Source organism: Croceivirga thetidis, from assembly GCF_012272815.1.
Classification (GTDB): Bacteria; Bacteroidota; Bacteroidia; order Flavobacteriales; family Flavobacteriaceae; genus Croceivirga; species Croceivirga thetidis.
This window is the reverse complement of record NZ_JAAWWL010000001.1, coordinates 1404190-1758348: the sequence shown is the minus strand read 5'-3', so window position 1 is coordinate 1758348 and position 354159 is coordinate 1404190. Positions and strand designations below refer to the sequence as shown.

Below are 354159 nucleotides of genomic sequence, written 5' to 3'. Positions count from 1 at the left end.
AATCTAAAATCCTCATTGATTCTACGCTGTCGTATTCCAATATGTCAATATGAACTTTTTTATTCTTCCAAAAGACAAAAAAAGCAGGCTTCAAAACCCGTTTTTCCCCTCTTTCAACACCTCGCCTCATCAGCAAAGCGGGTGCAAATATATAACCTCTTTTTACTTTGAACAAACCCCTTTCAAATAATTTTTTATTTCTTTTCTGAAAAAGAACTAAGTATTTGATTATGAGTAATCTGATTGAAAAGTTTTATGAAAATTTTATGAGAAGAAATTCCAGACCAAACCAAACCGTATAACAAAGTCTCGATAAGGGTAATTTGGCGCTGCATAATAGTTGTAGTCTGTACTCCAAATTGTATTTAAATGTTCCGCCTTAAAATAGATTCTTGTTTGGCGAACTTTTGCATTGATAAAAACGTCAATTAACGGATAAGCCCCAAGCTCTTCAAAATCCTGAACATAAAATTCTCCAAGTACAGGATTATAGGCATTCATATTGTAAGCCGAAAAATACTTTAGGGTAACCCCTGTTTGTATGAACATTGCCTTTTTAAAGACATCACTTGAAAAATAAAGTGAGTTTCTTGTTAATAGTTCGGGAACATTTAAGACATTATTTTCTTGATTTACGTTCTGATATTGAACCGTAGCGTCCAAAGCCCACTTACGCCATTTGAACTCTTTATTCCATCTTACTTTCAAATAATTCAGTGTTGGGGCCTCTTGAAAAGGTTGCACCAATACATCCTGCAATCCTAAATCAAATTGGTCTGTTGTGGCTTCCGATTTGAAATAGGTGTAATTTTCCATCGCTGAATATTTTGCCGAGAAATCACCAAAGAATTTAGAATCAAAACCAAAACTTATTGATTGGGTCCGCTGCTTTTCAAATTCTCCAAACTTATTCCAATTGAAGTTCTGAAAATCGCTTTGAAATAGTAGAAAATTAAAATTCGGCAATCTTGAGGAACCATGAATAGAAGCATGAATTCTATTGTTGTCATTCAATTGATACGCCGCAGATGCATTGACCAAAGTACCGGAGAAGTCTCCCGTAATGCCATAGCGTACTTGCCCATTTAAACTCAAGGGACCTATTTGATTTTTGTAGGTTGCGCCCAAGAGAATCTCATTGCCTTCTAATTTGTTAGGAATAACCTCGTCTTCACGAATCAATAAACTGCTAAAGAAATAATTGTAATTGTAGAAATCGGCAGTACCGGTTAAGTTGCCCAAAACACTATTTGAGAAGGAAGCTGAAAGTTGATTTCGCATTACCTTTAAATTTGACCTATCGTCAATTGGTGATTCAAAAACAGTTCCGAAAACCGGTTCGCCGTCTATAGTTGGCACACTATTTTGGGAATATTGAAAATAACGCGATTCGTATTGAAATTTATGACCGATTGCCAATAGTGTCGAACGATTTTTAAGTGAATCTTTTCTTGGCCTTACCAAATTAAATTGATGATCCAAAAAATACCTTCGGCCAAGCAGTCTTGAATTGGCGTCTGAAAACACCAAATCTATACGTGAACGATCTAAAAATTCTTCTTCACCTGATTCGAATTGCAATTCTTTTTGAAGTAACCCTCCATTTTCCTCAGCCTGTAAGTCTTGTACGGCCATATGACCCCTCATCCAGTACCGATTATTGGCCGTCCTATAATTAAAGGTAGTTCGAAACCTACCCCACTCCGTTTGTTCGTAGATATATTTACCCAATGACCTAAAACCTGTATAAGCCACAGACACATTTAATCTTGGGGTCGTATTAAATGTTAGCAATGCATCTAAAAATTGACCTTGCTCAAATGTGGTTTTGAACATTAATTCGGTCATGGGTGTTGGCACCCTAAAGTAATTGATCTGACCCTCTTCAATATATCCGGCATGTTTTGCCATAGCTCCCATATTTGGAAGCACATCATTTTGATCAAGATCAACTCCAAGGCTATTATAGGCCTGACCTACATTTGAAAAAGACATCAGTTCAAAATCATCCCTACGCAATACATTATACTTGTACTCCTTGCGTATAGTCAGGGTAGTATCTAAATAAGTAGTGTCCCCTGCTCCTGAGATAATTTTGTAATCCTCAATTGAAATCTTGTTTTCATCTGGTTTTCCCTTTTTCTTACCAGGTCTTTTTTTAAAAAAAGTGGTGTCTTTTTGAGTAGAATCAGTAACCTTATTGGTCGCAGTTGAATCTATCTGACTAAATGAGAGGTTAACTAAAAGAAATAAAAATAAAAATTGGAGCTGCTTCATTAAAAAGTCAAAGTGGCAAAGTTATACTATTTCGCTACTAAAGAAATGTGAAAGTTACTCCCGTTTACTTGCAAAATACTTCTGAGGCTAATTCATCGATATTTAGTGCTAAAACCAAACATATCCCTTAAAATTTGAGTATTTTGTATGCCCGAATAAAAAAAGAAGAATGAAAAAGATTTTACCTCTGCTCCTATTAACGGTGTTCATTGGGCGTGCCCAATATATTGAAAGCGCCCCATGGATGCAAAATTTAAAAAAAACAAAATCACTTACTGCCAAAGAAGCTGAAAAAGGATACTCCATTGATGAGTTGAGTGAGGCTTTTAACACCTATTGGAAAGGAAAGGATTGGAAGAAAAAAGGAAGTGGTTTTAAACCTTACAAGCGTTGGGAGAATTTTTGGAAATATCAAGTTGATTCCCAAGGATATTTGCCAACCGCTGCCGAACTTTTGCAAAGTTTCAAAAACAAACAAGCCTCAAAATTGGTTCCAAACCCCACAGCTAATTGGACTGCCATTGGACCATTTAATCCAGGTACTTTAGGTGGAAGTCTACCCGGAACGGGAAGAATCAATGCCATGGCGGTTGATCCAAACAATCCTGATATCTGGTACGCAGGCGCCCCTTCAGGTGGTATTTGGAAATCTACCGATGCCGGAAGCACCTGGACCAACCTTTTCGATGAATTTCTTCAAATCGGGGTATCGGGTATTGCAATCGATCCTAATGATTCGAATATCATTTATATAGCCACTGGAGATGACGACGCTGCAAATTCATTTAGCGTAGGTGTGTTCAAAAGTATAGATGGTGGCGCAAGTTGGGCAGAAACAACCTTAGGGCCGTCATCTGATCCCAATTGGGGCAACAATAGGCTGATGAGTGAAATTGCTATTGACCCTACAGACTCCAATACAATTTGGGTTGCCACAAGTTTCGGATTATACAAATCAATCGATGCTGGAGCCAGTTGGGATAGAAAAAGAGTTGGAAACATTACCGATTTCAGATTAAAGCCAGGCGATAGCAATACGGTTTACGCTATAACGGATTCTAGATTTTTTAAGTCTACCAATGGTGAGGATTTTAATGAAATAACCGATATTCTCCCATCTGCGTCGGGAAGAAGGGTAATAGATGTAACCCCAGCAAACCCTGATGTGGTTTACATACTTACGGCTAAGATTCAATCTGAAGGTTACGAATACCAAGGATTATATAAATCTACTGATAGTGGTGAAACATTTGCGGAAAGCCCAAATACCGTTAATATAATGGAGTCGAGCCAAGCCTGGTTTGATTTGGCCTTAGCCGTTTCGCCAACCGATGAAAATGAGCTTTATATGGGTTGTCTAAATATCTGGCGCAGTGATAATGGCGGAGACACCTTTACCAGATTGAACCAATGGTTCAGGAATGATGCTGCGTACGCACACGCCGATATCCACACCCTTAAATTCTTCAATGGAATTCTTTATGCCGGTACGGATGGAGGATTATACATTACCGAAAATGGTGGTGCGGCGTTTACCGATAAGACTGGTAATATGGCCGTGACCCAGTTTTATCGTCTTTCTGTAGCACGTAATAATTCAAATCGCTTGGCCGGGGGTACACAAGATAACGCTGGTTATGTGGCTAACGGTACTGAATGGAATGTTTATACCGGCGGTGATGGTATGGATTATGAAATTGATCCTAACAATGAAGATATCATTTACGGTTTTGTTCAGTTTGGGGATCCGCTTTTCATCACCAATAATGCAGGTGAATCGGCTGGTCAAGTTGCTGCGCCTGCTGGCGAAACCGGTAACTGGATTACGCCACTTGCCGTGAATTCACTTGGTGAAGTTTTTGCTGGGTATGACCGTGCCGTCTACAAATTGGTGGGTAATGCTTGGGAAAAATGGTCCAATGATTTTGGTTCAAATAATCTTGACGATATTGAAGTGTACTTGAACGACCCCAACATCATGTATGTCGCCGACGAAGATTTTGTTTACCGCAGCAATGATGGTGGTAGAACCTTTTCTGCTTTCAACCGTTTTGACTCTCAAGTTTCTGATATTGCTGTTAATGGCACTGACGATTCCTTTATTTACGTTACGACTTCAGAACGCGTAGGTACCAGTGAAGCCGGTCAAACTGCGGACAGAGGTGTTTTTAGGGTTCCGGTAAATGCCAGTGGTGATGCTGGACCTGAGGAAGACATCACCCTTAATTTACCTACTGACCAATCCTATTTTAGTATTGTGCATCAAGGTAGACATTCACAAAATCCAATTTATGTTGGAACAAGTTTGGGGATCTACCGACTCGATGACTCATTGACCGAATGGGAAGAGTATTTTGAAGGTCTTCCGAATACAGCTGTAAGTGATTTGGAAATAACATTGGATGATGAGATTATTACCGCTTCAACATACGGACGTGGTGCTTTTCAATCTCCGATACCGGTTGAAGTACCAGATAATGATGTTCGCCTATTAAGTATTTCTCCGACCACAACAGATGTTTTATGTAGTGAAATTTTCCCTCAAGTTCAGATAGAAAACAAAGGATTGAATCCTATAACGGAAGTAGTAATTACGTATTCCCTTAATTCTGGAAGCGAACAGAACATTACTTGGACTGGTAATTTGGCTAGCGAAAATACTTCTTTGGTGGATTTACCTTCTCTTGCCGGACAAACGATTATTGGTCAAAATAGTTTGAATGTTGAACTTGAAATCATAGGAGATTCTTTTGCCGACAACAATTCTGGTACGACTTCCTTTATCGTAAATCAATTTGCAGTTGGTGATGATGTCTTCGATTTTGAATCAGAGGCTGAGGCTTTGATAACCTTTAATGAAACCGATTCTGGCAATGTTTGGGAACGTGGAGTACCTACCGGTACATTACTAAACACGGCTTCGTCAGGTACCCAAGTGTACGGAACCAATCTTGATGGCGACCACCCTGCAAACACCAAAGGCATCATTTTAAGTGGTTGTTATGAGCTTTCATCCATCGTTGCCCCAGTTCTAAAGTTTCAAATGGCCTATGATCTGGAACAAAATTTTGATATTATATACGTTGAATACACCTTGGACGATGGAGCTACATGGAACCTATTAGGCGGTATTGATAGCCAACCGAATTGGTACACCAGTAATCGCACGAATGCCAGTTCGGGAGATTCGGATGATTGCCAAAATTGCCCTGGTGGCCAATGGACCGGAACCAACGCCACAATGACGGAATACGCCTACGATTTTGTTGCCAATGCAAATGCCGGGGAAACCGATCTGACTACTGAGAGCAATGTAATATTTAGAATCGTATTTCAATCTGACCCTGGAGTTGAACAAGAGGGAGCAATTGTCGACGATTTTGTGGTTGAAGGTGTGCAAGATGACGATGACGATGATAATGATGGCATTTTAGATGTTGACGATAACTGCCCGCTTACCGCAAATGCCGACCAGGCTGATAACGATGGTGATGGTGATGGTGATGTTTGCGACAATGATGACGATAATGATGGTATTTTGGACACGGAAGACAATTGCCCATTTACGGCCAATCCAGACCAAGAAGATGCTGACGGTGACGGTATTGGGGATGTATGTGATAATGATGCTGACAACGATGGGGTTCCGAACGCCAATGACCTGTGCCCAGACACCCCTGAGAATTCAACGGTTGATGTAGATGGTTGTCCAATTTTTACGTTACCAACAACCAATTTCAGAATTCAAACAGTGGACGCTTCTTGCGTAGGCAATACCAACGGTGCAATTAATATATCCGCAGAAATGACCATGGACTACATTGCTACGTTGACGGGTGAAGGCGTTGATACAAACAACTCATTTACCGATACGACGAGCTTTACCAATTTAGCAGCGGGCAACTACCAAGTTTGTTTTACTGTTGTAGGACAAACCGATTTTGAAGTCTGTTCACAATTGAGTATATCTCAACCAGAACCACTTTCAGTATCATCTAAAATAAGTTCATTGGACAATACCCTTGAACTTGACTTAAAAGGTGGTGTTAGTTATACTATTATTCTGAACGATGTTACCTACACAACTTCAGATTCAAAAATATCATTGCCCTTGAGCAAAATCGAGAATACCCTTTTGGTTAAAACCGATTTGGATTGTCAAGGCACCTACTCAGAGACCATTGTCTTGAGTGATGAATTATTCATTTATCCGAACCCCATCTCTTCTGGTTATCTCAATATTTTCGTTGGTGATACAACTTCAGATAAAGTTGAAGTATCGCTATTTACTTCAACAGGAAAAAGTGTAATGCATAAAAAGATTGAAAGACAAGAATCAACAATGCGACTGAGTGTAGACGGATTACCTTCTGGGTTCTATCTATTAAATGTAAAATCAGAAAATTCATTAAAAAGTTATAAAATCATCAAGCGATGAAAAAGAAAAGAAATTTGCTATACCTATTTTCAATTTTGGCACTTGCTGCTTGTGGAGGAAGTTCCTCCGGTGGTGACGACGGACCAATGTCAGGCAATGACGATGTTGACCCACCAGTTCCTGCACCCTCTGCTGCAACATTAATTTTTCCTGAGGACGATACCGAATGTAATACAGGTGATGTTGTCAGTGATACACAAAGTGCTGTTACGTTTGAATGGAATGCCTCTCAAAATACCGATAGCTACGAAATAACCGTTACCAATCTAAACACGGGAAATTTCTCTAGATCTTCGGTAACCACCAATGAAGCCACTTTGACCATTGATCGCGGTACGCCCTTTGAATGGTCAGTAGTTTCTCAGGCAGTTGGAACAAATTCAACCGCTACCAGCGAAACCTGGCGCTTTTATAACGAAGGCCCAGGAATCGAAAATTTTTCGCCATTTCCAGCGGAAGCAGTTCAACCGACAAGAGGGGCCAATTTAGACGCATCGACCACTACAATCACCTTGGAATGGTCTGCAAGTGATGTTGACGACGATATTACTGGATATGAGGTATTTTTTGGTACTGACGAAAATCCTTCGAATTCCCTAGGAAACACCACTGAGAGTTCTATTACTGATATTGCAGTGAGCTCGGGCAATACCTATTATTGGACGGTAATGACCACCGATAGCTTTGGGAACAGCTCAACGTCGGAAATATTTGAATTCAGGGTCAACTAAAGAAATCTAAAATTTAATATCAATGCCATAGGACTATCAGGTCTTATGGCTTGATTTTTGCTGTTATTAATCAAAAATAAATTACAATCACTTATGAAAAAATCACTCGTATTATTATTAGCACTATGCACCTCTTCTCTATTCTACGCCCAAGTTTCTGGTGTTCGAACAGAGTTGCCAACAGAAATGGTTCGCAATTTTCAAATGGGAAACAACATATTACCTACTAACCTTGTTGGAACACCATTTTTAGACGAAACTTTTTCACCGGGTATTGCGCAAGTAAAGGACAAAAAATATAACGCTGTGCTTCGCTATAATGCCTATGCCGACGAAATTGAAATGAAGGATGAGAATAATGAAAGTATTGCCTTGCTTAAACGAGATTACATTACCGCTTCGTTTGGTGGCAATGATTATCAAATCTTAACCATGGGAGATAAAAAGGGGTATGTAATCACCCTTGAAGAAGGCGCATATTCATTATATAAAAGGCATCAAAAAGAGTTCATTCCTGAGAAAGAAGCTACCTCCAGCTATGGTTCAAATAAGCCTCCACAATTGGTAGATGATATTACCTATTATATTAAAATGGGTGATGAAGCTGCAACCGAAATTAAACTTAAGAAAAGTGATTTGGCTAAATTCTTAGGCGAGAAAAAAGTTAAGGAGTATGCTAAAATGAACAAGTCAAAATTGAATTCGGAACAAGATGTAATCGCATTGCTTAAAACCCTCAATGCAGGAGTTCAAAGCTAATCCTTAAAAAAAACAATAAAATAAAAAAGGGCTATCGAGTATTCGATAGCCCTTTTTTTATTAAGATTGTGTAAGCTATTAAATCCTGGTCAACACAAATTGAGCATTCGCTTGAGAACCACAACTAGCTCCACCTTCATCATCAGCCAAATCAATGGTAATGGTTGAATCATCACCAGCAGTGTAACTACCAGTTGCGTTTGAAGGCCCTATAGTAGTTGAGCTACCTGCACAACCAACACCAGTTACCTGACCACCTGCGACAACAACAGTACCACAAACTAGGGTAAAGTTGAAGTCGATATCACCAAACGTACCTAAGTCGGGATAAATTTGAGCAGTGAATACACGAGCATCAGGACTTGAAGCTCCTTGGCTTATAGTTACCGTTCCCTGTGGGAATATAACAGTACCAAAAATACCAGGAGCAGTTGTTGTAAGTTCATAATCTCCAATGAAGAAATCTTCTTCTACCGGACAAACTTGGAACATACTGATAACCGTTGGAGTGCTTTCAACATTTGCGTCAGATGAACCATTTATTCCATCTATCTGAAGAGAAACAGTCTTTGTCTCACCAATTTCAATACCAGCGTCAATTCCGGTAAATGACAACATACCTTCGTAGCTGTTCGCTGGAATAGTCACAGAGTTACTAACGTTAAACTGATCGCTAGTCGCTGCACCTTCAGCTCCTGAATTAATCACGCTGATGTTTACTGTTCTATCAGAACTTGAAATTGTTGTTACTTGCACAGGAATCATTATCTCTGCACTTGAATCGAAGACAACTGGTAAATCAATAACGGATTGTGCAAACTTCACATAAGTCTGACCACTTTCATTATCGAATATCACTAGGTCCTCTTCATAATCACATGAATTGAGCAGAAGGGCTGAAATTGCCAAAACTGCTAGTAATAATTGCTTTTTCATCATATTTCTTTTTTAGTACCCAGGGTTTTGCTGGATGTTATTATTGGCGTTCAATTCAACCAACGGAATCGGCATTGTAAACCTGAAATCAGTTACAGGTAGGCTACAAGCTCCGTTAATAGCACAATCGATAGCATCTCTTTCAACACCTCTATTAGCTCTTGCACCGAGGCGTTTCAAATCTTTCCATCTGTGACCTTCATAAACCAATTCAATTCGTCTTTCATCTAGAATAGCACCGAATGCTTCTTGTTGACTTCCGAAAGTTGGCAATGGCTGGTCCGTACCAAATCTGGCATCTCTAAGTTGTTTCAAGTATGCCGCAGTACTGTTGGCAGCACCATTTATATTACCTGCATCAGCAGCAGCCTCTGCACGGATAAATAACATTTCAGCAGCTCTAAACACTTTAAGATCATTCATCAAATCCCTACCTTCAGAACCAGGATATTTTTGAATTACCAAAATGTCCAAAGCTGGGTCTTGATTAGTGGTATAATCAGGATCAATAACTGAAGTAGGTGCTACATTCACGTCATAACGAATATCAGCTGGATCAAGTTCATTAAATACCGCACGACCCATCTCGAAATAAGGTGAACCTGCTAATGTAGCATTTACGAATGCAAAGTTGGCACCAGCCCAACCACCAGCAAAACCGCTACCAGTAGTTCCTTGTCCATCGTAGTTATCACCGAAGGCTCTTTCCAACTTGAAAATTACCTCTGTATTATCCGTATCCAAATACATTGCTTCGTACTCAGCTCTGCTTGCAATAGGATAACGAGTCAACAAATCAGCAGCCAAAGCATCTGCTTGTGCATATTGGCCTCTATACGCAGCCATTCTTGCTTGAAGAGCTAATACAAAATCCGAACTAACGCGCGTAGCATCAGTTGAACCTGAAGGCAAAAGACTAAGGGCACGAGTCAAGTCATCATTGATACTTGCATAAATCTCAGCATTTGTATTTCTAGGCAATGCTTGATCAATCGTTGGAATAAAGTTTACCAAAATTGTTGCTAAAGCACTATCATCGGTGTAATCCGTTGACAGGTATGACAGCAATTGAAAATGGGCAAAAGCTCTAAGTGCTAAAGTTTCTCCCACGATTTGGTTAAATCTTGCCTGATCGGCAGGATCAACCTCTATCAAAGCAGCAGATTCAATAACACGCGTAGTGGCATTCAATCCGTCATTATAATTAACCCAAAGTGCTTGTGATGCTGCACTTCCTGGGTTCAAAATGAAACCGTACTCACCGTTACCAATACCTTGTCCACCATTATCAAATCCAATGGCAACTTCATCAGTAAATACAGCATTGAACTGTATTTCTGGAGTAGTGTCAAATTCGTCATAAGCCCCTAGCAAACCAGCTTCTAAATCATCAACTGTCTGGAACGCCTGTGCTGCTCCAAGCCTACCGGGCTGTTCTATATCAATTGCCTCGTTACAGCTGAATAAGCCGAAAGCGACTGCAAAAATTATTAGATAGTTTTTCATTTTATTTTTCATCTTTTTTATTAAAATCCAACTTCTATCCCGAATGATACTAATCTTGGGCTAGGGAACAATCGACTTTGAGTTGGGTTGTTGATGTCAGGTAAAACCTCTGGATCTAAACCTCTCCATTTCGATAAAGTAAATAGATTCTCAGCGTTACCGAAGAAACGTAGTCTTGTCAATCCAGTACCTTCCAAGAATTTTTCTGGGAATGAGTATCCAATGTTCACAAAACGCAATCTTAAGTAATCTGCTTCTTGCAAATAGCGATCAGAGTTACCGCTTAGTGCAAAGTTTTGAGCACCTAAAGCTGGAATATCGGTAATTCTATTATCAGGAGTCCAAGCTCTGAACAAGTCTCTACTTGTTCTAAACTGACCAATGTTGTTTGGGTTTTGGAAACCTGACAAATCAAAGTCATAACGGTCAACTCCAGTTACGTAGTTAAACTGAGTTGTAAGGAAAAATCCTTTATAGTCAAGGTTGAAACCAAAACTACCTTGCCAATCAGGTAAAATATTTTTACCCAATCCAACCCTATCAGTATCAACGTTAGGGTTCTCAGTTACATTTCCATCAACATCTAAGAACAATAGGTTACCATTGGCAGGGTTAACGCCTGCATATCTGTAAGCAAAATATTCATTGATTACACTGCCTTCATTCAATCGAATCAAACCATTGATTACCTGACCATCTTCAGTAGGAACATCGATAACTTCTGTCTCGTTGTAGTTACCCACAACATTCAATGTTAATCGAAGACCGTTTTGAGTATCATTAATTAGGTCATATGAAATCGATGCATCCAAACCTCTGTTTTGAATCTCACCAGTATTAGCTCTAAGTGTAGTAGCTGCATTAATAGCAGAGATTGGATTGTCTTGGAATACATCAGTAGTGTTTCGTTGGTAAAAATCAACATTACCTCTTAACCTAGATTGGAAAACTTCAAAATCCAAACCTATGTTTGAAGAAGTAACTGTTTCCCACTTCAGAGTTGTGTTTCCGATTTGTGAAAGGAATAAAGAGTTAGCACCGGCATAACCTGCACCTGTTCCAAATAAATCCCTTGTCAAATCAGGAGCATCGAAAATAAATCCTGGTGCATCGTTTGTCAAATCGATAAACTGGTTACCTGCTGTACCATAAGAACCTCTAAGTTTCAAAAGGTTGAAAACAGAGTTTTCCATGAAAGCCTCGTTGTGGATATTCCATCTACCAGAAACAGACCAGAAAGTTGCCCAACGGTTAGATTCTGAGAAACGGAATGAAGCATCACGTCTTATTGTTCCTGTTAAACCATAACGTGTATCATAATCATAATCAAGCTGACCAAAGTAAGAGAACAATCCAGCTTCCAAAATGTTGGCATTAATGTTGTCAACGAATAAGTCATCAGCTGTACTATCCGCAATAAATGCAGATCCATCACCTAAAGCAAAAGTCGCCTGATTCAAACCGTTGGCCCTAAAACCAAATGTTCTCCAGAAACCTCTAAAGTATTCGGTATAAGCGCCTAAATCAAAAGTATGCTTGCCAAACGCTTTATTTACATTTAATGAAGTTACTTGGTTGTAAGTAAATTGACGACTAAACTGACTGTCTTGGAAACCAGCATTTGGATTAGCGGCGCCACCGAAAAGTAAAGCGTTGAAAGAGTTTGATTGCTCAGCTCTGTTTCGCACTTCGTCTTGATAGTCAGCACTCATTTGTAAGTTAGCGGTTAACCAATCATTAAACTGATAACTTGCATTGAATGTACTTAGTAACTTTAATTCGTCCTCTTCCCTGTCGTGTGTTGCAGCAAGGTCCAATAAGAACAATGGTGTGTTACTAAATAAAAGTGGGCTCAATAAATCCGCACCATTTGTGTAATCTGCAGGGGATAAATAAGGTACCGATTGTAGACCACCTAAAACAAAGTTACGGTTGATACCACCTGTACCGATACTAGTTGGCTCATCACTTTCAGAGTAGTTTACTGAAAGATTAAATCCGTAATTGAATTTGTCATTTTTTGATTTTCCATTAACGTTGGTTCTGAAGTTAAATCTTCTCAAACCACTTTCAATCAAAATACCTTCTTGGTCAAAGAAACCTAAGGAAACAAAAGACCTTAAATTCTCACTACCACTACTCATAGTTAACGTATGATTTTGTGATAAACCATTTCTAAAGAATACGTCTAACCAGTCCGTTGTAGAAAAAGCAGCGATTTCGGCATCACTTAAAGTTGCACCTAAACCTGCACCTTGATCACGCTCCAAAAGCAATTGCTCTTGTGAATCCATTAAATCATAATCATCATTTTGTGCAGAAGTCACACCAACGATACCAGTATAGTTGATTTGAAGACCTTGGTTGAAATTACCTTGTCTTGTTTTAATCACAATAACACCATTCGCACCTCTGTTACCATAAATGGCAGTTGCCCCAGCATCCTTCAATACAGATACAGATGCAATTTCTTGAGGGTTCAAGCTTCTGAAGTTTTCAGAATCTACCGGGTTACCGTCGATTACGAACAATGGCTCATTGTTACCGTTTACAGAAGTTACACCACGCAACAATACGTTTGTGTTACCACCTGGCTGACCTGAACCAGAAATAATGTTAAGACCTGCTACCTGACCTGAAAGGGTATTGATAAAGTTAGCGTTTGGTCTGTCTGCGATAGTTTCAGAACTGATCGTTACCGCTGCAATACTTGATCTTTCCTTTGTTGCAGTTCGGTAACCTTGCACCACAACCTCTTGTAGTGTTTCAGCGTCTTCTTCCATCAATACATTAATGGTTGAACCAGAACCAACTGTTCTGTCAACCGTCTTTTGCCCTAGGTAGCTAAAACGTAGAACTTGGCCCTCAGCAACATTGATGGAGTAGTTACCATCAAAATCGGATTGGGTACCTGTAGAAGTTCCAACAACTACAATAGAGACTCCGGGTAATGGAAGACCATTCTGGTCAGTAACATTTCCCGAAACCGTTTTCTCTTGTGCATAAGAGAACGAGAAAATTAACACCAACAAGGGTGTTAACATCCATGTCAACTTTGATTTCATTTATCTGAATTTTGAATTAGTCAACGCCAAAAGTCTCAAAAAACACTTAAAATTCCAAAAAATATAAGGGGTCACAGACTTTAACTGTTAATTTTTGTTTAATAATTGAGTGATTCTCTGAAACAAAATTAAATGATTGAATTATTCTCTACTTTTTAACCAAAATGATGGTTTTTTTTAAAATAATCTACAAATTTGTTTGATTTTTTACGAAGATGTTAAGTAATAAGTTTAAGTTTTCTCTAGAAGCTGGTACAGATGAAGCTGGGCGTGGATGCTTAGCCGGACCTGTCACTGCCGCCGCAATTGTGTTACCCGAAGGTTTTCAAAATGAGCTGCTTAACGATTCAAAACAACTAAGCACCCTACAACGAGAGAAACTTCTGCATATTCTTATCTCAGAGGCAGTTAGTTACGGCGTCTCACATGTTTATGAGAAGACCATTGATGAAATCAATATTCTAAATGCATCGATTTTGGCCATGCACCATTCTTTGGATCAACTAAACCTTATCCCTAAATTAATTCTTGTTGATGGCAACAGGTTTAAACCGTACAAAGAGGTTCCATATGAATGTATCATCAAAGGTGACGGCAAATTTATGTCAATTGCTGCGGCCTCTATATTGGCGAAGACTTCAAGAGATGCCTACATGAAAAAAATTCATGAGGAATTTCCAATGTATCATTGGGATAAAAACAAAGGTTACCCCACTAAAGACCATAGGGATGCAATCCGAAATTATGGACCTTGCAAATACCATAGACAAAGTTTTAGACTTCTACCTGAACAACTCAAACTCGATTTGTAGCAATACCCTAACTTTGTACAAACCTTAGGGAATGAGATTTAGAATTCTATTGCTATTGGTACTTTTTCTGGCTTGCAAACAAGAGGAAAAGGCAACACAAAATCTACTAGGCTATCTTCCGGAAAATCCTGTTCTAATAATCAAAATAAACCAGTTAAATAACCTTAAAACAGAACTTAACAACTCTTTGTTTCTACAACAAATCAACAAAACGGAGATTTACACTTCAATTTCTGAAAAAATTAATCCCTTAGGACAATTTGAGCTCGAAGACCTTTCCGTAATAGGATTTTACGAAGTGGGAAAAAATAACCTGGAATTTGCTTTGGCTTCAAAAGATCTCAACGCAATAAACAATGTGGATGAAGTTGCAAACCGTAAGGTTGAAACCATTACCTATGAGAATAAAACAATAACCAAAATAACGTTGGAGAACTCCACGTACTATTCAACCTCAATAAACAAAGTTGATTTATTGGCTTCGTCGCAACTTCTTATTGAAAATCTAATTAGGTCTGAAGTGCCAGTGGCCGTTTCACAATCGTTAAACACACTTTACAACGCTTCAGGAGAAGAAAAAAGCGCTTCAATTTTCCTAAACTTCAAAGAGTCCCGAGCCTTAACAAGTTCAATCACGAATCCTAAAGGCCCTTTTTCATTTGAGAACTTTGGGGATTGGCTGGCACTTGATATTTCAAATCAGAATAACAACCTACATTTTAGTGGTGTCGCCGTTGCCAATGACTCCGTAAAAAATTTCTTGAATTTATTCCGCGGTACAATTCCTGGGCCGGAATCAATTGCCTCCATTGCACCCAGAAATGTTGATGGTTTGGTATCATTTAGGATTGCCGATTTCAGCATCTTTTCCCAAAACAGAAAAGAGTATTTAGATATTTCAAAAGAACAGGATACCCTATTGAATACAATCGATGAAATCGGAATTTTCACGATTGCAAACGAGACTACTGTCGCCTTAAAGTCTTTTGGCCCTAATAACTTGACCGAATTTCTACTTAACAATTCAGACAAAGTTTCGGACTATCAAGGCTATGATATCAGGAGTTTGAATCAAAAGGATTTTCTTACCAATCAATTAAGTCCATTGGTGACTGGGTTCAGTTCAAATTTCTATACCTTAATTGAAAATAATTTCATTTTTTCCGAAAACGAAGAACTACTTAAAAATGTAGTAGCCAATAAAAACAGCGGCACTACTTTCTCCACTTCACCAGGTTATTTGAACGCTCGCGAATTTCTACCATTTGAGTCGTCTTTATTTTTTACATCAAAAAAAGGCGGCATACCAAATTTCTTATCAAAATATTTAGCTCAAGATGTTATAACTGATTTGGCGAGTACTCAAACAAATGACTTTATTATTGCTGGACAAATAGGAATTGATGGCGAAATATTTCATTCCCAACTCATATTGAACAAAGTTGGTGTTCAAAGGGCAGCAGAAAATGTTTCACCCTTACTGACCGTTGAACTTGACACCGATATTGCCTTTAACCCGCAATTCGTGAAAAATCACCGGAACAATAACTATGAAATCATTGTTCAAGACCGTGATAAAAATCTTTATCTAATTGATGCCAAGGGTAAAATTTTATGGAAAAAACAGTTAGATGGTCTTATTAGAGGCAAAATACACCAAGTAGATCTTTATCGTAACGGTCGGCTTCAAATGGCATTTTGCACCAATAACCGATTCATGGTATTGGATAGAAATGGTGAAATAACGAAAGGTATTGACAAAAAATATGATGGTGGCAACCTAAACGGCCTTGCCGTTTTCGATTACGAAAACAATCGCAAGTATAGAATGGTGGTCACTCAAGGCAGAAAGGTTTTCATGTATGATAATGATGGTAAAACTGTGGATGCATTTTCGTATAAAGAAGCCGAAAGTCCTGTTATTAAACCACCAAAACATTTTAGAATTGGCGGCAAGGATTATTTGACATTTTTATTGGAAGATGGCAAACTAAAAATTCGTCATCGGGCTGGTGGAGATAGAATAAAGGTGAATCGAAACATACAGTTTTCGGATAACGATGTTTACCTATACCTCAACAAATTCTCTGTCACCGATAAAAAAGGTGTGTTGCATCAAGTTGGCACAAATGGCAAACTTTCGGCCACCCCATACAATTTAAATGAGAATCATGGAATGTTTGCGACTAGCAAAAGTCTAGCCCTCATGAATGAAAATATTTTGAACATTAAAGGCAAAAAAATTGAATTGGAATTAGGTGTGTACTCCAAACCAAAAATCTTTTACCTCTACGACAAGATATATGTTGCAGTAACGGATATACAAAACCAAAAAATTTATTTGTTCGATAGTCAAGCGGAATCCATTCCGAATTTTCCAGTTTACGGTAGTTCGGCCATTGACTTGATTGATGTTGATGGTGACAAAAAATTAGAACTCGTTGCTAAAGACCAAGAAAACTCAATAATCCTATACGGGATCAATTAGCCACTTCTTACACAGGAATTCGTGACAATTATACAATTACCCTGTTGATGAAACAGGCATTTTCATAATTTGAAAGTTGAATTAAAACGAATCAAAACTTTTGAAAATGAAAACAATAAACCCCCAGAGAATTCTTCTGTTGGTAGGGTGCGCAGTATTTTTTTCCGTACCCGTAAATTCACAATTACTAAAGAAACTTGGCAAAAGGGCTGAAAGAGCGGCAGAACGTACTATTGAACGCAGAGTAGATAAAGAAACTTCCGAAAAAACCGATGAAGTCTTAGATAGTATATTGGAACCTGGAAAAAAAGGTCAAAAAACACCTCAAACGCCAAACCCACCGAATACACCAAACCCATCGGGTGGCAATCAAGACCAATCAAATTCGGGAAACGATTCCGATGTAAACTCTGGCCCCAAGACCATTCAGGTTTACAGCAAGTTTGATTTTGTACCTGGAGACAAACAACTATTCTTCGATGATTTTGGAAACGAATTTATAGGTGATTTTCCTTCCAAATGGAATACGAATGGCGGAGGTGAAGTGGTTACCTTAAGTGATGTTCCTGGAAAATGGTATGCTGTTACAAATCGAAGTCTTACTATTCCAAATCTATCAAATGGGTTACCAGAAGATTATACCATTGAATTTGATGTAAAAGCCGTTGGTATAACCAATAAGACAAGTTCGGGGGCTCGACTAGGTATCTATTTGGCCGAGACACCTAATCTAACCACTAACGAAAGTTACGCCTATAGCGCTTTGAACTTTTGCCAATATATTGCCATTGGTGTGCAGGTTGATAATAGGTTCAAAGGCAATCCCAGTCCTATTTCAAATCGTTTGTCCCGAGATTTACGACAAGTTTATCAAGACGTTGTTCATGTTTCAATTGCCGTTAACAAAAATCGCTATCGCCTCTGGATCAATGAGAGTAAAATCACCGATTTACCACAATTTATTTACCAACCAGAATTGATTAAGTATTTGAAATTTAAGGTTGATGGCATGGATTTGGAAACAAAAAACGAAAGGGTACTCATTAGTAATCTTAAAATTTCGGAAGGTGGGGTTGACCTCAGAAGAAAGCTAATTTCGGAAGGTAAAATTTCAACAAACGGAATTCTATTTGATTCAGGTTCAGCAAATCTGAAACCCGAATCAATGGGTATCATCCGACAGATTTATCAAGTACTGCAACAAGACTCTTCCATAAATTTAAAAATTGTAGGGCACACCGATGCTGATGGAAGTGATGAAGCAAACCTCTCACTTTCAAAAAGTAGAGCAGACGCGGTAAAAAGCGCATTGGTAAATGTGTACAATGTGGATGATGCCAGATTATCTACAGAGGGAAAAGGAGAACTGGAGCCCGTTGCTGATAATTCTAGTTCTGAAGGAAAAGCACAAAACCGTCGAGTAGAATTTATAAAACAATAATCAATACTTATATGAGAACTAAACTATTAACACTGATAATATCACTCGTAGTCTTAATATCCAGTAAGGCACAAGATAATTGCAGTACGTTTTACCCAATGACAGAAGGTGCTTCTTTTAGCTATAATATTTATGACAAAAAAGACAAAATAAGTGGAACCACTGAGTATGAAGTAATCAATGTCGACAATAGTGGTGGTAACACCGTGGCAACTCTAAGTGTGAAAGTAGGCGGTGACAAACCTAAAGAACAAATGGAACTTGAATACGACGTCACCTGCACAGGCGATGGTATTTCCATAGATTTCAATAGTATGATATCTCCGCAATTGCAAACACAAATGGATCAAATGAACGCAGAAGTTGATATCTCAGGGGTTAATGTGGTCATACCGAACGAATTGACAGTGGGTCAAAATTTAGATGATGCTGAAATAATTATGGCAATGAGTATGAGTGGAATAAAAATGAATACAGAGGTTAGAACGACAGATAGAAAAGTTGTTGCCAAAGAATCGGTGAGCACGCCAGCAGGAACTTTTGATTGTTATGTGCTCACAGCAACAATAAGCACTAAAGCAATGATGGCCAAAATGACATTTACAGATAAGATTTGGTTAGCGAAAGATGTTGGTATTGTAAAGCAAGAAACCTATAATAAAAAAGGGAAATTGGATAGCCGAATGGAGCTGGCGTCCTTTCAAAAATAACAACCAAACCAATTTATTTAAACCCTGGCCTAGGCCGGGGTTTTTTCTTTAACAAGTTCTGCTTCAAAAAGCTCCTCAAAATGTCTGAGGAGTTTTTGTTTTACCTCATCCATATCAATTTCTGGTTTGCCCAGTTCCACATTTAATGAGGTTACTGCTTTGTCCTTAATGCCACAGGGAATCATCAAATCAAAATAGCCCAAATCAGCATTTACGTTCAAGGCAAAACCATGCATGGTCACCCAGCGGCTAGCACGTACGCCCATAGCACAGATTTTTCGTGCAAAGGGAGTGCCTACGTCAAGCCAAACACCGGTTTCCCCTTTTGAGCGTTCTGCTTTTAGCCCATATTCGGCTAAAGTTAATATGACCATTTCTTCCAAAAGACGGAGGTACTTATGAATATCTGTGAAGAAGTTATCCAAATCTAAAATTGGGTACCCTACGATTTGTCCAGGACCGTGATATGTGATATCACCGCCACGATTAATTTTATAAAAGGTAGCACCTTTCTCTTCAAGCACTTTTTCATCTACCAAAAGATTGGAAATGTCACCACTCTTGCCTAATGTATACACATGAGGGTGCTCTACAATCAAAAAATGATTAGGGGTTTCGATTCCGGCCGCTTCCCTCCTATTTCGAATTTTTAAATCGACAATTTCCTTAAAAAGGGTTTCTTGAAAATCCCAAGTCTCTTTATAGTCTTTATTACCTAAATCTTTTAATAGGACTTTTTTGTTCATCCTACAAAATTACAACGGAAAGCTCAGTCTTCAAGTTCTACCTCGATGTTGATTGATTCTGGGTCTTTCATCATTTGCAAGAAGTTTACTTCATATATCATGGTCTTACCATCCATAGAAAAAGTAGCTCCTTCTGCGTTGGTCGATTTCACACGTCTTGGAAAGTGATATTTAAATGTATATGTTGAACCCGACAAAAACATTTCAGCACTTTGAAGACTGTCTACACTTTGTGCAAAGAGGGTCTCATCAAAAATTTTGGTGCTCCTAGAAAATGTATTGCCATCAAAACCATAAATGACCTCAGTGGGCATACTCGGTGGTCCTTGTTGCGATGGTGCACTACCTCCTGGCTGCGGACCAACAGAAGAAGCGTCTTGAAAGGCATTAAATGCATTATTTACTTCACTAACATTCTTAAACTCACTGAATAAATCAAACTGCATTTTTTGCTCCTTACTATCCATGACCATTTTCATGGTGAAGGGTTCCAATTTCTTTAATTTTTCTTGTTCCTCAGGGGATAATAGAGCGATACTATCCTTCTTTTCTTCCAAAAGGTCTTTGAATACCAAGGTAGTATCTACTACTTCTTCCTTCTGAGTACTATCTGGACTCATCGAAGCTATACCAGCCATAAGCTCGTTACCATCAAAGTGAATATTTATTCGACCTGAACCGTCATCCTCAATAAATAATTCTTCGGTAAAATTGCATGCTGTAATTAGTCCTATCGTTAAAATGGACAAAAAGACCCTTAAATTTTTCATTTTAGCTCTAATTTGGATTGTTCAAAATGACCAGTGCGGCAATAACGCCTGGTACCCAGCCACAAAGGGTTAAAAGTAGAACAATAAGAAAAGAACCACAACCTTTTCCGATGACTGAAAGTGGCGGAAAAATTATGGCCAAAAGAACGCGTAAAAAACTCATGTGATTTTGATTGATGTACCTATGGGACGCAAAAAACACTAACTTGTTACAGTGAAAATCAGTTTAATGAAGCCGTTTTTTACGTTGGTTGCTATTCTCGCTGCTTACACGCTTCAAGGGCAATACCACTTTAGCGGTCAAGTAGCTGAAAATTATATAAACCAAAACGTCTACTTATCGCTGGTTGAAGACTATCGAAAGACTTCCAGAGTATATCTCAACCAAGTTTTTCAAACTACAGTCGCTGACTCGCTAGGTTTTTTTTCCTTTGAGGGAAATTCATTGCCTGCACAAAATCGTATTTACCGAATTCATGTCGACGGTTGCGAAGAAGGTTTAAATGGAAAAAATCACTTCTTACGCGAATGCAGTACAACGGAAAGCCTTTTGTTTATTGCAAACAACAACGATACCATCTCAATTCCACTCCTATCAGGTCAGGCCTTCTGCGAGGTTAGTTCGTCAAATGACGCTTCCGGTTTATTATTGGAAATGGAATCTTTAAAGGAGGAAATGATAGTCGATTTTATTGGTCACCATTCAAAAACGGCTAGTTCCATTCACTATGATAATTGGTTCAAAAAGTTTCAAGAATTTGCAAATAGCACAAACGAACCATTGGTTGAACTGAGTGTTTATGAGTTTTTATCGGACCGGAAAAACGAAACCTACAATCATTATTTGGAGTCTTTAAGCACAAGTACTTTTTATAACGATTTACAAAACAGTTTATTAGAGACGTATCCAGATTCCAAATTCACTGAACAGTACAGGAAGGAATTACATGCTGACGAAAATTTGATTGAATCCGATGAAAATAGTTTTGCTTTTAATTCAAACATTATCGTCTCCCTTATAATACTGATAATGTTCATTATCGGTGCTTTTTACATTCTCAAAAAACGAAAAAGCAACAAGGGTTTTGCCACCTTAACACCACAAGAGCAGAAAATCACTGAAGCCATAAAATCAGGTAAAACCAATAAAGAAATTGCCACCGAACTATTTATTAGCCACAGCACGGTAAAAACCCATGTGAACAACATTTATAAAAAACTAGGTGTTTCTTCACGTACCGAACTGCAATCCAAATTTTAAAATCCACCCGGGGTCTAGACCCCATTTCAAACCTTGATTTATAGGGCCAAAGACCGATTCTCATGATTTTCGGGAAAAAATAAAATCATGAAGAATATACTATTATCAATCGCCCTTTTTTCAGGAATACTGCTTCAATCACAAATCAAAGATGAAATCACTTTGGACAATGGTCGGAAATTTTTGATTGGGCAAATCAGTATTGATGACCTAAAAAAAGCCCCATATCAAAGTTGGTTTGACCAGAATTTTACCAATTACCAAGTTGACGTCAATTCCATTCAATCCTTTTCGACTAAACTCAAAGAATACAATTTATTGTTGTTTATGGGGACTTGGTGCGGTGATAGCAAGCGCGAAGTACCACGAATTGTTAGGATTTTAGCAGAAGCCGATTTTCCCATGGAACAACTCAAGATAGTAGCGGTTGACCGCCGTAAAGAATTCTACAAAAAGAGTCCAGGTGGCGAAGAATGGGGGCTTAATATCAAGCGCGTTCCAACTTTACTATTTCTGAAAGATGGCAAGGAAGTCAATCGATTGGTAGAAAGCCCTCGTAATAATTTAGAACAAGATTTCGTGGCAATCATTGGCGGACAGCAATACACACCAAACTACGCCCAAAAGACAAAATAGTCCCTTAATTAGGTAGTTTCAATTAAAGCGCAAAAGTGTAATTTTGCGCTTTAATTTTTTATACCAATGCAGCTTTCCGAGCAAGAAATAGTACGAAGGGATAAATTGACAAAACTACGCGAGATGGGTATTGACCCCTATCCTGCAGCCTTATATCCAGTTGACAATACTTCAAAAAGCATCAAGGAGTCCTACGAAGAGGGAAAAAAGGTGGTCATTGCTGGTCGATTAATGTCTCGCCGTATTCAAGGGAAAGCTTCATTTGCTGAATTACAAGACAGTCAAGGGCGTATTCAAGTCTATTTTAACCGTGACGAAATCTGTCCAGAAGAAGATAAAACCCAATACAATGAGGTCTACAAAAAACTGTTGGACATTGGAGATTTTATTGGTGTTGAAGGGGAATTGTTCACGACACAAGTAGGTGAGAAAACCGTAATGGTGAAAAACTTCACCTTATTGAGTAAATCCCTTAAACCATTGCCCTTACCTAAGGTTGATGCAGACGGAAACACCTACGATGAGTTCAATGACCCTGAATTAAGATACCGTCAGCGTTATGTGGATTTGGTTGTGAATCCGAAGGTAAAGGAGACCTTTATCAAGCGTACAAAAATCACCAATAGCATCCGTGAGTTTTATAATGCAAAGGGCTATTTAGAGGTTGAAACACCTATTCTACAACCCATTCCTGGTGGTGCTGCCGCACGCCCCTTTTTGACACATCACAATGCGTTAAATATTCCTTTGTATTTGCGAATTGCGAACGAGTTGTACTTAAAAAGATTGATTGTTGGTGGATTTGACGGGGTATACGAATTCTCAAAAGACTTTAGAAATGAGGGCATGGACCGTACCCATAATCCAGAGTTTACGGTAATGGAGCTTTACGTTTCATACAAAGACTACAATTGGATGATGGACACCACAGAGCAATTGCTTGAAAAAGTAGCCAATGATGCCACAGGAGGAACCAAAATCACTGTTGGGGAAAACGAGATTGAATTTAAGGCGCCATATCCGCGTGTGCCCATTTTGGAAGCCATCAAAACACATACCGGTATTGATGTAACGGGTATGGGTGAAGACGAACTTCGAGAGACTGCCAAAGGTTTGGGTCTTGAAGTTGATGAGACCATGGGTGTTGGAAAATTGATTGATGAAATTTTCGGAGAAAAATGTGAACATTTCTATGTGCAGCCAACTTTCATTACCGATTATCCAAAAGAGATGAGCCCTTTGACCAAAGCACACCGAAGCAAACCAGGCCTTACTGAACGTTTTGAATTAATGGTCAATGGTAAGGAACTCGCAAATGCCTATTCAGAGCTTAATGACCCAATTGACCAGCGTGAACGTTTCGAAGAGCAACTCAAACTTTCTGAAAAGGGGGATGATGAGGCCATGTTTATCGACCAAGACTTTTTACGAGCCTTGGAATACGGTATGCCTCCTACATCAGGTATAGGCATAGGTATAGACCGTTTGGTTATGCTCATGACCAACAATTCGAGTATACAAGAGGTGTTGTTCTTCCCACAAATGCGTCCTGAGAAAAAGCAGGTGGAATTGACCGAAGAGGAAAAATTGGTTTTGGAACTCCTTAAAAAGGAAACCAAAATGCCTTTGAATGAATTGAAAGCACAAAGCGGTCTGTCCAATAAAAAATGGGACAAAACAATCAAATCGCTGAACAAGAACAAAATAACAGCAGTGAACAAAACAGATGAAGGATTGTTCGTAGCGTTGATTTGACCTATATTTAGGACAACTCAATAGCTACTTAAACAAATGCGAAAAAAAATAATCCTAGGGGTATTGGTCATTGGGCTGGTACTTTTGAGCATCCATCTGTATAATTTAGGTCAACGACCAGACCGTGAATATCCTTCATTCCCTCTTAATCCTGAAAACAATGCGGCTACGATTCATGATAGCATTCCATTAAGGGATGTCGTAGTTGCGGGTAATAACTGGGATGGAGTTCTTACGATTTTTGACCCCAACACCTTTGAAATTATAAAGAAGATAAGTGCGATGCCTGACCGGGAGGAACGGTTTGAAGAAATCTATTCAGGTTTGAAGAGAAGGCTTGCCTCTGGTTTTATACGGGAGTACATCGGCGAGGGCAACGATCAATTGGTTGATGATATGTTCACCTCTAATGATGGTAGATTTATCTATGCCTCAAGGCCCAGTTTTGCTGATGTTGTGGCCATTGATGTTAACTCTGGTGAAATCGCCTGGCGCACCCCTATTGAGGGGCTTCGTTCGGATCACTCGGCCATATCACCAGATGGAAACACTTTTTTGGTTTCTGCTTCAACCGCTAGAAAAGTGCATGCCATCGATGTTACCACAGGCAAGATTGTTGGTGGTTTTGAATCTGGAGATCAACCCCATGAAAATACGTATTCAGAAGATGGTAAGCGAATCTACCACGCAAGCATTGGAAAAACGTTTATATCATCACCTATGCTGGATTTTTTAAAAGGTGATCGTTGGTTTCAAATCGTTGATGCCGAGAACTATGAGATAATTCGTAGGGTAGATATGAAGGACCGGTTAGAAGAATTTGGTTTTGAATGGATGGAGCGCGCCATTCGCCCCATGGCCATTACCAAAGATGAAAAATTTGCATACCTACAAATTTCACTTTTCCATGGTCTTTTTGAATACGATATTGAAAATGATAAAATCACCAGAAAATTGGATTTGCCCGTCCCTGAAGCCAATAAAGACATGTCACCAGGTGACCATCTTTTAAATTCGGCACATCATGGTATATCAATCAGTGGCGATGATAAAACACTTTGTGTAGCCGGTACCATGGATGGATATATTGCCATCGTTGACCGAGAAACCTTTAAATACCACACCATAAAACTTTCAGATGACCCAAAAGAGGCGAAACCCTATTGGGCTACCTCAAGCAAAGATGGCACTAGGGCTTACGTATCGATTAGTGGTCTGGACAAAGTCTCGGTAGTTGACTATGCCTCCGGTAAAATAGTGGCAGAGATACCTGTCGGTAATCACCCCCAACGGGTACGAAATGGGCAGTTACGCTTGAAATAGTATTCACAGCGTAGATTTAACCTGCTTCTAAACTTTAGTAAGACTTTTATTTTAGAAGCAAAACCCCTAGCTTAGAATCATCCGCAATACCAATACGATGATTCATTCTAGAGCACCCATAATATGTCTTCTTATTTTGACCTTCGCACTTGAGGCTTACGGGCAGAAATTCCCGGTCTCAGAAGCAATCTTGGAACAATATACGAAGGCTTCATTCCCTATGTTGCGGGAATTGTACAGCATTCCCAATGACGCCTTTTACCTAGAAGACATAGAGAAAAATGTTCAATGGTGCGAGTCTTCCTTTTCAAAAAGAGGTTTCAAAACAAGCCGCATTGAAACCAAAAGGGCCCCTTTATTATTAGCTGAACGAGATTATGGCAAGAAAAAAACAGTATTGGTCTATCTACAACTTGATGGGCAACCAGTAGATTCCACCAGATGGTTTCAAGAACACCCATTCAAACCTGCGTTGAAAAGAAAAGGCGACAATGGTCTTTGGGAAGAAATTCCATGGGAATCCATCCAAAACTATGAAGATGATTGGCGGATATTCGTTCGTGCCGCCAGTGACGCCAAAGGCCCCGTCGGCATGTTTTTGACTGCAATGGATATTGCCGAAAAAGAAGGTATTGAGCCCAACTACAATCTTAAAATCATCATGGATTTTGAGGAAGAAATGGGTTCACCAAACTTACCGGAGGCCGTTAAAAAAAACAAAGACCTTTTAAAAGCGGACATGCTCATTATTTTCGATGGTCCAAGGCATATAACCAATAGGCCAACGCTAACTTTTGGAGCTCGTGGTATTGCAACAATACAACTAACAACATATGGGCCCTTAGTCGCCCAACACAGCGGACATTTTGGCAACTATGCCCCAAATCCAGCTTTAAGATTGAGTAAACTTTTGGCCTCAATGAAAGACGATGAAGGTCGTGTTACGATTCCTGGTTTTTATGATGGGGTAAGTATTTCTTCTGAAGTTGAAAAAATTCTCAAAGCCGTTCCTGATAATGAGGCCCAGATTAAGGATAGGCTTCAAATAGCAGAAACGGATCAAGTGGGAAGCTATTATCAAGAAGCTATTCAATATCCATCATTGAACATTCGAGGTATGCAATCGGCATGGATTGATGAAGAGGTACGTACTATCATTCCGGCTTGGGCAAGGGCAGAGATTGATATTAGATTGGTCAAAGAAACCGACCCTGAACGCTTAATTTCTTTGGTAAAAAACCATATTCAAGACCAAGGCTATTTAGTATTGGATTCGGTTCCTAGAAAAGGACAACGGCTTACCAATAGCAAAATCGCAACTTTTCAACATGAAATATCATATCAATCATTTAGAACGGATTTTGACTCTGATGTTGGTCTTTGGTTGCGAAGAGCCTTGAAAAAAACATTCGGTGAAGAACCTATCATGATTCGAATGAGTGGCGGTTCCATACCTATTTCCCCTTTCGTAACTACATTGGATATTCCTGCAGTGACCGTTCCTACGGTCAATAGGGATAACAATCAACATAGTCCCAATGAAAATATTCGATTAGGCAACTATCGTGATGGTATAAAAACCATGGTGGCGATTTTAAATGAAAAACTTTAAGACTATTTAAATCCATAAATACGATTAAGCATGAGACCAATAGCACTATTCTTTTTACTTTTTATTGCAACCAGCTTACATTCCCAAGAGGCTAGCCTGCGCGACTTGATTTCGTATTCTTTTCCATCAGAGCTGACCGCCTCCAAAAACCAAGGAGCAATTGCGTGGGTCGAGAACAAAGAAGGTGTGCGTAACATTCATTATGCATTGGCCCCTGACTATACACCCATACAGCTGACAAATTATGTAGATGATGATGGGCAAGAAATAAGCAATCTAAACTTTACAGACGATTTAACTTCAATGGTTTACGTTCGGGGTGGAGCACCTAATAGAAGTGGTGAGTTCCCCAATCCCACTTCAAATCCTGAAGGATTTAAAAGGCAAATCCATAGAATTGAACTTGCGTCAAAATCCATACAAGAACTGGGTATGGGCCATACGCCGCAAATAAGTGGCAAGAACATCATTTACCTTAAAAAGGGAGGGGCATGGATGATGAACCTGCAAGGTGAAAATGACACTTCTTTATTTTCCATCCGAGGTTCTGTTTCCAATATTAAAGTGTCTCCGGACCAATCCCAAATGGCCTTTGTGAATGGCAGGGGCGACCATAGTTACATCGGTGTCTTTGATCTTGAAACCAAAGCGCTGCAATTGTTGAGCCCAAGCATTGATCTTGATTCCAATCCTGTGTGGTCGACAGATGGCCAAAAAGTGGCTTTTTTACGTCAGGCCTATGAAAAGCCAATCATATTTATACCCAAAAGGGAAGGACAGCCTTTTTCCATTCTCGTTTCAGACTTAACCACTTCAGAAACCAAGACCATTTTTACAGCCGACAAAGGAAATGGTAGTGTCTTTAGAAATATTGCTGCGACCAATCAATTGTTTTGGACCGCGAATAATGAAATAGTTTTCCCTTGGGAAAAAGAAGGTTGGACACAACTCTATTCCATTCCTGCCGTTGGTGGAAAAGCTACTTCGATTACACCAGGAAATTTAGAAGTACAGTACGTTTCACAAAATCCTGATAAAAAGCAGCTGATTTTCAATTCAAATCAAGGTGATATCGACCGGCAACATATCTGGCAATATTCTGACCAATTATCCCAATTGACCAGTGGAAATGGGGTGGAATGGTCTCCGATAATTGATGGCGACGGAAATTATTTTTGTTTAGGTTCTACAGGAACCAATCCTGCAGATGTAAAAAAAATTGATAGCAGAAATCTAAGAACAATTACACCTGAAATCGATTACCCCAATAGTTCTTTGATTGAGCCTGAACAGGTGATAATGACCTCAAAGGACGGTATAAAAATTCATGGGCAGTTGTTCCTTCCCAAGAATTTAAATACGAATGAAGAGAAACCGGCTATTCTATTTTTTCATGGTGGATCCAGAAGGCAGATGATGCTTGGTTTTCATCACAGGGGGTATTACCATAATTTTTATGCTATGAACCAGTATTTGGCTTCAAAAGGTTATATCGTGCTCAGTGTAAATTATAGAAGTGGTATTGGATACGGAATGGAGTTCAGAGAAGCCTTAAATTATGGAGCGGGTGGAGCTAGCGAATATAACGATGTTCTTGTGGCAGCAACATTTTTGAAAAATCATCAAAATGTTGATTCAAATAGAATTGGCCTTTATGGAGGTTCATACGGCGGTTATTTAACTGCACTTGGCCTATCTCGTAATTCCGACATCTTTAAAGCAGGGGTTGATATTCACGGGGTGTACGATTGGAATGCTATTATTAAAGGATTTATACCCAGTTATAATAAATTGGAGATGCCTGAATTCGCTAAACTAGCCTATGAATCCTCCCCAGTGTTTTTTATGAATGGTTGGAAATCTCCCGTTTTGTTGATTCATGGTGATGATGACCGCAATGTTCCCTTCAACGAAACAGTGGTAAAAGCAAACAAGTTGCGAGAATTGGATGTTTACTTTGAGCAACTGATATTTCCAGATGAGGTTCATGGTTTTTTGCTACATGACAATTGGTTACGCGCTTTTGAGGCCACTGCTGATTTTTTCGATAGAAAATTGTAGCTTTCCACATGACCAAATCAAAAATCTTTGGACTGATTACCGGTCCGGCAATTTTTCTTTTATTCCTTAATCTGCCTTTTGTTTTGTTATCAGAAAAAGGTGATGCCGTTATTGCGGTTGCCCTTTGGATGCTTTTTTGGTGGATTACAGAGGCGGTCTCCATTTCCGTTACGGCCCTATTGCCGTTGCTCCTTTTTCCACTATTAAAAATCTTGCCCATAGCCGATGTTGGTGCCAATTATGGCAGCCCGATCGTGTTTCTCTTTTTTGGAGGCTTCGTAATGGCTTTAGCTTTAGAGAAAGTCAATTTGCACCGTAGAATTGCTTTAAACATTATTCGTCTAACAGGAACCACCCCAAACAAAGTTGTCCTGGGTTTTATGATTGCAACAGCTTCCCTGAGCATGTGGATCAGTAATACCGCTAGCACAGTGGTAATGTTACCAATAGCCCTATCGGTCATCGGATTATTGATTGATGATGCAGATGGGTTTACAAAAGACGACCAAAACTTTGCATTAAGCGTTATGCTGGGTATTGCATTCTCTGCCAATGCGGGAGGTATTGCGACTGTGATTGGCACACCTCCGAACTCTGTTATGATTGGACTACTGGAAAATGAATATAACATTCAAATTTCCTTTTTAAAATGGATGGTTATGGGACTACCCTTCTCTGCCCTACTCATTACCATCATCTACCTAGTATTGGTCAAATGGATGTTCCCCAATAAAAACCTTCAGTTCAATGCATCGAAAGAGGTCATTCAAACAGAACTTCAAAAATTAGGACCGACCTCTGGCAAGGAAAAAATGGTCTTGATCATTTTTGGAGTTACTGTATTTCTATGGATTTTTAGAACGCTGATAAACAAATTGTTTCCTGGTCTTGGTTTGTCGGATACCATGATCAGCATATTTGCAGCAATTTCACTTTTCGCAATTCCGTACAACATCAAGAAAGGAGATTTTATCATTGAATGGAAAGACACCTCAAAACTGGCATGGGGTATTCTCATTCTATTTGGGGGTGGGTTGGCCTTAGCTAAGGGAATGTCAGTAAGTGGTATTGTTGATTTAGTTGCCAATGGTATTGCCCAAAGTGATATTAGTATTCTATTGACAGCCTCGCTTCTTATTCTTTTAATGCTCTTTATGACGGAATTGATGAGCAATGTGGCCTTAGTTGCCGTATTGGCCCCAGTGGTTGCAGGTATTGCCATTGGTTTAGAAATCCCGATACTTTATTTGCTCATTCCAGTTACCATGGCCAGCAGTTGTGCTTTTATGTTACCGATGGCTACGCCACCAAATGCCATTGTTTTTGCGAGTGGTTATGTTAAAGTACCTCAAATGGCCAGGGTAGGAGTTGTACTTAACCTAATTTCAGTGGCCCTGTTGATATTGGTATTCCAATTTGTTATTCCCCTTCTCTTTTAAATAAAAAAGTCGGCAATTGCCGACTTTTAAATTCAATATATTTTTATTGTCTATTCGTGGTCTTCAAATTTCAATTCGGCCATACCCTCTGTTGGCTTTGAAAAGTCGATTGCCTTAAAGTCTTTTTCATTTACATTGACATCAATCAACACCAACTGCTGTTGTGACAATGTCATAAGGTTGTCCAAGTTGTCAAAGTTGTTTTTTGAAATGTATAGTTTTTCCAATTTCTTTAGGTTTTCCATGCCTTCTGGCATACCACCTGAGAAATTGTTATCTGCCAAAACCAAAGCATTAAGATTACTTAACTCGGTTAGTGAACTAGGCAGGTCACCATCAAAATTGTTCCCTCCAAAATCCAAATACACCAAATCAGACATGCGATTCAAAGTAATAGGCAATTTCCCTTTGAATTCATTTCCACTTAAATCCAAATATTTTAGGTCATCAAATTTGCGAAGTTCACGCGGCATCCTCCCGCTTAATTCATTATCTGATAAATCTAAATATTCAAGATTGGTTAGGTTACCAACCGTTAATGGCAAGTTTCCTTTCAGATTGTTGTCTGATAAGTCAAGTACAACAACCTTACCGTCCTTTACTCTAACACCATGCCATGTAGAAATGGGTTTATCCATATCCCATTTATGTGTCCATTCATGACCGTTGGTACGTGAGTGTAATTCAAGGAGTGCGATTACTTCGCGTTGGCTTACCTCTTCTTGGGCGAAGGTTGAATTGGCAGTTAAAATTACTGCGCAGAATAGCAAGTTCAGTTTCTTAGGTAGAATCATAGTTGTAAGATTTGGGATAATCTGATTACGAAAAAAGCAACTTTGTGGCAGACAGACAAATTTTAGTGGTGAAACAAGTGTTTTGAGATGTGTCGCTCTAAAAAATTGTGGTACCATCGATAAACGGTTTCCGACCTATCGATGAACGGTCATTTGTCTTTCGTTGGACTTAGCTGCAGGCCTATTGAATAGGCCTTTCTAATGCAAAAAAGCCCTTACACAAGGCAAGGGCTTTTTTAAATCCTATAGTAGTACCATTACTCTTTATACGCGTTAAAACCTTCAGGTAGATAATCTTCAGTGTTAAAGTCTAAATGGACTTCTTCATTTTCGATAAAATCAATTGATTCTATTTGAATTATACTGGTGTAAGGGTCAAAGTCTTTTGGAAGATATCTAGAGCTATCGAACCCCAAATTAATTCCATCTTCAAATTCAATGAATTCGACAGAACTGATATCGAATTCATCAACAGATTCTATTTCATTTGTCTTTGCGCTTAATAATGGCAATAAAAGAAATGCCATAAAAACGGTCGACAGATACATTTTATACTTCATAATTTCTTTCGTCTTTTGAATTTTATTTCAAAGGTAAAACTGTTAAAATCAGTCGTTAGTATACCTTATGACAGCCTTAACAGATTCTAAAAATGACCACGAAAATAGATTGCTAAGGGAATTATCGATTTCTTGAAAGGAATGAAAATTTTAGATTCATTTGTTAGCGTATTGACAAGGTTTGAACTGAAAATATTAAGCCTGCACTTTATCGAAAATCTATGTTATTTTTTTGTTAACTGCCCTACTATCAGGGTATTTTAGCATCTTCGGATTAATAAAGCCCCAAATAAAATATTGTATGAAACCCCATATAAAAATCGCCGTAGTCGTCATTTCGCTTTTGAGTCTATCAAAAGTGAACGGTCAGAAACTGGAAGGCGATTTTTTAACTACACACCTTTTAAAACCAATAGACTTTTCTGTACCAAGATTTACCCTAGGCTTCATAAAGCAAATCGATCAAGACTATTCAATTGGTATTGATGTAGGTTATGGCAGTGAAGGCCTCGCTTTTTTTAAGGACTCAGATTTTCCGAAAAACGATTACAAGTTGAAAGAAATAGGCTTAGAGTTTTATAAATTCTTCGAATCTTCCAGAACCTTAAGTGAATATGTTTCACTTGAAGTGCATTACTTAAATCATGTGGAAACCAGAATAAACGAGTTTTATGAACCGGACAATCAAACCTACTTGCAATTTGACCAGGCAGATTACGAAAGAAACAAAATTGCACTGAATGCCAAATTTGGGATTTTGGCACGTTTAAAGAATAGTTTTGGAATAAATGCCTATGCTGGGGTTGGGGTTAGAATACGGGATAACAAGTTTGAAAATATTATTAACCCCAGACCATCCGACTCAATTGAAAATGAAGGTCCTTACCCTGTTGATATTGTTGCTGCCTTTGACAACACCTATGAGCGGGCGGGTACCCGAATAGGGCTCAATGTAACCTTTGGGGCCAATATTATACTGCAATTAAAAAAGGCTCCTTAAAAAGGAGCCTTTTTCCAACTAACTAACTCAAAAATTTGATAAAATGAAAACATCCTACCTAGTTTGACCTTGCATAAGGGTCAAAACCTTCTGGAAGATACGGTCTCGTATCAAATCCCAATTCTATTTCTTCGTCTTCGATGAAATCGATAGAGTGAATATCAACTACTTCGCTGTACGGATCAAAATTTTCCATTAAGTCTAATTTGTGGTTGTAACCCAATTCAAATACTTCTTCAATAAATTCTACCTCATGAACATTGAAGTACACTTCGTAAGGATTGAAATCTGAAGGAAGATAATCTTCGGTGTTAAATCCAAGTTCAATTTCTTCGTCTTCAATAAAGTCGATGGAGTGAATATCAGCAGGTGCGCTATAGGCATCAAAATCTGCTGGCAAATAATCAGCGGTATCAAAACCTAAATTAATTTCACTTTCTAGTTCGGCTGTTATATCGGAATCAAAATCAAAAATGGCATCGTTTTCTTCGTTACTAGTGTCTAAATATGAATCATATAAAACACTGGAATCTTCTAAATCCATTTCAACTTCAGATTCTACCGAATCTCCATACACACCGCTTACGCTGGTTAATTGGTCTACATTAAAACTTAATAGACTTAATTTGTTCTCAAAGCTACGGCTGGTTGTGCTGTTTTGTACTAAAGGCTCGTAAACCGTACTTTTTTGATCTTCTGCTATGGCTGTTCCACTTATAAGAACACTACCATAAATAACTAATAACTTGTTCATTTTTTTGATTGATTTGATGATTGATGTTATATGCTTATAAGACTAGGCAATTTTCAAAATGTTACACAAATTCAACTTTTTTAACAATTAGCTAATATTCTCTTATCGCAACTATACTGGGCGATACAAGCCGAACCTTTAGTAAAATTCAGGAGTCCCGATGGTTGGGCATTATTAAAAATATTTTTTTGATTAGCACCATTTTAACAGTTTGATTGGGTGATTTTTTGGTTCTTTGATAGAATCGACTAACAAAAAATGATGCGAAAAATGACTCTAAGATTACTTTGCAAAACCCTTTTCTTATGTTTTGCAATGATTTCCTACCAAAATGCTGATGCCCAGCTCTTCAAAAAGAAAAAGAAAAAAACAGAGGCACCGGCTCAAAAGAAGCCAAAAAAAGATGAGAAAATCAAACCTTATGATAAGGTAATCACAAAGGATGCGAAGACCGACGAAGGTCTTTTTCATGTACATAAAGTAGATAGTAAACACTTTTATGAAATTCCTGATTCACTCTTCAACAGGGAAATGTTGATGGTAAGTCGAATTTCAAAAACCGCCACTGGAATTGGTTTTGGAGGTGGCAAAATAAATACCCAAGTGTTGCGATGGGAGAAAAAACCAGAAAAGGTGCTTCTGCGCGTGGTATCATACCAAAACTATGCGGCAGATTCCCTTCCAATTCATGAAGCAGTAGTAAACTCAAATTTCGAACCGGTACTGTTCTCATTTGATATTAAGGCCTTCAATAAAAAAGATTCGTTGAATCCTGCAACTGTGATTCAAGTAGATCCATTGTTTACCAAAGATGTTAACGCCTTGGGAATGCCAAGTTTTTATAGAACAAGGTATAAGGTTAGTCGTATGGATGGGGATCGTAGCTATATTGAATCCATTAAAAGTTACCCTCTAAATGTTGAAGCGAGACATGTGAAGACCTATGCGGCCAAATCAGCGCCAAGTAATCAAAGTTTAGGTTCCATTTCCATAGAAATTAACAACTCAATGATTTTACTCCCCAAGGAACAAATGAAGCGTCGCTATTTTGACGAGCGTGTTGGTTGGTTTGCGCGTGGTCAAGTCGATTATGGGTTGGACGCGCAAAAGAGTAAAACAGTTACCTATTTAGATAGATGGCGTTTGGAGGTCAAAGACGAGGATATTGAAAAATTCAAGGCTGGTGAATTGGTTGAGCCAAAAAAGCAGATTGTATACTATATAGATAGAGCCACCCCCGAATCATGGAGACCTTATATAAAACAAGGTATTGAAGATTGGCAGGTTGCCTTTGAAGAAGCCGGTTTCAAAAATGCAATTATTGCCAAAGACCCACCGACACCTGAGGAAGACCCAGAGTGGTCACCCGAAGATGTTCGGTATTCTGTGGTACGTTATTTGGCATCGCCAATTCCGAACGCAAACGGACCTCATGTGAGCGACCCAAGAAGTGGTGAAATTTTGGAATCTGATATCAATTGGTATCATAATGTTATGAGCTTATTGCGAAACTGGTTTTTTGTTCAGACAGCAGCCATTAATCCTGAGGCACAGGGTACGGAATTTAAAAAAGAAATCATGGGACGTTTAATCAGGTTTGTCTCCGCCCATGAAGTTGGCCATACTTTAGGACTGCCGCACAACATGGGCAGTAGCGTTGCCTACCCAGTCGACTCCCTTCGTTCTCCCAGTTTTACCAAAAAATTTGGGACAGCACCCTCAATAATGGACTATGCCCGTTTTAATTATGTTGCCCAACCAGGTGATGGCGATGTTGCCTTGATGCCTAATATTGGTGTTTACGATAAACATGCTATAAAATGGGGGTACAGACCAATTTTAGACAAGAGTGCTGAGGATGAAAAACCAATTTTGAATGAATGGATCCTGAAACATGCAGGTGACCCCATGTACCGTTTTGGACACCAACAAGTTGGTGACATACATGACCCCAGCTCACAAACAGAAGATCTAGGAGATAATGCAATTAAAGCCAGCGAATATGGCATTGCCAACCTTAAACGAATTGTACCCAAATTGATGGATTGGACTACAGAAGATGGCCAAGATTATGATGATTTAAAAACCATGTACGGCCAAGTTGTTAGCCAATACAGAAGATATATGGGTCATGTTGCCAACAATATTGGTGGTGTTTATGAACACTACAAAACCGCCGACCAAGAAGGAGCGGTTTATACCCACGTGCCAAAAGCACACCAAAAAGAGTGCTTGCAGTTTCTACATAAGCAACTGTTTGAAACACCCGAATGGATGTTGGACAAAGATATTTTCAGTCGTGTAGAGTATTCAGGTTCTGTAGAGCGTATTCGAAACATGCAGGAAAGAACTTTGAATACCATATTAAGTCTTGGCAAACTGGCAAGATCCATTGAAAATGAAACCCTAAATGGTAAAGACGCTTACAAAATCAATGAGATAATGACAGATTTGCGACGTGGTATTTGGTCCGAGACAAGAAGCGGACGTTCAATAGACACCTACAGACGTAATTTACAAAAGGCCCATATCGATCGTTTAGGATATTTAATGACTGCAGAAAACCAAAGAAAGTTACCTGATTTTGGAGGCTATCGTAAATCTACAGTAGTAAACACCAGCCAATCGGATATCCGTTCAGTAGCGAGGGCTGAGTTAAACAACTTAAAACGTGATATTAGAAACGGGCTTTCAAGAATTTCGGATACTATGAGCCGATACCATCTACAAGATGCTCTCGAACGCATTGATATGATTCTTGACCCAAGTTAATTAGCTTAACTAATAAAAATTTAAAGGGATGAACGTGCAGTTCATCCCTTTTTTTGTTAAAAGCCTTCCTTTCACCTACACATTTACGCATTTCACAACTAATCAAAAAAGTGCGTTTTAAGTTTTTTTATCTTAGTAATCCCAAATCCCAAGTATATGAAAGCCTACAAGATTAGAAGCCTAATTTTTTTCTCCTGTTTTGTAATTGCCGCAATTGTTTACTACCAATTCGAGCAACAAGAGAACTTCAAAGAACAGTTTAATCCTTCAGAAGTAGTCGATTTAGAAACCGAAGACGCAGAAAGCCTAGAGGAGGACGAATTGCTACAAAGCAACTACCCTGATTAACACACCCTGTTAAATTCAATCTAAAATTGATTTTGGTTTTAAACCATTTTGACCCAGTTATGTCAAAAGGGCAAACATTAAAATTAAAATCATGAAGAATTTAGTAGTAGCATTGGTCATTTTGACCACAACAATGGGGTTTTCTCAACGCGGAGGTCATCAAGAACACAGAAGACAAATCAAAGCTGATTTGACCGTTGAACAAATGGCGACCCTACAAAGTAAAAAAATGGCATTAGCCCTTGATCTAAACGACAAACAACTAGAACAAGTGCAGGTGATTCACTTAGAGAATGCGAAATTGAAAAAACAAAAAATGGCGGAGCGCAAAGCAAAAAAGGAAGAAGGCACTTTTAAAAAGCCCACCGCTGAAGAAGTTTTTGAACGCCAAAATGCGATGTTGGATCGCAAACTAGCTATTCAGGCTCAGATGAAGGATATTCTTTCAGATGAGCAATATGCCCAATGGAAGAAACTAAACCTAATGCGGCATATGCAAGGCAAAAAGAAAATGCAGAAGGATGGTAGACGAGGGTAGTGTTTTTTGTTGATTAAAAGCCCCGGCAATTGCCGGGGCTTTTTGCTTTTAAGGGGTATCGGTATCTTCGTTTTTATGAAGTTAGGCCATGCAAGGCGACTAAAATTAAAAATCAATGCTACTTAATCAAGTAACCATACCTTCATTGAATATTCCGGCGTCCATCTCATTCTATAAGAAATTGGGGTTGCAACTAATTGTTGAGGCATTACCCCATTATGCACGATTTGTTTGCCCCAATGGAAACACTACCTTTTCGGTACACTTGGTAGAAAAACTACCTGTTGGAGTAGGAGTAATCGTCTATTTCGAATTTGAAAACCTTGATAAAGATGTAAAGACTTTGGTCGAAAAAGGAGTTCAATTCGATGAAATGCCTAACGACAAACCTTGGCTTTGGCGTGAGGCGCGTTTAAAAGATCCTGATGGCAATCAACTGATTTTTTATCACGCAGGTGAGAACCGACTAAATCCACCTTGGCGCTTATCGGTTTAGAATTCAACTTGTACTATCTTTCTTTTTCATGAAAACACCAAAACACATCTTACCCATCATTGTGTTGGCACAATTTTGCTGTACCTCACTTTGGTTTGCCAGCAACGCCGTTATGCTAGATTTGGTGGCTAATTTCGGGTTAAGTGACGCGGCAATTGGCAACCTAACCTCCGCCGTGCAATTTGGTTTTATTTCGGGCACTCTCCTTTTCGCAATCATGACCATAACCGATAGATTTTCACCCTCTAGAGTTTTTTTTATTTGTGCCTTGTTTGGTGCATTGTGCAATGCTGCGTTGTTATGGCCAGACAACACCATTGGCACTTTGCTCGTGTTTCGTTATCTCACTGGTTTTTTCTTAGCGGGTATTTATCCTGTGGGTATGAAAATTGCCGCAGATTATTACGATAAGGGTTTAGGTACTTCATTGGGCTATTTAGTAGGTGCACTGGTTGTTGGCACTTCCTTTCCTCATTTATTGAAAAATTTTGATGAAAGTTTGTCATGGCAAAGCGTTATTTCAGTTACTTCTGTTTTGGCGTTTTTTGGTGGATTAGTACTTTGGGCAATGGTTCCCAACGGACCGTTTAGAAAGCGGAGCCAAAAACTTCAGTTAAACGCTTTTTTTAAGGTATTCCAAAATCGAAAATTTAAAACGGCTGCATTCGGATATTTCGGTCATATGTGGGAACTCTATACTTTTTGGGCCTTTACCCCATTCCTGCTCCAGACCTTTTCAGTAACACACGCCACAAAAATCAATATCCCACTATGGTCTTTTGTAATAATAGGTGTTGGCGGTTTGGCCTGTGTTGTTGCTGGCTATATGTCAACAAATCGAGGACCAAAACTTGTGGCCCGTTCTGCACTCCTGCTTTCAGGAATTTGCTGCCTGCTTTTACCCCTGTTCTTCCTTTTGGGTAATCAAACCTTGTATATAGCTTTTCTGGTGTTCTGGGGAATGGTTGTCATTGCAGACTCCCCCCTATTTTCCACAATGGTAGCCCAAAATGCCATTCCAGAGTTCAAGGGTACCGCCCTGACCATAGTAAATTGTCTGGGCTACACGATAACCATTATCAGTATACAGTTTCTAAGTTTTCTAACCCAATACTCAACCTCCATTTGGGTATATACTTTTTTGGTCTTGGGTCCAATTTTTGGCCTTTACCATTTATTTTCAAGGAATTCTGGCTAATTCGTACTTTTAAGTACAATTCCACATCAATCAAAATCATCAATCACCCATGAAAACTACTGCATTGGTTTGCCTGTTTCTCGCTGGTTTATACACAGCAAATTCTCAAACCATCTATCGCACTGCTTGCCAAGGCAATATTGCTCGGTTAGATAGTTTGTTGATAACGAATGATATTAATACTCAAGACCAACGGGGACGTTCACTATTACATTGGGCCGTAGGCTGCGGTAAAAATGAAATGTTCGAACATTTGGTCAACAAGGGCATCGACCTCAATTTAGAAGATAACGAAGGAGCAACTCCACTTTATATGGCTGTGCGATTTCAAAATGAAGTACTTTTTAACCGTTTGGTGGAACTGCTTCCTGATACCAGTTGGAAACCCACCTATGGTGGTTTACTATTTGAAAAGGCAATCTTAAACCGTGACCTAAATTTTGTCCAAAATTTAACCGTATCTGGCATTGACCTGGATGTCACCAATTCTAAGGGCAGCACCCCATTGGAAATCGCTATGCGCATTCAGGCTGATTCTATTACAGATTGGCTCAAAGCCAATGGTGCAAAACCTGAATTGGTGCGCAAAATAGTTGCAAAAGGCCCGTATCTTGGACAAGAACCGCCAGGTAGTACCGCCAAAGTATTCGCACCCAATTTTATTTCGACCGAAGAATATGAGTTCGGTTCCGTGTTCAATAAAGCCGGCACCGAATTCTATTATGGAGTCGATACTGGTAACGGTAATGAGATTCGGTATTCTCGGTTGGAAGGCGAAGAATGGTCAAAACCTTTTACTCTATTGGCCCACGAACGCTATGGCTATAACGACCCTTTTTTATCGCCTGATGAAAAACGATTGTACTTTATTTCGAACCGAACTATAGATGGCCAAGGGGAAGCTAAGGATATCGACATTTGGTATATAGAAAAAGAAGGTAATGGCTGGTCTCAACCCATCAATGCTGGACCCAACATCAATTCTGAAAAGGAGGAATACTACATCTCCTTCACGAATGAGGGTACGATGTATTTCGCTTCAGATAAAAATCAATCCCATCATGACATCTACTTTTCCAAGTATGTTGATGGTGAATTCCAAAAGGCAGTCAAATTAGGGGAAGCCATAAATACAGAAGCCTATGAAGCCGACGTATTCGTTAATCCCAACGAACAATATCTCATTTTCTGCGCCCAACGTAACGAAGGAATGGGTCGTGGCGACCTGTACATCAGTTTTAAACAAACCGATGGCAGCTGGTCAACTTCGGTCAACATGGGTGAAAAGATAAATTCGGAAGGCCATGAACTATGCCCGTTTGTTACCGCTGATGGTAATTACTTGTTTTACACCAGCAAGCAGGATATATATTGGATAAGTACTTCTGTTTTTGAAACCCTAAAATAAAAGGTCATGAAAATAGTCTTAGTTAGCATTTGTAGTTTGGTACTATTAAACATGAATGCCCAAAGCGAAGCCTACCAAAAACAAAAGGCTGAAAAAATAGCAGCTGGTTCGGTCTTTACCAAAATTGTTAATCGCGAAGCACCAGCCACTATTGTTTATGAAGACGAGGATGTCATAGCCTTTTTGCCTCTTCGACCACAAGCGAAGGTTCATTATCTGATTGTACCAAAAAAGGAAATCCACACCGTCAATGATTTGGAAGAAGAAGACGCCTTGGTCATGGGTAAGCTTTTTTTAGTGGCCAAAAAACTAGCAAAGCAGTTCAATATTGCAGAAACGGGATACCGATTGGCCATGAATATTAATGAAGATGCCGGGCAATCGGTTTTTCATTTGCACCTTCACTTTTTGGGTGGGGAAAAATTACCACCCATGCTTCCAAGAAAAGAAAAGGAGTAAAAAATCGATAGCACATTCAAGCCCAATAACCCTGTTAAGGATTTTGTAAATGCCGTAGTTGAACCCAAAAATCTCCAGATTCATCGATGATATGGGCTTCTGCCCAACCAGTTAGCGTAGATAAATTGAACCCGGTTCAAATAGACCTTTAAATAGGTCAACGTTCTTTTAATAATTAAAATCATTACTGATGAAAACAAGACAGATGTTATCAATCCTTACCTTACTAGCCATCTGTTTGTTTACCAACGCCCAAGAAAAGCCGCATTGCGTTTTTGACGATTGTGGTTTTGAACCCGGGCAAGTTGTTTACCTTTTTGGAGACCATGTTCATTTGCGTGAAGCACCTTCAACTGAGAGCAAAGTGCTCAAAACCCTGCCCATTGGCACACATTTGATTGTCAAGGAAAAGCATGAAAATTCATGGCGCTACAAAGGTGTTGACCACCATTTTTACAAGGTCAATTTTATGGGAAAAGAGGGGTATGTGCTCGGGGGGCTACTGGCCTTAGAGAAAAAATCAATTCACAATACGGTTCATTTATTCGGTAGAAGTAGAACCGATGGTGTTGATTATTTGTTGATCCGCAGTTTGAATGAAGACGGCAGTTTTACTGAAAAGGCCACGCGCTTGGGCAATGGTCAATTTCATTTGACCAAAATGGGATCAAAAGGGCTGCCCGATATTGAGGGAATCCTATATGTGGACTATTTAGCTAAAGACGGTGCAAAAGAAGGAGGTGGTATTTACCTCTTTCAACAAAAAGGGCGCTTATACCATGTGGCACGACTTTCACAGATATTGGACCATGGCACTTCTTATGTATGGGAAGAGTTGATTTTTCCAGAAGATGAATACGGAATTGCCGGAAAGATTCGGTACAAAAAAGAAGTGGGCGAATATTTTGATGATGCCAGCAATTGGAAAAAGACCAGTGTTGAAACCAAAGAACTGGTATGGGTCAATAGCAATTTGGGCATGGTGCAGCAGTAGAATATAGAATCAGCCCGATGACAATTCGGGCTGAATTTTCTTAAGCTCCACTTATTTCAGGCAAAAAAAATATCTTCCTACAGTTTTAAAATTCCAAATCCCAAATACAGTTCCAAGAAAAGCGATAGTATCGTTGGTCAAAAGAGGAGAATAAATTTTAGTTGTCTAGCTAACTTTTATTATGTAGCTTTGAATTGTGGAAAAACACGTACTCTATTTTGAAATAGAATTGGCGGCCAGAAAGATTCGAAAGTTTGGGCAGGAGATTATGGACCAAAACCAATTGGGCATTACCGTAGAGCAATGGTTGGTACTAAAGGTGGTACATGAACACCAAAGCATCAATCAATCACAGATTGGAGCTTTGTTGGTAAAAGATAAGCCCACGATTTCTAAAATGATTCGCAGTTTAGAAAATAAAGGAGTCATTAAAAAAATGCGTTCAAATCTTGATTCTAGGGCCTTTGACATTTCCCTTTCAGAAAAAGGAAATGAATGGATGACCCGATTGATGCCCTTAATTGAAGAAATTCGATTTAAAGGACTTAAGGGACTAAAAAATGAAGAACTATCCACTACCATCGACGTCTTAAAACGTGTGACCGAAAATATCGAAAACTAAAAAATTTAGACATATAGTTGTCTAGCTAACTTTTATTTAAATCGTAAACAAATGAAGTACCCAATTATCGTTTTGACCGTATTCTTGGTCTCCTGTACAACAAAAGCACAAAACCCTATGGAAAATGAAATTAAGACAGCGCTAGGCCACTATTTAGAAGCAGGCGATACCAACAATGCAGAACAACTGCGAGACTACCTGCATACGGATTTTAGGGTCTTGCTCTTCGACGCCACCAAAGACCAAACAAGTATTCTTAATAGAGAGACTTATGTAAAGTTTATTGACCAAAAGAAGTTCGGTGGATATCCACGAACTGTAGAAATTCACGCCATCGACACCATCGGAGAGAACATGGCAACGGTCAAAGTAACACTAACAAGCCCTGGCAAACCGACCTTAAAGAACTTCTATTCCTTGGTAAAAACTGCAAACAAATGGGCTGTTGCCCAAGACTTTGTAGTGATGCAAAAATAAGCCCTTCAACAGCAGTGAATTTCTGCTTAAATTCGATTAGTGCGTATTCCGGTTAACTCTGGTTATACGCACTTTTGTTTTTACTTTCGTGAGACTCCAAATCCGGTTGTAGCATAAATTTTCGATTCTGCATCGTCTTGATTTGGTTTTTGATTTGAAACTCCAAAACTTAACAATGCGAACTAAAACCGTAGCCTCCTTCTTTTTCCTTTTCACTTTTTTACAAACTGCATTCTGTCAAAACCGAGGAACGGATGAAACCGTGAATGCAATCCTCACCAAATACGGAAAGGTATTTGTAAAGGACAAAAGCATTAGCTCAGCCACGATCGGAATTTACCAGAAGGGTGAAATATACACCCAACATTTTGGCGAATTGCATAAAGGCCAAGGTGATACCCCTACAGATGAAACAATTTACGAGATCGGTTCGGTCACCAAACCCATGACAGGCTTTCTCGTGGCCAAGGCCGTTTTAGACGGTAAGCTACAACTATCAGATACTGTACAAAACTATCTCGAAGGTGACTATCAAAATCTATCCTATCAAGGCGACCCTATTACCATTCAACATCTCTTGACCCATACTTCTGGATTACCAACCTTCTTGCCCAAGGCTATGGGACCGCTTTTTGAAAACTTGAATGACGATGTACCCACCCAATATTTCGAACTGGAAAAACAATACGACAAAACCCGGTTTTTTGAAGATTTAAAATCAATTCAACTTGTTGAAAAACCTGGCACTACTTACAATTACTCCAACGCTGGTGTTGACCTATTGGGTCATATTTTGGAACAGGTCTATGACAAGGATATTGATTCCCTATTAAAAGAAAATCTGTTCACACCGAACCAAATGGAAAATACAGGTATCCACTTACCAACAACTAAATTGGATAACCTCACCCAAGGTTATTGGAAAACCAATACAAGTCTATCGCCAAATCAGTTGAACACCCTATGGGCCACAGGAAGTGGAGCAAAGTCAACCATAGTTGACATGCTAAAATTCATTGCCTTACAATTAGACCAAAATAATGCCACTGTTCAAGAAAGTCAACGTGTGCTTTTTGAAGGTGAAGAACTTTTAAAGGTGGGCTATCTATGGCGGGTCTGGGGAGATAAATACGGTCGTTCGTATAACCATCATGGCGGTACTACTGGAATGCAAAATTGGTTGTTCATTTTTCCAAAATATGATTTGGGCATTTCCATTATCACGAATCAGAGTGGACCCAAGACTCCGGGTAAATTGAGCAATACCGCTCAGAAAATTTTGAAGGCCTTGGTCAAGGCCTAGTTTATTGAATTCTGAAAAAGACTATTTTTAATGCAAAGCTGCATTGCATAAATAATGGCCAATATCCTCCCTCAAAATACCTTTGATGTCATTGTAATCGGTGTGGGAAGTATGGGTTCTTCCACCTGTTACCATATGGCCAAGCGAGGCTATAAAGTGCTTGGTTTGGAACAGTTTGATATTCCCCATGAACTCGGCTCCCATGCAGGCCAAACCCGAATCATTCGAAAATCCTACGGTGAGGCAACGAATTATGTACCCTTATTGGAGCGTGCTTATGAAAACTGGTCCACCTTAGAAGAGGAGACTGGAACCCAAGTTTTCTTTAAAAACGGCATGGTATACTTCGGTACTCCTGATAGTCCATTCTTGCAGACGGTCAAAGAATCCTCTGTGCAATACAACATTCCCATAAACCAGCTTTCAGCAGAAGAATGCCGAGAGAAATACCCTCAATTCAATCTCCCTTCAAATTTTGAGCGATTGGAAGAGCCCAATGCCGGCTTTCTGACCCCGGAACGCTGTATTTTGTTAATGGTTCAACAAGCCCTGTTTCATGGGGCAACCATTAAGACCCGTGAAAAGGTCACCCATTGGAAGCAAGGACAAGACACTATAACCCTCAATTCTGACAAGGCCACTTATCATGCAAAAAAGTTAATCATAACAGCGGGACCATGGACCAGTAAGTTGGCGACCGATCTTGCTCCCAAATTGACGATAACCCGACAACCCTTAGCTTGGGTACAACCTAAAAAGTGGATGGAATTTGATAAAGCCAAGTTTCCTTGCTGGTTGATACGCAATGGTGGCCGTGATTTTTATGGATTTCCTATTGTTCCTGTAGGTCAGTTTGGTGGCCCGTTGGGATTAAAACTGGGCATGCACCATCCAGGTGGTGAAGCTACCGACCCGGACAAGGTTGACAGAACTCCACGAGAGGCGGATGAAAAAGCTCTAGTCGAATTTTTAGAGGAGTTTATTCCCGATGGATATCAAAACACCCTTGTAATGAAGACTTGCCTATACACGAAGACGGTGGATGAACATTTTATTGTGGATTTTCTACCAAACAGCAATAAGAACATAGTTGTTGCCAGTGGTTTTAGTGGCCATGGTTTTAAGTTCGTCAGCGTTATTGGTGAAGTCTTGGTTGACTTAGCTATAGAAGGTAGTACTAACTTTAATCTGGACTTTTTGAGTCTTACCAGGTTTACCGCTAAAAAAAACTAAAGCAAATGGATACCCCAGATTTGGATGGATTTTTTGATTACGTCAACACGATAAGTCCGATATCCGATAAGGCGTTTATGGCCTTAAAGCCAAATCTCAAATTTGTTGAATTAAAAAAAGGAGAGTTTTTTGTAAAAGCAGGGGAAATCGCTTCAACCATTGGTTTTTTGACAAATGGGCTCGTACGCGCTTTCTTCCTTAATCAAGAGGGTAGGGAATACAGTAAGCAGTTTTTTATGGCGCCCTCTATTATCGGAGCCTATACCTCTCTTTTGAACAAACAACCCGCAAGGATAGCACAACAAGCTTTGACCGACTGTGAAATTGTTGTTTTGGATTACAAAAAACTGGAGCAAGCCTATGAAAATTTTCACGATTTAGAACGGTTGGGACGAAGGGTTGCTGAAAGCTATTTCATGGAAAAAGAACAAAAAGAATTGGAAATGGCTCTTTTAGATGCGGATAAAAGATATTTGATTTTAAGGGAACGTTTTCCAAAAATTGAAAATTTGGTTCCCCAATATCACATAGCTTCATATTTGGGCATATCCCCTACCCAATTAAGTAGAATTCGAAGAAAATTGATGCATTCCTGAATTTCTTTACCTATGTAAATGTGAAGTTGGTATCGCCGTTGAATCTTTGCCTCACAACAAAAAAGATACCCAAATGAGATATGCTATTTACTTTGCCTCAATTATAATTTTTTCAATTTTTATTGGGAGTCAATTGGCCGAAGCATTACTATTGGTACCCTATTGGAAAAGTCTAGAATCTACTGCTTTCTATGAATACTATGCTAATTTTGGTCCGTCCATTGGTAGGTTCTATACCGTTTTGACCATTTTGGCCATATTGACACCCTTCAGTGTTAGCATCTATTGTTTTGTTCGAAAGGAGAAGGCGTTGTTACCTGCATTACTTTCGAGTGTCTTTGCTGTTGGCTTCTTATTACTCTTCTTCTTCTATTTTAAAAACACTAACAATCAATTTTATAAAGCAGTTTATAGCAATACACACTTGCTAGAAGTATTGACAATTTGGGAATTTTGGCATTGGCTTAGGATTCTTTTCGAATTTTTGTCATTAACTTTTCTGTGTTTAACATTTTTCATTTTGCAAAAACCTAAAAGTTTAACCCCAAAACCACAATACAAATGAAACTATTTGGACTATTTTGTTTATTTCTATTTGCCAATTTAAGTCTTGCACAAAACATAACTGGTGAGTGGGAAACCTACGATGATGAAACCCAAGAAAAGAAAGCGCTTATTAATATTTACGAAAGTAATGGCAAGTACTTTGCAAAAATCGTTAGGAGTTATATCAGTGATCAAGACGCCGTCTGTGAGAACTGTAAAGGCGACAAAAAAGACCAGCCCATAGCCGGATTGGTCATCATTGAAGGATTAGAAGAAGATGGTGATGAATACAATGGTGGCACCATTATGGACCCCGAAAATGGAAAGACGTATAAGTGTTATATTGAACTGATGGATGATGGCAAGTTAAAAGTACGTGGCTATCTAGGCATCTCCCTTTTAGGCCGCACTCAGTATTGGCGTCGAAAAGTTAGCTGACCCATCGAATAAGAAATCATTAAAATCATCAAAAAATGAAAAAATCAACGCTCTTGCTAGCCTTGTTATTCAGTCTTCCAATACTCGGTTTTGCACAAACAGAATTTGAACTGAAACCCTCTCAAAGTATGCTGATGACCGGTAAAGGTCCCGGTCAAGATGGCACAATTAATCCGTATGCTGGTCAAGACTGTTTTGCCATTGTTGACAACATAGGCACTTCAGAAGTTTCGGTAAGGGTTCAAAAAATGGGTGAGGTCATTAGTACCTTTTCCATTCTTGGGGGTAATTCCTTCACCTTTAAATTACTCAAAGACCAAGAACTTTATCTTGATGCCAATGAAAATGAAATGGTCAAAGCACGAGTAAGTTATGCACTTGAAAGGCCAAAAGAATAGCATTGTTTGAAGCTTGGAATAAATAGTAGATACTAAAGTCGGTACAACAATTATCATCGATTGGTCGTTGCTTCATTAAACCTTTTTAATCTGATTAGGTCTAAAGGGTAAATCCCAAATCAACAGCTATGAAACAATTGCTATTTTTTGTTTTACTTCTTCTTTTCAGTTGCAATACGGACGATGGCGTAACTGCATCAACAGAGAATTCAGAAGGTGAAAATACCACTGGGGCTCCTACAGTTCAGGCCAATGCCACCTATACAGTCAGCGTAACAGAAAATATTGAGTATGCCCGCGGGCTTAGCCATACTAGTATCAATAGTGCTGAAACGACCAGTGTACCACTATATCTAGATGCCTATACTCCAGTTGATGCTGGCCCGAATAGACCGATACTTATGCTCATACATGGTGGTGGATTTATAGGAGGTTCCAAACAGGGTGTTATGGCAAGTTTAGCGCAATACTTTGCTGAACGTGGTTGGGTTGTATTTTCTATTGCATATCGACTACAAGCAGACCTAGGGACAATTCCCCAAGAATGGGAGGCTTATGGAGATCTGGTTGATGCCGAATTTCTGGATCAGTTCTTTGCCATATATCCGGCGCATCGCGATGCAAAAGCTGCAATGCGATGGATCGTGGCCAATGCAGCATCTTATGATATCAATTTAGACTACATAACTGTGGGCGGAGGTTCTGCGGGTGCCATAACAGCAATCGGAATTAGTGTTTCTGAAGATGGTGATTATACAACGGAAATTAGTTCGACCTTAGATGAAACCTTGAACACCACAAATCTTGGGGAAAGCTATGAGGTAAAAACCATTCTTGATTTTTGGGGTTCTGACATTTCCGTTTTTGCGCTGGAAGAAATTTATGGGTTTCAACGGTTTGATGCCAACAGTCCTGCCCTATTCATTGCCCATGGCACAGAAGACCCTACCGTACTTTTTGAGGAGGCCCTAAAGCTTCGTGACATATATGAGGCAAATCAAGCACCCTATGTGTTCTACGAATTGACTGGGCTTGGTCATAGTGCATGGAACGCAACGGTCGAAGGTAAACGTTTGGAAGCATTGGCCCTTGACTATATGGTGGAGCAACAAAGTCTTTTATTGGAATAAAGAGGGGTACATTACGGTATTGTTCAGCTCATTCAACAACGCCTGCAGCTAGTAATTGGCCATACAATTCTGGGTCTGAATTTTTTAAGCTTTCAAACTTCTCTTTTTGCTTGCGAAGCTCCCTTTCAGCTTTTGATTCAGCGTCGGTTCCCAATTGCCATTTTTCAATGGGGTCTAAAATCTGGTCGTCTAGATTTGCAAGTAAGTGTTCCTGACTCTTATACCTAAAAATGGACAGTACCGATTCAAAAGCGTTCCAATGCTCAAACATCGAATATTCTTGTTCACCAGCTACCAATATTGGAGCAATGGGAATTGAAGGGAAAGAAGGGATAATAACAGATAATTCTTGAGGTATACTTTTGGCATCCGACAAATCAGCAATTATAAATTTTGAAAGGCTAGCCAGTAGCTGAATAGTCTCGGTCAGGTTTCGATTGTTCGAGGGTTCAAAATCGAAAATTATAGGGGCAAAGTCCTTTTTACGAAGGGTTTCTCGAAGGGCATCCAATACTTGTTTTCGTTCTTCATAAAATCGACCCAAAATCAAAACTGCTTTTGAGGTCACTGTTTGAATTACGTCACGTAGCTCGTTATTGGCCAGAAGCAAATAAATGAACTGGGCCATTTTAATATCATCGACCGTAACCTCAGCTTCTTCATCTGCAGTAATCACCAAACTCGATTGGTCTTTGGGGGTCCCAACCAAATTCCAAGTAGAGATACCATAGACCCTCGCACTTTTCAAATTGGCGCCTTCAATTTTTGTCTGCGAAAAAAGTGACATCTGTAGATTGGAGCTATGTAAATCTGCTTCACTCAAATCCGCACGACCCAAATAAGCTCGGTATAGATTTGCTTGTTTTAGATTGGCATTGATAAGATTTACCCCGTTTAGGTTTGCGCGATACAATTGGGCTCCCTCTAAATTAGCGCCCGACAAATTAACATCCCTTAAATTGATTCGCCGTAAATCCGCATTTTTAAAGTTGATTCCTCTTAAGTCAGCACCCAATAAATCAGCACTTTTTAAATCAACTTCCACCTCTGGTTCCTTGCTACGCCATTCGTTCCAAGCTGCTGTTCCGTTCTTAAGTAACTCAAGTTGTTTATTGTCTGCCATTATCTACTTATCGGGATTAAATTAGACAAAAAAAGCAGACTAAAAGCCTGCTTTTTTAGGAACCAAAGATTAATTATATCGGTACTGCAGAATTCCAAATACCGGTTTGGGCAGTCTTGGCTGCAAATTCTGAAAAGTCAGTTGGTTTTCTACCCAGTAGTCTTTCGATGTCATTAGTAACGACTTGATTGTCTTCATTGTCCAATACTTCGGTAAATAGATATTCCATTAACCAGACTACATCTCCAGGTATTCCTTGCTGTTTCATTCCCTCGACATAGGCTTCCAAACTGATAGGGATGAATTCTAAATCCCTACCTGATGCTTTGGCAACTTCAGCGATTACCTCTTTAAAATTCAATAAACGCGGTCCGGTAAGTTCGTAGATTTTTCCTTCATGACCTTCATTCAATAATACCTCAACAGCAGCATCAGCCAAATCATTGGCATCTACATAAGGAGCTTTTAAATGAGCCTTTGGTAAGGCCACTACTCCTTGTTGAATGGGTTCTAAAAAGAAGCTTTCGCTAAAATTTTGATTGAACCAACTCGCCCTGATAATCGTTGTATCAATACCAGAATCCAAAACGATTTGTTCACATCGTTCTGCTTCTACTTCGCCTTTACCTGAAAGCAAGACCAATTTTTGGATACCCTTTTCCTGAGCTACTTTGGTCAAAGCAGCAATCGCCTCTTTTGCACCAGGAACGGCCAAATCTGGTTGGTAGGTGATGTAGACTTTTTCCATCCCATCAAACACCTCTGGCCAAGCTGCAGGATTGTGCCAATCAAAAGCTGGGGTTTCTCTTCGAGAACCAACCCGAACATGATGCCCTAGCTTGTTCAATCGCTGTAAGATCCTTCTTCCTGTTTTTCCATTTCCACCTAATACTAAAATGTTTTGTTTCATGATTTTCGATTTTTGAATGTATACTTATTTATTAATTCCTGCTATGATGAGCATGGCGAACGACACCATCGATGCCAATACCCGAATCAAGTGAAAGCGATTCCATGGAATTTCAAATCGCTCTCGAAGGGCCTTTAGTTCTTCAGTTGAACTAGTAGTCAAATCGGTCTTGTCCAACAATTGATTTAACGGAACATTGCCCATAACCGTCACCAGAATCACGCCGAAGAAATAGATGCCTACCGCTACCAATAACAGTCGAAAATGTTCTGGTGAGACCGTCTTATTAAAAAACAGTGCAGCCAGCCCAACAAAAAACGAACCGATAAAGACCATAAAAAAGAGTGGGTTTTCAATACTCCGATTCATTTTTTGAAAGGACTGCAGGTACCCTAGGTCGTCCAATTGTCCAATACCAGGTGTTACTGCGTTGCCCCATGTGAAGCAAAGACCTGCGGTGAGACCGATTAATAAGGTGGCCGCAAATAAGCTCAGATTGCTTGTTGTTAATTCCATAATTCATTTTATGATTTTGATTGATTAAATAAACTCGGTTGTTCTTTTTTTTTTCAAATGCCCAAATAAGGTTGCAACCCCAATGAAAAGGAGCCCAATACACCAAAAACCTGGGTCAGCGTAAAACTCTAAATGACTACCACCATTGGGAATAATAAGAAGGGGTACCGTTATAAGTGCATCCAACAATGCTGCAATAAAGAAAAAGGTAAGTCCGACCCAAAAGCCTTTTGTCTTAGCACCTTTTAAAAAGTAAATTTTAGTTCCAAACCAGACCAACGGAATAACCGTTAAAAACAATACCAAGTTGGCTTGAAGTTCTGCATCATGCAATATTGGAATGAAGAACGACAGTGTAAAAGCACTAACACCAAAGAACCATATTACCACTCCAATTATAATTGCTCTAATTTTTTCCATAATCGCTTGTTTTTTAATTACAAGACAAAACTAGAATGGTATTGAACCAGGGATTTGTTCAAAAAGGATTATGATTTGTTCGAAAAGGAGAAAGCCCTTTTATGCCTTTATTTCACTGGGCCGGAAACCGAACTTTTTATTGAAGGCATTTGAAAATGAACTCAAACTATCGTACCCCACGTGCCAGGCAGCCTCCTGAACGGTTGCCTTTTTACTTCGAATAAGGTCATGGGCAGCCGTCATGCGCTCATTTTGAAGGTATTTAAAAACCGGAACGCCGAAGAGTTCTTTAAAGTCTTTTTTTAGTTTAAAGGTGTTCAAACCGATTTGTCTGGAGAGCTCAGTTAACGACGGTGGCGCATCCAAATTTTTGGAGAGAATTTCTTTCGCCTGAAATAACTTTTCACGTTCTACAAAATTGATATCCTTAGAATCCAATAAGGATAGTTGCCAGAAAAAGTGGGATAACAATGCAGTAATCTGACTTCTGAAAAACATCATTTTCGCTTTTCCTTGATACTGATTGTTAAAGATATTGTTGACAATCTGTTCCATTTCAGGGGTCATAAAAAAGCGAGGGCCTTCGACATACGAATCTGAAGGATTCACCAATTCCTGCAATAAATCAGTAAACAGCTCCCCCTCTCCGTTAGGTAGGTTCTGCAAATTCTTTGGTGCAGTTGCAATCAATATACATTCCAATGGTTTATTTGGAGAAACCGTATGGATGCATTCTACAGTTTCATCGGCAAAAAATGAAATGGCAAGGCCTTTGGTATTGTCATATTCATTTTGTTGAGCACCATTCTGCATATTCAAATGCACATTACCCGCCCCATAAAAAGCAACAGCAATCAAGGGTTCATCAAACTTGCACGAATCAATAATGACTTTATCTGAATTGGCTTCTTCAACCAAAACAATAAAATCATTGATGTTTATAGTATCGCGGGTCATGGCAATGTAAAATACTTAAAATGGAAATTGATTCAAAGTTTAGTCTCAATATGAACCGAAATAATTCCAAAAACATTGAAAACAGTACCATTGACACATCGTTAAGACTAATACGTTCATTTTTTAAATACCTTTTAATCAACAATATAGCTGTTGAATCATGAAAAAAAACAAAACATATTTTGCCCTCTCGCTCACCATAATATGCTTCATTAGTGGTTGTAAACCTAAGGACGTTAATGTTCAAGACTTTCAGTCCAACGTTCTAATCTCTTGGAATGAAAAGGTAATGCAAATTGCCAAAGAGGAAGATGGACTTATGACCTTAAAAGGATTGCGCACAGCTACCTTGATGCACTTAGCAGTTCATGATGCCTTAAATTCTATTGTGCCAAAATATAGGGCCTACAGTTATGAACAAGAGGTAGTAAACGTGAATCCCATGGCTACTGCCGCCTTTGCGATGTATGAGATTGCGACCCAACAATATCCAGACCAAAAGAAGGTATTCGACGAACTATTAAGTGCATCGCTAGTCAATTTAGAGGAAAAGGATAGTTCTTTAGCCAAAGAACTTGGAACTGCCAGTGCCACAGCTATACTTGCCAAGAGGACGAACGATTCTTGGAATGGGGAAGCTGAATATACTTGGCATCCAATGGCCCCTGGAGTATATGCTGAATTTAATAAGCATAGTGGGACACCAGAAGGTTTTATTTTTGGTGCAGGATGGGCAAGAGCAAAAACCTTTATGTTGCCAAAACAAGACCATTTTCGGTCGCCACCACCACCTGAGATAAATAGCGCTGATTATACCAAGGCCTTTAATGAAGTAAAAACCGTCGGTAGTCATAACAGTACTACAAGAACCGATGACCAAGCGCATCTGGCCATGTGGTGGAAAGACTTTGTGGAGAATTCACACAATCGACTAGCACGTGAGCTTATTCAAAAAGAAAAGCTGAACCTATGGGAGGCGGCAAGGGTTTTCGCCTTGATGAACATGACGGTCTATGATGCGTATATCAATGTCTTTGACAACAAGTTTCACTATAATCATTGGCGCCCATACACGGCCATTCGTTGGGCCGAAAATGATGAAAATCCCGATACCGTTGCCGATACCGAATGGAGCAATCTACATAATCATACCTATGCCTTTCCATCTTATCCTTCGGCACATGGCACAGCCAGTTCCGCTGCCATGACCGTTTTGGCCGAAACGTTATCAACTGGCGATGACTATGACTTTACCATGGTGACTGCAGCGGTTGAAGAAGCTGGCCCGTTCTCCGAAAAGGTGAAGATGCAACCTCCAACCCGCAGTTTTTCAAGCTTTTCAGAGGCAGGGCTCGAAGCTGCCATGTCAAGAGTTTATTTGGGTATTCATTTCAGATATGATTCTGAAGAAGGGCATCGATTGGGTAACAAAATTGGCAACTATGCTATTGCAAATTATTTGCAGCCTCTGGAGAAAAAATGAAGTTGATTTAAAGTCAAATCGAATTTTTCTAAACAGTTAATCACTATAATTCTCTACAACAAAATCACCCCAATCGGCAATTGACTGTAAAAGTGGAATCAAGGTCCTACCAAAATCAGTGAGCGCATATTCAACACGCAACGGGGGTTTTGAGGTAAAAACGGTTCGGGTGACCACACCATCTTCTTCCAATTGCCTCAGTTGTAAACTCAAGGTGCGTTCAGTAACCCCTATCATTTTCTTGCGCAATTCACTATAGCGTAGTGGGCCTTCAATTAAGTAAAATAGAATAACCGTCTTCCATTTTCCCCCAATAATGCCCATGGTCACACTGGTACAACAGGGGTATTCTTTTCCTTTTATTTGATACATGTGAACGAACCGTTAAAATTGATACTATCCTTTTTGACCGTTATTGCAAAGCTATACAACCCTACTTATGTTTGCAACTATAATTTTTATAGTTTATTAAAACAACGCCATGAAAGCAATGATCATTACCGAATACGGAGAGAATTCTGTCTTCGAAATGCAAGAAATAGAAGTTCCAACCCCAAAATCAGGAGAGCTCTTAATTAAAATAGCAGCATCAAGTGTAAATACGGTAGATACCATGATTCGAAAAATGGGGAGCGACCTTCCTTTATCGCCAGAAACACCTGCCCTTTTGGGAATGGACTTCGCCGGAAAAGTAGTGGCCGTAGCCCATGATGTTTCCGATTTCAAGGTTGGAGATGAAGTGTATGGGTGTGTTGGAGGATTGGCCAGTTTACCTGGAACCCTTGCCGAATATATTGCAGCAGACAATCGGCTAATCGCAAAAAAACCAAAGAATATTGGCATGCAGGAAGCTGCAGCAATTCCTCTGGTGGGCATTACAGCATATGAAGGTTTGATTCGTGCTGGCATCAGATTTGGACAAAAAGTATTGGTTCATGGTGGTTCTGGTGGTGTGGGTCATATTGCCCTACAATTGGCCAAACATTTTGGTGCTGAAGTCTATTCGACTGGCGGAGGTGAAAAACAATTGGAGTTGATTGAACGATTGGGTGCCACTGGTATTAATTACAAGACCGAAACTGTTGAAGACTATGTAAATAAATACACCGATGGAAAAGGATTCGATATTGTCTACGATTCTGTTGGCGGACCAAACCTCATCAATTCTTTTAACGCAGCTGCCCTAAATGGTCATATAGCAACAACAGTGTCGCTATGCGAATTGGATTTGTCAACTGCCCACTTTAAAGGACTTTCATTACACGTAGTCTTTATGTTGATACCTATGTTGCACAACTTCAAACGTGAAGAACACGGAGAAATCCTTAAAAGTATTGCTGAAGTAATAGAGCAAGGAGATTTAAAACCTATCTTGGATGAGCAGTCTTTCTCCCTAGCTGAAGCAGGAAAAGCCCATGCACGCTTAGAAAGTGGTCTGGCCATGGGAAAGGTAGTTATTGAACACTAACAAAATCCAATGTTTTTAAAATTGAAATTCCCCCTTTTCTTGGTTGCAGTTTTGTTTTTAAACGCTTGCAATGAAAACAAAACTGGCAATAATCAAAATGGAAACAACAGCCCTATTTCAGTAGCGAATCCAACAAACAAAGTGCTGTTACGTTCTGAAATTGTATGGCAAAAGTTGAACCCAGCAAGGGGCGACCAAAGCCCTCAAGCTGGAACTATTTGGGGCGATAGAAATGGTGAAGTTGCCACAGGTTTTCTGGCAAAGTTTGTTGACGGCTTTTCCTCTCCTCCACATATTCATAACGTAACCTATCGGGCGGTGGTTATTAAAGGAGCCATTCATAACGATGACCCCAATGCCGAAAAAATGTGGATGAAACCAGGTAGTTTCTGGACCCAACCACAAGGCGAAGCACATATTACAGCAGCCAATGGTGAAGACAACATTGCGCTCGTTGAAATAGATAAAGGGCCTTATTTGGTAAAACCAGTTAGTGAGTCTTTTGATAATGGCGAACGACCCATTAACATAGACGCTTCAAATGTTGTTTGGTTAACCGATGAAGAAACTAGTTGGATTGCCAAAGAAAGTGAAGCGAAATTAAGTTTTCTATGGGATGATGGTGAATCAATAGGCACTTTTGTAAAGTTGCCAAAAGGGTTCATGGGTAACATTGAAACTGAAGGCACAGTTGTGCACGGTGTGGTTATATCGGGTGAATTGAATTATGTCCTTCCTCAAAACGCAGTGATAAAAACATTAGACCCAGGGAGTTCATTTAGTTCCACTTCTAAAGCAATCCATTCCGTTTCAACTCAAGAAAGTGAAGTGCTTCTATATATCAGAACGAACGGAACCTATAAAATAAATAAACAATGAAATCAATCTTAATCACAGGAAGCACCGACGGTATTGGCAAATTAGCTGCCAAAAAACTTGCTAGGGAAGGTCACCAGATTTACATCCACGGACGCAACAAAGAAAAGATTGAGGGGACCATAGACGAGATAAGAAAGGAATCTGGTTCTATGAAAGTTTTTGGTGCCCAAGCTGATTTATCGAATCTTAAGAAAGTAAAGGCCTTCGCAGAAAAGACCGCCTTTCAACTATCAAAACTTGATGTACTCATCAACAACGCCGGAGTCTTTAAAACACCTCATCCACATAACATTGGGGAACTCGATATCCGTTTTAAGGTAAATTACTTAGCTCCTTATGTATTGACCCGAGAAATGTTACCGCTGCTAAAGAAATCAGCAAATTCAAGAATCATAAACCTAAGTTCGGCAGCACAAGCCGCGGTTTCAACGGATGCACTGCAAGGCACAATATCGCTAACGCAACAAGAAAGCTATGCACAAAGCAAATTGGCACTGACCACGTGGAGTTTTGATTTGGCCAAAAAGTTCAAAGATGTTTCTGTTATTGCAGTAAATCCAGGGTCACTATTGAACACAAAAATGGTGAAAGAAGCCTACGGAAATCATTGGTCACCTGCCGATAAGGGCGCCAATATTTTGTTTGACTTGGCAGTGTCTCCTGAATTTGAAGGGGAAAGTGGAAAGTACTTTGACAATGACAAAGGCGACCCACGAGGGCGGTTCGCAGAAGCACATCCAGATGCGTATTCCGAAGCTAAAATTGAGGGATTACTGAAGACTACGGAACTAGTGCTTTCCAATCAAAATTCTTGACAATGTCGGTTTTTAATGAGGTCGCAACAAAAGGGAAATTAACTTTAGGGTTGGTCTTTCCCATAGAGTCCTACCAAGGTTCAATTGCCAAAATGGAAAACCAAGAAGTCTTGGCCAAACGAGCGGAAGTGCTGGGATTTAAAGCATTATGGTTTCGTGATGTGCCATTCCATGACCCTACCTTCGGGGATGCTGGACAACTTTACGACACTTGGGTTTATATGACCCATATCATGAACCAAACCAATCAAATCGCCCTGGCATCGGGAAGTATTATTTTGCCCCTACGCCATCCCGTACATACCGCCAAATCTTTGGCCAGCATACAGTTACTTTCAAAAGGGAGGGTACTCTTGGGGGTTGCCTCTGGTGACAGACCCAGTGAATTTCCCGCTTTTGGAAAATCCCTTTCAGAAAAGAGTGAGTTATTCAAGGATAGTTTCAATTACCTAAAGACCCTGCAAGGTAGTTTTCCGGTCTTAAACGGTTCTGACTATGGACAATTAAATGGCACTATAGACCTGGTTCCGAAATACGAGACAAAAACCCCTATGTTCGTAACTGGTCATTCCGGACAAAACTTGGATTGGATTGCGGAGAACGCAGATGGTTGGTTGTATTATCCTAGAAATTTCGATTTTTTAAAGAAGAGCATGCAAGATTGGCAAAACAGTCTAGAACGAACTGAACAATCTTGGAAACCATACATGCAATCACTCTATATCGACTTGATGGAAGACGAGAAGGCTATGCCAAAACCCATTCATTTAGGTTTTCAAGCTGGTTCCGAATTTTTAGTTTCCTACATCAAAAACCTCGAAAATCATGGAGTAAACCATGTCATACTGAACCTTAAATACGGTTCAAGACCGGCAGATGTGGTTGTAGAGGAACTAGGAGAAATGCTTGTGCCACACTTCTCCTAATCGCACTATAAAATTTAAAGCTCCAGTTCAGAAGTTTTACGAATGTCTCTTGAAGAGGAACCAACTTTAATTTGATACGCCCCATTTTCCAAGGTCCAATTGTCGGTTTTCTCATTCCAATACCGCAATTCCTTTACTGGAATCTTTACCGATATACTATCGATAGCTTCAGGCTGTAGAAGCTTGGTTTTTATAAACCCCTTTAATTCTTGAATTGGTCTGTCGATGTTGGAATTCAGTTTTTCAACATAAATCTGGACAACTTCCTTGCCAGCTACCTCTCCAATGTTCTTAATGGTAAGGCTAACGTTGATGGTATCATTTTCAGTTAGTACCGAAACATCGCCATACTCAAAATCCGAATATGAAAGTCCGTACCCAAACGGATATGAAACATCCATTTTTGACTTATCGAAATGACGGTATCCCACATAAATATCTTCTTGGTATTGCGTATAATCTTCGTCTTTAACCCAAGCTGCCTCTAGCTTTTCTTCCGGTGGAAAAAGTAAGGTCGTCATCATATCCTTCATATTCCAGAGCTTGGGATTCTTTGGAAAATTGGCATGTGACGCATGATCCCCTAAATTGATTGGAAAAGTCATGGGTAATTTTCCGCTAGGGTTCTTTTTTCCACTTAAAATATCAGCAACGGAATTCCCGCCTTCTTGTCCGCCTTGCCAAGCCAGCAATATAGCATCGGGTAGGTCTTTCCAAGAAGCGGTCTCGATTACCCCACCAATATTCATGACCACCACCAACTTCTTACCTGCATTGTGAAAAGCTTCGGTTACCATTTTTAACATTGATTGTTCATTTTCCGATAATAGAAAATCATCTTTTTCCTTTCGGTCACCGCCTTCACCAGCATTTCGCCCTAGGGTCAAAATACCCACATCCGTGGTTGCAATGATTTCATTCAATTGTTCTGTGGTATAATTCATTTCAGGTGGAGAAAAAGGGTTGAAAATCGCTTCCATTCCTTCAGGCTTTTTAAATCCTTCTGGATTGGTATTTCTATGGTTTGCAAAAGCAACTTTACCAGCTTCATTAATTTCAAATCCAGCATTGGCCAATCCTTCTTCCAATGAAATGGTATAGGCTTCGTTCACATCGCCCGAGCCGGTTCCGCCTGCAATAAATTCATAAGAAGTGACCCCTAATAAAGCTATATTTTTAGTATTGGTCAAGGGTAAGACCCCTTCGTTTTTCAAGAGCACCATTCCCTCTGCAGCTGAATTCCTAGTTACTTCAGCATGCTTTTTCAGATCAGGATTTTCTTGATAGACATAATCCTGCATCTTTCTACTCTTAAAAATCAAGGTCAATATGCGGGTGGCAGCCACATCAATTTCTGTTTCGGACAATTCACCATTTTCATAAGCTTCCGATAATGCCTCCCACTGTTTTTTAGTTCCTGGTTCCAACAAATCATTTCCTGAGGCTATTTGTGCTGGTGGATTTTTACCCCCAAACCAATCGGTCATGACCAAACCTTCAAAGCCCCATTCTCCCCGTAAAATGTCGGTCAAGACTTCTTTATTCTCTGAAGCATAGACACCATTAATCTTGTTATAGGATGACATGATGGTCCATGGTTGTGACCGTTCAACAATATGTTCGAATCCTTTCAGATATATCTCGCGAAATGCCCTATCAGAAATGCGTACATCATTTACCATTCGCTCGGTCTCTTGATTGTTGGCCACAAAATGTTTGACCGCGGTTCCAACCCCATTACTTTCAATTCCATTGACAATGGCAGCGCCCATATAACCTGATAACAATGGGTCTTCAGAAAAATATTCAAAATTTCTGCCACATAGGGGATGCCTTTGAATATTCGCACCCGGACCCAAAATCACGTCAATCCCATACTCCACGGCTTCGTTGCCCATGGCATTTCCCACTTCATAAATCAACTCCTCATTCCATGATGACGCGAGCAAGGTCGCAATCGGAAAAGCAGTGCAGTAATAGGTTCGATCCTCACCTTCCCTTTCAGGAAGAATACGAAGACCCGCAGGACCATCAGAAAGGTAAACAGTAGGGATTCCTAATCGAGGTGTAGGCACAATAGTTCCAACAGCTCCCGGTATGCCTCCTGGTTCACTTTGCCCCATGGCAGAAGCAATACCTGATCCTTTCAATAAATGTATTTTCTCTTCAATTGTCATCTGTGAGAGTACATCTGCTACCCGAATCTTGATGGGAAGTCGGTCATCTTCATAGGTGTCGAGCTTACCATTTCCATTCCTATCGAGATACACATAATCCATATCCTTCAGTGTTTTCAAATCTGTTTGCTCGGTATAATCACCTTCAAAATCCAAAAAACTGTTGCTGATATATCGGAAACCGAAAAATGCGGCAATACCAAATAGCAGAAGCAATACCCCCAAGATTTTTGCACCTAGAATAAACTTTTTCTTCATGATATTATATTTGTGGCTTATCGTCACAAATATAGATTTTTATTTGTGACGAAACGACACAAAACAGTATTTTTGAACTATGGGGATTGAAAAGGTACTGGAATATCAAGGCAGGGACTTCTTGCCCAACCTTTCGATTGATTTAGTTATTATCGGTTATCAAGAAGGTGCACTTAAATGCTTGTTATTGAACATTGCGGACAAATGGGTACTACCAGGAGGTCATATTAAAATCGAAGAATCGGTCGACACCGCAGTACAACGAATTTTGAAGGAGCGTACCGCTCTTGAAAAGCCACATTTTAAATTTTTGAGTGTTTTTGGAGATAGCAATCGAAATTTCTTGGCGGAATTCAAGGCTTTTTTTGAAGAAAGAGGATTACCGTGGCAAAAAGACCACTGGCTCGCCCAACGCTTCGTTACCCTAGCATATTATTCTTTGGTAGATATTGAACAATTAAGTCCCAAACCGGGTGAATTTGATGAGGCCGTGGACTGGTTTAGTTTTGATGAATTACCTGATATGGGATTGGACCATGAATCTATCATCCTAAAAGCAAGGAATCGTCTAAAAGAGGATATTCAGCGTGAACAGCTGACGTATAATTTGCTGCAGGAAGAATTTACCATGCCTCAATTGCATCGACTTCACGAAACCATATTAGGCGAAAAATTGGATAGAAGTCGATTTCAAAAGAAAATGTTGGCAACGAATCAATTTGAACGCTTGCCCAAATTAAAAAAGGAGACCCCAGGTAGTAATCCTTACCTCTACAGGCGTAAGAACTAGTCCGTATCGCCTATTATTTTAGGCACTGAACTACATAAAACACTATTCGCTATCTTTAAAAACCAACCGCTAAAGAATATGTCTTTGCACCGCTTTTTCATTTTTGGACTCTTTTTGCTGGTTTTATCTTGTAAAAAAAGTACCGATATCTCAGCTCAAACCTTAGTAATTGAAGGTTTACAGGATGACGTTGAAATTGTTCGTGATGAATGGGGTATCAACCATATTTATGCAAACAACCAACACGATTTGTTTTTTGCCCAGGGCTATGCCGCTGCAAAAGACCGTTTATTTCAGTTTGAGATTTGGAGAAGACAGGCAACCGGCACGGTTGCGGAACTCCTTGGTGAGCGCGAATTAAAGCGTGATATCGGAACCCGATTATTCAAATTTAGGGGAGACATGACTTCTGAAATGAACTATTATCATGATGAAGGAGTTGAGATTATTACTGCATACACCGATGGGGTCAATGCCTATATTAATGAAGTTTTGGAAAATCCGGATTCTCTACCAATTGAGTTCAAAATACTAAATACCCTTCCTCAAAAATGGACTCCAGAAGTGGTGATTTCTAGGCATCAAGGGCTTTTGGGCAATATTGGACAAGAACTACAAATTGGTCGGGCCGTTGCAGCAATTGGAGAAGAAAAAGTAAAGGAGCTCTTATGGTTCCACCCGAAGGAACCAAAGTTATCATTAGACCCTGCAATCGACAAATCCCTGTTATTTGATGATATTCTCGAATTGTACAATGCTTATCGAAAACCAGTGGCTTTCCAACCTGAAGATGTTGTTGAAAAATACCGTAATACCTCAACCACCACAGCCCTTTTGCAAAAGAGCCAAATCAAAACTGACTCCTTGGCATTGGGTAGCAACAATTGGGTGGTCAGTGGTAAACTTATGGAAGATGGAAATACCTATATGGCCAATGACCCACATCGGACCATTGCAGTTCCTTCTTTGCGTTATATGGCGCATTTGGTTGCTCCGGGATGGAATGTAATCGGAGGCGGAGAACCTGAAATACCTGGTATTTCAATTGGACATAATGAATATGGGGCATGGGGACTTACGGTTTTTAGAACCGATGGTGAAGATTTGTATGTCTATGATTTAAATCCTGAGAATCCTGATGAATACAAGTATCAAGGAGAATGGATACCGATGACAACATTTACAGAAATAATTCCTGTTAAGGGGCAAGAAGCCAAATCCATTGAATTAAAATATACCTTACATGGTCCGGTCACCTATGTTGATGAAGAGCACCTTAAAGCCTATGCCGTTCGTTGCGCTTGGCTTGAACCAGGAGGTTCTCCGTATTTAGCATCACTTCGTATGGACCAGGCCAAGACTTGGGAAGAATTTCGTGAAGCTTGTAACTACAGTCATATTCCTGGTGAAAACATGATTTGGGCCGATGCAGCAGGGAACATCGGATGGCAAGCTGTCGGAATTGCCCCCATCCGAAGAAATTTTAGTGGTTTGGTACCAGTTCCTGGGGATGGCCGATACGAATGGGATGGTTTTCTACCGATTATTGAAAAACCGAATGCCTATAATCCTGATAACGGTTTTTTGGCCACAGCGAACCAAAATGTAACCCCAGAAAATTATGAACATTGGGATGCAATCGGCTTTTCTTGGTCGGACCCATATCGAGGCGAGCGGGTTGAGGAAGTACTGGAATCTGGAAAAAAAATGACAATGGAGGACATGAAGGCCCTACAAGTGGATTACACCTCACTACCGGCCCGTCAATTGGTACCGCTATTGAATGATTTAGTTTTTAGTGATAAGGCTGCCAATGCCAAGACAATGCTCATGGATTGGGATTACCAATTACTACCCAATTCAATTGAAGCAGCCATTTATGTGGAATGGGAAACGCAACTCAAGGAAAAAGCAGAAGGGCTGTTCATTCCTGAGGAAGCTAAAAAGTACATTACTGCCCTACAACTTAAAACGGTTATGGATTGGATTATAAATCCTAACAAAAAATTTGGACCAAATTCAGAATCCGTTCGAAACCAGTTTATTTCGGATGCCTTTAAGGATGCTTTGGTCAGTCTTGAAAAACGATTGGGCAGCGACATGGCCCAATGGCATTATGGACAAGAAAAAAATAAACACACCTATATGTCACATGCTTTGGGTTCAGTTGTAAAAGACAGCTTGAAGGATAAAATGAACCTTGGACCACTTCCGCGAGGGGGAAATGGTTACACACCTGGGTCAACGGGCAATAACGATAGGCAAAGTAGTGGGGCCTCTTTCCGATTGATTGTGAATACTGGCGACTGGGATACTGCCGTAGGCACCAACGGACCAGGTCAGTCCGGCGACCCTGATAGTCCATTTTACGACAACCTTTTTAAATCTTGGGCAGAGGATCAGTATTTTCCTGTTTTCTTTTCAAAAGAAAAAATTGACTCCGTTGCTGCTGACATATCCATTCTTAAACCTAAGAAATAGATGACTATCAAATATGCCCTACTTCTGGTCCTGACCTTTTTATTTCTAAATCAACAACAAGCCCAAGAAAACTACTCGCACCATTTCACCTCTCATGATGGAATTAAAATTGCGTTTACAGATGAAGGTTCGGGTCAAACCATAGTCTTACTTCATGGATTTATCAATTCGGGTAGCTCATGGAATAAAAGTTCGGTAAAGAAAGAATTACTTAAATCAGGTTACCGCGTAATAGTGCCCGATTTACGTGGTAATGGAAATTCAGACCAGCCAGAGAATGGAGAAGCCTATCAAAATAATGCAGAAGTCAAAGACCTTGTCGCTCTTGCCGATTATCTGAAACTAGAGCACTATTGGGCAATAGGATATTCTAGGGGTTCCATTGTATTGGCCAAATTACTGACTTTGGATGATCGAATTCAAAAAGCAATCATCGGAGGAATGGGAGCCGATTTTACCAACGCTGATTGGGACCGAAGATTGGCCTTTGCAGACGCCTTTAGTGGTAGGGCCGAGTTAACAGAACTTACCCGTGGAGCTGTGAATTATGCTACTTCTATAGGGGCAAATTTGAAAATTTTGGGATTGCAACAAGACTACCAACCGGTTACTTCGCCAGAAGAGCTTTCAAACATTTCGATTCCAGTACTTATCATTTGTGGCGATGTTGATACCGATAACGGTGACCTAAAAGAACTACAAAAGCTTATCCCCAAAAGCAACCTGAAAATCGTTACTGGAGATCATAACAATACCTACAAACAGGAAAATTTTGCAGCAGCAAGCTTGGAATTTTTCAATTCCAATTGAATTTTTTTACAAGGAATATACCATACGGAAAGTCAAAAACCTCGGTTGAATAAAGGTCTCCGCAGTGAAAGCTGATATATTATTGGCATTGTTACGCACCTGGGAATCAATATTTAAAATATTGGTTGCCTTGATTTCATATTCCCATTTGGCATCCCGGTCTTTGCGATACGCTAATGTCGCATTCCAAGTTTGAAAAGACTGCGAAGAGCCATTTCCCAAATCTTGAGTGGTATACGTGTAATCTGACCTTAAGGTCACTGATTTCCAGATATACGCATCAAAATCAATTGAAGGGGCATTGGTTACAAACTTGGTCTCCCCTCCACCTTGATTATTGTTCGTTACGCTGTATCGATATCTGAAGGTAACATTAGGTGCAATCTTAAAATTAGTGCGTAGCCCTGGGGTATACGTCTGGGTGAAACCTTCATTCAGTGAACGTAAGCCTTGAATAAATTGATTAATCCGACTGTAATTAAAACTGGTGTTCAAGGTTGCTTGAACCTTTCCGAAGGTTCGCTGAACCCTACCAAAAAAACTCAAGTTCTCATCAGCAAAAGCAGAATTGAAAAACGAACTGGTACGAATTACATTTTCAAAATCGGTAAGACTTCTAATCTGATCAATATTATTGGAGTACGCAGCGCGCGCAAAGACATTGGTATAATTAAAAAGATTAAAGCTACTATACAACAAACTTACATTGTGCGACAAAGCATTCTGCAATTCAGATTCACCAAACTGGATATTGCTGAAGTTATTGAGCACCAATCCTTCTGCAAGCCTGGTCACATCAGTAAACTGATTTCGCATATCATAGCGCAATGTCAAGGATTCGCTTTTCTTTAAATCAATTCTCGTTTCAAAATCAGGAAGAACCCTAATAAAATTATCTTCAAATGTTTCACCAAACTGTGTATTCTGATTGCCATAGGCATGGACCGAAAGCCCAGGAGTTATCGTAAACTTGCCCGTCTTGAGCCTGTAACGTACACCTAAATACAAATCACTGAAATTGTATTCAGTGTCATTTTGCAATCTACCTTCATTTATTAAGGCGTTAGGTTCAAAAACGCTCCCATCATCCAAAAACTGAAAAATGGACGAATTGAATTCTTGGTTACTCAAAATCAAGCCTAAGGTAAAATTCAAGTTACTCTTGGCGTTCAATATATTGTAATAGTCAAGCTTGGCATCCAATTGATTGGATTGAATTCTGCGATTTTGGTCAAAATTGTAGGTGGATTGTTCTGTATTGAAACCCAAAGCTTCTGCTGTCGAATCAAATGCATCTTCAGCCCCTGTTTGATTGACTAATACTGCATTGTAAAATGGGTCTTCATCCTTTAAAAGGTGTTGCGCCTCAAAAGCGAAAATGTTGTTTTCGTTTAGGGTATAATAATAATTCAGGTTTTGGTTGATGCTGTAGGGTGTAAAATCGTCTTCTCGAACCGTATTCCCGATGACAGAAGAAGAAATTAATTGACTTTGGCGATCGCTCGAAATTCGTGCCAACACATCATAGTCAATTTGATTGCTATAGTTTGGCTGGAAAGAAGCACTTAATTTTAGAAGGCTTTGTTCCGAACGTTCCCGGCCAAACTGTTCCGTAGCTTCATCAGGAATCCCCAAATCAGGATTCGTATACTGGATAAGGCTGGATTCTTGGGATAATATTCGACTGCTGTTGTAGATAAAAAAACCACTCAAGTCCAAAGTTCCGGACGGTGAATAGCTAAAATTGGCCGTAGCCAGTTTGCTTTCAATTTCCAATACATTTTGTTCGTTGGTCAGAAAATTGAGGCTGTTATCCCCTAAGTTAATATCGGTGCCACTATTTCTACTGGGCACTCGAAAACCTCCACCAAAATTTCTAATGTCCCTTCTGGTTAAGGCAACTTCTCCAGTATTGTTCAAATCGCCAATAAAATTTAGCGTGTATTTGGGACTGTAATAGAACAGTTTTGGCTGCAAGAGATAGAGTTCATTATCAGGCGAGGCACCTGAACCTGCGGTTATATCTCCGAACCAGAAGTTCTCCTTTCCCTCCTTGAGTTTTATGTTAATCGCTACATTGTCTTGGTTGTTGCGAACACTGCTTAATTGACCAACCTCTGAGTAATTGCGTAATACCTGAATCTTATCGACAGCTTTTGATGGGATATTCTTTGAGGCCAATTTGGTGTCACCATCAAAGAAGTCTTTACCGTTCACCATCATTTTGTTGACTACTTTACCCTCTACCTCAATCTGACCATCTTCATTGATTTCAACGCCTGGAAGCTTTTCCAACACGTCTTCTAGTTTTCGTTCCGTTCCGTCTTGAAATGAATCTGCATTATATACCAAGGTATCACCATTAATTTGCACAGGCATCTCATAGATCAGTTCTACCTCATCCAATTGGTTTTCAGGGGTTAGAACAAAATCTCGGGTAATATCAGATTCTTGGGTTTCAACAATTTCTTTCAGGGTCTTCATCCCTACATAACTTATCTGAATCTCATATGTGGAATTTTTGCCCAGTTCAATAGAAAACCTCCCTGAATCGTTGGTAATACCGTAGGAAGCCATTGTATTGTTGCTTTGATCAAAAGCCAATACATTAGCTAGTTCTAGAGGTGCATTTAAGGTGTCTCGCACAACTCCCTCCAGTTTTATTTGAGCATAAAATTGTGAAGTTATCAGCAATGCACTGAACAGAAAGAGATTTCTCATGATTTTGGAATCGTCAAGACTTCGGTTACCTACTCCTTCTCCTACCGCGATTCTCCATCATCTCCTTCATCTTGTCGAGAACAGTGACTTGGTATTCTGTTTTGTCAACGATTTTTCCTTTATCTGGGGCCACAATCTTTAAATTATCCTTCGGATTCATAATGATTTTAGAACACAACATTGTGGTATTACCGGCATTTACTTCCAAAATCAATCCGGGCAATCCCCAATATTCAGCAGGGCCATGTGAAACTGGTATTTGAGGAGTGTACCATGCCACTACTTGGGTCATATCAATTTCCGGAGTTGTGGCCGTAGAATCATTTTGTTGGGCCTGTTGTCTTCTAAGTTTGCCCCAGGAGAAATCAAACCATGTTAATTCGTCAGTTGGCACTAAAGCTGAAGCCTTGAAACACATGTATTGTCCAATTTGTTTTGTTTCGGACCCCATATTCCAATCAAATTCTTGCAGTCCATCTTTCACTAAGAATTTTTTACCATAAAACTCTTGGGTCTGCACCAATTCGTTCGCCTTTACATTTTTATACTGCTCTCCCCTAGCAAAGTTTTTACCCCAGGAATCTGTCGCACCTGATATGGCATCTAGTTTTTCTTCTTCATTGAAAACCGACTCTTCTTTGTTAAAATTTAGGGTGTATGTCTTTTCCAACCGGTTTTTTAACCTCGCCTTTATTTGCTTCTTCTGGGCTTCGCTCATTCGTGCTCCCCAGTTTCCCAACTCCATTGTTGATTTTGAAAGGTAAATTGCTTGGCCTTGAAACTCTTGTGTATTGGGAGTGAATGATACGATAAGCAGCACTACAATTGCAAAAAGAGGAAGAAGAATTTTTTTCATGGTTTCAATCGATTTAGTTTGTTTAACGAATTTAATTTTTACTTAAACAATCATACCCTGTTTATCATAACATTAACACGAGAAATTGTTAAAATGGATTCTTTAAATCAAAAACAATACTGTAACGCGTTGATTATGGACACTTTGAAGACTATTGTTTTCAAAAGAGAGCTAAAAGCTTCTAGTGTATTCCAATAAAAAAAATCCAATATATTAGCCCCAACTAACCATATAAATAATGAGATTTTCTTTACGGAATTTACTCCTGTTAGGTGTATTGGCAGAAATAATCATTTTCGGCTATTGCTACTTGACGGAACCTAATTTGAATGAAGTATTCAGACATTCGGCCCGATTTTCTGGTCGTTTATCATTCATCATTTTTCTTGGTGTATTCGTACTATTTGCTTTTGGATATCCACGACCGATCCGTGAAAACCACCGTCTTAGAAATTGGTTGCTACTATTTGCTGTGTTACATCTAATACACTTTGGTTTTTTAGCAACAAATATTTATCTCAACGATATTCCATTGGTGCCAAAAAAATTGGCTGGTGGGGCACTGGCATATCTAATGATCGTTTTGGCTCCTTTTGTCTTGCATAAAGTAAAGTTGGGTTTTCAACTGGTGTATTTCTATTATGTCGGCATTGTAATGGGTGTGACCTATCTGGCTCGCATAAGAGGAGATTTTCAAGGTGCCGAACCATTTTGGTTCCACCATTCGGCAATAGGGATACTTATAGGTTTTATGCTTTATTTTGGGATTCGGATTTTTAGGACCTCACGGACGAAAAATTCACCTTAAAGCTTCCATAATACTCCAAGACCCGCATATTGATTTGTGTACCCGCGAAAAGACCTCGCAGTCAAGTCAATTGTATTTGTTTCGCGAAATCGGCTATAAACTGTTCCTGTAAAGAACAATCCCTTCAATGGTAACTGATGTTCAAAATTCAACGAAAAATCAGTGTAGGAATAAGTTAGGGCATCTTCTGTACCTGGTGCGAGTATAGAAGTGTAGTCCCGTATTTGGTATTTTATTGATGCGTTGATTTTCGTTTTATCATTGTCGAATTTCAACCGGAGACCAGGACCATATTGGTTAAACCCGGATTGCCCTTCTAGCCTATCATAACGGCCATAGTAGGTCAGTTGTGGTTCAAGTTCAAGATATCCACCAATTGGTAATTCGTAAAATAAGTTTGCCTTAAAATAATCCCAATCACGTTCTCCACTTGCAGGACTTTCCTCCGTATTAAAGGTTTTGTACAGCCGTTTTTTATAGTAGGCAGTAAACCCAAACGCATGTTCATATCGATTAGGACGAAACTCTTGCTTACTGGCTAAACGCAGCCCCAATTCATTAAATTCTAAATCACGAACCCCATAAGAATCAAAGTTTTTAAAGTTATAGAAACCTTCAAAGGTGGTTTTGTTCTGTGGAATAGGTTTGAGCTCAACTCCACCCGATGCGCCATAGTTGGTATACCCTAAAGGATTGACCAAAACATCTTGTGCACCGTCTAACCCTTCACGGTTCATTCGCACAAAAGTCAATGCTCCCAACAACTTGGTTTTTTTCGATATTTTGTGGTCATACTTAATGTCTGCATCAAAGCTCCAATAACTATCACCCATATTTTCTTGAAAAAGTCGTACAAATGGAGAGACTGAAATTCTAACGCGATTGGCTTTCCACTTGTATCTGTAGTCATAGTCAAAGAATATGTCTTGATAAGCACTACTAGAAATCAAATCATTCTCGTTTATTGCCGTGCCATTAACTATCAATTCATCAGGGCTTTTAAAGTAGTTGTATTCATAGCCAGCCTGAGTGCCCAATTCAAAACGATGTCGTTCTTGTGCGTAGCTTACTGAACAAATCAAAACAGTCAATAATGCGAATATATATTTCATAAATTTTTTTTTGAAGTTTTTATAAAGTTGATTGAAGGCCTTGTTTGTTAACCAATTGAATACCCAAGCCCGGACGTACATTGACCTCCATGATTTGAGGGCCCTTGACTTTATCAATTACAAGGTCAATGCCTAGATAGTCCAGGGGAAAGGCTTGGGCAGTTTTACGTGCCAGTTGCATCATCGTAAACCAGTAGGGTATTTTTTTTCCGTTAACGCTGTTTTCATTGTCTGGGTGATGGTCACTGTATTGTTTACCATCATAAACTTGGGTCAATGTTCCGTTCAACATATCAACACCAATTCCGACCCCTTTTTGATGCAGGTTTGCCTTTCCATCAGATCTTGACGTTGGCATTCGTAACATGGCCATTAGCGGTTTACCTTTTAGTGTAATTATGCGAAAATCAGGAACGCCCTCATCGTAGATTTCAGCAAAGAACGGATGGGGCATAATACATTCCTCAATTAGACATACATCATTTGAAGCCATAGAGAACAAACCTGAAATAATGCGAGTAATATGATGGAATATCTGTTCGTCAGAAATGGTTTTCCCACTACTTTGCCATTTTCCAAGGCTGTTTTTCTTTAAGATTTTAATTCCGCCACCACCACAACCTTTGGCTGGTTTAATAACCAAGGCCCTATGTTCCTGCAAACCTTTCCAGCTTGATTTAATATCACTGATTCGCTCAACGACAGCATAGGTCTTCGCACATGCAATATCATTTTGGTGTAAAATCATTTTCGCCTTCACTTTATCATCTGCCAGGATGTAATCCTTACGTTGATTGTGTGGATAGATAAATTGAATATTGCGTCGATTGAGGCCAATAACCCCTTTAGGGTTTTTGACCTTAAAAATCTTTTGAATCATATTTTAGATGAATTTGGGTTTTAATAAGGGCTGAAATCGTAGTAATTCGGTCCATCGTAAACCGACATACCTACCTAGTAACAAGCAACAAGCAATGATTAACAACAATGCTTCAGGGAAAAGAATTAATAGGGCATCCAAACCCTTGATTGAAAAAAGAGTAAAACAAACCGTAACCGCTATTAGGGTTTGAAATAAGGTTCCAGTTGCTTTTTGCAATCCATCCTCTACAATAAGCTTTGAAAAACGCTCTGCGGATATGGTCAATATAATGGTCGGAAAGAGCGTGAGCGAACTTAGCCATGTGATTTTGAAAGAAACCCCAAGGTAGTTGCCCAAGGTCATGACCAATACCATCAACGTCAATGAAATAACCAATTTAGGGGTGTGTAACAAACCCATTTTGTCAAAGGGTCTAGTTATAAAACCAACAAACAAAATCAAGAATAGAAAAAGGGCCATTCCTGTTCCAAAACCTGTTTCCAATAATGAAAATGCAATCAGCACTGGCAAGAAAACCCCAAATGTGCGGATGCCCACAACATTTCGTAATAAGGCCACTACTAACCCACCTAAGGGTAACATCAGCAGCAGAAAAAGATTCCTTTTTGAAATGGATTCGTTTTGTACCAGACCCCATAAAGAAAGAGAGGTGATTTTAGAGGTCTCTTCAGAACCTTCATCTAAGATGAAAAGCGATTCTTTTTTTGTGATGTCATAAGAATAGTCAAATTGAATACCTGGGCTGTGGGTTATTAAAAATTCATCCCCCACGTACAATTCCAGATAATTGGCTGGCAAGTAGGCAAAGTGACCATTTAGCGCATCAAATGGAACCCAGACTCCATCGACAAAGACTTCTGCCCAAGCATGTGAAGTTCTTTTATTTGATTCTTTAAGAATAATTCCACCCTTAATTCTAGAAGGATAGCCTAGATTTCTTGCCAAAGCAACGAAAAGCCTACTTTTACCATTGCATGATGCCTCATTTCGCTCCAAGGCGCTGAGTGCATCGGTCAATGTTATAATTGGAGCCGATGGCATTTGATAAACATAATCGAAAACTGAACTCAGTCTTTCCTTGTCCGATTTGGTTTCTTTTTCTATTTGGGCTGCCAGAAGGGAAATAGGCTCGGCAAACACCTGTATGTTTTTCGTAGCCAATAAATAGTCTTCTTTATTTTCCTTGCTTGCTTTGAAATAATCGTTCAATCCATATTGTTGGGCTTTTCCTTTAAAAGTGAATGAATAGGTAATGTTCTCATAGCTGTTTTTAGACTTTGTAATCCAATTTGCCCGAAAGTTTTCACCTTCCGCCCTAGTCGTAAAATTGACTTCAGGCGACAATTCACTTTTTTGTTGGGTTATTTTTTGCCTACTATTGTTTTTGGGCAAGAATGCTTTCACAAAAGTGTCTGTAGAATCAGTTTTCAGAAAGTATCGGTAGGTCACCTGATATACTTCATCCGACAAAAAAGTTTGCTGTGATTTATTGAGCAAATTGACCTTATAAACGATTAAGGCCAACGTTACTACGCTTATACCTACAATTAGAAACTTGATTTGATTAGGGACATGCATAATCAATATTTTTTTAGATTTGGTAGTAGAACAGGATACTTTGAATTCACCCCACCCCCTTAATTGAAAAAAACTTTGGATGAGCAAAAACGAGAAGTCAATTTGTGACCAAAGTGTCTTTAATGAAGTATTTGATTTATATTCCGAATCGCTTCGAAACTACCTTTACTATCAGTGTGGCAACCTGCAACAGGCTGAGGATTTAGTTCAAGATTCCTTTATAAAACTCTGGAACAATTGCAAAAAGGTGCTTTTTGAAAAAGCGAGAGGATTTTTATTCGCAGTTTCAAAAAATGCCTTCTATAATCAGGTCGAACACCAAAAGGTGGTTTTAAAATACGCCAAGCAACCACAACGGTCAAGCGAACATGAAACCCCAGAATTTCAATTAGAGGAGAAAGAGTTCATGGATCGCTTACAAAAGGCGATTTCTGAATTACCTGAAGGTCAGCGAGAAGTCTTTTTGTTGAACCGAATGGATCAAATGACCTATAAGGAAATAGCTGAATTTTTGGATGTTTCACAAAAGGCCGTTGAAAAACGAATGCACAAAGCATTGGTAAAATTGCGAAAGACAGTAAAGAATATTTAAACTTAGGGGGTAGGGTGAAATACAATTGACCTGTTCCCTTGATATATGTAGCAACTTTATGTTCGAAGAAAAAGATGATACCATAATGGCACGTTGGCTTTCTGGGAAGCTAACTGAATCGGAACGTGCCGAATTTGAGGCATCTACCGAATATGAAGAATACCAAAAATTGGCTCAAGGACTTAAGGCATTTCAAAAACCGGCCTATGAAAAGGAATTGCTCCGAAACAAAATTTGGAAAGGAATTGAAAATCAAAAACCTACCAAGGTCATTCGACTAAAACCTCTTTACTACGCTGCCGGGATTGCTGCATCACTTGTATTATTATTTGGACTTTTCTTTTATCAAATCGATTTCACATCTCCAACAGGCGAAAAATCAGTCTTTATTTTACCTGATAAAACGGAAGTCTACCTCAACGCCAAAACTTCTATAAGTTATAATCCAATTCTATGGTCTTTTAATAAAAAGATATTACTTGACGGAGAAGCTCTTTTTCATGTAACCAAAGGGGACAATTTTAAAGTTGAAACTAAATCTGGCACTATTAGTGTTTTAGGAACAACTTTTAACGTCAACGCTAGAAGTAACTTTTTTGAACTTCATTGCTACGAAGGTCGCATACTATACTCAAACCAGAATGAAGATCAGGAAACTTATTTGAAACGTGGAGACGTTGTTAAAATTCAAGGCAAAATTCTTGTCAAATCAAAACATAATGACGAGCAACCTTCATGGTTGAATGAAGGCCGAAGCAGTTTCTCGAATACTGAATTACTTTTGGTGATGGAAGCATTGAAGGCCCATTACGGCATCGAATTCGATTTTGAACCTGATATGGCACAAGGGCATTTTACGGGAACTTTTGTTCACAATGACTTAGAATTGGCCTTAAAGTCGGTTTTTGTTCCCATGGGAATTAATTATACGCTAACTGAAGACCAAAAAACGGTTATCCTGAATGCACGTTAAAAAACTGAGGTTTTTCCTATTCGTATTTTTATTGGTGCAAGGATTTGTACTACATTCCCAATCAGTTATTAAGGTCGATTACAAAAACGTTCCTTTAAAGCAGGTTCTAGAAGATTTAGAACCTCAAACCGGTCTTTTGTTTTCATACTCAGATGAGCTGGTCAGAGATCGTTCAATTTCCTTGAAAATGGAAACCAGTGATGTTGCTGCCCTGCTAAACATACTGGCTAAAACTGCCAACCTAAACTTTGAAAGAATAGGCGCGAATCAAGTAATCATTACGTCAGTTAAAAGCAATATTTCAGTTTGTGGTTACCTATTTGACGGTATTTCAAAAACACCCTTAGCCTACGCCACTTTATTGATAAAAGGCACCCTAACCGGCTTTACCACAGATGAAAATGGGTATTTCTCCCTTGAGGATGTCAATCTGGATAAAGGACTATTATTGCAGTATATAGGGTATGCCAGTAAAATTCTAGAAACTGAAGATTTTGAATTGTCAACTTGCAAAAACTTCTACCTTTTCCCAAAGGTGGAAACCTTGCAAGAGGTCATCGTGAAATCGTACCTCATAACTGGCATTGACAAAAACAAAGACGGATCAATTGGTTTAAATTCAGAAGAATTGGGAATTTTACCAGGCCTGGTTGAACCCGATATTTTTCAATCTGTTCAATGGGCTCCAGGTATTACCAGTATTAATGAAACGGTCTCTGACATTCAGATTCGTGGGGGATCGGCTGATCAAAATCTAATTCTCTATGATGGTATTAAAATGTACAATACGGGGCACTTTTTTGGAATGCTCTCTATTTTCAATCCATACACTACCACTGGGGCAACGATTTTTAAAAGTGGTGCTAGCGCAGAATATGGTGATCGAATTTCAGGGATTATAGATATTGCGGGGGAAACACAAATTCCAGAAAGGACCAACTTCGGACTAGGTTTTAATGGTACCCAAGCCGATGTTTATTCTAAAATCCGTTTGGGAGATAAAGTCGGCCTTGTGCTTTCAGGACGGCGCTCCTATGTTGACCTTCTTGGCAATGGAACACCCACCTTCGACGCCATTTCCGAAAAAGTGTTTCAAAACACTATAGTGGATACAGGGCCTTTGGGTCAAATTGAAGGTGAAGAAGATGAGGAGACCCTGCTTGAGGGGGAGGAAACTTTCTTTTTTTATGACACCAATATCAAGTTACTCATCAAGCCGTCTGAAAAAGATAGCTTATCTGTTACAGGTTTACTCACCAGAAATGATCTCTTTTTTCGATTGTTGGACGATGAAAACATTTCCCAAGATGCCCTTGTTTCGGAAAATGAGGGTCTAAGTTTTAATTGGTCAGGTGTAAAGGCAAACAGATGGCATCATTCTCTCGAAGGGTACTATTCCAACTATAATAGCAACTACAGAAATGTCTTTCTTGAAGAACAAACGGCCCAAGAAGAAAGTGTTCGTCGCAACAGTGTCAAAGACTACGGAATTCAGACCGCTATTGAATATGATTTCAGCGTAAAACACGCTTTGAAGTTGGGTTATCAAATTTCTAAAAACGAAGTCTTCTACCAGCTATTTAGAGATGAAGCGGGCACTGAAGATATCGACCCAGAAGACAGTGATGAAGACGGGGAAGAATCTGCTGATGAACGTGACTTCAATGAGATTTCAAATCGGGTAAATACCACCAATGCAATTTATGGTACCTATAGTTTTAGACCTAAAAATAGGGGGTTACTAAGTTTGGGCATTCGTGCTTCGAAATTTTCACTTTTGAACAATTGGTATCTAGAACCAAGACTAAACCTCGAATATCCAGTAAATAGAATTCTTAGATTGAAAGTCACTGCCGAAAGAAGATATCAGACACTAAGTCAATTAATTGAATTTGACGACACAAGACTGCGATTACAAAGTGGTACCTGGACTTTAACGGATCAAGATTTAATACCGCTATTGGAAAGCAATCAATACTCCGCAGGAGCATTATTAGATTTTAATGGGTGGACAATAGATTTAGATGCATATATTAAAAATATTGACGGCCTTACCTCTTTTACCAACGGTTTCACGAATGCCTCTGAAGAATATTCCCAAGGTACCAGCGACATTTTCGGTATGGATTTTCTTCTTAAAAAACAATTGGGCAACTATAGAATCTGGATAGGATATACCTACAACACCGTCGACTATAATTTTGCTGAATTGTCAACTACAAAATTCTCAGGTAATAATGACATTACCCATAATCTGACATTATCAAATACTTACGAAACTGCGAAATGGAAATTTTCATTGGGATGGAACTATAGAACAGGTGCCCCATTCACGCCGGTTCAAAGTTTTAATCCCACTACAGGCGACCTGGTATTTGGGGCTATAAACAGTCGACGTCTTCCTGATTATCACAGATTGGATGCTTCTGCACTATACGGCTTCAAAATCGCAAAAAATAATGCATTAAAGGGCGAAGTTGGAGTTTCATTTCAAAATATCTATGCCCGACAAGTGCCTTTATCGGTTTTCTATCGTGAGGATGAAAACCCGATAACAGGACTTCCTGAAATTGAACAACTGGAACAACTTTCACTAGGGCTAACGCCAAACTTTGTTTTTCGATTAAATTTTTAAGTGTGAGATTATTTCGTTTATCCTTAAAAGTTTACTCACAAAAAATAAATCAGTAAGAAGAATAGAACTTGGGAACAACAGCTTCAAATCGCACTGATTTCTACAAAGAAAAGTCCCTTGTTTAATTTTTTATCTTTCTAAATTTTTTGGATATTTTTTTAACATTTTGTTAATATTCAATAATTTTTATTATGTTAGTCGGAATTTAAATAATAAAAATTTAGGTATTTAATAATTACAATTATCATTCCCCCTCTTCATTTATCGAATATTGTTGCTCCTTTTAACATCTAAGACCACACAATAGGATGAGCAAAGTAGAACGGGAATTTAATTGTCTAAAACTAACTTAACGCAAATGAAAAAATTACTCTTTATTGCATCATTATTTCTTGTTGGGTCCACTGTGATGGCACAAAGCAAGGTTTCCGGTAAGATTGTTGACGATCTTACTGGCGCACCATTACCTGGGGCCAACGTAATCATAGTTGGTACGATAACAGGAACAGCCACAGATTTTGATGGCAACTATGAATTAACTTCCGATGCCCAGCCACCTTATCAAATCGAAATAAGTTATACGGGTTATGCAAGTCAAATTGTGACCGTAAATTCGGCTGACGAAGTTGTGAACCTGGCTTTAATTGAACAAGCGTTTCGAGGAGAAGAGGTTATTGTATCTGCATCGAGAAGACAGGAAAAAGTTCAGGAAGCCCCTGCCTCTGTTTCGGTTTTGACAACACGTAAATTGGACGCAACTCCGAACGCAACAGACGTGGCCCGTAACCTAATCAACGTTCCGGGGATTCAAATTCAACAACAATCGGCAAACAGAATTAATATTTCTGCCCGTGGAGGATCAGGACTATTTGGAACATCGGTCTTTCCGATTTTAGATTACAGAAGTCTTGTAGCTCCAGGTGTTGGGGCTTTTCAAACTGACCAAGCGGGTCTCAATCAACTAGATATTGAACGTATTGAGGTCGTGCGTGGTGCAGGTTCCGCCTTATATGGTCCAGGTGTGACACAAGGTGTAATTCACTTTATCACCAAAAGCCCTATCGATAGACCCGGCACATCCATAGAGTTAATAGGTGGTGAGTTAAGCACGTTTGGGGCCGGTTTTAGACATGGCACCAAAGTAAACGATAAATTTGGTTGGAAAGTAGCAGGTCAGTATAGAAGAGGTGACGAATTTACTTTGGATCCAAACAATGCCGATGATGCTGCACAAATCGCATTATTTCAAAACACGGTTACCAGGCCAGACATAACCCCTGAAGGTTTTGTTGACCAATTTTCACCTGGTACGGTGCTTATTGATAATCTAGACGAAGATGGTGACGGCAACCCCATGGCAGATAGCTGGTGGAACATGGCATTTAATGGTGCTTTGGAATTCAGACCAAGTGATAATACCACATTGAACTTTGCTGCTGGTGTAAATGCTGGTAGTTCCGTATTCTACAATGAACAAGGGGAAGGTTTAGCTCAGGCAACGGAATTTTGGGGTCAGGCTAGAGCACAAATTGGAGGATTGTTTCTTCAAGCCTTTTACGTTGATAACAATGGTGGGTCGGATGACAACCCAACCTTTTTGTACCAAACAGGTAATCGAACCAATATTGCACGTCAACAAGTTGAAGGTCAGGCCCAATATAATTTTGACACGCCTGGTTTTCTTAACGCCAATTGGACCGCTGGTGTAGATTATCGTTATGCCGGTCAAGATACTGGCGGACTGACCTATGGTAGAAATGAGGATGATGATAATTTTAGTGTCTTGGGTACTTATCTCCAAGGTAAATTTATCCTATCTGAAAAACTAGATTTTGTTGCAGCAGGACGATACGACCAGTTCAACTTTATTGATGATGGCGGATGGTCTCCAAGAGCAGCATTAGTTTATAAAGCTTCACCGAAGCATACATTCCGTGCTTCTTACAATAGAACCACTTCTACTGTTTCCAATCTTCAGTTGAACATTGATTTCCCACTCGCAGGAGTGGTACCTGGATCTTTTGATGTTTGGTTGTACGGAAATAAAACAGAACAAGTTTTTGCCAACGATGCCACTATTGATTGGTTCACAAGCTTAATACCAAGCTTACCACAAGGAATTGATGGTGCGGGTCTTCCTTTGGCAGCTGTTATCGGTCAAGAAGTAGCACCTGGTGTCACGGTTAATGATTTCATTATCGGTCAGATACTTGCGGGTGTAAACGCAGATCCAGCTACAGCTCCTTTGGCACCTGCGGTACAGGCAGCTTTAGGTTCCATTGATTTGACCACCATTGGATTTGGTGGTGCACTTTCACCAGGATTCAACATTTTTGATGGTACTCCAATTGAAGCAAGAAATGCACCTATATCTCAAATCGCTATCAGTGATAACTACGAGATTGGTTATAAAGGCCTTTTAGGAGATAAACTTTCGGTTTCGGTCGATTTCTATCATATTAAAGAAGACGGCAATTCACAATTCACTGCAATCTCCCCTGCCTTTGCTTTGACAGGTATCGAAGGACTTTCTGGTGATTTGGGTAACAATGCGGAAGCCTTATTTACACCGGCGTTCGTACAGGCGCTAGTCGGTACAGGATTGGACGAAGCAACTGCTAACGCAATTGCAGCTCAATTTGCCCCTACCATCAACGGAGCTTATACAGCTGGAGGTGACCAGGTTTTGAACACCCCATCTGATGCGTTCGGTGGTGCGACTTTAACGCAAGTATTGCAAGCACTTCCCTTCCACGCTACCATTCAGACAGAGCAAGTACCAAATAATGGCATTACACACTTAGCAGCTGGTTATAGAACTTTTAATGAAAGATCTTACTCAGGATGGGATATTGGGTTGGAATATTTTGTAAACAACAACCTATCAATATTTGGTAACTATTCCGGTGTGAGTGAAACCGATTTCATGCAGACACTTAAAGGTGACGATAGTGGTGCGGAATTCGCAACCAGTTTGAACATTCCAAAGAACAAATTCAGATTTGGAGCGAACTACACCCCTGCTTTGGGATGGAGAGCAAATGTAGCTTACCAACACGATGAATCTTTTAATCCGATTGCAGGTCAGTTTTCAGGCCCCACTGGTGCTAGAAACCTTGTTGATGCTGGTTTAGGGTACAAGTTCAAAAATGGTATTCAAATTGACGTTACGGCGACCAACTTATTGGATTATGAATACAGATACTACCAGAACATGCCGCTTATTGGTAGAAGAGTAGTTGGTAAGATTCGATTTGATTTTTAAGGATATTCAAGATTAATAAAGTGAAGTAATTTCAACTAATCCTTTATTTAGAAGGAGTCATTTACCGAAAGACTTGAAGAATTTGCGTTAAGTGCTTTAAAGTTATACGGTATTTTGGCTCCTTTCTTTTTTAATAAGGGGAGCTTTGATATGCCATTCGAAAAAAGTACTTCAAAAAATCATAAAGGTGCTGTGCGGGCTCAAACCTAAAGGTCTAAATGACCACAAAACATTCGACATAGCAATTCATTCCCAAACAACCCAATTAACAGCACCCTTTGCTTACACCCGGGGAACCCCAGTTATACGTTTTTCAATTTTTCTTTTTTTTGCCGTTATTCTCTTCATGGCATCCATGATTTTAGAATCTTTTGTTTTCTTGAAAATTTCGTTCAGGGCTAGAACCAATTCCTTTCCTTCTCGAGAGGCTTTTACGCGATCGCTGGTTGACATATGGCTCATAGTCCTGTTTTCATATTCCTCAGCTCTTACCAATAAATCCATTTTGTCTAATTAATTGTTTATTTGTTTAAACAAAGATGGTAAATTTTATAAAGGTTGTCTCCATTTTATAAAATTTTTAAATCTTTAAGTATAATATAGATTTAAGTTCCCGTCTTAAATTCCACAATGGCATAGGTCAGATGAACAGTACTGCTAAAGAGCTTATTAGAAAATTAAACCTAAAACCACATCCTGAAGGAGGTTATTTTAGAGAGACTTATAGAAGTTCCAGTGAAATTCCTAACTCAGTTCTAGGTGAACAATATAGGGGTGGTAGAAACTGTTCCACGTGCATATACTTTCTTTTAACCTCAGAAAAATTCTCTGCTTTTCATCGAATCAAACAGGACGAGATTTGGCATTTTTACACTGGTAAAACAATAACCTTGCACGTTATTTCTGAAAGTGGAAACTATTCCAATCAACGTATTGGCAATGCACTATTGAAGGATGAAATTCCACAATACGTCGTTAAGGGTGGTAATTGGTTTGCGGCTGAAGTCAAAGATGAAAATGCCTATGCCCTAGTTGGTTGCACGGTTGCTCCGGGATTTAGTTACGAGGATTTTGAACTGAAGACCTCATTAGAACTAACCAATCTATTTCCTGCGCATAAAAATATTATTCAACGCCTTACGCACGCTTAATTTTTCAACGATGAAGAAAATTATACAGACACCAGAAGAAAGATTCAACAACTTGGAAGGTTATGCTTTCAAACCTAATTATTTAGAAGTTGAATCGGGCATACAAATGCACTACGTAGAGGAAGGTCCGGCTGACGGGCCAGTTGTGCTATTACTTCATGGAGAGCCCAGTTGGTCTTACCTTTACCGAAAAATGATTCCAAAACTTTCTGGCAAATTTCGAACCATTGCGCCTGATTTAATCGGTTTTGGAAGGTCGGATAAATTGATAGAAAAGAAAGAATATAGCTATCAACGACATTTAGACTGGTTAACTGCCTTCATTGAAAAGCTAGACCTAAAAGACATCCTACTTTTTTGTCAGGATTGGGGTGGTTTGCTGGGGCTTCGACTAATCACCCAAATGGAAAATCGATTTTCGATGGTGGTCGCCTCCAATACCGGTTTGCCAACAGGAATTGTGCCTATGCCCGAAAGTTTTATGAGATGGCGGGAATATTCCCAGTTTTCACTTGGATTCGATATTGGAAAGGTTATAGATATGGGCACAATTACTTCCCTCTCAGAAAGCGTGTTAGAAGCCTATAATGCACCCTTCCCTTCTGAAGAATACAAAGCTGGCGCACGAATGTTTCCTACTTTGGTTCCAGTAGATGCTGATGACCCAGAAGCGCAGAAAAATGGTGCCGCATGGGGAATACTTAAAACTTGGAACAAACCTTTTCTAACCATTTTTGGCGATGAGGATACGATTATGCTAGGTGCCGAGAAAATCTTTCAAAAACTAGTCCCTGGTACTCACGGGCAAGACCATAAAATGCTAAATGCTGGACATTTTATACAAGAAGAAAAAGGCGAGGAATTAGCTGAACTGATTATTGAATTTTATCTTAAAAATAAATAGAGTTCAATGTAAGGAGTATCCTAGAAAATAGTACTTACGGCATTGATCGTTCTATCCAAATCAGCATAACTAATCGCATCATTTAAGAAGTAGCTTTCAAAGGCGGATGGCGGCAGATAGACACCTTGGTCCAACATACCGTGAAAGTATTTTTTAAAGCTTTCATTATTACCCTTGGCCGAAGAAGCAAAATCAACCACGGGGTCCTCGCAAAAATGCACCGATACCATACTACCAAAGCGATTGATTTGATGGGCAATGCCTTTTGCACTCAAAATCTCTGTAATGCCGTTGTGTAGATATTCCGTTTTTTTGGATAGGCTTTCGAAGACTTGTGGATTTTGGTCAATTTCGGTCAGCATGGCCAAGCCGGCGCTCATTGCCAACGGGTTTCCACTTAAGGTACCCGCTTGATAAACCGGTCCTTCTGGAGCCAAATGAGCCATAATTTCGGCCTTGGCAGCAAAAGCACCAACAGGTAGACCGCCTCCTATAACTTTACCGAACATGACGATGTCTGCATTGATTCCTAAAGCTTCTTGTGCGCCCCCTTTTGCCAATCGAAAGCCGGTCATTACCTCATCAAATAAGAGTAAAATACCTTCTTCGGTGCAAATCTGTCTTAAGCCTTTAACAAACTCATCTGTTGGGATAATGCAGCCCATATTTCCGGCTACCGGTTCAAGAATTATACCAGCAATTTCACCTTTATTTGCTGCCACGAGTTCCTTAACACCTTCCAAATCGTTGTAATTTGCTAGTAAAGTATCTTTAGCTGTACCCTGGGTTACTCCTGGGCTATTTGGACTACCGAACGTGACTGCACCACTGCCTGCTTGAATCAAAAACGAATCGGAATGACCGTGATAGCAACCAGCAAATTTTATGATTTTATCCCTGCCCGTATATCCCCTAGCCAATCGAACTGCGCTCATGCAAGCTTCAGTACCCGAATTCACAAACCGTATTTTATCGATATTGGGCACCATACTGACCGCTAGCTTTGCAAGCTCTGTTTCAATTTCAGTAGGAATACCAAAAGAAGTTCCTTTCTTTGCTTTTTCGACTACCGCTTTGAGCACTGGCTTATGGGCATGACCAAAAAGTAACGGCCCCCAGGATGAGATGTAATCAATGTATTGGTTTCCATCCTCGTCGGTCAGATACGCTCCTTTTGCCTCTTTCACAAAAATGGGCTCACCACCTACTGCTTTAAAGGCTCGAACCGGCGAATTTACCCCACCGGGAATATATTTTTTGGCTTCCGCAAAAAGTGCACTACTACGCTGGTATCGCATAATTGTTCTTGTAGTTAATTGTGTAAACGGAGTGGTTCAAATCAATTTGAACTTTCCCTACGCAAATTTAAGACTTGGCCTATTGAAATCGTTGTTGATTTAAGATTATTCAATCGAATGATTTCGTCAACCGAGACTGCATATTTTTTTGAAATGGCGTAAAGTGTGTCCCCTTTTTCCACTGTATGGGAGAATACTTCAAATTGCTTGGGTTTTCGAACAGTGTCCAACCCACCTTGAACTACCTGCTGGTCATAGATGTCAAGGTTATAGCGTTCAATTAGGGTAATAAGCTTTTGCGGATATTTAGGATCGGTTGCATAGCCGGCCTTTTTAAGTCCGTAAGCCCATTTTTTGTAATCGTCCCTGCTGTAATTGAACAAGAAACGATAGCGCGAACGAGACGCTAGGAAAATACTATGATCTCGAAATGAATACATAGGATGATTGTATTTTCGAAAACATTCTCCCTTGGCATCATCATCATGAAAGTCATACTCCCCTTGCCAGCCTGAATGGCATTTTATGCCGAAATGATTATTGGTTTTTTTGGTCAATTCACCTCGCCCAGAAGCACTTTCAAGGATACCTTGGGCCAGGGTAATACTGGCAGGTATACCAAAGGCCTTCATCTCGTATTGGGCTATTTCTTTGAACGAATCAACATAATCCTCGGTTGAGATGATATTAAATTGCTTGAAGCTACCTGGGTCTTCAGGCATGGGATATAAAGCCTCTTTCTTATAGTTAGTACCTTCAATACCGGAATTGGGCTGGTAAGCAATTCGTTTACTTGAGGTATCTACCCTAGAACTTGTTGTTCGCTTCTTGGCACCGCAGCTACTTAATAAAATGGCTACCAAAAGCGTAACCACAAATCGTACCTTCATATTTTTAATAACGGTAAATTTTTCTTTTTCAATACAGTATTCATACCAGAAATACCTTGAAGACCTCCGGTGTGAATTACCAAAATCTTGGACTTAGAGCGAAAATATCCTTTTTTTATCAAATCGAAGAGACCGTAAAACAGCTTTCCAGTGTAGATGGGATCAAGGGGGATATTAAATTCTGCTTTAAACGAATTGATAAATTCAATCAATTTCAAATCAACCTTTGCGTATCCTCCAAAATGATAATCGTCAATGATTTTCCAATTACCGGCGTCGGTCAAATTAGCAATTGAATCCTTCAAGAATTCACCTTTTAGTGCTGAGAACCCAAGAATATATTGGTGACTATGGCTTGCATTTATAATACCTGCCATAGTTCCGCCAGTACCAACGCTGGTGCAGACAAAATCAAAGGCTTTATCATCTCTCTCCAAGATTTCCTCGCATCCTTTAATGGCCAGGTTATTTGTTCCGCCTTCAGGAAGTAAATAAAAATCGCCAAATTTTGAATTTAATTTCTCCAGAAATGATTCGGAATCCTTTAGTCGATAAGTATCGCGATTCACGAAGAAAAATTCCATTCCGAATTGTTTAGCTTGACGCAATGTTGGATTTTCAAACCAGTTACCTTTCAACTCTTCCCCCCGAATAACTCCAATTGATTTTAATCCATGCTGATTAGCAGCTGCAGCCGTTGCCAAAATATGGTTGGAATAGGCTCCACCAAAGGTCAGCAAACAACTTTTACCCAGCTCTTTGGCTTCCAGTAGATTGTATTTTAGTTTGCGGAATTTGTTTCCTGAAACTATTGGATGCAACAAATCTTCCCGCTTAATAGTAAGCGAGACCTCAGCATCTTTCAAAAAATTATTTGATATGTCTTGATTGAATGATTGCACCGCTATGGGCGCACAAGGTACTTTAAAAAGCTATAGGGACGGCGACGTTGTGGGTAGCCAAGCTCTTTTTCGTTTTCATAAGCTTCACGTTCAAAACTTATATTTTGGTAGGCTTTGTAGGTATCCCAATAAATTAGGGACCGTAGCATCCATTCCACTACATACCAAAGGTAAAAGGGAAGAATCAGCAATTCTAGCTGCTGTTTTAAATGTATTTTTTCGTGGTTTATTAGAACGTTGTCACGTTTGTACACGTCTTCCTTAACAATAATGAAGGGCCAAAGGCTTAGACCCACATAATTGCTTCGAAACAGATATTTAAAGACCAATATCATTTTGCAATTTATTTTTGTGGGGTCCTCAAATATAATGGGATTCCCTTAAAGTTGAATAAAGATATCGGTGTTTGGAATAAAGGCCCGGACAAAACGAGTTTTGGCAACAGTTTAGCACTTAGATAATACCGATATGAACTAAATTTGACTTATAAAAGCAAGTATTGATGCGACGGCAAATACCCTTAGAAGAAGGTGATTATTACCTTTCAGCTGAAGGATACAAGGTTTTTACGGAAAAATATCATCTTAAAAGGGGGTATTGCTGTGAAAGTGGTTGCCGACATTGTCCATACGGATACAATAAGAAAACAAACCGCCAAGAATAGGCTGTTTTTCGGCACAATCTTTGTGGTGTAAAAGAGAAGTACCAAAGTCTTCTAATTCTTAAAAATATTGATATGAAAAAAATGAAAACCCTAGTGTTGCCACTACTACTGCTCACCTTTTTTGCCTCATGTGTAAGCGTTCGTGTTGCAACTGATTACGACAGTAAAGCAAATTTCACAGAGTATAAGAGCTATGCCTTTTATAAAACAGGTATCGATCAGGCCCAAATTTCTGATTTAGACAAAAAACGAATCTTGAGTGCAATCGAGGCCGAAATGTCTAGAATGGGCTATGTAAAATCTCAAGATCCTGACCTTTTGGTCAATATCTTCACTAAAGAACGTGAGCAAGTCGACATCTACAACAACAACTTCGGTTGGGGTTGGGGCGGCTGGGGCTGGGGCGGCTTTGGCTGGGGAGGCTGGGGCTGGGGAGGCTTCGGTTGGGGACCCGGCTGGGGTGGTGCCTGGGGGCCTAATGTCTCTACCCGCACAGAAGGTTCGTTATTTATCGATCTTATTGATAATCGAAACAAAGGTTTGGTATGGCAAGGTCGAGGTGTTGGTAACTTGAACAACACCAAAAACATAGAGAAAAAAGAAGAACGAATTCGAGAGTTCGTATCTGAAATTATGAGCGCATACCCACCAAACCAGGTAGTTGCTGTGAACTAAGAAATAAAAACAAGAAGGTAGGTGTCTCGATTTTAGGTGATGAGTGTTTAGTTGTATTTTTAGTGTTCGAGCACTTACTAGAGGGAAAAACCTTTTCACAAAAGTGGAAAGGTTTTTTCATTTTTAACTTCCTTCAATACAAATGCACTTTTAACAGCACCGATATTGGGTAGACTTGCAATTTTCACCTTTGCAAAATCATAATAGGAGTCCAAATTCTTTACTACTACCTTGAGTAGGAAATCAAATTCACCACCAACAACGAAGCACTCTGTAACCTCTTCAAAACTGGATACTTGTCGCAAAAAGTCATCCATTAAATGCCCTTTTTGCGCCTCTAGTAAGACAAAACTGAATACAGTTATACTCGGTTCAATCTTCTGATTATCGACTATGGCAACATAATTTTTTATAAACCCCTGTTGTTCCAATCGTTTGATACGTTCATAAACCGGTGTCTTGGTCAAGTTTAATTGTTCGGCAATGTCTTTGACCATGGTTTTGGCATCCTTTTCTAAAATTCTAAGAATTTTTCGGTCAATGCTATCCAGTCGTTCTTCCATAGAAATTCCTGTTTTTAACAAAAATTGAATAGCTCAAAAGTACTAATTCCTTTAATAAATAATTATTTCCATAATATTTCCCAATATTTTATCAATATATGGTTTATTAACCTATATTTTCTAACTTTAATCCAAATCAATCCCAATGTTATATCATCTTGCTCAAGCCAATATTGCCCGTTTTAAGGCGTCTTTGGATGACCCAATCATGAAGGAATTTGTTGACTTTATTGAACCTGTCAACAAGCTAGCAGAGGACAGTCCAGGGTTCCTATGGCGCTTAAAAGATGAACAAGGCCGCTCTGCCTCATACATTGAATCTCCGTTTCAAGACGAAATGATGGCCGTAAACGTTAGTTTATGGGAGGATGTAGAATCCTTTAAAGGATTTGTTTACAGTACCGTTCACAGCTATTTTCTAAGAAACAAAAAGAAATGGTTCGATATGGGTGGCCCATCCCAATTCGTAATGTGGTGGCTGCAAGAAGGTGAGGTGCCTACATTGGAAATGGCGAAAGAGCGATTACAACTTTTGGAAGAAAAAGGACCTACCCCTGAAGCTTTTACGTTTCGGGAGTTTTATGATTCTAGTGGAAATAAAATCGAAATGCGATGAAAGACAAGGCCTATGAGAGCAATCCGGTTTTAGATAAATTACCAAGTCATCTAAGACAATATATTAAACCACAGAACTATGAAGAATATTCTTCAATTGATCAGGCGGTATGGCGCTATGTTATGCGCAAAAATGTTGATTACTTAAGTAAGGTTGCGGATGAATCTTATGTTGAGGGGCTTGAGAAAACAGGAATCTCCATTGACCACATCCCCAATATGTATGGCATGAACCGAATTTTAAAGGAAATCGGTTGGGCTGCTGTAGCTGTAGATGGATTCATTCCACCAGCTGCTTTTATGGAGTTTCAGGCCTATAATGTTCTGGTGATTGCTTCTGATATTCGCCAACTTGAGAACATAGAATACACACCCGCTCCAGATATCATTCATGAAGGCGCAGGACATGCCCCCATAATCGCAAATCCGGAGTATGCAGAGTATTTACGTCGTTTTGGTGAAATCGGCTGTAAGGCCATTTCAAGCGCCAAAGATTATGAACTTTACGAAGCTGTAAGGCATCTTTCCATTATCAAAGAAGCCGAAGGCACTCCAAAAGAAGAAATCATAGCTGCCGAAAAGAAAATTGAGGAGCTTCAAAAAAATATGGGTACACCCAGTGAAATGGCGCTCATTCGCAATCTACATTGGTGGACGGTTGAATATGGCCTCATCGGCTCGGTAGATAACCCAAAAATCTATGGAGCTGGTCTTCTTTCCTCTATTGGCGAAAGTAGCTGGTGTATGACCGATGAAGTAAAAAAGTTACCCTATTCCAATAAAGCGGCAGTGACTGAATTTGATATTACAAAACCGCAACCACAGCTTTTTGTTACTCCAAACTTCGCCCATCTATCACAAGTCTTGGAAGATTTTGCAAATACCATGGCACTGCGAACCGGTGGATTGGAAGGCATCAATAAACTAATCGATTCAAAGGAGTTGTGCACCATTATGCTAAGCACGGGGCTTCAGATTTCTGGAAATTTCACTAGGGTGATTTCACATAAGGGCAAGCCTGTTTATGTGCAAACCGAAGGTGAGACGGCGCTGGCCTATCACGAAAAAGAACTCATTGGACATGGCATTGAAAAGCACAGCAATGGATTTGGAACACCTTTAGGAAAGTTAAAAGGCATCAATTTGGCCATAGAAAACATGGGGCCACGAGACCTTAAAGCCTACAATATTTTTGAGGGGGAAATCATCACCTTAGAATTCGAGGGCGAAATTACCCTTTCAGGCAAAATCATAACCGGAACACGTAATCTACAAGGTAAAATACTACTGGTCACGTTCGAGAATTGTGTTGTCAAACATAAAAAAGAGGTGATATTCAAGTCGGAGGGAGAAACCTATAGTATGGCTGTAGGACAAGAAGTCATTTCTTGTTTTAACGGACCTGCCGATGTACAGAGTTTTGATATGGTAACCCACGAATTGTCTGATAGTACCATTAAAAAACCAAAAGATGACGCTCGACTTCGCCTGGAAACCCTGTACCAACGCATTCGCGATTGGAGGGAAGAAAAAGACAGGACCATATCACGAAGTAAAATCTTTAAAGAACTCCAAGAAAGCTATCCCACAGATTGGTTGCTCTCCGTTGAACTTTACGAGTTGGCAAAAATGGACAATAGCCTGGAATTAGCAGAAAAGATTAAAGCACATTTAGAACAGGTAAAACTAGATAACCCAAAAGTTGGGCACCTAATTGATGATGGTCTTGAATTAGTCGATAAGCACTTGGTTAAATACCTCTAAATCTTGAACTTCTTTAATGGGTTGCTCATTGTAGGCCAAAGACCAACCCATGGAATTCGTCAATACCAACAAACGTGATAATTCATAGACCAATCTATTTTCAGCGTTTGAAATCAAGGTTGATTGCTTTACTTTTTTTAATAAGGATTCGTTGACGTTTTCTTTAATTGCGTTGTAATCCTTGGCCTCAAAAGGATTCAAATAGCCCGAAGTAACATCGTAGTATTCAAAATCAGGGCTAATTTTTATTTCGGGTTCTGGGATTGATTTTAATGCGAGGGTCTTGGAATCCTCATTGATATCATACTCCAGTTTTGACATATCAAAAGCAATGGCCACCTCTGCATTGACCACTACAAGAGCTTTTTTCTCCAATCGAATGTAGGGTCCGAACAATTCTTTGGAGTCGTCATAATTGTAAACCTCAGCGAAATTACCTTCGGTAACGATAAGCTTCGAAACGTTCTTCAACTGCTCTTGCAGGAGCATAGAGTTTTCTTTCAAGATTTTCTTGTTCTCCGCATCATCTGTACATGATTTATAAATGAGCACCGAAGCCAACGCGATTAAAGCACCAAAGAGAATTTTTTTCATGAGATGAAGGCTTTGGCTTTTTCTAAGGCCTCATCAATCCCAGCAGGGTTTTTACCACCAGCAGTAGCAAAGAAAGGTTGACCGCCGCCACCGCCTTGAATATATTTACCAAGTTCCCGAACTATTTGCCCAGCATTCAATTCTTTTGAGGCTACAAGTTCTTTTGATATGTAACAGGTCAACAAGGCTTTACCCTCTTTTTCAGCTCCTAGTAAAACAAATAAATCAGTTTTGTCCTGTCCCATTTCAAAGACCAAGTCTTTCATACCTGCGGCATCCAAATCTACTTTTTCAGCTAAAAATTGCACACCAGAGTGGCTTTCTACTCGTTGTAATAATTCAGACTTCAAACCCTTCGCTTTATCCTTCAACAGTGCTTCAACCTGTTTTTTTAGCTGGGCGTTTTCATCTTGCATCGATGCCACCGCTTTCACCGGATCTTGATTTTTACCCAACAAGTCTTTAATTTCAAAAAGCTGACGGTTGTTGGTAAAGTAAAAGTCTTTTACAGCATCTGTAGTAATCGCCTCAATTCTTCGAATTCCAGCTGCAACAGCTCCCTCAGAAGTGATTTTGAAATGCCAGATATCACTAGTATTCTGTACATGTGTTCCACCACATAATTCAATTGACTGACCGAAGCGAACCGTTCGCACGGTATCACCATACTTTTCGCCGAAAAGTGCCATCGCCCCTTGGGCCAAGGCTTCTTTTACTGGGATATTCCTGTTTTCTTCAAAAGGTAATTTACCTTCAATACGTGCGTTGACAAAGTTTTCCACTTCCCGCAATTCTTCTACTGTCAACTTTGAAAAATGTGAAAAATCAAATCGCAAGTATTTGGAATGGACTGCCGAACCCTTTTGTTCTACATGAGTGCCCAAAACTTGCCGAAGCGCTTGATGTAATAAGTGCGTAGCCGTATGATTCGCGGCAGTTCTATAGCGTTGTTTTTCATCAACCGAGGCTTTGAAAGTACCCTCAAGATGTTTGGGAAGGCTCTCAGAGAAATGAACGATTTCATTGTTCTCCTTTTTAGTATCGATGATATAGGTAATATCACCATTAGAGGCTTCTAAATAGCCTTTATCCCCAACTTGACCACCACCTTCGGCATAGAAAGGAGTTAAATTAAATACCAATTGATACTGTTCCCCATCTTTCTTACTTTCAACCTTTCGATACTTGACCAACTTCACCTCGGTTTCCAACTGATCGTAGCCAACAAATTCCTGTTCAGAATCGGCATGTAGAACAGTCCAGTCCGCTTTGGAGATTTCTGAAGCCTTACGTGAACGGTCTTTTTGAGCCTGTAATGCTTTTTCAAATCCTGCGGTATCCAGTTCATAACCTTTTTCCTCGAGAATCAACGAGGTTAAATCGATAGGAAATCCAAAAGTGTCGTACAGCTCAAATGCCTTATCTCCATCAATGGTTTTTCCGCTCGTGGATTTCACTATGGAATCCAACAGCACCAAGCCTTGTTCCAACGTACTTAAAAATGAGTTCTCCTCTTCCTTAATTACATTTTCAATCAATTGCCGTTGTGACTTCAATTCTGGAAAAGCTTTACCCATGATTTCGATGAGTACTTTGACCAAACGATACAAAAAAGGTTCTTTGGCATCTAAAAAGGTAAATCCGTAGCGCACCGCACGCCGCAAAATTCGTCTAATAACGTAGCCCGCTCCCGTATTACTGGGCAACTGCCCATCAGCAATTGCAAAAGAAACCGCACGAATATGGTCTGCCACAACTCGAATTGCAATATCTACTTCCTCAGTTAGTCCAACTTTATGACCTGTAATAGTTTCTATTTCTCTTGTGAGCGGTGTAAAAATATCGGTATCGTAAGTTGATTGAACTCCCTGTAATACCATACAAAGTCGCTCAAAACCCATTCCGGTATCAATGTGCTTTTCTGGCAAATCTTCGAGCTCACCATTGGCTTTGCGATTGTATTGAATAAAGACCAAATTCCACACCTCGACAACCTGCGGGTGGTCTTTATTCACCAATTTAGACCCGGGGGTTTGTTTTTTTTCAGCTTCGGAACGAATATCAACATGAATCTCGGAACATGGTCCGCATGGACCTTGGTCCCCCATTTCCCAGAAATTGTCTTTTTTGTTCCCCATGAGGATTCGCTCCTCAGGCAATATCGCTTTCCAGAATTCGAAAGCCTCTTTATCCAACTCTAAATTGTCTGCATCATCACTGCCTTCAAAGACCGTAACATATAAACTGTCTTTATCTATGCCGTAGACTTCGGTCAATAGCTCCCAAGCCCATTCAATTGCTTCTTTTTTAAAGTAGGCTCCAAAACTCCAATTGCCCAACATCTCGAACATGGTATGGTGGTAGGTGTCCTTACCTACTTCTTCCAAATCGTTGTGCTTACCGCTTACCCTAAGACATTTTTGGGTATCTGCAACCTGTTTCTCCTTAGCTTGGGAATTGCCCAAAAAGAACTCTTTGAATTGGTTCATACCCGCATTGGTGAACATCAATGTAGGATCATTTTTTATGACCAAAGGTGCTGACGGAACAATTTTATGCTCCTTGTTTTTAAAAAAGTTTAAGAACTGTTCTCTAACCTTTTGTGATGTCATCTTGCCAGTTAAGCTTTAATTAATTTTAACGAACCAAACAAAACAATTTCTATATTTGGCTGTTTTCTATTTTAAGTGATCAAAAATAGAACAAAAACCAATCATGTCTAAGGTTAAATACTATTACGACCCCGATACGCTATCGTACCGAAAAATCGAACCCAAAAAGTCGAAACGGTATCGTAATTTATTTTTCTTTCTATTAGGGTCTGCCCTTTTCGGTTTACTAGGATTGATTATCCTTTTAAATACCAGTCTAGTAAATACGCCTAAAGAACTATCATTAGAGCGAGAGGTTCAGAACTACGAGCTACAATTTGAAATTTTGGACCGCAAGATGCAGCAGATGGGAGAGGTATTGGCCAACATCGAAGATCGCGACAACAATATTTACCGCTTGTACTTTGAAGCTAATCCCATACCCGAAGAGCAACGAAAGGCTGGTTTTGGTGGGGTTAATCGATACAAATCGTTGGAAGGCTACAAGAACTCAGAGATGATTATTGATGTGACCAAAAGATTGGAGGTCATTCAAAAACAAATGGTCATCCAATCAAAATCTTTGGACGAAATCGCAAAATTGGCCGAAGAAAAAGAGAAGCTCTTGGCCGCCATTCCTGCAATTCAGCCTGTTAGAAATGAAGATTTGACGAGAATGGCCTCAGGTTTCGGATGGCGAACTGACCCATTTTTGAAAACAAGAAAAATGCATTACGGCATGGACTTCACAGCACCAAGGGGAACACCCATTTTCGCCTCAGGTAATGGTAAGGTCATTCGTGCTGACAATGCCTCAGCAGGTTTTGGAAAGCATATCAGAATCAATCACGGCTACGGTTATGTATCGCTATATGCACATTTAAGCAAGTACAATGTTAGTGTCGGCCAGCAGGTTAAACGTGGTGATTTAATAGGTTTTGTCGGAAATACTGGACGTTCCGAGGCACCACATTTACACTATGAGATAAAGAAGGATGGTGAGCGGATAAACCCAATTAACTTCTATTATGGAAGCTTGACTGCTGAAGAATTCAAAAACATGCTCAAGTACGCTGAACAAGAGAACCAATCACTTGACTGATGCATGTTGAACTCCCGGAAAAGAGATATTATGGTATTGGCGAGGTAGCCAAAGCCTTTGGTGTAAACACCTCACTCATACGTTTTTGGGAAAAGGAATTCGATGTTTTAAAACCTAAAAAAAACGCCAAGGGTAATCGAAAATTCACTCCTGAAGACATTAAAAATCTACAGCTGATTTTTCATTTGGTCAAAGAACGAGGCTTTACCCTAGAAGGTGCTAAAATTCATTTGAAGGAAGAAAAACACAAGACCCTTTCCAATTTTGAAGTCATTGAAAAACTTCAAAAGATAAAATCCGAACTTTTGAAAATTAAAGAGAATCTATAGAAAACTAATTCAGAGGAAAGTGTAACTTTTCAGTGTAATTTGTTTCTAATAGTTACCTAACCACTATAAATTAAAACAAGAGAATTATGAAAAAATGGTTAATACCCTTGGTTGTACTGGGCGTACTTGTTTTTGCAATTTTTGCTTGGGCCAAAGGCTTTTACAATACTGCAGTAAAACTGGAAGAACCCACAAAAGAAGCTTGGGCCAAAGTAGAAAGTTCATACCAGCGACGTAATGATTTGATAGGAAACTTGGTCAAAACGGTTCAAGGGGCAGCCGATTTTGAGCGCGGTACTTTAACCGATGTCATAGAAGCAAGAGCCAAAGCGACTCAGGTAAATATCAACCCTCAGAATGCACAAGAGTTGGCCCAATTTCAAGAAGCACAATCTGGCCTATCATCAGCCTTGTCACGTTTATTGGTGACCGTAGAACGTTATCCAGATTTAAAGGCCAACCAAAACTTTTTGGAATTACAGTCTCAATTGGAAGGAACTGAGAATCGAATTAATGTGGCAAGGGATCGTTTCAACGAAACCATCAGGCCTTATAATGAACACATCAAAACATTCCCGAATAATGTCTTGGCAGGATTTTTCAACCTCGATGAATTGGCCTATTACGAAGCAGATGCTGGAGCAGAGCAAGCCCCAGACGTCGATTTTAATTTCGACTAGCGTATGAACAAGGTCGAAGCCTTTTTAACTGCTGAAGAAGAGCAAAAAATAGTCGATGCCATCTTGGTAGCCGAAAAAAACACCTCAGGTGAAATTCGGGTACATATTGAAGCTTCGGCCAAAATTGACCATTTTAGTCGCGCCCAGCAGGTATTTCATTTTTTAAAAATGGACAATACTAAAGATGAAAACGGTGTGCTCATCTATGTGGCTGTTGAGGACAAAAAATTTGTCATTTATGGCGATAAAGGAATAGACAAAGAGGTACCTAGGGGATTTTGGGAGTCAACCAAAGAGAAAATTCAATCACACTTTGCCAATGGTGAATTCACTGAAGGCATTATTGCCGGTATTCTAAATGCAGGTAAGGAGTTGGAAGCACACTTTCCTTGGCTCCATGGCGATGAAAATGAATTGAGCGATGCGGTTTCAAAAGGCTAGTTTTTTAGTACTGATTTTTTGGGGCGCATTTAGTTGGGCACAATTTGATATTCCGCCAAAGCCAGAAAAAGAAACAAGTGTTTACGATTACGTAAATCTTCTCAATGCTGTTCAACGAGGGCAACTGGAGCAAAAATTAATTCGGTATTCAGACAGTACCTCAACGCAAATTGTTGTTGCTATAATTTCTTCAACAGAAGGTGAAAACATAAACTATCTCGGGGCCCAATGGGGTCAAGAATGGGGCATCGGTCAAGCTGACAAAGACAATGGTATTCTAATTCTATTAGCTAGGGACGACCGCAGAATCGCCATCAATACCGGATACGGAGTTGAAGAATTTCTTACCGATTTGATGAGTAAACGCATCATTGAACAAGTTATCATTCCCGAATTTAAACAAGGGGATTACTACGGTGGTTTAAATGCCGGTTCTGATGCTATTTTTCAGGTCTTGACCGGTCAGTTTACTGAAGAACGCACCTTTAATAATAATGGCTATTCACAATTTGAGAAGCTGTTACCCCTAATTATTTTCTTTATCATCATGATGATTTTGATCAATCGTGGTAAAAGAGGTGGAGGTCGAAATAACCGAGGTGGTCGCGGTGGTAGTGGACTCGATATTTGGGATATGATCATCCTTAGTAACATGGGTCGTGGTGGTTATCGCGGTGGATCATCTGGAGGTGGTTTCGGAGGCGGCGGATTTGGTTCTGGCGGCTTTGGCGGTGGCTTCGGCGGTGGCGGATTTGGAGGTGGTGGCGCCTCAGGCGGGTGGTAAAAATTTCACTTGAAAAAGCAACGCTTAATGCTCCCCTTCATCTTACTTGAAAATCATCAATGAAAAAGACGTACTTCTTACTGTTGCCTCTTTTTTTTGCTTTTGGATGTCTAGGAGAGGATTGTGATGGAGTATCCTGCCTTGGACAGCCCATCATTGCGATTGAATTAATCCAGAATAATACGAATGTTTTAGAGGAAGCCATTTTCATTTTAGATGAAATTGCTTTAGAAGGTGAAAACACAGAAACCTTTGAGTTAACCATCGCTGCTATAGAATTTTTAGACGATGCAAATCAAGTTTCAACCAAAACGGTCCTTTTTATTTCAAATAGTGATTGGGAGCCAATACAATACGACTTAAATCTTGAATTGGCCTCAGACTTTTCAGTACCAATAACTACTGATATTGGACTTTCTCAGGGAGATTGCTGCGGGGGCATTCCGTTGCTGGAATCACTTGCGATTGATGGAGAAGCGATTCCTGAAAATGAACTCTATAACGTTCATTTGGTTGAACTAAATTAAACCCAGTAAGATGTCAAAAATCAAATCTCTCTTCTTAGGTCTTTGCTTACTACTTTGCTTGGCCGGTTGTAAAAATGAAAATGAAGAAGATTTTATTTTGGAATGCGCATGTGACCCTTTTTCTTCAGTTTCATTTCAAGTCACTTCCGACGATTTCAATGTTTTCGAAAATGGAACCTATACCCTTGAAGACGTTACAATTACAGGGAGTGACATCGAGGATTTTGAATTAACGCTTCAAGATATTGAGATTCAATATGGCTCTACGACCGAAACCATTCTTACTTTAAAAAGTACTGATTGGCAACCTCAAGATTACGCGTTACAACTCAATATTGGTAATGAATATTCCGCGGATCTGGACCTCAACATAGTGCTTTCCACCGGGGAATGTTGCGCTGGACTTCCTACACCCGAATCAATTTCCATTGACGGGATAATTCAAGAAAATCCCTATCAGGTCATTAGAATCACACTAGAGTGAACTTCAACAAAAATGGGGCATAAGAAAATCCATTCCTTCACTACTTCTTAAATAATTCGGTACATTGGGAGGTAAATGATTAGAAATGGTCCAATCCTATAAAAAGAAACATACCCTAGCCGATAAATACGATGCCATTATTATTGGTTCCGGAATGGGTAGTCTAGCTACAGCTGCCTGTCTTTCGAAGGAAGGTAAAAAAGTATTGGTGCTGGAAAGACATTATACAGCTGGGGGGTACACCCATGTTTTTAAACGTCGTGGTTATGAGTGGGATGTAGGCATCCACTACATTGGTGAAATGGGGCGGGACAAAGGAGTGTTGAAACAACTCTTTGATTATGTTACCGACGGTGAACTAAAATGGGCCGATATGGGGCCTGTCTATGATCGCATTGTTATCGGCCCAAATACCTATGATTTTCCTAAGGGCGTGACCAATTTCGCCAATCAGATGAAAGCCTATTTTCCAGATGAAGCTGAAGCGATTGACAAGTACATTGACTTGGTTTTTCAAGTATCTAAAGCAAGTCGTGATTTCTATGCAGAGAAGGCAATGCCACCACTGATGCAAAAATTGGTGGGTGGAAAAATGCGAAAGGGTTATTCATCTTTTGCCAGTCGAAGTACTTTGGAAGTTTTGCAAGAATTGACCTCGAACAAAGAATTAATCAAGGTCTTGACTGGCCAATATGGCGATTATGGACTACCACCTTCAAAAAGTAGTTTTGCAATGCACGTTTCTGTTGTTAAGCATTACTTCAATGGTGGCTATTTTCCAATTGGTGGGTCGGCACGAATTGTTGAAACGGTCGACCCCGTTATTGAAGCTGCCGGAGGAACCATATTGACCAATGCCGAGGTAACTGAGATTTTAGTTGAGGGCAATAAAGCAAAAGGGGTGAAACTTGCTGATGGCAAAACGTATTTTGCCGAAATAATTATTAGTGGTGCCGGTATTGTTAACACCTACGACAAGTTCCTTCCAAATCAGGTTTCTGAAAAATACCAATTGGACGAAAAACTTAAAAAACTATCTCCCTCTGTGGCCCATGTCTGTCTCTACATTGGATTAAATGGCACTCCGGACGAATTACAGCTCCCAAAAGCAAATTATTGGATTTACCCAGAAGATGTTGATCATGATGAGGCGACTGAACGCTATGCTAAAGATATTGAACAACCCATGCCAGTCGTGTACATTTCGTTCCCTTCGGCTAAGGACCCTTCATGGTCTGAACGTTATCCTGGCAAAAGTACTATTGACATTATAGCACCCATGCCCTATGAACTATTCAAAGAATGGAGCGGAACTAAATGGAAAAAACGTGGTGATGACTATGAACAGTTTAAAGAAAAATTAGCACAACGTCTATTGGCGGAACTCTATAAACTGGAACCTCAGGTAAAGGGCAAGATTGACTGTTATGAGCTTTCAAGCCCAATAACAACCCAACATTTTATGAACTATGACCTGGGTGAACTCTACGGAATTGATCACAACCCAGAACGTTATGGGCACCGATTTTTACAGCCTCGAACGCCTATCAAAAACCTATACCTAACAGGTCAGGACATTGTAACTTGCGGAGTGGGTGGTGCACTTTTAGCAGGTTACCTTACAGCATCAACTATTCTTAAAAAGAACGTTATCAAAGATGTTATGAAATCCCAATCTATAGGCCAACCTGTATGATATTTCACTTAAACTTTATGATGATAATTGCAGCCATTAGAGCAACCAAAAATAACGCCGCTACGATATAAGATGTTTTTGAATTTCCTTTGAAAAATTCTATTATCAACACAAAAATCTCCTCAATCATCTTTTTATTGAACCGTCGACATTTTAGGCATGCGATAGAAAATCTTGTTAACGATTTTCCACTCACCATCTATTTTCAGCAGGTTCATAAAATCGACAAAACTGAAGGTTTCGTATTCGATTTCCAATCGAGCATTGGCAGCATGACCGGAAATTGTAATGTCAGAAATTCGGGTTTTACGGGTTGGTTTGGGCTTTGAAGCATCCATGCCCGAAAAGAATTCAAGAGCGTTGACTTCTTTATAGCCCTCGTCTGTAATATATTTCATGGTAGCTGTTTCGTGAAAGGCCTTTTTCAGGGTTTCATAATCGTTGTTATTGCCTCCTTCCAAATAATAATTAACGGTTTGTGCGACCAATTCGTAATCGGTTTCTTGGGCATTGCCAAATGATAAAGACAATACAATTACGAAGGTGGTTAGAAATAGTCTTTTCATGATTGTTGTTTTTTATTGAACTCATTTTGACTTTTTGGGTTTAAGCGAAAATTGATGGTTTCAGTACTGTTGAAGACTTTTTTGAGTTGCATAGCAGAGTTACGGAAGGATAAAAAGGCAAAAACAGGGTTGAAAACAACATTTTTTTAGCAAACTGAAAAAGTTTAAATGAGTTCATTGGTTCCTTTAAAAGTATTAAAATGATGTTGGCATTAGGCCTGTCACAATCCTAATAATTTTATAAAACTTGGCCTTTCAGACCTTTAAGGTTTTGATAACCTGTAGGGTCTCCCAAAAAATTGACCGTATCTTTAAACAAACAACTGACCGATGATACGAAGAATTGCAATTCTTTTATTAGCAGCATTTACATTTCAGGTTTCGTGCAAGAAAAAAGTTGACCTAGACGACCAGGACAACCTATATCAATTTCGGGAGTACATTAGTTTCAATACCTATGGGCAAATCAGTATTGGCGCTGAAATTAAAGTGTTGTTCAACAAACCCATGGATCAGTTTGAACTCAATCAAGAACTACCTGTCGAGTACTTAAAATTTGCACCGGCACTTAAAGGGAAACTGATGGTAACCAATACCAGCGGTTTGGTCTTTGAGCCTTCTGAACCTATGGAGTCTGGAACCGAGTACCAAGCCACGCTTCGATTGGACAAACTTTTCCCAGGGATTCAAAAAGAACTCAAAACCTACAGTTTCGCCTTTAAGACTTTAGACCCAAACTTTAAAATAAATTTGGACCAGTTACAATCCTACAGTCGGGAATGGCAATACCTCAACGGAACCTTACAAGGGGCAGATATCATGCCCGCAGGGAAAGTCAAGCAACTATTAAAAGCAACATTCGATAGTAAAAATCTCAATATAAAATGGGAGGGTGAAGACACCATGGCCCAATACTTCAATTTCACCATTGACAGTATTCCTCGAGGTAAAAATGACCAAAAAATCACAATATCTTGGGATGGAAAATCATTGGGGGCTGACAACAAAGGTTCAGAAACATTCAACATACCCGGCAAGGATAAGTTTGTGGTAGTTGATGCCAAAACTACAGCTTCACCAAGCCCCATGCTGGCACTGAACTTTTCAGAACCCTTGGATGAAAACCAGAACTTAAATGGATTGGTTACGATTGAAAATGCCCCAAGTCTTCGATACGAAGTGAATGGCAATGTTTTAAATGTGTATCCTTCAACGCTGTTGACCGGCCAAGTACGAGTAAACGTTTTTGAAGGACTCAAAAATCAATACGGCAATAAGCTAAGCCAAGAATTTTCAGAGCTGGTTTCTTTCGAACAATTGAAACCCCAAGTGCGATTAATTTCAAAAGGAACCATTTTACCAAACGCCGACAAAACACCGATTTACTTTGAAACGGTCAATTTATCACAAGTTGAAGTTCGGGTCATTAAAATATTTCAAGACAATGTACTCCAGCACTTACAGCAGTCCAATCTAGGAATCAGTTATCCCTACGACTTAAAAAAAGTAGGTCGTCGCGTGGCATTCAAGGTTTTGAATCTTGGTACAGATGCTTCGAATAATCAGTGGAAAGCGCATGCCCTAGATCTTTCAGAATTAATAAATCCTGACCCAGGGGCTTTGTATCGAATAGAATTCAAATTCAATCAAGACTACTCCCTTTACAATTGTGAAAACGCACCCACGGTTCAGGTTCAAGATGAATATGGAGAAGATTACTATGAAGAAGAAATTACCACCGCTGATTCAAGGGAAGAAGAGGAAGAACGCGAACAATTGTTTTGGGACAATCAGATGTACTCATGGCGACAAAATAGTTACAATTGGCAACAACGTGACAACCCATGTCATCCAGCCTACTATAGTCAGGACCGTGAGGCATACACTCACGTATTGGGCAGTAATCTTGGATTGATCGTTAAAAAAGGCAACAACAACACCTACCATGCATTCGCCACGGATCTTCTTAATGCCCAACCACAAGGAAACACGGAAGTGACTTTCTACAATTACCAACAACAGGCTCTATCAAAAGTCATCACCGACCCTGATGGGGTAGCCATATTCGATTCAGAAAACCAAGTGGCTTTTGTTGTTGCAAGACAAGGCAACAACTATGCCTATGCCAAATTGGAAGATGGGAATGCCCTGAGCTTAAGCAAGTTTGATGTTTCCGGGCAATATTTGGAGAAGGGCATTCAAGGCTTTTTATATGCAGAACGCGGAGTTCATCGCCCCGGTGATACACTGCATTTGACCTTTGTGTTGGATGATAAGAGCAATCCCTTGCCTGAGAATCACCCAGTGGTTTTAGAGGTTACCGATCCAAGGGGCAAACTGGTAGAACGAACTGTTGCCAGTACTGAGCGACCAACACTGGAAAACAAATCAAAAAAAACAGGAAACTTCTATTATTTCCCCATCGAGACGGCTCAAGATGCTCCAACCGGTAATTGGAATGCCAAAGTATTGGTCGGTGGTGCACAATTCAATAAAGTGCTAAAAATTGCTACTGTAAAACCAAATCGACTGAAAATCGCCTTGGATTTTGATGACGATATTTTACAAACAGATAAGGCAACTACTGGAAAAGCAAATGTGCAATGGCTGCATGGAGCACCAGCTCGAAATCTAAAGTTTGAAATGGATGTCAAATTACGAAATGTCTACACCGCATTTCCCGATTTCGAAAATTATGTTTTCATAGACCCTGTTCGAAAGTTCTCTGAAATTGAAATGCCTTTCTTTAGCGGAAACCTCGATAATGAAGGTAATGGAAATTTCAGCAAGAAGTTAGCGGTTGGAAGCAAAGCCCCGGGAATGCTTCAAGCTACATTTACAACCAAAGCATTTGAAGGTGGTGGGGATTTCTCCATGGATGTCTATTCAAAAAATCTCGCGCCTTTCACCCACTTTGCAGGCCTTCAGGCTCCAGAGCCTGACCGTTGGGGTTCGTACCCGACCGGTTCAAAGACCAATTTTGATGTAGTTTCAGTAGACACCAAAGGTAAAGCAAGTGGCAATCGAAAATTGGAAATCAAACTGTTTAAAATTGAATGGCGATGGTGGTGGAATCGAGGCTACGACAATCTCTCACGATACGAGAATAGTCAAGTTCATCGACCCATGCAGTCGTTTTCGGTAACCACTGGAAGCAATGGTAAGGCCACTTTTGACCTTACCGTACCTGAAAATGAAGGTGGGCGTTATCTGATTCGAATTATAGATGAAGCCTCGGGGCATGCAACCGGCATGACCACCTATTTCTACAAAGATTGGTGGAACCGCCCTGCTGATGGCGATAGTGAAAGTGCCAAAATTCTTTTGTTCGCAACCGACAAAGAGCAATATCAAACCAATGAAGAAGCGGTAATTACCTTCCCTTCTTCCCAAGGCGGAAATGCTTTGGTCAGTATTGAGAATGGTAGCGAAGTACTGTATACCAAATGGGTGGACACCCAAAGTAAGGAGACCAAAGTCAATATCCCCATCTCCCCTGAAATGGCGCCCAATGTATTTGTAAATATCTCTTTGCTACAGCCACATGGAAGTGTCGATAACGACCTCCCCATACGTTTGTACGGCATTGTTCCCATCTTGGTTGAAAACCCAGAAACAGTTTTGAAACCAAAATTGAGCATGCCTGATGTCCTGAAACCCGAGGAAAGCTACACCGTAAAGGTGTCCGAAACCAATAATAAGCCGATGACCTACTCCTTGGCTGTTGTTGATGAAGGACTGTTGGATTTAACCCGCTACACCACCCCAGATATTCATGCTGAGTTTTATGCCAAACAAGCTTTGGGCGTCAAGACCTTTGACATTTTTGATGATGTCATGGGGTCCTATTCAGTTAGTGTGGGGAACATTTATGCTGTCGGTGGTGGTGACGCTGCTGCTGGTGCAAAAAACAGAAAAGCGCAACGTTTTAAACCAGTGGTCACCTATTTGGGCCCATTTGAATTAAAAGCTGGGCAAACCGCTACCCATGAGTTGGATATGCCCAACTATGTAGGTGCCGTAAAAACCATGGTTGTTGCTGGCAATGCCAATAGCGCTTATGGCCATGCGGATAAAAGTGTTCCCGTACGCAAACCTTTGATGGTTTTGGCTTCGATTCCTAGAAAGTTATCTCCTGGTGAAAAAGTCACCATACCCGTGACCGTATTTGCCATGGAGAAAAAAGTTAAAAATGCCAAAATCAGCATTCAAACTGGGGATGGTATAAAACCCCTTGGACCAACCAGCCAAAGTCTTCAATTTGCGTCTGTGGGAGAGCAAATGGTCTATTTTGATTTTGAAGTGCTGCCGAATCCGTCCATCCAGAAAATAAAAGTGAATGCATCAGGTGCAGGTGAAAAGGCGAGTTACGAAATAGAATTGGATGTAGAGAATCCAAATCCGATTTCATCAAAAATAACCCTACAAGAGTTGCAACCCAATGCTTCGTTGGACATTCCTTTTGAAACTTTTGGAACGGCAGGTAATAACGCCGCGATTTTGGAGTTTTCTACCTTACCACCGATGAACCTCGAAAAACGATTGGGGTATCTCATTCGTTATCCACATGGTTGTGTTGAGCAAACTACTTCAGCAGTTTTTCCTCAATTGTATTTGTCCGATATTTTGGACATCACTTTTGACAAGAAAAAGGAGCTTGAAAACAATGTCAAAGCTGCAATTCGAAAATTAGGAGACCGACAACTACCTGAAGGTGGCCTTGGGTATTGGCCAGGAGCGTACTACGTAGATGATTGGGGTACCAGCTATGCCGGACATTTTATGCTCGAAGCAAAAAAGAAAGGCTTTGCCCTACCACTGACCTTTATGAGCAATTGGTTGCGCTATCAGAAAAAAATGGCACGTCAGTGGAGCAACCAGCAGACTTCCTACAACAGTGATTTGGCTCAAGCGTATCGCTTGTATACTTTGGCCCTTGCGGGTGAACCAGAGCTTTCCGCCATGAACCGTCTACGTGAGGCAAAGAAATTAAGCAACAATGCCAAATGGCGATTGGCCGCGGCTTATGCATTAACGGGTAAAGAACAAATAGCCAAATCGTTGGCTGGTAAAGCCAATATTGATTTCAGGCCGTACCGTTACGATTACCATTCGTATGGCTCCGTTTTTCGTAACCGTGCTATGGCCTTGGAGACCATGGTCATTTTAGGTGACAGCAAGCAAAGCGAATTGGCCCAAGGTCTGGCGAAAAGTTTGAATTCCAGCAGATGGTTCAGCACCCAAGAAACGGCCTATGCCCTTTTGGCGCTGTCAAAAATGGTGGCAAAAAATGGTGGCAAAGCCATAAAAGTACAATTGGATGGCACCAATATCGAAACCCAAAAAGCAATCGTACAACGGGAACTACAAACACAAATGGGTAACAATTCAGTTAGCTTGAAAAACAATCAGAATAACTTGGTCTATGTAAACCTTGTTCAATACGGAAAACTGCCTTTGGGAGAAGAATTGGCTGAATCTAGAGGGCTTCAAGTCACAGCTAAGTTTCTAGATGGAACGGGAAAATCAATGGATGTGAGCAACCTGATGCAGGGCACGGAAATCACTGCGCAGATATCCGTTTATAATTCCACTGCAGATTATGTGAACAATATCGCATTGACACAACTATTCCCAAGTGGTTGGGAAATTGTGAATACCAGTTTTACTGACTTGGGCACCCCTAATAGCACAAAAGCAGATTATGTAGACATTCGGGATGACCGTGTGCAGTACTATTTTGATTTGGATGGTCGAAAAACCAAAACCTTCACTATCAAGTTGAATGCTTCCTATATGGGCGACTATTATCTACCTGGAGCACAAGCAGAAGCCATGTATAACAACGATTATTTTGCACGAACCAAGGGAGAATGGATTACAGTATCCAAATGAAAAATCTTTTGAAAAACATTTAGATGTTGTTCTGGATATTCATTCTTTTATTTCTTCCTGCAGTGATAGCTGCAATATCTGGGATGATTTCTGCAAATAAGAAGCGGAAAAGAAATGGGATGAGTTTCAACGAAGACACCCGAAGAAAAAATAATTGAAATATTTTCCTAATCGGAACTAAAGTTTGATTCAAAGAAGGCTACATATTATCTGGAATCATCATCGAATCAAATTATTGATTGTTTTAAGCCTCTTTCTAGTCTGGTTATTCTGCCTCCCTAGACAACTTTTTGATTCAGACTATGCCACAGTAGTTGAAAGTAAAGAAGGGATTTTACTTGGGGCTCGAATTGCCGATGATGGACAATGGCGATTTCCCCCATTGGACTCCGTACCTAAAAAGTTTGAGGCCAGTATTCGGTATTTTGAGGATGAACATTTTTACCAACATCCAGGGTTTAATCCGATTTCCATCGCCAAGGCACTATGGAGTAATATCACTACTGATAGCCGACGTGGTGGCAGTACCTTGACACAACAAGTAATCCGTCTTAGTCGCCAAAACAAGAAACGGACCTATGGTGAAAAATTGGTAGAGTTATGTATGGCGACACGTCTCGAAGCCAAGTATTCGAAAGCGGAGATATTGAATCTTTATGCCTCCCACGCACCATTTGGGGGCAATGTAGTAGGCCTCGATGCCGCTTCCTGGCGTTATTTTGGGGTTCCAGCCCATAAATTGAGTTGGGGCCAAACTACGGCTTTAGCGGTGTTGCCCAATGCCCCCTCCCTCATTTTTCCTGGAACAAAAGACGAACAGCTCCGACAAAAACGAAATCGCTTGCTTAAAAAACTGCTCGATAATGCGGTTTTGGATTCCATAGCCTATGAACTGGCGTTGGAGGAACCCTTGCCAAAAAAACCATTGCGGTTGCCCGAAACCTCACCCCATTTGGTAGAGTTGTTACGAAAAGAACAGCGGTCGAAACGGTGGAAAACCAGTATCGATTTCAATCTACAACAGCAGTGTAATCGGCTGGTGGCCAATCATCATTTAACCTTACAACAAAACCAAATCCATAACTTGGCAGTATTGGTTTTGGATATTGAAAATCGCAATGTTTTAGCCTATGTCGGGAATGCCCAAACAGAAGAAGAACACGACCCCTTTGTCGATATTATTCAACGAAATCGAAGTACGGGAAGCGTTTTAAAACCACTCTTGTTTACCGCTGCCCTGCAAGATGGAATCGTACTCCCCCGAACCTTGGTTGAAGACATTCCAACCGTAATTAATGGGTACACGCCTGAAAACTTTGATGGCGGTTATGATGGTGCGGTCCCTGTTGATATCGCTTTATCGCGTTCGTTGAATGTTCCGTCAGTTCGGTTATTACGAAACTATGGATTGGAAAAGTTTTATAAACTCCTTCCAGAAACCGGAATTACTTCTTTGGATAAACCCGCTAGTCATTATGGCTTATCCATGATTCTTGGGGGTGCCGAATCCTCGTTATGGCAATTGACCAATGCTTATGCGGGAATGGCCAGAACTTTGAATTTCTTTAACCAAACATCAAGTGAATATTCGGATTCCACTTTTGAACCAGCAAGCTTTTTAATAGAATCGCCTAGAGATGAAAAGAAACTGCAACAAGCCCCAGTTTTGAATGCAGGAGCGGTATATAATGTCTTTGAATCGCTCAAAAAAGTGAACCGGCCTACAGGTCAAGAAAATTGGTCATTTTTTAATGAGTCGCAACCTTTGGCTTGGAAAACAGGCACCAGTTTTGGTTTTAAAGATGCCTGGGCCGTAGGCGTGACCCCAAAATATGCGATTGGTGTATGGGCCGGTAATGCCGATGGCGAAGGAAGACCTGGCCTAACAGGATTAGAAGCTGCGGCTCCTCTGCTATTTGATGTATTGGAACGCTTGCCCAATAGTGGTTGGTTTGATAGCCCCTATGATGAATTAATCGAAGTCAAAAACTGCGCGGAAAGCGGATTTCTGGCAACGCCTGATTGCGAAAACGTCATATCCGAATGGGTGCCTAAAAAAGGGGTTCAAACTAAACCCTGTCCATATCATAGCCTATTGCAATTGGACTCTTCAGAACGTTATCAGGTTACTGCTGAATGTTATCCATTGGAGCAAATCCATCAAAAAAGTTGGTTCACCTTACCCCCTGTTCTGGCCTATTATTACGGTAAAAAACATCCTGAGTATCGGGAAACTCCTTCATTTTTACCTGGATGCCAGACCGAATTGAATCCTTTAATGCAGTTTATCTTTCCTGAAAAGAACGAAACCATTCTATTACCGAGAGAATTTGGTGGAGGAGTCGGTGAAGTTGTTTTTAAATTGGCACATCAACAACCGACAACTGTGATATTTTGGTATCTCGATGACCAATTTATCGGAACTACCAATGAATTTCACGAATTGGCTTTTACCCCTGAACCCGGGGATTACCTGCTTTCGGTTATTGATGAAAAAGGCAATCGATTGGAGCAGAGGATTAAAGTTGGGTTGGCTTCGGAGTAATTATGCCCGTAATTAAAGATGCTTTGTGATTTTTTTACTTGATGGCTTGGTTATCGAATAATAATAGTCAATAAGCTCCCCTTCCGGGCTTACCAGATACTTTTGAAAATTCCATTTTACGCTTGAGTTTTTCTTACCATTCAATTCTTTTGATGTCAACCATTTGTATAACGGGTGTAGGTTACTTCCTTTGGCATCCAATTTTTCGGTTAAGGGAAAGGTAACCCCGAAGTTTAGCTCACAAAAACCTTGAATTTGATTTGCATCACCAGGTTCCTGACCCCCAAATTGGTTACAAGGGCAACCAATGACCACTAAATTATCAGTATACATATCGCTTAATTTTTGCAGCTCTTTGTATTGCGGGGTAAACCCACATTTTGAAGCGACGTTTACAAATAACAGGTGCTTTCCTTTAAAATCAGCAAGGTTCAAGTCTGAACCATCCAAGGCCTTTAATGATATATCGTAAAATGAAGTGGTCTGCGTTTCCATATGCTCTTTTTTCAAAGGTAGCATCTTTCACCCACTAACCCATGAGTCAATAAGGTATCGAAATACGACCCAATACCTGTTTTGGGTCGATTGGCATCATTTTGAGAAGCAAATTTGTCCAAAATTCAATAGTATGAAATACCTAATTATTTTTTTAATCACGACTCATAGCCTTTATGCTCAAGAAGCTTGGATAGACCGTTCAAGAATTTATCCCGAACAATTAAGAGGAATCAGCACTGGACTCATACTCTACCACACCCCAAGCCCCAATTATCCAGTACTAACAAATAAACCCGATGAAGCCAAATACAAATGGGAGCATGATACCTGTATCATTCCCATACTGGATAATCTTCAAATCATTGAGGCGGGTAGTTTTATCTGGATAAAGGAAAAAGGATGGCTACCCAATATGAAATTTTCAAAAAAGGAAGCTAAAAAGGCCTTTAGTATTCTTGACAAGAAGTTGAAAAAAGAAAGCTATTGCTTTGAGAAAAATACCCGCTTTGGCAACGATCTTTTTGCGGGTGATGCTCTTTGGTACGTTTTGGCCAAAGACCCTTCTGGAACGATTTACAAAGGTATAGGCATTATCGAAACTGAAGCTGAATTACAATCCCAAAACTAATTGCGATATGAAAACTCTAATCATTTTTTTAGTAACAACAGTAACTTTATTTGCACAAACCGAAAACCTTACGCTTATCGACCATTCGGTAGATTGGACAGGCTACGGAGCTATCGGTGGATATTCCCTTAATGGTACCCTGAACATTAAAAATGCATCTTTTGAATTGGACCAATTCGGCAACCCCATCAAGGGTGAAATTGTGTTTGATATGACCACCATGGCCCACGACAACCAACAATTGATCGAGCATTTAAAAAGTGAGGACTTCTTTTATGTGCGTAAACACAAGACCGCAATTTTCACCATTGAACAGATAAGCGAAACCCATCTAATTGGCCAATTGACCATGCGGGGTGTTACTAATAAAATTAGCGTGCCCTGTAATACTAAAAAAAGCGAGTCAGGTATGATTATCAGCGGCAAGACCGAAATTGATAGAACCAAATTCGGAATCAACTACAATTCAAACAGTTTTTTTAAGAACTTAGGCTCACAGGCTATCAAAGACAAATTCACAGTTGCTTTCAATTTGGTTTTAAAGTGAAAATAGAGTTCAACTTATCGGTTGTTGTATTGGGTATGATTATTTCCCAGGGCATTTTTGCCGCTATTCTTTTATTGGCAAACGGCAAAAGAGCACAAGCAAAAAGGTACTTGGGGCTTATGGTTCTGGCGTTTTCTTTTTGGCTTTGCGATGCCTTCTTCTCATATGCAGGTATCTATCGGCAAAACCCTAATTTCTACTTTTTACCCATTTATTTTTCCTTAGGGTTTGGACCTCTTCTATACTTATACTCCAAATCATTAGTGCTAAAAAAATTCTCCTTTGAGCGGAGCGATTGGCTACATTTTATACCGGTATTTCTACAGTTTGCACTGTATGTGTTTCTTCGGTTGAACGACTATGCTTTCCGCAGATGGTTTTGGATGGAGGTTCACGAACCGTTTACCTATAACTTGGAATTTAATCTATCACTGGTCTCATTACTTGTATACACCTATCTCTCTTACAGGTTAGTTCGTCGTTACCAGGATATGATAAGCAATGAATTTTCAGAAATTTCAAAATTCGATTTACGTTGGCTACGTCAGTTGTTTTTAGGCATATCAATACTCTCCATAGCTTGGTTATTTGAAGCCTTTTTACGCACATTTTTCCATTACTTTCCAGATCAGGTGGTTCTAGCCTTACCTATGGGTTTATTGGTCTTGTTTTTGGCAGTTGGTGGTCTTTTTCAACAGAAAATCAAACATGGCCTGAGCTCTGTGCCTTTAAAAGTGATACGAGAGGAATCTAAACAAATCGACCAGAAACTATTGGAAAGGGTTACAAAAAAGATGATTTCTGAAAAGTACTATTTAGATCCAGAATTAAGCTTAGAGACTTTTGCAAAACAACTCAACCTACCAAAACGCCAAGTCTCAGAGTGTATAAATAATGGATTGCAACTGCCATTTATAGATTTTGTGAACAAACATCGGGTTGAGCATGTCAAAGGTTTATTGCAAGATGAAGCCTATCAGAAATATTCATTGCTTGGTCTTGCTTTCGATTCTGGATTCAATTCTAAATCTACTTTTAACCGAGTGTTCAAAAAAATTTCGGGCAGCAGCCCCAGCGCATATCAAAAGAAAGTTCGCCCTATTTCTTTCGAATAAATACCGAAATCGGCACACCATTAAAATCAAACTTGTCCCGAATCTGATTCTCTAAAAACCGTTTGTAGGGATCACGAACATATTGGGGTAGATTACAGAAAAAAGCAAATTGCGGATAATGGGTAGGCAGTTGCGTACAGAACTTGATCTTCACATATTTACCCTTAATTGCTGGGGGAGGTTTGCGCTCAATTATCGGGAGCATAACGTCATTCAACTCACGAGTCTTGATTTTTCGCGAACGATTTTTATATACCTCAACAGCAGTTTCAATAGCCTTGAAAATTCGTTGTTTGTTCAAGACCGAAATGAAAATTATAGGCACATCAACAAAGGGTTCACAAGCCTCTTTGATTTTTTTGGTGTAGTCCCGAACCGAATTGGTCTCTTTCTCGACCAAATCCCACTTATTGACCAGAATTACGATTCCCTTGTTATTCCGATGGGCTAACCAGAAAATATTTTGCACCTGTCCGTCGAATCCGCGAGAGGCATCAAACATCACTAAGACTACATCTGCATATTCAATGGAACGAACCGAACGCATTACAGAGTAGAATTCCAAGTCTTCTTTGACCTTCGCCTTTCGACGAATTCCAGCAGTATCTACCAAATTGAACTCAAACCCGAAGCGATTGTATTTGGTGTCTATGCTATCTCGCGTAGTACCCGCAATATCGGTGACAATATAGCGGTCCTCGCCAATTAAGGCATTTATAAAGGAGGATTTGCCCGCATTTGGTCGCCCAACAACGGCAAACCTCGGCAGTTCACTTTCCTCTTCAACAACATCAGGCAATTCTTTAACCAAGGCATCCAACAAATCACCTGTTCCACTACCGTTGATACTTGATATGGAATAATACTCTCCTAGCCCTAAAGCGTAAAATTCAGTGGCGTCTGCTTCCCGTTGGGCGTTGTCCACTTTGTTTACCGCTAAAAAGGTGGGCTTGTTTGCTCGGCGCAACAAATTGGAAACATCCTCATCCATACCTGTAACACCAGACTCCACATCAACCATAAAAATTATAGCATCTGCTTCATCAATGGCCAATTCTACCTGCTTGTCGATTTCTTGCTCAAAGATATCGTCACTACCAACTACATATCCTCCGGTGTCGATAACCGAAAACTCCTTACCGTTCCAATCACTTTTACCATAATGTCGATCTCTGGTGACGCCACTAACGGCATCAACAATTGCCTCCCTTTTTTGAATCAACCGATTGAAAAAAGTTGACTTTCCAACATTTGGTCTTCCCACAATGGCTACAATGCCGCCCATGCTTTAATTTTTGGCAAAAGTAGCATTAATTACATAGAAAATTAGATAACTTATTGGGGCCTAAACCATTTAAATGAGTGAGCTCGTTTATGAAATAATCTTGCGACCTCGATTTGAGATTAAGCTATTTGCCGATTTCGAATTATTGAAAAAGGAATTTGATATAACTGCCAAAAATCCTTTTTTAATCAAGCGGGTTGATGAACACGTCTATATTAGGTTTCAAAAAGGACAAACCAATTTCTGGTCACCACAATTGCACCTGGAGATTAGTTCCTTCAGTGAAGGTAAGAGTAGTATACATGGGGTGTTTGGACCTAATCCAACTTTATGGACTTTTTTTATGTTTCTACATTTTGGTGTTGCAACCTTGTTTTTAATCTTGGGAGTATTTGCCTACTCAAAATATACCTTAGGTCACAATGTGAACTTATTAATTATCGGTATGCTACTTCTAGTATTTCTATGGCTCTGTTTCTATGCCTTTGGAAGATTGGGCAAAGCCAAGGGTAAATCTCAAATGGAAGCCTTGCGGCAGTATGCTGATGAATTATTTATCGCTATACAGAAAAAGTATACGGACTAAATCAGCAATTGCAATTAAAAGTAACGAGTACAGTCCTAAATAAGAAGTAACATAATTTTTGAACTTTCTAACATTGCTTTAACGACTAAAGATGTTAGAACTCGCGTATCTATTTAAAACAACTTAATGAAATTTACCTTTTACTTATTCTCATTTCTTTTTATTTCAACCAACATGTTCCTAAATGCACAAGATGCAAAGGACATGAAGATTTTTAAGGATGCTGAGAAAGCCAAAAAAACCCTTTTAGATAACGACGAAAGTCTGCAATCCTTTTTTGATGATTCTGCCGGATATGTGATTTTTCCTAATGTTGGAAAAGGAGGGCTTATTATCGGAGGTGCTTCTGGCACCGGTGTGGTGTATCAAAAAGGAGATGTCATTGGCATGGCCGATTTAAAGAAACTAAGTATCGGCCTACAAGCTGGTGGGCAAGCCATCATAGAAATCATATTTTTTGAAACAGAAACCGATTTAGAACGATTTAAAGAAGATGAATTTCAATTCGCTGCAGGGGCTTCTGCTGTGGCAGTGAAGTCTGGAATCGCTTTTAATGCAAAATACAAGGATGGAGTTGCAGTTTTTGCACTACCAAAGGCTGGCCTTATGGCCGACGCATCGGTTGGTGGGCAACGATTTGAATATTCACCTATAGAATGAGTTACATTATTTTGAGTTAGTTAGTTAAAGAGGAGGTATTTTTAAATTATCTCCTCTTTTATTTTACTGGTATCCAAACCGTTTTAGTTGTTGTGAATTGGAGCGCCAATTTTTATTGACCTTCACATAGAGTTCTATATGAACTTGCTTATCAAAAAATTGCTCCAAATCTTTTCGAGCGGCCACACCTACTTTTTTTAAGGCAGCACCCTTATGCCCGATAATGATTCCTTTTTGTGAATCACGTTCAACCATGATTACGGAGCGAATCCTGATGATTTTATCGTCTTCTATAAACTCTTCAGTTTCTACTTCAACGGAATAGGGAATTTCTTTTTTGTAGTTCAACAGAATTTTTTCTCGAATCGCCTCATTAACGAAAAAGCGTTCCGGCCTATCCGTAAATTGATCCTTGGGATAGTAAGCGGGACCTTCAGGGAGCAATTGAAGAATTCGATTGAAAACCTCTTCTACATTAAAATTTTCCAATGCCGATATAGGATGAATTTCAGCATTCGGTAACAACTCTTGCCAGTATTGCATTTGTTCCTCTAGGACTGTCTGTTCTGAGGTATCAATTTTATTCAACAATAGCAATACCGGTATTTTACTGTGTTTTATCTTATTAAAAAAGGCCTCATCTTTCAATCCCTTCTCCCCTATTTCAACCATGTAAAGCAGTAAATCAGCATCTTCAAAGGCCGACTTAACAAAATCCATCATGGCATTTTGCATTTCATATGCGGGTTTGATAATACCCGGTGTATCTGAAAAAACCACTTGAAAATCATCGCCGTTCACAATACCAAAAATTCGATGTCTTGTAGTTTGGGCTTTTGAAGTAATGATGGAAAGCTTTTCACCAACAAAGGCATTCATAAGCGTGGACTTACCTACGTTGGGGTTTCCTATGATATTTACAAAGCCAGACTTATGTGGTTTTTCCATAAGGCAAAGTTAGCTCATTCTTGGCTTTGATAACCTCCTATCATACATCACAATACTACCCGCAATTGCCACATTTAAACTTTTTTCTGACTTAAACTTCACTAAGTGATGGGATTTCTCGCAAGCTATTTTAGTAAGACCATGGTCTTCCGCTCCCAATAAATACACACATCTTCTAGGGTGATGAAACGTTTCTAAATCCACAGCGTTTTCAGCCATCTCAACCCCGACCAGCATAGCTCCTTTTGGTAAGTTTTCATAAAAAGCCTCAAACGAATCGTAATGAAAATAAGGCATTGCCTTTACTGCATGATGGGTATCGCTAGACTGCTTTGCATATCTATTACCTATAGTAAAAATGAAACTGGCTCCAAGGTTTTGAGCAGAACGCCATAGCGCACCTAAATTTTCAGGGGTCTTTCCGTTTTGAATGCCTATCCCAAAAAACTCATGTTCGAAATTATCGAGGCTCACTTCGTAATTTTTTAAAATACTGCTTGGCGGCCTTATTAACCTTAGGGGCCAACAATAACACTGCTATCATATTTGGTATCACCATTAAAGCGTAGGACAAATCAATGAGGTTTTTTACCACATCTAAAGAAGCGATGGCAGCAAAGACTATCATGATAACAAAATACCAATTGTAGAACTTCCCAATCTTAGGATTGGTCAAAAATGAAAGGCATTTTACCCCGTAATACGAATAGGTAAAAAGTGTGGAGAGCGCGAAGGCCGAGACAATTACCATAAGTAAAATGCCACCCCAATCCCCTAAAGAAGTATTAAAGGCATTTAAGGTCATCACAATACCACTACCTTCTTCGAGATATGCCCCACTTAAAATCAAAACTATTGCCGTAAACGTACAAACTAGAATGGTATCTATAAATGGCCCCAACATGGCGACCAGCCCTTCACGAATAGGTTCATCGTTCTTTGATTGCCCATGGTACATGGGCGCTGAACCCAAACCTGCCTCATTGGAGAACATTGCCCTACGAACGCCGATAATAACCAATCCCCAAAAGCCTCCATTCACCAACGAGTTGAAATTCCATGCTTCAGTGAGAATCAATTTCAGTGATGGCAATACCTGAGAGGCATTCGCCACCATTACCGAAATCACCGCTAATAAATACACGATAACCATGAAAGGCACCAATGCTGTTGCTACCTTCGCAATCTTCTGTAATCCGCCAAAAATTACAAAAGATGAGATTATTGCCAATAGGATTCCGACCAACAACTTCCAATTGAATAATGGGTCATCTTCGTTACCCCCTAAAGCAACCAATGTTTCTTCAGGTTGCACCACACTCATAAACGTTTCGGTGAATTGGTTGGCTGTAAATACGCCTAAAAACCCAAATAATCCGGCAATACAAAAGAAGACGGCCAAAGGTTTATATTTTTTGCCTAGCCCTTGTGTTATATAGAACATGGGGCCTCCTTGTAATTTTCCTTCTGAATCAGTTGTGCGAAACATGATGGCCAAACTTCCAGAATAAAATTTGATACACATGCCAATTATTGCGGTCATCCAAATCCAAAAAATCACACCAGGACCGCCATCGTGAATGGCAATGGCCACACCCGATATATTACCTAGGCCAACAGTTGCGGCAACAGCGGCTGAAAGTGCCTGAAGCGAACTTACATCACCCTTTGCGGATTTATCATCGTATTTACCTCGGGTTATGGCAATGGCATGACCAAAAAAGCGATAGGGCTTGAAACCTGATTTAAGCACCAAGAAAAGGCCCCCACCTATCAATAACAAAAACATGGGCCATTCGGTCGCAGAAATGGCATTCCCCAAAAAGTTGTTCAATTGCTCCATAAGCTCGAAAATACCGAATAAAACCGAGTTGAAACAAGAGGCTTGTCCAAAGTAAAAAAGCGTTGTATATTTGCCGTCCACATCGCGGGGTAGAGCAGTAGGTAGCTCGTCGGGCTCATAACCCGAAGGTCGCTGGTTCGAGTCCAGTCCCCGCTACAAAGAAGCTCCTTGAAAAATCAAGGAGCTTTTCTTTTGGAAACAACTGAAGTGTACTTCAAAATTGAGAACAAAAGAAAAGATGGATTGTGAAGCAATTGGAGCTTATTTGTAAAGCCACCCATTAGGCCCACGACTATGCCGTGAATCCAGTCTCAGCTACAAAAAAAAGCTCCTTGAAAATTCAAGAAGCTTTTGATTTGATACCCACCAAAATAATGATGGTTCCTAGATGTACTCTATTGATTCCGTCCAGCGAATTCGTCTGTTGTTCTTTAAATTTAAAAAGAAGACGTATCCCTTAGATTCCATTGTTGATTGATTGATGATGATTGATTCCATTTTTTGATTGATTGTGCTATTGCTAGCGATTGTAATTTCTATACTGGGCCCAAAGCGACCTTTTGCTATTGCTAAGTGTAGAGAAATATTGTCCAGTTCTTGATTCTGTTGCTGTTCTATTGATTGATGCTTTCATGATTTCTTTTGATTTTCGATTGATGATACAAAGATGTTGTGATTTTTACTTTTTGTGGAACGAAATATTCTGAATTGTAATTATTTCAGTCCCAATTGTTAGGATTAATGTTTAAAGCCGTTTTTAACGATTATAGTTTCGATACTGCGCCCATAACGACCTTTTACTCTCACTTAGGGTTGAGAAATATTGCCCCGTTCTTGATTCTGTTGCTGTTCTGTTGATTGATGCTTTCATTGTTCTATTTTTTAAAAATGTTTTTTAATTGATTACACTATATAGACGCCACAAAAATCATTTTGTTACAGTACTATGTATAAAAAGGTACTATTTTATGGAAATTTTAAGACTACGCAGCTAGCAGAATCATCAGTTTAAAATTTAAATAGCTGTATATAAATATATTATACCCTTTAATAAATTTGGTTTCGTTGAAATACGACTTCAAAATAATTTCCACTTAACTCAATTTTCGACAAATCAGAGAACCTTGGATTCGAATTTGGCACTTGTTCAACCAATGCATCAGAAGACTGAATTATTACTTTCGGCCCAAAAAACTACCCACTGAAACGCATTACTTGCTTCGTTACTTATTAATAAGCTAAATTCACAGAATGCAATTTTTGATTTAACATGGCGGAGACATCTTACTGGGCGGGTTCTGAAAAGTACCTCTGTGACCCAGAATTGGCACAAGCATTTCATATGGCAAGAACCTTAGGAATGCCATTGCTCATTGAAGGAGAACCTGGAACCGGAAAAACGGAATTACCCATACATTATGCAAATGACCTTGGTTTGGATTTGGAGGTTTATCCTGTTGGTTCAAAAAGTAACGTAGAGCAGTTCGTAGCTCGATTCGATCATGTGAAATACCTCCGTGATTCACAAATAGAAGTCCTAAATGCCCAACGAGAAGAAAAAGGCTTGGAAACTCGGTTGTCAACCGGTGGTCGTAACCCTGAAAAATTAGGCGATTATGTCGTTAAAGGCCCAGCAGCAATTGCTTATAGTAAACCAAATTCAGTGCTATTAATTGATGAGATTGATAAGGCACCAAGGGAGTTTCCGAACGATTTGTTGTACGCCCTAAGCCATAGAAAATTTATAATGCCTGAATCTGGTGAGGTTATTGAAATCTCTGAAGAAGAAATGCCTGCCATTGTAATTACCTCAAATCGGGAACAGGAGTTGCCAACAGCATTCAAAGGTCGTTGTATCTACCATTTCATTCATTTTCCTGACAAGGATGTCATGGAACGGATTATTGAAAAACATCACCCTAAACTCGATGCAACTGTTGTTGAAAGTGCTCTAGAGGTCTTTTATAATCTGCGACAATTGGGATTGGAGCGCGCACCTACAACACGTGAAATATTGAATTGGTTAAAGTATATGTCAGATACTTCCCCGAAAGAAGCCGTTAAAAAAATCAAAGGCCTTGAAGGCATCGGTGCGTTAATAAAAACCCAAACCGATATGGAACAGATAAATCGTAAAATTGGCCTTCAAAATATGGGGCCATACTTTAATTAATATGCTTAGTTCCTTACCAGCATCTTTTCGAGAGCATGATTTACAAACCGATGTAAGAACATTACTGGTGTTGCGTCGTGCCATGCAAAAAGGATTGGTAAAAACATTGGGAGACCTACATAACGTACTCAAAGGAATCATCGTTAAGAAGCCTGAAGAAGAGGGGCCATACATCAAAGCTTTTTACGAGTATTTCCTGAATATACCCGTTGCCCCGGGACAATCTCTTGAAGATGCAATTCTACGGTCCGAAACCTTTCAAAAATGGAAATCGGGTTATGTTGAAGAAGCGGATAGGGATATGGATTTGACCCCTGAGGATTTGGTCAACACATTTCTTGACCAAGTTCATTTGACTACCTATGACATCAAGCAAGTAGTCGATGGATTGGAACTCTGGAATAAGGATAATCCTGATCTGGAGGATACCGATGAGGAACAGAATGACCAAAATCCAAGGGAACGGCATTTGGATAAAATGGCCGATTACTCCGATCTATCTTTAAAGGAACTTCTGGAACGCATGGAACAGGTGCGTAAACAACAACGCACCAATCACGGTGGTGGAAGCCATTGGATAGGCACAGGAGGCATCTCACCCTACGGACATGGCGGTGCAGCAAAAAATGGAATACGCGTTGGCGGTCAGGGTGGCGGCCGAATGGCCAGAAAGGTAATCGGTGATAAAAACTACTTTCCTGTAGACCGGGATTCATTACTCAACGATGACAATGTTGATGCGGCCTTGGCCTCGATAAAAGGGGTAATTGAAGAAAGTGCCCAAGAAAAGTTGGATGTGCCAACCACAATTAAAACTGGACTCAAAAGAGGTGGACTTTTCATACCCGAGTTGAAAAACGAAAAAAACGAGGATTTTAAAATCATTGTTTTGATTGACAATGGGGGGTATTCCATGTCACCCTATGTACGCACCGTGCAACGGCTATTCCGTAAAATGAAAACACGATTTGCACACGATTTAGAGGTGTTTTACTTCCACAATACCATTTATGACCGGGTATGGTCTGATGAAAGGCGCATGACTTCAATGTACCTTGACAGGCTTTTGAAATTTAATAAAAACTATAAGGTCTTTATCATTGGTGACGCCGCTATGGCCCCGTACGAATTGACCCATGACAGTATGCTTGCCATAAAAGCTATAACAGAGAAATTCAAAAAAACGGTTTGGCTTAACCCCGAACCCTTAAAATACTGGCCAGGTACCTATACCATTCAAGCCATTAAAGAATTGGTCCCCATGTTTCCCCTGACTCCAAGGGGAATTGAAAAAGCGGTTCAAGACATGAACAAAAAGAATATCGCCGGAGGGTAATTTCTAAAAATAGTCGATTAGAGCCTTTACCCCGTTGTACGAAATAATACATGCAAATAGTAATGCCAACCCCAAACCTATATTCAAAAGAAAATGAGTTTTATGCACCTGCACTATGCTTTTTTTATTGATTAGCAGGAGAATACCCAGAATAACCAGTGGCAAAACAAAGACATTGAAAATTTGGGAGAGAATTTGCATCTCTACAGGATTAGACCCGAAAATGGGTACAATCAGCGCAAATAAACAGGCAAATGCAGTTATACGCTTAAATTGTTTTGAATTGGTATCAAGTTGTCCTGATTGATAATCTGCTATTAGAATGGGCACAATCAACAATATTGGAAATATCGAAGATAATCCAGCGCTAAGGGTGCCGAAAAAGAACAGGGTGAGCGCAAACTTACCCGCCACTGGCTCCAAGGTATTAACCATATCCAAAACTTGGGTTACTGGTTTACCTTCATAAAACAAAGCACCTGTTGCAACGGCCATTATGGCCCCACTAATAACAAAAACAAGAATCGCGGCTACAATGGCATCTTTTTTCTGTTCTTTCAAGTTATTGATTGTCCATCCTTTTCCTTTTACAAAAAGGGGCCTTGACAAAAATGTGGCCGCTGCCATTGTCGTACCAACGAATGCAGCTACCAACATCCTACCGCCTTTTACCTGGGGTATTGAAGGAACTAACCCTTTTATTACATCTTCAGGCAATGGATATACCATAAACAACGATATCAGAAAAGATACCCCCATTATGGTCACAAAGACTACCAATATCTTTTCAAAGAAAGTATATCTACCCACCAAAAGAAGTGCATAAAAAACAGCTGTTAGAACTAAAGCAATTGTTATGACTGCCTCGTATTTAAAAGAAGAAATGCCGGGAAAATAAATGGCAAAAATCTCATAGATGATATTGGACGAAATACCCATTATACCCATCAGGGAATTCCATTGTCCGATGGCTATTCCAATGATTATTAAAATTGCCATAACCCTGCCCCATTTCAAGTGTCTCTTGAAAGCAAATAGTGCAGTTTCGCCAGTTAAGAGGGTATAGTTACCGTATACATAAATTAGGATTCCTGAAAATAGACAGCTGAGCAATAAGACCCATAGTAATTGCATACCATGTGTACTTCCGGCAACAATCATGGAAGTTACACTACCAGTTCCTATGGTATAACCTATCGCAAAAATTCCTGGACCAAAGCTTAATATCAAGGAAGTAAATTTCTTCAGAAAACTTGGTCCGCTTGGCATAAAATCAGTTTGGCTTAACTTCTTCTATAGTTGCCAAAGCATTAGCAACCAAGTGCCTAAGACCATCAAAATCGCGCTCTTGAAGTATACTTTTGGTAATCAATTTAGAACCCATACCAACACAGGTAACACCAGCGTCAAACCAAGTTTTTAGGTTCTCTTTCGTTGGCGCAACCCCACCTGTTGGCATGATTGGTACGTTAGGAAATACGGCTTTTACGGATTTCACGAACCCAGGTCCCAGGACATTCCCAGGAAAGGCTTTGATTACTTTTGCCCCCAACTGTGTTGCCTGATAAATTTCAGAAACCGTTCCACAGCCTGGAATCCAAAGAATATTTTGGCCCTTACAGAATTCCGCTAAATCAGGAATCATTGCAGGCGATACGATAAATTGTGCGCCTACTTGATGAAACTTTTGAGCATCTTCAGCTGAAAATATGGTTCCAATGCCCAATAACAAATCGGGGTACTGCTCTGCGTGAGCAACCAATTTCCCAAAAACCTCCAGTGCATTATCGCCTCGATTGGTGAATTCAAATACCCGTATACCTCCTTGATAGCAAGCATCCAAAACTTGCCTTGCAATATCATAATCAGTGTGATTGAAAACAGGGATTAGACCTCCCTGACCCATTTTAACGATTATTTGCTCTTGATTAAGTTCGCTCATTTTCTTGAATTAACGTGCTACACGACCCGAGGCATCACCACTCATTAATTTCTCGACTTCGGCGACCGTTGCTAAATTAGCATCGCCTTTGATGGTATGTTTTAAACACGAGGCGGCCACGGCGAAATTTAAAGCATTTTGATCGTCAGTAGGATATTTTAAAAGCCCATATATCAATCCTCCCATAAAGCTATCTCCACCACCCACACGATCAACAATATGGGTTATCTGGTATTCAGGGGATTTGTACATTTTGTTACCATCATAAAGTACACCTGCCCAAGTATTATGGGAAGCAGATAAAGAACCTCTAAGTGTTGTGATTACTTTTTTGGCTCTAGGAAAACGCTCCATCATCTGTTTGCAAACTGAAAGAAAAGCTTCAGCTTTCACGTGTTCACCCTGGGTAGTGATATCTAGACCTTCTGGTTTAATACCAAAATGTTTCTCAGCATCTTCCTCATTTCCTAAAACAATGTCGCAGTACGCCGTTAAATCAGACATGATTTCTTCACGCTTGGCATCATCACAATACTTCCAAAGTTTAGCACGGTAATTTAAATCCGTTGAAATGGTCACACCCATCTCACTGGCTACTTTTACCGCTTCCAAACAAGCATCTGCGGCTCCTTGAGAGATTGCTGGCGTAATTCCGGTCCAATGAAACCATTCTACATTCGTAAAGACAGATTTCCAATCGACCATTCCAGCCTCAATTTCGGCCATGGCCGAATGTGCCCGATCATAGACAACTTTACTCCCTCTTGAGACCGCTCCGGTTTCCAAAAAGTAAATCCCTAATCTATCCCCTCCGTAAATAATTTTATCAGTTCCTACGCCCCGTTTACGCATTTCCATAAGGGCACATTGCCCAATATCATTTTTGGGTAGACGGGTCACAAAATCGACCGGAACTCCATAATTTGCCAATGAAACAGCAACGTTGGATTCCCCTCCACCATAGATCACATCAAAGCTATTCGCTTGAGAAAAACGCAAAAATCCTTGTGGTGCCAATCGGAGCATTATCTCTCCGAAAGTGACTACTTTTTTCATTTATTTTCTGATTGTTGTTTATCGTTGAATATTAATTAGCTAAAAGCTAACCCTCCATTTATATCAATATTGTTGCCTGCAATGAATGAAGCCTCATTTGATGCAAGATACGCTACCAAATCAGCAACTTCTTCGGCAGCACCTTCACGTCTTAAAGGTGTAACTGAAGCCACCTTTTGGCGTATCTCGTCTTTAGTGAAATCATCGTGAAATTTTGTGCCTATTAAACCTGGACACACTGCGTTCACCCTGATGCCTTTTGGTCCTAATTCTTTCGCCATAGCCCTTGAAAAAGTTGTAACAGCACCCTTCGATGAAGCATAAAGCGCAGAACCACCACCGCCGCCGTCTCTAGCAGCTTGGGACGAAATATTAATTATAGACGCACCTTTCTGCATCAATGGCTCAAATGCTTGTGTAACAAAGACCACGGACTTAAAATTAACACTTAAGACTTTCTCATAAAAGTCAGCATCAAATTCCTGCAATGTTCTTCTTGCAAAAAGACCTCCAGCATTATTTACCAAAATATCGATTTTATTACCATAGGCTTCAATGGTTTTTTCTTTTAGGGTTTTTACGTCATCGAGATTTGAAACATCTGCTTTTATTGCAATTGCACTGCCGCCGAAAGATTTTATTTCTTGCACCGTAGCTTTCGCACCATCTTCAGAATTGTAATAATTTACAACTACTGCGGCACCCCCATTCGCTAATTTGATTGCAATAGCGCGTCCAATATCTCTAGAACCTCCGGTGACAACTGCTACTTTCCCATCAAGATTTCCCATTTCGATAATTCTTTAATTAAATACCTAATCCTTGGCCACCACCAACTTGAATTGTTTCGGCGGTCATGAACTTCGCACCGTCACCTACCAAAAAAGATATCACCGACGCAACATCCTCAGGTTGACCTAGCCTTCCTAATAGGATATTATTCTTCCATGATTGAAAAACCTCTGGTTTCGTGGCCTTGATCTGTGCATGAAATGGCGTATCAATTGTACCCGGCGATACAGCATTAACTCGAATACCATACTCAGCCAAATCTTTGGCCAAGGCCCTTGTAATGGCATGTACGGCCGCCTTGGAAGTTCCATAAATACCGGCACCCGGACCCCCAGCATTCCAACCCGCTATTGAGGTGTAGTTTATAATTGAAGGAGATTCCGCTTTTTTCAAATACGGTATGGCCGCCCTTGAACAGAAAAACGTGGAATCTAGATTCAATGCCATGACCTTGCGATAAAAATCAGTAGTCATTTCTTCGAATCGAGATCTTCCGCCTAACCCTCCAGCGTTGTTAATCAACGCATCTATTTTGCCATATTTATCGCCAATCGACTTGATATTTTGGTTAACGGCATCTTCGTTCGTGACATCGAACCCAAAATATTCTGCTGATATGCCCTCAGAACTTAATTTTTCAACTTTTTCAGCACCTTGTTGGTCTTCAATCCCATTCAATACAACACTATAGCCATCCTTACCTAGTCGCTTCGCGACTTGATAACCAATACCACCGGTAGCGCCGGTCACAAGAGCTATTTTTCCTTTATTATCACTCATTATTTATTCTTGATTAATTTTTAGTCTTTTTGTTTTAATGGTTCAATTTTTGGGCACAAAAGCCAAATTGCGGAAAGCGCAATTAATGCCAGGGCCACGCCTATTAAAAATGCTGGTGTATAATTACCACCCGTTGTTATAAAAGTTACCAGAATGGTCAACCCTGCGGCACCAAGTTTGGCCGCCATACCCGCAAAGCCTGACAGGGTTCCCACAATTTTACCGCTAAAGAGATCACTTGGTATTGTTTGAATATTACCGATGGCCACCTGAAAGCCAAACAATAAAACAGCCATTATAACAACCGCATTAAAAGCAGTACCAGGTGCTTTTAACAGGAAAAAGCAAGGAATCATAATCAAACACCCAAGGGTAATTACCATTTTTCTAGTCCTATTCACAGACCATCCTGCAGACAGGCGATTTTGAGCAATAAGACCTCCTGCCCAAGCCCCTATCATCGCACCGACATAAGGTAGCCATGCAGAGAAGGCTATTTCCTTGACGTTCATTCCAAATACTTCAGATAAGTAAATAGGTATCCATACAATAAAGAGCCACCAAATTGGGTCTATTGCAGCAGAAGCAATTATAACCCCCCAACTTTCTTTGTGGCCAAGAAGTTTAGCAGTACTCGGATTATAACCCTCATCATAATTTCCATCGTTGTCCAAATCCTGATTTTGTTGTCCTTTAAGGATATAATCCCTTTCTGAATCGGTAAGCCAAGGATGTGATTGCGGTGTTGTCTTAACGACAAAAAGCCATGGTAGAAGCCACAAAAAACCTAATATCCCTACCACTACGAAAATTGCTTTCCAAGATAGAACAGCGGCTAGTAGCCCAATTATGGGATACGCAACTATTCCTCCAACAGCGGCACCCGAATTGAAAATGCCCTGTGCAAAGGCCCGTTCTTTGGTCGGAAACCATTCTGCGTTTGCTTTTGCCGCACCTGGCCAATTTCCAGCTTCTGCCAATCCGAGTAAGGATCTAAAAATTGAGAAACTCAGTACGCCTTGGGCAATAGCGTGCAACACAGTAGCAAACGACCAAACTGCAATTGAGAGGGCAAAACCCATTCTCGTTCCTATCCAGTCGAAAATTTTACCGAATATTCCTTGACCTGCGGCATAGGACAGTATAAATACCGTGGATATCGTACCATAGATAGCTTTATGCCCATCTGAATCCATTTCTGGAAACAAGTCTTTGGCAATGTCCGGCCATAATGCTCCAAACGCCTGTCTATCAATATAATTTATGACAGCAGCCAAAGCGACCAATCCAACTACCCACCACCTTAAACCTTTTAATTTCATTTCAACGGTTGTATTCGGTTAATGAAAAACGATTTCTAACTTGATTAGAAGACAAATCGTCAATCAAGACATAAGTAATAGCTCTTAAAAAAGTGGTTTGAAACCTCAGATTTGGTAAGTGCTACTTCCCTCCAATATTCATTTAGTTTAAAGACAAAAGCGTGCAATTTTGTCTTTGTCATTGTTCTAGGTATTGTAACAATACTGGTACAATACGCTAAAATGTTCTTTCATTTTTTCTTTGGCCCTTTTTGGGTCCTTATCCTTGATGGCCTCAAAAATGGCTTGATGTTCTTGTATACCTTTCATTGAAAGACTAGAATCACAAACATGATACTTTTCAAAATTGGTGATAATTTCAGGCGTAATTATCAACATGAAGGTATTCATAGTGGCATTTTTGCTGGCTTTTGCAATGGCTAAATGGAACAACAAATCTTCCTCTACCGCATCTTCACCGTTAAGCACTTTTGCCCTGTAGGCATCAAGTGCCTCTTCCATTTTTTGTAGGTCTTCATCGGTTCTTCTAGTTGATGCCAGACGAACTGTTTTCAACTCCAATAAAATTCTAGTCTCAACCAATGACTTAAAATCGGGGTCTTCCAATCGCAATATATCATCAAGCATCCCGCTCATTGCCACCCGACCAATATTGGCAATAAAGGTTCCACTTTGAGGTCGTGAATTGAGTATGCCAAAAAACTCTAATTTCTGTATGGTCTCCCGAAGATTACTTCGACTTACTCCAAATTTCTCTGAAAGCATCCGTTCTGAAGGAAGCTTGTCTCCAGGCTCCAAATTTTTGTAATCTATATAGTCCCTAATGCTTGAGATAATTCCTTTTTGGACATCTCCGTTTTCAGATTTGGTAAGAATTTCGACCTTCATATTTTGTTTAAACCAGATTGGTTAACCAGATTGGTTTGTTAAAATTAAGCAATTAGATGCATACTTCACAATTCTATTTTTAGTTTTTGAACATTATGGGCTATTGGCCGAAAACCAGTGACCAATAGCCCTTCATGCCTAACTAAACTAACTCAAAATGCAATTGTTAATGATTAATGTTTTAATCTTTGTACTCCCTAATACTAATTAATAACCAGGGTTTTGGGTTATTACACCACCACTCGCCAAAACCTCAGATATTGGAACTGGGAACAAATAGTAATTCGGATTAACCGCTTCTCCCATCTCAGCATCAACTGTGCCCGTTCGAACCAAATCAAACCATCGTTGTCCTTCAAAAGCCAATTCCAATCTTCTTTCATCTTGTATTGCCTGCCTAACCTCAGCCTGGCTTGCTGCAGTTGAATTTGACAATCCAGCTCTAGTTCTTATTTTATTGAGTTCGGTCAATGCTCCCGTTGTATTTCCATTTTCATTTAAGGCTTCGGCATACAACAGAATCATATCACCTAAGCGCAATTCAATCCAGTCATGGTCAGGCCCACCAGTTTGAGGAAACTTTGGTGAAGCCAACAAAGTTTCATCGATGGTTACAACCCTTCTTAAATCTGTTTCGCCACCTGCTTCACTGGCATCAAAGGCAGCAATCAAATCCAAATCCAATGGCTCCAAAGATTTTGTGTCTAAACCACCAGACCACGACCAAAATTCTGAGAATCCATATTCATCAACGATTGAACTGGAAATTTGGGTTGCAAAGATTATTTCAGGATTCAAGTCGTTATCTACTCCAAAGATGGTAGCGAAATCCGCTTGTAGCTCAACACCTGCAGCGGTAGCACCATTTACTACACTTGCCAACTGTGCCTCGGCGCTACTGAAATTACCTTGGTGCATGTAAACCTTACCCAAAAGCGCCTGAGCAGCTATTTGAGTTGCCCTGCCACTACCTAGACCAGAATTGTCTAAGGACGCAACGGCATCTTGTAAATCTGGGACAATAACACTGTTATATACTTCAGTCGCAGCTAGTCTGACTAAAATAGAAGTATCATCAACTGGAGGTGCTGCTGATAAGTTTACGGTAACATCTCCAAAAACCTGTACCAGTTTAAAGTAAGACAAAGCTCTTAAAAACTTAGCTTCACCTATTTGGGTGCCATCTGTTGCATTTTCAATGACATTATTGGTACTTAAAATACATCTATATGCAGCGGTATAGAAGGGTCCGAAAAATTGATCTTCCATAACAGGCAAATCCGCATCATACTCATCAAATTCGGTAAATGGTGCTTCAAACATAAAAGCATTATCTGCCCTAAAATCGCCCATCACAGCCATTGGTGTAACTGTGCCTATTTGATAGAAATAGGCAGCATTTAGAACTCCCGTGAAGTCTTCCAATGAATCAGCACTCGCAATATTCGGTGGAACTTGATCTAGATCATTGTCACATGCCGTAAGCAAAAGCAACAACCCTAATGTTAATTTATATACTGTTTTCATTTTTTTACGCATTAAAAGTTAAGATTTAAACCAAGTGTAAAACTTCTTACAATCGGACTTGCCCCGACTTGCACCCCATAAGTTGTTGGACCTGCATAACCGGAATTCGTGGTCTCTACTCCTTCAGGATTAAAAGAAGTATAATCATCACCCCACAGGTACAATAAGTTTGTTGCAGCAACATAAACCCTTGCCGAGTTCATACCTATTTTGCCCATTAAATCCGAATTAATAGTATAGCCCAATGTTAGGTTTCTAAGTGCCACATATGAAGCATCTTGAAGAACAGCATCGGTCTGATCTCTATTTCTTACATATGGCAGTCCATTATTATCAGCAAGGCCATCACCGTCAGCGTCAAAGGCATCTCTTAAAGAACGACCCCATTGAGAGCCATAATACAATGGATCAATATTATAAACATCACCACCTTGGGCTCCTTGAAATTGGAGTGACATATCAAAGTCTTTGTAACGCATGTTACTGTTAACCCCCCAGTAAAAGTCAGGCGTATTTTGACCTATTTTAACCAAATCACCACCCTCTTCTACGGTTCTTGTTCTGTCAATTACACCATCACCATTTTGGTCTACGGCGTAACTCCATCCACTTTGTTGGTCAGGAAATTCAATCGGATTTGACAAGTATTCCATTTCTACCTCTCCTGTAGTTTCTATACCCCACATCTCTCCAATCTCTCCTCCAACATAATTTCTAAATACCGGTCCACGACCACTCTGCCCATAGATTTGTGATGGCAATTCGTCCAAACCGTTCAAATCAGTAATCTCTGTATCAACCGTAGATAGGTTAGCGCCGATATTCCAGCTGAAGTCATCTTTTTGAATTAGGTTTCCTGAAAATTCAAATTCAAGACCCGAGCTTTGAACATCACCTGCATTTAATCGAATGCTTGAAGTACCTAGAACCTCAGACACCCCAAAGTTGATAAGAATGTCTTCTATATCAGACGTATAATAATCGACACTTAAACGGAATCGGTTTTTGGCAAAACCTAAATCAACACCGTAGTTGGTTTCCGTATTGGTTTGCCAAGTCAAATTTTCATTCGCTACATCAGAAGGAATCAAAAATCCATTTCCAAAAATCGTAGCGCTTGGATTTAATAAACTCAAAGAATTGTAAGCACCTAAATCAGAGGTAGTTCCTAAAGAACCTGTGCTAAATCTAAGCTTCATCAAACTCCACGCATCCGATTTCCAAAATGATTCGTTGTGAACATTCCAACCAACGGAAAGGGCAGGAAAAGTAGCATATCTCTCATTTGCCCCGAATCTTGAATCACCATCCCTTCTTAAAGATGCTGAGAATAAGTACTTATTGTCATAAGCATAATTAATTCTTCCGAATATACTTCTTCTGGAAATCGTCTCATCCCTTTCAGAAACAGCAATATCTGCAGGCTCTAAGAGATTATAGTTAATGATATCACCAAAAGGAACATTAGAACCTTGCAATGACGTTCCTTGAATGTAGAAATTCTGGAATTCTAGGCCTGCAACTGCAGAAATATCATGCTTACCGATTGTTTTAGCGTAGTTAATAGTTGTTTCACTCAAAATAGATGACCTCTTTACATTAGTCTGGTCAAGTGCAGTTTGCGTACTACGAGCTCTAGAATCAAACTCTAAACCGCGCCAGAAATAATCTTCTGTATCTCTAATATCAGCCCCTAAAACTGTCTTTACATTAAGCCCATCAATTATTTGATATTGTAAATAGGAAGTTAGATTACCGAAATAGGTTTTTTGATAGCGATCTGTATTGTCTAATTTGGTTGCAGGACCTGCATCGCCAGATCCTCCAATACCATTACCACTTCTACCATAATGCCAATCTTGGGCGGTATCTCCGGGCTGCAAGGTAAAAATACTGTTGTTGAATGGTGCGTCAGCACCGCCTCTGTACCCAGCATCGAAAGAAGCTAGCCCCAAGGCAACTGCTTGCGAATTCAATTCTTGTACAAATGCAATGGATGCATCAGTATGGTAAATTGGGTGTACACTATAGGCCCTTAATAAATCTCGCATGTCATGACCAACAATATCACGGTCAGAAATAAATCCATTAAAACTTAAACCAGTTTTGAACTTTTCACCCAATTTAGCATCTAGGTTCAATCGAGCATTAACCCTTTCAAAACCTTGTGTTATTGCGACACCTTCAGTATTCAAGTAACCAACAGAGGCAAAATAATTTACGTCTTCGGTTCCACCACTAACACTAAAATCATGGTTCATACTTGAACCATTTCTAAAAAACCAATCTTCTACACCAACGACATCTGGTGAATTTGCAAATCCGTTAAGTCTGTACTCAACAATTGCTGGATCTAAATCAGAAACATTGAATGTTCCGTTAGCAATATTGGCACGAGCTATGTTAGCATAATCTCCAGCCGTAGTTTTGATATTATCCCTTAAGTATCTACTTGAGGTACTTGTATAGGTGTTGTAACTAAATTTTGCCTTACCGCTACGCCCTCGTTTGGTTGTGACCAACACAACACCATTGGCACCCCGAGACCCGTAAATTGCAGCAGAAGCCGCATCTTTTAATACCTCTAGACTCTCAATATCGTTAGGATTGACCGTAGCCAAACTACCAGATATCGGATATCCGTCAACCACAATTAAAGGATTGGAATTACCATTAACCGATGAAGCGGCACGAATTTGAATTTTCGGGTCGGCACCTGGAGCACCGTCTTGATTTTGAATAAGCACCCCTGAAAGCTTACCTCCCAAGGCCTCGTCAACACGTTGTGCTTGTATGGCGGCAATTTCACCACCTTGAACCTTGGCTACAGCACCAGTCAAAGACGACTTCTTTCTTGTACCATAACCAATTACAACAACCTCGTCTAATTGACTACGGTCTTCTTGCAAGCTAACATTTATGATACTTTGACCACTAATTGCAATACTCTGGGTCGCAAATCCAATATAGGAAAACTGCAGGGTAGCAGTTGAAGCTGCCGTTATTGAATAGTTACCGTCAAAATCAGTTTGGGTTCCATTGGTCGTATCCACGACCAAAACGTTGGCTCCTGCAATGGGCACACCACTTGCATCAGTAACGGTACCAGTAACCGTGACTTCTTGCGAAAATAGCTGTATGTTGACAAGCAACGCTACAACCATAAAAAGTTTAGTTCTTAAATTCATTTGTTTTCAGTTAATTTCAAAATAGTTCAAATTTCTACTCTGGAGATAATTTAGATTTCAACAGAGTTAGTTCCAGTACACATTAAAGCTTACCAAATGAATTTTCATGTTTAAATTTCAATCTTGGCTTACTCTTATGCAGACTTACAATTACTTCCCTCCGAAAAAAGTAATCATTTCATTAGGATACATTAGTATCATTTTTATTCTTTAAAAGCGCTATCATTTTTTAATTCGATTTCAACTAATTTTTGGTAATCCAAACTGGTAAACCAATTTGGTTGACCAAATATATGTTATACAAACGTTAATTAAAAACGATTTCAATGTTTAAATGTTAAAAAATTGAGGAAAATCTGATTTATTGATGAAAAAACATGCAATTTGAGATATAGCGTCAAAGCGGTCTACTCACCTTCTTTTTTAATTCTTAGGATAATTTCGTCGACTTAATTAATGTACCACATCTAATTTGTAATATTTGACACTAGCGTAAGAATCCTCATCCGTTGACTGTAGATAGTTACCAGCCTTAAAGTAATTTTCAAAAACTCCCCATTTATCTATATGAACACTTTCAAAAATTTTTGATTCGGTCTCATTTAAAACCACTTCAATTTTTCCCTCCGATGCCTTAATCTCCAAACTAAATTTTTCAAAATTGACTTTGTCAGGAAAAATATGACTTGCACCATCTTCCCAAGCAGATGTGTATAAGAGTTCTGTATCTGAAACCGATGTGTCTTTTAATGCCTTGGTGACTACTCTAATATATCCATCTTGCCAATAAATTTTTAGCATCGGTGGTGCGTTATTGTCATTTTCCCCAATTAGGTCACGCTGTTCATTGGTCAATCTACCATGTATTTGCATGACCATGGTGCGGTGATAATCACCATCACCATCCTTCGAAATAGAATCCAATGAAAGTGTTCCTTTCATTCGCCCACCTTCTTTAAAAGTCCAATTGGTAGAATTGCTGCCCGGATTCATTTGTTCCCTTAACTCTGTTCTGGAATATGAAGAATTAGGCGTGGTTGCCCCTGGGTAAGTGTAGAAAACTAGCGCACCATTTATTGAATCATTATACATAAAAGGTTTTAAAACCTCATTATTGGCATAATTTAAAATTTCCGGGGGTTCTACTTCAATCGGCCTTCCGTTTTCAGATACCGGTAAGGTCACTTTCCAATTATTTAAATCTATTTCGGGAAGTGTATAAGATGATTCATCCGCTTCTTCTGGAGTTGTTTGCTCATCAAGTATTTGGTCATCTTCAATTTCTTCAGGAACTTCAGTTGAATTGTTATTTCCTGAACAAGCGCAAACAAATAGGGTTACGGTAATTATCAGAACCAATTTTAAAGTGTATGTCTTGAAAAAATTAAATTGTAAAAGCACTTTGGTTTTGTCCTTAGTTATGTTCAACATTTAGTTCAAAAAGGTTTACCGATGCGAAGGCTCCCTGATCTCTAGTCTGCAAGTAGTTACCTACTTTAAAATAATTTTCGAAAACACCCCAGCGTTTTAGACTCAGGTTTTCGTAAACGAAAAACTCGTTTTTGTTTAATGAAACCACCATTTTGCCATCTGAAACCTTAATTTCTATGGTGAATTTTTTAAAGCCTACTTCTTCTTCAAAATTTCGACCCGAATCATCTTTCCAAGCTTCTTTATGCAGCATTGCATTATCAGCTATTCCTTGATATTTCAGTTCTTTTGTTTTTACCCTAATTTTACCTTTATCCCAATAAATTTTTAAAATTGGAGGTGCATTGTTATCTTTTTGGCCAATCAGTTCTTTTTGTTCATTGGTCAATCTACCATGAATCTGTGCAATGATAACTTTATGGTATTTACCATTCTCAGCACGCGAAACTTTACCCATTGCCATTTTGGCCTTTAAATAACCTCCTTGAGAAAATGTCCAATTAACATTGTTGTTGCCCGGCTCCATTTGCTCGCGTAGTTCTGAACGTGAGTATTTTGTATTCGCCGTTGTTGCGTTCGAAGGGTAGGCGTAAAAAACAAGTGCACCAATAGTTGAATCATTGAACATATAAGGCCTTAACACATCATTATTGGCATAACCCAAAATTTCTGGCGGGGCAACGGTAGTGGCCCTGCCCTTTTCATTACCCTCGGGAATAGTTACACTCCAATTGCTCAAATCTACTTTTGGCAGTTTAACTTTTTTTCTTTTCTTTTTTGTGGTCTTGGACACCTCATCCTTAATCGTAATTTCTTCTTGAGCTACGGCAATGAAAACATTAAAAATCAAAAAAAGAACAAGTAATGACTTTGCTGAGAAAGGGTTCATTTCTAAAAAAGACTTTTTCCGTTTGTTATAATTTGATAGAAGATCACCTGTCAATTAAATTTTTAAATAACCACCTGTTCAACCCAAATAGGAAAACAGGTGGCTTTTAACTAAATAGCTATTGTCAATACCTAATCGTTAGTAATTGCTACATTATCAATAAACACTTCATTACTACTATCCACCGCATTTAAAGCACGTACATATATTACAATTTGATTTGTACTTGCCGTAAAGGAAAAAGTCGAAGTAGTAAATACGCTTTTATCTGTATTGAAGTCATTGGTTATTTCGAAGTAGGCGTCGATGGCTGGATCAGAAGAAGATGCGTTTATACCAAGTTCATCTTCTATCTGTGTATTCAGAATGTATACTTCTGTATTTACACCTGCAGCTTCTGAACGTGTATCAATCGAAAAGTTATAAGTACTGCCTTGCTGCACCTGTACTACTTGATATAACCTACGCGAGGCCTCATTCAATTTTCCACCGCGAGTTCCATTCGCTCCATCAGAAGTTGAAGCTGGCTGCTCACTGCTGTCATTAAAGAAATCGTTTAACCAACTATCTAGCGCCCCGTTATCCCATAATGGGTCATAGGGGCTATCCACTGTGTTTCCGTTGTTATCCACCACCGTACTGTTCGGCGTCATGTCCCAAGCATCAGCGTTGTCACCAGTATTAACAGTAAATTCATCGAACGTTCCATTCAGTACCTGAACAACAAATCCTTCAGCCACTACGATTGTTTCGGTTGCTACTGAAGTATTGCCAGTGATACTAGTAGCAGTGAGTTTCACCTCATAAGTTCCGTCTTCGTCATAGGTATGTGTTGGGTTCATGCCAGTAAATTGAAAACCGTCTCCGAACTCCCACAATAAAGACGCCGCACCTTCTGATGCATCAGTAAATGTATAAGTTCTGTAATCATTTTCGTCTACTTGAGAAGTAAACGCGGCAGTTACCGGAGCTAATATGGTTATGGTTTGTGATAAGTTATTTGATAAACCAGCATCGTTGGTAGCCACTAAAGTTACTGTGTAGGTATCTGCAGTCATGTAAACATGAGTTGGCGATTCTTCCGTTGATGAATTCCCATCTCCAAAATCCCATTCATAACTTGTTGCACCTGTTGAGGCATTCACAAAACTGTATTCAAGAAAGTTAGCCTCGCTTTGAAGCGCTTCAAAACCTACCGATGGCGGAACTGCACCTACAGCACCTACCTCTATGGTGAAATCATCCAATCTACATTCAACTTCACCATTCGTGAAAAATATTGCTACGGAATTGTTCGTTCCGGAATTGAACGATAACTTCTGTTGAATATAAACATCGGGCTCTTCATCATTGGTCACGGTAACAGAGGCAATAGTTCCATTAGCAACATCTTCAGCTGTTTCAAAGGTTCCCCCATTATCCGTTACCCCTAATACAGAAACTATCAGTCTCGGATCACTCGAACCACTCAACATCGTATACCAAAAACTTAAATCGTAATTGGTGTCTGGCTCAACGGTTATTTCTTGATACCCAATTCTATCTCTTGCTGGAACGGGCAACTTTGCACCTTGATCCCCAAAAGTAACTGGACTACCAGTAATTTGGATGACACCGCCGAGGGCATTATTTCTCCACGAGTCCCGACCGTCACCTCCACCTTCAGGTAGCGTATCATCCTCAAAACCAGCCTCATTGATGATAGGTTGAAATGGTCCTTCAACAACAATAACATCTATGGTTACGGAACCGGTCATCCCGTTACCATCAATTGCGGTCAAGGTCACTGGATAAGTACCTTCACCTGCCGCAAATGTGAAGGAAGGATCTTGCTCTTCAGAGGTATTTCCGTTGCCGAAATCCCATGAATATGTCGAAGCCTCAGATGAAAGATTCGTAAAGTTAATTATTCTAAAATCGTCTGAAGAAGATGCATAGGAAAAATTAGCAGCAGGAAAAATCTCATCAATTTTCGAATTTGCTCCAGGCAATTCATCTCTGAAAAGTTCATCTCCAACACAACTCATTACTATGGCCCCAATGAACATTGTTATGGCCATGGGTTTTATCTTTCTAAGAAAGTTTATAATGTATTTCATAGTATCTTATTTTTAATATCCTGGATTTTGCGTTAAAAGCCCATCACTTAAGTTAATTTCCCTAGCAGGTATTGGTAATAATAAATCCCTACCTGAAAAGATATATCCCATCTCATCAGAATGTGCTCCTAGGACAGACTCTGCAACTCCAAAGCGCAGTAAATCAAACCAACGCTGATTTTCAAATGCCAACTCAACCCTTCTTTCATTCAAAAGTTCTTCTTTTGACACACTGGATACACTATTTGGAGCTGTTGCTGGAAATGCCCTGTCCCGCACCATTTGGAAGGACTGCAAGGCCGCAGCATCTGTAGTACTTGTACCTGACCCAATGGATGCCTCTACGTGTAATAAAAGTACATCTGCATAGCGTAAGGCGATGTAATCGTTACCAGCATTTCTAGCATTATCGCCATAAGTTGGCGGTGAAACTGTAACATCTGAACCTTCAGGTAAGAACTTAATAACCTCAATGGAACTTCCCAAATTAATAAATGACTGGGGGCCTCTATCACCTCCAAAGGCAGCAAAGGCGGAAACTAGGTTATCATTCACTATGTTCTGACCATCTTCTCGACCTTGCCGAACAAAAGAGGTAAATTCAGAAGAAAAGCTTTGACTCTCTAAGGTGTTTCCGAATGCGTACTGAATGGCAAATATTATTTCATCATTCAATTCATTGTAAAAAACATCTGAAAAATTTGATTCTAAACTAAAACTACCACTGTTGATGATATCCTCACAAAGCGATTTTGCAGCTGTATAATTTGGTGTAGATTGACTCATATATACCTTGGCAAGAATACCTTGGGCCGCTGCCCTAGAAGCTCTTGCCTTTTGGGTATTGTCCAGTACGTTTACGGCTTCAGTTAAGTCTTCTATTATTTGAGCATAAATTTGATCACTAGATACTCGAGTAAAAAGGGTCTCTTTATCTTCTGGCAACAATACTTCAGTTACTAAAGGAACATCACCGAATAAACGAACCAATTTGAAGTAGGCATATGCCCTAAGAAATTTTATTTCTGCTGTATAACGAGCCTGATTACCTGAATCGGCAATTTCAATAAATCGGAACATGTTGTTTGCCCTAAAGATTACCTCATACATTGATGCGTAATAATCTTCTGATTCAACATTATTGGCATCAACAACATATCTATGAAAATCTGATTTAGATCCTTCAAGGGTTGCATTCCGCGTATTATCAGTTCTATGTTCGGTCAATAAATGTTCGAACTGAACACCTCTATTGAAATCACCAATATTGGTCTCCGTATTTTCATTCACACCCTGTAATGCGTCGTAAATACCTATAATACCTGCTTCAACATCAGCGTCAGTTTGAAAAAAGGACTCTTCAACAACTACAGTATCAGGTAAAGGGTTCAAAAACTCATCTGTATCACACGATATCAACGAGATAGTCAATGTGAGTATTAAATATTTTATGGACTTCATAATGCTTTTCTGTTTAAAAATCTACGTTCAGACCTAAGGTTACCGTTCTAAAAATCGGAGTACCGGCACGTTGAGAACCATAGGCTCTTACGTTGCCGTTGTCATCGTGTTCAGGATTAAAACCATGATAATCACTCGCAGTGATGTAAAAGAGATTCTGCGCAGTCGCATACAAACGAAGATTGGATAAGCCTATATCCGTTAAAATGTTACCACTAAAATTGTATCCAATATTTACATTGCGTAATGAGAAATAGTCCGCACTTGCAATAACCTCACTGGTAAGTACCTTTTCTTGAATAAATGATGGATGTGGAACCAAACCGTCAGCCACAGCCTGTAATTCTCCACCACTCCTAGTTCTATTTCCAAACCAATTGTAGAAATATTGATCACCTATGTTATTCACTTGAGCACCTAAGCTGCCCTGTACCATAAAGGACAGGTCAAAATTTCCTATCTGGAATTCATTGGTAAAACTGTAAATTAAATCTGGGTAAGGATCTCCAAGAATGGTTTTGTCATCTTCTGTTATGATACCATCTCCATTAAGATCTACAACAATGGTATCATCTGCCTGACCATTGATTCTGTTCCATGGGTTGTCGACGTATGCAACCCTGAATTCAGTGTCGTCATATTTTTCAGTATCTACAACGTAGCCCCAGAACGATGATATTGGCTCGCCAACCCGATTTATCCATTGTGAATTTCTACCGTAGGTATCCTCAATAAGTGCATTATTGGAATCACCAAAACTCAACAATTCATTTTGATTGGTCGATGCAATTAATGTTGAGCTCCAACGAAATTTCTCTTTGGAAATATTTCTAGTTCGCAACTCAAATTCCAATCCTCTATTCTGTACTTCTCCCAGATTGACAATACCGGCATTGAACCCAGTTAAATAAGAAACAGGATTTTCGAGTAACAGGTCATTACTATTTCTTTGATAATAATCTATTGAACCGGTTATTCGATTATTTAAAAATCCATAATCGAGCCCAACAGTCAATTCTTCCGAAGCCTCCCAACCCAATGCTGAATTTGCAATATTTAAAGGTGAAGAACCTGAAACCAATGCTCCATCTACTACAGCATTTGTGTTTTGCAATAAAGACAAATACGGCCAGATAGTTTCTTCAAGAGTATCCAAATTAAAATTCTCGGCACCTGTTAGACCATAGCTAGCTCTTAACTTAAAATTACTGATTACCTCACTTGAAAGTAGAAAATCCTCTTTGGCCACATTCCATCCAACAGATACAGCTGGGAAATTACCCCATTTGGTATCATTACCGAATACGGAACTTCCATCTCTACGGAACGAGGCGTTCAATAAATATTTGTCTTTGTAAGCATAATTTACTCTAGCGAAAAGACCAATTTTCTTGCGCTCACCATTAGATTGAAAGGACGTTAAGTTATCTGGATTACCGCCATTGATATTTCGCAAACGATCATCTGTAAAACCATTGATTTCGGTCTCTGTCAATTCAGTGGTACGCTGTTGAACCGTTAACCCTCCTAAAAGATTTAGACTGTGGTCGCCATAATTTTTATTGTAGTTAAGGGTATTATCATTTATTATACGTTTTCTAAAGCGTTCTTGTAAATAAAAGTTGGAGCGGCTAGCACCTGAAGCATGATAATTAACCCCATCATATCTGTCTCTTCTGCGCTGCTCTAAAGTGATACCAACGGAACTTTTAAAAGTCAAACCATCCATTAGTTTGTAACTCAAATAGCTTGATCCAAAAAGTTTTGTATTGTATTCGTAATGTTGCCTTTCAACATACTGTTGATAGGGGTTTGAATCACCTGATGTTCTTGGGCGCTCGTTGCTTCCATCCTCATCATAATCTCTATTTTCTAGGTGATTTTCCCAGAAATAGTCACCAACACCTACATCGGGATATACATCTCGGTTGATAAATTGCAGTGTTTCCTCGGTATGATAAATCGGCAACCATGGGGATTGACGAGTTGGATTATGGATTGACGTAGGTAGTCTTCGCTGTTCAGTATAAGAAGGAGTGGCTCTAATACCAAATTTCAGGCGTTTACCAACTTTGGTATCAAATTTTAAATTTCCGGTCCACAATTTATAATCGTCAGTAATAATAACACCTTCGTCACTTAAAGATCGTAATGAAGCGCTAAAGGTTGAATTTTCATTTCCGCCTCGGGCGGAAAGAGAGTGGCTAGTTATGAAACCTCCGTCAAAGAAAACGTCTTGCCAATCTCTATTAATACCTGTGGTTTTTACTAAATCCAAGGCGTAGAGTGTTTCACCAGAAAGGGTGCCAGTAGCTTGTTGTTCTAGGGCAGCCCACTCGTTCAAATCTTTCTTGTAGTCTTCACTGCCATGGGCTTGTTTGTATCCTGTAAAAGTTTGATAACTAAATTGAGTCTTACCAGACCTTCCACTTTTTGTTGTAACAAGAATAACCCCATTTGCTCCCTCACTTCCATATATAGAAGCGGATGCTGCATCCTTCAACACTTCAAAAGATTCAACATCGTTCATGTCTATATTCGCCAAAAATTCTGAACTAACAACAATACCATCGACAACTAAAGCAGGGCCAGTATCGGCATTAATTGAACCGACACCCCTAATCGTAATAGTAGGAGCTCCTCCGGCTTCGGCGTTTGTAGCTTGAATATTTACCCCAGAAACCTGGCCAATTAAAGCGTCATCGACCCTAGCCACAGCAATTTGATCAAGGTTCTCATTTACAACTTTCGAGATTGACCCAGTTACCGTAGATTTTCTTTGAGTACCATAACCAATTACAACCACCTCGTCTAATTGGCTCCGGTCTTCTTGCAGCGTAATATTTATGACACTTTTGTCAATTATAGGTACACTCTGTGTTGCAAATCCGATATAGGAAAATTGTAAGACAGCATTTGAAGCCGCAGTAATGCTGTAATTACCATCAAAATCAGTTTGAGTTCCGTTAGTGGTGCCTACAACCAATACATTAGCCCCTGCAATGGGCACACCACTAGCATCGGTCACAGTACCTGTAACCGTAATGTTTTGTGCAAATAGTTGTATGTTGACCAGCAACACAACAACCAGAATAAGTTTAGTTCTTAAATTCATTTGTTTTCAGTTAATTTCTAATAGTTCTATTTTCTACCGTGGAAATAGTTCTGTTTTATTAGGAACAATTCTTCGTTTTAAAGAGCAACCCAAATGAATTTTGTAATTTCGTAAAGTACATGGGCTTTCTCATGTGCAGATTCACAATTACTTCCCTCCGAAAGAAGTAATCATCGAAAAGGATAGGCGTGCACCTATCCTTTTTTTATTTTTTCAATTTGTCATTTTCTCACTTTTATGATTAACCATTTTGGTAATCCAAACTGGTAAACCAATTTGGTTGACCAAATATATGTTATCTAATTGTTAATGAAAAACGATTTTTTGATTTAAATGTTAAAATATTAGGAATTTATCATTCTGTTTAACAGAAAATCGTGAATTCTTAACAGTATTCGCTTTAAATACTTTGTTCATTTACAATTTTGATTATGTATTGTAATAATTTGTCACTTTTTCTCTCCAAAATATGAAACCCCATCGCCGCTGAGAAAATCCTCCCTTACGGGGCTAAAAGTGTCTATTAGCATGCCTTCTTCCAAACACACTGCGCTGTGCAATAAATTAGGTTCTATATAAACTCCATCACCGGCCTCAACGATCTTCTTTTCCCCAGCAATTTCAAATTCAAATTTACCGGAAACACAATAGGTCGCCTGTGTATGAAAATGTTGGTGAGGAGCACCTAAAGCTCCTTTTTCAAATTTTACCTTGACCATCATTATTTGATTGTCGTAGCCTAAAAATTTTCTTGATACTCCACCACCAAGCTCTTCCCATTCTATTTCTTTGGTCGTAATATATTTATCGCTAAATCTCTTCATAAGTTTTCTTCAATTATGTAACCGTGTATTTTCTAATCTGTCTCAAGATTTATGGAACAGTTGCTAGTCTACCGGCTCACCAGGACCTACGGTAGCTTCTCTAAACCAAACTTCAGCATAGCAGCCATTTTCATACTGTTTTGTAATGTCACCGCCATAGGTCTCAGCACCTGCACACCAGACCTTATTCGTTTCAGGACTTTTACCATTTGTTTGATTGTAGGCTCCTTGTTTAAAATATCCGAGCTCTCCACTATAAGCGGAAGGTCGCTCTGTACCATCTTGTCCAATCGAAACAAAAAGTTGTTGCACCTGAGCTGGTATATCTGATTTATTCACATATTCAGACTGGATCAGGTTCTTTGTAAATGTCTTTGTATCATGACCTTTACTTTTAAAAGTCAAATACATTATACCTTTATAAACATTTACTTCATAACTGAACTCTTCGCCCAGTTCAATTCCGTCCTCAGGTTCTGGAGGAAAATCTTCTTTGCTTTGCCCAATGACCGACATATCATGTCCCCACACTGCTGTAGAAAAATCCCATCGGCCTGAGTTGTCATCACCAGCGGTATTGATTTCATAATTCCAAAATACCGATCCTTTTTTGTGTCCCGGGAACTTTTTATAAAATATCTTCAAGGGTTCGTTTTCATGGCCTTCCCCACTGTGAATCTGTCCGACAACTACCGAATATGAGGCCGCTACACTGGCATCTCCTGAAACTGATACTTGCATCACTTTGCAAGTACCTGAAAGTTTACCTCCTTCTTCGGGAATCCATTCCCTTTTTTCATGCAGTTCGGTTCTGGTATTGCTCGAGTTTGGCGAGGTAACACCTGAATTTGGGGTTTTATAGACCACCCATCTTCGTGTACCATCAATTACGGTATAGAAAAAGTTCTTGTCCTCAAATTGGGTAAGGTCATCTTCTCTAGTGCCATCTCCCATTAATATTTTGAACTTATCCATAAATGGTATAACCTCATGGGGAACAACCGTTTTTTGACTGAGACCGTCGTTCGCTTCGAAGTAACCGGCATTTGAATAGGCCTCATCAGAAATTTCGATACTTGCCGATTTAAACCAAACCTCGGCATAGTTGCCGGTCTCGTATTGTTTTTTCAAGTCTCCACCAAAGGTCTCCGCTCCTGAACACCAAACTTGATTTACCTTAGGGTCTTTACCATTGGTCTGATTGTAACAGCCCAGTTTAAAGAATAACCCCTCGTCAGCATAGGCATTTTCACGTTCCAAACCATCTTGGCCAATAGGAACAAAAAGCATTTTTACCTGCTCCGGAATATTTTCTGTTGTGGCATATTCAGAAGTAATAAGGTTTTTGGTAAAAGTTTTTGTTTCGTTGCCCTCACTTTCAAAAGTCAAGTGCATCAATCCATCTTCGATGAGCACCGTATAACCGAACTCCTCACCTAAAGCGATACCGTCTTTAGGCTCTGGTGGCATTGCACCTTCATTGGTGGCAACGACGGAAAAGTCATAACCCCAAATAGGGTAAGAGTAATCCCATCGTTTTGAATTATCGTCGCCAGCGGTATTGATTTCATAATTCCAAAAAACCGATCCCTTCTCATGACCCGGAAATTTCTTGTAAAATATTTTTAGTGGCTCATTTTCATGACCATCAGCACTATGAATCTGTCCGACAACAACCGAATAAGTTGAGGCAACGCTTGGGTCTCCTGTGGTTGAAACATTCATCACCTTGAGCTTTGCACTCATTTTAGCATTTGTCATCGGTGACCACTTTTTTAATTGGGCCAATTCGGTTCTTGTGTTATTGGAAGTACCGTGGGTGTTGCCTGCATTAGGAGACTTGAATACGACCCATTCACTAGTATTGTCTTTTGCGGTGTAAAAGAAGTCTTCATCTTCAAAATTCACTGCCTGCCCCACGTTTGAACCGTCACCTAAAATTAAGTTCCAATGTTGAAATATAGGCAAGACCTCTTGCGCCTTCGGAAGTGTTGCGGTTTGGGTGATGTCTTTGCTTTGATTTTTACATGCTGCAACCAATAAAAGGCTAGAAAATAATGAAAAGAGTATTTTGTTCATTTAAATTGGTTTACCAGTTTGGTTAACCAAATATATGTATATTTGAATACTTGACAAATTTTTAACAAATAAATTCTGAAATAGTAATCTTTGGCAGCTTAAATCGGATGGAAAAAATCAATTTCACAATACAGCAACTTAAAGGTGTAAGTACAGCTACAATTGCAACCTGTCTTTTTAAAAAAGGATTAAGAAACCAATTTATACAAGGTGTACAACCATTACGAAAGAAGCAATTGACCATGGTCGGGCAGGCATATACCTTGAGATATATACCGGCACGTGAAGATCTGAATACCATAGAAGTCTTTAAAGACCCGAAACATTTACAACGTGTCGCGGTGGAAGAATGCCCTGAAAATTATGTATTGGTCATTGATAGCCGTAAAGATGCGAGAGCAGCTTCTGCCGGTTCAATTCTGGCCACAAGACTAATGAAACGTGGTGTGGCCGGAATGGTCACCGATGGTGGTTTTCGTGATTCGGCTGAAATCGCTGAACTTGATTTTCCGTCGTTTCATCAAAAACCTTCGGCGCCAACAAACTTGACCCTCCACCAAGCTATTGCAGTAAATGAACCAATTGCTTGTGGGGATGTTGCCGTTTTTCCTGGCGATGTTATTGTTGGTGATGATGATGGGGTAATGGTCATTCCTCAGCACATGGCAGAAGAGGTCGCTAATGAATGTAAACAAATGACACTTTTTGAAGAATTTGTATTGGAAAAAGTGAACGGTGGTAGCTCAATAAAAGGCCTGTATCCGCCAACCAATCCGGCTGTTCTTGATGAATTTCAAGAATGGCAAAGACCCCAAAACTAAGTCAGTAATCTTTTTTAGAATGATTAAGTTTGGTCAAACACTACTATCTTCAACAGATTAACCACAAATAAATGACCAATAAGAAAACTGACGATTTTTCTCAAATTAAAAATCTTCAAGAAGAACAGCTCCCCGTTGCAAAACACAAACTTCATGACTGGACACATTTTGCAGGTTTGTACGCTGCAGAACATGTAGCAGCAACTGAATTTGTAATTGGAGCAACATTTGTGGCCTTGGGTGCAAAAACCATGGACATTATAATAGGTTTGCTCATTGGTAATGTTCTGGCCATACTTAGTTGGACCTTGATTACAACTCCCATTGCTGTTGAAACGAGATTAAGTCTTTATACCTATCTCAAAAAAATTGCAGGTGCCAACATGTCAAAACTTTATGATTGGGCAAATGTTCTGATTTTTACAGTCATTTCAGCTGCCATGGTAACGGTGTCTGCGACGGCGGTAAGATTTGCCTTTAATATTCCCGCCCAACTTGATTGGTATCCAACAAATTTTTGGTTCGTACTTATTGTTATACTTGTTGGCTTATTTGTGGTTTTTGTGGCTATTTATGGTTTTAAAGCTGTTTCCGATTTTTCTGGAATCTGTGCACCTTGGCTCTTTGTCATGTTTTTAAGTGGAGCCTTGGTATTATTACCTGCCTTGTCTCTTGAGGTGGTGGGTAAAGTTCTTCCTCAAAGCTGGTCTGAATTTGTCCATATTGGAAGCCAATCGATTTGGACTGGAGTCAACAGTAATGGTGAGCCAGGTATAGGATTACTGGAAGTTATTGGTTTTGCTTGGGCCGCTAACACGATAACCCATTTTGGATTAATTGACATGGCCCTTTTGCGCTATGCCAAGAAAAAGACCTATGGTTTGGCAACCAGCACCGGTATGCTCTTTGGGCATTATATCGCCTGGATTGCCGCAGGAATAATGGGTGCCGGTGCGGCCGTAATTCTAGGAAAAACAATTGTTGAACTTGATCCAGGTGATGTCGCCTATTACGCTTTGGGCTGGTCTGGTTTTGTCATTGTTATCGTGGCGGGTTGGACGACTGCTATCACTAATCTATACCGAGCAGGGTTGGCGGCGCAAGCCATATTTTCAAAATATTCACGTCGAAATACAACCTTGGTAGTAGGTTTGGCCATGGTGCTAATTGCATGCTTTCCTTTTGTGTTTTCGCAGATTTTACCCCTATTGACCTATGCGGGCCTATTGGTTGCTCCAGTGGGCGCCATAGTTTTTGCAGAACACCAAATATTTCCCAGAATAGGCTATACTCGTTATTGGTCCAAATATCAAGATTATGTTCATAGCCTGCCTGCCATTGCTTCTTGGATATTGGGACTATTATTTGGATTTGGCCTGAATGCCTTGAATGTAATGTCCTTTTACTATCTATTCATACCTACTTGGATATTCACCATTATAGTCTACACGGTTTTAGCAGGAAAGTATGGTGCTAAAAAGACGTATCCGGAGGCGGAAGCCAAAGAAAACGAATTTAATGTTGCTGTTACAGCGTTTCAAGAGGAACAGGCCAAGTTAGAACCACAATTACAAAAGGATACTTCTATTTTCTCAAAACTCTTGAAATTGGTTTCTTATGTAGCACTTGGCATCACCTTGCTTTTAGCTATCAATGTGCTTATGGGAAGCGTTGATAAAGAGACCTACAACACCAATCGAGATACATTCTATTTTTACGGTTTTATAGGTACTATAACTTATTTTATAACTGCCTATTGGGTCATGCAAAGGGGGAAAAAGACCATATGATTTTAAACGAAAAAAATTTAAGTGCAATAGGTGCTTCGCTTCCTATTCCGAAATATAAAAGGTCAACCCTTAAAACAGGTATTGTTCATATCGGTGTAGGTGGCTTTCACCGTTCTCACCAAGCTTTTTACCTTCATCGACTAATACAAGAAAATACGGAGTCTGACTGGGGTATTTGCGGAGTTGGCCTTAGAGAGGCAGACCGAAATATGTTCAATGTATTAAATCGTCAAGATGGTCTATACACGCTGATTACTCAGCATCCCAATGGAACAACTGAAAATGAAATAATAGGCTCCATTTCGGAATACCTATTGGCTGTGGACACGCCTCAAGAAGTGATTGAAAAAATGGCCCACCCAAACACAAAAATAGTGTCCTTGACCATTACCGAAGGAGGCTATAATTTTAATGCCACAACGGGTGAATTTAATTTCGAAAACCCTGATGTGAGGCATGAATTGGCACATCCTGAAGAACCCAAAACCGTATACGGCTATTTAACTTCAGCCTTACGAAAAAGACGCTCCAACTCATTACCGCCTTTCACAATAATGTCTTGCGACAACATTCAGCATAACGGTACCATAGCAAGAAAAATGCTATTGGCTTTTGCCAAAAAACAAGATTCAGAGCTCGCCGATTGGATTGAAAAGGAAGTTGCCTTCCCAAATTCCATGGTGGATAGAATAACCCCGGTTACAACCCAAGAAGTCATCTCAGATTTAAAGGATGTACATAATTTGGAAGATCAATGGCCAGTGGTTTGCGAACCTTTTATACAATGGGTTGTAGAGGATAATTTTTCTAATGGAAGGCCTCCCCTTGAAAAAGTAGGGGTCCAATTCGTAAGTGATGTTACCCCTTATGAAAAGATGAAAATTCGACTTCTGAATGCAGGACATTCAGTCTTGGGAATTCCTGGGGCAATTCATGGTCATCTAACTATTAATGATTGTATTAATGATAAAGTCTTTGCGGTATTTATGCGTCATTTCATGGATGAGGAAGTTACTCCGATTCTTGGCGAAATTGAAGGAATCGATATTGAAAAGTACAAAGACACCTTAACAGAGCGATTTTCAAATCCGAATATAAAAGATGGTGTGAGTCGTATATGTTCTGAAAGTTCAGCCAAATTGCCAAAATTTTTGATTCCTACTATAGAAGAAAACCTAAAAACTCGTGGGCAAATAAAATGTGCAACTTTCATTTTAGCCGCCTGGTGCTATTATAGTGATATGGGTAAGAATGAAAATGGTTTATCATTAGAGATTATTGATTCGCAAAAAGAACAGTTACAAAAAGCCGCCAATCGCACCGAAGCAAACTGGACTGCCTTTTTAAATCTACAAGATATTTTTGGAAAACTTACTGACAGTCAACGCTTTGTTTCTGAATACACTACTGCAGTTCAATTGATTTACAAAAGGAAGAACATTAGGGCCTTAATGAAGGAATTACTTGGTTCTTCTTTCTAATTTGTATTTTTCATGAGTTTTCAAGTTTTACATGAAACGAGCATTGAAATACATCCTGCCAAGTTTACTAGTGTTGTTCCTTAATTCGGCTTGCAATACCACAACAATATTATTCCAAGAAAACTCCGACGATTGGGAAATTTTTGGAGCTGCTGATTGGCGATTTTCCAATGGTAATTTGATTGGGGCTATTGAAGAAGGGGCTGGTTTTGTAATGACCAAAGATTCGTACAAAGACTTTGCTTTGGAATTGGAGTTTTATCCTGATAGTACAATTAATTCTGGGGTGTTCATTCGGTGTATGAAAAAAGAGTTAAGCGCCAGTAATTGCCATGAACTAAATATCTGGGACCTACATCCCAACCAAGATTACCGCACAGGGGCAATTGTATCGAAAGGAATACCAAAAGCCCATGTCGAAACATTGAACAAATGGAATTCATATAAAATATTGGCTATGGAAAATCGAATTCAAGTTTGGGTGAACACCATCAAAACTGCTGATTCCACTTTTTTACATCCACCGGAAGGTTATATTGCATTACAGGCCATGGGAAATGGCAAAATCAAGTTCCGGAATATTATGCTAAAATCAGGTGAGCACTAAAATTATGTACTTTGTCATCTACACTTTTTAACATGCAAAAACTCGGTAAACTAGCCTCTATTTCCAGTCTAATTTTTGGACTTGGAGCGCTACTGTTTTGGATTCTTGGGAACATTGAACTTCTTGCGCCTTCGGTTATATTATTTTTGATTTCACTGGCCCTGGTGTTTAGTTCCTCCAAGCACTTACAAGGCTTCTCCTTTACAATATTCATTTTCGCCGCTGTCACGGCTTCTTTATTTTATCCTCAGTTTTTTCTTGAAATAGGTTCCTTTAAATTGAATCGATTGATTGTTCCCCTGCTGATAGTCATTATGTTCGGGATGGGGACCTCAATTGGAATTAAGGATTTTGTTGGCGTGGTCAAGATGCCAAAGGGGGTTTTGGTTGGGCTTTTGGCCCAATTTACCGTCATGCCATTTATTGGTTTTGGTTTGGCCAAGCTATCAGGACTGCCACCAGAAATTGCTGCGGGTATCATACTTGTCGGCTGCTCACCGGGTGGATTGGCCTCTAATGTAATGGCCTACATCTCTGGGGCTAATTTGGCTCTTTCGTTGACCTTGACCGCAGTATCGACCTTGCTGTCACCGCTATTGACTCCCTTTTTTATGCAGTTATTGGCCAACGAATTGGTACCCATAGACTTTTTGGCCATGTTTTGGAGTATCATCAAAATTGTAATTCTACCTATTCTGGCAGGGCTTCTATTCAATCATTTCTTTCATGGAAAATTCAAATGGTTGGACAAGGCAATGCCCAAGGTTTCAATGGCGGGCATCGCGATAATCATAACAATAATCACAGCGTCTGGTAGGGATTCATTGCTTTCTATTGGTCTTATTTTAATTGTGGTAGTAATCGCGCACAATCTTTCCGGCTACCTTTTAGGCTATTACGGAGGAAGACTTGTTGGGTTGGATGAAAAATCATCAAGAACCATCGCTTTTGAAGTAGGCATGCAAAATGCCGGTCTTGCATCGGGCATTGCGCTAGAGATGGGTAGATTGGCAACTATGGGCTTGGCCCCAGCGGTATTCGGACCTTTGATGAATATCACCGGTTCATCCCTTGCCACTATTTGGAAAGGAAAAGAGCCTGAAGAGTGATTTTTAATTGGACATCAATTCAAAAAAGGCGTTGGCGTCGGTCAAATTTGATAAACCCAATACATAACAGACCTCACCAAAATCGGAAAAATCAAGTCCGCCGCTTTTAACCGATTTATTCAAATAGCGACCTTCAACTCCGTTGTACCTATTCCCTAAATCAATAGCCAATTTCCATATGGCCTTTAAATCTGCATTTTTTTTCAAATAAGTTTCCCAATCAACAACTACATCTGACCGAAAGCCTGGGGTTCCATTCCCTGTGGCATTGCAATCAGGTATTTTATGATAGTTCGCTGTGGTACTTACATAATCCAACAAAACAGGATGCGTCACTTTTTCATTCCAATCGCTATGCTGAACCACATGAATCCTATTTTTTGTAGCCAAATCTGGTTGGGTTTCAAGTAACTGTTTTACCCAAAGTGCTGTAAAATCAGATTGACCTCCTTCAGCAACCCAAATAGAGCCACCATTTTTCAAGGTCGATTTTACCTTTTCCAAAACTGATTTTAGTGCCACTTCCCTTTTAGTATCCGCATCGGACCAATTGTCTTGAAACGCCAATGTCATTAAATCGTTTGGAGGAACATACAATCCATCTTGAAACCCATAAGTTCCGACCACGGCATGGAATTTTAAATCAGCATATTTTGGATGGGCAAGCAGAGTGGCCAAGGCTGCAGCACTATGTAAATCATCAATATCAGTCTTACAGTCATACTGGGCCAATAGTAAATCCTTGTCCAGATTAAAAGTTGTTTCTTGACCCTTACAAAATGAAGTCATGCAAAATGCAAACAACATTAGAACAAGTAATTTTCTTCTGCTATTTAATTTGGTAAAACCCATTGCGACCATTTATTGTTTTTTGCCCTTTAGCGGGGAATCAATACTGTTTTGTAAATGTATATCAATGTAATGCTGATTTAACTCATCAGAATCACCGTATTGCTTACGTAGTTCCTCAAGCTTCACTTTTAGTTCTTCCACCACTTCAGCATACTCAGGATTATCATATTCATTGTTCATTTCATTAGGATCTTTCATTCGATCATACAGTTCCCATTCATCAACATCGTAATAAAAATGAGCGAGTTTATATTTTTTGGTAACAATACCATAATGCCTTTTTACTTGATGCACTGCGGGATATTCGTAGTAGTGATAATAGGCAGCGTCCCTTTCCCATTCTGATTCATTTGAGGTTAACAAGGGCATAAAACTTTCCCCTTGCATGTCATCTGGCGCTTCTATCTGTGCAGCTTCTAAAAAGGTCTGGGCAAAATCAAGGTTTTGTACCATTTCATCATTGGTGATACCCGGTTTAATCTCATTTGGCCATCGAATCAATAAAGGGGTTTTGAACGATTCGTTGTAAATAAAGCGTTTATCAAACCAACCATGTTCCCCTAAATAAAACCCTTGGTCAGAAGTATAGACGACCAGGGTATTCTCTTCCAAATCGTTCGTTTCTAAATACGATAGTACCCGACCAACGTTATCATCGACTGAAGAAATACACGCGAGGTAATCTTGCATGTAACGCTGGTACTTCCAACGCATCTTTTCGTCGTCCGTCATATTGGGCCAATTGGCCTTGAAATCAGCATTTATTTTGTCAAGTACGTTATCATAGGCCTTTTTCTGCGCTTCATTTGCACGATCTGAAAATGGACCTTTAAAACCATTCGGATATTCAGGTACAAACGGTTGTGGATTCATCTGTTCAACAAGTTCCGGTCTAATCTTACTGTCATGACTATACATCATATCAGCGAGCAAGTTCATCTCAGCAGTTTTAGCTGCAGTACCCCTATTGCTGTAGTCATCAAATAAGGTCTCCGGTTCTGGAAAAGTCTTGGTTTGATATTCTTCAAACTTCTCAACAGTAGGCCACCATGGTCTATGCGGTGCTTTGTGCAAATACATCAATAGAAACGGCTTTGCAGTATCTCGTTTTTTCTCCAACCAATTTAAGGTCAGATCGGTTATGATATCAGTGACATATCCTTGAATACGGGTAGTATCACCGGATGTTGTTATAAAATCAGGGTTGATATAATTACCCTGACCAGGTAATATCATAAATTCATCAACACCCTTCGGGTTATTTCCAAAATGCAGTTTTCCAAACATGGCCGTTTGATAACCGGCTTTTTGAAATAACTCTGGAAAGGTAACCTGGGTAGTATCAAAAGGTCTTCTGTTATCAGTTTTGCCATTGATGTGGGTATGCTTACCTGTCAAAATTGTGGCCCTTGAGGGGGCGCATATGGAATTTGTTACTGAAGCGTTGGTGAAAATGATTCCTTCTCGTCCAATCCTATCAATATTTGGTGTTTGGATAAGTGCGTCATTATATGCGCTAATGGCCTGATATGCATGATCATCAGACATAATGAATAAAATATTTGGACGCTTTTTCTCGACTTTTTGGTCTGAAGCATTTTCGGCACAACCGAAAATCAATAGCACCGCAAAAAGTCCGAAGATTGACCTTTTCATTTTTAGTTCGGTTTTGGTTGTTTAAGTTAGGAATTCTACTTGGTATCCCTAACCGTTCTAAACCCTAAATGTTCATAACTCGAATCTGAAGTAGTTTCCATCTGCGAATCGATGGCATAATTGGCACAGTAGTTCTTTGAACAAAGGTAGGATCCTCCTTTCATTACGAACTGCACCAAATTGGGTTCTTTCATAGCGCGTGTGGCAGTCCATTCCCAGACATTTCCGGCCATGTCATATAGTCCAAAATCATTCGGCGGATAACCCCCTACCGGAGCAGTTTTTTCATAACCGTCTTGAACATTATTCTCTGATGGAAAAGAACCCGTCCACGTATTCGCATTCGAAATGCGGTCATCTTCGTCAATACCCCACACATATTTTGTGGTAGATCCACCTTTAGCTGCAAATTGCCACTCCTCTTTGGTTGGTAATCGGTTTCCTTTCCATTTACAATAGGCAAGCGCATCTTCATGGGCAATATGTACAACAGGATGATTGTCTTTTCCTTCAATTGAAGAACCTGGGCCATAGGGTTGCCTCCAGTTAGCCCCTATTTTCCATTGCCACCATTGGGTATAATGATGTAAACTGTTTTTTGGTAATTGTTCCAAATCATTTCTAATGACCAAAGAACCAGGCTGCAATAATGAATCGGGTAGTTTGGGTGTTCCGGTAGGAAGCTGTTTTGATAATTCCTCCCAATCAATATGCCTTTCTGCTATGGTGATGTAATCCGTACTTTCAACAAATGCCTTGAATTCCGCATTGGTAACTTCAGTTGAATCCATAAAAAACCCATTTTGTCCCCTGGGAACAAACACCATACCCAGGGGTATAGCAGACTCACTAATTGTAATGGTTTCAACCGAAGTGAAATTAGGTTTTGAATTTGCTGCCTCAACAGATTTTTTACTCCTTGTTTGACATCCAAAAAAAACGAGTAATACCAATATGGATATAAGCTTCTTCAAATTTCGTATTTGAAATCACAAGATAGTGGACAATTCATCGAGACCTACGACCCATAACGAAAAAACCCATCTAATTTGATGGGTTTTTCAGGGTAGAATTTTACTAAGCTAGATTCACAAGTCTATTGTTGATGATTTCGTTTGCTTCACTCATAATTGAATCTATCAGTTCTTGACAAGTGGGAATATCATTAATTAGACCGGCCACCATTCCGCAGCTCCACGCACCTTCATCCATGATTCCATTTTTCATGATGTCGGCATATTTACTGACTACAAAAGGGGCTACATCTTCAAAAGTTATCGCATCACCTTTTTCTTTTTCAACAGCAACCAATTCTTCAACGGCCTTGTTGTTCAAAACCCGTTCCGTATTTCGCAGGCCACGCATTACCAAACGTGTATCGAGCTCGGTAGCTTTGACGATTTCATCCTTTACATTCTGATGAACAGGAGCATCTTTTGTAGCCACAAATCGCGTTCCCATATTTATACCATCGGCACCTAGCGCTAAAGAAGCGACCAATTGAGCGCCAGTGGCAATTCCACCAGAAGCTACGAAGGGAATATCCAGCTCTTCAGCAGCACGTGACAATAAAATAAAATTGGGTATATCATCTTCTCCGGGGTGGCCCCCACATTCAAAACCGTCAACACTCACGGCATCGCAACCCAAGCTCTGTGCTTTAAGCGCATGTCTAACGCTGGTACATTTATGTATTACTTTAACTCCATATTGTTTAAAGGCTGCCATAAATGGCTCTGGGCTTCTACCTGCAGTTTCAACAATGCGTACACCCCCTTCGATGATAGCCTTAACATAACCCGGATAGTCGGGCGTATTCACCATTGGCAGAATGGTCAAATTCACTGCAAAAGGCTTGTCTGTAAGGGTACGACATTTTGCAATCTCATTGGCTAAATCTTCGGGAGTTTTTTGGGTCAACCCCGTTATCGTTCCTAAACCGCCAGCATTTGAAACTGCAGCTGCTAATTCGGCAAAGCCTACGTAATGCATACCCCCTTGCATGATTGGATGCTCAATTCCGAATAACTCGGTTATCCTTGTCTTCATAATTTTCTTGATTAATAAATTCTAACCTTGGCCATGACATCACAAAATAAAATTTGTTCTCGCATGACACCATTAGAATTTGTGGAAATTTTATTAAGTTTTTTGGAAGGTAATCGGACGAAGTTGCATTTGAGTTGCACTATTAGGTAAGATTGAAAAAGAGAATGAACAAGTTTAAATATACCCGAATGCAATAATTCAACTTACTGTCCTAATTCACCAACTTCAAAACCCATTAATTCTTGATTGGAAAATTGTGCGTTTACTTCAATCGGATTACAACACACTTCACAATCCTCAACATAAATCTGGCTGGATACCGAAGTATCTAAAAGCATGGAAATTTCTTCCCAACAATAAGGACATTGAAAAAAGTGCTCTAGCATTTTTTAGAACGGCACATTTAGTAATTGACCTACCTGCTGTAAATATTGAAGTTCGGCCAACTTCGCGGTATACTTGGCCTGATTTTTACTAGTCTCGGCATTTAAAAGATTTATCTGTGCCTGGCGCAATTCAACAGAGGTAATTTGACCCAATTTGTATCGTTCGTTTGAACGTTCAAAATTGTCCGAAGCTGTAATAACATTTTGTTCTTGCAACCGGTAGACCCTAAGGCTATTTTCATAGTTTCCCCTTGCATTTGAGATGTCTCGGCGTACTTGCTGCAAGAGTTGTTGTTGCGCCAGGTCTTGACTATCCAACAAAATTTTTGCATTCTTGACTTGGGTAATTCCACGACCACCATCAAAAATATTCCAAGTAAGTGTCGCTCCAAGACCAAAATTTCGGGTATTGTTCACGTTAACACCAGGAAAGAATGCCCCTGGGGCATTTTGATTTAAATTCCAGCCATAAAACCCACTTAAACCCACTGTTGGCAGAAATACTGATTTTGCTGATTTTAGGGTGTAATCATTAATTGACATATTGGTCTTCGCCTGAAGCAGGCTAACATTATTTTCTTCAGCATCTTTAAAGAAGGTGTCCAAGTCAATTGGGTCTATGAATACAACAGTAGTATCAACCTTAAAGGTTGATTCTAAATCGGTATTCATCACCACATTTAAATCGCGTAGGGTATTTTTTATCAATTGGCGTTCGGTCATCAAACTTATACTGTCGTTTACCAGATCTACCTCTGCATTCAAAACATCTAACTTGTTGTTCTGCCCGTATTCAAAAGCGTATTCAGCGCGATCAAGTCTTTCTTGGGTATTGGCATAGGTTTCTGCCAAAACATCAATATTTTCAGAAATTCGAGCTACTTCGTAGTAAATTGAAAATAATTGCACTATTGAAGTCTCTACTGTTTCACGTGCCTGTAGCTCACTTAAATTGTATTCTTCTTTTAGGCGTTTCAAATCAAAAATTCTACCTAAGCCATCAAATAGTAAATAATCTACCGTTACACGGGCATTGTAACGTTGTGCTTCTGCTTTGTAGAGGTTGGTATCAGGTCTTGGAACCGGGTTTCCAGCATCATCAAGCAATACTTCACCTGTTTCTTGGTCAAAAAGAAATTGCCCAGGAAACTCAAATGTAGAATCATCCCTTTGGTAATTAGCACCAGCAGAACCGGTAATGGAAGGTAAGAAGTTTGAATTCAACAAACTCTTGTTGTTTTCAGCAATTGCAACATTATTCTGAGCAATCTTAACGCCGAAATTATTCTGTAGAACCTTATCTATTGCCTCTTGCTTAGATAGCAGATTATCTTGGGCTATAAGGTTTTGAATAAATATTAGGGAAACGAATAGGAATAATACTCTCATACGAGATTGTCTTCTAAATTCTCAGATTCTATTTGAACTTCTTGGCCGTTGGAATGGCCGTTTAAATTTTTTGATTCCATGTGGCCACCCATGAATTCTTCTTCATGTAACTCTTTTATGGCCCGTTCAACTTCTTCTTTGGTCGTTGGGTCTCCTGTGCCAAGCCACTTAAAGAATACCTTGGCCTTATTACTAAACGAAAGGAACAATGGTAACATTAAAAGTGTCAATATGGTGGCAAATCCTATACCATAAGCAATTGAAATAGCCATCGGTTTTAAAAATTGTGCTTGTCGGCTCTTTTCCAATAGTAGAGGCGCCAATCCGGCAATGGTGGTTACCGAAGTCAAGAATATGGCCCTAAACCTAGAGCGACCTGCTTCATACAAGGCATTATCAAAACTCATACCCTCTCTAAGGTTACTGTTGAATTTTCCGATTAAGACTAGGCCATCATTCACCATGATTCCAATAAGTGCAATGATGCCAAGCATCGAAAGAATGTTTATTGGGAAACCATGAATCCAATGCCCCCAAGAAACGGCCGTTAAGCTAAATGGAACCAAAAGCAGTAACATTAAAGGTTGGCTAAAGCTCCTGAAGGTAAATGCTATGGTAACATAAATCAAAAACAGCACGGTCAATCCAACAAAATTCAAAGAGTTCATCAATTTCAATCGTTCCCTATTCTGACCTTCATATGATGCCGTAATGGTTGGATATTTTGATTGGATTTCAGGCATGATATCTTCCCTAATCCAAGTCATGATATCTGGTGCACTGGTATTATCTGGGTCTTTTAAATCTGCTGTAATCTGAATTTCCCGTTGACCATCCAAGTGGTTAATCGCAACATCACCACGTTCAATGGTATAGCTCGCAATTTCTTTAAGGGGAACTCTAGAACCGTCAGGTGTAGCGATTCGCATTTCATCCAAATCATTAATTGATGATCGATTTAGACGATCATACCGAACCCAAACTCGTATTTCATCTTGACCTCTTTGAAATCGTTGTGCCTGAACACCAAAGAATCCTGATCGAACCTGATTCATCACGGTTCTCAAATTGAGCCCTAGCAAATAAGCGTTTTCCTTTAGTTCTAGCTTTATCTCCTTTATACCCGCTGGGTCATTATCCGCAACATCTTTGAGTAAATCATTGTTGACCAAACTTGTTTTCAACTCATCTTTGGCCGCCTTTAATTCGGTAATATTATTGCCTAATAGTGATACAGAGACAGGGTCACCACCAAAATTTCCGCCGGAGCCATAAATTAAGCTCTCAACCCCGAATACCGGCCCCACCAATTCGCGAAGACGATTGGTAACCATATCTGACCTGATTTCGTCTGGCCGTTCTTCACCGGGCAACAAATTAATGATCAATGCTGCTGAAGAAGAACCAGGACCAACGTTTTTCAACATATTTTCAAAGAGCACCTTATCAGTTCCTTTGAGATACTTTTCGGTCAGTTCTTCATTTACGATTTGGGCTTTGTCTTGAATCAATGAAATGATAGAGTCTGTTACGGCTTCATTCGTACCGTTCGGCATTTGCAATTCTATAGCTACACGGTCACTTGCAATTCGAGGAAAGAACGCAGTTCTAATGATACCACCTCCGATTGATCCAAACGTTAGAAATAGCGCTAGGATGAAAAACGAAAATGCCAAAACTTTATAGCGCATCGTAAACCGCAAAGCCGGGCTATAGATTCTATCACGCATCCAGCCCATAGCTTTGTCACCCATTTCATTAATGACCCGTAGCTTTGAAAATACACGGGCCAATCCGGTTTTTGGTCCTTCTTTTTGAGCCCGTAACGCTTTTGAATGCGCCAAGTGGGCTGGAAGGATAATCAAGGCTTCTACCAAAGAAACCACTAACGTTAAAATCACGATGACCGATACCTCTCCGAAGAAATCGCCAATTCGACCATCAAGGAACAAAAAGATTGAAAACGCTAAAATTGTAGTGATAATGGCAGAGACGATTGGTGGAATAACTTCCATAGTTCCATCAATCGCAGCTTGTATGGGTGTCTTTCCCTTTTCGTAATGTTGATAAATGTTTTCGGCTATTACGATACCATCATCCACTAAAATCCCTATAACGATAATCATTCCAAAGAGAGAGAGAACGTTGATGGTCACATTTAACATTGGGGCAAAAACAAACATTCCCAAAAATGCGATGGGAAGTCCAAATGCAACCCAGAATGCCAATCTTGTGTTCAAAAAGAGACTGAGAAAGATGAGAACCAAAATCATTCCCATTACGGCATTCTCAGTTAAGAGCTGTGTTCGTTGTGTTAGTGTGGTAGATAAATCACTAACCACGTTCAATTGAACGTTATTGTTTTTCTGGTTGAACTCTTCAATGTACGCTTTTACATTTTCCGCCGACCCAATTAAATCTTCGGTATTGGTGCTGGTTATGGTCACATTGACTGAAAGATCACCATTGTAATAGGAGGCATTTGGTGTTTCAGAAAACCGATCACGTATTTCAGCAACGTCTTTCAACCTTACGGTTCTTCCTGATGCATCGGCACGGACCACGAGATTGGACAATTCATCACCGTAATAAGAGCGGTTGTTCGCACGAATTAAATACTCCTCCGCACTCGTTTTTATATTCCCACCAGTTACCAAAATATTGGCGTTAGCAACGGCGTTGGATACCTCTTGAAACGAAATTCCATAAGCCAAAAGGTTATTCTCATTAACGGCGATTTCAATTTCTTCTTCTGGATATCCAGATATTGCGATTTGTGAAATACCGGGAATGGCCCGCAAATCATTCTCTATTTGCCTACCTATCTGTTTTAAGGTAGCTAGCGAAATCGACTCTCCACTAATTGCAAAAGTTATCGTCTGTCTGACCGCCTCAAGTTTCGAAACAACTAAAGGCTCCATGCCCGTAGGAAAGGTAGGTACCCGGTCTACCGCATTTTTAACCTCTAGCAGCATGAAATCTATATCACGCCCCTTTTCAATTTCAACATTTATACTGCCACTATTTTCACGCGACGTGGAAGTAACCCGTTCCACCCCTTGTAATCCTTTAAGGTTGTCCTCAATTTTCAGCACAACACCCTCTTCAATTTCTTGGGGTGATGCTCCAGGATAGGTAATAGTTATGGAAACGTTTTTTGAATCAGTGAGCGGAAAAAACGATGATTTTAGAGATTTGGCACCAACAATTCCAAATATTATGAAGGCTATAATGATTACATTAACAGCAACATGGTATTTTATAAAGTAAGATATTACCTTTCTCATTTTGCTGTTTCGTTTGAATCGCCTTGATAAACCTTTACCAACATACCAGGGTAGGCCCCAGCAACTGGTTTTGAGATTACTGTTTCGTCATTTGGTACATCTTTAAGCACAACGGTCTTATCTGAAAAATAAACCGGGCGTACATTCAAAACATCAAGTACAGAATCTCGAACAACATAGATTTGGTTGTTTTCCAATAAAAGAGATCGGTCTATCTCGTAGGCATTTTGCTCTTGTTTAGCATCAAGGGCCGCTTCAAGATATTGTCCTTCACGCAAGTCATCCCCAGCTACTTCAATAAAGGTAGTAATGGTTTGGGTAGCCTGGTCGACCCGGCCATTGACTCGGGTTACCTTGCCTTTGTAGGTTTTGGTCTTCTCTAGATTATGCAATTTGACCTCTTTACCAACAGTTAGGTAATCACCGTAAGTCTTTGTAACCGAAACTTCCAGTTCATAAGTGCCCGTATTTATGAACTCCCCTAATTTTTGACCAGCTCGAACCAATGTGCCTTCGGTAACCAAAGCATCGGCAAGCACGCCATTAAAAGGAGCGATTATCGAATATTTTGAGAGGCGTTGTTCTAGGTTTTTGACGTTATAATAGGTTGTTAAAATTCCACGACCTGATATGAAGAATTTTTCTTTTTCAGAATCAAATTTTGGTAAAGCCGGGGTGGTTTTTTCCAAATCAAAACCACTTAAATAGGCTTGCCATTTCGGAAATACCTCTGGATAATCTAAGCGCAAGTCTGGCATTACGGCTGTCACCTGATTGTAAAGGTTGCTTTTCGCGGATTGTACATTGGCATAGTATTCAGATGCATCTATTCTAATAAGCGTCTGTCCTTTCCGGTATTCTTGACCGGTTTTAAAGAGTTTACTACCCTGCTTGAAAACACCTTGAACCTCAGCAAAGAGTTCAACTCGGCGTTTGGCAACCAAATTACCGTTGGCAGGAACAATGATATCTACGGTACCGTTTTGAACAGTATCCACAAAAACGGTTTTAACAACACGCTTGGGTTTTGGCCTTTGGTCTTTTTTACTAGCTACTATGGCTTTTGCCCCGAAAAAGGAACCAACAATTATTAAAAGGCCTAGGACGGCAAAAATTATCTTTCTAGAATCCATGAAACGGATTGGTTGGAAAATTATTAGGCCCCAAAACTATTTCTAATACAGGCTGATAGGGGTTAAAAATTTCATAAAAGTGGAATGAAATCGGGGCAACATCAAATTGAAAGGGGTCAACAACACCGAAGGCCAATCAAAACCAAAAAAAGGGGACGCATCCCTGCGTCCCCAAACCAAACAAACTAAAGTATAACTAACTACTCATTATCGTCTACATCTTCAAATTTGGTGTCGGCATAACGACTGTTCAATTTTTGAAGATTAATTTCTTTAAAACTGCTATTGGATTTTGAATCATCGGTATCAAAAACCAAAAACTGATTTTTGTTCATGGCTTCAAGGCCTGTATACCCTTCAAAACGGTTATTTTGTATTTGAAATACCTCAAGTTTTGTCAACTGGGCAAACTCTTGGGGTACATCACCGCCTAATCTATTGTTGGCCATGACCAATTCCCTCAACTGTACCATTTGTCCCATTTGAGATGGAATTGCCCCTTCAAGACCATTGTCAAAAAGACCAAGGCTTTCCAATTTTTTGAGGTTGCCAAAAGACTCAGGAATGATACCACTTAAATTATTACTGGATAGATTTAAAAGCCTGAGGGTTCTTATCCTTCCTAAACTTTCTGGAATAGGTCCAGAAATGAGGTTATTGAATATGGAGAATTCTTCCAATTGACTGAGCTTACCCATGTTTTCAGGTAAAGAACCTTTAAGTCGGTTCATTTCCAACTTTAGCACCTTTAACTTTTCTAAGTTCACCAGATCTGTCGGGATTACCCCTGTTATATTATTAAAGGCAAGATTCAGGTGCATTAACTGTGATAATTTTCCAATACTGGCAGGAATGGACCCTGAGAGATTATTATTGAAAAGATCAAGTTTCACAACGTGACCGTCAACAATGGTAACTCCTTTCCAACTGGAAATCGGTTTATTTAAATCCCAACTATTGGTCCAATTATCACCGTTTGTGTTCTCATAAAAGTCAACAAGCGCATCTCGCTCCTCATCGATAATCGATTTGGCATTGATGATTTGAACGGTCATCATAAACCCTGATAGAAGAACTGTTGTTATTGTTTTTAATGATGAAAACATAATAGTATTTATAAGAATACTCTTACAAATTAAAAAGAATGAAGTTACATGGCAAAATTAGCTCAGTCTTAATTTTCAGAATTGTTGTGTATGGAAATAAAGCCGTGGTGAAGTGATAATTGTTGTATGTGTGAAAATTCTTACTTTATTCCAATTCTGATGAAATTTGCTCCCAATCTTGCATCAAATCTTCTAAAGTCTTCTTTTTTCCATGGTAACTGTCGAAGAAGTTAGGGTTAGCCACAGTTTCGTCATAGTTCATTAACAAGTTATGATCCATTTCAGCTATCTCTCTCTCTAATACAGTTATCTTCTTCTCAACACTCCCCAATTTATTTTTTAAAGATTTTATTTTCTTCTGCGCTGCATAGTCTATTTTGGTTTCGCTATCCACCACCACTTGCTTTTGCTCCTTCTTTTGCTTTTCGATAGTTCTGAAATCATCAGCTTGTTTCTGCTCCAGAAAGAAGTTGATATCACCTAGGTATTCCTTTATTTTACCTTCTCTGAATTCATAAACTCGATTGGTCAAATCTTGAAGGAAATCCCTATCATGTGATACTAGCACTAAAGTTCCTTCAAAATGTTTCAAAGCTTCCTTAAGTACATTTTTTGACTGTATATCCAAATGATTGGTTGGCTCATCCATCATAAGTACATTAAATGGCTGCAATAACATTTTTGCCAATGCCAAACGATTTCGTTCCCCTCCCGAAAGCACCTTAACCTGCTTCTCAACATCTTCACCCCTGAACAAAAAAGAACCCAAAATATCCCTGACCTTACTTCGGTTAGCTTCATTGGCAGCATCAATCATGGTATCTAAAATCGTTTTTTCTCCATCTAAATAGTCAGCTTGGTTCTGAGCGAAGTACCCTACTTGTACATTGTGACCTAGTTTGCATTGCCCGGCATGTTCAAGCTCACCAACCATTATTTTTGCCAGTGTAGTCTTACCTTGCCCATTTTGGCCTACAAAGGCAGTTTTTGTACCTCGTTCCAAGAGCAAGTCTATTTCGTTTAGAACCTGCTTTTCGCCATAACTCTTTGAAACATTTTCTAGCTCAAGCACCACCTTTCCTGGAACTACCGAAACTGGAAAACGCACATTCATAACTGCATTGTCAACCTCATCTACTGCTATTCGGTCGATTTTATCCAATTTTTTAATCAACGATTGGGCCATTGATGCCTTGCTGGCTTTTGCCCTGAATTTTTCAATTAATCGTTCGGTCTGTTCAATTTGTTTTTGCTGATTTTTTTGGGAATTCAATTGTTGTACCCTTATCTCTTCGCGATATACCAGATATTTTGAATATGGCTTTGGGTGATCATAAATTCTACCCAATGAAATTTCTATCGTTCTATTGGTAACATTATCCAAGAACATTTTGTCATGGGAGACGATTACTACAGCACCAGCATAATTCCTTAAAAACTCTTCTAACCAAATAATGGATTCAATATCCAAATGGTTGGTTGGCTCATCAAGCAACAAAATGTCGTTTTTCTCCAATAACAACTTAGCCAATTCTATTCGCATGCGCCAACCACCAGAAAAAGTATCGGTTTTCTTATTAAAATCTCGTCGGTCAAAGCCAAGGCCTTGAAGAATTTTTTCAGTTTCTCCTTGATAGTCGTATCCTCCCAAAATTTCATACCGATGGGTGATTTCATTTAAATCAACCATCAACTGCGTGTAAGATTCGCTTTCGTAATCAGTACGCTCAGCAAGCTGTTGGTTTATTTTTTCCAATTGGGATTCAAGGTCCTTGAGTTCAGTAAATGCTTGATAGGCCTCTTCGAGAATTGTACGTCCATAAAAGAAGTCGATATCTTGCCTCAAGAATCCGATTTTCATGTTCTTTTCAAGAGCCAATGTGCCGGTATCCGCTTGTATATCACCAGATAACAGTTTCAACATCGTTGATTTTCCAGCACCATTTTTTCCTACCAGACCAACTTTATCACCTCCTCCTAATCGAAAGGAAATTTCTTCAAATAGGAATTCACCACCGAAGGATATAGAAAGGTTATGGACGTTCAGCATAATCTATTCCTTAATTCTAAAATAAAAGGTTCAAGGTTGTAATTTTACATTACAAAATAGCTGCAAATGTTAAAAAAAGGCTCTAAACTCTACAGCATTTTAACAGGAACTTGCCCTAAGTGCCATAATGAGAGTATGTACGTTCATAAGAATCCTTATTTGTTTTCACAGCTTTTTAAAATGCATGAGCGCTGTTCACATTGTAATACCAGATATAAAATTGAACCTTCTTTCTTTTATGGGGCAATGTACGTGAGTTATGGTGTAGGGGTTGCTTTTGCGATTGCCGTTTTTGTTACCTGCTATCTGATTATAGAAACAAGTTTAAAAAATAGTTTTATCGCAATTATCATAACCTTGGTTGTGCTCTTACCGATAATCATTCGACTGTCTCGTAATATTTGGATCAACCTTTTTATAAAATACGATTCTAAAGCGGCGACTGCTTAAGCCTTTTTGTAAGCTGACTTAAATCTTTCAATGTTTATTTCTGAAGGTAATTGAGCTCCCTTTTCAATGAAATTGTACAGGTAGTCTGAGGCATAAGGTGCTATCAACACTCCCCTTGAACCAAACCCGTTTAGCGTGTATAAACTCTTTTGTGTTGGGTGTTCGCCCAATAAAGGCCTTCTATCAGCTACAGTTGGCCGAACACCGGCCACATGTTTCACAACTTCGTAATCACTTTTGAGAAAGGTTTCTAGTTTTTCCAGTAGTTCATTTTTAGAAGCCTCGGTAGGTTCATTGGTCTTATCCTTCCATTTGTAGGTAGCACCAATGCGGTATAAGTCATCTCCTAGAGGAATAATAAAAACGGAAGACTTAATGACATTCAATTCTGTAAGTTTGGGTGCACGTATGGTAAGCAACTCTCCTTTGGTTCCATTCAAAGGAAGGTAATTAAAAAAAGGATTCGACTTTAATCCAAAACCATCTGCAAAAACAATCTTTTTATAAGTTCTCGATTGGTATCTAAAGCTATCTTCATTTATCTCAAGTGATTCAAAATCGAAACTTGATTTTGAAAACCTCTCGTTTTTTTCAAGGAACTCCTGATACTTAGACTGTAGTAATTTAGTATCGATTCGACCCGTGTAAAGAACCTCACCATAGCCAAATGGTGCGTTTATTTCCGGGTTGTGGTTTACTTTTAAATCTGTGGATAGATATTTGTTCAAAACCGGTTTATCAGCGGCCTCAAACCACATATTTTGCTCTTCTATAGAAGCAAAGCGACGAAGAACAGGTACTTTATAATCCAGTTTTGTCCCCAACTTACTTTCGAGTTTGGTATAAAAATCATCTACCAAACCCATTTGTTCATGGGCCTTCCAAGCCATTGTAAATCGCTTGAGAATAACAGGGTTGTAGAGACCTCCGGCAACCAATGAGGCTTGCTGAGAATCATCCGCAACTACATAAAAGGATTTTCCATTGGATTCGAGTTGCTCACAAAAAGAAATCCCAGCCAATCCCAATCCGACTATGAGATAATCTGTCATTGGTCAAAAGTAAGTAAGCATTTACTAATTTTCATTTTTATGATACTAGGGTTTTGATTGGAGAACAAATTGACTGTAATTTCAATATGTTTAAAAAAAAACGTCCCGATTGCTCGGGACGTTATTCTATTGAATTGGAAAATTATCGTGGTCTAATAGGCCCACATATCTTGTTCCCTATCACGAATCGTTTCTTTTATACGATTGGCTTCCAATAACTGGAAAAGGGCATTGTCAAAAACGTAATCATCAATTTTACGATCGCCATGTACATTATCTTCTTTGTATATGGTACCATTAAATCTACGAGCGTTCAACAACATATCGAACGAAATTGGCTGTGCTGAATTACGCTGGTTGAAAACCTTGGCTTTGTGCAGTATTTCCCTGGCACTTGGGTACCACACCCAAAATAAGGCCACCTTGTTTTCACCTGGATCCATTGATTCGTCATCAATAAAGTTTACATCAGGAGCAACGGGAGCAATACCCAGCAAACGATACTTTAGTTCGCCTTGCCTTTTATCAAAATACCATATTCCTTTAACACGGTATTCTTCAATATCGGCGGCGGTCAAATCGCGTTGGTTGATAAATTCCGGAGAAATTTGCTCCCCAGCATTTAATTGCTCGTAACCAAGGTCTGTGGTATCGACCTTGCTCAAGGTTGCAGTTAACTCACTATACTTTCGCTTTTCAGTGAAGTATGAGTCTGTGTAAACGTCTATTTTATCACTTTTAAAGGCTTTCATCAATACATGAAACAAAGACCTTCTGTCTGCACCGATACCAATGGTATCAGTTGGGTAATACAACGGAAAGTTTACACGCTCATCCAAGTCAACGACCTCCCAGACAGTTTTTGACCAAAGAATGTCTCGGTCATCGACGTAACCATAATCCAATGGTTTGTCATTATCTGCCTCCATTTGCGCTTCTGTCTTCTTACCAATGTCTTCAGGCAATTTGGCATTTAGAATGTTTGCCTGAGCCATTAGGGTAATCGGAAGAAAACCTAGGGCTACAACTAAAATTACGTTTTTCCAATTCATTTTCATTATCGCTTTAGTTTGTCAATTCAACTACAACAGGCGACACCTTTTTCAGTTTGTAGCTTCTGTTATTGCTGATATACGCTTTAATATCAAATATCTGAACAGCATCACCTCTTCTAGCTCTTTTCAATGCTGATTTGGCCTGTGCGTTCAATTTGTTTCCATTAACCGTTACAGTAGGCTGACCTGGAACTTTGAATTTGAATCCGCTAACACCAAGGTTAAGATCAAAATCAAAGTCTTCCAACATAGCGCTAACCGTAGAAATCTCTAAGTTCTTTCTAGGCATTTTTAGGCTACCTGCCTCACCACGAACGGCACCGCTAGGTCTTGGAATATCTTTAATACGAAAAGTCGCAGGCGTATTGATTCTTTGACCATCAGGTAAAATACCTGAAGCATTAATCGTAACCGTTCTTCCTGTACCAGGATTCATAACATATTGGCTACCGCTTCTTTTGCTCAAACCAGGGGCTGAAGCAGTTACCTTATTGTCAGGAATACCAGGGATTGAAATAGTCATTGGGTTTGATACACCACGATAAACAACATTCATTTTGTCAGCAGCTATTACTGCTGCATTTGGCTTTGAAATCGTTGCAAAAGAATCTTCCACTTCTACAGGAACTTCTTTACCATCTTGCATGAAGAACATTGTTCCAGTCACTTTATGGTCACCAGGAGCACCTGCACCAATCAATAACTGAATTCCGCCAGCTTCTAATTTAAAGTCTTGACCTTCTACCAATTTTCTTCCGTCCAGCGTTAAATCTGCTTTAACCGGCGTAGATGTTTTGTCAGTCTTACTTACTACAAGCTTACCATCATACTTCTCACCACTGTAAAAGGCAGACTTACTCGCAAATAGTTTCGCTTTGAAGTTTTCAAGAGAAACAGCAGCTGTCAAGTTACCTTCCAATAGACTTTTTAAAACGTCTTGTTCAGTAGTTTTAATGTCTGATTGAAGTTGCGTAATCTTAGTTAAAGAAGCTACCAAAGGAAATCCTTCGTAGTGATAGTTAATCCAGTCTTGACGAGTTCCGTCTCTTTTTTCAACTTTACCATCTTTATCACCTGTAGCAAAACGTGTTTCAACCGCAGCTTTAACTTCCTTCATTTCTTCAGGCAATGCTTTAGCAACACCTTCACGGTAATTGTTGATCATGTCTAAGAACTTCTGACCTTCAGGTTTTAAATTATCACCTTGAAAGAATTTTTGATCTAAAAAGTCTGACTTATCCATTACAACATAATCCTTGGGATCTTCCAAGTCTGCAGTCATACCAGTCTTCAATTCTTCCAAGTACTGGTAGTATTCGTTGGAAAGCTCTGATACTTTTTGCGCATTTGCGAATAGCTTTCCGTATTCCTCAGCGTTTTCTGAAGCTTTGGTTTCAAGCCCTTCGAAGAAAGCCAAGTTATTTTCTGTCATTTTAGCATTGGAAGTCTCCAACTTTTCGTTCATAAGACCGAAAGCTGCAAGAACCTCTTTGCTCATATTTAAGGCCAACATCGCGATGAAGATCAAATACATCAAGTTGATCATCTTCTGACGTGGGGTTTGTTTTCCTCCTGCCATGTTTTTTAATTAGAATTAATAATTAATGATTTGGGATTGGTTTTAATTAGCATTCCAATTATTTCCCGCCCATTGCAGTTAACATACCACCGTATACACCATTCAAAGAAGAAAGGTTAGTAGCTAAAGACTCCATTTGTTCTTTCAATGCACCTGCATTTTGCACTACTTCTTCGTTGATGGAAGCTTGACGGCTTGCGCTTTCCAACTGTACTTTGTACAAGCTGTTCAAAGACTCCATTTGGGCAGCGGCGTGTGACAACTCTTCAGAGTATTTTTTAGTGTGTTGAATTGCATCTGTAGTTGGTGCAATGTTCTTAGCAGCACCTTCGAAACTTTTGATGCTTTCACCAAGGCTTTCGAACAACTGAGAATCAATGTTTGCCTCTTGCAATAAATCATCCAATTTTCTTGAAAGTAAGCCTTCAGCTTCTTTAGCTTGCTCAACATCATTTTTGTTTCCTTTCGATTGTCCGTTTGCCAATTCAGGGTATACCAAAGACCAATCGTATTCATCATCTACCGGTTCAAAGGCAGAGATTGCAAAAATTAATGCTTCGGTAATAAGACCAACCGCAAGAAGTAAACCACCTGTTAATGGACCGAACTCCCAGTGAAGGATTTTAAATAATGCACCGATAATTACTACCGACGCTCCTAGGCCATAGGCCATGTTGAACAGCTTTTTCGTTGATTTTGACTGTGCCATAATTTTAGTTTTAAATTAAGTATATAATAAGAATTTGGTTACAAGGTTTGGTAGCGTTCCCATTCTCTTCTCGTTTGTTTGTGTTCTATTATCGTGAGCTTCTTCTTCGTTGTTGTTCTGAATCTTCTTCGCCCATATAATCTTGTACGGTTCTAAACCCTATATAGGATCTCGCCGAGTCTTGATATTCATAATCACGTGTACTTACCTGCAAGAAATAAGCAACATCTTTCCATGATCCACCACGAATTACTTTTCTTTGGTTCTGACCTGTCCCAGCATTTGGGTTCATGGTCGAAACGAATTCATACGCTCCAGGATCATAGCTTGAGTTTGTCCATTCAGACACATTCCCAGCCATGTTATACAGGTTGTAATCGTTTGGCTCATAAGACTTTGCTTCGACTGTGTATAACGCAGCGTCAGCAGCATAGTCACCACGTTGCGGTTTAAAGTTCGCCATGAAACATCCGGTATCACTGATTACGTAAGGTCCACCCCAAGGGTAAGTCCCTCCTTCAATTCCACCGCGAGCAGCATATTCCCATTCAGCTTCGGTAGGTAAACGAAACTGGTTTACGAATTGCTTTCCACGGCTTTTCTGATCGTCATTTTTGAACTTGGTTCTCCAATGACAAAAGGCTTTGGCCTGCCTCCAGGTTACCCCAACTACAGGATAATCGCTGTAAGCATCATGCCAGAAATAGTCGTTGTGCATGGGCTCATTGTATGAATATTCAAAATCACGAATCCAAACAGTAGTATCAGGATAAATTTCCAGCTGTTCTGAACGTATGAAATCACTTCGCTTGCCCGATTTTGATCTTGCAGCTGCCTCAATATCCATCCAGTTGTACTTGTATTTCAATTGTTTTACATCGATAGTACGTTGACCATTGTAAGTCTCTTCTTCAGACAGGTATAAGGAATCCATGATTTCGGCATAATACTCATCTACATACTCATCGGTCTCCCAGACCAGGTCAATATTCTTGTTCAACTTTTCTTTTTCGTAAGGGTCGTCCCCAAAACCTAGGTAATTATCTATTTTATATTTTTCCCAAACGGAAAGATCGGTAGTATCTGCACTTTGAAAAGCAAATTCACCAATGGAATCCTCATCTTCTGGACCCAAACCTAAATTGTCAGCTAAAATTGCCAACTTGGTTCTAGTTACTGAGTCTTTTACCCACTCAACGAACTGTCTATACTCACTGTTGGTTATTTCAGTGTCGTCCATATAAAAGGAACGAACAGTTACGGTTCTGGTAGGTGCGTTCAAAAGTTTTCCTTGGTCTTCTTCTGATTTACCCATGATAAATGAACCTCTAGGAATAAGTTCCATTCCATAAGGTTTTTCGGGATACCATTTCTTCCCTTGAACACCAACTAACTCACCTTTAGATCTCGATTTAGATCCACAACTGGCTACTAAGAAACCAAGTACTAAGGATGATAACAATAGTTTTCTCATACTTTAGGTTATAAATTCGGTTTAAGAATTTTATTAGAGCAATACATTTTCACTATCCTAAAACTGAATTTTGATTATAATATTGTGCCTATGGAAATTGTTCCTGTTAAAAAAAGCGATTAATTAAATCCTTTTTTGTAGGCTTTGTACCACCGTTCAGGAATATTTTGGTTGCAAGCATCTAAATAGTCCTGTTCAGTGCATGGTAATAACGATACTGATTTTGATTTATTATTCTCAGGAAGTATTGCAGGAACCTCAACCCACCAACGTTCGGTAATATGGCTCTTAAAAAAAACCAGTTCTTCAGTATCGGTCGGTATGGTAAATTTTGAAAAGTCTTCGTTTTTAATATCTGGAGATTCTTTAACCCTGAAGCTTAGTCCTTCAATAAAGTACCAGATTATCTGGGCAACCAATTGAAACGAAAGATTTGAATTTTCGATTTCGTAAATACCAAATAGCGCAACTTGATCGCTCAAACCTGCATATCGGGCTAAGGTGCAAATTTCACGACCGGAAAAGCCGTTGGGTGAAAAATTCTTTGTCATTCCCATTTCATTGGCGCGAATTGCCCTAACATCCAAACTAACCAAATCAGCATTACGTAAAACGGGTTCGGCCAAGGCAAGGTCATTGGCGATTTGACCCAAACGATACGCATCAAAAAACAAGCGCTCCATTAAATCTATTTCCTCTTGGGCATTGAAATAACTTTGATAGCCTATGTTGGAAAAATTGAAAAGGTTGTTCGGTTTTTCAGTAATTATTTTACTCATATAAGAGTGGGAAGAAATCAACTCGTCATCTTCACCAAAGTCAAAACGACTATCAATTGCCACAATATTGACCATTGATTTTATCTGATCAAAAGCGCGATATGATGAAAAGGTAATATCTTGGGTAGCACCTATTATTATAGGTATGATTCCTTCTTCAAGAAGACCCGCAGCGACCTCCTTGACGACAAAGTAAGTATCTTCAACCGTCTCCCCAGGTTCGATATCACCGAGATCCAACATGGTAACATCCCAATTTCCAAGCATAAGCTTGTATAACTCTAAACGTATACCATCAACATCGAGCTTATTGGGCTTTTTTTCAAAAGCGTTTCGAGATTCCAATACCCCAAAGATTGCAACAGTAGCATTAGCGAATACTGGCATTCCTTTTTTCTCGGTATGAATGTGGATACTTTTACCGATGGCTTGCGGAGGTAGAAACTCGGTAAACGCAAGGACCTTGTCCTTTACAGGGACCAAAAAATCAAATGCCATAAACTTAAGAATGTTTGGGGGTGAATAAACTTTTTAATCTTTCAATAAAAAAGTTCAATTCTATTTTTTAGCTTTTGTCTTCTTTCTAGTTTTTCTTTTAGGCGCCTTTTGTTCCAATAACGCTTTCGCTTCGTCTAACGAAAGGGTGACGGCATCAACATCTTTTGAAATTTCAACTTTTATTTTTCCTTGAATAATGTTGTGTCGTCCCCAACGGGCCTTTTCAATCCTAATTCCTTCATCGGCCCATTCTTGAACTACTTTTTCCGCTTCCTTTTTCTTTTTGGCTTCAATCAATTCTTCAATATCAGCTTGGGAAAGATTGTCAAAATCGTATTTCTTATTCACATTGATGAACATTCCATCCCACTTTAAAAAAGGCCCAAATCGACCAACACCTTTGGTCACATCTTTTCCTTCATAAGCTGCAATGGGTGCATCTGCCTTTTGCTTTTCTTTGATAAGTTCAATGGCCCTATCCATATCTACATCAAAAGCACTCTCACCTTTTGCCAATGAAATGAACTTTTTACCGAACCGAACATAAGGTCCATAGCGCCCTACATTTGCCTCAACTTCTTCACCTTCATAAACCCCAAGCTTTCTAGGAAGCTCAAATAGTGCCATGGCCTCTTCAAAGGTTATGGTATTGATTGACTGTTCTGGCAATAAGCTTGCAAATTGTGGTTTTTCTTCTTCTTCAGAAGTTCCTATTTGCACCATTGGACCGAACCTACCCAATCTTGCGGATACTTGTCTTCCTGTTTTTGGGTCCATACCCAAAACACGTTCGCCACTGGCACGTTCGGCATTCTCTTCTACATCTTTCACCGTAGGATGAAAGTCTTTGTAGAATTCCTTCATTACCTTTTGCCAATCTTCGTCACCGGTGGCAATTTCATCGAAATCTTCTTCAACTTTGGCCGTAAAATTGTAATCAAGAATGTTGGTGAAATGTTCAACTAAGAAATCATTGACCACCATACCAATATCCGTGGCAACCAACTTTCCTTTTTCAGAACCTACAGTTTCAGTAAGGGTGGTTGAATTGATTGAACCACTTTTCAATTCCAATTGTAGATACTTGCGCTCGGTACCTTCAGAACTGCCTTTTTCAACATAGCCACGATTCTGAATAGTTGAAATCGTCGGTGCATATGTTGAGGGACGGCCTATACCCAACTCTTCTAATTTTTTAACCAAGGAGGCCTCTGTATACCGATACGGCGGCCTTGTAAAGCGTTCTGTAGCAGTAATGAAACTATTTGTCAAGGCGTCACCAACTTTCATCTCTGGCAGCAGCCCATCTTGCTCTTCTGCTCTGTCTTCTTCGTCAACCCCTTCTAGATAGACTTTTAGAAAACCATCGAATTTTATCATCTCACCATTGGCAGAGAATAGTTCTTTGTGCGAAGAAGCCTGAATCTTAACATTGGTGCGTTCTAATTCAGCGTCACTCATTTGAGAAGCCAAGGTTCTTTTCCAAATTAGCTCATATAATTTAGCCTGATCTCGCTCTAGGTTAGGGCTTTGCATAGCCATATTTGTTGGTCGAATCGCTTCATGAGCTTCTTGTGCCCCCTTAGATTTACCTGTATAGTTTCTAACCTTACTGTACTTTTCGCCGTAGTTTGAGACTATAGCTTCTTTGGCAGCATTAATCGCCTCATTCGATAGGTTGACACTATCGGTTCGCATGTAGGTTATTAGACCTGCTTCGTATAATCGCTGCGCCACTTGCATGGTTCTCGATACATTAAAGTACAGCTTCCTAGAAGCCTCTTGCTGCAAAGTTGATGTGGTAAAAGGTGCTGCGGGCGATTTCTTTGCTGGCTTCTTATCAAGATTGGCAATGGAAAAATCAGCTCCAATATTGGATTGTAAAAAATCTTCAGCCTTTTCTTTTGTTGGGAAGGTTTTGTTCAGTTTTGCCGAAAAAGCCTCACCTTTTATTGTTTTGAATTCTGCCCTAATCCTATAGGAAGCTTCAGGATCAAAAGCTTCTATTTCACGTTCACGTTCTACAATAAGTCGCACTGCAACGGACTGCACGCGACCAGCAGAAAGTCCTGGTTTAATCTTTTTCCACAAGACCGGTGAAAGTTGATAACCAACCAATCTATCCAACACCCTTCTTGCTTGTTGCGCATTGACCAAGTTATAGTTGATGTCTCGAGGATTCTCGATTGCCTTTTGAATTGCAGACTTTGTGATTGAATTGAAGACAATGCGTTTCGTATTTTTATTGTTCAATCCCAGCTCTTCGGCTAAGTGCCATGAAATGGCTTCTCCCTCACGGTCTTCATCACTGGCCAACCAAATGGTTTCGGCCTTATTGGCCAAATCTTTCAGTTTTTTGACCAAGGGTTTCTTGTCTTTATCTACAATATATTTTGGCTCAAAATTATTTTCTACATCAACGCCCAATTCTTTGGATGGCAAATCGGCAATATGTCCGAAACTGGACTCCACCTGAAAATCTTTTCCTAAAAATTTTTCTATGGTTTTTGCCTTTGCGGGCGACTCAACGATGACAAGATTCTTGGGCATTCGATTGGTTTTGAGGTAACAAATGTAGAGGATTTTTTAATTTGAAGTTTTGTGATTGCGGTGCATTCAAAAAAATATCCCGTTGAAAAACGGGATACCTTATTCGATTTTTGGGGAGATTTTTTTCCTTTCGTTGTATGCTCAACGACCTTCACACAACAAGCATTCATCTAAGGTTTCAAATGGAACGGTTCCTCCGCAACCACCCCAGATAAACTCTTTACACTCCTGATCAACCTCATCAAAATAAAACCGGCGGATGGCCGCGAAACAAGGTCCTGGTTCAGGTTCCAATTCACAAGGACTGTATATTAGAACTGCTTTTCCATCCTGACATTGAATTTGTGACGGCGGTGTGACCACCATACAATCTGAAATCAGACCCTCCCTTTCTATTCTCTCCCGAACCGCATCATTATATTGTTGCAGACGGCTTAAAAAGTCTACGGTATCTATTTGGGTTGAATAGGCAATGTACCCAGATGGTCCACCACAAGCTTTGGCACCTAATCCAGCGATGCGCCATTCTGAAATATCTTCACAAAGCACACTTTCTGAAAGCAGCTCCAGTGCTCTTAGCTGCTCTTGAAGTGCTGCTGTACCTTCATCATCGGACGAACAAGAAAATAACCCCAATGACATGAAAAGCACACATGCTATAAAAACCTGTAGTTCTTTCATTATTAATTCAGGCTTAAACTACTAATCAATCGAATCTCAGTTTCCAAGTACTCATATTGGTATAAGGTACCGTCACCCACCATCAACAATTGATCTTCCATAGGAATCACATCGAATGTAACAATGTCTTCAAAATGACTCAATTGCGGTAAATCAGGAACTTCACTTTTATCATAAACCTTTAATCCTGAACTTCCGTCACACACAAAGAGTTTGTCATCTTTAATACCAAGTCCGTAAGGTTCATCCATCGGATAAATCACCACAAGCTCTGGATTTGTCAAATCAGTAATATCTACAATGTAAAGACCACTTTCGGTGGCTCCACAAAAGTTTCCGCCTCTTAAGGTGACATACGCATAATTCTCATCTACCACAACGGGGTCACAGGCAGTTCCGTGCTGAAATTCGGAAACAAATGTCGGAGTCGCAGGATTGGCTATATTATAAATGTACATTCCGCGCATACTACCCAAAAACAAATGCTCTCCTCTATTAAAGATGGTTTCAATATCAAAACCTGCAAACACAGGATCTTGCACTACAGGTGCGTCTAGATTGGAAATATCAAAGATGTTGATATTATGACTATCGACAGCATATAAATAATTATCCACGATTTTGAATCGCGCCAAGGAACCTCCTTGACCGGTATCACCACCAGCATCATTGGCTGCTTCGGCAAAATCAACCAAAATATCATCCCTTTGTACCTCATCTATTCGTCTTCGCTCGGAAACCACTTCCCAACCGACCAAAACTTCGGTTTCATAGTCAATTTCTTCCCATTCAAAAATATCAGCGGCAGGCCAAATCACGTTTTCCCGTAATACATCTTCCAAGCGGTCTACCAATTGAATACTATTGATATCGGAAATATCTAGGATCACCAAATCGGTTAAACTATCGGCATACAAGAAATTGTCTTTTATTGAAATATCAACATTACCAGCTATGGTAATGAAGGATAACTTTTGTGGACTTGCAGGATTGGAATTGTCGATAACATGTACCCCCTTGAACTTATCATTGATAAAGATGTAGTCTTGATAGGCATAGATTTTGCCCGACTCCTCAATTGGTTGTGGGGTAATAATATCAACACTGTTTTCAAATTCTTCCTGAGTCATGACCAATGGTCTTGCGACCAAGAAGTCGGCAAACTCGCCTTCAGGTTCATTGTCGTCATTACAAGAGGTGAAGACGAAGAATAAGGCAAACACTAAAATTGGGGCATACTTTTTCATTTTGTTTAATTTAATTGATGGAAGTTTGTCTTAAAGAGGACTTTCGTTAAACAAAGTTGCGTGTTCGATTCTTAAAATTTTCCTGTCAATTTGTCATAAACCTTTAGGAAGGATTATCTTTGCCCTCGCAATTAACGAATGATGTCTCAGAGCACGACTACAGAAAAAATGATGGATGAAAGCATGCAGGGTTCCTCTTTGGAACTACATGCAAAGGCAGGAAACACCCGCAAGCTTTTTATTGAAAGCTACGGCTGTCAAATGAATTTTTCAGATAGCGAAATTGTAGCTTCCATTTTGGCCAAAGAAGGTTTTGATACTACTCAAAAACTTGAAGAGGCAGATTTGGTTTTGGTGAATACCTGTTCTATTCGAGAAAAAGCGGAACAAACCGTACGCAATCGACTGGTTCATTTCAATCGCTTGAAAAAAGAGAATCCCAATGTCAAAGTCGGCGTATTGGGCTGTATGGCTGAACGATTGAAAAGTAAATTCCTAGAGGAAGAGCAAATTGTAGACATGGTCGTAGGTCCAGATGCCTACAAGGACCTTCCTAACCTAATTCAAGAAATTGATGAAGGTAGAAATGCAGTCAATGTTATTCTTTCAAAAGATGAGACTTATGGCGATGTGGCCCCGGTTCGATTGAACTCAAACGGTGTTACAGCATTTGTGTCCATAACAAGGGGATGCGATAATATGTGCACCTTTTGCGTGGTACCCTTTACACGCGGTAGAGAGCGGAGTCGTGACCCAAAATCGATATTGGAAGAAGTGAATGATTTGTGGGAACGTGGTTTTAAAGAAATCACCTTGTTGGGCCAAAACGTGGATAGTTATCTCTGGTATGGAGGTGGACTCAAAAAAGACTTTGAAAAGGCCTCAGACATGCAGAAAGCAACTGCTGTAAATTTTGCCAGACTATTGCAATTGGTTGCGAAGGCACAACCAAAAATGCGTATTCGATTTTCAACATCCAATCCTCAAGACATGACTTTGGATGTTATTGAAACCATGGCCAAATACAATAACATCTGCAATTATATACACCTACCGGTACAAAGTGGTAGCAACCGCATTTTAAAGGCTATGAATCGCTTACATACCCGTGAGGAGTATTTTGAGTTGATTGACAATATCAAAAGAATCATTCCTGATTGTGCCATTAGTCAAGACATGATCGCAGGATTTCCAACAGAAACCGAAGAAGACCATCAAGACACACTTTCGTTAATGGAATATGTGAAATATGACTTTGGTTTTATGTTCGCTTATTCTGAAAGACCAGGTACCTTGGCCGCACGCAAGCTAGAAGACGACATTCCTGAGGAAACGAAAAAAAGAAGGTTACGCGAGATTATAGCTTTGCAGCAAGAACATGGCCTTTATCGCACCAAACAGCATGTTGGAAAAACGGAAGAAGTACTGATTGAAGGGACATCGAAAAAATCTGACGCCCATTGGATGGGTAGAAACTCACAGAACACTGTCGTGGTATTTCCAAAGGAAAACTATAAAGTGGGTGAATTCGTGAATGTTAAAATAAATGATTGTACTTCTGCCACACTGCTTGGTGAAGCGGTTGGTTACAGTGAGAACAATTAGAGATTCCCACCTCAGTGGGAATGATAAAAAGTGTAAATGGAGAACGTACAGGCAATAAAACAACGATTTGAGCTCATCGGTAATGATGAAAAATTCAATCGTGCATTGGGCAAGGCCATGCAAGTTGCCCCTACCGACATTTCAGTACTGGTAACAGGTGAAAGTGGTGTAGGTAAAGAATCGATACCCAAAATAATACATTCATTATCGCACAGAAAGCATGCAAAATATATTGCGGTCAACTGCGGGGCCATACCAGAAGGGACCATAGACAGTGAATTGTTCGGTCATGAAAAAGGAGCCTTTACTGGAGCGACCCAAACTAGAAGTGGTTATTTTGAAGTAGCCGATGGCGGTACCATTTTTTTGGATGAAGTTGGCGAACTACCATTAACCACCCAAGTTAGGTTGCTTCGAGTTTTGGAGAATGGAGAATTTTTAAAAGTAGGTTCTTCACAAGTTCAAAAAACCGATGTTCGAATTGTCGCCGCCACGAACATCAAAATGTTCGAGGCCATCAAGAACGAAAAGTTTCGAGAGGACCTCTACTATCGTTTAAGCACTGTTGAAATCAATATCCCACCCTTGCGCGAACGGCAGAATGACATTCACTTGTTATTTCGAAAATTTGCTTCAGACTTCGGTCAGAAATACAAAATGCCCACAATCAGGCTAACCGACGATGCCATCGATTTGCTTTTAAAATTCCGATGGCCAGGTAACATTAGACAATTACGGAATATTGCCGAGCAAATATCCGTTCTTGAAGAGAACCGTACTGTTAATGCGGCGGTACTGCACTCTTACCTCCCGGCCAGTGCTAGTTCCTCCAACCTACCTGCTGTTGTCGGTGCACAAAAAGCACAAGGTGACTTTAGCAACGAACGAGAGATTTTGTACAAGGTGCTTTTTGATATGAAGGGCGACCTGAACGACCTTAAAAAATTGACCTTAGAGCTGTTGAACAACAACGACACGAATAAGGTTCAAGAAGAAAATGAAACACTGATCCGTAAAATTTACGGTAATGGGGAAGAAGAGTTTGAAAAACAACCTGCTTCGGAAGCCGAAGTACTGCACTTACCTGAACCTATTTTAGAACAAGAAACCTATAGTAGACCAGAGCCAGAAGATCGCTATCATTTTGCTGAAGAAATTGAAGAAGAAGAGACGCTATCACTTCAAGAAAAGGAAATTGAACTGATTAAAAAGGCTTTGGAACGAAATCGAGGAAAACGAAAGGCCGCAGCCGCTGAGCTAGGTATTTCAGAACGAACACTATATAGAAAAATTAAGCAGTATGATTTATGATGGTAGCAAAATGAAAAAAGTAGTAGGGTTATTCGCCATTTGTTTTTTGGCGTTCTTCCAAAGCTGTGGAATCTATAATTTTACAGGAGGAAATGTTGGTACAGCCACCTCTTTTCAGGTGGATTTCTTCGAGAATTTTGCCGCACAAAATCCGGGCTCCACTTTTGAACCAGGTCTTGATAGGGATTTTACCAATGCGCTACAGGATCAAATTACTAACCTTACAAGCTTGAATCTTGCTAGTACTGATGCTGACTTGGTCTATGAAGGTGAAATCATTGAATATCGGGTCTCACCAATGACAGCAACGGCCCAGCAGACCGCTGCACAAAACCGATTGACGATGACGGTACAAGTCAGGTTTTTCAATAAAACCAAGGAGGATGCTGATTTTGACCAGCGCTTCTCCTTCTTTTATGATTTTCCTGCAACGACCCTCTTGAGTGCGATTCAGAGCGAAGCCCATGAAGAGTTATTTGAACGGATAACCCAAGATATTTTTAATGCCTCATTAGCGGATTGGTAGGATGAACGTCTCAAAGTTTTTGAACATATTAAAACACCCCGAGGAAGGACTTTCGGCTGAGACGACCAAAGAACTCGGAGAGCTCTTGAAAGAGTACCCCTATTTTCAAGCGGCACGAGCCCTTCGTTTAAAGGGATTGAAACATCAAGGCAGTTATAAGTACAACAGCGAATTAAAACGTACAGCCGCCTACACTACTGACCGCGAGGTCTTGTTCAAATTCATAACATCAGAGAGCTTCAATAAGAAAACTGAAACTCCAGCTCCTGTAACTGCTACACCTCCAGAAGCAGAACAAATAAGTTCGGAACTGACTACCCCAGACTTTGAAGTTGATCAATCGGCTAAGATTGAAGTGAACCATGAAGTGGTTGAAATCGAGGATACTGCCGAAGAACAATTGTCGATAGGCAAACCTTTGGAGTTCGACCTAAGCGAAAAACATAGCTTTTTAGAATGGCTGCAGCTAACCACCGAACGAAAAACAGAAGATGACCGCCCCGAGCCTTCCGAAACGAAAAAGAAGAAATTCGATTTATTGGATAAGTTCATTCAGAGCAATCCGAAAATAGTTCCGACAAAGAACGATAATGGTAAAGAGTTGGAAGTCAACATAAAAGAATCATTGAAGCTGGACAAGGAAGAAGTTATGACCGAAACCTTGGCCCGCGTTTATTTGGAACAGAAGAAGTATAAAAAAGCTATAAAAGCCTACGAAATATTACGTTTGAAAAATCCAGAAAAAAGTAGTTTCTTTGCCGACCAAATTAAAGCGGTCAAAAAACTGCAAAAAGCGAAGGACTGAACATGAATACGTTTACCATCTTTTTGATTCTGATTATAGTTGTCTGCCTATTGTTGGTTTTGGTCATTATGGTGCAAAACCCTAAAGGTGGTGGATTGTCATCTTCTTTTGGCGGCGGTGGCAACCAAATAGTTGGTGGTGTGAAAAAAACTGGTGACTTTTTAGATAGAAGTACTTGGACCTTGGCTACCCTTTTGATTGTATTGATCTTGTTATCGAACATTTCATTAAAAGGAAATTTCGGCCAGGCCGAATCAAGAGTATTGGATGGTGAGGATATTGAAACATCGGTACCTGAAACAATTCCGGAGGAAGTTCCAGAAGAAGTACCTGCTGACAATTCTACCAATCCTTTGGATACAATAAACTAAGACTAGCGCAAAAAATACTATAAATGCCAGCTTATAATGACAAGCTGGCATTTTTTGTTTTACAAGCTGTCAGTTTTTTGGGGATGGCATAATTTCTGCCAAAATGAAAACAGAATTTGAAAAAATAAAACTAAAAATCATAACAAATGGCTAACGTTAATATCAAACCATTGGCAGACCGCGTACTTGTCGAGCCGATGGCCGCAGAAACCACAACTGCCTCAGGCATCATCATTCCAGATACGGCCAAAGAAAAACCACAAAAGGGTAAAGTTGTTGCCGTAGGTCCTGGCACCAAAGACGAAGACATGACCGTTAAAGTGGGTGATTCAGTGCTTTACGGCAAATACTCCGGTACAGACCTTAAATTGGATGGTGTGGATTACCTCATCATGAGAGAGAGCGATATTTTGGCGATAGTTTAATCGCGAATTCCAAATAAACAAATCACAAAATCCAAAATATTCATTTCGACTGCCACCTTATTGGAATTTGAAAATTGAATATTGGAATTTTAATTTTTTTAAAAAATTTAAAAAATGGCAAAAGACATAACATTTGATATCGATGCAAGAGACGGCCTTAAAAAGGGTGTTGATGCATTGGCCAACGCTGTAAAAGTAACGTTGGGACCAAAAGGAAGAAACGTAATCATCAGCAAATCTTTCGGTGCTCCTCAAGTAACCAAAGATGGGGTTACCGTAGCAAAGGAAATTGAACTAGAAGATGCCCTTGAAAACATGGGTGCGCAAATGGTAAAAGAAGTCGCTTCTAAAACCAATGATTTGGCTGGTGATGGTACTACTACTGCAACTGTATTGGCCCAGGCTATTGTTAAAGAAGGGTTGAAAAACGTTGCTGCAGGTGCAAACCCAATGGACCTTAAAAGAGGTATCGACAAGGCTGTTGAAGCTATCGTTGCCGATTTGGCCAAGCAATCCAAAGAAGTGGGTGACTCTTCTGACAAAATCAAGCAGGTTGCCGCTATATCTGCGAATAACGATGATGCCATCGGTGATTTAATCGCCCAAGCATTTGACAAAGTAGGTAAAGAAGGCGTTATCACTGTTGAAGAAGCCAAAGGAACCGATACCTACGTTGACGTTGTAGAAGGAATGCAGTTTGACCGTGGGTACTTATCACCTTACTTCGTAACCGATTCTGAAAAGATGATCGCTGAATTGGAGAGCCCATACATCTTGTTGTTCGACAAGAAGATTTCTTCAATGAAGGATTTACTTCCGGTTCTTGAGCCTGTTGCCCAGTCTGGCAAGCCTTTATTGATCATTGCTGAAGACGTTGACGGTGAAGCATTGGCTACTTTGGTAGTAAACAAATTACGTGGTTCATTAAAGATCGCTGCGGTTAAAGCCCCAGGTTTTGGTGACCGTAGAAAAGCAATGTTGGAAGATATTGCCATCTTAACCAACGGAACCGTAATCTCTGAAGAAAGAGGTTTTACCCTTGAAAACGCAACTATTGATATGTTGGGTACTACTGAGCGCGTAACCATCGATAAAGACAACACGACAATAGTAAACGGTTCTGGTGCTGCTGATAATATCAAGGCTCGTGTAAACCAAATCAAGTCGCAAATAGAAACGACAACTTCTGATTACGACAAAGAGAAGTTGCAAGAGCGTTTGGCCAAATTGGCCGGTGGTGTTGCCGTACTTTATGTAGGTGCTGCTTCAGAAGTTGAAATGAAAGAAAAGAAAGACCGTGTTGACGATGCATTGCATGCTACCCGTGCTGCCGTTGAAGAAGGTATCGTTGCTGGTGGTGGTGTTGCCTTGGTGCGTTCCAAATCAGTTCTTGACAAGGTTAAAACCGAGAACGATGACGAAGCCACAGGTCTACAGATTGTAGCACGTGCTATCGAAGCACCGCTGCGTACCATCGTTGAAAATGCTGGTGGTGAAGGTTCTGTAGTTGTTTCTAAAGTATACGAAGGCAAAGGAGACTTTGGTTACGATGCCAAGTCTGATGGTTATGTAGAAATGATGAAAGCTGGTATCATTGATCCTAAGAAAGTGACCCGTGTTGCTTTGGAAAATGCCGCTTCGGTTTCTGGTATGATTTTGACCACTGAATGTGCTTTGACTGATATTAAAGAAGACGCTCCTGCTATGCCTCCAATGGGGGGTGGCGGAATGCCAGGCATGATGTAAGGAGGTAGCACCGACAAGCGAGTATTTTAGCTTGTTTTTGGATAATAGTTTAAACGCCCTGATAAATCGGGGCGTTTTTTTGTTGGGTTGGGCTTTAAGCTATGGATTTAGGTTAGAACAAAGTATTGCAGTAATGCTCGATTATGTTTTATTAGTTCTTTTTGTCCGAACTACTAGGGTCAAATCCGTAATAAAAATTGTTCAGTTGTCCATTTGAACTTTGAAGACCAACAATATCCATTATTTCTTGAAAGTAAAGAAGAATACGTTCTCTATCTTCTGAATCATATCCAAGTTCCATTTCGGGGAATTTTAAGAGTCCTATTCTGATTGCTTCCTGATATTTTTCATTGGTAGGATTATTTGATTCTGAGATTTTTTTAAAATCTAATGCGACCTCATTTATTTTTTGAGTTAAAATGGGTCTGAGTTTTTCATCTGAAATATTTGGGGAATAATTTTCGGCGTAGAACTTTTTCTTAGCCATAAACTCCACAAATTTTTCATGAGCATTTTCAGGTGTTGTCATTATTGTAGGATTTTGAGCATAGGCGGATAGGGTTAAAAACAGAACTATTAGTCTTAAGCAGTTCTTATTTCCTTTGGAGTTTTTATCCATTATGTGTAAAATTTCCCGAATCTACGAATCTTCATAATGCTTTTATAAATGTTAAGGCAACAAGGGTTAAGATCACGAATATCTATATAAATATGGTATTACAACACCAACATAGCAATCGCCATTAAAAGCATAATCGCATTTTCAATAAAAGTTGCCTCTGTCATCGGCAGGTTTAGGGCGGTACCTAAACAGGCGCAGCGAATACTCTTTTTGTCTAATAGGGTTTTGGTTACCCCGATGGTGGTGATGCCCAAGATAATTATGGTGACAATCAGTGCCAATTGAATTTGAAACCGCATCAAAAAAAGTAATCCCAAACCCAATTCTAAAAAGGGATAAATCCAACCATAAGCTGGTAGAACTTTAGCCAATGGGTCGTACATTTTAAAACTCTCGGGAAAACCCTTTAAATCCAAAAATTTAAAGAAGCTAAATACGATATAGAAGAGCCCCATAAAATCAAGCATGGCCTCTTGCATTGACCACTCCTTGTAATTCAACAAGATGGCTGCCCCAAAAAGGTAGGCAAATATCAAGAACAGGGGTTTTAACTGTTGCAGTTTGCTTTTGGTCACTGGAGCATCCGATACCTGAAGAGGCTCTTGGTTTTCTTCAATAGTATATTTTGATGGCAAAGCACCTCTAAGTTCAGCAAGTGAGAGAGGTCGATTTGCATTGATTTCAGCTTGAGCCTTCTCCAAATCGACCTGAACCTTTTCAACACCTTCAATTGAATTCAGTTTTTCCTTTACAGAACTGACACAGCCCATACAGGTCATTCCTGAAACCTGGTAGGTTTTGACCATTAGCGCTGGTGTTTCATAGCATCATGGTCTTCGATGTCGCGATAACGGCAACAGGCATGAACTTTTTCATAGGCCTTTTGAGTTGCTTTCAATTCTTTGGAGTCATGGCCAGCTTCTGCCAAAGCCATTTTAACGGCCATAGGATTGGTCTTGCGCTCATCAATTACCAATACCAATTCATGGGATGGAATATTCCAATCGGCAAACTTTACACCAGAAACGTCAAGTGCCGCTTTTTCAATACGCATTTTACACATTTGGCAAACGCCATCAACTTCAAAACTTAGTTTTTTATTCTTGCTTTGCGCCATAGTGAAATTGGTCACCATAGCTATACATATAATTGCTATTATTTTTTTCATCTTATTAATTCTTAGATTTTTAGTCGTAATCCTAAATAAAACATACGACCCATAATTGGGGCATATACTATTGTAGTATCAAAATTTGGTCCAAAAGGATCATTTGCTCCTAAAACAGGATTATTTTGAGTGACTTTGGTCAAATTTTCCCCTCCCAAATATACCTCAAACTTGTCTGAAAATACTCGGGTAGCCTGCGCATTCATTAGCGCATAAGCATCAACAAAGTCGCCTAGCTGTAAAGGTCCTGGGTTAGCCTCTGTACTTGGTAATCGCTGCTCACCAACAGCATGTAGTGTATAATCAAACTTCCATTGGCTGCCATTTTCTTTGGCTTCTGTAATATATTCCACATTGGAGAAGAATCTGTTTTGGGCCAATAAAGGTTTTTGTAATAGCCCAGTTTGGTATTGGGTCTTTACATCATAGAATTTATAGGCCGAACGCATTTTAAGTCGTTCCAATGGTTCAAAATTCAATTCCACCTGCAAACTATTGGCATAACTTTCGCCGTCTAGATTAGAAAACGTAACTTCTCTGGGATTCTCCCAATCGACCACCACTTGGTTTTCAAAATCAGTACGGTAAAAATCCACAGTAAAATCAGCTTGTCGACCAAATAAGTCAAAGCCCTGTAAAAAACTTAAGCCAAAATTCGTGGCCTTTTCAGGGTCAAGACCATAAATACTGCCCCCCGAATTCACCAAATTAATCCGTCTTGAAGAGCCAAACAAACGTTGGTTCTCAGCAAAGAAATTAGGAGCCCTGCGCCCTATACCAAATGAACCACGAAGACTACCACGTTCCCATGGGGTATACCGTACATGAAGGCGTGGGGTAATAAACTCACCCAAACGATTATGACTATCAAAACGAAGCCCAGCTGTTAAACTCAACTTTTCAAGGTTGGTATAGCTGTATTCAAAAAACCCTCCAAAAGAACCATCAGTTCTAGCATAGTTCACATTGTTCACCAATTCATCATAATCGTCAACCGCAACGGTTAGTCCAGTTTTGAACTTGTGCTGGGTATTCCCGATAATCGAATTAAAAATTAAATTTGAGTATGCACTTTGATGGTCAATATTGTATTGGTTTGGACCAAAATAAGATTCCTGGTTATGGGTACTGTACGATGCTTGAAAACCTATACTTTGAAAGGGCAGGTCTGGAAAAACATACCCCACCTTTACCGAAGAATCAAACCTACGCGTATCAATTTCACTGCCCCAAATTCCGTTACTGAACCTGTCTTGGTCGGGCTCAAAACCCTCTTGCCCTAATTGCTTGTCGTCAGTTAAATATCTAAAGTTGATAAAACTGACCCAACCGGTTTCAGCATTTTGAAATTGCCAACGGTTCATGATATTGATTTGATTCGCTAAAGGGGCATCCAAAAAGCCATCTCCATTGTTATCGACTTCAATATCACGCCTATTCGTATGAAAATACAAGCCTGTACTCCATTTGTCAGAAAGTATTTTATTAAAGTGGGTATTCAACTCCAACCGACCGTTGCGATTGCCATATAGGTTTAAGAACAAGGGTTGGTCCGTCAAAGGTTTCACCAATTCAGCATTTATCTGCCCCGATATACTCTCATACCCATTGACCACACTGCCAGCTCCTTTGGTGATTTGAATGCTCTCGACCCAAGTACCTGGTGTAAAGGTCAAACCAAATGTTTGCGATGCTCCCCTGACCATGGGAATATTCTCTTGTGTAATCAGCAAATAAGGACTGGTCAATCCTAACATTTCTATCTGCTTCGTACCCGTTAACGCGTCGTTGAAATTTACATCGATAGATGGATTGGTTTCAAAGCTTTCCGAGAGATTACAACAAGCCGCTTTGAGCAATTCAGCACTATTGATGGTTACTATATTCTGTGAACTAAAATAGGTTTTCTCCAGTGCTTCACGTTGCTGCTCTAGCACGACCTCATCCAATTCGTTGGCAGGCTTCAACCAATGATGAACCATCTTCGGTTCCTTAATTGTCAGGGTATCGGTTTTAAAACCAACAAAACTGATGACCAACTTATTGTATTCCTTGCTATACGGAATAGCAAAGAGACCGTCTTCGTTTGTTATGGTACCAATGGGCGAATTCAACCAATACACATTAGCTCCTGCCAAGCCAATATGCTTGCCTTCGGAATTGGCTTCCATAACCATGCCCTCAATTTTATCTTGAGCACTGATGAAATTGATACTTATTATTGTGGAAATAAGTAAACCGTAAACTGTTTTCATTGAAATTAGATTTGATAACTACTTCTTTTTTGTCATTCCTGCGAAAGCAGGAATCCAATTTGAAGGGTTATATCAAATCAAAAAGACCTCGTAAACAAGGTTTAAATCCTCAACTATCAGTGGCGGAGGATGTATTTGTTCTGGAGCGGAATTTTTCTCGGGAAGAAGATTTATTTGAAAGCTTGATTGTAAAAAGCTCACAACAAATACCTGTGCCCCTAGGGAAAGTTGTTCCCAACTGAGTTTTAAGTCATCTTGCCCCTCAATAGTAAAGGACTCATCATCACAACAGTTGTTTTCTCCCTTTTTGTCCAACACCTTCATAGCCATCTCCATTCCACAGTCTTCGGCAGGAACAAAGAATGAGGTATCCATTACACGGCCCATGCAAAGGTGTTTGTCTACAGTCCAAGAGACAGTTGATAATAGTACAAGTAGTGCTAAAAAAGGGGATACTATTTTGTGTGTCAATGACTTCACGATGCAAAGATACTTTATAATCAGATTCGCAATATGGTCTTTAACACTTCATTTGAGAGGCGTCTTTCAAAAATTCTTAGCTTTAAGAAGACACTGATGGAATGAAAACACGACTTTTTCTTGCTGCCTGGCTTTTTACCCTTCAATTTTATGCCCAAGCAGAAAATACTGCTGTTCAGCAATTGGTCGAAGACTATAAGGATTATTTTAAGACCGCCCGAAAAAGTGTGCATTTGCATTTAAACAAAACCGTCTTTTTCACAGGGGAGCACATTTGGTTCAATGCTTATGTTCTTGAACATTCCAAAAATTTACCAAGTAAGGAAGATGAGTTCATTTACGTTGACCTTATAGATGGCGAAGGCAAAGTCATAACTCGCAAAACCATTCTTTTTAGCGAAGGAAAAGCAAGTGGCGACATCTTTCTGACAAACACGCTGAATTCCGGATTGTACTTTTTACAAGTGTATACGGCCGCTATGCAAAATTTTGAAGAGGACAATTCAACGAAATACCCCGTTCTGATAAAGAACAATACAACCGCCGATTTCGTTTCTTTTGATTACAGAATGAAAATGGACGAACCGTTAATCAAAATTACCGCAGAGAGCGGGCAACTTTTGGCCGGGGTATTTAACAAATGTATCGTTAGGGTACTTGATAGTGCGGGAGTTCCTATGGTTGCAGATTCCGCATTTTTGGTTGGTAAAAAAAATAAAAAAATCTCTGAAATAAAATTGAACGAGAATGGATTCGATGTATTCACCTTCTTGCCAGATTTCGGCACTGACTATAAGTTGAAATTATACAAAAACGGCAATTTAACCTCTGAAAAATTACCTGAAATAAAAAAGAACGGGGTTTCCTTTTCTATTGCCAGAAACCCCTATAAAAATGAGCTTGCAGTTCAGGTTTTTGATATCCGAAATAATTCTAATCGGCCTGAATCGAAATTAACACTGCTTGTTCACAAAGACCAAAATATTAACGGATTTTCATTAGGCGAACCAAAGACCAAATTTGATTTCAAAATCAACTATGATGTGCTTTCTAACGGTATGAATGAACTTACCATAGTGGATGGCAATGGTCAAATTCTTGCCAATCGTTTTCTTTTTCACAGTGATAATCTACAACTAAAGAAATACAATGTCAACAACAAAAAGAGAACTACCGATTCCGTAGCGCTTGCACTCAAACCTCTTATGACCAAGAAGAGAACTGAGAGTCTAAGTATCTCTATTTTGCCCGCGAAAACAAGAACCCAAGAATTCAGAAAAAAAGCGCTATTTGCACTCTACCTCGAGCCGCATTTTAAAAATGCCGAATGGCGTGATTTATGGGCAAAAGAAATTGTTTCGTATGAAGACTTAAACTTTATGGATGAGATTTCAATTTTGGCCCAACCGAAGTACAGTTGGAATACCATTTTGAATAAAAATTTGGTAGTACCAGAACCCAATTCCTACACGGCGACAATTGAAGGGGTGGTTGAGCCACGAGACAAAACAATTAAACCAAAAATGGTTGTACTTTATTCTAAAAGCAACGAACTTCTTCTCAATTCTGAGGTCATCGATTCAAAATTTCAATTCAAAGATTTAGCATTGGAAAAAGGCAGCAAGTTAAATCTGTCACTTATTGCCCAAAACGGCAAACCTTACAAAGCCAATTTTAGCTATGCCATCAAACCGGTTATTGAAAAATTTAGACACCGCTTTAGTACAAACGATATTCATGAATCTTCGAAATTCATTAACGAACAAAATCCACTTTCAAACAATGGAAGCGACACCCAAAACCTGGAAGAAGTAGTGGTAACGGCAAAACGACTAAAGTATCAACGATTTTTTCCGACGTATCAAGCCACCAAAATTGATAGTACGCTAACCAAAATGACAATAGGTGATTTTATGCAGCGACAAGGGTTCATTCCAATTTTGATAAGTCCAATGTGGCGTGACAGAAGGGCGGGCACCTTGCAATTGGCCAAGAGGAACAATAGGTGTGGCACTGTTTTCCCAGCAATAGTATTTGATGGTATCTATGATGAATTCTTGGACCCCTATAAAGATATTAGTTTGGAATATGTGGACGAAATTTACTGGGACCGACCTGGCGCCTGCGGAATGATCATTGTTGTTTTTACAAATGATAAATTTAAAAACAGACCTAAGTCCGATAAACAAATTACTAGTGAGGAAATTTTAGTTGATAGAGGGTTCGATCCACCTTCACGATTCAAAAGACCTGATTATTTTGAAACGAGTATTTCAAGCTTTAAACACTTCGGAATATTAGGTTGGCAATCGATTTCCAATCGAAATGATACTATTCCTGAATTTAAGGTTCCCTTTGAAAGTGAAGAAGAAATCTTGGTCATTATAGAAGGATTCTCTGATTCCGGAACCATAATCTCTGAAAACCACTTGGTTTCTTTGAACTAAAAAAGTTGTAAGTAATCAAAGAATATATCGACTTTTACCCTTCAAAAATTTTTAAATGTTCGAAGCCCTAAAATCATCGGTTGAAGAAATACTACAATCAAACAAGACAGCAGAAGATAAGATGCTTGCCATTTGTCAAGCTTTACAAGATGCGGTCGACTACTACGATTGGGTCGGTTTTTACTTTAAGAATGGGAACAAACGTGAGCTGAAATTAGGCCCTTATGTTGGAGAACCTACAGACCACACCATTATTCCTTTTGGAAAGGGAATCTGTGGTCAAGTTGCAGAAAGCAATCAAAACTTTGTGGTGCCTGATGTAGCGGCGCAAGACAACTATATTGCTTGTAGCCTGACTGTCAAATCTGAAATCGTAGTTCCCTTATTTAAAAATGGGGAGAACATTGGGCAAATTGATATTGATAGCAATACCCCTGACCCCTTTTCTGAAGAAGACGAACGTTTTTTGGAATGGGTCAATGCAAAAGTGGCCGAGATTCTTTAAAACTTACATGGTTTTGTTAATAACACAATAAAAATCCTCCCCTTAAAAAAAGTATTTTTGGAGCTTAATTTTTCCGCAAAAGCATCATGAATACTTCTAAAAAAGCCACCTCGGCACTTATCTCCGTTTTCCATAAAGATGGTCTGGAACCGATTGTCAAAAAATTACATGAATTAGGCGTCACTCTTTACAGCACAGGCGGTACAGAAAAATTTATCAAAGATTTGGACATCCCTGTACTTGCAGTGGAAGAGGTCACTAGTTATCCTTCGATTTTAGGTGGTCGGGTTAAAACACTTCACCCGAAAGTATTTGGGGGCATTTTGAACCGACAGGACAACCCATCTGACATGGCTCAAATGAAGGAATACCAGATTCCGCAATTGGATATCGTTATTGTGGATTTATATCCTTTTGAAAAAACCGTAGCCAGTGGTGCATCAAATCAAGATATTATTGAAAAAATTGATATCGGAGGTATATCATTGATTCGTGCGGCTGCAAAAAATTACAAAGACGTTCTTTGTGTTTCTTCTATGGAGGACTATGAGGAATTTTTAAATATTATTAATGAAGGTAATGGTGAAACCACCTTGGAACAACGTCAGCGTTTTGCCTCAAAAGCCTTTAATGTTTCCTCGCATTACGATTCCGCCATATTCAATTATTTCAACCAAGACCACGAGCTGGCCGCTTTAAAACTAAGTGAGACCAAAGGTCAAGTACTTCGGTACGGAGAAAACCCGCATCAGAAAGGGTTCTTCTTTGGTGATTTAGAAGCAATGTTCGATAAATTACATGGTAAAGAACTATCCTACAATAATTTACTTGATATTGATGCTGCGGTTAATTTGATGGAGGAATTCAAAAACGACGATCCAACTTTTGCCATTTTAAAACACAACAATGCCTGTGGTTTAGCCACAAGACCAACGATAAAACAAGCGTATGTAGATTCCCTCGCTGGAGACCCGGTATCTGCCTTTGGAGGAATCTTAATCAGCAATACCGAAATTGACAAAGCAACCGCTGAAGAAATACACCAACTGTTCTGCGAGGTGGTCATTGCTCCCTCCTATTCTTCTGATGCACTCGAAATTTTAAAAGGAAAAAAGAATCGGATAATTTTAATTCAGAAACCAGTTGCACTACCCCAGATGTTGGTGAGAACCTGTTTGAACGGAGCCCTATTGCAAGAAAAAGATGCTAAGACCGATTCGCAGGTTGATTTGACCCAGGCAACCGACAAAAAACCAACAACTGCAGAATTGGAAGACTTGTTGTTTGCATCCAAGATATGCAAGCACACTAAGAGCAATACAATCGTACTGGCAAAAAACAAACAGTTGTGTGCCAGTGGAACAGGCCAAACTTCAAGAGTAGATGCATTGAACCAAGCCATTCACAAAGCAGGCCACTTTAACTTTGAATTAGAAGGTGCGGTAATGGCCAGTGATGCGTTTTTCCCATTCCCAGATTGTGTGGAAATTGCACATAAAGCAGGTATTGCAGCAGTGATTCAACCAGGAGGCTCCATAAAGGACCAGTTAAGCATTGATTACTGCAATGAAAACGGACTTTCGATGGTAATGACTGGCACTAGGCATTTTAAGCACTAATTTCACTACTTTTGCCGTTATTTTACAATAATTAAAACAGCCAAACTATATGGGATTCTTTGATTTCATGACGGAGGAGATAGCGATTGACCTAGGTACGGCAAACACCCTCATAATTCATTTGGATAAAGTAGTGGTCGATAGCCCTTCTATTGTGGCCCGTGACCGCATGTCAGGTAAAATCATTGCGGTTGGTCGTGAGGCCAATATGATGCAAGGAAAAACCCATGAAAATATTAAAACCATCCGCCCATTAAAAGATGGGGTGATTGCTGATTTCGATGCTTCGGAAAAAATGATAAACATGTTTATCAAGAACATTCCAGCCTTGAAAAAGAAGTGGTTTCCACCTGCACTGCGAATGGTCATCTGTATACCGTCAGGTATTACCGAAGTTGAAATGCGCGCTGTACGTGAATCTGCAGAACGCGTTAATGGAAAAGAGGTTTATTTGATTCATGAACCAATGGCGGCTGCCATAGGTATTGGTTTGGATATAATGCAGCCCAAGGGTAATATGATTGTTGATATCGGAGGTGGTACTACTGAAATTGCAGTTATCGCCTTAGGGGGAATTGTGTGTGACAAATCGGTTAAGATTGCAGGTGATGTTTTTACAAATGATATCATCTATTACATGCGTACGCAGCATAACCTTTATGTTGGTGAGAGTACGGCAGAGGCAATCAAAATCGAAATAGGTTCAGCTACCGAAGATCTGCAGTCACCACCTGATGATAAACAAATTCAGGGAAGGGATTTATTGACAGGAAAACCAAAACAGGTATCCATCTCTTACCGTGAAATAGCAAAAGCACTTGACAAGAGTATTCTTCGAATTGAAGATGCAGTAATGGAAACCCTTTCGCAAACACCGCCAGAACTTGCAGCTGATATATACAACACAGGTATTTACATGGCCGGTGGTGGTTCGATGTTACGAGGTCTGGATAAGCGCCTGTCGCAAAAAACCGACCTGCCAGTTTATATTGCCGAGGACCCCTTACGAGCGGTAGTACGTGGTACAGGAATTGCCTTGAAAAATATTGAGCGTTACAAGAACATCCTTATAAAATAGTCATCCTATTGAATGCAGCGATTACTAGACTATATACTCAGTAATAGAAATACATTCTTATTTGGTATTCTCTTACTGATTTCGCTGACATTAACCTTTCGCTCCCATTCCTATCATCAATCAAAAGTTTTCAATAGCTCTCGATGGCTGACCGGAAATGTCTATCAAATTTCAAATAACCTGACCTCCTACTTTGATTTACGTGAAGCTAATGAGGTATTACTTGAAGAGAATAGACTTTTGCGCAACCAACTTTTTAATCAGCAAAACGGACCACAAGAAAATACCGATTCGGAGAATTGGTCATTCGAAGTAATTGGTGGAGTAGTTATCAATAATAGTTACAATTCACCGAACAATTACATAACCATCAATAAAGGCAAAAAACACGGTCTTGTTCAAGATATGGGAGTTATTACTTCAAAAGGACTTTTGGGGATTGTTGAAAACACATCCTTAAATTTTGCTACGGTTCAAAGCCTCTTGAATACCAAATCAATCATTAACGCCAAAATCAAAAACACCAATTATTTTGGTTCCCTGACATGGGATACAGAAAATTATAATGAGGTTCAACTTGTTGACATTCCAAAATCAGTGCCTTTGGTTGTGGGTGACACTATAGTAACAGGTGGAATGTCGAGCATATTCCCAGAGAACATTCCGATTGGAGTGATAAAGAAATACGACTTGAATACGTCAAAGAGCTTTTACACAATAGACGTTGGGCTCTTTAATGATATGGCAAACCTCAACGCTATATACGTTATTAAAAGCCGGTATCGAAGAGAGCAAATTCAACTTGAAAATTCAACTAGAAATGCAAATTAACAACACCTTCTTAGTTCTTGCTTTGCGTTTTCTAATGCTGCTCCTTGCCCAGGTTCTAATTTTTAATGATTTGGGATTTTTGGGTTTTATCAATCCAATGGTCTATGTGCTATTTGTGTATTGGTATCCACTGAGAACGAACAGGTCAATTTTTCTAATTGCAAGTTTTTTATTGGGATTTGCCATAGATGTATTTTCGGATACATTGGCAATACACTCAACATCATTATTGACTGTTGCCTTTTTGAGACCACTTATCATGCGATTTAGCTTTGGTGCAGCAGTCGATTTTCAAGGCTTTACCTTCAAGAATACCACCTTGGTCCAAAGGGTTACCTTTTTGGCTGTTTTGATTTTTATACACCATACGATTTTCTATTCGCTCGAAATTTTAAGTTTCTCCCATTTCCTGCTAATTTTGAAAAAGATTCTGTTTATAGGTATAGCTAGTTTAATTTTATCCTTACTGTTAAGTTCATTGTTCGCCTTGAATAGGGAGTAAATGAGGGTTTAAGAATTCTTAAATGAAAAAACTACTTCTCTTTTCGTTTGTCATAGTCATAGGTTTCGTTTATATCGGAAGGCTCTCGTATATGCAGCTATTTAGTTTCTCGTCTAACCGTGTGCTAGATGATTCTGCGGTAAAAGCTGTTTACGATTATCCTGAACGGGGATACATTTATGATCGCAATGGAAATTTATTGGTCGGCAATCAAACGGCCTATGATGTTATGGTGATACCTAGGGAGACAAAACCTTTGGACACTCTTGAATTCTGTGGACTATTGGGAATCTCGAAAAGTGATTTTCTAAAGAGACTTGAAAAAGCCAGGAACTACTCTCCAAGACTTCCTTCGGTTCTGGTAGCCCAACTCTCCAAAGAAGATTATGCCAGTCTTCAAGAGAAGATGCGAAAGTATACCGGTTTTTATATTCAGAAACGTTCATTAAGGGACTACAAGACGAATTCCTCTGCTAATGTACTCGGTTATATCAGTGAGGTAAATGAAACCGACTTGAGCACCAATAAATATTACACTGCTGGGGAACTTATTGGTCGCACGGGAATTGAAAAACAATACGAAGAATTCCTTCGTGGACGAAAAGGTGTAAAGTTCATACAAAAAGATCGCTTTAATCGCGCCATTGGGCCATATAAAGAAGGGAAGCTGGACACCTTACCGGAATTAGGAACTGAAATTCACATCACTATTGATAAAGCCCTTCAAGAGTATGGTGAAAAATTAATGGTTGGAAAACGGGGTGGTATTGTTGCAATTGAACCCAAGACCGGTGAAGTATTGACAATGATTTCAGGCCCATCATATGACCCAGCATTATTAGTGGGTCGTGAACGGTCAAGAAATTACAGCAAACTACATTACGATAGCATTTCAAGACCTACCTGGGACCGTTCGATTTTATCAGAACAATCACCGGGTTCTCCTTTTAAAGCCTTAAATGCCTTGGTTGCTCTACAAGAAGGTGTAATAACGCCAAAAACCAAATTTACCTGCTACAACGGGTTTTATGTCGGAAAGAAAAAAACAAAAAAGCTTTGCCATTGTGGTGGTGGTATAAGGAATATGAATTCTGGAATATTCACTTCTTGCAATGCCTATTTCGCAGGAACTTTCAGAAATATTTATGGCAAGTACGAAACCACCGATGAAGGTATGGATGTTTGGGAAAACCATATGCGAAGTTTCGGTCTTGGAAACTACCTGGGAATTGATTTACCTACGGGCAGGCCTGGTAGAATTCCAACAAAAGAGTTTTATGATAAGTGGTACGGCGATGGCCGTTGGTATTCGCCAACCATAATTTCAAATTCAATTGGCCAAGGTGAGGTCGCAGCTACTCCATTACAATTGGCTAATATGACTGCCGCCATAGCAAACCGTGGTTATTTCTATACCCCTCATTTGATAAAAAGGGTTGGAGGTTCAAGTGCCATTGACCCCAAGTTTACCGAACGTCGATATACTACGATTGATAAAGAACATTTTGAACCCGTTATTGAAGGAATGGCAAATGTTTATAAGTACGGAACGGCAAATCGCCTTAGAATTCCCGATATAACCATTGCCGGAAAAACTGGAACGGTAGAAAACTTTACCCGTATTGATGGTAAAAAAGTACAACTCACTGACCACTCGGTTTTTGTGGCTTTTGCTCCCGTTGAAAACCCTAAAATCGCGATATCGGTTTATATTGAACATGGGTATTATGGGGCACGTTATGCAGGTCATATAGCATCCTTGATGATTGAAAAGTATTTAAAGGGTGATATAACCAGAAAAGACTTGGAGTATCGTATGTTCAATACCACGCTAGAAAAAGAATATGAAAAACCATTCAGTGGCGAACCATTTAAGATAAACGAGTATGTATGGTGACAGTCTATTAAGACGAATCGATTGGATTACCATACTCTTATATTTGGTTCTTGTAGGGGCCGGTTGGGCAAATATCTATAGCACAACGGTAGAAGAGGAGAATGTCGCACTGTTGAACTTGGCCACGGAATATGGCAAACAATTGTTCTTCATCCTGCTTTCAATTGTAATTGGAATAAGTATCTTTTTTTTTAATTCTACCTTTTTTGAACGTTTCGGAAGCATTTTTTACATCATTTCGCTTGTGCTCTTGCTGGGCCTTTTTTTATTTGGAAAAACAATCGGCGGTGCAACTTCATGGTACGATTTGGGTTTTATGAACCTCCAGCCCTCCGAGTTGGCCAAATTGGCCACCATTATGGCACTTGCAAAATATTTAAGTGACATTCAAACCGATATCAAAAGAAGAAAGCACCAGCTATATGCCATTTTGATTATTATCATACCGGTAGTACTGATATTGCCCCAACCTGATCCTGGAAGTGCTTTGGTCTATTTTGCACTTTTTTTTGTGCTGTTTAGGGAAGGGCTTCCCATTTATTATTTGGGCATTGCGCTATTATTGGTACTCCTTTTCGTACTGACCCTGATTTATGGTGTAGTATGGATTGTTATAGGCTTGGGAATGCTGACCTCTTTGTTTTACCTATTCAAAAAGCCAACACTTAAAGTGCCTACCTTACCTATGGCTGTGTTTTTGACCATATGTGTACTCTATTCACTCTCCGTAAGATTCGTATATACTGAAATCTTTGAGGAAAGACATCGTAATCGCTTCGACCTTTGGCTAGGGCTAGAAGATGATGAACGAAAATTGGAGCAGATAAAAAAGACTATTGGTTACAATACCTATCAGGCTGAAAAAGCAATTGAATCAGGGGGCTTTTGGGGGAAGGGCTTTCTAGAGGGCACCCGCACCAAAGGAAACTTTGTTCCTGAACAGCACACAGATTACATTTTTAGTTCTTTAGGTGAAGAATGGGGCTTTTTTGGAACTTCGATTGTTATCATTCTTTACACGCTCTTCTTTATTCGACTATTGAACCTTGCGGAAAGACAAAAACGTGATTTCTCAAGAATGTTCGGCTATGGGGTAATTTCAGTTTTATTCTTTCATTATGTTATTAACATTGGAATGGTCATCGGCCTACTACCTACTATCGGAATTCCACTACCCTTTTTCAGTTATGGTGGTTCAGGACTATTATTCTTTACGGCAATGCTCTTTATTTTTTTGAAACTGGACGCTTCACGACTAATGGAAAATTAAATTAGAATTTCCATCCCTCTGAATTCACATTTCGTTCCAAATGTGATTGTATAGTTTTTGGTAGCCTTTCAAAAAAGTCTATCCCTGTTAATTGTTCAAGTTTATCAATAGGCACCAAAAAGTGCTCAAGCGAACGAGCGGATTCTTCGTGCGGAACCAGAAAACAAAGTGCTTTTAAATCTTGACCAACGCCACGAAAAATAATTTTGTAATAGTGTTCAGGAACATCAACATCTTCGGAACCAATCTCTTTTAAACTATCGGTAAGCACTCCACCGGTGATAACCGTTAAGTCTCCATGACGTCTGCACCAATAACGAACCTGTTGCTCCAAGCGGTTCCAAACCCCTGCGTTGAAATCCTTTTTTTGAGGGGAAATATTACTCGTATAGAAGGTCTCATTGTACGCCTGTTCTGAAAACCTTCGATCCCCAGCGGGACAAAGATGCCCTCGGTCAAAACCAGAGTTTTTATAATTGCGCCAGTCTGCCGATTTTGACGGAACCTTTGGGTCTTCAATAAAATAGGGCCGCCTTCTATCATCGTTTGTTAGATGCGATTTCTTTAATTCATAATAAACCCATTCGGCCTGTTCATGGGGTTCGCTGTAGGATAGTGAATAAAAGTTATGTTTGATGATTACTCCTCTTGTTGTGCTTGGGAAGTACTCGTCATTTTGTGCTATTTCATTACCTAAAGCTTCATCCGAATAGGTATCAGGTGTATAAAAGTTTTCGAAGAGCCAAAACCCGACAATGCAAGTTATAAGTAAAATGGAATAAACCGTTTTTCGCTTCATGGGCACAAAATACAAAGCCCTGTCAAAACTGACAGGGCTTTATCAAAAGGCTTTTCTAAGGATTATCCCTTTACTGAAGATTTGTTCTTGTTACGTAAAACGTCCATTTTTAAATCTTCCAATACGTTAATGGCTTCTTCGACATAAACATCTTTAGCCAAATCTTGGTGCCAACGGTCACGCTTTTCACGTAAAATAGGATCTTGGGCAAACAATTCTTTTTCGTACTTCAAAGACTCAAACGTAAGCTTTGAATCGTATTCATAGATTTTTTTGAAATAATCCGACTGTTTTTTATCGTTGTCTCTATCGGTCTTATAGCTATCATAGTTAAGCGATACCAAGGTTTGGTCTTGTTGTTTACTTAACCATTTTGCGTTTTCCTCAATCAATTGAATCTGAGGATTCATTGACATTCTTGCCTGACTTTTTGCAATGGTACCTTCGTAATCAATATAACCATCCCAGAATTGGTAGTCGGCCGGGGTAATTTTATCCCACCCTAATGGGTTGTCTTGATCTCTTTCTCCAATATCAATGTAGGAATACCTGTCTGGAACTACGATATCACTTTTAACACCTTCAAGTTGTGTTGAACCCCCATTAATTCGATAGAACTTTTGGGTCGTTAATTTGATAGCTCCTAAATTTCCATGTTCATTGCTTCGAACAATATTATCCAATGGAATTACATTTTGAACCGTTCCTTTACCAAAGGTTTGTTTACTACCTATCACAATGGCCCTTTTATAATCCTGCATTGCAGCGGCTAGAATTTCAGACGCAGAGGCAGATAATTCATTTACCAATATGACTAGAGGACCATCCCATTGGATTCGCTCATCTTTATCTTCGTGAACTTCTTTACGCTTGTCAGAGGATTTCACCTGTACAATCGGACCATCTTTGATGAATAGTCCTGCCATTTCAACTACTGTCTTTAAAGATCCTCCACCGTTATCGCGTAAATCCAAGATAAGTCCTTCGGCACCTGCTTGCTTTAAACGTTCTACTTCTTTAGCAACATCCGTTGCAGCATTTCGTTCGGTATAATCTTCAAAATCAACATAGAACTTCGGCAAATGAATAAGACCGAACTTCTTACTGTTTTTAATTACAGTTGCAGATTTCGCATAAGACTCTTCAAGTTCAACCACATCACGGGTAATTGAAACTATTTCAACACTTCCATCTACTTTACGCACTGTAAGTGCAACGGTAGTTCCCTTTGGACCTTTAATTAACTTAATGGCGTCGTCTAAACGCATACCTACAATATCGATTGGCTCTTCATTCTCTTGACCAACCTTTATGATTTCGTCGCCTACTTCTAGGCTTTTATCCCTCCATACGGGGCCACCAGATATAATCTCAACAATTTTTGCCCCTTCAGGCTTCTTTTGAAGACGTGCTCCAATACCCTCGAACTTTCCTGAAATGTTGATATCGAATTTATCTTTTTCTTCTGGTGCAAAGTAAAAAGTATGAGGGTCAAATTCGTCAACAATGGTATTTACGTATTGTACAAACCAATCCTTGCGTTCTAAATCGTCTACGAAATCAAAAAACTCATCAAGAGTGGTCTTCGTACTCTTACGGGCTTCAGCCTCTACTTCAGCAAGAGTAACATCTTTTAATTCTATCGGGGTTGTATTGATGTTTGCTTCAACATCAACACTGACCATGTCAGGACCTTGGGTATCCGACGAACCACCAGAAACAGCAGTTTTACGAATTGAAATTTTATTATCGTAAACCCCTAGGGCATTGTATTTTAATTGTTTTCTCCAACGTTCCTTGAGTTCTTGTCGATTTTGAGCATAAGATTCATCTTTGTAATCAATATTGATTTCTTCTTGCTTTGAAAAATCAAATGGCTCTTCCAAGACTTCGGCATAAATATCTTTTGCTTCATTCATCCGTGTCATCAATCGATCATAAACTAAATTGAAGAACGTAATCTCAGTATTCTTCAATTCATCATCTATTTGATATTTGTATGTTTCAAATTCTTGAATATCAGATGCCAAAAAATAACGCTTGGTAGGGTCTAGAATGTCAATAAAATCTTCATAAACATTCGCAGAAAATGTATCGTTTATGTCTTTGGGTTCATAGTGACCTCGTTCTAAAACGTAGGTAATAAGGTCTAATAGAAGTTTATCCTTATCATTACTCTCAAAAGATTTGTTGGTAAAACTGCATGAAGCAACCGCAATAAGCATAACAACAAAACCAAACGCAAAATTCTTCTTCATAAAATGGTATTTTTGGGACTGGATTTAGCATCCTATTTTTCGTTCTACATCTAAATATCCAGCTACACTTTGTTTGTAATTATCTAAGATACAGAAAAAATCATGCCAGCTATTTGAGCCTCACATAATTTTGTGTTAAACGAAAGCACACCTTTATCCTTAACGAAAAACGTATTTTTGCGGCTTAAAGTATGGTGTCTTGAAAAATCCCTTAATATTAGTCACGAATGATGACGGAATCACTGCTCCAGGGCTACGTAGCTTGATAGAATTTATGAAGGAAATTGGGGATGTGGTGGTCGTAGCACCCGATAGCCCGCAATCAGGAATGGGGCACGCCATTACCATAGACAATACCCTTTATTCGAAAAAGGTAATTATTGATAAAGATAAAGGGGCCCCTGCCGAATACAGTTGTAGTGGTACACCCGCGGATTGTGTTAAACTGGCCCTGCAAGAGCTATTAGACCGTAAACCGGATATTGTTGTCAGTGGAATTAACCACGGCTCGAACGCCTCTATAAACGTAATTTACTCTGGTACAATGAGTGCCGCAATCGAAGCTGGTATTGAAGGTATTCCCGCTATTGGCTTCTCATTATTGGATTATTCATGGAAGGCTGATTTTAGTGGTGTAGGCAGGAGTGCTAAAAAAATAGTTCAAGAAGCCTTGACCCAAGGTATGCCAAGGGGTACGGTGTTGAATGTAAATATTCCAAAAACAGATGGTGCTGAACCAAAAGGCATTAAGATTTGCCGTCAAGCTCGTGCAAATTGGCGAGAGAAATTTGATAGAAGAAAAAGCCCAACGGGCAGGGAATATTTCTGGTTAACTGGAGAATTTGAACTTTTGGACAAAGGTGAAGATACAGATATTCACGCACTATCAGAAGGCTTTGTTTCCGTGGTTCCGACACAATTCGATTTGACCGCTCACCACGCTATTCAACAATTAAATTCATGGAATTTCAATGAATAAAATTCAAAAAGAAACCCTCATTGGTTTTATTGTCGGGGTTATTGCCAATACTTTTGGAACGCTACTTTACATTTTATTTTTTTCCGATTTAGGTATTGTAGAAACCTACAATGCAGCGGTGGAACAAGAACACATCGGAAGTTTATTGGCCCTTGGTGCCATTTTAAATCTTGTGGCCTTTTTCGGTTTTCTTAGGATTAAAAGGGACTATAGGGCAAGAGGTGTTATGATTGCAACTATTTTAACAGCTTTGGTAATTTTGTATTACAAGCTGTTCTAAATCGGTAAATGAAATACTATATAATTGCTGGAGAAGCATCAGGGGATCTTCATGGTTCGAACTTAATCAAAGCTTTAAAAAAGCATGATTCGCAAGCAACCATACGATGCTGGGGTGGTGATTTAATGCATGAAGCTGGAGGCGAATTGGCCAAGCATTATAAAGACATGGCCTTCATGGGTTTTATCGAAGTCGTCAAGAACCTTTCATCCATTTTCAAAAATATCTCCTTCTGCAAACAAGATATTAGCAAGTTCAAACCTGATGTTGTCATTTTTATAGATTTTTCGGGTTTCAACCTACGGATTGCCAAATGGGCGCACCAACAAAAACTCAGAACGAACTACTACATTTCCCCTCAGGTTTGGGCTTCACGAGCTGGTCGTGTTGAAAAAATCAAAAAGTACATCAACCAGATGTATGTTATACTACCGTTCGAAAAGGAATTCTACAAAAAGTATCAATACCCTGTTGAATTTGTGGGACACCCTCTTTTAGATGCGATATCAAATCGAGAGAAACTGTCGTCAGAACAATTTAGACAAGAAAATGGTCTGCACCCCGAAAAACCAATTATAGCCTTGCTCCCAGGTAGTCGAAAACAAGAGGTTCAAAAAATGCTCGGGGTAATGCTGACCACGGTCCCCCATTTTTCAGAATATCAATTTGTAATCGCAGGTGCCCCAAGTTTGGAAAACGACTTTTATGCACAATTCACCACGAACCAAAGTGTTCATTTTGTTTCAAATCAAACCTACAGTCTTCTCGAAAATTCACACTCGGCATTGGTCACCAGTGGCACCGCAACTCTAGAAACCGCATTATTCAAAGTGCCACAGGTTGTATGCTACAAAGGCAACTGGGTATCTTATCAAATTGCCAAACGCATCATCACCTTGGACTATATTTCTTTGGTCAATTTAATTATGGGGAAGGAAGTGGTCAAAGAACTAATTCAAGGTGATTTGACACCTGAAAACCTAAAAATTGAACTTGGCAAACTTCTTGATCCTGTAAATAGAAATCGGGTTTTGGCAGCATACGATGTGCTAGAAGAGAAACTTGGTGGTACAGGTGCAAGTGATAAAACAGCCACCTTAATAATTGAAAAGCTCTAAATTTAGATGGTGAAGAAGATTATAAAATCTGCGCTCCTAAAAATAGTCTGCTTTACCAGCCTCTTTCTATTTGTAAATTGTGTAGCTAAGAAAAAAACATCTTACACCAAAAAGAGGACGGTAACGATTGAAGCATCTGAGGAAAAATCAAACTCCGAAGCTACTGAAAATGAATATCGTAGTCGTAAGGCCGAAAAGGTGATTGGAACGGCGTTGGGCTTTTCAGGGGTCAGATACAAATACGGCGGAACGACACGCAAAGGAATGGACTGTTCAGGTTTGATATACACCTCGCTCTTAGAACATGATATTGACTTTCCCCGGGTTTCGTATCAAATGGCCGATGAAGGCAAACGAATAAGCCTGAAAGAGGTAAAAAGTGGTGACCTACTATTTTTCAGAACTTCGAAAAACGGTAAACGCATCAATCATGTGGGGTTAGTAGTCGAGGTTACAGGTGACGAAATACGCTTTATTCATTCTACCTCTTCAAGGGGAGTAATTGTCTCTTCGCTTCGTGAAGGTTTTTGGAATAGCACCTTTATTAAAGCCACACGCATTTTGTAATGCGGAATTTTCAGTTCATTTCAATTAAACTCACGCTTGGCCTTATAACAGGAATCCTACTCGGATACTATTTCTCTATAAACCCAATCTATCCAGGAATTTCAATTCCTTTCCTATTAATTGCTTTAGGGTATTACAAAAAAAAGGAAAAGAGAGATGCTTTTCCGATTTTTGGTCTGCTCGCTGCATTACTACTTATTTGCTTAGGCATTTTAGTTGTAACTCTCAGTAATCTACTTAGCAACCGAAATCACTATGCCAAACAGTTAAGTGGGCAGGAGCAGTTGTTTGAAATCAAGGTCAAATCGGTACTAAAACCAACTTCATTTTCTGAGCGCTACGTAGTTGCAGTCAAATACTGTGACTCCTCAAAAGTATCTGGAAAACTACTTCTGAACCTGCCATTGGATTCAATAACAAACGAATTCAAAATTGATGATGAATTCGTTTTCATAGGGGCGCCAGAATTGGTCAAAAAACCATTAAATCCTCATCAGTTTGATTACAAAGACTATCTGAAAAAGCAGGGTATATCGCACCAGATTCGATTGGAGAAAGCGCCTTTGGTTAAAATTCCTAAACCATCTAAAACCCTTGTGGGAATAGCATCAAATTTCCGTGATGATCTCATCAAAAATTTAAAAACTTACAATTTCGGCGAAGCAGAACTTAGTGTAATACAAGCACTAATTCTTGGTAAACGTGACGATATTTCAAATGAAACCTATAATGATTACAAAAACGCTGGAGCTGTTCATATTCTTGCAGTATCAGGGCTGCACATCGGAATCCTTTTGATCATTCTACAATTTCTTTTTAAACCCCTTGAGGTTCTTCGAAAAGGGAAACAGCTAAAAACAGTTCTAGTGATTACAGCACTTTGGGTATTCGCGGTTATTGCTGGACTTTCGCCTTCTGTTGTTCGAGCTGTAACCATGTTCTCGTTTTTGGCGTATGCGATGAATCTGAATCGCCCAACCAATACTTTTAACATCATTGCGCTATCAATCTTCTTCATTCTTTTGTTCAAACCGCTTTTTTTATTTCAAGTTGGGTTTCAAATGAGTTATTTGGCTGTACTTGCCATAGTTTGGATTTACCCTAAACTTCAGCGGTTTTGGTATCCTGATAATTGGTTGATAAGAAAACTATGGCAATTACTTTCAGTCAGTCTTTCGGCACAACTCGGAGTATTACCATTAAGTCTTTTTTACTTTCATCAATTTCCTTCCTTATTCTTCATAACCAATTTAATCGTGGTACCCTTTTTAGGTCTTATACTTGGCATTGGAGTTTTAGTTGTAGTCCTTGCCGCTATGAAGGCATTACCCGAATTTTTGGTAGAGGCTTACAACTATCTAATCACGCAAATGAATGCCATTATTAGCTGGGTTGGAAATCAAGAGGGGTTTGTTTTTCGTGATATTCCTTATGATCAAGTACAATTAATATTGGGATACGCTTTTATAATTGGTATGGTACTTTACCTTACAAAACCCAAATTCAAAAATATTGTAATGTTTTTGGGTTCTTTGAGCGGGCTCTTAATTTGGGGTATTTTCAACCAATATTCATTAAAGACCGAGGAACGGCTCATATTGCTTCATCAGACAAGAAATTCAGTTATAATTCATCAAACAGCTGAAAATCTTACGGTTTTGCACCGAAATGAAAATTTGAATCAAAAAATAGTCAACGATTTTAGAGTTGCGGAGCGAATTACTGAAGTCAAGTCGAGTGATCTACGAAACAGTTACAGTATTGATGGGAAATCCTTGGTCATATTGGATAGCACAGGTGTTTACCCAAACCAATTACATTTGGATTACGTATTGCTTACCGAATCGCCGAAAATTAATTTAGAACGCCTGTTAGATTCCATAAAGCCGAAGGTAGTTTTGGCAGATGGGAGCAACTATAAAAGCTATGTTCACCGATGGGAAGCCACATGCCTTAAAAGAAAAGTCCCTTTTCACCATACTGGCGAAAAGGGAGCTTATTATTTTAAATTGAATAAGTAATTAATGCACGTTACCCATTAAGCGTTTCATAAGTGGCCCAAAGACAATGACCACAGCTCCAGCGACCAAGGCATAAATTGCTATCAACCTAAAGCCATCTAAATAAACATTCAACGTATCAAAACCTCCAACATTACTATCCGTGCTTTCGATTGCCAATTGTTTTGAGATAAACCCAACTATCTGAAATGCATAGGCCGAAGACAAGAACCAAACCCCCATCATAAAAGCTACAATGCGCTTAGGTGATAAATCGGTAATCTTCGATAAGCCCACTGGTGACATAAACAACTCACCAACGGAAATTATGAAATACAAGGCCAACAAATATGAAAATGGTACCATTCCATTTTCATCTGCACTAGCTCCACTAAGTGAAACGATATAAAAACTCAAACCAGCTAAGAGAAGGCCCATTCCAAATTTGTAAGGAGTTCTTGGGTTCAATTTTTTCTTTGCCAAATAGGTCCACATTAAGGAAATAGGGATAGACAAAATCACAATGAACATGGAGTTTAGTGCATTGGTTTGACTAGCATTAATCAACGAAAGATTTACATTCCTTGCTGCAAATAAAGTAATGACACTACCATGTAATTCGTGAAAGCCCCAGAAAATTGTCATAAAAAAGGTAATCAGCAAAGCCATGAAAAGTTTCTTTCGCTCATCAGGGGTAGCTCCAACCATAATTTTAGCAATAAAAGCGAGTACCGCAATGCCAATTACATAGAATAAAAGAGTCACCAAATTAATTCCGCCAAAAAATGAACCTTCATCAAAAACGGCTTTGTAAGAATATAGGAGATAGGCAACCAAAGGGGCAGACAAAAAAGCCAATATCTTGACCAATAGATGTTGCGGTAAACCCATCACCTTTTTCTGATATACTTCAATACTAGGTGGTCTACCTCCGTCTCCGAATACATTTTTTTTAATTCCGCTCCAGAAGAATAAAAGCCCTGTCAACATTCCTATTCCTGCAAGACCAAATCCATAATGCCAACCATAGGTTTCACCCAACCAACCACATAAAAGTGGCGAGATAAAACCTCCAATGTTAATCCCCATGTAGAAAATGGTAAATCCTGAATCTTTTCGCGGATCCCCGTCTTTATATAGGGTCCCCACAAAAGTTGAAATGTTCGGTTTAAAGAATCCATTTCCAACTACTATAAAGGCCAATGCCAAGAAAAAGGCCATATTATTCTCAATAGCCAATACGAAATGCCCAAGCGCCATTAATATACCTCCGAGAAAAATGGAGCTTCGCATACCTAAAATCGTATCTGAAATACGCCCACCAATCACTGTTGATGCATAGACCAAAGAACCATATGACGCATAAACTGCAGCTGCCGCATAATCTCTTGTTGCTAAGGCTTCAAATATTACCTTGACCATGTATAAGGTCAAGAGGGCTCGCATTCCATAGAAACTAAAGCGTTCCCATAGTTCGGCAAAGAACAGATAAAAAAGTCCCTGGGGGTGGCCCAAAATTTGTTTTTGGTCGGCTGCTTTGGCTACATCAGACATAATTATATTGGTTTAGTTTAGTTGATTATCCTTTGATTTTGTCCACTACTGGCTCTTCCTTTTTAGGGCGATTTCCTAATTTATCGTAAACAAAATTGGTCATTTTTCGGTAGAGGTGCTTACGGGTGTTTCCGCCATAAATACCGTGATTTCTATCAGGATACACAGCCCAGTCGAATTGTTTATCGGCTTGAATCAAGGCTTCTATCATTCGCATACTGTTTTGTACATGTACATTGTCATCCCCAGAGCCATGGACCAATAGGTAATCTCCCTTTAACAATTCAGGATAATTGAACGGAGACTCGTTATCATAACCTTCAGGATTTTCTTGCGGGGTACGCATAAATCGCTCTGTATAAATAGTATCGTAAAAACGCCAGCTAGTAACCGGTGCAACGGCTATGGCCATTTCAAAAGTATCATTGCCTTTTAACAAAGAATTGGTACTCATATGGCCTCCGAAACTCCAACCCCAAATTCCTGTTCTATTTTCATCGATATAAGGCAACTCACTCAACTTCTTTGCCGCCGCAATTTGGTCTTCGGTCTCGTACTTAACCAGGTTCAAATAGGTCACTTTCTTGAAGTCCCGCCCTTTTAAACCGGTACCACGACCATCTACACAGGCCACAATATAACCTTCTTGGGCCAACATTTGATGCCAATAATCATTGGCTCCCATCCATCGATTGGCAACCGATTGTGAGCCAGGCCCACTGTATTGGTACATCAACAAAGGATACTCTTTATTAGGGTCAAAATCCTTCGGTTTTATCATGTACATGTTCAGGTCATTGCCATTGATGTTTATAGTAGAAAACTCTTTTTCACTTAGTTCGTACCCATTGAGTTTTTCCAATAATGCTTCATTATTCTTAATGTCAGCAACTTTTTTTCCGTTGGCCGCATTGTGCAAGGTGAATTTATTAGGAGTCGTTGAACTGGAATAGGTATTGATGAAATAGGTGAAATCTGTGCTAAAAGATGCAGAATTTGTTCCTTCTTTTGCTACCAACTCTTTTTTGTTATTACCAGAACTAGAAATACTGTAAACACCACGATTAATAGATCCGTTTTCAACAGATTGATAGTAGATACGGTCATTCTTTTGATCATAACCATAATAATTGGTAACCTCCCAAGGGCCTTCTGTAATTTGATTCATCAGTTTGCCGTCTTCATCGTACAGATAAATATGGTTGAATCCATCACGCTCGCTGGTCCAAATAAAACTATCGTCTGCCAAGAATGTAAGGTTGTCATGAATATCTACATAGGCATCATCTTTTTCTTCCAATAAGGTAACCACTGAATTGTCTTTGGCATTAACCTGGTGCAAAATCAAATGGTTTTGATGTCGATTAATGGTCTGAACACTCAAGTAATTCGGATTGTTCATCCAGTTAATCCTTGGAATGTAATAAGGCGCTCTCAAATCCACCTTTGAAATTTCTTTGCTGGCTACATCTATCATGTGTAATGAGACCTTGGCATTTTCCTCACCTGCCTTTGGGTATTTAAACTCGTATTGATAGGGATACAAATCCTTACCGTAAACATCCATTGAAAATTGTGGGACATTTGTTTCATCAAATCGTAAGAAGGCGATTTTACTACCATCACTGTTCCATTCAAAGGCCTGAACAAAGGCGAATTCCTCTTCATAAACCCAATCTGTAATTCCATTAATTATACTCCCCTTCTCACCATCTGATGTTAGTTGTACCGATTCTTCGGACGCTAAATCAAATAAATAAAGGTTGTTTTCAAAGGCGTAGGCCACTTGTGAACCATCAGGAGATAATTCAGGTTCCTGAATTTTCTTATCGGAAATCTGGACTATTTTTTTTGATTTAACGTCGTAGACATAATAGATTCCCAATCTGGAACGTCGAAATATGGGTTCTACCTCAGTAGCAAGAATCAATTGGGATTCATCTCCGCTGAACTCATAAGAACTAAATACAGGAACATCACCGCCAGAGGCAACAATAGTCTCTACTTTACTTTGAGTTTTATAATCGTATTTGTCTAAACTACTACCCTTTGGATTCCTTGTCAAATTCAATACGGTGTATTGTGTACCGTTGTTCATTGACCGGAGCGCATCCATATATTCAGCTCGGAACTCACCACCCCAAATTTCGTCAAGGGTAATTTGTTTTTGCTGAGAAGTAATTGATAATGAAAGGATTAAAGCGAGAAATAACGCTATTTTTTTCATGAAGGGTTCTTTTTGGTTAAAAGCTTTCAAGTTTACTACTAATTTTTCGAAAATGTAAACTTTTGGTAACAATTACCAAGCCAAAATTGCTTTGGGTTATCTTTGAAATTTAACCGTTTACCATGCATAAACCTATTGAAGGTTTCTCAAAACTGACCAAGTCAGAAAAAATCAATTGGATTGCCCAGAATTGCACCAGAAATCCGGAAGGCACAACCGCATTATTGGAAAAATATTGGAATAATGACAAGGAGCTACAAAAGGTACATGACGAGTTTATTGAAAATACCCTCAGCAATTATTACTTGCCATATTCTGTTGCACCGAATTTTTTGATAAATGGTCGACTATTGACAATACCAATGGTAATCGAGGAAAGTTCTGTCGTTGCAGCTGCTAGTAAATCGGCAAAATTTTGGCTGCCAAAAGGTGGGTTTAAAACAACCGTCATAGGTACCGAAAAAGTTGGGCAGGTACACTTTATGTATTACGGGGAACAAAAAAAGTTGGAATCTGTTTTTGATAAACTAAAGCCATCACTATTCTCAGAAACGGAACAATTGACCAATAGCATGCGAAAACGTGGTGGGGGAATCTCTGAAATTACCCTACGCGATAAGACTGAAAAATTAAAGGGTTACTACCAATTGCATTGCACTTTCCAAACCATGGATGCGATGGGTGCGAACTTCATAAATTCTTGCTTAGAGCAATTCGCTAAAATTTTGGAACGCGAAGCAGCCAAAAACGAGCTCGAGCTAGAAGTCATCATGAGCATATTGAGTAATTATGTGCCGAATTGCTTGGTCAAGGCAGAAGTACAATGTGCTATATCTGAAAAAAAAAGCGAAACCACCGTATCAAAAGGTTTTGCCGAACGTATGGTTCAAGCAGTTAAAATTGCAAAAACAGAACCTTATAGAGCAGTAACCCACAATAAAGGCATCATGAACGGTATTGATGCTGTTGTTTTAGCTACAGGAAATGATTTTAGGGCAATCGAAGCTGGCGTGCATGCATTTGCGGCAAAAGATGGTGGCTATTCAAGTTTAACCCATGCAACAATTCAAGACAATACCTTTAAATTTTGGATTGAGGTTCCATTGGCAGTAGGTACCGTCGGAGGCCTAACTTCATTGCATCCTTTAGTAAAACTTAGTTTGGAAATATTGCAACACCCAACTGCTAAAGAATTAATGCAAATAATGGCAGTTGCTGGACTGGCACAAAATTTTGCTGCTTTACGTTCACTGGTCACCACTGGTATTCAGAAAGGGCATATGAAAATGCACTTATTGAATCTTTTGAACCAGGCTGGTGCCACAGAAAGCGAAAAACTAAAATTGGTAGACTATTTCAAGGACCATACAGTAAGTAATGCCGCTGTAAAAGATGCACTTAACAACCTCCGTAATTAATGGCTGAAAAGTACTATAGCAACGGGAAGCTCTTATTGACTGGTGAATATGCCATTCTTGATGGGGCTATGGGCTTGGCCGTACCTACCAAGTTTGGGCAAAGTCTAGAAGTGTTTTCCCATAAACAACCTAAACTGGTCTGGAAAAGCTTCGACGAAGACAGCTCAATTTGGTTTGAGGCGGATTTCGATTTGGATGGTTTTTCGATTCTAAATACTTCAGACAAAGAAACTGCCGAAACGCTTCAAAAGATATTGACTGTCGCAAGAATTGAAAATCCAGAATTCTTAAATACCCCTTCCGGAGTTCAAATCGAAACAAGGCTTGGTTTTCCCAGAAAATGGGGATTGGGAACTTCATCTACCCTCATCAACAATATAGCTCAATGGGCCAATATAGACGCCTACACCTTACTTTCAAAGACTTTAGGGGGTAGTGGTTACGATATTGCTTGCGCACACCATTATCAACCATTGCTTTACCGTTTGGATTTGGGAAAATCCAAGGTATTGCCCCTAAATTTTCATCCACCGTTTGACCAGTCACTTTTCTTTATCTACCTAAACAAAAAACAAAATAGTAGGAAGGCCATTGCGAATTACCGCAAGCAAACCTTCAATAAGAAAAAGCTAGTCGATAAAATCAACGATATCACACAAAGTTTTCTTGAAGCTCAACGGGTAGAAGAAATGGAATCGCTCATTTTGGAGCATGAAATGGCTCTTTCAACTATTTTGGGCATGCCACCGATTAAACAAAAATTTCCCGACTATTTTGGCGCGTTGAAGAGCTTAGGAGCTTGGGGTGGAGATTTCATTTTAGCCACCGGAAATGAAAAAACCCCTGCCTATTTTAAAGACCGGGGTTTTGATATTGTAATTCCGTATTCAGAAATGGTACTTTAAACTAATCCTTAAAAGAAGAATTCAGTCCACTAATAAAAATCGGCGCGGTTATCTTCAATTTCTGCTTTCTCTTTTAATGCATTAAAGGCACCTGTATTCACCGAATTCCTATTCTGGTTTGAAAGCGTATTCGCAAATGTCACAAAACTTGGAATTTCAACGGCGTCTTCTTTTTTAGTCACCTTGACCATAAAGACCCCTGTTTCCCCCTTTATCAATCCTGAGGTGTCTCCATCATTCATGGCCAAAGCTGTTCCAACAACCAATGGTTCTCTTCCAGCCCCAGGCACGGTCGGTGATTTTGCCGAAAGTGCAGAAGCGGTTGATTGGGTAACATTGTTGTCACTAGCAAATGCCTCAAAGGCCTTTCCTTGGTTGGCAGCTATAATTTGCTCTGCCTTTCTTTCTTTTCTAAGAATTGGTAACACAGTGGCAGAGGCATCCTCTGGCGCCATAACACCTTCTTTGTACTTTTTGGTCAATTGAACAACGGCATAACCATTGGTCAAATCGAATCTTTTGATATCCCCAACATTAGTGGCATCTTCAAACGCCCAACGTACTATATTTCGTTGCTGACCCAACCCAGGTAAATTTTCATCCAATGCTTTGAGTTTATTGACGGGTCTAACCGAAAATTCGCCCTCTTCTGCAATTTTGGTGAATTCTTCTGGCGCAGCATCTGTAGAGTTCATTTCGAACTTGGTTGTTTCAGTAAAGAGATTATTGATTGTTGTTTCAGATGGTTCAATGGTTCTGGCCAACGTAGCCACCTGAACGATATCCTCTTTCTCATCAACCTTGATAATGTGAAAACCAAAATCCGTTTCAACCAAACCTACTTTCCCCACTGGGTTACCAAAGCAGAAATCATTGAATTCGTCTGCCATTACACCTTCTTGAAAGAAGCCAAGGTCTCCACCCCTAGGACCTGAAGGGCCATCTGAATTCTCTCTGGCCAAGGCAGCGAAATCTGCATCTGCCTTTTGAGCCTCAATGAGAATTTTCTTGGCTTCGGCTTCAGCCTCTGCCTTACTACGCGTGATTGAAGGATTTGCCCTGGTTGCGCCTTCATAAGCAAAAAGGATGTGACTTGCTTTTACACTTCCTTCTGCCTTTTTGGCAACCATTTTAGTAACCTTGAAAGCATCTCCATCACGATAAGGGCCGTAGAATTCACCAATGTTCAAAGCAAAAATTGAATCGGCAGCAACTTGTGGCAAACCGGTCTTGGCCTTAAAAATGGTATCGAACTTCGAATCTGAATTTCTATCTAAAAAAGCAGCGTAGTCTGTAGTTGCTGCAAAACCTAAAATTGTGTCTGTCTTATCCGTAGCTTGGTTGTATTCGACTGTATTGTCCAATAAATTGGTAATTGCAGTACGTACATCATTAATATCTTCATCAGATGCCTTTTCCTCAAAAAATACAAAACGAACATCTCGTGCAGGCTCTTGCTTGTAATCATCTTTATGTGCTTTTACGTAGTCCGATATCTCATCTTTTGAAATGGTAATCGTACTATCGGCAATTGATGAATAAGGCACCCTTACATATTGAATATCAACCTTATTTGACTGTAATTTATAATCAAACTCACCTTCTTGCAAAGTAGCTCCCGAACCTGCTTTCACTAAATTGAAATACAGCTGCTCTTTTGCAGATTGCATAATATTTTTTTCATCTTGCAGCCAGGCATCATATCGAAGTGGATCATTAACCCTCCAATCTGCAATGGCATTTTTGAAAACGTCTGCATTAAATACGCCACTATCATCCAAAAAATCAGGAATTTGGGCATAACCAGGGTTGTTAGCCACATAGTCGACGATTTGATCGCTTTCGATATCAATACCCAATTCGTCGAATTGTTGATTTAAAATAACCCTTCGTAATTCTTGATTATATACCGTATTCACCAACTGTGTTGACGAGAAATTTGGACCGTACTGCCTAGAGGCGCGTTCCATTTTCTGTTGAAATTCTTCTCGAGGAATGTTATCGCCATTGATTTCGGCTATGGAAGAACCAACTTTGGCTCCACCCAAATCATTACTGTTGAAAACACCTGAAATGACGAAAGCAAACAACGCCATACCAATGATCAAAATCAATACTGTGGTTCGCTTTCTTATATTTCCTAAAATCGCCATTTACGTTAAATTTTTGGTGGGCAAAACTACCATTTTCTATAGACCTTTGCAAGATTACTTGCCAATCTGGCCGTATAATATTTTGGTTTTTATTCTTCTTCAAAAATCGTTACACTGACCATATCTATTTTCGTGTTTGAAACCTCCACGATATGGAAAAGAAAACTATCAACCTTAATATCCGTGCCCTGTTCTGGAATTTCACCCGTTTTACTTACAATTAATCCTCCAAGTGTCTCATAATCCTCGCCTTCGGGTAGATCAATTTTATAGGTTTCATTAATATAATCTACCTCCATTCGAGCTGAAAACTTAAAGGTATTCCCATCGATTTGCTCTTCGATTAAATCTGTAGTATCATGCTCGTCCTCAATCTCTCCGAACAGCTCTTCAACGATATCCTCAACGGTCATTATTCCTGATGTTCCGCCATACTCATCCAAAACCACAGCCATACTTTTTCGTTTTTTGGTCAAAACATCCAATATTTCATGAATCAGCATAGTCTCTGGAACGAATTCAACAGGTCTTAAAATACTCTTTATGGTTTTCGGCTTTTTAAAAAGCTCATAGGAGTGTACGTAACCAATAATGTCATCAATGGTTTCCTTGTAAACCAAAATTTTTGAGTAACCTGTCTCCGTAAAGAGTTTCGTTAGGTTTTTTGGTGAATCATGTAATTCTACCGCTGTAATTTCGGTTCGGGGCACCATAACCTCGCGTGCCTTTACTTCTGAAAACTCAAGAGCATTTTGAAACAACTGAATTTCAGAATCTATTTCATCTTCCTCTTCTACGGCTTCCATTTGTTCGGAAATGTAATCTCCCAATTCAATTTTACTGAAAGCCAACTGAATTTCATCACCATCCGTTCTGAAGAAGGTCTTTAAAAGAAAATCGGAAACCTTCATAACAAACCAAGAAATTGGCCAGAACAATAGATAGAAGAGATATGCAGGAAAAGCCAAGACTTTAAGCAAGGTATTTGAATAGATTTGAAATAATACCTTGGGTAGGAATTCTGCCGTCAGCAATATAATTACTGTTGAAATAACAGTTTGGCTCAGTAGATTAAAATCTTCCAATAGCAGGTTCACTAAGTTGCTTGAAGAGGGAAGAAAACTTTGAAACCACGCCATTAGCCTATCACCCATAAAAAGCCCATAAACGACCAAAGCGATATTGTTGCCGATGAGCATCGAGGCAATAAATTTTGAAGGCTTTTTAGTAATCCAGCCCAATACCTTTGCCAGAAAACCTTCCTGTTTCTTTTCTATTTCAATATGGATACGGTTCGCCGAAATAAAGGCGATTTCCATACCTGAAAAAAAGGCTGAAAATAGAAGTGAAACAACGATAATAAGCAAGGAAGTGTCCAAAGTTCCTATTTTTCATTTTCGCGCTTGCGCTGCTCGAACTTTTTGTGGTAATGCCTTCGGAAGAAAAAATTAAAGCCTGTAGCAATTGCTAAGAAAATAAAGATGTAGGCCCTATTTCTATCCGTGTCCCAAAAATTGAATACCATGTAGACCGACAAAATCGAAACTATCAGGTTAATATATATCGTGTATTTTAAAAACTTTTGCATTTTTAGTCTTCTTCGGTGATTGTCATTAGACCATACGTTTTATGGGCATTAAAGTAAGTGAAATCATTATTGAAATCCATCCCTTCTCCATCCATTACCGTACCGTCTTCAGGATTTGTATAGGTAAATTTTGCTTCTGTAAATATCCACTTGTTGGTCCGGTCCCAATACAATTGAGGAGTTTCCAACATTTTACCATCATGGTTGGTAATCAAAACGTTTCCTTGCAGATCAATTACGTTCGTATCTGAATACAAAATTCCATAATCAGCAACTACGGTGCTTTTTCGACCCTGCTTATCAAAAAAGTCTACTTCGACCCCATTCGGAAAAATCTGATGCCCAAACTCAAGGTTGTCATAATTCTCATTTCTCGGACTACGAAGTGTAAAAACCACTTTTGACAGCGAAGAATCTTGAGAACTCAAAGGCTCTGTCATTTCTGTGTAGGTAACTGTGAAGTTTTCAGCGATACCCTGCGGAAAAATTCGTGCAGAAGCTTCTTCACCTACCCTTTTGTATTTGTCTTGACAGGCCCCAAAAAGCAATGCCACGGTAAAAACCGTGGCAATAGCATATAGTGTTCTCGAGAACTTTTTATTCATTATAGATTTGGCACTTTTACACTGCCACCAACCCAACAACTAAAAGTAACTGTTTTACCAGCCATATTAGCATTAAATATCATTGTTTTATCTGGTGCCTTAGCCCTGTAACTGGCTGCAGTTTTCCTTGCCTTTCCACTAAGAGAAGGATCAACCCTACCCGCCTTGTCAGCAATATTTGCCGCATACCAATATATGGCTCGCTTCTCAAAAGGAGTACTACCACATGCGTTTGCGCTTGAAGCCACTAGACTTGCCTCTAATAAGTATGCCTTCCCATTAGCTGGATTTTCGGCAACAGCTTTACGCAAATAACTCCTAGCTTGAGACTTGCTACTTCTTCTAACGATTGTAGCAATTTTGTATAAAATATTCGATTTTCTATCAGGATTTCCTTCCAATTCCACAGCTTTGTTAAAATCTACAATTGCTCCACTGTTATCTCCTTTTTTAGCCTTTAAAATTCCTAAATAATAGTATACGTCAGAAGATGGTTCAAGATCGGCTTGTACTTCTACTAATTTCACAAACATTGGGTCATCGGTACATTCTTTCCCAGCCATTCTACTTGTTGCACTTTTCACCCATTTAACATCTCCTTTTCTGGAATCAAAATTCTTTTGATATAGGGGTATAAGATTATTACAGTCCGCCAACTCACCTAATTTTGCATCAATACTGGTTGAAACCTTGCCTAGTGATTCGGAGTTCTTTGAATAGATTTTCAGGTTTCTCTTCTCTTTGGATGTTATTGTACCGTCTTCTTCTTTTTTCAAAAACTTCGTGATGTTATCGGTATATCCCTTATTGATAACATCCATTTGCTCTACTACCGCATCATAAGTATCAAATACTTCTTGAATGTCTTTTGAACCTGCATTATATAAATTCACCAAGGCTGAGAAATAAAGGTAGAGAGCCTTAGGGTTTTTAAATCCTTTTGGGTTTTTCTTAAACTCGGCATCCAACATGTCGTATACCTGCTGGTCTGAAGCCATTTTGTTCTCATCCATCACAAGAGCCTTATCACTCATTACCTCAGGCATTGGGAACTTTGCAGGGAAATACTTGTTACTATCCTCATACAGCTTTAACAAGTCTTGGATGTAACCATCTTGATCTGCTCCAGAAGAATTTTTGATTTTATGTTTTAGTATGCGCTCACCACCTGTAAAAGTTCCTTTGTTGAATTCAGGACAAGTATTGTAAACCATTAGCCATGGCTCATAAGCGGCATCGTAATTTTTGACTTTATAATGCTCATACCAAATGGACATATTGGTTCTGCATTCAGGATTTTCTGCCTGGGCCGTACTTAAACCCATCGACATAATCACAACAAACATCGTTAAGTAAAGGTTCTTTTTCATCTTATTAATTTTGAAGCGGTTAATGTACAAATTTTTAAAGTATTAATCTATCTGTCTTTTCTGGAACCATTTGGAATTAAAGGACAAACCAAGGTTTAACCTAAAGTAACTTTCCTCTACCAAATTGGCGTCTGTAGTACCTCTTCTTCCCAACTCAAAACCTATGTTTAGATTTGAAAATCTATCGGTACCGACACCGACCAGTGGTACACCAAATCCAAAAGTTATGCCAAAGTTATTTATCTCTTTTCCGTTTACGATCATTCCTGTTTGATCATAGCGAAGTCCGGCTCGGTAGGTTATTCTATTGAGTACGTTCGAAAATGAGGTATAATTCGGTATGTAATACCCACCCACAGAAATAGTACTAGCATCTTGATATTCAACGTTTTCAAGACGCAAAAAAGCGTTTTCAAAAGTACTTAACTGCTGCGCGCTATACTCCGCTCCCAGAAACCACTTTTTATTTTCACCTATTCCAAGTCCGCCGGTAAAAACCGTGGGTATTTTAAGCTCCGTATTTCGAAGGTTTTGGGCTTCCAAATCAACCTCGACGAGTTCTATGTTTTGACCACTTTGGGTATTGAACGACCCTATTTCCTCTTCATTTTTAGAGACTAAATTCAATTGCGTATTGACTCCTAAATGACTGAATAAGGTTAGCTTTTCTGTAATTTTCGGTGTGAAATTGGCCGTATAATTAAAATCAAATCCATTAATTCGAGAGGAGCGGGCATCTAATGTACCGAATTGTACATCTTGTATGGTCTGTATTCGATTATATTGAAGTGTACCAAAATTGAAATTAGCCGTTGCCCCTAAAGTTAGATTCTTGAGTGCGCGAAATCCTATGGAGGCATAAACGCGGTTGATACCACCTTCACCACTATACACATTGGTGATGGAATCACCTTCGGTAGTCAGCCTGTTTTGAACCAAACTGTACCCCACTGAAGAATAGGGCATGATACCAAAACCGACCCCTACATCTTTTGCTACCGGAAGCCCAATGGCCAAGTAATCAAGATTGGTAACCGAGGTGTTTTGTTGTTCTGTAAAATCTTTTAATCGGAATTCCCTATGTGAAAGACCAACAGAATAAGCCGTTAATCGCAATTCTGAATACGCAGCCGGATTTCTTAAGTTTACATGTATACTGTCGGCATACATACGAAGGCCACCCATCATCTGATTTTCAACCGTGCCACCTTCACGCGAATCTCCAATACCAAAAAAAGAGTAGGGTGAAATGGTACCGTTTTGCGCAAAAACCCCAAAAGAAATCATGCACAAAATTGCAACTGAAAACTTCTTTACCATTTATCGTTTGTTGTATTCCAGCAGGTAGTTTAGCCCCTCCAAGAGAATTTTAGAATGCGCAAATATGGAATTTTTTACCCTTTTACCAAAAATTTGCGCATCGCCCCCTGTTAAAATAACTGTTAAATGTTCAAAGCGCTCGTTGTATTGGTCAATTACCCCGTCAACCTCCCTTGCGGTGCCGTTCAAAACACCACTGTGCATGCAGTTTTCTGTTGAATTACCAATATAATCCAAGGTTTCGCTTGGGGTCAGCAGTGGTAATTTTGCAGTCTGCTGGTGCATGGCATTGTATCTCATTTGAATTCCTGGAGAAATTGCGCCACCAAGATACTCCCCATAGTCATTAACAATATCATAGGTAATACAAGTGCCGGCGTCAATAATCAAAACGTTACTTTTTGGGTACTTATAAAACGCGGCAGCGGCCAATGCAATTCTATCCACCCCTAAAGATTGGGGTGTGGCATAACTGTTCTTAAAGGGCAGCTTTGATTGATGTGTCAGTTCATGAACTGTACAGAAGAGTGACAGAATTTTAGCTTCTTTCTGACCTATTTGACCGACCGAAGAAACAATAGCTTGGCTAATATTAGGGTATTTTGCAAAGAGCACTTTAACTTTTTCAAGAAAGTATTGCGCGTCAACAGCTTGGTCAAAAAGGATTTCATGATTCTCAAAGACCGCCATTTTTACGAGGGTATTCCCAACATCTACTACCAAGTTCATATGACAAAGGTCTGCAAACCCTAAAAAAGGGGAAGTGTTTTTTTTATTTTTGTTTGTTTATCGGCAAATTGAAATTATATTTGCAGCCCTTTTAAGGGAAACCTAAAGGTACCTTAGCTCAGTTGGTAGAGCAACGGACTGAAAATCCGTGTGTCCCTGGTTCGATTCCTGGAGGTACCACATAAAACCCGGCCTTTGCGCTGGGTTTTTTGTTTTTTGACCTTTCCAATTTCCTATTGCCCTTAACTCCTTTTTTGTAATTTAAGAGTGACCAAAACTAAAATCTGGCCAGCTAGATGAAATTCTTCGAAGAACTAAAGAAAAGGAACGTCTACAAGGTAGCCACTGCCTACGCTATTTCTTCTTGGTTGATTATTCAAGTGGTGAATACCATCGGGCCAAACCTAGATTGGCCAGATTCCGTGCCATCACTAATTACAAGAATTCTAATTGTTGGCTTTCCTTTGGCCCTGTTGCTTGCTTGGCTTTTTGAATTGACCCCCCAAGGTTTGAGATTGATTGGGGACAAAAAGGTAATTGATGACAAAATCAAAGGTCGAAGATTGAATTATTTCATCATTGGAGTATTGGCACTTACAGTTTGCTTTTTGTTGGTAGAACGCTTGTTTTTCGCTGGTAAAAATGAAGTTAATCAAAAGCAGGTGGCGAGTATGGTCATGATACCCGATTTCACCTCTTCCATTGCCGTACTGGCCTTTGACGATATGAGTCCCAATAAAGATCAAGAGTATTTCTCGGACGGTATTAGTGAAGAAATCCTCAATCGATTGACCAAATACAAAGACCTAAAGGTTATCAGCCGAACCTCCTCTTTTGCCTACAAGGACAAGGATGTTACCATCGATATCATTGGGAAGGAATTGGATGTCGCCTATGTTTTGGAGGGGAGCATACGAAAATCCGGAGACACCTTCCGAACTACCGTGCAACTTATAGACACCCGCGATGGTTCCCATATTTGGTCGGACACTTTCGATAGGCAAGTCGAGGATGCCTTGTTCGTTCAGGATGAAATTGCTGAAATTGTTGCCAACCGATTGCAACTGACGCTGTTAAACGAAGATGTGCTGCTGCGGAAAGTAGACCCAGAAGCCTACCAATTTTATTTGAAGTCTTTAGAGGCCCTGAGAATATTAAATGATAGCACAACGACACTTGGCGATTCTTTGATTAGGCGTTCTCTGGACATCGACCCAGGTTATGCACCAGCATGGACCATATTGTCACAAACAACCTTTCACAAAGGCATTTATTACTACCATTTGGAGCGGGAAAAAGCCATCGATATGGGGCTTAGTGCTGCTAGAAGAGCATTGGAATTGGATTCTTCCATTAATAGTTCAAAGGTTTGGATAGCCAACTGGCAGTGGCATAACCGAGAAGGAACCAAATCTCTAGGAACACTGGAAAAGATGTTGGCCAATAGCCCCAATAGCGCAAGTATAAATAGGCTGGCAGCACATGCTTATACAAGGGTGGGAATGCCAGAAAAGGCACTCTTGTGTGCCTACAGACTTCCACAGCTAGATCCAAACGACTGGGAGTCCTACTGGTGGATTTTTAAGTTAGAGAGGTATTTAGGTAATAATGAAAAAGCCGCCATTGCAATGAAGAAACAAATAGAAGTTTACGAGCAACAAACCGGTTTAGAACCTGATATTATTGATTTAGTCTCGTATTATGAACTAACAGGTGATTTAAAAAAAGCAATTGAAATAAATGCAAAAGAGCCTAACCGATATCTGAAACTTCATTCCGAATTCTTGTTGGAATACAAAGATGGTCAAGTAGAGAAAGCAGAAAACATTTTGAATGAATTTTTAAGTATTCCGAACGAGGAGATTCTGGAAAGTACCGAAGATGACGATTTAACGACACATTATAGTTTTTTGGCCGAAATGTACGCAACCAAAGGTGATTTGGATAGTGCTTTTAATGCACTGAATCAAGCATTTGATGACTATGTTGTTTGGACCGAGGAATTATGGACTTATCCAGCCTTCAAAAATTTGCATGATGACCCCCGTTGGTCCCAGTTTTTGGACCGTTTAGGCAAATACTTTAATTTCAACTACAAGGTTTCAGAATGAGATTATTCGGATAGAATTTTTTATTGCTTTTATTCATTTGGAAAAGGTTTCTGCAAACAAATCTTTACTGTAAGACTGAATTGAGAATGATTAAATTACTACAATTGATATCCTCAATTAGTAATATGATTAAAGGGTCCATATTTATTGGGTTTTTCATTTTACACATTCCTCTTATATTGTAGAAAAAAGCCAGTGATACACTTCGATTTTGAAACCTCATTTGAAGAATTCGACTCCTATTTAAAAAGTGTTGGCCTAATACGGGAGAATGAAAATGTAATTGGACTTCAAAAACCCGGTGAAGGCAATATGAACGTGGTCATTCGCATTAAAACCAATACCAATTCCTATATTTTAAAACAGTCTCGGGATTACGTTCAGAAATATCCACAAATTCCGGCTCCTCTTGACCGAATCATGGTAGAAAATATATTCTATTCGAGATTAGCTGACAGCAGTGTATCAAAGCACTTTCCGAAAGTACTGCATACCGATGCCGAAAACTTTCTTTTGCTATTTGAGGATTTAGGACAAATAGAGGATTTAACCCAGATGTATTCAAAAAAACAAATTGATAAGAATACCCTTAAAAGCCTTGTCCAAATACTTTCAGGGATTCATTCCGTAATACCAAATCCCGAACAGCCCAAAAACCTGAAATTACGGGAGTTGAACCATCAACACATATTTGTTTTGCCGTTTGTACAAGACAATGGTTTTAATTTGGATGATGTACAAAGTGGACTACAGGAACTTTCATTACCAATTAAAAATAATAGGGAATTGAAGCGAAAGATTGATGAAATCGGCCTACGCTACCTTTCTCAGGGTAATACTTTACTTCATGGAGATTACTACCCAGGTAGTTGGATGGAAAACCAAAAGCAACTCTATGTTCTCGACCCTGAGTTTAGTTTCGTAGGATTTTCTGAATTCGACCTCGGTGTTATGGCAGCACACCTAATTTTGGCCACTGGCGACCTTGGCATTCTAAAGGAAATCTTTAATGAATATCAGGGCAGTGCCTCCTGGGAACTCACAAGCCAAATCGCTGGAATTGAAATTTTAAGACGTCTGATTGGCCTTGCCCAATTACCTCTTCAAAGGAGTTTGAAAGAAAAGGAGGGTTTACTTGATTTGGCCCAAAAACTTGTACTGTCATGAAAAAGCTTCTCTTTCTTATTATTGGAATTCTTATTCTGGGGTGCACAGACCACAAAAGGACTTCGGTTAATTTACCCAAACCCCTAGAAACTGTTTACATTATTCAATCTTCGGAACTTAGCAAAGAAGATTACCATAACAAAGTACTTGGGGCGCTTGTTGGCTCGGCAATTGGCGATGCAATGGGTGCTTCTACCGAAATGTGGCACCGGGATGCCATTCAATTAAAATATGGCTACATCACTGGGCTTACCCCCGCGCTACGACCGCAATCACCAGAGGGCACTTGGGATAACAACCTACCAGATGGCTCCACAACAGACGACACTCGCTGGAAGTTATTGATGACAGAATATTTTAAAAAGGAAAAAATACAACCAAATAGTTTTAACAATTTCATTCTTGATTATTACCAACAAGAGGTAACCAAACTTCAAGACGCACAAGTATTGAAGAGTACCGATGTTTTTGATGAAACTGTCGAAAAAGTAGATTGGATTAAAGAATGGGCCCGGGTTTCTTTGGCTTACAACGAAGGAGATAGTTCTTACCAGAAAGCGCTAAATCGTTTTTATGGAGGCGAAATGTCGTGTGCAGGGCAACTCTATACCCCAATGTTCGGATTAATAGCTGAAACTCCTGAAGAGGCTTATGAATTGGCCTATGAACATGCGTTATTTGATATTGGCTACGCCAAGGACATTTCAGCTTTGGTTTCGGCCATGACCCATGTAGCTTTACGAACTTCAGACCTAGATTCGATTCTTTCTACGATAAACTTCGTAGACCCTGTCGGTTATCAAAATAGTCGGCTTGTTGGAAGAATTGCACTCAATACAGCCGACGCCTCAATTAATCAAGTACTGGCGTTAAAACGACAAGCCATGTTTGATAGCACTTTTATGCAAACTGATACGACAAGGATTCCTGATGGCTTTCCTAATAGCAAAAAACAATGGGTACTTGAGAACAAGATTTTTGAGTTTTTGGAAGAAAACGAAAAAGAAATTGCTTTTCATGCTGGCGAAATCTGGCAAATTCTAATTACTTCGCTCGTTTATTCCAGTGGAAATTTTGAGCAGTGCATGCAGTTTATTGTCAACTATGGTAGGGATAACGATACTGTTGCAGCCATCGCTGGAATGATTCTTGGCGCAAAGTATGGTTTTGAAGCCCTACCAACTGATTTGAAAACCGAAGTTTTACAAGTAAATAGAGAGGTTTTAGGCATTGATTTAGAGGCGATGGCAGACGGCATCACCAAACTTAAATTTAGCCCTGAAGAATAATTTCAGGATAAAGTTTGGAACATTCATAAAAAAATCCTAAATAGAACTTTCCTTTGTTGCCATATTATCAATTTATCGTATTATGGCGGCTGAAAATTTATAAGTATTTAATTTAGAAATAAAAATGGCTGAAGATTTGCTAAAATTAGCAGCAGAGTTTGAAGGACGAACGCTGAGTCACATGTCTACTAGCGACCGTGTTGCGGCTTCGCGCGAAGCAAAACAATTGATTCTTTCAATCAATGAAATTTATAAACAAACCAAAGATTCTTCTCTTATGGATGTCATGAAACGATTGACAGAGAAGAAGAAGAAGATTGAAAAACGTTTAAAGGGTAATCCTTTAGCTTAAAAAAAGCCCCGGTTTTGGGGCTTTTTTTATGTCTTATTGCTTCTTGATCTGTAAAATGTACCACCCACAATAAGTGCAGCAGAAATTATCATCACATTTTTTATGATGTATTGCCCTTCTAAGGTGGGTAATAAATAACTGCCCTTCTGAAAGGTAACCTCAGGTAGAAAGAACAAAGGCATAAAAGTGCCCACCATTTGCAGAAAAAGTAAAGCTATTGCAATTCTTGTGGTTTTTCTGAATAGAAAAGCAACCCCTATCACCACTTCCCACCAACCAATTAGTTGCAACCATAGCTCGGGTTCACCAAATGGCAACCATGCCACGGTCTTTTTTAAAAGGCCCTCAGCAGCTGAAAGGCCCAAGGGTTTTAAAATACCGAACCAGAAAAAAATTATTGCGAATGAAATACGTACGGCCGGAAGGCCCCACCTGCGCATAATCTTGGCAATTCGCTGGTCTATCTCTTCAAAATCCATAATTAAATCATTTCCAGATACCTTTTACCTCAGCGATTGCAAAATCTGAAACAACTATCGTCTCATCAGCCATATTTTCAATTGAGAATTTTGAAAATCCTTCCGAAGGAAAAAATTGTGAGGTCATGACATTTTCCCCATCATTTATAAATAGTTCGCATGACGCGTTATCGATGAAGAATTCAAGTTTCATGGATTCACTGGTCTTATCGTCCAAAATCATGTAATGCAACTTATTCCCGAATTGATAGTTAAAATCATCTTGCCCTGCTGTGGTTCTATCCAACATCACCAAATTTGAAGCTGAATCAAAAATCAATCGGAACTCTTCTCCACCGTCATTTGAAAATGAAACCACAAAGTCTTTTTTAGGTAAGGATAGCGAGACCTTCGACTGGCTGAGGGTAGTATTGGCCCATATTTTTTTCTCACTCGCTTCCAATTCAAAAGATTCCGTGGAAGTATCTGAAATAATTGCATTTATGGCTTGAACCGGATAGTTAACCAATACATATTCCCCTTCAATTTTTTTTAGGCCAAGATTTCGAGGTAACGTCATGGCGCTTCGCCAGGTTGAAGTTGGCGTTTTCAAAGCATATTGCCAATTACTCATCCAACCAATAAATTTTCGCTGACCATCTGGTGTATCATTATAGGTAACCCCAGCATAATTATCGGTACCCCAATCAAGCCATTTGTATTCCTTTTGTTCTGAAGAAAAGGTGGTCCCATCAAAATCACCAACAAAGTACTGTGTACCACTGCCCCCATTTGGTGCTCCATTTCCGATACTGATTATCAATACCCACTTCTCTTCATCTGTACCTTCAACCTTTAAAGGGAATAAATCAGGACACTCCCAAACGCCTCCATGGGCACCTTGATTTTGCCCAAAATCACTGATATTATCCCATTCTTTCAGATTCTTTGATCGGTAGAATTTTGCATGGTCACCTGCAACCAAAGCCATTATCCAACTTTCTGTGCCTTCATGCCAAAAGACCTTTGGGTCCCTCAAATCTTTGGTATCTACATTGCCTATGACCGGATTACCTTCATATTTTTCCCAAGTTTCACCATTGTCCAGGCTAAAGGCAATTCCTTGGGTTTGAAAGTCGGACCTTCCTGACTTTTCTCCCTCCATATCATGATAAGTGAATATAGCGACCAAAGGTATTTTTCCGTGAGTTCCAAAACCCGACGTATTGTTCTTATCAACCACAGCACTACCTGAAAAAATAAATCCATTTTTATCGGGGTATAACGCAATTGGCTTGTTATCCCAATTGATTAAATCAGAACTCACAGCATGTCCCCAATGCATTGGCCCCCAAACTGTGGCATGCGGGTAATATTGATAAAATAAATGGTACAATCCATCATGGTAGACCAATCCGTTCGGGTCGTTCATCCATCCGGTAGGCGGCGAAAAATGGTATTGTGGTCTGTATTTCTCAGCATAAACCTTAGTTTCGACTACTTCTAAAGTTTTCCCCGATTGACGAATACATGAGCACAGAAGAAAAAGCACTAATAACTGTAATGTTCTTGGTAACATATCGAACTAAATATTTCCTTTAAAGATACCATTTCTAGGTCCTAATTTATATTAAATACTACCTTTGAACTTGCTTTGAATTTATGAGACTTTCGATACTTTTTCTACCACTATTATTTCTTTCACAGTCATGCCTGCCGCAAAAAAGTATCGAAGCGGCCTTATCTAAATACAACACTAATTCTGTGGAATATACTTTCGTAGAAGATTTAAAAAAGGATGAAGCCGTTCTTTTTGACTCCAGAAAATTGGAAGAGTATCAAGTAAGTCATATCGAAAACGCTACATGGGTGGGCTACAAAAAATTCGATATCGAATCGATTGAAGAGAGATTTCCGGATAAGACTACTCCAATAGTTGTTTACTGCTCCATAGGGGTTAGGTCAGAAGATATCGCAGAAAAGCTGCTTGAAGCTGGTTATACCGAGGTAAAAAATTTATATGGAGGTATTTTTGAATGGACAAATGCAGGCAACTCTTTAATTGACTCTGTCGGTACCACTAAGAAAATACATGGCTACAACAAACAGTGGAGTAAACTGTTGAGACAAGGTCAAATCGTATATTGATTCATAAAAGTTAACACTTGAAAGCCACTACCGAAAATCTTCTATTAATTTTCACAAGAAACCCTGAACTTGGTCGATGCAAGACTCGTTTGGCCGCTGCGGTAGGCAAGGAAACTGCATTAGAGATATATAAATTCCTTTTGGAACACACGGTGAAGATTTCGAGGGAATTAGATGTGGAAAAAGAAGTCTATTATTCTGAAGAAATTTGGGAAAATGATATTTGGGACAATGACATCTATTCAAAGAAACTTCAGACTGGAATTGATTTGGGTGAACGCATGGCTAATGCGTTCAAAGCTGGATTCAAGGCAGGATATAAAAAAATCATAATCATTGGGAGTGATATGTATGATTTAAGCCAAGTCGATTTACAAGGAGCCTTCGAAACTCTAGAAAAAGCCGATTTTGTCGTGGGCCCAGCAATCGATGGTGGTTATTATCTTTTAGGTATGAAAACCTTTAAAGAAGACTTGTTTATTGATAAAGCTTGGGGAACCGGTAACGTTTTAAAGGATACCTTGAAAAATCTAGAAGAAGAACGTTTTGAACTTCTTGCAGAGCGAAACGACGTTGATTATTTTGAAGACATAAAAGATGTCCCTGCCTTTCAGAAATTTTTTAAAAACTAAGTGAACATGACCAAAAAGCAACTCGAAGAATCCATAGACTTTCTAAAACAGAAGGGGTTTGAGGCTCCTGAAATCGGCATCGTTCTAGGTACCGGTCTAGGGCAATTGGTAAATGAAATCGAAGACCAGATAGTAGCGCACTATCATCAAATTCCTTACTTCCCATTGGCCACAGTTGAATTTCACTCTGGGAAATTGATTTATGGTACACTTCAAGGTAAAAAAGTTGCTGTAATGCAAGGACGATTTCACCTCTATGAAGGCTATGATTTAAAAGATGTCACTTATCCAATCAGGGTTCTACACGGCCTCGGGATAAAAAAACTATTTATCAGTAATGCGGCAGGCGCCATTAATTTGGATTTCAAAAAAGGTGACATCATGCTTATCGAAGACCACATCAATCTTCAAGGGGGTTCTCCATTAGCCTTTAAAAATGTTTCAGAATTCGGTGAACGTTTTGTGGATATGAGCGAACCCTATGACACCGAAATGGGGCAAAAAATTGAAACGATAGCAAAAGCGAACAATATTGTATTAAGAAAAGGTGTCTATGCCTCGGTAGTAGGGCCTCAATTGGAGACCAAAGCTGAATATCGCATGTTGAAGATTTTAGGAGCGGACGCTGTAGGTATGAGTACAGTTCCGGAAGTCATAGTTGCCAATCACTTAAACTTGCCTATTGTTGCCATTTCTGTATTAACTGATGAATGCGACCCTGATAATCTTGAACCCATTAATGTTCAAGAAATCATTGAAATTGCTGGAAAGGCCGAACCGAAAATGATACAGCTATTTAAGGAGTTAATTGAGGGGGCATAACTTCTTTAAAGAATCTTGTAAGCTTTTGCAGATTTTCTCCACTTCATTAAGGTGAATCCGGATTTGACCATAATTATACCTACCTTAAATGAAGAACGGTTTATTGAATCATTGATAGATCATCTTAATAAGCAGGCAAAAAATCCGTCTAAACTTGAAGTACTGGTCGTTGATGGCGGAAGTAAAGATGCCACTCAAACTATTGCAAACAAGACCAGGGTCAAAGTTTTAAAGAGTGCTAAAGGAAGAGCTAAACAACAGAATTTTGGAGCCAAATTGGCAATGGCACCCATATTGTATTTTCTTCACGCAGATACCCTCCCACCTAAGAACTTTGATGCACATATTTTAAAAGCAATTGAATATGGTTTTGAGTCAGGCTGTTTTCGCATGAAATTCGACACCAAAAATATTGTGCTTCGTTTTTTCGCTTGGCTTACAAGGTTCAATCATATATTATGCAGGGGTGGTGACCAATCGCTATACATTACAAAGGAGAAATTCAATCAACTGGGTGGTTTTGACGAATCATATTTTATTTATGAGGATAGCGAGTTCATTAGAAGAATTTATGCAGAAACACAATTCAAAATACATAAAGAACCAGTTGTCACCTCAACCAGAAAGTACCGCGAAAAGGGCTGGTTAAAAGTTCAGTATCATTTTGCCATGATACATCTCAAGAACTATTTAGGACAAGGTCCAGAAGACCTTTATCTGTACTACAAAAAATATTTGTTGAATTGATTAAAGAAGTAAGGCCGTCAGCAGTGATGTAGTTTTTTGCATATAGTGTTACAAAATTCCTATGTCCACCCCACTAGACATACAGAATAACAATCACGTCGACAGCCTTTTAATCTTGAAACTCCAGTTGGGCATAGTCATTTACGATGCCGCTGGTAATTACATCGGTCAACCAATTCTTTTCTGGCTTGACCTTAATTCTTCCTTCAATCTTTGGATTCTCAGTAGCGTCTACTTCAATAAACGTTAAAGGAGGTAAAGCATTTTTTGCTAAAAAAAGATTGTTTTTCTGAGCAAATATAGCAGTAAAATCCTTCGAATCATCAAGAATTTTACTTTTATTAAATATTTGCTGCATGCTAGTAGCGAATCGTTCCCCCTCTGTATTGTTGTCATGAAAGACGGCAACCTTATAATATTTTTCACTGGTAGTTCCTGGCTTTAAATCGATGACCAATAACCTTTGATATTTTTGCTTACCTGAATTTTTCAAGAAAGACTTATTAATAACATCAACATAGTTACGCATGGCATCTAAACCTGCCATAGGGGCCTCAACTTGAATGCTATCTTTACTATTCTCAGACTCCTCTTCATTAATTGTAACCTCATCAGTTCCTTGAAGTAAGTATACTTTAGCACCATTCAATAACAATTGCTTAGCCACAGATTTCAAAACGTCCTTTTTTAACTGACTTTGGTCGCTACTAGCTGAACTATTGGAAGAAGAAGCCATTAAATAAATTACTGCATTCTCCAGTTTATCTCCCTTATTTTCAAAATCGGCCAATTCTTCTTCAAATATTGGTGTCTCGATAGCATTTTCAACGTCAACGGCTATCCCCATATCTTTATAGGAATCTGGAGCTTTTGGTATTATGTAAGTCTCACCAAGTACCATTTCACTGCCATTCTTAAGATTCTCAATGTTCAATTCAATAAAAGCAGGATAATACTTAACAGGATCTAAGCCTTGGTTTCTCAATACGGAAAATATTCCGTCACCTTGTTTGGCAACAACGGTGTCGTTCTCTGTTTGGCCGATAGCCAAAACAGCTGAACCTAAGCATAAAAGTAGGGGGAGTAGGAGTCTCATTGTTAGTTTGGTTTGCAATGAATGCCCTACGAATATAGCATCTTATCGATGAGAAGCAAAATAAATCGATGAAGTGACTAAAAAATTGTTAAGAAATTACGAATTACTTAATTAGTTAAATTCTGAAAAAGCCTTCTTAAGAACCTCTTGTGCTGGCTTATTCTGTGGTGTAAACCGATTATCTTCCACTCCACCTGAATCCTCGTGATGAATAAACCATTTCCATACAAACCCCCCTGCAAACCAGTCTTCTTTCCAAAATTCTTCAAACGTTACTTTAAGAGCATCTGCTTGTGATTGTAGGTTAACAGCCATTTCATTGCGATCAACTAGCCATGGCTTTTTGGCCGTATAATCCATACTTCGGTATCCAAATTCAGTAAAGAGAATAGGTTTATCTGTTGTATTTGACAACTCTTTTAGAGCAGTTTTCCATTTTTGCCAACCCTTTTTCATATCATCAACGGAAGGCTCACGCATTTCTGAAAGCGGAAAATAAGCATCTACTCCTATAAAGTCCATATCCTCCCAAAAAGGGGTCCTTTTGTATTCATCCCAATTTGCCGCATAAGTCAATTGACCCGAATATATTTTACGAACCTCACCAATCAGTTTATGCCAAAACTCAGGCCGGTGCTTTACAAACTCTTCCAATTCGGTACCGATACAATAAATTTCGGCATTCGTTTCTTGGGCCAAACGAGCGTAAGTCAGGATAAATTTTTCATATGAATTTTCGAACTTTACCCAGTCATCTTCTGAATTCATCAATAAATCACCTGTAAATTCACCTCGCCAAACCCATATTTGTGGTTTTACCATTATCTGAATACCATTTTTCTTCAAGATTTCAATGTATTGCTTGGCCCCTACTTTGGTTTCACCAAACCACTGGCGGTCTGTATCAAAAATCACTCCAGGATCTTGAAGATTCCTAACGAAACCAAATGGCATTACCGCTGCATAATTGGCTCCAATATCTAAAACTGGGTTTACATGAGATTGATTAGCGCGATCCGGATTCGCAACAAAACTCACTCCATTAATTTTTGATTCGTTCTGACTTGAACACGAAAATTGTAGTAAACAAAGAAGAAGTAGGCCTAAGCTCCGCATGATTTATAGATTCTACGAGAAAAATAGGTGAATTCTGATTTAGAGTCAGTCCGAATAACACTTTTTAAGATTATTTTATGGATTTGACCATTCTTGAAAATCAACTTCTTTCTAAGGACCTAAAAATATTGCCCAATTCCAAAAACGATACCACTAGTTGAATTATCTGTAACACCAATACCGTAATCAATTCTAAATACCGCATTGAAAATTTGCTTATGAATAAATCGGAGTCCGAAACCAGGATAAACCCTAAGGTTTTGGCTATCGCCAAAATCACCTAAATCTCCTCCCGGATTTCTCCAACTTCCTCCATCTACAAATATGTTTGATTGTAATACAAACCAGTCTTTTTCGATTAGTGAATACCGAAATTCACTATTTAATACAATGGCAGCGGTCCCCCTATCAATTGTATTGCCAACACCCCTAATATTTAAATTATTGTCCACAGCAAAGGGAGCAAAGGGCGTATCAATATTACTTGCCAGCCCCAATCGCAACCGGGTTGCCCAATTTCCTTTATTACCCACTCTTTTGAAATATGAGAAATCATTAAATCCAATCCAAAAATCGGGTAAAGCGTTGCTCGAACTTCGTACATATTGCAAATTCAAATCACTACGAAAACCATCCAAAAAGTAATAGTAATAGGTAAGTCCGTCGTACTTGTATAACAACTTGTACAATAGCTTTGAAACAACCAATTCTTGTGGAACATTTACGTCGGTGGCTCCTTCTAAATATTGGTAATCCTCGGTAAAGAAATTTAATCCAGTTTCAAAGCGATGCTTAAAGTTGGGCTCATAGAGCAGTAAGAATTCATAGGATTCGTTATTGTACCGATAATCCGCTTCACCACTCTCTAAAAAGACAGGTTCTTGAGTCGTAAGGTCTTGGTAATTGAATGCTACACCAAGTTTATTCGAGAACAGGTATGGAACCCTTGCACTTAACCCTACTGAATGAAAAACATCGTACTGATAAAAAGCTCCAAGGGTAATGTTCCGTCCTAAAAAATTGAATTCTTGTAGTCCTATTCTAAAGGCAAATTCATCATTGTTAGAAGTATATACATTGGCAAATGGTATCAAAGTAAAATTTTCCTCGATACCATAAACCACAACAAATTCATCTTCGATTTGACCTTCATTAACTTCGAAATAGGCATGTGAAACCGAAGGGAGTCGAATCAACCTGGCGACATCTTTTGCAATTACGATTGAGTCCAGGACATCTCCTTCCCTTAAAGAAACAAAATCCTCAACAAAGCCCGTATTAGTGCGCTTATTACCCTGAACCCTGATTTCTGAAACAATACTTTGGCTCCAAGAAAACTCGACAACAACAAAAAAGATAAAGAACCAAGCTTTGTGCATTGGAGTCAGCAATTTTTATTCAAAAATAAGGCTCCAAGACAAAAGTTGTAAAATATTAGAATACGGCCCTCAAACCGATATTGTAGGTTTGACCCAAACCAGTGTCATTGCCCCTAACAAAGTTGGTATACAATGCCTCAATATTCAGTTCATCTGTTAGCTGGTACTTTACACCGCCACCCAAGGCTGTAAAATTTTGTGAAAATTCATTGCCCAAATCAATAAGCTGAGAGTGTTGAACCAAGCCTAAAACTGTAAATTTTGAACTTGGAAAGTAGCTTAAAAATAGTCCTGGAGTTAGTCTCAAGCTATTGTTGGCAAAGCTATCGGCCTCATCACCAAAATTTAATTCTGAATTAAGCTCAGAAAACAGTTGCCATTTACCCTCGGCAAATGAATAATCGTAAAAGAACCTGTTTTGCCATATAAACCCATTTTGGTCGAGGAATACGCCATTTTCCGTTTCGTTATCAACCAATGGTATGAATAGCGCACTTTGAATCGAGAAATTTCCAACGTTTGAAAATGGGGTAAACTTAATTGCAGGGGCAATGGAGGTTAGACCTGATCGGGCCGATCCTTCTTCTCCGTCAAACGAGAGGAAATCAAAAAGTCCCCTACCACCTACGGTATTAGACCTGAATTCTAACAATACACCAAGGTTGACCCTTTTATTATCTCCAACACCGGTAAAGACATCGAGAGTTGAAGTAAAAAATACATTTCTAGGTATGTCGCCATTAAATGTATCCTCTGTTTCTGTATATAAATTATTGAACCACTTAATATCCCACTGCCCTTTACCAATTAGTTTTGAGGGCGTAAGGTTTTGAATATTACTGCCTTGTGGAGTATCATCTTGTGCTATAAGATTCAGACTCACCAATAGCAGACCTATTAAGCAAATATGCTGTTTTAATTTTTTCATTTTTAAATTTTTAGGATTGTTAGTTTACCGTACTGTATTTAAAGTCCAGTCATAGGGGTAATACCCCAACTTAGCTTTTGTATCTAGTTTCTCGTTTCTAAACTGATTTATGAATTGTATTTCATCTTTTCCATCTTGGGTAAAATCAACTTTGTACCATTCAAATATTTGGCTAACGAGAACTTTCTTACCCTTTACTTTAATAAAGTTGGGATTATTTAAGGCCAATTCGGTTTGTTTTTGCAACTGCGCTTCAAGTTTGCTGGGCGAGTAAGCACCATCAATGATGGGTGGGCAACCCAAACCTGCGCAGACCAATACAAAATGAAATCTTGCCTCATGACTAAAGTTTTCTCGCAGTAGCTTGTTCTCAATATCATTTAAGGTGATTTGGATACCGCCTATGTCTCGTTTCGTTTTATCAAAGAACCCATTAATATCCAAAGGCGATTTTACTGGATAGTTGTCTATGATACCTTTTATTACATGCAGATTGTATCCATTAATCCAAAAAGCTTGAAAAGCCTTGGTATCGTCTTTAGAAATACGAATCGATTTAGCTAAATCTAGAATTGAATTCAGTTCTCCAGGGTTTTCCTTTATGCCGCTATAATCAACTAAGCCATTTTTTACGTTCGCTTTGAAAAAGGCATCAGTCTTAGAAAAAAAAGTATCTACTGATTGTGAAAAACCTTGTAATAAAAAGAGGCTAAAAAAAACTAGAACTGCATTTTTCATTTCATTGAATTTTTTGCTTGGTCGCACAAGAATTAAAAACTCAACACTTTAACATTAATTTAATTTGAAGAATTTCTTGTTTTAAAGTCAAGCAAAAGACCCTCTGAGATCCATTTGGCCAATGCCTGTCTGTTCTCAGGGTCAAAAATCCGTTTCTGATCTTTCTGGTTTTTTATATTTCCAACTTCAATGTAAACCATGGCCGGATATGTGTTTTTTACCAAATACAAATTGCTTCGCTCTGAAAATGTACCCGTGTATTTACGATTAGGCTGAAACCTTTTGTACTTCTTTTTAAAAGTTTCGTGAATGCTCTCTGCTAGTCTTTTTCCATTCTTACTTTTTTCATGATGATAAAAAAATACATCAATGTTGGTACCCTTGGCACGACTATCTACATGGGTTACCAATAAACGTTGATACTTCCCTCTTTTCTGTAAATACAATTCATTGACCTGGTCTGTTCGCTGTTTTAGCCGAGCAAGTTGATTTAAAGGAATAGTTTCACCCATTGCAGTTTCGTCAGTATCCATATCGAGTATTCGGTCATCCCTAATCCCATCATTTTCATCCTTAATGATCAAATGAACTTCGGCTCCGTGTGAAATCAACTCTTTTGCTAAACGAAGTGTAATGTCATAGGCATATTCGTCTTCAGCGACTAGCATATCTCGATATTTGGTAATTGCTCCAGGGTCGGGACCACCATGACCAGCTATTAAATAATAGACCGCGCCTCTTAATTGATTGCTTAGCGAATCGACAACCTCATTTTCCTTACCAAAAATGGGATAAGAAACTGCTCTCACTTTCTTCCCCATGGTTTTAAGTTTAGGTAATTGATACTTCGCACCTACAGTCAAACCAAAATCATCTCCCAAACTTTCACGATTGAGTTCAATAAATGGATTCAAATATTCGGCAGGATTTAAACCATTTCTTCGAAGAATTGAAAAAATTCCGTCACCCGCTTCTGCTGTTACCGTTCGCGTTGAATCTTGAGCGAGAGCAACTGTTTGGATAAAAAATCCCAGACAAAAAAATAGAACTGATATGCGAATAATTGTCATGTTGTAAAAGTTCGCTGAAATATACTTATGTCCTATGCAATCAGAAACCTTGCCAAAAGAATTTTCGGCGAAATGATAAAAACTTTGTAAAGTTTATACCTTTAGTAACGACAGATTGCCAATCAACTACCAATAAATGGAGAATATTGTAATAATCGGAAATGGGATTGCAGGCGTTACTGCTGCAAGACATATTCGAAAACTATCCAACAAACGAATTATCATAGTTTCAGCCGAAACCGACTTTTTCTTTTCCCGTACTGCGCTCATGTATGTCTACATGGGACACATGAAATTTGAACATATCCAACCCTATGAAAATTGGTTTTGGGAGAAGAATAGAATTGAGTTGGTCCGAGCCTATGTTAACCATGTGGATACAAAAAATAAGCAGCTGCAATTAGACGGTTCACGAACGCTGAATTACGATAAATTGATTATTGCCACTGGATCTAAACCAAACAAATTTGGTTGGCCAGGGCAAGATTTACATGGGGTTCAAGGCCTTTATTCAAAGCAAGATTTGGATTTATTGGAAGTCAATGCTCCGAATAGGGAAATTTGTAAACGGGCCGTAATTGTTGGTGGAGGACTAATTGGGATAGAGTTGGCTGAAATGCTTCACAGTAGAGGAATTCCTGTTACATTCTTGGTCCGGGAAAGTAGTTTTTGGAACGGGGTCTTACCCGATGGAGAATCACAACTCATCAATGAACATATACTGGAGCACCATATTGATTTACGATTGGGTACCAATCTGGTGGAAATCATTCCAGATGAAAATGGTAGGGTTAAAGCCGTGACCACGGATAAAGGTGAAACTATTGAATGCAACGTGGTTGGATTGACAGCCGGGGTCTCTCCTAATGTTGATTTTTTGAAAAGTTCTGAAATTGAACTTGGCCGTGGGGTCAAGGTCAACCGATTTCTAGAAACCAATGTAAAAGATGTTTACGCCATAGGTGATTGTGCTGAGCAACATGAAGCAATTGGCAATCGACGGCCTATCGAGGCGGTTTGGTATACCGGTCGGATGATGGGGGAAACCGTTGCCCAAACTATTTGTGGCAATAGAATTGAGTACAAACCTGGACACTGGTTCAACTCTGCAAAGTTCTTGGATATTGAATATCAAACCTACGGCTGGGTTTTTGGCAAAAAAGGAAAACTGGATTACGAAGAACAATTTCATTGGAGGCACCCTCAGGACAAAGTCTGTGTTACGGTATCCTTTGACCAAGATTCCAATAAATTTTTAGGGATAAACACTTTCGGAATTCGAATGCGCCATGAGGTATTTGACCGATGGCTAACCGAAGAAAAAAGTGCGGACTATGTTTTGGAGCATCTTGCTGATGCCAACTTTGACCCTGAATTCTACAAACAATACGAACAAGACATTGTATCCAGTTACAATTCGGCTTTTGAAAAATCCATTAAACCAAAAAAGAAAAGCCTAAAACGCATATTTCAACTCAACTAATAAGAAATGAGCACTTACGACAGAAGTATGGCCTTGACGGGTCAACCACCAGTTACATTAAGTAAAAATCAAAAGCTTGCGACCCTATTGGGAATGCTAGGCTTGGCAATCTTACTCTTGGCCACCTTCAATGTGGGCTTTCCAAACAAGGGCCTTTGGTTGGGATTCGCCTTAGGTGCCATTCTTGTGGGTACGGTTTGGTTTTCTTGGGATGCCTATTTGGACAAAACTCCGGGAATTAAAAACGATGGGGTTTGGTTTAAATCAATTTCAAGCAAAGGTTTCTGGGGATGGATTGCAGGGATTGCTTTGACTGGGTTTTATATCATCCTTTATTTCTATCCAGAATATTTAGGTTTGGTCAATGGCGGTGAAAACAAGGGTGTAATCGGTTTGTTTGACCCCTTAAGTAAAATGCTTAGTGGCAATCCGGCAAGTCAATGGTTCGTTTACGGCACATTATATACAGTAGCAATTATTGCCTTTGGTATCAAATTCTTGTGGAAATATCGCCATAACCGCTACGAACGTATTCGCACCTTTAGTGTAATGTTCTTTCAATTGGCTTTTGCATTTTTGATACCTGAGTTTATGGCTCGATTAAATGGTAGTTCGGTATTAAATGGCGGAAGCCTGCCCTATTATGACCTTAAAAACATGTGGCCATTGAATTACTATAATTTTGAAGGCTATCGCATTAAAGGATTTTTGAGTTCGGGTGATATCGGCTTCGCAATGCTCATATTCGGCATAGTTACCATCTTTGTTATCAGTCCTATTTTGACATTCAGATTTGGTAAACGGTGGTATTGTTCATGGGTCTGTGGATGTGGCGGTTTGGCCGAAACAGCAGGTGATTCTTTTCGTCAATTAAGTGACAAATCTTTAAAGGCTTGGAAAATTGAACGTTGGGTCGTGCACAGTGTTGTCGTTTTCGTGACCTTGATGACCACAGCCGTAATCTACTCTTACCTTGGTAATGATACTAGTAAGTATTGGTTGACCAAAAGCACATTTTTAATCGGTGTTGCTGTATTGTTGACCGCAATTTTTGTGCTAGTGATAGTATTCAAAAAAGATGAATTTAAAAAGGATGCTAAATACGGTGCTATCGGCTATTTTGTCATCATCATGGCACTTATCGGCTTTCACTTTTTTAGTGGAGATGGTAACGTTTTCCTCTTCAAATCAGAAACGCTTCGAAAATCGTATTCCTTTTTGATTGGCAGTATTTTCTCGGGCGTTATTGGCACCGGCTTCTATCCAATTTTTGGTAATCGTGTTTGGTGTCGCTTTGGTTGTCCCATGGCAGCTATACTTGGTTTTCAACAACGTTTATTTTCGAGGTTTCGAATTACCACCAACGGAGGTCAATGTATTTCTTGTGGCAACTGCTCTACCTATTGCGAAATGGGAATCGACGTACGCGCCTATGCCCAAAAAGGAGAAAACATCGTTCGTTCTAGTTGTGTAGGTTGTGGTATTTGTTCTGCGGTTTGCCCAAGAGGAGTTCTTAAATTGGAAAATGGTCCATTGAAAGGACGTATAGATGGCAATCAAGTTTTACTTGGAAATGATGTTGATCTAATGAATTTGGTTAATCAGAAATAAACCAAGTTTATTGAGTTCATTCTACCACTTGCAATCACTTGATTGCGGTCGTACTGATTGTTAAAATTCAGGATAAATTTTAAAAAATAACCCTTTTAGTGAAAACATAAGGATTCATTTACGACTCACTATTAAACGTTCTAGAAAATGATTCTTAAGTTGAATTCTATCGCGTGTTTTCTTGTGGTGGGCTTGTTCTTTAGCACTACGAATAAGTCCTATTTTAAAAGTTATCATCCTAATGGAAAAATAGCCGCTCAAGGCTGGAAGATTGGTAAGAATAAAGAGGCCTATTGGAAGTTCTACTATTCTAACGGAAAACTAATGGAGCAAGGCCATTATAAAATGAATCAACGCGATGGTTACTGGTATTTCTATGATACGGACGGAAAGCTTGAGATGGAAGGCCACATGAATCATGGAGAGAAGGTAAATTGGTGGTTATTCTATGATGAAAATGGAAAAATCAACCACAAATGCCAACTGAAAGATGGTGTCAAAAATGGGTATTGTTTAAAATATATCGACGAAGAGCTTAAATCGGCAGAAAAATTCAAAGACGGTAAAAAAATAAAGGAATGGTTTAGCTTTGCCAGCTTTAAAAAGGAAAATAAATTGTCCGACCTTAAGTAATGGCAGTAGACATCAAAGTTATTATCCCGGCCTATAACGAAGAAGATTCGATAGGTAAGGTAATTGCTGAAATTCCCGATTCAGTTTCTGAGACAATAGTTGTAAATAACAATTCTTCGGACAATACACCAGAAAATGCAGCCAAAGCCGGTGCTACGGTTGTTGATCAGCCGATCGCTGGGTATGGGAATGCCTGTTTGGCCGGATTAAATTATATCGAAAAACAATCCAAAAAACCGGAAATCATCGTATTTCTTGATGGAGACTATTCTGACTATCCTGAAGAATTGGATAAAATAGTTGCTCCAATTATAAACGAGAACATGGATTTAGTAATCGGTGCCCGAAAAAAAGAATTGCGCGAGCCTGGTTCAATGACTCCCCAACAAGTTTTTGGGAACCAATTGGCCACTTTTTTGATGCGCTTGTTTTTTGGGGCAAATTTTACGGATTTAGGTCCATTTCGAGCCATAAAATACGAATCCCTTAAAAATTTGGAGATGCAGGACCAAACCTATGGTTGGACAGTCGAAATGCAACTCAAGGCAATTCGTAAAAATCTGGCTTACAAAGAAGTACCCGTTCGTTACAAACGTCGAATAGGTGTCTCAAAAGTTTCAGGAACCGTAAAAGGTACTATATTTGCAGGCGTGAAAATTTTGGGTTGGATTTTTAAATACAGTATGAAATGATAATAGGATTGACCATAGCTTACATCATCATCGCAATCTACAGTATTGCACTCTTACTTATTTTCTTCTACAGCCTTGCGCAACTCAATTTATTGGTCAATTACCTGACCTATAAAAAACAAAACGCAGAAGCTCCAAAATTCAACTTACTTGACCCAAGGGAAATACCATATGTTACCATTCAACTTCCGGTATACAACGAGGAGTATGTTATGGAACGTCTTTTGGACAACATTGCAAAAATTGAATATCCTAAAAGTAAATTAGAAATCCAGGTTTTAGACGATTCAACTGATGACACTGTTCACGACACAGCAAAACGTGTTGCCGAACTTCAGGAAACAGGATTGGATATCCAACATATTACAAGAATTGATAGAACCGGTTTTAAAGCTGGTGCACTTAAAGAAGGGCTTCAAATTGCAAAAGGTGATTTTGTTGCAATTTTTGATGCGGACTTTATGCCAGAAAGCGATTGGTTGAAAAAAACTGTCCCTTATTTTAAAGACCCTGAAATAGGTGTCGTTCAAACACGTTGGGGGCATATCAACCGAGATTACTCAACCTTAACAAGAATTCAAGCGTTTGCTTTGGATGCCCACTTTACTTTGGAACAGGTTGGACGGAATTCTAAAGGGCATTTTATCAATTTTAATGGTACCGCTGGAATCTGGAGAAAGGATTGCATACTTGACGCAGGCAACTGGGAAGGTGATACCTTAACCGAAGATTTAGATTTAAGCTACAGGGCGCAATTAAAGAATTGGAAGTTTAAATACTTAGAAGATGTTGAAACTCCTGCAGAACTTCCCGTTGTAATGAGCGCTGCTCGTTCGCAACAATTTAGATGGAACAAAGGTGGGGCCGAAAACTTCAGAAAATCTGTTTGGAGTGTCCTTAATGCCAAAAACATAGATTTCAAAACCAAGTTTCACGGCGTGATGCATTTATTGAACAGTTCAATGTTCCTTTGTGTTTTCTTGGTTTCTATTTTGAGTATACCCATGTTGTACATCAAAAACACCTACGGACACTTAGATTGGGTGTTTGAAATAACCAGCTTCTTTATCGTAAGTACAATTATCTTGTTTTTCTGCTATTGGTACACCTACAAGAGTATGCAGGGAGGTGGTTTTGACAAATTTGTTGATTACATAAAATTGTTCTTTACATTTTTTTCTGTCGCACTTGGCTTATCGCTACACAATTCTATTGCTGTATTGGAAGGTCATTTAGGCAAGAGAAGCGAATTCGTTCGTACACCAAAATTCAATATCAACAACCTTACCGACAGTTGGAAAGGCAATAAATATCTGGCCAAGAAACTTTCGCCTAATATGATTCTTGAATTTGGGTTAATGTTATACTTCTTATTCGGAATGTATAGCGCTGTACCATTGAACGATTACGGATTGTTCCCATTTCACCTAATGTTGTTTTTGGGTTTCGGCTTCGTATTCTTTAAAAGCTTGGTTGCAAAAGCTTAATAATCCCAATCTCCTTACGTAGGATTATTTTCATCGTGCCTAAAGCTAGTCTTCGCGATACCTCGCTAGGAAGCGATTTATTGTTTCCTATCTTAGTTCCAAACAACAATCAACTTTTGGAAGGATGCTAAAATTTTTCAGAAGAATCAGAAAAAATCTTCTTGAGGAGAATAAATTCAAAGCCTATTTATTCTATGCTATTGGAGAAATTGCCCTTGTTGTCATTGGAATCTTAATTGCCCTATATCTAGACAATATAAATGAGCAGCAGACTATAGATAAAAAGCAGGAAAATCACTTAAGGTTAATAATGGGAGAGATGACCAATAACCTTTATTCTTTGCAGACCGAAAAAGAGGCATTGGGTGAAATATTAGAAAGTAATCGATTAATTCTAAGCGTATTCAATAACCAAAAGAAAATAGACACCCTAAGGGAGAGTTATCTTTCTGATATCCTATTTATGCCCCTAACTAGACAAATAAAGTTCGAAAATGAAAATGGAGCACTAACTGAGTTGTTGGCTTCCGGGGGATTAAAAGACATAAAAAATGATACTATTAGAAGTGTTTTGGCATCATGGGATGCTAAACTCGCGATATTAGAGTCCCAAGAAGCAGGATTATATAAAGCATTAGAGGAAACACATAGGTTGGTTAAGGAAAAAGGAAGTTTTAGGGTAATATTTGATCAATTAGGGCTTTCGGAATATTTAAAGATTTCAGAAGTATCAAGTACAGAAAGTAACAAACACTTCCTAACCTCTAAAGAATTCGAAAATACCATATTACATTATCTTGCGAGTGGGGATCAACTATCCCGTAAAAACTATCCCAGCTTTCAAAAAGATTTAGAACAGCTAATAAAACTAATCAACCAAGAACTCTCTTCGGATCAGTAAATCAAAAACCTTGGAGAAAATTGCCCAACGATATATTAAGTTACATAAATACCCATCTTTAATTGTACTGGCAAACCTACTTCTTTATACCGTTTTTGCCTATGATTTGGAACGAGAAGATTTTCTGAAGTTACTTGCCTTGTATGCTGGTCTCTTTATTCTGCTTTACAAAATCATTCAATTTGAAAAATGGAACTTCAAGTTTCTTTTGGTAACCGGGATTCTATTCCGATTGGTTTTTCTAATTGCCATACCTAACCTTTCACAAGACTTCTATCGCTTTATTTGGGATGGTGAATTGATAAACCAAGGAATCAATCCATACCTCTACACCCCAAACCAAATCATTGAAAAATCAACTATAATCATTGCCAATTCCCAAGAATTATATGACGGAATGGGAAGTTTAAGTGCAAAACATTACAGCAACTATCCGCCCATAAACCAGCTCATTTTTAGCATTAGTAGCTTTTTAGGCATGGGCAGTATTTTGGGTTCAGTCATCTGGATGCGGGTAATTATAATTCTCTCAGACATTGGAACGGTTTATTTTGGGAGAAGGTTACTGCAAAACCTAAACCAAAGTCCACATCTGATTTTTTGGTATTTCTTAAACCCCTTAATCATAATCGAGCTAACTGGAAACCTTCACTTTGAAGGTGTAATGTTCTTTCTGTTCATTTGGGCCGTGCATTTGATTTCAAAAGGAAAATATCTTCTTGCAGCCCCAATCTATGCGGCCTCAATTATGTTGAAACTGGTACCTATTCTCTTCCTACCATTGTTTCTTCCCCTTTTGGGCTTTAAGAAGAGTACTTTTTTTTATGTGGCAATAACCGTATGTTCCATCTTATTTTTGATACCATTTTATTCATCGGAGTTTGCAACACATTATGTCCAAACCGTGAGGCTGTGGTTTTCAAATTTTGAATTTAATGCAGGTTTTTACAATCTGGTAAAGACTGTAGCTGTCGAACATTACGAGCAAAAACCCTGGGAAGTAGTTAAAGATTACGGTGATATTGTGCCTTTACTAACCATCTTAATTGCATTCTTATTGATGGTATTTAGGGATAAAAAATCAACGCAATCAATTCTGCTATCAATGCTTGTATTACTGAGTTCCTATTATTTTTTATCATCAACTGTTCATCCTTGGTATATTGTTTTTCTTGTTGGCCTTAGTCTTTTTACCAACTACCGATTCACCTTATTATGGTCGGGTCTGGTCGTTTTAAGTTATTATGCCTATTCCCAACCTGATTTCAAGGAAAACCTATGGCTCTTAGCGATTGAATATATTTTGGTATTAGGGTTCTTAGGATATGAAATCATGAAAAATCATAACATTCTTGCCGTAATTCGTAAAAACAATTGACAAAATGTTTGAGGTTTAAGATAATTTGTACATTTACCCCAACATGAACGAACAAGATTACATATTCACTTCTACGAGCACTCTTGCTCCAGCACGTCCGTTCGCTCCACGTCGTCGCCCGTAAGGGTGCACATCAATCTTTGGGATTAGGTGAGTCCATTCCCGTTTCAAACCAAGTTTTCAATTTTTGTTTTAATCTAAAAGTCAGCAATGGAACTCTTAGTTGCTAACGAATCACATTTTAAATACGCTCAAATCATAAGCGATACCATTACCGAATCAGCAAAGGTTCGTGGAACGGGTATTGCACAGCGCACCCCTGAATATATAATCAAACGGTTACAGAATGGTAATGCCATTATTGCTTTAGAGGGGGAAACATTTGCTGGCTTCTGTTATATCGAAGTTTGGGGAAACAAAGGATTTGTGGCCAATTCTGGATTAATAGTACATCCTGATTTTCGAGGTAAAGGCCTAGCAAAAAAGATAAAGAAGCGAATTTTTGAATTGTCAAAAGAGAAATTTCCTGAAGCTAAAATCTTTGGAATCACTACTGGATTACCTGTCATGAAAATGAATTACGAACTGGGCTATAAACCTGTGACCTTTTCAGAATTGACCGACGACCCAGATTTCTGGAAAGGCTGCCAAACCTGCAAGAATTTTGATATTCTAACCAGAACCGAACGCAAAATGTGCCTGTGCACGGGAATGCTATACGATCCCAATTCAAAAGAAAACCAAGCAAAAAACAAATTAAACGGAAAAGCATTTAAGCGGTTAAAAAGTATTAAAGAAACACTCTTTCTCAAGAAAAAAGTAAAATGAAAAAATTAGTCTTAGCCTATAGCGGTGGATTAGACACCTCATATTGTGCCATGAACCTATCCAAAGAACATGGATATGAAGTACATGCGGTCAGCGTAAATACTGGTGGATTTTCCCAACAAGAAATAAAGCAGATTGAAGAAAAGGCAATAGCTCTTGGAGCCAGCTCCTATACCTCTATTGATGCGGTACAAAATTTTTATCAAAAAGTCGTCAAATATCTTATCTATGGCAATGTATTGCGTAACAACACCTATCCACTTTCGGTAAGTGCAGAGCGGATTGTACAAGCTGTTGAGATTGTCAATCATGCCAAGAAAGTTGGGGCAAAGTATATCGCCCATGGCAGTACTGGGGCCGGTAACGATCAAGTACGATTTGATATGATATTTCAAACATTGGCCCCAGAAATCGAAATCATTACACCTATTCGAGATAACAAATTGGCCCGTGAGGAAGAAATTAAATATCTCCAGGAAAATGGAGTCGATTATTCTTGGGAAAAAGCAAAATATTCCATCAATCGAGGGTTATGGGGCACCTCTGTCGGGGGCGATGAAACCTTGACATCCAACCTTCCCTTACCTGACTCGGCCTACCCCAGTCAATTACAGCAAAAGGAACCTTTACAACTAAAGCTGACCTTTGAAAATGGAGAACTTGTTGCATTGGATGGTGAAAAAAACGACCCGGTCTTCAATATTGAGAAGTTAGAGGCTTTAGCTTCAAAATACGCAATCGGCCGTGACATCCACGTTGGTGATACGATAATCGGGATTAAGGGTCGTGTGGGATTTGAAGCTGCCGCCCCGCTCATTATAATCAAGGCACATCATTTACTTGAGAAGCATACCTTAAGCAAATGGCAACAGTATCAAAAAGAACAATTAGGCAATTTTTATGGTATGCTATTACACGAAGGAAACTATCTAGATGAAGTCATGAGGAACATTGAGGCTTTTTTAACGGACACCCAGAAAAATGTTTCGGGTGATGTTTTTGTAAGTCTATATCCTTTTCAGTTTCGACTGGATGGAATTTCATCCGAAAATGATCTTATGAACGCCTCTTTTGGAAGCTATGGTGAAATGAACAAAGGCTGGACCGCAGATGATGCAAAGGGTTTTATAAAGATTCTTTCCAATCCTGGTAAAATTGCGAATCACGTAAATCAAAACAATGATTAAAGCAGGAATTATCGGTGGTTCAGGTTATACCGGTGGAGAACTTATTCGGCTACTATTGAATCATCAAGCCGTAGAACTGGATTTTGTCTACAGCACTACAAGGGCCGGAAAATCATTATCCTCGGCCCATGGAGACTTATTGGGACAAACTAATCTGAAATTTACTGGGGATATCAATGCCGATGTGTCCGTCGTTTTCTTGTGCCTCGGTCATGGCAATTCAACGCAGTTCCTGAAGGAAAACCATTTTTCAGAAGAAACCGTATTGATTGACCTCAGTAACGATTTCAGGTTACAGGACGATTCCAAATTTGAATCCAATCAATTCATATATGGGCTTCCTGAACTGAACAAAAACAAAATTGAAAATGCTAAGGCAATCGCAAATCCAGGTTGTTTTGCTACGGCCATTCAGTTAGCGTTACTTCCGCTTGCGCAGCACAATTTGTTACAAGAAGCGGTTCATATTAATGCCGTTACAGGAAGTACGGGAGCTGGAATTAAACCTTCTGCTACAACCCATTTTAGTTGGCGAAACAACAATGTTAGTTGGTATAAACCTTTCACCCATCAACATCTAGGGGAAATTGGAGAAAGCCTGAATTCTTTCGGAAATAAAATTGGCAAACTTCACTTTCTCCCAAATCGGGGCAACTTTAGCCGAGGTATACTTGCAACGGCTTATACCAAGTTTGAAGGAAATTTTGAGGAGGCAATCCAGATGTACGAAACCTTTTATAAACATGCGCAATTCACACACATTTCTGACGAACCCATCCATCTAAAACAAGTTGTGAATACCAATAACTGCCATATCCATTTACATAAACATGACGATGTGTTACTGGTGACCTCAGCCATTGACAATCTATTAAAGGGAGCCTCGGGCCAAGCGGTTCAGAATATGAATCTAGTTTTTGGTTTGGAAGAAGATTTGGGATTACAGTTGAAATCAATCGCATTTTAAAAAGGAACAATGAAAATAGCCATTATAGGAGCAGGTAATCTAGGACTATCCATTGCAAAAGGAATTTTGCATAGCAATGGAGCCACAACAATGTACCTGACCAAACGAAATACTTCAGAAATCAAGGAATTCGAGAAGTATGGTAACGTCACGGTTACCGCAGATAACGCAGAAGCAGTTAAGAATTCCGATATTCTCATTTTTGCAGTTCAACCAGGTCATTTTGAAGCCATTCTCTTTGACATCAAAGACCTGTTGACCGAAAACCATGTGGTTATCAGTACCATCACAGGTTTTAGTATCGCTAGAATGGAATCCGTTATCGGCAATGACAAATACATTGTGAGAAGCATGCCTAATACGGCCATTTCGGTTGGCAAGAGCATGACCTGCATTTGTAGTAATGGATTGGGTAAAAAACGTATTGATTTGGCCAAGGCCATTTTTAATCGAATGGGGCATTCAATGGAAATTCCTGAAGAACAGATGCAGGCAGCTACAGTAATCTGTGCCAGTGGCATTGCTTTTTGGATGCGCTTGATTCGCGCAACTACCCAAGGTGCCATTCAATTGGGTTTTGATGCAAAAGAGGCCCAAGAATTGGCAATGCATACCTGCAACGGTGCTGCGAGTCTCTTGGTAGAATCAGGCAGCCACCCAGAACAGGAAATTGACAGGGTAACCACTCCAAAAGGATGTACTATTGAAGGGTTGAATGAAATGGAACATCAAGGCTTGAGTTCGTCGTTGATTCAAGGCATCGTTACTTCCTACAAGAAAATCAGTGAAATACGAGAAGCATGAAACTATTCGATGTATATCCGCTTTATGATGTAACTCCAGTCTCTGCAAAAGGAATTGAGGTAACGGACGAACAAGGCCAATCCTACCTAGATTTTTATGGCGGGCATGCGGTGATTTCCATAGGACATTCGCATCCTCATTATGTAAATCGGATGACAGAGCAACTCCAAAAAATGGCTTTTTATAGTAACTCCATTAAAAATCCATTACAAGTAGAATTAGGGGAGAAACTTGGTTCCGCTTCGGATTGTAAGGGTTACCAACTATTCATGTGCAGTTCAGGGGCCGAAGCCAATGAAAATGCTTTAAAAATGGCTTCTTTCCATACCGGAAAATCAAAGGTAATAGCCTTTAAAAATAGTTTTCATGGACGTACTTCTGCTGCGGTTGTAGCTACAGACAACCCAAAGATTGTTGCTCCGTTGAATGCCCAACAAGAAGTAGATTTTCTGCCTCTAAATGATTTTGAGGCATTTGAAAAATGTATTTCTAAGGGTGCTCATTGTGCCGTAATTTTAGAAGCCATCCAAGGAGTTGGAGGTTTGGATGAACCTACTACGGATTTTTACCAGTTTATAGCAAAAAAATGTGAGGAATACGAGGTTGTCTTGATTGCCGACGAAGTGCAATCAGGTTTTGGGAGAAGTGGAAAATTCTTCGCATTTCAACATCACGGAATTCAACCCGATATAATTTCCATCGCCAAAGGTATGGGCAACGGATTTCCTGTCGGTGGGGTTTTACTACATCAAAAATTCAAACCGTGGTATGGACAGCTGGGAACTACATTTGGCGGAAACCATCTGGCTTGCATGGCAACATTGTCTGTTTTAGAAGTCTTGGAAAAGGAAAATTTACTTGATAATGCAGCAATACTAGAAACATACTTTAAAGAAAAAGCTTCGGAAATACCTTCTATAAAAAAATTAAAAGGCAGAGGCCTTATGTTAGGTCTTGAATTTGATTTTGAAGTGAGTGATTTACGAAAAAAATTGATTTATAATCAACATATGTTTACTGGCGGCTCGGCGAATAAAAACCTGCTTCGGTTTTTACCCGCATTGAACATCACCAAGGAGCAGATTGATTTGTTTTTTGAAGGATTAAAAAGAGAACTGGCATGAAACATTATTTATCCATATCAGACTTAAAAAACCTTCAAGAAGCGGTAAAAGAAGGCATTGAATTAAAATCTGATCCTTTCAGTTTTGATCAATTGGGTAAAAGAAAGACTATTTGCTTGTTGTTCTTCAACAATAGTTTGCGCACAAGATTGAGCACTCAAAAAGCAGCTTCCAATCTTGGTTTGAATACCATGGTGATGAATTTTGGTTCTGAAGGTTGGCAATTGGAATATAATGATGGCGTGGTGATGGATGCCGGAAAATCGGAACATATTCGAGAAGCTGCAAAAGTCGTTTCACAGTATGCCGACATCGTTGCTATTCGTGCCTTTGCCGGATTAATTGACAGAGAACAAGATGAAGCAGAAGTTGTACTAAATGGCTTTTTGGAACATGCCACCATACCAGTTGTAAATATGGAAAGCTCTGTAGCCCATCCATTACAGGCGTTGGCAGATGCCATTACACTTGAAGAGCATAAAACTGTTGAAAGACCAAAAGTGGTATTGTCTTGGGCTCCACACCCCAAAGCGTTGCCACATGCCGTGGCAAATTCATTCATAAACATGATGAAATTGCAAGACGCCGAATTTGTGATCACAAATCCAGTAGGCTATGATTTGAACCCTAAAATCACAGAAGGTTGCAGAATTGTGAATGACCAAGAAAAAGCACTTGAAAATGCGAACTTTGTATACGTGAAAAACTGGAGTAGTTACCGAGATTATGGACGAGTCTTACACCAAAACAGAGATTGGATGATGACGTCAGAAAAACTGGGAGGGGCTAATTTCATGCATTGTCTACCCGTTCGAAGAAATGTTGTCGTTGAAGATGCAGTACTTGACAGTAACCAAAGCTTGGTTATTGATCAAGCTGATAATAGAACTTGGGCTGCACAGCTCGTCTTGAAGCGAATCTTAAAAGAATCACAGCTTGAACTCCATGCAGACAAAAAATAAATTTAGGTATGCCCTAATAGCTTTAGCCGCTCTAATAATTGTATTTCATTTACTGGAATTGGATTACAATAATTTGAGGTGGCAAGATGCTTTGTTGCCAACGTCTATGGTATTTCTAATTCTTTCGATGATTGTCTCGATAAGAAAAACACCTGGGAATGGGAGATAAGCTCAACATATTTAAAATCGGTGGTAACATCATCGAAAATGAAGAAGAACTTAAGCAATTATTATACTTATTTTCAAATCTTGAAGGTCACAAAATTTTAGTACATGGAGGGGGCAAAAAAGCCAGTGAACTCCTTCCAAAACTTGGAATCAAACCCAGAATGGTCAATGGAAGAAGAATCACGGATTCCGCAACCTTAGAGGTTGTCACGATGGTTTATGGTGGGTTGGTAAACAAAAATATTGTGGCTAAACTCCAAGCTTTAGGAAACAACGCGATTGGAATGAGCGGTGCGGATGCCAACAGTATTCATGCGCACAAGCGACCTATTACTAAAATTGATTACGGCTTTGCTGGTGATGTTGAAGGTATTGATGCCAAAATGCTGTGCAACCTTTTGAATTTAGGGCTAACTCCGGTATTCTGTGCATTGACGCACGACCAAAAAGGACAATTACTAAATACCAATGCAGACACAATTGCTGCTACCCTGGCAATTGGATTAAGTTCTTCTTTTCAAACCAACTTGAACTATTGTTTTGAATTGAATGGAGTTTTAAAAGACATAAATGATAAATCATCTGTGATTAAAAATATTGATTCCAGTTCCTACACCAAACTTGTTGACGAAGGTGTCATCTCAGCAGGCATGCTCCCCAAATTGCACAACTGTTTTGAAGCTTTGAAAAATGGGGTACGTGAAGTACGAATCGGTAATCTGGGATTGTTTGAAAATTCAACTACAAACTATACAAGTCTAGTTTTATGACATTGACAACAGAAACATTGGCTCAAGAAGCCTTAACCTTATTGCAACAACTAATTTCAATACCATCACTTTCTGAAAAAGAAGATGGCACTGCTGCGGCAATCGAGGATTTTTTGCAAAAGCACGGTGTGGTCACACAAAGACAATACAATAATGTTTACGCCTTCAATAAATATTATGATGAAAACAAACCCAATCTTTTACTGAATTCGCACCACGATACTGTGGAACCAAATTCGGCTTATACCAAAGACCCTTTTCATCCACATATTGAGGACGGTAAATTATATGGTCTCGGCAGCAATGATGCAGGTGGGGCATTATGTTCATTATTGGCCACTTTTGTTCATTTTTACGAACGAGAAGATTTGAGTCATAACATCATCATGGCAGCCACTGCGGAGGAAGAAGATGCGGGAGCCAAAAGTCTTTCCGCCTTATTGCCAATTCTACCTGAAATTGATGTGGCCATAGTTGGAGAACCGACAGAAATGCAATTGGCTATTGCCGAAAAGGGGCTGATTGTATACGAAGGAAAAATATCTGGAACACCATCGCATGCGGCCCACCCAAATAATGACAGTGCCATTTATAAATTACCCAAGGTATTGGACTGGTTCGAAAATTATGCCTTTGAAAAAGTTTCTGATGTTCTGGGACCCGTTAAAATTACGGTAACCCAAATAAGTGCCGGTAGTCAACATAATGTAGTACCAGCACATGTAGATCTAGTAATCGATACTAGGGTAAATGATTGTTATTCCAATACCGAGATCAACGATATCTTACAAAGGGAAGCTCCTTGCGAATTGGTTCCGAGGTCATTGAATAAAGACAGTTCTTCGATTGCCATGAACCATCCTTTGGTACAATCGGGAATTGCACTAGGTAGGGAAACTTATGGTTCTCCTACGCTGTCAGACCAAGCAAAATTGAGTTGCCAATCCTTAAAATTGGGGCCAGGATATAGCCCAAGATCTCACTCCGCAAACGAATTTATCTATGTGAAAGAAGTTTTGGAAGGAGTTGATCTTTACATCAAAATCTTGGAAGGCTTCTTCAAAAAATAAAAAACAAACCCAAGTATCAAGTTCAAAAAATGTATTTGAACTTGATGTTGAAATTGAACTTGAAAACATGAAACTCTGGGACAAAGGTTTTAGCACTGACAAAAAAATAGACCATTTTACTGTAGGCAATGATCGTGAACTCGATTTGCTTTTAGCGAAATACGATGTTATTGCTTCAACCGCACACGCTAAAATGTTAGCAAAAGTTGGATTGATTTCTGAAGACGAAGGAATAGCATTGGAAAAAGAACTTAAGTTCATCTTAGGCACCATCGAACAGGGAACATTCACCATTGAAGATGATTTTGAGGACATGCATTCTAAAATAGAGTTTTTGTTGACAGAAAGGCTTGGAGATATTGGAAAAAAAATACATTCGGCCCGCTCTCGAAATGACCAAGTTTTAGTGGCCATGCAATTGTTCTTAAAAGAGGAGTTAAATGAAATCAAATCACAGGTTAAAGCACTATTTGACTTGCTAATAGAACTGGCTGAAAAACATCAACAAGTATTATTGCCAGGCTATACCCATTTACAGATTGCAATGCCATCTTCTTTCGGACTTTGGTTTTCGGCCTATGCCGAAAGTCTGGTCGACGACCTTTATTTTGTACAAGCTGCCTATAAAGTTGCAGACCAAAACCCCTTGGGAAGCGCTGCCGGTTATGGAAGCTCATTCCCTATTGATAGAACATTTACAACCGAAGAATTGGGTTTTGAAACCCTAAAATACAATGTTGTGGCTGCTCAAATGGGGCGTGGCAAGGTCGAAAAAGCCACTGCTTTTGGAATATCAAGTATCGCAGCAACACTCTCTAAATTGGCGATGGACATAACGCTATACATGAGCCAGAATTTTGATTTTATATCCTTTCCGAACGAGTTGACTACCGGTAGCAGCATTATGCCACACAAAAAAAATCCAGATGTGTTCGAACTCATCCGTGCCAAGTGCAACAAGATTCAAGCGGTACCCAACCAATTGACCTTGATAACCAATAACCTGCCAAGTGGCTACCATCGTGATCTGCAATTGGTTAAGGAAAGTATTGTGCCTGCATTACAAGATATGAAGGCCTGTTTGGAAATGATGACTTTTAGCTTAAAGGAAATTCGGGTAAACCAAAACATCTTGAATGACCCAAAATACGATTACTTATTTAGTGTTGATACCTTAAATGAGATGGTGAAAAATGGTATGCCCTTTCGAGATGCTTACAAGACCATGGGAACGGCCATTGAAAATGGCACATTTAAACCTAATAAAGATATTGAACACAGTCATGAAGGGAGCTTGGGAAATTTGAAACTAAATGAAATTGAAAATAAGTTCAAGGTAATTTGGAATGCTTAATGTTGACCGATATATTTAGGTAACACTAATCAACTACCTCACATAATGTTAAAAATCGTTTTCACGGTTTTATTACTCAACCTTTCTTTTTGTCTTTCGCAAGAAACTAACAAGAATTCAAAACCAGCAGAACTTCTAAAAAATATTCAATCAGCTTATGACAATGGTGATTATAAGCTACACAAGACATATAGTGATTCATTATATCATTGGGGAAAAGCCAATAAAGCGGCAAATTTTCAAATCTTAGGAATGGTAAATCAAGCTGTTTTTCATAACAATATTGGGGAACAGGACAAATCAATAGAACTTTACCGAGACGCCCTTTCCATTGCCGACTCTATTCCAAATGACTACCGAACAAAAATCATTATTCTAGTCAACCTTGGCAATGTGTATACGCGAATTAATTCTCATCAAAAGGCGATTGGAACGATGGAGAATGTATTATCGCTATTAGACGAATTTGAAGACAATCCAAAAATCAGGGCTTCTGCATATAACGGATTAGCTAATAATTATGAAAAATTAAAAAATTATGAAAAATCACTTGAGTTCCATTTTAAAACCAAAGAACTAGGAGAACAAATAAACAATGAGAAAATTATCGCAACAGCGCTGAACAACATAAGTGACACTTATCAAATTCAAGGAAAATACGAACTGGCAGTCGAAGTCTGTGAGCGGGCCCTTAATCTGGAATACACCAAACAACCAACTAAGGAAAAGGTATGGTTACTTTCTGGATTAGCCATGGCCCAATGGAAACAAAACGACCTAGAAAACGCAATTAAAAACCTCAATATGGCTAAAAAAATTGCCATTGAAAAGGGATTGACGGAAGCTCAAATGGAGATTTACGATGACCTAAGTAAAGTATACTTATCAATTAATGATAGTACGAATGCTTCCAGCGCAAAAGAGAACTACCTATCATTGAAAAATGATTTCTTGGAACGTAAGCAGAATGCAACCAGAATAGATTTAGAGAAAGACATATCCGCCAAAAATGCAATGTTGCAAAAGAAAGAATCAGATATTGCGGATCTAGCAAACAATCGAAAAATATTAAAATTTTGGAGCCTTGCTCTGGGTGGTATTTTATTTATTCTATTATTACTTTTTTATTTCTATTCTAAACGTCTAAAAACCCAACAAAAGCTTCTACAAGAACAATTTGAGAATCTTAAAAAAGGAAAGAACGTGAATAAAGAGGTTTTCATCAAGTCAGTTCAAAATACTCCCAAAGAAAAAAACAATACCTATAAAAATTCGAGTTTAAAGGAAGAAGACTTGAACAAACACAAGAAAAGTCTATCGGTATTCATGAAAAAGATGAAACCATATCTAGACCCTGATTTATCTCAAAAAGATTTAGCAAAAAAAATAGGAATTAGTAGTCATCACTTATCTGAAGTGCTAAACGTTGGCTACAATCAAAATTTCTACAACTTTGTTAATTCATATCGTATCCTTGAGGCACAAAAATTAATTCAAGAAGAAAATTATAAAGATGCTAAGCTAGTAGCAATTGCTTTCGACTCTGGTTTTAAGAGCAAAACCTCCTTTAATAGGGCATTTAAAAGTCATACCGGGAAGACACCCTCCGAGTATAAGAATAGTATTACTAAAAACTAGCTGATTTCCTTTTTAAACATAAAATCGAGTACCACTCGGTTGAGTGGTACCTATTCCAATAATAGTGAGTCCAATGATTCGTTCTTTAGATAAGATCTTTGAGTCATAAGTCTTTATAGCTTGAAACTATCTTCTATTTAATTGGTGGTCTTTAAATATTTCGAAAAGAATTCCCACCAATAATGAGAGTGCAAATAGTATTGGGAAATAAAGATTTTATTGAGTCGTTGAGATAGAACCCCAAACACTAACTATGACAAGACTAATACTCCTATTTTCCCTGTTATTTATATGCGGAAATGTAGTTGGTCAGAATTTTACCACTCGCTGGAATACCAATTTACCAGGTTCCGCCAATACAGAAATTAACATTCCCACAAATCCTGCATTTACCTACAATTATTCAGTTGATTGGGGTGATGGTAACAACGACACTAATGTAATCGGCGACATTGGTCATACCTATGCTGCTCCGGGAATTTATGTTGTTGAAATAAGTGGTGATTTCCCATCAATTTATTTTAACAACGCCGGTGATCGTGAAAAAATAATCGAAATTCTAGATTGGGGCACCATCATTTGGCAATCAATGGAGAATTCTTTTTATGGATGTGAAAATCTGAATTTTGATGCTATACAAGCTCCAAATTTGTCTCAGGTAACAAGCTTAAAAAACACATTTCGAGAATGTACTGCATTCAATGGAATTTTAAATAATTGGGATGTAAGTACCATAACAGACATTTCTGGATTATTTCAAGAATGTGAAATTTTTAATCGCCCACTTGATAATTGGAATACCTCTGGTATTACCGATATGTCTTATACATTTCACCGAGCTAGAGATTTTAATGAACCATTGGATAATTGGAACGTATCTTCAGTTGACAATTTTGAATACTTTCTTTCAGAAGCTTCCGATTTCAATCAAAATATTAATAATTGGGATATCAGTAGTGCAACAAATTTGATTGGTACGTTTAGATATACAGGACGCTTTAACCAACCTTTGAACAACTGGAATATTGAAAACATAACAGACTTGACGGGTACCTTTCAAGGTTCCGCATACAATCAACCTTTAGATAACTGGAACGTTAGCAATGTTGTTTCAATGCAAGCCACTTTTAGGGAATCTCAATTTAACCAACCTCTTAATACATGGAATGTTAGCAACGTAACTAACATGGCTCAGATGTTCCATAGGAATAGAACATTCGACCAACCATTAAACAACTGGAACGTCAGTAATGTGATCGATATGTCAGAAATGTTCGATGGCTGGATTTGGGGTGCAGTTTTCAACCAACCTTTGGATAACTGGGATGTAAGTAATGTAGAGGATATGGAGTATATGTTCCGCGAAAATGCTGCATTCAATCAAGACATCAGCGGTTGGGATGTAAGTAATGTGCGAAACATGCGGGGTATGTTTGAAGATAGCCCGGCCTTTAATCAAAACATAAATAATTGGAATGTTGGTAGCGTTACAAATATGTCTAGCATGTTTCAAGAGACCGATGTATTTAACCAACCATTAAATAATTGGAACATGTCAGCGGTAACTGATGTGACTTCAATGTTCTATAGAGCAGCTGCATTCAACCAACCCTTGGATAATTGGGATATGACTGGCAAAAGCAGTTTGGCAAACATGTTTCGACAAGCAACGGCATTCAATCAAGATATCAGTGGATGGAATACTATTGGGGTCACCATTATGAGCAGCACATTCGCATCTGCTACAAGTTTTGACCAAAATTTGGGCCTCTGGAACATATCAAACGTGGGCAACATGAATGGCATGTTATCCAATAGTGGTCTCTCTCAAGAAAATTATGACAATACGCTTATAGGTTGGGAAAGCCAAACTGTTCAATTCAATGTCAATTTAGGGGCAACTAATTTGCAATATTGTGACGCACTAAATCAAAGACAACGCTTAATTGATGATTTTGGATGGAACATAACCGGTGATGCTGTCAATTGCTCTTTTGTGCTTTGTACTGAAATTACCATGCCGGCAGCAGGTGACACCATGACTCCTGCCAATAGTGATATTAGATGGAATCCAGCGCCTAATGCTGATGGTTATCGTATTACACTGGAAATTGAACGAGGTGGAGCAAGAAACTATGCTGTCCTCAATGGTGATGTTCTTAACGATTTTGATGTAGGCAATGTCATTGGTCTAAGTTTTACCAATGAATTTTTACCTGGAGATATTGTTTATGTCACTGTTGTACCATACAATGCTGAAGGTCCCGCCGCGGGTTGTCCAGAAATTAGTTTTACCGTAGTAGAAAGTTGGGTAAATAGTCCAGATGCTTTTAAGCTTACCTATGACACCTCATTACTTGAAAATGGAAGTACTCCGGCGAATCAACTAAAAATTGAAGCAAATACTGGTTTCCCTGATTACTTGACTTATAATTACTCTATTGATTGGGGTGATGGCCAATACGATAACAATGTTACCGGACAAATAATACACACCTATCTTAATCCTGGTATTTATACTGTTTCCATAATTGGTGATTTTCCAGCTCCTTATCATTGGGTCAGTAACTCAGATCATATCAAATTAATATCTATTGACCAATGGGGATCTCAGGTATGGCAATCCATGCAATACGGTTTTTATGGTTGTGAAAACATGGTCTATAATGCTACTGATGTTCCCAATCTTACCCAAGTTGAAAACACCTCGAATATGTTTTCTCAATGTTATTTGTTTAATGGTAATATTGATAATTGGGATGTAAGCAATGTCACGAACATGTTAAGTATGTTCATTTCGGCAAGAATATTCAATCAACCCCTAAATAGTTGGAATGTTGGTCAAGTCACAAACATGTACGGAATGTTTGGTGCAGCAACTGAATTTAATCAGCCTTTGGATAACTGGGATGTAAGCCAAGTTACCAATATGAATTTCATGTTTGCACAAACCCAGGATTTCAATCAAGATCTAAGTAGTTGGAACACAAGTAGTGTGAACAATATGGGTAGAATGTTTCAAAGCTCCAAAGCTTTTGACCAACCCATAAACAATTGGAATGTTGGACAAGTAACCGATATGTCCGAAATGTTCCAAAGGGCAGAGGCATTTAACCAACCTTTAAATAATTGGAATACTGCAAATGTTCAAGACATGTCAGCCATGTTCTATGATGCGGAACTTTTCAATCAAAACATCAATAGTTGGAATGTTTCTTCTGTAACTGATATGACACAAATGTTCTACAGTGCTCCAGTATTTAATCAACCCTTAGATAACTGGAATGTTTCATCAGTAACGACCATGAATTCCATGTTTTCTAGAGCTGAGGCATTTAACCAAAATATTGATAGTTGGAATGTGACAAACGTAACCGACATGAGCAATATGTTCAGTTTTGCCGAGGTATTCAATGAGCCTTTAAACAGTTGGGAAGTGAATTCTGTTGTTAATATGAGTTCAATGTTTAGAGGAGCAAGCGCATTTAATCAACCCCTAGAAAATTGGGATGTTAGTGCGGTTGCTAATATGAGTAATATGTTTGATGGAACCACAGTTTTTAATCAACCATTGAATACTTGGGATGTCAGCTCTGTTACACTAATGCCTTCTATGTTTGAAGCTGCAGAGGCATTTGATCAACCTCTCAACAATTGGGATACGGCGGTAGTAACCAATTTTGACTCTATGTTAAAAGAAGCAATCGTATTTAATCAACCCCTAAATAATTGGGATACAGGAGAGGGTCAAAATATGGCGAGTATGTTCTATGGAGCAAGTGCATTCAACCAAAATATTGCTGGCTGGAATACTTCTTTTGTGACAACGATGGAAGAAATGTTTAGAGAGGCCAGCAGTTTTAATCAATCATTGGATGCTTGGAACGTTGCCTCCGTAAACACAATGCAAGGTATGTTCCAAGAAGCTACTTCCTTTAACGGTAGTATCAATAATTGGAATGTACGTGCCGTAACTACTATGCTTGACATGTTCAATGGGGCCAGTAGTTTCAATCAACCCCTTAATGATTGGCGTGTTAATGGTGTTGCAGATATGGAACGAATGTTTAGAAATGCTTCTTCATTCAATCAACCATTGAATTTATGGCTGGTTGGTTCGGTTTCTATGAGAGAAATGTTTCACGATGCCATTGCATTTAATCAATTTTTAGGCGACTGGAACATTGAAAACGTGAGCAACATGCAAAACATGTTGGATGACACGGCCTTGACCCGCGAAAACTATGACAATACCTTAATTGCCTGGTCGGAACAAAATCTGCAATCAGGAATTAACTTAGGAGCTAATACATTGCCCTATTGTGATGCTGTTGAGGAAAGACAGTCAATGATAACAAACTTTGGTTGGGTCTTCACCGGCGATGTTTTGGATTGCCCTGTGCCTGATTGTACACAACTAGTTGCCCCATTAAGTGGAGCTGTAGAGGTTCCTGTGAACACCAATTTGAATTGGAACGCCGTTACCTTTGCACGTGAATATCGTCTAATTGTAGGAACTACCCCAGGAGGAAACGATATTGTGGATAATGAGGTTGTAGTCAATGACACTTTTTATGAATTTGCAGCAGATTTTGCTCCAGGTGTAACAGTCTACGTTACGATGATACCATCCAATGAAAACGGTGACGCTCTCGGACCCTGTATAGAGGAAAGTTTTACAATTACGGCAACACCTGCAACAGTTCCTGACTGTACTAACTTATCACTTCCTTTAGATGGGGACACGGACATCTCTGTTGATACCGATATAAGTTGGGATATCATAAATAATGCTGATGGTTATCGAATAAATGTTGGAACCACGCCTGGCGGTACAGAAATAATCAACAATGAAGATGTTGGCAATACAGTTACCTATGATTTTGCTACGGATTTACCAGAAGATGCATTGATTTATATAACCATAAATCCTTACAACGAAGAAGGTACAGCAATAGGTTGTACAGAAGAATCGTTTCGAACGGAATTCATCCCGGTTCCTCCTATCTGTACTACGTTAACTAATCCATTAAATGGGGCAACGGCAGTACCGATAGATACGGATATCTCATGGAATGCGGTTCCTGATGCCACCGGTTATTTAATTACTATTGGAACCACACAAGGCGGAATTGAAATTGCCAATAATATAGATGTCGGTAATTTTACAACCTATGATATCCCTACCGACCTTCAAGAAGATAGAACGCATTACGTAACAATAATACCTTATAATGCAGTGGGTGACGCTTTGGCCTGTTCTGAAGAAAGTTTTAGAACAGGGAATACTACGCTTAATGATCCACCACTATGTACAACACTTGCAAACCCTTTAAATGGAACTATTGATGTAACCATTTCAACCGACTTAAGTTGGAACCCGGCTTCGAACACAGAAGGCTATTTCTTAACTGTTGCCACGACCTTCGACGGAAATGATATTTTGGACAATTTTGATGTAGGCAACGTTACAATCTATGATTTACCGACTGATCTACCTGAAAACACTGAAATATTTGTAACCATTACTCCTTACAATTCTTTTGGTTCAGCAGCTACATGCAGTATTGAAAGTTTTACCACTGAAATTCTTGCCACTATACCCAATTGCACCACACTCTCAAATCCTTTGGCAAACAGTTTGAATATTCCTGTAACGAGTGATTTGACGTGGAATACCATTGCAGATGCCGACGGTTACCTATTAACTGTCGGAACCACTGCTGGAGGTAATGATATTTTGGATGCCGAAGATGTGACTGGGAATACTTTTGACCTACCCACCGACTTACCAGAAAGTACACAAATCTTCGTGACCATTATCCCGTATAATGGCGTTGGGAACGCTACCGGATGTGTTGAAGAATCTTTTACTACTGAAACTGTAGCTACAATCCCCAGCTGTACAAGTTTAAGTTTACCCCTCAATGCAGCGACCGATGTTTCAATCTCAACCGATTTAACTTGGAACACAATAGCCAATGCTGATGGGTATTTGCTGACTGTCGGAACCACTGCTGGAGGTAATGATATTTTGGATGCCGAAGATGTGACCGGTAATACCTTTGACCTACCCACTGACTTACCAGAGAATACACAAATCTTCGTGACCATTGTACCGTATAATGGCATTGGGAATGCTACCGGATGCGCTGAAGAATCCTTTACAACCGAGACGATTGCAACGGTACCGGTCTGCACCAACTTGATTAGTCCCCTGAACGCAGCTACCGATGTTTCCATCTCAACCGATTTAACTTGGAACACAATAGCTAATGCTGATGGGTATTTGCTGACTGTCGGAACCACTGCTGGAGGTAATGATATTTTGGATGCCGAAGATGTGACCGGTAATACCTTTGACCTACCCACTGACTTGCCTGAGAATACACAAATCTTCGTGACCATTGTACCGTATAATGGCATTGGGAACGTTACCGGATGTGCTGAAGAATCCTTTACCACCGAAACCGTAGCTACAATCCCCAGCTGTACCAGTTTAAGTTTACCCCTCAATGCAGCGACCGATGTTTCCATCTCAACCGATTTAACTTGGAACACAATAGCCAATGCTGATGGGTATTTGCTAACTGTCGGAACCACTGCTGGAGGTATTGATATTTTGGATGCCGAAGATGTCACTGGGAATACCTTTGACCTACCCACTGACTTGCCTGAGAATACACAAATCTTCGTGACCATTGTACCGTATAATGGCATTGGGAACGCTACCGGATGTATTGAAGAATCCTTTACCACAGAAACGATTGCAACGGTACCGGTCTGTACCAACTTGACCAATCCCCTGAACGCAACTACCGATGTTTCCATCTCAACCGATTTAACTTGGAACACAATTGCTAATGCTGATGGGTATTTGCTAACTGTCGGTACCACTGCTGGAGCTAATGATATTTTGGATGCCGAAGATGTCACTGGGAATACTTTTGACCTACCCACTGACTTGCCTGAGAATACACAAATCTTCGTGACCATTGTACCGTACAATGGCATTGGGAACGCTATAGGTTGTGCTGAAGAATCCTTTACTACTGAAACTGTAGCTACAATCCCCAGCTGTACAAGTTTAAGTTTACCCCTCAATGCAGCTACCGATGTTTCCATCTCAACCGATTTAACTTGGAATGCCCTAACCAATGCCGATGGCTATTTTTTGAGCGTAAGGGATGGGGCTTCTTCAGCATACAATATCCTAGACAATCTTGATGTCGGCAACCTCACAACTTTTGATTTGCCAGCTGATCTTCCCGCAAATACAGATATTTATGTATTGATTATACCCTACAATGGTCAAGGCAATGCCATAGGGTGTGCAGAGGAATTTTTTGTAACTGGTGAAATACCAGAGACTATTCCGGAGTGTACTGTTGTAATAGATCCTTTGAATATGGCAATTGATGTCCCAATCGATTCAGAAATTTCTTGGTCTTCAATTGAAAATGCCACAGGATACAGAATAACAATCGGCACTGCACCAGGTCTTGGTGATATTGTGAACAATGAAGACGTAGGGAATATCACAGTATTTGAATTTTCTGAAAATCTACCGGAAAACGCTGAAATCTTCGTTCTGATTATTCCTTACAATACCATTGGTGATGCATTATCATGTGATGTGGAAAGTTTTATCACTGGTAGTGCACCTCTTGTTCTTCCAGAATGTACTATGCTAACATTCCCAGAAAATGGAGCCGAAGATGTCACTATAGAAACAGACATTTCGTGGACCTTGGTTGAAAATGCCACTGGTTATATCCTAAGTATAGGAACCTCAATGGGAGCAGGTGATATTATTGAAAATCTAGATGTGGGTCAATCCAATACTTATGATATCACAGAAGATCTTCCTTATGAGCAGCAAATTTTTATCAATATTATACCCTATAACGATGATGGTTTTACTGTTGGCTGCCAAGAACAATCTTTTACAACAGAGGTTCAAGAAGAACTTGAATCACAATTTGGCTTTTCACCGGACGGTGATGGCATTAATGATTTTTGGACCATTAATGGTATTGAGCAATATCCCACTAACGTTGTAATGATTTTTAATCGTTGGGGAGACATGGTCTTCAAAACTGAAGGATATGACAACAATTCAAATGTCTTTACGGGTAATGCAAACCAAATGACCGGAATGGGCGCCGGACAACTTCCAGAGGGCACGTACTTTTTTAGATTGGTACTTCCTGAGGAACATAATCTCAAAACGACCCAAGGGTTCTTGGTATTAAAACGATAAGGCAATGAAAAACAATCATATTCTTTTATTGGTTTTGGCATTTGGTCTTTCGATTTTTGTAACAGGTCAACAAACGCCTTCCTTCACAGAGTACAATTACAATCCTTTCATAATCAATCCAGCCTATGCCGGAGTTCTAGGAAGTTCTGAACTGACCATTAGCAATATTGGTTTTGGGGGTCAAGGTATACAAGGTTCGCCCAGAAGTTTGACAGGAACCTTTAATACTCCATTACGAAACGAAAAAATGGGGCTTGGTTTCGGGTTTTTGAACGATGAAATCGGGATAACCAGCGCCACTCAAATATCTGGGTCTTATTCTTATAAAATCTTTTTGAATGATAATGCACATCCGTATTGGAAGGTGTATGACCGTTCTTTTGTCTCTTTTGGTCTAAACGCGGGAGCGTTGATTTACAACCAAGACCTCTTGAGTCTTGGCCTACAAAGCGACCCTAATTTTGCGGAGAATATCAATACAACTTTACCCACTGTGGGAGCAGGTGTCCTTTTTGGTCATGCAAACTTTTTTGCAGGTGTTTCAGCACCCAATTTATTGGGGGAGACCTTTGCCAATCAGGATAATTTAGAATTGTCACAGCCCATTTACGGTTATACCGGATATCATTTTGTTTTAGACCGCTACAATCCGAATTTTGTACTAAAACCCAGTATGCTTTTTAAATATGAAAAAGGGGCGCCAGTGCAAATTGATGCCAACCTAGGTCTGAATTTTAAAAACATTATTGAATTGGGTGCGGGTTATCGAACGAGTAATACGCTGAATGCCTTCCTTGGTTTTTATCTGTTAGAGAATTTCCGATTTGTTTACAGTTATAGCCAAGGGAGTGGAGATTCTCCTTTAGGTAACACTCATGGTATAATTTTAAGCTACAGAGCAGGTTCTGGCTATAGTTTTTAAAAATTGCTAATTATGTAGTTAGCACATTGAGGTAATCTGCCAAAATTGGCATTTACTAATGAAGAATCTGGTCATAATTACAAAACTCTGATTAAATTCAAGCCCACACGATTTAATTACGAGATGAATCGAGAAGAAATATTACCTGATATTATTGAGGGCTACCGAAATTCCATTTTAGAACGATATCAGTATCACAACATCCAAAAAAAATACAATATCCCCCAAACCGTAAACGAAAAAACGGTCAATAACCTTCGTGATTATTTCTTGGAAAACCTTTATCCCGAATTTGAAAAGCGGCAAGAATTGGAAAAAGCTTTTCGAAGTTTGGATGAATACATAAAAAAGCCTCAAAAACTAATCGGAATATTATTTGAGGCTTCTAAACTGGTTTTTAAATACGGGCGACATCTTCACTTAATCTTAAACGCAGGACTTAAGGCTTTGAAATCGTTTCGGGCAGCTTCCAAATTTGAATCCATATTAATTGAAGAAGCGATAAAAAATGACATTCAAGCTCCTTATGACCTAAAAAAAATTGATGCATTGATTGCGTTATTACCTCGCATTGAGGTAGAAGATTTTATTGAAACCTCACAATCCTTATTTGAAACCCTTCACGACAAAGTGCTGACAAATAAGATTATAGAAATGATTGGGGACTTAATCAATGTAATGAAAACAAAGGAAGACGTTTATTCATTAACCCAAGTTAATGGCCTTAAGTTTGGTCTTAAGGCATTAAAAGATGGGAATGCTTTATTCAACTCACTGAATCATGAAGACCAGGTCACTTTAATCGAACTGATTTCAGAAATCGAAAGAGATCGATTGAATCAAATTGCTTAATTCAGTAATTAGCCAAAGAGATTAGATTTTTTTTGTTTCCTTAGTGTAGAAATAAAAATATTCAGAAAATAAACCAATTGACCTACAGGAAATGCCAACAAAAAAATAAACCGTAAGGTTTCAAGCAACTGAATAGTTTCAATATGTTCTATAAAAGGTTCTGGTTCGAAATGGGATAAAATCGGATTAAAAACGAAAAGAAGGCTATAGAGTAGGTGCAACCAAAATAGCAAACCAAACAATCTGATACCATATCTAAAAACGATATAATATCCCAAACCACATAGCCCAAACCATAACGCCAATACCTGCAAAATGTGTGCATAGGCTATCACAAAATAGATATCGTGGATATTTATATCAAAAGTAGAATCGCTATGCTTCAACAGAAAGAACAAATAGACAATTGCAAAAACAAATGCCAAAGTCAAAAATACCAGATGATATAATTTGGTAGGTTTGGTCACTTAATCATCCCCAAATTAATGACTTCCTGTTCCGTTAAAAAACGCCAATGGCCTCGAGGTAAGTCTTTTTTGGTGAGTCCGGCAAAGACCACCCGGTCAAGCCTTGAGACTTCATAGCCCAGATGTTCGAATATTCTTCGTACAATACGATTACGGCCTGAATGGATTTCGATTCCTATTTCTTTCTTAGAAGCCCCTGTTACATAGTCTACCTCATCGACTTCTACCTTTCCATCTTCCAGTTCAAGGCCTTCTCGAATATTGCGCAAATCGGCAATGGAGACATTTTTCTCCAAATGCACGTGATAAATCTTCCGAACACCGTGTTTAGGATGGGTCAATTTTTTGGCCATATCACCATCATTGGTGAAAAGTAAAAGTCCTGTCGTATTTCGGTCCAATCGCCCTACTGGATACAATCGATTGTTTGAAGCACTACTGACCAATTCCATCACCGTTCTTCGTCCCTTTTCATCACGTGTGGTAGTGATAAAATTCTTGGGCTTATTGAGTAAAACGTATTCCTTCTTTTCAGGGTTAAGTCTTCGGCCATCAAAACGAACATCGTCAGATTTTTTGACCTTATACCCCATTTCGGTAACAGTCTTTCCATTAACGGTAACACTACCAGCAGCAATATAGACGTCTGCTTCCCTTCTAGAACAAATACCCGCATTGGCAACATACTTGTTAAGTCGAATTAAATCAGGGTTGGAATTGGAAGAAGATTTTGTTTTCTTTTTTTGGGCGGCATATTGGTTTGCCTTTTCGGCAAAGCTTCCCTTTGGGGGGGTGCCCTTTTTAAAATTACCTTTTCTATTGTTAGGCTTACGATTTCGTTCGTTGTCTGATTTCGCCATCAGTCTAAAATTTTGGCAAAGATAGCTTTAATAGTATGATTTAGAACGGAATGCCAGAGCTAAGTTGAAATCAACACACAAAATATAAATTTCCAAGTAGTTAATTCTACAGAAATATCCGTTAATCCTCTATTTCAATAGTCGATTGTCTTTCCCTATTAACAACCAATTTGGTTACGTCTGGCCTTGAGTAGTGGCCGACAGGGTCGAAATTTTGTCGCTCCTCCAAAACTCGATTGAAATCAAGCGTTTCGTAAAAAATTCCTTCTTTAAAAGTGACCGGTTCCATAAGCCACTTGCCATCAGGACTGGCAATACAAGAACCGCCATTACTTAGTGTTTCCGGAGCCTTTTTAAGAATTTCCTGTATGTGAGGAGTGTCTTTTGGAAAATCATGTGTGGTCATAATTGAAGACACTGAAATAACGTAGCTTCTTGACTCACGAGCTATAAATCTTGTAATGTCTTTTGTATTGTGGAGACTACCTGGCCAGACTGCGACATGTAAATCTTCACCCTGACCATAAAGTGCAGCTCGAGGTAAAGGCATCCAATTTTCCCAACAATTTAGACCTCCGACTGTAAATTGCTTAAGTGGATGCACACATAATCCATGTCCATCACCTGGGGCCCAGGTGAGTCTTTCATCGTAGGTTGGCTGTAATTTTCTATGGACCGATTGAATCTTGCCACTAATATCAATATAAACCAATGAGGCATAAATACTATGTCCTCCCCTATCTTTTGCACGTTCCATTATGCCCAGATAAATTGCAATTCTGTTCTTTTTAGCTAATTGACAAATAGTATTTAAATCACCTTTTTCAATTTGAACAGCATTTCGAACATAATGTGCATGTAACTGCTTGTTGATTGGTAGATTCCATGAGGCGCCTTCGGTCAATGCCAACCAATATGGGTACCCTGGCAAGAGTGCTTCTCCAAAAACAATGAGTTCGGCCTTATGTTCTGAGGCTTCTTCAATTGAGTCTTCAATTTTTTTAATCGTCAGGGTTTTATTAAGCCAAACTGGTGCAATTTGGGCCAATGCCACTTTTAATTGATTGTCGGTCATAATATTCGATTTAGAAGAAGATCTACGTCTATCAATAAGATACTGAAAACACCCACTACAATTATAAATTTTAAAATGTTATGTAACCAAATAAAGTGCTTCTTTGTTCGAGCATTCCAAAGAAATACCAATATTACTATCAGTAATACTGTAGTTGCGTAAAAATAAATGTACATGTAACCAACATCAAATTTTGTAACCAAAAGCAAAGAAGGTAACAATGCCAAGCTTAAAAGAAACCCAGTAAATAACTTTGCTATTCGAATACCGTACAAGATTGGAATGGTATTGTAGCCCTGAGCCATATCACCAGGAATATTTTCCAAATCCTTAATAAGTTCTCGGGCTGAAATCAATAAGAACAGAAAAAGTGCATGAACGAATATTACTGGTTCAAAATTCTTGTAGTAAATAAAGACTACAAAAAAGGGTAAAATTGAAAGTATTGCTGAGACTAGGTTACCCAAAAAGGGGATTTTTTTCAGTTTATGCGAATAGAACCAAATACCAAAAATATAGGTAGCAAAGAAGAACACTGCCCTGAAGGATATGTAACTCGCAGCAAAAATTGCCAAGAAGTTTAAAACAAAATAGGTAGTAAGTTTAAAACGTTGACTCACCAACCTATCCAACATACTTTTAGTTGGTTTATTAATCAAGTCTTTTTCGGCATCATAGAAGTTATTGATTATGTAGCCTGCTGCAATGACCAAAGCTGAGGCGGTCACAATTAAAAAAAGATTGATGTCAAATACCACCTTGTGTAAAGGCCAATCAGGAGCAAGAATATAGATGGAAGCTAGATATTGAGCCAACGTAATGACCAATATGTTGTAGCCTCGTACAACAGAAAACAGGCTCAAAAGCTTAAAAAGCAAGAGCTTGTTTTTTCTACTAAACATTTCTCGAAATTAGAAGTTGTATACTACTTCTAAACTGTGCCCTTTCAATGATTTTCTGGCCCTGTCAATATCTTCGGTGAATCCTAATATATAGCCTCCACCGCCAGAACCACAAAGTTTTAAGTAATAGTCATTGGTATCGATACCTTTCTTCCATAGGGTATGAAATTGTTTTGGTATCATAGGCTTGAAATTGTCTAAAACAACATTTGATAATTGCTTTACATGCCCAAAAAGAGCTTTTACGTCACCTTTTAAGAAATGTTCAACACAGGCGTCGGTGTGTTTTATGAACTTATCTTTGATAATGGTTCTAAAACCTTCTTGCTTCATTTTTTCCATGAAGATTTGAACCATTGGAGCTGTTTCTCCTGTTATTCCACTATCCAATAAAAATACGGCCCCCTTACCTTCTTTGTTTTGGGTAGGCAAACTGGTCGACTCTATATTATCCTTTGAATTAATTAAAATAGGAAGACTTAAGTAACTATTTAAGGGGTCAAGGCCAGAAGACTTTCCATGAAAAAAAGATTCCATCTTGCCAAAAATCGTCTTCAATTTCAATAACTTTTCTCTAGTAAGGTTCTCAAGAACCGTTATTTTATCTAGTGCATATTTGTCATAGATAGCCGCCACTAAAGCTCCACTACTTCCTATACCATACCCTTGAGGAATAGAACTGTCAAAATACATTCCATTAGCGATATCATCCTTCAAACCGGATAGGTCAAATTGCACCAAATTTTCATCTTGAATAGAAGCCAAATAATCAGCAAACTTATCGAGTGACTTATTTGATTTGGTTGCAACTTCATCAAGGTTTTCTGATGATTTAAGGGCACCCTTGAAAAAGTTGTAAGGAATAGAAAGTCCTTTGGAATCTTTAATTATCCCATATTCTCCAAAAAGCAGAATTTTAGAATAAAATAGTGGTCCTTTCATGTCTTGTTCCGGCTGATTTTGACTTTTGTTCAATATCCCAATATTTAAAATTAAACAAATTTTGACCTGTGGTCAAAAGTTTACGATAACTTTAAATTTGTTCGGGTTTAATTAACGTAAAAATTCCAGTCAAAATTTTAATTACATTAATCTTTTTGACCCATTTCCTACGCGGTCACAAATATAGTGTCCATTTTCACAGTGAGCAACCAACTCATCTTGAACAAATTGAATGGTCCTTTCTTTTTGGGATGAAGGATAAAGCAGGTGAACATTGGCACCCGCATCAAGGGTGAAACACGCATGTAGTCCTGTTTCCCTTCGGAAATTCCAAATTTTTTCTAAAATGGCCAAGGTATCAGGCTTCATGAGTAAAAAATAAGGGTGACTGGTCATCATCATGGCATGTAAGGTCAATGCTTCGCTCTCCACTATTTTTATGAACTCCGCTAAATTTCCTTCCGCAAAAATTGACTTCAAGGCGTTTAAATTGGAATGGGCCTGTTCGAATCTATTTATTGCGAATGGATGCCCTTCCATTAGCCCATGACCAACGGTACTACTAACGGTTTTCTGTCCTTTATGAACCAACAAGATGGTGTCGTGATAATCTTCAAAAACTTCATTCACCTCAAAAGGATAGGTGATACCATACAAATCACTGCTTTCAGGTATTGGTTTGTGCATTCCCCATTGTACGAGACTTCCACGAATACTTCGACAAGCACTTCCCGAACCTAACCTTGCTAGAAAAGAGGCTTTTCGATAAAAAAAATCCTCGGTCATTTCGGGTAACGCTTTTTGTTCAATTTCCATCAGACACAAGGCCAATGCAGCCATTCCACTTGCGGAAGAAGCTATACCGCTGCTATGTGGAAATGAGTTTGAAGTATGTATGGTAAAGTGGTACTTCTTAAGAAAAGGAACAAAGCTTTCGATTCGTTCAAAGAATGTTTGAATCTTAGGTTTGAATGCAGGTTTTTCTTCTCCTTCAAAGAACAAATCAAAAGAAAAATTTTGTTGTTCTTGAGTTATCTCTTGAAATTGCACACTGGTTTTGGTGTGGCAAGCGTCAAGCGTCAAACTGATTGATGGGTTCGCCGGAATTTGATTTAATTTTTTTCCCCAATATTTTACCAAAGCAATATTACTGGGAGATTTCCAACTTACACTTCCGGATTTGGGTAGTTCAAGTTCAATATTTGAAACAAATTCACTCGCTTTCATTCCAGCAAAGATAAGTTTCCAACACCGATAAAATAAATTCCTATTTTAGTGCGAAATGTCTCCTAAAAAGTGAAGCGTAAAATCTTAAAAATAATAATTGCCGTAGGCATCTGTTTGTTGGTAGGATTCTTGTCAAGCTTTGCCACACAGAGCTCTGTAAATGATTGGTATGTAACGCTTAACAAGCCTTCCTTCAACCCTCCAAATGCTGTTTTTGCTCCCGTCTGGTCGTTGCTTTATGTTCTCATGGGAGTCGCCGCCGGAATAGTATGGGGCAAGGGTTTTCATCATATTTGGGTTAAAACTGCACTTTATCATTTTGGTTTTCAATTACTTCTAAATGCGATGTGGAGCATTGTCTTTTTTGGAATGAAGGAAATATTTTGGGCACTAATTGTGATTGTTGCTTTGTTGATTTTGATCATACTAACGATACGATGGTTCAGAGTGGTAAGCAAAAAAGCTTCTTGGTTATTGATTCCCTATTTGATATGGGTAGTTTTTGCTACTGCTTTGAATTACAAAATTTGGGAACTCAATTAAGAATTACCCTTGCCAATAGCTTGATTACAACTAACTTTTAGAAATTTATTGGGCAAGTTCAAGCATTTTTAGCATTGTTCTTAAGTTTCTTGTGGTAGCCATCACCTGTAGCTTTCGCTCAATGATATTATTATTGAGTTTTGCTTTACCTGCACCATTTTTGCAATTCAAATAAACACAATTATCCGTAATGTGAAATTCTTCATTTGGGTAGTCCGAAAGGTTTAATCTGGATATGTTGGTTTCAAGTGGTTTTTGGTGCAAGAGGGTAAAATATAGGTTCTTAGTTTCTTTGACTCTGGAAAATGGGTTGTTTTTTAAAATAGTTTCAATTGAACTGGGAGCGATTACCAAAACGGGAACATCAAAGCCAAATTCTTTTTTAATAATCCCATGTATCTCCTTTTCCTCACTAACCGAATCATTTGAATCACTATCGAAAATAAGATTGCCACTTTGAATATAGGTTTCAACGTTCTTAAAACTTGACGATTTCAATTGCTCTCGTAGTTCGACCATTTTTAGCTTCTTTTGACCGCTAACATTGATGCCGCGTAAAAAAGCGATTCGTTTTGCCATATGAATAGTAAATGATGGCTACAAAATAATTTAATTTCTTATTTTGAACGACAATAGAAATAGGATAATGGCAGAATATATTTTAGCCTTGGACCAAGGCACCACAAGTTCAAGGGCAGTTGTTGTTGACAAAAAGGGGAAGATAGTTTCCGTAGCCCAAAAGGAATTCACACAAATATTTCCAAAGCCAGGATGGGTTGAACATGATGCCAATGAAATATGGTCAACCCAAGCAGGAATGGCGGCAGAAGCGGTTGCAAAAAAAGGAGTGAAAGCAGAACAAATTGGTGCTATCGGTATAACCAATCAGCGTGAGACCGCAGTAGTTTGGAATAGAACAACCAGTGAGCCAATATACAATGCCATAGTTTGGCAAGACAAGCGAACAGCTGAATTTTGTGATGAGCTCAAAAACGCTGGAAAAAAAGATTTAATACGAGAAAAAACGGGACTCGTCATTGATTCCTATTTCTCTGCCACCAAGGTAAAATGGATATTGGATAATGTCGAGGGTGCCAGAGAAAAGGCTGAGAAAGGACAATTGGCATGGGGCACCATAGATTCTTGGTTAATTTGGAAGATGACCCAGGGTGAACTGCATATTACCGATGTAACCAATGCCTCTCGCTCGTTGATTTTCAATATCAATACCCTAGAATGGGATGACGAACTTTTAGAGTTATTTGACATCCCAAAAAGTATGATGCCAGAGGTAAAGCAAAGCAGTGAGGTTTATGGCTACACAAGCCCGAACTTTTTTGCAAACAAAATTCCAATTGCAGGTATTGCTGGTGACCAGCAAGCTGCACTTTTTGGTCAAATGTGTACTAAAAAAGGAATGGTGAAAAACACATACGGTACCGGATGCTTTATGCTGATGAACATTGGTGAAGAAGCATTGAAATCGAAAAACAATTTGTTGACTACCATTGCTTGGAAAATCAATGGGAAAACCACCTATGCGTTTGAAGGAAGTATCTTCATTGCGGGGGCAGTAGTTCAATGGTTACGTGACGGACTGAAAATTATAAAAACATCATCTGAGGTTGAAAAATTAGCAGGTTCCGTTGATTCTTCGGACGGCGTTTATTTAATCCCCGCTTTTGCAGGTTTGGGTGCACCGCATTGGAACCAAAAAGCGATGGGAACCATGTTTGGCCTAACTCGCGGAAGTACAGATGCACATATTGCAAGAGCTGCGCTTGAATCAATTGCCTATCAAACTATGGATGTTCTTAAGGCAATGGTTGCCGATTCAGGCCTATCCATTGAAGAATTAAGGGTAGATGGAGGTGCAACCGTAAATAACATGCTCATGCAATTCCAAGCAGATGTCTTGAATACCAATACCATTCGACCCCAGGTAGTTGAGACAACTGTTATGGGCGCCGCGTATTTAGCTGGTTTGGCGGTTGGCTTTTGGGAAAGCCTTGAAGAAATTCAGGAGATTTGGCAAACGGATATCACCTTTGAACCTTCCAATGAAAGGGAGACAATCGAGGCTGGTATAGCTGGATGGTACAAGGCAATAAAAGCTTTGGAATATTGGACTGAACAATAAGCAATTAAAAATCTTTAATAAACAATTTATGACTCCTTTTGTTGCCGAAATTATTGGAACCTATCTACTAATGGTTTTAGGGTTGGGCGTAAATGCAAACGTCTCACTAAATAAAACCTATGGACAAGGCAGTGGTTGGATGGTAATTACAACTGGATGGGCCTTAGCCGTATTTGTTGGCGTTGCTGTGGCTGGCCCATATAGTGGTGCGCACATCAACCCTGCTGTAACAATTGGTTTGGCGGCGGCTGGAAAATTTGAATGGTCAGAAGTACCTTGGTTTGTCATTGCACAATTTATCGGTGCGATGATGGGGGCATTCACAATATGGTTGGTCAACAAAGAACATTTTGACGCTACTGAAGATGGAGACACCAAACGTGGTGTTTTTTGTACTGGCCCAGCGATAAAGAACACAGGCTTAAACCTATTCAGTGAAATCTTGGGCACTTTTGTCTTGGTGTTTACAGTTCTTTATTTTACTGGTGCTACAATTGACGAACCTGAACAGGGAGTAATTGGATTGGGGTCTTTAGGTGCACTGCCAGTCGCTTTTTTGGTTTGGGGAATTGGTATCTCTCTGGGTGGCACAACGGGTTATGCAATAAATCCTGCCCGAGATTTAGGACCACGCATGATACATGCCATACTGCCACTTAAACATAAAGGTTCCAACGGCTGGTCTTATTCCTGGATTCCTGTTATCGGACCAATCATCGGCGGAATACTGGCCGCCTTGTTAATGTTGTGGTTGAGTTAGTTCTTCTGAAATCGATTTTGCAGCTAAAAAAGCGCCTGTCCAAGCATTTTGAAAATTGAACCCTCCTGTAATGGCATCCACGTTAACAATCTCTCCAGCGAAATAAAGCCCTGAAAACTTTTTGCTTTGAAAGGTTTTAAAATCAATTTCTTTCAAGTCAATACCGCCCGCGGTCACAAACTCTTCCTTAAAAGTACTCTTACCATTAACTGCATATTTTCCTTTAGTAAGTTGATGGGCCAAATTTTGCATTTTTGATTTGGAAATATCTGCCCATTTCAAACTTGAATCAATCTCTGCAGATTTAGCCAAACTAACCCACAAGCGAGATGGTAAATTCGTGACTTTAGTTCGGAAAACAGTTTTTTTAGGTTCATTTCCTTTTACGTTCATCAATAGCTCTAAAAAGGAAGCATAGGTGTGATCAGGCAGCCAATTAATTGTTATGCTAAATCGATAACCATATGAAGCCAATGTCTTTGAACCCCAAGCCGACAGTTTTAAGATTGCGGGACCACTCAACCCCCAATGTGTTATTAAAATTGGACCTTCTGCACGCAATAAAGACTGACCTCTTCTTGAATTTGAACGTTCATTCAGCCTAGGAATAACTTCAACGACTCCATTTGAACTCAGACCTTGGTTGTTTTCTAACCTATAGTCTTTAATATTGAAAGTAAAAAGTGATGGGGTAGGTTCTACAATGTTATGGCCCAAAGTCTCCAATAAATTCCAAACTTTTGGGTTACTTCCTGTTGCTAATAAAAGCTTTTTTGTTTTGTAATGCTTGTTTTGGGTGGTAATACGCCAACATTCTTCATCTTCAATAAAGCAAAATGTTTTGACTGCACTGTTTTTTAGTACCTGAATTCCTAAACGGTCCGTTTCATTTATTAGACAGTCAATTATTGTCTGAGACGAGTTGCTTTTCGGAAAAATTCGACCGTCTTCTTCAATCTTCAATGCAACCCCGCGTTCTTCAAAGAATGAAACTACGTCACCTGGGGCATATTGATAAAAAGGTCCCAAAAGTTCTTTTTCCCCTCTAGGATAATTTGTTGAAAGTTCTTTTGGGTCAAACTCAGCATGCGTTACATTACATCTACCCCCGCCCGAGACTTTTACCTTGCCGAGAACAGTTTTGCCCCGTTCAAAAATTGCAATATCTGCGTTAGGTGTTTGTTGAGCAATGTGAATTGCAGCATAAAATCCAGCAGCACCACCCCCCACTATTATTACATCGAACATTACATGGCCCTTTCGGGATAGTTGATAAAAATACCATCTACTCCATATTCACGCATCTTTTCAATGTCCTCAGTTTCATTCACAGTATAGGTGTAAACCTTAAATCCTGCGTCCTGCAAAGTTTTCACATTTTCCCCATTTAGTGTTTTGAACCATGGATTAACCGCTACTGCATTTAATTCTTTTGCAACAGGAATGGCCTTAGTCGGATCTTCATCTTCAGTCAAGACCGCAATTGCCACATCTGGATTCTTTTTTCTCATCTCACGAAGTTCATCCCAATTAAAACTGGAAATCACAACGTTCTTCCATTCCCATCCTCTTTTTTCTACATAATAATTCATTATAAAATTAACCCTGTCCGCCGTATTCGCTCCTTTGAGTTCGATGTTCAAGGCTACCTTATTATCAATAAGTTTTAGAACATCTTGTAATTGGGGGATTTTATGTCCACCGTCAAGTATGACCTGATTTATTTCACTGATATAATACTCTTCAATCTTACCACCAGCATTGGCCAAACGATCCAACTGCTCATCATGAAAAACTACTATTTCACCACTTCTTATCTTAAACACATCTATTTCAATCATATCCACTCCCAAATCCATTGCCTTTTGAATGGAAGGCAACGTATTTTCAGTCTCATGACCCATCGCACCGCGATGACCTATTACCAAAAAATCTTTTTTGTTCATATTACAGGAATTAACCACGGTCATCAGGAACAATGCCAGTAAAACTTTTTTCATATTATTCATTTTCTGCACTAAAAATACGATTGAATTTTTATCCAGTAATTTTTTAATGGTATGTTTTGGCATCTATTAAAATATTGAATACTAATATATTATGATTTTAAATTACCATATTCTTAATTAATCATGATTATATTGCGAAACTGTTAACCAACTAAATATTTCTTTATGTTTTCTAAATCTAATTTATTGGCAACCCTAGCTGCTGCATTTGTCATGTTTTTATTAGGCTGGGCTATTTGGGGCTTTGCACTTGAAGATTTCTTTGAATCACATACTATTAGTGATGTTATGAAAGATGAACCTAATCCTATTTTGATTTTAGTGAGCAATCTTATTGGAGCATTTATACTCAGTTCAATTTATCGTAAGTGGGCACGTGGACAACACGGTATAAAAGAAGGTCCAGAGTTTGGTATTGCCGTGGGAGCCTTTACTGGTTTGTCTATGGGTTTAATGTGGTATGCTACCTCAAATTGGATGAATTTTACAGGACATTTGGCTGAGGTAATTATTGAAATAATGTATTATGCTCTCGTAGGTATTGTAATATCAGTTATTTATAATATTACTCGCAAAGCTGATAATTCTTAATGTATCAACTTTACAATTCTCTATGAGGGGTCGATTATCTTAATTGGCCCTAATTTTTTTGTTCAAGACGAAAAATGAATGACTCTAGAGGTTTTATTTTAAGTTGAATTCGACCTACTCCATCATTAATTTTTAATTGGGTATTGATAGAACCATAGAGTTGTTCTTCTAATCGTATTTCACCCTTCAGTCCCCATTTAGAAACTATTTCAGGAGGCAGTTTAAAGTCAAAAGCATATGATTTGTCTGCATCAAAATTTGAGATTATGATAAGCTTCTCGTCATTGCTCCATCGAACAAAGGAAAAAACTCTATGGTCATAAGTTTCGGTATGTTCCTTGTTATAATAATGAACTTCTTGATATTCACCCATAAGAGCTGAACTCTTTATTGTAAAATTCAACAGCCTTTTATAAAAATCACGCAATGCGCGTTCATCGACTGTTAATTGACCACCATCGAACTTTTTATCATTCATCCATCGCTGATGGGCTGGCACACCAACATAATCAAAAATTGATGTACGAGTAGGTTTTCCGAAACCAGCATTCTCGGATCCATCTTCACCTAACTCTTGTCCAAAATAAATCATGGTTGGAGCTGTACTTAAAGTAGCCGAAACAACCATTGCAGGTTTGCCCAAATCAGCTCTGCCAACAAAATTAGGACTAGATATTCTTTGTTCGTCATGATTTTCAAGAAAACGAAGCATATTGTGTTCAATATCTTGCATTCCTAATTGTACCGTATGGATATGATCTGTCCACCCATACCCTTTCATGATGTGCTTTAAACTGTCATACAGTTCAACTTTATCGTAGAGATAATCCATTTTTCCTTTATGCAAATAATCGCGATAAAGATTTGGATTGTATACTTCAGCCAACAAAAAAGCATCGGAATTTTTCATTTTGATGGAAGAGTTCATAAAACTCCAAAACTCCACTGGCACCATTTCGGCCATGTCAAATCGAAAACCGTCAACTCCAAAATCCAACCAATACAGTGCTATATCACGAAATTTGTACCATGAATCAGGTAAATCTTTTTCCTTCCAAAATTCAAAATGGGTCTTGATATCCATCTGCGAATACGATTCCGGTAATTCTTCAAAATCTTTGGTTCCATCTGGTTTAACCCCATAATTGATTTTCACCGTTTCATACCAATCATTAAAATTGGGCTGTGAAAGCCTAGAACCATTGCCGGTCCATTTAGCGGGTACCTCAATGAACTTTCCATCGGTATTTTGTTGTTCTTCCCCTCCAAGTGGAAGGTATCCATCTTGCCATAAAGGAACTTTAAATTCTTCACCAAGAACATAATAGAAATTGTTATCTCGGTGGTACTCCATCGAAGCATCATCACTAGAACCAAAATCTTCTACACCTTCAGGATTTGTTCTCCCCTCATAATTTCTGGCTACATGATTGGGCACTATATCAATAATGACTTTTAAACCATGTTCATGAGATCTTTCAATCAATTCTTTGAATTCTTCCAAACGATTTTCAGGATTTATGGCCAAATCAGGATTTACATTGTAATAATCCTTTACGGCATATGGAGAACCTGCTCGACCTTTAACAACATCTGGATCATCATTTGAGATTCCGAAATCTCTGTAGTCATTGATAAGCGCATGATGCGGAACACCTGTATACCAGATGTGTGTTACACCTAACGATTTAATTTCAGAAAGGGCCTTATCATTAAAATCGGCAAACTTGCCAACCCCATTTTCCTCAATCGTTCCCCATGGTTTGTTGGTGGTATTTGTATTGCCAAAAAGTCTAGTAAATACTTGGTAAACAACTTTCTTACGTTCACTCATAGCTCCTATATTTTCAACGTCTGACTGTTTTTTTGATACATCTTGAATACAAGCTGATGTAAACAAAAGTAAAATCCATATGGCCTTATTATTTTTCATCTAAATATTATTCGCGTATTGAAATGAGCGTAGCGGATTTCGGTGCAATTCGAATCTCATTCGCAATTTTAAATTGTTCGTCGGATAAAACGTTTAAACCCATTTTGCCAATAACCCCCATTTCATTAAATCTATTCATTGCCAAATTTATTTCAGAATCGTTTTTATTTAGAACCAGAATTACCATGGATTCTTCGTGGTATCGGAATAATGTGTAAACCCCATTTTCAGGAGCAAAATGAACTGTCTTACCTGAATGAATGGCTTTGCTATTTTTTCTAAAGTTCAAGAGCTTTCTAAGAAAACCTTGCATATTTTTTTGATTTGTGGAAAGTCCTTTTGTCGTAAACCCATTAACCTCATCATTTGGCCAACCACCAGGAAAATCAGTTCGGATGAGACCATGATCACCAGGTTTTTTTGAATTCTCCAATAAAACTTCAGTCCCATAATAAATTTGGGGAATCCTTGGAGCGGTTAAAATAAAAGCTAGGGCCATTTGGGTCAAAGACACATCTTGATTCAGTTGGGTGAACATCCGGTCCATATCGTGGTTGTCGCCAAATAAGAGTATCGATTGAGGATTGGGGTAGTAAAAATCATTCGCCAATGCCTCATAAAGCTTAATCAAACCTTTATCCCAGCTTTCCGGTTCTTTTAGTGCGTCTATTAGCACCTTTTGTAACGGAAAATCCATTGTGCTTAAAAGACCGGACTGATATTGGTCTTTATTTTTATTCCCTTCTTGCCAGTAACCCACCAAGAGTGGATTATAGCTCCATTCTTCACCTACAATATTGAAATTTGGATACTCCAACATTATAGAATGAGCCCAATCGGCAAGAAATCCTTTATTGGAATAAGGATAGGTATCTTGACGTATGCCCCCAAGGTTAAGTGTTTCAATCCACCAAATACTGTTTTGAATTAGGTAATTGGCCATAAATGAATTCTGCTGGTTTAAATCGGGCATTGAAGGAACAAACCAACCTTCTTCCATTATTTTTTTATCAATTTCAGAAGCATATAGATCTTGATTTACACTTCGTCTATGATTTGTAATTTTTGTCTTTTTTCCTTCTTCAAAATCAGATTGATAGTTGATCCAGTCGGTAAAGGGTAAATCATTCATCCACCAATGATGACGACCACAATGGTTGACCACCTGGTCCATGATTAATTTTAAACCCTTTTCGTCGGCTTTTTTAGAAAGTTCTTTATATTCTTCCAATGTGCCAAAACGTGAATCCACCTCATAAAAATCAGTTATGGCATAACCATGATATGATTGTTCAGGCATATTATTACTGAGTACCGGACTTGACCAAATTGCGGTAAATCCCATTTCAGCTATATAATCCAAGTGATTTATAATTCCATCAATATCACCACCATGTCTTTTATAATCGTGGGATCGGTCTAAATCTTTTTCCAAACTACCCATAGAAATATCGTTTTCGATATTTCCATTAGCGAAACGATCTGGGGTGATTAGATAAATAACATCTTTACTGTCAAATCCCTCAAAACTTGTTGGTTCAAAAGACCTGCTTTTTAATTCATAATTGTAAAACTGGCTTGATTGTCCTTCTTTTTGAAACTCAATTGATAGTATTCCCGGTTTAGTATTCGGGCCGAAGACCAAATCAAGGAATAGGTAATTTTCACTGACACCCGGAGTCTCTTTTACTAGGGATATGCCTTCGTAAACAACCTTTGCAGAGTACGTTGAAATATCTTTCCCATAAACCAACAACTGCAGATGACTATTTTGCATACCAACCCACCAGTTGGGTGGTTCGACCCTTGTTATCTGTCCATTTGTTTTTAAAACCAAAAACAAACAAATAATTATCGGGTAAAACCTAGGCATAACTTAGACTTTTACAGCTTTATTTGGAATTAAGACAACTCTTTCATTGTTTACCCTTATTGACATCTCTTCATTACCTGACAGCTCATAACTTGAACCATCTTTTGTTACCGTAACTTTTATTATCCTGTTTCTGAAATTGATCTTAAAAGAATAGGAGTCCCATTCTTCAGGAATTTGAGGTGTGAAGTTCAATTTGTCGTCCAATACACGCATACCTCCAAAGCCTTCAACAATACTCATCCATGTTCCGGCCATTGAAGTAATATGCAGGCCTTCTTCAACTTCTTTATTGTAGTCGTCCAAGTCTAATCTTGAAGTACGAAGGTAGAATTTATATGCTTGTTCCATTCTACCCAATTTTGCTGCTTGTATGCTATGGACACAAGGTGAAAGGGATGACTCATGAACGGTAAAGGGCTCGTAAAAATCAAAATGTCGCTCCAATTGCTTTTGCGAGAAATGGTCTTCAAAAAAGTAAAACCCTTGGAGTACGTCAGCCTGTTTGATGTATGGCGAACGTAGAATACGATCCCAGCTCCATTTTTGATTGATAGGCCTTTCAGAATTATCTAAATCTTCAACTTTGACCAATTCTTTGTCCAAGAAGCCGTCTTGTTGCAAAAAGACACCCTTCTTTTTTGATTTTGGAAAGTACATATTGCTTGCAACATCAGTCCAACTTTCCAATTCAGAATCGTTCACTTTGGTATGTGCAATTATCCGATCGTAATCTTCGGGATAACCTTCCTTAACCTTTTGAATCTGCTCTACGGTGAACTCAATACACCATTTCGCCAAATAGTTGGTATACCAATTATTATTGATATTGTTCTCATATTCATTAGGTCCTGTTACACCAAGCATTACGTATTTCTCCTTCTTAGCGGACCAGTTCACCCTCTGGTGCCAAAATCTTGCAATACCTATGAGTACTTCAAGGCCCATTTCAGGAATATAGCTGTAGTCACCCGTGTACCGGTAATAATTATAAATTGCAAATGCGATAGCACCGTTTCGATGAATTTCTTGAAAAGTGATTTCCCATTCATTATGACATTCTTCACCATTCATGGTAACCATGGGGTATAGTGCAGCCCCATTTTTAAACCCCAACAATTTAGCGTTGTCAATGGCCTTCTCTAAATGATTGTATCGATATTCCAAAAGGCTCCATGCAACAGTCTGACTCTTTGTTGCCATGTAAAATGGTAAACAATAAGCCTCTGTATCCCAATAGGTGCTGCCTCCATATTTCTCTCCGGTAAATCCTTTTGGGCCAATATTCAAACGTGAATCTTTACCCAGATAAGTCTGGTTTAATTGAAATATATTGAAACGAATACCTTGCTGTGCTTTAACATCAACATCTATAGCAATGTCACTCATTTCCCATATTTCTGCCCAAGCTTGTATTTGCTTCTTCAATAACCCATCAAATCCAATATTTACGGCTAGATCTAAAGCCGAATTGGCGGCATCAATTAATTGACTTGCTTCATGATATCTAGATGACGTGTAGCCACCAAACTTAATTAGGTCAATTGCATCTCCTTTTATGAATTCACCTTCTATAGAAAATGAAGTGGTCAGTTCATCATTCTTAGGGTTGAATTCAGGATTTTGATTCTCTCCGTTTAGGAAAAGGTCAGCCTGCATGAACGTGCAAGTAGCAAAATTAGTTTTCATTGTATGAGCCTCGATAAAAGCCCTATTACCACTTCCTTCAATGTTGGTTGTGTTCCAGAATTTATCATCCCAATTGCTATCTCGGTTTTTTATCCCGCTATCCAGGTAGGGGCTAAAAATAACCTTGGCATCGGAATTCAATAATTTCAATTGATATTTAATGGCACCAATTTCATCATATTCCAGACTCAAAAAACGTGTGGCGTTTACCTCAATTTCGATATCATTAGACAGCGTTGCCACAAAACTTCTTTTGTACCAACCTTCACGCATATTTAACTCTCGACGAAAATTCTTGACACTCTTACAGGAATTCAAATCTAATTGTACCTCTCCAACAAATACATTAATACCAATCCAGTTCGGTGCATTCAATACCTTGGCAAAATATTCAGGATAACCATTTTTCCACCAGCCAACCCGTGTTTTATCTGGATAATAGACTCCTCCAATGTAACTGCCTTGAAAAGTCTCACCCGAATAGTTTTCTTCAAAATTGGCTCGTTGACCCATTGCCCCATTTCCCAAACTAAAAAGGCTTTCTGATGATTGTACACGCTCTGGGTCAAATCCCTCTTCTAATATTGACCAAGGATTTGGTTTAATATAATCTTGATTCATGAGTGGTTGAAAGAAATTTCGACAAACTTAGTTATTTGTAGAATCACGTTCAATCAAAGTGGGCTCTAAAATTTTGGTTTGATAATTTGGAACATCGTAGTCATTTTCCACACGCTCGATCAACATTTTTGCAGCAAGCTCGCCCATTTTTTCGCCGTGCTGTGCGACCGCTGTAACGGGCGGATTGGCGTGTTTTGCCAAGAGACCATCCGTAAAACCAATAACTGAAACGTCTTTAGGCACCTCGAATCCTAGTTTTTGTAATACACGCATTCCGTAAATACCGAAAATTTCATTGGCACTTAGCACACCGTCTGGCGATACTCTTTTTAGAAAAGAAGAAATTCGTTCTTCATCAATGTCCATGTAAGGTAATTTAAGAACATGGTCAGGATTAAGTTCCATACCGAAATCCTCAAGTGCTTTTTTATATCCCAGATTTCGATTTCGGCTTACGCTAAAGAAATCCTCAGTTGTAAGCAATGCGATTTTCTTTCTTCCTTCTTCAAGTAGTTTCTTGGTTGCCAGGTAAGCTCCCAGCGTGTCATCAATAACGACTTTGTCACACTCGATTTCATTCGTGACCCTGTCAAACAACACCAATGGTATTCCTTGATCGGTTACTTCGCGAAGATGATTGAAATCGTTGTTTTTCTCTGTACCCGCGGAAAGTGACATTATGAATCCATCAATACTACCGTTGGCAAGCATCTCCATATTTATTACTTCCTTATCAAAGGACTCATTCGAAAGACAGACAATTACATTATATCCCTTTTCATTGGCAAAGTTCTCAATACCTCTAACAACTGTCGTAAAAAAATAATGTACAATGTCAGGTACTATGACGCCAATATTCTTTGTTCGCTTATTTTTGAGGCTTATAGCTATATTATTCGGCTTGTAATTGTAGAGTTTAGCGAAGGCTTGGACTTTTTCCTTTGTATCCCTACTTATTTCATCACTGTTCTTTAGTGCTTTCGATACTGTAGAGATAGAAACATCCAGTTCCTTTGCAATATCCTTTAACGTAATTTGTCGTTTGAGCATCGTTGTGTTAGGTAATTGTTACGAAATTAGAAATTCCTATCATTTTCCTCTATTTGCACCCTCTTTATTTTAACACTTAGTTTCCTTCTTTTGTTAAAATTTTTTGATTACGAAATAATTGTATATTTGCTGCATCTAGAGGAATTCGATAAATTTTGCTATGTTTAAATGCAAAGTATTCAATTTTAATTGCGAATTATTTCCACAAACCTTTATTTCGAAGTTATTAACACGAAACCGTTTTCGAATTTAATTATGGGATTCGGATTTGTGCTTTAACAATTTTTTTAAATATGTTTAACGCTTGAATTTAAATTAACTAAACTTAAAATTAATGTCTATGAAGATTTCGTTACTAAAAAGCATGCTATTGCTTGGCGCATTTATGTGCTTTGCGGCAGTAGGTGCGCAAACAGTTTCGGGTACCGTATCTGACTCTAGCGGTCCGTTGCCAGGGGCGAGTGTTGTTGTAAAAGGCACCACAAACGGAACCCAAACCGATTTCGACGGTAATTACACCCTAAACGATGTTGACTCAGGGGCTACTTTAGTTGTTAGCTACATTGGCTATGCAACTCAAGAAGTGGCAGTTAACGGTCAATCCACAATTAACGTTACACTTGCTGAAGATGCCCAGGCTCTTGATGAAGTTGTAATCATTGGTTATGGTCAGACTACTGTTAAGGATGCTACTGGATCAGTGGCAGCAGTTACATCTGATGAATTTAACGGTGGTGCTATTGTGGCACCAGAACAGTTGATTCAAGGTAAGACTGCTGGTGTGAACATTCAGGTATCAAGTGGTGAGCCAGGTGCGGGTATCCAAGTAAACATCCGTGGATCAAACTCTGTACGTGGTAACAACAATCCACTTTTTGTAGTTGATGGTGTACCATTATTTGGTGAAAACACTGATGCACAAGGTGATACTGGTAATGGTGGTAGTGATGTAGGTAACCCTCTAAACTTTTTGAATCCAAATGATATTGAAAGCATGAGTATCTTAAAAGATGCATCAGCTACAGCTATCTACGGTTCAAGGGGTGCTAATGGTGTAATCATCATTACAACTAAAAGCGGTAGAGCAGGATCAAAAGGTACTTGGGAGCTGTCCTCAAATGTTAGTATAGCTACTCCAGTTAGAAAATTCGATCTTCTAAATAGAGAAGAGTATCTTTCAGCTGTAACCCAGTTTGGTGGTAATGCTGCTGCTAATGATTTTGGAGCTGATACTGATTGGCAAGAATATGTGTTAAGAAGTGCTGCTTCAACAAACCACAACTTGGCATACTCTAAGAATTATGGTTCAGGTAATGTAAGAGCTACTTTCGGATACCAAAAGCAGTTTGGTGTTATAGAAAAATCAGAATTCGAAAGAATCACAGGTCGTCTTAACTGGAACCAACGTTTTCTTGATGATAAATTGAAATTGGGAATTCAGACGTCAATCTCAAGAACTAACCGTGAGCAACCTCCTGTTGCTGCTGGTGCAGGATTTAGAGGTGATATCTTAGGTGCTGCATATTCTGCAAACCCAACATGGCCAGCAAGCCCAACATTTGATGATGGTGGTGGTCTTACACAGCCTGCAAATTATCTTAATGAAACTCAAAACATAACAAATACCAACAGATATTTACTTAATGGATCTATTGAATATGACTTCACACCTGAATTAACAGGTAAAGTAAACTTAGGTTATGATGTTTCTGATAGTGAGAACGTTTCTGTTCTTTCAGCTCTTTTGCAAAACTTCAATGGTATAGAAGGATTAGGTTTCGGTACTTTCAACTCTTTGGAAAGAGAGAACTCCACTCTTGAAGCAACATTAAGCTACAACAAAGATTTTGGTGGGTCAAACCTTGATATCGTTGCTGGTTACGCTTTCCAAGACTTTAGAACTTTCGGATTTAACTCTCAAGGTAGAGGTTTTGGCTCCAGCGATTTGAATGTGATGAGTGATGATCTTAGAACACAAATTGGTGCTGCAAGAGGAGCGGTTACTGGAGGATTCCAGCAATTCGCATATGGTGTGAACAGTACTGGATTGGTAGTAAACAGATTATTCCCTGCTCCTGTTACTGAAGTTTTGCCATTTTCTTTCTTAAGAGAAATCAGAACAGTAACATTTGATCAATTTGACAATACTGACGAATTACAGTCTTTCTTTGCTCGTGTGAACTACAGCATTGCTAACAAATACTTGTTTACCGGTACATTTAGAGCTGATGGTTCTTCACGTTTTGGACCAGACAATCAATACGGTTACTTCCCATCAGGTGCATTTGCATGGCAAATTGCTGAGGAAGATTTTGTTGGAGAGAACGTATCAACACTTAAATTACGTTTGAGTGCTGGTATTGTTGGTAACCAAGCAGGTCTAGGTTACGGTAACTTCGTATTGCGTGAAAGATTTGGAGGTCTTGGTACAAACCAAAACTTAGAAATCAACGAAGGAACTTTCGGTACAGCACCAGTTGCTTTTGAAAGATCTGATTTGAGATGGGAGGAAACCCTTAATTTAAACGTTGGTTTGGATTTTGGTTTCAACAATGACAGATTAAACGGTAGCATTGATGTTTATAGAAATGATACCAGTGACCTTTTGTTACAGTTACCTCCTGCTTTCCCATCGGTTAGTGCATTCCAGTTTGGTAACGTTGATGCTAGTGTAATCAACCAAGGTATTGAATTTGCATTGGGTTACGACTTTATTCAATCAGACAATGCTTCTTTCTCTGCTAACTTTAATATTGCTTATAACCAAAACGAGATTCAAGATTTTACCGGTTCAATTAACACTGGTGCGATTAACGGACCTGGTCTTTCAGGTGCTTTTGCCCAGCGTTTTGAATCAGGTCAGTCATTGTTCTCTTACTATATGGCAACTTTTGAAGGGTTTGACGGTGAAGGAAATCCAATCTATACTGATATTGATGGTAATGGTGTAGGTGATCCTGACGCTGACAAGTCATTTGTTGGTGAAGATGGTCTTCCTGACATTACAACAGGTCTTTCATTAAATGCAAACTTTGGCAACTGGGATATATCGACATTCTTCTCAGGTCAATTTGGCTTCTCTGTTTACAACAACACAGCCAATGCATTATTTAATGCAGGACAAATTGGAACAGCAAGAAACATTACACAAGATGTTGTTACTAGTGGTGAAAACCCAGGTGCATCTACGGCTGTTTCTACACGTTTCTTAGAAAAAGGTGATTTTGTTCGTTTCCAAAACGCAACCGTTGGCTATAATGTGCCTCTATCTGAAGATAGTGCGCTTAACAGCCTACGTTTATCTATAACAGGTCAAAACTTGTTTTTGATTACTGATTATAGTGGTATTGATCCAGAAATCAATGTAGGTACTGGAACTCTAGGTTCTGGTGTACCTACTAGAGGTATCGACTGGTCTGCATTCCCACGACCAAGAACAATTACCATTGGATTAAATGCTTCATTTTAATTAAAAAATTGTTATAAATCATGAAAAGAAATTCAATTAAAACTTATTTACTGGTTTCCTTGTCAGTACTAGGCCTTGCCTCTTGTACAGATTTGGAAATTGAAGAGACCGATTCATTTATCAGTGAAGGTTTCCAAGGACTAGTAGATCCAAATTCAAGTTTGGATGCACTTTATGGCCAGACATACGGTCAATTAGGAGACCAAGCAAATACATTCGCTTTACACGAAGTAACTTCAGATGCGTTTCTTATTCCAACTAGAGGTGCTGACTGGGGTGATAACGGTCGTTGGAGAAAATTACACCAACACGAGTGGGGTCTTGAAGAAACTGATATCATAACTCCGTTTCAGCAATGGACATCTGCTCAGCTTTTGGCTTCTAGAATTTTGGATTCAAGAAGTAATGCTGACGCTGCAACTACGGCTTCTGCTCACTTCTTGAGAGCTTATGCAATGTGGTTGACACTAGATTTCTATGGTCAAGTACCTTTTAGGGATACAGCGCTTCCTGATAGTGAGCTGCCAACTGTTTTGACAGGTGGTGACGCAGTTACTTTCATATTAGCTGATTTGGATGCTGCTATTGCAGGTACTCCAAGCTTCGCTCCAGGAGATGTTGACAACCTAAGACTTGCTTCTAAATCAGCTGCACGTTTCCTAAAAGCACGTGTACTTTTAAATAAGCATATCTATGAAAACCAATTATCAGGTGGTGGAGGTTCAGCCTCTTCAGCTGATATGGCTGAAGTAATCTCTTTGGTTGATGCAATTGCTGCTGAAGGATTCGCTTTAGAAACTATGGATTATTTTGAAATTTTTAGATCTACACCTGACACTGAAACTATTTGGTGGGCACAAGCTGGAGTAGGTAATAGAATTTTCAACGGCCTTCACTACAACTCTACCGGATTAGGTGGTGGTGGTTGGAATGGTTTCAGTACTCTTGCTGAATACTACGACATGTTCGAAGGTGATGCTAATGCCAACGAATATGACACTGATCGTAATCCTATATCTGGACAAGAAAGAAGAAGAGGTGGTGTACCTAAAAACGGTATCCCATTTACTGGAGTGGATGGAACTAGCGACGAAGGTGGTTTCGAAAATGGTTCTAACGTTGGTGAAGGATTTTTACTTGGTCAACAATACGCTTTAGATGGAACTCCATTGACTGACCGTCAAGGAACTCCACTTGAATTTTCTAGAGAATTTGTTGATGGCAATGGAGCTGTAAGCTTAATCAATAACAGTGAGCGCACAGGTATCCGTGTTATGAAATACAACCCAAGATTCGATGGTGGATTCCAAAATAACCAAGTTATCTTTAGATACGCCGATGCACACCTAATGAAAGCTGAAGCTATGATGCGTAGTGGTGGAGACCCAACTGCAATGGTGAATGAGTTACGTACGTTAAGAGGAGCTACTCCACTTGGAAGCGTTAGCGAAGCTGATTTATTAGAAGAAAGAGGTCGTGAGCTTTATGCTGAGCAAACTAGACGTTTTGATATGATTCGTTTTGGTCAGTATTTGCGTGATTGGGAATTGAAAGGAACCGGACAAGCTGGTAATACAACTAGATTGTTGTTCCCAATTCCACTGCCACAGTTATTGGCAAATCCTAATTTAGTACAGAATGCTGGTTACTAAATCAGATTTTGAATAATACTTAAAACCCGCTCAATGAGCGGGTTTTTTTATGTCTTATTCTTGCCTATCAAAAGTATTTTAACCTGGGTCTAATAGGCACGGAATCTTATAAATTTACTGAGGCCAAGTCCCATACCAAGTTAAATTAAATCCAGGTCACTCATCCCATATTACATCTTGATTTAGTCGAGGCTCCTTTTACATTTAGACCTGTTACATCTAAATCCTACCATCTTTCAATGATTCCTATTTCAGAAATGAACAATCCTAAAATCCATTTAAACGAATACTACTGCCTTCAAACGAATTAGAATATTCTATAACAAGTCGAAATTGGAACCTTCTAATCAAATATGGTTTATTTGGCAAAGTAGATATATATACCAACTACAATTAAACAGATTATCAAACCAGCTTGTTTAACGTATTTATAAGGGGTAATCTCCACCTGTTTGGTATATTCTTGAACAAAGGCTTCTTTTCTTGGTTTAAAATAACCTATGACTAACATGATCACTACGTTCAGTAAAAATAGAATGGCCATTACATGCAAAAAATGAGGGTATGCCTCAGCTTCGATTATACGAAGAGAAGTTTCATCAGTTATTCCATTGGCCTTTGCATTTTCAAGTGCCGCAGCAACTTTTCCTGGTCCAATAATAAATTGGCTTAAAATATATAATCCAGAGCCCAAGAAAATTGCAATCTTTGCTGCTATCGCAGGAACTCGCTTTGTTAAATACCCAACTACAATGATGGTTAGTATTGGTATATTATAAATACCATTAACCTCTTGTAAATAATCAAAAATACTTCCTGCGTTATCGATTAATGGAGCTATGAACATCGCCGCTAGCGCTAAACAGATTCCGAATATCTTTCCATACTTTACCACAGTTCCTTCAGAAGCATCTTTATTAATGTGCTGTTTGTATATGTCAAGTCCAAAAAGGGTAACCGAACTGTTCAAGACACTATTAAATGAACTTAAAATGGCTCCAAAAAGAACGGCAGCAAAAAATCCTACCAATGGTTTTGGAAGAACCTCCCTTACCAATTCTCCATACGCCATATTCGATTCAATCTCTCCGTTGAATAACTGGTACGCGATCATCCCTGGCAAGACCAAAATTATCGGCCCAAGTATTTTGATGAAGGATGCTAGTAATAGTCCTTTCTGACCTTCTGCTAAATTTTTGGCTCCAAGCGCTCGTTGAATTATTTGTTGATTGGTACCCCAATAAAACAATTGAACCAACATCATACCTGTGAATATGGCAGCGAATGGAACCTCTTGCCAATATTCTCCTGTTGAATCTAGACGATCTGCTTGATTAACGGAGAGACTTTCCAAGCCGCTAAAAAAACTACCATCACCCAATACAATTAAACCAAAAACTGGAATTAGAATCCCTCCAATCAAAAGACCTATCGCGTTGATACTATCTGAGACCGCAACGGCCTTCAAACCACCAAAAACTGCATAAATTGAACCAATTATACCAATACCCCAAATACAAATTATCAAAGCTGTCTTATCTGAAACATTCAACAATTCAGGAATATTGAACATTCCACTTATCGCCACCGAACCGGAGTATAAAATAACTGGCAAGAGAACCACTACATATCCGGTTAGAAAAAGACCTGAGGTAATGGTTTTCGTTGAAACATCGAACCTTCGTGCCAGAAATTGGGGAACTGTGGTCAAACCACCTTTTAAATATCTTGGTAATAAGAAAATTGCAGTAATCACCATGGTTATGGCCGCTAACGTCTCCCAAGCCATAACTGAAAGTCCATCACGATACGCACTTCCATTTAATCCTACTATCTGTTCAGTAGATAAATTTGTCAACAATAGTGATCCCGCTATAACACCAGCGGTTAAACTTCTTCCTGCTAAGAAATAACCATCAGAAGTTTTTTCATTTGTTTTTCTGGTTGCTAAATATGAAATAACCGCCACAAGCGCGGTAAATCCTACAAAAGAAAGTACACCGATCATCTTTATTTAAGGTTTGGTTCGTAGCTCAATTTATGTTTCTTTTCCCGTAATTAAAAGTTTATTCTTTTTAACGCCACCATCTTGAATTGAAGGCATCTTTGTTATGGCACAAGACCACAGTTTACTATCTTGCAACGCCTTAGGTGTAGCAGAGAAATGAAAAGGATTTTTATATTTTTCTTACCCGTTATTTGGTTTACTTCCTGTGAGAAAAAAACCGAGACTTTATTTGAATCGGTTACAAGTTCACATTCAAACATCGATTTTATAAATCATCTGGATAACAACAAAGAACTAAATATTCTTACCTATCTCTATTATTACAATGGTGCTGGAGTAGCTGCCGCAGATTTTAATAATGACAATTTAATTGACGTTTATTTTACGAGCAATCAAGGAGCAGACCAACTTTATCTGAATAAAGGTGAATTTGTTTTTGAAGAAACTACTAAAGCTTCGGGAATTCAAAATTCAGACGGCTGGACTACAGGGGTAACCCATGTGGATATTAACAATGATGGTTTGCTGGACATTTACGTTTGCAAAGTTTCCGGTCATAAGAACCTTAAAGGGCATAACCTACTTTTTATCAACCAAGGAATCGACAAAAAAGGAGTTCCTAAATTCCTGGAGCAATCCAAAGAATACAATTTAGATTTTTCTGGATTGAGCACTCAAGCTGCCTTTTTTGATTATGATAATGATGGAGACTTAGACATGTTTCTTCTCAATCATTCTGTTTATCCCAACAGAAATTACGGAAATGGTTCTTTAAGAAATCGGTACCACCCAAAATTTGGTGATGTGCTTTTTCAAAATCAAAATGGAATATTTGTCGATGTCAGCGAAGCTTCAGGTATTTTCCAAGGTAGAATAGGTTACGGTCTAGGAGTATCTACCAGTGACCTTAACAATGATGGATTCACCGATATCTATGTTGGTAATGACTTTTTTGAAAATGATTATGTCTATTACAATCAAGGAAATGGCACCTTTAAAGAAGTTGTATCCAGTAATCTGAATACACTTGGTCATACCTCACATTTTTCTATGGGTAATGACATTGCAGATTTGAACAATGATGGATGGACAGATATTGTTTCAACAGATATGTTGCCTGAAGATTTGACTACTTATAAGACCTCTGGGCTAGAATATGGTTACCCTATTTACAGGCAGTATTTAAATAAGGGATATGCACCCCAGTTCATGCAAAACACGTTGCACCTTAATAATCAAGGCAAGCATTTCTCTGAAATTGCATATTTGAGCGGGATTTCGGCCAGTGAGTGGTCATGGGCACCATTGATTGCTGATTTTAATAATGATGGCAATAAGGACATTTATATCACAAACGGAATAGTTGGTGCTACAAATGATATGGACTACATGAATTTTATTGCCAATGAGGATATTCAAAAGCGCATCGACAACGGCATGGATTCTGCGGACCTTCCTCTAATCAAAGAAATTCCTGAAAAAAAAGTCAGTAACTATTTCTTTTCAAACCAAGGAAATTTGAGTTTTCAAAACAAAAGTTCGCAATGGTCTCCGACTGCAGCGTCATTTAGCAATGGGGCAACGTATGCTGATTTGGATAATGATGGAGATCTCGACTTAATCGTAAACAACATTAATGAAAAAGCTTTTCTTCTAAAGAATAATTCCAGCTCAAGAAATTACTTGAAGCTAAATTTTAAAGGCCCTACAAAGAATACAATGGGCATAGGCACAAAGGTAATTGCCCATTTGGGAGATCAAAAAATAGTAAACGAGAACTATTCTACCAGAGGATACTTATCTGCAGTCCCAAATTTGGTACATCTTGGATTGGGCAATGACAGTATAATTGATTCACTATCTATTATTTGGCCTGGTGGAATGAAACAATTAATGAAAAATATCGAGGCTAATCAAGAACTTACAATAAACTACGATAAGGCCATTGACTCCATTCAATTCAAGTCGCAAAAAGAAAATTCTTTGATAGCGTTGAACGACACCTTGATTCCGTTTAAGCATGAGGAAAACGTTTCGATTGATTTCGATAGAGAACCATTGATTCCCTTCGCCAGTTCAAACAATGGGCCAGATATTGATATTGCTGACATTAATAATGACGGTTTGGATGATGTTGTTGTTTGTGGGGCAAAAAACCAAGCTTCTGAAGTATTTCTACAAGAAGAATCGGGACGTTTTAAAAGTTATCAGTCTGAATTGTTCGAAACTGAAAAACTGAATGAGGATACCGCCTGCCTATTTGTTGATGTCGATGGCGATAATTTTAAAGACCTACTTATTGCTAGTGGGGGTAATGAATTTTTAAAGGGCAAGGCAATACAACCACGACTCTACCGTAATCGGAACGGGGTTTTTAATTTGGATTCCAATCAGTTCAAAAATATTTTTTCCAATGTCTCCAGTCTAACTCCAATAGATTTGGAAAATGATGGTGACATGGACATTATCCTGACCTCTGACCGCGTAACAGGTTTGTTTGGCGAAACACCAAAACAGTATATTTTCCAGAACGATGGGGTTGGAAATTTTCAAGATATCACTGTCGAGTATGCCCCACAATTTGAGTATGCCGGAAACATAACTGATATAGCAGTTTTTGACTATGACAATAATGGATATGATGATTTTATTGCTGTAGGTCATTGGATGGCTCCTACCCTATTCTTAAATAATGGTTCTGGAATTAGAAAAATTTCCATAGCTGGATTTGAAGGAAATGAAGGCCTTTGGAATTCAATTACGGTAAATGATTTTGACAATGATGGCGATTTGGACGTGGTTTGTGGTAATTGGGGATTGAATTCTAAACTGAGTACTTCTCCTGAAAAACCATTACAACTATATCTTAACGATTTTGATAATAATGGTTCTTCTGAATCATTGGTTACCTATTTCCAAAATGGAATTGAAACACCGTTTGCATCTAAAGACGAATTGGTCAAACAGTTGCCTTATTTAAATAAGCAATTCCTTTCGTATTCCAGCTTCGCTAATGCCTCAATTCAAGAATTGTTTTCAAAGGAAAAACTTGATAAGGCCAAGCAAAAAAAATGTTTTGAATTGGCCAGTTGTTACTTCGAAAATAATGGAGAGAACAATTTTATAAAACGGCATTTGCCAAGATTAGCCCAAGTTTCCTCAGTCTTTGAAATTGTTCCACATGACTTTAATCAAGATGGAGCTATGGATGTTTTACTGGCTGGCAACCAATTTGAGATAAGCACACAACTGGGACGAATGGATGCTAATAAAGGGTTAATTCTATTAAATGATTCGGAGGGTATCCTGAATGACGAGAAAAATATCCAACTTGGTGTTCTTAAAGCTGTTAGGGGAATAAAACCCATAAAAATTAATAACCAAAATCATTTTTTAATAGCAACCAATGACGGACATTTGCAACTTGCAAAAATGAACAGTGATTTATGAAATTGAACAAGCTAAAATATATACTCCCTTTATCGATTGCAATCCTACTTACAAGTTGCGGGCAAACGGATAAAAAAAATAGTACAGATACTGAAAACCAAACCTTATTTACCCTATTGAATGGTAATGAGACTGGTGTAACCTTTGTAAATAGCGTTGAAAATCAGAAAAACTTCAACATTTTTAAATACCGGAACTTTTACAACGGCGGCGGGGTTGCTATTGGTGATATAAACAATGACGGCCTGCCAGATCTTTATTTTACGGGTAATATGGTCCCCAATAAATTGTATTTAAATAAAGGGAATTTAAAATTTGAAGACATTTCAAAAAGTGCTGGAGTTGAAGGAAATAAACCTTGGTCTACAGGTGTTGTGATGGCTGATGTCAATGCAGATGGTTTGTTGGACATCTATGTAAGTAATGCGGGTAATTTGGAAGGCAACAACCATGACAATGACCTATACATCAATAATGGTGACCTAACATTTACAGAACAAGCAGAAAAATTCAACCTGGCCAAGACCGGTTTTACAACGCATTCTTCATTTTTTGACTACGATAAAGATGGTGACCTAGATGCCTATATTCTTAACAACAGTAACATTCCTGTTAGCAGTTTAGGTTATGCTGAACAACGTCAAGTTCGGGCACAAGACTGGGAAGGGGTACCGCATATTTTTCGAGGAGTTGGAGATATGTTGTTACGAAATGATGATGGTGTGTTTGTAGATGTTAGTGAAGAAGCTGGTATTTATGGCAGTTTAATTGGTTTCGGTCTCGGTGTACTTGTTACAGATATCAATAAAGACACTTACCCAGATATTTATGTTTCCAATGACTTTTATGAAAGGGATTACCTCTATATAAATCAAAAAGATGGAACCTTTACAGAAGAAATCAAAGACTGGACTTCCCATTTAAGCCTTTCTGCTATGGGTATTGATATTGGGGATATCAATAACGACGGCCATAACGACATTTTTATTACAGACATGCTTCCTGAGGCAGAAGAACGAGTGAAATCTGTAATGGAGTTCGAAGGCTACAACATTTATGATTTAAAACGAAGTAAAGACTTTTACCAGCAATACATCCAAAATACTCTACAATTGAATAATGGAAATGGCTCATTTTCTGAAATTGCTTATTTCAGTGGTGTAGAAGCGACAGACTGGAGTTGGGCCGGTTTAATGCTAGATATGGATAACGACGGGTATAAAGATATTTTCGTAACAAATGGCATTAACCACGACTTGACCGATTTAGATTTCGTAGACTTTTTCGCTAATGAAATCATCCAAAAACAGGTATTGACCGGAAAAAAAGAATCCATAGATTCAATTATAGTTAAAATGCCAATAAAGCCTCAGCCAAATTTCGCTTTCAGAAACAACGGGGATTTAACTTTTGACAATGCCAACAAAGATTGGGGTTTTGAATTACCAACCAGAAGTAATGGAGCGGCTTATGGTGATTTGGACAATGATGGTGATCTGGACCTTGTCATAAACAACGTAAATACTGAGGCCTTTATTTATAGAAATGATGCCAATACCTTTACCGACAATAACTATATAAAGTTGTCATTTGAAGGAGAGGATAATAACCCATTCGCCATTGGTACTACCGCAACCTTCTATTTCGATGGTAATATTATTAATCAAGAATTGGTTCCTTCTCGAGGCTTCCAATCTTCCATGGATTATGAAATGTTACTTGGTCTTGGAAAAAATGAAGTTGTAGATTCTGTTAGAATAGTTTGGCCGAACAATAAAACGACCCTTTTAAAACAGCTTGCTGCAAACACCTCCTACACCGCAAAACAGGTGGAAGCGTCTGAACAATTTGTACCGAAACAGGTGCAAAGCGGCAAAACACTTCTTTCAGAAATTGAAAACAACAACCTAATAGCTCACAAAGAAAACAACTATAACGATTTTGACTATGAGGGGCTGATATATAAAAAGATTTCACAAGAAGGTCCGGCATTGGCAGTTGGAGATGTTAATGGGGATGGAAACCAAGATGTTTTCATAGGGGCTGCTAAAGGCGGTGAAAGAAGGTTATATTTTCATTCAGGCAAAGGCAAACTCACGAATGGGGCAAAAATTGATTCACAATCAAATCAAGCTGATGATACTGCTGCCGCATTCTTCGATGCAGACGGCGATGGAGATTTAGACTTAATAATTGGCACTGGAGGTAATGAGGTTGGTCAAGATCGAAATTATAGGGCTGAGCTATTTATTAATAACGGTAAGGGTAGTTTTTCAAAATCCGAAAAAGACATTCCTACTGTTTTCAAAAATATAGCCACCATATCACCACATGACTTTGATAGCGATGGAGATACGGACCTTTTCATAGGTTCTAGAAGCGTGGTCGGTGTTTATGGTGTTGACCCAAACCATCTCTTACTCGAAAACAAGGGTAATAACGAATTTGTTGATGCTACTGAAAGATTGGGTTACGACCTTAAGGAATTGGGAATGGTAACTGGTTCTGTTTGGGCCGATATTGATGGTGATTCCAAAAAAGATCTAATAACAGTTTCCGATTGGGGAAGCCCTGAAATTTTTAGAAGTGCCGGTCGAAGAATAACAAAACTTGAAACCAATCTAGATAGTCTTTCAGGATGGTGGAATACGGTTGAGGCCGCTGATTTAGATGGTGATGGGGATCAAGATTTAATTCTTGGTAACGAAGGCAAGAACCTGCATTACAAACCTGAGCAAGGAAAACCCGTGAGACTATGGGTAAATGATTTTGACAACAATGGTACCATTGAACAAATCGTGACTTACCACGAAAATGGAAAGGACTATCCAATTCTTCAGAAAAAAGAGGTCACCGCTCAATTGGTTTCCTTAAAAAAGGAAAACCTAAAAGCATCAGAGTATGCGGTACGAAGTGTACAAGAACTCTTTCCAAAAGATGTTCTCGAGAACTCCATTGTTAAAGAGGTCAACACCACGGCTTCGGTCATTGCGGTAAATGATGGTATGGGCAAGTTCGATATCAAAATGCTTCCTCAACGTGTTCAACTTTCTTGTGTTTGTGGAATTACATGTACCGATATAAACAATGATGGCAATCTAGATTTAATAATGGCCGGAAACAATTTTGAATTCAAACCGCAATATTCAAGATTGGATGCAAGCTTTGGTAACGTTTTATTGGGCAGTGGTGATTTGGCTTTTGAATGGCAAGACTATGAAAAAAGTGGTTTCTATATTCGAGATGAAGTCAAAGGAATTCAACAATTTACAGATAATGATGGCAACACCTTTGTCGTAGCTGCAATCAATGAGAACAAACCTAAAATCTATGCGATTGAAAAGTAGCCGCATCTGGTTTTTGATTTTTTTCGTAGCCTACGCCTGTACGACAAAAGAAGGAGACGTTTTTCTAAACCCAAGTCCGAATGAAACCGGGTTGGTTTTTCAAAATAATCTTGAAAGTTCGGATGACCTCAATATTTTAGACTACCTATATTTCTACAATGGCGGTGGCGTCGCTGTCGGCGATATCAATAATGACGGTTTGCCAGATGTCTACCTTAGCGGTAACCAAGTTAAGAACAAACTATTTCTCAACAAAGGCGACCTCAAGTTCGAAGATATTTCTGAGACCGCCGGGGTTTCAGGCAAAAGTGATTGGAACACCGGGTCGGTTATGGCCGACGTAAACGGTGATGGTTTTCTAGATATTTATGTTTGTGCTGTTGTCGGACTAAAAGGTTTCAATGGTCACAATGAACTTTTTATCAATAATGGAGACAACACCTTTACCGAATCTTCGGCAAAGTTTGGATTGGATTTCGACACCTACAGTAGCAATGCGGCATTTTTTGATTTTGATTTGGATGGTGATTTAGATATGTTCCTATTAAATCATGCCATTCATACAGAAAAATCATTCGGTAGAGCAGATTTGCGTTACGACCGAAATTATGAAACAGGTGATCGATTACTACGAAATGACAATGGCAAATTTGTTGATATCAGCGAAGAAGCAGGAATTTATGGCGGAATCAATGGATATGGTTTAGGACTAGCGATTACTGATATCAATGTAGATGGATATCCTGATATTTTCGTTGGAAACGATTTTCATGAAGACGATTATCTGTATATCAATAATGGAGATGGTTCATTCTCAGAAAGATTGAAGGACTTTGTCGGTCATTCTTCACGCTTTTCAATGGGTAATGATGTAGCCGACATCAACCATGATGGCCTACCAGATTTGCTTTCACTTGATATGCTGCCTGAAGATGAAGTTCCGCTCAAAGCATCTGAGGGTGATGATAACATACAGACCCAAAAAATGCGTATTGAACAATTTGGTTACAATTACCAGTTCACTCGAAACATGTTATTTATCAATCAACCAGATGGTAATTTCATGGAAACAGCTTTGATGAGCGGAATTGCTGCAACTGATTGGAGTTGGAGTGCCTTATTTGCTGATTTTGATCAAGACGGTGAAGATGACCTATTCGTTTCCAACGGTATTCCCAAAAGACCTAACGATCTTGACTTTATCAAATTCGTGTCTAGTGATCAAATCCAAAATAAAATTGAAAACACCAAATTGGTTGACCAAAAGGCTTTGGAACTTATGCCATCTGGTAATGTTGGCAATTATGTTTTTAAAGGTGAAGGGGAACTTCAATTCTCAGATGTTTCCAATTCGTGGATGGAAAGGGATACTACTATTTCTGGTGCCACTGCTTATGCTGATTTTGATAATGATGGCGACCTCGACTTATTAATTAATAATATCAATGAGAATGCAAGGCTTTATGTGAACAAGACCAACACTTCAGCCAATTATCTTAAGCTAAAATTCAAACTACAAGGAAAAAATACATTCGGATTAGGCACCAAAATCTATGCCTACGCCGACAACAAGCTTTTTTATAAAGAATTACAGCCCGTAAGAGGGTTCCAAGCATCCTCAGAACCCATTGTTCATTTCGGTCTTAGCGACATCAAAAAAATTGACTCCATTCGGTTTGTTTGGCCCGATAGAACTACACAAAAAAGTATTGATGTTTTAACGAACCAAACCCTGGTCATTTCACCAAAAAACAACAAGAACCTATTAAAAAAGAATGGTTCTTTGAAAACCCTTTTTACTAGGGATTCAACGAATTTGGGTATCAATTTCACTCACGTTGAAGATAATTATATTGACTTTAACCGTGAGAAGTTAATTCCTTATAAAATGTCTGATCGGGGACCTGCCTACGCAAAAGGAGACCTAAATAATGACGGAAAGGAGGATTTATTTTTTGGAAGCTCAAAATCCAAACCCTCGCAAATTTACTACGCCACCGATTCGGGTTACAAGAAATCCGAATCAAGTGTTCTTAGAAACGATTCCATCAAAGAACATGTTACGGCCTCTATCTTGGATTTAAATTCCGACGGATCTAACGATTTAATTGTGGGATCCGGGGGTGGAAATTTCTTTGGTAAATCCAAAGTGCTGACAGATGACCTTTATCTCAGTGCAGACAGTGATTTCCTGAAATCGAGTCTTCCAGAATTTTACCAAAACACCTCTGTAATAGCAACATTCGACTTTGATGGTGATGGTGACCAAGATGTATTTATTGGGGGTTATGCATTGACGGGAAAATTTGGTGAGCCAATTCCGTCACAACTATTGGTCAATAATAATGGGGAATTCGAAATTAAACAAGAGCTTAATCCAGAAGGTTTCGTTACCAATGCCCTTTGGGACGATTTCGATGGTGACGGTCAATCCGATTTAATACTTATCGGTGAATGGATGTCACCTGAATTCTACAAGAATAACAAAGGTTCTTTTGAAAAAATTGATGGCCCTACAATTAAGGGCCTCTGGCATAGTATCCAACCTTTCGACATTGACAAAGACGGAGATAAAGATTACCTCTTGGGTAATTGGGGCATGAACTCCAAGTTCAAAGCCTCTGAGAATGCCCCTATGCTACTTTACTTTTCAGATTTTGACGCAAATGGTAGTACTGAAACTGTTCTGTGTATTGAAAAAGAAGGAGATTACTATTCCCTGGCTTCCTTAGATGATTTAGCCGGCCAGATGGTTTCTTTACGAAAGAAATTTCCAAACTATAAATCGTTCGCAGGCAAACCGATTAAGGCGTTATTTGAGGAAGAAAAACTAGCAGAAGCAAAAACATTGGAGGTTACCCACCTTCAATCAGGTTATTTAAAAAATGATAATGGCGAATTTGTCTTTATTCCGTTCAAAGCTGAATTGCAGGTGTCCCCAATATTGGATTTTGTAGTTCACGACTTTGACAATGATGGTGCAAAAGAAGCTTTGGCAGGCGGCAATTATTTTGGAGTTAAGCCATATCATGGTAGATTTGACAGTTTTTCAGGGGCATTGATTTTCAATGAAAATAATGTTCTTCTTGGAAGCACTTTAGGTCTAGATTTTACACAAAAATCTGTACGCCATTTAGACATACTAAAACACAACCTAAACGAATATTTGTTGGTCGTCTTTAATGATGACAAATCACAAGTGTACCAAATAAATAAAGAGTGATGAAAGCAAGAATTATAATTGTAGCAGCTTTGTTCGCATTGATAGGTTGCGACCAGAACAAAGAACCTATCACAATTACGCCTGAAGATTACCATGCCTCAGTTGATAAAGTCACTGAAGTGATGATACATGATATTTTCTCACCACCCGTTGCAAGCCGAATATTTGCGTATCCCAATGTTGGTGCCTTTGAAATTTTGGCCAAAAACAACCCTGATTACAATTCATTGGCAGGTCAGTTAACCGGTTTTGAGCCAATTCCCGAACCTGACACTACCAAAACAATCAATTTTGATTTAGCAGCTTTAATAACCCATATTGATTTGAGCAAGCGTCTTATTTTTTCTGAAGATCGCATTGCTTCTTTCAGGGATAGTTTGTACGCTAAATGGGAAAAAACGAATAAAGTAGAGTTCGAAGATTCTAAGAACTATGGTCTTGAAGTTGCTGAACATATGGTTAAATGGATGGATAAGGACAATTACAAACAAACCCGAACCATGCCAAAATTCACAGTCGATACTGATGACCCATCACGTTGGCAGCCAACGCCACCTGCTTATATGGATGGTATTGAACCCCATTGGAACAAAATAAGACCGTTTGTAATCGACTCTTCCAACCAATTTGTACCCAGTCCACCGCCACCATTTTCAATGGAGGAAGATTCAGACTTTTACAAGGAAGTGAAGGAGGTTTATGAAATAAGTAACGAAATAACCGATAAGGGCGATGAATCTGAAGAAATTGCCATTGCTAAATTTTGGGACTGTAACCCCTATGTTTCAGTTACACGTGGCCATTTGATGTTTGCCACAAAAAAAATAACTCCTGGAGCGCATTGGATAGGTATTGCCAAAATTGCTTCGAGAAATACGAATGCCGACCTTGCTAAAACAATTCACACCTATACCAAAACTTCACTGGCAATTGCAGACGGATTCATCAGTTGTTGGGATGAGAAATACAGAAGTAACTTGATTAGACCTGAAACACTGATAAACGAGTACATAGATGACAGTTGGGAGCCTGTTCTTCAAACACCTCCATTCCCAGAATATACAAGCGGACATAGTGTTGTTTCTGGCGCTGCAGCTGAAGCCTTAACCAGTATTTATGGTGACAACTTTGCTTTTGACGATGATACCGAAGTACCCTATGGTCTACCTGTTAGATCATTTACCTCTTTTCGACAAGCTGCCGAAGAAGCGGCTATCAGTAGAATGTATGGTGGCATACATTACAGGGCTGCGGTAGAAATAGGTGTTAATCAAGGTCGAAAACTTGGTCAATTTGTCGTGGAAAATCTATCAATGACGAATTAAAATAACTATGGCAAAACGTTTTATTTCAATATTACTTTTTTTGGTTATAGCTGCCTTACTATGGTACCTGTTTATAAAACCCTCCGATTATATTATCCGATTTGAAACGGAAACTTTTCCAGGAGCCATTAACCAAACTATAAAGTTATGGGACCAGACTTTGGATACCGTTCAAAGTGTTGAACAAGATGAAGACCTCTATCATTTAACCCAAAGGGTTAAATTCAATGATAGTATTCACAGTTACTTTTGGGATATAGAACCTATCAATGAGTCTAAGTCAAGAGTTGTTGTTGGAATTAAGGACAATAACCTTATGAATAGTATCAAAAACAGGATTCAAGTTCCTTTTTCCAAAACTGATTTTACCAAAAGATCTGAAGAAACAGTTTTAGACCTTATGGAAAATCTTAAGGATCACATTTCAAAGTTTAAAGTTGAAATTGTAGGTGAGACGGAATCCCCATCTAAATATTTGGCATTTGTACCCTTGCACGTAACACAGTTTCAAAAAGCAGGTGGTATGATGAAAAACTTCAATTACCTCACCGGCGAATTATTTGATCGTGGGGTACAATTTGATGGGCCACCAATGGTCATTGTAAACGAATGGGATAGGGTAAACGATAGTATTCACTATGATTTTGCACAACCTATAATACGCTCAGAAAAACTGCCTATTGGGACGGATATCGAATACCGCAGAATCTTTCCTAAAAGAGCTTTAAAAGCCATTTACAATGGCAATTATATAACATCAGATAGGGCTTGGTATGCTTTATTGGATTATGCCGAAAAGAACAATATTGAAGTGGAACAAAAACCCATAGAGGTCTTTTTCAACAACCCAAATACGGGTGGTGATGAAATGAGCTGGAAAGCCGAAATTTATCTGCCTATAAAAACCGATGAAGAATAATATTCACTTTTTTTTACTCTTTTTCATTGGGATGTTCTTGACGAATTGCCAAGACTCTGGCAAACTTACCGTTGTCACCGATTTACCTGCAAGCTTAAAAGAAAATTCGGGTATGGTAACTTATGATGGGGGTAAAACCATTTGGGTCATTGAAGACAGCGGTAACAACGATAATATTTTTAAGGTTGGTCTAGATGGAAAAATCATCAAGCACCTTGATGTTAAAAATGCCAAGAATAAGGACTGGGAAGACCTGACCAAAGACAAACAAGGCAACCTTTATATTGGTGATTTTGGAAACAATAGAAACGAGCGTGAAGACTTGGTAATTTACAAGCTCCCTAATCCCGAAAAGGAAAAAGGAGATAAAATCGGGGTTGAAAAAATCAAATTCTACTACCCGCAACAAAAGAAGTTCCCTCCAAAAGACTCAAAATTATATTACGATACCGAGGCGGTATTTCATTGGGGCAATGCATTGTACATTATCACCAAGAACCGCACAAAGCCCTATGATGGCAAGGCACTAATTTATAAGGTGCCGGATACCGAGGGAGAATATGAAGCCGAATTTATAGGAGCCTGGAAAACCTGTGATAACTACAGAACCTGTTCTGCCACAAGTGCTGATATTTCACCGGATGGCAAAACTATAGCCGTTTTAGGCTACGGATTGCTGTGGCTTATTACCGATTTTGAATTCGATAATTTTTCAAAAGGGAAGGTAAAGCAAGTCGATTTAGAGGTACGAACCCAATTGGAGTCTGTTTGTTTCAAAGACAACAAGACCCTTTTTCTATCTGATGAGCGATCACAAACTACTGGCAATAACTTGTATACGCTAAAGGTTTCTAGTTTTTAGAATCCAAACCCAACACCAAAAGCAAATCGTAGACCGTCATCACTTGAAAACAATCCAAAGTTTGCCGAGATAAGGCCTGCGCCATTTAAAAAGAATCCGCCACCTATAGAATCATGCCAGGTGTCAGAATCATCATCTGGCAACCAAACACGGCCGTAATCATACCCTACAAAAATACCTGGTGTTGCCGGTATAAACCCAGCCTGGGTCTTTCTAAAGCTATAACGTAAATCACTGTTTTGATAGAAAGAAGTCTTGCCGTTAAATCGCTGAAATCGAAAGCCGCGCAGCCCATTATTGGCGCCTATGTTCGCCGCTTGATAAAACTCAAAATCATCGCTAAAGTTGAAATGCCCTTTGACTTTGGTCGCCAACACCAACCGCCCGTCTGAACTTATTCGGTAATCAAACGACAGTGAAGGAATGAAATAGGCAAATGCCCGGTCAGACTCGTTAATGTTTGCAGTATAGCCTCCCATTAATGATATGGCCATACCCATCGTAGGGTATGCGGCATTATCTGTATTTGAATAGGAATATTCACCATGTACCCCAACAAAACTTTGTTGGTTATCGCGGTTCTGATCAGAATAAAAACCTTCAATAAAGCGATCTTCGGTTTCTTCAACTTCATAATCTTCATAAGACAGTCCCAACTTAACCTGTGACCCTAAAAAGCCCTTCCAAACCAATGAGGGCGCGAATTTTATAGTGCGAATCTTAACTCTATTGAAATCCAGTTCTAAGGGATTTTCGTCATCAAAATTTGGGGTGTCGTTACCAAATCCGAAAAAATTCTGAGCGAAGTTGGGACTGGTAAACTTAGCATTCAACTCCAAGTTGGCACTGCCAAATACGTTAGCAAACTCTCCGCTATATCCCAAATAAAAACCTGAAGTGGCAAAATAGAATGCACCACTAACCGTATGCTGGGCAGTAAACGGGTTTTGTCTAAAACCGTTAAAAGTATAGGTGTTTGCAAATCCGATTCTGAAACCATCGTCAGGGTTCGCTCCTATTGATGGTATTAATTGATTATTGCTTGCCTTAATCTTCATGAATTGATACGTATTGGTATCGTAGTCATTCAGTTTGTGAATGTTGCCAGAAAGTGCTTCGTCATAGGTATTCTTCTTCTGTTTGAAATCGTAGGTGTGAATTCCACCACTCCCTTTTGCTATTCGGTATACATCGTTGTTCTGGCCTCCTACCAATCGAACTTTAATTTTCCCTGAATTGCCCAAGACCTCGAAAATATCATCATCGTCTAAGCCATAAACCCAGATTTCTTTAGTTTCAGAAGTTTTGAAGGTTTTTTGAAAAAAGACATCCCCTTTCTCTCCACCTTTTATTCTATATGCTGTGAGTTCTACATCACCATTACCACTTCCAGAAATAATAAAATGGTCATCTTTATCTGTTCCTGTAACCACACTGTATTTGGCCAGAATACCGTAATACTCTCTTGCGGTCTTTATCAGGTTTCGTTTTCGTGCAAGAAGCACCCTTTTTATCTCAGCGATGGTTTCATCATTTACTTCATCAGGAAATTCTTTAAAAGCCTCATCAATAACTTTTTCAGTAAGGTTATCCTGTAAATACTTGGCTTGCGCTTCCCAATCTGCCGAAGTAGTCTCGGTCAATAAGGCCATATCCAAAGCAAAGGTCTTTGGTGAAGAAGTAAAACCTTTTACACTTTTAATTTCTTCTCGAAAACCTTCAAATAAACGTAATGAAGGTATTGTGCTGCTTGCAAACTTCATCAACTTTCCGTCTCCCATTATAGAAAATGGTTGGTCTCGATCACGGGGGATTGGTTTAAAAATCTTGTTGCCTTCTTCATCTTTAAATTGTGCCCAACGCCATTGATCCACATGACGATCCCAATCACCAATCAGAATATCAAAAATCCGTGCTCTCACATATAATGGAGCATCCAGTTTATATTCTTCATCTTTTCTAAGTTTCTCAATGAAGTTATTCGTGCTTTCAATCTTTTTGGTGTAGCCGAAACTTGCTATATCATGCCCTTCGGAAACATGTTCTTCAATCATATACAACTCATCTCCAAATTCATCAACAAAACCTTTTAAAGCCTTTTGTTTTGGAATGTAAAACAACCTTGGATTGGTATGGTATAAACCAACAGCATCTGACAATTTTCCGATCGTAAATGGGGCATATGGGTGAGAACCGGTATAAAAGTATTCCAAAACGTCTTCTACCGCTGTGCCTTTAAACCTACCAATGATAAACTGGTTCTGAAAAGCCATAGCCTGCAAATAACGCTCGGCACTCTTTTTCAACGCGCGCATAACAAATTGACGCCCATCCTTATGTTGGAGCCTTAAGGATCTTGATTGATTACCCCCCCCTTTCCGAACTGGGGTAAGTCCACCATATAAGGTATCTAAGTCAACGGTTTGCGCATTAATTTCTGTTGCATAATATTTAGCATATCGTTCTCCCCAAACTCCCTTGTAAAAATTTGATTTATCTACTTCTTCAGGTTCATAAACCGATGCTTTCACTGTAGGTGGAAATGTATTTTGACCTTTGTATTCTGAAGGTTTTTGGTTTGGCGGTAAAACTTCAGTACTATAAAGTAGTTCTTCAATACCATCTTCAACACCTATAAAATCAACCGCCGATGACCCATCTTTATAAACTTTCAAAATAGCATAACCCATCTTACCAGTAGAAAATTTACTGCCTCCTAAAAGTCTAGAATACCCTTTATTAGCTCCAGAACCACTTACAATCTGTGGTGTGTTCTCTTCAATAATGTATTGTAAGGTGTGTTCGTGGCCCGAAACAAAAATGACTTTTTCAGAAAATTGAGCCAAAGTGGTAATCCGACCCACCAGTTCGCTGTATTTAGGGTTTTGCAAATCGGTATTTGAAGCCCCTGTTGTTCGCCTCAAAACATTTGCGACAGTTCCCAAAATAGGTGTGGGAATGTTACTATGGCCAATAAAAAAATGCTCTTTAAACCCGAATTGACCTCCATGAGACCCATAAGTGAACATTGGATGGTGAAGAGCTATTATGGTAGTTTTTTGTCGATTGTCCTTAATTTCATCTTCAAGCTCAAGAAAAAATCGGGTTCTGTCCTTTATTTCACAATCATCATTGATTGATGGATATTTATTCCAATTACTAACGTACCAATGGCTATCAACTGTAATTACCACAATATCATTTCCAATATCAAAGGACTCAATTGGGCAAGCATTTTCAGGAAGGAATACATCTTTGCCATCCAAAGCATCTTCAATATACTTTTCTTGGCGTTTTAAACCTTCAGGGCCGTTGCTGTACCAGTCGTGATTGCCAGGTATGAACACTTTTTTGCCCTTGTAATTCTCTAAGGTGGCCAATTGAGCATCTAAATGGCTTTTGGCTTCTTTATGTTTCTTTGGATCATCCTTTTTTGAAGGAAATCCTGCTGGGTAAATATTATCCCCCAAAAAAATTGCCGTGCTATTTTCGTCCGCATTATCCAGGCGTTGTTTAAAGGCTTGAAGGGCCGGATTCATGCCACCAATTGGTGATTTTCCTGCATCCCCAATTAAATAGAAGGTGTGTTCAACTTCTTGGTTGTTAGAAACCGAATTTCCTTCAAATGGCACTTTGTATTTGGTTTGATATGTTGCACAACTGGCCAACAGAAATAGGCCAAGTAATACTAGTAGTGGTCTTTTCATTTTCGATAGGTTCTTTCCAAAATTCGTAATTTGGAAACTTCAAGATACGACTATGTCAGAAATCGTTCAAAAAGCAGAAGAGTTTGTCACCGACATTCTTTTAAACAAGCTGGACAAGGAATTTCTATATCACAATCTAAAACACACCCAACGGGTGGTCAAGAGTACCAAGGAACTTCTTGCTGAAATTGATTTGCCTGAAAATGAAAAAGAACGATTAGAACTAGCTGCTTGGTTTCACGACACTGGTTATTCTCTTGGAACTGAGAATCATGAAAAAGAAAGTTCAATCATAGCCAAAGAATTTTTACAAAAGGAAAATTACAGTCAAACCGATATCTCAAACATAGAAAGACTTATTCTTGCTACTAAAATGGGCTATGAACCCGAATCTTTGGACGAGGAAATTATTCGAGATGCTGATGCTTCGCATTTTGCGCAAAAGAGTTATTGGGAGACAACAGGCTTTCTGCGTGAAGAATTAAAATTGTTGGGTATAGCCGATTATTCTGCAAAAGAATGGCGAGAGAAAAACATTAAAATGTTTCGTGTTCACCATCGATATTACACAGATTATGCAAAGGAGAACTGGGAGCCAGGAAAACAGAAAAACCTTAAAAAATTAGTCAAGGAAAGAAAGGCCGAAAAAGAAATCGCTAAAAAAGAAGAGCTCAAGGCAAAATACAAAAGTGAAAGCCCTGACAGGGGTATTCAGACACTTTTTAGGGTTACCTTAAAAAATCACTTGACCTTGAGTGATATTGCAGATACCAAAGCAAATATCTTACTGTCGGTTAATGCGATAATCATCTCCGTGGCATTGTCCAACTTAATTCCAAAACTTGACAATCCCTCAAATACCTATTTGATTTATCCTACCGTAATTTTTATAACATTTAGTGTGGTATCAATGGCAATGGCAGTCTGGGCCACAAGACCTAATGTGACAAGTGGAACATTCACCAAAGCTGATGTAAACAATCGAAAGGTCAATCTTTTGTTTTTTGGAAATTTCCACAAGATGAGTCTTGGTGATTATGAATGGGCCATCCAAGAATTGGTAAAAGATAAAGATTATATATATTCTTCCTTAACCAAGGACTTATATTTCTTGGGTCTGGTACTAAATAGAAAATACAAAATACTGAGATGGACCTACACTATTTTTATTATCGGGATTGTAATCTCAGTAATAGCCTTTGGAATATCGTTTAAATATTTTGGCCCTGAACGAATTTTGACCTAAGCTTCCAAAGCCTCCATTAAATCATCGTAGGTATAGGTCTTTTCAGATTCCTCATCCGTTTTATACAATATCTCAGCCCGGATGGCTTTTAAACCAGTTACACCCTGAAGACCTTCCAACTCCACAACTTCGATATTGTTAGTGAAATACCCTTTAGATTTCAAGAATGTGATGTATCGTAAATATTCCTTTTCATCTTTCTTTTGAGAGTACACAATGGCCAATTTGCCTTTTTGAGTCAGACGTTCGTTAGTTCCCTTTATGTACGACTTATCAATACGCTTCTTAATAATTTCATATCGGGCATTGTAGGTGCCGTCAACATCAAAACGCTTTTCGTCCATCCTGAACCTTATGGCCAGTGGTGTACTATAAACCAAGAGTAGTGAAGCAACATCGAGCTTAACCGGCAAATGTGGTTTTAGCTTATAGTGTTTATTCTCCATTTCGACCATTGTCTGCAACTGCCACAACCTTAAATTGTTTAGGTACAACTGGTCGAATTTTCTAGAATTGGCAATTTCACTTCCGATATACATATTATGCTCAACCCCGTCAGTTTTGTATCGCTCAAAGTAATGAGGAAACATTTCTTGGGCTTCCTCTTGCTTTCGGTCGAGCAATGCAGCCAATTTCATATTGATCTTCATTACGCTTTCATCGTAGTTTTTACGATGATCGTAATATGACTCGGTATCTGAGTTTATATGTTCTTCATAAAGCGCTATTTGCTTTCCCAATACCTTGTCTTCTCGTTTCAAATGGTGGAAAACGGGATTTATTTCTTCATGTACGAAATCAAAAATCGCTTGCTCACTATTCGAAAATAGTGTGTCCTTAATTTCATCCATATGATTGTTCACCCTAAACATCAACTCTTCATAAATGGGAAGTTTTAGTGATTGATGGGCAATTTTCAAGATATCTTGTATTTCAGAAAGCTGAATTATCAAATCACGTTGTATTGCCAAATTTCGCTCCTTAGAACTGTCTTTAATATCGATTTGGCCATAGAGCGGATAGATGTCTTGAAAAACAATTTCATTAAAAGAAGGCTGTTCTCCAATAGCTTCGGCAGCCATAAATTTCTTGGCCTCTTCTTGAAACTTCCAATAAACCGATTCATGAACCGTAGTACATTCGTGCTGTATGATGGCATCAATAAGGTTTTGTTCCTCCTCGATTGAACGCAATACCGCTGAAACAATAAATGGCATCACGTCCTCCAACTTAGTGGCATTGATACCATTGAGTTCATGAATGTTGGGGGATACGATTTCTAAAATACCCAATAGCTTTCCTTCATCTGCAATTGGAGCAAGAATAGCACTTCGAAACCCCTGTTCATAAAGGTTTTTATAAGGTTGTCCTTTTTGTGATTTCTTGTAGTACCGCTCAACATTTGAAATTGCCAAAGGACTACTTTCTCCTATAAGTTTACCATACGAATAATCGCAGAGCATGGCATCGCAGGTCTCCATTTCCTTATTGTTCAAAACGAAGCTTTCAATACCCTTTCCGTAAATTTTGAAAAAGCGGTTGGTAGTTTCTTCGTATCCAGAAAATCCTACACTAATATCCCTCAAATTGAAAAGGGAGCGGAAAGTTTCTTGAAAATCGACCATAAAACTTTCCTTCTCACGCTTATTGCCCCCAATCAAGGTTGATTTTATCTCAGAAATCGAGTGTTCCGCTGTTACATCGAACATATTGCAAATCACAAACCCCTTGATCGTAAAGCTGTAAGGTGGAATTTTTTCTTTCCAAAGATCAATATTGTCTGAGTCCTCTAAAAGTTCATTTACGTCTTCTTTGGTAAGCTCTTTTGCGTTATCGTTGGCAATTAGCTCCATGAAATCAGCATTGTAAAGAACCCTATAATGACGCATTACCCCATTCTTATCAGGAATATCATAGAAAATCGGCCGTTTGAAATCTAAATTATAACCGTAGAAAAACCCTAAAACAACCGTCGCCATCATTATGTATTGCACATCTTCGGGCATTTCACGCATTTCAAGTACAAAATCCTTACCGGCTTCTTCCAAAATCTTTTGAAATCGTTCAGAAGGATTAAAAACCAAATTGAAATACGGGATAGAAGCGGTCTTTATCTCATTTTTAGTAAGGGCAGGAGCGAATGTATCGGCCAAAATGGTCTCTATTACATCTTTGCGCTTTTCTATAATACTGAGGTCGTCAAATCCATCTCTGAGTTCAGGATAAGGTTCAGCGGCCTTTAATATAGCTTTTGCTCGCTCAGCTAAAATGCTGGATTTACTTTTTGCCTGCTCTTCATAATGATTGAGCAGCTTGTTGAAACTTATAAGCTGGACAAAAGGTAAAAGCTGATTATTTCCTTTATTTCCCATGGCCAATTGGTCGTTTATTAGGGGGTAAAGTTACAAATTGTCTGAGTGCACTACTGTTAAACGAATCTAAAGGGTTGAATTGGGACAATTTTTTAGGATATTTATTTAAAATTCAATGCATGTCATCAAATCGAAGACTCTCAAGAGCCTACAAAAAAGCTAAAAAAATCACATTCGATGACAGCTCAAAATTTATCTTTTTTAGTGACTGTCACCGTGGAGATAATAGTTTCGCCGATGATTTTGCGAACAATCGCAATATTTATTTTCATGCTTTAAACCACTATTATCGCGAAGGTTTTGAATACTGCGAATTGGGAGACGGTGACGAACTATGGGAAAACCTCCGTTTTGAATCCATTTTTGAGGCGCATAAAAATGTTTACCAACTATTACGAAGTTTTCATTTGGAAAATCGCCTGCACATGGTATGGGGCAACCATGATATGGTTTATCGCGATGCCAATTATGTTACCAATCACCTCAGCCATTATTTTGAACCAATAGATGGAAAGGACAAAGAGCTTTTCGAAGGGCTCTCGTATAATGAAGCACTATTATTGGAACATGCGACCACAGGTCAACGAATTTTTTGCGCTCATGGCCACCAGGCCGACTGGTGGAACTACAATTTTTGGCGTGTTGGACAATTCTTGGTCAGAGTTCTTTGGAAACCACTACAAGTTGTGGGTATCGCCGACCCAACAAGTCCGGCAAAGAACTACAAGGAACTGATTCGTATTGAGAAAAGACTAAAGCGCTGGATTTTGAATAACGATCTACTACCAATGATTGTCGGTCATACACATCGACCAAGATTCCCAGAACCTGGTCAAATACCTCTTTTCAACGATGGTAGTTGTGTACATCCACGAAGTATTACCGGAATTGAAATCGAAAGTGGGCAAATCACACTTATCAAATGGCATATCGACACCAAACCTGATGGGACATTACAAATAGTTAGGGTGGTGCTGGAGGGTCCTGAAAAGTTGATTGATTATATTTCTAATTAGCCCCTACTTGCTAAAGTTTTAACCGCAGTTACAAACTGGTCTAATTCTTCAGCCGTAGTATAAACATTGGGGGTAATTCTACAACCATGCACATTTTCGTAATCAATGGCTACCGTCCAAACTTTGAACTTATCCAACAGTGATTTTGCAAAATCATGTGGTTTCATATTCTTTAATCCAACATTGGCAATTCCACAACTTCGATGGGCCTCAATAGGTGTATTGACTATAACATTCTTAACGTCCCGAAGTTGATCGCTCCAATACCTTTGTATAAATCGAAGTCGTTTCTCTTTTCGCTCGATACCAATCATCTCCAAATAGTCGATAGCATCGTTTATTGTTAAATCTGTATGTACCGGATGGGTACCTGTGTGGTTTAACCTTCTGATTTTGGTCTCGTCATTTTCGTGCTCAGCCAAAAGAGGCCAAATTTTGGGAATATGTTCTTCCTTAACGTAAAGTAACCCTGCACCTAAAGGTACACTCAACCATTTATGTAGACTTGACCCATAGTAATCACAGTCTAAGGCTTTGATATCAACTTTTATATGACCAACACAATGTGCCCCATCTACCATAACCTCAACGCCATAGGAATGGGCCATATCACATATTTTACGAACTGGTAATAGCTGACCTGTGATATTGACCATCTCGCAGACCATTAATAGTTTAGTTCGTGGAGTTATCTGTGACTCATAGAGTTTTACTATTTCCTCATCAGATTTTGGGTGATTTGGTAAGGAAATTTCTTTACATACAATGCCATACCTCTTCTCTTGCTGATGAAAATGGATTCGCATTGCTCCATAATCTTGTTTCGCAAAAATTGCCTCATCTCCTTTTTTCCAAGGGAAGCCCCCAATAATCATATCAAGGGATTCCGTTGTATTTCTTGTAATAATCAACTCTTTCTCAGAACAATTGACCAATTTGGCCAATCGAGCTGCGGTGGAATTTTTATTCTCCCATTGCACGGTTCGCATGTAATGGGAGGCCTCATAATTAACATGCTTTACATGTTCTATGTACTTATTTAAAATGGGTGTTGGAACAAAATTGTAATAGCCATTTTCAAGGTTGATATAGTCTGGTTTAAGCCTATAGTCCTCCCTAATTCGAGCCCAAAATTTATCGTCATTGTCGACAGGGTAAGGCGAATCAACCATCGGTATTTGGGCAGATAATTCAATGGGCATTAAGGGAGTTGCAAGAGCGACTTGGCCAAACCGTTTTAAAAAATGACGCTTTTCCATTAGGGTTGGTTTTAATAAATGGGTATTTTCAGGCTAGGTTCAATTTACAACAAATAGAATCCTCTTGGAAACCCTGGAACAACTCATAGAACAAATTCCCATTCGGCATAATTTCATTTCAACCATAATGTTCATGGGTGTCTTTTTAGGATTCTTTTTGAGTATGGTCATTTTTATTAGAGCAAAGAAAAATTCTCCTGTTAGGCTATTTGGATGGGCGCTTTTGGTACAATCACTTGTATGCCTTGATACCTATTGTTGCTATACCGGACTAATAAAAAATGTATTGCAACTAAATGATTCAACAGAACCCTTGGTTTTACTAATTCCAACAACTATTTACTTCTTCATGTATTCACTTTTGGAGCGAAAGCCCATTCTTTTTAGAACACATTGGTGGCATTTTATTTTACCAATTGGATATTTGATTTCACAAATCGGGTATTACTTAAGTCCGCTTTCAGTAAAGTTAAATGCATATTTGGGTGCGTATTACCAAGATTTAACTTTTGCTCAGACTCCTGATGATTATAATTATGGTTATCATGTAATCAAAGATGAATTCCGATGGTTGATTTTGTTTAATTTCTTGCTTTATCTCTATCTGTCAATTCGGTTGGTAATTAAAAAATCCAAAGCAAGTGGCAAACCCACAAAATTTATCAGGGTTGACAAATATGTCTTTAGCCGAAATACAATATTGGTATTCATTGTGTTCTTTGTGCTTTTGTTTTTTGTCTACGCCAGTTATGAAGATGATGGTGGAGATCATTTTATTGTCATGGGGCAATGTATGGTTACACTGGTCACTCTATTCTTTATTCTTTCCGAGTCCCGTTTTTTCGAAAATTCGTGGATTGCTGAAAAATATGAAACCTTGACCTCTGGTGAAATTGAACTAGATAAGATTGAGCAAGCTTTGCTTAAAGACAACTACTTCTTGTCTAGCACATTATCGCTGAAATCTTTGGCAATTGAGTTGAATATAGGGCCAAATACACTTTCAAAAACCATTAATTCTGAATTTGGAATGAATTTCAATGACTATATCAATAAAAAAAGGATTGCTGAAGCTAAAGAACGGTTAGTTTCCAAAGAATACGATCATTTGACAATTGAGGCAATTGGAAACTCAGTTGGATTCAATTCTAAATCAGCTTTTTACACTGCATTTAAAAGACACGCCAACACTTCACCGTCAGCTTTCGTAAAAGAACACGTAAGCTAAACTTCTCATTCAATTTCTCCCAAATTGTAATTCCGAACAGCTTTGACATAAAAAAAGGGTAACAATTCTGTTATCCAAATCATCTTTGTCGAAAATCAATTCATCATGAAAACATCAATCAGACGTTACGACTTAGATTGGCTTAGAGTCATCGTTTTTGCCCTGCTTATTTTTTACCATGTAGGAATGTTTTTTGTGCCTTGGGGTTGGCATATTAAAAATAATGTCATTTATGAATGGCTTCGGTGGCCAATGATCTTTTTAAACCAGTGGAGATTGCCTATCCTTTTTGTAATTTCTGGAATGGGAACTTATTACGCGTTTTCAAAACGAAACTTAAAACAGTTCTCTTGGGAACGATTTCTTAGGTTGGGCATACCACTATTTGTAGGAATGTTGCTCATTGTACCCCCTCAGATTTATATCGAGCGCATTGCGCATGGACAATTCGAAGGATCCTACCTTGATTTTTATTCCACAGCCCTTTTCAGGGGAGGACCATATCCAGAAGGAAACATCAGTTGGCACCACCTCTGGTTCTTGCCGTATCTGCTTTTATTTTCTTTAGTATTAGGCCCGGTGTTTTTCCGGCTAAGGAACAAATCATCAAGATTATTGAAATGGACTAAAAAACAAATACTAAAACCATTGGGCTTATATATTTTCATTATACCATTGTTTTTTGTTGAGGGCTTCATAGAGCCATTTTTTCCAACAACCCATGCTTTGGTAGGTGATTGGTTTACTATTTCTTTCTACATCCTATTATTTTTCTATGGTTTTCTACTCATTGCCGCCAAAGAAGTTTTTTGGGAAAGCCTAGAGAATATTAAGAAAAAGGCATTGATAATTGGAATAGTTGCATTTACCCTAATGATTTGCCGATGGTTGTTTATTGAAAGGGATGAGATAGTCGAACATTTGGTTGAAGCCTTTTTAAAAGTTGTCAACCTATGGTCATGGATCTTGGTGCTTTTTGCCTTTGCAGCTCAGTGGTTGAACAAACCAAGTAAAAAATTGGCTTATGCCAATAGAGCGGTTTATCCTTTTTATATTCTACATCAGACCGTGACCATCATTATTGCCTATTTCTTAATGGATTTGGAATGGAATTTTTTCATAAAAGCATCCATTTTAATAATTGGAACCTTTGGTATTTCATGGCTGATTTACGATTTGATTATTCTTCGTATTTCTATTCTACATCCTTTATTCGGATTAAAAAGCGTTAATTCATCGAATTAATCTCAAGTTTAACAGCCTTTTACCGTTTGTATGGCAGGGTATTTGTTAACTTTAAATTGGTTAAACGACCGATTTGCTATGAGAACATTTATTCTGCCCTTATTTCTTCTTATCGGCCTAGTTGGGTATTCCCAAGGGGATATTCCCACCACAAAACCCTTAAAAATTGGTCCCAATAATAATTTGGATGTAAAAACGAGCAATGTTGGTGGTACGGTTCTTCGTATGCCTTCAATGTTTGACCAAGACCAGTTTAAACCGGATGAATCACCTAACATTCAAATGTTACCGGAAAGAAAGTTGGTTCAGGCAGGCCACGATATGAAGGTGCAACCCAAATTCTTAGCGAAAAAAGAAAAAGAATCGACCCAATTTTTTGGCGATCAATATTTAGGTGATTTCAAAACCACTGCCGCTTTTGTCGGCGTTGTTGCCCGTGATCACGAATACGTGGATGGTGATCGGGTAAAAATTTACCTGAATGGAGAAGTGGTTGAATACAACATGATGCTCTCTGGAAGTTTTAAAGGTGTTAATGTTGATTTGAAGCCTGGTTTTAACCGGATTGACTTTGAAGCACTCAACCAAGGATCATCTGGTCCGAATACCGCTCAAATTGTGGTTACTGACAACGATGGCAATGTTTTGCACAACAATCGCTGGAATTTATCGACAGGTTCGAAGGCGAGTTTGGTTGTGGTCAAGGAAGAAGAGAAGGAAGAGACCGGTTTTTAATTGTTTATCGTTCCCCTGGATTATAGGTTTTTACTGCCCTATCGAGAACATCTTCCTCATAAAAAGCAACATCCTTCCACTCTTCATTAGCATACATATCGATTTGGTCATCAAAATGCGGAGAATCTGGATTGCCACTTTGACCGCCTGCTAAAATTGATTTTGCCCTTACCTTTTCCCCAAACTCAACGACCGCTACAAAGCTATTCCCACGAGTGCCATAGATTTTTCTGGTACCATTATCATAACGCGCCCCGTAAGCCGCTAAAGCTCCCCAACGTCCACTTGCAAAGCCAATGGGTTTACTTGGTTTGTCATCATTGAATGCCTGTCTTATGTCACCATTTAAACGTTGGTAGCGATTTACTTCACCCCAAGGTATCTCAGGTGATCCAAATGTCTCTTCCAATTGGGTGACACTTGCTTCGAACAACTCAACTTGTTTTCTTGCCCCTACTATCGATTCAAAATTTTGAAAAAGTTCCAACATTGAAGCAGGCCTTTCAATTTCACCTGAATAGGCAAATTCCAAACACTTTGTTCCATAGAAATGGGCTAAACTCATAGCAGTAGACTCTTTAGAAGTTTTGTAATCCCATGCCTGTAAGATTGAAATTGCTTCGGCGGAACTAGGGGATGGAATTGAATCATATGCTCGTATAAGTTGAGGTATAAGAACCTCGAAAGCGGGAAGGTAAGGGTCATGTGCTAAATCAATTAAACCATCCATTGTGAAGTTCTTTTTTCCATCCAACAATCCAACAGCATGAACTCCCCTAAAATTTTCTGGGGCCCGTGACATATAATTTGGATAATCTTCCGGCTTTGGACTGTATTGCATTGCAGCAGTGAACGGAGTGGAATTGCAGTTTTGCAACCAACCATTATTTGGGTTTAGCAATTTTATACACTCCTCAACGGTATGTAAACCTTTCCAATCTGTTGCAGGATTGCTTCCATCTACAGGCTCGGTATAATCGAATATCGTATCGCGTCTTGGAATGTAGTTGCCATGGAAATAAGCGATATTGCCTTCTGCGTCAGCATAAACCGAATTGTTTGATGAGTTTGTTCTAATATCCATCATTCTCCGGAAACCAGCATAGCCACTTTGTTTGGTACGTACATACGACTGCTCCAAGGCTTTAACTGGTTCCCACATCATGGCCGAAGCAGTCCAATACCCATTCTCTTGGTGTGTAATAGGGCCGTGATGTGTGCGATATATGGGAAATATTTTTTCCTTAAGCTCGGTTCCATCCACGTATTTTAAACTTACTTGTAATGAATCTACTTTTCGAAGTTCTTCGCCGTACTGATATAGTAATTTTCCATCTTGTCGAATAACATTCTCCATAAACTCATCCATCACATCTGTATAGGTACTGGTGTGCATCCAGCCAGTCTTTTCGTTAAAGCCTTGATAAACAAAAAACTGACCCCAGGTAACAGCGCCATAGGCATTCAAACCTTGTTCTGATACCACATGCACCTCTCCCCTAAAATAAAATGAGGTATGCGGATTGATAAGCAATAAGGTATTTCCCGACTCGGTCAATTCCCCTGAAATTGCAATGCCGTTTGAACCTCCAGGTTCTGCCATGGCTTCCATTTTATCCAATTGGTATTCTTCCAATTCTGGCAATTCCATTCCGCTCTCGTAAAAGGCCTTAATTTTTTTCGTTGAAATACGTTCGATATCTCCTCCGATACTTCCTTCACTAAAATACATGGGCATCCAAGGTTCAAAACGGGTCAATAATCTGGGTTTAACCTCAGGATGGGTATGCAAATAATAGTTAATGCCGTCAGCAAAGGCATTACACAATTTTTGAAGCCAATCGGGAGCGGATTCATACTTCGCTATCGCCTCGTCTTTGGTCATGTACAAGTTCGCACGTAAGTCACTGTACAAGGCATCTTCACCTTCAACCTCGGCCAATCGCCCTGTGGCCCATATGTAATTTTGTTCCACTCTATTAAAATCATCTTCGCACTGGGCATAAAGCAATCCGAAAACAGCGTCGGCATCGGTCTTTCCATAAATGTGGGGAACACCAAAATCATCACGAATTATGGTAACATTTTCAGCTTGTGCTTGCCATTCATCTACTTCTGATTGGGGTTTTTGCTCCGTTTTGCAGGATAGTAGTGCTATGATGAACGATAGTAATAGTAATTTTTTCATGGTAATGAATTCTGCTTACAATTTAAAGATAATTATACCAGTCCATTTGAATTTTCAACAACTTGAAAAAATGGTATTTCCCATAGGCAAGAATTTAAAGTATCTTGCCCTTTTTAGTCGTACTGATGGCAGATAAAAAAGTAAGTATTCTAAAAGCCTTTAAAACTATTATTTGGCCTAGGCGAAATTTGGTTTTTTTAGGGCTTCTACTAATAGTAATCAACAAGGCCGCAAGTTTTGTAGCACCAATTTCACTGCGCTATTTTTTAGATGATATCGTTCCCAATAAAGACTATGACTTCTTGAAATTATTGGTAGTGGTCGTTATCATTTCTTTTTTAGTACAAGCTGTAATGTCCTTTCTACTAACCAAGGTTTTGAGTATTCAAGCCCAATACATGATTTCTGAACTGCGTGCTCAAGTTCAAAAACAGGTCTTGTCATTACCCATACGTTTTTTTGACAACACAAAATCAGGTGCTCTAGTCTCAAGAATAATGAGTGATGTTGAAGGTGTTCGAAATTTAATTGGTACGGGTTTGGTACAATTGGTTGGCGGCACCATTACCGCGATAGTTTCTTTGGTACTACTACTTCGAATTAGTCCGGCGATGACCTTACTTACCTTTATTCCATTGATTGTTTTTGCATTTATCGCCCTTAAGGCCTTTAAGATAATCAGACCTGTTTTTAGGGATAGAGGTAAAATCAATGCCGAAGTCAAGGGCAGGCTGACTGAAACCTTGGCTGGAATACGTGTGATTAAGGGTTTTAACGCCGAGGCTCAAGAGGCAAAGGTTTTTGAAGGAGGGGTAGAGCGCTTATATCAAAACGTTAAAAAGAGTTTAACCGCAACTGCAGTGATGACAAGTTCTTCAACATTCTTGTTGGGCCTTGCAACCACTGGTATAATGATGGGATTTGGTGGATATAAAATGATGCAGGGTGAATTGACAACTGGAGAGTATTTCGAATTTACGTTCCTGTTGGCCCTTATGGTCGCACCAATAGTCCAAATGAGCAATATTGGCAGTCAATTGACCGAAGCCCTTGCAGGTCTTGACAGGACCGAAGAATTGATGAATCAAAGAGCCGAAGCAGATGAAACGGAACGCACGTTAAATTTAAAATCCATTGAAGGAAATATGGTTTTTTCAGATGTTTCCTTTGCTTATGAAGAAGATAAAGAGGTTTTGCACAACATCAGTTTTGAAGCAAAAGCAGGCGAGGTAATTGCCCTTGTTGGCAGTTCTGGCTCAGGTAAAAGTACAATTGCCGGTCTAGCAGCCAGTTTTCTAAATCCGGATTCTGGAAAGATAACCATTGATGGAAACGATTTGTCAAAGGTGGATTTGACCAGCTTTAGACAATTTCTTGGTGTGGTGTTACAAGACGATTTCTTATTTGAGGGTACTATTAGAGAAAACATCCTCTTTCCAAGACCTAACGCGACTGAGTCCGAATTACTTTCAGCTGTTGCCGCTGCATATGTAAATGAATTTACGGACCGTTTTGAAGATGGATTGGACACCTTGATTGGTGAACGGGGTGTTAAACTTTCAGGAGGGCAACGACAACGTATAGCTATTGCGAGAGCCGTATTGGCCGACCCTAGAATTTTGATTTTGGATGAGGCCACATCAAGTTTGGATACCGAAAGTGAAGCCTTGATTCAGAAAAGTTTGGCCGAACTTACAAAAGGACGAACAACATTTGTGATTGCCCACCGTCTAAGTACAATCAGAAAAGCAAATCAGATTTTGGTTATAGAAAACGGTCATATTGCTGAGCAGGGAACCCATGAAGAACTTATAGCCGCAGAGGGAAGGTATTATAATCTATTTACCTATCAAGCTCGTATTTAACTAAGTCAAGATTTAAAGGTTTCTACCAACTACCGCTGGCACCACCGCCTCCTGAGCTTCCTCCCCCACCTGAAAAACTACTGGAACCACCTCCAAAGGAAGAGCTAAAACCACTACTGCTACCGGAAGATGAATAAGACTTTGAAAAATAACTTTTATCAGATTTAAATGCTGAAAATTTCAATGGTTCATCACCACTCTTCAATTTAAAAATCGCAATGACCGATGTTATGAATACATAAAACAGTACAGGAATCAATATCAAATATGGGTTATCCAATAAAGAATCAACATTAGGTTCAAAATCGGCAAAAAATACCAGAGCAATTAAAATAGGAGCAATAATAAACGGTATCGAAATAAGTACTGAAAGTCCAGTAAAGAACAAAATAAATGTACCAGGAAATACTCCTAACCTCCCTGAAAAAATATCTTTTAGAACTTTAATGAAAGACTTATTGGTCTGATAGAAATAAAAGCCACCTGCTGTCACAAAAATTAAAAAAAAGGCGCCTAAAAATAAGTAGACCCATATCGGCAATTTTTCCTCTTGGGCGGTTTCCTGCTTAAATTCTTCTAGGGCATCAGGGTCGTCAAGAAAGTTGATTATCTGGTCAGTGGCGGCTGAAATTCCTTCAAAATAACGTTCCTCCTTAAATCGAGGAATCATGGTTTCTCGAATTATTCGTGAAGCGACCGCATCCGTTATATAAGGTTCTAAACCATAACCTACTTCAATTCGTACTTCGCGCTCTTGTTGAGCGAATAGAATAAGTACGCCATTGTCTTTGCCCTTCTGGCCCAATTCATTGTTGTTAAAAACGTTGAGGGCGTATTGTTCAATAGTTTCCCCATTAAGGGCAACCACGGTTAAAACAACTATTTGATTTGTGGTTTCTTGCTCAAAGAGAGTCAATTTTTCTTGTAGTTGAACAAGATCACTGGCAGAAAAAATACCAGCTTGATCGGTGACTATCTCAGTAAGTTGGTGAGAATTGCTTTGAGAATGGCCATAATTTAGCGCTAGTAGGAAGAGAAAAAGTCTAAACAACCAAACCCTCATAAAACACCTTTTGGCTTAAAGATAAACCAACCTGGCCTCATTAGGACTAAAAAATAATAAGGCTTACTCTTCTGGTGCCAATTGAACCTCAAGACCCTCTAACTCTGGTGTCATGTGAATTTGACATCCTAATCGCGAGTTATCTTTTACGTTAAAGGCTTCTGCTAGCATGGCCTCTTCATCATCTGACTTTTCCGGTAAATCATGTGCCGACTCTATATAACACTGACACGAAGCACACATGGCCATACCACCGCATATACCTATGGTACCTTCAGGAGCCAATTCATAAGAACGAACCACCTCCATTAGGTTCATGTTCATATCAGTTGGGGCATCTACTTCATGGGTAGCTCCATCGCGGTCTATTATTTTTATTTTGATGTCCATCAAGGAGTTAGGTATTAGTAATTAGGATTCAGTTGATTTCATAGACTTGATTAGTCCAAAAATCATTCGAGAAATTTCATTTGACTTTTCTAGGAGTTCTTTTAGATTTTCAGACTCTAAATATCCCAATCTTTCTGATAAATACAACATTGACCTTACTTCACTATTTGAACTTACCGCTATATAAAGGAATCTTGAAAAATCATTGTTTGTTTTCCTATCAAATCCTTCAGCTATGTTATTTGAAATCGAAACGGATGCTCTTGTTATTTGATCCTTGAAAGCATAATCTTTTAAATCGGAAAACTGTGAATAAATCTCCACTGAAAAATCTTGGGATTTCTGCCACACTATTAAATCTTCAAATCTTTTTACTGCCATATAAATTGGCTAACTCCTAACTCCTATTTCCTAATACCTTAAGTTATGCTTTTCACTACTGCTTTCGGAGCCTCTTTCTTACTACCGTCAAAACCGGTCACCCCTCCTACCGTAGTATATTTCATGACATACTTTTTATCAGGAAAGATTCTTTGGTAGGCACTTTGACACATTAAGGTTGCTTCATGAAAACCACAAAGAATCAGTTTCAATTTTCCAGGATAGGTATTTACATCACCAATCGCATACACCCCTGGAATATTCGTTTGATAGTCTAAAGTATTGTCAACCTTGATTGCATTTTTTTCAATTTCAAGACCCCAATCTGCTATAGGCCCCAATTTAGGGGAAAGCCCGAACAGCGGAATGAAGTTATCTACTGGTATCTTTATTTCTTCTTCATTTTCTCCGTTCTTGCGTACTGTAACTGTCTCCAAACTTTTTGCACCTTCCAGACCTATAACCTCTGCCGGAGTAATCAAATTAATTTTGCCCAAGTTTTTCAACTCCTGTACTTTTTCAACTGAATCCAATGCGCCCCGAAATTCATTTCGGCGATGAACCAAGGTAACCTCACTTGCAACTTCCGCTAAAAAAATAGACCAATCCAAAGCAGAATCACCACCTCCGGCTATCAATACTTTCTTATTACGGTACACCTCTGGGTCACGTATGATATAGGCAACTCCATTGTCTTCAAACTTGGCTAGATTATCCAATTGTGGTTTTCTGGGTTCAAAACTTCCCAGTCCGCCAGCTATTGCCACTATGGGCGCATGATGCTTTGTTCCTTTATTGGTCGTTACAATGAACGAACCATCTTCCAATTTTTCTAAGGTATCGGCACGTTCACCGAGGGTGAAACCAGGTTGAAACGGCTTGATTTGCTCCATTAAATTATCGACCAAATCACCAGCGAGAACCTCTGGAAAACCTGGAATATCATAAATGGGTTTTTTAGGATATATCTCTGAACATTGACCCCCTGCTTGTGGAAGTGCATCTATTAAATGACATTTTAATTTTAACAGACCAGCTTCAAAAACAGCAAAAAGCCCTGTAGGCCCTGCACCAATAATAAGAATATCGGTTTTTATCATTTTACACTAAAAAAATGGGTAAATCTATTTTTAAAAAAAAGAAAACGATATGACATCTATCATGTTCAACTTAGGTTGACCACCTCTTCAATTTGAGGAACATATTTCTTGATGGTCATTTCAACACCGCTCTTGAGGGTCATTTGATTTACGGTACAATGAATACAATTCCCTTCCAGTTTCACCTTTACTGATTTATCATCATCAATGGAAACCAAGGAAATGTTACCACCATCACTTTCTAAGAATGGACGTATCTCGGCCAGTGCCTTTTCTACATTTAATCTAACCTCTTCAGATGTCATGCTACTTCTTTTTAACCGCGGAACAACCCGCCATTGTTGTAATCTTAATTGCTTCGGTTGGCGGTAAATCTTTGTTTCTACGCACCAATTCTTGTACCATGTTTTTTGTTAGCTCTTCAAAGGCTTCTTCAATAGGAGAAGCTGTTTGCAGCGCAGCTGGTCTTCCAACATCTCCTGCCTCCCGTATACTCTGTACCAGCGGAATCTCACCTAAAAACGGTACGGTTAAGTCCTCAGCTAGATTTTTGGCTCCATCCTTTCCAAATATAAAGTATTTGTTCTCAGGTAGTTCTTCAGGCGTAAAATATGCCATGTTTTCTACGATACCAAGAACGGGAACATTAATGGCCTCTTGCTGAAACATGGCCACTCCTTTTCGGGCATCGGCCAGCGCAATTTCTTGTGGCGTACTTACTACAACTGCTCCGGTAACAGGTAGCGATTGCATAATACTCAAGTGGATATCTCCAGTTCCTGGTGGCAAATCCAACAAAAGAAAGTCAAGCTCATCCCAGTGCGCATCAAAAATCATTTGATTCAAGGCCTTACTTGCCATGGGACCGCGCCAAATTACAGCCTGATTAGGTTGGGTAAAGAAGCCTATTGACAACATTTTCACCCCATAATTCTCGACTGGCTTCATTTTGTTTTTACCATCAACGTTGATAGATAACGGACGTTCATTGGCAACATCAAACATAATAGGCATAGAAGGCCCGTAAATGTCAGTATCCAATAACCCCACTTTGAAACCCATTTTTGCCAAGGTAACCGCCAAATTTGCAGTAACCGTAGATTTACCTACACCACCTTTACCAGAAGCAACGGCGACTACATTCTGAATGCCTTTAATTGGTTTACCTTTTATTTGATTTACCTGGGGTTTTGCAGGTGCATCAACTTTAAGGTTTACTTTTATCTTGGCTTTCTCGTAAACCAATTCGTGTATGGTCTTGAGAATTTCAACCTCGGTTTTTTTTCGAGCTTGTAGACTAGGATTTTTAATGGTTACATCAACCTCAACTTCCTCCCCAAAAATCTGTACGTTGGTGACAGCTCCGCTTTCAACCATATTTTGACCTTCACCCGGTACCGAAATGGTCTCTAATGCCTTTAAAACCTCTTTTTTATCAATCTTCATCAATCTTATTTTCTGACAAGTCGTTCCAATCTATTCAAGATTACAAAGATACGCCTTGCGCCTTTGCTAGAAAAGGCTTGAGATTGATTGTAAGGATGTTGGAATAAGAAAGCCTTATTCGACAATTTTAGTCCAACTCTTTTATTGGGTCCCAAAAATGTTTTTGAAAATCAACAATTTGATTATCAACCACTTTTACTCCTTCATTTTCAAGCAATTGTTGCATAAGATTAGTACCATCAAAGTGGTGTTTACCAGTAAGAACACCAACCCTATTTACTACCCTGTGAGCGGGTACATCTTTGGTGTGTGAATTATTCATTGCCCAACCAACCATTCGGGCACTTCGTGCCGCACCAAGATATTTGGCAATAGCCCCATAGGAAGTTACTTTACCGTACGGAATTTGGCGGGCAACTTCATATACCTTATCGAAAAAACTTTCTTCTTGCATGCTAATGATAAAAAATTCGAATAGTGGTAATAAAAAGTAGGACCAACATTAATCCACTGAGCACATAGTTTGAATTCTTAGAGAACCAATTTGTTTTGGTTTCCAATTTATTGAAGTAAAAAACATATAGGTACATGACTAAAAAAGTGCCAAAGGCCGCAGAAAGTATGAATACAATTTCATCACTTACATCAAACATCATGATGTGCTGGTTGTAAAAAAAAGTGTTCAACCAACTGTAAAATGGTATTTGAAGAAAATTAAGCCAAGCCAAGAAAAAACCACCAAGAAAACTGTTCCGTTTTTTGTTTTGGTCAAGTGGGATTGCTTTTCGCGACTTTTTGTACCCTTTTACAAAAAAGAACACCGTTAAAACCGCAAATAAGAGAACGGCCGCTTTCATCAGCCATTCCACAACTTCAGGATTGCGATTTAGAAACTTTCCTATCCGCACTGCCAAGTAGACTTGGAATGCAACGGTCAGGGCAATACCCAAGCTAAAACTCAATCCAGCCCTTTTTCCTTTATCGACCGCAATTTTAGCGGCGTTTACATTCAAAAGGCCCGGAGGAGCAGACGCACCAATAGCCGCAATCAGCGTTGCCAAAAATAAAATAGGCAGGTGTTCCATTAATTTATTTAGTCGGTCAGTTGAAATTGAAGATAAGTAATCGCTTTATCAATTTCAAGGTATTGATTTTCGTAGAACGTTTGAATACCTAAAACTTCAGGCGGTGCACCTTCATTTTTATACACATTGTGATTGGCATATAGTATTTTATGGCCAAGCCCTTGTAATAAACCAATGGTATAACCATGCATGAATTCACTATCGGTTTTCAAATGGATAAGACCTTCAGGGCGCAAAACATTTTTATACCGGTTTAAAAAAACTTGGTTGGTCATTCGATGCTTCGTTCTCTTGTATTTTATTTGAGGGTCTGGAAACGTAATCCATATTTCGGCGACCTCCTCCTTAGCAAAACAATGGTCTACCAATTCTATTTGGGTTCGAAGAAAGGCCACATTGTTGAGATTTTCATCCAATGCAGTTTTAGCACCACGCCAAAAACGTGCGCCTTTGATATCAATACCAACAAAGTTTTTATCAGGGTTTTGTCTTGCAAGACCTACGGTATACTCGCCTTTGCCACAACCCAATTCAACCACAATGGGGTTGTCGTTTTTAAAAAAATCCTTCCAATTTCCTCGAAACTGAAAATTGTTCAAAACCTCGTCGCGAGTAGGCTGGATTACATTTTTGAAGGATTGATTTTCGGCAAATCGTTTTAGTTTGTTCTTGCTTCCCAAAACAATTACTTAAAGTTTTGGCAAAACTAAGGAAATCTCTAGGCAACCTAGGTATCGTTTCTTTGTTGATTATGCCCAAACCGAAACGAATATTGGTTGCCCCATTGAATTGGGGATTGGGTCATGCCACAAGGTGTATTCCTATTATCAAATCACTTTTGAACGAAGGATTTGAAGTCTATATAGCATCTGATGGTGTTGCCCTTAAACTTTTACAAAAAGAATTTCCGCGATTAACTTCATTTGAACTGCCTTCGTACAAAATTAAATACGCCGAGAAAGGCAAAAACTTCAAAATCAAAATGATATGGGATTCTCCTAAAGTCCTTAAGGCCATGGCCAAAGAAAAAAAGGAGATCAAAAAAATAATTAAGGAGTTTAAAATCAATGGTATAATTTCAGATAATCGACTAGGAGCCTACTCAAAAAAAATCCCTAGCGTTTTTATGACACACCAACTCAATGTTTTATCTGGAAATACGACTTGGTTCAGTTCAAAAATGCACCAAAAAATCATTAAAAAGTTTACAGAATGCTGGGTGCCCGATGTTGATCAGAAACCCAACCTAACGGGTAAACTTGGTCACTTAAAAAAGACCAACGATAAAGTAAAATATTTAGGTCCGCTGAGCAGATTTGAAAAAAGAGATTTTCAGAAGGTCTTTGATTTAATGGTGCTTTTGTCCGGGCCAGAACCCCAAAGAACCTTTTTGGAAGAAAAGTTACTGAACGAATTAAAAAGTTTTGATGGTAGGGTGCTCTTTGTAAAGGGAAAAATTGAAAACGAACAACATAGAAATTGGATTACCCAACAGAATAACTTTATTGAAGTTGTGAACTTTATGCAATCAAATGAGTTGGAAGTAGCAATAAATTCGAGTGAATTGATCTTAAGTCGTTCTGGGTATACCACAGTCATGGATCTCGCTAAATTGGAAAAAAAGGCATTTTTTATTCCAACCCCAGGCCAATACGAACAGGAATACCTGGCAAAGCGATTGAACAAGCATCGATTGGTGCCCTATTCAAAACAAAATGAGTTTTGCCTTGCAGATCTAAAAAAGGTAAAAAGCTATGACGGACTTACCAACTTCGATTCTTCAATAGATATTTCTTCGTTATTTGAAGTTTTTTCGAGGGTAAAAGAGAACTCAGAACCAACATCTTCCTCACTTTCGACATAGATTTTCTCTCCATGGGCTTCTATGATGTGCTTTACTATGGAAAGACCAAGGCCGGACCCTCCCTCTTTTCGGCTACCACTTTGGTCCACCCTGTAAAAGCGTTCAAAAAGCCTTGGTATGTGTTGTTTTGGAATACCTTCACCGTTGTCGGTTACACGAACAATAATCTTGTTTTGTACCAGATTTTCAATACTAACTTCGGTTGTTCCGTTTTTATGCCCGTATTTAATTGAATTTACCAGAAGATTTGTGAGCACTTGTTGAATCTTCTCTTTATCGCCAACTACGAAAATGGGTTCATAATCCATATCAAACGTCAAGGAAATCTCCATTTTTGCAGCGCGCATTTCCAATAGGTCAAATACATTCTGAACCAGTTCAATAATATCAAATTCCTCTTGCTGTAAATTCAAGTTTCCTGATTCCAATTTGGTTATCAAATCCAAATCTTTTACGATGTAGATAAGGCGTTCCACACCTTTATTGGCGCGTTCCAAATATTTATCTCGAACCTTTTTATCTTTTATTGCCCCATCCAATAAGGTCAAAATATAACCTTGTACGGTAAATAATGGCGTCTTCAATTCGTGGGATACATTACCTAAAAAATCCTTTCGATATTCCTCCCGTATTTTAAGGGTATCAATTTCAATTTTTTTGTCTTGGGCGAACTTTCCGATTTCTTCGGTTAAGGTCTTCATATCTGTAGTCACTGGCTTAGAGGAAAATGAAGAAGATTCTAAAAGCGAGACTTCATCGTATATTTTTTTAACCCTCCGGTAGATAAATCGTTCAACACGCGCTTGGATGATAACTAAGGAAATCAAAAAAACCAATGGCCCGGAAATGGCAATAAAAGCCCAATCAAATCTTCCCAATAAGTATTGAACTGCGATTAGAAGCACAGTGACCAATAAAAAAATAATCAAGGAACTTCGTAAAGCAAAGCGATACGACTTTCTTAGCTTGGTAGCCATTTATAATACAAACTTGTAACCCACCCCTTTAACAGTTTTAAAATGGTGGTCCCCTATTTTTTCACGTAATTTTCGAATATGAACATCTATTGTTCTTCCCCCCACAACGACTTCATTACCCCATACTTTATCTAAAATTACCTCACGTTTAAAAACCTTACTTGGTTTACTGGTTAGCAACGATAACAGCTCAAACTCCTTTCTAGGTAGAATAATCTCCTGCCCATTATTAACGATTTTGTACTCTTCCCTATTGATAACAATATTCCCTACCTGAACAATGTCCTCAACTTCTTCAGTATTGTCTTTTGTTCTGCGAAGTAATGCTTTCACTTTACTGACCAATACCTTTGGTTTTATGGGCTTTGTAATGTAATCGTCCGCTCCAGCATCAAACCCGGCAACTTGAGAGTAATCTTCGCCGCGGGCGGTTAGAAAGGTGATAATTGTATTTTCCAAACCTGGGGTACTGCGTAAGATTTCACAGGCTTCAATTCCATCCATTTCTGGCATCATGACATCCAAAATGATCAAATGTGGCTTTTTTTTCTTCGCTTTGGCAATAGCCTCAACCCCATTTTTCGCCGTGTAGACATCATAACCTTCAGAACTTAGGTTATAACCAACTATTTCTAAAATATCGGGTTCGTCGTCTACTAAAAGTATCCTGATATCGGTAGTTTTCATGGTTCAGAAAATTTGTTCTCGACCAAATGTAAAGATATTACAATAACGCCTATCATCCTTAACATTGATTTAATCTGATAACATTATCGTCACATTTTTGAAAAAAACACTTAACACGGTCGTAACATGACTTTTACAGCCTCCATCTTTCTTTGCCCAGAATACCAAACAAGTAATGAGAATACTTTTAACAATTTTTATCGTATTGACTATCAATACGTTAACAGCTCAAATTTCTACTGGAAGCATCGTAGGAAAGCTTACCGACAAAGAGATGAATAATGAGCCATTGGCTTTTGCCAACGTATTAATTAAGGGAACAACAACTGGAACAACTTCTGATTTCGACGGATTATATGAAATAGGGGGTCTTGAGCCAGGCACTTACACGGTTGTAGTCAGCTATCTGGGATACGAAACAGTTGAAATACCTAATGTCACTGTTGAAGCTGATAAAGTAACAAACGTTAATGTGCCCATGAGTGCATCAGCTGGAGTGTCACTTGATGAAGTTGTAGTTACGACAGTTGCACGAAAAGACTCTGAAGTTGCCCTTTTATTAGATCAACGAAATGCTGTTACCGTTGTTGAGAGCATTGGTGCCAAGGAACTCGGAGATTTGGGTATTTCAGACGCCAAGACAGCTACCACTAAAATTTCGGGGGTTTCCGAAAGTGAAGCTTCAGGAGACATTTTTGTAAGGGGTTTGGGCGATAGATATTTATCTACAACTTTAAATGGTTTACCAATACCTTCAGACAATATTGATAAAAAGAACATCAATCTCGGTCTTTTCCCAACAAGAGTAATTCAAAATGTAAGCATTAGCAAGACCTACGCTTCAAGAAACTCTGCCGACCAGGCGTCCGGAAATATAAATATTAAATCAAGAGAACTAATTGGGGCCTCTGAATTCAGTATAGGGATTTCTGGTGGCTTTAACTCTACTGTTACACAAGACGGGGTATCGGATAATTTTAAAATCACCCCAAACTTAGCAGATGAAACGACCTTTGGGTTTTATAATTCTGACAGGACTTTAGTTCAGCAACTCACTGAACAGTCTTGGGACCCTGGGAGAAAGGATAACCCTTTGAATTACGGAGTTAATGTAGCCTTCGGAAAAAAGTTCTTTGATGGCAAACTTTCATTTGTTCTTACCGGTTCGCATGACGAAAGTTATCGATACAATAAAGGTATATACCAAATTTTAGAATTTGGGTTTGTTCAGGTGGGCTCATCAGATTATACGGTGCATCAATCAGAAATCAATAACACCGCTCTATTGGATTTGACTTGGTTTATCAACGATAAAAACAAGCTAAAATCAACCACCACTTTCTTGAACACTTTAAACGATTTTGTTGTTGAATTTGGAAGAAATGGAGAAGCCCAAGTTAGTGATGATACAGGGGCATTTAGCAGTTTTGGCATTCCCTTGGAATTCGCTCAAGATCAAAACACAAAACAAACAAATCTTCTTGTTACTCAGCTGATAGGCGAGCATACGCTGAACGAAAAAAATAATTTGAATTGGGCAGTTGGCTACAACTTATTGAATGCCGATGAACCTAACCGAATTAGAAATCAGGTCTTTTTTGATACAGCTCCAGAGACTTCTGTCGCTTTGAACTCCCAAGGTGGATTTAACCAAAGAAAAGCAGCTCAATTCATTGAAGATATAGAGTACAATGGTTACTTGAACGATGTATTCAAAATTATCGATGATGAAGACAATAAAAAGAAATTTGATCTTGAAGTTGGAGTGTTTTATAGAAATAAGGAACGTGACTTTAGTTCTGAATTCGTTGGTGTTATTGAATCAAATGGAGTAGACAGATTCAGTACCAGAACAACAAGTCTAGATAACCTTAATCAAATATTGAACACTGGAAACTTTGCCAACGGAGCACTAGAGCCTCGTTTTCTAAGTGCTAATGAAAATGGTGAACGCCAAGATATTTATACCGGAGAATATATTTCGCAAGCTGCCTATTTTGATTTAAATGTGCAATTGGGACGATTTAGTGCCAATGCGGGTCTTAGGGCACAAAAAGACGACATCTCTGTAGTTTATGATGTTGGAGGTAGTGGTACACGTTTGATTGGAGAAACTGTCCAAGACTATCAAAACTTTTACCCAAGTTTGAATTTAAAGTATGATTTAAATGAAAAACATGCTATACGTTTTGCTGCAAGTAGGACGATTACTTTACCTGAATTTAAGGAGATAGCACCTTTTAGATATGTTGCTCCTTCTGGCCAAGAAGTTGCTGGTAACGCCGAAAACCTTGTGGCATCAACAACTAATAATTTTGATATAAAATGGGAGTTTTTTCCATCTAATGACCAGCTAATTTCGCTTGCTCTTTTTTACAAAGACATTCAAGACCCTATTAACAGGACTACGCAACGTGGAGGGGAAAATATATGGACATTCGAAAACACCGGTGAAAAGGCAGAAGTTTTTGGAATTGAACTAGAGAGTAAGATAAACCTTCTTGAGCCTAAATTCAATGAGGCCACTGATGATTACGAAGGAATTGATTTAAGTCTTGTTTTTAACGCCACCTTAATGCATCATGAGCAAGATTTGAAGTTTGTTCCTACTGAAGATGGAACAAATGCAACAGACTTTTTTAGGTTTGGCACCAATTCTTCTACTGGTTTAGAGGGGGCGTCGGATTTTATCATGAACGCGAACCTTAACATGAAAACTTCCGGCGAGAACAAATTTGCTGCCTCATTAAATGCAAACTACGCTTCTGATAAGATTTTCGTTTTGGGTAATCCTGAAGGTTTTGCCATTTACGATTACTCTTATAACGATAACATCATTGAAAAAGGTTTTGTGGTCTTAAATGGCCGTCTAAGCCAAGATATCAATGAAAAATGGCAAGTATCATTGAATGGTCAAAACTTATTAGATCCAGAGATAAGAAGAACACAGGGTGTTCTTGATAACAGAAACGAAGTACGCGACTTTTCAAACGATATAAACGTTCGCTTGGGTCCAAACGGTCCTCAACGCATAATCAGAACAGAAACGGTACGCTCTTACAAATTGGGTCGAACGCTCAGTTTGGGACTGACTTATACATTTTAAACTTTATATCTAATAACCCTTAATTATTGAAAATGAAATTTAGTAGAATTTTTATGACTTTAGCCACGGTTGCAGCCCTTTTACTTGCAAGTTGTGGCGACGATGATGGTGGGACCTCCGGACCTACCTGTACTGACGGTATACAAAATGGTACTGAAACAGGCGTTGATTGTGGTGGTACTTGTCCTAATACCTGCCCAGTTGAAGCTACTTGCGATGACGGTATTCAAAATGGGGATGAAGAAGGTGTAGATTGTGGTGGATCATGTTCAAATGCATGTACCGAATCTGTTAATCTTGCTTCTATGAGTCCTATCACTGAAGATATGACCCTTGTTGCTGCAAACACATACACACTTGACGGGCCTGTAAGTGTGGAAGACGGAGCCTTATTAACTATTCCTGCGGGAACTACAATTACAGCTACTGCGGCTTCAGGTGATGAAACCAGCACCTACATTGTAATCCAAAAAGGATCTCAGATTGACATTCAGGGTACTTCTTCCCAACCAGTTATTATGACTTCAGATAATGAAACTCCTGGTGATTGGGGTGGTCTGGTCATAGCTGGAAATGCTACTACTACCAAGGGTGTTGATGCCACTGCTGAAGTAGGTAATATCATATACGGTGGTACGGATGATGCTGATAACTCAGGTAATATTGACTATTTGGTTATCAACTATGCTGGAGCCCAAATTAACTCTGAATCACAATACAATGGTCTTACACTTTATGCTGTAGGATCAGGGACAACAATTGATAATGTTGCAATCCTTAATGGTACCGACGATGGTGTGGAATTTTTCGGGGGAACTGTTTCTGCAACAAGTTTCTACATGGAAAATAACCAAGATGATGCCATCGACTGGACTGAAGGTTGGAATGGAACTTTGACCGATGCCTATGTTCTACATACAGAAGCGGGCTTTTCAACTGCTGTTGAAGCAGATGGTGACAATAACAATCCTAGTTTGGTCAATTTAACTTGTGTCTCTACTGTGGGCGGTACTGCTTTACAATTCAAAAAAGAATCAGGAGCTACTATTACTGGTCTTTCTTTGACTGGATACGACACTTCAATTGACTACAGAGATGGTGGTGCGGTGACCAATGTTACGATTGATGGTGCGACTTCTAATCCTGCACTCTCTTACGTTGGACCAGCAACTGTTGATATCAATGACTTTAGTTGGGTAAATACAAATACAACAGTAGAAAGTAACATCTTGAGTGGTGCAATTGGAGCCGATTTGACTTTAGATCCTGCGATAGATTACTTCTTAGATGGAGCCTTGAGCGTAGAGTCAGGAGCAACATTGACAATTCCTGCCGGTACTAGAATTGTTGCTGATGTTGAAGCAGGTGAAGAAACAAGTACCTATATAGTAGTTCAAAAAGGAGCTCAAATTGATATTCAAGGTACTGCTACTGACCCAGTAATTATGACATCGGCGAATGAAACTCCTGGTGATTGGGGTGGTTTGGTCGTTGCTGGAAATGCTACTACTACCAAGGGTGTTGATGCCACTGCTGAAGTAGGTAACATCATATACGGTGGTACGGATGATATGGATAATTCTGGTAATATCAACTACTTAATTATTAACTACGCAGGTGCACAAATCAACTCTGAATCACAATACAATGGTCTTACTCTTTACGCAGTGGGAGCAATGACATCAATTACCAATGTTGCTATCTTAAACGGTACTGATGACGGGGTTGAATTTTTCGGCGGAACCGTTTCTGCATCTAATTTCTACTTGGAAAATAATGAGGACGATGCAATTGACTGGACTGAAGGTTGGAATGGAACTTTGACCGATGCCTACGTTCTTCATACAGAAGCTGGCTTTTCAACTGCTGTTGAAGCAGATGGAGACAATAATAATCCTAGTTTGGTCAATTTAACCTGTGTATCTACAGTAGGCGGTACTGCTTTACAATTCAAAAAAGAATCAGGAGCTACTATAACAGGTCTTTCTTTGACTGGATATGACACGTCTATTGACTACCGGGATGGTGGTGCTGTAACCAATGTTACCATTGATGGTGCAACTTCTGATCCAGCTTTAACATATGAGGGACCTGCAACCGTTAGTGCTAATGATTTTATTTGGGCTACTGGTAATGATGAAGCACAGTCTGCTGTTTTAACCGGTACTGTTTCTTCAGATATTACTTTAGACGCTTCTATTACTTATTTCTTAAATGAAAACCTAAGCGTTGAAGATGGTGCTTCCTTAACTATTCCTGCAGGAACTACGATTGTTGCTGACGTTCAGGCTGGTGAAGAGACTAGCACCTATATTGTAGTTCAGAAAGGTGGTACAATTGATATTCAAGGTACTGCTACAAATCCTGTTGTAATGACATCCTCAAATGAGACTCCTGGTGATTGGGGTGGTCTTGTCATTGCAGGTAATGCCACTACAACCAAGGGTGTTGATGCAACTGCCGAAGTAGGAAATATTATTTACGGTGGAACCGACGACATGGATAATTCTGGTAGTATCAACTACTTGATTATTAACTACGCAGGTGCACAAATCAACTCTGAATCACAATATAACGGCCTTACCCTTTATGCTGTCGGTTCAGGAACCTCAATTAGTAATGTTGCAATCCTTAATGGTACAGATGATGGTGTAGAGTTTTTTGGAGGAACAGTTTCTGCATCCAATTTCTACTTAGAAAATAACGAGGACGACGCAATTGACTGGACTGAAGGTTGGAATGGAACATTAACCGATGCTTATGTACTACATACGGAAGCTGGTTTTTCTACAGCTGTTGAAGCAGACGGAGATAATGCCAATCCATCTTTGGTTAATTTAACTTGTGTGTCGTCGGTTGGAGGAACAGCGCTTCAATTCAAAAAAGAATCTGGGGCAACAATAACTGGACTTTCTTTAACCGGTTATGATACATCACTAGATTTTAGAGATGGTGGTGCTGTTTCTAATGTACAAATAGAAGGTGCTGACTCAGACCCTTCGGCAAGTTATGATGCTGCAGCTACTGTTGACGTAACTATTTTTGATTGGGCTACTAACTAATCAAGGGAATAACAATTTGAAAACCCCGCCAATGGCGGGGTTTTTTATTAACAAATATCAAATAAGCTGCCAACCTTCAATTTTAACATACTTGACAACATTAATTTTTTTCAGTGCAATAAGTAGGGTATTTTGGGTTTGAATTGTTAATTAAGCAGTTACAAAGTGCATTTCGTCGATTTGTTCCATATTTTGAATGGTAATGAAAAGAACGAAAACGTTGAAATTGTATATTTGTGGCATGCCCTTTGATACCAACCCTATATGAAGCAAATCTACTTGGTCCTTTTATTTTTTGTTTGTGCTTTTGGGTTTTCCCAGAATAACCCGACCGAGGCTGATATTGAAGGTCTTAGATTGTATCCCAATCCAACTACCACAGATAAAATTTTCATAAGCACATCTCAAAATGCCCCAAAGAAAATAGTCATATTCGATGTTTTGGGTACCAAGGTTATGGAAACCACAATAATTGGTAAAGAACTCAATCTTTCTAATTTGGTTAAGGGAGTTTACATCTTACAGGTCATTGAAAAAGATAAAATGGCCACTAGAAAGCTGATTCTTAAGTAATTTCCTTCAAGTACTACATTTCATATTTCAGTTTGTCGATGATTTCTGCCTTTCATCGATGACACTTACAGTTTTGCCGTATTCACAACAATTAATGGGAAAAGCTTCATGATGAAGGTAATTTTACCTCGGTTATCCCAAATTTTGTTGCATGAAGCAAATCTACATCCTTCTACTTATGGCCCTACCAATTTACCTATCCGGTCAAGAAATGCCGGAGCCGCAATCAGAGAACCAGAAAAAATTTAAAAGTTTCAAGTTATACCCAAATCCAGTTTATGGTGACGAAGTATATCTGACGACAAATACCAACGAAACCAAAGAGGTAAAAATCTTTGATGTTTTTGGCGAAGTAGTGCTGACAACAAACCTTACCAATAGTAGATTAAATGTTGCTCCGCTTTTACCAGGAATTTATGTATTGCAAGTAAAAGAAGAAGAAGAAACAGCTTCACGAAAATTAGTGGTCAAATAAGAGTTTCCAACTAACCAAACTTAGGCCCTGGCAGTTCGCCGGGGCTTTTTATTTTTGTCTCACCATGCTTGAGACCAATTTTGGCATTTTTGATCCTACTGGAAAACAAAGTTTTGAAGACAGTTGTCTTAGAACCTTTGAGTTTCAATATTCAAATACTAAAGTCTATAAAGAATTCTGCGACCATTTAGGTAAAACTCCTACTACAGTTAAAAGCATCTTTGACATTCCATTTTTGCCCATTGAATTTTTTAAGTCAAAAAAAATCATTGCATCAAACAAAAAACCTGATATCATTTACAGTAGTAGTGGCACCACGGGTTCAATCCAAAGCCAGCACTATGTAATCGACATCAATGTTTATAAAGAAAGCTTTAAAAGAGGATTCGAATTTTTTTACGGACCTATTAATGACTATTGCATTTTGGCCCTATTGCCCGCATATCTCGAACGCCAGGGCTCATCATTGATATATATGGTTAACGAAATGATGCTTCTTTCAGGGCATCCAAAAAATGGATTTTTTCTTTATGACCACAAAAAATTGAAAACGATTCTTGAAGAGCTTGATGGCCAAAAACAAAAAACCTTATTGATTGGTGTCTCCTTTGCGCTTTTAGATTTCACTGAAGAATTTCAGCTAGACCTTTTGAATACGGTAATTATGGAAACCGGTGGTATGAAGGGTAGAAAAAAAGAAATTACCCGAGAAGAATTACATAAATACCTAAGCATTGGATTCGGAGTCGACCAAATTCATTCTGAATATGGAATGACCGAACTGTTGTCGCAAGCCTATTCTCAAGGTAATGGAAGATTTAAATGCCCTCCTTGGATGAAAGTTTTCGCTAGGGACACAGAAGACCCTCTATCAATTCAAAAAACGGGAAAAACAGGAGGTTTAAATATTATTGACCTGGCCAATAAGAACTCTTGCTCATTTATTGCAACCCAAGATTTAGGCCGTTTTTATGAAGATGGTAGTTTTGAGGTTTTAGGCCGCTTTGACAATTCAGATATTCGTGGATGTAATTTAATGGCCATATAATTTTTATGCCCATTTGTAAACAAAAACCTACCACATATAAAACTTAAGAGCTCTTCAAATACTGATTTAACTACTTTTAAAACAACGAATTAAATCAACCAAGATGAATAGAAAGAAGTTTTTAAAAACCAGTTTACTTACAGCATCTGCAGTGGTGAGCACACCTGCCATTGTTTCATTCAGAACAGAAAAAAGTACCTCAAATTCTATAGAGCCCAAAGTGGTTCGTGCCCAAGAAGGTAAAAAAGTGAATGTAATTGGTGACCAACAAACGTTTAAATTAACTGGAAAAGACACTAATGGGCAGTTTACGTTAATTGAAGAAGTGAATCCACCGGGTACCATGATTCCACCGCATGTTCATACCAAAGAAGATGAAGTATTCAAAGTTTTAGAAGGCGAACTTGAGGTAACCGTAGGTGACGAAACCACAGTTCTCAAAGCTGGTGATTTGGCATTTGCTCCACGAAACGTGCCCCATTCGTGGAAAGTCATCGGAGATACTGATTGCAAAACAATTTTAAGTGCTTTTCCTGCCGGTATTGAACTTATGTTTGAGGAACTGGGTAATCTGCCTCCTGGCAAACCCGATTTTGCCAAAGTGGCCGAAATTTGCGGTGCCCATGGTATCACCTTTATAACCTAAGGTGATTACTATTAGCTAATGACCAACAAGAAATAATTTCTCCTGCCCCTTTGCAGGAGAATAAACCTTTCGTTGATTAAATCGTTTGATGTGATAAGGTAATTTTCTTTTACCTTTTCCTTATTGACTGAAATCGAATTCTGTTTTAACTCGCGTCTTGCCTCACCATTGGAGCCTAAAAATCCGGTTTTAGCAGCTAGAGCCCCTATCATATCAAGCCCATCGTCTAACTCTTGTTTAGAAATTTGAGCTTGCGGCACACCTTCAAAAACATCTAAAAATGTCTTTTCGTCCAATTTTTTTAGTTCTTCTGAAGTAGACTTACCGAATAAAATAGTACTCGCAGCTTCTGCATTATCCAAGTCGTTTTGGGAGTGCACCATTCTCGTGACTTCTTCTGCCAATCGCTTTTGAAGCTGTCTTAAATGCGGTGCTTCTTTATGGGCACGTGTTAAGTCTTCAATTTCTTCTTTGGTCAGAAATGTAAATATCTTAATGTACTTTTCAGCGTCTTCATCTGAGGTATTCAACCAATACTGATAAAATCGATATGGAGACGTTCTGTTAGCATCCAACCAAACATTACCACCTTCGGTCTTGCCAAATTTTGTTCCATCTGCTTTGGTAATCAATGGACAGGTAAGGGCGAAACCTTTACCGCCTCCGATTCTACGAATAAGCTCGGTACCTGTTGTTATATTTCCCCACTGATCACTTCCACCCATTTGTAGCGTACAGTTGTGATTTTTGTAGAGATACAGAAAATCGTAGCCTTGAACCAATTGATAGGTAAACTCGGTAAAAGACATACCTTCCTTTGCCTCGGCGGATAGTCTTTTTTTAACCGAATCTTTGGCCATCATATAATTGACCGTTATGTGCTTGCCTACATCCCTTATAAAATCCAAAAAGGAAAATTCCTTCATCCAGTCATAGTTGTTTACCAGTTCGGCAGCATTCGGAGCATCACTTTCAAAGTCAAGAAATCTCGATAATTGCTCCTTCAATGCGTTCTGATTATGACGCAAGGTTTCTTCATCCAAAAGGTTTCGTTCTGCAGACTTGCCTGAAGGGTCACCAATCATACCAGTCGCCCCACCTACCAAAGCAAAAGGTTTATGACCTGCCAATTGAAAATGTCGAAGTAACATAACACCTACCAAATGACCAATATGTAAAGAATCAGCAGTAGGATCTATGCCCACATAGGCCGCTTGCATCTTTTCCAATAAATGTTCTTCTGTGCCCGGCATAACATCATGAAGCATACCGCGCCATTTCACCTCTTCGACAAAATTTGTCAACATTCTAAACTGTTTTTTCTTGGTTTGCAAATATAGAATGTTGTATTGGCTTGATTAAAATTAATTTCGAATCGGTATTTTTAGCGGTATGACTTTAGTGACAGGAGCATCAGGACTTGTGGGAGCACACTTGCTTTTAAAACTCGTTCAAAAAAATGTAAAAGTTAGGGCCTTATATCGCACGGAATCAAAGCTGGAAACCGTTAAAAGAATTTTTGGTTACTACGTTGATAATCCCGACCAAATTTTTGACAAGATAACGTGGATGGCTTGTGATATTACCGATGTACCAACCTTGGAGAGGGCTTTTGAAAATATTGAACAAGTCTATCATTGTGCTGCTTATATTTCTTTTGACCCTAATCATTACAAAAAACTGCAAAAGTCAAATGTCGAAGGCACGGCCAACGTAGTCAATCTTTGTATCGAAAAGGCCGTCAACAAACTATGTTATGTAAGTTCTATTGCAGCAATAGGTTCAAAAGGTTCCCAACCGATTACGGAAACCACCGAATTCAACCCTACTGATGCGAGTGTATATGCTCTTACCAAAAACGCAGCAGAGCTTGAAGTTTGGCGAGGTACTCAAGAGGGTATTCCCGCAGTAATTGTAAATCCTGGGGTAATCTTAGGACCTGGGCAATGGAATCAAGGCAGCGGAACTTTCTTCAGTAAAAATTCAAAACCCCAAAAGTATTTTCTTCCTGGAGGGACAGGATTTGTAGGAATCGATGATGTTGTCGATTCTATGATGTCATTGATGGAAAGTGAAATATCAAATGAACGTTTTATTCTAGTTTCTGAAAATCTTTCCTTTAAGGAAATTCAATCAAGAATTGCGAAGGCATTTGGGACCAAACCACCCACTAAAGCAATTAAACAATGGCAACTAGAATTGTTCTGGCGTTTGGACTGGCTTAGAAATAAATTGGTTGGTTCAAGAAGGATACTTTCAAAAGCAATGACCAAATCGTTGCAAAGCGAAGATACTTACAGCAAAGAAAAGATTGAAATGGCTCTGGGTTCAACACTAAGGCCCTTAGATGATATGATTACTTTTTGTTGTTCTGCTTATCAGCAGGATAATTCGTCTTATTAGCATTTTTTAGACTATCCCTTCTTTTTTCATTTACGTTTCGAATGCTATCGGTGCGTTTTTCCCGAGCATCATCGTATTTTCCTTTTTCCTTCTCCAATCTAAGTTCTACTGCCTCGTAAATAGCCTGATATTTCAAAGGTATTGACGCATAGTACAAATCGCTCTGAACAAATTGGACACTATCGATATCATGTTTATTGAAAACAAAATCTGTTGAAATGGCCAAATTATTTTTTGTGAGTGCGGCCGGGTTCGTTGATTTAATCGAATTAAATAAAGCCAAATCATAAATGATTTGCTTCATTTTGTCCTCAGGAATCAGATTTTCTGGTTTTTCAATAACTTCCTCTGCACAAGAAAAGGCAAGGCATAGGAGCAAAAAGAAAATTATTTTCTTCATTTTCACCTATCAAATGTTAGTCTTTTAGCAGCTCGTTGCTCAGAATATTGGCCTCTATCGTAGGCCAAGTGTCCGTTTAAAAATGTACGCTTGATTTTATGGTCAAATGAAACGCCTTCAAAGGGCGACCATCCGCATTTATACAATATATTCTCCTTTTCTACCTGCCATTTAGAATTCGGTGCAACTTCAACCAAGTCTGCAAAATAACCTTCCCGTATAAATCCACGCTTTTTAACATCAAAAAGTAAGGCTGGGTTATGACACATTTTCTCGACAATCTTCTCTATGTTGATAATGCCTTCAAGGCTCTTTTGTAACATTGCCGGCAAAGCATGTTGTACTAAGGGGCCTCCTGACGGGGCTTTGGTATATGGGTTGTTTTTCTCTTCCAATGTATGGGGCGCGTGGTCTGTTGCTATTACATCAAATCGGTCATCCAAAAGTGCATCCCAAAGTTTCGCCCTATCAGTTTGGGTTTTGACCGCAGGATTCCATTTAATGAGAGTCCCTTTACTTTCATAATCAATATCTGAAAACCAAAGATGGTGAATACATACCTCAGCGGTTATCTTCTTTTCAGAAAGAGGGATGTCATTTCTGAACAACTCTGTTTCCTTACCTGTTGAAACGTGAAAAACATGCAATCGAGCGCCTGTCTTCTTTGCCAGTGCAATCGCTTTTGACGAAGAAAGGTAACATGCCTCTTCACTACGAATAATTGGATGGTATTGAATAGGTATATCGTCGCCAAAACGTTCTTTATAGTTCGCTAAATTTTCTCTTATTGTTGTTTCATCCTCACAATGTGTCGATATGACCATTTCAGTATTACTGAAAATAGCTTCAAGTACTTTCTCATCGTCAACCAACATATTTCCTGTTGAAGAACCTAAAAACAACTTTACACCAGAACAGCTCTTTGGATCAAGTCTTTTTAATTCCTCCAAATTGTCATTGGTACCTCCAAAAAGAAATGAATAATTGGCATAGGAGGTCTGGGAAGCCGATGAGAATTTGGCTTCAAGTTTTTGAATTGTTGTGGATTGCGGATTGGTATTAGGCTGTTCCATAAAGCTGGTTATGCCGCCTGCAAGCGCCGCCCTGCTTTCCGTTGCAATGGTTCCTTTATGCGTGAGCCCTGGTTCTCTAAAATGTACCTGGTCATCGATTACACCGGGCAATAAATAATTTCCATCAAAATCAATTACCGTTGCACTATCATCTGAAATATCAGTATCAATTCGATCAATATACTCCCCTGAAATCAGTACATCTTGTACTTTAATTTCATTTTCATTTACCAATTTGGCGTTTTTCAACAAGGTGTTTGCCATCAATTGAAATTCTTTTTGTCGAAAATACTTCTAAACTTCATACCAATAACCCCAAAAATTGCTTCCCAAATAATTCCTGAACTCATTTTTGATTCACCATTCAATCGATCTGTGAAAATAATGGGAACCTCTTCTATTTTAAATTTTTTGAGATACGCCCTAAACTTCATTTCTATTTGAAAGGCGTAACCAATAAATCGGATTGCATCTAAATCTATGCTTTCCAGTACTTCCCTTCGATAGCAAATGAAACCAGCTGTAGGATCATGAACACGCATTCCGGTGATCAACTTTACATACCATGAGGCTCCATAGGACAACAAAATTCTATTTAAAGGCCAATTAACAACATTGACACCTTTTTTATAGCGAGATCCCACTGCAACATCTGCCCCATTAAGACAGGCTCTGTGCAACCTGACCAAATCTCCTGGTTTATGTGAAAAATCCGCGTCTATTTCGAAAACATAATCGTAATTACGTTCTAGTGCCCATTTAAAACCGTGAATGTAAGCTTTACCCAAACCTGATTTTTTCTGTCGAACCTGTAGATGCAGTTTATTGGAAAATTCTGATTGTAATTCTTTTACAACCTTCGCGGTACCGTCTGGTGAATTATCATCAACAACTAAAATGTGAAAGTTCTTATTGAGGTCCAAAATCGTCCTAATCATGGCCTCAATATTCTCAATTTCGTTGTAAGTAGGTATGATTACTAGACCGTCGGACACAGGGAAAATTTAAGAGCATAAAAATACACACTTTTGGTTATGCATTCACAGAATTAACCAACTAAGCAAAGGACTTTCGTACTTTTGCCACTAAATTTTTAGGAGCATGTCAGATAAATTCCCCAAGCTCTTTTTAGTATTTCTTGGTGTTCTTTTTTTATTGAATATTCTTCAGAGCTTTTTTACCGAACTCATCTACGACGAGGCCTATTATTGGTATTACGCCCAAGATTTGGATTGGGGTTATTTTGACCATCCGCCCATGGTTGCCCTTATGATTAAACTTGGTAGCCTCTTTTTCGATGGAGAGTTGGGGGTTAGATTTCTCAGTTGTTTATTCAGTGCAGGTACAGCGATGGTTTTATGGTTGCTCATAGACAATCCGAAGAAACTAGAATATCAACCACACTTCTTTTTACTGGTGTTTTCGCTTCCCTTATTAAACGCGTATGGCTTTTTAACCCTACCTGATACCCCATTACTTTTTTTTACAGCAGTTTTTTTATTGATCTACAAAAGTTTCCTGCAGAAAGAGACTGCAATTAAAGCTATAGTTCTCGGAATAATTATGGCAGCTATGATGTACAGTAAATATCATGCTGCACTTGTAATAATCTTTGTTCTACTATCAAACCCCATCCTATTAAAAAACAAATTGTCTTGGTTAGCTTTAATCGTTTCCTTGGTTTGTTATGCACCACACCAATTTTGGCTTTTTGACAATGAATTTGTGACACTCAATTTTCATATGAATGAAAGGCCAAATCAAGCCTATAGCTTTGAGGGCTTTACCCTTGGCTACCTATTAAATCTTATCGTAATTTTTGGACTACTTTTTCCTGTCATGTATTGGGCGTTATTCAAAAGCAAGGAAAAAGATAAATTCAGCAAAGCACTGCGATTTCTAGTATTCGGATTCATCATCTTTTTCTTCATATCCAGTTTTAATCGTAGAACGCAAACCCAATGGGTTGTTGTGATTTGTATACCAATGGTAGTATTGGCATTTAATTTCATACTACAAGAAATTAAGGCAAGAAAGTGGGTATTTAGACTTGGCTTGGTTAGCACGGCACTGCTGTTATATGCAAGGATAGGTTTAATCTATGAACCTCTTTTTCCTGTTATTTATGAAACTCATGGTAATAAAGATTTTGCCCAGCGCATTGTTGATACGGTTGGTGATATACCTGTAGTATTTGAGAATTCATATAGAAGACCATCAATGTTTTCCTTTTATTCCCAGAATCCTTCCTATACCCAAAACAATCTATTCTACAGATATAGCCAATATGCAATTGATGACTCTGAAGATAAGATCCGAAATAAAAAAGTAGCTTATCTATCAAAATATTATAAAGGAAAAGACTTTGAAATTGAATATAAAGACGGATCGGTTTTTTATGGTGAAATTATTGACGACTTCAAAAGTTATCGAAAACTAAAATGCTTTTTGGAAGAGGATGGGGTTGCAGCGGGAGATCAGGTTAAAATTAAAGTATTCAATCCTTATTCGTTTGATATCCAAATTCAAGAACTGAAATTCTACATAGGTTTTATGAATGCCTATAAACAAATGCGTGAAAGCGAGCCATTGGTGGTTGACTATTCAAGTTTGAAAAGTTCTATCCCCTCCAAGGATACCTTATTGCTAAAGACAAAAATTCCCAAACCTAAAAAACCTGAAATGAAATATATTAGATTCGGAATTCTTGAAAACGGAATTTATCCTGGAATAAACAGTAGTCCTTATAAGTTCAATGGAAGCAATTAGCCGAAATCTAAATTCAATTGATGCCATTACCTTGCTATTGGTTCTTTCGCTTATCATGATAACCATTGTTCGATTCTTTTACCGAACCCGATTCGCGAATTATATGATTTTACCGATAAATAATAAATATGTCACCATTTACAGCAAGAAAGGACGAATGCGCTCCTGGTTCCATTTCGGTAATCTGTTATTTCAATTATTGAATTTTTCTGTTTTTGCACACTTGGTTGCCAAAGCTTTCACTGAAAAAGATGAATTTCAGTTTTTGGAAGTTTATCTTCTATTCGGGTTTGGGTTAGGATTATATCTTTTTTCTAAAATGGTGCTCCAGCTATGTGCGGGATTCATTTTTGATATTCAGGGGAAAATCTTAGAATTGATGTTCAATAAGCAGTCTTATTTTAATTATAGTGCTTTTGTAGCTTGTATTGCCAATATTTTTCTCGCATATATTTTCCCTGATTCGAAATCGATAATATACCTCGCACTGGCCCTCATAATCCTCATTAATATCAGCTGTATTTACTCCCTGATCAATGTGAATCAAAATATAATACAAAACCGCTTTATGTATTTTATTTTGTACCTTTGCGCACTTGAAATTGCACCCCTAGTTATTTTTGCAAGCTATCTAAAAGGTTGAAGCATATGAAAGTAAAGACGATTTTGGTCTCGCAGCCAGAACCGAAGATGGAGAACTCCCCTTATTCACGGCTTATTGAAAAAGAGAAGGTAAAAGTTGATTTTCGCCCGTTCATTCATGTTGAGGGCGTTGCCGCAAAAGAAGTGCGTGAGCAGAAAATTGACCTTAAGAATTTTACTGCAATAATTCTCACAAGCCGAAATTCAGTAGATCACTTTTTTCGACTTGCCGAAGAGATGCGATTTAAAGTACCTGACAGCATGAAATATTTCTGCCAATCAGAAGCTGTTGCCTACTATTTGCAGAAATATGTTGTCTATCGCAAACGTAAAATTTATGTTGGAAAGCGCCTATTCGGCGATTTGACTCCAATGTTCAAAAAATACAAAGACGAAAAATTTCTATTGCCATCATCAGATGTGTTGAAAGCCGACGTGCCAAAAACACTCGATGAATTAAAAGTGGATTGGACCAGAGGAATTTTTTACAAGACCGTCATAAGTGATCTCTCGGATCTGAGAAATGTATATTATGATGTATTGGTTTTCTTTAGCCCTTCAGGAATCGAGTCATTGTTGCAGAACTTTCCTGATTTCGAGCAAAACAATACTCGAATTGCAGTATTCGGTAACAGCACTGTAAAAGCAGCAACCGATGCAGGCCTTAGAATAGATATAAAGGCTCCTACACCTGAGACGCCATCAATGACCATGGCGTTACAGAAATATATCTCTGACGCCAACAAGTAAAAAATAATTAGATAAAAAAAGGCCCGATTTAATATCGGGCCTTTTTTATTAGAAAGCATAACGTTGTGGACCACCGCGACGAATCTCCTCGCTGGCGTAATTCTCAAACTTTTTAAAGTTCTCCCGAAATGCATTTGTCAATTTAAATGCCGTGGTGTAATAGGCCTCATCATCATTCCATGTTGTTCTGGGACTCAAAACAGATGTAGGCACACCGGGACATTCCCTAGGCTGCGCAACACCAAATACCGAATGAATATGGTAGTTATCATAATTATACAATCCCAACTCCCCACTTAGTGCGGCACTTATCATAGCACGAGTGTATTTTAGTTCCATTCGTTTACCAACTCCATAAGGACCGCCTGTCCAACCTGTATTGATGAGCCACACATCCACCCCGGATTCTTGCATTTTTTTACTTAACATCTCAGCATAAACCGTTGGGTGCAAAGGCATAAATGGTGCTCCAAAACAAGCAGAAAACGAAGGTTGTGGTTCTACTACGCCTGCCTCGGTTCCAGCAACTTTTGCAGTATAACCAGAGATGAAATGATATGCTGCTTGGGCCGGGGTTAATTTTGATATGGGAGGTAAAACCCCAAAAGCATCAGCCGTTAAAAAGAAAATGTTTTTGACATTCTTACCGATTGAGGGCTGTTGAATATTTTCAATATGATAAATTGGATAACTAACCCTTGTATTTTGGGTGATGGAAGTATCACCAAAATCTACGTTTCCGGCATCGTCCATAATCACATTTTCTAATATGGCACCTTTTTTAATGGCTCCATAAATTTCAGGCTCTTTTTCAGAAGATAGATTGATAACTTTTGCATAACACCCTCCTTCAAAATTGAAAACCGAATTCTCAGGAGTCCAACCGTGCTCATCATCCCCAATAAGCTTTCTGTTTGGGTCGGTCGACAGCGTCGTTTTCCCTGTTCCCGATAACCCAAAAAATATTGCAGTGTCGCCGTCTTCACCAATGTTAGCGGAGCAATGCATTGGCAAAACATTTTTAAAAGTCGGTAGAATAAAATTTAAAGCTGAAAAAATACCTTTTTTGATTTCACCGGTATATCCGGTACCTCCTACCAATGCTATTTTTCTGGTGAAATTCAAAATAGCAAAATTATGCTGACGAGTACCATCGATTTTGGCATCCGCCATGAATCCGGGAGCATTGACTACCGTCCATTCTGGGTCAAAAGATTGAAGTTCCTCTTCTGTAGGCCGCAAGAACATATTGTAAGAGAACATATTTGACCAAGGGTATTCATTGATTACCCGAATATTCATCTTGTACAATGGATCAGCACATGCGTACGCATCTCGAACGAATAGCTCCTTTTCGTTTAAGTAAGAAATGACCTTGTCATATAACTTATCAAAGGATTGAGGTTCAAAAGGAATATTGATGTCTCCCCACCAAATTTTGTCTTTTGTGACTTCATCTTTCACAATAAAACGATCCCTCGGGGAGCGACCAGTGAACTCGCCCGTATTTACGGCAAGCGCCCCCAAGGAAGAGGCCACCCCTAATTCGTTATCAATTGTTATCTGATGTAATTCGTCAGGCGTAAGTTGATATTTAATGTTGTTGTGTTTGATTCCGTAGTTCGTAAGCGAAATCGTTTTCGTAATTGCGGTGGAATTACTCATAAAAGATTGTTTATTTGAGTGCAAAACTAAAAAATTATAACCCCTCGGCCTTGAAAATATTGCTGTTCAGATTCAATTTTTGGTTAAAATGCGAAAAAGGAGAAGTCCCCAACCAAAAATTAGCAAAGTTCCACCAATTGGTGTTACAAATCCAATTTTTCTGAAATCAAAACTTGTCAAACTATTAGTTGCCAAAAGATAAATTGAGAAAGAGAACAATAGCACTCCGAGGGTTATTAAGTAAAACACCCATCTTTTGGTGCCATCGCCCGCCACTGTGAGTAAACTTAAGAATATCAAGAAAAGGGCATGGTACATTTGGTATTTCACCCCTGTTTCAAAAGTGTTCAGTTCTTCCGGTGATAGAACTTTTTTCAGTCCATGGGCGCCAAAAGCTCCAATTACGACAGCTAAGAGTCCGAATACTAGCCCTGTTACTAAAATTGTTTTATTCATAACTTTTTTAAGTTAAATAATTAAAAAATATAACAATTTGATACTTTAGAATTTCGTTTTACAAAAGTAAACTAAACCTATGCCTAGAAAAATTTTAGTTATCGGTGCTGGTAAATCCACTGCTCATTTGATGGATTACTTTTTAGATCAATCCATCAAAGAAAACCTACGATTAATTATTGCCGACCTGAATCCTGAAAATATTCCGGAACGACTAAAAAACCATGAGAATTGTACGGTGGTCCATCTAGATATAAGTGATGAATCATCAAGGACTTCTCATATTGCAAATGCTGATATTGTTGTTTCAATGCTTCCAGCAAGAATGCATGGCAAAGTAGCACAGGATTGCCTGCTAAATAAAAAGCACTTGGTAACGGCTTCTTACGTTAGCGAGGACCTAAAAAAGATGGATGCCCAAGTCAAAAATGCAGGACTTGTATTCATGAATGAGATAGGTCTTGATCCTGGTCTTGACCACATGAGCGCCATGGAAGTTATTGATCGAATTCGTGCAAAGGGCGGCAAATTGCTATTGTTCGAATCGTTTACAGGGGGATTGGTAGCGCCTCAAGACGACAACAATCTCTGGAATTATAAATTCACTTGGAATCCGAGAAATGTTGTTGTAGCCGGCCAAGGTGGGGCTGCTAAATTTATTCAAGAGGGCACGTACAAGTATATTCCATATCACAAATTGTTCCGCAGGACTGAATTCTTGGATATTGAGGGATACGGGAGGTTTGAAGCTTATGCAAACCGCGATTCCCTTTGGTATCGAGAAGCTTATGGTCTTCAAAATGTCTTGACACTTTATCGGGGAACTATGCGTCGCGTAGGCTTTTCCAAAGCTTGGAACATGTTTGTACAATTGGGAATGACCGATGATAGCTACAGTATAGAAAATTCGATGGGCATGTCGTATCGCGACTTTGTTAACCTATTTCTACCTTATTCCCCAACAGATTCGGTTGAACTCAAACTTCGCCATTATCTCAAAATTGATCAAGATGATATTATGTGGGGTAAATTGGAAGAACTGGATATATTTTCCTCTGAAAAAACCATCCTAATTGAGGGGGCAACCCCGGCCCAAGCTTTACAATTTATCCTCGAAAATAGCTGGACGCTTGGCGATGATGAAAAAGATATGATCGTAATGTATCATAAGTTCGGTTATGAATTGGATGGTGTTAAAAAGCAGTTGGATGCCAACGTTGTTGTGCTCGGGGAGAATAAAACACACACTGCAATGTCAAAAACGGTCGGTTTACCCGTTGCAATAGCTAGTTTGAACATCCTTAATGGTAAAATCAAAGCTCCCGGTGTGCAGATACCAATAACAAAAGAAATTTATGAACCAATTTTAGGCGAACTCAAAGAATACGGTATCAAATTCAATGAATTTCAAGTACCCTATCTAGGTTATAATCCGGATTCGATTGCTGGTTAATATCTGAAAGCCTTATTATATCTTTACTTTCAAATTGAAAGTTTTAAAGATGAAATCATCTAATTCTAATTTGAAAATCGATGGTATCGATAAAAGAATATTGAGGTTCTTAATGGAAGATGCCAGAAGGCCCATACTTGAAATTGCAAGAAATATTGGTATCTCAGGAGCTGCGATTCATCAAAGACTACGAAAATTAGAAAATTCTGGCTTATTGGCCGGCTCTAAATTCGTGCTCAACCCAAGAATTTTGGGTTACACCACACTAGCCTATATCGGAATATTCTTAGATCGTGCAATGAGCAATCCGCAAGCAGTGGCAGCACTGGAAAAAATTCCGGAGGTCTTGGAATGCCATTATACCACAGGTAATTGGTCAATACTTATTAAGGTCTTGTGCAAGGATAATGAGCATTTAATGCATGTACTTAACAAGAAAATTCAGCAAATTGAAGGTGTTTCGCGAACAGAAACCTTTATTTCATTGGACCAACAGATTGACCGTCAGTTGAAAATTTAACTTGATTGAGTCTAAATAAGCATTATATTTGCCTCAATGTTTTTGTTGGAAAGCACACGATATTATGCATTGCGAGAAGCAACCGAAGAGCGTTGCTTCTACCTAGATTTTCAAGAGAAAAGGGTTCGTCTTTCTTTTTGTCAGTTACTGGCCCTTCGACAAAAACTTAACACTATTGAACTGGATTCTTTGTTCTATGATGAATCCAACCCTCATGATTTCAAAATTCTTACCGTTTGCAATCACCAACACCTGTTTTTGGTTTCTACAGCTGAATTAGTCGATTTAAAGCAGTTATTACAAAATGCATTTATCTCGATGGGGCTATCTCAGAGTCCTATATCACTTGCAATCTAAAGCATTAATACTGTTATTTTTAACCAGTCTAAAACCAACTATAAATTAGTTAGGCCCCACTAGAATATCTATAGATTTCGTAATTTTGATAAATAAAATTTATTAAGCTATGAACGACGTTGCAAGACAACAATTAAGCATACAAGTTGAGTCAATGGATTTACTCAACGGACAAATAAAAATGGAGGCTCATGCTTCTGCCTCTTATTTGGCAATGGCCTCTTGGTGTGAACAAAATGGATTTTTTACAAGTGCTAAATTCTTCTTTAAGCAATCTGAAGAAGAGCGCGAACACATGATGAAAATCTTTCATTTTTTGGTTGACACTGGCGGTAATCCGATTTCTCCGGAAATTTCAGGAATTAACCATGAATTTTCTTCTATCAAGGATATTTTTGAATCGGCCTTAAACCATGAAATTAAGGTGACCGAATCCATTAAAAATATCGTTAAGAAAGCTCGTGAATCAGTGGATATCACTACCGAGCGTTTTTTAGATTGGTTTATCCTTGAGCAGGTTGAAGAAGAAAACACCATCAGAGATATTCTTGATATGATTGAGATAACAGGCATGGAAGGTGTTGGTAGACAAATGATCGATGATAAAGTTGGGGACTGGATAGAAGGGTAACCCTAAAAACATACATTTTAAAGGCAGCTTTTTATATCATTGCATAATGGTAAAAGGCTGCCTTCTTTTTTTGCTTTTTGTTACGAGTACATTATGTATCGGCCAACGAACATATCCGACTGATTCTCTTTCTACACAATTTGAATTGCGTCATGATAATGACTTTTTCACTTTGACCGATCGTTATTATTCTTCTGGACTTTACCTTATCTACAGAAAAAAACTTGGCAAAGGCTTCTTTACTGAAAATGAACAATTGGATTTTCAATTGGGTCAAGAAGTATATACCCCAGCACAAACCCAATCTACGAATCCAGATGAATTTGATAGGCCTTATGCGGGCTTCTTAGGACTTAGAACCTCATGGTCGATTGCAAAAGGCAAACAACTTTTTTCAACTGATTTATTATTAGGTATTGCAGGACCCAACTCCGGAGCAGGTGGTTTTCAACGTTGGTACCATAGAACGATTGCCATTTCAGATGGCCCTTTATGGATTCAAGAATTGAATGATTCCTTTCATCTGAACCTATATGGTTCATATGTCAAAGAATGGACCATAGCTCCAAATCCTTTTGGTGTTAGAATTGCATTAAACCCAACTATAGCGGTGGGATCTCGGGATGTATTCGCGGAATCTGAGGCAATTTTATTCTTCGGTAGGAGAAATTCAATCGGTCAAAGCATTGCCTACAACCGAATAGGGAGCAATGAGCGTGAAATCTATTTTTCACTTCGATTCGGATATCGCCAAGTATTTTGGAATGGTCTTATTGAAGGGAATGGATTTAGTGATGATTCTCCCGTTCTTGGAGAAATTGAGAATTCCCTTTTACGATTGGGTTTTGATTTTAATCACCGTTTTGACCGAAATGACTATAAGGTTGGTGTTCGTTATAACTCAAAAGAAACTCCTGAAGCTAGAAACCATATTTATTTTCAACTTAGCTATGCGCTTAGTTTTTAATCAAAAACAGCTGCTTCAGCTATTTTTCGATTTGCTTCCAAATCATTCAAAACACTGTCCAACTTCATTTTCATGGTCGATAAGGGAATCTTGCCCAATGGCAAACGCAATGTATTGTTTTCAGAATTTACAGCATTAATAATTGCCAGAGCTGCCTTTTCCGGATGTCCTTCTTGTTTTCCGTTCACCCCCTTTAATCTATTTCTAAAATTGCCTGCTGTTTGGTTGTAATCATCAATGATGTTTTTCGCTTCACCAAGGCCTGAAGCGGCGAAGTTTGTTCTGAACGGCCCAGGTTCTACGATTATGGTCTTAATACCTAGGGGTTGTACTTCTTGTGCCAATGCTTCGCTGAAACCTTCCAAGGCAAACTTACTCGCATTATAAATGCCAAAACCTGCAAATGCCTTAAAGCCACCATGTGATGAAATTTGTACGATATGACCGCTACTTTGAGCCCTCATTTTCGGCAAGACCAATTGTGTGAGTTTGAGTACGCCAAAAAAATTGGCCTCAAAGACTGCTCTGACCTCCTTTAGACTACTTTCTTCGATAGCACCAACAAAGCCCATTCCGGCATTGTTCACAAGAACGTCAATGGCCGCTATTTCTGAAACCAATTTTTCCATGGTCGCGTAATCAGTCACATCCAATAATACAGCCCTACCCTTTCCGGAATTCTTACCGTTAAAAGCCTGAACCTGTTCCTGTTTTCTAAATGTACCGATTACGAAATCACCCGATTCCATAACCTTGTTTGCAATTGCTTCTCCCAGTCCACTTGAAATTCCTGTAATAAACCAAACCTTCTTTTCCATTTGAATATCCTTAATTTGATTCAAAAGTAAATTCGAAGGTTTTGAAAAAAATTGAACTAGTTCAAGAAAATATCAATGAGAGCGTTTACGGACCTTGCTCAAAAATTCAGGGGTCATTCCCAAATAAGAGGCAATATATTTCTGCGGAATCTTTTGGAATAATTTAGGATACATTGCATATAACTCTTGATAACGTTCTTCAGCGGACATACTTGTTGCAGATAACGCCCTATTTCTGGAATAGGCAAATGCCTTTTCAGTAGAAACTCTAAAATACTCACTTAGCGAGTGAATTTCTTTACATAATGTTTCAATTCTGTCGTAGTGCATACGCAGAATCAATGAGTCCTCTAAAGCTTCAACGAAAAGGGTAGCGGGTTTCTGGGTAACATAGCTATAAAAATCACTCACGAACCAATCATCCATTGCCAATTGCACTGTATGCTCTTTTCCACTAGAATCCAATAAATATGAACGAAAAGCACCTTTCACGATGTAATTTCGATAGCGGCAAACCTGTCCTGGAACATCTAACTTTTCTTTACGGGAAATTTCTTCTACCTCAACAACCTCGGCAAGTCTTTCTTTTTCTTGCTGGGTCATTTTGACATAGCGCTCAATATTTGCATATAGGTACTCGTTGACTTCCATTGATTAAAAATAAAAAAGCCCACTCAAAGTTGAGCAGGCTAAATTTTTAACGTTTTTTGGATATTAATCCCTACCGCCAAACACTTGTAATGCCCAATAAAGTAAGGTAGCAATTGAACCAATAGCGGCAACCAAATAGGTTCTCGCTGCCCACTTAAGTGCATCTTCAGAGCCTTTGTACTCTTGTTGGGTCACCATGTTTTTTTGTTTTAGCCATACCAATGCTCGTTTACTGGCATCGTACTCAACAGGAAGCGTAACCAAGCTAAAGGCTGTTGCAAAAGCCATCATTACCAATCCCGCCACGGCGATCCAATAACCAAGACCTACTCCAGCGGCAGCGCCTAGTGCTAAACCACCAAATACGACCCAAGTTGACATACTTGAAGTTACGCTTACCACTGGTACTAATTTGGAGCGCATGGTCAGCCATTCATAAGCCTGCGCATGTTGCACAGCATGGCCTACTTCATGGGCTGCAACCGCAGCAGCAGCAGCATTGCGTTGACTATAAACAGCCTCACTAAGGTTTACCGTTTTGTTTTTTGGATTGTAGTGATCCGTCAACCGGCCGGGAGTAGAAATAACCTGTACATCTCGAATACCATGATCGTCGAGCATTTTTTGAGCTATCTCGGCACCACTCATTCCATTTTGCAAATGTACCTTTGAATAGTGATTGAACTTTCGTTTTAATTGGGAACTAACCAACCAACTCACTAAGGCAATAGCACCAATTAATATATAATATCCCATCATAATTTCTTCAATTTTAGTTTCATAAAGATATTAACTCAAAAGCAAAAATCTCGCCATACCTTATTACCATTAGTTTACTGACAAAAAGTCAATAAAAAACCCATGGCGAACCATGGGTAAATTAAATAACTGAATTAACTATAAAACTAAACTGAATCTCCTAAATCAATACGGGCTCATTCCAATCAAAAGCCTCGATAATTTCTTTATAAACCACTTTCCCTTCCACAACATTTAATCCTTTCTCAAGTGATCTATCGGAACGACAAGCAGCTTGCCAGCCGTTATTTGCCAATTTCAAAACATAGGGCAACGTTACATTAGTCAATGCAATTGTTGAGGTATAAGGCACTGCACCTGGCATATTGGCGACACAATAATGAACTACATCATCTATAATAAATACAGGATCTTCGTGTGTTGTGGCCTTTGTTGTCTCCACACATCCACCTTGATCAACTGCTACATCAACAATGACCGTACCCGGACGCATTTCTTTGAGCATATCACGAGTAATAAGGTTTGGGGCTTTTTTGCCTTTTAGTAAAACGCCACCTATAATCAGGTCATGGTTTTTTATATGTTTTCGAATACTGAATTCTGTAGAGAAATCGGTAACCACATGGTTTGGCATCACATCATTAACATAACGAAGACGTTTCATATTAACATCCATAATTGTTACATGTGCACCAAGACCTGCGGCCATTTTCGCTGCTTGAATTCCCACAACACCAGCACCGAGCACTAAAACCTTGCCCGGAGCCACGCCTGGTACTCCCCCAAGTAACACGCCGCGACCCTTGGCCGGTTTTTCCAAATATTTTGCGCCTTGCTGAACGGCCATTCTGCCCGCAACCTCAGACATTGGTGTCAAAAGCGGCAGGGTTCCATCCTCATCTTCAACGGTTTCATAAGCGATACAAATAGATTTAC

General features: G+C 39.1%; 289 protein-coding genes, 2 tRNA genes and 1 pseudogene (1 of these 292 only partly in view). 160 read left to right on the top strand and 132 right to left on the bottom strand.

Features of this window, described 5'->3' with window-relative positions; all coding sequences use genetic code 11:
* Positions 1-264: 264 nt before the first annotated feature.
* Positions 265-2277 (bottom strand): putative porin, encoded by a 2013-nt coding sequence (locus HCU67_RS07865; RefSeq protein WP_168552006.1) that lies wholly within the window; start codon positions 2275-2277, stop codon positions 265-267.
* Positions 2278-2446: 169 nt separating this feature from the next.
* Here HCU67_RS07865 and HCU67_RS07860 point away from each other — a divergent pair, with 169 nt between their 5' ends.
* From HCU67_RS07860 to HCU67_RS07850, 3 genes are all read left to right on the top strand, one after another.
* Positions 2447-6715, top strand: a complete 4269-nt coding sequence (locus HCU67_RS07860; RefSeq protein ID WP_210423648.1) for a thrombospondin type 3 repeat-containing protein — start codon at positions 2447-2449, stop codon at positions 6713-6715.
* Complete coding sequence (locus HCU67_RS07855) at positions 6712-7446, top strand: hypothetical protein (protein WP_168552005.1); 735 nt, start codon at positions 6712-6714, stop codon at positions 7444-7446. The genes HCU67_RS07860 and HCU67_RS07855 overlap by 4 nt, the downstream gene beginning before the upstream one ends.
* 93 nt (positions 7447-7539) lie before the next feature.
* Positions 7540-8205, top strand: coding sequence for a P-loop NTPase family protein (locus HCU67_RS07850; RefSeq protein WP_168552004.1), 666 nt, complete (start codon positions 7540-7542; stop codon positions 8203-8205).
* 78 nt (positions 8206-8283) lie between these two features.
* Here the strand turns inward: HCU67_RS07850 and HCU67_RS07845 are convergent, their stop codons facing one another.
* From HCU67_RS07845 to HCU67_RS07835, 3 genes are read right to left on the bottom strand one after another with little or no spacing between them, the layout of a single operon-like run.
* Positions 8284-9141 (bottom strand): hypothetical protein, encoded by an 858-nt coding sequence (locus HCU67_RS07845; RefSeq protein ID WP_168552003.1) that lies wholly within the window; start codon positions 9139-9141, stop codon positions 8284-8286.
* Positions 9142-9153: 12 nt separating this feature from the next.
* Entirely contained in the window at positions 9154-10647 is a 1494-nt protein-coding gene (locus HCU67_RS07840) for a RagB/SusD family nutrient uptake outer membrane protein (RefSeq protein ID WP_168552002.1), read from the bottom strand.
* A 20-nt stretch (positions 10648-10667) separates the two neighbouring features.
* Positions 10668-13712, bottom strand: coding sequence for a SusC/RagA family TonB-linked outer membrane protein (locus HCU67_RS07835; RefSeq protein ID WP_168552001.1), 3045 nt, complete (start codon positions 13710-13712; stop codon positions 10668-10670).
* A 215-nt stretch (positions 13713-13927) separates the two neighbouring features.
* Between HCU67_RS07835 and HCU67_RS07830 the strand changes: the two genes are divergently transcribed.
* The 4 genes from HCU67_RS07830 to HCU67_RS07815 all read left to right on the top strand — a co-directional run bounded on the left by HCU67_RS07830 (position 13928) and on the right by HCU67_RS07815 (position 19163).
* Complete coding sequence (locus HCU67_RS07830; protein ID WP_168552000.1) at positions 13928-14524, top strand: ribonuclease HII; 597 nt, start codon at positions 13928-13930, stop codon at positions 14522-14524.
* A gap of 31 nt (positions 14525-14555) precedes the next feature.
* Positions 14556-17012, top strand: coding sequence for a ribonuclease HII (locus HCU67_RS07825; protein ID WP_168551999.1), 2457 nt, complete (start codon positions 14556-14558; stop codon positions 17010-17012).
* Between the two features lie 106 nt (positions 17013-17118).
* Positions 17119-18453 carry an OmpA family protein gene (locus HCU67_RS07820; RefSeq protein WP_168551998.1) on the top strand — a complete coding sequence of 445 codons (1335 nt, stop codon included), beginning with the start codon at positions 17119-17121 and terminating at the stop codon, positions 18451-18453.
* 11 nt (positions 18454-18464) lie between these two features.
* Complete coding sequence (locus HCU67_RS07815; RefSeq protein WP_168551997.1) at positions 18465-19163, top strand: TapB family protein; 699 nt, start codon at positions 18465-18467, stop codon at positions 19161-19163.
* 29 nt (positions 19164-19192) lie between these two features.
* On the opposite strand, the gene lipB is transcribed toward HCU67_RS07815, so the two are convergent.
* From lipB to HCU67_RS07800, 3 genes are read right to left on the bottom strand one after another with little or no spacing between them, the layout of a single operon-like run.
* Positions 19193-19909, bottom strand: coding sequence for a lipoyl(octanoyl) transferase LipB (lipB, locus tag HCU67_RS07810; RefSeq protein ID WP_168551996.1), 717 nt, complete (start codon positions 19907-19909; stop codon positions 19193-19195).
* A gap of 23 nt (positions 19910-19932) precedes the next feature.
* Entirely contained in the window at positions 19933-20679 is a 747-nt protein-coding gene (locus HCU67_RS07805; protein ID WP_168551995.1) for a BAR domain-containing protein, read from the bottom strand.
* Between the two features lie 7 nt (positions 20680-20686).
* Entirely contained in the window at positions 20687-20842 is a 156-nt protein-coding gene (locus HCU67_RS07800; protein ID WP_138660057.1) for a YqaE/Pmp3 family membrane protein, read from the bottom strand.
* Positions 20843-20908: 66 nt separating this feature from the next.
* Here HCU67_RS07800 and HCU67_RS07795 point away from each other — a divergent pair, with 66 nt between their 5' ends.
* From HCU67_RS07795 to HCU67_RS07765, 7 genes are all read left to right on the top strand, one after another.
* A complete protein-coding gene (locus tag HCU67_RS07795) occupies positions 20909-21940 on the top strand; it encodes a response regulator transcription factor (RefSeq protein WP_168551994.1) in 1032 nt (343 codons plus the stop codon).
* A gap of 87 nt (positions 21941-22027) precedes the next feature.
* Complete coding sequence (locus tag HCU67_RS07790) at positions 22028-22576, top strand: thioredoxin family protein (protein WP_168551993.1); 549 nt, start codon at positions 22028-22030, stop codon at positions 22574-22576.
* Between the two features lie 66 nt (positions 22577-22642).
* The gene (gene lysS, locus HCU67_RS07785; RefSeq protein ID WP_168551992.1) at positions 22643-24331 is read left to right on the top strand and encodes a lysine--tRNA ligase; all 1689 of its coding nucleotides are present in this window, start codon (positions 22643-22645) and stop codon (positions 24329-24331) included.
* 36 nt (positions 24332-24367) lie between these two features.
* Positions 24368-25654 carry a YncE family protein gene (locus HCU67_RS07780; protein ID WP_168551991.1) on the top strand — a complete coding sequence of 429 codons (1287 nt, stop codon included), beginning with the start codon at positions 24368-24370 and terminating at the stop codon, positions 25652-25654.
* Between the two features lie 97 nt (positions 25655-25751).
* Positions 25752-27266 carry a M20/M25/M40 family metallo-hydrolase gene (locus tag HCU67_RS07775; RefSeq protein WP_168551990.1) on the top strand — a complete coding sequence of 505 codons (1515 nt, stop codon included), beginning with the start codon at positions 25752-25754 and terminating at the stop codon, positions 27264-27266.
* Positions 27267-27296: 30 nt separating this feature from the next.
* The gene (locus HCU67_RS07770; protein WP_168551989.1) at positions 27297-29327 is read left to right on the top strand and encodes a S9 family peptidase; all 2031 of its coding nucleotides are present in this window, start codon (positions 27297-27299) and stop codon (positions 29325-29327) included.
* A gap of 8 nt (positions 29328-29335) precedes the next feature.
* A complete protein-coding gene (locus HCU67_RS07765; protein ID WP_168551988.1) occupies positions 29336-30766 on the top strand; it encodes an SLC13 family permease in 1431 nt (476 codons plus the stop codon).
* Positions 30767-30816: 50 nt separating this feature from the next.
* Here HCU67_RS07765 and HCU67_RS07760 read toward each other — a convergent pair whose 3' ends face one another.
* Both HCU67_RS07760 and HCU67_RS07755 read right to left on the bottom strand, forming a co-directional pair.
* Positions 30817-31560, bottom strand: a complete 744-nt coding sequence (locus HCU67_RS07760; RefSeq protein WP_168551987.1) for a hypothetical protein — start codon at positions 31558-31560, stop codon at positions 30817-30819.
* A 257-nt stretch (positions 31561-31817) separates the two neighbouring features.
* Entirely contained in the window at positions 31818-32120 is a 303-nt protein-coding gene (locus tag HCU67_RS07755) for a hypothetical protein (protein ID WP_168551986.1), read from the bottom strand.
* A gap of 301 nt (positions 32121-32421) precedes the next feature.
* Here HCU67_RS07755 and HCU67_RS07750 point away from each other — a divergent pair, with 301 nt between their 5' ends.
* Positions 32422-33120 (top strand): hypothetical protein, encoded by a 699-nt coding sequence (locus HCU67_RS07750; RefSeq protein ID WP_168551985.1) that lies wholly within the window; start codon positions 32422-32424, stop codon positions 33118-33120.
* Positions 33121-33178: 58 nt separating this feature from the next.
* Here the strand turns inward: HCU67_RS07750 and HCU67_RS07745 are convergent, their stop codons facing one another.
* Complete coding sequence (locus tag HCU67_RS07745) at positions 33179-33874, bottom strand: hypothetical protein (RefSeq protein WP_168551984.1); 696 nt, start codon at positions 33872-33874, stop codon at positions 33179-33181.
* 315 nt (positions 33875-34189) lie between these two features.
* On the opposite strand from HCU67_RS07745, the gene HCU67_RS07740 reads away from it, so the two are divergent.
* The 17 genes from HCU67_RS07740 (at position 34190) to HCU67_RS07660 (ending at position 48830) form a co-directional block, all read left to right on the top strand.
* A complete protein-coding gene (locus tag HCU67_RS07740; protein WP_246865717.1) occupies positions 34190-36646 on the top strand; it encodes a zinc-dependent metalloprotease in 2457 nt (818 codons plus the stop codon).
* 156 nt (positions 36647-36802) lie between these two features.
* Positions 36803-36994 (top strand): hypothetical protein, encoded by a 192-nt coding sequence (locus HCU67_RS07735; protein WP_168551982.1) that lies wholly within the window; start codon positions 36803-36805, stop codon positions 36992-36994.
* Positions 36995-37085: 91 nt separating this feature from the next.
* Positions 37086-37532: a hypothetical protein gene (locus HCU67_RS07730; protein ID WP_168551981.1), complete on the top strand. Its 447-nt coding sequence runs from the start codon at positions 37086-37088 to the stop codon at positions 37530-37532.
* Positions 37533-37647: 115 nt separating this feature from the next.
* Entirely contained in the window at positions 37648-38028 is a 381-nt protein-coding gene (locus HCU67_RS07725; RefSeq protein WP_168551980.1) for a VOC family protein, read from the top strand.
* A gap of 28 nt (positions 38029-38056) precedes the next feature.
* Positions 38057-39226 (top strand): MFS transporter, encoded by a 1170-nt coding sequence (locus tag HCU67_RS07720; protein ID WP_168551979.1) that lies wholly within the window; start codon positions 38057-38059, stop codon positions 39224-39226.
* A gap of 49 nt (positions 39227-39275) precedes the next feature.
* Positions 39276-40634 (top strand): ankyrin repeat domain-containing protein, encoded by a 1359-nt coding sequence (locus HCU67_RS07715; RefSeq protein ID WP_168551978.1) that lies wholly within the window; start codon positions 39276-39278, stop codon positions 40632-40634.
* Between the two features lie 6 nt (positions 40635-40640).
* Complete coding sequence (locus HCU67_RS07710) at positions 40641-41093, top strand: histidine triad nucleotide-binding protein (protein ID WP_210423646.1); 453 nt, start codon at positions 40641-40643, stop codon at positions 41091-41093.
* A gap of 190 nt (positions 41094-41283) precedes the next feature.
* Positions 41284-42087, top strand: a complete 804-nt coding sequence (locus HCU67_RS07705; RefSeq protein ID WP_168551977.1) for an SH3 domain-containing protein — start codon at positions 41284-41286, stop codon at positions 42085-42087.
* A gap of 196 nt (positions 42088-42283) precedes the next feature.
* On the top strand, positions 42284-42709 hold the full coding sequence (locus HCU67_RS07700; RefSeq protein WP_168551976.1) for a transcriptional regulator, SarA/Rot family: 426 nt from the start codon (positions 42284-42286) through the stop codon (positions 42707-42709).
* A 51-nt stretch (positions 42710-42760) separates the two neighbouring features.
* On the top strand, positions 42761-43186 hold the full coding sequence (locus HCU67_RS07695; protein WP_168551975.1) for a nuclear transport factor 2 family protein: 426 nt from the start codon (positions 42761-42763) through the stop codon (positions 43184-43186).
* Between the two features lie 175 nt (positions 43187-43361).
* Positions 43362-44489 (top strand): serine hydrolase domain-containing protein, encoded by a 1128-nt coding sequence (locus HCU67_RS07690; RefSeq protein WP_168551974.1) that lies wholly within the window; start codon positions 43362-43364, stop codon positions 44487-44489.
* Positions 44490-44543: 54 nt separating this feature from the next.
* Entirely contained in the window at positions 44544-45722 is a 1179-nt protein-coding gene (solA, locus tag HCU67_RS07685) for an N-methyl-L-tryptophan oxidase (RefSeq protein ID WP_168551973.1), read from the top strand.
* Between the two features lie 5 nt (positions 45723-45727).
* Positions 45728-46318, top strand: a complete 591-nt coding sequence (locus tag HCU67_RS07680; protein ID WP_246865716.1) for a Crp/Fnr family transcriptional regulator — start codon at positions 45728-45730, stop codon at positions 46316-46318.
* Between the two features lie 73 nt (positions 46319-46391).
* The gene (locus tag HCU67_RS07675) at positions 46392-46883 is read left to right on the top strand and encodes a hypothetical protein (RefSeq protein ID WP_168551972.1); all 492 of its coding nucleotides are present in this window, start codon (positions 46392-46394) and stop codon (positions 46881-46883) included.
* A complete protein-coding gene (locus HCU67_RS07670) occupies positions 46880-47302 on the top strand; it encodes a DUF2147 domain-containing protein (protein ID WP_168551971.1) in 423 nt (140 codons plus the stop codon). Before HCU67_RS07675 ends, HCU67_RS07670 begins: the two co-directional genes overlap by 4 nt.
* A 35-nt stretch (positions 47303-47337) precedes the next feature.
* On the top strand, positions 47338-47700 hold the full coding sequence (locus tag HCU67_RS07665; RefSeq protein ID WP_168551970.1) for a hypothetical protein: 363 nt from the start codon (positions 47338-47340) through the stop codon (positions 47698-47700).
* A 128-nt stretch (positions 47701-47828) separates the two neighbouring features.
* Entirely contained in the window at positions 47829-48830 is a 1002-nt protein-coding gene (locus HCU67_RS07660) for an alpha/beta hydrolase (RefSeq protein ID WP_168551969.1), read from the top strand.
* Between the two features lie 28 nt (positions 48831-48858).
* Here HCU67_RS07660 and HCU67_RS07655 read toward each other — a convergent pair whose 3' ends face one another.
* The 5 genes from HCU67_RS07655 to HCU67_RS07635 form a co-directional block, all read right to left on the bottom strand.
* Entirely contained in the window at positions 48859-49953 is a 1095-nt protein-coding gene (locus HCU67_RS07655) for a pentapeptide repeat-containing protein (protein ID WP_168551968.1), read from the bottom strand.
* A 73-nt stretch (positions 49954-50026) separates the two neighbouring features.
* Positions 50027-50863 (bottom strand): NmrA family NAD(P)-binding protein, encoded by an 837-nt coding sequence (locus HCU67_RS07650; RefSeq protein ID WP_168551967.1) that lies wholly within the window; start codon positions 50861-50863, stop codon positions 50027-50029.
* Between the two features lie 24 nt (positions 50864-50887).
* Positions 50888-51379, bottom strand: coding sequence for an anthrone oxygenase family protein (locus HCU67_RS07645; RefSeq protein WP_168551966.1), 492 nt, complete (start codon positions 51377-51379; stop codon positions 50888-50890).
* Positions 51380-51403: 24 nt separating this feature from the next.
* The gene (locus tag HCU67_RS07640) at positions 51404-51799 is read right to left on the bottom strand and encodes a DUF5367 family protein (RefSeq protein ID WP_168551965.1); all 396 of its coding nucleotides are present in this window, start codon (positions 51797-51799) and stop codon (positions 51404-51406) included.
* Positions 51800-51898: 99 nt separating this feature from the next.
* The gene (locus HCU67_RS07635) at positions 51899-52756 is read right to left on the bottom strand and encodes an AraC family transcriptional regulator (RefSeq protein WP_168551964.1); all 858 of its coding nucleotides are present in this window, start codon (positions 52754-52756) and stop codon (positions 51899-51901) included.
* Positions 52757-52916: 160 nt separating this feature from the next.
* Here HCU67_RS07635 and HCU67_RS07630 point away from each other — a divergent pair, with 160 nt between their 5' ends.
* Positions 52917-54239, top strand: a complete 1323-nt coding sequence (locus HCU67_RS07630; RefSeq protein ID WP_168551963.1) for a vanadium-dependent haloperoxidase — start codon at positions 52917-52919, stop codon at positions 54237-54239.
* 36 nt (positions 54240-54275) lie between these two features.
* On the opposite strand, the gene HCU67_RS07625 is transcribed toward HCU67_RS07630, so the two are convergent.
* On the bottom strand, positions 54276-54611 hold the full coding sequence (locus tag HCU67_RS07625) for a winged helix-turn-helix transcriptional regulator (protein ID WP_168551962.1): 336 nt from the start codon (positions 54609-54611) through the stop codon (positions 54276-54278).
* Between the two features lie 109 nt (positions 54612-54720).
* Between HCU67_RS07625 and HCU67_RS07620 the strand changes: the two genes are divergently transcribed.
* The 4 genes from HCU67_RS07620 to HCU67_RS07605 are packed head-to-tail and all read left to right on the top strand — an operon-like array spanning position 54721 to position 58327.
* Positions 54721-55707: a zinc-dependent alcohol dehydrogenase family protein gene (locus tag HCU67_RS07620; RefSeq protein ID WP_168551961.1), complete on the top strand. Its 987-nt coding sequence runs from the start codon at positions 54721-54723 to the stop codon at positions 55705-55707.
* Positions 55708-55716: 9 nt separating this feature from the next.
* The gene (locus HCU67_RS07615; protein WP_168551960.1) at positions 55717-56586 is read left to right on the top strand and encodes a DUF4437 domain-containing protein; all 870 of its coding nucleotides are present in this window, start codon (positions 55717-55719) and stop codon (positions 56584-56586) included.
* Entirely contained in the window at positions 56583-57401 is an 819-nt protein-coding gene (locus HCU67_RS07610; RefSeq protein ID WP_168551959.1) for an SDR family NAD(P)-dependent oxidoreductase, read from the top strand. The genes HCU67_RS07615 and HCU67_RS07610 overlap by 4 nt, the downstream gene beginning before the upstream one ends.
* Positions 57402-57403: 2 nt before the next feature.
* Entirely contained in the window at positions 57404-58327 is a 924-nt protein-coding gene (locus HCU67_RS07605; protein ID WP_168551958.1) for an LLM class oxidoreductase, read from the top strand.
* 14 nt (positions 58328-58341) lie between these two features.
* Here HCU67_RS07605 and HCU67_RS07600 read toward each other — a convergent pair whose 3' ends face one another.
* Positions 58342-60762, bottom strand: coding sequence for a glycoside hydrolase family 3 C-terminal domain-containing protein (locus HCU67_RS07600; RefSeq protein WP_168551957.1), 2421 nt, complete (start codon positions 60760-60762; stop codon positions 58342-58344).
* A gap of 79 nt (positions 60763-60841) precedes the next feature.
* Between HCU67_RS07600 and HCU67_RS07595 the strand changes: the two genes are divergently transcribed.
* From HCU67_RS07595 to HCU67_RS07585, 3 genes are all read left to right on the top strand, one after another.
* Positions 60842-61552, top strand: a complete 711-nt coding sequence (locus tag HCU67_RS07595; protein ID WP_168551956.1) for an NUDIX hydrolase — start codon at positions 60842-60844, stop codon at positions 61550-61552.
* A 78-nt stretch (positions 61553-61630) separates the two neighbouring features.
* A complete protein-coding gene (locus HCU67_RS07590) occupies positions 61631-64033 on the top strand; it encodes a penicillin acylase family protein (RefSeq protein WP_168551955.1) in 2403 nt (800 codons plus the stop codon).
* A complete protein-coding gene (locus HCU67_RS07585; protein WP_168551954.1) occupies positions 64034-64843 on the top strand; it encodes an alpha/beta fold hydrolase in 810 nt (269 codons plus the stop codon).
* A 6-nt stretch (positions 64844-64849) separates the two neighbouring features.
* On the opposite strand, the gene HCU67_RS07580 is transcribed toward HCU67_RS07585, so the two are convergent.
* Both HCU67_RS07580 and HCU67_RS07575 read right to left on the bottom strand, forming a co-directional pair.
* A complete protein-coding gene (locus tag HCU67_RS07580) occupies positions 64850-67564 on the bottom strand; it encodes a carboxypeptidase-like regulatory domain-containing protein (RefSeq protein WP_168551953.1) in 2715 nt (904 codons plus the stop codon).
* Between the two features lie 25 nt (positions 67565-67589).
* On the bottom strand, positions 67590-68420 hold the full coding sequence (locus HCU67_RS07575; RefSeq protein WP_168551952.1) for a GLPGLI family protein: 831 nt from the start codon (positions 68418-68420) through the stop codon (positions 67590-67592).
* A 238-nt stretch (positions 68421-68658) separates the two neighbouring features.
* Here HCU67_RS07575 and HCU67_RS07570 point away from each other — a divergent pair, with 238 nt between their 5' ends.
* Positions 68659-69228 carry a hypothetical protein gene (locus HCU67_RS07570; RefSeq protein WP_168551951.1) on the top strand — a complete coding sequence of 190 codons (570 nt, stop codon included), beginning with the start codon at positions 68659-68661 and terminating at the stop codon, positions 69226-69228.
* On the opposite strand, the gene HCU67_RS07565 is transcribed toward HCU67_RS07570, so the two are convergent.
* Genes HCU67_RS07565 through HCU67_RS07555 form a run of 3 tightly spaced genes read right to left on the bottom strand, consistent with a single transcriptional unit; the run spans position 69225 to position 72801 of the window.
* On the bottom strand, positions 69225-70340 hold the full coding sequence (locus HCU67_RS07565; RefSeq protein ID WP_168551950.1) for a hypothetical protein: 1116 nt from the start codon (positions 70338-70340) through the stop codon (positions 69225-69227). The genes HCU67_RS07570 and HCU67_RS07565 overlap by 4 nt on opposite strands.
* A gap of 19 nt (positions 70341-70359) precedes the next feature.
* Positions 70360-71220 carry a sugar-transfer associated ATP-grasp domain-containing protein gene (locus HCU67_RS07560; protein WP_168551949.1) on the bottom strand — a complete coding sequence of 287 codons (861 nt, stop codon included), beginning with the start codon at positions 71218-71220 and terminating at the stop codon, positions 70360-70362.
* 3 nt (positions 71221-71223) lie between these two features.
* Entirely contained in the window at positions 71224-72801 is a 1578-nt protein-coding gene (locus HCU67_RS07555; RefSeq protein WP_168551948.1) for a 7TM domain-containing protein, read from the bottom strand.
* A gap of 79 nt (positions 72802-72880) precedes the next feature.
* Here HCU67_RS07555 and HCU67_RS07550 point away from each other — a divergent pair, with 79 nt between their 5' ends.
* From HCU67_RS07550 to HCU67_RS07535, 4 genes are all read left to right on the top strand, one after another.
* Positions 72881-73393, top strand: coding sequence for an RNA polymerase sigma factor (locus tag HCU67_RS07550; RefSeq protein ID WP_168551947.1), 513 nt, complete (start codon positions 72881-72883; stop codon positions 73391-73393).
* Positions 73394-73451: 58 nt separating this feature from the next.
* Complete coding sequence (locus HCU67_RS07545) at positions 73452-74366, top strand: FecR family protein (RefSeq protein WP_168551946.1); 915 nt, start codon at positions 73452-73454, stop codon at positions 74364-74366.
* On the top strand, positions 74356-77001 hold the full coding sequence (locus tag HCU67_RS07540) for a TonB-dependent receptor (protein WP_168551945.1): 2646 nt from the start codon (positions 74356-74358) through the stop codon (positions 76999-77001). The genes HCU67_RS07545 and HCU67_RS07540 overlap by 11 nt, the downstream gene beginning before the upstream one ends.
* 358 nt (positions 77002-77359) lie before the next feature.
* Positions 77360-80266 carry a TonB-dependent receptor domain-containing protein gene (locus HCU67_RS07535; RefSeq protein WP_168551944.1) on the top strand — a complete coding sequence of 969 codons (2907 nt, stop codon included), beginning with the start codon at positions 77360-77362 and terminating at the stop codon, positions 80264-80266.
* 282 nt (positions 80267-80548) lie between these two features.
* On the opposite strand, the gene HCU67_RS07530 is transcribed toward HCU67_RS07535, so the two are convergent.
* Complete coding sequence (locus HCU67_RS07530) at positions 80549-80770, bottom strand: hypothetical protein (protein ID WP_168551943.1); 222 nt, start codon at positions 80768-80770, stop codon at positions 80549-80551.
* Positions 80771-80910: 140 nt separating this feature from the next.
* Between HCU67_RS07530 and HCU67_RS07525 the strand changes: the two genes are divergently transcribed.
* Both HCU67_RS07525 and HCU67_RS07520 read left to right on the top strand, forming a co-directional pair.
* The gene (locus HCU67_RS07525; protein ID WP_168551942.1) at positions 80911-81417 is read left to right on the top strand and encodes a cupin domain-containing protein; all 507 of its coding nucleotides are present in this window, start codon (positions 80911-80913) and stop codon (positions 81415-81417) included.
* A gap of 10 nt (positions 81418-81427) precedes the next feature.
* A complete protein-coding gene (locus tag HCU67_RS07520) occupies positions 81428-82321 on the top strand; it encodes a haloalkane dehalogenase (RefSeq protein WP_168551941.1) in 894 nt (297 codons plus the stop codon).
* 20 nt (positions 82322-82341) lie between these two features.
* Here the strand turns inward: HCU67_RS07520 and hemL are convergent, their stop codons facing one another.
* Genes hemL through HCU67_RS07500 form a run of 4 tightly spaced genes read right to left on the bottom strand, consistent with a single transcriptional unit; the run spans position 82342 to position 85746 of the window.
* Entirely contained in the window at positions 82342-83619 is a 1278-nt protein-coding gene (hemL, locus tag HCU67_RS07515; RefSeq protein ID WP_168551940.1) for a glutamate-1-semialdehyde 2,1-aminomutase, read from the bottom strand.
* Positions 83620-83660: 41 nt separating this feature from the next.
* Entirely contained in the window at positions 83661-84509 is an 849-nt protein-coding gene (locus HCU67_RS07510) for a glucosaminidase domain-containing protein (protein WP_168551939.1), read from the bottom strand.
* A complete protein-coding gene (locus HCU67_RS07505; protein ID WP_168551938.1) occupies positions 84506-85411 on the bottom strand; it encodes a pyridoxal-phosphate dependent enzyme in 906 nt (301 codons plus the stop codon). The genes HCU67_RS07510 and HCU67_RS07505 overlap by 4 nt, the downstream gene beginning before the upstream one ends.
* Before the next feature lie 2 nt (positions 85412-85413).
* Positions 85414-85746, bottom strand: coding sequence for a hypothetical protein (locus HCU67_RS07500; RefSeq protein WP_168551937.1), 333 nt, complete (start codon positions 85744-85746; stop codon positions 85414-85416).
* 167 nt (positions 85747-85913) lie between these two features.
* Between HCU67_RS07500 and HCU67_RS07495 the strand changes: the two genes are divergently transcribed.
* Both HCU67_RS07495 and HCU67_RS07490 read left to right on the top strand, forming a co-directional pair.
* A complete protein-coding gene (locus tag HCU67_RS07495; RefSeq protein WP_168551936.1) occupies positions 85914-86075 on the top strand; it encodes a C1orf53 family protein in 162 nt (53 codons plus the stop codon).
* A 72-nt stretch (positions 86076-86147) separates the two neighbouring features.
* Complete coding sequence (locus HCU67_RS07490; protein WP_168551935.1) at positions 86148-86750, top strand: DUF4136 domain-containing protein; 603 nt, start codon at positions 86148-86150, stop codon at positions 86748-86750.
* 95 nt (positions 86751-86845) lie between these two features.
* On the opposite strand, the gene HCU67_RS07485 is transcribed toward HCU67_RS07490, so the two are convergent.
* A complete protein-coding gene (locus tag HCU67_RS07485; protein WP_168551934.1) occupies positions 86846-87313 on the bottom strand; it encodes an Lrp/AsnC family transcriptional regulator in 468 nt (155 codons plus the stop codon).
* A gap of 145 nt (positions 87314-87458) precedes the next feature.
* Between HCU67_RS07485 and HCU67_RS07480 the strand changes: the two genes are divergently transcribed.
* Both HCU67_RS07480 and HCU67_RS07475 read left to right on the top strand, forming a co-directional pair.
* The gene (locus HCU67_RS07480) at positions 87459-87929 is read left to right on the top strand and encodes a DUF3291 domain-containing protein (RefSeq protein ID WP_168551933.1); all 471 of its coding nucleotides are present in this window, start codon (positions 87459-87461) and stop codon (positions 87927-87929) included.
* Complete coding sequence (locus HCU67_RS07475; RefSeq protein ID WP_168551932.1) at positions 87926-89692, top strand: aromatic amino acid hydroxylase; 1767 nt, start codon at positions 87926-87928, stop codon at positions 89690-89692. The genes HCU67_RS07480 and HCU67_RS07475 overlap by 4 nt, the downstream gene beginning before the upstream one ends.
* Here the strand turns inward: HCU67_RS07475 and HCU67_RS07470 are convergent.
* On the bottom strand, positions 89660-90286 hold the full coding sequence (locus HCU67_RS07470; RefSeq protein WP_168551931.1) for a DUF4230 domain-containing protein: 627 nt from the start codon (positions 90284-90286) through the stop codon (positions 89660-89662). The genes HCU67_RS07475 and HCU67_RS07470 overlap by 33 nt on opposite strands.
* Positions 90283-92898, bottom strand: coding sequence for an alanine--tRNA ligase (gene alaS, locus HCU67_RS07465; RefSeq protein WP_168551930.1), 2616 nt, complete (start codon positions 92896-92898; stop codon positions 90283-90285). Before alaS ends, HCU67_RS07470 begins: the two co-directional genes overlap by 4 nt.
* A gap of 103 nt (positions 92899-93001) precedes the next feature.
* On the opposite strand from alaS, the gene HCU67_RS07460 reads away from it, so the two are divergent.
* The 8 genes from HCU67_RS07460 to HCU67_RS07425 all read left to right on the top strand — a co-directional run bounded on the left by HCU67_RS07460 (position 93002) and on the right by HCU67_RS07425 (position 98920).
* Positions 93002-93979 (top strand): M23 family metallopeptidase, encoded by a 978-nt coding sequence (locus HCU67_RS07460; protein WP_168551929.1) that lies wholly within the window; start codon positions 93002-93004, stop codon positions 93977-93979.
* The gene (locus tag HCU67_RS07455) at positions 93979-94308 is read left to right on the top strand and encodes a MerR family transcriptional regulator (RefSeq protein WP_168551928.1); all 330 of its coding nucleotides are present in this window, start codon (positions 93979-93981) and stop codon (positions 94306-94308) included. Before HCU67_RS07460 ends, HCU67_RS07455 begins: the two co-directional genes overlap by 1 nt.
* Before the next feature lie 86 nt (positions 94309-94394).
* Positions 94395-94988, top strand: coding sequence for a LemA family protein (locus tag HCU67_RS07450; protein ID WP_168551927.1), 594 nt, complete (start codon positions 94395-94397; stop codon positions 94986-94988).
* 3 nt (positions 94989-94991) lie between these two features.
* On the top strand, positions 94992-95429 hold the full coding sequence (locus HCU67_RS07445) for a TPM domain-containing protein (RefSeq protein ID WP_168551926.1): 438 nt from the start codon (positions 94992-94994) through the stop codon (positions 95427-95429).
* Complete coding sequence (locus HCU67_RS07440) at positions 95410-96213, top strand: TPM domain-containing protein (protein ID WP_168551925.1); 804 nt, start codon at positions 95410-95412, stop codon at positions 96211-96213. The genes HCU67_RS07445 and HCU67_RS07440 overlap by 20 nt, the downstream gene beginning before the upstream one ends.
* A 59-nt stretch (positions 96214-96272) precedes the next feature.
* Positions 96273-96740: a hypothetical protein gene (locus HCU67_RS07435; protein ID WP_168551924.1), complete on the top strand. Its 468-nt coding sequence runs from the start codon at positions 96273-96275 to the stop codon at positions 96738-96740.
* Positions 96741-96750: 10 nt separating this feature from the next.
* Positions 96751-97224: a hypothetical protein gene (locus HCU67_RS07430; RefSeq protein ID WP_168551923.1), complete on the top strand. Its 474-nt coding sequence runs from the start codon at positions 96751-96753 to the stop codon at positions 97222-97224.
* An 85-nt stretch (positions 97225-97309) separates the two neighbouring features.
* Positions 97310-98920: a phytoene desaturase family protein gene (locus HCU67_RS07425; RefSeq protein WP_168551922.1), complete on the top strand. Its 1611-nt coding sequence runs from the start codon at positions 97310-97312 to the stop codon at positions 98918-98920.
* A 134-nt stretch (positions 98921-99054) separates the two neighbouring features.
* On the opposite strand, the gene HCU67_RS07420 is transcribed toward HCU67_RS07425, so the two are convergent.
* Positions 99055-99486 carry a nuclear transport factor 2 family protein gene (locus tag HCU67_RS07420; protein ID WP_168551921.1) on the bottom strand — a complete coding sequence of 144 codons (432 nt, stop codon included), beginning with the start codon at positions 99484-99486 and terminating at the stop codon, positions 99055-99057.
* Positions 99487-99816: 330 nt separating this feature from the next.
* Between HCU67_RS07420 and HCU67_RS07415 the strand changes: the two genes are divergently transcribed.
* Positions 99817-105381 carry an alpha-2-macroglobulin family protein gene (locus HCU67_RS07415; protein WP_168551920.1) on the top strand — a complete coding sequence of 1855 codons (5565 nt, stop codon included), beginning with the start codon at positions 99817-99819 and terminating at the stop codon, positions 105379-105381.
* 184 nt (positions 105382-105565) lie between these two features.
* Positions 105566-107926 carry a penicillin-binding protein 1C gene (gene pbpC, locus HCU67_RS07410; RefSeq protein ID WP_210423645.1) on the top strand — a complete coding sequence of 787 codons (2361 nt, stop codon included), beginning with the start codon at positions 105566-105568 and terminating at the stop codon, positions 107924-107926.
* A 12-nt stretch (positions 107927-107938) separates the two neighbouring features.
* Here the strand turns inward: pbpC and HCU67_RS07405 are convergent, their stop codons facing one another.
* Positions 107939-108445, bottom strand: a complete 507-nt coding sequence (locus tag HCU67_RS07405) for a glutathione peroxidase (protein ID WP_168551919.1) — start codon at positions 108443-108445, stop codon at positions 107939-107941.
* 109 nt (positions 108446-108554) lie between these two features.
* Here HCU67_RS07405 and HCU67_RS07400 point away from each other — a divergent pair, with 109 nt between their 5' ends.
* Genes HCU67_RS07400 through HCU67_RS16760 form a run of 3 tightly spaced genes read left to right on the top strand, consistent with a single transcriptional unit; the run spans position 108555 to position 110714 of the window.
* Entirely contained in the window at positions 108555-109052 is a 498-nt protein-coding gene (locus HCU67_RS07400; protein WP_168551918.1) for a hypothetical protein, read from the top strand.
* 7 nt (positions 109053-109059) lie between these two features.
* The gene (locus HCU67_RS07395) at positions 109060-109599 is read left to right on the top strand and encodes a YceI family protein (RefSeq protein WP_168551917.1); all 540 of its coding nucleotides are present in this window, start codon (positions 109060-109062) and stop codon (positions 109597-109599) included.
* A complete protein-coding gene (locus tag HCU67_RS16760; protein WP_168551916.1) occupies positions 109596-110714 on the top strand; it encodes a helix-turn-helix domain-containing protein in 1119 nt (372 codons plus the stop codon). Before HCU67_RS07395 ends, HCU67_RS16760 begins: the two co-directional genes overlap by 4 nt.
* Here the strand turns inward: HCU67_RS16760 and der are convergent.
* On the bottom strand, positions 110698-111999 hold the full coding sequence (gene der, locus HCU67_RS07385; protein WP_168551915.1) for a ribosome biogenesis GTPase Der: 1302 nt from the start codon (positions 111997-111999) through the stop codon (positions 110698-110700). The two genes, HCU67_RS16760 and der, sit on opposite strands and share 17 nt — an antisense overlap.
* A gap of 73 nt (positions 112000-112072) precedes the next feature.
* Between der and HCU67_RS07380 the strand changes: the two genes are divergently transcribed.
* Positions 112073-112585 carry a GTP-binding protein gene (locus HCU67_RS07380; RefSeq protein ID WP_168551914.1) on the top strand — a complete coding sequence of 171 codons (513 nt, stop codon included), beginning with the start codon at positions 112073-112075 and terminating at the stop codon, positions 112583-112585.
* A 126-nt stretch (positions 112586-112711) separates the two neighbouring features.
* Positions 112712-113245 (top strand): lipid-binding SYLF domain-containing protein, encoded by a 534-nt coding sequence (locus tag HCU67_RS07375; protein WP_168551913.1) that lies wholly within the window; start codon positions 112712-112714, stop codon positions 113243-113245.
* A 63-nt stretch (positions 113246-113308) separates the two neighbouring features.
* On the opposite strand, the gene era is transcribed toward HCU67_RS07375, so the two are convergent.
* From era to HCU67_RS07360, 3 genes are read right to left on the bottom strand one after another with little or no spacing between them, the layout of a single operon-like run.
* A complete protein-coding gene (gene era / locus HCU67_RS07370; RefSeq protein ID WP_168551912.1) occupies positions 113309-114193 on the bottom strand; it encodes a GTPase Era in 885 nt (294 codons plus the stop codon).
* Between the two features lie 9 nt (positions 114194-114202).
* A complete protein-coding gene (locus HCU67_RS07365; RefSeq protein ID WP_168551911.1) occupies positions 114203-114667 on the bottom strand; it encodes a TrmH family RNA methyltransferase in 465 nt (154 codons plus the stop codon).
* Entirely contained in the window at positions 114654-116036 is a 1383-nt protein-coding gene (locus HCU67_RS07360; protein WP_168552090.1) for an alanine/glycine:cation symporter family protein, read from the bottom strand. The genes HCU67_RS07365 and HCU67_RS07360 overlap by 14 nt, the downstream gene beginning before the upstream one ends.
* An 83-nt stretch (positions 116037-116119) precedes the next feature.
* On the opposite strand from HCU67_RS07360, the gene HCU67_RS07355 reads away from it, so the two are divergent.
* The 3 genes from HCU67_RS07355 (at position 116120) to HCU67_RS07345 (ending at position 119545) form a co-directional block, all read left to right on the top strand.
* A tRNA-Met gene (locus tag HCU67_RS07355) sits at positions 116120-116192 on the top strand.
* A gap of 1114 nt (positions 116193-117306) precedes the next feature.
* Positions 117307-118209: an AAA family ATPase gene (locus HCU67_RS07350; RefSeq protein ID WP_168551910.1), complete on the top strand. Its 903-nt coding sequence runs from the start codon at positions 117307-117309 to the stop codon at positions 118207-118209.
* 1 nt (position 118210) lies between these two features.
* Positions 118211-119545 (top strand): hypothetical protein, encoded by a 1335-nt coding sequence (locus HCU67_RS07345; RefSeq protein ID WP_168551909.1) that lies wholly within the window; start codon positions 118211-118213, stop codon positions 119543-119545.
* A 3-nt stretch (positions 119546-119548) separates the two neighbouring features.
* On the opposite strand, the gene HCU67_RS07340 is transcribed toward HCU67_RS07345, so the two are convergent.
* The 16 genes from HCU67_RS07340 to HCU67_RS07265 all read right to left on the bottom strand — a co-directional run bounded on the left by HCU67_RS07340 (position 119549) and on the right by HCU67_RS07265 (position 142938).
* On the bottom strand, positions 119549-120814 hold the full coding sequence (locus HCU67_RS07340) for an Nramp family divalent metal transporter (protein WP_168551908.1): 1266 nt from the start codon (positions 120812-120814) through the stop codon (positions 119549-119551).
* A gap of 4 nt (positions 120815-120818) precedes the next feature.
* On the bottom strand, positions 120819-121487 hold the full coding sequence (locus tag HCU67_RS07335; protein WP_168551907.1) for a bifunctional 4-hydroxy-2-oxoglutarate aldolase/2-dehydro-3-deoxy-phosphogluconate aldolase: 669 nt from the start codon (positions 121485-121487) through the stop codon (positions 120819-120821).
* Between the two features lie 9 nt (positions 121488-121496).
* A complete protein-coding gene (locus HCU67_RS07330) occupies positions 121497-122543 on the bottom strand; it encodes a sugar kinase (protein ID WP_168551906.1) in 1047 nt (348 codons plus the stop codon).
* A 35-nt stretch (positions 122544-122578) separates the two neighbouring features.
* Complete coding sequence (locus tag HCU67_RS07325; RefSeq protein WP_168551905.1) at positions 122579-123334, bottom strand: SDR family NAD(P)-dependent oxidoreductase; 756 nt, start codon at positions 123332-123334, stop codon at positions 122579-122581.
* Positions 123335-123350: 16 nt separating this feature from the next.
* Positions 123351-124115, bottom strand: coding sequence for an SDR family NAD(P)-dependent oxidoreductase (locus HCU67_RS07320; protein WP_168551904.1), 765 nt, complete (start codon positions 124113-124115; stop codon positions 123351-123353).
* A gap of 20 nt (positions 124116-124135) precedes the next feature.
* Positions 124136-125437: an MFS transporter gene (locus HCU67_RS07315; protein ID WP_168551903.1), complete on the bottom strand. Its 1302-nt coding sequence runs from the start codon at positions 125435-125437 to the stop codon at positions 124136-124138.
* A 186-nt stretch (positions 125438-125623) separates the two neighbouring features.
* Entirely contained in the window at positions 125624-126325 is a 702-nt protein-coding gene (locus HCU67_RS07310) for a FadR/GntR family transcriptional regulator (RefSeq protein WP_168551902.1), read from the bottom strand.
* A gap of 207 nt (positions 126326-126532) precedes the next feature.
* Positions 126533-127852: a RagB/SusD family nutrient uptake outer membrane protein gene (locus HCU67_RS07305; protein WP_168551901.1), complete on the bottom strand. Its 1320-nt coding sequence runs from the start codon at positions 127850-127852 to the stop codon at positions 126533-126535.
* A gap of 11 nt (positions 127853-127863) precedes the next feature.
* Positions 127864-131040: a SusC/RagA family TonB-linked outer membrane protein gene (locus HCU67_RS07300; protein WP_168551900.1), complete on the bottom strand. Its 3177-nt coding sequence runs from the start codon at positions 131038-131040 to the stop codon at positions 127864-127866.
* Between the two features lie 453 nt (positions 131041-131493).
* Positions 131494-132471, bottom strand: coding sequence for a polysaccharide lyase family 7 protein (locus tag HCU67_RS07295; RefSeq protein ID WP_168551899.1), 978 nt, complete (start codon positions 132469-132471; stop codon positions 131494-131496).
* Complete coding sequence (locus HCU67_RS07290; protein ID WP_168551898.1) at positions 132455-133360, bottom strand: polysaccharide lyase family 7 protein; 906 nt, start codon at positions 133358-133360, stop codon at positions 132455-132457. Before HCU67_RS07290 ends, HCU67_RS07295 begins: the two co-directional genes overlap by 17 nt.
* 131 nt (positions 133361-133491) lie before the next feature.
* On the bottom strand, positions 133492-135459 hold the full coding sequence (locus tag HCU67_RS16725; protein ID WP_168551897.1) for a PKD domain-containing protein: 1968 nt from the start codon (positions 135457-135459) through the stop codon (positions 133492-133494).
* A 12-nt stretch (positions 135460-135471) separates the two neighbouring features.
* Entirely contained in the window at positions 135472-136920 is a 1449-nt protein-coding gene (locus HCU67_RS07280) for a RagB/SusD family nutrient uptake outer membrane protein (protein WP_168551896.1), read from the bottom strand.
* A gap of 13 nt (positions 136921-136933) precedes the next feature.
* Entirely contained in the window at positions 136934-140035 is a 3102-nt protein-coding gene (locus tag HCU67_RS07275) for a SusC/RagA family TonB-linked outer membrane protein (protein WP_168551895.1), read from the bottom strand.
* Positions 140036-140484: 449 nt separating this feature from the next.
* Positions 140485-140859, bottom strand: a complete 375-nt coding sequence (locus tag HCU67_RS07270; RefSeq protein ID WP_168551894.1) for a cupin domain-containing protein — start codon at positions 140857-140859, stop codon at positions 140485-140487.
* Between the two features lie 63 nt (positions 140860-140922).
* Positions 140923-142938: a polysaccharide lyase family 7 protein gene (locus tag HCU67_RS07265; RefSeq protein WP_168551893.1), complete on the bottom strand. Its 2016-nt coding sequence runs from the start codon at positions 142936-142938 to the stop codon at positions 140923-140925.
* Between the two features lie 107 nt (positions 142939-143045).
* Here HCU67_RS07265 and HCU67_RS07260 point away from each other — a divergent pair, with 107 nt between their 5' ends.
* The 5 genes from HCU67_RS07260 to HCU67_RS07240 all read left to right on the top strand — a co-directional run bounded on the left by HCU67_RS07260 (position 143046) and on the right by HCU67_RS07240 (position 148746).
* A complete protein-coding gene (locus HCU67_RS07260) occupies positions 143046-143759 on the top strand; it encodes a ribonuclease activity regulator RraA (RefSeq protein WP_168551892.1) in 714 nt (237 codons plus the stop codon).
* A gap of 71 nt (positions 143760-143830) precedes the next feature.
* Positions 143831-145549: a purine-cytosine permease family protein gene (locus HCU67_RS07255; RefSeq protein ID WP_168551891.1), complete on the top strand. Its 1719-nt coding sequence runs from the start codon at positions 143831-143833 to the stop codon at positions 145547-145549.
* The gene (locus HCU67_RS07250) at positions 145546-147030 is read left to right on the top strand and encodes a mannitol dehydrogenase family protein (RefSeq protein WP_168551890.1); all 1485 of its coding nucleotides are present in this window, start codon (positions 145546-145548) and stop codon (positions 147028-147030) included. Before HCU67_RS07255 ends, HCU67_RS07250 begins: the two co-directional genes overlap by 4 nt.
* A 31-nt stretch (positions 147031-147061) precedes the next feature.
* Positions 147062-147637, top strand: coding sequence for a 3-keto-disaccharide hydrolase (locus tag HCU67_RS07245; RefSeq protein ID WP_168551889.1), 576 nt, complete (start codon positions 147062-147064; stop codon positions 147635-147637).
* Positions 147638-147648: 11 nt separating this feature from the next.
* The gene (locus tag HCU67_RS07240; RefSeq protein ID WP_246865715.1) at positions 147649-148746 is read left to right on the top strand and encodes a bile acid:sodium symporter family protein; all 1098 of its coding nucleotides are present in this window, start codon (positions 147649-147651) and stop codon (positions 148744-148746) included.
* 3 nt (positions 148747-148749) lie between these two features.
* Here HCU67_RS07240 and HCU67_RS07235 read toward each other — a convergent pair whose 3' ends face one another.
* The 10 genes from HCU67_RS07235 to HCU67_RS07190 form a co-directional block, all read right to left on the bottom strand.
* Positions 148750-149598, bottom strand: a complete 849-nt coding sequence (locus HCU67_RS07235; protein ID WP_168551888.1) for a hypothetical protein — start codon at positions 149596-149598, stop codon at positions 148750-148752.
* Positions 149599-149607: 9 nt separating this feature from the next.
* Positions 149608-151254, bottom strand: a complete 1647-nt coding sequence (locus HCU67_RS07230) for a sulfatase family protein (protein ID WP_168551887.1) — start codon at positions 151252-151254, stop codon at positions 149608-149610.
* A 35-nt stretch (positions 151255-151289) separates the two neighbouring features.
* Entirely contained in the window at positions 151290-152228 is a 939-nt protein-coding gene (locus tag HCU67_RS07225) for an SUMF1/EgtB/PvdO family nonheme iron enzyme (protein ID WP_210423644.1), read from the bottom strand.
* A gap of 103 nt (positions 152229-152331) precedes the next feature.
* Positions 152332-153303, bottom strand: coding sequence for an NAD(P)H-dependent flavin oxidoreductase (locus HCU67_RS07220; RefSeq protein WP_168551886.1), 972 nt, complete (start codon positions 153301-153303; stop codon positions 152332-152334).
* 203 nt (positions 153304-153506) lie between these two features.
* Positions 153507-153689: a CPXCG motif-containing cysteine-rich protein gene (locus HCU67_RS07215; protein WP_168551885.1), complete on the bottom strand. Its 183-nt coding sequence runs from the start codon at positions 153687-153689 to the stop codon at positions 153507-153509.
* Between the two features lie 3 nt (positions 153690-153692).
* Positions 153693-155078 carry a TolC family protein gene (locus tag HCU67_RS07210; RefSeq protein ID WP_168551884.1) on the bottom strand — a complete coding sequence of 462 codons (1386 nt, stop codon included), beginning with the start codon at positions 155076-155078 and terminating at the stop codon, positions 153693-153695.
* The gene (locus tag HCU67_RS07205) at positions 155075-158365 is read right to left on the bottom strand and encodes an efflux RND transporter permease subunit (RefSeq protein WP_168551883.1); all 3291 of its coding nucleotides are present in this window, start codon (positions 158363-158365) and stop codon (positions 155075-155077) included. The genes HCU67_RS07210 and HCU67_RS07205 overlap by 4 nt, the downstream gene beginning before the upstream one ends.
* The gene (locus HCU67_RS07200) at positions 158362-159498 is read right to left on the bottom strand and encodes an efflux RND transporter periplasmic adaptor subunit (RefSeq protein ID WP_168551882.1); all 1137 of its coding nucleotides are present in this window, start codon (positions 159496-159498) and stop codon (positions 158362-158364) included. The genes HCU67_RS07205 and HCU67_RS07200 overlap by 4 nt, the downstream gene beginning before the upstream one ends.
* A gap of 200 nt (positions 159499-159698) precedes the next feature.
* Entirely contained in the window at positions 159699-160604 is a 906-nt protein-coding gene (locus tag HCU67_RS07195; RefSeq protein ID WP_168551881.1) for a leucine-rich repeat domain-containing protein, read from the bottom strand.
* A gap of 145 nt (positions 160605-160749) precedes the next feature.
* Positions 160750-162654: an ABC-F family ATP-binding cassette domain-containing protein gene (locus HCU67_RS07190; RefSeq protein ID WP_168551880.1), complete on the bottom strand. Its 1905-nt coding sequence runs from the start codon at positions 162652-162654 to the stop codon at positions 160750-160752.
* A gap of 66 nt (positions 162655-162720) precedes the next feature.
* On the opposite strand from HCU67_RS07190, the gene HCU67_RS07185 reads away from it, so the two are divergent.
* Positions 162721-163104: a DUF983 domain-containing protein gene (locus tag HCU67_RS07185; RefSeq protein WP_168551879.1), complete on the top strand. Its 384-nt coding sequence runs from the start codon at positions 162721-162723 to the stop codon at positions 163102-163104.
* On the opposite strand, the gene HCU67_RS07180 is transcribed toward HCU67_RS07185, so the two are convergent.
* The 9 genes from HCU67_RS07180 to HCU67_RS07140 all read right to left on the bottom strand — a co-directional run bounded on the left by HCU67_RS07180 (position 163101) and on the right by HCU67_RS07140 (position 174728).
* Positions 163101-164156, bottom strand: coding sequence for an NAD(P)/FAD-dependent oxidoreductase (locus HCU67_RS07180; protein ID WP_168551878.1), 1056 nt, complete (start codon positions 164154-164156; stop codon positions 163101-163103). The two genes, HCU67_RS07185 and HCU67_RS07180, sit on opposite strands and share 4 nt — an antisense overlap.
* Positions 164157-164308: 152 nt before the next feature.
* On the bottom strand, positions 164309-165208 hold the full coding sequence (porN, locus tag HCU67_RS07175; RefSeq protein WP_168551877.1) for a type IX secretion system ring subunit PorN/GldN: 900 nt from the start codon (positions 165206-165208) through the stop codon (positions 164309-164311).
* A 13-nt stretch (positions 165209-165221) separates the two neighbouring features.
* Positions 165222-166790 carry a type IX secretion system motor protein PorM/GldM gene (porM, locus tag HCU67_RS07170; RefSeq protein WP_168551876.1) on the bottom strand — a complete coding sequence of 523 codons (1569 nt, stop codon included), beginning with the start codon at positions 166788-166790 and terminating at the stop codon, positions 165222-165224.
* Positions 166791-166848: 58 nt separating this feature from the next.
* On the bottom strand, positions 166849-167499 hold the full coding sequence (gene porL, locus HCU67_RS07165; RefSeq protein WP_168551875.1) for a type IX secretion system motor protein PorL/GldL: 651 nt from the start codon (positions 167497-167499) through the stop codon (positions 166849-166851).
* Between the two features lie 88 nt (positions 167500-167587).
* Positions 167588-168973 (bottom strand): T9SS ring complex lipoprotein PorK/GldK, encoded by a 1386-nt coding sequence (porK, locus tag HCU67_RS07160; RefSeq protein WP_168551874.1) that lies wholly within the window; start codon positions 168971-168973, stop codon positions 167588-167590.
* 119 nt (positions 168974-169092) lie between these two features.
* The gene (locus tag HCU67_RS07155) at positions 169093-170250 is read right to left on the bottom strand and encodes a formimidoylglutamase (RefSeq protein WP_168551873.1); all 1158 of its coding nucleotides are present in this window, start codon (positions 170248-170250) and stop codon (positions 169093-169095) included.
* A gap of 60 nt (positions 170251-170310) precedes the next feature.
* Positions 170311-172800: a type I DNA topoisomerase gene (gene topA, locus HCU67_RS07150; protein ID WP_168551872.1), complete on the bottom strand. Its 2490-nt coding sequence runs from the start codon at positions 172798-172800 to the stop codon at positions 170311-170313.
* A 141-nt stretch (positions 172801-172941) separates the two neighbouring features.
* Positions 172942-173481 (bottom strand): BPTI/Kunitz-type proteinase inhibitor domain-containing protein, encoded by a 540-nt coding sequence (locus tag HCU67_RS16605; protein ID WP_246865714.1) that lies wholly within the window; start codon positions 173479-173481, stop codon positions 172942-172944.
* 2 nt (positions 173482-173483) lie between these two features.
* Positions 173484-174728, bottom strand: a complete 1245-nt coding sequence (locus HCU67_RS07140) for an LVIVD repeat-containing protein (protein WP_168551871.1) — start codon at positions 174726-174728, stop codon at positions 173484-173486.
* 138 nt (positions 174729-174866) lie between these two features.
* Here HCU67_RS07140 and miaB point away from each other — a divergent pair, with 138 nt between their 5' ends.
* From miaB to groL, 7 genes are all read left to right on the top strand, one after another.
* Entirely contained in the window at positions 174867-176333 is a 1467-nt protein-coding gene (gene miaB / locus HCU67_RS07135) for a tRNA (N6-isopentenyl adenosine(37)-C2)-methylthiotransferase MiaB (protein ID WP_428046924.1), read from the top strand.
* A gap of 36 nt (positions 176334-176369) precedes the next feature.
* Positions 176370-177644: a sigma-54 interaction domain-containing protein gene (locus HCU67_RS07130; RefSeq protein WP_168551869.1), complete on the top strand. Its 1275-nt coding sequence runs from the start codon at positions 176370-176372 to the stop codon at positions 177642-177644.
* A gap of 10 nt (positions 177645-177654) precedes the next feature.
* Positions 177655-178170, top strand: a complete 516-nt coding sequence (locus HCU67_RS07125; protein WP_168551868.1) for an LptE family protein — start codon at positions 177655-177657, stop codon at positions 178168-178170.
* Position 178171: 1 nt separating this feature from the next.
* Positions 178172-178975 carry a hypothetical protein gene (locus HCU67_RS07120; protein WP_168551867.1) on the top strand — a complete coding sequence of 268 codons (804 nt, stop codon included), beginning with the start codon at positions 178172-178174 and terminating at the stop codon, positions 178973-178975.
* Between the two features lie 2 nt (positions 178976-178977).
* On the top strand, positions 178978-179346 hold the full coding sequence (gene secG / locus HCU67_RS07115) for a preprotein translocase subunit SecG (RefSeq protein ID WP_168551866.1): 369 nt from the start codon (positions 178978-178980) through the stop codon (positions 179344-179346).
* Positions 179347-179492: 146 nt separating this feature from the next.
* Complete coding sequence (locus tag HCU67_RS07110) at positions 179493-179771, top strand: co-chaperone GroES (RefSeq protein WP_168551865.1); 279 nt, start codon at positions 179493-179495, stop codon at positions 179769-179771.
* A 114-nt stretch (positions 179772-179885) separates the two neighbouring features.
* The gene (groL, locus tag HCU67_RS07105) at positions 179886-181517 is read left to right on the top strand and encodes a chaperonin GroEL (RefSeq protein WP_168551864.1); all 1632 of its coding nucleotides are present in this window, start codon (positions 179886-179888) and stop codon (positions 181515-181517) included.
* Positions 181518-181668: 151 nt separating this feature from the next.
* On the opposite strand, the gene HCU67_RS07100 is transcribed toward groL, so the two are convergent.
* From HCU67_RS07100 to HCU67_RS07080, 5 genes are all read right to left on the bottom strand, one after another.
* On the bottom strand, positions 181669-182136 hold the full coding sequence (locus HCU67_RS07100; RefSeq protein WP_210423643.1) for a DUF4844 domain-containing protein: 468 nt from the start codon (positions 182134-182136) through the stop codon (positions 181669-181671).
* A 98-nt stretch (positions 182137-182234) separates the two neighbouring features.
* A complete protein-coding gene (locus tag HCU67_RS07095) occupies positions 182235-182945 on the bottom strand; it encodes a heavy-metal-associated domain-containing protein (protein ID WP_168551863.1) in 711 nt (236 codons plus the stop codon).
* Positions 182945-183307, bottom strand: coding sequence for a heavy-metal-associated domain-containing protein (locus HCU67_RS07090; protein ID WP_168551862.1), 363 nt, complete (start codon positions 183305-183307; stop codon positions 182945-182947). Before HCU67_RS07090 ends, HCU67_RS07095 begins: the two co-directional genes overlap by 1 nt.
* Positions 183308-183318: 11 nt before the next feature.
* Positions 183319-185562 carry a TonB-dependent receptor gene (locus HCU67_RS07085; protein WP_168551861.1) on the bottom strand — a complete coding sequence of 748 codons (2244 nt, stop codon included), beginning with the start codon at positions 185560-185562 and terminating at the stop codon, positions 183319-183321.
* Between the two features lie 72 nt (positions 185563-185634).
* Positions 185635-186042, bottom strand: a complete 408-nt coding sequence (locus HCU67_RS07080; RefSeq protein WP_428046917.1) for an HYC_CC_PP family protein — start codon at positions 186040-186042, stop codon at positions 185635-185637.
* Positions 186043-186143: 101 nt separating this feature from the next.
* Between HCU67_RS07080 and HCU67_RS07075 the strand changes: the two genes are divergently transcribed.
* The 8 genes from HCU67_RS07075 to rodA all read left to right on the top strand — a co-directional run bounded on the left by HCU67_RS07075 (position 186144) and on the right by rodA (position 196191).
* Positions 186144-188489: a hypothetical protein gene (locus HCU67_RS07075; RefSeq protein WP_168551859.1), complete on the top strand. Its 2346-nt coding sequence runs from the start codon at positions 186144-186146 to the stop codon at positions 188487-188489.
* A 55-nt stretch (positions 188490-188544) separates the two neighbouring features.
* Positions 188545-188994: a GAF domain-containing protein gene (locus HCU67_RS07070; RefSeq protein WP_168551858.1), complete on the top strand. Its 450-nt coding sequence runs from the start codon at positions 188545-188547 to the stop codon at positions 188992-188994.
* 86 nt (positions 188995-189080) lie between these two features.
* The gene (gene purH, locus HCU67_RS07065; protein WP_168551857.1) at positions 189081-190613 is read left to right on the top strand and encodes a bifunctional phosphoribosylaminoimidazolecarboxamide formyltransferase/IMP cyclohydrolase; all 1533 of its coding nucleotides are present in this window, start codon (positions 189081-189083) and stop codon (positions 190611-190613) included.
* A gap of 49 nt (positions 190614-190662) precedes the next feature.
* Positions 190663-191691 carry a rod shape-determining protein gene (locus tag HCU67_RS07060; protein ID WP_168551856.1) on the top strand — a complete coding sequence of 343 codons (1029 nt, stop codon included), beginning with the start codon at positions 190663-190665 and terminating at the stop codon, positions 191689-191691.
* Positions 191692-191703: 12 nt separating this feature from the next.
* Positions 191704-192522: a rod shape-determining protein MreC gene (gene mreC, locus HCU67_RS07055; RefSeq protein WP_168551855.1), complete on the top strand. Its 819-nt coding sequence runs from the start codon at positions 191704-191706 to the stop codon at positions 192520-192522.
* Positions 192512-193024 (top strand): rod shape-determining protein MreD, encoded by a 513-nt coding sequence (locus HCU67_RS07050; protein WP_168551854.1) that lies wholly within the window; start codon positions 192512-192514, stop codon positions 193022-193024. The genes mreC and HCU67_RS07050 overlap by 11 nt, the downstream gene beginning before the upstream one ends.
* 22 nt (positions 193025-193046) lie before the next feature.
* Positions 193047-194921 (top strand): penicillin-binding protein 2, encoded by a 1875-nt coding sequence (gene mrdA, locus HCU67_RS07045; RefSeq protein WP_168551853.1) that lies wholly within the window; start codon positions 193047-193049, stop codon positions 194919-194921.
* The gene (gene rodA / locus HCU67_RS07040; protein ID WP_168551852.1) at positions 194911-196191 is read left to right on the top strand and encodes a rod shape-determining protein RodA; all 1281 of its coding nucleotides are present in this window, start codon (positions 194911-194913) and stop codon (positions 196189-196191) included. The genes mrdA and rodA overlap by 11 nt, the downstream gene beginning before the upstream one ends.
* Position 196192: 1 nt before the next feature.
* On the opposite strand, the gene HCU67_RS07035 is transcribed toward rodA, so the two are convergent.
* Positions 196193-196990, bottom strand: coding sequence for a DNA/RNA non-specific endonuclease (locus HCU67_RS07035; RefSeq protein WP_168551851.1), 798 nt, complete (start codon positions 196988-196990; stop codon positions 196193-196195).
* A gap of 62 nt (positions 196991-197052) precedes the next feature.
* Positions 197053-199248, bottom strand: a complete 2196-nt coding sequence (locus HCU67_RS07030) for a carboxy terminal-processing peptidase (RefSeq protein WP_168551850.1) — start codon at positions 199246-199248, stop codon at positions 197053-197055.
* 199 nt (positions 199249-199447) lie between these two features.
* On the opposite strand from HCU67_RS07030, the gene surE reads away from it, so the two are divergent.
* Genes surE through HCU67_RS07005 form a run of 5 tightly spaced genes read left to right on the top strand, consistent with a single transcriptional unit; the run spans position 199448 to position 204213 of the window.
* Positions 199448-200227, top strand: a complete 780-nt coding sequence (gene surE, locus HCU67_RS07025; protein WP_168551849.1) for a 5'/3'-nucleotidase SurE — start codon at positions 199448-199450, stop codon at positions 200225-200227.
* The gene (locus HCU67_RS07020; RefSeq protein WP_168551848.1) at positions 200220-200507 is read left to right on the top strand and encodes a hypothetical protein; all 288 of its coding nucleotides are present in this window, start codon (positions 200220-200222) and stop codon (positions 200505-200507) included. Before surE ends, HCU67_RS07020 begins: the two co-directional genes overlap by 8 nt.
* 8 nt (positions 200508-200515) lie before the next feature.
* Positions 200516-201625 (top strand): lipid-A-disaccharide synthase, encoded by a 1110-nt coding sequence (gene lpxB / locus HCU67_RS07015; protein ID WP_168551847.1) that lies wholly within the window; start codon positions 200516-200518, stop codon positions 201623-201625.
* Positions 201626-201634: 9 nt separating this feature from the next.
* Positions 201635-202192 (top strand): C40 family peptidase, encoded by a 558-nt coding sequence (locus tag HCU67_RS07010; RefSeq protein WP_345890694.1) that lies wholly within the window; start codon positions 201635-201637, stop codon positions 202190-202192.
* Complete coding sequence (locus HCU67_RS07005) at positions 202192-204213, top strand: ComEC/Rec2 family competence protein (RefSeq protein ID WP_168551845.1); 2022 nt, start codon at positions 202192-202194, stop codon at positions 204211-204213. The genes HCU67_RS07010 and HCU67_RS07005 overlap by 1 nt, the downstream gene beginning before the upstream one ends.
* Here the strand turns inward: HCU67_RS07005 and HCU67_RS07000 are convergent, their stop codons facing one another.
* Entirely contained in the window at positions 204214-205746 is a 1533-nt protein-coding gene (locus HCU67_RS07000) for a peptide MFS transporter (protein WP_168551844.1), read from the bottom strand.
* A gap of 25 nt (positions 205747-205771) precedes the next feature.
* Complete coding sequence (locus tag HCU67_RS06995) at positions 205772-207973, bottom strand: S9 family peptidase (protein WP_168551843.1); 2202 nt, start codon at positions 207971-207973, stop codon at positions 205772-205774.
* Positions 207974-208095: 122 nt separating this feature from the next.
* Between HCU67_RS06995 and HCU67_RS06990 the strand changes: the two genes are divergently transcribed.
* Positions 208096-209391 (top strand): hydroxymethylglutaryl-CoA reductase, degradative, encoded by a 1296-nt coding sequence (locus tag HCU67_RS06990; RefSeq protein WP_168551842.1) that lies wholly within the window; start codon positions 208096-208098, stop codon positions 209389-209391.
* On the top strand, positions 209391-210296 hold the full coding sequence (locus tag HCU67_RS06985) for a GYDIA family GHMP kinase (protein WP_168551841.1): 906 nt from the start codon (positions 209391-209393) through the stop codon (positions 210294-210296). The genes HCU67_RS06990 and HCU67_RS06985 overlap by 1 nt, the downstream gene beginning before the upstream one ends.
* A 29-nt stretch (positions 210297-210325) precedes the next feature.
* On the opposite strand, the gene HCU67_RS06980 is transcribed toward HCU67_RS06985, so the two are convergent.
* The 6 genes from HCU67_RS06980 to HCU67_RS06950 form a co-directional block, all read right to left on the bottom strand.
* Entirely contained in the window at positions 210326-212449 is a 2124-nt protein-coding gene (locus HCU67_RS06980) for a peptidylprolyl isomerase (RefSeq protein ID WP_168551840.1), read from the bottom strand.
* An 89-nt stretch (positions 212450-212538) separates the two neighbouring features.
* Positions 212539-213828 (bottom strand): hemolysin family protein, encoded by a 1290-nt coding sequence (locus HCU67_RS06975; RefSeq protein ID WP_168551839.1) that lies wholly within the window; start codon positions 213826-213828, stop codon positions 212539-212541.
* A 211-nt stretch (positions 213829-214039) separates the two neighbouring features.
* Positions 214040-214642, bottom strand: a complete 603-nt coding sequence (gene lptC, locus HCU67_RS06965; RefSeq protein WP_168551837.1) for an LPS export ABC transporter periplasmic protein LptC — start codon at positions 214640-214642, stop codon at positions 214040-214042.
* The gene (locus tag HCU67_RS06960) at positions 214642-216012 is read right to left on the bottom strand and encodes a hypothetical protein (protein ID WP_168551836.1); all 1371 of its coding nucleotides are present in this window, start codon (positions 216010-216012) and stop codon (positions 214642-214644) included. The genes lptC and HCU67_RS06960 overlap by 1 nt, the downstream gene beginning before the upstream one ends.
* Positions 216013-216054: 42 nt before the next feature.
* Positions 216055-217332, bottom strand: coding sequence for a BamG family beta-barrel-assembly machinery protein (gene bamG, locus HCU67_RS06955; RefSeq protein WP_168551835.1), 1278 nt, complete (start codon positions 217330-217332; stop codon positions 216055-216057).
* A complete protein-coding gene (locus HCU67_RS06950) occupies positions 217333-218061 on the bottom strand; it encodes a type III pantothenate kinase (RefSeq protein ID WP_168551834.1) in 729 nt (242 codons plus the stop codon). It lies immediately after the preceding gene.
* A gap of 107 nt (positions 218062-218168) precedes the next feature.
* On the opposite strand from HCU67_RS06950, the gene HCU67_RS06945 reads away from it, so the two are divergent.
* The 5 genes from HCU67_RS06945 to HCU67_RS06925 all read left to right on the top strand — a co-directional run bounded on the left by HCU67_RS06945 (position 218169) and on the right by HCU67_RS06925 (position 222980).
* Positions 218169-218241: transfer RNA gene (locus HCU67_RS06945), tRNA-Phe, on the top strand.
* Positions 218242-218357: 116 nt separating this feature from the next.
* Positions 218358-220172: a hypothetical protein gene (locus HCU67_RS06940; RefSeq protein ID WP_168551833.1), complete on the top strand. Its 1815-nt coding sequence runs from the start codon at positions 218358-218360 to the stop codon at positions 220170-220172.
* A gap of 195 nt (positions 220173-220367) precedes the next feature.
* A complete protein-coding gene (locus HCU67_RS06935; RefSeq protein ID WP_345890693.1) occupies positions 220368-221339 on the top strand; it encodes a phosphotransferase in 972 nt (323 codons plus the stop codon).
* Entirely contained in the window at positions 221336-222628 is a 1293-nt protein-coding gene (locus HCU67_RS06930; RefSeq protein ID WP_168551832.1) for an ADP-ribosylglycohydrolase family protein, read from the top strand. The genes HCU67_RS06935 and HCU67_RS06930 overlap by 4 nt, the downstream gene beginning before the upstream one ends.
* Before the next feature lie 124 nt (positions 222629-222752).
* Entirely contained in the window at positions 222753-222980 is a 228-nt protein-coding gene (locus tag HCU67_RS06925) for a hypothetical protein (protein WP_168551831.1), read from the top strand.
* Positions 222981-223006: 26 nt separating this feature from the next.
* On the opposite strand, the gene HCU67_RS06920 is transcribed toward HCU67_RS06925, so the two are convergent.
* Together HCU67_RS06920 and HCU67_RS06915 are read right to left on the bottom strand one after the other, a co-directional pair.
* Positions 223007-223459 (bottom strand): DoxX family protein, encoded by a 453-nt coding sequence (locus HCU67_RS06920; RefSeq protein ID WP_246865713.1) that lies wholly within the window; start codon positions 223457-223459, stop codon positions 223007-223009.
* Positions 223460-223466: 7 nt separating this feature from the next.
* Positions 223467-225017: a glycoside hydrolase family 32 protein gene (locus HCU67_RS06915; protein ID WP_168551830.1), complete on the bottom strand. Its 1551-nt coding sequence runs from the start codon at positions 225015-225017 to the stop codon at positions 223467-223469.
* An 83-nt stretch (positions 225018-225100) separates the two neighbouring features.
* Between HCU67_RS06915 and HCU67_RS06910 the strand changes: the two genes are divergently transcribed.
* From HCU67_RS06910 to HCU67_RS06895, 4 genes are all read left to right on the top strand, one after another.
* The gene (locus HCU67_RS06910; protein ID WP_168551829.1) at positions 225101-225586 is read left to right on the top strand and encodes a rhodanese-like domain-containing protein; all 486 of its coding nucleotides are present in this window, start codon (positions 225101-225103) and stop codon (positions 225584-225586) included.
* A 17-nt stretch (positions 225587-225603) separates the two neighbouring features.
* Positions 225604-226218 (top strand): TIGR04282 family arsenosugar biosynthesis glycosyltransferase, encoded by a 615-nt coding sequence (locus tag HCU67_RS06905; protein ID WP_168551828.1) that lies wholly within the window; start codon positions 225604-225606, stop codon positions 226216-226218.
* A gap of 6 nt (positions 226219-226224) precedes the next feature.
* Positions 226225-227040, top strand: a complete 816-nt coding sequence (locus HCU67_RS06900; RefSeq protein WP_168551827.1) for a purine-nucleoside phosphorylase — start codon at positions 226225-226227, stop codon at positions 227038-227040.
* Positions 227041-227103: 63 nt separating this feature from the next.
* Complete coding sequence (locus HCU67_RS06895) at positions 227104-227787, top strand: TIGR04283 family arsenosugar biosynthesis glycosyltransferase (protein ID WP_210423642.1); 684 nt, start codon at positions 227104-227106, stop codon at positions 227785-227787.
* A gap of 109 nt (positions 227788-227896) precedes the next feature.
* Here HCU67_RS06895 and HCU67_RS06890 read toward each other — a convergent pair whose 3' ends face one another.
* The 6 genes from HCU67_RS06890 to HCU67_RS06865 form a co-directional block, all read right to left on the bottom strand.
* Positions 227897-228883 (bottom strand): hypothetical protein, encoded by a 987-nt coding sequence (locus HCU67_RS06890; RefSeq protein WP_168551826.1) that lies wholly within the window; start codon positions 228881-228883, stop codon positions 227897-227899.
* A gap of 111 nt (positions 228884-228994) precedes the next feature.
* On the bottom strand, positions 228995-229999 hold the full coding sequence (locus HCU67_RS06885) for a glycoside hydrolase family 113 (RefSeq protein ID WP_168551825.1): 1005 nt from the start codon (positions 229997-229999) through the stop codon (positions 228995-228997).
* 119 nt (positions 230000-230118) lie between these two features.
* Positions 230119-231378, bottom strand: a complete 1260-nt coding sequence (locus HCU67_RS06880) for a BamA/TamA family outer membrane protein (RefSeq protein WP_168551824.1) — start codon at positions 231376-231378, stop codon at positions 230119-230121.
* A 55-nt stretch (positions 231379-231433) separates the two neighbouring features.
* Entirely contained in the window at positions 231434-232306 is an 873-nt protein-coding gene (locus HCU67_RS06875) for a hypothetical protein (protein WP_168551823.1), read from the bottom strand.
* 24 nt (positions 232307-232330) lie between these two features.
* Positions 232331-233044, bottom strand: a complete 714-nt coding sequence (locus HCU67_RS06870; RefSeq protein WP_168551822.1) for a DUF547 domain-containing protein — start codon at positions 233042-233044, stop codon at positions 232331-232333.
* Between the two features lie 59 nt (positions 233045-233103).
* Complete coding sequence (locus HCU67_RS06865; protein WP_168551821.1) at positions 233104-234114, bottom strand: N-acetylmuramoyl-L-alanine amidase family protein; 1011 nt, start codon at positions 234112-234114, stop codon at positions 233104-233106.
* Positions 234115-234250: 136 nt separating this feature from the next.
* Between HCU67_RS06865 and HCU67_RS06860 the strand changes: the two genes are divergently transcribed.
* The 20 genes from HCU67_RS06860 to HCU67_RS06765 all read left to right on the top strand — a co-directional run bounded on the left by HCU67_RS06860 (position 234251) and on the right by HCU67_RS06765 (position 263208).
* Positions 234251-235597, top strand: coding sequence for an NAD(P)/FAD-dependent oxidoreductase (locus HCU67_RS06860; RefSeq protein ID WP_168551820.1), 1347 nt, complete (start codon positions 234251-234253; stop codon positions 235595-235597).
* 6 nt (positions 235598-235603) lie between these two features.
* Positions 235604-237208, top strand: coding sequence for a 4Fe-4S binding protein (locus HCU67_RS06855; RefSeq protein WP_168551819.1), 1605 nt, complete (start codon positions 235604-235606; stop codon positions 237206-237208).
* 147 nt (positions 237209-237355) lie between these two features.
* Positions 237356-237841 carry a toxin-antitoxin system YwqK family antitoxin gene (locus tag HCU67_RS06850; RefSeq protein ID WP_168551818.1) on the top strand — a complete coding sequence of 162 codons (486 nt, stop codon included), beginning with the start codon at positions 237356-237358 and terminating at the stop codon, positions 237839-237841.
* Positions 237841-238533, top strand: a complete 693-nt coding sequence (locus HCU67_RS06845; RefSeq protein WP_168551817.1) for a glycosyltransferase family 2 protein — start codon at positions 237841-237843, stop codon at positions 238531-238533. Before HCU67_RS06850 ends, HCU67_RS06845 begins: the two co-directional genes overlap by 1 nt.
* 2 nt (positions 238534-238535) lie before the next feature.
* Positions 238536-240020, top strand: a complete 1485-nt coding sequence (locus HCU67_RS06840; protein ID WP_168552082.1) for a glycosyltransferase — start codon at positions 238536-238538, stop codon at positions 240018-240020.
* Between the two features lie 124 nt (positions 240021-240144).
* Positions 240145-240921: a hypothetical protein gene (locus HCU67_RS06835; RefSeq protein ID WP_168551816.1), complete on the top strand. Its 777-nt coding sequence runs from the start codon at positions 240145-240147 to the stop codon at positions 240919-240921.
* 10 nt (positions 240922-240931) lie between these two features.
* A complete protein-coding gene (mptB, locus tag HCU67_RS06830) occupies positions 240932-242299 on the top strand; it encodes a polyprenol phosphomannose-dependent alpha 1,6 mannosyltransferase MptB (RefSeq protein ID WP_210423640.1) in 1368 nt (455 codons plus the stop codon).
* Between the two features lie 210 nt (positions 242300-242509).
* Positions 242510-243127, top strand: a complete 618-nt coding sequence (locus tag HCU67_RS06825) for a GNAT family N-acetyltransferase (protein ID WP_168551815.1) — start codon at positions 242510-242512, stop codon at positions 243125-243127.
* Positions 243124-244314, top strand: a complete 1191-nt coding sequence (argG, locus tag HCU67_RS06820; RefSeq protein WP_168551814.1) for an argininosuccinate synthase — start codon at positions 243124-243126, stop codon at positions 244312-244314. The genes HCU67_RS06825 and argG overlap by 4 nt, the downstream gene beginning before the upstream one ends.
* Positions 244307-245281 carry an N-acetyl-gamma-glutamyl-phosphate reductase gene (argC, locus tag HCU67_RS06815; RefSeq protein WP_168551813.1) on the top strand — a complete coding sequence of 325 codons (975 nt, stop codon included), beginning with the start codon at positions 244307-244309 and terminating at the stop codon, positions 245279-245281. Before argG ends, argC begins: the two co-directional genes overlap by 8 nt.
* Before the next feature lie 9 nt (positions 245282-245290).
* Positions 245291-246085, top strand: coding sequence for a pyrroline-5-carboxylate reductase (proC, locus tag HCU67_RS06810; RefSeq protein WP_168551812.1), 795 nt, complete (start codon positions 245291-245293; stop codon positions 246083-246085).
* On the top strand, positions 246082-247209 hold the full coding sequence (locus HCU67_RS06805; RefSeq protein ID WP_168551811.1) for an aspartate aminotransferase family protein: 1128 nt from the start codon (positions 246082-246084) through the stop codon (positions 247207-247209). Before proC ends, HCU67_RS06805 begins: the two co-directional genes overlap by 4 nt.
* Positions 247206-248171 (top strand): Rossmann-fold NAD(P)-binding domain-containing protein, encoded by a 966-nt coding sequence (locus HCU67_RS06800; RefSeq protein ID WP_168551810.1) that lies wholly within the window; start codon positions 247206-247208, stop codon positions 248169-248171. The genes HCU67_RS06805 and HCU67_RS06800 overlap by 4 nt, the downstream gene beginning before the upstream one ends.
* Positions 248172-248329: 158 nt before the next feature.
* The gene (gene argB, locus HCU67_RS06795) at positions 248330-249109 is read left to right on the top strand and encodes an acetylglutamate kinase (RefSeq protein ID WP_168551809.1); all 780 of its coding nucleotides are present in this window, start codon (positions 248330-248332) and stop codon (positions 249107-249109) included.
* Entirely contained in the window at positions 249106-250179 is a 1074-nt protein-coding gene (locus HCU67_RS06790; RefSeq protein WP_168551808.1) for a M20/M25/M40 family metallo-hydrolase, read from the top strand. The genes argB and HCU67_RS06790 overlap by 4 nt, the downstream gene beginning before the upstream one ends.
* 67 nt (positions 250180-250246) lie before the next feature.
* On the top strand, positions 250247-251533 hold the full coding sequence (gene argH / locus HCU67_RS06785; protein WP_168551807.1) for an argininosuccinate lyase: 1287 nt from the start codon (positions 250247-250249) through the stop codon (positions 251531-251533).
* 45 nt (positions 251534-251578) lie between these two features.
* Positions 251579-253171 carry an AraC family transcriptional regulator gene (locus HCU67_RS06780; RefSeq protein ID WP_168551806.1) on the top strand — a complete coding sequence of 531 codons (1593 nt, stop codon included), beginning with the start codon at positions 251579-251581 and terminating at the stop codon, positions 253169-253171.
* A gap of 253 nt (positions 253172-253424) precedes the next feature.
* Positions 253425-261434 (top strand): BspA family leucine-rich repeat surface protein, encoded by an 8010-nt coding sequence (locus HCU67_RS06775; RefSeq protein ID WP_168551805.1) that lies wholly within the window; start codon positions 253425-253427, stop codon positions 261432-261434.
* 4 nt (positions 261435-261438) lie between these two features.
* Positions 261439-262356, top strand: coding sequence for a PorP/SprF family type IX secretion system membrane protein (locus HCU67_RS06770; RefSeq protein WP_168551804.1), 918 nt, complete (start codon positions 261439-261441; stop codon positions 262354-262356).
* Positions 262357-262401: 45 nt separating this feature from the next.
* Positions 262402-263208, top strand: a complete 807-nt coding sequence (locus HCU67_RS06765) for a hypothetical protein (RefSeq protein WP_168551803.1) — start codon at positions 262402-262404, stop codon at positions 263206-263208.
* A gap of 463 nt (positions 263209-263671) precedes the next feature.
* Here HCU67_RS06765 and HCU67_RS06760 read toward each other — a convergent pair whose 3' ends face one another.
* The 5 genes from HCU67_RS06760 to HCU67_RS06740 all read right to left on the bottom strand — a co-directional run bounded on the left by HCU67_RS06760 (position 263672) and on the right by HCU67_RS06740 (position 268681).
* Positions 263672-264535, bottom strand: coding sequence for a pseudouridine synthase (locus tag HCU67_RS06760; RefSeq protein WP_168551802.1), 864 nt, complete (start codon positions 264533-264535; stop codon positions 263672-263674).
* Between the two features lie 121 nt (positions 264536-264656).
* Complete coding sequence (locus HCU67_RS06755) at positions 264657-265610, bottom strand: carbon-nitrogen hydrolase family protein (RefSeq protein WP_168551801.1); 954 nt, start codon at positions 265608-265610, stop codon at positions 264657-264659.
* Positions 265607-266512, bottom strand: a complete 906-nt coding sequence (locus HCU67_RS06750) for a geranylgeranylglycerol-phosphate geranylgeranyltransferase (RefSeq protein WP_168551800.1) — start codon at positions 266510-266512, stop codon at positions 265607-265609. The genes HCU67_RS06755 and HCU67_RS06750 overlap by 4 nt, the downstream gene beginning before the upstream one ends.
* Before the next feature lie 9 nt (positions 266513-266521).
* The gene (locus tag HCU67_RS06745) at positions 266522-267454 is read right to left on the bottom strand and encodes a mevalonate kinase family protein (protein ID WP_168552080.1); all 933 of its coding nucleotides are present in this window, start codon (positions 267452-267454) and stop codon (positions 266522-266524) included.
* Positions 267455-267595: 141 nt separating this feature from the next.
* Positions 267596-268681 (bottom strand): diphosphomevalonate decarboxylase, encoded by a 1086-nt coding sequence (locus tag HCU67_RS06740; RefSeq protein WP_168551799.1) that lies wholly within the window; start codon positions 268679-268681, stop codon positions 267596-267598.
* A 69-nt stretch (positions 268682-268750) separates the two neighbouring features.
* Here HCU67_RS06740 and HCU67_RS06735 point away from each other — a divergent pair, with 69 nt between their 5' ends.
* Positions 268751-269224: a tryptophan-rich sensory protein gene (locus HCU67_RS06735; protein WP_168551798.1), complete on the top strand. Its 474-nt coding sequence runs from the start codon at positions 268751-268753 to the stop codon at positions 269222-269224.
* Positions 269225-269269: 45 nt separating this feature from the next.
* On the opposite strand, the gene HCU67_RS06730 is transcribed toward HCU67_RS06735, so the two are convergent.
* Positions 269270-269803 carry a DUF1697 domain-containing protein gene (locus HCU67_RS06730; RefSeq protein WP_168551797.1) on the bottom strand — a complete coding sequence of 178 codons (534 nt, stop codon included), beginning with the start codon at positions 269801-269803 and terminating at the stop codon, positions 269270-269272.
* Positions 269804-269870: 67 nt separating this feature from the next.
* On the opposite strand from HCU67_RS06730, the gene glpK reads away from it, so the two are divergent.
* Positions 269871-271364 carry a glycerol kinase GlpK gene (gene glpK, locus HCU67_RS06725; RefSeq protein ID WP_168552079.1) on the top strand — a complete coding sequence of 498 codons (1494 nt, stop codon included), beginning with the start codon at positions 269871-269873 and terminating at the stop codon, positions 271362-271364.
* Positions 271365-271392: 28 nt separating this feature from the next.
* Entirely contained in the window at positions 271393-272124 is a 732-nt protein-coding gene (locus HCU67_RS06720; protein WP_168551796.1) for an MIP/aquaporin family protein, read from the top strand.
* Here HCU67_RS06720 and HCU67_RS06715 read toward each other — a convergent pair.
* Together HCU67_RS06715 and HCU67_RS06710 are read right to left on the bottom strand one after the other, a co-directional pair.
* Complete coding sequence (locus HCU67_RS06715) at positions 272104-273372, bottom strand: BaiN/RdsA family NAD(P)/FAD-dependent oxidoreductase (protein ID WP_168551795.1); 1269 nt, start codon at positions 273370-273372, stop codon at positions 272104-272106. The genes HCU67_RS06720 and HCU67_RS06715 overlap by 21 nt on opposite strands.
* On the bottom strand, positions 273372-274124 hold the full coding sequence (locus HCU67_RS06710; protein WP_246865712.1) for a glycerophosphodiester phosphodiesterase: 753 nt from the start codon (positions 274122-274124) through the stop codon (positions 273372-273374). Before HCU67_RS06710 ends, HCU67_RS06715 begins: the two co-directional genes overlap by 1 nt.
* A gap of 174 nt (positions 274125-274298) precedes the next feature.
* Between HCU67_RS06710 and HCU67_RS06705 the strand changes: the two genes are divergently transcribed.
* Complete coding sequence (locus HCU67_RS06705) at positions 274299-274724, top strand: hypothetical protein (protein ID WP_168551794.1); 426 nt, start codon at positions 274299-274301, stop codon at positions 274722-274724.
* Between the two features lie 49 nt (positions 274725-274773).
* Here HCU67_RS06705 and HCU67_RS06700 read toward each other — a convergent pair whose 3' ends face one another.
* From HCU67_RS06700 to HCU67_RS06685, 4 genes are read right to left on the bottom strand one after another with little or no spacing between them, the layout of a single operon-like run.
* Positions 274774-276657 (bottom strand): alpha-amylase family protein, encoded by a 1884-nt coding sequence (locus HCU67_RS06700; protein WP_168551793.1) that lies wholly within the window; start codon positions 276655-276657, stop codon positions 274774-274776.
* Between the two features lie 7 nt (positions 276658-276664).
* Complete coding sequence (locus HCU67_RS06695) at positions 276665-278530, bottom strand: glycoside hydrolase family 13 protein (RefSeq protein WP_168551792.1); 1866 nt, start codon at positions 278528-278530, stop codon at positions 276665-276667.
* A gap of 3 nt (positions 278531-278533) precedes the next feature.
* Complete coding sequence (locus HCU67_RS06690) at positions 278534-280840, bottom strand: glycoside hydrolase family 65 protein (RefSeq protein WP_168551791.1); 2307 nt, start codon at positions 280838-280840, stop codon at positions 278534-278536.
* Positions 280841-280867: 27 nt separating this feature from the next.
* On the bottom strand, positions 280868-281890 hold the full coding sequence (locus HCU67_RS06685) for a LacI family DNA-binding transcriptional regulator (protein ID WP_168551790.1): 1023 nt from the start codon (positions 281888-281890) through the stop codon (positions 280868-280870).
* 340 nt (positions 281891-282230) lie between these two features.
* Between HCU67_RS06685 and HCU67_RS06680 the strand changes: the two genes are divergently transcribed.
* Positions 282231-285359: a SusC/RagA family TonB-linked outer membrane protein gene (locus tag HCU67_RS06680; RefSeq protein WP_168551789.1), complete on the top strand. Its 3129-nt coding sequence runs from the start codon at positions 282231-282233 to the stop codon at positions 285357-285359.
* Between the two features lie 20 nt (positions 285360-285379).
* Positions 285380-287011 (top strand): RagB/SusD family nutrient uptake outer membrane protein, encoded by a 1632-nt coding sequence (locus HCU67_RS06675; RefSeq protein ID WP_168551788.1) that lies wholly within the window; start codon positions 285380-285382, stop codon positions 287009-287011.
* A 358-nt stretch (positions 287012-287369) separates the two neighbouring features.
* Here the strand turns inward: HCU67_RS06675 and HCU67_RS06670 are convergent, their stop codons facing one another.
* Positions 287370-289019 carry a solute:sodium symporter family transporter gene (locus HCU67_RS06670; protein ID WP_168551787.1) on the bottom strand — a complete coding sequence of 550 codons (1650 nt, stop codon included), beginning with the start codon at positions 289017-289019 and terminating at the stop codon, positions 287370-287372.
* Positions 289020-289175: 156 nt separating this feature from the next.
* Between HCU67_RS06670 and HCU67_RS06665 the strand changes: the two genes are divergently transcribed.
* Genes HCU67_RS06665 through HCU67_RS06640 form a run of 6 tightly spaced genes read left to right on the top strand, consistent with a single transcriptional unit; the run spans position 289176 to position 302145 of the window.
* Entirely contained in the window at positions 289176-292469 is a 3294-nt protein-coding gene (locus tag HCU67_RS06665) for a VCBS repeat-containing protein (protein WP_168551786.1), read from the top strand.
* The gene (locus HCU67_RS06660) at positions 292466-295816 is read left to right on the top strand and encodes a CRTAC1 family protein (RefSeq protein ID WP_168551785.1); all 3351 of its coding nucleotides are present in this window, start codon (positions 292466-292468) and stop codon (positions 295814-295816) included. The genes HCU67_RS06665 and HCU67_RS06660 overlap by 4 nt, the downstream gene beginning before the upstream one ends.
* The gene (locus tag HCU67_RS06655; protein WP_168551784.1) at positions 295800-299039 is read left to right on the top strand and encodes a VCBS repeat-containing protein; all 3240 of its coding nucleotides are present in this window, start codon (positions 295800-295802) and stop codon (positions 299037-299039) included. Before HCU67_RS06660 ends, HCU67_RS06655 begins: the two co-directional genes overlap by 17 nt.
* On the top strand, positions 299039-300364 hold the full coding sequence (locus HCU67_RS06650) for a vanadium-dependent haloperoxidase (protein ID WP_168551783.1): 1326 nt from the start codon (positions 299039-299041) through the stop codon (positions 300362-300364). Before HCU67_RS06655 ends, HCU67_RS06650 begins: the two co-directional genes overlap by 1 nt.
* Positions 300365-300371: 7 nt before the next feature.
* A complete protein-coding gene (locus tag HCU67_RS06645; protein ID WP_168551782.1) occupies positions 300372-301283 on the top strand; it encodes a GyrI-like domain-containing protein in 912 nt (303 codons plus the stop codon).
* Complete coding sequence (locus HCU67_RS06640; protein WP_168551781.1) at positions 301273-302145, top strand: NHL repeat-containing protein; 873 nt, start codon at positions 301273-301275, stop codon at positions 302143-302145. The genes HCU67_RS06645 and HCU67_RS06640 overlap by 11 nt, the downstream gene beginning before the upstream one ends.
* Here HCU67_RS06640 and HCU67_RS06635 read toward each other — a convergent pair.
* Positions 302142-305852, bottom strand: a complete 3711-nt coding sequence (locus HCU67_RS06635) for a metallophosphoesterase (protein ID WP_168551780.1) — start codon at positions 305850-305852, stop codon at positions 302142-302144. The two genes, HCU67_RS06640 and HCU67_RS06635, sit on opposite strands and share 4 nt — an antisense overlap.
* A gap of 52 nt (positions 305853-305904) precedes the next feature.
* Between HCU67_RS06635 and HCU67_RS06630 the strand changes: the two genes are divergently transcribed.
* On the top strand, positions 305905-307098 hold the full coding sequence (locus HCU67_RS06630; RefSeq protein WP_168551779.1) for a Pycsar system effector family protein: 1194 nt from the start codon (positions 305905-305907) through the stop codon (positions 307096-307098).
* Here the strand turns inward: HCU67_RS06630 and HCU67_RS06625 are convergent.
* Complete coding sequence (locus HCU67_RS06625) at positions 307095-309470, bottom strand: GAF domain-containing protein (protein ID WP_168551778.1); 2376 nt, start codon at positions 309468-309470, stop codon at positions 307095-307097. The genes HCU67_RS06630 and HCU67_RS06625 overlap by 4 nt on opposite strands.
* Positions 309471-309589: 119 nt before the next feature.
* Between HCU67_RS06625 and HCU67_RS06620 the strand changes: the two genes are divergently transcribed.
* On the top strand, positions 309590-310486 hold the full coding sequence (locus HCU67_RS06620; RefSeq protein WP_168551777.1) for a metallophosphoesterase: 897 nt from the start codon (positions 309590-309592) through the stop codon (positions 310484-310486).
* Here HCU67_RS06620 and HCU67_RS06615 read toward each other — a convergent pair.
* A complete protein-coding gene (locus HCU67_RS06615) occupies positions 310483-311745 on the bottom strand; it encodes an aminotransferase class V-fold PLP-dependent enzyme (RefSeq protein ID WP_168551776.1) in 1263 nt (420 codons plus the stop codon). The two genes, HCU67_RS06620 and HCU67_RS06615, sit on opposite strands and share 4 nt — an antisense overlap.
* 64 nt (positions 311746-311809) lie before the next feature.
* Here HCU67_RS06615 and HCU67_RS06610 point away from each other — a divergent pair, with 64 nt between their 5' ends.
* The 3 genes from HCU67_RS06610 to HCU67_RS06600 all read left to right on the top strand — a co-directional run bounded on the left by HCU67_RS06610 (position 311810) and on the right by HCU67_RS06600 (position 314953).
* Entirely contained in the window at positions 311810-312973 is a 1164-nt protein-coding gene (locus HCU67_RS06610; RefSeq protein ID WP_168551775.1) for a helix-turn-helix domain-containing protein, read from the top strand.
* Positions 312974-313078: 105 nt separating this feature from the next.
* Positions 313079-314218 (top strand): acyltransferase family protein, encoded by a 1140-nt coding sequence (locus tag HCU67_RS06605; protein ID WP_210423639.1) that lies wholly within the window; start codon positions 313079-313081, stop codon positions 314216-314218.
* Between the two features lie 78 nt (positions 314219-314296).
* The gene (locus HCU67_RS06600; protein ID WP_168551774.1) at positions 314297-314953 is read left to right on the top strand and encodes a hypothetical protein; all 657 of its coding nucleotides are present in this window, start codon (positions 314297-314299) and stop codon (positions 314951-314953) included.
* A 4-nt stretch (positions 314954-314957) separates the two neighbouring features.
* Here the strand turns inward: HCU67_RS06600 and HCU67_RS06595 are convergent, their stop codons facing one another.
* A complete protein-coding gene (locus tag HCU67_RS06595; protein WP_168551773.1) occupies positions 314958-317141 on the bottom strand; it encodes an acylase in 2184 nt (727 codons plus the stop codon).
* A gap of 125 nt (positions 317142-317266) precedes the next feature.
* Here HCU67_RS06595 and HCU67_RS06590 point away from each other — a divergent pair, with 125 nt between their 5' ends.
* On the top strand, positions 317267-319006 hold the full coding sequence (locus HCU67_RS06590) for an ABC transporter ATP-binding protein (protein ID WP_168551772.1): 1740 nt from the start codon (positions 317267-317269) through the stop codon (positions 319004-319006).
* A 22-nt stretch (positions 319007-319028) separates the two neighbouring features.
* Here the strand turns inward: HCU67_RS06590 and HCU67_RS06585 are convergent, their stop codons facing one another.
* The 9 genes from HCU67_RS06585 to trmB form a co-directional block, all read right to left on the bottom strand.
* Positions 319029-320069 (bottom strand): TPM domain-containing protein, encoded by a 1041-nt coding sequence (locus HCU67_RS06585; protein WP_168552076.1) that lies wholly within the window; start codon positions 320067-320069, stop codon positions 319029-319031.
* Between the two features lie 63 nt (positions 320070-320132).
* Positions 320133-320462: a 2Fe-2S iron-sulfur cluster-binding family protein gene (locus HCU67_RS06580; RefSeq protein WP_168551771.1), complete on the bottom strand. Its 330-nt coding sequence runs from the start codon at positions 320460-320462 to the stop codon at positions 320133-320135.
* 18 nt (positions 320463-320480) lie between these two features.
* The gene (locus HCU67_RS06575; protein WP_168551770.1) at positions 320481-320840 is read right to left on the bottom strand and encodes a four helix bundle protein; all 360 of its coding nucleotides are present in this window, start codon (positions 320838-320840) and stop codon (positions 320481-320483) included.
* A gap of 38 nt (positions 320841-320878) precedes the next feature.
* The gene (locus HCU67_RS06570; protein WP_168551769.1) at positions 320879-321940 is read right to left on the bottom strand and encodes an NAD(P)/FAD-dependent oxidoreductase; all 1062 of its coding nucleotides are present in this window, start codon (positions 321938-321940) and stop codon (positions 320879-320881) included.
* A gap of 65 nt (positions 321941-322005) precedes the next feature.
* Positions 322006-322245: a NifU family protein gene (locus tag HCU67_RS06565; RefSeq protein WP_168551768.1), complete on the bottom strand. Its 240-nt coding sequence runs from the start codon at positions 322243-322245 to the stop codon at positions 322006-322008.
* Between the two features lies 1 nt (position 322246).
* Entirely contained in the window at positions 322247-323386 is a 1140-nt protein-coding gene (locus HCU67_RS06560; RefSeq protein ID WP_168551767.1) for an Mrp/NBP35 family ATP-binding protein, read from the bottom strand.
* A 127-nt stretch (positions 323387-323513) separates the two neighbouring features.
* A complete protein-coding gene (locus tag HCU67_RS06555) occupies positions 323514-323840 on the bottom strand; it encodes an MGMT family protein (protein ID WP_168551766.1) in 327 nt (108 codons plus the stop codon).
* A gap of 1 nt (position 323841) precedes the next feature.
* Positions 323842-324471 (bottom strand): LysE family transporter, encoded by a 630-nt coding sequence (locus HCU67_RS06550; RefSeq protein WP_168551765.1) that lies wholly within the window; start codon positions 324469-324471, stop codon positions 323842-323844.
* An 8-nt stretch (positions 324472-324479) separates the two neighbouring features.
* The gene (gene trmB / locus HCU67_RS06545; RefSeq protein WP_168551764.1) at positions 324480-325151 is read right to left on the bottom strand and encodes a tRNA (guanosine(46)-N7)-methyltransferase TrmB; all 672 of its coding nucleotides are present in this window, start codon (positions 325149-325151) and stop codon (positions 324480-324482) included.
* A gap of 71 nt (positions 325152-325222) precedes the next feature.
* On the opposite strand from trmB, the gene HCU67_RS06540 reads away from it, so the two are divergent.
* Entirely contained in the window at positions 325223-326335 is a 1113-nt protein-coding gene (locus HCU67_RS06540; protein ID WP_168552075.1) for a UDP-N-acetylglucosamine--N-acetylmuramyl-(pentapeptide) pyrophosphoryl-undecaprenol N-acetylglucosamine transferase, read from the top strand.
* Here HCU67_RS06540 and HCU67_RS06535 read toward each other — a convergent pair.
* A pseudogene (locus tag HCU67_RS06535) lies at positions 326224-327141 on the bottom strand (sensor histidine kinase); the annotation flags it as partial. The gene HCU67_RS06540 and the pseudogene HCU67_RS06535 sit on opposite strands and share 112 nt — an antisense overlap.
* 171 nt (positions 327142-327312) lie before the next feature.
* Complete coding sequence (locus tag HCU67_RS06530) at positions 327313-327999, bottom strand: response regulator transcription factor (protein ID WP_168551762.1); 687 nt, start codon at positions 327997-327999, stop codon at positions 327313-327315.
* Positions 328000-328174: 175 nt separating this feature from the next.
* Here HCU67_RS06530 and HCU67_RS06525 point away from each other — a divergent pair, with 175 nt between their 5' ends.
* The 6 genes from HCU67_RS06525 to HCU67_RS06500 all read left to right on the top strand — a co-directional run bounded on the left by HCU67_RS06525 (position 328175) and on the right by HCU67_RS06500 (position 336909).
* On the top strand, positions 328175-331105 hold the full coding sequence (locus tag HCU67_RS06525; protein WP_168551761.1) for a TonB-dependent receptor: 2931 nt from the start codon (positions 328175-328177) through the stop codon (positions 331103-331105).
* A 32-nt stretch (positions 331106-331137) separates the two neighbouring features.
* Complete coding sequence (locus HCU67_RS06520; protein ID WP_168551760.1) at positions 331138-334167, top strand: beta strand repeat-containing protein; 3030 nt, start codon at positions 331138-331140, stop codon at positions 334165-334167.
* A 264-nt stretch (positions 334168-334431) separates the two neighbouring features.
* Positions 334432-334740: a T9SS type A sorting domain-containing protein gene (locus tag HCU67_RS06515; protein WP_168551759.1), complete on the top strand. Its 309-nt coding sequence runs from the start codon at positions 334432-334434 to the stop codon at positions 334738-334740.
* Positions 334741-334891: 151 nt separating this feature from the next.
* Entirely contained in the window at positions 334892-335215 is a 324-nt protein-coding gene (locus HCU67_RS06510) for a T9SS type A sorting domain-containing protein (protein ID WP_168551758.1), read from the top strand.
* A 64-nt stretch (positions 335216-335279) separates the two neighbouring features.
* Positions 335280-336263: a LuxE/PaaK family acyltransferase gene (locus HCU67_RS06505; protein ID WP_168551757.1), complete on the top strand. Its 984-nt coding sequence runs from the start codon at positions 335280-335282 to the stop codon at positions 336261-336263.
* 103 nt (positions 336264-336366) lie between these two features.
* A complete protein-coding gene (locus tag HCU67_RS06500) occupies positions 336367-336909 on the top strand; it encodes a quercetin 2,3-dioxygenase (RefSeq protein WP_168551756.1) in 543 nt (180 codons plus the stop codon).
* An 11-nt stretch (positions 336910-336920) separates the two neighbouring features.
* Here the strand turns inward: HCU67_RS06500 and tyrS are convergent, their stop codons facing one another.
* Positions 336921-338216 carry a tyrosine--tRNA ligase gene (gene tyrS, locus HCU67_RS06495; protein ID WP_168551755.1) on the bottom strand — a complete coding sequence of 432 codons (1296 nt, stop codon included), beginning with the start codon at positions 338214-338216 and terminating at the stop codon, positions 336921-336923.
* An 85-nt stretch (positions 338217-338301) separates the two neighbouring features.
* Between tyrS and HCU67_RS06490 the strand changes: the two genes are divergently transcribed.
* Positions 338302-339312: an NAD-dependent epimerase/dehydratase family protein gene (locus tag HCU67_RS06490; RefSeq protein ID WP_168551754.1), complete on the top strand. Its 1011-nt coding sequence runs from the start codon at positions 338302-338304 to the stop codon at positions 339310-339312.
* On the opposite strand, the gene HCU67_RS06485 is transcribed toward HCU67_RS06490, so the two are convergent.
* Genes HCU67_RS06485 through HCU67_RS06475 form a run of 3 tightly spaced genes read right to left on the bottom strand, consistent with a single transcriptional unit; the run spans position 339266 to position 341780 of the window.
* Positions 339266-339712, bottom strand: a complete 447-nt coding sequence (locus tag HCU67_RS06485) for a DUF4296 domain-containing protein (RefSeq protein ID WP_168551753.1) — start codon at positions 339710-339712, stop codon at positions 339266-339268. The two genes, HCU67_RS06490 and HCU67_RS06485, sit on opposite strands and share 47 nt — an antisense overlap.
* A gap of 2 nt (positions 339713-339714) precedes the next feature.
* On the bottom strand, positions 339715-341049 hold the full coding sequence (locus tag HCU67_RS06480; protein WP_168551752.1) for a dihydroorotase: 1335 nt from the start codon (positions 341047-341049) through the stop codon (positions 339715-339717).
* Positions 341049-341780 carry a glycosyltransferase gene (locus HCU67_RS06475; RefSeq protein WP_168551751.1) on the bottom strand — a complete coding sequence of 244 codons (732 nt, stop codon included), beginning with the start codon at positions 341778-341780 and terminating at the stop codon, positions 341049-341051. The genes HCU67_RS06480 and HCU67_RS06475 overlap by 1 nt, the downstream gene beginning before the upstream one ends.
* Positions 341781-341886: 106 nt before the next feature.
* On the opposite strand from HCU67_RS06475, the gene HCU67_RS06470 reads away from it, so the two are divergent.
* Genes HCU67_RS06470 through HCU67_RS06460 form a run of 3 tightly spaced genes read left to right on the top strand, consistent with a single transcriptional unit; the run spans position 341887 to position 344946 of the window.
* A complete protein-coding gene (locus HCU67_RS06470) occupies positions 341887-343554 on the top strand; it encodes an ArnT family glycosyltransferase (protein ID WP_168551750.1) in 1668 nt (555 codons plus the stop codon).
* On the top strand, positions 343541-344197 hold the full coding sequence (locus HCU67_RS06465) for a DUF4271 domain-containing protein (RefSeq protein ID WP_168551749.1): 657 nt from the start codon (positions 343541-343543) through the stop codon (positions 344195-344197). The genes HCU67_RS06470 and HCU67_RS06465 overlap by 14 nt, the downstream gene beginning before the upstream one ends.
* 5 nt (positions 344198-344202) lie before the next feature.
* The gene (locus tag HCU67_RS06460) at positions 344203-344946 is read left to right on the top strand and encodes a uroporphyrinogen-III synthase (RefSeq protein ID WP_168551748.1); all 744 of its coding nucleotides are present in this window, start codon (positions 344203-344205) and stop codon (positions 344944-344946) included.
* Positions 344947-344994: 48 nt separating this feature from the next.
* On the opposite strand, the gene pckA is transcribed toward HCU67_RS06460, so the two are convergent.
* Both pckA and HCU67_RS06450 read right to left on the bottom strand, forming a co-directional pair.
* Positions 344995-346611 (bottom strand): phosphoenolpyruvate carboxykinase (ATP), encoded by a 1617-nt coding sequence (gene pckA, locus HCU67_RS06455; protein ID WP_168551747.1) that lies wholly within the window; start codon positions 346609-346611, stop codon positions 344995-344997.
* Positions 346612-346683: 72 nt separating this feature from the next.
* Entirely contained in the window at positions 346684-347067 is a 384-nt protein-coding gene (locus HCU67_RS06450; protein ID WP_168551746.1) for a DUF423 domain-containing protein, read from the bottom strand.
* Between the two features lie 79 nt (positions 347068-347146).
* Here HCU67_RS06450 and HCU67_RS06445 point away from each other — a divergent pair, with 79 nt between their 5' ends.
* From HCU67_RS06445 to HCU67_RS06425, 5 genes are all read left to right on the top strand, one after another.
* The gene (locus tag HCU67_RS06445) at positions 347147-348520 is read left to right on the top strand and encodes a saccharopine dehydrogenase family protein (protein WP_168551745.1); all 1374 of its coding nucleotides are present in this window, start codon (positions 347147-347149) and stop codon (positions 348518-348520) included.
* A 49-nt stretch (positions 348521-348569) separates the two neighbouring features.
* The gene (locus tag HCU67_RS06440) at positions 348570-349040 is read left to right on the top strand and encodes an Lrp/AsnC ligand binding domain-containing protein (RefSeq protein ID WP_168551744.1); all 471 of its coding nucleotides are present in this window, start codon (positions 348570-348572) and stop codon (positions 349038-349040) included.
* A gap of 36 nt (positions 349041-349076) precedes the next feature.
* The gene (locus tag HCU67_RS06435) at positions 349077-349397 is read left to right on the top strand and encodes a hypothetical protein (protein WP_168551743.1); all 321 of its coding nucleotides are present in this window, start codon (positions 349077-349079) and stop codon (positions 349395-349397) included.
* A 109-nt stretch (positions 349398-349506) separates the two neighbouring features.
* Positions 349507-350028 carry a ferritin gene (locus HCU67_RS06430; protein ID WP_168551742.1) on the top strand — a complete coding sequence of 174 codons (522 nt, stop codon included), beginning with the start codon at positions 349507-349509 and terminating at the stop codon, positions 350026-350028.
* A gap of 46 nt (positions 350029-350074) precedes the next feature.
* Entirely contained in the window at positions 350075-350995 is a 921-nt protein-coding gene (locus HCU67_RS06425; protein ID WP_168551741.1) for a lipid A-modifier LpxR family protein, read from the top strand.
* On the opposite strand, the gene HCU67_RS06420 is transcribed toward HCU67_RS06425, so the two are convergent.
* From HCU67_RS06420 to ald, 4 genes are all read right to left on the bottom strand, one after another.
* Positions 350992-351813 carry an oxidoreductase gene (locus HCU67_RS06420; protein ID WP_168551740.1) on the bottom strand — a complete coding sequence of 274 codons (822 nt, stop codon included), beginning with the start codon at positions 351811-351813 and terminating at the stop codon, positions 350992-350994. The two genes, HCU67_RS06425 and HCU67_RS06420, sit on opposite strands and share 4 nt — an antisense overlap.
* A gap of 72 nt (positions 351814-351885) precedes the next feature.
* Entirely contained in the window at positions 351886-352464 is a 579-nt protein-coding gene (locus HCU67_RS06415) for a Crp/Fnr family transcriptional regulator (protein WP_168551739.1), read from the bottom strand.
* A 63-nt stretch (positions 352465-352527) separates the two neighbouring features.
* Positions 352528-353223, bottom strand: coding sequence for a zinc metallopeptidase (locus HCU67_RS06410; protein ID WP_168551738.1), 696 nt, complete (start codon positions 353221-353223; stop codon positions 352528-352530).
* A 160-nt stretch (positions 353224-353383) separates the two neighbouring features.
* Positions 353384-354159: the 3' portion of an alanine dehydrogenase gene (gene ald, locus HCU67_RS06405; protein ID WP_168551737.1), read on the bottom strand. The gene runs 328 nt beyond the window's last position; the window shows 776 of its 1104 coding nt (coding positions 329-1104); the start codon falls outside the window, past its right edge — the gene reads right to left on this strand; the stop codon is at positions 353384-353386.

Excerpts from the sequence above, each read along its gene's own strand:
- HCU67_RS06680 (WP_168551789.1), top strand. The coding sequence starts at position 282,231 with ATGAAGATTTCGTTACTAAAAAGCATGCTATTGCTTGGCGCATTTATG.
- pckA (WP_168551747.1), bottom strand. The coding sequence starts at position 346,611 with ATGAGTAATTCCACCGCAATTACGAAAACGATTTCGCTTACGAACTAC.
- HCU67_RS06425 (WP_168551741.1), top strand. The coding sequence starts at position 350,075 with ATGGTAAAAGGCTGCCTTCTTTTTTTGCTTTTTGTTACGAGTACATTA.
- HCU67_RS07345 (WP_168551909.1), top strand. The coding sequence starts at position 118,211 with ATGCTTAGTTCCTTACCAGCATCTTTTCGAGAGCATGATTTACAAACC.
- HCU67_RS06605 (WP_210423639.1), top strand. The coding sequence starts at position 313,079 with ATGAAAACATCAATCAGACGTTACGACTTAGATTGGCTTAGAGTCATC.
- HCU67_RS06585 (WP_168552076.1), bottom strand. The coding sequence starts at position 320,069 with ATGAGGGTTTGGTTGTTTAGACTTTTTCTCTTCCTACTAGCGCTAAAT.
- HCU67_RS07245 (WP_168551889.1), top strand. The coding sequence starts at position 147,062 with ATGAAACGAGCATTGAAATACATCCTGCCAAGTTTACTAGTGTTGTTC.
- HCU67_RS06760 (WP_168551802.1), bottom strand. The coding sequence starts at position 264,535 with ATGGCGAAATCAGACAACGAACGAAATCGTAAGCCTAACAATAGAAAA.
- purH (WP_168551857.1), top strand. The coding sequence starts at position 189,081 with ATGAATACTTCTAAAAAAGCCACCTCGGCACTTATCTCCGTTTTCCAT.
- HCU67_RS07645 (WP_168551966.1), bottom strand. The coding sequence starts at position 51,379 with ATGGAATTAACAACAAGCAATCTGAGCTTATTTGCGGCCACCTTATTA.
- HCU67_RS07580 (WP_168551953.1), bottom strand. The coding sequence starts at position 67,564 with ATGAGAAATCTCTTTCTGTTCAGTGCATTGCTGATAACTTCACAATTT.
- HCU67_RS06625 (WP_168551778.1), bottom strand. The coding sequence starts at position 309,470 with ATGGGAAATAAAGGAAATAATCAGCTTTTACCTTTTGTCCAGCTTATA.
- HCU67_RS07255 (WP_168551891.1), top strand. The coding sequence starts at position 143,831 with ATGACCAATAAGAAAACTGACGATTTTTCTCAAATTAAAAATCTTCAA.
- HCU67_RS07125 (WP_168551868.1), top strand. The coding sequence starts at position 177,655 with ATGAAAAAAGTAGTAGGGTTATTCGCCATTTGTTTTTTGGCGTTCTTC.
- HCU67_RS06705 (WP_168551794.1), top strand. The coding sequence starts at position 274,299 with ATGTTTTCTAAATCTAATTTATTGGCAACCCTAGCTGCTGCATTTGTC.
- HCU67_RS07200 (WP_168551882.1), bottom strand. The coding sequence starts at position 159,498 with ATGGATTCTAGAAAGATAATTTTTGCCGTCCTAGGCCTTTTAATAATT.
- HCU67_RS06510 (WP_168551758.1), top strand. The coding sequence starts at position 334,892 with ATGAAGCAAATCTACATCCTTCTACTTATGGCCCTACCAATTTACCTA.
- HCU67_RS07510 (WP_168551939.1), bottom strand. The coding sequence starts at position 84,509 with ATGAAGGTACGATTTGTGGTTACGCTTTTGGTAGCCATTTTATTAAGT.
- era (WP_168551912.1), bottom strand. The coding sequence starts at position 114,193 with ATGGAAAAACCACATAAGTCTGGCTTTGTAAATATCATAGGAAACCCC.
- HCU67_RS07435 (WP_168551924.1), top strand. The coding sequence starts at position 96,273 with ATGAAAAAGACGTACTTCTTACTGTTGCCTCTTTTTTTTGCTTTTGGA.
- HCU67_RS06960 (WP_168551836.1), bottom strand. The coding sequence starts at position 216,012 with ATGAAAAAGAACCTTTACTTAACGATGTTTGTTGTGATTATGTCGATG.
- HCU67_RS06630 (WP_168551779.1), top strand. The coding sequence starts at position 305,905 with ATGTCAGAAATCGTTCAAAAAGCAGAAGAGTTTGTCACCGACATTCTT.
- HCU67_RS07185 (WP_168551879.1), top strand. The coding sequence starts at position 162,721 with ATGTTAAAAAAAGGCTCTAAACTCTACAGCATTTTAACAGGAACTTGC.
- porL (WP_168551875.1), bottom strand. The coding sequence starts at position 167,499 with ATGGCACAGTCAAAATCAACGAAAAAGCTGTTCAACATGGCCTATGGC.
- HCU67_RS07780 (WP_168551991.1), top strand. The coding sequence starts at position 24,368 with ATGCGAAAAAAAATAATCCTAGGGGTATTGGTCATTGGGCTGGTACTT.
- HCU67_RS07455 (WP_168551928.1), top strand. The coding sequence starts at position 93,979 with ATGCATGTTGAACTCCCGGAAAAGAGATATTATGGTATTGGCGAGGTA.
- HCU67_RS06465 (WP_168551749.1), top strand. The coding sequence starts at position 343,541 with ATGGAAGCAATTAGCCGAAATCTAAATTCAATTGATGCCATTACCTTG.
- HCU67_RS06870 (WP_168551822.1), bottom strand. The coding sequence starts at position 233,044 with ATGAAAAATGCAGTTCTAGTTTTTTTTAGCCTCTTTTTATTACAAGGT.
- HCU67_RS07555 (WP_168551948.1), bottom strand. The coding sequence starts at position 72,801 with ATGCATGTCCCTAATCAAATCAAGTTTCTAATTGTAGGTATAAGCGTA.
- HCU67_RS06620 (WP_168551777.1), top strand. The coding sequence starts at position 309,590 with ATGTCATCAAATCGAAGACTCTCAAGAGCCTACAAAAAAGCTAAAAAA.
- HCU67_RS06860 (WP_168551820.1), top strand. The coding sequence starts at position 234,251 with ATGGAGAATATTGTAATAATCGGAAATGGGATTGCAGGCGTTACTGCT.
- HCU67_RS07250 (WP_168551890.1), top strand. The coding sequence starts at position 145,546 with ATGATTTTAAACGAAAAAAATTTAAGTGCAATAGGTGCTTCGCTTCCT.
- HCU67_RS07215 (WP_168551885.1), bottom strand. The coding sequence starts at position 153,689 with ATGCTAGAGCACTTTTTTCAATGTCCTTATTGTTGGGAAGAAATTTCC.
- argC (WP_168551813.1), top strand. The coding sequence starts at position 244,307 with ATGATTAAAGCAGGAATTATCGGTGGTTCAGGTTATACCGGTGGAGAA.
- HCU67_RS06910 (WP_168551829.1), top strand. The coding sequence starts at position 225,101 with ATGAGACTTTCGATACTTTTTCTACCACTATTATTTCTTTCACAGTCA.
- HCU67_RS07745 (WP_168551984.1), bottom strand. The coding sequence starts at position 33,874 with ATGAACAAGTTATTAGTTATTTATGGTAGTGTTCTTATAAGTGGAACA.
- HCU67_RS07755 (WP_168551986.1), bottom strand. The coding sequence starts at position 32,120 with ATGAAGTATAAAATGTATCTGTCGACCGTTTTTATGGCATTTCTTTTA.
- HCU67_RS06490 (WP_168551754.1), top strand. The coding sequence starts at position 338,302 with ATGACTTTAGTGACAGGAGCATCAGGACTTGTGGGAGCACACTTGCTT.
- rodA (WP_168551852.1), top strand. The coding sequence starts at position 194,911 with ATGTATGGTGACAGTCTATTAAGACGAATCGATTGGATTACCATACTC.
- HCU67_RS07340 (WP_168551908.1), bottom strand. The coding sequence starts at position 120,814 with ATGCCAAGCGGACCAAGTTTTCTGAAGAAATTTACTTCCTTGATATTA.
- HCU67_RS07325 (WP_168551905.1), bottom strand. The coding sequence starts at position 123,334 with ATGGGAAATCTTGATGGGAAAGTAGCAGTTGTCACCGGAGGTTCTAGA.
- HCU67_RS07615 (WP_168551960.1), top strand. The coding sequence starts at position 55,717 with ATGTTTTTAAAATTGAAATTCCCCCTTTTCTTGGTTGCAGTTTTGTTT.
- HCU67_RS07195 (WP_168551881.1), bottom strand. The coding sequence starts at position 160,604 with ATGTTTTCATCATTAAAAACAATAACAACAGTTCTTCTATCAGGGTTT.
- HCU67_RS07475 (WP_168551932.1), top strand. The coding sequence starts at position 87,926 with ATGAAAGACAAGGCCTATGAGAGCAATCCGGTTTTAGATAAATTACCA.
- HCU67_RS06500 (WP_168551756.1), top strand. The coding sequence starts at position 336,367 with ATGAATAGAAAGAAGTTTTTAAAAACCAGTTTACTTACAGCATCTGCA.
- HCU67_RS06505 (WP_168551757.1), top strand. The coding sequence starts at position 335,280 with ATGCTTGAGACCAATTTTGGCATTTTTGATCCTACTGGAAAACAAAGT.
- HCU67_RS06825 (WP_168551815.1), top strand. The coding sequence starts at position 242,510 with ATGGAACTCTTAGTTGCTAACGAATCACATTTTAAATACGCTCAAATC.
- alaS (WP_168551930.1), bottom strand. The coding sequence starts at position 92,898 with ATGACATCACAAAAGGTTAGAGAACAGTTCTTAAACTTTTTTAAAAAC.
- HCU67_RS07265 (WP_168551893.1), bottom strand. The coding sequence starts at position 142,938 with ATGAACAAAATACTCTTTTCATTATTTTCTAGCCTTTTATTGGTTGCA.
- HCU67_RS06755 (WP_168551801.1), bottom strand. The coding sequence starts at position 265,610 with ATGACCGACAATCAATTAAAAGTGGCATTGGCCCAAATTGCACCAGTT.
- HCU67_RS07500 (WP_168551937.1), bottom strand. The coding sequence starts at position 85,746 with ATGATATTGGTCTTTAAATATCTGTTTCGAAGCAATTATGTGGGTCTA.
- HCU67_RS06940 (WP_168551833.1), top strand. The coding sequence starts at position 218,358 with ATGAAATTCTTCGAAGAACTAAAGAAAAGGAACGTCTACAAGGTAGCC.
- HCU67_RS06590 (WP_168551772.1), top strand. The coding sequence starts at position 317,267 with ATGGCAGATAAAAAAGTAAGTATTCTAAAAGCCTTTAAAACTATTATT.
- HCU67_RS06710 (WP_246865712.1), bottom strand. The coding sequence starts at position 274,124 with ATGAAAAAAGTTTTACTGGCATTGTTCCTGATGACCGTGGTTAATTCC.
- HCU67_RS06525 (WP_168551761.1), top strand. The coding sequence starts at position 328,175 with ATGAGAATACTTTTAACAATTTTTATCGTATTGACTATCAATACGTTA.
- HCU67_RS07570 (WP_168551951.1), top strand. The coding sequence starts at position 68,659 with ATGAGATTTTCTTTACGGAATTTACTCCTGTTAGGTGTATTGGCAGAA.
- HCU67_RS07190 (WP_168551880.1), bottom strand. The coding sequence starts at position 162,654 with ATGCTGAACGTCCATAACCTTTCTATATCCTTCGGTGGTGAATTCCTA.
- HCU67_RS07130 (WP_168551869.1), top strand. The coding sequence starts at position 176,370 with ATGGAGAACGTACAGGCAATAAAACAACGATTTGAGCTCATCGGTAAT.
- HCU67_RS07585 (WP_168551954.1), top strand. The coding sequence starts at position 64,034 with ATGACTATCAAATATGCCCTACTTCTGGTCCTGACCTTTTTATTTCTA.
- HCU67_RS06900 (WP_168551827.1), top strand. The coding sequence starts at position 226,225 with ATGACCAAAAAGCAACTCGAAGAATCCATAGACTTTCTAAAACAGAAG.
- HCU67_RS07725 (WP_168551980.1), top strand. The coding sequence starts at position 37,648 with ATGCTACTTAATCAAGTAACCATACCTTCATTGAATATTCCGGCGTCC.
- HCU67_RS07100 (WP_210423643.1), bottom strand. The coding sequence starts at position 182,136 with ATGGATAAAAACTCCAAAGGAAATAAGAACTGCTTAAGACTAATAGTT.
- HCU67_RS07675 (WP_168551972.1), top strand. The coding sequence starts at position 46,392 with ATGAGATATGCTATTTACTTTGCCTCAATTATAATTTTTTCAATTTTT.
- HCU67_RS07490 (WP_168551935.1), top strand. The coding sequence starts at position 86,148 with ATGAAAAAAATGAAAACCCTAGTGTTGCCACTACTACTGCTCACCTTT.
- HCU67_RS06855 (WP_168551819.1), top strand. The coding sequence starts at position 235,604 with ATGAGCACTTACGACAGAAGTATGGCCTTGACGGGTCAACCACCAGTT.
- HCU67_RS06635 (WP_168551780.1), bottom strand. The coding sequence starts at position 305,852 with ATGAAAAGACCACTACTAGTATTACTTGGCCTATTTCTGTTGGCCAGT.
- HCU67_RS06845 (WP_168551817.1), top strand. The coding sequence starts at position 237,841 with ATGGCAGTAGACATCAAAGTTATTATCCCGGCCTATAACGAAGAAGAT.
- HCU67_RS07765 (WP_168551988.1), top strand. The coding sequence starts at position 29,336 with ATGACCAAATCAAAAATCTTTGGACTGATTACCGGTCCGGCAATTTTT.
- HCU67_RS07670 (WP_168551971.1), top strand. The coding sequence starts at position 46,880 with ATGAAACTATTTGGACTATTTTGTTTATTTCTATTTGCCAATTTAAGT.
- HCU67_RS07525 (WP_168551942.1), top strand. The coding sequence starts at position 80,911 with ATGAACAGTACTGCTAAAGAGCTTATTAGAAAATTAAACCTAAAACCA.
- HCU67_RS06875 (WP_168551823.1), bottom strand. The coding sequence starts at position 232,306 with ATGAAAAAATTAAAACAGCATATTTGCTTAATAGGTCTGCTATTGGTG.
- HCU67_RS06915 (WP_168551830.1), bottom strand. The coding sequence starts at position 225,017 with ATGTTACCAAGAACATTACAGTTATTAGTGCTTTTTCTTCTGTGCTCA.
- groL (WP_168551864.1), top strand. The coding sequence starts at position 179,886 with ATGGCAAAAGACATAACATTTGATATCGATGCAAGAGACGGCCTTAAA.
- HCU67_RS07825 (WP_168551999.1), top strand. The coding sequence starts at position 14,556 with ATGAGATTTAGAATTCTATTGCTATTGGTACTTTTTCTGGCTTGCAAA.
- HCU67_RS07155 (WP_168551873.1), bottom strand. The coding sequence starts at position 170,250 with ATGGCATTTGATTTTTTGGTCCCTGTAAAGGACAAGGTCCTTGCGTTT.
- HCU67_RS07625 (WP_168551962.1), bottom strand. The coding sequence starts at position 54,611 with ATGTATCAAATAAAAGGAAAAGAATACCCCTGTTGTACCAGTGTGACC.
- HCU67_RS07710 (WP_210423646.1), top strand. The coding sequence starts at position 40,641 with ATGAAAATAGTCTTAGTTAGCATTTGTAGTTTGGTACTATTAAACATG.
- HCU67_RS07260 (WP_168551892.1), top strand. The coding sequence starts at position 143,046 with ATGGAAAAAATCAATTTCACAATACAGCAACTTAAAGGTGTAAGTACA.
- hemL (WP_168551940.1), bottom strand. The coding sequence starts at position 83,619 with ATGCGATACCAGCGTAGTAGTGCACTTTTTGCGGAAGCCAAAAAATAT.
- HCU67_RS06780 (WP_168551806.1), top strand. The coding sequence starts at position 251,579 with ATGTTAAAAATCGTTTTCACGGTTTTATTACTCAACCTTTCTTTTTGT.
- HCU67_RS07415 (WP_168551920.1), top strand. The coding sequence starts at position 99,817 with ATGATACGAAGAATTGCAATTCTTTTATTAGCAGCATTTACATTTCAG.
- HCU67_RS07770 (WP_168551989.1), top strand. The coding sequence starts at position 27,297 with ATGAGACCAATAGCACTATTCTTTTTACTTTTTATTGCAACCAGCTTA.
- HCU67_RS07350 (WP_168551910.1), top strand. The coding sequence starts at position 117,307 with ATGGCGGAGACATCTTACTGGGCGGGTTCTGAAAAGTACCTCTGTGAC.
- HCU67_RS07640 (WP_168551965.1), bottom strand. The coding sequence starts at position 51,799 with ATGGAAAAAATTAGAGCAATTATAATTGGAGTGGTAATATGGTTCTTT.
- HCU67_RS07540 (WP_168551945.1), top strand. The coding sequence starts at position 74,356 with ATGCACGTTAAAAAACTGAGGTTTTTCCTATTCGTATTTTTATTGGTG.
- HCU67_RS07270 (WP_168551894.1), bottom strand. The coding sequence starts at position 140,859 with ATGAAGAGATTTAGCGATAAATATATTACGACCAAAGAAATAGAATGG.
- HCU67_RS07005 (WP_168551845.1), top strand. The coding sequence starts at position 202,192 with ATGCGGAATTTTCAGTTCATTTCAATTAAACTCACGCTTGGCCTTATA.
- HCU67_RS06985 (WP_168551841.1), top strand. The coding sequence starts at position 209,391 with ATGGCTGAAAAGTACTATAGCAACGGGAAGCTCTTATTGACTGGTGAA.
- HCU67_RS07035 (WP_168551851.1), bottom strand. The coding sequence starts at position 196,990 with ATGAAGCGAAAAACGGTTTATTCCATTTTACTTATAACTTGCATTGTC.
- HCU67_RS07220 (WP_168551886.1), bottom strand. The coding sequence starts at position 153,303 with ATGAAGACAAGGATAACCGAGTTATTCGGAATTGAGCATCCAATCATG.
- HCU67_RS06555 (WP_168551766.1), bottom strand. The coding sequence starts at position 323,840 with ATGCAAGAAGAAAGTTTTTTCGATAAGGTATATGAAGTTGCCCGCCAA.
- HCU67_RS06615 (WP_168551776.1), bottom strand. The coding sequence starts at position 311,745 with ATGGAAAAGCGTCATTTTTTAAAACGGTTTGGCCAAGTCGCTCTTGCA.
- HCU67_RS07460 (WP_168551929.1), top strand. The coding sequence starts at position 93,002 with ATGTCTAAGGTTAAATACTATTACGACCCCGATACGCTATCGTACCGA.
- HCU67_RS06995 (WP_168551843.1), bottom strand. The coding sequence starts at position 207,973 with ATGAAAAAAATAGCGTTATTTCTCGCTTTAATCCTTTCATTATCAATT.
- HCU67_RS06575 (WP_168551770.1), bottom strand. The coding sequence starts at position 320,840 with ATGGCAGTAAAAAGATTTGAAGATTTAATAGTGTGGCAGAAATCCCAA.
- HCU67_RS07395 (WP_168551917.1), top strand. The coding sequence starts at position 109,060 with ATGAAAACTCTAATCATTTTTTTAGTAACAACAGTAACTTTATTTGCA.
- HCU67_RS07595 (WP_168551956.1), top strand. The coding sequence starts at position 60,842 with ATGGGGATTGAAAAGGTACTGGAATATCAAGGCAGGGACTTCTTGCCC.
- HCU67_RS07620 (WP_168551961.1), top strand. The coding sequence starts at position 54,721 with ATGAAAGCAATGATCATTACCGAATACGGAGAGAATTCTGTCTTCGAA.
- HCU67_RS07660 (WP_168551969.1), top strand. The coding sequence starts at position 47,829 with ATGAAACAATTGCTATTTTTTGTTTTACTTCTTCTTTTCAGTTGCAAT.
- HCU67_RS07795 (WP_168551994.1), top strand. The coding sequence starts at position 20,909 with ATGAAGCCGTTTTTTACGTTGGTTGCTATTCTCGCTGCTTACACGCTT.
- HCU67_RS07405 (WP_168551919.1), bottom strand. The coding sequence starts at position 108,445 with ATGCTACCTTTGAAAAAAGAGCATATGGAAACGCAGACCACTTCATTT.
- HCU67_RS06730 (WP_168551797.1), bottom strand. The coding sequence starts at position 269,803 with ATGGCAAAACGAATCGCTTTTTTACGCGGCATCAATGTTAGCGGTCAA.
- HCU67_RS07360 (WP_168552090.1), bottom strand. The coding sequence starts at position 116,036 with ATGGAGCAATTGAACAACTTTTTGGGGAATGCCATTTCTGCGACCGAA.
- HCU67_RS07865 (WP_168552006.1), bottom strand. The coding sequence starts at position 2,277 with ATGAAGCAGCTCCAATTTTTATTTTTATTTCTTTTAGTTAACCTCTCA.
- HCU67_RS07330 (WP_168551906.1), bottom strand. The coding sequence starts at position 122,543 with ATGAAAAAAGTAGTCACTTTCGGAGAGATAATGCTCCGATTGGCACCA.
- HCU67_RS07140 (WP_168551871.1), bottom strand. The coding sequence starts at position 174,728 with ATGAAAAAGTATGCCCCAATTTTAGTGTTTGCCTTATTCTTCGTCTTC.
- HCU67_RS06435 (WP_168551743.1), top strand. The coding sequence starts at position 349,077 with ATGTTTTTGTTGGAAAGCACACGATATTATGCATTGCGAGAAGCAACC.
- miaB (WP_428046924.1), top strand. The coding sequence starts at position 174,867 with ATGATGTCTCAGAGCACGACTACAGAAAAAATGATGGATGAAAGCATG.
- HCU67_RS07575 (WP_168551952.1), bottom strand. The coding sequence starts at position 68,420 with ATGAAAAAAATTCTTCTTCCTCTTTTTGCAATTGTAGTGCTGCTTATC.
- HCU67_RS06530 (WP_168551762.1), bottom strand. The coding sequence starts at position 327,999 with ATGAAAACTACCGATATCAGGATACTTTTAGTAGACGACGAACCCGAT.
- HCU67_RS06560 (WP_168551767.1), bottom strand. The coding sequence starts at position 323,386 with ATGAAGATTGATAAAAAAGAGGTTTTAAAGGCATTAGAGACCATTTCG.
- porM (WP_168551876.1), bottom strand. The coding sequence starts at position 166,790 with ATGGCAGGAGGAAAACAAACCCCACGTCAGAAGATGATCAACTTGATG.
- porK (WP_168551874.1), bottom strand. The coding sequence starts at position 168,973 with ATGAGAAAACTATTGTTATCATCCTTAGTACTTGGTTTCTTAGTAGCC.
- HCU67_RS07855 (WP_168552005.1), top strand. The coding sequence starts at position 6,712 with ATGAAAAAGAAAAGAAATTTGCTATACCTATTTTCAATTTTGGCACTT.
- HCU67_RS07180 (WP_168551878.1), bottom strand. The coding sequence starts at position 164,156 with ATGACAGATTATCTCATAGTCGGATTGGGATTGGCTGGGATTTCTTTT.
- HCU67_RS07450 (WP_168551927.1), top strand. The coding sequence starts at position 94,395 with ATGAAAAAATGGTTAATACCCTTGGTTGTACTGGGCGTACTTGTTTTT.
- HCU67_RS06540 (WP_168552075.1), top strand. The coding sequence starts at position 325,223 with ATGCCCAAACCGAAACGAATATTGGTTGCCCCATTGAATTGGGGATTG.
- HCU67_RS06790 (WP_168551808.1), top strand. The coding sequence starts at position 249,106 with ATGACATTGACAACAGAAACATTGGCTCAAGAAGCCTTAACCTTATTG.
- HCU67_RS07280 (WP_168551896.1), bottom strand. The coding sequence starts at position 136,920 with ATGAAGTCCATAAAATATTTAATACTCACATTGACTATCTCGTTGATA.
- HCU67_RS07635 (WP_168551964.1), bottom strand. The coding sequence starts at position 52,756 with ATGACCCGCGATACTATAAACATCAATGATTTTATTGTTTTGGTTGAA.
- HCU67_RS06805 (WP_168551811.1), top strand. The coding sequence starts at position 246,082 with ATGAAACTATTCGATGTATATCCGCTTTATGATGTAACTCCAGTCTCT.
- HCU67_RS07120 (WP_168551867.1), top strand. The coding sequence starts at position 178,172 with ATGAACGTCTCAAAGTTTTTGAACATATTAAAACACCCCGAGGAAGGA.
- HCU67_RS06450 (WP_168551746.1), bottom strand. The coding sequence starts at position 347,067 with ATGAATAAAACAATTTTAGTAACAGGGCTAGTATTCGGACTCTTAGCT.
- HCU67_RS07835 (WP_168552001.1), bottom strand. The coding sequence starts at position 13,712 with ATGAAATCAAAGTTGACATGGATGTTAACACCCTTGTTGGTGTTAATT.
- HCU67_RS07630 (WP_168551963.1), top strand. The coding sequence starts at position 52,917 with ATGAAAAAAAACAAAACATATTTTGCCCTCTCGCTCACCATAATATGC.
- HCU67_RS07445 (WP_168551926.1), top strand. The coding sequence starts at position 94,992 with ATGAACAAGGTCGAAGCCTTTTTAACTGCTGAAGAAGAGCAAAAAATA.
- HCU67_RS07730 (WP_168551981.1), top strand. The coding sequence starts at position 37,086 with ATGAAGAATTTAGTAGTAGCATTGGTCATTTTGACCACAACAATGGGG.
- HCU67_RS06565 (WP_168551768.1), bottom strand. The coding sequence starts at position 322,245 with ATGACATCTGAAGAGGTTAGATTAAATGTAGAAAAGGCACTGGCCGAG.
- HCU67_RS06600 (WP_168551774.1), top strand. The coding sequence starts at position 314,297 with ATGAGAACATTTATTCTGCCCTTATTTCTTCTTATCGGCCTAGTTGGG.
- HCU67_RS07545 (WP_168551946.1), top strand. The coding sequence starts at position 73,452 with ATGTTCGAAGAAAAAGATGATACCATAATGGCACGTTGGCTTTCTGGG.
- HCU67_RS07295 (WP_168551899.1), bottom strand. The coding sequence starts at position 132,471 with ATGTTGAACATAACTAAGGACAAAACCAAAGTGCTTTTACAATTTAAT.
- HCU67_RS06570 (WP_168551769.1), bottom strand. The coding sequence starts at position 321,940 with ATGATAAAAACCGATATTCTTATTATTGGTGCAGGGCCTACAGGGCTT.
- HCU67_RS07690 (WP_168551974.1), top strand. The coding sequence starts at position 43,362 with ATGCGAACTAAAACCGTAGCCTCCTTCTTTTTCCTTTTCACTTTTTTA.
- HCU67_RS07590 (WP_168551955.1), top strand. The coding sequence starts at position 61,631 with ATGTCTTTGCACCGCTTTTTCATTTTTGGACTCTTTTTGCTGGTTTTA.
- HCU67_RS07235 (WP_168551888.1), bottom strand. The coding sequence starts at position 149,598 with ATGGGTTTTACCAAATTAAATAGCAGAAGAAAATTACTTGTTCTAATG.
- HCU67_RS07420 (WP_168551921.1), bottom strand. The coding sequence starts at position 99,486 with ATGAAAAGACTATTTCTAACCACCTTCGTAATTGTATTGTCTTTATCA.
- lipB (WP_168551996.1), bottom strand. The coding sequence starts at position 19,909 with ATGAACAAAAAAGTCCTATTAAAAGATTTAGGTAATAAAGACTATAAA.
- lysS (WP_168551992.1), top strand. The coding sequence starts at position 22,643 with ATGCAGCTTTCCGAGCAAGAAATAGTACGAAGGGATAAATTGACAAAA.
- HCU67_RS07805 (WP_168551995.1), bottom strand. The coding sequence starts at position 20,679 with ATGAAAAATTTAAGGGTCTTTTTGTCCATTTTAACGATAGGACTAATT.
- proC (WP_168551812.1), top strand. The coding sequence starts at position 245,291 with ATGAAAATAGCCATTATAGGAGCAGGTAATCTAGGACTATCCATTGCA.
- HCU67_RS06480 (WP_168551752.1), bottom strand. The coding sequence starts at position 341,049 with ATGGCAAACACCTTGTTGAAAAACGCCAAATTGGTAAATGAAAATGAA.
- HCU67_RS06835 (WP_168551816.1), top strand. The coding sequence starts at position 240,145 with ATGCTAAAATTTTTCAGAAGAATCAGAAAAAATCTTCTTGAGGAGAAT.
- HCU67_RS06640 (WP_168551781.1), top strand. The coding sequence starts at position 301,273 with ATGAAGAATAATATTCACTTTTTTTTACTCTTTTTCATTGGGATGTTC.
- HCU67_RS07565 (WP_168551950.1), bottom strand. The coding sequence starts at position 70,340 with ATGAAATATATATTCGCATTATTGACTGTTTTGATTTGTTCAGTAAGC.
- bamG (WP_168551835.1), bottom strand. The coding sequence starts at position 217,332 with ATGGTAAAGAAGTTTTCAGTTGCAATTTTGTGCATGATTTCTTTTGGG.
- HCU67_RS07840 (WP_168552002.1), bottom strand. The coding sequence starts at position 10,647 with ATGAAAAACTATCTAATAATTTTTGCAGTCGCTTTCGGCTTATTCAGC.
- HCU67_RS07705 (WP_168551977.1), top strand. The coding sequence starts at position 41,284 with ATGAAAACAAGACAGATGTTATCAATCCTTACCTTACTAGCCATCTGT.
- HCU67_RS07440 (WP_168551925.1), top strand. The coding sequence starts at position 95,410 with ATGCGGTTTCAAAAGGCTAGTTTTTTAGTACTGATTTTTTGGGGCGCA.
- HCU67_RS07085 (WP_168551861.1), bottom strand. The coding sequence starts at position 185,562 with ATGAAAACAGTTTACGGTTTACTTATTTCCACAATAATAAGTATCAAT.
- HCU67_RS07735 (WP_168551982.1), top strand. The coding sequence starts at position 36,803 with ATGAAAGCCTACAAGATTAGAAGCCTAATTTTTTTCTCCTGTTTTGTA.
- HCU67_RS06410 (WP_168551738.1), bottom strand. The coding sequence starts at position 353,223 with ATGATGGGATATTATATATTAATTGGTGCTATTGCCTTAGTGAGTTGG.
- HCU67_RS07655 (WP_168551968.1), bottom strand. The coding sequence starts at position 49,953 with ATGGCAGACAATAAACAACTTGAGTTACTTAAGAACGGAACAGCAGCT.
- HCU67_RS07830 (WP_168552000.1), top strand. The coding sequence starts at position 13,928 with ATGTTAAGTAATAAGTTTAAGTTTTCTCTAGAAGCTGGTACAGATGAA.
- HCU67_RS07605 (WP_168551958.1), top strand. The coding sequence starts at position 57,404 with ATGTCGGTTTTTAATGAGGTCGCAACAAAAGGGAAATTAACTTTAGGG.
- HCU67_RS06430 (WP_168551742.1), top strand. The coding sequence starts at position 349,507 with ATGAACGACGTTGCAAGACAACAATTAAGCATACAAGTTGAGTCAATG.
- HCU67_RS07060 (WP_168551856.1), top strand. The coding sequence starts at position 190,663 with ATGGGATTCTTTGATTTCATGACGGAGGAGATAGCGATTGACCTAGGT.
- HCU67_RS07775 (WP_168551990.1), top strand. The coding sequence starts at position 25,752 with ATGATTCATTCTAGAGCACCCATAATATGTCTTCTTATTTTGACCTTC.
- HCU67_RS06690 (WP_168551791.1), bottom strand. The coding sequence starts at position 280,840 with ATGAATCAAGATTATATTAAACCAAATCCTTGGTCAATATTAGAAGAG.
- HCU67_RS06660 (WP_168551785.1), top strand. The coding sequence starts at position 292,466 with ATGAAATTGAACAAGCTAAAATATATACTCCCTTTATCGATTGCAATC.
- HCU67_RS06485 (WP_168551753.1), bottom strand. The coding sequence starts at position 339,712 with ATGAAGAAAATAATTTTCTTTTTGCTCCTATGCCTTGCCTTTTCTTGT.
- mrdA (WP_168551853.1), top strand. The coding sequence starts at position 193,047 with ATGAAAAAACTACTTCTCTTTTCGTTTGTCATAGTCATAGGTTTCGTT.
- HCU67_RS06650 (WP_168551783.1), top strand. The coding sequence starts at position 299,039 with ATGAAAGCAAGAATTATAATTGTAGCAGCTTTGTTCGCATTGATAGGT.
- HCU67_RS06420 (WP_168551740.1), bottom strand. The coding sequence starts at position 351,813 with ATGGAAAAGAAGGTTTGGTTTATTACAGGAATTTCAAGTGGACTGGGA.
- HCU67_RS06800 (WP_168551810.1), top strand. The coding sequence starts at position 247,206 with ATGAAACATTATTTATCCATATCAGACTTAAAAAACCTTCAAGAAGCG.
- HCU67_RS07020 (WP_168551848.1), top strand. The coding sequence starts at position 200,220 with ATGAATAAAATTCAAAAAGAAACCCTCATTGGTTTTATTGTCGGGGTT.
- HCU67_RS07425 (WP_168551922.1), top strand. The coding sequence starts at position 97,310 with ATGGTCCAATCCTATAAAAAGAAACATACCCTAGCCGATAAATACGAT.
- HCU67_RS06885 (WP_168551825.1), bottom strand. The coding sequence starts at position 229,999 with ATGCGGAGCTTAGGCCTACTTCTTCTTTGTTTACTACAATTTTCGTGT.
- HCU67_RS07095 (WP_168551863.1), bottom strand. The coding sequence starts at position 182,945 with ATGGTCAAAACCTACCAGGTTTCAGGAATGACCTGTATGGGCTGTGTC.
- HCU67_RS06670 (WP_168551787.1), bottom strand. The coding sequence starts at position 289,019 with ATGATCGGTGTACTTTCTTTTGTAGGATTTACCGCGCTTGTGGCGGTT.
- HCU67_RS06990 (WP_168551842.1), top strand. The coding sequence starts at position 208,096 with ATGCATAAACCTATTGAAGGTTTCTCAAAACTGACCAAGTCAGAAAAA.
- glpK (WP_168552079.1), top strand. The coding sequence starts at position 269,871 with ATGGCAGAATATATTTTAGCCTTGGACCAAGGCACCACAAGTTCAAGG.
- HCU67_RS06745 (WP_168552080.1), bottom strand. The coding sequence starts at position 267,454 with ATGAAAGGACCACTATTTTATTCTAAAATTCTGCTTTTTGGAGAATAT.
- HCU67_RS06695 (WP_168551792.1), bottom strand. The coding sequence starts at position 278,530 with ATGCCTAGGTTTTACCCGATAATTATTTGTTTGTTTTTGGTTTTAAAA.
- HCU67_RS07790 (WP_168551993.1), top strand. The coding sequence starts at position 22,028 with ATGAAGAATATACTATTATCAATCGCCCTTTTTTCAGGAATACTGCTT.
- HCU67_RS06775 (WP_168551805.1), top strand. The coding sequence starts at position 253,425 with ATGACAAGACTAATACTCCTATTTTCCCTGTTATTTATATGCGGAAAT.
- HCU67_RS07820 (WP_168551998.1), top strand. The coding sequence starts at position 17,119 with ATGAAAACAATAAACCCCCAGAGAATTCTTCTGTTGGTAGGGTGCGCA.
- lptC (WP_168551837.1), bottom strand. The coding sequence starts at position 214,642 with ATGAATAAAAAGTTCTCGAGAACACTATATGCTATTGCCACGGTTTTT.
- HCU67_RS06770 (WP_168551804.1), top strand. The coding sequence starts at position 261,439 with ATGAAAAACAATCATATTCTTTTATTGGTTTTGGCATTTGGTCTTTCG.
- HCU67_RS07860 (WP_210423648.1), top strand. The coding sequence starts at position 2,447 with ATGAAAAAGATTTTACCTCTGCTCCTATTAACGGTGTTCATTGGGCGT.
- HCU67_RS07695 (WP_168551975.1), top strand. The coding sequence starts at position 42,761 with ATGAAGTACCCAATTATCGTTTTGACCGTATTCTTGGTCTCCTGTACA.
- HCU67_RS07610 (WP_168551959.1), top strand. The coding sequence starts at position 56,583 with ATGAAATCAATCTTAATCACAGGAAGCACCGACGGTATTGGCAAATTA.
- HCU67_RS06460 (WP_168551748.1), top strand. The coding sequence starts at position 344,203 with ATGAAAGTAAAGACGATTTTGGTCTCGCAGCCAGAACCGAAGATGGAG.
- HCU67_RS06880 (WP_168551824.1), bottom strand. The coding sequence starts at position 231,378 with ATGCACAAAGCTTGGTTCTTTATCTTTTTTGTTGTTGTCGAGTTTTCT.
- HCU67_RS06415 (WP_168551739.1), bottom strand. The coding sequence starts at position 352,464 with ATGGAAGTCAACGAGTACCTATATGCAAATATTGAGCGCTATGTCAAA.
- mreC (WP_168551855.1), top strand. The coding sequence starts at position 191,704 with ATGCAGCGATTACTAGACTATATACTCAGTAATAGAAATACATTCTTA.
- HCU67_RS07720 (WP_168551979.1), top strand. The coding sequence starts at position 38,057 with ATGAAAACACCAAAACACATCTTACCCATCATTGTGTTGGCACAATTT.
- HCU67_RS07800 (WP_138660057.1), bottom strand. The coding sequence starts at position 20,842 with ATGAGTTTTTTACGCGTTCTTTTGGCCATAATTTTTCCGCCACTTTCA.
- HCU67_RS07300 (WP_168551900.1), bottom strand. The coding sequence starts at position 131,040 with ATGAATTTAAGAACTAAACTTTTTATGGTTGTAGCGTTGCTTGTCAAC.
- HCU67_RS06890 (WP_168551826.1), bottom strand. The coding sequence starts at position 228,883 with ATGAGACTCCTACTCCCCCTACTTTTATGCTTAGGTTCAGCTGTTTTG.
- HCU67_RS06550 (WP_168551765.1), bottom strand. The coding sequence starts at position 324,471 with ATGGAACACCTGCCTATTTTATTTTTGGCAACGCTGATTGCGGCTATT.
- HCU67_RS07520 (WP_168551941.1), top strand. The coding sequence starts at position 81,428 with ATGAAGAAAATTATACAGACACCAGAAGAAAGATTCAACAACTTGGAA.
- HCU67_RS06930 (WP_168551832.1), top strand. The coding sequence starts at position 221,336 with ATGAAAAAGCTTCTCTTTCTTATTATTGGAATTCTTATTCTGGGGTGC.
- HCU67_RS07815 (WP_168551997.1), top strand. The coding sequence starts at position 18,465 with ATGAGAACTAAACTATTAACACTGATAATATCACTCGTAGTCTTAATA.
- HCU67_RS06515 (WP_168551759.1), top strand. The coding sequence starts at position 334,432 with ATGAAGCAAATCTACTTGGTCCTTTTATTTTTTGTTTGTGCTTTTGGG.
- HCU67_RS07315 (WP_168551903.1), bottom strand. The coding sequence starts at position 125,437 with ATGAAATTAAAAGGTTTAAGGTGGTGGGTAGTTGGATTGGTCGCTTTG.
- HCU67_RS06595 (WP_168551773.1), bottom strand. The coding sequence starts at position 317,141 with ATGAAAAAATTACTATTACTATCGTTCATCATAGCACTACTATCCTGC.
- der (WP_168551915.1), bottom strand. The coding sequence starts at position 111,999 with ATGGGCGGCATTGTAGCCATTGTGGGAAGACCAAATGTTGGAAAGTCA.
- HCU67_RS06865 (WP_168551821.1), bottom strand. The coding sequence starts at position 234,114 with ATGACAATTATTCGCATATCAGTTCTATTTTTTTGTCTGGGATTTTTT.
- HCU67_RS07600 (WP_168551957.1), bottom strand. The coding sequence starts at position 60,762 with ATGAAGAAAAAGTTTATTCTAGGTGCAAAAATCTTGGGGGTATTGCTT.
- HCU67_RS07375 (WP_168551913.1), top strand. The coding sequence starts at position 112,712 with ATGAAATTTACCTTTTACTTATTCTCATTTCTTTTTATTTCAACCAAC.
- HCU67_RS07560 (WP_168551949.1), bottom strand. The coding sequence starts at position 71,220 with ATGATTCAAAAGATTTTTAAGGTCAAAAACCCTAAAGGGGTTATTGGC.
- HCU67_RS07070 (WP_168551858.1), top strand. The coding sequence starts at position 188,545 with ATGTTCGAAGCCCTAAAATCATCGGTTGAAGAAATACTACAATCAAAC.
- HCU67_RS06520 (WP_168551760.1), top strand. The coding sequence starts at position 331,138 with ATGAAATTTAGTAGAATTTTTATGACTTTAGCCACGGTTGCAGCCCTT.
- HCU67_RS07480 (WP_168551933.1), top strand. The coding sequence starts at position 87,459 with ATGTTATATCATCTTGCTCAAGCCAATATTGCCCGTTTTAAGGCGTCT.
- HCU67_RS06715 (WP_168551795.1), bottom strand. The coding sequence starts at position 273,372 with ATGTTCGATGTAATAATAGTGGGGGGTGGTGCTGCTGGATTTTATGCT.
- HCU67_RS07740 (WP_246865717.1), top strand. The coding sequence starts at position 34,190 with ATGATTTCCTACCAAAATGCTGATGCCCAGCTCTTCAAAAAGAAAAAG.
- HCU67_RS06645 (WP_168551782.1), top strand. The coding sequence starts at position 300,372 with ATGGCAAAACGTTTTATTTCAATATTACTTTTTTTGGTTATAGCTGCC.
- argH (WP_168551807.1), top strand. The coding sequence starts at position 250,247 with ATGAAACTCTGGGACAAAGGTTTTAGCACTGACAAAAAAATAGACCAT.
- HCU67_RS07275 (WP_168551895.1), bottom strand. The coding sequence starts at position 140,035 with ATGAATTTAAGAACTAAACTTATTCTGGTTGTTGTGTTGCTGGTCAAC.
- HCU67_RS07290 (WP_168551898.1), bottom strand. The coding sequence starts at position 133,360 with ATGAACCCTTTCTCAGCAAAGTCATTACTTGTTCTTTTTTTGATTTTT.
- HCU67_RS07665 (WP_168551970.1), top strand. The coding sequence starts at position 47,338 with ATGAAAAAATCAACGCTCTTGCTAGCCTTGTTATTCAGTCTTCCAATA.
- HCU67_RS07680 (WP_246865716.1), top strand. The coding sequence starts at position 45,728 with ATGGATACCCCAGATTTGGATGGATTTTTTGATTACGTCAACACGATA.
- argG (WP_168551814.1), top strand. The coding sequence starts at position 243,124 with ATGAAAAAATTAGTCTTAGCCTATAGCGGTGGATTAGACACCTCATAT.
- HCU67_RS07110 (WP_168551865.1), top strand. The coding sequence starts at position 179,493 with ATGGCTAACGTTAATATCAAACCATTGGCAGACCGCGTACTTGTCGAG.
- HCU67_RS06850 (WP_168551818.1), top strand. The coding sequence starts at position 237,356 with ATGATTCTTAAGTTGAATTCTATCGCGTGTTTTCTTGTGGTGGGCTTG.
- HCU67_RS06980 (WP_168551840.1), bottom strand. The coding sequence starts at position 212,449 with ATGGCGATTTTAGGAAATATAAGAAAGCGAACCACAGTATTGATTTTG.
- HCU67_RS07470 (WP_168551931.1), bottom strand. The coding sequence starts at position 90,286 with ATGAAAAAAATTCTCTTTGGTGCTTTAATCGCGTTGGCTTCGGTGCTC.
- lpxB (WP_168551847.1), top strand. The coding sequence starts at position 200,516 with ATGAAATACTATATAATTGCTGGAGAAGCATCAGGGGATCTTCATGGT.
- HCU67_RS07845 (WP_168552003.1), bottom strand. The coding sequence starts at position 9,141 with ATGAAAAAGCAATTATTACTAGCAGTTTTGGCAATTTCAGCCCTTCTG.
- HCU67_RS06720 (WP_168551796.1), top strand. The coding sequence starts at position 271,393 with ATGACTCCTTTTGTTGCCGAAATTATTGGAACCTATCTACTAATGGTT.
- HCU67_RS16605 (WP_246865714.1), bottom strand. The coding sequence starts at position 173,481 with ATGAAAGAACTACAGGTTTTTATAGCATGTGTGCTTTTCATGTCATTG.
- HCU67_RS07750 (WP_168551985.1), top strand. The coding sequence starts at position 32,422 with ATGAAACCCCATATAAAAATCGCCGTAGTCGTCATTTCGCTTTTGAGT.
- HCU67_RS07650 (WP_168551967.1), bottom strand. The coding sequence starts at position 50,863 with ATGAAACAAAACATTTTAGTATTAGGTGGAAATGGAAAAACAGGAAGA.
- HCU67_RS06700 (WP_168551793.1), bottom strand. The coding sequence starts at position 276,657 with ATGAAAAATAATAAGGCCATATGGATTTTACTTTTGTTTACATCAGCT.
- HCU67_RS07550 (WP_168551947.1), top strand. The coding sequence starts at position 72,881 with ATGAGCAAAAACGAGAAGTCAATTTGTGACCAAAGTGTCTTTAATGAA.
- HCU67_RS07400 (WP_168551918.1), top strand. The coding sequence starts at position 108,555 with ATGAAATACCTAATTATTTTTTTAATCACGACTCATAGCCTTTATGCT.
- HCU67_RS07230 (WP_168551887.1), bottom strand. The coding sequence starts at position 151,254 with ATGAAAAGGTCAATCTTCGGACTTTTTGCGGTGCTATTGATTTTCGGT.
- HCU67_RS07335 (WP_168551907.1), bottom strand. The coding sequence starts at position 121,487 with ATGAGCGAACTTAATCAAGAGCAAATAATCGTTAAAATGGGTCAGGGA.
- HCU67_RS07715 (WP_168551978.1), top strand. The coding sequence starts at position 39,276 with ATGAAAACTACTGCATTGGTTTGCCTGTTTCTCGCTGGTTTATACACA.
- HCU67_RS07495 (WP_168551936.1), top strand. The coding sequence starts at position 85,914 with ATGCGACGGCAAATACCCTTAGAAGAAGGTGATTATTACCTTTCAGCT.
- HCU67_RS07850 (WP_168552004.1), top strand. The coding sequence starts at position 7,540 with ATGAAAAAATCACTCGTATTATTATTAGCACTATGCACCTCTTCTCTA.
- HCU67_RS07090 (WP_168551862.1), bottom strand. The coding sequence starts at position 183,307 with ATGAAAAAAATAATAGCAATTATATGTATAGCTATGGTGACCAATTTC.
- HCU67_RS07380 (WP_168551914.1), top strand. The coding sequence starts at position 112,073 with ATGAGTGAGCTCGTTTATGAAATAATCTTGCGACCTCGATTTGAGATT.
- HCU67_RS07310 (WP_168551902.1), bottom strand. The coding sequence starts at position 126,325 with ATGAAGGTCGAAATTCTTACCAAATCTGAAAACGGAGATGTCCAAAAA.
- HCU67_RS07530 (WP_168551943.1), bottom strand. The coding sequence starts at position 80,770 with ATGGATTTATTGGTAAGAGCTGAGGAATATGAAAACAGGACTATGAGC.
- HCU67_RS07760 (WP_168551987.1), bottom strand. The coding sequence starts at position 31,560 with ATGATTCTACCTAAGAAACTGAACTTGCTATTCTGCGCAGTAATTTTA.
- porN (WP_168551877.1), bottom strand. The coding sequence starts at position 165,208 with ATGAATTGGAAAAACGTAATTTTAGTTGTAGCCCTAGGTTTTCTTCCG.
- HCU67_RS07000 (WP_168551844.1), bottom strand. The coding sequence starts at position 205,746 with ATGTCTGATGTAGCCAAAGCAGCCGACCAAAAACAAATTTTGGGCCAC.
- HCU67_RS07205 (WP_168551883.1), bottom strand. The coding sequence starts at position 158,365 with ATGAGAAAGGTAATATCTTACTTTATAAAATACCATGTTGCTGTTAAT.
- HCU67_RS07485 (WP_168551934.1), bottom strand. The coding sequence starts at position 87,313 with ATGGAAGAACGACTGGATAGCATTGACCGAAAAATTCTTAGAATTTTA.
- HCU67_RS06950 (WP_168551834.1), bottom strand. The coding sequence starts at position 218,061 with ATGAACTTGGTAGTAGATGTTGGGAATACCCTCGTAAAAATGGCGGTC.
- HCU67_RS07430 (WP_168551923.1), top strand. The coding sequence starts at position 96,751 with ATGTCAAAAATCAAATCTCTCTTCTTAGGTCTTTGCTTACTACTTTGC.
- solA (WP_168551973.1), top strand. The coding sequence starts at position 44,544 with ATGGCCAATATCCTCCCTCAAAATACCTTTGATGTCATTGTAATCGGT.
- HCU67_RS06685 (WP_168551790.1), bottom strand. The coding sequence starts at position 281,890 with ATGCTCAAACGACAAATTACGTTAAAGGATATTGCAAAGGAACTGGAT.
- HCU67_RS07320 (WP_168551904.1), bottom strand. The coding sequence starts at position 124,115 with ATGAGTGATAATAAAGGAAAAATAGCTCTTGTGACCGGCGCTACCGGT.
- argB (WP_168551809.1), top strand. The coding sequence starts at position 248,330 with ATGGGAGATAAGCTCAACATATTTAAAATCGGTGGTAACATCATCGAA.
- HCU67_RS07210 (WP_168551884.1), bottom strand. The coding sequence starts at position 155,078 with ATGAGAGTATTATTCCTATTCGTTTCCCTAATATTTATTCAAAACCTT.
- HCU67_RS07050 (WP_168551854.1), top strand. The coding sequence starts at position 192,512 with ATGCAAATTAACAACACCTTCTTAGTTCTTGCTTTGCGTTTTCTAATG.
- tyrS (WP_168551755.1), bottom strand. The coding sequence starts at position 338,216 with ATGTTGACAAATTTTGTCGAAGAGGTGAAATGGCGCGGTATGCTTCAT.
- HCU67_RS06445 (WP_168551745.1), top strand. The coding sequence starts at position 347,147 with ATGCCTAGAAAAATTTTAGTTATCGGTGCTGGTAAATCCACTGCTCAT.
- HCU67_RS16725 (WP_168551897.1), bottom strand. The coding sequence starts at position 135,459 with ATGAAATACATTATAAACTTTCTTAGAAAGATAAAACCCATGGCCATA.
- secG (WP_168551866.1), top strand. The coding sequence starts at position 178,978 with ATGAATACGTTTACCATCTTTTTGATTCTGATTATAGTTGTCTGCCTA.
- HCU67_RS06750 (WP_168551800.1), bottom strand. The coding sequence starts at position 266,512 with ATGTTTAGTAGAAAAAACAAGCTCTTGCTTTTTAAGCTTTTGAGCCTG.
- HCU67_RS06740 (WP_168551799.1), bottom strand. The coding sequence starts at position 268,681 with ATGAAAGCGAGTGAATTTGTTTCAAATATTGAACTTGAACTACCCAAA.
- HCU67_RS06665 (WP_168551786.1), top strand. The coding sequence starts at position 289,176 with ATGAAAAGGATTTTTATATTTTTCTTACCCGTTATTTGGTTTACTTCC.
- HCU67_RS07535 (WP_168551944.1), top strand. The coding sequence starts at position 77,360 with ATGAAAAAATTACTCTTTATTGCATCATTATTTCTTGTTGGGTCCACT.
- HCU67_RS06920 (WP_246865713.1), bottom strand. The coding sequence starts at position 223,459 with ATGGATTTTGAAGAGATAGACCAGCGAATTGCCAAGATTATGCGCAGG.
- HCU67_RS07030 (WP_168551850.1), bottom strand. The coding sequence starts at position 199,248 with ATGAAGAAGAATTTTGCGTTTGGTTTTGTTGTTATGCTTATTGCGGTT.
- HCU67_RS06655 (WP_168551784.1), top strand. The coding sequence starts at position 295,800 with ATGCGATTGAAAAGTAGCCGCATCTGGTTTTTGATTTTTTTCGTAGCC.
- topA (WP_168551872.1), bottom strand. The coding sequence starts at position 172,800 with ATGCCCAAGAATCTTGTCATCGTTGAGTCGCCCGCAAAGGCAAAAACC.
- HCU67_RS06925 (WP_168551831.1), top strand. The coding sequence starts at position 222,753 with ATGGCTGAAGATTTGCTAAAATTAGCAGCAGAGTTTGAAGGACGAACG.
- HCU67_RS06470 (WP_168551750.1), top strand. The coding sequence starts at position 341,887 with ATGTCAGATAAATTCCCCAAGCTCTTTTTAGTATTTCTTGGTGTTCTT.
- HCU67_RS06675 (WP_168551788.1), top strand. The coding sequence starts at position 285,380 with ATGAAAAGAAATTCAATTAAAACTTATTTACTGGTTTCCTTGTCAGTA.
- HCU67_RS06440 (WP_168551744.1), top strand. The coding sequence starts at position 348,570 with ATGAAATCATCTAATTCTAATTTGAAAATCGATGGTATCGATAAAAGA.
- HCU67_RS07075 (WP_168551859.1), top strand. The coding sequence starts at position 186,144 with ATGAAAACACGACTTTTTCTTGCTGCCTGGCTTTTTACCCTTCAATTT.
- HCU67_RS07305 (WP_168551901.1), bottom strand. The coding sequence starts at position 127,852 with ATGAAAACAGTATATAAATTAACATTAGGGTTGTTGCTTTTGCTTACG.